The sequence below is a fragment of the Pseudoalteromonas rhizosphaerae genome (genome assembly GCF_028885455.1).
GTDB classification, from domain to species: Bacteria; Pseudomonadota; Gammaproteobacteria; order Enterobacterales; family Alteromonadaceae; genus Pseudoalteromonas; species Pseudoalteromonas rhizosphaerae.
This window is the reverse complement of the sequence record NZ_CP118496.1, coordinates 1,672,059-2,133,431: the sequence shown is the minus strand read 5'-3', so window position 1 is coordinate 2,133,431 and position 461,373 is coordinate 1,672,059. Positions and strand designations below refer to the sequence as shown.

Here is a 461,373-nt window from a genome sequence, read left to right as displayed (position 1 = left end):
TAGACTTGTACATGCAAGATATTGAAAATGTGTTTTTCTACTCACCAAGCCTTGCTAACCCTGATGAGAACTATAACGGTGGCCAGTCTGTTATCAGTTCAGATAAAAAAGGTGCGCGTGCAACATTTAATACTCAAGTAGACTTTGACTCAATTGCAGCCACATTCATTTATGGTATTGATGCATTAAATGATGTGACGTCACAACCGCTTGTTGATGGCCGAGTATGGGTGCCAGAAATGGATATGAAAAGTGTTGCAGCCTTTTTACAAACTAAATGGGTGATTGCTGATGATCTTATTGTCAAAGCCGGTGTTCGCCAAGAGAGCATTGATTTAAGCGTAGACGATTACCGCACACTTAAACTATGTAAAACACCAACTCAATGCTCAGTACCAATTAACGTAAAAGGTGACACTATTGATTACGACGCCACGACCTATAATTTTGGTATTAAATATAATCTTAATGAAAAATTCAGCCCATTTATAAGTTACTCACAAGGCTCGGATATATCTGATGTAGGCATACTACTTCGGGCAGCGACAGTGAACGATATTGGCCTAATACAAACCCAAGCCTCAATTATCGATAACTACGAAATTGGCTTTAACTCTCAATTTAACAATCTACGAATTGAAGTCGCAGCCTATCGCAGTACTTCTGAACTTGGCACAACTAATAAATTTAACGAAGTGACCGGCGTGTACGAACCGGTGCGAGCACCACAGGAAATTTGGGGCTACGAAACGTTAGTAGATTATACAATTGCCGCTAATCTTAAATTACTGGCAACCTATAGCTATGTTGAAGGTAAAAACACCGAAGCAGATGTGTACTTAGGCTCAAAACAGATCAGCCCACCAAAGGCAACGGCAAACCTAAACTGGCAACCGAGCGATAAAATCTCGCTTACTTTAAGCTACCTGTATGTTGGCGATAGAAAGCGCTTTGCGGCAAACGAGGAAGGCAAGTATGTAGGCGATCAAGGCCCTGTCGATAGCTACAATATCTTTAACTTAAGTGGCCAATACCAATTTGCCTATAACTGGCAAGGCTTTGTAGGCATTGAAAACTTATTTAACGAAGACTACTTCCCTGCCCGAGCTCAATCGTATACATACGGCGGCTATAACATCAAAGGCCTAGGTACAACGGCCAATGTCGGCGTTAAATACCAGTTTTAAATCACAGCTTGTCTAACTCGCTCATTTCACAATCGAATGAACGAGTTAGATATTACTCGTGAGCCTAACCTTAAATAACCTGAACTCTGGATAATAAATCTATCTCCAGCGGCTACTTTTAACGCTAACTGCGTTGAATTTACTTGCAATAGGCTAGCTATTGACGCGTAAATTCGCCTTGTTATCACTAAAAGTCTCCGGGTGGAGATTGAGAAATACAATTGTTATTTAATATCAATACAATAAGTACATCTCTTAACCAGAGTTCAGGTTAAATAACAATCTGTTCATAAAGCAACCAACAATGCAAACTTAAACGAGAATCACACTCAATAGTAACCAACTGATTTACAAGGAAAATACTTGCAATAACTGATTTTTCTACTACACTAGCAGCATTAAGTATTCTATGAGGCCACCATTATGAAAGGTAATCAAAAAGTTATCGACAGCTTTAACAAGTTGCTTGCGAACGAACTTGCTGCAATCGACCAATATTTTATCCACTCACGTATGTACGATGATTGGGGTTTAGATAAACTTTATGTGCGCCTAAATCATGAAATGGAAGAAGAAAAAGATCATGCTGATTGGCTAATTAAGCGTATTTTATTCCTCGAAGGCGTACCAAACATGACCAAACGCCGTGACCTAATTATCGGCCATGACGTTAAAAGCATGATGCAAAACGACCTAACACTAGAGCTTGAAGTAGTCGAGTGTGTTAAAGAAGTTATTGCCGTATGTGAGCAAGAAAAAGATTACCAGTCTCGTGAGATCCTAGAAAAATTACTCTTCGATACCGAAGAAGATCACGTTTACTGGCTTGAACAACAACTTGGTTTGATTGATAAAATTGGTAGTCAAAATTACCATCAATCACAAATGGGCGAATAGGAGCTAAAGTATGAAAGGCGATAAAGACGTTCTTGTTGCATTAAATAAAGTATTAGCTAATGAGCTAGTTGCAATTAACCAGTACTTTTTGCATGCCCGTATGTTTAAAGATTTTGGTTTTAGCGCACTTGATAAAGCCGATTATAAAACCTCAATTCAAAAAATGAAAAACGCTGACCGTTTAATTGAGCGTATTTTATTTTTAGAAGGGCTGCCAAACCTTCAAGATCTTGGCCGTTTACGAATTGGCGAAAACAGTGAAGAAATGATTGCCTGCAATATGAGTTTTGAGCTTGATTCATTGGTTGATCTAAAAGAGGCTATAAAACTTGCTGAAAGCAAAAAAGATTATATTAGCCGTGAAGCGCTAGATAACATTTTATCTGAGCAAGAAGAGCAAATTGACTGGCTAGAAACGCAACAACAGTTAATTAAAAGCACCGGTATTGAAAACTACCTGCAGTCGCAAATGTAACGTTTGGTTAATACCAAAAAAGCAGCTTAGGCTGCTTTTTTAGTTTTTATAATACAGATAAATGTCACTGAGTTTAAACGATTACCAATAAGCAATAGCTACGCCACTTGCTCAGTAATATCAGCAATTTGAATAAGCTTACGGTTGAGGATCTTTTTAGTACAGCCGCAGCATTTGCCGCACTGGCTACCGACTTTAAGCTCTTTAGAAAGCTCGCGCATTGTAGTCGCGCCTTCGTCGATTGTTTGTTCAATTTTTTTATCTGTCACACCGTGACATAAACAGATATACATGAATACAAACTACTCTCAATTACATTCGAGCTTGTATATTAATCTAAACGTAAACGGTTCGCAATTAATAATCGCATAAAATTGAGAATTATTTTTATTTGCTTAATTCCATATAGTTTTAGATGCTCACCGCAATCCGGTTAACTGATATGTGCCCTAGCGGTCATTCAGGGATTATATTCTATCTGCAAATTTCACTCATTGACGATTTAGTAGCTATCTACTTACTTCTTATTGCTTACCAACATTAAGAAATTCCGCATAAACTTCTAACTCAATTTGATCCCCAACAATCGGTATATAACTGTCCATGCCAAAGTCAGAACGTTTGATTTGACCTACCGCGCTAAAACCAATGGTGTATTTTCCTGTCATCCAGTTGTCTGCTCCACCGTGAAATGTGGCTTTAAACGTCACAGGTTTGGTAACACCTCTAAGAGTTAAATCACCTGAGAAATTAAAACTGTTATCAGATATAACTGTAACATTGTTGCTAGTAAATGATGCCTGCGCAAAACGCTCACTGTTAAACCAAGTGTCATTTTGTAAGGTTTCTGCTAAGTCAGCATTATTAATATCAATAGAGCTAATATCCACCACTGCGTTTAATGACGCGGCAGTCATATTATTAGGATCAAAGTTGAGTTGTGCATCAAATTTATTAAAACGCCCTACATAGGTTGATAACCCTAAATGTTGGATTTTAAATATTAATGCAGCATGTTGACTGTCTAGCTGATATTCGCCCGCTTGAAGCGCTATCAACTCAGATTTAACAGTTGGTGCAATCCAACTCACACAACTTGTCAGTAACAGCGCAGCACACATAACTGAGACCGAATGTATAAATGTTCGCATTGTATTCTTTAACGCTGAGTTCATAGTAGTAAAGCCATTAGTAATGTGTTGAGTGTAGGTAAAATAAAACGTCATTTTTCATAAAATCAAAATATATAATGCCTCATATTTTCCATTTTCACTTCTCTTTTATATTCTGATGGAGTGAAGCCGTGAATTTTTCCTTCACGCTCAAAGCCGAACTACTCAAAAGTGCATTTAGCGGACGGTGGTAACGCCCTAAAAAGTAAAGTGCGTAGCTGAGCGAAACCGAGTCAAACTTTAGCAGTTCCGCCTTAATTAGCTTATTAAGCGCCGTTATTACTGTCTTAAGGTTATCATTTCTTTTGCTACAAGTGCAGCTGAAGGCAAAAACATTGTTGAGATAATACGTTGATCTGCAATCACAGCGTGTTTATCTTTTAATGTTTTTTTATTTTGAGCAATAGCACCATTCTTATTAAGTTGATTTTCAATAAGAAAAGGTAAAAGTGTTCCTTGTTTTGCCCATGGTTTCGATGTTTCAGTAGAGTTAGGAAAACCAACTATTTTTTTTCCTTTCACCAAAAACTCCCCATTAGATAATTTCACGTTTACAATGCCCGCTGCGCCATGACCACCAACACCTAAAATACCACCTGACTCATAAATACTACTGATAATGGATTGGATTTGTTTGTTATCTGTAACGTCAAACATTACTCCATAGCCACCACCTATGAATACGCCCCAATAGTCATTTGGGTCAATTTGAGCAGGTTTGAATGAGTTGTTTGCTTTTTCTAAGAAACCTTCATATTTGATGGTGTAACTACTTATACCTAAAGGCTCCAACATAAACTTAACTTCTCCACTATTAGGTGATACAAAGTCAACTTCAAAGCCGTGGCTAAAAAAAATGTGATACGGAGGTGCAAATTCCCATAAATTATTTCTTGCGTCATGCTGTTCAGGATCCCCCATATTTATCATATTAGATGCCACTATCAGTACCTTCTTTTTAGGCTCTGCTATTGCATTTGTGGCTAGCAAAGCGCCTGTTAGTAAAATAATGGATAAGAGTTTCATTTTTTTCCTTTATAAATAATTAAACTATTATTTAGACGAGACAAAAGACGAAAAGGTTTAAATATAGAATTTGTATCGGTACTTAAAAGCGTATTAGGAAGGCCTGCAAGATAGAGGTTTAGTTAAGCCAGATAAAATAGTTATCAATGAACGACCGCTATCCGAACGCAGCCAACTGTAAAAAGAGGGCCTATGCAGTCTTAGTCTTTGTAGCTTATTTTCTGCTTGGGTTTTAAACGCTAATAACTGCTGGCAAATTTCAATTTATCGAAAATTCTTAACCCCTTTAATTTCATTTAGTGCTAGATTTTCTAAATTTTTTATCAACCATAAAACGCTAAATTTATATTTCAGATGCTCAACCCTCTCACACTTAAAGTAAGAGGGTTATCATCTTTAAAAGTTAATTGTGATGCCAATAGATGGTAAAGGCATATCAGGGAACTGGTAGTCTTTTTCAAACTCGCTGTAGTCTTGATTGTATTCTAGCTCCTGTACTGCGCGTGAAGCATAAACATTTAACACTTCAAAATATAAATTAGCATCAAAGCCATAGAGCTGTGTTTTATAATCTGCACGAATGTCTAAACGGTGGTAATTGCTCCATTGTGAACTGTTAAATTCACTGTATTTTGGAATATAAAAGAGCGCATTTTGACTGCCAGTTTCTTTATAAGGCTGTGCAGATAATACTGGCGTATAGCGCCTGCCACTTTGAAATCGCCATTTTGCACCGACTTGCCAGTGATCATTCCATTTATAATCTAAAACCAAGTTTGCAACCCAAGGCAGGTCAAATTCAGAATTAAACGCCTCTGCTGTTAATGGGTTCTTTCGCTCTGTTTTACTATAAGCAATACTTGCCCAGCCAAACCAGTCGTTCGACAGTTGCTTATTTACAAGTATTTCAATCCCATACGCTTCGCCACTGGCAACATCATCAAAAAGCAGATCACTGAGTGCTACATCGTTTTCGCTGCGAGCTTGTGCTTGCGGGTTTGCAACAACGAGGTTTTTCAATTCTTTGTAAAAAAGCTCTGTTCGTAGAGCTATTCCATCAGCTAATTGTGAATCAAGGCCTAAAACCCATTGCGATGAATTACTCGCCTCAAGGCTTGGCTCTCCATATTGAGCGGTTAAAAATTGATAGTCATCTATAAAGGTATGATGGATCCCGTAGTTTAGTCTGAGCGTGTGATTGTCATCGAGGTCGAAGCCAATCCCTAATCTTGGTTCAACATAACTTTGGCTGTTATTGTCTGTGCCAACAACAGCAATGCCGATTTGATAATCAAGTTTAGCAGTGATTTGCCCCGTAAGATGGGTGTAAGCATGATAATCTGAAATAGTTAAAGTCCCTTGCTCATTAAATTTAGGACTAAAGTAGCTAGGTGGGCACATTTCAAATTCGGTATTACACGGCATCAACCGGCCACTGGCTAGATAGTCTACCGACGTGTCTCTATAGATGGCACCAAAATTTAACGTAAAGGATTCTGCTACGTATTGGTTTTCAGTTTTGAAAATCAATTTTGTGATATCTGCATCCCATCTAAAAACCTCCCCTTCACGCTCTTGCTGATTTTGAGTCAATAAATTAACACTAAAATTAGCCTCTATTACATCGCCAAAATGTTGCAAACTCACCGCTTGACTGTGGTAGTAAGTTTGATATCTTTCGCCGCTGGCTAGATCAGGATTTTTAGCAATATCTCTACCGTCTTGATCAAACGCTATTTCGATATAATCTTTTGCGCCACTAGCGGAGAATCGAATAATATTGTTTGCGTCAAAATCCCAAATAAATTTTGCCTGATAGTCTCGATTTCTCGGTGGTACCGCGAAAGAAAAGTCTTCGTCTTCTATAAAATTATCAACATAAGTATGAACTAAGCTTTCTCGAAAAGAAACGTAGAACGCTGCGTTGCTTGATAAGGCCTGTTCATATAAAAACCCACTTCTAAAAAAGCTTAAGTCGATCACTCGTGCCGGCTCCACACCATTGGGATCTCTTAAATTGGTTAATATCACTCCGCCATTCGCATTTGCGTATTGACTGCTCCAAGCCCCCGTTTTTAACTCAAAACTCTCAACGAGAAGTGGGTTATAAACACTTAACCCGTCATTATGAAAAACATACCCCATCTCCAAGCCATCGGTAAGATATAAGTTGTCATTGCTCGAGCTACCACGTATTGCAGGCTGCGCAACCGGGCCTCCGGTGGCGGGAGTTGCAAGTACAACCCCCGGCAGTGCTTCTAAGCCCTTTAATGGATCATTCCCGGTGCCTGGTAATGATAAGAGCTTGTCTGAACTGATCTTTAAACCATCTGGTTTTACTGCGATCACCGTTATTTCTTCGAGCTCTTTTTCATCACTAGCCTGAGCGTTAATGACTGCCAAAGCACAGATTGTTAAAGGTAATAATCGTGTCATTTTATTCATAGTATCCATTCCTTGTATAAATTGTGATGACAACAATTTACGCCATGGATTGAATTTGCTTTAATTAAGTTTGTTGATTTTGAACGAATGGGCAGCTTTTTGTATGAATGGGCATTTTCCGTTAGGTGAGATAAATCCTTGGCGATATTTTTTTATCTTGGGGTTTATTTTAGCAAGCTTATTTACCCTCGTTAACGATGATGAAACGCGTCATGTTGTTGAAGTTTTTTTACAGTGGCAGCTTCAAGTTCATAGCGGATCATTATTTTTTATCGCCACTCACCTATTTTTAACTAGCCGATTATCAGGACTTAACAGTGCTTTAAAGTTGCTAGTGAGCGCATTTATTGCCTCTCTATTTTATGCCCCCGTCTCACTGCTATTTGATGTTTATTGGCTACATGATACTGATTATACCCTCGCAGCTTTAGTCCAAGAATGCAGTGATATGATCCCCACGGCAATGTTTTCTTGGTTAGTTGTAAACCTACCTTGGTTAACTGGGCTTTCTTTGCAAAGAAGAACACCTTTACCAGAAACGCCGCCCGACACGCCAACTTTAGCAATTGCTCACACAATACCGATATCCCCTCCATTAGCGCCACTCAAAGCTGCAGAAGTAATAGAACCAGAAACAAAAAAGCTTACCGCATTTTTACAGCTCGCTACTGTAAATAGCGTGGATGAAATAGTCTATTTAAAAGCCGAGCTACATTATTTAAAAGTCGTTGCACATGATTTCGAAAAACTGATCTTATTTAATTTAAAAGATGCCATATCGGCTTTGGCCGAAGCTGATAAACAGCATACAATGAGTCAAACTCACCGTAGTTATTGGGTCAATCGGGCGTATATTCGCAGTGTAAAGAGTAAAGGTCGCCAAGCAACACTACTCATGAGCAATGATGATAAAGTGTTGGTAAGTAGGAATAATATGCAAAAAGTAAAAGCATGGTTTTAAGCATACGTTTATATTCAATTACAGAGTTCACCCTCAGCTGCACCACAAAACCTATTGTTGTACCTTTACTCTAAAAAAGAAATGTGGCAAAGTGCGCACTTCTCGGGGGAGTAGCCTGCTTGATGCCTTTTAACTTAAAGCGCAGCAAGTAAACTTATCAACATAATTGCACCTCATGTGCATGGTAAGTTTGTAATGTAGCAAGCATTATCGGCAAGACCTGGGTAAACACTATCCTCATGGCGGGAGATAGGCGTTTACCTTGGTTTAATGTTCCCGCCTTATAGAAGTAAAATGGATACATTTATCACATCAACCGTCACCGTTGCTTTAGCTGAAATAGGCGATAAAACGCAACTTTTATCCCTGTTGTTAGCTGCCCGCTTTGCCAATAAACCTGCACTTATTTTAGGTATTTTAGTCGCTACTATTATCAATCATGGTTTATCTGCGTGGTTGGGCGATTATTTATCGCAAAGCTTTACCTCTTCGTACCTGCCTTGGATTGTGAACGGCTGTTTTATTGTCGTTGGCTTATGGCTACTGATCCCAGATAAAGATGAAGAAGTAAGCAATAAATACGATCAATACGGGGCTTTTTTAGTTGCCTTGGTGCTGTTTTTCATTGCCGAAATTGGCGATAAAACCCAAATAGCAACAGTATTGCTTGGCGCTCAGTATCAATCAGTGTTGTGGGTAACCATAGGAACCACTGTAGGTATGTTACTTGCCAATGTGCCGGTTATTTATGCTGGCAATGCCTTACTAAAACGTATTCCAATGGCAAAAGTAAGAATGCTTGCTGCAATAGTGTTTGTTGCTTTGGGTTGTTACGGCCTAGTTACTAGCTAACTTTATCTGCACGTTACAGCACCGGCGAATATAGTTTTGCTGGTGCTTGGCGTACACTAAATGTTTGCGTTGTGAGAAGTAGCGAACAACATACTAATAAAACACTTACTGCCCCCATGATACCAAACCATTGCAATAATGAACGCTGCTTACGCTTTACTCTCAGCCAATTCATATACAATCCAGCCATACATATACAGGTCATTAAACAACCAAAGACAGCCCAAATTAACTTCGTACCTAGCCCTGCAAAGTTGCCAAAATGCAAAGGATCTGCGGTATCTTTAATGCGCGCGACAATAGCTAAATCTGCGGCTTTTTGAATTGCCAGTACATCTGCTGAAGCTGGATCTAAATACACTTTATTAGCTCGTAAACGTACTAAAATGTCATCATTATCGCCCAGTACCACAACCGGTTTGTTTTCCTTTGTTGGGTATTGTATAGCGCGAATCTGTAAACTTGGAAACGCTGATTGCGCCGCGTTTACCATGACACTTATCGCTGGCGGATGCGCGGCGTCAGTTTGTAGATCCGTAACCTCTGCGGGGGTTTTTATATAATGGTCAATTTTGGCTGTTTGTAGGGTGTGTTCAACTAAGTACCACACGCCAGTAATGGCCATGACCACAATAAACCAGTAACTCCAAAGCCCCAGTAATTTATGCCAATCAGCCCAGCTGCTACGATTGGTTGTTTTTAATTGCCGTGGCTTTTTTAAAAAATGTCGCCACCACTGGCGATAAACAATCGGACTAGTAACCACTAAAATAACCAAGGGAATGGCTAAACTCGTGACGATCAACTTACCAGTCCAACCCATCGATAGATTCATGTGCCAGTTACGTAAAAAGCGCGATACTCGCCCCCACTGACCTTCGCCAAGCCATTGCCCCGTCGCACCATCAACATACACAAACAAAAACTGTTGCTGCCACTTAAGCGACACTTCGGTTGCTAAGTAAGGTTGCTGATGGCGCAATATGCTAATGATTTGGCTGCCAGGATAACGCTGGGCAAGTGTATTCTCAATTGCAGCAAAGTCAGTATTAGGGGAATGCGAGAGGGCACGAAATTTACTATCACTAAGATATTCAATTTCGTGGCTCAAGGTTGCCAACGTGCCAGATAAACACGTTATCAATAACAAGCTGCCAACCAAGAGCCCTGCCCAAGCATGTAAGTTAAACCACTGCTTTGCTTTCATAGTACGAAATTGTCAGTTTAGAATGTGTACTTAGCCGACAAATAGACGCGGCGTGGTTCCCCCGGGAAATGCCCAGCACGAGTTATAAAGCCACTTGATGCATACTCTTTATCAAACACGTTTTTAACTGAGAGCTGCCAAACCCATTGTTGATATTCAGTCTTCCAAGCCATGTTATAAACGGTATACGGCTGTACTTTATCACCGTCTAAACTGACTTGTTCATCAACATAATCAAGACCTGCCGCGATTGATGAGTGCAACTGCGGTAACTCATAACGCGTCCACAACCCTGCGGTATTTTGTGGTGCATTGGCAAATTTATCGCTGCCTTTTGATTGCGCGGAAAATTTTTCACTTTGCTCAACAATACGCGTGTCGTTGTATGCGTAACTTGCTGTGATCACTAAACGTTCGGTGACATCACCAACAATCTCAAGTTCAAAGCCTCGGCTATCAACTTCGCCTAACGCTTCCATTTGATCAACGCCGGTGTCTGATAACTTAGTGCTGGCTTGTAAAATATTGTTACGGATAATGCGATAAGTTGCCATGTTCACAGCCAACGAGTCATCAAGTAACTTAGTACGTAAACCAAGTTCACGAATATTGCTGTGCTCTGGTTTAAATGGCCCGCCTACATCTTGATTTTGGTTACTGGCCGATTGTGGCATAAAGCCTGTGCCATACAGCGCATAAGGGAAAAAGGTATCGTTTAAGTTATAACTTGTGCCAATACGATACGTCACATCGCTGTCTGAAAACTCGGTGTTATTAAGGACATCGGTGTCTTCAAAACGATCGTACCGTAAGCCAACCGTAACATTCCATTTATCCGTAACATCAACTTGGTCTTGTGCATACAGGCCAATACGTGTTGACTCAGTACTTGCTAAACGCGGTGTTACGTTTGCTAAATCATAATCATCTTTTGAAGTCAGTCCATACACAGGATTTAATATTGAGATCCCTGGGACTGGGCCGCCTTTGCTGGCTTGTACAGCTGTTCTATATGCTGATTCAAACTCATGCTTATACCAATCTACACCCACCAGCATCACATGTTGCATAGCGGCAAGCTCAGTGTCAGCAATTAAATTGGCAGTAAAACTAAGCCCGGTATTTTCGCGTTGTTGATCACGAAATTCGCGCTCGCTCCAATCCAGTACTCCATCGCCATCTGTGTCACTTAGTCCACGCGGCTCATGATAGTTTTGATTAGCATCGTTACTAAAATAACGCGCAGTGATATCACTGCGAAATACCTCATTAAATTGGTGCTGAAAACTTGCTTGAAACACGTCAGCAATAACGGTTTGATAATCCGTTGCTTCATTATGATTCCAGCTAATGTCGGCAATGAAGTTACCGTTTTTATCCACTGGCACGCCACGTAATCTAGCGCCGCCTAAATCTTGATCAACATGGGTATATTGCAATACCAAATTAGTATCGTTACTAAAATCAAATCGATAGCCTAAATCAATAATGGTATTATCTTCACTGGTATTTTCACGAAACGGTTTATCTGAATCTTTATAAACACCAACACGGTAGGCTTGGGTCTGTGCGTCATTGGCACTGCCCGTTGATTCGATTGCGGCACTAAAAAAATCATCATTACCCAGTTCAACTGCAACGGTTGTTTTACTATCATAGCTGGGCTTTTTGGTCATATAATTAATGATCCCGCCAGGGTTACCACTGCCGTACACAGCGCCACTAGGGCCTTTTAAAACAGCCACTTGCTCAATATTAAACAACTGTGGTACCGCAAAACCACTAAATGGGTCACCTTTTACACCATCGTATAAAATTTCATCTTGGCGAAAACCACGAAACGTAACACCTGAGTAACTAAAGCCATTAACACCCGCGATATTACTGTATAGATCAGTTACTTGACGTGCAGCCTGATCGCTGATTAACGCTTGCGGAATAACCTGGATTGACTGTGGAATTTTCTCTAGCGGCGTATCGGTACGAGTACCAAACGTTGATTCTGTTGGGCGATACAGTGAAAACGCTCGTCCAACGACTGAAATGGTTTCTATGTCGTTTTTTACAACAGTAGACTCATCAGTTGCAGATCTTGCTGCTGTTGTTTGCGCAGCAACGACAACAGGCGCAATGGTAATATAACTTAGGGCTAATGCTATTAAAGAAGGTTTCATTGATATTTATACAGCAATCAAAATAATTTGCGGCATGATAATAAAAACCACTATCATTTACAATGCTGAAGTGGAATTATTCTCTTCTTGTTGCAAAGCTTATTTAACAATCTTTAAAATCTCTTTAAATACAGGTGTCGCTGCCACTTCGGTCCATTGAAAAATCACACTTTCAGCGCAGCTGATCACAGCACCGGCTTGTCTTAACTGAGCGATGGCTAAATCGCGGTGCAGATCATTACGCGAACTAATCGCATCCATGACTAAAAACACCTGATAACCTTGCGCCAATAAATCTAAACAAGTTTGTAATACGCATACATGCGCTTCCATACCAACTACAATGATTTGCGGGCGCTTATAGCTAGCAATAAGCTCTAAAAAACCGTCCTCTTTACACGCGCTAAAGTGGGTTTTATCAAAGTATTCAGCCTGCCCAATCTGAGCTTTTAATTGCTGATCAGTTTCGCCAAGCCCTTGTTTATATTGTTCGGTGACTAAGATAGGAATTTGCAACAATTGTGCGGCTTTTACTAATTGCACTGTGACCTGTTTTACTTGTTCATAACGAGGCATCGCCGGACTTAATTTGTCTTGAATATCGACAACTAACAGCAGACTTTGCATGGTGTGAGTATTAAATGAATGAGGCAATGTGAACATCCTGTAATCTAAACATAGCTAACAGCATAAGTGATTTGTTATATAAAGTTAATTCTTTAATTAAACTGTAAGTTGTTATGCTATATTTACTAACGGATAACAACTATTTTACCTCAGGGGAGCTGTATCATAAGTGCGGTTGAATAACTTTTTTTTCATTTTATTTAGTATTTTATGCACTTTGTTTAGTGTTAATTCCAGTGCTCAAAGCTATGCTCAGCAATTACAACGCTTGTCCACTGATGAAGGGTTATCACAAGGCCACGTTACTAGCACACTGCAAGATAAACTAGGGTTTATTTGGATCGGAACGATGCAAGGTTTAAACCGGTTTGATGGCTACGAAGTAAAAATATTCTCTGGTGAATACACACTGGATCAACTCTCGATTATTCTGTTGTTTGAAACAAGCAATGGCGATATTTTTGTATCAACTGAATATTCTGGTGCGTTTCTTATAGATCCTGTGACACTTAAAGTCAGTAAAGTTTATTCAGGTAAGTTAAACGCTGAAGATAAACACTTTTCTCCTATTTTTGCCATCGCCGAACATCAGCAGCTGTTTTATTACGCCATTAACCAACATGTGTATGCCTTTGATCCACAAAAAAATACCTATACTCATGAGTTTTCAATCAGTAAAGATGATAATTTTGTCCGCGCAATTACTGTTCATAATGACTTTTTGTATATTGCCACCACTGATGGGTTGTACTCTAAATCATTAATTGATGAACATATAACTAAAATACCTTTAGTTGCCAAGGATAAGCTCAACCTCGATAACAATAATATCAAGTTTTTAACCGTCGACTCGCAGCTTGGCCTGCTGGTTGGCACGGTCGAAGGTTTTTATTCTATTGCATTTAATAACAATGAGTTACTAGACTTCAACAACGTAAAAACGCTGCTTGCAGAACATAATATTTGGGACTACGTTAATACCCCTTATGGTGAATTTATAGTCACCGAGGATGGTCTGTATGAATACCATCGCCATACTGATCACAATGAGTTTCTTTTTCGTTTTGATCAAAGTAAATTCAACATGACCGACAACACGATTTTAGATGTAATGGTCGATAAAACAGGGCTTATGTGGCTTGCCTCGCGCTCACAAGGTGTTTTTACTTGGTCAACTTTAGCAAGGCGTTTTGGCAATATTCAAATCACCAGTAATGATAAATTGCACAGTAATGTGATCTTTGCTGTTTACCAAGACAATCATAACGTTTGGCTGGGCACCGATAATGGTCTTGCCAAAATGCGCCAAGATGGGACAACAGAGAAAACTTACTTAGTCAGCAATGACACTAAAGCGTTTTATGGCCAATTTGCTGTGTATGGCATTGCCTCGGCACACTTAAATGAGCCAGATCGTTATTTGTGGTTACTACTTTATGATGGTCTTGCTTTATTTGACAAAAAAACCGAACAAAAAATAGCTCTGCCAATGCAAGGCAATACACAGGCTATTCTCGACAGCAGCCCAGCTTATGGCTATCACCAAATCACGACTGATACCTTTGCATTTTTTAGCGAGAATGATTATTTCCTGTATGATGGAAACAGTGGTCAGACTAACGTAATTAAAGGACTCAAAGAGCAGTTAGATCCCGTCAACGTGCACACCTTTTTAAAACCGTTACCTAATAAACCCGATGACTATTTGATCAGCGTATCTGGGGCGTTATATCGTTATAATGAGTCTAGCCAAAAACTCACCTTAATATACAAAGTTGAAAATTATAACCCAATAAATTATGTCACTATTGATGACTGGGTGATCGATTATAACAATACGCTATGGCTTGCCTCTTCCCAAGAAGGGCTAATTGGTCTTGACGCCAACAGCTATGAAGTAAAACACCGTATAAACCTCAGTAATGGCATTAAAACTAAAACAATTGTCGCTTTGCAAATCGACCAATTTGGCTTTTTATGGATCAGCAGTAAAAATGGCCTTTATCGGCTCGATTTAAGTTCAATGCAACTCAATGCATATACTGTTAAAGATGGCTTAACTGTGAATGAATTTAATATCGACTCACATACACTGTTAAACGATGGCCGCTTAGCCTTTGGCAGCACACGTGGCGTGCTAACACTCGCCCCACAAGACTTTTTATCCGTCCCTAATGATCGTGACAGCACTGTGACTGAAATCACCGATATATCGTTACTCTCACGCTCACTTAATTATCATCCATTGCAATACGCCAACCAGCCTTTACAACTGACTGATGAAGACATGGGTTTAGAAGTTAGTTTTTCCAACTTTGATTTTCAAAATGTTGATAGAACACGCTATAAGGTGTCATTAACTGGCCCAAGTAAATTAAGCTATGAAAAGCTAAATAACAATAAAGTCTTTTTTACTAAACTTCCTGCTGGTGATTATCAACTTACAATCGCAGCATATAACTTAAATGACTCAGGCCTCGGTGATGAAAAAACGCTTAACTTTAACGTTGCTTATGCCCCGTGGCGTTCTCCTCTTGCAATAAGTCTTTATTTATTACTTACGTTTTTAGTGCTATTTGTTATTTTTTGGCAATACCGCTCTCGTCAGCGCATTATTAAGCATACTCATGATGAAATACTGCAATCACAACAACAAACTGAGCTTGCTTTAAACAGTAGTAAAAGCGGTGTATGGGAAGTTGATATTGGCGCACATTGGATAAAACAGCAGCGCTTAAAACACGAACTAGGCTATCAAACTTTGCCTCAGAAGTTTAATTTTGACGATTTTTGCGCATTAATACACCCTGATGATAAGCGCAAAATACTGCATGATTGGCATATATTCATCACTCAAAAAAATGCTCAACAATGGCAGGTCACGTATCGGCTTCAACATGCTAATGGAAACTGGCTTTGGTACCACGACATAGGTAAAGTGATAGAAACGAATGAGCAAGGCTATCCTACAAGATTAGCTGGAATTTATACTAATATTACAGAGCAGCGTGCTACAGCACATCAAGCTGCGGTATTAGGTGAAGCCTTTAGTCAAATAAACGATTGGCTACTTATTTTAGACAGTCAACTCATTCCATTTTCTGTTAATAATAGCTTTGCTGAAGCCTTCTCAATGCAAAAAAAACCAGCAAAGCTTGAGCTAAAAAGGTTTTTAGCGGCACTGGGTAAAAAACAATATGTCGACTTCATCAATATTCTAAAATCATTGCAGCCAAAGCAGAACTGGCGCGGTGACGCATATATAAAAACTAAGATAAATCCGTCGCACCCCATTCATATCAGTATTACCGCAGTGGCAAAAGACAGTAATGTGGTGAGCTATTATGTGGTAGTTATTTCTGATTTAACTGAGCAAAAACGTGCTGAAAATGAGCTTCGTTATCTGGCAAACTATGATCCATTAACTAAGCTGCCAAACAGAACATTAATGTATCAAAAGATATCGCATGCGATCAAAGATGCCGATACGCGCGCGAGCCTTGTTGCTTTGCTGTTTATAGATTTAGATAAATTCAAACCGGTGAATGACTCGTTTGGTCATGCGGTTGGCGATCAGCTATTATGTGATATTACCCATCGAATGAATAGCATGCTTGATAATAATGCCATTGTCGGGCGTCAAAGTGGTGACGAATTTTTGTTATTGATTAAAAACTTAGACTCACCACAAAGTTTAAGTAACTTAGTACGTAGCCTAACTGCAGAGCTTGCAAAACGGGTGGTGATCAACGATTTTGCAATTAATATCTCGGCCAGTATCGGTGTTGCACTCTACCCATTTGATGCCGATACCACCGATGAGCTTATTCGTAATGCCGATATAGCGATGATGCATGCTAAACAATCGGGCCGCAACGGCTTTAAGTTTTTCACTGAACAAATGAATAACCAAATCACCCAAAAGCTGCTGCTCGAAAATGCTTTAAAAGACGCCTACAAGGACGATTTGTTTTTTAATAATTACCAGCCAATTGTTAACAATAAAAGTAAAAAAATCAAAGGTGTAGAGCTCTTAATGCGTTGGCAGCATCAGGCTGAATTGATATCCCCAGCAGTGTTTATTCCTATTGCGGAAGAAACTGGTTTAATCGATGTACTCACCGAGCAAGCGCTGACCCGTGCACTTGAAGATCTCGCACCATTATTTAAAGCTAATCCGCGGTTTTACCTATCTTTAAACTTATCACCGGTGCATATTTTAAAGTCTAATTTAGCCGAACGCTTATTACTTATTCTAAATCAGCATCATATAAAACCTGTTCAGTTACGTTTAGAGATCACCGAAAACACCTTGCTTGATGACAAAAACAAAGCGGCTAAGCAGCTGCAAGCACTCAGAAGCGCTGGTTTTAAATTGTTATTGGATGATTTTGGCACCGGGTATTCTTCTTTAACGTATTTAAGTCAATTTCCAATTGATGTGATTAAAATTGATCAAAGCTTTGTGCGTAATATCGGGCGAGATAGCAATAATGAGTCAATTATCAGAACAATCCATACCTTAGCTGAAAACCTTAATCTGTATTGCATTGCAGAGGGTGTAGAAACAATTGAGCAAATACGCTTTTTAAACAGTATCGGCTGTGATGACCTTCAAGGCTATTACTTTGCAAAACCAACAACTGCCGAGATTCTCATTAGCGATGCGTATATCCAAGCACTGCAAGAGAAATTGCAAACTACATAGCTAGTTAACTCAATGTATCAGCCCACTTTTTAAGGCATTGAAAAAGTTGGGCACGATCGACCGGTTTGGCAATAAAATCGTCCATACCCACTTCTAAACAACGTTTTTGATCGTCTTCAAAAGCATTAGCAGTAATGGCTATAATAACCACAGGGCCAAATTGAGCACCATTGTTACGGATTTCAGCTGTGCACTGGTACCCATCCATAATAGGCATTTGGCAATCCATCAAAATAATATCGGCCATGTTGTGTTGTAAGCACGCCAGTGCTTTTTCACCATCGTTAGCAACCTCTAAGGTGCAATGCGTATCACTGAGCATTTTAGCAATAACGATTTGATTGATTTGGTTATCTTCTACAAGTAATACTTTCAATCCAGTTAAATCAGGGATGTTTTGCTGTATGTCAACTTCGTCACTGAGTTGCGCCACTTCAACAGGAATGGTGATAGTAAAGCAACTGCCTTTGCCAATTTCGCTGTGTAATACAAGCTTGCCCCCCATTAACTGAACTATTCGCTTACAAATAGTCAAGCCTAACCCAGTGCCACCATATTGCCGCGTGGTTGAAATATCAGCTTGAGTAAACTCACGAAACAACGATGATTGCTGCTGCCCAGAAATACCAATGCCGGTGTCTGTTACAGCCACAGACAAATGATTATCAGCATAATCAATGTTCATCGTTATACTGCCAGTTTTCGTGAATTTCCCTGCATTACTCAACAAGTTATTGACAATTTGGCTTAACCTTAGTGAATCTAACTGCACTACATCCGGTACTGACGGGGCAATATTTAATACAAATTCAACGCCTGGCTGTACGCCAGTATTTGTAAACACCTGCGCTAACTGGGTAAGCAGTTTTCGTACATTAACTATATGAATATCTAGTTTGACCGCCCCCGCCTCAATTTTAGAAAAATCTAAAATATCGTTTAAAATCAATAATAGATTTTTTGCGCTTTGCTGTATCATTTGCAACTGTTCACGGTATTCCAACTTCACGTCATCAGCATTAAGTAAAATATCAGTCAGCCCCATAATACCGTTCAGCGGGGTGCGAATTTCATGACTCATATTCGCTAAAAATTGTGATTTAGCTTTACTGGCCTGATTTGCAGTTGCCACAGCTTTAACTAATTCATCTGTTTTTTCATTTACTTGATACTCTAACTCTACATTAAACTGTTTTAAATGCAGATTAAGTGCTGCATTTTCAGTATTTACTTGTTCTAGATCTTTAAAGTTGCTGGTCAATTTAAATGCTAAAGTTGCAAATTGCTGCTGTAAACTCAGTACTTCCAGCCACGCATTATTTTGAGTCTGTAAATCACTGATATCAGCTTTAGGATCAAAGGCATCGATTTGTTCGGTAAGCTCTTCTATTGGCCTTACCAACCAACGGCTCAACTGGGTGATAAAAATACTGATCAAAATAATCACCACAAAAGTCAGTAACAGTGATTGCCCCCACGCACTTGCCGCCACAAGATTGGCGTATTTACGTTTTAATAAGCTTGCCACATACCAGCCTTGATGCTGTGATAAATATATTTTTACGTAATATTGTTCACCATCAATGTCGGTGGTCATAATGGCTTGTTGATCACCTTTTAACTGGGTAAATTTATCTTCAGTGAGCTGAGTCAATACCGAATAATGATTAGGCAAGGTGCTAAATACCACTTGTTTTTTGGCATCAAGAATTATCAATTCACCATCATTATCAAATATGGTTGGCCTAAATTGCAAAAATGAGCCCAACACTAACGAGCCTTCAACAACTCCCTGAAAACGCCCGTTAATATGCACTGGTGCAGAAACACCCACAATAGGTTCATTACCAAATCCTCGGCCCCTAAAAACATTAGAAATATAGCCTGTTGGCGAGTCTTTACCTATTGTAAAGTAATCCCGATCGGCAACCGATAAATCGCTACCTTTTAAGCTTTCTTGTAAACTAAGTGGGTAAAATATCCGCGCAATTGCGTTTTCATCCGTAACCATTGATGTAAGAAAGTTAGGGTATAGTGCCATCAAATGACTCAGTGCTAACTGTTTATCAACCCCCTGCTCTATGGCTTTTGCAGTTAATACGATGCCACGGCGATAGTCATTTAAATACAGGTCAATTTTTTCGGCAATATCTTCAGATTTTTCAGAAAGCTGCGCCTTCACTTCGTATTCGATACGCGCGTAATGATTGTTGGTAAGTACAATGGAGGTTAATAACACCACTAAAATGATGAGAATGCTTACAATGTAATTAAGAATTTTATACAACGAATTTGGTCGCTTTTGCCATACCTGCTGAATAAAGAAAAAGCTCAATAAATCAATAACACATAAAACAATAGCGGCATTTAAGAAGTACTTAACTAAGGCTGTTACTATAGCAAGTATGGGTAGCTCAATGATAAAATAACCAATTAGCCCCAGCAGTGGAATACCTATTAACAGCCAATAAATAATACCGCGGATAAACAGCAGCCGCGCGGCTTTAAAGCTAAAGTGATACAGCCAAAGTACTTCACCAACAAATACGATTGATGGCCAACAATGCCCCCAGCGATAAAAAATAAAAGCCGCACTGATAGCGCAAGCAATTAACGCGTAGCGTAAGCCAATTAGCAACAAACAAATTAAAACAAAAAGCTGACCAAATAAAAATTCAGAGCTGTCTAGAAACCAAAATGGCAGTAAATTAACAAAGCCGGCCAACACGCCCAAAAGTATGGAGCAGCTAAATGCAAAATATCGATGCTGAGAAAACGGCAATGTTTGCTTCCGAATAAAATAGACTATATCTAAAAGTAAAAGAAAAAACGCATTTTGCCAAGTTAACTACTTGTATTTAATGCTGACAACCATGGCTTTCGATTTGTAAAACGCTATTACCAACATTAAATTGCTGGGCTAACAATTGCTCAACTTTAAGTCGACATGCTTCATCATGTTTTTCTTTAGTGCAATGTTGTTTAAGTACCACATGCGCCCCTACAACTAACTCCTTATCGCGGCGCATAACCGTAACATTATGTACATTTTCTACGTGCTCAACTTGCCCTATGGCACTTTCAATATCGGCCACATCAGGTAGTTTTGCTTTATTTAAACGCAGACCTTTAACACAACCAACAATTACTTTTACGCCTGTAAACAAAACAAATAACGCAATCAACATGCTTGATAAAATATCAATAACACTCCAACCCGTTAGATAAATAAGTATACCGGCGACAAACGTAGACACGGTTGAAATCAAATCAAAAAATGAGTGCAAAAATACCGCATAAACATTAAAGCTGGCCTTTCTACCTTTATATAATACCCATGCTGCGGCACCGTGAAATAAAAACCCTGTGGCAGCAATTACCGACATTAAATAACTATTGACAACGGGCCCTTGCCCTTCATGATGATGCATAAAGCGCTCGCCACCTTCGTATAAAATTACTAAACTGATCGCTAAATACAAACAGCCATTGATCAAACCACCTGTCAACTCTGCTTTTTGATAACCATCGTTGTAGTTTTTAGCTAAATGAATCGCTAAGCTCGATGCGATCAAAGCAATAAATAAAGAACTATTATGAACAAATAAATGCCCTGCATCGGCTAATACAGCAAGAGAGTTTGCATAATAGGCACCAATCACTTGGATAATCATAAATGAGCTAGTGATGGCTAATGCAATTAATAATCTACGTCGTGATGCTTGGTGAGTTGTAATGTCGGTCATGAAAGGCGGTTTTACCTGTGCTTTAGTGTGCTAAGAGTCATCATTCTAAAAAACGTTAAAAGAGTAATGATATACAGTATCAATTGTAGTACTTCCATCAGTCAAACGCACTAAAAACTTAATATCGAGTTAATTTATATATAAAACGGCTAATTAAAGTACCATTTTCTTAAAATTGAATGTAAGCTTAATTTGTTAATAGGAAGTTGGAAATCCAGTGAGACAGTATTCTGTAGACGAAATTTGGCAATCTTTACAAGCCTTACCACTTGCAATCGTATTGTTTGATCAACAAACAGACACGCTGCACGCCAATGCATTGAGCCAACAGTTACTAAATTTAATGCCGGCAATAAGTCCAGTAGAAAAAGCGTTTCAGCACTTATCTATTAAACAAACAGAAAACCACACGATTGTTGATTATCACACCTTTTTAACTCCCCAAAATAACACCGAACAAACCTATAATATCGCCACAAAACACACAATATCCTGTGTAACAGTCACCTACAGTCTAATTGGCCCACAATTAATGATGCTGGTGTTAAAATCACACTCATCGTGTTCTGTGCAAGCTGACTTTGACGAAGTAATAGCAAAAATATCAACGCAACTAATTGATATACAGATAGATAATCTAGACCAACAAATCGAAAGTGCTTTAAAAACCATAGGTACATTTTGTGATGCTGACCGCAGCTATTTATTTCAATTTAGCGAAGACGGCAAAGAAATGAGTAATACCCATGAATGGGTTAATACACAGATCAAGCCATTTAAAGAAAAGCTGCAAGGTATTCAGCAAGATTTACTACCGTACTTTTTTACTATGATGAACGAAAAGCACGTTTTTAATGTACCGAATGTTAATTTACTCCCTCCAGCCGCTGCAGCCGAAAAAGCTGAATTTGAATCCGAAGGGATCAAATCTGTTTTATGCATTGGGCTTCGCTCTGAGAACTCCTTGTTTGGTTTTATTGGCTGTGATTGCGTAACACATATACGCCACTGGACCGACACCGATCTTATGCGGATCAAACTGGTGGGTGAAATTATTGCCAATGCACTCAAAAACGTTCTGTATAAACAACGCTTAGAGCAAGCTCAACAACAATTACTATTGGTCAACCAAGAACTGCAATCACAAGCAAACCTCGACAGCCTAACAAATATCGCCAATCGTCGCTGTTTTGATCAAACATTACTTAATGAAATTCAACGTGCAACACGCTCAAATCAACCATTGAGTTTAATCATTTGTGATATCGATTATTTTAAACTTTATAACGACAATCATGGCCACCAGCAAGGCGATGAAGCGCTCAAACAAGTTGCCCATGCACTACATAACTTATGTAAGCGACAAGGTGATTTAGCAGCCCGCTACGGCGGAGAAGAATTTGCAATTGTGTTACCCAGCATTGATAAAACCCACTGTTTAAAATTTGCCAGATTACTGCAACAGCAAATTAGTCAACTAAATATCCTGCACCCAAATTCAAACATCGCCGACCACCTCACCCTCAGCATCGGATGTTACAGCTGTACACCAGATAAACATACCACCGCAGATATGATGATCCTCGCCGCCGACAGCGCACTCTACGTAGCAAAAAAATCAGGCCGCAATCAAATTCAAATCTTTGATAAAGAGCATTAGAGCCATGTATTCGTAGCAGCGAGTTTACCTCGCGACAAATCAAAGTGAACTTAATTTCAAATAAACCGCGCTGTTAACAATCCATCCATGGGGCTTGGTTACGTCGGTCATTTCCTAAATGGATTTAGGTACTTAGATTTTGTCGGGAACAAAAATCTGCCATAACCTCACGTCCTCAGGCTGCACTCTTTACTAGATATGTCGTTTACTTTAGGCTTCCTGCCCTTCGCCATAAAGGTCTGCTTCGCAGTTCAAAAATATTCCCGATATTTTTGTCGGTCCATCGTCACCTAAGCTGCCTGTGTCGTAGGCGCTAAACTTGCTGGCGCACAAATATACAACACCATTTTCAATATTATCCACCGTAGGCGCTAAGCTTGCTGGCGCGACAGTACTTCAAATAAACCAATAGGTTAACAATCCGTCCATGGAGCTTGGTTACATCGGTCATTGCCTAAATGGATTTAGGTACTTAGATTTTGTCGGGAACAAAAATCTGCCATGACCTCACTTCCTCAGGCTGCACTCTTTACTGGATATGTCGTTTACTTTAGGCGTCCTGCCCTTCGCCATAAAGGTCTGCTTCGCAGTTCAAAAATATTCCCGATATTTTTGTCGGTCCCTCGTCACCTAAGCTGCCTGTGCTGGACGCTACAAGTGATTCCCATAGTTTGGGTGTGTGCTAACGGGTTTCAGTCCACGCGCCTGCGTGAGGCGCGACACAATCTAATCTAAATATACGTTTATCCGATTTTGTTTCAATCCACGCGCCTGCGTGAGGCGCGACTTATAAATGGCATTGCTATGCACTTTAGAGGTCTTGTTTCAATCCACGCGCCTGCGTGAGGCGCGACATTCCTGTCTGAGCGTCTAATTGATGATTTCGAAGTTTCAATCCACGCGCCTGCGTGAGGCGCGACAAACAGCTAAAAAGCTGGTGACAATGCACCTTTGGTTTCAATCCACGCGCCTGCGTGAGGCGCGACAGAAGTGTTTTTATTTGCACCTGATGGTTATGCAGTTTCAATCCACGCGCCTGCGTGAGGCGCGACATCTGCACAATGAGGCTCGCAAGTATCAAGCGGGTTTCAATCCACGCGCCTGCGTGAGGCGCGACAAGCACAATTAATGACGACAACTCATACGAAATTGTTTCAATCCACGCGCCTGCGTGAGGCGCGACGCTGGACATTGGACAACAACGGTCGTGTGACGGGTTTCAATCCACGCGCCTGCGTGAGGCGCGACAATACAGCTAGTAAATCACTATAAGTTACAGTTGGTTTCAATCCACGCGCCTGCGTGAGGCGCGACTCATTTGGCGGCGTAAATATAGCTCAAATAACAGTTTCAATCCACGCGCCTGCGTGAGGCGCGACGCTAATAGATCGTAAAAAAAACCACGAAATAAACGTTTCAATCCACGCGCCTGCGTGAGGCGCGACATCACGCGCTCGAGTGGCAGAGCAGCTAGCAATTGTTTCAATCCACGCGCCTGCGTGAGGCGCGACAACCGCAGTCGATAATATAGACAGCTTAATTGCTGTTTCAATCCACGCGCCTGCGTGAGGCGCGACCTATTTGTTTATTTATCAAGATAAATCACAGCTTGTTTCAATCCACGCGCCTGCGTGAGGCGCGACTATAGCAGGGTTTAAACGCTCTTTAAACACACTTTGTTTCAATCCACGCGCCTGCGTGAGGCGCGACGCAAGCTCATTGGCTTTTAGAGGGCTAGTAAAAAGTTTCAATCCACGCGCCTGCGTGAGGCGCGACTTGCCGCTTATCTTTTATGTAAAAACCCTCAGCTGTTTCAATCCACGCGCCTGCGTGAGGCGCGACACCACGGCCAGTGGAAAATGCTTTGATGCAGATGTTTCAATCCACGCGCCTGCGTGAGGCGCGACGTAACTGCCAACGCACAGCAGCAGCTATCATTACGTTTCAATCCACGCGCCTGCGTGAGGCGCGACCAAACAGGTGGTGCAACATCGTCGTATAAAGGCGTTTCAATCCACGCGCCTGCGTGAGGCGCGACACACACACACACACACACACACACACACACACACGTTTCAATCCACGCGCCTGCGTGAGGCGCGACGCCCGTTGCCCACACAGTATCTATAAAAGTATTTTGTTTCAATCCACGCGCCTGCGTGAGGCGCGACGTTGATTTAAATTTCTACCAATTGCCTTTAACTGGTTTCAATCCACGCGCCTGCGTGAGGCGCGACCAGCAACTCTTTTACACTTGCATCACCATCAAAGGTTTCAATCCACGCGCCTGCGTGAGGCGCGACCTAATTAACCCTACGGTTGATATGATTTGCATAGTTTCAATCCACGCGCCTGCGTGAGGCGCGACAAATGCCCATCAATATGCAAATCATCATCAAGAGTTTCAATCCACGCGCCTGCGTGAGGCGCGACGATTACTAAACCGTTAAAAGGTTAACGTATTGGCGTTTCAATCCACGCGCCTGCGTGAGGCGCGACATTTTCATTTACACCACGGCATTCAACGTTAATAGTTTCAATCCACGCGCCTGCGTGAGGCGCGACAGAGCTGCAGCGATTTAATTTTGTAAGATTAAGGTTTCAATCCACGCGCCTGCGTGAGGCGCGACTGACTCAAAAGTTTTTGGCACTTCTGCATATTGAGTTTCAATCCACGCGCCTGCGTGAGGCGCGACATGTGCCAAATTGCGCTTATACTGGCCTCAATCGGTTTCAATCCACGCGCCTGCGTGAGGCGCGACCCATCTGATTTATCTTTACTTTCATTATTAGATGTTTCAATCCACGCGCCTGCGTGAGGCGCGACTCCCCCCTTGTTCCGCTTGGTCTGCCTGTAACCTGTTTCAATCCACGCGCCTGCGTGAGGCGCGACTTTCTCAGGTACCTTATCTCCATCACTATCAATAGGTTTCAATCCACGCGCCTGCGTGAGGCGCGACAGCTGAAAAACCCTCTTTAGCAAAAGCTATTTTTGTTTCAATCCACGCGCCTGCGTGAGGCGCGACGCTCTGATCTGGCGATCTCATCTGTGGGGGCTGTGTTTCAATCCACGCGCCTGCGTGAGGCGCGACCTTTCGCTGCACTTGCTGCGCTTGCCTGTTGCTGTTTCAATCCACGCGCCTGCGTGAGGCGCGACTGCAATTGCTCTAACAAGCGCCATAACACCTGTTTGTTTCAATCCACGCGCCTGCGTGAGGCGCGACCAATAAGCAGGGCCAAACTGTGTAGCTGCATCAGTTTCAATCCACGCGCCTGCGTGAGGCGCGACTTGCACCTGTATTTTCATCGTAAGGCTTGCCATTGTTTCAATCCACGCGCCTGCGTGAGGCGCGACCACCGGTAACATCAGAAATAGCACCCAACAAGTTAGTTTCAATCCACGCGCCTGCGTGAGGCGCGACGCCCGTTACATTTGGATCTAGTTCATCTGGCTCTTGTTTCAATCCACGCGCCTGCGTGAGGCGCGACAAATAATTCACTGTTTTTAATATCTACCCAAAGTGTTTCAATCCACGCGCCTGCGTGAGGCGCGACTGCCTCAAATAAAAGGCATAGCTAGCCTAGCATAATTAATAATATGCCGCTAACCGCATAGGTAACATAGTAATAAAACAATCATTACATTGTTACTTATAAAAAATTCCTTGCTTTTAAAGAGCTTAAATAATCGCTAGGGCCCCCACTTTTTGATGAGAACAAGGGGTTAGCGCGAGTTTATAAAATTAATGTGTCTCTAAAAATATCTATGGCGACTTTTGCACCATGATGCTCGACTTTACTTTGCCAATTTTTACCTAATTTATAAAACCTTAGGCTGTCAAAATCAGGGTCGTAGATTGAAAGTAGTTTTTCCTTGAAAATAAGCCATTGCGTTGAGTCAACCTCACACTCAAAAACAGAATATTGAACTCGCATACCATAATCTAAGCACACTTTTGCCAAATTACGTAGTCGTCTCTGCCCTCCTTCATTTTCAAAAGAAACATCATAAGTTACTAATATCATCATTGTACTATTTCCTTATAAATGAGTTTATTTAAGTGATTACTTTTGCACATAATAAGCAGGGTACTTAGTCAAATCACCTCGAATATGACGTGCAAGCAACATAGCTTGTACGTGTGGTAGGAGCCCAACTTGTATTTTTTCGCCTAAAAAAGGGTGCGTTATTTCTTCTTGCTTCTTTGTTTGATAAGCCTGAAAAACCAATCGCCTTGCATCATCTTTGAGGGTGAAACCGCCTAATGCATCTTTAGTAAAATCTTTGCTACTAAGTTGCTTATTATTGAATAACTTTATAGTTATGCTATCCACAATGCTCGCTCTAAATTCCTCAAGTAAATCTAACGCTAAGCTATTGCGTCCAGGTCGTTCTTTATGTAAAAAGCCTATTTGAGGGTCAAGTCCTACACCTTGTAAAGCACCACTTATTTCCTGCCCTAAAACGGAGTAAAGTAGTGAAAGTACGGCATTAACAGGGTCTTTGGGCGGACGGCGGCTGCGGCCTTTAAATAGTACATTATCTTTATTTGGTTTTATTAGTTCGCCAAATATTGCAAAATAATGCGATGCGGCTTCGCCTTCTAGCCCTAATATCGTTTGGTAGTCATTTATATGAGGTAACTGAGCAACGATTTGTTTAAGTCGATCTATTGCTTTGGTTAATTTTACTGAATCACCATGATTTCGCCTATGACGCATTAATAATACGCGAGATGAGCGAACTTTAGCCCCTACACAAGTTTTAGCAATATCGAGCGCTTGTTCATTTTGAACACTAAATTGTTGGCGTCTAAGTAATACGTTTCCCGTTTGCTTGCCGACAACATTGGCTAAAAATTTACCATGCATATCAAAAAAAGCTAAATGGGTGCCACTTTCACCACAAAACCCAAGTAGTTGTGGTGATACCATAATATTGCCAAAACAAAATATACTGCCAATAGAGTGAATTGGTATTTGCAATAGTTTTTCTTTTTTGCCTTCAATCCGTTGCTCTATTAACAAAGTATCTCGTTGCTTATGTAAGTAAGCTCCCTCTTTTGTGATGTATAAACAATTTTGTAATTTTTTCATTCATCATCCATGTTAAATAAACGCGTAATATAACGCGATGAGCTATCTTTAGTTATGAGCTCAGGTTGGCAGATTTCATTTAAAGAACATGCTTTACAATGCTTGCCAAATATTGGGGATGGCGTTTTAGCACTATAAAACATGGTTTGAATATCTGAGATCAGTGTTTTGGTTTGCAAACGTAATGCTTCATCAATGTCTACAGTAAGACGTTTGCGTGTTTGCCAATACCATAATGCTCCCTGATTAACATCTACACCTAGCATTTCTTCTATGCATAAAGCTTGCGCGCACAATTGCACTTTATCAACATTATTAGCTTTGGGTTTACCACGTTTATATTCCACAGGCATAAATTGATTAATTGACGCTTGATATTCTAATAAATCAAGCTTACCGGTTAACCCTAATTGCGGGGCATTAACTGTCACCCCTCTTTCAAAACGTACTCCCTTACGTGTTTCAGGCCCACCGTGATCTACTCTTTCGTGTAATTGGCGACCATGCGCCGTTAAAAAGTTTTCTTGCCATACTTGCTCTAAATGGATCAGCGCACATTGGCGCTGACAAAATAAATAGTGTTGTAAGGCTGAGATAGAAATTAAGCGGGCCTCATGCATAATTTAAAACCCTTCTATCACTTCTGTTTTAAGATCTTTAAGAGCTGGGGTTAATGAATCATTTAAAGCCGCAGTGTTAAGTGGCAAGCCTTGTTCAATATGGTCACGTAATGTTTGATGCACTTTAGCCGATGAGTACTGCCCAGACTTAGAATTATGTTGCCACCATATTAAATGTGAAACTGCCATTGAGCCCTCTGGACGTGCTGATGATGCATCGCCTTCAAATAGTTTAGTAAGTACTTCTTTTATTTTTGCAGCATCTTCATCACTGAATGTTGTTTTTTCTGCTAACTGCGGAGTCATTGCGCCAAAAGCAACGTACATTGCACTATCAACACGGTGTTTCATTCCCATGGTATCGGATGATTTTTTGCTGCCATCGCCTTCACCACTCACACTTTTGGTGATTTGCGTGCTTGTGATACTTACAGGCTCTAAGCTAAATGCACTTTGGATGGTTACAGGCCCACGAATGGGGATAGAAACGCCGTCTTTGTTAGCTCCTTTAAACGCGAACACTTGCCCAAAAGCACGTACATCAAGCCATTTTTCACAGCATTTTTTAGCGGCTTCATCTACTGGCGTTTTCTTACTATTAAATGCGTCTTTCCCTAGACCAAAATCATCCGATTCAGCGCGGTTGCGTAGGCTTGTCATACCATCTGTTTTTTTCTCATCTGATTGGACAAAAATACTGTCTCCCGCTTCTTGTAATCGGTCACGGATTTTACGTTTTAAACATACATCGGTAATTTCGCCAAAACCGTCGTAGTCGGTACGTGGGCGATTACCATTTAATGGATCGCCATTTGGGTTGGCATTTTGAACTTTAAAAATAATTGCGAAATCGATTTTATTGGATAAACTCATTAGATAGTCCTTTTATAATACTTGTGTTGGTTGTTCTTCTGCTAATAATTCAGAGTCCGTTTTATTAACCCACTCACCTTTAACTACTTTATGCTGCTCTAACCATAACATTTGGCTGTGAAAACCAAGTAAAAATTCCGGTGATAGCTTTTTATCTGATGTAAATTCATCTATTTCAAACATATCAGTAATGCTCGAAACTAATTTTTTAGTCGCACTATCATACCCCGAGAGACGACTATGTAACCGTTGCTGGTATGGCTGTAAAGCAGTTGAAATAGTTAGCCATGTAGACGCAGGTTTACTAACAAAACGATTCATATAGCGCTCTGCTGTAGTAAGCCTGTTGCCTTCACCAATCGAAAGTGCCACTTGTTCAATTTTATTTGCTGTTGCTAACAATCTGCCAAATAAATAATCACGCGAGGCATAAGTCTCTTGTAATGCCATGTTATAGTCCTTTTTATGTGTTAGGTTTGCTGTACGCTTGCAATACCCTTTGTACAGCGCGCACGCAATACCAAGGTTTTGTAACCACAGCCAAGTTTGCTCTGATTTATAAGCAACGCGATTGGTTGCCCGCTGAAAAGCATTATTTACAATGTCGATAGGAATGGGTTGCCCTTCAACAATACAGGGGTAAAGCCGTGCGACAAGGTTCTTTTTTAATGTCTCAGATGACTTTAAAACATCACCATATACGCTATCGAGTACTTTGTATAAACTAGGTGCACATGGCAACCACGTGGCTCTTTCATTCTTTTTCACACGCTGCCACCAGCCTAAATCCCATTGCCACTTATGGAGCTGATCAATAAATTCTTGAGCAATGGTTTCTCGGTAATAAATAATTCCCATTCGCCCTGGTGTTGCTGAATCTAAACCTAGTAATGCAATTTGCTCGTTGGCTTCTAATTTATTATGGCCAACCATGCCTGAGAAATAGCGATTCAACTGTTCGGCGTAACTCTCTCCTAGGTTTTTTTGGTGATCAACCTCCTCTGTACTGGCAAATAAATTCATCAAGTTTAATTCTGTAGGAGCAGGCGTTTCTTTTCCAGATACAGCCCATGCAAGGTAAACCTGTTCGCCTGTTCTATACCCTTGCTTGGCTAACAGCCAACGCAATGCATTATGAGCTTTTTGGGTCACTTCAAAACTGACATTCGCAGCATCATTAACGGTTAAAAATTTTCCTCTAAACGTAAAGCCGCTGGTATCATTCGCTGAAATTAGCTTTGCTTTATCACCACTGTGGCGAATTTTTGAAGGGTGATTAGTCGCAACGACTTGTTCATTACCAGTAACAAAACACAATGCTTTTTCACCACCATTTTGACTCTCATAGTCAATCCAGGATTGTTGGATTGTTTCATCCAGCCATGTTTTGCTTTGTGCGATGCCTTTGGTTTCAACACTCCAACAAACAAGCGCTGAGCCTTGGTCTAATTGACCTTTTTCTTTTGGTAGCACTTTAAATAATGCAGGTGCTTCCCCATCATCCTGCCACTGTGTTAAAAGTTGATTATCATGTGCAAACATAATTTTTGCAGCAATCAAATCTTTAACTAATTGGCCTTTTTCAACATAGCTAAGTATTGCTTGCACCGCATTATGCTTAAAATCGGATGCAACCCAATTACGTAACTGGGTTAAATACAAATCAAAACCCGGCTTTTTTATGCCACCAGATGCAGCGTAATCCCCAGCTACATATTGTATTTTGTCGGCTAGAGCATGTGCACATAAGCCGCTACTTCTACCTGCTGATTGCTCTGTGGCAGGTAATACTACTTGCGTTTTTTCTAACACTTGTGCTCTTAAAAATTCACCTTTGTCGTTAATTACTACATGTACATGTGCATTTTGCAGTGTATGACTGATTGGCATCACTTGCTGATCAATAGGTAAATCATCGTAGCGTATTTTTGCCTGTTCATAGGTTTCATAGAGTTTTGTAAGCCAACTCATAATTGTGCCTCCAGCTGCATGACTGGTTGCAAGTTCTGATCTAAGTCGAACTGCTTGGCGTGCATTTCTTTGACAAACCGCGTTATCGGGCACGCCTGCGTTTTAGGGTATTCAATTACGCCATATTTCATGTGTGCATGCCAAAACCGACTAATTAACTCATTTTTTCCCGTTTCATCTGGGTAACCAAAACTATGGAACATTAAGCCAAAACCAAGCTCGTCAATCTGATCATATGCTCCTTCCCCATGACCAAATACACAGGGTTCAACATATCCCTGGCAATCTCGAGTACCTAAAAATATATCTTGGCGACCACCTTTTTCGAGCATACGTTTTGCTATTGAAAAATGTTTTCCAGCAACTCGGTCTTGCGCTAGTTCTGGGCGATGTTCGTTCCATTCAAAATGCGCTTCAATTTGATATTCCACCTCATGTAAAAAGGTATAAAATGCGAGCGTATTCCCGCCGCCCCAATTTAATGGTTTGGTGCCTTTTGTTTGTGTTCGTAGCGGTTTTATTACCCTTACTCTATCAACATGCCATATTAGGGTGGGTTTCCAATAAATGGATTTAAGTACACCTTTTATAGCCTCGTAAGTGGGTATATGGTAGGAGCACTTCTCACCGCCCACTTTGGTGATTGGATCGGTAAATAATGCATACCTTCCCCATAATCGAAAACTAATGCTATTTTTCACTCAGTTCTCCTTGTTGTTACAAGCAGCTTTGCTTGTCCCTTATAAAATAAAATCTTCTTGTGTGTTACTTGTTTCTGTACTTAAACCAAAGTCATCACTATAAAACTCGTCTAACAGATAATACACTTGCTCATCATTACCTATTGTATAAACAGCATGCATATCCACCAGCTTAGCCCATACATTAGGAAATAAATTGACGCTGTATTTTTGGCTGCGCTTTAATAGTACTCGGTATTCAGCGGCATTAAAGCGGGTATCGAGCGCGCACAACTCTGTAATAATACTTTTAGCTTCTTCGTTATAAGGTACGATAACTGAATGGCTTGGTGCATCAATCGCTTTAAACGCTTTTGCGGCATCCATAAATGCATGTTTTAATGGAAATTGTGATTCATTAATATTGTTTTTATTACAGCTTAAAAGGTCTAACAACGTTTGTTTACCTTTGGTAAACCCTGATTTTGTAATGCTGTAAGGCATTTCATCTGCACGCTCATAAAAGTAATATTCAAAGTAACGAGTCATTGCTTGGGGAGAAAGTAACTGTGTATCATCAAACTCACCAATGATACGCTTCGTTGCGTCAATCCCGATTTTAATGTCGTGTAGCATGCCGATATTTTCTTGTTCAGGGTTTACCACTATCACTTTGGCGCTATCACGAAAACCATGACGATTACAGCGCCCTGCGGCTTGAGCTATTGAATCAAGCCCTGCCATAAAGCGCACCACACAAGAAAAATCAACATCAACACCGGCTTCAATTAATTGGGTACTAATACACAACGTTGGCAAGCCATTTGCCAGCCTTGCTTTCACATCACTTAAAAGTGCTTTTCGGTGCGCAGCACACATGCCCGTACTCAAGTGATACACATTGACTTGCTCATCAACCTGTACTTTTAATGCCATAAAAAGGCGTTTTGCCCAGTCTTTAGTATTAACAATAACAAGGCAACTTGTCACAATTTGTAGTTGTTCAACAATCAATTGTATTAAATCACTTTCACTCCAGCCGCCATCACGGGTTAAGTTTGTTACTTGTACACGTTCAAGTACGTTATAAAGCGTAGTGATATCAGGTGTTAATTCGTTAGCAGGCGTTAATGCTAATTGCCCCAACATTGCTTTTTCATTCGGAAGCTGGTGAAGTAAAGGCTGAGTAGCAGTGCACATCACTGCGGTTGTTTTACAAAATCGTGTTAAATAATTTATGGTGTTATTAAATAAGTGCACGCAGCGAATGGGTAACGTTTGTATTTCATCAAATACTAGTACTGCATTACTCATTTGGTGGAGTCTTCTTGCGCCTCGGGTACCGCTGCCAAATGTACTTTCTAAAAATTGCACCATGGTCGTTAGCACAATCGGGCGATCCCAATTTTCGGCAGCTAACTTTGAGCGCCAGGTTTGTAATTCAGGCTCTAAGTTTGAGTGATGCTCTAACACCCAACTTTGCTTATTTTCATCATCAAGCACCTTGCGTATTGCATCGGCATTTTGTTCAATAATGGAGGTGAAAGGAATGATGTATATAATGCGATCAAGGTTATGTTTTTTTGCATGATGTAATGCAAAGCGAAGGCTGGCATATGTTTTACCACCTCCAGTGGGCACTGTTAGACTAAATATACCCTGTGGATCCTGTGCACGAGTGAGACAATTATTAGATATGTCTGCACGTATAGCATCAATCGGTCTATCAGCTGAAAACTGTGCTACAAAACGCTCAATTTTATTGCAAGCCTTCTTCCAATCAGCCACTTGATTACGCTCAGGTTTATTATCAGGGTTTTCGAAATCAGCACTGTCGATTCTGTCAGCATCTATCAAACAACTAAACAATAATTTAGTGTACATGCCTAGATAAAAATCATGCTCTACCGTGCTTAAATTAAATGCAGTGAGTGATGTTTTTAAGAAAATAGTAGCATTAAGCAGCAAGCCCTTTGTCGCTATTTGTTGTGCCTTTTCAATTACGGTTACATCCGCATTTTTTACACACTCATTAAAATGCGCTTCTTCTTCACTTTTCAACATTCGTTTTGCAAAGCCGCCTGTCGGCTCAGGTAGATTATTTATTAAACCACTATGATGCGAAACTACGCATAAACTAAGTATTTGTAAAATAGCCAATGCATACATTTGTAAACTTGGATCTTCTTTACAAACAGATGATAAGTGAGCTTGAAGTGCTTTAGCTATCCACTGGGCTCCCGCAGTGGAGTGATCAATAGAGCCTTTTAATTGTTTAGAGCTTATACCATCTAAATCAAGGTCATAATATTCTGATTGCTCATTAATAATTATCTGCATATAGCGCTGAAATGCACTGCTATATTTGCCAAAATCATGTAATAAACCAATTAATTCGGCAATATCTTCACAATGAAACTTTTTAGCGATATTTGCCGCTATTTTGCTAACAGAAAATAAATGTGTATTTACTGATTGATGTAGTGAATCAGCAAAGCTTGGGTGAGCAATTGCAACTTTTTGTATTGCGTTTGTATTTAAATTACAGAGATTGAAGTCGTCCATTCAAATCGATTCCAAAAGTAAGAAAAAATGCGGTTGGCTTATAACAAAATGCCGCTGCAAATGATTGGTTGTCAGGCGTCCTTCCCATTGAATAATGAGCTCTATAAAATGAAAGCGTTGTTGGATATTGTAGTTAAGTGGATGGCTATTTTGATCGGTTGTTTCAACCATGCGTTCCCTGCACTATTATTTTTTATTATTATTCAAAGTTATCAGAAAAACCATTGATTACAAGCAGAATTCCTTTTCTGTCCTAACGGCTTGTTTTAGATCAAAAATTAAACATGCTTTCGAGTGCGGCCTCTAATGACATGGGCATATGGCGTTTATCTAAAATCCGATCGTTTAGTTCTTCTTTGAGTACTTTTACTGTTGTGCAATAGCCTAAGCGTTCTGCAATTTCATCGCATTCATTATTTAAAGCTGCGATATGATCTGCAAAGTTTTCTTTGATCTGTGCTTTACTACGGCCATTAAATTTACGCCATACGAGTGTATGCTCATCGTTGCCTTCTTTTTGCCTGCGATGAAGCGCATTTAGCTCGGCTATTTTATTTTGCAGTAACGGCACTAGGTTTACTTTGGTTTCTTCGTCAAAGTCTACATCATCGTCAATATGCTTTATATAAAGCTGTAATAAGGTAAAGCCATCTTTTGCTTTACGTGCTTCGCCTAATTGCTGCATTAGCTCGTGCTTTTGGGCTTTTTTAGTTGGGTCTGGCTCTTTATCAGGGTGTAATTTTGACGCTAAGCGTTTATACATTTTATTAAGCTGTGAGCTTTTAAATAGCTTTTCTAATTTTGCATCAGTCTTTTGCTGTTTAATTTCATCACGATCAAACCGTTCATATTGGTCAAAAAAGTCGTCCCAATCTTCATCGCCTTCGCTTTGCGCATCGCCGGCATTAAAGGGATCATCTGTGCTATCTGAATCATGCTCTTTGTTATCACCAAAACCTTGTTCATCCAGGTGTTTATAGAGCAGTTGAGGATCAAGCGCAATTTCCTTTAATTGTTCATCGGTTAATTCTAAACCAGGAAAATCTTGCTGTAGCATGGTTCTGAACACACCCAACTCTGATGAGGGGATGTCGTTTATCGCTTCTTGATTGTGTTTACCTAGATGTGATTTAAAAGTGTGTGATATTGCCTCCATATCTAAGTCACCAGTAAACGGGTGGCTTGCTAAGTAATCTAAATCTGCATTTATCCAATCCACAAGTTCATTTCGCTGCTCATCGGTTAAGCTCTTACGTGGAATAAATTGGCTCAAATGACAAATCTGCTGTGCAATCATCTGTGCTTGATACTGCTCGTGCGGCTCTACTTGCTCTTTGAACTGAGTAAATAAGCCTTGCTTTTTAGTATCAAAATTAGCATTACGCTTAGTGTGCTTTTCTATGCGTTGCCATAGACGCTCTAACTCAGAGCTTGGTTTTGCTGTGGTGTGTTGTTTTACATTTTGTAAAAAAGTAGTGTTTGCCTTCATAACAACCCATTTGTGTAAATATATACAGGCATACTAACATTTTATCATTGCACTGAAAAAGGCGTATTGACTGATTATGAACATAGCTGTGCAGGCGTTTCTGCTATTCCTTGTATATTGGCTTGTAAAATAAACATAGCGCCACTGTTGGGGTATTGTGTGAGTACCTCAGGTTCTAGGCCAGTACGGGCCAAGGTAACGGCGATGGTTGTTAGATCATCGCCAAAAAAAGTGAGGCTGGAGATCCTAGTACTTCGTCACACAAATTTTGACTAGTTGAGAGCACCGTAAGCTCTCTCTAGTTTTTCACGTGCTGAATCAACATTAAACATCCAATTTATACTGGCGCCTTCTTTATTTCGGCGCCATTCCCACGCCGTGAGCTCTGTCTTTAACTCTTCCATACTTGCTATGCGCCGATCTAAGCATTGCTTATTCATATTGCCAATTTCTATCTCGACCATATTCAACCAACTCGCATGTTTAGGTGTGTAATGGAACTCTATTTTATTTAAAATACGTCGTGCTTCTTGCGGTGAAAATGCTTTATATAACGCACCTTCCGTATGAGTCGATAAGTTATCTAGCACGACACGAATTTTATTCGCATGTGGGTAGTGTTCATCGACTAAGTCCTTCATACAGTGTGCAAAATCAACTTTCGTTTTCCTCTGTGTTGCTTTAACGTGTCGCCAACCCCGATGACGGTCAAAGAATACAAATAAGTTAGCCACGCCAACCCGTTTATATTCATAATCTAGGCGTTTTACCTGTCCCTTTTTCATCGGTTGTACTGGCCGTGTATCATCAACAAGTTGCTTCATCGCCTCATCAAAATTAATAATAGGATTGAGCTCATCCGCTGGCTCAGCATATAATTCAAGTACATGCTCCATTCTTGCAATATACTCAGCGTCCATTGTTGCCACACACCACATCTTTTTTTGCCATGGCTTTAACGCATTTTCTTTAAGGCGTCTACGAACCGTTTCATATGAAATACTGTCTAAATCCGTTAATGTTATTAATCGCTCGCCAAGTAACGCTAATGTCCATCGGCAGTGTCCTGTTGGCGGCTCAGAACAGGCTGTGGCTATTAAAGTTACTTCATCTTTCGCGGAGGTTTTTCTCATAGCACCACTTCGTGCACCTTCATTTAAAGCGGCTTCTAAACCGTCTTCGACAAACTGACGTTTGACTCGAAATACAGTTGAAGAGCTCACTTGAACCGCTTCACATATTTGATCTGTTGTATATCGACAACGGTCCGCTTTTAATAAAATGGCGGCTCGTTTGTACTTTCGAACATTGACCATGCCTTTTTTGCAGTAGTTAACTAATTCGCATTTTTCTTCTGCTGATAATTCAACAATATACTTTCGGTTCATAACAATATTAAATGAGTAAATATGAGTTAAAGGATCGTCAATTAGGATAAAAGTTCATTATGAATAAAGAAGAGTTGCCGTCGTTCACTGTGAAACAAGGGCAGTATTTGGCATTTATTTATTACTACACAAAAGTGAATGGTGTTGCACCTGCTGAAAATGATTTTGAGCGTTATTTTGGAACTGCATCATCAAGTGTTCATGCAATGATTTTAACGCTTAAAAAGAAAGGGTTCATCACTTCAACTGCTGGAAAAAGCCGAACGATAAAGCTATTGATAGGAATAAATCAGTTGCCTGAATTTAAGTAAGGCAACTGATCAGAACTTCTGTGAACGAGTACTAGGCGCGAGAAGTCGATACAAATGCACGATAGTGCCATTTTCACAAAAACGATAAAGGCCGTGGCCATTGTAAGACGCGACCTACAAGTGATTGTCGTTATCGACTGTCATGCCATCGGGAAAGCCCATTGTCTCGTCAAATTTTACAATTACACGCTTGTTGCTAAGTTCACCTTGCGGGTTCAAATCAAATTGATAAACAGTGCGGGTAGATGACTCTGTTGAATATTAAATACGGCCGTTTTACTTATTACAGGGCTATTACTGCTCACATAATCGCTATCAACATTGTTGGCGCTTGTTGCTGAGATAAGCGATACAACACCCCTGTATTGTGTTGTTGATGTTTATCCATAGCGCCAAAAAATACATGCCTATTGTGCTCATTAATAAAAACACATTTAGCAACGAGACTTGAATAACTTGTTGTGTGTGATATTGAGACTAGAATTATTTCATTAAGTATTAAGAGCATTCATTAACAAACATGGTTACTTCGATTCGTTTTGAGACTCTTTTTCAGCTATTGCTTTTTCAATAAATGACATCGCTTCGTCAATCATGTTCGTCATCATGTTTTTAGCGCGCTCAGGCTCACCATTTAAAATTGCTTGGTACACTTTAAAGTGTTCATCCGCAATGGCTTTTTTATTACCTTTCGCGGGAGTTGTATGCTGAATACTAACGTTAAGTGCAGTACAAATAAAATCACGCAATTGAAAGAAAAAACGATTACCGCTGGCAAACAAAATTGCGGTATGAAAGGCTAAATCACTTTCATGGATTTCACCATCGGAGGCATCAGCCGCAGCTTGCATTTTTTCAACTGCAATCGCAATCTCTGCAATTGCGCCTTTATCAGCACGTCTTGCTGCAAGTGCCGCAGCTTGCGGTTCAATGGCTAAACGTACTTGTAAAAATTCTTTTAATACATACAAGGTCGGGCTACTATCAAGCAACCATTTTAATACACTGGTGTCGTATAAATTCCATGTGTTTGCTGGTTCAACACGAATGCCTTGACGCGGGCGCGATGAAATAAGCCCTTTGGCAGCAAGCATTTTTACTGCTTCACGAATAGCAGTACGGCTAATGCCATACTCTTCACATAATTTTGCTTCAGTAGGTAAACCCGTTTCAGCAGTGTAATGACCATTAATAATGGCTTTACCTAACTCATTAGTTACCTGTTGTGACAAATTTAAATTTTCAATGCGTGCCATAAGCAGTTCCTTTAAAAATACTCATTCTATGATACTACTATAACCTTAGCGCGTCATCAGGCAAATCTTTGACAATGCTGCTGTAAATACTTTTTATTCGCTGTTTTAACTGCGTAATAACTTAGATTCAGAAGATAAATACATAACTTGAATTGGTAGAAAAAGTGGCCAGCTGAATATATGTGAATTGCTTTAAAAAATAGAGTAAGTATTGATGAGCGGCCGCACGCTGTTGAAGATAAATCAGCAGACACAGTTACAGCGGCAACGATTGATTTATTAAAGTCCTACGAAAAAGCAGTTGTTACGATCACTTCGAAGCTGAATCTGCCAATCCTTTTTTCATTTTGAATATATATATTTGACATTGCTCACCACGGTGATTTCCTTTATTACGCAGCTTAAAATGCAAGCTACGTTAATATTTGACTAAATTATTTTTTATTAGCTCTTTAGATCTTTACCAAGTTGGCCGATAACATACAAATATAATATTAAGGATAATCAATAATAATGCACATACACAAACAGCAAGCCTATCCAACAAAGATAGCGACAGAGCAAACAGATACCACACAGAAAACGAAACAAGAAACAGCAACAACATCAAAAAACCAAAACGGTGCTGACTATCGTTTATCAGAGAAAGAGTTAGACAACTTATCAGGCAGGGAAACGAAAGAGAAAGCGGAAAAAGAGGCAAGTTCAGATATGCCCGATCATATCGCTAAAATGATCGAACAGCTGAAAAAAGTCAAAGAACAGATTGAACAACAAAAAGAGCAACTCGTTAAGTTAAAAGCGCTAGATAACCAGCAAGATGAGGCTGTTAAAGCACAAGTCGAAGCGCAAACTAATATGATTGTATCAATGCAAGCTCAAATGGGTTCATTAGTTCAAACAATCGCTGAAGCGATGAAAGAAGCTGGTGTTACCGACACTGGTGCGCTTATCAGTGCCATGGTATGAGCTTAGATAAACATAGCAATAATTAAATTGTTCAACATCACGCCCTACCTTCAACTGGCGTTATACACCATTGCGCTGTTTTAGTTTCGCAAGCCATTTCAACATTCGCGCCAGCCAGGCACTAAGGCACCATTTGCCACAACAGCGCAGTAAACGCTTGTTGATCTAAGTTTGTGCCAGCTTTTGCAAAATTTGGCGTACCATCGTCATTCCAAGTAAATCTTTGTGCACGTAATGAACGTGTGGCACTAACCATCACCTAAAAAGCAGTAACATCTTATTGTATCTGCTTAAAAACTAGAGTGTGCTCAATTTTCAACCGACATACTTTGTCACGAATTTTCACTAGGCGGGTTAACAGCACGATGGTAACCTAGGTTTAGTCACGCTAATAATTACATAAGTAATTGTGTGGCATGCCATATTGGCCACTATTAAAGGAGAGTATCTATGGACCCGATCACGCAAGTTCTCAACATGTTATTCACTGTTGAGGCGTTTTTACTCATTTTTGTTTTAGTACTGCTAAAAAGCAGTGTTAAATTTGTGCCACAAAACCGTGCGTGGCTCATTGAACGTTTTGGTAAGTATCAATCAACTAAAGAAGCAGGCCTAAACTTTATTGTGCCGTTTGTTGATCGTATTGCCGCTGATCGTAGCTTAAAAGAGCAAGCTCAAGATGTGCCGTCGCAATCTGCTATTACCAAAGATAATATTTCATTGATTGTTGATGGTGTATTGTATTTCCGTGTTATGGACCCATACAAAGCCACTTATGGTGTTGATGATTATGTGTTTGCCGTTACGCAATTATCGCAAACAACGATGCGTTCAGAGCTTGGTAAAATGGAGCTGGATAAAACCTTTGAAGAACGTGATGTACTAAATACTAATATTGTTGCGGCAATTAACCAAGCCGCAGATCCTTGGGGTATTCAAGTATTACGTTATGAAATTAAAGATATTGTGCCACCGCAATCAGTAATGGAAGCGATGGAAGCACAAATGAAAGCGGAACGTGTTAAACGTGCACAAATTTTAGAATCAGAAGGTGATCGTCAAGCTAATATCAATGTCGCTGAAGGTAAAAAACAAGCGCAAGTACTAGCCGCTGAAGCAGAAAAAGCCGAGCAAATCCTGCGTGCTGAAGGTGAAGCTAAAGCCATTATTGCGGTAGCCGAAGCACAAGCTGATGCACTACGTAAAGTAGGTGAAGCAGCTGATACTGAGCAAGGTCAAAAAGCCATTCAATTAGACCTCGCCTCAAAAGCAATTGCCGCAAAACAAGCCATTGCTAAAGAATCGTCAGTTGTTTTATTACCCGATAACGGCACCGATGCCAGCTCTATGGTAGCGCAAGCGATGTCGATTATTAATACCTTAAATACCAAACAAAAAGGTTAAGCTGTAAAGGAGCAAACTATGGAGTTCATTACCAATAATTTAGCCCAAACACTGATGATTTTAGGTGTAGTGGCACTGATAATTGAAGTGGCAGTGCTGGGAATGTCGACCTTTATATTGTTGTTTTTGGGTATATCATTATTTGCAACTGGATTAATGATGAACTTCGCGCTGTTAGAAGACTCATTAACCACCGCACTTTGGAGTAATACCTTGATCACCGCCGCATGCGCTGTTTTACTATGGAAACCGCTAAAACGCATGCAGGATAATGTTGATAATAAAGAAGTGAAAAGTGACTTTGCAGAGCTTGATTTTATACTCACTAGCGATGTTGATGAGTTAGGTGTTAGTACCTACTCGTATTCCGGAGTGAGCTGGAAACTAAAAAGCCAGCAACCACTAAGTGCTGGCACCCATGTAAAAGTGGTAAAAAAAGAAGTCGGTGTTATGTGGGTTGCAGCAATTTAACCTAGATGTGGGTATAACACTCTGAATATGCTGTATGATTTTTTACCATAAAGCCAGCCAAGTAATTCTTTTATCGAATTACTTGGCTTTTTTGTAACAAAAAATATTCGCTAAACCCGCTCAACTCTTGGCTAAAACGCAACAAATCAACGGTAAAACCATGCAATTGTTAACTGATGATGATTTAATTAGCCTTTAAATATTAAAACAATTAAAGGCTGCAAATAGACGTATATTTAACTACTAGATTTGGACTTGTGTCTCGCTATAAAACTCGCTAGTTTAACCAATCAGATAATAATAAAAACAAAAGTAACTGTATGATCAGGGTCGAAAATCTTTGCCGTACTTATGGTGCAGGCGAAACGCAAGTCATTGCATTAAGTAAGGTTTCATTACATATTAAAGAAGGTGAGTTTGTCGCCGTAATGGGCGCTTCCGGTTCAGGGAAGTCGACTTTAATGAATATCCTTGGGTGTCTGGATACACCAACCTCAGGCAGTTATTTGCTCTCTGGTGAAAGTATTAAAGAAATAGATGACGAAAGTTTGTCAGCTATCCGCAATAAAAAGATTGGCTTTATATTTCAAACCTTTCACTTATTAACTCGCCTTAGTGCTCAAGAAAATGTGGCTTTGCCACTGCGTTATACTGACACCCCAAAACAGCAAGCCAGTGAGCGCGCTATGGCGATGCTGGATAAGGTTGGCTTGCAAAATCGCGCACACCATAAACCATTTGAAATGTCCGGTGGTCAGCGGCAACGAGTTGCTATTGCCAGAGCACTAGTAAATGAGCCAAAAGTCATTTTTGCTGATGAACCAACGGGTAACCTCGATAGTAAAACGTCTCATGAAATTATGCAGTTGCTTTGCTCACTCCACCAACAAGGACATACTTTGGTCATGGTAACCCATGAAGAAGATATTGCTGCTTATGCTAAGCGAATTATTCGGATGAAAGATGGCATAGTCATAGAGGATAGCGGATGTTAAAAAGTCAATGTTTCAAAGCCTGTTTAGGATTATTACTTTGCAGCTTAGCTTTCTCAAGCAATGCGCAAAGTTTGTTACTCAGCGGTGAGCTAAAAGCCAGCGATAAGCAAATTTTTTATGCTCCAAAATCAGACAACTGGCGAGTACAAGTGCAATGGATGATGAAAGAAGGCGAAATAGCGCAACAAGATGATGTTGTTGTGGTGTTTGATAGCGGCTCGATTGCCAGTGAAATTGAACAAGATGAAGTAAGTTTAGATGCCGCCGAAGAAGAGCTGCTTAGGATCACCACCAGCAATCAAGAAAAACAAATAGAAGCTGAGTTTAACTTTAAGCGCACTGAGCTTTTACTAGCGCGTGCCCGTATTGATGCTGCTATTCCACACGCTAACTTAAGTACCTATGATTATCAAAAAAATCAGCTCGAACTTGAAAAAGCCCTGATCAATAAACAAAAATCATCCGAAGAACTCAGCCAAGTTAAAACTGAAAATACCGTTGCGCGCAATAAGCAGCTACTGACTATTGAACAACTAAAAACAGACCTTGCATACAATAAAACGCAACTGGCAAGTATGAGCATTAAGGCACAGCGTACAGGGCCCGTTTTATATGCAAACCACCCGTGGAATGGCGAAAAAGCATTTGTTGGTATGACAGCCCAACCAGGCTGGAAAATTGTCGAAATACCGGTCATGAGTGAACTCTACATTGAAGCCTGGGTACACGAAATTGATTATCAACATTTACAACTTGGCCAACAGGCGCAATTGTTATTTGACGCCTATTTACAACAGCCGCTCAATGCGACTTTAAGCGAAATTTCAACTCAGCCAGAAGAACGCCTTCAGTGGGGCAAAGATGCCTACTTTAGAACTCGCTTTAACTTTAACGCTCAGAACTTAAAACTGTTACCGGGCATGAGTGCAAAATTAACAATCGGAGAAGACTCTGATGAATCATAACGTTTTATGCATAATATTGAATATGTTGCTATTAACTGCATGTAATGACGATGAGCAACAACATTATCTGGTGAAAAAGAGTGATATTGCTATTACGGTTAATGCCAATGGCGAACTAGAGTCATCAACCAGTGCGATCATTGCCCCGCCGTCGGTTGCTCGTATGTGGCAATACCAAATTAAGACTATGCTAGCGGAAAACACCCAAGTTAAAAAAGGCCAAGTGGTGGTATCGTTTGACGATAAACAAGTTCGCGATAAGCTAATCGACAAACAATCTTCATTAGAGCGAGCAAAAAAACAGCTCGAAAATGCGCAAAATAAAGAACTTATCAAAGAGCAAGAATTGACCCTCAGCGTTGCCGAAATGAAAATGAACTACGATAAAGCTAAACGCAAAGCAGAGATTGTTGATCAATCTCGCTCTGAAGTTGAACGTAAAAAGTCACAAATTGATTTTACTATTGCAAACAACGATCTAACGCTTGCTAAAAGTAAGCAAACGTTTCAGCAACAGAGCAAAGAACTAAACTTAAAAATGGTGCAAAGTAAAGTTGCACGGCTGCAAAGTGAGGTAGACGGGTATTTACAAGATATTGAACGCCTTAAGGTAAAAGCCCCAATTGATGGGCTGGTAATTTATAAAACCAATTATGAAGGTGAAAAGTCATCCATTGGTGAAAGTGTGCAATTTGGTCAGCCTGTTATTGAGCTTGCTGTACTTAAAAATATGCAAGTAAAAGCACAAATCGATGAACCCGACAGCGGTAAAATTGCCCCAGGGCAAACCGTTAAAATAACCATTGATGGCAGTAGCGAACTAGTTGTGTCAGGGAAAATAAAGAGTTTAGGTCGTGTATTTAGAGAAAAGTCATATCAAGATAAGCGTCGGATTGTGGATGCCATTGTTAGTATTGATAATATTGACACCAGTGTTATTCGCCCAGGACTTACTGCGCGCTTAGAGATCACCACAGCTCGCTTACCTCAGGTATTAAGTATTCCTTTAACCAGTTTGCAATATGATCAACAAGGTCCCTATGTTACAACCACTGAAAATAACAAACAATTTATAGAGATAAGTCACTTTACCGATAATCTCGCCGTAGTTAAAAGCGGCCTACAACTAGGCGACGAGGTAAAATTATGAAAACGAGCTTTGCACTTAGCTTAATCGTTACAGCTTTATTTATCAGCGGTTGTTCAAAAGAACATGAAATTCAAAACGCGCTTACTTATACGGTTAGTGAACACAGTTTTAAGACTGAGGTTGAAGCCAAAGGGCATTTGATAGCAGCAAATGAAACCCTGATTGTTGCGCCAGCATCAAGCCGTGGGCCACAAACTTTAGCGTGGTTAATGCCAGAATATAGCCAAGTTAAAAAAGGTCAGGTCATTGCTCGTTTTGATGGCGAACAAATGCGTCGGCAAAGCCAAAAAAACACTAATCAAGCGGCTTTAGCAGCGCAAGATTTAGCACAAAAATCAGGAGAAATAGATAAAGATAAGACTATTTTAGAGCACGATATTGTATTGGTTAATGAAGAAAAGCAATTTGCCGAAGATTACTCAATTGAAGATGAACGCATTCGCTCTAAATTAGATATTTTAGAGTCACAACAAAATGTTGAGTTTTTAAATGCAAAACATAACTACTACGACTGGCAAACTGGCCGTTTTGAGCAAAGTGCCACCGGAGAGTTGATGTTATTAAAAATGAAAGAAGACCAATACAAACAAAAATTAGCAACGTTGAACACTAACCTATCATTGCTTGAGATCATCGCCCCTCACGATGGCTTATTAACCCATAGTACTAATTGGCGCGGCGAAAAACCGCGAGCGGGTGAATCCTTATGGCCTGGTCAAAAAATAGCAGCACTGCCTGATGTTAGCCAAATGCAGTTGATGTTATATGTGTCTGAACGTGAAGCAATCGATTTAACAGTAGGTCAGTCACTTACATTCAAACTTATTGCATTGCCTGAGCAGCAATTTAGCGGCGAGTTAATCGCGGTATCGCCGTTTCCTAAATCAATAAAACGCGGCGATCCACAAAAATTTTACGAGCTAAAAGCAACGATAAATCAGCAAAATAACGCTTTACGCCCGGGTTTAAAACTCAATGCGACTATTTTAGTGACACCGCAAAGTGAGCGTTTAGTGGTACCCAAACAAAGTGTTTTTACCGAACAAAATGCGCATTATGTTTATGTTGAAGAAGCTGGCGAATTTGTCAAAAAGACCGTTTCATTAGGCAAACATAACCTTAGTCATGTAGAGATCCTCGCAGGTTTAGCTGCTAATGATGTGATCTCACTCATTGATATAAAGGACATCTGATGAAATATTTAACTTTATTTATCGACACAGCCTTAGAGCTTGCACAGCATAAATTACGTACTTTACTGACTTTATTAGGGATGATATTTGGTGTCGGTGCCGTCATTGCTATGCTCAATATTGGTGAAGGTGCTGAACGTGAAGCCATGAAAATGATTGACTCTATGGGGTTATATAATTTGATTGTTAATGGCAAAGAGTTCGATGAAAAAGAACTCAAAGAGCAACGTAAGCATTCGGCCGGTTTAAGCCTGCGTGATGCCCAAGTTGCCCACGACTCGCTGCCTTTTGTTACCGATTTTGCCGCACAAAAAACCATCGAGACGTATCATATTTTTAGCCAATACAACAACAGCGACGCCAATGCCGTAGGTGTAAGCGCTAATTATTTTCAGCTGTCACATTTTCAACTATTTGCTGGGCGTATATTAAATAAAAACGATCAACAACGGTTTGCTCAAGTGGCAATGCTTGGCGCAAATACTGCCAAGCAACTATTTCCGTTAGGTGACGCACTCGGTCAACAAATAAAAATTAACCACTTATGGTTTAAAGTAGTCGGTATTTTACAAGCGCCTTATTTAAAGAAAAAAGAATTTCAAGGAGTCAAACTTGGTAACGAACAAAACCAAGTATTTATTCCACTTAGTACTGCATTACACCGCTTTGAAAGTGGCTTACTTGATAGTGAAGTCAGCAGCTTGAAACTAGCCATTGATAAATCGGTTGATCCAATTGTTGCCGCACAAGCACTGGAACATTTACTGCAAAATCGCCACAGTGATATTGATGATTTTGAATTAGTTATTCCTGCCGCGTTATTAGCCCAGCAAAAACAAACCCAGCAAATATTTAATATTGTGATGTCCTGCGTGGCAGGCATTTCACTCTTGGTTGGCGGTATCGGTATTATGAATATCATGTTGGCGACGGTGCTTGAACGCACTAAAGAAATTGGCTTACTGCGTGCTATTGGTGCAACACAAAAAGACATTCGGATACAATTTATTGCCGAGAGCTTTACCATTTCTATTTTAGGTGGCTTACTGGGTGTGGTATTTGGTATTGGCTTGTCTGAAATTATCTCTATGTATTCGCAGTGGGCGGTATCGTGGTCAATGACCGCCATAGTGTTATCGTTTAGTATTTGTGCGTTAGTCGGCCTTATTTTTGGTGTATACCCCGCGATCAAAGCGTCACAGCTTGATCCTATTGAAGCACTGCAAAGTGATTAACTCGAATGTTAGTAGTTAAAGGAGAAAATTTGGTGAGCAACAACAAACACACCCTTGTTGTAGAAGGTGGTGCAATGCGCGGCATATTTGCCACCGGCGTACTTGATGCGTTCTTAGGGGCACAATACCAACCATTTAATCGCTGCTTTGGTGTCTCTGCTGGAGCAACTAATATTGCGGCTTATTTATGCCAACAAGCTAAACGTAATCATAAAGTGATCACTGATTATTCATGCCGACCCGAGTTTATTAATTTAGCGCGCTTTATCCGTGGTGGGCATTTATTTGACTTAGATTGGTTATGGCAAACCACCATGGCTGATATTCGTTTAGATCTTGGCACATTTGCAGCACAGAACTGTGAATTTTATATAGTCGCAACCGATATAGACACAGCATCAGCGCAGTATTTAAAAGCGACAGCAGAGCAAATGGAGCAGCAGTTAAAAGCCTCCTGTGCGATTCCTATTGCTTATCGTGATTACCCAGTCATTGATGGTATTGCCATGACCGATGGCGGTGTGGCTGATTCAATTCCGATCCGAAAAGCCTATCAAATGGGGGCTGAAGAAATCACGGTCGTTTTATCACAACCACTTGGATATCGTAAAAAAACCAGTAAGGCCCCATGGTTTACACGCCGCATTTATAAAAACCACCCGGCACTTGCCAGTGCATCTTTAGCTCGTGCTGATAACTATAATGCCAGTATTGCGTTTATTCATAATCCACCTGCAGACTGTAAAATAAATATCATCGCACCACCTGCTGACTTTAACGTTGGCCGCACCACTAAAAACTATCAAAAGCTCAGCGATGGTTATCAGATGGGGATTGTGGCTGCACAGCAACACTTGCAAAACATGCAGCTATAGAACAATGATTTTATCTATAAAAAAGTGTGTGGCAGCTTATTGTTTTTGCTGATGTTGTCACAAAACTGCGCGATCCAAACCTTGTGAAACTAATAAATTTAGACTGTACCTTGTCATTCGTACTCTATTAGTAACAAGGTACACTCATTACAGTGTTATACTTTAAACTCATTTACTTGTTGTTGTAACATACTTGCGAGTAACGCCAACTCCTGTGATGCTTGTGCGTTTTGCTGAGAACTTTCACTCACTGATGCAATACTAGAACTAAACTCGTTGATGTTACTACTTAATTCATGGGCCACCATTTTTTGCTCTTCAGTGGCTGTTGACACTTGCGTGTTCATATCGGCAATTTCGGTTACCTCTTGATTTATTTCAGTTAAAACTTGTGATGAATATTCTGCATGATCAACACTTTCTTGTGCACTACTTTCAGCGTTGCCCATAGCAACAACAGCTTGTTGAGCCATACCTTGTAGCTTGCTGATCATTTCATTAATGCTCGCTGTGGCTTTTTGGGTATTATGAGCAAGCTGCCTTACTTCATCGGCAACAACAGCAAAACCACGACCAGAATCCCCTGCTCTTGCGGCTTCAATCGCAGCATTTAAAGCCAGTAAGTTAGTTTGCTCTGCAACGCCTTGGATCATCATTACAACCTGATTTATATCATTTGTTTGTGTATTAAGGTCGTTTATTAATTGTGTATTTGTATTTACTAACTTAGATAACGTTTGGATTGAGCTAATATTATCAGCAACGGCTTGCTGCCCTTGTTGTGCTTTACTATCTGCATTAGTGGCTTTTTCTGATGTGGCCATCGCATTTTGTGCCACTTGTTCAATCGCACTACTCATTTGCGTAATGGCTGTCGCAATCATTGTAGACTGTTGCTCTTGCTCTGTGGCTGTTGAGGCCACTTGCTCACTAATTGAGTTCATTTCTTCTGCCGCAGAAGATAAAGTTAACGTCGCCCCAGATACATCGGTTACTAAAGTATGTATACGTGACAACATATTATTAAAGTTTCGTGCAGTATCTGCAATTTCATCTTCACCAAGTACATTGGCTCGTATTCGCAAGTCAGCATTATTTGCAATTTGTGTAATGGTATCGCGCAGCGCCACCAATGGGTTTTGAATTGAACGGTAAATAAAATAAGCAATGGCTAACAACAAAAAAATCAACAGTGCTACTGATAGTTTCATCACTAGACTTACTAACGCAAAGTTTTCGTCGGCTTGTTTCTTAAAGTGATTAGCTTCATTTAATTGCAGCTCTATTAAAGCTTGATAGCTTGCGCTTAACGGATCGAATACATTATATAGATCAGTAACAAACTGCTGTTGTGGGAGTGACTGGAAATCCCCTGTGCGTACTTTGTTCAACAAGTTTTTAATTTGCGCTTGAACTGGCTTAAGTTTTTGTTCGACAGTATTTACTAAGCTTTTTTCTTCACTGGTTAAGTCTGTACTAAGGTAAGTATTCCATTCTTTATCGGCTGTATTTTGAGACTGCTGTACTGCCGCAAGTAAATCATTTTGACTAATGGTACCAGCTTTGAACTTATGAAATAAATCAACAATATTAACTGCGTAGTTATCTGACACCGTTTTTATCTGTTTCAATGGTACGACACGGTTCTCATATAAACTGTCAATTCCTTTGACTAATCCTCCCATAGTACTAATTGAATATATGGCAGTAATCGTAAAAATTACAACGGGTAAAAGCGCTAATACAATTAAACGGGAACGGACCAAGTAATTATTTAACATAGTATTCCAAAGCTACATCTTTAATATTTACAAGTATAATACGTAATTCAAAAGCCTCTACGTTTTTATAATATTTTTTGCAACAATGAGGTATTATAATTTTGCTATACTTGAGCCATAAACTTTTAAGTTATAGCTCAATGATGAAATTGTATAATTTTGCAGTGCTCTGGTTATTGTTATTGCCTTTGGCGTTTACTAACTTTGTACACGCTAATGAAGCAATCGTTAATCTTCACTTAGCAAGCCCCAGCACCACAGATACCCCTCGTAATCACTATATTCATGCGCTATTAACGCTCGCCTTTGCTGAGCAAGGAAAACAGGTTAATTTTATATACTCCATTAGACCAATGAATAAAAAACGCGTGGTGGAAGAGTTGTCAAAAGCAAGCAGTATTAATTTAGCTTGGCTATCGCTCCCTGCTAACAGCTACCCAGATTTACATCATACCTCATTGTCAATTTACCAAGGTTTACACGGCAAGCGATTACTAATAATTAATAAAAATCAGCAACCGCGCTTCGCTGAAATATCAACTTCAGCACAGCTTAAGCCTTTAATAGCATTACAAAAGCAGAGTTGGTCTGATTATGATGTACTTATACGCAATGGCTTCACTGTTAATGGAGAGCTAGATTATAAAGGCATGACTAGAGCACTCGAGACAGGTTTGGCAGATTATTTTCCTCGCTCTGTATCAGCTATTGCCGCTGAGGTGACTAAACTGCAGCATCAAAACTTAATGATTGAACCAACGATCATGTTGCAATACCCGAGTCATTATTATTTTTACACTCATAAACAAAACGATGCTTTACTAATGGAGTTAGAGGCTGGGTTACTAAAACTTCAAAAAAACGGTAAGTTTGAGCAGCTTTATCAACAATTTTTTGGTGACAAAGAACAAGATCTCGCATTATCAACAAGAAAAATTTTCCAGTTAAATTAGCAACAACATAGCTCACATTACTTATTGCGAGCTAACAACTAAGTCAGTTCACAATAGGGTCAAGCACCCTAATAAAGTAAATACTTAAATGACGATTGAACTCGCCCAATCCGATTTTGTAAGCTAGCTTATAACTATAGATGAAGGCATCCGCTTGTTTTGCCCAATATACTGAATATTCTCATGGATAAGGTCTTATTATGATGCGTAAATTGTGGCAGGTAGTCGTTTATCTGATGATATTTTGTGTTGGCTTTGTTGCAGGGTTATACACACTGCCAATTTTAACGGCTCCACCCTCTCCTAGCAAACTTGAGTTGGCCACACATGCACAACAAGCACTTTATAGTGGTGAATTCAAAGCTGATCTCGCAGGCTCTGATGCTTTGCATTATGGTAACGGCCAAGTCAGATTAACCAACAATATGATCTCTTTTGATGGCATCTTGAGCCCAGGCCCAGATTATCAGCTTTATTTAGCTAATCGCTTTATTGATAATGAAGCCGATTTTTTAGCATATAAAGGTACAATGACAAGGGTTGCAAGCGTAAATACATTCGATGGTTTTATAATTAAGGTGCCAGCCGATATTAATATTGCACGCTTTAACACTGTGATTGTGTGGTGTGAAAGTTTTGAACAATTTATAACCGCGGCTCAGTACCAATGAACAAGTGCTGGGAAACAACTGCTTTAAAAGCAACAGAGAGTTGCGGCACAGGCTATTTGCCAGTTTACTTATTATAAAAACACTATCAGCCAACGACCTTAGCGTGTCGGTTCAAAACCATCATAGTGAGGGATATCAGCATTTATTTGCTCCCAATTCGCTTTTGAGCTAACAAAGTTATGGCTCATAGGACGCTCTGTAATATCACTATCGAGTATACCCAGACGCAACCTTAGTCTGCTTATATCATCAAGGTTTTCACTGTAGATTGGGCTGCCACATGCACTACAAAAATAGCGGATACGCCCTGGTTTAAATTCAAATCTGCTTAACCACTCATTGCCTTTGGTTACTTTAAAGTCAACACGAGATATAAATCCATTGGTCGCAAATGCGGTACCACTAGATTTACGACACAACGAGCAGTGACAATGAATAATGCTCTGGATCGGGCCATCAATTTGCACTGTGACCTTGTTACACAAACAACTTCCTTGATACATGCTAAAACTCTTTAAAAAAATAAGCCTAAATACTAGCACAATTTTTTATACAAAAAAGCCGCCTTTGGAGAGGGCGGCTTGGGTGAACAAACAGCTATGGGTGGGAGCTGTTATATCAAGAGACTATAATTTGATTTATGCTACGCGTTGCTCTTCACTAGGTGTTTGACGAATTAAGTAATCAAATGCCCCTAGGCTTGCTGTTGCACCACTGCCCATCGCAATGATGATTTGCTTAAATGGTGTGGTCGTTGCATCTCCCGCAGCATATACTCCCGCTAAAGATGTCGCTCCTTTTGCATCTATTATTATTTCGCCAAACTGACTGAGTTCAACATTACTGTCTTTTAACCATTCAGTGTTAGGTATTAAGCCTATTTGCACAAATATACCGGCTAAGTTTAACTGTTTGTTCTCACCTGAGGTGCGGTCAGTATAGCTTAAGCCCGTCACTTTTTTACCATCACCGAGTACTTCTGTAGTCTGGGCATTCTTAATAATGGTGATATTCTCTAAGCTATTAGCTTTACGAATAAGGACGTCATCGGCGCGTAACGTATCTGCAAATTCAAGTACCGTAACGTGCTCAACAATATTAGCTAAATCAATTGCCGCTTCTATACCCGAATTACCACCACCAATAACGGCAACAGGTTTGCCTTTAAATAACGGCCCATCACAATGTGGACAATACGCTACACCATGGCCACGGTATTGTTGTTCACCAGCTACGTTCATTTCACGCCAGCGAGCGCCCGTTGCCAGTACTAACGATTTAGTACTGAGTACAGCTCCGTTTTCAAGCGTGATTTCATAACCATTTTTATAACTAAGACCGACGGCTCGTTGATTGTGCATGACATCTACATCGTACTCTTTAACATGCTCTTCAAGCTGAGCTACGAGCTTAGGCCCCTCGGTTGCTTTAATAGATATAAAATTTTCGATTGCTAGGGTATCAGCTACTTGTCCACCAAACCGGTCAGCAACAATGCCCGTATTTAAGCCCTTACGTGCTGAATAAATTGCTGCCGATGCACCAGCAGGGCCACCACCTACGACAAGCACATCAAATTGTGATTTTTCATTGAGAGAAGCGGCTTGGCGCTCTGCCCCTTTACTATCAACTTTATTTAAAATATCAGTTAAGCTCATCGCACCTTGGCTAAAGGGCTGGCCATTTAAGTATACCGCGGGTACTGCCAGTATATTTCGCTGCTCTACTTCATCTTGAAATAATGCCCCATCAATCATAGTTGTTTTGATGTTGCTATTGTTCGCAGCCATTAAATTAAGCGCTTGTACGACTTGCGGGCATGTTTGGCAACTTAATGAAATATACACTTCAAACTCAAGTGGCTGAGTCAGTGACTTGATTTGCTCAAGATCTGCAGCCGACGCCTTACTCGGATGCCCGCCCGTATGTAACAACGCTAATACCAAACTGGTAAACTCATGCCCCATCGGCACACCAGCAAAGGTAATTTGGCTATCTCGAATAGGTGAAGATACCGTTATTGATGGACGGCGTACGCCACTATCTGGATTATCTCGCACCAAAAATTTGTCGCTCAACGACGCAATATCGTTGGCTAAATTGTCAATTTCTATTGATTTTTTGCTGTCATCCAAGGCGATAAGTAGCTCAACAGGATCAGCAATAGCTGCAAAGTGACTTTTTAATTGATTTTTAATGTTGGTATCTAACATGACTTACCCTTGTTTTAGCAAAAATGCCCATCATCACACTAATGTGCTTAATAAAATTGTGATGATGAGCCTTCAAGCATATTAATGCTTTGTAATAGTAGATTTAAATTTTGCCAACTAAATCAAGCGATGGTGCTAATGTTTCTTCACCTGGCTGCCAAGAAGCCGGACATACTTCACCATCATGAGTCGCAATGTATTGTGCCGCTTGTACTTTACGTACTAGTTCTTTGGCACTACGGCCAATACCTAAATCATGTGTTTCAATGATTTTGATTTCGCCCTCAGGGTTCATTACAAACGTACCGCGAAGTGCTAGGCCTTCGTCTTCGATCATTACACCAAAGTTACGTGTAATACGTCCTGTTGGGTCACCGATCATAGGGTAAGTAATTTTACCAATAGTGTCTGATGTATCGTGCCATGCTTTGTGAGTAAAGTGAGTATCAGTCGATACTGAGTAAACCTCTACACCCATTTCTTGTAATTGCGCGTAGTGATCTGCAACATCACCCAGTTCCGTAGGACATACAAAGGTAAAATCAGCTGGGTAGAAAAAGAAAATAGACCACTTACCTAAAACATCTTGTTCTGATAGTTCAACAAAATCACCATTGTGGTAAGCCGTTGCATTGAAAGGTTGTAATTTAGTGTTAATTAATGAAGTGCTCATAGTATTCCTCATTTGTTTATTTAAAGTGTAAACAACGCAGGTTGCTGCGTTGGCTTGAGTAATACAATAAGGTGTAAATAAAAATTAATAAAATTGATTGTTTAGATTAATTCAATCGATTTTATTGACTGAAGCGGTCATTGTCATCTGGACAGATAGGGCTAAAGCTTTTTTTGCGTCTAATGTTACAATGCTCACTGAAAATATCGCGAATACGTATTTTTAGTTAATTTTGGGGTAAGCCATGAATAAATTCATCAATCATATCCAGTTAGGCTATTTAGGCTTATTGCCCTTTTTAGCGTGTGTCGGTTGGCCGTTATTAGTCGGTAGTAATAACTTTAATATGCAGTTTTTTACTTTTTATAGTATTGCAATTTTGGCTTTTATGAGTGGTAACTTATGGCACGCTGGACAACAGAGTTATCGAGATGCGATTAAGGCTATACTACCGATTTTACCGCTTGGCTTTTTAGCTTTTTTACCACAACACATAACCTTGGCTTGGTTAGCGGTTAGTTTTTGGCTGGTATTACTATTTGAAAAAACCAGCCCGCAATGGCAAAGCTACCATGCTGATTATCAAAAAATGCGCTTTGTATTAACCTCAGTGGTGTTTGTTTGCCATATATTAGTAATAGGCATTAGTTTATACCCTAACTAGCTCGCCCTTTAAAACGGATTAATGTACCATCCGTGCACTGCTTTTTGAGGAACTAAAATGATAGACCAATTGCGCCAACAGCTTGATCAACTCGGTGAAAACTATGTTGAGAAAAGCGCTCATTTCAAAATTAAAGTGATCCCTTTTTTTTGTGCTATTCAAATCAAGAAAGATCATAAGAGTGAAGGCCGATTATCGTTTTATTCTAATCAATGGCTTGAAATTGCACTCGTGGTACTCTTTTTACTGTTTGGCTTAATGCTCTTCGATCCTGACGCAGGCTTTACTCATGGCCCTATTCATATTGCGTTTGCAGTATTAATCACGTTTAATTTAATTATCAAACAAATCGCGATTGAAGGACTAAAGACTCGCTTAGCGTTTTTACGTTTGATTGATCATGATGCTAAAAACACACCACTAGAATAATTGAATTAATGTATTTAAATCCTAATTGGCGGATCCTTACCGTTGGCGATGGCGACTTATCGTTTTCTCATGCTTTATCTACCGATCTAAAGCCGGCCAAGTTAGTTGCTTCTACCTATGATAGTGCAGCCACGATTACCTCCAAATATGCTGATAACGCACTAAATGCACTGCGAGATCATCATATTACGGTACTTGATAGTTTTGATGTGACTGACCCACAAGCCTGGCAACGCTTAAATGGCGAGCTATTTGATGTGGTGATTTTTCAATTTCCGCTTATTCCTGCTTTTGTCGGGGAGAGTGCTTATCGTGAAAACACCCAAACAACCAGTATGAACACCCTCAACCGGGCTTTGCTACACCAATATATTAAATATGCCACCAGCTATGCTCTTGATAACAATGGCCCAATGTTGTGCTACATCACCTCAAAAGATGTTAAACCATATCGTGAGTGGAATATTGAAGGCAGCTTAAATTATGGCTTAGCATCACGCTATATAGGCCAAATGCCATTTGATATCAGTCCTTTCCCTGGCTATAAAATCCGTAATGTTAATCGTGACAAACACGTAAAAGACACCAGTGGCACCACTTATGTATTCAGCCCCAAAGAAACGACTGAACTCCATAATCGATTAACTATACCAAGCTACTTAGCAGTTGATAGCTGTTCGCTGTGCCGAGTAGGTCCATTTCAAGCCAGTGAAGATAAACAAAAACACCTATTAGCTAAAAAGCACCAACAAATGTTAGGCTTTGAGGCAGACTGGCAAGCTTGGCTTGCACAATTCAACAATCAGGAGTGACCATGAATTTTGTGATAGTCGGCACTAATTTTATTAGCGATACTTTACTTGCAGCGGCTAAAACAGTCAGTGAGTTTTCACTATATGGCGTATGTTCGCGTGCCGAGCAAAGCGGTCATGCATTTTTAGCTAAGCACGCTATAAAAAATGCAAAAATATTTACGACTATTGAGCAAGTATGCAGCGACGACAGTGTAGACGCTGTATATATCGCAGCCCCCAATAGTTTGCATAAAAGCTATGCTGTGGCCTGTTTAAATGCAGGAAAGCACGTGTTAGGTGAAAAACCTGCAGCAGCAAATAGCCAAGAATTAGCCGCGATAGTGGACGCGGCAAAACAAAATAATCGCCTTTATATGGAAGCGATGATGACCACTCACTTACCTAACTTTGCTGTTTTACAACAGGCCATTGCCAAAATTGGGACGCCACGTAAATACATAGGTCAGTATAGTCAATATTCATCACGCTATGATAAATACAAAAATGGTGAGCGCCCTAACACCTTTTTGCCAGCATTCGCTAATGGTGCGCTCGTTGATTTAGGGGTTTATCCGCTATATATCTTGATCGCACTTTGGGGTGCACCAAACACGGTAAAAGCCAGTGGAGTATTACTTGAAACAGGGGTAGATGGTGCTGGTGATGTATTACTAAATTATAGTGATAAGCAAGCAGTGATCAGTTATTCAAAAATATCTCAAGGTGATAATTTTACAGAAATCCAAGGTGAGCTGGGCCGTATTAGAATTGAAGCCGTTTCGTTATTAAAACAGATACAATTTATTGCTAATGATGGCAGTGTTGAAGAATTATCACAGCCATTTGATGAACACTTTATGCGCCACGAAGTTGCCCATTTCATTACAATCGCCAACGCAGGACAACTCGAATCACCTATCAATACCCATCAACTAAGTATCAATGTGATGGCTGTACTTGATAAAGCAAGACAGCAACTTGGTGTTATTTATCCAGCCGACAGACTATAAGCTACAAAATATTATTCACGCAAAACAACGCCTCAATGCTTTGAGGCTTGCCAATGTTGTTGTCACTTTTATCATACTCTTGCAATCTGCTCACTAATTTAATGCGTATCCAATAATAAATAAAATCCATGAATTCTTTAGTTAATTGAAATTATATTCTATAGTTATTTAGCATTATTATTAAATCGCATCAGAGGCAATTTTGACAATAAGATTAATGCTAAGAACTGTTTTTGCTCTAGCAATCACAATTGCATCAGGGCTACTCATTATCATATTACTGTTAAAAACAGGATTATCTGATAGTCAACAATCAGCTCAGCAACGCTATCAACTAAGTCATTTTGCTAAGCTGTCTGCCTCCAACTCTATCAAGCTAACAGAACTCGCCCGACAATATGTTGTCACCCTACAACCTAGCTATAAAAAACAATACTATGAACTTGTAAATCAAATTGAAGGGACTGAACCCTGGTTAGACGGTCGTAAAAAATCTTATATTGATCGCTTAAAAGAATTTAATGTGAATGAACAAGAACTTGCTTTGCTAAATAAATCTAACTCGCTCTCTTTGCAGTTAGTCAACACTGAAGAACAAGCTTTTCAATTGGTAAGTAGTTTTGCTGGGCAATCACCGTCATTATTAAATACGAGCGAATCAAAACAGTGGGTGCAGGCAATAGGACTGCTAACCGATAAGGGATATATGGATGAAGTAGCTAAAATACAGACACCGGTGCAAGAATTTTTAGCTGCGGTAGAAAACAGCAGCTTGCAAGAAGTAATGAATAATAACAATCGTGTTGCTAATTTAAGCCTTATTAGTATTGTGATGGTATTAGTTATAATCACTATTTTAATTTTATGCTACTTACAGCTTGAGAAGCGCGTAATAAAGACAACCACGCTATTAGTCAATGAAGCACAACGAATCGCCAATGGTGATTTAACGCATAAAATTGCTCACTCCGGTAACGATGAAATTGCAGAGTTATCAGCCAGTTTTAATATTATGATCGATAAACTATCTACCTTACTGTCAGAAATTAACTCGCAATCCCAACAAGCCCAAATTGCTGCCAACGAGCTAGATTCTATTGCACAGCAGGCAAGACTGCTTAATGACGAGCAGAGTCAAGCAATTGAGGTGATCTCAAGTTCAGTATATGAAAACTCCACCGCCGTCAAAGAAGTATCAAAAAACTGCTCTGAAGCGGCTCAAAACGCAGGAGATGCGGATGCTAAAACACAAGCAGGGATCGATGTCGTTAATCAGAGTATTCATTCTGTCGAATCGGTTGCTGAAATATTAACCGAGTCAATTAATGATTTAAATGATCTCGAATCTTCAGTTAACGAAGTAGCGGTGATCTTAAATGTGATCAGCAATATTGCTGAACAAACTAATCTATTAGCACTTAATGCTGCAATTGAGGCCGCACGAGCTGGCGAACAAGGTCGAGGTTTTGCCGTCGTTGCCGACGAGGTAAGGACATTAGCGAGCAGAACACAAAGCTCAACAGTTGAGATACAACAAAAAATCAATAGCTTACAGTCTGCAAGTAACGCTGTAACCGAACGGATCCGTAGCAGTGATACGCGGGTTAAAGACGCAGTATCAAACTCAGAAAAAGTGGGCTCAATGCTAAAAGAAATAAGCACCCAAGTGCGCTTAATTTCAGATGCAAACCGAACCATTGCAGCTGCATCCGAGCAACAAGCACAAGTAACCGAAGATATAGCTGAACGCTTAACTGGTATTCAAGATGCCAGTATGCAGTCGAAGTCGCAAACCGCACAAATTTCGTCTTCGTCTAGTGAACTCGCGCAAGTTGCGATTAATTTAAATACACAAATAAATAAGTTTAAATTAAACTAATATCACTTGCCAAAGCAGTCGTTATTTATACTAAAAGCACTATATTTAGTTTAAGACTACGCTTAGGCAAGAATACAAAAATCTAAGTTTACTAAAGCGCAGTGGGCACCTCATCATAATTAAAAACTTTTACCGCAAAAGCTTAGCCCCACTCTCAAAAAGCGCGTAGAATCCCCGCCAATAACCTTTTGCACTACTATAAGGACTGTAATGCAACGCACAATTCCTCCTTTTTTCATTGCTGTTATTTGCGTATTACTTGCCATGGTGACTATTCAGTCAGGCGCTTCAATTGCTAAGCAACTGTTTCCAATAATTGGCCCAGAAGGGACAACGGCACTTCGTTTAGGTTTCTCAGCAGCTATATTGTGTTTAGTGTTTAAACCTTGGCGCGCATTTCCGCCACTTGGTCAACGCATGCCAATTATGGTTTATGGTTTATGCTTGGGCGGTATGAACATTTTATTTTACTACGCCATTGAGCGTATTCCATTGGGGATTGCAGTCGCACTTGAATTTACCGGCCCGTTAGCGGTAGCGCTGCTATCATCGCGACGTAAGCGAGATTTATTTTGGGTCGCCTGTGCTATATCGGGGATCGTAATGTTGCTCCCGGATATGAAAGGTGAAGAAAGTCTCGATCTACTGGGCGTAATTCTGGCACTGGGAGCTGGTGCGTGTTGGGCTGGCTATATCTTATTTGGCAAAAAAACGGGTAATCAAAGCTCTGGCGGGATGACTGTTGCCCTTGGTATGAGTGTCGCGGCACTTATATTAGTGCCTTATGGTGCTATTTCTCAAGGTGGTGCACTACTAAACTGGGAAGTGATCCCTTTAGGCTTATTGGTTGCTATTATGTCAAGTGCCCTTCCTTACACGCTGGAAATGGTTGCACTGCGTAATATGCCTGCACAAGGGTTTAGTATTATGATGAGCTTAGAGCCCGCTATTGCGGCACTTGCTGGCTTTATAATTTTAGGCGAGTTATTAACTCTTTGGCAATGGTTAGCCATTCTTTTGGTGATAGTTGCATCGGTTGGCAGTTCAATGTCTACAAGTAAAGACAGTAACTAACAAACCCAAAAAGACGTATAGTTATAAAGCTAAATGTTGATTTTAATCAAAGGGGAGTAACGTGTTTAGACAATACGATTACCCCCTGCATTTTTTGCAACATACATTGCTTGATCTGCATGTTGAATAAGTTGTTGTTCATTCTCGCCCATTTCAGGATAACTGGCGATACCGATACTGACTGAAAGCTGTAATGAATGTTCATCTATCACAAAAGCTTGTTCGCACTCTTTGCGGATTTTTTCAGCTGTTTTATGTACATCTGAGCGTAAGCTAATCCCATGAAGTAAGACTAAAAATTCGTCGCCACCTAAACGCCCAACAGTATCAGACCCTCGAACACACCCTTGTAGCCGAGCAGCAATGGCTTGTAATAATCGATCACCACATTGATGCCCATATGAATCATTAACTTCTTTAAAACCATCAAAATCTATAAATAGTAGCGATAATTCAACCTGCTGTCGGTCAGCTTTCGTTAATGTTGATTGAATTCGGTCAAGTAACAGCATGCGATTGGGCAACCCAGTTAACTGATCATGTCCCACCATATGTTGTAATTGCTTTTCAAATTTTTTGCGCTCGGTGATATCATGAGCAACAGCAATTCTGAACTGATGTGAATCAGACCAGCGAACAGACCATAATATATGCACCACTTGCCCGTCTTTTCTCACCCAACGATTTTCAAAGCGCGGTTTAGAGCCTCCAGATAATAACGTATCTACTGCGTCAAGCGTGATCTCTAGATCTTCTTTATAAACAAAATCGAGCATTGGTTTACCGATTACTTCGCAAGGCTCGTAACCAAAAATGTCTTTAAAAGCCGCGCTCACAAAAACAAATACCCCTTGCTTGTCAACCACGCAAACAGCGTCAAGCATCAGTTCAAGTACATCAGTGAGACAAACCACACCACTATTTTTCATTCAACTCCATGCCTCAAACAGTAAAATTGCAGACTTTATTATTTATTTACAGTACACATCAGTTAAGCAATCAATCATTGCGTAATAGTGTATAACGTATCTTAGGATACGGTTCATTGCTGTTGAGAGCTATAAAGAAATAATAATATATTGCGATAATAAAACTAATCATAGTGCGTTTTATCAAATACCACATTAAAATACATACAAATATTAGGCCACGTTATGTTTATCTGTCAGTAAACTGCTTTTACTGTACTGCTCAAATGCTAAACACGCCGTCACCAAATATAACTTGAAAAGCTAAAACCTTAAAAAATACCGCTGTAAACTAGCTTATTTCTTTAGTTTTGCTCCTTCCTACAGCATTAACTACCGCTTCCTCAATCGAATGTAGTTTAAAAGGCTTTGAAATAAACATATCCATGCCAGCTTCTTTGCATGCAACTTTATCGGTAGATGATGTATTTGCAGTTAATGCCACTATTAAGGTATCTGCATAAGGACAAATATGTTGCGCTCGCAAAATTTTAGTGGCCTCAAGTCCATCCAGCTGCGGCATCACGCAATCCATAAAAATAAGATCGTATTTTTTTTGCTTACACTTTAAAATTGCGTCTTCGCCATCAACTGCAAAATCGGCTTTAATATTTAGTTTTTCAAGTGAAGCGTCCAGTACTAATCGGTTTATTTGGTTATCATCAACGACTAAAACCGATAAATTAGTTGCCGCTATGACAACGTTTACCCGAGGATTATTTTCGATTTGTACGGCGCCGACTGCAAGTGGGATATCCACGATAAATGTCGTACCCTGATTAAAGGTACTATCAACCGTTATTGTCCCCCCCATAAAATCAATCAATTCTTTTACGATTGCCAAGCCTAAGCCGGTACCACCTTTACTCTTTTTTGCGTCTATTTCTTGTGTAAAAGGTGAGAACAATGAATCTAAAAATGAGTTGCTCATCCCCCTTCCGCTGTCACACACTTCAAGATGCAAGGCTAATTTATCACCGACTACATTCACATCAGCATTAAATTTTACCAAGCCTTCGTCAGTGAATTTTAACGCGTTACTTAATAAGTTTGACGCAATTTGGCTCAGCCGAGCATTATCGCAATAAGCCCAACAGTCATCTGCTATCGTTATATTTGTTTGAAAATCAACCTTACTATCTCTAAACAATGGAATGTACAACGAAGCAAGATCAACAAAAATTGTTTTTAATAAAAAATGATTTGGTTCGAGTTTTAACTCACCGTGGTTTATTTTTGAAAAGTCGAGCACTTCGTTAATTATACTCAGTAAAATATCCGCGCTACGCAAAGCTATCTTTAGTTTTTCAACTCTCTTATCTTCACGGCGCTCACCTAATAGCGTAGTTAACATTCCGGTTATGCCGTTCAATGGTGTCCTGAGTTCGTGACTTATTTTAGCTAGTAGCATGCTTCTATCTTCTAACATGCGCTCTGCTTCTGCTTTTTTATTTTTTAACTCTTCGCGAAGCATGACCGATTCAGTCACGTCTTGTAAGGTACCAAATAACCTCACACATCGACCATTTAATAATTCAGCTTCACCAAATGTTGATACCCACAAAGTCTGTCCATTAGCGGTAACAAGTTCGAGGTCGAGATGCCATTTCTCGCCACTTTGTATTGCAGAGTTCACTGCATTAACGATGCTTTCTCTGCTTTCTCCTGCTTTAAAAAATTCAGTCGCAGCATTAAGATCAGGAACATAGCTATCACTAACTTGGTAAATACGCCGTGTTTGCTCGCTCCAAGTGACTTTGTCAGTGAGTAAATCAACTTCCCACGTGCCAATATTTGCTACAGCCTCTAATTTTAACAGCGTGTTATTGTTTTTAACGAGCTGTTCATTGGTGATCTTGCGGGCAAACTCAGCACCCAACCATTGTGCAAATAGCTCAACATAGTCATGGGCTTGTTGCGAAAATGGAGTAGATACAGCCGGTGATGAAAAATTAACTGTACCAAATATGGTTGCACCGACTTTTATTGGCGCACCAATATAAGATTCGAGCTGGAAATTTAGGTAACATGGGTGGTTTGCAATGCGACTACTCGACGCTTTATGAAAAGTAAGCGCGGCATTTGCTGCGAGTGTATGTACACAATAAGTGCCTTCTAAATCAAACGTTGTACCAGAAGCTAAAGAATTATCAGGTGTTATAACGTAGAGCACGGTATAAATATTTTGTTCAATTTTACTAACAATCGCGATATCTAAATTAAATACATCAAGCCCAAACTTGAGCAAACTATGCGTTTTCTCGTCAAAACTTTGACTTTGATCAGATACAATATCATGGAAGCTTCGAAGGAAATTCAAATAAATACCTCGTATTATTTTGCATAGTGACAGATGCTATAGCTAAAAAATCTTATCTAACCACTTCATATTGATTAATTATTATAGCGTGTAATTAAATATTTACCTTACTAAGGCGACTGACCTTTCAGGATTAAAATTTGTTCAATTTAGGTTTAACGCATAGCGCACCGTATGTTTGCCAGTAATGCTGCGTTATCGCCTATTTATGAGGAATAACCACACTACATAAGCTCAGCTTTGCCTAAAAGCCAAACACATTGCTGCAAAGCAACTTCGAAATAGAAACACATGCTACCCTAACTTTAGAGTAGAAACTTTTCATCAGCAATAGTTTATTTATATTTTCAGTTAGTTATAAAGCTCCATTTATAAAATAAGGCCTCAATTGAGACCTTATTACTTAACCTAAGCAGGGGTTACTAAATGGTATGCATTAAAACTGCCACCCGAGCGATGCCCAATAACGGCGTCCGTCTTCGACATAACCATATTCATTCTCAGTGATATCTTTATCAAATAGGTTATAAATACCAAAGCCTAACTTTACGCTTTTAGTCAAAACATAATTACCACCCACATCGGCTAACGTGTAGTTAGGTGCAATTAGGCTGCTTTGTGAAGGACCTGTGGTTGGTTGGCTTTCCTCACCACGATAATGCACACGTAACCAACCCCCTAACTTATCGCTTGGCTGCCAGTTTAACGATGTTTGCACTATATGTTTAGGTAACTGATTGAGAGGACTGCCTTTATATTGCCCGGTTTTTTGCTCAGAATCGGTATAAGTGTAATTAGCGCTTAAACCTAAATCGCTGGTTAAGTCGTAAGAGACTGAAAATTCAACCCCTTGAGTCACGGCTTCATCAACATTTACATAGGTTGTCGGATCTGAACCAAACTGATTTTGGCCATCCGTGCATTGCGTAAGTGGGCATGCAATTCGCGTAATTTTGTCATCAAACTCATTGTAAAACACAGTACTTGAGATTGTGTAATCACCACGTGGATCGTAATAAATACCCATTTCATAATTCAATGACTTTTCAGGACTAAGATCTGGGTTGCCATAGATATTGCCGCCTCGACTTACTTGTCCCCAGTCTGCATTTGATTGACGAATATTAGGCGCTCTAAAACCTGTCGAAATACCACCTTTGATAGTGATAGCCTTAGACGCGGTATAAACTCCATATAAACGTGGACTCCAATGGCCTGAAAAATTATCGTCGTGGTCGTAACGCAAACCTGTGGTGAGCTTAAATTTGTCGCTGGTGCTCCACTCATCCTCAGCAAATACCGACCACTGTTTATTTTCTACATGGGTTAACTCGCTGATCCTATTACTCGTGTAATCATCAAGCACTTCTTTTAAGTAGGCTGCACCAAGCGTCGCGTTATGACCGGCAAAAATCGGTAAAGTCCAACTGGTTTGCGCATCCGTGTTTTCAACAAACATTTCACGAGAAGTATTATCGTACTTATCGTATTTTAAATAGCTGCGCGAGTTACCAAAGTCATAATAACCGTTATGGGTTAACGAGTAAGTTTGTTGCTCATACTCTGTTGTCGATGATTCTGGGCAACCTCTTCGGCCACAGCTTTCACCCGGCGCCAATGGTTCAACTGTTTTACCCAGTGTGTTTTCAAATTTTTGCTGCGCGCTGCCAACCTCTAGCATTATTTCGTGATTATCGTTTGGCGTTAAAATAAACTTCGCTTTAAGGTTACTTTGCTCTTTGCCCCTAAAGCCTGCAGTAAAGTTATCTTCGTCACGTTTGGAAAACTGCCCATATAATTGCACACCTAATAATTCTGGGACAAGTCCACCAGCTGCGAAAAAACTACCTTGATTAGTATTACCTGAGTCGCTACTTTGTTGAACTGTACTGTCTAAACGCAGCTCACCATACCACTGCTGGGGTGTTTTTCGAGTAATAATGTTTATCACCCCACCGATAGCGTCTGAGCCATACAAGGAGGACATAGGCCCTCGTATCACTTCAATGCGTTCAATTGCAGAGATTGGCGGTGTCCATGCACCTTCAACACCTGGTCCATCACTGTTTGGCCTTGTTTCACGTGATGATTGTCGCTGGCCATCAACTAAAATTAATGTGTATTGGCTAGCCATGCCTCGCAAGCTTATATCTTTGCGATCGCCACCGCCGGTAACCACAACTCCAGGGACATCGGTCATTGCATCGGTTAAGTCACGATAAAAGCGTTTTTCCAGATCTGCGCGATCAATCACACTGATGCTTGCTGGCGCGTCCTTTAACATTTGCTCATAACCTGACGCTGATACCACGATAACTTCCATATCTTGTTTCGTTTCATCAGCTAACACTATTGAGCTGGATAAACTAAGCGCGGTTAAAATGGCGCTAGTTAACGGTATTAACTTACAACTTACCGGGTTCATGATTTTTCTCCGTGACAAATGCAGTTTAAATGATAATAATTAGCGTTTGCATGGTAGTGAGATGTTCCTTTTTCTACAATGTGTATTTTCTTAAAACAGTATTAAGTAAGACTTAACCAAATGAATACAAAATTACTTCGCACATTAACTGTATTTGTGCGCATTGTTGAAACGGGTAGTATGAGTAAAGCCGCAGTTGATCTTGCCATGACCACATCAGCAATTAGCCAACAAATCAAACAAATAGAGCTTGATATTAAGTTGAGCTTATTTAATCGCAGTCCACGAGAACTGACACTCACCGAGGCTGGCGAGATTTATTATCAAAGCTGTGTAACCATCCTCACCGCTGCAAAACAAGCTGGTGAAAAGCTGCAATTTTTACAAAACAGCCCTAGTGGTCAATTAAAGTTAGTAGCACCGGTTGGATTTGGTGGCGGAATATTAAGTGAACCGCTTAAAAAATTAACCAACCAGTACCCTGATTTTGATGTGCAACTGACTTTATCTGACGAACCCCTTGATATAATAAAGTCGGGCGCTGATTTGGCTATAGCGATTGGCCCGCTGGATGATTCAAGTTTAGTTGCTCGGCCTTTGGCGAAGTGGCCACTCGTATTATGTGTACATAAAAGTCACCCATTGGCTGAGCATTGCACACTGTCGCCTTGGCAGTTAAACCATCATACTCGTATCTCGCATTGCACTGCAGATCATCCACTAACGCATAGTTTAAACAGCCAAAAAAAAGCGCTCCCAAAACCACGTATCGTGGTTAATAACATGCACAGTATTATTCAATTAGTGTGTGATGGCGTTGGTTATGCAATTTTACCAAAGCCAGAAGTACAATCATTATTGCTAAAAGGAGAACTCGTTGAGTTATGCACTGACTGGCAACTGCCAACCTACAGTGTGTATGCAATTACCCCAGCAAGAGATATTTTGGCAGGTAAAACCAAAGTGGCTATCGAAATTTTAAAACAGCACTGTGATGAAATCTCAGATTCATTAAACCAGTCTGCATAAAGCAAATTATCCTAAACTTACTTGTAACTACTGCAACACAGCGGGTCTATATCTTAAAGTAACTTGTGTATATACTTTATGTATTGAATACCAATGATTGATGCATAATGACAGCGGCAAAAAAGAAGAGTAATTTTTTCAGTAATATAATTTTTAATATTATTTTACCTGCGGTGATTTTAAGCCGCTTTAGTACACCTGATACGTTAGGCCCGGTATGGGCAGTGGTGGTAGCACTTGCTTTTCCGCTGTTATTTGGTTTGTGGGAACTTAAACAATCAGGCAAAGTAAACTTTTTCTCAGTACTTGGCATTATCAGCGTACTACTTACTGGCGGTATCAGTTTATTTGAACTTGACCCAGCTTATATCGCGATTAAAGAAGCGATGGTACCAGCAATTATTGGTGTGATTGTATTGATCAGCCAGTACACCCCTTATCCGCTGATCCGTAAATTACTAATTAACCCTGAATTGCTTGATATTGATAAACTTATGCATTCGTTAGAGCAACAAAACAACACCGCGGTATTTGATGCAAAAATGCGTCTTGCCGGTTTTATTGTTGCCAGTGCGTTCTTTTTATCTGCAACACTCAACTACTTTTTAGCGAAAAGTATTGTTGTTAGTATGCCCGGCACAACAGCTTATGCCGAAGAGTTAGGACGTATGACTTGGTTGAGCTACCCAGTCATTGTGGCGCCGACTATGGTGCTATTAGGCGGAGCAATTATTTTCATTTTTAAGCAAATAGGTAAATTAACTAAACAACCTATCGATGAATTTATATTGCAGTAAGTGGTTACTCAAAAGCCTTAGCGATACATTTTAATAAACCGCCTTACGCAATCTTCAATATATGCTGCTGGCGGTACATCATTAATTTTTGCGTGCCCAAGTGCATGGCGTAATTTCCAATCACCTGTGGCCATGCCCAGTAACTGTAACGTGGCAAACTTAGGGTTGTCGATATCAAGCAAGCCCGCCTGTGCAATACTACATAAGCAGACCTCTACCTGCTGCATCACTACTTTAGGGGCAGCGTCATAAAACAATAAGGCCAACTCAGGGTATTCATCTTTGTGCGCTACGCACGTGTCGTATACTTTCAATGCCTCGGGTGAAAATACCAGTGTAATAAAATTTGTCACAACACGTAGTAAGTTTTCCTCTAGGCTTTGCGCTGGCTCAAAACGCTCTTTACGTAAGTTTGAGGAGGAACAATGCGCTGTTACAGTTTCAACAAATAGATTATTTTTGTCTTTGAAATGACTATAAACCGTTTGTTTAGATACTTGGGCTAATTTAGCAATTTGATCCATGCTGGTATTAGGAAAGCCTTTATCCATGAACAAGGTCGTTGCAGCTGTAATAATTTGTTGTCGTTTTTGTTCTGACCGACTTAGGGTAGTTATTTCCATTTTCACCTCAAATCAAACTAGACAGTCTAGTTTGATTGATTTATATTTATACAAAATTAGACTCTTGAGTCCAATTCTAAATCATTCTGCGTCTAGCACAAAGCATAACTGTGTTTAATGCACCTGACTAACCACGCTGATTTAACATGGCGATAAATAAGGATATTATAATGAAAAAATATCTGCTAAGTGCATTCATTTTATTCACATCATTTATATGTTATGGCGAAAGTCTGGTTCATGTAGCTGCCTACACAGTACAACAAGAGGCGGGCTATTATCAAACACGTACGCTTAGTGGCAAAGTGGTCATACAAAACGATGCAAAGTTGAGTTTTGAATTTCCAGGAAAAATTGCACAAATTTATTTTGATCAAGGCGAGCAAGTAAAACAAGGCGATATTATTGCACGCCAAAATACGCAGCTTTTAGTTATCGAAGAACAAAAACTCCAGGCGCAAAAACAACGAATTCAAGCACAACTTACCTTCGCTAAACTTGAAAAAAGGCGTTTAGCAGAACTTGATAAAAAGAACTACTCGGCCACCTCGGCACTTGACCAAGTTAAAACCAATATCGCTGTACTTAACGCAGAACGAGCCGCAATAGCAGCAAACTTGAATGAAGTCAGTATCCGCACTGAAAAGGCACATTTAACCGCGCCATTCAACGGTATTTTAGGCCAGCGCTTTGCCTCACAAGGTGAAATTGTTGCAGCCAGTACACCGATTGTGCGTTTAATCGAAAACCAACATGCGCAAGTAAGCATGGGGATCCCACTGACACTGCAAAGCACCATCCAAAATAGCATGGACATTGAGATTGCCGGACAAAACTTTACTGCACAATCTATCAGTAAAGGAGCGAGTATCGACCCACATACACAAACCTTAACAATGCGCTTTGCTTTGCCAAGTAGCGCAGTTGTTTATGCTGGCCAATTAGCAAAATTAACAGTGCAACAATATCAGCAACAAAGCGGTTTTTGGGTGCCTCTTGATGCCCTTGCCGATGGTGTGCGCGGTACTTGGCAGGTTTATCAAATAAAAAATAAGGTACTAAAACCTATCATTGTGCAGCTTTATTATGCCCATGATGGCTATGCGTTTATTGGCGCCCCATTACACAATGGTGCGCAAATTGTTGCCAATGGCATGCATAAGCTGTCGGCCAACATTTCGGTTAATGTTGTTGCAAATCAACCAACCAAGGTGCTGTGATGATCCGCTATTTATTTAATCACGGGCGTGTCCAAGCGCTTTTAGTGGCGTTACTTATCGTTAGTGGTTTAGCTGCGATCAGTGGCTTAGCGCGCAGTGAAGATCCTCGAATAACTAATCGTATCGCTATCGTAACCACTGCTTTACCTGGCGCCAGTGCTGAACGAGTTGAGGTGCAAATAAGTGAAAAAATCGAACAAAAACTAAAATCCCAAGCTGAAGTAAAGCATTTATCGTCGATTTCTCGTCCTGGGCTCTCAGTGATCACCATTGAGCTAAAAGACGAAGTCACGAACGTTAAACCCATTTGGTCGCGAATGCGTGATTTATTAGGTGATGTCAACAACCAGTTGCCAGTAAATGCTTCATCACCGCTACTGGATGACGAGCGTGGCTATGCTTATACTCGTATCTTATCGCTTAACGCCAATGACGATATAACCACATTAGCAACGGTTAATCGCTATGCAAAAGAACTGCAAAATCAATTACGTAATGTTTCGGGTGTGGAGTTGGTGCATTTTTTTGGCCAAGTTGATGAGGAAATTTTAGTTGCGGTTGATCAACAAAAAGCCAGTTTAGCCGATATTCCTTTAGCGCATATTCATGCAGCTATTCAAGGTGCAGATGCAAAAGTAGCCGCTGGTACCCTTACAAATGACAAATCGCAAATGCAAATTGAAGTGACCGGTGCGTTTGACTCGATTGCTCGCATTGGCGCAATTCCACTAAGTAGTAATCAAAATGCAGGGCAATATCAACTCTCTGATGTAGCCCAAATTACTCGCTCAGTAAAAACACCCGTGAACGAAATTGCATTAATTGATGGAAAACCCGGTATTTATATTGCGATCCGCATGTTACCAAACTTGCGTATCGATACTTTTTCTAAGCGTGTTGATGTCGCCATCGATAACTTTAGCCAAGACTTACCAAGCCAAATTTTACTCCAAGATATTTTTGATCAACGCGGTTATACCCAAACTCGTTTAGCCGATTTACTCAGCAATATTACCGTGGGGTTTGTGCTTATTCTAGTGGTATTATTTATCACTTTAGGTTTTAAAGCTGCTCTGGTTGTCGGCACCGCGTTACCTTTAACCGTATTGTTTACGTTAGTAAGTATGCAGCTCTATGGCTTACCTATTCATCAAATGTCGGTTACCGGTTTAGTCGTGGCACTGGGCATTATGGTTGATAACGCCATTGTGATCACCGATGCTGTTCAGCGCTTTCGCCAACAAGGCCTAACAGCTTTAGCCGCAGTAGAAAAAGCCGTGGCACATTTTTGGCTTCCACTGCTTGGCTCAACTCTAACAACTATTTTAGCGTTTGCACCGATTGTGCTGATGCCAGGTGCTGCAGGAGAGTTTATTGGCGGTATTGCCTTAAGTGTTATTTTTGCCTTAATTGGTTCATACCTGATTTCACACTCTTTAGTGGTGGTATTTGCAGGGCAATTTATCAATAACGAACAGCGTACTGGTATCTTTTATCAAGGTATACGCACACCTAAACTCAGTAAACGCTTTGAAGCAACGTTAAAACGTAGCCTAGAAAAACCAATACTCACTTTACTACTGGTCTTTATACTCCCTGTTGCCGGTTTTTTTGGGGCAGGACAACTCACCGAGCAGTTTTTCCCGCCCTCAGATCGCGATATGTTTCAAATTGAAGTGCATTTTGCCCCTCATGTGAGTATTACATCAACTCGACAAGCCATAGAGAAAATGGATCAACTAATTCGGCAATCTGAAGGCATTGAAAAGCTTGATTGGATGATCGGAACTAATTTCCCAAGCTTTTACTATAATATGCTCCAGCGTAATCGCGGCGCCAATAACTATGCGCAAGCGATGGTAAAAGTAACCGACTTTAAACGTGCCAACGAGTTAATAAAAAGCTTGCAAATACAACTTGATAAAGCATTTCCAAACGCACAAACTTTAGTCAGAAAGCTTGAGCAAGGTCCACCATTCAATGCACCAATTGAAATGCGTATTTATGGCCCAAGCCTAGATACTCTCTCTGAACTGGGCCAACAATTACGCACGCAGCTCATTGCTCATAACGATATAACCCACACCCGTCCAACCTTATTGTCGGGCTCGCCTAAACTATGGTTAAACACCGATGAAGCAGCGCTGACTCATGCAGGATTAAGCCTAAGTAATATGGCAACACAACTACAAAACCAGTTCAATGGTGTTGTGGTCGGCAGTATTATTGATAATACCGAAACCGTTCCCGTACGCGTTAGAGTTGCAGATAAGCGCCGAGATGATATTAGCTCGCTATTTAGTACGCAGTTAAATACGCCAGCTAGTTCAAACCAAATAGATACTGCACAACCGCTAGTGGTTGAATCATTTGCCAGTGCAACACTGAGCCCTTCTCGTGGCTCTATCGCTCGCCGTGACGGTGAACGTGTTAATATTATCGAAGCTTATTTAGCAACTGGCGTATTACCGCAAACCGTACTGAATGAAGTGACCGCCACCATTGCACAATCAGGCTTTGTATTACCCCATGGCTACAGATTAGAGCTCGGTGGTGAGTCGCAAAAACGCAACGAAGCGGTTGGTAAATTGCTTGGCCAAGTGGGGATTATTGTCGTGTTATTGATCACCGTACTGGTGATGTCATTTAATTCATTTACCACCACAGGGCTAATCTTAATAAACGCCCTGCAAGCTGCAATGCTGGGCTTGCTCAGTGTATTTATTGCTGGCTACCCGTTTGGTTTTACTGTGATCATTGGTTTATTGGGCTTAATGGGACTGGCCATAAATGCCGCCATTGTCATTTTATCAGAGTTAAATTCACTGCAAGCCCTCACTGATAAAAACAAAATCGTTGCCGCTGTGATGACTTGCTCACGCCATATCAGCTCCACGACTATCACCACCGTTGGTGGCTTTTTACCACTCATACTCGCCGGCGGAGGTTTTTGGCCTCCGTTTGCCGTCGCTATCGCAGGTGGTACTGTATTAACCACTGTGTTGTCATTTTACTTTGTTCCTGTGGCATATTATTTAGTATCAAAACGCACGCTACGCACAAAAAAACATGGAATTAACGCACACTAGTAAATTTAAATTAATATCTTTATTTTTAAATTATAAAACACCATTGATATAATATTTTTATGAGGTATGATTACTTTAAATAAGAGGAACATCATGTTTATATTAATATCTCATCCACAAAAAACAAATCTCACCTTCGACATTTAAGCCGAGTGTAACTCTTACACTCGGCAGTCTCACTGTATTATTTTAAATTTAAGTTCGGTTCAGTTTTCGTGGAGATTTAGTCCGTGTTTGCTTTTCTGTTCGGGTACAAAACCCCTGCTTTTTATAAGTATAAAAACTATTTAAGCCAAAGTTCAGCATTTTTACATCCGCTGAAACTCGCGCATGTGTTGCAAAAAATAGAGTATTCACAACGACCTTGGTCAAAGTTTAGCCCACATGTACAAATTGGCTGTACCGTAGTCATCCAGCATACTGATACGGGTTATAAACGCCGTATAAGCTTAGTTCCGGCTACAGAAAAGGGGCTATGTAATAATGTTGTGTCATTACACTCTTCTATAGGTACTGATCTTTTAGGACATAAAATAGGTCACATTTTTGAGTGTAAAGAATATGGATGTTTTCACTCTTGGCAAATATTAGCAATTAATAGTAAGGAGAATTATATAGAGTAAATCATTTCAATTTTTATTTATTAATTTTTATATATTTAATTGGAGTTATTTATAATGAGTAAAGAAAAAGCTAAAAAACCAGCAAAAATGACGTTAAAAGAAAAGCGAAAAATACGTAAAGAGAAAACAAAGACAACCGAAAAGTAAAGAGTTGTCACTTTACATATAACGTTTCATGGAAACCTTAATAAAGTCCAAAGCTCGGCATTATAAAAATGTCGGGCTTTTATCGTTTAAATATATTAATAAAAAAGGCCTCAATAAAGACCTTTGTTATAGATGAAGTTTAAATAAATCTGAATTAGCTACTGTATTGTTGGCACGGTAATAATTGATACAGAGCCTAGCGGATCTACGTTATAGTCTTCACTCGGTTCGCCTTCGTCAGCGGTGATGATTAATTTACCATCGGGACTGAAAGTTACCATATCTGGCAGTGCTCCGACCGCAGATATCATTTCAAGCTCATAACTACTCGTGTTAAACATAGCAACAACGCCAGTATCAGTTTTCACGCCTGACTCGATCGCAGCGGCAAGTTTTCCGTTTGATACTGCGACAGAATTAACACCTGCACCGTAATAGCTAATATCAATTGCGCCAAGTGTTGCAATGTTATTTGGGTTAGCAAAATCAATCACTTCAATACGAGGAGCGTTAAGCAAGCTGCCGTTATTTACTACGAATAAACGTTTTGTTTGTGCATCATAAGCCGTGATCTCTGCGGCGCCTTCACCACCTTCAATTAACAAGCGTGATGCAAAATCAAACTTGCCTTCGTTGTTTTCACTATAGACGGTGATATTACCACTGTCTTCGTTTGCAACTACCAGCTGCGCTTTTGACGTTGGGCTTTGATCAGCGGTTATAAATAACACCCCTTCTGGCGCATCATCACCTTGGGTAACGAGCATTTGCACAAAACTTACGGCATTAACATCACTAATATCATATACTGCAACCGCATCAGCACGCTCTAAAGCAATAAATGCATAGCGCTTATTGGCAACCATACCTGTTGTTACACTCTCAGGCTCAGTGCCTTTCGCATCACTGCGACCATCTGGGTAAACGCCGGCTTTATTAGCTTCAAAGGCAAGTGATGAACCACTATCAAACACCTGCTCACCGGTATCACCATTGAAGATTGAGAATGAACGTGCACCAAAACTATAGAGTTTATTATCACTTGATGCTGCAGTATCAGAATCAACATATTGCGATACTAATAAACGCCCTAATTCGACGTTGTTTTGTAATATACTTACGTCTGTAAATACCGACTCATCAAGCACGATATCTGCAACTTTCTCACCTTCAGCGAAGTTGCTAAACCAGTCACGTATATCCCCCTCGTTGGCAGTTAAAACGTAATCTATGCCATCTTGTGTAAATGTTGCGATGCCATCAGGTTGATACATACCCACTACGTTTGCGCGAGTTTGTAGTTTGATCATATTATCTTTATCACTGGCATCGATTTCATTGCCAGCCATACCATAATCTTTAAAGCCCAGCGGAAAAATATCAGTGATAGTTTTCGTGGTTAAGTCTATTTTTGCAAGGCCGTTATTCTCTTGCAATGACACCCATGCAGTGCTTGAATCAGCTGATACGGCGACATACTCAGGCTCAACGTCTGCAGCTAAATCTGCACCTTTACCAAATACTCGGAAGCCTTTGCTTTCAAGAGCCGCTTCTTGATCATTAAATGATGTGAAATTTAATGTAGTTGCAGCACCCACATGCATAGGAGTTTTGAAGTTTTTACGTCCAGGGCTGGCATAAAGTTGTGGCGCATTCTCATCAACAAGCTCTATAAATTCCATACCATCAGGAAAACGGCCATAACTATTAACATGGAAATCGCCATAACTGACTTGTTGATGCACTTGGCCTTGGTATTTTAGTTTAATGGTTTCGCCTTTGCCTAAGCCAAAGTCTTCATTATTATTTAAAATAGCCGTTGCGGGTGCACCGTTAGGTAACTGAGCACCCGTAACTAAATTCGGCAATAATACAATAAAGCCGTGGCCAGGAATTTCTGTACCTGCAGGGATAGTTAAACCCGCTTGGTTATTCGCTTCACGGTCTAAATCAACTAACTCCCACTCATTAGCTGCAAAAACAAATGGTTCAGAAGATGTGTTGTACAGCTCAACAAAATCAAAATCGGCGTCATCACGGCCTTTTGAAACCACTTCATTGATCACAATATTAGCGGCAGTTGCACCATCAACCGGCGCTGGTAATTTATTGGCAGCACCAGGCGTTGGCGCGAGCGCTTCATCTTGAGTGTGCCAATTACCACCATCTGGTAAACGCCCCCATGTAGACACATGGCTACCATCACTCCAATGTGCGCTATCTACAATTTGATTGTTGTGTACCAGTAATGCGGTGTCGCCTTTACCTAAACCAAAATCAGTATCGCCAGCAGTGGCAACTAAAGTATCTGTTGGTGCATCAAATGGAATGCTAGTTTGATCTGTGGCAATCACTAAAAACCCACCTGCAGCGATGGTTGTACCTTGTGGAATTTTAATGCCCGGCTCTTTATCAATCTCAAAGCCTTTTAAATCATTTACTGCCCAATTAGCGTCACTAAAGGTAAATGCTTGTTCAGAGTTATTAAACAACTCAATAAAATCATAACCGCCTTCATTTGAACGCACCTCGTTGATCACCACTTGCCCTGCTGATGGTGTCTCAGTAATTTGGCTAAATGTTGCAGTAACCTCTTTATGGTTATTCATTGTAAGAGTTAAAGAAGTCGCGCTATAGTCTGCATTACCAATATCGCCAGACCATGAAACAAATTTATATCCTTGTGCAGCCTGAGCGTTTAGCATAACAATAGCACCTTGCTCATAATCAGCACGCTCTGGACTTATTACTACGTTTCCAGCACTTTGCTCTGTGATATTTAATATCAGTTGGTAACGCAAAGGCTCTAAATCATTATCATCATCTGCTAGATCACAGCCACTTAATAGACCTAGCAATAATAAGCTGCCTACTATCGGTTTCAATTTCATCACATTTCCTTGGTATCGTTTTAGTTTTAATTAATCACGATACCCTAAAGCGTAATATTGACAGCTAAATGTAATTATCATGTCAATGGGATGACATTGCGAACGAGAATAAACTATAAGATCATGATTTAATTTATAATTCACCTCATTCTAAATAACCAAAATTCAGACGTACAGGTAGTAATTTCCAACTCTAACTACGTTGAATTTACTTGCCTTTGCTCTCTAACTAATAGCTGTAGTGATGTACTGAATATCAGGTTGTAACTCTGCGCAATAGAAAAAATTTATAAAATGCTTAAAATTGTGAGGGGCACTTTTTGGCATAAAAAGCGCAGCATAATCCGCGCTTTCAATTTACTCTGATACAGAAGGTTCAGTATTTGCTTGAGCATCGTTTGCAGGAGCTTCGTCAGTTAACAAGTATTTATCCAGCCATTGCTCTTGCTCCCAAAGCACATGCAGTAAACTCTTGCGAGCACGGTAGCCGTGAGCTTCGTAAGGTAACATCACTAAACGCGCTTCTTTACCTAAACCTTTTAGCGCAGCGTACATACGCTCGCTTTGCATCGGGAAGGTGCCGTGAGATTAAGGGTGGGTCTTCATCCCCATATAATTAAATCAACAAGCGCGGCATAAACCGCGCTTTGAATTTATTCTGTTAAAGAAGGCTCAGTATTTACTTGAGCATCGCTTGCAGGAGCTTCGTCACTTAACAAGTATTTATCCAGCCACTGCTCTTGTTCCCAAAGCACATGCAGTAAACTCTTGCGAGCACGGTAGCCGTGAGCTTCGTAAGGTAACATCACTAAACGCGCTTCTTTACCTAAACCTTTTAGCGCAGCGTACATACGCTCGCTTTGCATTGGGAAGGTGCCGTGAGATTAAGGGTGGGTCTTCTTCCCCATATAATTAAATTAACAAGCGCGGCATAAACCGCGCTTTGAATTTACTCTGATACAGAAGGTTCAGTATTTGCTTGAGCATCGCTTACAGGAGCTTCGTCAGTTAACAAGTATTTATCCAGCCACTGCTCTTGTTCCCATAAAACATGTAATAAGCTTTTACGGGCACGATAACCATGGGCTTCGTAAGGTAACATCACTAAACGCGCTTCTTTACCTAAACCTTTTAGCGCAGCGTACATACGCTCGCTTTGCATTGGGAAGGTGCCGTGAGATTAAGGGTGGGTCTTCATCCCCATATAATTAAATTAACAAGCGCGGCATAAACCGCGCTTTCAATTTACTCTGAAACAGAAGGTTCAGTATTTGCTTGAGCATCGCTTACAGGAGCTTCGTCACTTAACAAGTACTTTTCGAGCCATTGCTCTTGCTCCCAAAGCACATGCAGTAAACTCTTGCGAGCACGGTAGCCGTGAGCTTCGTAAGGTAACATCACTAAACGCGCTTCTTTACCTAAACCTTTTAGCGCAGCGTACATACGCTCGCTTTGCATCGGGAAAGTGCCGTGAGATTAAGGGTGGGTCTTCATCCCCATATAATTAAATCAACAAGCGCGGCATAAACCGCGCTTTGAATTTATTCTGTTAAAGAAGGCTCAGTATTTACTTGAGCATCGCTTGCAGGAGCTTCGTCACTTAACAAGTATTTATCCAGCCACTGCTCTTGTTCCCAAAGCACATGCAGTAAACTCTTGCGAGCACGGTAGCCGTGAGCTTCGTAAGGTAACATCACTAAACGCGCTTCTTTACCTAAACCTTTTAGCGCAGCGTACATACGCTCGCTTTGCATTGGGAAGGTGCCAGAATTCGGGTCTTCTTGGCCGTGGATCATTAACATCGGCTCGTTAATTTTTTCAGCATGAAAAAACGGTGACATATTGGCGTATACATCCTGTGCTTGCCAAAAATCACGTTCTTCTCCTTGAAACCCAAACGGTGTCAAGGTCCTGTTATAGGCGCCACTGCGGGCAATACCGGTTTTGAATAAATCACTGTGGGCTAATAAGTTTGCTACCATAAAGGCCCCATATGAGTGGCCTGCAATGGCGATTTTATCTTTATCTGCAATGCCTTTTTCGACCAGCACATCTACCGCAGCTTTGGCACTTGCAACTAACTGCTTTCTAAATAAATCATTTGGCTCTTTACCATCAACACCGACGATTGGCATCTTCGGATCATCAAATACAGCAATACCTTTTGCGAGGTAAGGCATTGGCCCCCAATAACCTATGTAGGTAAATTCGTACGGCGATTCACGTACTTGCGATGCAACTGCTTTATCTTTATATTCCAGTGGGTATGCCCACATTAATACAGGTAATGGACCTTGCGTTTTATCGTAACCTGGAGGTAAATATAGCGTACCAGAGAGTTCAACACCGTCATCACGTTGGTAACGCACAAGTTCTTTAGTCACCCCTTTAAACGCCGGGTATGGATGCTCAAAGGTAGTGAGCTGAGTCAGAGTGTCGGCATCTAAATCGCGAATAAAGAAGTTAGGTTGTTCGCTCTTAGATTCACGAATAGTAATTAATCGCTCACCTTCATCATCAAGCATGGCAAGAACTCGCTCGTAATATGGCGCTTTTGATTGCCATAAACGTTTGGTTGTATTGGTCTTAATGTCGTACTGATCTAAAAATGGCACATTCCCTTGCTCTGACGCACCATCACCGCGCAAAAATATATAACGTCCACCAACCACTTTAATAACGTTTACACCGAGATCATTTCGCTCATAAATAGCGTCGCCCGGATCTTTATAAGCATCGTTATAGCTGCGCTGTGAAAACAATACGCGGTTATTATCCGCATCGCGTGGTTGGATCACATAGGTACGTAACTGGCGATCACTAAAACGCCACTCGGTTAAAAACGCAACGTTTTCATTCGCCCACTCAATACCTGAAAAACGTCGTTCTAGTTTAGCAAATAGTTTTGGTTCACGTTTAAAAGGTGAGCGTAAACTATATAGATGATCATGATACGGCACATCGGTTTTCATATCGCCGCCATCTTGCGCCTGCGCCCAAATGAGTTCGGCACCTTGGTCATCACGCCACTGAAAATCACGACGACCCGTTCGCACACTGTCATAACCTTGTGGAATGTTGTCGGCCAGTGGCTGTTTAGACAATTGCGCTAACGTATAACCACGCATGCCAAGCACCTGCCACGTTGTCGCAAAGCGGCTATAGGGTACTTGATACGAAAATGGTTCGTCGATAGTGGCTACTAAAATATTGGTTGAATCAGGCGAGATCGAAAATGATTTAAATAATGCTGGTTTGCCAATCGATAACGCAACACCGCTCAGAGGAATATAAGTTAATTGACCTTGGCCGTAAAACTTAAACTGCAACTCATCAAACGGGCTGGTTAATAAATTTTGGTAAGTCCGTGCTGGCGCTTTTTGACCGCTACTTTGTTGAATAACCGGCACAACGCTATTTGCATCACTAACTAATTTCGGCTTGCCAAGGTTAACCGCTTGGTTAGCAACAATTGCCGTGCTATCTGGTAACCATTGATAAGGGGTGGCTGTTAGCACTGAATTAAGAGCCACAGTTGACAACTGACGTGCTTGTTTAGTTTCGGCGTTATACACCCACAATTGCGCCTGAGTTGGTTGCTCAACAATAAACGCTAAATATTCGCTATTACTTGACCATTTAGGTGAGCGGATCACCCCTTGAGGTAAATTATTAACGGTAATCACAGCGCCAGTCGCAATATGTTTAACTTGTAACGCACTAAATTTAGTGCGAGGACGTGAGCGTGAAAAGTTTGCCGGGTTTAACTTTATACCCGCCAATTTCAATTCTTCTTTTGCTAAATCATCTAATGTTTCAATACGTTTTCGCTCAAACAGCGCTAACCATTGACCATCAGCAGATAGGTAGCTACTCGGTGCTAATTTAGCATCAACCAGCGCGGCTAAATCACTTGATGGGGTTTGATACCCCTGCGCGCCATGGCTAAAATGACTAAAGCCAACACTCAATAAGAGGGCGAATAAAAGCAGCATGCTTTTCATAGTGTATCCTTGGTATTTTTTATTAATTCCTGTATATAAACATGTTTTGCAACATTCATAAAGTTTTTACGATTCTACCTTCAATAACGCCGATAGATGACTTATTAGCTCAAACTGCGTTAAACTGGATCCTTCGTTCAAGCAATTGCTGACGCATACATTAAAATGAAAAAAAAAACCGATAAAATAACTATTTTTGACGTTGCCAGAGAAGCACAAGTTTCTAAGTCAACGGTGTCGTTAGTGCTTACACACAGTGACAAAGTCAGTGATAAAAGCAAAGAAAAAGTATTGCATGCCATTGATAAGCTTGGCTATGTATATAATAGAGATGCGGCAGCACTGAGAAGTCGCCGCTCTAATTTAGTGGCGTTAGTTATTAATGACTTAACTAACCCTTACTCTGCGCAAATAGCGGTAGGACTTGAAAACCATATACATACCCTTGGCATGCTGCCGATGTTAGTGAACACCGCCGAAAGTGTGGAGCGCCAAACACAAGTTGTTAAAACACTCAAAGAATATAATGTTGCCGCATTTATCATGTGCCCTGCCCCGGGAACTACCCAGCAGTGGGTTGATGAACTTATCAATAGTGGTTTCCCGGTCATTCACATTATGCGCGAAGTGCCTTTTTGTGCCGCCCCGACAATATTACCGGACAATAAAAAAGGCACTCATCTAGCCACTAGCCATATTTTACAACAAGGTATTGAGGATATTGCTTTTATAGGTGGAACTAATGATATTTCTGATCATCATGAACGTTTAAGTGGTTTTCACAGTGCCTTAAAGCAATTTAATATCCATCAAGACAAACCAACGATCACCGCCGCCACGAACCGTCAAGGCGGGCGCGATGCCTTTGCTACGTTGTATGCGCAATACCCTGCGACTAAAGCGATTATTTGTTTTAATGATGTTATTGCATACGGTGTCGTCGAAGCCATTCGCCAACATGGTTTGATCCCCGGTAAAGATATAAAAGTAGTCGGTTTTGATGATTTAGCTGATTCATGTTTAATGTCTCCATCATTAAGCAGTGTCACCATAAATGCAGACGATATTGGTAAACATACTTGCCAAGTACTGCAAGAATTACTTAATCAAGGCACCCCTGCGGTGCGCACTTTAGTCGATGTTCATCTGCAAGTAAGAGCTTCAAGTCAATGAAAAAAGTCTTAGTAATTGGCTATGTATGGCCAGAACCAAATTCATCAGCGGCCGGCACTCATATGATGTCGCTATTAAAAGCGTTTAAAAATGAAAATTGGGCGGTTGAATTTGCCAGTCCCGCACAAAAAACCGAGCATATGGTTAATCTGGATGACTACGGGATCAGCAGCGCAACTATCGCCCTTAATTGTGCAAGTTTTGATGAATATGTTATCAACTACGCCCCTGATATCGTCATGTTTGACCGTTTTATGATGGAAGAACAATTTGGCTGGCGAGTAGATAAACATTGCCCTAACGCAGTAAAAATCCTTGATACTGAAGATTTACAATGCTTACGCAATGCCCGCCATGAAGCGCATAAAGGCAACCGAGCATTTAATCATAGTGATTTACATTCTGACATCGCCAAACGAGAAATAGCCGCTATTTTACGCTGTGATTTAAGTTTGATTATCTCAAGTTTTGAAATGCAATTACTTGCTGATGTATTTAAAGTCGACAGTAACTTATTGCATCATCTGCCTTTTATGGTCGATTTAAGCTCACTCCCTGAACAAACTAAATCGTTTGAGCAACGCCAACACTTTATGACCATAGGTAATTTTCGCCACGCCCCAAACTGGGATGCAGTGTTGTACTTACAGCAAATTTGGCCGCTGATCCGTAAACAATTACCGCAGGCTGAGTTACATATTTATGGCTCTTACCCACCACCAAAAGCCACGGCACTCAATAACCCTAAAACTGGCTTTTTAATTAAAGGTTGGGCCACTGATGCTTATCAAGTAATGGAAAGTGCGCGTGTGTGTATCTCACCGCTGCGTTTTGGTGCTGGCATTAAAGGAAAGCTGTTAGAGGCGATGATCATGCAAACACCCAGTGTTACAACGACAATTGGTAGTGAGGGCATGCACCATGATTTACCTTGGAGTGGTGTGGTTGAAAATGAGCCACAGCAATTTGCCGATGCCGCTGTGGCACTGTATCAAAATAAAAGTTTATTTACGCAGGCACAAACAGCCGGTAATACGATATTAAAAACGCACTACGACAAACAGCTTTTATCTAATAATTTAATCATTAAAATTCAATCAATTAAAGAGCAATTGCAAGCTCACCGCGAAGCAAATTTCACAGGCCAAATGCTCAAACATCACACAATGCGCAGCACTCAATATATGGCACAGTGGATTGAAGCTAAAAACAAATAAAAAAAACTAGACAGGCGGTGATTAGTGTTTAAAATTCCCGCCAAACTAGGTAGGCAAATTTAGATGTATTGTCTATATTTTTTAACTGAATAATTTAAATTTTGGCTCAATACAAATTTGAAAACCGCAACGTTTACAGAAAAGCGCAAATTTATCGTTAAACTGGGTAAGATGCTTCATAAGTATGGTACCCCAGCTTATAGACTCGAAGCTCACTTAATGGAAGTGGCTACTTACCTTGATCTTAAATCTTCATTTGTAATGTCACCCACTTCCGTAACTTTTGTGATTTGGACAGATGGCCATGAAGATGAATATACTCACGTTGCCCGTGTTGATCCTGGTGATCACGATTTAGGGTCGTTAGCCGATACCGATGATCTGGTTAATAAAATGCTCAATGGCGAACTCACGCTACAAGAAGTTGACGTTCAACTCGACGCCATTTTTATTATGCCAAATCCGTATAATCGCTTTACCACAGGGGTTGCCTTTGCTACCTCTGGCGGCGCATTTGCAATGCTGATGGGCACCAGCTGGAATGACGTATTTTGGTCAGCGCTACTTACCTCTGTCGTTTACTTATTTGTACTGTGGTCAGCGCGTTCAAAACGCGTAGGCCATATGTTAGAGCCATTAGTGGCGATAGTCTCGGCTATTTTGGCCTGCGCTGTAAGCGTGCATTTAGACGTCGGGATTAATATTCGTTTAGTGGTATTGTCTGCGATTATTGTGTTTATACCCGGGCTTGCATTAGCACTGGGCCTAGCAGAACTTGCAGCGCGGCATTTAGTTTCTGGTACAGCGCGTGTGATGGATGCTTTTATGCTGTTGTTTAAACTGTATTTTGGTGCCTTCATCGGCATTGCGATTGGTTTTGCACTATTTGGCCAAGCCGATTTCGTACAACCTGACCCTTTACCTAAATGGACGGCTTGGTTGGCAATCTTTTTACTCTGTAGCAGCTTAATCGTTATTTTTAGAACCAAACTAAAACATGCTACATGGTCTATCGCCTCTGGCTTTATCGCTTATGGCAGCAGTATTGGCTCTGCGATGTATTTAGATTACACCTTAGGAACATTTGTAGGTGCATTTGCGGTGGGTGTATTTAGTAACCTATTTAACCGCGTAGCAAACGCTCCTGCCTCAATTGTTGCCATGCAAGGCTTGATTGTATTAGTTCCAGGTAGCAAAACTTACATAGGTCTAAACTCATTAATTGAAGGGCAAGACTTTGTGTATGCTGAGCACATCGGCCAACAAACCTTCCTAATATTTATGTCATTGGTGGCTGGATTAATCTTTGCCAACGTTGCACTCCCACCGAAAAAGAGTTTATAAAGCAATTAAGTGTCTAGCCTGCTAGGCGCTTAATTTAAAAGTAAACGTGAACCTATTGCTCTTAGTTACTTCCCTATCGTGAAATCTTAACTCGCCGTTAATGAGTTGCTAAAAAACTCTGCGATCAACTCTTCTTAAGTATCAAACCTTAAAGGGTTATAATACCAATCGACTTAAATATTTAACCATTCTAGCGAGCTAAATGGTCAGTAACTTAACACGATTGGTATAAGCACTTTCAATAAATCTAAGATAATCAGATCCGTCCTGCATCAATCTTTATAATTTTCCCACTCATTTTTAGCCACAAAAATACGCTCGTAATTAAACGTTCTAAATAAACGTCGGGTGTACTAATGCCAATAATCTTGTTCAATTACCTTTTCCCTTTCATTTTTTAATCCACTAGTTGTGAATTGTAAACATTAAAGTCACAAAATAGATTGAGTAAACTTAATTTATTAAAAAACAAAAATAAATAATAAATTTAAACTATTGATATAAATAAATTAAAAAGCAAACTGCATCATTTTATTTTCAATTTTGTCACTTTCACAACTATTCATCCAAATTCAAGACTCTATTTTTAAAAAGGCGTTTAATAGAGGCACAAACAAAGCTGGTACAGGTTACTTTTACAAATAAAGGTAGCCATAAACTAATCTCCCTTAGTTGCCAGCTTAAGTTTGTAGACAGCGTCTTAAATGTAATTCGGATCTTAAAAGTGAATACATAAGTACGAATAACATATACACAATCTGATACAACAAAATAAAGTTTTGATTCAAGGGGAATCGAGGATGTTAAAAGTAAAAATAAATAAGCTATATTTAGCAGTTAGCGCATCACTTATTACATCGGCATTGAGCTTACCTATGGTAGCCCACGGCGCCGAGCTTAAAAGCACAGATGAAGTTGAAGTAATCCAAGTTCGTGGTATTCGTGGCAGCGTTGTTAAATCGCTAAATACTAAACGCTATTCAAATGCCATAGTCGATGCAGTAACTGCGGAAGATATCGGTAAATTCCCCGATCAAAATGTTGCAGAATCACTGCAACGCATAACTGGCGTATCTATTAGCCGTAACTTTGGTGAAGGAGAACGTGTTAGTATTCGTGGTACGAGCGAGAGCCAAAACCGCACATTATTGAATGGCCAAGCTGTTGGCTCTGCCGATTGGTGGACAAACTCTGCCGCAAGCCGTGGTTTTAACTACACGATGCTGCCCTCTGAAGTTGTATCTGGATTAGAAGTTTATAAATCACCTGAAGCCGACATCGATGAAGGTTCTATAGGTGGAACTGTTATAGTACGAACTCGTAAGCCGCTTGATTTAGAAGCGAATAAATTTGCCGGCTCAGTACTTGCTCAATACAGTGAAATTTCAGGCGAAACCGACCCACAACTCTCTGCAATGTACAACTTTAAAACTGAAGACGAAACCTTCGGTGCACTTATTTCATTGGTTCGCCAACAGCGTAATTTGCGCCGTGATGGTATTGAATCATGGAGCTGGGCAAAACGTGATATCACCTTAGAAGATGGTACTGAGTACAAAGACGTATACAGCCCAGGCGGTGGTGGTTCTGCCATGTTTTTACAAGAGCGTATCCGTACCGGTATCAATTTAGCTGTGCAGTATCAACCTACTGAGCAATTAGATTTAACCTTCAATGCCCTTGATTCGACCCTTGAAGCAAATAATGAAAATCAAAACTTTCTTTGGCTGCCTGGTTACGGTGGCTCACAATACACTGATGTCACATTAATAGAAAATGATCAAGTTGGTACTATGCTCGTTGGCGGGACTTTAGGGTTATCACCGACGGCTAATAATATTCTTGATGAGACCAAAGTACGTAACTCTGAAATCAACACTAAGTCATACGATTTAAAAGCGGATTACCAAGATGATTTATGGTTGACCAGTGTACATGTTGGATATACCGAAGGCAGCGGCGGTTCGCAAGCTGATCGCAGTGTTGGTTGGGAAGGTAACTATATACATAGTTTCGACACCTCAAATGTAGAAGATGTCCGTACTAGCTATGGTGCAGATCCAGCTGATGGTAAAAACTGGGATCTAGGTTTTTTACGTTACGATAATAATAATGCCAAGGATGATGAAACTTACCTACAAGTTGATTTTACGCGCCCAATTGACATCGCTGTCTTTAGTAAAGTTAAGTTTGGCTTAAAGTACCGAGACCATTCACGTTTTAATACTAAACACACCACTGATAACCGCACCGATTTGGGCTGGAACTTAGCAGACTATTCGCTATCAATGCCATCAGATTATTTATCAGGCCTAGGCTCTGACGGTACACTGAGTAATTACGCAATCACCGACTCAGATAAAGTTCGCCGTGAAGGTGATGCTCTTGATTGGAACTACCGTGTACTCAAAGCGAGTACCTTTGAGGTTGAAGAAAAAATTACCGCAGGTTATATCAAAGCAGATATAGATGTTGAAGGTATGCGCGGTAACTTAGGTGTTCGTTTGGTGCAAACTCAGCAATCAACGGCAGCCTATGTAGGTGAAAGTGGCTCGGAAGTATGGACCAATGATGACCGTGACTATTTTGATATTTTACCGAGCATCAATTTAGCAATTGATTTAGATGACGATGTACTACTGCGCTTCAGTGCAGCACGTGTTATGTCGCGTCCAGATTATGCATCAATGACTCCTTCAACCTCTTATAACCTCGAAACACAGACAGGCAGCGGTGGTAACCCTGATATAGACCCATATCGTGCAACCCAGTTTGATACTGGGGTTGAATGGTATTTCAGTGACGCAGGTTTATTCTCAGCTGTTGTATTTTACAAAGATATTCAATCTTTCTTAGATGTTTCACCAAATCTTGAAATACATGAAGGTGTTGAGATCTTAGTAAACCGCCCGACTAACGGTCGATCGGGTCGTATCCAAGGTCTTGAACTTGGTTATCAACAAGAAATCCTTGATGGTTTTGGCTTAAATGCTAACTACACATTTGTCGATGGTGAAGCAAAAGATGCAGATGGCAATGATACGATTATTCCAGGTAACTCTGAACACACAGTCAATTTAAGTACTTACTATGAAACAGAAACCTTTAGTACCCGTATTTCATATAACTTCCGTACTGGTTACAACTCAGGCCAAGGCCATGGTTATGTTGATGATTATGGTCAGGTGGATGCGAACTTTACCTATAACGTAAACGATAATCTAGCGCTTGTGTTAGAGGCAATTAATTTAACAGACGAGCATACCTTTAGCTATCAAGAAAAAGGTGTGCAACAAGCACTGACCGGTGTTTACGCGGATGGTCGTCGTTTTGTAGCCGGAGTACGTTTTAACTTTTAATATCCATTTTTGTCGAACTCCAAGCTAACACAGGTATTCGACTCTCGCCAAGGACGGCATCGCCCCTATGCCCAGGGGTTTAAAGCAGGTAGTCATTTGACTGCCTGCTTTTTTTCATGCTTAGGAAATTACCATTATTAGTAGCACAAAGGCGCTAGTAATAATAAACAAAACAAGTACAATCAATAGGTAAAAAAGTTACTCGATCAACATCGGCGAAGCATAATACGTGTCAGAAAGCACAGTTAGTCATTACAGTAAACAAACAACAAGATTTTGTCGTTACAAATTCTTAATTGTATTGCTTTGCCTATTTTTTGTGTTCCAGACTAAAGCTGACTTACTGAGTGCAACTCTCGATTACCATCAGGGAAACTTCAACGATGCGAAGCGCGAATTCCAACAATTAGCCTATTTGGGTAATGCCGATGCAATTTACAATATTGCTGTTATGCATTTACATGGCCAAGGGGTTGAAAAAAATAAAGCCCAAGCCTATGCCTGGTTTAGTTTAGCGGCAGATTTTGGCTTACTTGATGCACGCGATACTGCAATGCTGATAGCCAGACAGAGTAACAATCAACAACCTCTTGATGATGCCTATAATGCACTGCTAAAACAACTCAGCTTTCAGTGGTATGACCGACAATTACGGCCAGAGTTAAACGCCAGTCCAGCCCCTCATGCGAGTCCACAACGTAGCTATACTGTAGAGCCAAAATACCCAGAACATGCCTATAAAAATGGTATCGAAGGCTGGGTCTGGTTAGAGTTTGATATTGATAAAAGCGGCGCAGTAACAGATGTTTCCTTAATTGATTCATACCCTGAAAAAACCTTTGATAAAGCCATTATCAACGCAGTTAAACGTTGGAAATATCAAGGTGATAGCCAAACATTGCCCTATTACAACCGTTCTCTACTGTATCACTTTACGACCTATAAAGGTAAACAGTATGAACAAAGCTTCAAAAGCCAACAACGTGAATACAATGAAAAAATTTCAGACTTAATTGATGCCGCCGAACAAGGTAACGCCTTAGTGCAATATTATATTGCCAATTGGCTAAGTTCTGACGACTACAACGCAACTAGATTATTGAAATATCACTGGCAACAAGCAAATGCTAACAGTGAATTACTACTGCGTTCAGCTGTCAATGGCTATGCTAATTCGCAATATCGTATTGGCGCAAATATGCTTCGCGGCGAGTACGGTAAAGTTGATCGTGAAAAAGGATTGAATTGGATTGTGCTCGCAGCACAAAGTGGCTTTGCTAATGCGCAATACCGTTTAGGCCGAGAGTTACTCAATAGCCAACATGTGGATTATGCGCCTAATAAGGCCTTAAAATGGTTAAAAGCTGCAGCAGAGCAAGGCTTGTTTAGTGCCAAACGCGATCTCGCCTTATTGCTTTTTGAGTTAAAAAAGCCCGCCCAACAAGTAACTGCCGCCTTAAATTCAGCACTGATAGATGATAGTGAACACCCACAATTATTATTACTAAAAGCGCGAATTCAAGCTGCTAGTAATAAACCGCAACACGCTAAAAAACTGGCTAATAGTGCTCTAAAAGAAGCGAATGCTCGTAACTGGGATCAAAGCCGAATCAAACAATTTATGGCGACACTACCTTAACTGCTTTGTGTAATAGAATATCAGTTTCAATGCCATCCACTTGACTAAATACCACTTGACGCCCGTCTGTTGAACTACTGATATTTAAATTAATATCAATGTCGTAACCATAAACACCAAGCTCTTTTATAAACACATTACGCTTTTGCTCTGTTAAATAACAATACAGCAATAATTGATGCCCTTGACGGAGTACATAATAAATACCATGTTTAAATACCGCAGGCTTAAATAACTCAAGTGATGGCAATAATTGCGCTAATGGTAATTGCTGCTCTAACACCGCTGATAGATAAGTTCGCACGTGTAAATCATGTTCTAAATACGAGCTATTAAGTTGCCACAATGGATGTTCTTCGTCTAAGGTTTCAAACTTAACGCTATCAGCAACCAATGAGTTACTCATCTGCTGAATATCATAACGCCAATCTTGCCATTGTGCCTGTTCATTCGTGCTTTGTTGCTTTTTAACTTGATAATAAATACTGTGACTATCTGGCGACCAATGCACTGCATTAAGCTGCTCAAAACCCGAAATTATTGGTACTAAGCGCCGCGAAAAAGTATTGATCAAATACACATTTTGTTGCTCGTCAGCCAATAATACGTTGTCACCATTAGGAGAAAAAAGCAGGTATTTTGGCGTAATATCACTGGGCAGAGTAGCGATCAAGTTCGCGGTTTTACGTTGTTTATGCTTAAGCCATACTTCTATATGAGTAAAGCCCGTGATCCCTCTGCGCTGTAATGAAATAAACGCGCTTTGCTGCCCGTCGGGAGATACCGCAGGTAAAATATCCATTCGTGCCGACGATGACAGTTGTACAGCATTACGGATCTGAGGCAAATCCTGAGTAAAATCGAGTTCAATTTGATACAAATTAACGCGCGCTTGTCCTTCAGCATGGGCAATATCGCCTGTTTGCGGGTTAACCGCTAAATCGGCAACAAAGCCTAGCGGTTGGTGAACTAGTTGTTCATTACCTTGATAGTCATAACGGCGTAATGCATCATCCCCGAGCCAATAATAATTGTCTTCACTGTCAAATAATAACGGCGCATGACTATGACGACTGCGCTTTATTTCAGTACGCTTAAGTGATTGTGTTAAATCAACTTCACTAACGCTAAACCAGCCTTGATCTTTTTCCAGTAACAGCATTTTATTATGCTTGTTAATATCAAAAGTGATTGGTTTAAAATCCCCTACGATTTGCTGCTCTAATAAAGTTGGCGTAGGTGTAAATGCTAAGGTATATTTTACTAGCCGTGGCTGCTCATCCTGCCAATGAGTGGTATAAATCGTATTCTCATCAACCCAATGTAGTTTGGTTGGGCCGTGGCGTTGTTGGCAGCGGGTCAATTTAAACTCGGGACTCAAACGCCACGTTTCAATTGCGTTAGATACAGGGATCACCCGAATATCGCAGCTCAGTGGATCATATCTAAAATATGCCAGCCATTTACCATCAGGAGACCATACTGGCGCTTCTTCAGAATAACCTGAGTTTTTAATACTGTGGACAGTTTTACTTTGTTGATCATAAACCGCCAAATCAAACTGACTTTGCTGCTCGTTTGACTGGCTAAACGCTAAATATCTACCATTTGGGGAATAACGTAAAAATACTTCTGCACCAGGAGCTGAGGTGATCCGTGATTGATACTCATAATTTAAACTCGGCGCTTTAGGTGCAAGTAAATACTGACTAATAAGTGTAATGATGGTGCCAAAAATTAATCCAAGCGTAATAAATAAAACGGATGTACGTGGCGTTGCTGGTGTGACTTTGTCTAATAATGTCGGGGCATCGCTTACTTGTGCTATTAATTGATAGCCAACTCGCGGGACAGTTCTAATAAAGAGCGCGGTGTTTTTATCATCCTTTAAACTTTTACGCAGTTGGGTGACCAGCTGGCTCACCGAGTTATCACTGACCACCACTTCTGGCCAAATCTTATCCATAATTATATCACGAGGAACCGCTTGGCCTTGATGCTCAAGTAATAATTTTAGCAACATCAATTGCTTTGCTTCAACCGCGCACCAACGCCCTGCCACTTTCACTTTTAAGGCAGTAAAGTCAACGAGTACATCATTAAGTAATAACTGTTTTAGCTCGGGTGTTGGCATCGTTCGTTTTTTACACACGTTAATCTATGGTTAAATAAGCCAAGAAGGCGTATTATAAGCAAGTACAGTAAATCATAACATAGCCCGCAGCTAAGCACTTATCTTATAAGTACTTAGCTGCAGCATAATTTTTAATGTCGCTTCAACTGGGTCGAATATGCCGATAAAAGCAGTCAATTTTGTTAACATGACGATTCTCTTCACACTCTGCTCATTTATGAGTATGGCAAATCCCCCTGTTACCAGCGACGAAAAAAAATTAGAAACAATTCAAATTAGGGGCTTTCATGACAGCGCTATCAAAACACTGCAAGATAAACGTGATAGCCAATCAATCATAGAAGCAATTAGTGCACAAGATATTGGTAAGTTCCCAGATAAAAATGTTGCCGAAGCATTGCAACGTATTACCGGAATTTCACTATCGCGTGCACAAGGTGAAGGTGAGCGTGTCGGTGTCAGGGGCACAACACCTGAGCAAAATCGTACTTTTTTGAATGGCCAAGCCATTGCCTCGGCCGATTGGTGGATCTCAACTCAGCCAAACCGAGGTTTTAACTACACATTATTACCTGCTGATTTAGTATCTTCGCTTGAAGTTTATAAAACCCCGCAAGCAGACCATAACGAGGGGTCACTCGGTGGCTCTGTCAATATAAAAACTCAGCGTCCATTGCATACCGAACGTAATCATTTTGTTGCCAACGCACAAATACAATACAATGATTTATCTGGCGAGTTTGACCCACAACTGGCTGCATTTTATAACTGGACTAATCCAGATAAAAATTTTGGTGCTCTGATAACTTTCACGCGTAATCAACGTTCATTGCGTCGTGATGGTCTTGAATCTTGGGGTTGGCATGAGCAAAACTTCCAACAAAATACAGATGGTACGCTCACAGCAAGTGACGATAACACCGCAGATATAAAAAATATTTGGACACCTGGCGGAGGTGGCTCAGCTATTTTCCAGCAACAACGTATTTTGACTAGTGCAACTGCGAATTTTGAATATCAACCAAACTTAGATTGGAATATTCAACTTAATACCTTGTATTCAGTACTTAATGCCGATAACAGTAACCAAAACTTTTTATGGCAACCCAGTAGCGTGTTTGCCAGAGGTGGCCATATCAGTGATGCTCGTATAAGTGATAACACATTAACTTACGCCCGCTATTCACAAGTGCCTGAGCAAAATGCACAAAACCTGCCTTTTAGTACTGCAATGGAAGCTATTTGGCGAGAATCTGAAATAAATACCAGCAGTGTGCATTTAATTGTCAGTCAACAAGCACACCTTTGGCAGAACCAATACCAAATTGGTTTTACCAAAGGCGGTGGTGGCTCTAAGCAAGATCACACATCGCAATTTTCCGCCAATACTGCTTTTAGCGTAAACACCACTGAGCGTAAAAATATTATTGCCAATTATGATGTTTCTCCCCTTGATGCACAGGCTTGGCAACTGACAGAAGCACGTAACGACAGCCAAGATTCCAATGATCAAGAGCTCTATTTACAAGGTGATTTTGAACGCGCAGTTGATCATTCTATCATCAGCGCGATTAAAGTAGGTGCAAAATACCGCGACCATCAACGCGATTTTATTCGTTACCGTTCATTCAATGGCGCATTTGATGGTATAGCTCAACAGCTTGATTGGACGTTAGCGGATTACCCTGCTAGTTTTCCCCATGGCTTTTTGTCCGATATTGGTGATCAATATACCCTCAGAAATTATAGCTTCGCCAATATTAGTTCGTTATCAAAAGACTTCCAAACTATCGACTTTATAAAACAACAAGAAAAAGCTAGCAGATTTGATATTCAAGAACGCACCACCGCAGGTTATGTTAAATTGATGCTAGATGGTGATGACTACCGTGCTAACCTTGGCGTAAGGCTTGTAAATACTAGGCAAGACGCTGGTGCTTATAAACGTATTGGTTCACCAGTTGAACAACAAGAAAGTTTTGCATGGCAGCAACATAATAAAAATTATGTCGATATATTACCCAGCGCCAATATCAGTATTGATTTGAATGAGAACCTGATCGCCCGTATCAGCGCCGCACGCGTAATGTCACGTCCTCAGTATAATCATTTAATGCCTTCAACTAATTACAATGTCACTCAAGCACAGGGTCAAGGAGGCAATCCTGACTTAGACCCCTATCGAGCCAATCAATTTGATTTAAGCGTTGAGTGGTATTTTAATGATGCTGCCCTCCTTTCTGTGGCGTTATTTAATAAAGATGTCGAATCATTTGTTGAATTTAAACGTACCATTGAACAACATGAAGGCATTGAAATGACCATTGACAGACCAATCAATGGCAGTGGTGGTACTATTCGCGGTGTTGAGATTGGCTATCAACAAGAGCTTATCTATGGTTTTGGCTTGATCACCAACTATACGTTTGTTGATGGCGACCGAACAGATAGCACATCAGCGCGCGACGATTATGTACCCGGCACCTCAAAACACACTATTAATCTAACCAGTTATTATGAAAATGATTGGCTAAGCTCACGCTTGGCGTATAACTATCGCACACATTTTGCCACGGGTGTGGGAGAGACTATGATGGATGATTTTGGCCAACTTGATGGTAGCGTCACTTTTAAAATATCTGATAGCCTTGATTTTGTTATTGAAGCGATAAACCTCACCGATGAGATCACTTACCTTTATGAGCGTAATGAATATGCGCCAACGGGCATTTATCAAAATGGCCGTCGCTTTTATGTTGGTGTGCGCTACAGCCATTAGCCGACAATGTTTGCCTATTAATCGCATATTTTAGCATTTAAGGTACACCTTGTTATAATCCTTCGATAATTAAAACATGCGAAGGAAAATTCATGATAAAAACTAGCCTAGCACTGGCTCTTGGACTCTCAAGCTCACTGGCATTTGCAGCCACATCGCTTACTGTAGAAGATATCCCTAAAATTCAGTCAGTTATTCAAACCAGCATTAGTCCAGATGGTGACAATGTTGCATTTACCCGCTCAGTGCCACGTGAATTATACGTCGACGAGAATGGCGCCAATTACAGCGAACTCTATGTCGTCGATGATGAAGGTGTCGAGCGTCCTTTCATTACCGGCTCTGTAAGTATCAAGAGTATTCAATGGTCAAACGATAGCAAAACGATCTACTTTTTAGCAAAACTTAAAGACGACAAGTTTACCGCGTTATATCAAATTCCAGTGGATGGTGGTCAAGCGCAAAAAGTACTATCGCTTAAAGACACATCAATTTCTAGCTATCAGTTAAGCCCGAATAACAAACAACTCGCTATTTTAGCTATGCCAGCGGCTGATAAATCTGAAAAAGAGCTAAAAAAATTAGGCTTTATGGCTGAGGTGTATGAGCTAGGCTTAAAAGATAAACAACTATTTATTGTCGATTTAGCCAAAACAGATAAACCTCTGACACCAACAGCGCTTAACGTTGCGAACTATGTAAGTGATGTAAACTGGGCCGCAAAAGGCGATAAGTTATTAGTAAAAACCCAGCCTACAGCGCTAATTGACGACAAATACACTAAATCACAATGGCACTTATTTGATATTGCGACTAATCAAGTGACGATGTCGTTTGCTACTGAAGGTAAATTAGACAGTGCTGAACTGTCTCATGATGGTCGTTACATCGCAATTCTAGGTGCCGAAGATAAGCATGATCCAGCAGCTGGTCGTTTATTTTTAGCTGACACAAAAACAGGTGAAGTAAGTGATTGGTTACCTAATTTCATGGGTCATATCGTTGATTTTGAATGGTCACATAAACGCAACACGCTTAATTTTATTGCCAATGTAGGTACGCAAAGTTTTGTCGCAAGCATTAAAACCGGCTCTAATAAATACAAAAAAATTATTAATGAAGGCCAATTTATTGCATCAAATCTGAGTATTTCTGATTCAGATAAAACCTTAGCGCTACGTGCAAACACTGCAAAGCACCCAAATGAAGTATTCATTATTCGTGGCTCTAAAGCACAACGTTTAACGGATTCAAACAACTGGTTGAATGACAAACGTTTTGCTAAGCAAGAAACTATTTCACTTAAGGCCCGCGACGGTGTTGAGATTGATGGCATATTAGTCTACCCATTAGATTATGAAAAAGGCACGCGCTATCCATTGATCATGTCAGTGCACGGTGGCCCTGAAAGCCATGACAAAGACGGTTGGGTAACAAACTACTCGCGCCCAGGTCAAATGGGGGCTGCACGTGGTTATGCAGTCTTTTACCCAAATTACCGTGGCTCTACAGGTAAAGGCGTTGATTATTCAAAGCTTGGTCAAAACGACTATGCAGGTAAAGAGTTTGACGATTTAATTGACTTTAAACAGCATCTTGTTGAAATGGGCTTAGTTGATACTAAACGTGTTGGTATTACGGGTGGCTCTTATGGTGGTTATGCATCAGCATGGGCCGCAACAAAATTAACTGAACACTTTGCTGCGAGCGTAATGTTTGTAGGTGTTACCAACCAACTATCTAAATTTGGAACTACTGATATTTCCAACGAAATGAATCTTGTGCATGCACGTTCATACCCATGGGATAAATGGCAGTGGTATTTAGAGCGCAGCCCTATTTACTGGGCTGGCCAGTCTAAAACACCATTACTGATCATGCATGGTAAAGATGATCCTCGCGTACACCCTGCACAATCAATGGAACTGTACCGTTATATGAAAGTACAAGGCAAAGATGTACGCCTTGTATACTATCCAGGCGAAGGTCATGGTAACCGTAAAGTAGCCGCGCAATATGATTACAGTTTACGTTTAATGCGTTGGATGGATAACTATTTAATTGACGGCAAAAAAGACATGCCAGCATTCGAGATTGACCATGCAGGCAAGTTAAAAGCGGTAAAAGACGCCAATAAATAACTCTCTTATTTTGTGTAAATATGCTTTTAGGCCAACATTCATGTTGGCCTTTTTGCTTTTGAATAACAATGTATATGGATGTAATATAAAGACCTAACTCGGTAATTTTTACAAGAAAACATCCTAACAAGCTAAAATATAAAAATTAAATCAATATATTACAACAACTTAAAAGTTGGCTTCCGTCTTGCAATATTCATTGTAATTAATGAGTAAAGCAAGGAAAACCCATGAATATTTTTGAAGCACTTCGTAATGATCACGATAAACAACGTTCGCTTGTCGATGCGCTGATAAAAACCCAGGGGGAGTCACCGAATAGACAGTCTCTTATGGATAATTTAAAACATGAGTTAGTAGAACATGCTAAATTTGAAGAGCGTTATTTCTACAATCCTTTGATGTTTGATGATTTAACCCATGAAAAAGCCCGTCATAGTATTGCAGAGCATCATGAACTTGATGAATTGATTGAGCAACTTGAAGAAACTGATATGAGCTCACCAGCGTGGCTTGTGACCGCTAAAAAATTACATCATCTTGTACATCATCATCTTGCTGAAGAAGAGCATGAAGTATTTCAACTAGCCGGTAAAGCGCTAACCGAAAGTCAAAAAGAAAGTCTAGCCGAAAAGTATAATGATGCGATGAGTTAACTGCTATATGTGCCCGCTTTAATTTATAAAGCTCTCTAAATAGCTACAACTCTATACCATTTGCATTTATTAGGCACCTCTAACACGGTCAATACTTGGCTAAGCAAATACTCTTAAATTAACTAAGCCCGGCATCAAACGCTGGGTTTTTTAATGCTCATGCTCCATCCCCACCTTTATTTAATATGAAAATCATTCATTGAATGTAAATATTTCGCAATTGAATATGCAACTGATAATTGTTATCATACCCACCTTAGTTGCTTATTAGATTAATAATCTTTATTCTTGTCATGAAGGAAGTACAATGAAATCCCGCCCGCTTTATCTGGCCTCACTGATCAGTGCATTATTAACATCAACAACACTTATTGCTGATGATGACACAGCTGAAAATATGGAAGTGATGGTTGTCACCGCTTCTGGTTATGAGCAAAAATTAATAGATGCACCTGCAAGTGTCTCAGTTGTCTCTCGCGAAGATCTACAAAATAAGCCATTTACTAGCCTTGCTGATGCGCTTCGTGATATCGAAGGTATCGATGTTGGTGCCGGACAAGATAAAAACGGTAATATTAGTATTACCATGCGTGGTTTACCCGCAAGCTATACTCTAGTGCTTATTGATGGCCGCCGTCAAAGTGACGTAGGTAATATAGGCCCAAACAACTTTGGTAACAGCCAATTTATGTATATGCCGCCACTTGAGGCTATCGAGCGAATTGAAGTCGTTCGTGGCCCAATGTCCACTTTATATGGCGCTGATGCAATCGGTGGTGTAATCAATATTATCACTCGTAAAAATCTTGATAGCACCCATGGTAGCGTCACGGTAAGCAGTAATATCCAACAAGACGATCAATACGGTAACGATAATAAAGTCGATATATATTTGACCGGACCAAGCGGCGTTGAGGGATTAACTTACGGGATCCGTGGTAGTTTTTATGACCGTCAAGAAAGTGAGCCAACTTACAGCGAAAGTTTACCACTTCCAGATGGCAGCATGTGGGTTGATGATGGTAGCTTTGGCGATAAAAAAATCGTTGCAGCACGTAACTGGAATGCCGGCGCAACAATAAACTACCTGATCAATAATCAGAATGAAATCACCTTTGAGTACGACATAGCCAAACAGCGTTACGATAACACCGAAGGTCAAACAGGTACGTTAGATAGCCCAGTCAGTTTATGGCGTGTTAGCAAAGGCATTGTACAGCCACGCGTTGGTTATACTCCATATCAACGTGTTGAACGTGAGCAATTTGTATTTGCACATGTTGGTCGATACGATGTTGGTACGCTGACCAGCAGCATTACCCAAAGCAGCAGTGAAAACTTTGGTCGCTCATTACCTCTTAATGTACAAGAGCGTTTAGGTGTGCAGGCCATTTGGGACCAAGCAGTACAAGATCAAGGCATCGACAAGCCAGAACTAACGGATGCAATTTACGCTCAACTTGATGAGACTTTTTTACCACGCCCAATGCGTACACTAAAACTTGATAACTTAATTATTGATACTAAGTTTGAATCAAATATAGATAACCACTATTTTGTAGTAGGCGCACAATATTTTGATGCCGAAATGGAAGATGGTGTATTTGGTATGTACGGGGATGGCTTCCGTGAAGGTACGACTCAAGATCATCGTCAAACAGCTGTATTTGCTGAAGATAACTGGGAAATTACCACAAATCTAACTGCAACTTTCGGCGCTCGTTATGATCATCATAATATCTTTGGCTCACAAGTTAGTCCTCGCGCTTATTTAGCCTACTCTCCTGCTGATGAATGGACTTTCAAAGGTGGTATCAGCACAGGTTACAAAACCCCAGAGCCAAACCAACTATTCTCTGGTATTACAGGTTTTGGTGGCCAAGGTACTAAACCTTTTGTTGGCACGCCAGACTTACAACCAGAAACCAGTGTAAACTACGAAATGGCTGCTTACTTTAATGGCAGTGATAGTTTTAGTGGTAACGTAACGGTGTTTTACAATGATTTTAAAGACAAAATCATTAACCAAGATAACTTACCAAACTGTGAAGTGGCCATAGCTGATGAACCTTGTGTTGAAATTGGCGCAGGTTGGGCTGGCATCGGTAGCACCACCTTTACGCAAGCTGCTAACGTAGATAAATCAGCTACTCGTGGTGTTGAAATTGCTGCTAATTGGCAGATTATTGAACAGTTGTCACTACGTGGGAACTTTACTTACACCGATAGTGAAGTGAAAAGTGGCCGTGATGAAGGACTACCTTTAGTTAATACACCTAAAAATATGTATAACTTAACGCTTGCATGGCAACCATTGGATGATTTGAGTATTTCACTTATTTCTGAAATCCGCAGCGATCGTTACCGTGGTACGGCAAATGTGTCTGGTCCACAGGGCCCTGAAACACAAAAGCTCTACTACAAAGCCTATGATCTATATCATTTAGCAGCAAGTTATAAAATTAATGATAGCCTAGCATTAAATGCCCGTATTAATAATCTGTTAGATGACGACTTATCAAGCCGTACTTGCTTATTAGCAACCTCAGAGGAAGAGTACGAATGTACATCTGATTACAATACCACCCAAAAAGCACGCAGCTTGTGGGTATCAATGAGTTACAGTTTCTAGAATAAGAAGCTATAAAAATAAAGCCCAGCAACAATGCTGGGCTTTTTATTATTACGATTTAACCGTGCCTTTTATACTTCATCACCCAACACAGATTCGTGGCCGAAGCAGATTAAAGCGTATACTCAATAAGGGTTACCGATGAATAAGCAAAGGAAGCCTTAACTTATAGTATTAAATTTTAGAGTTTATTCGCTTAGTATGTGAAGATATGTTTTGACAGATTTAATTTAAATCATTGAGGGATCTTATGTATAGAATATGGCTATTAAGTTTATGTTTTGTCTTCGGTATTGCAAATGCACAAGCGCCGCAACCACTGAGTTATGACGCATTATTAAGCAACTATAATTACGATTTCGACGTTGACTATTTTAACCTTGACTCACAAGGGCTGTCGTTAAAAATGGCGTATATTTACTTACCTGCAAAGGCTGGTAAACCCGTTATGACTTTAATGCATGGTAAAAACTTTAACGCTCATTACTGGACTGAAACTGCACTATTGCTACAAAAACTCGGTTATGGCGTGCTGATACCTGACCAAATTGGTTTTGGAAAATCATCTAAACCACGAGATTATCAGTTCTCTTTTGCAGCCTTAGCTAGTCACACCCATGCTTTAATGAGCCAACTTAATATAAATAAATCAATTGTATTGGGTCATTCTATGGGCGGTATGCTGGCAAGTCGCTTTGCGCTTATGTATCCACAAACAACCCAACAATTAATTTTACTCAACCCTATTGGCCTTGAAAATTACCTGCAATATGTTGATTACAAAGACACTAACTTTTTTTATAAAAATGAGTTAGCTAAAACACCTGCCGGGGTAAAAGCATACCAGCAAAAAAATTACTATGACGGAAAATGGAATAACCAATTTGCTGCTCTGACGAATTTTATCACCGGACAAATTCAAGGCCCAGATAAAGAGCTAGTAGCGTGGGTTAACGCAAAGACATACGACATGATTTTTACTCAACCCGTTATCACCGAGTTTAAAAACTTCACCATGCCTGTTTCACTAATTATAGGTACAAGAGACAGAACAGGACCTGGCCGTAACTGGAAGAAACAAGGAGTAGATTATGAACTTGGCCGCTACGATCAATTAGGTAAATCAGCCGCGGCATTAATTCCTCACAGCCAACTATTTGAACTGACTGATTTAGGTCATTTACCCCATATTGAAGATTTTAAGCGCTTTAAAGCTGTATTGTTAAAAGTCTTAGAAGCAGGCTCAAAGCCACTAGAGTAATATTTAGGCAGTTCAGCTGTTAAAGTTATTAACTGCTGGTTTGATTACTCAACGCTGACCTTTGAAAACCAATTAATAAACATAAATGCCTACTATTAGATACCTTTGAGCGATAACAGAAAAATATTGTTAATTAGCATGTGGATTTACTTTTAATATTTTGATGGCACTAAAAAATAACAACTCACTGATATTATTAGACTAAAACTCTATCTCCATTAATATATTGCTATTCTGAAGTTATTTAAAAATTAAATAACTTTTCAGTTTAAAACTAAAAAAGCAGGTAATGTAAACTTAAAGTTAAAAAAATAAGCAGTCTGTTGTTGACCAAATTACAACCTTAGCATACTCTATGTAAGCGCTTACAACACACACACTGATAAATGTAAGCGCTTACAACTTCGCTTGTAGACACAATAACAACCACAACGAAGTACTTTTAACTCTTTGTCGATACTGGGGTTCAACTAATGAACATGACAACAACCAAAGTAAGCCGCCTTGTTGCGGCAATATCCATGACCATGCTATTTGGCTGTGGTGGAAGTGCCGAGACAAAATCTGACTTCACAAAAGTCGATCCACAAGAGCCTGTTTCTGATTGGCAAATGGTTTGGAGTGACGAATTTGATGGCACTAGTATTGATACTAACAAGTGGAACTTTGAATTAAATTGTGCCGGTGGTGGTAACAACGAGAAACAATGTTACACCGACAGTGAACAAAATGCCTTCATTAAAGACGGTGTACTAAACATAGTCGCCTTACCTGCAGATGAAGGTGCAGAAAAACCATACACATCAGCCCGTTTAAACACCCGTTACAACGCAGATTTTACTTATGGTCGTTTTGAAATGCGTGCAAAATTACCTTCTGGACAAGGTAGCTGGCCTGCATTTTGGATGATGCCAACCGATGAAGAATATGGTACTTGGCCGCGCTCTGGTGAGATTGATATTTTAGAAGCGGTAAATTTAAAAACAGTTGCTGAAGATGGCACCGTTGAAGCTAATATTCATGGCACACTTCACTATGGTCGTGAATGGCCTAACAACTCGAACTCTGGTAAAGCGTATACATTCCCTGAAGGGATGAATCCTGCAGACGATTTTCATACTTACGCGATTGAATGGCAAGAAGGTGAGATTCGCTGGTACGTAGATGGCTATTTATACGCCACTCAACGTCGCTCTGAAGTTCGTTACAATTCAAAAGATGAAGCTGTTGGCTTAAAGCATAAAGGCTGGTTTGCTGAATACTTTGAACAAGGTAGCGGCGAGCTAACAACTCATTGGGATACAGCACCATTTGATAAAGATTTTTATCTTATTTTAAACAATGCTGTTGGTGGTGATTGGCCGGAAAACGTAAATAACTTAGGCGTTGACGCTGCAGCATTTGCAGAAGGTCAAAGCTTTGAGATTGATTACGTTCGTGTTTATGAATGTGCCTCTAACCCAGCCACAGGTAAGGGTTGTGAAACAGTACGCCCAGGTTACGATAACTTAGAAGATGCACTTGTTGAAGGTAAAGCCCCTGTACCTACTCCACCAAGTGATGGCGTTGCAAAAAACCTTGATATTTTCAATGGTAGCTTAAACGCAAACTGGATCGCTTGGGATTGCTGTGGCGGAACCACACCAGAAACCATTACCGACGCTGATAAAGGCGACGTTATTAAATTTAATATCAACGATAATAACGGTACCGTATTAGGTTTCTCTACCCGTGGTGGTCACTTTCCTGACGATTTTACAGGGACATCATCTCCGTTTGATGCTTCACCATTACTTGAATTTAATGGTCGTTTAACTTTTGATATGAAAGTAGTTACTCCTCCAACATCTTCAACTACTTGGTTATTAAAAGCCGAAGCGGGTGATGGTGGTCCTAATACAGGCGATGTAGCCCTTAGCGATAGTAATGAAGGCGTAACACCGGTTACAGGCCAATGGCAAACCTATACATTCCCGCTTTCTTTACTACAAGAAAGAGGTTTAGATTTAAGTGCCATTGATGTTTTAATGGTATTCCCAGCATGGCAAACAGGTGAAGGCGCAGAATACTTAATTACCAATGTTGCTATTGAAGGCGATGTCGGTGAATCACCATCTGTAGACCTATTCACAGACGGACAAAACTTAGATTGGCCAATGTGGGATTGTTGTGGCGGTTCAACGCCAATTGAAGCAATGGACGATGAAGAACACGGTTTAACCGCAGAGTTCAGCATAGGTGAAGCACCAACGGTTATGGGCTTCAACACTCGTACCTCAGCCGGTGGTAGTGGTAAACCATTTGATGCAACAAGTATTTTAGAAAATGGTGTACTACAGTTTGATGTAAAAGTGATGTCAAATCCAAATGATCCAGCGGCTGTTTGGACAATGAAGATTGAATCTAATGAAGGCGATACAGCGGTAGAGCTTCCATTAACAGATGCTGGCGACGCACCTGTAGCGGGTGAATGGAAAACATACACCTTCACATTCGCAGATTTAGCGGGCGCCGGTTTAGATGTAAGTGCCATTGATGTAGTGATGATATTCCCAGCATGGGGAACAGGTGAAGGTGCGGTTTACCGTGTTGATAACGCTAAAATGTATGATCCGAGCGCAGCATCACCAGCTGGCAGCGAAATTACCATCTTCCAAGACACTGCCGCAGATCAGTGGGGCATTTGGGATTGTTGTGGTGGCTCAACGCCAACAGAAGAAACTGACGATGCTGAACACGGCACAGTGGCAGAGTTTGTCATTGGCTCTGCGCCAACAGTAATGGGCTTTTTAGCTGACGAAGGTGTTTCTTTTGATGCATCAGCAATATTAGCAAATGGTGTTGTTCAATTTGAAATGAAAATGGTAACACCACCAAATGATCCTGACTCAGTATGGACATTCAAAATTGAGTCAACAGGTGCAGCAACGGCGGTAGAGCTTCCTCTTGCACAAAGCGTTGAAGGTGAAGTACCGATTATTGGGCAATGGCAAACATACACGTTTACAGTGCAATCATTATTTGATGCAGGTTTAGACATTAGCGATATCAATGTACTGATGGTTTTCCCAGCGTGGGGAACAGGTGAAGGTGCAGTTTATCGTATCGACAATGTCGTTATCGCTAACCCATAAACCCTAATTCAGTGGTAGGTGCTAAATTATAAGTGCCTACTTACCGTAATAAATTAAGTAAAAGCAGAGCAATTATGAACACAAATAAGTTTAAAAAAAGCCAATTAGCGGCTTCTGTGTCACTTATCATCGCTGCAAGCACATTTAACTTCGCTTATGCTGCGCAAGAAAATACTGCCGAACCTGAACTAGAAGTTATTGAAGTAAAAGGTATTCGCGGTTCATTAATCCGTTCAATGGATGTAAAACGTGACGCATCAGGCGTGGTTGATGCCATTTCTGCTGAAGAAATGGGTAAATTTCCAGATACTAACCTAGCTGAATCGCTACAGCGTATTACGGGTGTATCGGTAAGTCGCTCAAACGGTGAAGGTAGCCAAATTACAGTGCGTGGTTTTGGCCCATCATTTAACCTTGTAACACTTAACGGCCGTCAAATGGCGGGTACCGGTTTTACACGTTCATTTAACTTTGAGAACTTATCATCTGAAGGCGTTAGTTCACTTGAAGTTATGAAAACAGCGCGTGCGGATACACCAACAGGTGGCCTTGGTGCAACTGTAAATATTGTTACCGCTAAACCTCTACAAAAGCCGGGTCAGCGCTTTTCATTAATGGCTAAAGGCATTCACGATACATCGGTAGAAGAAGGTGATGAAGTAACACCTGAAATTGCAGGTATTTACAGCAATACTTTTGCTGACGAAATGTTTGGTTTTTCAGCTAACTTTTCATACCACCGTCGTGACTTTCAACGCCAGTCTGCGAATGTACGCTCTTGGTTAGTTAACCCTAACCTATCGGTTGATGCAGAAAATATTATTGATAATCGTCCAATGGATGCGGATGGCAACCCAGCGAAACAATTTTTCGAACCTATTTCAGGCGAATACATATCAGCAGCCTTCTTCCCACAAGAAGTAAGTTTTGCAAAAGATGACATTAAGCGTGAGCGTTTAAATGCCCAAGCAACATTCCAATTTGCGCCTACTGATAATTTAACCTTCACACTTGACCATACAATTTCGCAAGCCACAACGGGTAATAATTCGCTATCGTGGGGTATTTGGAACGGCTCATTTGGTGGTAATGGTAATGCCTACGAGCTTGATGAAAATGGCACCGCTATTTACTATAACTCAGCAGGTGATGATGCCTCATTCACGGCATTTCGTGAAACTGCCGAGGTAGACTCAAAAGCAACCGGTATTAATGTTGAATGGTTAGCAACAGAAAACCTTAGTTTTAACTTTGATGCCCATACTTCAAAAACCACCACTGATAACGGTAAAGATCCTGGCTTAAACTCTAATGCCCGTATTATCTTAGGCTCAGCAGATCTCTCTACTAAAGAATACTCTTTCCGCGAAGGGGATGTACCGGGTTTTAATATTAATTGGAACAACGGCACACAAGAAGTAAGCCCAAATCAAATTGGTTCTAACTTCAGTATTTTCACTAGAACGCCGGGGGAGTCAGAAGTTTCTCAAGTACAATTAGATGGTAAGTTATTCACCTATACCGATATTGGTCTTGAAACCGTTAAATTTGGCGCAGCCTATACCAAGCAAACACTCAGCGGTTGGGGCGGTTCTAATAACGCCAATGCACCTGGCTTTAACAATGGTACTTTCGCTGAAATTTTCCCGGATGCGATGTTCGAAAGGGTTGATTTAAGCGGATTCCTTGACGAATTTTCATTTGGTCCTAATGGCGTAGCGCCAGGTTATGCTTTTACCTATGATCTTGATGAAGCGTTTGCTCGTCAAAGTGCTTATTTAACTGAAGACGTAGTTGGCAGTGATGTATATCAAATTGGTAACTTTGATAACTTCCCTGTTAATGAGGTAGAAGAAGAAACCATTAGCGTTTATCTTTCTAGCAACTGGGCGTTTAACGTTAGCGACTACGACGTGTTTGTAAACTTAGGCCTTCGTTATGAAGAAACTGATATTGTCAGCCCAGCTAAAAGCCGAGTTGCTGAGCAAGTGTATTGGGCTGGCGGTGCAGAATGGATAACCCAGTTCGCAAGCGGTGGGGACTTTGTTGAAGTTGACTATGAAGGCCAGTACGACTTACTACTCCCTATGATTGATATTAAAGTCGATCTTACGGATGACTTAGTAACCCGCGCCTCATGGGGTCAAACAATCACCAGACCAACACTCGGTGATATGCTTGGAAATTTAAGCTTAACCCCATCACCTAAATTAAACTCAAGAAGCGGTAGCCGTGGTAATCCGAATCTAAAGCCTTTTAAATCAACTAATCTAGATTTAAGCCTTGAGTATTACTACAGCGAAGGAAGCTATGCTGCAATTGGCTTATTCTGGAAAGATGTGGATGACTGGATCGATAAAACTAATATAAAAACCACCTTTGAAGGTTTACATGATGTGTATTTAGGTGAGCGTTGGAACAATGCAGTAGCCGCCATTGAAGCTCGTGGAGATCAAGCAACTGATACTGCAATTCGTGATGAAATTGTAGCTAATGGTGTGGGCATTGGTGAAAACGACCGCATATTACCAGATCCAGCGACTGATCCGCTGATTGAATGGACTATCGAGTCACCTGAAAACGTCGGAAAACGTAAAGTAAATGGTTTTGAATTTGCTGTTCAGCACTTGTTTGGCGACTCAGGCTTTGGTGCAGGCTTTAATGCCACCGTTGTTGATGGTGATGTAGAGTACGATAACTACTACCTTGCCTCTCAAGCAGTATTGGCTGGCCTAAGTGACTCTGCAAACCTACAAGGTTTTTATGAGAAAGATGGCCTATCAGTGAAAATAACTGGTGCATGGCGTGATGAATACTTAATTGCACAAGGTTTACCTGATTCAGGTGCTACGGCTCCTCCACAATACGCGAAAGAGTACTTGCAGTGGGATATTAGTGTGAACTACGAAGTTAACGAAAGCACAACGGTATTCTTTGAAGGTGTGAACTTAACCAACGAAACCGAGCGTTCATTCAGTCGTTTCGAAAGCCAGTTCTTGAGCGCTGCTCAATACGGCCCTCGTTATGCCTTTGGCGTTAGATACTCTATGGGCAATTAATACATTGCCCAAACACAGTTTTTGATTACCCCTTATAGTTGAAAAGTCAAAGCCGCTCATTGAGCGGCTTTTTTTATAACTGTTTAATTTTTTCTAATAGCTTATCGGTTGTCCAATCAATATCGTTATAGGCAATATCGGGTTTGTAGTAATCGCCCTTTCCTCTTGCTCTATCAACATACACTTTATTAGGCACTATCACTTTACCTAACCCTGAAGGTAACTCGGCTAGTCGAACATCCATATACAATGAGTCAGCACTGCTTGGCGCGCCAAATAACTGAGTGTTTGAAAACTGCTTAAATACATCAATGGCGCCAAGACAGGCACTTGCACACTGTGGCGGCACAATAACAAAAACCTGTGTTTTAAAGTCACTCACTAGCGATGTATTTTCGCTTTGATTTGCTTTGCTTTGCTTTGCTTCTATATAAAATGGCTTATTGTTTTCAAGTGACTTTGCCATACCTGCAGCTATTTCTTTAATCTCTTTATGGACTTCAGGTTGATCTTTCACCACTTCAATTAACGATTTAACATAGTTAGTATTATCTTTTGACGCTCTCCACCAAACTCGGCTATTTTGTGAGTAGTTATCCATTTTTTGTTCAACAACTTGCTCACCCCACAACGCTTTTGCAAGCTTTAAGCTCCAATAAGACGAGCCACCTTGGTTATGACGAAGATCTAAAACCACCGTTTTTGCACTGAGTAACTTAGTACGTTGATCAGTCACTTTTTTATACAGGTTATTGTAATCATGAGTTTGCTTATCGTTATTTGCAAAACTGGGCATAGCAATCCACGCTATGTTTTGCGCAGGCCAAGTTAAATCGGTTGTAAGCTCATCCCCATTATAGGCATGTGTTAAATGCTTAGTCACACTCTTTGGCCGAACAGACCAATCAAGGGTTTTACTGTAAGCTTGCCCATTAGCTTTAATAAATTGACATTCTTTTAGAGGTGTTAAAAATAGGTTACCATCATCAATTAGTAACCGCCAACCTTGCTGCCACCAATGCCCAGGTTGTGTAACCTGTCCATGAAATTTAAACACTCTTTGTCGCATTAAAGTCTCGGTACTTTGCCCATCGCAACCACTTATCACATCACCTTTATTTATATTATCTGTTTCACTGTAATATACTTTTAATGCATCACCCCGCCAAACGGCACTAAAACCAGGCCAACGACGAGCAGGTCGTTCAACGCTTGAAAACACACCTGCATGACCATCTTGTAGCACAGTACTAAAACGCGCAATTGCCGCAATATGAACCTGCGGCCCGCTCGCTTTGGCAGACAGTGCAAGTGCCTCTGCTTTTGCTTGCTTTAATAGTTCAGGAAAGGCTGGGTTGTTAACATCAAACATACCAGGGTGGTTTTGTACCGATATGCCGTAAGCGGCTTCAATATCACGCTCACTAACACTGCGCCATTGTTCTGGGGTTTGAGGAGAAACCGGTAATTCAGCCACACTTAAGGTAGGCGCAATTAATAAAGCGCATAATAAAGTACGATTAACTATTGTTGTTTTTATTTTCATGAAAATCCTTTTTAATGCGATCAATTACTTTAGATCCACCAAGGGTGATCAACCCCCCGATCTCAAGCAAGTAAAAAACTACCAGTTTATTTTAAAGCAATAACTTATCAGAACAACTTAACTCGAAGCCAGTCGAAGTTCAACTAACTGCAGCCTAGGTCACTATTTCTTATCAATATTTACTAGTAAAGCAAACTAGCTTTGCTAGTATGAGGTAATTATTATTTTTATGTCTCACTTATGCGCAATACTACCGTGAAAATAAGGAATAGCTTCCTCTTCCCAAGCTCCCGCTTCCTCAGGTTCAACGGTATCATATTGGCTTTTATTACTCTGCTATTGAGCGGCGCAGCTTTCGCTGAAGATAACTGTTATTTAACAGCTATTGCAAACAATGTATCAACCCCCTTGTTGCAAGGTGTTGCATCAGACATAAGACTAGAAAAAGGGGTTAACAAATTTGAATTAGTATGTACCCTAAGCCAAAGTGGTGTATTCACTTTTACTCGTCCTGCACTTAAGAGTTTTTCGTGGCAACAAGATGGCGTATCAAAGACCCCCTTAAAAACGAATCAGATAGCCGTTTTAATGGAGCAAGGCAGCTTTAACGCGCAGCTCATTGTAACAGTAACAAATAACTACACTCCTCGTTTTACATGGCTAAATACACAACAGTTTATTGGCAGAGTTCAGTTATATAATTTAATTTTCGGAGTGTTTTATGGCTTGTGTGCCACACTTATTTTTTATGTACTAATAATAGGTTATGGTATTAAAGATGCTATTTTCAAACAGTATGGTGCATACCTTTTTTGTATTGCTAGCTTTATCTTTTTACAAGAAGGTCAACCCTATTTATTTGCTCAAAATCAGTTTTCTGAGTTTATCAGAAATCTTTATTCATTAAGCATTGGTTTAACCGTATTAAGTGCGACTTGGTTTATGTGCGCAATATTAGAATTGCCGCAATATTGGCCAAAAGTGAGTAAATTTTTAAAAATTGCCGCTTTATGTGTACTTACCTTGTGCTTACAAAAAGTAGCCTTAGATTTACCCGCTATTGCTGATATCACCTCAGCGATTACAGGCTACTTATCATTATTGATTGTAATGAGTATTTTTATACTCTCAGCCGTGCAAGCTAAGCAAGGTGTGAATGAGGCAGGCTTAGTTTTTATAGCCTTAAGCTGTGTATTTATTAGTATGACTTTTAGAATATTACTCACCGAATACAGCCCTTTTATTCAACGTTATGGGTTTGTGATTGCTTTTACTCTTGAGTCATTACTACTGGCCATCGCCGTCGCCAAGCGAATACAAAGACTCAGTTATGCAAAAAAACAGGCTGAACGACACGCTAATTACGACCCCCTTTGTCATATACATAATCGTCGCGGTTGGAGCTTAAAAGCAAACGACTTATTAACTCAACATGCTCAACAAGGCGGTATCCTGTGTTTTTTATATATAGACTTAGACCGCTTTAAAGTAATAAATGATAGTTATGGCCATGATGTTGGCGATAAAGTGTTAAGCAAAGTAGCGCAATTGATTAATAACCATATGCGCAGTGAAGATGCGGTTGGACGCTTAGGCGGGGATGAGTTTGTGGCTATGGCATTATTTACCAGCAAAGATAAAATTAACCAACGAGTTGCGACTCTTGAACAAAAGTTAAATGCGCTTAGCTTAGAGCACCAAGGCAACACCATCGCTATTTACGCAAGCGTAGGGCAAATAAACTATAGCGAAGCGCCTAAAAATTTAGATGAGGTTTTAAAAGCCGGTGATGAAGCAATGTATCAAAAAAAGTCATTACGAAAAGCGCAGGCTAAGCAAACCTACACAAGAGAAAACGCCTAAAGTAATCGTTTAGGCGCATAATCATTACTCGTCTTTTTTGAATAAGACTTCTGGGTTTACCATAGTTTTCATTTCTAAAACATTGCCGTTTGGATCTTCAATAAAAAACGTCTCTTGTTCAAATTCATTGCCAACAAAACGACGGTATGGTTTATCTAAATATTCGAGACCAGCAGCCGCAATGCGCGTTTTTAAAGCTTGAAATTGATCTTCTGATAGATGAATGCCAAAGTGAGGGACTGCCACCGCGCCCATATCAACATCATGACGTACCGTTGGTAAGCGCTCTTCGCTTTGGTGAAGCGTTAACTCGTTACCCCAAAAATCAATGTCTACCCATCGCCCTGCTTCACTATTGCCCGTTTTACAGCCAAGTACGTCACAATAAAATGTTTTCGCTTTTTCGAGATCACCTGCCGGTATTGCCAAGTGCAAACAGTTGGACATAAATTACCTTCATTAATAACTTTTAACATATGAAATATGCTGCATTATACATAAATTGCAATTTATATAACATTAACAACATCTGTTTTGTGCTATTAAATGCGAGGGCTATGGTTTGTGATGTGCGCGCTAAAAGTAAATTTTTATTATTAAAATTCGTCAATCCAAAATTATTAATTCCTATCATGGTATCAGCAGCTTTGATAGGCCTTATTGTCTAGTTTATGTCATTCCCGAAGAGTCATAGTAGCAATACTTATTTATCAATATACGCCTAGCCGACAGCTTTGCCATTGGCTTTCTTGCAAGCTCTGTCATCATATTTTAATCGAGAACAGTGTTGATGACTTTACTGGCGCTTTAGGAATGTGTGTATTCTTCATCCGTGTATATCTGCAGCGTATTTATTTTTATTAGGGGCGCCAAATCCTTAGTAACCTGAATTTTTTCTAAATAGTCTAATAAAATCTTAACGATATCCCAAAACAAAAAATAACAGGCCTTTTTTTGATCAGTTATAGCTTCCCTTACGTAATGTTCACACAGCTATAACACTGTAACATTCAATTAAAGGAAAAATTATGAATAAAGTATTTAAGCTATGCGCAGTCATACTTCCCTTGTTACTGATCCAAGGCTGTAATGACGATGATAACGTACCTGTAAGTACTGACCCACAACCAATTACTACCATTTTTGATGCTGCACAAAGTTCTGATGATTTCACTACACTCGTTGCAGCTTTAGAAGCAACAGGTCTTGACGAGACTCTTGATGATGCAACGAATAGTTACACAGTATTTGCTCCCACCGATGCGGCTTTTGCATTACTAGGTGAAGACAAAATCAACGCTTTATTAGCTGATACTGACAAGCTTAGTTCAATATTAACCTATCATGTTTTATCAGGTAGTGTTGATGCACAAACAGCAATTAGCCTCGCAGGCACAACGGTTGCAACTGTCAATGGTCAAAATATTGCTCTATCTTTAAATGGCGATACGCTGTTAGTAAACACAAGCACCGTTACCATGACTGATATTGAAACTGATAACGGTATTATCCACGTCATTGATGCTGTTTTAATGCCTAAAGAAGTTTCTGAAACTGCGCCAACGAAAAATATTATTGAAACAGCGCAACAAGCTGGTAATTTTAGTACGTTACTCACAGCGCTTGATGTTGCGGGTTTAACAGCTGCATTGTCTGATAATTCAAAGGAGTATACTGTATTTGCCCCAACAGACGCTGCATTTGAAGCTGTTGGTAGCAAAATGATAAACACCCTATTAGCTAATCCAGATGTACTCGGCAATATTCTAAAACAACATGTGTTAACTGGCTCTATTGATTCAGTAACCGCAATGTCTCTAAACGGTCAATCAGCTGAAACACTGCTTGGTAATACTTTACCTATTTCAATTAACGCAGACACCAACATCTTGATGTTTGGCGGCGCTAATGTGGTAATAACTGATATAAAAACAACTAATGGCATTGTTCACGTAATTGACTCTGTGATTGTTGCTGACGTTGCCCTACCAGAGAGTTTTGGCACAATTGCGGATGTTGCAAGTGAAAATGGCAGCTTTACTACATTACTCGCCGCACTCTCAGCAACAGGTTTAGACGCATTGGTTAGCGATCCAACCAGCACATTCACGGTATTTGCACCTACTGACGCAGCATTTGCTGCCCTTGGTCAAGACACTATTGACGCTTTATTGGCAGATACCGACACGCTTCGTGATATTTTACTTTACCATGTAATAGCAGATGCAAATGTACTATCTGATGCAGCAGCCACCATTGCAAACAGCGAGAACAACAAAGTTGAAATGGCAAATGGTGATATGGCTGCTTTATCGTATGTAGACAGCTCACTGTTTATTAATGATGCGGCGGTAACTACAGCGAATGTAACTGCTGACAACGGCGTTATTCATGTATTAAACAAAGTGATTATGCCACCCGCTGAAGTAGGCACACCGACCAAAACTATTGCAACAGTTGCCACAGAAACATCTGCATTATCTACACTAGTAACTGCACTGCAAGCAGCAGGGTTAGTGGATACGTTTAACGATACCACTAAATCGTTTACGGTATTCGCACCAACAAATGCGGCATTTAGTAAAATTCCTACCGCTGATTTAAATGCTTTATTAGCTGACACTACTGCACTTACTGGCGTACTTACTCAACATGTATTAGCTGCCCAAGTAGGTAGTACTGATGCGTTTGCTGCTAACGGTAAAATGGTCACTACACTTGCTGAGAATATGCTAAGCGTAAACGTGGTAGATTTTACCAGTACCGAAAATACAGCAACAGACAGCGTAGCTTATGATGTAACTAATAATCGTTTAGTAACGGGTATGGCCGATGCAATGCCAGGTAAAACGGTGTATGTATTTGATAACGACTTAGGTGAAGCAATGAGCGTATGTGAAGCAACTTGTGCAACAACGTGGCCACCCGTGTTAGGCACTGCGGCGTCTATCGAAAATATTCCGGGTTTATCCTTGATTGCTCGCTCAGATGACAGCATGCAAGTAGCTTACCTTGGCCGCCCTTTATATACCTTCTCAGGTGATACGGCAGCCGGTCAGAGTAATGGTCAAGCTGTGAACGATATTTGGTGGCAAGTAAGCTTACCGGCTACATCACTACAAGTAGCTGGCAGCAATGTAACAACCACTGATATTTACACTAGCAATGGCGTTGTACACTTAATTGATACAGTGATCACAACGGCCAAATAATTAAATTTTACTGTGAGATAAGCCAGGAGTGATGCTATTTGCTCCTGGCTTTTTTATATAAAAAATAGGCTTACTTATTACTACTTTGAGAGCTTGTTGGGTAACCAAATACTACTTTTAATTTAGCTTTTAACCCGTTTGCCCTGTAGGTACTTTTAAATAAATACTGCCACTGATGAAAGGTAATTTTGATCGGGTTATTACTGTTTAGTTGGCCAATAATGCCGTATTTACAGGGTTTGTTTTCATCTTCTTCGACGTAAGTGCCAAATAATTTATCCCAAATAATTAAAACACCAGCGAAGTTTTTATCTAAGTAGCCATTATTTATAGCGTGGTGCACCCGATGATGCGATGGGGTATTAAATAATGCTTCAAACCAACCGAGCTTTTTTACCACTTGAGTGTGTACAAAAAATTGATAAGCCAAATTAAGTGCCACCACAGCAAAAACAATCACAGGCTCAAAGCCTATTAATATCATCGGCAACCAAAATAGCCACATTCCCGCCAGCGGATACATTAAACTTTGCCTAAATGCCGTGGTAAAGTTCATTTTAGTAGAACTATGATGCACTACATGAGCGGCCCATAACCAATGAATATGGTGTGATGCACGATGAAACCAATAGTATAAAAAGTCTTGCAGTAAAAAAGCGCCTAATACAGTAAATACTGTCAATTCAATATCAAATAGTCGAAACTGATACAGCCAATAAAAAAACGGCATTAATAATAATAACGCAATGGCATCAGCTCCTTGATGTAATAAAGCAAGTAACGCGTTGGCTAAGCTGTCTTTTATATCGTAGTAACGTCTAAATTTTATAAACTCAAACCCTACAAACAGCAAAAAAATAGGGCTCAGTGCCAATAAAATAATTTCAATGCTCATGGCGTTTCTCCTGAAAATAGCTGGCTATTTTTTTAAGTGCTTGGCTAACATCTTTTTTTATAAAAAAAGCCAGTATAAAATTGGGTAACCACAAAGGCGCAATGCAACGAATATGGTAGCTGATCTCGGTGAGTGATGGCTGAGCATTATTGGCTTTTAAGTAAATATCACCACGGTGCTGTGCAACGGGTTTATCCCCTAAAATACGGTAACTAATGTGGCTATTATCGGCCGTTATTATTTGCTCTTTAAATGTTGTACCTTGCGTTTTTATTTGTCTAATAGTGCCTTTTCCGCCACTTATTTCACCCGAGTCTTGCGGTGTTAACACTTTAAACTGCGCATTAAAAAAGCGCCCCAAATCAGCATGCGCTAATAATAAGGTGCGTAATTGTTCAGGCGTTGCTGCCACACTATGTTTAACATTTATCTCAATCATTGTGTGCCCCCTATTATTTTTATAGATCTCTAGCATATAAAAATATTGCATGGCAAACTTGCGATTAGATGACTATTTTTTAGCTTTAGGCGACAAATGAAAACCTTAGCCGATCATTACTTTTCTAGCTGTTTGGATTATCTTCAAAGCAAAGGATTAGATAACCAAGAGATACTAACTGCCATTGAATTTGATGAGTATACAAATAAGCAAACACAACAATTAGCGCCTCGTATTAGCTTAAAAAGCTATAATGCGCTACTTAGTTATGCACAACAAACGCTAAATGACTCCTTATTTGGGTTTGAGTTAGGAAAACAAATACGCACGGCTGACTTTGGTGTATTGGGGTATTTAATTGAATCGAGTACTAATCTAGCCAGTGCCATTACTGCATTACTGAGCTACGACAGTTTAGTGGCTAACATAGGGCGTGCTGAGTTTGAACAGCAACAAACACTTTGCAAGGTAACCTGGTTAGCAGACCCACAGTGCAGTCCACAAGCCGTATTACGAAATATGACCGCGTGGGTAAGTGTTATACGCCAACTGCTTAATCCTCAGCTTTCGCCTAGTTGCGTTTATTTTACAGCACATTTTTCAGACAGTGAGTTACAACAATTAGCGCAATGGTTTAATTGCCCAGTAAAAGCTGGCGCTAACTTTAATCAAGTAGAGTTTCCAAGTAGTTACTTAACCCTTCCTTTTAAAACCGATAACTCCCAGATTAACGCTGTGCTTAAGCAAATGTCAGAGCAACAGCTATCCCAGTTTAAAAGTCAGCAATTATTAACAGAAAAAATTAATCATATTTTAATGGCTAAATACGATTTGCAGGACTGCTCACTGATCAGAACGGCTAGTGCTTTAAATATGACCCCGCGCACAGTGCAACGCCACCTAAAGCAAGAAAACACCAATTTTGGTGATCTTCTTGAGCAAGAGCAAAAACGCCGTTTGTTAACTTATATTCCTCATTATTCGCTCAGCAGTATTGCAACTATGTTGGGGTTTAATGATCAAAGCTCTTTTAATCGTGCCTTTAGGCGCTGGTATCATTGCTCACCTCGCCAATTCATAAAAAACAATAATTAAACACTTTGCTTACTCAAAAAATACATTTGTCGTATACCTTCTTACTAACTTTCTTTACACTAACCTTATGGTGTTGCTTTAAAGACAATTATTTATGCGTTTGGTGTTAGCTGTTTTTGTATTGGTTTTTTATAGTGCGGTCTGTCACGCAAACCCGGTTACCTTCATCGCTGAAGATTTACCGCCTTATCATTTTATAAACCCTCAAGGTGAAACGCAGGGCGCCTTAGTAGATATCGCTAAAGCAGTATTAAAAGGTACGGCTTTAACTGCAAAATTTGAAATAATGCCGATGGCGCGAATGTTTCCACAACAACAAGCCAATCCTAATGCAATCATGCTGTCACTGTTAAAAACTCCAAACAGAAATAGCCAGTTTAAGTGGCTGGGGAAAGTGTATTTTGCAGATGCATACCTAGTAAGTTTACGTAGTCATAACGATGAAGTGATTCACTTAAACTTTGCCAAAAAATACAAAGTAGCCACTATTCGCGGTTATTCTGCACAGGCTTATCTAGAAGCTCAAGGCTTTACTGAAAATGAGAATCTAGTCTTAGTGAGTTACTACCAGCAGCTATGGAAAATGCTGTATAAAAATCGTATCGATTTTGTGGTGACTAACACCCTCACACTTGAAAACGAGTTAAAGCGAACAGGGCTCGACCCAAGCTTAATTACTAAGCGTATACATTTAGATGAGCTACCTTCTTCTCTTCACTTTGCAGCAAGTAAGCAGCTTAACCCGCAAACAGCGAAAATTATTACTGATAGATTAAACGCGATAAAAGAAAGCGGTGAATACCAACAAATTTTAAATAAATGGCAACTCCCTATTCCAACGCGCCTTTAGTATCGAGTAGGTAAAACACCCTGTGTTAAGTAATTTTTTAATGAAGTAAATAAAGGTGAAGGTAAGTTATTAATATCGCACCAACGCCACTGTAAACATTTGTTAGGCTCTTTATTTACAGGCTCGCCACCTTCATACTTTGCCTGTACATATAAGGTAATATAGTGCTTGTTCTCAGCGCTAAAAATATCGTTGGTAAAATCGAGTTTACGAATATTAGTAACAGTAAGCCCAGTCTCTTCAGCGACTTCACGCACTGCACATTGCTCTACCGTTTCACCAAATTCTAAATGCCCCCCAGGGGTTGCCCAGGTATTTGCACCATGTGCGCCTAACCGTTCACCGAGTAAAATTTTATTATCATGCATTACTATCACTGCAACGCCTACTCTGACAACTTGACTCATTATTACCACATTAAATAGTTCATCATTTTTATATGTTACCTCATTTAAATCATCAAACTAGTCGTTAGTTCGTTATAAACCATAGCGTTAGCTAAAAACCACACAATCCGTTTATTATTTAACCGACCATAGTCGAATATCACTCCTGATAAAAAGCGCTTAGTTTTAAGGTCTGTTGATCTTTCAAGCTTTAATTTGCAAAGGTCAACAGACCCTAAATAAAGTTATATTAAATTTTGCTCAGGAGCCTTTATGTCAGGTGAATACAAACAACATTACAACGAGTTTAAACAAAACCCGGCAGCGTTTTGGTTATCGCAAAGTAAACGCCTCCCTTGGTACCAGGCTCCCGAAACAGCTTACACACAAGATGAAAACGGTTTATATCACTGGTATGCCGATGGCCAACTTAATAGCTGCTTTTTAGCCGTAGATCAGCATGTTATTGCCGGCCATGGCGATGAAACAGCGTTAATTTATGACTCACCCGTAACCAATACCGCGCGCAGCTACAGCTACTTTGAACTGCAACAAGAAGTCGCTAAATTCGCAGGATTAATGCAGTCTTTAGGCGTAACAAAAGGCGACCGCGTGGTTATTTATATGCCCATGATCCCCGAGGCCGTAATTGGCATGTTAGCCTGCGCTCGCATCGGCGCTATTCATTCGGTCGTTTTTGGCGGGTTTGCAGCACATGAGCTTGCCGTAAGAATTGATGACGCCAAGCCTAAGTTAGTACTCAGTGCCTCTTGCGGTGTAGAAGTGAATACCGTAATTGAATACAAAGAGTTACTTGATAACGCCCTCGAATCAGCCTCGTATAAAGTAGAACATTGTATTATTTATCAGCGAGAGCAAGTAACTGCACCACTTATGCCTGAGCGTGATATTGACTGGGCTGTTGCAATGCAAACAGCTACTGGCGTTGATCCTGTTCCGGTAAGTGGCGATCACCCGCTTTATATTTTATACACTTCAGGCACAACGGGTACTCCCAAAGGGGTTGTTCGTGAAAATGGCGGCCATGCCGTTGCCATGCATTACAGCATGGAAACCGTATACGGAATGAAACCTGGTGACGTGTTTTGGGCCGCTTCGGATATTGGTTGGGTTGTAGGCCATTCGTACATAGTGTATGCCCCGCTTATGTACCGCTGCGCCACTATTTTATTTGAAGGTAAACCAATAAGAACCCCGGATGCCAGTGCATTTTGGCGTGTGGTTGAACAGTATAAAGTAACGGCTTTATTTAGCGCACCAACGGCCTTTAGAGCGATAAAAAAAGAAGACCCCAATGCCGATGGGTTTAAACAATACGATACTTCAAGTCTGAAACGCTTGTTTTTAGCAGGCGAGCGCTTAGATCCCCCCACCTACGATTGGCTCAAAGAAAAAACAGGCCTACCTGTGCTTGATCATTGGTGGCAAACCGAAACTGGTTGGGCGATAGCCTGTAACCCTGTCGGCATTGAGCACCTGCCTACAAAAGCAGGCAGTTCAACGGTTGCTACTCCTGGGTTTGACGTACGTATTTTAGATATGAATGGTGACCAATGCGCCCCCAATAAACAAGGTGCAGTCGTTATTAAGCTGCCTTTACCACCAGGATGTTTACCCACTATTTGGCAAAATACCGAACGCTTTAAAGCCGGTTATTTAAGTGAATATGAAGGCTATTATCTTTCTGGCGACGGCGGTTATATTGATGATGATGGCTACCTATTTATTATGGGCCGCACCGATGATGTAATTAATGTCGCGGGGCATCGTTTATCAACTGGTGAAATGGAAGAAATTGTAGCCGCTCACCCAGCAGTTGCTGAGTGTGCCGTATTTGGTATTAATGATGCGCTCAAGGGTCAAAACCCCATGGCCATGGTAGTGTTAAAAAATGATTTTCATGGCTCGCATAAAGAAGTAGAACAGCAATTGGTGCAAACCGTGCGTAATCAAATCGGCGCTATTGCGTGTCTTAAAAATATTATGTGTGTAGAACGCTTACCAAAAACACGCTCAGGTAAAATTTTACGCAAAAACTTACGTCAACTTATTGATGGTGAAGAACTGCAAATTCCATCAACCATTGACGATCCGAGTATTTTTGAGGAATTAACTCTGCAACTTGCTGAAAATAAAATATAAATATTATTTCTAAAACGTCTATTTAAGCGCGGCTTAAATAGACTTTTCACGCCCCATCTGCTTAACTAGATTTCATTAAATAGTGAAACTCACGCAAATAAATCTCTTGGGAATATAAATGACTGAAATACGATCGCAGCTGCGAGAATTTTTACTGCAATGGTTTAGTCTTTATTTTCCTGGGAGTGCGTATTTATGGTACGACATATTAGTACTGTGCTGGGTTGGCTTATTTGCGCTCATATTGCACCTCATTTTAAGGTCAGTTTCAAAACGACTACTTAAAGGCCGCTTTAGTGATAAAGTTGTTCAAACCGATACCCACACGCCTGCCGACTTAGCGCTTAAATTAACACGTAATATTTCCTTTGTTTTACAAGGTGCTGTGGTTGTTATACAAGCAAGGCTCTGGGTTCCCGAAGGAACGGCTTTTTTACATATCATTGAGATGTTTACTGATCAGTGGATCATTTTATTTGCACTACTTTCGCTGTTCTCTTTGCTCAATATTTTTCAAGCGATATCTGATAGACAACCCATTGCAGCTCACTTTCCATTACGTGGTTTTTTACAAACAATTAAACTGATCGCCAGCGTATTAACCGGTATTTTAGCGATTTCATTATTAATGAATAAATCCCCGTTAATATTACTCAGTGGTTTAGGTGCGCTATCGGCTGTACTGCTACTGGTGTTTAAAGACGCTATTTTAGGGCTGGTGGCCGGTATTCAGCTCTCAGCAAACAATATGCTTGCGGTTGGTGATTGGTTAGAAATGCCCAAATACGGCGCAGATGGCGATGTGATTGATATAGCCTTGACCACAGTTAAAGTAAGAAATTGGGATAAAACTATTACCACTATCCCAACCTATGCGCTAATTTCTGACTCATTTAAAAACTGGCGCGGTATGTCAGAATCCGGTGGCAGGCGCATAAAACGGAGTATTCACATAGAAATGAGCAGTGTGCGCTTTTTAGATGAACAAGAAATCACCGCGCTGAAAAAAGCAGATTTATTAAGTCACTACCTCGAAATTACCCTACCGGCTATTAACGAGCAAAATACCACGAAAAAAATAGATATGAGCTGTACTTTAAATGGTCGCCGGCTCACTAATGTTGGCACATTTCGTCATTATTTAGTCGCGCTATTAAAACATCACCCACATATTCATCAGGGAATGACACTGATGGTAAGGCAGCTAGAGCCAACTAAAAATGGCTTACCCATTGAGATTTATACATTTACCAATACAACTAATTGGGGTGAATATGAAAATATTCAGTCAGATATATTTGACCATATATTAGCGATATTACCCGCCTTTTCGTTACGTGCCCATGAGGCACCAACAGGGAACGATATTCGTCAACTAATTAAATAGTCACTAAATCCGTTTTAATTGCGCTATTAACCACTGGTGAATATCGCTGTTATTTGAACGTGGATGCCATGCAGCAATCACCTTAAATGGCGGTGGTAATAATTCAACCTCAAGCTGTTTCACTTTGGCGTTTGGCAGTAAACGCGATGGGTAAAAAGCAATTAAGTCAGTACTGCAAAGCAAATCGGGGACAAATGAAAAGCCAGGCACTGACATTACAATATTGCGCGCATAGCCCTTATCAGCAAACCATTGGTCGTGAGAGCCTCGTAAGTTAGCACGGGACGCCGAAACCACTAATTGAGGGTGTGCCGCCACTTCAGCAAGATTCAATGTCGATGAAGAAAACACCGTGTCTTTCCCTGCAATACAAATATGCTGTTCTTCAAATAATGTGTCATAGATTAAGTTTGCAGGGATAAATTCAGGAAAACTAATTAATAAATCCAGCTCTCCTGCACTTATTAATTGATTAACATTATCAGAGGCAAAGTCACGAATAATCAGCTTTAATCCTGGCGCTTTGCGTCTTGTTATTTCTAATAATTGTGGCAAAAGAGCTGCTATAGCGTAATCAGTCGCACTTATTGTAAATACGCCCTTGTAGCTACTTGGGGTAAATTGTTTAGGTATTAATAACGCTTCTACCTGAGTTAATATTTGATTAACGGGCTTCTCTAGTGCAATTGCCTTAGGTGTTGCAACCATTGTATTGCCTTGGCGAATAAAAAGCCGATCGTCAAATAAGTCACGCAATTTTCGCAGCTGCTCACTAATAGCCTGCTGGGTTAAGCCCATTTTTCGCGCCACATCCGACACATTTTTTAGTTTAAGTAATGCACTCAATATTCGTAATTGTTTTATATCAAGCCGAGATATACCATTCATAATTGTATCTTAAACAAAAAAGCATTATTTCAAATTGTACCTTTTAATCCCTATGCTCACCAGCATTGTAATTGGCGCTAAACAGCATTATTAATTTAAAAGGTATTAAAATGAGTCAACCAAGTAAAAATATCGACAGTCTATTTTCATCAATCAATTTAGGCCCACACACGCTTAAAAACCGTATTGTAATGCCGCCACTTACACGCTCACGCAGCACGGTTCCTGGCAATATCCCCAACGAAGTGATGGCCACATATTATGCACAGCGTGCTAGTGCTGGCTTTATGGTTACCGAAGGCACTCAAATTGAACCAAGAGGACAAGGGTATGCCTGGACACCGGGCATTCATTCTAATCAACAAATAGCTGGTTGGAAAAAAGTAACTGATGCAGTACATGCAGAAGGTGGAATTATTTTTGCCCAACTTTGGCATGTTGGCCGCGTTTCACACACCAGCTTACAGCCTAATGAAGCCAAACCTATTGCTCCCTCAGCTCTAACAGCTGATAGCGTTAAAGTCTTTATTGAAACAGGACCGGCTCAAGGCGCTTTAGCCGATCCAAGTGAACCACAAGCTTTGACAACCGATGCAGTAAAAGAGCTTGTTGGCATGTATGCACAAGCTGCCCGTAATGCGCTAGAAGCGGGGTTTGATGGCGTAGAACTGCATTGTGCTAATGGGTATTTAGTAAATCAGTTTATTTCTGAGCACACCAATAAACGAGATGATGAATACGGCGGCTCTCTTACTAATCGCCTGCGCTTTTTAAAAGAAATTGTCGCGGCAGTAAGTGACGTAGTAGGCCCGGAGCGCTTAGGGGTTAGATTTGCGCCCTTATTTAGCAGTACTGATGAAACCCGTGTTTATTTAGGGTTAGTAGAATCAAACCCGCACCATACCTACATTGAAGCAATTAAAGTACTTGAACAAGCCGGTATTGCCTACCTCTCAATTGCAGAAGCTGACTGGGACAATGCCCCTGATTTACCAGAGCAATTTTATCAAGCAGTCAGAGCTGAATTTTCTGGGCGTATTATTTACGCTGGTAAGTACACCGTTGAAAAAGCGGTGGCAATGTTAGCTAAGGGCTACGGTGATTTATTTGCTTTTGGTCGCCCTTTTATCGCAAACCCTGATTTACCAGCGCGCATAAAAAATCAATGGCCATTAAATGAAGCCGATGCAGCCACCATGTATGGCGGCACTGAGCAAGGTTACAGTGACTACCCTTGCTATAAAAATGATTGATAAAAATAACGGAGTAAGAGGCAGCTTAAGTTAAAAATAAATGACCCAAACATGCAGCCCATGTTTGGGTCATTACAGGGTATTACTACTTTTTATCTATCACCATTTTTAGTTCATTTAATGCAGCAACCGAAAAACCCCGATCATAAAAGTAAATAATCTTACCGCTACCATCAATTAATACGATGCGGCTATTATTCGGATTTTCATTACCAGTGAACGCTTGTACTGCATCACCGTCTTTATAAATAGTGATCACCCCGCCCCACAGTTCTTTAGGAATGCCTTTTCTCATACCGCTATCAATAAAAGTACTAAACATACGCGGCACCATGCCTTGAATTGTGGGTAACTCATAAGCGGTGACGTTTATGCCACTCATATCCAAGCCAATAAGCCAGCGATCAATATCAAATTGACTATCTTGTTTATACCCAATTAACAGTAATGTCTGTGCGTTGTTAAAGTCTGTAGGGATAGTAAATTGCTGTTGCTCCAAGCTTTCACCACTGATAGTTGGAAACTGTTTACCGACTAAGTTCTGATTTGGGTATTGACTCGAACACCCACTTAAAAAAATAAAAAACATTAAACCAACAACTGATCGCAACATCTCTGTTCTCACTATTAATTAATAATTAGGAAAAATTCTTTTGAATACAACTTTTTGATACGAATAAACACATTATTAAGATCTAAATAACGACCAAAGAAGTCCATTCATACTGTTTTTATCATTGCTTAATTTAGCATTCATTATTAGCACCTTTAAATAGAAGCTCAACGGTTATATTTGTGTGCAATAGTATTTTTTATACTCAAATATTATTAGCACATATCAATTTGTTCTATAGCATATCAAAAGTGTATTTTCGTAACCCGATACAAAACGCTAAAGTGCCGCGCTTATTCACAGCTTTAAAGAGGATGTTATGTCGCTTGCTGTTTTATTAATGCTGGCATTATTTGTCGGTTTGCTGTTTGCGATTTATCTTTTTTCGCAAAAAAGTAAAACCTTATCTCGCACTGTTTTATTTGGCTTAGTTGTTGGTAGTGCTTTTGGTTTAGCCTTACAATTTTTATTTTCCCACTCCCCGGAGTCTATTAATGACGTTTTAAGTTGGGTAAGTGTTGTTGGTAAAGGCTATGTTGGGCTATTAAAAATGATCATCATGCCATTGGTATTGGTGTTTATGATTGCCGCCGTGGTGAAACTAGAAAACCAAGGCTCTTTGGGCAAAATATCGTTCATTAGTATTGCTGTTTTACTCTTTACTACGGCAATTGCAGCCTTAATTGGTATTGCCGTAACCTATGGCTTTAATTTAAGTATTGAAGGCTTAGTTTCGGGAACCCGTGAGGCAGCAAAAATGAGCACGCTAGAGGGTAAAGCAGCTAATGTAGCTGATTTAAGTGTGCCACAAATGCTATTGAGCTTTATTCCAGAAAATCCATTTGCTGATTTAAGTAACCAACGCTCAACCTCTATAATTGCCGTCGTTATTTTTGGTGTCCTTGTAGGGATTGCCGCACGCAAGGTGATGCTTGAACGTAGCGAACTAGCAGATCCAATTCGCAACGGTGTTAACGCCTTACAAGCCATAGTAATGAACTTAGTAAGAATGGTGATAGCGCTAACGCCTTATGGCGTCGCAGGGTTAATGGCAAGCGTTGTGGCAAACTCAAGTAGCAATGATATTGTTAATTTACTGGCGTTTATTGTGGCTTCCTATGTCGCTATATTATTAATGTTTATTGCTCATGGTTTATTACTTAGCCTAGTTGGTGTGAACCCTAAGAGTTACTTTGAAAAAATTTGGCCAGTACTGACCTTTGCATTTAGCTCGCGTAGTTCAGCAGCCTCTATTCCTATGAATGTGGATGTACAAATTAACCAGCTAAAAGTGCCGCCTGCTATAGCTAACTTATCGGCTTCTTTTGGCGCCACTATTGGCCAAAATGGCTGTGCCGGTATTTACCCAGCCATGCTGGCAATGATGGTAGCACCCAGCGTAGGAATTGATCCGCTGACATTCGAATTTATTTTACCGTTAATTGGCATTGTTGTTATAAGCTCTTTTGGTATTGCCGGAGTAGGTGGTGGCGCAACGTTTGCTGCATTGGTTGTATTACCGACCATGGGCTTACCAGTTGAGATAGTCGCGTTACTGATCTCAATTGAGCCATTAATAGACATGGCACGCACCGCATTAAACGTATCAGGGTCAATGACCTCAGGTGTTATAACGAGTAAATTAATTAAAATGCACTAGATTTTTTGTAGTCGCACAGCTTTGGCTGGGCTTTTTTATCTGTATTACTCTCTCCGCCTTAAGTAAAAACAATCCATTTATCTAATCACTACAACAAAATCAATCACATTTATAGATTGTAGTAATCGCTTTATTTCGCACACACATTTCAGCCCGATGCTATATTCTTTTCATTGCTTTGTTATTCAGGCTTGATTAAGCCTCACTTGAGCAAACAAATTTACAACTCAATAATTTTTAAAGCGATTGAGATCTCTGTTTAAAGTAGTAATACGCTTTGTATAACGAAATTCGTTAACTTTAAGGAAGCTGACAATGAAAAACCGTTCATTCAATAAAAAAGCGCTTGTTGGATTTATAAGTATGGCACTTATATCTGGCACCGCTGTTAGCCAAGAAAAACCACAAATGTCAAAGCCACAAGGTGCTGTTGGCATGGGTGAAGCTAAAATGGGCGCAACCAGAACAAACCAGTTTTGGTGGCCAGATCAACTTAACCTTTCACCTCTGCGTGATCATGATGAACGCTCAAACCCTTACGGTGCCGACTTTAATTATGCCAAGGCATTTAATAGCCTAGATTTAGACACAGTAAAAAGTGATATTGATGCCCTACTAACACAATCTCAAGATTGGTGGCCGGCGGATTTTGGTAACTATGGGCCATTTTTTATCCGTATGACATGGCACAGCGCAGGCACTTACCGTACGCTTGATGGCCGCGGTGGTGCTGGTGGCGGTCAACAACGTTTTGAACCACTCAACAGCTGGCCAGACAACGTAAGCCTAGATAAAGCGCGTCGCCTACTTTGGCCTATTAAACAAAAATACGGAGAAGCACTTTCATGGTCAGACTTAATCGTATTAGCCGGTAACGTTGCTCTAGAAAACATGGGATTTGAAACCTATGGTTTTGCCGGCGGCCGAACTGACGACTGGGAACCAGACATGGTTTACTGGGGTCCAGAAGTAGAAATGCTTGCCAGCGACCGTGAAGATGCCAGCGGCAAATTAGAACGCCCATTGGGTGCAACTCACATGGGTTTAATTTACGTAAATCCTGAAGGCCCTAAAGGGGTTCCTGATCCAATCGGTTCAGCTAAAAATATTCGTGTGGCGTTTTCTCGCATGGCCATGAACGACGAGGAAACTCTTGCACTTATCGCAGGTGGCCACACCTTTGGTAAAATGCATGGTGCGCACAAACCTAAAGATTGTGTGAGTGCAGAGCCCGCAGCAGCAGGCATTGAAGAACAAGGGTTAGGCTGGAAAAACAAATGTGGTAAAGGCCACTCTGAAGATACCGTATCAAGTGGTTTAGAAGGCGCATGGACACAAGCTCCTACTCGCTGGTCATCACTGTACCTTAGCAATCTACTTAACTTTGAGTGGAAACAAACTCGCAGCCCAGCGGGTGCCATTCAGTGGATCCCAACGGATGAATCGTTACATAACGTTGTACCTGACGCTCATATTAAAGGTAAGTTTAACGCACCAGTAATGACCACGGCCGACTTAGCGTTAAAATTTGATCCTGAATACCGCAAAATTGCTGAACGCTTTTTAAACGACCCTAAAGAGTATCAACTGGCATTTGCTAAAGCATGGTACAAATTGACTCACCGAGATATGGGGCCACCACGTAACTTCTTAGGTAAAGAAGTTCCTAAAGAAGACTTAATTTGGCAAGATCCTATTTCAGCAGAGACTCAATCAAACATTGATGCTGGCGCAGTAAAAGAGCTTAAAGCCAGCATTTTAGATTCAGGTCTTAGCGTATCAGAGCTAGTACGTGTTGCATGGGCATCTGCTGCAAGCTACCGTCATTCCGATATGCGCGGTGGTGCCAACGGTGCACGCATTGCGCTTGCTCCACAAAAGGATTGGGCGGTAAATAATCCGGCCGAAACTGCAAAAGTACTTAAAGTATTAAAAGCGATTCAAGCCGACTTTAATGATAGTTTCTTTAGTAAAAGCCAAGTATCACTGGCCGACCTGATTGTGTTAGCTGGTAATGCAGCGATTGAAAAAGCAGCGAAAGATGCAGGCTACACAGTAGACGTACCTTTTAATGCTGGCCGTGGCGATGCTACGCAAGCTCAAACTGACGTTAATGCATTTAGTTTATTAGAGCTGCCTGCCGATGGCTTTAGAAACTACTTTGATGCTGAACAAAGCTACAAATCGCCAACTGAAATGCTAATAGATAAAGCAGATCAACTTGATCTAACAGTGCCTGAAATGACGGTATTAGTAGGCGGATTACGTTCGCTTGATGCAAACTATAAAGGCACTGACTACGGCGTATTTACTGACAAGCCAGGCACTCTAAATAACGATTTCTTTGTTAATTTATTGGATATGTCTACGGTTTGGAAAAAGTCATCAGATGCGGGGATTTATCAAGGCTTTGATCGTCAATCAGGTGAGCAAAAGTACACAGCCACTTCAGTTGACCTTATCTTTGGTTCAAATTCAGAGCTGCGTGCAGTTGCAGAAGTATATGCCTTTGATACATCAAAGCAAAAGTTTGTAGAAGACTTTGTTGCGGCATGGACTAAAGTAATGAACTTAGACCGTTAATAACCATTAAGTAATGCAACCATAGCGCTGCAATTAATTGCAGCGCTTTTTATGTTGGTTAGTCATACTCTTTTATATATTACTGCATTGCTTTGCAGCTAAACATACTGCCCAAACCTTGCTGAGTGTAAGTGCCTATAAAGATAGTCAATAAGCTTCGTCATCACTAAAAACCGTCACTGAAAGCTCTTCATCTATATTTTCAAAAACCAAAAAATTAATAGGCTTACAACAGACTTGGCAGTCCTCAATATATTGTTGATCAACATCTGCCGGATCGAGCAGCACGTCAATATTCTCACCACAATAAGGACATGCTATCGTTTTTTCAGTTAATTGATTCATTGCTATAACCTCACATATTACTTGCTATATCCATTATCATTAGACATATAGTATCAAGGTGCATTTCTTTGTGCAGGCTCTTTGTTGAATTTCTTTGCTGGAGCAATCAGCATACTATATTCACTGCTAGCTGCCCCATCACCTCACCTGATTAAAGGTTTGGTAACAATAATCCAACCAAAGTGCTTAGCCTACCTTAGGTAATAAAATGATTGCTCATTTTATAAAGCTCCTAAGCAACGTTTAAACCTCCAGCAACCTGGTCATCTTCATTTACAGCAATTTTCGATAATTTGATAATCTTTAACTTCTACTTTTTTGCTAAATTATTTAGTAGTTTTATAAGTTGATAGCTCTAAACGTAGTTTAGTATTTTTTAGATGACAGTAAGAGGTTGGTTTTGGTGGCTTTAAAAAAGTTAACCAATGAGTTTAGGAGGCGTAAGATTAGTTCCTATAAAGGATAATCCTACGTTCTCCCCACATAAAAGGCGCTCTATTAGAGCTTGACGAGATCTTTTATGTGATTATTAGTGTATATTTATTGCGCAGACTCACTTAAAAGCATTAATGTGTTTGAAATTAATGAAAAATCACCTAGCTCACCATGACCTGGGACTACTATCTGTGCAGAGTTATACTCCTGGCTAATATGTTTCATTCCCTGAAGCCATGAACTAATATCACTATGTGCAGTATTGCCTAAAGAGGTTGCTCCTTTAGCGCGAACGGCACAACCACCAAACAGAATTTTTTCTTGTGGTAACCAAATCATCAAGTTGTCCATTGCATGACCTGGACCTGGGTAAATAACATCAATTTTTCCTAAACTAACCATGCTTCCAGGTGAAATTATTGATTCTAAAGATTGATCTGGTACTGGCAAGCCATACTCAGTAGCAAATTTTTGCGTTAGAGGATGCGAATAAACTGGAATTCCTTTTGATTTTAAAGCATCCGTACCCGCAATCCGATCACCATGAGCATGAGTTACTATTGATGTTTTAATCGGTAGTTTAATCTTCGTTCTAATTTGCTCCATGAGTTCTAACGTAGCAAGCTCTCCCCAAGCAGTATCCACTAAAACAACGCCTTCCCCATCTTGAACTATTAATCCACTTGAAGGAAATTTTACTCCATTTGGGTATGTATAATATGAGGTATGAACCCACACTCCTGAAGCGATCTTTTTTATTTCAACATCAGCACTTGCAAACGCCGACATTGAGATCGTAGAAAATAAAATTATTAAAGTTAGATGTATGATTCTTCTCATACTTTTCCTCTGCGGTTCAAAAAATAGTAAAATAATCGCACATAGTACTGCCGATAACATACTTACCCTCAAAGTGTTTTAACAAACAACTTAATTCATTGCTATATTAAACTCATTAAACTCATTAAACTCATTAAACTCATTAAACTCATTAAACTTAAGGGTGTTGGGTAAAACGAAAAAGCAACAGGCATAAATATCTTTGCCTAAGACAGTGCATATCTAGCCTCACAAAGTTTAGGACATTAAAAGATGTTTGCATAAATATATTCAAATTCATCATCTTTTTCATAAAATACGACATCCCAAAGGGATCCTTTTGCTCCGCCTCGCTTATTGCAAACTCAATATTTTTGCGCATATAAGAGCTCAAAATATCTAAATGACTTCAAGGAATTGGGATTTAATTTTTAGCAGCTTAGATTGCACTCCAGCCTCTATAAAAACCTAACGAGCCTGAAGAGTAATTCGTTTTTAATTTATTTTTTATTGATGTATTAACCACAGTCGAATTCCTATTTTGATTCAATCGGTTACTTCTATTTCACGAAAAATATAAAAAGAGGACTTGGTGTTGTTTTAATTGGCATTTTGGAAGGTATTACAGGTGTTTGAGGATATAAAGCGCAGTGCTTTAGAAAAGTAAAAAAGCGCTGCAACAATACAGCGCTTTCATTACTCATAAAAATTATTTGTTTAAGCTTAACCGCTTTATTTAAAAGAAGCCGAGCGGATCTTCGCTGTAGCTTACTAATAAATTTTTAGTTTGTTGGTAATGGTCAAGCGCAAGCTTGTGGGTTTCGCGGCCGATGCCTGATTTTTTATAACCACCAAACGCAGCGTGTGCAGGATACATATGGTAACAGTTGGTCCATACACGGCCTGCTTCTATTTTGCGGCCAAAGTGATAAGCACGGTTCATGTTGCGGCTCCATACCCCTGCGCCTAGACCAAATTCAGAGCTATTAGCCAGTTCGAGTGCTTCGGCTTCGTCTTTAAAGGTCGACATTGAAATCACCGGGCCAAAAATTTCTTCTTGGAATACCCGCATATCGTTAGTGCCTTTTAACAGCGTTGGCTGAATGTAATAGCCGCCATTTAGCTCATCTGTTAGTTGCTCTACATTGCCGCCAGTAAGTACTTGTGCGCCTTCTTTTTTGCCAATTTCAATATAGCTGAGAATCTTATCAAACTGTGCTTTAGACGCTTGTGCGCCTACCATGGTTTCACTATCAAGCGGGTTACCGCGTTTAATTTTTAATGTGCGCTCTAAAATACGCTCAATAAACTGCTCGTAAATATCTTCTTGAATAAATAGTCGCGATGGGCAAGTACACACTTCACCTTGGTTAAAGTACGCAAGTACTGCGCCTTCAATGGCTTTACTTAGGAAGGAATCGTCTTTTTCCATTACATCGTTAAAGAAAATATTCGGTGATTTACCACCGAGCTCAACCGTTGATGGAATAATGTTATCAGCGGCACATTTTAAAATGTGTGAGCCAACAGGAGTTGAGCCGGTAAAAGCAATTTTAGCTATACGCGTGCTGGTTGCCAGCGCTTCGCCCGCTTCTTTACCGTAGCCATTTACTACATTAAGCACGCCTGCAGGCAATAAATCACCAATAATTTCCATCAACACTAAAATAGATACTGGTGTTTGTTCAGCCGGTTTGAGTATCACACAGTTACCTGCGGCAAGCGCTGGTGCGAGTTTCCATGCGGCCATTAGAATTGGGAAGTTCCACGGAATGATTTGTCCAACAACGCCCAGTGGCTCATGAAAATGATACGCGACTGTGGTTTCGTCTATCTCGCCAATACTGCCCTCTTGGGCGCGAATACAACCGGCAAAATAACGAAAATGATCTGCCGCCAGTGGGATATCTGCCGCCAATGTTTCGCGAATGGCTTTACCGTTATCCCACGTTTCTGCAACTGCAAGAAGCTCAAGGTTTTGCTCTATCCGATCAGCTATTTTTAATAATATATTGCTACGAGCCGTTACTGAAGTTGTACCCCAAGCAGCTTTTGCAGCGTGGGCTTTATCAAGGGCAAGTTCAATATCCGCTTTATCAGAGCGTGGTACTTTACAAAATACTTTACCATTAACGGGGCTAATATTATCAAAGTACTGACCATTTACAGGCTCGACCCACTGTCCGCCAATGTAATTACCGTACTGGGATTTAAAGTTAATAAGTGCGCCGCCGCTGCCAGGATTTGCATAGATCATTGTGTGTGTCCTTTATTCAAAATGTTGCTTTTTAAATTTAATCAAATTGACTAAGTTTGACGGGAGATTGTTGTTTATTTATCCGTCACCTGTTGACATTAGCTTATAAGAAGCATAAAAACTTGATTAGCTGTCCAAAAAACATGTCTGTGCGTCCAAACTCTGTTGGTCGTGTTTAAAGGAAATAAAATGAATACCACGTTATTGACTGAAAAACTGACTAAAAAGCGCCAAGCGGTTGATGTACTGATCGAAAATAAAATTACTTTTGCCTCAGACAACGCCGAGCTGAGCATTTACGACACCTACCAAGACGCACAAAAAGTAGCACTGCATTCCAGCGAACTGCTGTTTTGCGGCATGATCAGCGGTAAAAAAGTGATGCACGTTGCTGACAGTAACTACCATGAAGAGTTTTTACCCCAGCAATCATTTGTATTAGCACCCGAACAAGGGGTTTTAATCGACTTCCCAGAAGCATCAATGAAGCAACCTACCACCTGTTTGGCTATCGAAATTAGCCGCGATAAAATCAGCCAAGTAGCTGACGCGCTAAATATGCAGCAGCAAATAAGCAGCGATGATTTTTTTCATTACATTCCAAAGCTGGTGCATACCCAACACAATCAACAAACCCAACAATTACTTGAACGGATGATTGGGTTATTTAGCGAAAACGAGCAAGATCGTCATTATCTAATTGATCTATCAGTAAATGAGTTAATCACTCGATTATTACAACAACAAAGCCGCGATTTAATGCTCGCCAATTGCCAACAAACTATTGCATGCCCATTAACCGATGCCCTGCATTTTATTAAAGAACATCTTAATCAAACTTTAGATATCGATACTTTATGTAAAATAGCCTGCATGAGCCGTAGTAAATTTTACCAGCAATTCAAGCTCGCCTTTGGGCAAAGTCCGGCCATGTGGCAACAACAGCTAAGATTAAAGAAATCTCGCCAACTTCTACAATCAGGACAACAAATAAGTCAAGTTTGCTACGATCTTGGCTTTACCAACCCCAGTCACTTTAGCCGTTTGTTTAAGCAAAAATTTGGTGTTTCACCTAAACAATGCAAGCATTAATATTCATCTATTAAGAATTTTTAACTAAATTAAAAGTTTTTATTGACTCGAACGCAATTGCAGATTATTTTCCCGCTGATGTTTTTATCGGCATAACAATAGCGGCATGCATCCCCTGCACCGTCTGGCGCCAAGCCAACGCATTTTACTGTGTCGCAATTGTGCTAAACCCACCGCGAAACCTAACAGTGACTTCTGCGTGCAAAAGCAGTGACTTGGAATATCAGCCGTTGGGCTAACATTCTTTGTTTTTGTTAAGCAGTTTGAGCCAATTACTCAAATGCTTTTTATTTTGTGAATACTTAAATGCTCGAACCTTCTGCGTTAAGTCTTGTGCCGCCAGTTGTAGTGGTGGTTTTGGCGATCGTGCTACGTCGTCCTATTTTATCTTTGCTGATCGGTGCCCTTGTTGGCCTTGCTATGTTAAATCCTGTTGAAATGCTTAGCAACTTTGCTGCGGCATCATTAAAAGTAATGGTAGATGAAACAATCGGCTGGCTTATTCTAGTGTGTGGTGGCTTTGGTGCGTTAATCGCATTACTAGTGCGAACCGGTGGTGCAGCAGCATTTGGTAGTTTTGCGCTGCGTTTTTGTAAAGGCCCACGCTCATCTTTACTCATGACCTTTTTACTTGGTATCGTTATTTTTATTGATGACTACCTCAATGCGCTTACCGTGGGTGAAACCATGAAACGCATTACCGATAAATTCAAAATTAGCCGTGAGATGCTTGCTTACGTAGTTGACTCTACCGCAGCGCCAATTTGCGTATTAGTACCACTGTCTACATGGGCAGTATTTTTTGGTGGCTTATTGGTTGATAACAACATCGCCGTCGAAGGCCAAGGTATTGCCGTGTATATTCAAGCAATCCCCTATATGCTGTATGCATGGTTTGCCGTGTTACTTGTGCCATTAGTGGTACTTGGTGTTATCCCTTTATTTGGGCCGATGAAAAAAGCCCAATTACAGGCAATGCAAGAACAACCGCAAGTAGATCCTGCACAGTACAACGAAGTGCAAACTGCCGATGAATACGCAGTAAAAGCCGTTGAAGAAAGCTTTGAAAGCGCAGACAGCCACGGCAAACTGTACAACTTTTTACTGCCTATTTTATTGCTCGTTGCGTTCACTGTGTATTTTGACATTGATGTATACAAAGGGTTATTAGCGACATTCGCCGTGACGCTTCCATTTTATATGCTGCAAAAGCTAATGCCATTTGCCGAAATGATTGAAAAAATGCTCGATGGTTTTAAAAGCATGTTGCCAGCAATAGGAACTGTGATCGCCGCATTTATTTTTAAAGATGTGTGCGACCAACTACTATTACCACAGTTTGTAATTGATTCCTTAAGCCCATTCATGACCGCAGGCTATTTACCTGCAGTGGTGTTTTTAGCAATGGCAATTTTGGCGTTTGCTACAGGCTCAAGCTGGGGTATTTTTGCGGTAACAATTCCTATTGTGATGCCTCTGGCAGTCGCGGTTGATGCAAATATACCGCTGGTGATTGGTGCGCTGTTATCTGCCTCATCATTTGGTAGTCAAGCATGTTTTTACTCAGATTCAACTGTCCTTGCAGCCCAAGGTTCAGGCTGTAACTTAATGAGTCACGCAATTACTCAATTGCCCTATACACTCATCGCAGCAGCCTGTGCATTTGTCGGGTTTTTAGTGATTGCTTAAGGTGTATAAATCTAAAAAAAATCGATTACAGTTTCCTGTAATCGATTTAACGTTTTGCGTTTTTATCTAAATTATTACTAAAACTTCCCAACCGATTTCACTGAATCGGTTAGCGATGCAGCATTAATATAACCAATCATACTTGGATTTTTACCCACTAAATCAATTACCTCTGCATCATTAGTCACTTCTTTAGGAGGCGAGCCTTTACCTGTAAAAATCAGCTTTGACCAGTATGCTTTTAACTGGCTACCTGATTTTGATAAAACATTCGCATCAAACTCTTGGCGTGCTGTAGAGGCTTCCTCTTGATTCAATGGAACAGCTTGATTGCCATCAGAAAATGATTTGGCCTTGCCTAAAAAGAGCTTTGAAATCTCAGATTGATCAAAACTACTATTATTTGTAGGATGAACAACAACAACTACTTCCGCGTTTACTGAATAACAACTAAGCAATAAAAGTGGTAAAAGTATCTTTTTTAACAACATCATAGCGTATTCCTTAAAATACCAAGTCAATGCCAAGTGTGATCGACTCACTATCACCTGCAACAGCTAAATCAAATGATTTATCATTCACTTTATCAAACTGGACTTTAAAAGCCGCTGAAGAATGAAAATCCCAGCGTATTCCGACTGACGTTGTATTGTGCTGTTCACCATCATCGGCATCTTCTTTAAATTGAGAGTAAGAAACATAAGGAGTAATTGTGTCTAAACGGTAACCTAGCGTAATCATTGAAGTGTCAAGGTTGCCATTCAAATCCAACCGGTTTAACTCTGTTAATATAAATAAACTTTCAAAGTCTAAGTTAACTGCAACACCATAAAACTTACCTGTACGGCTAGTTTCACCGTCAAATAATACTCGCTCACCACTACGGTAGCGCTCATTTTTGTAAGTCATATGGGTTAATCTAACTTCGAACCACTCTTTATTTAATTGCAATACCCCACCTAACATATCACGCCAAATTTCACGAGTTGGCTCTTTGAAAAAAAACTCACTAAGGAGCTTATTTTCTGTATCATCCTCTTCTCCATAATAAAGATTGCCCATTACAGACCAATCACCAATTTCACCGCTGTATAGTGCATTTACGCCGTTGTAGTTAAATATTTGCCACGTATAATTATCCGCAGGCGGACGCATCCATACATAGGCGTAACCTACATCATAAAAATCCGAATAATAAAACAGGGGCAATCGTTTTTTACCTGCTTGAACAGTCCAATTTTCATTAATCTCATATGAGAGATAAGCCCATTCAATTTTTGCATCAAAATCATTAGCGCCTCGAGCAACTAGTTGGCCTGTCACCGATAGTCCATCAGCTAAATCAGCGCTAATTTGTAGCCCAAATAAGCTCTCTGGTTTAAACGAAACATCTTCGTCGTAAGACGATACTATTGGATAATCGGCCAAAAAAGTAGGTGGTATATCGTACTGCGGGACCCCACTTCCAGATAAAACTTTACCAGCATTAATACTAGTAAACCCTGATAAGTTGATCTCGCCATAAGAAGCACCTGTAAACAGGATGCAATTTACAGTTAATAACCAATACAGCTTTTTCATCATCTGCGTTACCTTATGATATTAGTCTTTTGCAATATGCATTATTAAAGTTAGACCACAGATGAAAATTTTGCCTACTATATTCAAGCTCCCACCTCAAATTAATTACAAAACAACAACAAAATTAAAACATCAGTGATAATAGCTTTAATCAATTAGTACTAAATTATTTGGAGTTCACGACATTTTCTACCTCTTACTGTAAAAACTTTAGGCTTACTCTGAGTATAAAGTTTACAGCCTCATAAATAGTTCAAAACCAGCGAACCACGTGACTTTTACCAATTTATGCGCTGCAAATAGCATTTATTTTAATTAACCTCGACTATTACTTGTATGTGCTCCCTTAAAAAGCGGATAATTGCAGCTAAATGAAAATACACTGACAAAGTCTGGCGCAAACACCTGTTGGCCTTACTTATTAGTGCGCACGAAGGTGGACCAACTCAATGGAAATTAAAGTTAATTTTCTCGATAATCTTAGATTAGAAGCTAAGTTTGACGATTTCTCAGTCATTGCGGATCAACCAATCCGTTATAAAGGCGATGGCTCTGCGCCAAGTCCGTTTGACTACTTTTTAGCATCTTCGGCTTTATGTGCTGCGTACTTTATTAAAGTGTATTGTAATGCCCGTGATATCTCGACTGACGGTATTCGTGTTGCGCAAAACAACATTGTTGATCCTGAAGATCGTTATAACCAAATCTTCCAAATCCAGGTTGAACTCCCTGAAAGTATTTCAGAAAAAGACCGCACCGGCATTTTACGCTCTATTGATCGTTGTACCGTAAAACGTGTTATACAAACCATACCTGAATTTAAAATTGATGCGGTAGAGAGCTTAGATAACGACGCACAAGCCATGTTAATGGCAAAATCAGAAGGCAACGAAAACACCTTTATTTTAGGTAAAGATTTACCGCTTGAGCAAACCATTGCTGATATGACTGCGATTTTGGCTGACTTAGGCATGAAGATTGAAATTTCATCATGGCGTAATATTGTACCAAACGTCTGGTCATTGCATATTCGTGATGCTGCATCACCGATGTGTTTTACCAATGGTAAAGGCGCCAGCAAAGAAAGCGCATTATGTTCAGCCCTTGGCGAGTTTATTGAACGTTTAAACTGTAACTTTTTTTACAATGACCAGTTCCTTGGTGAAGAAATTGCCAACAGCGAATTTGTTCATTACCCGAACGAAAAATGGTTTCAGCTCACTGATGATGACTCACTACCAGAAGGTATTTTAGACGACTATACCCTGAGCATTTACAACCCTGAAGATGAGCTGTGTGGCTCGCACCTTATCGACACTAACTCTGGTAATGTTGAGCGAGGTATTTGCTCGATCCCATATGTGCGTCACTCTGACGGCGAAACTGTGTACTTTCCATCAAACTTGATTGAAAACTTGTTTTTAAGTAACGGCATGAGTGCGGGTAATAACTTTGCCGAAGCCAAAGTACAATGTTTATCTGAGATTTTTGAACGTGCTGTTAAACGCCAAATCATCGAGCAAGAACTGGTATTGCCAGACGTACCAGAAGCGATACTTGCTAAATATCCTAGTATTGTTGCCGGTATTAAAGGCTTAGAAGAGCAAGGCTTTCCGGTTGTTGTAAAAGACGCATCTCTAGGCGGGCAATTCCCTGTCATGTGCGTAACGTTAATGAACCCGAAAACCGGTGGCGTATTTGCTTCATTTGGCGCACACCCAAGTTTTGAAGTCGCCCTTGAACGTAGCTTAACAGAGCTATTACAAGGTCGCAGCTTTGAAGGTTTAAACGACGTACCTAAACCAACATTCAACAGCATGGCAGTATCTGAACCTGAAAACTTTGTTGAACACTTTATTGATTCAACCGGTAAAATCTCATGGCGCTTTTTCAGTGCTAAACACGATTATGACTTTGTGGAATGGGATTTTTCAGGTACTAACGAAGAAGAAACTGCTAGCTTATTTGGTATTTTAAAAGCCTTAGGTAAAGAAGCTTATATTGCTGAATTTTCAGACTTAGGCACAGCGTGTCGTATTTTAGTCCCTGATTATTCAGAAGTTTACCCTGTCGAAGACTTAATTTGGGATAACACCAATAAAGCTCTTAAATACCGTGAAGATATTTTAAATCTGCACAGTTTAGATGAAGACCAACTTGCCGACTTAGTTGAGCGCTTAGAAGACAGCCAGCTTGATAATTACATCGATATTATCACCTTAATTGGCGTTGAGTTTGACGAAAACACCGTGTGGGGTCAGTTAACTATTATTGAGCTTAAGCTGCTAATTTATTTAGCATTAGGCGATTTAGAAGCGACCATGGAACTGGTTGAAACCTTCTTACAGTTTAACGATAACACTGTTGAACGCGGGTTATTCTACCAAGCAATGCACGCGACTTTAGAAGTTGCGCTAAATGATGACTTAGAAATTGAAGACTACATTCACAGCTTCACCCGCATGTTTGGCCAAAAAGTAATGGATGCAGTAGTCGGCTCTATCAATGGTGATGTGATGTTCTACGGTTTAACTCCAACCAATATGCAACTTGAAGGGTTAGATCGTCATCAGCGTTTGATCGACAGCTATAAAAAACTGCATGGGGCTCGCGCTGCAAGAGCCAAATAACTATTGTCAGCGCGAGATTTGCGTAGGCGGGAGTTTATATCGCGCTGTTGCTCTTTCTGCCGGACAATAACTTCTTAAATTTAAGCACCTAGCAATGGCAGGTGCTTTATTTTTTTATAGCGCAAAGCCAACGATATACAATGGGCTAGCTCTTTCACTGGCACGGTTTGATTAAGCTTAAACACCAAAGCACGGTTACCTTCATAGCTAAACGTATCACCATAAAGCTCTTTGAAGGTTTCAATAAGTTTAGTTTTACAGTTAAAGTAAATACAAAATTGCTCAGCTGATTTTGGTTTGTGATCAAAACGAATGGTAGTGCCTATTTTTGAAATATAACTCGGCTCTCCCCACTTGAGTGTTTCTTCAAGTTCAGTGATGCCATCCTGCACAGCTACCTGCAAAATCAGACTTCTGATCTCATGTAATACAACCGCGATATTTTCAGGGTACGTCGTAAATTTTTGTTTAACACTCTGATGCATTTAACGCTCCTTAAAGAGTCGTAAAATTAGGCTATTTCGTTAACTCAAGTATTTTTACTTTGTTTATCTGTGCTGAGTAAATTTTGCCCTGCCACTTCGGCTTTTAGCTAACCATGCCGGCTTTTCTGAATGTTTCCAGATACCCGCAATCAATTAACGGCTGGCTCATACCGATAATGGCCGGTGATCTTATAACGAAACAGTACATCCTCAAGTTGCGGCCCTGCGCCTATGTTATGCACTATCAATGGGGTTTTGTTATCTGCAGTGTATGTATCTACCACGATACCGATATGCGGCAAATTGCGCGGCAGCATCCACGTGACAATATCGCCTGCTTTATAGGTCTGAGCATTATTAGTTATAGGCAGCACTGTACCGTGACGTTTAAAAAAAGCCTGTAAATTAGGCACGCGACGATGATCAATATTACTATCGGGTTTAGTAAGCCCCCATATTATTGTTGATGGATAGACTGAAAAATTATCGCGCATATCTTCATGAACTAACTTTTGTAAATCGATACCCAGTGCTCGGTAGCTGCGAATAATCACATCTGTGCATACGCCAATATTGGCAGGTACATCGCCATTTGGATAGGCAATGCGGTGATAAGCGCCGTCATAGCGCACGCTTTGTGTTGTTCTATCATTTGCAGCGTTTACAAAATCATCAGCAAATGAGTTGCTGCTGTAGCTACATACTGAATACAATAACAACAAAGACCAAGTTATGTATTTCATGAAGCTTCCTTTTAACGTTCAGATTAAAACTTAGTTTTTATCTTTGAAGTTGAGTGTTCACTGAGCATCAGCCTTATTTCAAATTCACTTCGCTTAATTTCTTTAATAATAGATTGCCTATTCATCTCCATAAACAGCCAGAGTTTAACGGCAATTTGCATCATTAGACTACTTACAAAACACACAGCCCAAAACAGTTGCTGTGCTATCTGCTCAGCATTAAAATATTGATAGGCTGATAGTATAAAAATTGCCGTGAGTATAAAAGCCAACATGGTACCTAAAACTGTCCAACTGCGCATTTTTCCGCGATATATACCTGTAAACTGTTTAAATAAACCAGAATCAGTCTCTAAAACAGACTCCAAATTGTGTTGTTCAGCCTGTAAGCTCTCTTTTATTTTCTCATCTAAATTCATCACTCTCTCCAATTATTCACTCAACCATTTTACCAGCTGTGCTCTCGCTCGGTGTAAACGTGACTTAACAGTGCCAACAGCAACATTTGTTATTAAAGCAATGTCGCTAATTGACATTTGCTCTAAATAAAACAAATAAACACTGAGCCGCTCACTATCTGGCAGGTTATTTATTAATTTTGCTAAATCAATAGATTGCTCATTACAATGTGTAGTATCTATTGATTGTTCATGCTTATCCGCTGAAAACTTTCTATGTACTTATCTTTACGGGTGACATCAACAAACTTGTGGTATACCACTCTAAATAGCCACGCTTTAAACACGCTTGGTTCTTTTAATTTACGAATGTCTTTTGCTACCACAGTCCACGCTTCTTGCGTTATATCCTTTGCTAAGTCTTTCTGTTTACAAAGTTTCATCGCAAATAGAAAACTAGGGTTATACAAATAAGTACATAATGAGTTAAAAGCTGGCTCATCCCCTTGCTGTGCGCTAATTACAGCAAGCGTTATTTGCGTCGAATTCATGCCTCTCCTTAATATCTTTTCTACAAGACGGTTTAGCAATGTAAAAGGTTCGCTGTATTTTTATTTTTTCATAAAAAAAGCCCAAGCAAATCGCTTGGGCTTTAATCTTTTTAAACGCTTCAATGTGCTAAATTACTTTTGCAATTTAATGCCATTAAAGTGTGCTTGTAAGTCTGTTACCAATGTTTGTTTTGGTAAATCTGCAAACGGTTTGTCAGCAAACTTGCTACCACGAAGTTGTACGTTTAAACGCGCAGCTTGTGGGTTTAACATAGTTTGCTGGTAGTAGTCTTTGATATCAGCAAGCGTGACTTTTTCAACTTCAGCGATTAGCTTATCCTTTGAATCAAAATCAAAGTTTTCACGATACCAATCAACAATCAGTGGGCCCATTTCATCGCTAAGATTTTTAGGCTGCTGTTTAAGCGACACTAATACGGCGTTTTTAAGTTGAGCAAACGTTTCTTCGCTCATGTTATCAAGCTCTACTGCATATTGCATTTTGAACTCTTCAAAACGCGCTTGCATGGTTTTTACATCTTTTACTGGGGTTTGAATAAACAAGCCAATCGCTGAGTAATCTTCAATTGGCCGTGCTAAGCCACCAACCGCATATGCTAATTGCTCTTCAGTACGTAACTTGTCAAACGCGACGGTACTAAAGTGACCTTGTAAGACTTGCGCTTGCGCTTTTTGCTTATAGCCAGCAATCGGGTGTACGGTCATATCAATAATAGCAACATCAGCCACATCAATATCTTTTTGCAATACAATCGTTTCACCTGGTTGCGGTAACCACGCTTTACTGCGCGCAAATTCAGTGCTTTTATGCGCCGCTGGTAATACTGCAGCTAACTCTTTAGCAATCGCTTCAACATCTGGTTGGTTATAGTTACCATAAGTGAACACGCGCATTTCGTTATTAGCAAAGGTATGCTGTTTAAGCTGCTCAAAATCAGCAATGGTTAATGCTTTTGCCGTATTGATCAGTGCATCGGTGTCAAAGCTGCCAGTTCGTATTAATTTAGAATACTCACCAAGCGCTTGATAATAAGGAAATTGTTTTTGGGCATTTAATAGATCACGTTGGTAACGATCAAGCGCTTGAGCAAAACCTTGCTCAGTTACTTGCACATCAATATTTGTCAGTGCTTGCGCGAGTAAAATATTTTGCTTATCGGTAAAGCCACTCATTGAAAGGATAAGTCCGTTACTTGCTTCAAGGCCAACACTCATACCTGCCACGGCAGCTTCGGTACTTAGCTTGCTTTGTTGTAAATTAAATAAGTCAGACCATACTGAATAAAGTACTTTAGCTTTGATATCCGTCAGAGCATCTGGGGTATTTAAGTAAATTTCGACCAAACCTTTCGGTTGCTCGGCAAAGTTCTGACTCGCTTGACGCCATACTTTTACGCCATTTTTATCATATACCAGCTTAGGGTGTTTTTGCTCTGCAAATTGTGCCGTTTTAATCGCAAAACTCTCTGGTAATAAACGGTTTACCGTGGGTAATGCTAAGGCAAACTGACTAGGCTTACTCCAGCTGGCAATTTCAGCATCACTGATATCTTCAATGCGGTATTTACCATCGTAAAAATGCAATTGTGAATCGGTTTCTTCTTGCTGTGAGGTATACCAAATACGTAGAGTATCAGCATTGAGTTGCGCAAGTACGTTATTGATCGCAGCTGCATCAAACTTAGCATAATAAAAAGGCGCATTAATAACGTGGTTTAGTGGATAATCTTGCATGCTACCAGTTAAATTACTGACATAGCCAAATTCATCACCTTTTTCTAAAAATTGAAATTCATTATTAAGTGAAGTGCGAATTTCATTAAAGTATTTACTATCTACACCTTCTTTTTTGATCAAATCAATATATTGCATTATTGTTGCAACGATCGTTTCACGGTTTTTCATGCCTTCGTCGGTTAATTGCACATTAACCGTCAGCGCACCGTAATTACCATATTGGGTTGGTGCTGCCCCGGCTGAAAGTTGTGAAACCCAGCCTTTATCACGCAAAATTTGCGCCGGGCTACCTTGCATTTCATTGCTTAATAAGTATGCTACAAAACGGTTAGGTTTAACGGCAAACTCATTGCTGTTATCGGTAATAGTAAAATCAAGTTGTAACTCTTTTACGTCTTCATTTGGCGCGTAGTGAACGCGTTTTCCACCTGCGTTATCAAAATCTAGCTTTGTGGTAACAGTTGGTTTGTCGATCTTTTTATCTTCAATATCAGCGAAGTATTTTTGTGCTTTCGCTTCCATTTCCGCAAGTGGTAGATTTGAAATCATTGCTACTTTCATAATGTTAGAAGAGTAGTATTTATTATAAAAATCAACGGTTTCTTTATGTAGAGAGCTACCTTCTTTATCACCTAATGTTTCAAGATTACCGATTAAAAAACGATTAGCTGGATGATCGCCCATCATTTGTCGGGCAAGCTTAAACTGACCAAAAAAATCCATCTCGCGACGCATTGACCATTCGGCGTTTACTGCGTTTTTTTCTTTATCGGTGTATTCTGGGTAAAGCTTAGGGGATTTAAAAAAGTCAGCAAAACGATCCAATGCTTCATCGTAAGCATCGTTATTTACTTCAAACATGTAATTAGTAATATCTAACCATGTATAAGCATTGTGGGCGCCGCCGTTTTTAGTCATAAAATCAGAGTAACCCTTGGTATCTGGGTAACGATCTGTGCCTAAAAATAGCATATGTTCTAAATAATGCGCCATTCCCTGCTGGCTGATTGGATCATGTAATAAACCAACACCCACACTCAATGAAGCGGCTGATTTTTCAGCAGTTGGATCCGACACTAAAATTACTTCAATCTCATTCGCAAGTTTAAGGGTTTTATATTGACGAGTATCGTTGGGACTTATTACCAGCGTATCTGAAAGTAATGACGTTTGCTGCTGTACCGCTGTGGTGGTAGTGCCGCAGCCACTTAATACTGCTAAAGCAATAGCGCTTAAAGTAATTATTTTTTTCATATTGAGAATGTGATCCATACTTATTTGTTGTTTGAATGATCGGTAAAATTCAAAACGCTTGCAATCATTTTTCTAAATACTTTGTAACACATTGTGAATTATAAAGACAAACTGCTAGGCTTAAAGCTAGGTTATTTATCAAATGAGACTCTTAATGGAAAAATATGTATTACTCGCGATGTTTTCTCAGGTACTACTCACTTTTACGGTAATGGTAGTCATGGGCCGCCGCCGTTTTAGTGCGGCGCGTAACAAAACGATTACTATGCAAGATTTTGCCACTATGCAATTAAATAATGCGGGTGATGATGTACATATTGCCGGTAGAAACTTTATTAATCAGTTTGAAATACCAGTGCTATTTTTTGTAGCCTGTTTAGCTGCTTTACAGCTCAATGCAGCGGGTTATGTATTTATTACTTTAGCCTGGGGTTTTGTGATTTCGCGCGTCATTCACAGTATTATTCATTTAGGCAGCAATAGCGTAAAACCTCGCTATTATAGCTTTTTACTTGGCTGTTTACTGGTTTTAACTATGTGGGTGTTATTAGTAATGCGGGTATTTGCACTCTAAAGCGTTACGTTTGCTATCGGGACACATAACCCGATAGCAAGTATATACCTTTAAGCTGCGCGGCGGCGTTTAAAGCCAAGCAATAATAATGGTAGTAACCAGCTCATACTACCACTTGAGCTATCCCCATCATCAGGCTGAGTTGGAGTCGGATCGTCAATTAGCGTATTTTCTTTTGGAGATAAATTTACTGACGAATTTGGATCATCATCAAGTACCACAACACTATTGATCGACACTAAATTAGCAATAGTCAACGTGGTATCTGCACTTGCACATTGGTCTTTAGTTAGATTAACTACCGGTATTTCACCGCAATGCACTAACGCAGAGATCTTATCAAGCACAGCATAACTATCTGCTGTAATCTGACCAAATACGGTAAAACCGCCATTTTGCTTATCTAAGTTTGCGCTATTATCTTTGAGATTAAAAAACCATTGACTGGTGGCACTATTTTTATCACCGCCGACTTTTGCCATGGCAATCGTGCCTTTTACATTCGATAATTCTGGCTCATTCACAACAGCTGGTGACGTTGTGATCGCTTTAAAATCATCGGTAAAAGTAAAGCCTCCACCTTGAATAATAAAATCCTTGATTGAACGGTGGATCACGGTTTGATTGTACGCATCACTTTGTATATAACTTAAAAAGTTCTCGACCGTTTTCGGAGTCTGTTGATCAAACAAATCAACCTTAATAGCACCTTGTGAAGTTTGCATTTCAACTACAGTTGCATGGCTTGCAAATGAGGTTGCGGTTAACAAACCGCATAGTAATAGTTTTTTCATTATTATATTTATCCTGAAGAATGTTGTGGTTATGTGAATTTAATGCAAATAGTAAAGAACTCTTGTGGATATTACGATAGCAAAATGTACCTTTAAACAAATCAAACCGAATTGATTACATTTAAATTACATGTGGTTACAATGTGTTGTTATTCACTCACGTTATAAATAAATTTTGTTTAAAACGAAATCGTCTTAATAGCCGAGTTTATTTTGTTAGTATTATCTATAACAATAAAACACACACAACAGGATTAACAACTATGTCGTATGAAGAGCAACACATCTGTGATTTTGGTTTACACCAAGGAGAGGCGTACACTAAGTTACCGGCAAGCTTTTTAAACTGGATGGTGGGTAATAACCATGAAAAATCAGCATTAGCAGAACAAGAGTTACAGCGACGTCAATTAGCGGCAACTGGAAAGTTAAATTTCCAAGATGACATTAAAATAGAATAATTACGTTATTTTGCAATAAAACTAGTTTAAACTATGCGCTTAATAAATAGCACAACACTGACAACACGGGTCATATTATGCGCATATTACTTTCATTTTTCCTATTACTAAGCATTACTGCATGTAGTAATCATCAAACCTCCGTTCAACAAGCTGACACAGCAGATATTCACTATCTCACCATTTTACATACCAATGATAATCATGGCCGCTTTTGGCATAACGAAAAAGGTGAATACGGTATGGCTGCACGTAAAACCTTAATCGACCAGTTACGTGCTGATGCGCAGCAACAAGGTCACGCAGTGCTACTTCTATCTGGTGGTGATATAAATACAGGCATTCCAGAATCAGACCTGCAATTTGCAGAGCCTGATTTTAAAGGAATGTCATTAATTGGTTACGATGCGATGGCGATTGGTAATCATGAATTTGATAATCCACTGAGTGTTTTAAAACAACAGCAGCAGTGGGCAAATTTCCCGCTTCTTTCGGCAAATATAATTGATAAAAAAACCGGTAAAAATGCCTTCGAATCCTATAAGATTTTTAACAAACAGGGGCTGAAAATCGCCGTTATTGGTTTGACAACCACAGATACCGCTAAAATAGGCAACCCGCAGTATATCGGCGGCCTTGAATTTCAAGAGCCCGTTGCAGTAACCCAAGCTTTAGCCGATAAAATCAAAGCACAATATCAACCGGATATCACGATTGCAGTAACTCATATGGGTCATTATGTTGATGCGAATTATGGCATAAATGCACCTGGCGATGTTACCCTTGCCCGCTCTTTACCGGCTCATACCCTTGATATGATCATCGGCGGTCACTCACAAGAACCTGTGTGTATGGCAAGCGAAAATAAAAATGACGATAACTTTAAACCCGGTATGACATGTAAACCAGACCAACAAAATGGTACGTGGATAATGCAAGCTCATGAATGGGGTAAATATGTCGGCAAAGCCGAGTTTAAACAAGAAAACGGCGTATTAACCTTATTAGATTATAAATTATTGCCAGTTAACTTATACGTTGATAAAACGCAAGCTGATGGTTCAATTAAGCCTGAGCTTGCCAACGAATACATCAAACCAGACGCTGCCTTAAAAACATTTTTAGCTGATTACCAAGCCAAAGGTGCAAAACAAATTGAAGGTGAAATTGGTTATGTTGATGCAAAGCTTGAAGGCGATCGCAATAAAGTTCGTTATCAACAAACCAACTTATCGCGCGTTATTGTGCAAGCACAAATGAATGTTGTTGGCGCCGATTTTGGTATCATCAGTGGCGGTGGCGTACGTGATAGTATTGCTGCAGGTGCAGTTAGTTATAAAGATATTTTAAAAGTACACCCTTTTAAAAATCGCATCGCGTATATTGATTGGCAAGGCCAAGAGCTTTGGGATTACCTTGAGACTGTAACTAGTTTCCCACCGGATTCTGGTGCTTATTTGCAATACCACAAATTAAGCTTCGAGCGTAACGATAATGCGCTGACTAAAGTGATGATCAACGGCAAAGCTTTGGATAAAAACAAAACCTATCGCATGAGCATTAATAGCTACAATGCATCTGGCGGTGACGGCTACCCGATTCTGATAAATCATAAAGGATTTGTCAGCACTGACGAAACAGATGCACAGGCATTAAAACGCTTCTTTATTGAAAATAGCCCAGTCAAAGCCATTGAATTTGCTCCTAAATAATCAGAGCTTACCTCACACAGTTTAAGTATTAGCAGTGTGAGGTTTTTATTCTGAACTAACTTACTAACTAGGTTAAGGTTATTTGCCTATCACCTCTATATCATCTGCTTTGATATTCGATAAACCATAACTATGTAACCGTGACCGAGAGCCTTCCCCATGTGCCTTAGGTGGGTAATATTTCTCCTTCAGCTGTGAGTGTTCAATAAGTACCTCATCCAATGCAGCCCTAATTTCACTCAAGGTTTTTTCTAGACTGTTAGTAAAATTAGGCCGTTTACGAATAGTATGGCCAAGTTGTGTTAATCGGTAAAAATACTTATTAGCAAGTTCAATTAACTCATCCGGCACATCTTTGTTTTGATTAAGTGTCACGTCCGGATTCTCAACGCAAAACTCGATTAAAGCCAAGTAAAAGCACAGTGGTTTGTTAGCTAAGCCAGCTTTTATCTCAGCGTTATCATTAATAGCCAAAACTTTGGCTTGCAAATCAATCACTAGTTTCACTTGCACATTAATCAGTGGAAGTTGCTCTACTTGTTCTTTTAATGCTAAGTGTTTCAGCGATGTTCGGTTAATAAGTTCAGCCCACTTAGAAAATAAAAAAGCCAATAATAACAATATCATAAAGGTATAAATATCGCTTATATGCCACCAACGCTTCTCAATTAAAAATGTAATCGCAACTTTTTGATCACTTGTTTCAAGATACTCTATCCGACTTTCGCGGCCATTATTTGTTAATGCCAGTGAGACATCATTGATGGTATTAACTTGAATTGGCTGTTGTATCAATTGCATATTCAAACGTTGTAGATAACCAACAATAGCATCATGATTACCCGAGTGTTTCAAAAAACGATTTGATAAGTCTAACCGAGGTAAATCTAGTGCAATTCGGTTTTCAATATCAGCCATTATTAAATCGTTATGTTGCGCCTGCTGCAGATAACTAGAGAGTTTAAACGTCAATAGCGCAGCACTAAAAATAAGCAGTGTCATGCCAAACAAGCGCTTATTATTCATCACGTTGCTCTCCTAAGAATTCAACTTTACCCGCTGAACAATGCCAGTATGGTTCAACATGATTAAAATAAGTCGACACTTGCTGCTTAGATAATTGGATTAATTGAGATTGGATAGCGCACAGCAAATCAGTGTTCTCATGCTGCATTTTAAAGTACCAACGTGTGCCTATTACATTATCGCTGATTGGAGTTATATAATTTTTAGAAAAATGCGCCTGATCTGCTTCCTTCCAAAAAGAGGCTATTAAATCAACCTGTCCATTGGCTAATAACTCCCTAAGCTCATTATGTGAACTGGCGTAAGTAATTTTTAAATTTTCAAGGTTGATCCCTAAATCTTTAAACTTTTGTTTAGGTAGTATATGCCCCGATCGGCTTGTAGGATAATCAAGTAAGCCAATCCGTTTCCCCAAAAAGTATTGCTTGTTAATTTTTGGCTTTTCTTTAGCTGAAATAAAAAACGCAGTATAACTTGGAAAGCCAACCACAGGCTGGTAGTTATAGGTCGATTCAGCTTTGAAGGCTGACATAATGTTGTTTTTTGCTAAAATTAAATCAGCAATACCTTTACCAATAAACTCAATGCTATCGGCAGTACGGTAACCCCATAAAGCGATCACTTCGCCATATTGTTTTGCTACAACGGGATCTTCACACAGGTTTTGTGTTAAAGAACGAGCAACCTTTTGCGACGAGGCATAGACAATTAATTGCGCTTGGTTTTCTGTTGCCCTCGTCTGACAACGACTAGATGTTTCAATTAAAGGCTTCAAGGTCCCCGTTGATGTAACCACACTCAGCTGGCCACTGAGCCAAACCAACAAAAAAAACAGTAACAAAACAGTAACAAAGAAGCTGTGTTGCAAAAGCAGCTGTTTAATTTTCAAAAGTTCAACAATCCAAAACGATTCATCCTCCTATTTGACCAATTTAAATTACTTATTACAACAAGTAATTTTACCCAAAACAGTTAAACTCATGAATTAAAAGAACTATCAATGGGAAATTATGAATTTCTTTGAGTCCTTCCTATTTATCTCAAAATCAGGACAATTCGCGCCATAGAAGAGGCCGCTCTTGCCAAATAAGATCATTGAGGAAAACACAAATGTTACGCAAAATTACACATGGATTTAGTTATCTTTTAGTCGGCGCAGTACTTTTATCATCACAAAATGTATTGGCTTGGGGACAAAATGGCCACAGAATTGTCGGTAAAATTGCCGAAAATCACATTACAGACACAACTAAAGCAGAGCTTAAAGAACTTTTAGAAGGGCAAAGCCTAGCGCAAATTGCTACTTGGGCTGATGAAATGCGCTCTGATCCGAGTCCTTTTTGGCAAAAAAAATCTTCTCGTTGGCATTACATTAACGCACCAAGCAACTCAACTACATTTACTCACAGCCACGATGAAAATTTAAATAAAGATAATGTAAGCAACATTCTTGAAGGGATGTATTTTGCCATCGATACACTACAAAACAAAAACAGCTCAATAGATGCCAAACGTTTTAGCTTACGCTTTCTTGTTCATTTAGTTGGCGATAGCCATCAGCCGTTTCATGCCGGACGTGCAGAAGACAGAGGTGGTAACCGTGTTAACGTTACCTTTTTTGGCCAGCCAACCAACCTGCACTCTTTGTGGGATACTAAATTAATCGAAAATGAGAACCTATCATTCACTGAATTCGCGCAGTTTATTGATACTAATAATGCAGAAATAATTGCTGAGTACCTAGCCAGTTCACCAGAGCAATGGGTAACAGAGTCACACAATTTAGCTGACAAACTATACAAGCTAAATAATGACGAGATTGGCTTTAGCTACATTTACGAAAATACACCGATTATTAAAACTCGCTTACAACAAGCCGGTATTCGATTAGCAGGATTATTAAATGCGTTATTTGATAGTTCAGCAAAACCGTTAGCAAAGGCACTTAAGATGTCAGCTAACACAAACAAGTAATAAACCTTAACTTTCCACGGGAATCAACAAAATGAATAAGCTTCGCCTTTCGAAATTAACCGGGGCTGTGATCCTAGCCTTAGGTGTTTCTACAAGCGTAATGGCAGCAGATACCTCATCAGCTATGCGTGGTAAAATTACTACGCCTTCTGGCACTGCAGCTGCAAATGTAAAAATTAAAGTTATTCACCAACCAACTGGCACTGTAAGCGAATTAACAACTAACGAGAGCGGTACCTTTATTGCCAATGGTTTACGTGTTGGCGGTCCTTACACTGTGTTTATTGATTCAGACCAATTTACCGATACCATGCTTGAAAATATATATTTAGAGCTGGGCGATACATATCGTCTTAATTCTCAGCTTCAAGCAGCTAACATCGAAAAAATTGAAGTATCTGGCTATAAAATTATTCAACAATCTGGTGGTTCAAGCAGTACCTTTGGCGAAGATACAATCAGTAACATGCCAAGCTTTAACCGTGACATTAAAGATATTGCCCGTCTAAACCCTTTAGCAAGTATCAATGGTAATGGCGAGTTAACTTTTGCGGGGAGCAACCCTCGTACTAACGGTCTAACTGTTGATGGTATCGGTCAAAACGATGACTTTGGTTTGAATTTTGGTGGCTATCCGACGTCTCAACCTCCTGTTTCACTTGACGCAATAGAGCAAGTTTCAGTAGACGTATCACCTTTTTCAGCTTCTAAAGGTAACTTTGGTGGCGGTACAATTAACGCCGTAACGAAGTCTGGTACTAATGAATTCAAATTTTCAGGTTTCTATGAAACATCTACACCGGATATGGCCGGCGATGTTCAAACAATTAAAGAAAAAGATTCTGATAAAGCCGGCGGCTATAAAACTTATTCAACAAGTAAGGTAAAACCAATTCAAACAGAACAACGTTTTGGTTTTAATGCCGGTGGTGCAGTCATTAAAGATGAACTATTTTACTTTGTAAACTACGCACAGTGGTCAAGTGAGCAGGATTTAGATTATGGCTTTAAGGATTCTGGTGCTGCAAATGAATTTAAAATAACAGAAGACAGCTACAATCGTTTTATTGCTATTTTAAATGACGAATATGGTTTAACCGATTCATTAGCAGGCGCGCCTGAAGACACCAACAAAAATTTATTAGTTAAACTTAGCTGGAATGCCAGTGATGAGCATCGCCTAGATTTCACATATCAATGGCAAGACGATCAAGCTGAGAAAAATGAGAGTAAAGGTGGAAATAGAGTAGTCTTAAAATCAAATACATATGCATATGTTACTAAGTTTAATAATTTTGCCACTAAACTTTATTCTGATTGGACTGAAGACTTTTCAACAGAGATTGGTATTGCCTATAAAGATGTGACCTCTGACAGTATTACTCGCTCAAACTTAGGTAGCATTACCGTAGAAGAAAATGGCAGAAAGGGCCCTAACTTTAATTTTGGTACTGATAGATATCGCCATGCGAACAAATCTGAAACTGAAAACTTAACACTGACACTTGATGCAACTTATCTAATGGACGAGCATGAAATTAACTTTGGTGCTCAATATGAGTCACTTCGTTTATATAACTTGTTTGCTGAAAACTCATTAGGTACATGGAAATTCACTAGTCTAGAAAATTTTGCTAACCGCGAAGTAGGTGCTTATGACTTCTCTTATCAAAATGCGTACACTAATAATTCAGCAGATACCGCCTATGATGCAACACGTAGTCAATTAGCTTTATATATTGAAGATACCTTTTACTTAAATGATGACTTAGAAGTGACAGCTGGCCTTCGCTATGAGCGCTTATCATCTGATGATAAACCGACTCTTAATGAAAGCTTTCTAAGCACCTATGGTTTTAGTAATCAAGAGAACCTTGATGGTTTAGATATTATTCTACCTCGCGTTGGCTTTAAATATTATGCAACTGAAGCATTAACTATTAACGGTGGAATTGGTCGTTTCCAAGGCGGTATTCCAAATGTCTGGTATAACAACTCATTTCAAAAAGATGGTATTACCCTCGTTTCTGCTCCAAATAGTGTAATAAACGACTACTACCAAAATAACCCAGCAGATATCACTCAGGTCCCTGATGTTATTAAAAATTCGTTAGAGCAAGGCGCAGGAAGTACTGCTTACATTGATCCTGATTTCAAGTTACCTTCAAGTATTCGCGCTCAAGTTGGCTTTGAATATGAATTTGATTCTGAACTATTAGGTAATGGCTTTAAATGGCAGGCCGAAATTGCTTACCACAAAAAAGAAAATGAAGCTGTATGGCATAATACCTCTATCCGTCCTATCGGTTTAGCGGCTGACGGCGAGCGTGTAATTAATGAAACCATCTACAGTGGTGCATTGAAAGATAACGTTGATATTGCAATGACTAATTCAACCGACGATGGTCGCTCTATCATTATCTCTACTGGTATTGCTAAAGAATGGGATAACGGTTTATTTGCCTCGGCAAGTTATGCTCATCAAGATGTTACTGAGTCTTCTGTTGGATCAGCGTCGCAAGCCGAAGGTAACTATAAGCACAATATTACTGCTAATCGTAATCAAGATGTGGCAGCACGTGGCTTTTATGAAGTTGAGCACAGTTTCAAAATTAACTTAGGCTACAATGCTGAATTTATTGCCGGTTATGCGACTAAATTTAATATGTATTTTGAACGCCGTTCTGGTCGTCCATTTAGTTATACAATGAATATGCATAAAGATGCTCACTTAGGCGACACAAGTTCTTTATTTAGTAACAGTGCTTATTTGGCCTATATTCCAACGGGTGCTGATGATGCGAATGTCAATTGGGCTGCTTCTGAAATGAATTGGGCACAATTAGCAGAGCGTTTAGATCGCGCAGGTATCTCTCAACGCGGCGGCATTATCGGTAAAAATACTGGAACGCAGCCTTGGGTTACCACCATGGACATCAGCATTAAACAAGAAATCCCTGGCTTTGCTAACGGCCATAGTGGCGAGCTATACCTTATGATTGATAATTTCGCTAACCTACTTAATAGCGATTGGGGTATAGAAAAAAGCTTGGGCTATTCAGACCAATCTATTTATGATTTTGGTGGTCTTGATGACCAAGGACGCTATATTATTGATAATAGCTTTGGTGGCGCTGATGTAAGAAACTATAGCCAAATAACGAGCTCATCAACATGGCAAGCTAAGATTGGTATCAGCTACAAGTTCTAATTTTTAAAACTCTATGTAAAACCCGCTTTTAGCGGGTTTTTTTATGCATAAAGCACTGGGTTTCATACTTTTGTCATATTTTATGAGTAGATTGACCCATGGGTACTAAATTGCTCGAAAACCGCAGTTTTGTTCTAAACTACTTTTATTACAAATTTATGTGCAATGTAACTTATTTGTAATGAAATAATAGGGTACAATTTAGCTGCTTGGAAAATCCGAGCAAATTAATACCAAAACTAAAAATATTACACCTTACACGGGAAATTAATAATGAAAATTCAACTACGCAAAACAGCACTTTCACTTGCTATCGCAGCTTGTGTTGGCGTAAGTGGCGCAGCGTTTGCAAATGAAACTGCATCATCTGTAAAAGGCCAAATCACAGGTCCAAATGGCAACCCAGCCACTGGTACTCAAATTACTATTATCCACTTACCTTCTGGTTCAACAAAAACAACAACAGTAAATGAACAAGGTAACTTTTCTACAAAAGGTTTACGCGTAGGCGGCCCATATAAAATCATTGTTGATTCTGATAAATATGAAGATACTCAACTTGATGATGTTTATTTAACACTTGGTCAAACTTACCCAGTAACTGTTGCACTTCGCTCGCAACAAATGGAACAAATCGTTGTTAGTGGCGCACCAATTAGCGCTCAATCAGGCAGCACAGGTCCAGCTGCTTATTTCACTTTAGATGATTTAGAAAACAAACCAGCTATTAACCGTGACTTAAAAGATATTATTCGCGCTGATCCACGTATCTATATCGATGAAACAAACGCTGGTGCTATCAATTGTGGCGGTGGTAACCCACGTTTTAACAGCTTAACTGTTGACGGCGTTCGTATGAACGATAACTTTGGCTTAAACTCAAGTGGTTACCCTACTGAAAGAATGCCTTTCTCGTTTGATTCAATTGCACAAGTTGCAGTAGAACTTGCACCATTTGATGTTCAATATGGTGGTTTTACTTCATGTAACATTAACGCCGTAACAAAGTCAGGTACCAACGAAATCACTGGTGGTTTCTTCTATGATTATACCAATGACTCAATGTCAGGTGACTCAATTGAAGGCGAGAAACAAGAGCTTGGTGATTACTCAGAAAAACGTTACGGCTTTAACGTAGGCCTTCCTCTTATTGAAGATAAGCTATTCTTATTCACTTCTTATGAGAAGCTTGAAGGCGCTGAGATTTTCGAATATACGCCATTTGTAAACAAAAGAATTGACCAAGCAACTATAGATCATATTACCCAAATCGCTAAAGACACGTATAACTATGATCCAGGTACTATGATACCTAGCATGCCCGTTGAAGATGAAAAAATCTTAGTTAAACTAGATTGGAACATAAACGACGAACATCGTGCAAGCTTTGTATATAACTACAATGATGGCTTCTCAATCGCTCAATCGGATGGTGGTTCAAGCAGATTATCTCTGTCTAATCATTTTTACGAACGTGGCGCAAAACTTGAGTCATATGTAACGTCATTATACTCAGATTGGACTAATGATTTCTCAACTGAAGTACGTGTAGGCTATTCAAAACTTGATAACCGTCAAAATTCACTTGATGCAGCATCTGGTTTTGGTGAATTTAATGTGTTTACTGGAAGTGTTAATGTTTACTTAGGTCCAGATGATTCTCGCCAATCAAACGTATTAAGTTATGATAATTTATCACTCAAATTAGGTGGTACATATTACCTTGAAGACCATGAGCTATCATTTGGCTATGAGCGTGAAGAACTCGATGTATATAATTTATTTGTAGCGCATTCGGAAGGGGAATATCAATTCTTTTCAATTAAGGATTTTGAAGAAGGTCTAGCTCGCGTTTATTACGGCAATGCCGAAAGTCAAAACCCTGACGATGCAGCAGGTGAATTTAAGTACGCATTAAATACGTTATACTTCCAAGACAAATTTGATCTAATTGATTATGATGTAACATTTACTGCAGGCCTTCGTTATGATTGGTATACAAGTAACGATAAACCTACCCATAATCAAAACTTTGAAGACCGTTATGGCTATTCGAATAGCCAAAACCTTGATGGGGTTGACTTACTTCAACCACGCTTAGGTGTTAACTGGATATATAATGATCAGTTAGAATTGCGCGGCGGTATTGGCTTATATTCAGGTGGTAACCCTAACGTATGGATTTCTAACAGCTATTCAAACGATGGTGTTCGTAATGTCCAAGTTAATCAAAAAAATATGCAAATCCTTGGTCCGGATGCTGTCGCATTCAATGGCACAGGTCAACCTGGTTACGATATTCCACAAGGCTTATATGATAAAGTAGGTCAAGGTGGCGCAGATGCTCCAGTAAATGTGACAGATCCTAACTTTGAGATTCCATCAGAATGGAAATTCTCACTAGGTGGTACTTATATCACTGAAAGCGATTATGTGTTTAATGTTGATTATCTTTATACCGATAAGCAAGACTCAGCCATTGTTAAAAACATATCGTATAACAAAACTGGCACAGCACCAGATGGTCGCCCTATTTATAATGGTGGTTCTGACTTCTTGCTAACCAATGTTAAAGGTGATGATGCTTACTCGCATATTCTGTCTCTTGCAATGAATAAGTCATTTGATAATGGCATTGACTTTGCTCTTTCTTATGCATATACAGTGTCTAAAGATGTTAACCCGATGACTAGCTCTGTAGCATTTTCTAACTATCATTACGTTGCGGTGTCTGATTCTGAAAACCCAGGTGTGGCAACATCTAACTATGAAATTCCGCACCGCTTTACAATGAGTTTAGCGTATAGCCATGAGTTATTTGATGGTTACGAGACTAAGTTCAACTTATTTGGTCAAGCTCAACAAACCACGCCGTATTCTTATGGTTTTGATGACAACAATAACTATGCTCTTGGATATAATGGTGCTGCGCGGCAATTATTATATGTACCAACACTTGACGACAGCCAAGTTGTGTATGGTGCTGACTTTGATCAAGCAGCCTTTAATGAGTGGGTTGAAAGCGAAGGCCTAACTCGCGGTAAAATCAATAACCGTAATAGTATTGATGGTGATTGGTGGGTTACGTTCGATTTCAAAGTTGAGCAAGAATTTATGGGCTTTACTGATGATCAAAAAGGCTCAGCATACTTTGTTATCAAAAACATCGGTAACATGCTAAATGACGATTGGGGCGTGCTGAAAAGCGGCAGTGCATTACAAAGTGCTGTAACGACTGAAATTGTTAATGGTCAATACGTTTACACCAGCTTTAATGATCCAGCAGGTGCAAGTGTGGAAACTAAGCCGTCACTTTGGGAAATGCGTGTAGGTGTTAAATACACATTCTAATTTGCTAAGGTAACTTACAAATTAAATTAATTTTAAAGCCCATCTTTTGATGGGCTTTTTGTTTTATTCATCTAATTTACTAGTTAACTTATCTAAACAACTAAGCAAGGTTTGATACTCGGCTTGAGTTAAAACATCCAACAGATTCTTCTCCCACGCTAAAGCAGCTGGGGCTAATTGCTGATACAAGCCCAACCCTTGCTCACTCAACGCTAACAAGCTGGCGCGTTTATCTGCTGGATCGATTAAGCTCACTACATAGTGTTTATCTATCAATGCCTTAATAGCCCGCGATACCGTGGATTTATCCATTGCTGCTTGCTCGCACAATGCTTTCGCGTTGCTTTGTCCAAACTGGGCTAAATTAAACAAAATACGCCACTGAGGAATGCTTAAATCACTTTGTTGTTGATACACGGGTGCAAACTGTTCACTCATTTTACTGGCTAAGTTAGCCAGACGATAAGGTAAAAATGTCTCTAAATCGAGAGCCATAACGGCTATGTCCTCTTAATTTACAATCATGTTTAAGTGTCCATAAATATGTACAGTGACAAAAAGCACGATGTTTGAATTTATTCTCACTTGAGAGTATCTTACAGTAAAACATAAAGGAGTCGAGTGATGACCAGCGAATTAAAATATATGACAGGATTTGGCAATGAGTTTGAAACCGAAGCTCTGCCTGGCGCATTGCCTATTGGGCAGTTTAGCCCGCAAAAAGTAAAATACGATTTATACGCTGAACAATTTAGTACCACCGCATTTACCGCGCCGCGTGCTGATAACCGCCGCACTTGGATGTACCGTATTCGCCCATCGGTTGTCCAAAGTGATTACAGCGCAATTGATAGCGGTTTAATTCGCACCGCCCCAATTACCGAAGTCCCGACTCCACCTACTATGCTTCGTTGGGATCCAATTGATATTCCAACCACGCCAACCGATTTCATTGATGGTTTGATCACTATGGCTGCAAACGGCAGCGCCAATGGCCAAACAGGAATTGGCATCCATGTTTATGTAGCGAATAAATCAATGACTGATCGTTATTTTTATAATGCCGACGGCGAAATGTTATTTGTGCCGCAGCAAGGTCAGTTACTGCTGAAAACAGAATGTGGTAATTTAACGATTAAAGCGGGTGAAATCGCAGTGATCCCGCGTGGCATTAAATTCCAAGTCGTTTTGCTCTCTGATACTGCTCGTGGTTATATCTGTGAAAATTATGGTCATGCTTATGTGTTAGCTGAGCGCGGCCCAGTGGGAGCCAACGGCTACGCTAACGACCGTGATTTTCAATACCCTGTTGCTGCCTTTGAAGATAAAGAAGGTGAGTTTGAGTTGGTTGCTAAGTTCAACGGTAATATGTTCCGCTGTGATATAGGCCACTCCCCTTTAGATGTTGTAGCCTGGACGGGCAACAGTGCACCCTATAAATATGATTTAGCACGTTTTAATGTAATGAATACAGTGAGCTTTGATCATCCGGATCCGTCTATTTTCACAGTACTGACATCCCCATCAGGCACAGAAGGCGTTGCTAATATTGATTTTGCAATTTTTCCTCCACGCTGGATGGTGGCAGAAAACACTTTTCGCCCACCCTATTATCACCGCAATATTATGAGTGAATTTATGGGCTTAATTGAAGGCGTGTACGACGCCAAAGAGCACGGTTTTGTACCAGGAGGCATGAGTTTACATAATTGTATGTCACCGCATGGCCCAGAAGCTGATGTATTTGAAAAGGCCTCTAACGCAGAGCTTGAACCGCAACGCTACGAAAATACCCTCGCGTTTATGTTTGAATCACGTTACGTTATTTCACCAACAAAATACGCATTAGAAGGCAAAGAGCGCCAACCTAACTACACTGACTGCTGGCGTACTATTAAAAAACACTACAGTGGCCCACAAGGATAATTGAACCATGAAACTTTATACATATTTTCGTTCATCTGCCGCATATCGCGTGCGTATTGCGCTTAATTTAAAAAATATTCAGCATGAGTTAGTAACTGTTAACTTACTAAAATCTGAGCAACAAGCACCTGAATACCTAGATAAAAACCCGCAAGGGTTATTACCTGCGCTGGAAACCAATGACGGTGTACTCGCACAATCGATGGCAATTTTAGAATACCTTGAAGAAACACACCCCGACACACCACTATTATTTGGTGATGCCTGGCAAAAAGCCCAGATCCGTAATTTATGTTATGCCATTGCCTGCGATATTCATCCTATTGATAACCTACGGGTACTGAAATATTTAAGCGGTGAACTTGGTGCTGACGATGCAATCAAAAATACCTGGTATCGTCATTGGGTAGAGGTTGGTTTTGAAAAAATTGAACAGCTACTTGATCATACAAATGAATATTGTGTGGGTGATAAACCTAGCCTTGCTGATGTGTGTTTAGTGCCGCAAGTATTTAATGCTTATCGTTTTAACGTTGATATGACTGCGTATCCGAAAATAGCAGCCATTTATGAACGTTGTAACAAGCTTGATGCATTTATTGATGCTGCACCACAAAACCAACCGGATGCAGCCTGATATTTTTTAATTACCCAACGCACTGTGTAGCACGGTTACGTGCTCTATCAGATCTAAGCCCAGATCGGTTAAGTAACCGCCATCTGGGCTATCTATAATACCTTTATCAAACAATCGTTGTGCTGCGCTTAATAAGCTTTCATCAGCATCGCTATGTAACTTAATACCTTGCATTTTACTGGTTAATGGAAATTTTGCTAACAGTGTAAATTCGTCAATCATCGTTTGTTTAAATTGCATGTGCTCACCTTGTCTTTAGAAAATTATTTTTGTGGATTTTACCCTAACACATTTTATGGCCAAGTCACCCTAAAACCCTAAGTGGGCTGGTTTAAACGCATTTAATTGCAACTGAAACTAGTATTTTGGGATAACTTAGGTATAAGCTTAGTGTAGTTATTTTTTAATGCAAAGGCTAAATATGCGAATTATAACGATTATAGGCATCTGTTTTATCAGTGTAATTTACTCGGCTAATAGTTTCAGTAATAATCAAAAACCAGCCTTGTTTCTTGACGCAAAAAATATAGTTAGCGAGCAACAACTCTGTTGGTTTGAAGATCAACGCTACAGCGAAGGTGCGATTATTATAATGGCTAATGTGCGGGTGATTTGTGCAGCAAAAAACCCTCATCACAATAATAGCGCGTTAAATTGGTTAATGCTCAACGAGCAAAATGAAATTATTTACCCAACCGCTCCTAAAACAATTCGCGTTAATTAATAGAATTGGTATCAACGCACAGTTACGTTACAATAGCAGCGACTTTTATCAAGCAATAGTGAATTATGAATCAGCAAGCAAACAACCCGTTACATGGCATTACACTCGAACAAATAGTAGTAAAACTCGAGCAAACACTTGGCTGGAAAGCGATGGGTGAGCATGTTGATATTCGCTGTTTTAAATCAGACCCAAGTGTAAAATCGAGCCTAAAATTTTTACGTAAAACACCTTGGGCTCGTACCAAGGTCGAGCAGTTATACCTCGATAACTGTGTCGATGCACAACCGCAAAACAGTGGCTTTGTGTGGCCTAGTATTAAAAAGAAGTAACAGCCATTGCGCGTTATAGCTTATAACGCGCAACAAGTTCAGTTACTCGACCTGCTCTGCACAGATCACCGCCAGTGATTGCGGAGTAATTTCAATGATCAATTTATCAGCACTTTTAACTTCACCATCAAGTACATATTTTATTTCCTGAGTCGCCGATATTGCAACGCGGCGCGCATTGGTATGATGTGAATTAATCGCAAAATGTGCTTGGGTAATACTGCTAAATACCAGCTCAGCAATACTTAATACATTGGCTGATGCGTCTTGGTTTGGAGTAAGCCAATTAACATCGAGCAAGCCATCATAGTGATCAGGCTGTCCCCCACCTTGCGCTAGTAAAGTAGTAAAAGGTGCAGCATTAGCGACAATTAAACTATTGGTATGTATTTGCTGCGGCTCGTTATCATCTAGCTGTACTGTGAAATCTTGGGCTTTTTGTTCGCCTAAAGCTTGCCAGAAGCCCTGTAAATATGCGAACTGACCAAGCTCGTTTTTAGTATCCCGATCGGCTTTTTCAATCATGTGTTGTTCAAAGCCAATCCCTGCTAACAGCAGCATTAACTCACCATTGCAATATGCTGTATCCATTTGCTTGGTTTGCCCTTCAATAATCAAATCACATGCTACTTCCACAGGGATCAACTTTGACTTAATTCCCATTAAAACATGTGCTAGAGCATTGGCTGTGCCAAATGGGATAATACCTAATTTACAGTCTGTGTTTACCAAAACACTTGCCACTTCTGCCACTGTGCCATCGCCGCCGCAGGCGATGATCATATCTGGCTTATCAGCTATCGCTTGTTTGGCCAACACAATCCCATTTTTCTCGACTGATGTGATCATCACTTTTAAGTCATAATAAGCAGATAAACGCGCAACAATTAAATGCTCTTTTTGCTGCCATAACTTAGTGCCGGAAACTGGATTGGCAATTAATACCGCTTTATTTTTGATTAATAACTCACCCTTTCTATGGCGTTTAACTAGTTGACGCAGTTGGTGTTTATTTAAATTAGCGGTTTCGCGTGTTTCTTTTATTTGCGCAAGCACTTGATGTACATCAGCCTCCTTATTTTGACTGAGTAAATAAGCCGCCATCACAAACACCGATCGACCACGACCCAACGCGCAATGCACCACCACTCGACGATTATCTTTAATATGATGGGCAATCCAGTTAATCGCTTGATTAAGCTGCGAACGTGTTGGGACTCGATGATCAAGCACTGGGATATTTAAATAGTTTATGTTTTCTTGTGTTGATGACCATTCAAGTCCATCAAATTCACAGGTTACATCTAAAATCGCGGTAATACCGTTATCTTTTAAAGTATCTATATCTGAAGGGAATAACCGACAGGCTAAAAATAAGTGTTCGTTAATTTGTTGTAATGGCGGTACTTTATCGTGCTTTCGGCTCCACGCGTTATAAACTTGTGCCCCCAATAAAAAAGGTATGAAAGCCCAACGAATGTAAAACGGGATAACACCGTTTTCTCGTTTACGAAAAATTTTTGCAATATTAAAAAAATAGGCACCGCTTACCAGTAATAAAGATAAAGCCGTCCAATAGAATAGCAGCGAAAAATAGCTAGGGCTAACCTGCCACCCCATAATGATAAATACAATTGCCAATAATAAGTAACTTATTGCGGCCCACATAAACGCTCCTTTTGTCGTTAGTTATACCCAAATAGAAATGCAATCTATGCGCCACTAAAAAAATCAAATGGAAATAAATATTCATATATATTTCATAGTATTAAGATATCAGCTGATTAGTTTCGTGATACTTGCTGTGTATACATACGTTATTTTTACACACCTGTGCAGCTAACTTACACAGTTGAAAGTATAGATTATTAAATAACTTAGACCATAAAAAAGCCTAGGTTATAAATAACCTAGGCTTTTTATAAAAACATATCGTTTAACTTTACACGTCGATTTTGGTTAACCAGCCATGGGTGTCTGGTGCTTTACCCCATTGAATATCGTTAAGGGCTTGGCGCAAACGCATTGTCGTTGGCCCTGCTTCACCACTGCCCACTTTGTATTCTTTATCATTATGAATAAAAGTACCCACTGGGGTTAATACCGCAGCAGTGCCAGATAAAGCAGCTTCAGTACCCGGTTTTGCAGCACGCTCAAGTAATTCAGTGACTGTAAAATTGCGCTCGGATACTGTCATACCTAAATCTTTAGCTATGGTTAAAATACTGCTGCGCGTCACGCCATGTAAAAAGGTGCTATCTAGCGCTTTAGTAATAATTTCATTACCATCAATTAAAATAAAGTTTGCGGCACCAGTTTCTTGTACATCACCGCCTGGGCAGAATAGAATTTGGTCGGCTTGATGTTGCAAGCGTGCTGCCGTAATGGGTGCTAATGCGCTAGCGTAGTTACCACCGCTTTTGATCATACCCATGTGTGGGGCACAGCGCATACCATCTTCTTCTAACAATACTCGCAGCGCAGTCGCGCCACCAGCAAAGTAATCACCAACAGGTGATAATAGCACATACAATAATGAACTTAATGACGGCACAGCCGCTTTACCAATTGCAGCTTCAGTACCGATATGAGTTGGACGAATATACATAGAGCCCGGTGGTAACGGCGTTTCATCAGCATATTGGCGAACAATATCAATGATCATTTTTTCAAGCATGGCTCCATCAACTTCAGGTAAACTTAATAAATGCGAGCTTTGTTTCATGCGGGCAATGTTAGCGTCCATACGGAAAATATAAACTGAGCCGTCTTCATGGCGAAATGCTTTTAACCCCTCAAAACATGTACTTGAATAGTGAAGAACATGTGCACCAGCATGAAGTTCAATTTTATCTGACGGAACAACAGAGCTTTCGCTCCAAGCGTTATCAGTAAAACGTGCTTGAATCATCTGCGGCATAAATACGGTACCGAATGCGGCCATTTTAATCTCTCTTATGTGGTCTACTTTTACCCCATTGTATGACATTCATGCACCGTTTAACCATAACTAAAACAAGGCATTTATTGTAAGCAACGGGATTTTTTTGCAATTTGGTAAAATTTCAATTTTGTCAGCCATATTGTTTTACTTAAAAGAGTCATTAATCACTTCAAAACTTCGATTGTAAAACCTTGCTACCAAATAGCCGACGGAGCTTCTCAACTTGATAAGCCGTATTTTGCTGCTAGGCTAACTGGTGGAAAAGCATGAAAATAATAGTAAGCACCCATCATTTAGTTGGTTTTTTGCATCCAATTTACATCCTGAAACGTTTACCAACTGACAATAAAAATAGGAACTTTATGGAAACCGACGAATTATTACCTCTACTAAGTGCAACCGCACAGGGCAATAAACAGGCATTTGCTAAATTGTATAATGCCACAAGTGCAAAGCTGTTTGCGATCAGCTTAAAAATGTTAAGCAATCGTGCACATGCTGAAGAAGCGCTACAAGATGCATTTGTGAAAATTTGGCACAATGCATCTGATTATCAAGTAACTAAAGGCACTGTCATCAGCTGGATGATCAGCATTGTTCGTTATCGTAGCTTAGACTCTTTGCGCTATCATAAAGTCCGTAAAGAGCAAGCCCTAGATGACGACTCAGCAATCTCAGATGATTTAACTGACTCACCTTTAGCTATTGATTACGAAGATAAAAGTAAACTCGTTGATTGTATAGAGCAACTAGATGAACAGCAAAAACAGGCGATCCACTTAGCCTACTACAAAGGCTTGACTCACCGTGAGTTAGTTGATCATATTGATACTCCGCTTGGCACAGTAAAAAGCTGGATCAGACGCGGCCTGCAACAGTTGCAAAGGTGCTTAACGTTATGAATTATGACAATCAAAAACTCATCGATATGTTGGCGGCTGAATACGTGTTAGGAACATTAAAAGGCTCTGCTCGCAAACGCTTTCAACGTTTGATGCTCTCATCAAATCGTGTTCGAGAGGCGACCTGGATGTGGGAGCAACATTTAAATAATTTAGCCAGCTCAATTAAATCTGTGCCGCCAGATAGCCATGTTTGGGAAGCAATTTCACAACGTATTGACCCACAGCAAGTAGTATCGAACAATGTTATTCAACCTAAAACTGGTATTTGGCAAGCGTGGTCGTTAATTGCTACCGCAGCCTGTGTAGTATTAGCTTTGATTATTTGGCAGCCACAAACGCCTGTAGGGCAAAACACTCAGCAAATTGCACTGTTTAAAGATGCCAGCGAAAAACCATTATGGTTTATTGATATCAACGAGCAAGGCTTATCAATAAAAGCCAGCGAGCAGCTTACGGCAAGGACGGATAAAGATTATGAGCTGTGGATGATTTTAAAAGGGCAAGATATACCAATATCATTAGGGCTACTTCCTAAAGATGGCGTTAAATCAATATTGAAAGACCCACGTTTTAACGCGCAAGATATTGCCCTGTTAGCAATTAGTATAGAGCCAATAGGTGGCTCACCAAACGGCTTACCTAGCGAAGTACTTTACACTACTGAATTAATTTTATTGTAGTAAAACAATAAAAGATAGTTGAAAACCAGCGCAAGCTGGTTTTTTATTGTTTTAAAATCAAAACAATACAAATAAAAAGACATTTTATTAACTTTATTTACGTTTCTTTGCATCTAATTACGACCACCATGCGTTATTAACTATGACCACTATTTATTAAAACTAAAGGACAAAGTCATGAAAGCTTTAACTCCGTCAATATTAGCAGTTGTAGTATGCAGTACCTTAGTAAGCGCCCCATCAGAGGCGTCAAGTCACCGTGAAGCTCCAAATATCAGTCGTTTCCCGACTTTAGATTCAACAGATTTTTATGCATTTAACAGTTATGAACAAGGCCGTGGTGATTATGTCACCCTGATTGCAAACTATATTCCACTGCAAGATGGCTATGGTGGACCTAACTATTTTGCCATGGATCCTGATGCAACCTACAGCATCCATATTGATAACGATGGCGATGCGATTGAAGATATTAGTTTCGCCTTTAACTTCAAAAGTATGCTGCCTAATGACAATCAAGGCGTTGCATTAACCGTTGGCCCTGAAGGCAACCAACGTACTGTTGCTGTACCTCTTAAAAATGTTGGTGGTGTTGCAGCTGGCAATAATGCCGCAGTTAACTTTAGCGAATCATACACTATGACGATGATCGCAGGTGATCAGCGTACAGGTAGCAAAACCATGCTAACTAATACCATGACCAGCAGTAATGAATTCCACAAGCCACTTGATTATATTGGCGATAAAACGTTTTCATCAATGGATGGCTATAAAAGCTACGCAGCGCAATTTGTATATCAAGTAGCGATCCCGGGCTGTGACGGTATGGCAAAAGTATTTGTTGGCCAACGTAAAGATCCATTCGTGGTGAACCTAGGCAAAACCTTTGACTTAGTGAACTATGTGCCGGTAGAAGGCGACAGTGCGCCGGGCGCAGGTGATGGCGAGGGCTTCCCTGGAGGAATTACACAATCGGCAGATAATGATGACTTAGCAGATAAAAATGTGACCGCAATTGCTATTGAAGTACCTAAAAGCTGTGTAGTTGGTAATGGCAATGGCACTATTGGCACATGGACTACAGCTAGCTTACCACAGGCGCGTATTTTAAACCCAAATGCTAAATTTGCGAACAATGCGGTAAACGGTGGTGCGCTTACTCAAGTATCTCGTTTAGGTAATCCACTTGTTAATGAGCTGGTAATTGGTTTAAAAGACAAAGATACCTTCTCAAGTTCACAGCCTAAAGACGATGGTCAATTTATTGATTATGTTACCCACCCATCTTTACCAGAGCTATTAAATATTCTGTTCAAAGATGCGGTTAACACCACCTTAGGGGCAAATCTAGCGACCCTTGCACCAACGAATTTTCCACGTAATGACTTAGTAACTGCATTTTTAACTGGTTTCCCAGGCGTTAATCAATTGGCCACTGTTACAGGCGCTGAAATGCTGCGTCTAAATACCAATATCGCTGCAAAAGCACAAGCAGATCAATCAGCATTCGGTGTTGCTGGCGATGATTTAGCGGGTTTCCCAAATGGCCGTCGTCCTGGTGATGATGTAGTTGATATTGCGCTACGTGTGGTAATGGGTCGCTTATGCTATCCAATTCCAGTAAATGGTACAAATACTGATTTAGGCCTGTGCACATCTGATGATGCCAGTGTAGGTAACGTACCATTTACTGATGGTGCACCAGTGAACGCTACGATGATGGATGCAAGCTTCCCATATCTAGCAACTCCACTTGCAGGGTCTAAATAAGGAGAACACTCATGCAACATTTTAAATTATCACATCTTGGGTTATTGCTTGCTGCGCTTACACTCAGCGGCTGTAGCAATGATGACGACCATAACACCGTCGAGATACCACCGATGGTAAATAAAGCACCCATAGCAACAGCTGATATGGTAACCACACAAACCGAAGTTGTAATTGAAGACATGCTACAAGGTTCTGATCCTGAAGGAGATACTCTTACCTTCAGTCTGGTTACTGAGCCAATGCTAGGCATGGTAGTGGTTAATAGTGATGGTAGTTACACCTATACGCCGAACCTTGAAACGACTGGCTCTGATAGCTTTACCTTTGCAGTCAGTGATGGGGTAAACAGCCAAGTTACCGCAATGGTTGATATCACTATTGAAGCACTTGAAGTCGATTTTGCACAACTAGGCCGTGCAGCATTTAACCAAGCGGCTACCGATAAGCCACTGAGTGTGAACGGCCGTACATTCACAAATGCGGATGAAAATGCCACATTTGACGATTTGTTAGGTAACAACTAAATCACACAATAAAACTTGCAGGCCATGGATGGCCTTTTTAAGGAGAATGCTATGATCACCCGTGCTTTTACTTACCTTTGTTTATTGATCTCTGTTAATGCAGGGGCTGAACCTTATACGCCAGCAGATGACGAGATCATCGCAAAAGCCCGCACAATAAATACCGCACACCTTAATCAAGACGAATTAATGACGTTACTGATAAATAGCCAACAAGTAGGTCAAACTGAGCTTCGCCAAGGCTTATTAAAAAACCAGTTACAGCAGCGCTATGCGCAATCTCCCACACCACAAATTGGCTACATGTATGCACGCGTTTTACAACGTGAACATCAATTTTCAGCAGCCTTAGCAATCACCGATGCAGTACTAAAACGCGATCCTAACCATGTTAACACCCATCTATTACGCGCCAATATGCTAATGGTTCAAGGTGACTTTAAAGCCGCCAAACAACAATGCTTAAAACTCTTGGCTCTAACAGCAATGGATGTAATTAATACCTGTACATTTGATGTACTAAGCCAAGACGGTCAATTAGCACAAAGTTATCAAAGTTTAGCAAACAGTATTACAAGTAATAAACAAAGCGATAATACCCGCCATGTATTGGCTGAAATGGCACTGAGACTCAATAAACCCGATGAAGCGCTCGCTCATATCCACTCATTGCCATTAAAAACAGCCCCCGTCAGCCTTGTAGTGTTATGGGCAGATATTTATTTAGCGCAAGGGAATTATCAAAAAGTGCTTAACACTTTGCCCGCACTGGTAAATGAAAAACAAAATTTAGAGGATGCCTTGTTGCTGCGCTTAGCAATTGCAGAGCAACACTACAACGATACCTCGCTGAAACAATGGCAAAATTTAATGGCGCAAAGAGTCGCGCTGCGTGAATTACGCCAAGACAGTTTCCATGCCAGTGATTTAGCTCACTATTATTTAGACATCAATAAACAGCCAGAAAAAGCCCTATACTGGGCAAAAATAAATTGGCAACAAGCCAAGCTTGATGCCGATCAGCAACTACTTACACGTGCACAAGGAGCCTCTTTATGAACGCATTTGTAACTGCGTTTTTTTGTAACCTGTGTTTATTTTTCATGTTGCAAGGAACAGCTCAAGCACACCAATTAAGTACCAGCTATATTAATTTAAACGCAATTGATGACAGCCATTTTACAGGTAGTTGGCAAATCAACGTTGCCGATTTAGAGCAACAGGTGGCGTTTGATTTAAACCAAGATGGGGCTATCGCATGGCATGAGATCAGTGCAAAACATAGCGCCATAAGTGATTTTGTCCTGACCTCACTGACGGTAACATCAGCGGACGAGCAAGTATGTACGCTTACCAGCGACGCTCCGTTGCAGCTTGATAGTCATTTTAATCAACCCTATGTGGTTGTTAAATTGCAATTATCCTGCCCAGCTCTGGACACGAACCACAGCGCCATAGCATTTCATTATCAGGCATTTTTCGATACTGATGCCAATCATAAAGCAATTGTCACTATCAATGAACAAACTCGCGTGATGAGTAAAAATAATGCCCTTCAAACTTTTGATTTTACTAAAAGCAATTACCTCACCACTTTTAATCAATATGTTTACCAAGGAGTGCTGCATATTTGGCTCGGACTTGACCATATCTTATTTTTAATTGCATTGTTGCTTACCTGTGTATTAGTAAAAAAATCAGCAAAATGGCAAGGTGTAGAATCAAAAGTCACGATCTTCAAACACACCGCATGGATAGTTACCGCATTTACTTTGGCGCATTCAATCACTCTGACCGCCACTGCAATGCAATTAGTTACACCTAACAGTCGCTGGGTAGAATTGGGAATCGCTATATCGGTGTTGTTTGCAGCTCTTAACAATATTTGGCCATTAGTTGTGCGTTTAGGTTGGGTCACATTCGCCTTTGGTTTATTACATGGCATGGGCTTTGCGAGTGTATTAGGTGAATTAGGGCTATCCAGTGACTATCAATTACTCAGCGTGCTAGCATTTAATTTAGGTGTAGAGATAGGCCAACTGGCTATATTAGCAGTTACATTACCAGTCCTTATTTGGGCAAGAAACTATCACTGGTATCAAAAATGGGTGATGCCTGCAGGCTCACTCGCCATCGCAATAATCGCGGTACAGTGGTCAATGGAGCGGATTTGAGGTTATTGATTTATAGCTGAAATCAACAGATTAATTGTAAAATTCAATGTGTAAGTTGCTATCATTGAATCCTTATAGGATCATCTCTATGTACAAAACGTTGAGATATTAAACAATGGCCCTAGGAGTAAGGGAAATATATGCAGTGGTTAAAACCAATGCCATTGGTTGGGCACTTTATAACGCTTGAGGTGTTAAGCTTACATCATATTGATGAATTAAAACATGCGGTGCTTGATGGAGAGTCTTGGAAATTATGGTATGCCAATGTTCCTTCGCCAGAACAAATGCACAGTTATGTTGAACGGGCAATTATTGAAGCCAAAAACGGCAATAGCGCCTTCGCCGTAAGGTGTAATAGTAGCCATAAAATAGTTGGCACAACTCGATTCTATAACGTAGACGCACAGCATAAGCGCGCATTACTAGGCTACACATGGTATGCCAAGGCTGTACGAAGAAGTCCTGTAAATACTGAATGTAAACTTTTGATGTTGAAGTATTTATTTGATACTCACAATGCCATTGCAGTTGAGTTTAGAACACACTTTTTTAATCAACAGTCGCGAAAGGCAATTGCAAGGCTAGGCGCTAAACAAGATGGTATTTTACGCAGCCATCAAATAACAAGAGATGGATCGATTCGCGATACTGTTGTTTATTCAATTATTGCATCAGAGTGGCCAGCCGTGAAGAATCATTTACTGAACAAACTAAAATATACTTAACTTATAAATTTAAGGTATTACGCTTTAAGCCCCAAAATAACGCAGCAAAGAGGATTAAACGACACCTCTTTGCGCTTAAGGCCTCGGCTCTAATTAGAACGGTATGAGCAACACCCGCATTGCCGGGCGAAGCGCTAATAATAGCGTGGCTTTATCAACATGTGGATTCAGGGTTTTACGTATGGTAATCCCATTTATCATTGCAAACATCACTTCGATACGACTTTCAAGTTCAGTTGCACTAAGGTCTTTTATCAAACTGCGTTCACTCAATAAAAGATTTCGCATTTTCTCTCTGGCGTAACAATCAGACTTTCGCAACTGCTCTGCCACTTTATCGTTGCGCGCAGCTTCAGCGAACATCTCTAAATCCAGTGCACCTTGGTTTACATCAGTATGATGATCCACTGCGTGGTCTAAACCATCGAGTAAAATCGTTACTAAGTCACCAGGTTGATCTTCATACTCCTGAAAAATAGAGAACAGTTTTTCCATATCCTGTTCTATAATCGATTCAATGATCGCTTCTTTACTGGCAAAGTAATTGTAAATATGTCCTGCGCTCATCCCTGCGGTCTTTGAGATCTCGGCCATTCCTGCGCCATGATAGCCTTTTCGTCTAAAACAATCGGCCGCAGCACTAAGCACTTGCTCACGGCGTGCTTGCACAAGTGCAGGGTCGGTTTGTCTCTTAGATTTTTCTTTCATAGTAACTCCGAAAAGCACTGCTTTTCTTTAACCTAATAATTATCACTAGCTTATATGCCCTTTGACATCAACTTTGTCGGTTACCACAAAGAACTTAATAAACTAGTGATAAACTATACAATGGCGCAGCCTAATGGCTATTCACTCTGTTGAGCCGATCGTTGCCAACCGCCTCCAACCGCTTTATACAAACTAATTTGGCTCGTAATATAGGCTTTTTTACCGCTAATGAGTTGTTGCCCAGCACTGTACCAATTACGTTGTGCATCCAGCACTTGTAAATAGCTATCGGCGCCTTTTTCGAAGCGAGCTTCAGAGAGTGTAAACGACACTTGATTACTATTATACAGATCTTCAAGCGCACTTAGCTGCTGCATATAGCCTTCCCTATCGGCAAGCGCATCAGAGACTTCTTTAAATGCCTGTTGAATCGTTTGTTCATAGGTGGTTAGCGCAATCTGTTGCTGAGTTTGCGCAACATCTAAGTTTGCTTGATTACGACCCATATTAAATATCGGTATCGTGATCGATGGCATAAAGCTCCAAGTGCCAGTGCCACTTGAAAACAAATTATCTAGATCACTCGACGCACTCCCGGCATTAGCCGTTAAGCTAATACTTGGAAAAAATGCCGCCTTTGCAACACCGATATTAGCGTTAGCAGCTAATAACTGAAACTCTGCTGCTTTAATATCAGGACGTTGTTCAAGTAACTCGGATGGTAAGCCTACAGGCACAGTCGGGAAATTTAGTACTTCATCTAAACTCTCAACAGGTAACAACTGCGCTGAAACCGGCTGACCTACTAATAAATCAAGGGCATTTTTATCACGCTTTAACAAGCGCTGATAGTTAGCAATATCAACTTTTGCGGTGGCTACAGTGCTCTCAATTTGTGCCAACGTTAACTTTGATGCCGCGCCAAGAGCATAGCTTTTTTCGGTTAACGCCAGTGATACCTGCTGACTTTTTAGGGTTTGCGTAGCAAGCGCTAACTGCTCTTTATCAGCAGCGTAATTTAGCCACGCACTTACCAACTCAGAAATTAAGCTAATTTTTACACTCGTTTGAGTTTGCTCTGACGCGTACAAAGTTTGCAGAGCTTGATCCGATTGATTACGAATTTTGCCCCATATATCGAGCTCATACGCGGTCATTCCCACGGTAGCTTTGTAGCTCTCGCTAATTTGTGCATTACCGGTTGACGTTAAGTCTCCCGGTAAGCGCTGACGCGTGCCCGACGCAGCAAAATCGATTGACGGATATAAGGCAGAGTCTTCGATTTGATAAAGCGCACGAACTTGCTGCACATTAAGTGCGGCAAGTTTAAGGTCTTTATTATGAACTAATGTTTGCTCAATCAAGTGTTGCAGTTTTTCATTCGCAAAAAACTGCTGCCATCTTAAATCAGCTGTATTACCTTGCTCACTCTGTATTGCGTAGCTATCAGGCACCGGCAACACGATATCTTCACGCGGAGGTGCCATTTGGCAAGCACTGAGCACAAATACGCTTAGACTCGCTAAGCTTAACGTTTTGAATGTCATTATGATTGCTCCTGTGACGTTGTTTTAGTTTTGCCTGAGAATGCTCTGCGAACTAAAACAAAAAATAAAGGTACAAAAATAACAACCAGTGACGAGGCGGCAAGTGTTCCACCAATAATTGAAATACCTAATGCATTTTGTGCACCTGAGCCTGCACTTGAGGCGATGGCTAACGGAAGCACACCACACACAAATGCCATTGAAGTCATTAAAATAGGACGTAAGCGAAGTCGCACAGCCGCAATGGCCGAGTCTACTACACTCAAGCCTTCATCCATTTTATGAATCGCAAACTCAACGATTAAAATGGCATTTTTTGACGCTAATCCTATGGTGGTTAATAAACCCACTTGTAAGTAAATATCGTTTGATAAATTACCCATAAAGGCGGCCATAATCGCACCAAAAATACCCAGTGGCACAATCATCATTACTGCAAATGGTACTGACCAACTTTCATAAAGCGCAGCTAAACATAAAAATACAAATAACAGTGATAATCCATATAACAACGGCGCTTGACCGCCACTTGATCGCTCTTGATATGAAATACCGGTCCATTCAGAAGCAATACCTTGTGGTAACTGCTTAACTAAACGCTCCATTTCATCCATGGCTTGACCTGTACTGTAGCCTGGTGCTGCACTGCCTTGAATTTCCATTGCTGAAAAGCCGTTATACCGCTCCAAACGAGGCGAACCATAAGACCAGTAAGAACTAGCAAATGCTGAAAATGGCACCATATCGCCGTTTGTATTACGCACATACCATTTATTTAAGTCCTCAGGCACCATTCGCGCATCGGCTTGACCTTGCAGGTATACTTTTTTAACGCGACCACGGTCGATAAAGTCATTCACATAACTACTACCCCACGCCGTCGAAAGTGTACTATTAATATTACCTTGCGACACACCCAGCGCTTCTGCTTTTGCAAGGTCAATATCCAGCTGTAACTCAGGCATATCTTCTTGCCCATTAGGGCGAACGCCTGCAAGTATTGGACTTTGACTCGCCATACCTAATAACTGATTACGCGCTTTTAATAGCTCATCATGGCCTAAACCAACACGGTCTTGTAAAAACATATTAAAACCATTTGCGGTACCGAGTTCAACAATCGCTGGAGGTGGAAAAGCAAATACAAATGCCTCTTTAATCGTTGAAAAATATCCCATGCCTTTTCCTGCAACGGCTCCCACTGATAGGTCGTCACGTTGGCGCTCATCCCAGTGCTTTAAGCTAACAAAACCAATTGCTGAGTTTTGCCCAGAGCCTGCAAAACTAAAACCCGTTACCGTAAAAATTGAACTAACAGCTTCAGATTGATCTTCTAAATAGTGGTTTTCAACTTTTTTAACCACTTCAAGCGTTTGCTCTGTAGTAGAGCCTGCAGGAAGCATTACTTGGTTAAACAAAATACCTTGGTCTTCATCAGGTAAAAATGCAGTTGGTAAGCTTGAAAAAATAGCCACCATGCCAGCTACAATTAATGCATAGCTTAGTAAGTAACGCTTGGAATGTTTAATCATACGACCAACAAAACCTTGCGCACCTTTATTGGTTTTATCAAAACCACGATTAAAGCCTGAGAAAAAACGACCAATAATGCTACCATCAGTATGTACATGACTAGGCTTTAATAACGTAGCACACAGTGCGGGAGTTAAAATAAGCGCAACCAGTACCGACAGCCCCATCGCCGACACTAAGGTAATAGAGAACTGACGATAAATAACCCCAGTAGAGCCACTAAAGAATGCCATCGGAATAAATACAGCCGACAGCACCATAGCAATACCTACCAGTGCCCCTTTAATTTCATCCATCGATTTTCGCGTTGCTTCAACCGCAGAAAGCTTTTCTTCGGTCATTAAACGTTCAACGTTTTCTACAACAACAATCGCATCATCTACGAGTAAACCAATAGCCAATACCATCGCAAACATCGTGAGGGTATTAATTGAATACCCGAAAGTAAATAGAATACCAAACGTACCTAACAATACGACAGGTACCGCAATGGTTGGGATAATAGTTGCTCTGAAGTTTTGTAAAAATAAGTACATTACAACAAATACCAAAACAACCGCTTCTATTAGGGTGTGCACTACTTTTTCGATTGATAATGCAACAAAAGGAGTGGTGTCATAAGGAACAACCGCCTCTAAGCCCTGTGGAAAAAATGGTTTAAGTTCTTCAAGTGCATCTTTTACACCTTGCGCTGTATCCAAGGCGTTCGCTCCACTGGCTAGCTTCACGCCTAAACCAGATGCTGGTTTGCCGTTGAAGCGCGCAACCACGCCGTAGTTTTCACCACCAAGCTCTACTTTTGCGACATCGACTAAGCGAACTACAGAGCCATCACTGTTGGTTTTAACTAAAATATCTTCAAACTGCTTAGGTGTTTGTAATCGACTTTGCGCGGTAACGGTCGCATTAAGCTGTTGACCTGCTATCGCCGGCATTCCACCAAGTTGACCTGCAGATACCTGTGCATTTTGCGCTTTTATCGCCGCAGATATATCCGCTGGTGTTAGTTTATAGCTTTGTAACTTAGCCGGATCGAGCCAAATACGCATTGCATATTGAGAGCCAAACAATTGTACTTCGCCCACCCCATCAACACGCGCTACAATATCTTGCACGTTTGATGACACATAATCACCAATGTCAATATTGGTCATGCTACCATCTTGCGACACAAAACCCACTACCAGTAAAAAGCTAGATGATGACTTAGCAACAACAACACCTTGGCGTTGTACTTCTTCAGGTAACAACGGCGTAGCTGTTGCTAGCTTATTTTGTACTTGTACTTGTGCAATATCAGGGTCAGTTTCTGCATCAAACGTCAGTGTCAGTGTTGCTGTACCACTGGATTCAGAAGTTGATGACATATACAACAAGCCATCTAAACCTTTCATTTTTTGTTCAATAACTTGGGTTACTGAATCTTCAAGTGTGCGTGCTGACGCACCAGGATAACTTGCGCTAATAGTAATGGCTGGCGGCGCAATTGAAGGATACTGCGCTACAGGCAAGCTCCTTATTGCAAGTATTCCAGCCAACATAACAACAATGGCCAGAACCCATGCAAAAATTGGCCTATCGATAAAAAATCTCGACATTAAAATACTCCGTTATTGAGTTTTAGTAGCTGACTCGGCAGGCACTGCATTAACAGGTGCGCCCGGTGCTATTTTTTGTAAACCTTCAACAATTAGTTGATCGCCGTCGTTCAAGCCACTTGTCACTAACCAGTTAGCACCTACTGTACGGTCAGTTTTTAATACTCGCGCTTCAACAGTATTATCTTTACTCACCACCATAGCTGTAGGCTCACCTTTGCTATTACGACTAACACCGCGTTGCGGCACTAAAATAGCATTAGACTTAACACCTTCAACAACCACAGCTCTGACGTACATACCTGGTAATAGTAGCTTTTCAGGGTTTGGAAATTTGGCGCGTAACGTTACTGAGCCAGTACCTGGATCTACAGTTACTTCAGAAAACTGCAAAGTGCCAGTGTGCGGATACACAGAGCCATCCTCCATAGTGAGTTCAACCTTTGATTGCGCAGTAAGATCTTTATCAAGCTCACCATTAGCAATCGCTTTTTTCAAACGAGTCAACTCACTACTTGATTGGGTAAGGTCAATATAAATTGGGTCAAGCTGAGTGACGGTTGCTAATACGGTTGCTTGATTAGCACTTACCAAAGCACCTACGGTCACGTTCGATTTGCCAATTTGACCACTAATAGGTGATGAAACCTTACTATAGTTAAGATTGATCTGTGCGGTTTTAAGCTGCGCTTGAGCTGTTAATAAATCAGCCTGCGCGCCTTTATAACTTGCGTCTGCTTCATCAAAATCTTGTTGACTGACTGCTTTTATTGCTAGTAACTCAGCATAACGATCTGATTTAGCTTTTGCATTAGCAATGCTTGCTTGTGCCTTACTAATAGCAGCTTTACTACTTGCTACTTGCGCATCGAATGTAGCTGGGTCGATTTGATATAAAGCCTGACCTTTTTTGACTTCAGCACCTTGAGTGAATAAACGTGATTGAATGATACCGCTTACCTGAGGACGAATTTGCGCCACTTGAGACGCAGTTACTCGCCCTGGAAGCTCCTTAGTAAGTGTTAATGGTTGGCTTTTTAATGTAATTACGCCAACAGGAGCTGGCTGCGCAGCAGGCGCATTCGCCTGCTGAGTTTGATCGCAACCGGATAAAGCAACTGCACTTGCCAAAGCGGTGACAGTAAAAAGAACGACGCGAGAACGCTGCATGTTAACTACCCTTAATTTAGAATGAACGATCATTCTAAATTAAATTATTACATTTTCCAATGTTAATTGAGAATTATTTTTAAAAGATCTAAGAGCATGTAAAGTGATGTAAAAAGACTTGACGGTGAGCTAAAAAACAGAACAACTCGATTGCTAATTGCAGGTACAAAAAGAGTTAATTTTATCTTTAATGAGCATAACAATGCAGCTGCAGTAAATATTAAAAATAGTCATTTTGTACGTCTGGAACGAAAAGCGACACAGCAAGCAGATGTTCAATCATCGGTTGTGAGATTTGAGGGGAAATGGGTAGCTAATATATCCAAATTGGTGTTGTTGACAATTTAACACATTACTTTGTCATTTAAAGAAGAGCTACTGTGAGTAACAGTAGCTCTACATCAAAGCATCATTGAATCGTCGTAATATTAACGCTAAGTCGTTCAATTGCACAGCCATAACTGCTTGGACTTATTCTCTGATACTGGGTATTTTTGCTGGCATTTAAAGTCACTATAAACTCATCTTGCTGACCTACCGCTGACTGCTCATTAGTTAAACACATTGCCTGAGTAAGCGAGCGCAATTTAGCATCGGTGAGTATGTTATTGAAACGCTGCATTGGCAAAGGTGGTATTTTGATTGCAGGCAAAGCACTGTCTATAGTACGTTGGCTTAATTGGTACCCTTGGGGTGTTACATCTATAATTGCACCAGCTGGCCAAAATGAATAATCAAAACTGTATTTATCTTTGCCCTTATTTAAATGCACTACCCCATGCTTACCTAACACTGTCACAATCGTACTCAGTTGTGATTTTATGATCACCAAGGCTGTCGTTTCATCAACACCAAAGCCATACTGTTGCCCTGTTTTTGCAAGCAATGTCGCTAAACGCACAGTGCGATTTCGCTCACTAAAATGGGTGTCAACTATACCTGCACTAAAGCTGCCCAGCCCACCATTAGTTTGATAGGTTAATGTATCTGCGCTTAGCCCTTGATTACAATCATCTTCACAACGTTCACTCGGTGCAGAAACTGCGTGCGCACCATCGCGCAATGCAGCTAAACTAGTGCCATTAGTGATCATCGCAACACTACCAAACTGGTTACTGCCACCACTTTGAATGGCTGTGCCTGCACTTGTACCTACCAATAGCGGACGTGAACGTATAGCATTGGTCCATGGATAAGGCTTGCCCGTACCATCAAATAACACTTTTCGAGTTAAACTTTGATCGCCACCGTTGAGCATAATACCTGTTGCAGATTCGATTTTTGCAACTAAATTATCAACACCCGCGTCGCATAGTTGTTGCTCAGCTTGAATACGGTCAGGATAGATTTTGTGGCGATTAAACACCTGCATGTTTTGCTGGCGAAATTGCGCTAGCTTTTCACATTGCCCAGTTGTGATTGCTTGCGCTAATGCCGGAGTTAATGCCAGCCATGAACTTTTAATACGATCAAAATCCAGTAAGCCTTCGTAAAAGTCAGCCGATTCATAAGGGTCGCGACTCGATGCTGTGATAGCTAATAAGCTCGGCTGTTTACTATTTACTTTAGCTGTTGCAGAAATAAAATTAACTATATCATTAGCAGCCGGCTCATTATTTTGTTTACTTTGCACCGTTTCTTTTATGCGCTGGCCTTTAGCATCAACAACCGCCACTTCCAGCATATCAGTGACAAAGTTATATTCTCGATCAGTTAAATTATTGAGCGAGCGGCTATCTAAATCCCGCCAAGCCCATAGCAAAGACCCTTTATCGATAAGATTAGGCTGTTGCTTGGCAATTTTTGATAAAACCCGCAAGGTTTCATTGCGGTTATTAGTACTATCATCAGGCCATTGGCTTTTTATTTCTTTTAGTGCTTTGCCCGTCAATTGAAATTGATTCGCTTTTTTTCCTATTAATGATGTTTTTTCAATGCAATTTTTAGGACTTAAACTTGAACAAGTCGTTAATGCGCCACCAATTAACAGCAAGGTTTGCTCAGTTTGATTTGCAGATATATTCGTCGAAAAAGCGGTCATTATCAGTGTAAAAGCAGCAAAAAAACCACATTTAGGGCTCTTTGCAAGATGTTCCCGAAAGTTTTCCATAATGTTATACTCATGTAAAAAATGATAAAAAATAGCTTGCAGTAAAACTTTATGCTTGCTATAAAAATAAGGAACTTTTAAATCGCGAGTAAGCTAGCACCCAAATACTAGCTTTGTCAAAAACCTTTTGGATTGGAATTATGTTTAAAAACGCAACATCGCTGTGTACATATTTCTACTCTCCTCACTACCTTTCGGAGTGGTTTGACGAGTAGCCACTACCTCACATTCTCTGTGAGGGGCTAACTGTGTCTATCGATCACGGCCCTGTCTAAATAATCAAAAAATAAGCACTGTGCAGTACACCTGTGCTTAAAATAAAGACAAAGGTAAACTAATATGTTTCGTCAATTAACAATTGCAACGGCAATAAGCGCAGTGCTTTGCCCAACTTTTTTGTATGCGCAAGAAAACACTAAAGCTGAAAACATTGAACGAGTAGAAGTCACCGGATCACGTTTAAAAGGCGTCGATCTTGAAGGAACGATTCCACTAACGGTATTAGACCAAGATGCCATCAAACGCTCTGGCGCCAACACGATTCACGAATTACTAAAGGATTTATCCGTGTTCAAAGGCGGTAGCGGCACTTTTTCCACTTCAGAAAGCGGTGGCACGTCCACTTCAACACCTGCGGGACAATCTGCAGCAAGCCTACGTGGCATGGGCCCATCAGCCACATTAACACTGATTAATGGTCGTCGTGTTGCGCCCAGTTCATTTGCCGCTGGCACGGAAAACTTTGTCGATGTGAACTCAATTCCACTTGCAGCTATCGAGCGCATTGATATTCTTGCAACCGGTGCATCAGCGGTTTACGGTGCAGATGCCGTAGCAGGTGTAATTAACTATATTTTAAAAGATGACTTTGAAGGCGCTGAAGTAAACGCATCCTACGCAAACAGCTTTAACAGTCATGATGAAGGTAAAAAACAACTTAACCTAGTATACGGTACAAAAATTGGTGAGAGTAACTTAACGGTTTTTGCCGATATTTTTGACCGTAACGCATTTAAAGCAACCGATCGAGATTTCACTGCATCATCACCACTGGTGAATAGTTATTCGTACTTACCAAAACTTGAAAACGCGCCAAATATTTATTATTACAGCTCGCGTGATGGGAATGAATTGCCAGCGCCAAATTGCCAGACTGAATTAGTTACAACTGAATTTGGTGAAGAAATTTGTGCCTATTACCCAAATCAAGACGATTATCTGGATACGCCATTTGAGAGTCTATCGACTGGCTTTATGTTCAATAGCAGCTTAGGCGGTGTTGATTGGCATACTGACTTTTTCTATAGCCAAACAAAGGCAAAAGCGTACTCGTCACCCTCACCGATTAATCAAATAAATGATGAAGATGGTCCTTTCATTTTAGAAGATGCGCTGTTCATTTATGATAATGCAGATGGCAGTAATGATTTGATGGATCAAGTGTTTATTGACCCATTTGAATTTGATACGCAAGCTGGCCGCGAAGTTTACGGCTTTGGCTTTGATGCGCGTTTTAATGCCCCACGTACTGTCGAAGTAGAAACTAAAAACTTCCGCTTAGTGAGTAGCCTTGCAGGTGATGTTGGTGACTGGAGCTGGGAGTCAGGCGTAACCTTTTCTCGCTCAAGCTCTGAGCAAGAAGCCATTGATGGTATTTACAATCGCTATCAATTTCATGCCGCCATTACTGGTGAACTATGCTCAGACGGTACATTAGCAAACTACGACGGCGCGAACCTTAACTGTGTATCAGGCGATTTACTGCCATTTTATAATCCATTTGTGCAAGGCGATGCCGCCAACGATGCGGTTTTAGCAACGGCACAGGCACGTCCAACACGCAGTGGCGAAAGCACCGTATACGGCTGGGATGCAAACTTTAACGGTGAGCTATTCACCTTTAATGATTTACCCGCTTATGCATCATTTGGAGTTGAAGCTCGCCGTGAAGAATTAACTGACATTCCATCACTTGACTCGCAAGCACGCCCTGAAAACCGCTACTTAGTGGATGTATTTGGTTTTGGCTCGAGCTTATCAGAGGCTGATCGCACTCAATACGCGGCGTTCGCAGAAATAAGTGTATCATTGACCGATCAAGTTGAGCTACAGGCGGCAGGACGTTACGATCATTATGACGATTTTGGCGGCACCTTTAATCCAAAAATAGGCTTAAGCTATCGTCCTACCGACTCGTTAGTGTTACGTGGCTCATGGTCTACGTCATTCCGTGCCCCTTCTCTTACGCAAGCTGGTGTTAAATTAAGAACCACTCAATCAACCTTCGATTGCGGTGCTAACCAAGCAGTATCTGATCTTTATTGTATGGGCCAAGGAACAGAGGTAAGTGTTAACTCACTCGAGCTTGGAAATAAAAATCTTAAAGCAGAAGAATCAGAAGCTATTAGTGTTGGTTTTGCTTGGAGCCCCAGCGCTGATACTAACCTAACCGTTGATTACTGGCAGTTTGATCACGAAGAAGTGATTGATACTAATATGACTGCGGTGCTAGATCGTGCCATTACTGATGCATCACTGCGCCATTGCGGTATTGTCCCAGAAGGTCAACAAGGTATTTCTTACGATAATAGGTTATGTGGTGTCTATGACAATAGTGGTTTAAGTATCGAGCAAGATGGTGCCAATCTAAATGAAATTTTAGATAACTATATTACCGAGTTTAACCCACGTGATGATGAGCTATTTTTACCATTATTTCGTGACCATGTTATCCCACTTGAAAATACCGGCACACAAACATTAGCAGGGATTGATATTAAGTTTGATCACCGTTTTAGGCTTTCAGGTGGCGATTTAACTTTTGCATTTGATGGCACTCACTACCTTGAGTTTGAACGCAATAAACCAGGCTCTGATGCCATTGAAAAGTTAGTGGGTACATATCGCTACCCTGAAAACATCGGTCGTATGTCAATCGATTGGGAAGCTCAAAGCTACTACCTAAACCTTGGCGCAAATTACACCAGCAGCTATGATGATGACATTGAAGGACTTCGAGGCCGTGAAATTGATGAACTGGAAAGTTTAGGTAAACTTGACTCACAAGGTAATCATCAAGTTGACGATTGGCTCGTATGGGATTTATCTGCAGGTTACTACGTAAATAAAGCCCTTACCTTAAGAGCGCGCATTGATAATATTTTTGACAAAGAGCCGCCACAGCTATACGGCTCAAGTCGTGGTTTTGATTCTATAAACCATAATGCTTATGGCGCGCGTTATACATTTAGTGTCAGCTATCGTTTCTAAAAATTATACGCGCAGCACTAGTCGCTGTGCGTAACACCATCCAAATTGTACTAAGTGGCTTTGCTTTGTAGAGTAAGGTCACTTATTCAAATAAACTTCGTGTTAAAATAAGCAGGTGTGCGGCTTAGTCTAAGCAACCTATTTCTTTGCGAAAAGTGAAATTATGAAAAACAAACAATTTACTATGCCTGATGCAAGTATCATCTTGTTATCAGTTGCATTAATTGCCTACTTGGCAACCTTGTTTATTACTCCTGGGATGTTTAACGCCCAAAAAGATAGCCACAGTGTTGAACTTTCTCAATACCAAACAGTGGCTGTAAGCGAGCAAACGCCGCTGTTTGCTGAAGGCGGTGAAATTGGCCTGGCAAATGTGTTGTTTGAAGGTTTAGTATCGGGTGACAAGTACGGCGCAACCATCGGTGTCATGGCATTTATATTAATTACCGGCGGCGCGTTCGGTATCATTATGAAAACAGGCGCAATTAATAACGGTATTATGGCGCTTATCAATAAAACTCAGCGAGTTGAATGGCTGTTTCTACCATTATTATTTGTGTTATTTTCGTTAGGTGGCGCAGTATTTGGTATGGGCGAAGAAGCCATTGCTTTTTGTATTGTCTTACTACCGATCATGAAACAGCTCGGCTATGATGCCAAAGTAACGGTTTTAACTACGTATGTTGCCACACAAATTGGCTTTGCAACGTCTTGGATGAATCCTTTTAGTATTGCAATTGCACAATCTATTGCTGAAATACCAGTTTTTTCTGGTGCTGGCTTTAGAATGATCGCATGGGTTGTGTTTACACTATTTGGTTTATTTTTTACTATACGTTATGCCAACTCGATCAGAACCATTAACACCGCGCAAAGCGACTCCCATACTGATATAAAATTAGATACCGCCGATAAACTTATCTTGATTACTTTTATAACGGGTATTACTTGGGTTGTGTGGGGTGTGATGGCGCGCCAATACTATATTCCAGAGCTCGCAGCACAGTTTTTTTGTATTGGTGTGATCAGTGCTTTTATAGCCAGTATTTTTAATAAACAAACAGCCAACCAAAGTGCAGATGCATTTAAACATGGTGCACAAGAATTGTTGCCAGCAGCTATGTTAGTCGCTCTTGCCAAAGGGGTGGTATTATTACTTGGCGGCAGTGATTTAAATGCACCGTCAACCTTAAATACATTACTTTATCATAGTGCTAGTAGTATCGCTGCGGTACCAGACTTTGTTGCGGCATGGGGAATGTTATTATTTCAAAGTGTGTTTAACTTTTTTGTTTCTTCAGGGTCAGGTCAAGCCGCTATCACTATGCCACTGATGTCTCCATTAGGCGATTTACTCAATGTCTCACGACAAATTGTGGTATTAGCTTTTCAGTTTGGCGATGGCTTAACGAATATATTCATTCCAACCTCAGCCAGCTTGATCGGTTGCTTAGGTATTGTAAAGCTTGATTGGAGCGAATGGGCAGCCTTTATTTGGCGTTTCACTTTAGCATTATTTACTTTAGCAAGCGGCTTCATATTTCTTGCTTATTTTATCAATTATCAATAAAAAGACTTCACTATGTTGACATTAATTCGAGGTGCAAACCTTTATACTCCAAGCCCTCAAGGGCAGATGGATGTACTCATCGCTGGTTCTAAAGTGATTGATTTTCGAACCGAGATCAAACTAGAAAGTAATACCGAAGTAAAGATTATCGATGGCCGAGGAAACATTCTAGTACCAGGCTTTGTTGACTCTCTGGTCCATATTACAGGCGGTGGCGGCGAAGCAGGTTTTACTAGTCGAACGCCAGAAATGAACTTAACTGATGCCACCTTAGCAGGTATTACAACCGTTATTGCAGCGCTGGGCACTGACTCAAGCAGTCGCACACTAACCAACTTAGTTGCTAAAGCGAAAGGCTTAAAAGAGCTTGGTCTTAATGTATTTTGCCATACTGGCTCTTATCACTTACCCGCTAAAACACTGACGGGTAGTATTACAAATGACCTAATGTATATTGACGAGTTTATTGGCGTAGGCGAAGTGGCGATTTCAGATCACCGTAGCAGCCAACCCACCGTTCAACAACTCGCAGAGCTGGCAGCAGAAGCAAAAGTCGCCGGCATGCTAAGCGCAAAAAAAGGCACCGTGAGCATTCATGTCGGCCCCGTTAATAGTCACTTAGCGATTCTGCATGAGGTTGATAAAAATACTGATATTTCATTGAGTCAGTTTTATCCAACACACATGAATAGAAATAAAGCGCTGCTTGACGCTGGGATTTTATTTTGTGAAGCCGGCGGTACAATTGATTTTACCACCAGCACAACTGAGTATGATCTTGCCCATGGCGAATATGCTGCCGCGCAAGCGTTAGCTTACTGTTTAACACACAATGTTAAGCCAACACAATTGACTATGAGTTCAGATGGCCATGCCAGCCTGCCAATATTTGACGATCAATTTAATTTGCTCGGGCTTGAAATTGGTAAAGAAGCATCTCTGTTAGGTGCTTTCCAACAAGCTATACGTCAATATGAGGTGAGTATAGAGCACGCATTAATGGCCATAACCACTAATCCCGCTAATGTACTGGGGATTAAAAAAGGCACTATTAGCAAAGGCTCAGACGCCGACTTAGTTTTACTTGATAGCAACACTTTAGCGCCACAACATGTATGGAGTAATGGCATTCATATGGTTGAGCACGGCTTTGCAATAATAAAAGGCGCTTTTGAATAAATAATGAGGCGCATAGCGCCTCACGTTTATTGTAAGGCTGGTTCTACCGGTAGTATTTTAGACACCAATAACTGTTCAACTCGGATCCCTTCAACATCCACAACTTCAAATTTAAAACCTGCGTATTGAATATATTCTGCTCGTTTAGGAATTCGCTTCATGGTATAAATTAAAAATCCGGCAACAGTTTCATAATGCATTTGATCTGGAAATTCATCCACACCGAGCACTTTTGCCAACTCAACGGCTGGGGTTAAACCATCAACTAACCATGAATTTGCATCACGTGCGATAATTAATTCATCACCATTATGGGTGATCAAATCTCCCATAAAGCCTTTCATCAGATCTTTAACTGTCACAATTCCCACGACAAGTGCGTATTCATTTACCACCACAGCGAAGGGTTTTGCTGCGCCTTTAAAGGCATTTAATGCCTCTGACAAACTCAGTGTTTCTGGTAGATAAAAAATCTCTTTTTCGAGCATTTCGTCGTTAATATTCGCTGCATCGCCCTTGAGCACTTGGCGAAGAATATCTTTTGATTCAACTGAGCCAATTAATTTATCTAAATTGCCATTGCATACCAAAAAATGATTATGTGGATGATCAATGATTTTGCCCGAAATACTATCGCTGGCTTCGTTAATATCAAAGTAGACTATTTGATCTCTAGGTGACATAACACTCGATAAAAAGCGCGCTTCTAAATCAAATACATTACCAATCAAATCATATTCTTGTTGTTGTAAGCTACCATATTCTGCGCCTGCATCCATCATTGCGACTATGTCTTCGGTAGTTACAATGTCTTCACGCTCTGCCGGCACATTGAATAAGCGTAAAACAATATTAGTTACACCATTAAAAAACAATACCAACGGTGTTAATGCATACGTTACCCAACGCATAATCGTGACTACGCGAACCGCAACAGCCTCTGGCAGGATCATAGCTAAGCGTTTTGGTAATAAATCAGCAAATAAAATAAACAATGAAGTAATTGTCAAAAACGACAGTAAAAAGCTAATTTGCGCAAGTAACGGTCCTTGATAAAACAACACAAGTACACTTTCAACATAAGGTGAAAGCGCTTGTTCGCCCACTATACCGCCTAAAATAGCAATTGCATTAAGGGCAATTTGGATCATGGCAAAAAAAGCACCGGGTTGCTCTTGCAGCTTTAATACTGCAGCCGCTTTAGCATTGCCTTCGTCAGCCATGACTCTTAATTTAATTTTACGTGATGCTGCGATAGCGATTTCCGACATAGCAAATAACGCACTGATCAAGATTAATAAACCAATCCCGATTAAGTCACCCATTTATAACTCCAAAAATAAGCGCTTTTATAAGCAAAAGCAGCTGGATTATAACCCCTTTTAAAGGTTGGGCAATTTAAATTTAATTAATATTAAAAGTAATTAAATATCAGTACATTACCAACAATAAAAGCTTACTGATACGCGTTGAATGCGTTGCTGAGTTTGGTTTGAGTTGGCTTATCTAGCGCTTTGTTACAAGCAAAATACAGTGCTGGTTGCGTGATCTTGAGTCTTAAAATTGGTGTTAACTTGTCAGTAACCTGCCTTTTAGACTGTTCAAATTTAACGCGTTGTTCAGGTAATACGACGATATCGATAGTGCTTTGACGGCTTTGAACTATTTTAAAAATATTATCAAAACTATTCATCAGCATTAGATTTACACCTTCTTCAAAGCCCTGTGATAATAAAAAGTGATGGCTGTAATTATCTTTTAATACCGCAATTCGGTATTGCTTTGCTTGCTCTAGGGAATCGATAACGATGCTTTTCGAATTCAAAGCATAAAGATAAGTGTTCAACTGTGCTAATTCTGCAATCCAAATAAATTGCTTTTCACGAGAAGTTGAGCGCGCCATAGAAAAAATGCACGTCTGAGGATCGCGCAGTACCATATTAAATGCAGTACTCCAACTATGCACTGAAATTGTATAATCGAGTGTTGAAGAAGCTAACACCATTTGAACTTTATCAGCGATATAGCCAACAAGCTGTTCATTTTCATCAATATATTGAGCAGGCGGAAAGTTTTCTGTAACTATGTTTAATTTAGCTACAGTTTGACTACTTAAGATTATTAATAAAAAATAACACCACTTAGCCACTCTTACCCCACCGATTATTATTTTAAGCCTCTCTTGATGTAAATTAAATATAACGGCAAATAGCTGATTTGTGAATTAAAAAAGCAGCATGCCTCAGCATGCTGCTTATATTAACTGTTATTGACTATGCGCGGTTCATGGCATTAATTAAAAATGCTGAAATTTTTGCACCTTCTCTAAGCGTTGTATCTGAACTCGATTGACCAATCAGTGAACTGTCAGTAAATGGGGCAATTTCCATCATATCAGCGCCAGTGATCGGAAATTCATCAGCCAAAGTAACCAAGATATCCAAAGCATGCTGCGGCGTTAAACCGTTCCCTTCGGGTGTGCCTGTTGCTGATGCAAACTCTTCATCGAGGGCGTCAATATCAAAGCTGACGTAGAGTTCATCAACATTATCAGCTTTAAGCTGAGCAATTACTTCTGCGGCAATTGCCGGCGCGCCTCGTTCGATGATCTCATGGGCCCAATGTTGTTTAACGCCAAAGGTAGATTCCCAGTGTTCTTTTGGCTTACCGCTTGAACGAATACCAAATTGGATCAGATGATGTGGTGCAGGTAAAAACTCTAAAATATGCGTGCACCACGAGCCAAAACATAAATCGATACCTAAACGCTCAACGAGTAAATCGGTATGCGCATCAAAGTGAATAATCGCAGTGCGTTTACCTTGCGCACGCTTTGCCTTCAAATACGCTTTAGTTAACGGGTAACTAATTGAATGATCACCACCAATACCAAAAATGCCTTTATCAGTAAACGTTGCATAAAAGCTATCGCATACATCTTCAGTGATAGACAACGGGCTGACATAATACTCACTGCTTGGATTATCATATAATGCCTGTTGGCAATTACTGATAGTCGCGTCGTTTAAATATTTATCATGCAGTAAATGTGGGATAACCCTTACATCACCTAAATCAAACGACTTTGCCTGAGGCTGCTGATCAATCAATGTTGAGCGTAAAAACAACGGCCCCCAGTTGGCGCCGCGTAAAATGCCACCACCACAGTCAGAGCTAATACCTAAAGTCACCGCTTTATGCTCACTTTGACTAAGTGTATCGAGAGATGCACGCCATAGCGTATCGACATTATCTTCTTGCCCATACAGTTTCATACGCAACGCCGCTTTACGTTCTTTTGCAGTATTAACCGTAAAAACGCCATCGCCCGGCGGGCATAAACAGTGTTCAACTTTACTTTTAAATGTGTGCCATTGTGTGCTCATTGCAATTCCTTACTGTGTGCTTTTGCGTAGTTATGCAAAAGAGCGTTGTTGAAAATAAAATTAATAAAAGATTCACGCGCCGATTTTCACTCGCAATTTTATTACTCTCGCCGCTTTAGCTACATTTTAAATAACTATATAAATCTCTATAATAACAATTGGTTATGCTTATTCGTCCAACAACGTATAAACTAAAATAGAGTGCCTAGTAGGATTGATATAGTGTCTATGAATACAAGTCAACTACCGGCGATGACACAAATTAAAGTCAGTTGCTTGAATATTCAAAGAGAATGAATAAATTTGATAACGGACATCCGTCCTGTACAAGGCAATGCATTGTAGTAATTATGCTAAATTGACAACAACTCTTAATAAATTAGCGTTATTAACTGACGTTAGAACAAAAGTTATAAATAAGGCCCCGCTATGGAAAAGGTATTTCACTTAGGACTCACCCGCGACGATCTACACGGTGCAAAACTTGCAATTGTACCGGGCGATCCAGATCGTGCAGCACGTATTTCAACTTTTCTCGAAAACCCAACTTGCCTCGTCCAAACCCGAGAATTTCATGCTTACTTAGGTCAACTTAACGGTAACTCTGTGGTTATTTGCTCAACCGGTATTGGTGGTCCTTCAACCTCCATTGCAGTAGAAGAGCTGGCGCAATTGGGAGTTGAAACATTCTTACGAATTGGCACAACTGGCGCTATTCAACCTCATATTAATGAAGGTGATATTTTAATCAGCCAAGCATCTGTGCGTTTAGATGGTGCGAGCCAACATTTTGCGCCATTGAACTACCCTGCGGTGTCTGACTTTTTCGCCACTCAAGCGATGGTAAATGCGTGCGGTAATTTAGGCATTGATTTTCATATTGGTATTACTGCATCAAGCGATACTTTTTACCCAGGTCAAGAACGTTACGACACTTACTCGGGTTATGTACCAAAAGCATTTCAAGGTAGCTGTGAAGAATGGCAAAAGCTGGGCGTGATGAACTATGAAATGGAATCAGCAACCTTATTTACAATGTGTGCAGCACTGGGGCTAAAAGCAGCCTGTGTAGCTGGTGTGTTGGTTAATCGTACTCGCCAAGAAATCCCCAATGTAGATCACGGCGAGATTGAGAAAAAATCAGTCGCCGTGGTACTAGAAGCCGCTAAATTGCTGTTGGCTTAATATTTAAACTTATACTTTGTAGTACTGGCAATTCGGTGTAACTTGCCAGTACTGCTTGACTGACACTCAACTGATTTCCCTTGCCCTGCGTTTGTAGTAACTCAATCCCTTTGACAACATCTTTAGTCATTGCCAAACCGGCTAAATGCAATTGACTCACCGCACTTTGCAGTGGTGATAAGCTCGGGCTATACGCGGCATTTTCCGCATAACAACCATAAAAATTGCCATTTTCGAAAGTACTAATTTTCACTGCGCTGTAATTTTCAGAGTAAGGTACATATGCAGCCAACGCATAACTTAGCAACGTTTTATCCAGTTCATCAGTTACAACAAATTCATGCTGTTGTGGAGCAGGGTTAAACAAACTATAAGAATTACCTAAATCTTGCGGGCCAAATGAGTGAGGGAGCAAATCAGCCAGCTTGAATTGCTGCTGCGGTAATAAAATATCAAAGCTCTGCGCATCAGCCAACTCATTCATAAATTGACGACAATAACCACATGGCGCATCACTGATAGCAATTTTAGCTATTTTTTTCGCGCCATTGAGCCAAGCGTTGTTAATTGCCGATTGCTCAGCATGAACCACTAAGCTTAATGCTTGTTGTGCAAATTCAACATTCGCCCCAAAATAAAAATGTTGCTCACCATGTTTATCGTAGCCAACTACAATTGCCCCAACAAAAAAATGTGAAATAGGCACAACTGCAAATTTTGCAGCAATAGGTAAACAGGCACGCAGTATAACCTCGACAGGTTGCTTATATTGCGCGCACAAAGCTGTAATATCAGCGGTATTTAAAATACCCTTGTGCTGTTTTACGTGAAGATATAACTGCTGCTGTTGTTTTTCACTGAAGCTAAAAACGCAGCTAGTTTGAGTACTTACTGTAGGCGTTAATGAAGACATAGACTAGTTTTATGATTTAATGGCTAACTAGTTTAGAAGGTTCAACGCTTAAATGCTAGGTTGATTTACTAACCAATTTTTCGCGCTGTTAAAACAATCAAAGTTTTCTGCCTTTATATCAAAGCGTTGTGCTTTTTGCAAAAACAAATCGTGCATAAAACCATCAAAACTAACGACGCGAGCAATAAAGCAACTAGCTAACCACTGAGATACTGCTGGCATAATAGTCAGCAGTTCACTTGCCGGAAATTTATGCGTTAATTCAGACACATCAACGAGTAACTTATTACTGCCGTAAATAGATACGTACTGCTGCGCGATTTGATAAAAGTTCATCACATCCTGTGCACTTGCCGTCCCTCTTAGCGTCATCATTATTAATGACGTAGATGCATCATACGTGATGCAAGTAGACACATTTGACATATTACTACTCAATTATTAATACACTTACCATTATGGCAAAACAGCCGACATTCTAGATAAAAAAAACAGACAGTCAATATCTAGTAGCAAATCAGGTCTGACCAGAGCGTTAATACAGAATAAAGGATGGTTTTTTTTGCTAAAATAATACCAAAAAATACCTTGTTGTAACTAAGTTATAACCTGAAACAGCTTAACGATAGGAAGTAACTGTATTCAATACATCTAAGCTGAACTAAGATTAAATAAGATGTTTAATGCGGATAAATATAACTTACTTGGTAATATATGCGCCGAACCTTACCAGCACAGCGCACTGTTAGTGCTCAATTAACTAATTAATGGACCTCTCGCTGCTAAACACAGCAAAGAAGTCCACACTTAATTATTGGATAATCAACCGGTATTACGCATACCTGCGGCAATCCCAGTCATAGTGATCATTAACGCGTTATCAATGTCACCAGAGCTGCCTTCTGCCGCTTCGCGCGAACGTTTTAACAACTCAACTTGAAGCACATTCAATGGATCCGTATACGGGTTACGCAAACCAATAGACTCTTTTATCCAAGGTTGATCTGCAAGCAAACTTTGCTGTGGGCTTAACGATTGTACCAGTGAAATAGCCTGCTTGAGCTCTTTACGCAGTTTTTCACCAAGTGGTTTGTATTGCTCTTCAACTAAAGCGTCGTCGTAATGCGCACTTAACCAACAGTCCGCTTTACTGAATACCATTTCAAGCATTTCTAGACGGGCTCTGAAAAACGGCCAACGCTGACTCATTTCATTAAGGGTATCTATGCCATGTTTTTCAAGTGCAGCTTGTAAACCTGTTAGTGCCCCAAGCCATGCTGGTAGCATTAAGCGATTTTGACTCCAAGCAAAAATCCACGGAATAGCTCGCAGGCTTTCAACACCACCATTGGGATTACGCTTTGCTGGACGCGAACCAAGCGGTAATTTTGATAGTTCCTGCTCTGGTGTTGCCATTCTAAAGTACGGCACAAAGTCTTCATCAAAACGCACTACATTACGGTAATGCTCACATGACTTTTCACTGATCAACGCCATTACATCACGCCATTCATCTTTTGGCTCTGGTGGTGGTAACAAATTACTTTCAAGCACAGCACCGGCATAGATGTTTAGACTTTCCAGCGCCACGTTAGGTAGGCCAAACTTAAAGCGGATCATCTCCCCTTGTTCGGTAACACGCAGGCCACCTTTGAGTGAACCTGGTGGCTGTGAACGTAAGGCTTGTGCAGCAGGTGCGCCACCACGACCAACAGTACCACCACGGCCATGGAATAATACCAGCTCAATACCACGTTGCTCTGCCAATTGTACAAGCTTATCCATTGCCTCGTATTGCGCCCATCCGGCAGCCATCATGCCAGCATCTTTGGCTGAATCTGAGTAACCTATCATAACATTCTGTATGCCCTCAGCTTGGCCTCGATACCAGTTATTATCAAGCAATTGAGTAATAACATCGCTGCCTGCATTTAAGTCATCTAAGGTTTCAAATAATGGTGCAACAGGCAGTTTAAAACTACAACCACTTTCTTTTAATAGCAGTTGTACTGCTAATACATCAGAGGCTGTGCGTGCCATTGAAATAATATATAAACCAAACGTCGACGCATCTTGCTTGGCGATTACATCAAAGGTGTCGAGGACTTCTTTTACATCAGCGCTTGGTTGCCAATGTTTAGGAATAAGCGGGCGACGAGAGTTAAGCTCGGCTAATAAAAATGCCTGCTTATCTTCTTCTTGCCATTGGTCGTAATCACCTAAACCTAAATAACGAGTGAGCTCTGAAAATACCTGACTGTGGCGTGATGAGTCTTGGCGCACATCAAGTTTAGCTAAACGAATACCAAAGCTATTAATACGACGTAACACATCTAATAATAAGCCATTGGCTACCACCGCAATGTTACTCTTAAGCAACGAACGGTAGCATGCCTCAAGCGGCTGCTTTAACTGCTCAATGTCAGTAACGATGTCTTGTGCATCGGTGCGCTTATTCATAATTTTAGCGCCAAGATGAGCAACGGTTTCACTCACTTGCGCTTTGAGTACTTTTAATACCGCACGATACGGTTCAAAATCTTGTCCAGCGAGCTCGACTAGCTCATCACTGGCTTGTGACATAGAAAGCTCAGTGCTTAAAGTGTCGATATCGCGACTGTATAAATCAAGTGCCATCCAGCGCCCATGATCCAGCACTTGCTGCGTCACTAATGCTGTTACAAATGGATTGCCATCGCGATCGCCCCCCATCCATGAGGTAAATTCAACGGGGCTGTAATCGTTTGGTAACTCTAAATCAAGGTGCTCTTTTACTTCTTTATTAAAGTCTCGTAAAAAACGCGGAACGGCGTGCCAAAGACTATTTTCGATAACTGCAAAACCCCATTTCGCTTCATCAATTGGGGTTGGACGTGAACGACGGATGTCGTCAGTATGCCATGCTTGGCTGATCAACTGTGCGATACGGTTTAATATATTTTCACGCTCATAAGGCAGGTTATCGGTGCGCTCAAGAGCCGCTAAGCAATCACTTAATTCAACGTGTTTGTTAATAATTGTACGACGAGTTACTTCAGTTGGGTGTGCAGTTAAAACTAAATTAATATGCAGTTTGGCTAAGCTTTCTGCGATTTCATTGGGATTTATTTTACCCTGTTGTGCGTGGCTAGCTAATGCTTTTAAAGTTTGTGTTAACGGACTTAACTGACAAAAACCCACGTCATTAAAACGGGAAATAGTATGAAACTGCTCTGCAACATTGGCTAAATTCAAAAAGTGATTAAAAGCACGTGCTACTGGCAGTAACTCTTCATCGGTTAAAGCATGCAGAACATTAATTAAGGTATGGCGGTCTTGCTCGTTTCCTGTGCGGGATGACTTAGCTAAAGCTCGAATTTCTTCTACTTTATCTAAAATCGCTTGTCCTTGGGCGTCTTTGATTGTTTGGCCTAATAATTGCCCCAATAAATTAACGTTCCCACGCAAGGCGGCATATTGTTCACTCATTCCTGATACTCCATTGTTGATGTTTATACCATAAAGGTACTAATAATAAGCCGTGTTCAATTTTTAAGTGTGGAGTGTAAAATGCGGTAAAAAATCGACACTTTGCTTACCTTTATATTTGTAAGACTCTATTAATATCATCCAAATGGATAATTTAACAGATCCAAGGCTTATTCTATTTCGTAACAAGACATAATGAATCGATGAATTTTGAGTAACTATGATTATTTTTTACGATGGTAATTGCCCGCTTTGTGTTAAAGAAATGGATTCACTTAAGCGTGCTGACACACACAACAAAATAATACTCGAAGATATAAATAAAGATGATTTTGAGCAGCGCTTTATAAACATAAAACGCCACGATGCCATGGCGTTTTTGCATGGCCAGCGTGATAACGGTGAAATGATTTACGGATTAGATGTCACATTTGAAGCATGGCAAACGGTTGGCCGTCATTCATGGCTAAAGCTGCTACAATTACCCATAATACGCTTTATTGCCGATTTAGGTTATCGCCTGTTTGCTAAGTACCGCAGACAGATCACACGCATTTTCTGCCAATCAAGTTGTGGGATAAAATAATGACTAACGCTTATATTATTTTCGGTGCAAGTAGTGAAATTGCAAATGCGTATCTAAAAGAAATTGCCAAACACGATCCACAGGCTATGGTTTTTTGTGTAAGTCGCAGCTCTATTGACACATCCGCTGTCGGTATTGCTGTTGAGCAGTTTGTTTGTGACTATTCCAAAGCACGCTTAAGTGAATTAACAAACTTACTTAAAGAGCGCGCAATATACCCAACTCAGGTAGTTATTTTTAACGGCCAGCTACATTATGCGCAATCTATGCCTGAAAAAAAACTCGACGATATCGATGAGCATTATTTCAATACCTTACTCAACACCAATACATTGACTCCTATTTTGTGCCTGCAAGCAATCGCGCCGCTACTTAGCCACAAAATACCTTGTACCATAACGGCCTTAAGTGCGCGAGTAGGTAGTATTACAGACAATAACTTAGGCGGCTGGTACAGCTACCGCGCCTCAAAAGCAGCACTTAATATGTTATTCAAAACAGCAGCTATTGAACTGCAACGACGCGCAAAACAAACACGTTTAATTCTTTTTCATCCGGGCACAACAGATACTAATTTATCTAAGCCGTTTCAAAAAAATGTACCCGCAGGTAAGCTCTTTACACCTGAGTTTGTAGCATCACAACTTTATACTCTTTTACAACAACCTGAACAGCTCACTGAGGTAGGTCAACCCGCCTACATTGATTGGCAAGGTGAGCACATACACTGGTAAGGATAAACCATGCACTTTACAACAGACGCCATTAGTCAGTTAGATAAACACTACCGTACGCATTTAATAAACTCACTATCTGGTTTTAAAAGTGCCAACTTAATTGGTACTCAAGATAGTGCAGGCAACACCAACTTAGCAATTGTAAGTTCGGTTATTCACCTTGGCGCGCATCCACCGCTTGTAGGTATGATTATGCGCCCACATAGTGTACCTCGTCATACTTTCGAGAATATTTTAGCAACCGGTGTTTACACTATTAACCAAGTGAATAGCGAGATTGTGGAACAAGCTCACCAGACTTCTGCCCGTTACGATAAAAATGAATCTGAATTTGATGCTACAGGCCTTACAACCGAGTATCTGGCTAATTTTTCGGCTCCGTTTGTTGCTCAAAGCCGTTTAAAGTATGCAGTTAAATTTGTTGAGCATCAACACCTTGCCGTAAATGGCACTGAGTTAGTAATCGGTGAGATTATAGACTTACATGTTGAAGACTCAGCAATTTTAGAGGATGGTTTTATCGATTTAGAGTCAATCAACACCGTCACCATTAGCGGCTTAGATAGTTATCACAAAACACACGCTATAACGCGTCTACCCTATGCTAAAAAACCTCGTTAAATAGAGCAGCTGAGCTTTGAAAATGATTGTTAAGAGTGTCATATATACTTTGAATAATTAAATATCATACTTTGATACGGTTGTTAACACTGCGCTATGGAGTAAACCTCAGCAGCAAGTGCAACGTATTATATTGAAAGTCGCAACTACCTTACAATAGACTGTTTTGGTAATTGCGACCCACACTTAAAATATTATTTTAAACATTTCTAATGAGCAAGGATACATTGCATTACAACCTATAACTGTAGGCAGAACATTGGTTCCAAAACCACCATTATTGACCGCTTGTACGTAATAACCATTAATCGATTTAAGCGCGATGTTGTCACCATTTTGAATTAATGCACCAGGGTTATTTGGTAATTCTATCGTGAACGTTTCCCATATTGATGCCGCAGTTCGGTTTGCATTAAGTGCAGCCCCACCACCTTGCTCTGCCACAAAATAGTATCCTGATGTTGTTTGGATATGTATTTCATCACCACTTAGCAAATCACCGCCATTAATATCTATTAAATTAAATTGCTCCCATGGACCAATTGCAAGACGATTTGCATTCACTGTATCCCCCCCATTATTCTCAGCCACAACGTAATATTGGCCACCTGTTTCTAGGGAGATATTGTTTAATATAGTGGGGTTACATGGTAGCGTGGTAAAAGTGAGATCTTCACCTTGCAGTGTTGTTCTGGGCGGTTTTGGATCACCATGAAACCGAAAATGATACTGCGTTCCACAATCTAAATTAGCTACTTGCGCACTCACAGGGCCATTAACTCCTGCGGGTGTGACTAAAACACTAAAGCCATAGTTTGTGGTTTCACCATAATCAATTATTTCACCACTTAAGCCAATAGTAGATGCCGAATAACCATTTAACTGCGCCGATGTTGTCGTAATATTGCTTGCAGGTTGTGTTGTGTACTGCGTACCAGCATGCGCAATCGATGCCGTACCAAGTAAAACCACAAATAAAAGTTTTGAAGTAATCATTGTCGAGTTCCTGTGACGTTTACGCTGCTAGGATTAACAGCCCTATAAGCGTAAACGTCGACATGAAATAAAACATTACACCTTATTACAAGTCGCATAATGATAAAAAACTTACATGACACCCACTTAAATCTAAATTCAATACATAAACTTACATGACACCCATTTAAATCTAAATTCAGCAACTGATTCCAATTCAATCCCATTATAAAGTTGCAGTCCTATATAAAGTAAAAACTTATATGACACCCACTTAAATTTAAATTCAGCAACTTATTCCAATTCAAACCCATCATAAAGTTACAATCCTATATAAACTTACATGACACCCATTTAAATCTAAATTCAACAACTGATTCCAATTCAAACCCATCATAAAGTTGCAGTCCTATATAAAGTGACTAGTATTTTTATAGAAACACAACATTGGAGGTTTTATGGCAATCGCTCGAAAAAGACAAATTAGCCTAAGTGATACTCGCTACTATCACTGTATATCTCGTTGCGTAAGAAAAGCTTATTTATGTGGCATAGACAAGCATACGGGCCAATCGTATGAGCACCGCAGAGAATGGGTTGAAGATAAAATTATAATGCTCGCTTCAATATTTTGTATTGATGTATGCGCCTATGCTGTGATGAGTAATCATACACATATCATCCTTCATGTAGATAATAATAAAGCTAACCGCCTAAATGATAAAGCCATTGCTTTACGCTGGCACAAAGCATTTAAAGGTACTTTATTAACTCAACGCTTTGTGAAAAATGAGGTGCTCTCTACTGTCGAACTGCAATTAGTAAAGTCTAGCATTGGAGAATATCGTTCAAGGCTAATGGACATTAGCTGGTTTATGCGATCACTTAATGAGTACATTGCTCGCAAAGCTAATAAAGAAGATAATTGTAAAGGTAGATTTTGGGAGGGACGCTTTAAATCTCAAGCTTTACTTGATGAGTCAGCACTAGTGGCTTGTATGGCCTATGTCGATCTAAACCCAATCCGTGCTGGAACCGCTTCATCACCTGAAAACTCAAATTATACAAGTATTAAAAAACGTATTGCAGCAGCACAAAATGCCAAACAACCTAGGTCCTTATTTCGCTTTGCAGGTTTAACGACAAAACACACTGTAAATGGTTTGCCTTTTGAACTGAACTCTTACCTAAACCTTGTTGATAAAACAGGGCGCTGCATAAGAACAGATAAAACAGGTTATATAGATCATTCTTTGCCACCGCTACTAGAGCAACTAAACATATGCCCTGAAAACTGGCTAAAAATCACCAGTAAGTTTACTAAAGTCTTTCATGGTGCTGTTGGTAAACCAGATGCAATTGACCGGTATTGTAAACACCAACACTTTAAACGACGAAGTAACCTCAAAAATTGCGAAAAACTATTAGCGTAATACCATATAAAACAACTCTTTACTTTTTATCAGCTCAAGGCTGAAGCTTGTGCTGCCAGTTATTTGCTATACTCGCCCCAAAATGAACATTTACTATTCTGAGAAGAGTTTTTTAATATCATTAGACACATAAAAACTCATGTAACTGTATTGAACTTGGGTGTCATTTTAATTTTTAAAAGTAGTGGATGTCTTTTAACTTATCTTTTAAATTAAAACTAACCTACGTTGTATCTACAATTTACAATATCACAGCTCCAATTCGAATGGTTTGGGAGCATGAGTTAATATTTCATAGCCTGTTGGTGTAATTAAAATATCTTCTTCAAGGCGCACACCACCAAAATCAGGAATATAAATACCAGGCTCGATGGTGATCACATTGCCAACTTCTAATTGATGTTTACAGTTTATATTTATAAAAGGCTGTTCATGTAAAAATAATCCGAGCCCATGACCAAGCCCTTGTCCTGCATATTTACCAAAGCCTGAGGCGTCTAACATTTGTTGCGATACGTTTTGTAAATCAACACAATTAACACCGGGACTAAGTAAATCAATTGCCGCTTGTTGCGCAGTTACAACAGTATTGTATATTTGGGTTTGTTTTGTAGATGCTTTCCCTAACACATAACTGCGAGTCATGTCTGAGCGGTAACCGTTAACAACCGCACCAAAATCCAAAGTAATAAAATCCCCCTCTTTGAGCTGGCGGTCACTTGGGCTGCCATGTGGTAAAGAGGTACGTTCAGCAAACATTAAAATGGTCGCAAATGACATCCCCTCAGAGCCTAATTTTTGCATTCTAAACTCAAGCTCTAGCGCTAAATCTCGCTCACTTACACCAGCTTTAAAAAACGGTAATGTTTGTGCCAATGCATCATCAGCAATGGCGGCGGCAGCTTTGATTTGCGTTACTTCCCATTCAGTTTTGACCATGCGCTGACGTTCAACTAGTCCTTGAATTGGTAATAATGTATGACCACTCAAATCATTCGCTACTTGCTGCCAAAGCGCCACATTAATAAATGCAGCATCAAAACCTAAACGGCTGTTAGCTGGTAAAAACCGATTAATACAATCGCCTAAACTTTCGTTATCACGGTCACGGCTGATCACTTCAAAACCATGGCACTCTGCTTGTGCTCGCTCAAAGTAGCGATAATCGGTAATTAGTACACAGCTTGTTTGCGTCACTATTGCATACGCGGCATTACCACTAAAACCACTTAAATAGCGAATATTCTCATGACCTAATAGTAAAATGGCGGTTAAATTTTCGCTTGTTAATTGTTGTTTTAAAGTCTGTTGGCGCTGAAAAAGCTGACTGTTCATCGAAATATAAATCCTAGTTTTAAGGGATCGCTTGGCTCAATTAGACAATATATGTTTAGCAATTACAAATACACTTACGCAAACTACTTCGGTGAAAAGCTAATGCAGCGCAAGCACTTACAGATGTACCCGTTGAGCGCTCCTATCCTCAACAAAAATATAAATATCTAACACCTTTACTTAGTTGTCGGAATCAATAAATAACATTTGAGTCATGATTATTTTTTTGTATACAGTATATCCTTGCGTTTTTTGGCGCAATAGCGTTGATAAAAATACCGATCCGCTCCTACTCAGTTTCAAGGCTGGTTCACTTTTTAACAAGAATATGACTTATTATTGCAAAGCAGCTTACTAAATATTTTATGCTCATGATTGCCGCCAATTAGTAAAGCATCAGCCATTAAACTTTATGCATCACTACCATCGGTTTCACCTTAATCCAACAGATATCGGCTGAAAATAGCACCCATAAGTTACAAATAGCTTTGATTTCTTGAAACTAATAAATAGTAACAAATGTGTAACGAGAAATAGACTAAAAAAGAGTTAATTATTTAGGACTTTATTGATACAAAATAGTTGTTCTATTTATAATCATCATTTTAAGTTTATAGCTGCTAGATTAAAAAACTAAGTCGATAGAATAACTAATAGGGGTTAACATGCAAGATCAAGCCTTCACTATCAAAGTAATGACAGAAAAAGAAGTGGGCATTGCCATTGACTGGGCAGCGAAAGAAGGCTGGAATCCAGGCCTGCACGACGCTCATAATTATTATAAAGCTGACCCCAATGGTTTTTTAATCGGCTACCTTGGTGATGAAGCGATCGCTACAATTTCGGTTGTAAAATACGATAGCAGTTTTGCATTTTTAGGCTTTTATATTGTTAAACCTGAATATCGTGGCAAAGGTTACGGCATGCAGATTTGGCAAGCCGGTCTTGCCTACCTTAAACACTGCAATATTGGTCTTGATGGGGTGATTGAACAGCAGGATAACTATAAAAAATCAGGATTTAAACTGGCTTACCGTAATATTAGATTCGAAGGTTCTGGTGGTGGTTATGCTCCTGAGAATTTAGAAACTATAGAACTGGCAACCTTGCCCTTTGCAGATATAAAAGAATATGACAAAACATTATTTCCCGCGGATAGATCTGGCTTTACTCAAAACTGGATAAATCAACCTAACAGTAAAGCATTAGGTATTTTAGAAAATGGTCGGTTAGCTGGGTATGGCGTGATCAGAGCTTGTCGCGAAGGCTTTAAAATAGCTCCACTATACGCAAATACAGCTAAATTAGCAGAGTCTCTTTTTATAGCATTAAAAACATCAACACGTTATGACGAAACGATATACCTTGATATACCCGAAGTTAATCAAGCCGCACTAGCTTTAGCAGAACACCATAACATGAAGCCATCATTTGAAACTGCAAGAATGTACACCAAAGAAAAGCCACATTTACCTCTGGACAAAGTATTCGGTGTAACATCTTTTGAAATAGGCTAAATACTATTTAGCTATGAGTTTATCGCGCAGTGCATTGGTTTAGCCGCCAGCTAATAAAATATACATACGAACATAACATTCTAAATTTTTACTATATATTAAACAACTAACGGGTTTTTGGGCCCTTGCGCGGCTGTAGAGTTTGCCATAAAAGCGGCTATTTAAACCGTCAGTCGCGAGGTGGGTGTCATCTAAACCTTTTTAGAAAATGGTCGGTTAGCTGGGTATGGCGTGATCAGAGCTTGTCGCGAAGGCTTTAAAATAGCTCCACTATACGCAAATACAGCTAAATTAGCAGAGTCTCTTTTTATAGCATTAAAAACATCAACACGTTATGACGAAACGATATACCTTGATATACCCGAAGTTAATCAAGCCGCACTAGCTTTAGCAGAACACTATAACATGAAGCCATCATTTGAAACTGCAAGAATGTACACCAAAGAAAAGCCACATTTACCTCTGGACAAAGTATTCGGTGTAACATCTTTTGAAATAGGCTAAATACTATTTAGCTATGAGTTTATCGCGCAGTGCATTGGTTTAGCCGCCAGCTAATAAAATATACATACGAACATAACATTCTAAATTTTTACTATATATTAAACAACTAACGGGTTTTTGGGCCCTTGCGCGGCTGTAGAGTTTGCCATAAAAGCGGCTATTTAAACCGTCAGTCGCGAGGTGGGTGTCATCTAAACCTGCCTCATCTAAACCGGTCTTATCTGAACCCATGGCAAATTCTAGCCCTGTTAAATAAGTTCAGCATAAATTAAACCTTAGTCGGTTAGACTTTTAATTGAGTGGCTTAGCAGTTCGGTTTTTAGTGATGCGCGCAGGTCGAACATTTCATCAATCTGCGAAACAGACAGTTACGTGGCAGTTACGCCTTTATGAGCTTCAAAAATAACCAATCCTTGAGCTTCACGCACTCGAATGCGAGTACAAAATTGCCTATTATCAAACGGCTTAGTTTTAGGTCATATTCATCGTTATTTGCCGCGAAACCAAACATAAAATCTGTATTTTTATTTTAATACAATAATTTAGAGTAAACAAAAAACTCCGTGAGAGTAGAGCTAATAGCCCAAAGAGTTAAAACCATCCACCACAGATTAATTTACAATCCAATTGTATGAGCCGCTTTTCAACGCAACTCGCTTGCAGTACAGCAGTGGCGCAAGCACAATAGCCAAATACAAATAAAGGAGAGCACCATGACAATATTTGGTATTGGTACCCAAACTAAAGAGCAGGCATTAGCCAGCCTAAGTGATATGACAGGCGATTTGACGGCTATTCAAGCTGATGAACACTTAGCACGTATCGCTAATGCACAAACCTATATGCAAGCGAATGGCATTGATGCGATTTATCTAAACGCAGGCACTAACCTTGCCTATTTTACAGGCATGCGTTGGTATGCAAGCGAGCGACTGGTAGGTGCTATCTTACCTGCCAAGGGCGACTTACAATACATTGCCCCGTATTTTGAAATTGGCTCACTTAATGGTTTTAAAGTAATTGATGGACCAATTCGTGGCTGGCAAGAGCACGAAAATCCCTATGCATTATTTGTAAATATAATCACCGAAATGGGCATTGCAGCCAATGGTACTGTGGGAATTGACGAAAGCGCACAATTCTTTATTTTTGACGGTATAAATAAAGCGCAAACTGGCTTAAACCTAGTCAATGCACAACCTGTGACCGCTCATTGTCGAATGCATAAATCAGCCAACGAGCTGGCACTGATGCAAAGCGCTATGGATATGACGTTAGCGGTTCACCAAGCAACTGCAAGTATGTTACACGAAGGAATCAGCACCACTGAAGTTGAAGCGTTTATCAAGCAAGCACACCAAAAAGTAGGTGCTCCAGGTAACTATTTTTGCATCGTATTATTTGGCGTTGCAACCTCGTTCCCACATGGCGTGAAAGACCCGCAAATTCTTAAAAAAGGCGATATGGTACTGATTGATACTGGCTGTAAAGTACATGATTATTTATCAGATATTACCCGCACCTATGTGTTTGGTGAGGCCACAGAGCGCCAACGCCAGTTTTGGGATTACGAAAAAGCCGCGCAAATCGCCGCCTTCAACGCCGCTAAAATCGGTGCACCTTGTGAGGCCGTTGATGCTGCAGCACGCAGTTATTTGGCCGCACAAGATTTAGGTCCTGAATATCAAACCCCTGGTTGTCCGCATCGCACCGGTCACGGTATTGGTTTAGACATTCATGAATGGCCTTATTTAGTTGGTGGTAACAAAACCCCGCTCGCAGCAGGCATGTGTTTTAGTAACGAACCTATGCTAGTTGTACCCGATGAATTTGGCGTTCGCTTAGAGGATCATTTTTACATGACCGACAACGGCCCTAAGTGGTTTACCGAGCCAGCTCACAGTATTGACGACCCATTTGGCTTAGCAGGTTAATTTAACTAAAGCTGCACGGTAAGCCCCCTGCCATGTAGCTTTATAAAAACTAACAATAGCCCCCCTTGAATTTACTCCCCCTCGCCTGCATATCCCTGTTACATTTTGTAAAAAATAGGCTCACTGATGAAAAAGCTTAAAATCGACATAGTTTCAGACGTTATGTGCCCATGGTGCATTATTGGTTATAAAAACCTTGAAACAGCCCTTGCGCAATTAAGTGACGAATTTACAGCTGAGATCAGCTGGAAGCCATTCGAACTAAATCCTGATATGCCCGTTGCAGGCCAAGATTTAAATGAGCATTTAGCGCAAAAATACGGTCTCACTGAAGAGCAAGGTGACGAAAACCGTAAACGTATTTTAGAGATGGGCGAGCAAGCAGGCTTTGACTTTAATTTTGACGGCAAACGGATCATGATCAATAGTTTTGATTTACATCGTTTACTTACATGGGCTGCCACTGAAGGCAAGCAAACTGAATTAAAACTGGTATTTTTTAAAGCACACTTTACTGATTTAGTTTATTTAAATGAGCAAGATACGCTGCTTGATGTAGTGCAAGGCGTAGGCCTTGATAGAGCCCGCGCAAAAGAAATTTTAGACTCTGGTGAGTATTTCCAAGAGGTTCGTAGCGAGCAAAGTGCGCTTCAACAGATGGGCATTACCTCAGTGCCAACTTTTATCATTAACGAGCAATACGCCCTCACTGGCGGCCAGCCAAGCGACGCATTTGTGCAAGCCTTTAAACAAATCGCCGAGCAAGAAGCATAGCAGTAAAATAAAAAGCCATGTAACAACTATTGGGGGTCACTTCAACTAAGTTACGTGGCTTTTTACCTTATGTGCCAATCTTAGGGTGCTGTTGAATCAGTGAGTTCTAAATCAAATACGGCACTGACTGATGCCGAAAAAACAATATTTTCCTGCAAGTACTTACCAGGGCTTGTAAATTGCTGAGTCCGATTACCAGTCACTTCTATCCGTTCAATAGCTTGATTTTCGCCATACCGATTAAAACTATTATTGGCAGCCGAGTTGATACTATAAATACTCCCAAGCTTAGTACCAAATGCCTTGGCTAATGAGCTGGCTTTCTCTTTTGCATCATTCACAGCCATCGCATTGACTTGTGCTTTTAAAGCCTTCGCTGCTGATGATTTTAGCTCTATACTTTTAATTGCATCAATTTTTACGCTCAGTGCAAAATCCAGGAGTGCATTCAAGCGCTTAATATCCGTTAATGTTACTTTAATACTGCGGTTAGCTGTATAGCCTTCCAATTGCTGTTTATCACTCTCGGTATACGAATAACTCGGCTGCGTGTTAATGCTTGAAGCAGAAACATTTTTCTCATCAATATTAAACTTAGAGAGGCCAGCTAAAAAACTATTGATCCGATTATCAACATCCTTTTTCGCATCTAAACTAGAGACTTGTAAACTTTCCACCTCGAGGTTAATCACAGCAATATCAGGCTTTGCTTTTAACTGCGCCTCCCCGGTGACTACAATATGCCGGTTATCTGGCAAAGCCGTATTTGCATTGACAAGTGAGGCAAAAGCTAAGAACGCAAAAAGACTAACGTAATTCATAATATCCCTTTCAAAAAAACCAGTAAATACGTAAGAGCATGGCAACCTTACATCGTTTCTTTATCAATTACTTTAATATTGTAAAACTCACTATCGCTTGGCTCTTCGAAATATTGAGTAACGTGATTAAACACAGCTTCAGTGTCAAATGCAGCTCTATTTGGTTGTTCAATGCATCGCCGGGCAATTTGCTGAAGGCATAACTCATTCGATACTTTTAAGTAAGTAAACTCAATATTAGCTTGTATTTCAGTAGCTAAAATTTTTAACCATGCTCGCTGTTTTTTTGTATTAGCAGGGAAATCCATAACCACAGTCGCGCCAGCTTGCAGAATATTTTGAACATGAACTTTGAGTAAAGATCTCAATAAACCAGAGTAGTTAATATAATCTTCAAACGACTTGATTTGGTCAGGGTAAAGTGTAGCCAACCAGTCATCTTCACTGATAAGCACGGCATTACGTTCAAGAGCTATTTTTTTAGCTTCGGTTGATTTACCTGCCCCCATTTTGCCACAGAATAACAGTAAAGCTCCCGCTACCACCATGAACCGTTCTCCTTGTTGTATTTTGGTTTCTATGCAAATAACTTAACACAAGCTGTAAAGATATAGCACTGTATTAAGTATCACATGAGTCTTAAAAGTTAAGCTAATTTTAAGATGGGTGTCTGCGTAAATATTGTGTTATTACACAACCCAATTTAAAGACACCCACTTTAAACTAATGACTGTTTTTTCTTGAACCAGCTAACTATAAGCATGGCTCTTCCCTGTTACATTCCTTTACAGACTTGCGTGCCTATTTTTATTGTGATTTTACAAGTCGTGGTATTCTTCACAAAAAGTAGCGTCTATATTTTCGCTGCACTAATTATAAAAATGGAGAACAACCCAATTTAAAGACACCCACTTTAAACTAATGACTGTTTTTTCTTGAACCAGCTAACTATAAGCATGGCTCTTCCCTGTTACATTCCTTTACAGACTTGCGTGCCTATTTTTATTGTGATTTTACAAGTCGTGGTATTCTTCACAAAAAGTAGCGTCTATATTTTCGCTGCACTAATTATAAAAATGGAGAACGTATGAGTAATTCTTTTAAAGTGCCGCATACTTTAATTTTACTGCTGGGTATGATGGTCACTGCGTTAGTTGCTACGTGGCTAGTACCGCAGGGATTTTTTGATACTACATTATCTGATTCTGGCCGAGAAATGGTGATCGCCGGCACCTATCAAACTGTTGCAGAACGTCATTATTTGACCCCATGGGATTTATTAACCGCTATTCCGCGTGCTTTTGCCGCTGCGCAAGATGTGATCTTTTTTGTATTGATTGTTGGCGGCGTACTTGCCATTGCCCGTGCTACCGGCACGGTTGATGCGTTGATTGGTCGTTTACTTGAACGCCATGGTAGACAACCACAACGACTTATTTTTATGGTGGTATTTTGCTTTGCCTTAGCATCGAGCAGCATTGGTACTGCGGGAGAATACATTCCGTTTGTGCTGATTTTAGTCGCTTTATGTAAAGCCATGCGCCTTGATGCAATGACTGCTGTCGGTATGATTGTGGCAGGTTACGGGATTGGTTATGGGGTATCGGCGTTTAACCCGTTTACGGTGTTAATTGCTCAGCAAATTGCTGAAATTCCAGTGTATTCTGGCTTATGGTTACGTTTGGCGATATTCGTGCCGTTTGTATTAATTGGCTTTCACCATGTGTGGCAATACACTAAAAAAGTCGCAAACGATCCAAGTAAATCCATGATGCTTGATGTACCTTGCCCTTTAGGCGATAAAGCAACACCGCAGTATCCTGTACTTGCGCTGCGCCATAAACTAATTTTAGGCAGTTTTATCATCACTCTTGCTGTCGCTGTGTGGGGTATTGCCACTAAAGGTTGGTACTTATACGAGCTAGGCGGTGTATTTATTGCCTGGGGTGCGATTGTTGCTGTACTGGGGCGCTTATCAGCAGATGAAACTGCCAACCGTTTTATTGAAGGGGTCTCAGACCTCGTAACTACCGCTATTTTAATTGGTGTGGCCCGTGGTATTGCCTTGATACTGGAAGATGGGCAAATTTTGCATAGTTTAGTGCATGGTATGTCGCTACCACTTTCGTATGTGAACGCCGAGATCTCAGCCATTGGAATGTTAGTCATTCAAACAATACTCAATACCTTTATTCCATCAGGATCTGGGCAAGCGTATGTAACTATGCCGCTGATGGCCCCACTGGGCGATTTAGTCGGCGTGCCACGCCAAGTGGCTGTACTTGCATATCAATTTGGCGATGGCTTTTCAAATATGATCATCCCAACTAATGCAGTCTTAATGGGGATTTTAGGGATGGCGGGCGTACCTTACGGCCATTGGTTCCGCTTTTGTTTACCATTGTTACTTAAGTTAATGTTAGCCGCATCAATTGTATTAGTGCTTGCAGTAATGTTTGGTTACGGCTTAGATGTACAACCAAGTGCCGTTGGCAGCTAAAGTTACTGGATGCTTAAACGTAAAAACCACCTTTGTAGGTGGTTTTTACGTTTAAATCAAAGTCACTCGTTTTTCTAGCTAACTTTACTCTCGCTAACTTTATTTACTCTTACGTTCTATACAGCACTTTGATAACATGCCAGCCAAATTTGGTTTTAACTAAATGTGGCTCTAAGATCTCAGCACTAAAAGCGACTTTATCAAACTGTGGAACCATTTGGCCGCGTTTAAACTCGCCTAAATCACCGCCTTTTTTACCTGACGGGCAGGTTGAATGCTTTTTAGCGAGCACTTGAAACTTAGCGCCTTTTTTTAATTGCTTGATGATATCTTCAGCAAGTTCTTTATGCTTAACCAAAATATGTAATGCGTGTGCAGTGCTGGCCATTATTTGTCTCTACTCAATTTAACTGCGGCGATTTTAACACAACATTTAATGCCTTATAAGTAATGCTGATCATAGTCACTGTTTGGTATACGACAGTAATCGTACTTGCCAAATAAGCGATATCGATTAAACGCAATGCGATCGTACGCCCAGTTACGTAGGCATTTGGGAATTATTCGCAATATTTTAGCTATCTGCCAAGGCCAACCAAGCTGCGTAACAATATTAATAAATGCATCACTTTGCGTAATACATTGATTATTTTCAACATAAATCATAGTTTTATAATTATCTGTTGCATAGTTAAAGTAACTTAGTATCGCTTGGCCTTTTAAAGACTGCACACTGCATAGTTTAAAATGCAACTGCTTGTCGTGTTTAATAATAAAATTGCACCACGCGCTGCATAGCTTACACTGCCCGTCGAATAAAATGATTTTATTGTGTTGTATTAATTGTTGCGCATTCAATGTTGGCATAAACCGCTCTTATCTTGAATAAGTAAAATGATCTAAACAGGCGCAAGTAGATGCCATAAAGATTACGTTATGGCATGAAATTATTTACTTGACGCTGCAAGAGACCAACGCCAAATCCGACGAATACTCCACCACTGACCTTATTAAGTATCGTCCCCCTTTTTTGCGAGGATAGCTTTGATTTTGCATAAGTAGCACAGAATGCATAGATAGTATTTATTACTATTACTAAACAGCTAAAAGTCACAGCAAGCAGAATATTTAACTCTTCTTTAGATTATAGCTGTGAAACACAAACCATATCCGAGTTGCTATTTTACTACAATTACCTAGTAAATTTTGCCTTTGTATTGTCAATGCATTTAAAAAGTGTGGCAAGTTTAATTAAAGAAAGCATGCGTATTTTATCACTTCATAAATGTACTTGTCTTTTCATCATAATCCTTTTTATCAGCCAAAGGCGACTTGCTAGCCTAGGCATGTAATTATTGTTTCCTAGTGCAAAAAATAAATTTGAATTAGTAGCAAGTAACCTGTCGATAGACTCTGTGCTACTGTAAATTCAATTGAAGCAAAGAAAAATGTATTTTTTTGTTACTTTCGCTCATAAACCAACCGATCCTGCGGTTAAGGTTTATATCGACAAATCATTACAACCGCCCTAATACAAACAAATGCTTTATAAACAGAGATAAAATGGGCATTCAAAGGCTAATTTAGGTATATTGCTTTTAGTCATTTTTATGGATATGATAATGGCTATCATTTACAATTACCTTTCGGATCCTCTATTATGAAAGCAGTATTTAAATCAGCTACCACCTTAGGTGTGAGCCTTCTTTTAGTATCAGCATTTGTTGCGCAACCTGCATTTGCTAATGGCCCTATTGGCGAACATGTAAATCACTTACAAGCAAATATCAAAGATTACTCAGAAGAAGTTGAATGGATGATCGGCAAAGTCGATACCATGGTAAGCAACTATGAAAGCAAAGGCGCAAAAGCAGTAAAAAGCGATGAATTAATCGAATATTGGGAATCAGTGAAGTTTCACAGCGCAATTGAAACAAATTTTGTGCCGGTATATGCGTCAATCTGGCAAGGTATTTATGGCGTAAAAATGGCCATTGATAATAACAAGCCGGCGACTGAAGCTCGTAAAGAACAACAAGCTATGAATGCTGCCTTGTGGCAAGGTCTAGGCGCAGTTAAACTAGCGGCGCAATTTCAACAAAAAGGTTTGCTTGCAAACGTTAAAGCAACTGCAACCACAAGCATGACTCAAAGTGCTACAATCGATGAAATTAAGCATAAACTTGATCGTGTCATTGCCAAATATGCAGAGCGCTTAAGTGATGAAGCAACCAGCATTGTGCACGATACTTATCTTCACCTATTTGAAGGTGTTGAAGGCACACTTATCGAACAAGATGCCAAACTTGTTGAAATATTAGAAAAAGATTTTAACGTGACACTGCCAAAAGCAATTTCAGATAACAAAAGTGTTAATGAAGTACGCGATGTGGTAAGTAGCATGCACACTAAATTAGACCGCGCTAAGGTATTACTCGAAAAAGCCGAAAAAGCACGTAAGGATGTATTTTAAGTGAAGCGTAGGACCTTTATACAAGGCCTAGCTGCGTTTGGGGCAATCGGTGCATTACCATTGCCTCTTTCTCGCGCACTAGCTGCCAACATAGCAAACCCAGTTTCTGTTGATGACTTACCTAAACTTGAAGGTGAGCTGACCTTATACCTAGGTCGTGGTGAAGGTGGTTTGTATGAAAATGTGCTACAAGCAATTCAAGACAGAAACCCCAACTTTAAACTAGGCATTCGTCGTGGTCCTACAGCAGCTTTAGCCAATACCATTGTTGCTGAAGCAAAAGCAGGGGTGCGTAGAGCCGATTTGTTTTGGGCTGTTGATTCTGGCGCTATTGGCTTGGTTTCAGATGCCGGCCTTGCACAACCTATTCCGAGTGATTTATCAGCGCAGTTGCAACCACAGTTTCGCTATAAAGATTGGGCCCCTGTCACCGGTCGTGTGCGCACCATACCCTATAACACTTCGCGTTTGACCAAAGAGCAAATTCCAACCAGTATTATGGACATTGCTGATAGTGACTTAAGCATTGGCTGGGCACCTGCGTATGCATCGTTTCAATCATTTGTAACGGCAATGCGTATTCTCGAAGGTGACGATAAAACAGCGAAATGGCTGAAAAAGATTAAGAAGCGTGCTAAAACCTATGCCGGTGAGTTGGGTGTAGTAATGGCCGTTGAACGTGGTGAAGTGGATATTGGTTTTGCTAATCACTATTACACCTTACGTTTAAAATCAGGCAAACCAGATGCCAAACTTGATTTAGCATTTACCCAACAAGATGCTGGCTGTTTAGTCAATGCATCAGGTATTTTGGCATTGAACGACGACCCTCTTGCCACTCACTTTATGCGCTATTTATTAAGCATCGAAGTGCAAGGTTACTTGGCTCGTGAAGCCTATGAAATTCCGCTGGTAAATGGTGTCCCTCTACCTGAAGGGTTACCATCTTTAGCCAATATTTCACCACCCAAAGTGGACTTAACACAGTTAGCTGATCTTCGGCCAACCATAGCTTTGATGCGAAATAGCGGCGTACTGTAATGCGACTACCAGCTTCTTACCCAATGGCGCTGCTTGCAGCGCTTATTGTTTTATCTCCTATCTTTATTTTAATAACGCTGGCCACTGATGCCAGCTCTTTGTTTGATAATCATAATTTAAGTATTCTCGGCAATACTTTGTCCTTGATGGTATTAACGGTCATTGGTTCTATTTTAATCGGGGTACCGTTAGCATTTATCAGCGCTTATGTGCGTTTACCGTTTAAAAAAGTATGGCTGGTGTTTTTTGCCGCGCCTCTAGCCATTCCCAGTTACATTGGTGCATTTACGCTTTATGCGGCTTTTGGCTCCGGCGGAGAGATACATAATCTACTTGGTATTGAACTGCCATCGATGGATGGACTCAGCGGCGCAGCTATTGTCATGACTCTTTACACATTTCCATTTGTAATGATGACTACCCGCTCATCTTTACTTAGTCTTGATGCAAGCATGGTTAATGCGGCCCGCACCTTAGGTATGTCGATGACCGAAAGTGTATTTAAAGTCATTTTACCCCGTGTAGTAAATGGCATCGCCGCAGGTTCGTTATTGGTCGCCCTGTATACTTTGTCTGACTTTGGCACACCTGCAATGATGCGCCTTGATACCTTTACCCGGGTTATTTATGTCGAGTACAATGCTTTTGAGTTAAGTCGTGCGGCAATGTTATCGTTACAGTTGTTGGTGATTGTGGGCTTTTTACTGTTGATTGAGTCACAAATTAAAACGGCTAGCGAACGCCATGGCCGGCCATTAATTTTGTTTCCTAGTAAGTGGCAACTAGCGGCTATGTTTGCCACTTTTGCGCCTATTTTATTATTAGCCATTGGCTTACCTCTGGCGATATTTTCGCTGTGGTTAGCGCGTGATGGCTTTAGCTCATTTGATTTTAGCATCGCGTGGAATTCAGCGTATGCCTCAGCCATTGCTGCAGTGGTTGCGGTGATTGTAGCTATCCCTGTTGCCCATGCTGCACTTAGCGGTAAAGCGGGTCGTATCATGGAGCGTGTTACTTACTTTGGTTTTGGTATTCCAGGTATTGTAATGGGCACCGCGCTAGTTTACGGTGGTTTGCAATTGCCGTTTTTATATCAAACATTAGGGCTGTTGATCATTGCCTATATGCTGCGTTTTTTACCCTTAGCGGTAGGCTCTGTGCGCACTAGCACTGAGCACCTTGATCCAAGTTTAGTTAAATCTGCGCGGGTCTTAGGCGCCAGTCCGCGCGAAGCATTTACCCGCATAACTTTACCACTCACAATGCGTGGGATCATAGCCGGTGCCGCTTTAGTATTTTTAGAATCCATGCGTGAATTAGAAGCAACCTTATTACTTGGCCCAACTGGTTTTGAAACACTATCGACTTATTTATGGCGTGTTTATGAGGCGGGCTATTTTGGTCGTGCTGCTATCCCTGGGTTATTGTTAGTACTGATTTCTGCGTGCGGTTTAGCTATTATGATGTCTGGCGAAAAACGTAACCAACTCGAACATTGAGGATTTAAATACAAATGCTATCTGTAAGCCAGTTGTCTATAGATTATGGCAGTAACCGTGTAGTAAGCGACCTAAATTTGTTGCTTGGTGAAAGTGAAATTCTCATGCTAGTAGGCCCTACGGGCTGTGGTAAAAGCACAATTTTACAAGCGCTCGCCGGACTAATTCCTATTAGCGAAGGTGAAATTAACTTAGGTAAATGGCAGGCTACCCCCAAATTGACTGTGCCGCCTGAAAAACGCAGCGTAGGTATGGTATTTCAAGACTTTGCGTTATTCCCTCATTTAACCGTTGAGCAAAACATTGGCTTTCGTTTAAAAGATACCGCCGTTGCTGATCATTGGATAGCCCTTCTGGGTCTTGATGACTTTCGTCATAAAAAGCCAGCCACCCTTTCAGGCGGTCAAAAACAACGAGTTGCACTAGCACGTACCCTTGCCCACCAACCTGACTTTGTGTTACTTGATGAGCCGCTTTCAAACCTTGATGCGGCACTAAAAGATATGCTGCGCTGGGATATCCGAAATGCCCTGAAAAAAGCTGGCGTGCCTGCAATTTGGGTAACTCATGATCAAGAAGAAGCTTTATCAATAGGCGATCGTGTGGGTGTGCTCAAGGCCGGAAAAATCCAGCAACTTGATACTCCTGAGCGTTGTTTTAGTGTGCCCAACAATCGCTTTGTTGCACGTTTTTTAGGTGAAGCAAGTTTCATTAGCGGTTTTTTTGAGAATAATCAAGCAACTACAGCCATCGGCAATGTGCCCGCTCTAGCCGTAGATTGCCAACAAGGTGAGGTGGATGTCCTACTTCGCCCCGACGATGTAATGCTAGTACAAGGTGAGATCGGCAACAACGGTGTGGTCGTATGGGTACGCTTTGAAGGGGGGAGTCGTTTATGTGCAGTAGAGCTTGCCTGTAAAACAGTGGTTACTAGCCGCGTAAGCCACGAAGTTGTGGTGTACCCTGGCGATAGCGTGCATGTATCATTAAGTACTTCGCATCCACTCGCGGTGTATAAACGAGCAACCTAAACTCACTTTAACGCTTAAGTTACAACACTAAAAAAAGCCCATCTAGATGGGCTTTGCTGTAGGTGCTTTACTTTTTTAATATGATAATTTTAACGACACCCTTGGCTATTAAAATCAACCACTAGACTTGCACCAGTACTATTGCCCGACACCTTTAAATAACCCCAATATTGGCTTTGATCGCTAATATAAATACATTCGCTATTGCCGCTATTACTGGACTGAGCCTGTTCATTACTGCCATTTGGCCAGCTGCTGTTTGAATAACTTAGGCTGATGTCGCCACTGCCATTAGCGGTGGTTATCGCCACACCACTTTGACTTTGAACGTCAGCAATACTAAACCACATAGGATCGCTGTTACCCAAACAAATCACTTCACCGTCATTTAAACGGCCATTGCTACGACTACCTTGGGTAGCACATGCATCAGGTACACTACTGCTTGCTCCTGTGTATGAAGCAGTTAATTGCACATTATCAAACATGTTATAGCCACGAACCATTACTTGATAAACACCTGCTTGCGCAGGATTTATTACACATTGTTCACTATTACCACCGACATAAGGACGACAATCATAACTATCCATTGTTGGTGTAGCAGCATAACTCACATATAAATCAGCATCGCCCGTGCCACCACTTAAGCTAAACACTAAGTCGCTGGCACCTTGCGGTACATCAAAGCTGAAATACAACAGCTCATCTTGCTCGCCAGCAATAGTCATTGGTTGAGCGTTTATCAACTCGCCGTTACCAACGCTGCTATCCTCTTCAATACTAGCCAATGTTGATGCGGTTTGGCTGGCACCTTGGTTATCAACAACCGTTAACGATACGCTATATTGTCCTGATGTTGTATAAGTATGCACCGGGTTTGCTTGATTAGAACTACTGCCATCACCAAAGCTCCACTGATAACTAACAATTGAGCCGTCACTGTCAATACTGCCATTGCTCGTAAAATTGATCTCATTGTTTTGCATACCGGCATAAGGTCCATTGATGTATGCGATTGGTGGCGTATTAGTGGTTGTACCTGCAACTAAGTCATCACACCATTGTACAAACTCGTTTTCATAATTATTTGCCCACTGCACAGTTTTCGCTTTATAAGCACTCCAATTACCAATGCGTGTATCTGCAAGCATGGCATTAATTTCACTGTAATGGCGTTCGAACATAAAGCGCACAGCTAAGTAACCCCAGCGATAAATACGGTCTTGATCAAAACCGTCATAGTTAGTGGCAAATACTTGCGCTAAGGTATAACGCGAACCATCACTGATGGTATTTTTAGCGGCGTCATTGTTATCAAGATTAGCAACATATTCTGCAACGCCTTCTGACCACCACACAATATCTTCAGTTGGTGAATTAAAGTTTCCATATAAGTCAAAACGACCATCTAAGTAATGCACATATTCATGCTCTAGATTCCACACGTAATGCTCAGCATTGGCGTAGCTCGCCTCATAGGCAATAAAATTTGCTTGATTACCCACAACTGCGGGGTCACCTTCTAAATACATGCCGCCATTATTGGTGTTAATGCCAAAAATCGCACCTGCGTATTTACTATAATCATCGCTGCTATCAAATATATTTACTTGTAAAAAACTGTTGTTATCATCGGCAACTGGGGTGTTATTGGTGGCAAGTTTAGTGTGAAATAAACCTTCTTCTGCGCCCATTGCAGCACATGCAGCTGTATGTTGTGCTGCAGTCATATTTTGTGAGCGAATTTTAATAGTGCTACTACAGCTATAATTTTGCGAAAGCGCTTGCTGAGTAAGTTCATCAACAAAGCCACAAATACCATAGTCATTACAATCAGCGTAATAACTGACAGAATCTGCCGCCGCAAGCCATACTGCATCACCATAGCCAAAGCTGTTATAAGTACTAAAAACCGCTTTTAAGCCAGTATCAACAGTAGCTTGAATAGCAGTGTCGGAATACTGCTTAAGGCGCGCAAGCTCACTGGCTGCATTAACAATTAAATATTGTGCGTCAGAGTCAATCATCCACTGCTTTTGGGTAAATGCATTCAGCTTAGTAACTAAATCAGTATCGCTAGCTACAGCTGTAACAAATGCATCATTCCACTGGCCGCGATAAAGCAAAGTAAAAATACCATTCACCGCACTGCGTATATTCCATTTTGCAGCATAGCTTTCGTTAAAACGCGTTAGCCACTGTTTCACCACATACAAGTAACGATGTTGCTGTTCAGCGCTGTCCATCGTAATGATCACTTCAGAAAGCGTTTTACCATGGCCGTCATTATCGTCATAAAAATGGCTGTTGTTTACAAAAGCATCTATCGCATCTATTACGGCAGGCGTAACCCAAGAGCTAAAGCTCACGTTGTCGTTGTAAAATTCCGCATAAAAACCAGCTCGTAAATATAGGAACAATGCCTCGAGTTCAATGTCACCACCGCCAGCATAAGTCTGTGAGAGTGACTTTGCATGATTAGCAACCGCATACATATTATCAGAACTAAATACTAGGCTCTGAGTTGATGCTGATGCACTAAATAGTTCATTAACACAGCCACTACCTTGATTTTTAAGCTCAGTAATAATGCTCGTTGAACTAGCATTAGCCAGTGCATTTAAATCGCAGCTGACTGTTGCAGCTTGGCTACGCATCATTAACATACTAAATTTTTGGGGTTGTGATTGCAGCTGTGCTATTGGTGCTTTTTCATTATGGCCGTGTTCAACGCCATGATGATGCACACGTTCAACAATCGCAGCTTGTGGCTTGAATACGCGCTGATGGGTCGTATTAGCAAGCGCCATAGAGCTTGCTCCTAATAACGGTAACGCCAAAATCAATCTATTCATTTTCATAATTTACCTTTGATAAATTTTATTATTTCAATCCAGAACGGGTTATCGAGGACGCAATTTGCAACATATAATCGCCATTACATACAATATACTTTGCCTAAAACTAAAAAATTTTTAATTCATTAGTTGTAGCAAAATAGAAAACAACAGTACTTTATCATCAAAAAGGGTACATATGTAAAGATATAAATGATAAGGCGACTTTGTGAAAAATCACCCAAACAGTAACGTGTGAGTTAGTAAGCTAGCAGATATAAAAAAGCCAGTACTTTATTATTAATAACAACCACTTTCTAGTTCATTCTTGTTCCTAATACCTAATTACGTAACTTGCTATACACGCTACAATATAATTAACACTTTGATTTAGCGTGAAATATGGTAATTTATTAGTGAATCGCGTTCACTATCATGAGAAGTCGTATGACCCAAAAAAAACATTGGACATTAAAAAGCATCGCCAAAGAATTAGGCGTTTCTAACGCCACCGTTTCAAATGCATTTAATCGTCCAGATCAACTATCAAAAAGTCGTCGCGAGTCTATTTTATTGGCGTGTAAAGAGCTTGGCTATTTTGGACCCAATAAAGCAGCGCAATCATTACGCCGTGGTAAATTTAATATTGTTGCGCTGGTATTACCTGACAGTATTGAGTATATGGTGTCGGATCCTGTGGCCAGTAGTTTTATGCGTGGTGTGGCTTCTATCCTTGAAAAAAACAATATTAACTTATTATTATTTTCGGGAAATAGTCAAAACCTTAACAGCGTATTAGATTTTGTTGATGGCTTTATTTGTTATGGTCGTCCGCGCAATCAATCACTTGTAGATCAATTAAAAATTGTACCCAAACATGTGGTTACCGTTGATTTTGATATTGATCGTAATGCCTCAGTAAACATAGATAACGAACAAGCTAGTTATGAAGTGGCTAAACACGTATTAAAAAGCAGTGCTGATCAGGTCGCTATATTGGGACTGCGGTTATTAGATGAAAATGTATTGTGTCGTGTATATGAGCACCATGAATGCGAAGCCGGTCAATCAATTGCACATCAAAGATTACGAGGTTATCAAAAAGCATTAAGCGAAGTTAACATTACCTTAGGTGACGATAGAACTTGGAATATTCCAGAAAGTAGCGAACGTTATGCGAGCATCGCAGCAAAAGAGGCGCTCAACTGCATACCTAGACCCAATGTATTACTTTGTATGAGTGATCTTATTGCCCTCGCGGCAATTCGCGAAGCAGTTAAAATAGGTATAAAAATACCCCAAGAATTGCGAATTGTTGGATTTGATGGCATTGATGAAGCGCAGCGCTCTATGCCAACATTAACAACAATTCATCAAAATAGTGAAGAAAAAGGATCGTTAGCAGCTAATTTATTTATTAGCAAAGAAGAGCAAAAAGCACTTATCAACTACCAATTACAGTTAGGTCATAGTGGCTGATAAGTGACTGATTGTAAGGTTTAATTTAGTTTAACAAATCATTTAGTGAGGTGAGTATTTGCTCATTCCCAGTGCGTTCAATTATTAACGCTTCGCGACGTGCAAAATTAACTTTTAGGACAATTTCACTGTCGTTTAATAGCCACTTTAAAGCACAACTATTGTCATCACCTTCAACACTAAACTCACCTGCAAAGGCACTGTGAGTATTACGTATCTCAATTAATTTTAGTAATCCCTGTACAATAGGCTTTGCAAGAGACTGCGCAATGATATCAGCATCTAAATATGGACGATTAATATCACGACCTACATTTGATTTTGCTAGTAACGCCATATCATTTTCAGCTGCGAATAAGCCACCGTAGTAAACTTGTGGTACGCCGGGTGCAAAAAATTGAATCGCGCGCGCAACTAAATAGTCAAAATCATTTGCACCTAACGCATTGTAATAAGTGCAATTTACTTGGTACAAGTCGACATTACTGGCAGCAGCCCCAGTTGCTTGGCGGCTTTGGTTATTGCTATTTGCATGAATAGTTTCAACTAGATTATCAATTTGCGCTGCATTTAATAATCCTGGCTTATCACCCATTGGACCCGCATCAATAATACCAATGCCATCGTGGGTATCGAGTACTGTTAAGCAATTACGTGGTGAAATATTTAACCACTTTACAAGTGCATCACTATTATTGGTAAATAAGCTGTGCAAAATCAATGGTGGTAATGCAAAGTCATAAACCATATTGACCCGCTTTGCGACGTCAACTTGAGTTTGATAATGGCTGTGAATTTCAGCAATTGTTTCCATACCCAATGCATTAGCTTGCGCCGATAACTTATCTAAATAATCAAACGTTTCATCTAGCATAAAGCAGTTTGTGCCAGCTTGCTTAATCGCGTAACCCGCCGCATCTAAACGAATAATATTAACGTTATTAGCAGAGAACTTTGTTAATACATTATTTAAATACGCAACGCCCGCAGCAACTTTAACATTAATGTCGATTTGATTATCGGTAAACGTGGTCCAAAAATCATACGTTTGACCATCGCCACATGGCATTGGAGTAAAACAACTGCCAGGGCGCGGGCGATAAATCGCTTTTTGCTCGGCGTCACTCATACCATTTGGAAAGACATCTTCTTTAGTTAAAAATAAATCCCAAAACGGTGATGCTTTACCTTTTGCTAGTACATCCTGAAACTGAAAGGATTGCGCCGATACGTGGTTCACAATCAAATCGGCCATCAGATCATAGTCTGCTCCTAACACTTGAATGTCTTGCCAAGTACCGATCCGTTCATCCACGGCACTATGATCAATAGGGTCAAAGCCTGCATCACTACCATCAATTGGATTGTAGAATGGCAATAGGTGGACACCTCCGAACACGCCGTGTAATGGACCATTTAAAAGTGCGGTCAATGCGTTGATATCTTGGCCAGTGATTCGATCAGCATATGTGATCAATTGAACTTTATTCTTCATCATTGTGTGATTACCATGTTGAAACTTAATCGATTAAGATATATCTTTAACTAGCAAGTAAGAATTTACAAGTAATTTTTAATAATTTTACATACAAAAATCGTGGCTCACGTAATACTACAATAAGTAACTAACTGACTTACTAAGTGTTAACTGAGCATTTAACGAGGAAAAAGTACATGACAAAATCACACACACACGTAAGCAGCGATCCGTTGCAACAAATACGCTGGCTTACATATATGATGTTTTTTATGTTTGCCATGACTTCTGATGCGGTGGGCATGATCATACCTGAACTTATTAAAGAGTTTGGTTTAAGCATGACCCAAGCAAGCGCGTTCCATTATGCACCTATGGCGCTAATTGCTTTTAGTGGATTGTTTTTAGGTTTTTTAGCAGACAGTTTAGGGCGTAAAACAACCATCATGCTAGGCCTTTTAATATTTTCGGCGAGCTGTTTCTTGTTTGCGTTTAGCACCAGCTTTACCTTCTTTTTATTGCTACTTTGCTGCATAGGCTTAGCCATTGGTTTATTTAAAACGGGTGCGCTTGCGTTACTTGGTGATATTTCACATAGTAACGAAGATCACACTAAAACGATGAATAAGGTAGAAGGCTTTTTTGGCATAGGCGCCATTGTAGGGCCAGCTCTAGTAGGCGTCTTACTGGTGCAAAATGTAAGCTGGACTTACCTGTACATTATTGCAGGTGTAATGTGTTTAATTCTCGCTTTACTAGCGTGGCGTGCAGACTACCCAGCCGTTGTAAAAACCACAGCGAAGCCCACCTCGCTTGCCACCACTATGAAAATGATCAAAAATCCGTATGCGCTAGGTTTTTCTCTGGCAATTGCCCTTTACGTGGCCACGGAGGTTGCTATTTATGTATGGATGCCTACGCTGTTAAAAGATTACACTGGCTCTTGGCCACTACTTGCAACCTATGCATTGACAATATTTTTTGTACTGCGTGCCGCAGGGCGATTTATTGCCGTATGGTTACTAAACCGCTATAGCTGGCAAGGTGTTATGGCCTATTTAAGCTTAGGCATTGCGCTGTGTTATGTCGGTACATTATTCGGTGGCGTTGATTGGGCTGTGGGTTTATTGCCGCTTTCGGGGTTATTTATGTCGATGGTTTATCCGACTTTAAACTCTAAAGGTATATCCTGCTTTGCAGTGCAACAGCACGGTGCTGTAGCGGGCGTGATATTATTTTTTACCGCACTTTCGGCGGCTTTAGCACCCTTGTTCATGGGTATGATCAGCGATTACTTTGGCCATGTGCGTTACGGTTTTTATTTAGCTACGGGCTTTGCTGTCATTTTATTTTTAGCTATGCTGTTTAATTATTTTAAAGATCCATCAGCAACGGCTTTACAGCAAGATAACCCTGTAACTGAGTAAACCTATATTTTAAGACAATAAAAAATACTTTATAAATCAATGAATGAATAAAAAAAGAGCAAATTAAGCACAAAATAATTTGCTTCTTGTAAAATATTTGTTATTTTTACTTAATCGATTAAGTAGAAATACAAATCCAATTGGGTTCAACACAACGAGGCGTAACCATGACAACACACAACACACCTTTATATTTAATCAGTGCATTAGCACTTGCAGTAAGCCAAGGCGTACATGCGCAACAACAAGATCAAAATTCTCAAGTACAAGCTAACAAAGGTCTTGAAACAATCGTTGTAACTGGTGTACCACGTCGTACAACGATTATGGCATCAAGCGTATCAGTCAGTAGCTTGTCGCTTGAACAAGTTGAAGTGTCTACACCTCGCTCAACCGCTGAGGCGTTTAGAATCATTCCGGGTATTCGCGCAGAATCGACCGGTGGTGAAGGTAACGCAAACATTGCTGTGCGTGGTTTACCTGTGGCATCTGGCGGTGCGAAATTTTTACAATTACAAGAAGACGGTTTACCTGTACTGCAATACGGTGATATCGCTTTTGGTAACGCTGATATTTTTATGCGCTTAGATAATACCGTACAAACAATCGAATCAATTCGTGGCGGCTCAGCATCGACGGCTGCAAGTAATGCACCTGGTGGCATTATTAACTTTATTTCTAAAAATGGTGAAAACGAATCAGGCAGCGTATCAACTACTCTGGGCCTCGATTACGATAGCGTTCGTACAGACTTTGAATACGGTACTTACCTAAGCGATAGTGTACGTTTTCATGTCGGTGGCTTTGTTCGCCAAGGTGAAGGTCCACGCGAAACAGGTTACACATCAAATAAAGGCGGGCAAATTAAAGCCAACCTAACCAAAGATTTTGAAAACGGCTATGTTCGAATTTATTACAAGCATTTAGATGATAAAAGCGTAGGTTACTTACCGATGCCAATGTATGCAAATGGCGATTCTATCCCTGGGTTTGACGCACAATCGGATACACCACACTCGGCATTATTTACAAAAACAGTGCGTCTAAACGGCGAAAACCAAATTAGCAGTGGCGATATTCGCGACGGTATGAACCCTAAAGTTGACTCAATTGGCTTTGAAGCAGTATTTGACTTAGATAATGATTGGCGTATCGAAAACCGTTTTCGTAAATCATCTGTAAGCGGTAACTTTAATTCACTTATTCCTGCTGAAGTAGGCAGTGCAACGTCGATTGCAGAAAGTATTGGCGGCGCAGGTGCAACACTCAGCAATGCAAATACTGGGGCTGCATTTAAAGACAATTTAGCAATGCGTATTCATACGTTTGACGTCACAATGAACGACTTTGACTCTATTGTGAACGACTTTAAATTGACTAAATCGCTCGATGACGACACCAGCATTACGTTTGGTTACTACGCATCAACGCAAAACATTGCCATGTCGTGGTTATGGAACTCTTATCTAATGGAGCTTAAGGGCGATAACGCAGCCTTATTAAATGTCACAGCTGCCGATGGTACTGAGTTTTCTGAAAATGGTTTATACGCATACGGAACACCTTTTTGGGGTAACTGTTGTCAGCGTGATTACGACACAGAATACGACACTCGCGCCCCGTACGTTGCATTTTCTACAAAACTTGGCGATGTAAGTATTGATGCAAGTGCCCGTTACGATAGTGGCGAAGCTCGCGGTAATTACGCAGGTGCAGTAACCTCTACAGTTGATATGAATCGTGATGGTGAAATATCCGTTCCTGAACAAAATGTTGCAGGCATTGATATTACTAATGCCAGCCCAGTTAACTACGACTGGAACTACACATCTTATTCAATTGGTGCTAACTATCAAATTGACCCAAGTCTGGCAACATTTGCTCGTATCAGTAAAGGCGGACGAGCGAATGCTGACCGACTTTTATTTGGTAAAGTACGTGCAGATGGCTCTGTTGCGAAAGAAGATGCTGTAGATGAAGTTAATCAATATGAGTTTGGGGTTAAAAAACGTTTTGATTCATTCTCTGTATTTGCAACTGCTTTTTATGCAGAAACTGAAGAGCAAAATTTTGAAGCTACATCACAAACCTTTTTCGACCGTGAATACGAAGCCAAAGGGATTGAGATTGAATCAACTTACTTCATCGATGCGTGGGATTTTCGCGGTAACTTAACCTGGACCGATGCTGAAATCGTTAAAGATGCACTAACACCGGAAGTAGAAGGTAATACGCCTCGACGCCAAGCAGATTTAATTTACTCACTAATGGCGCGTTATAGCTACGAGAAAGGTGCAGCTGGTGTAAGCTTTATTGGTACTACCGATGCATACGCTCAAGACAACAACGACCTTAAATTTGATGGTTACACCCAAGTAAATGGCTTTGTAAGCTACGATTTATCTGAAAACCTTAGCATCGCGCTTAATGTAAATAACCTATTTGATACAGTCGGTATTACTGAAGCCGAAGAAGGTTCTATCCCAGATAATAATATTATCCGTGCCCGCACTATTAACGGCCGTACAACGTCACTAACACTTAAATACCTATTTAATTAACCGAGCTTTAGTATTTTTAAGCGCTGAATAATGTATTTTCAGCGCTTGATCTCCTAACATCTATTTACCTTGAAAGACTCTCCCACTACTTTTGACCTAGCCCTTGCTAGGTTTTTTAGGATTTACAATATGACCAAATTACTTAGCCTTGGCGAGCTGCTTATTGATATGCTGCCGCAAGATTCTCAAAACAGTGCTTATTTGCCCATTGCTGGCGGCGCTCCTGCCAATGTAGCGGTAGGTTATGCCAAACTGGGCGGCAAAGCGGCTTTTTGTGGCGGTATGGGCGATGACTATTTTGCTAAACAATTAAGTAAATCGCTTGCGCAATATAAGGTAAGTACAGAGTACTTATTTACAATTAAAGACTCTCAAACGGCCGTGGTTATTGTCAGTTTGGATGAAACCGGTGAACGCAGCTTTAATTTTTATCGCCACAATACCGCCGATTTACTGTTAACGAGTGAGCATTTAAACCATATCAAATGGGATGAATTGAGTACCCTACACTTTTGTTCCAACACGTTAACTAATTTAGCCATTGCGCGCACCACGATCAATGCTTTAAAGCTGGCTAAAAAGAACCATAAGCTAGTCAGCTTTGATGTGAATTTACGCTATAGCTTGTGGCAAAATAGCAATGACATTGAGCAAAATGTACACGCGTGTTACGCCTATTGCGATATTGTTAAGCTATCGCGTGATGAGCTGAACTTTTTAGCTGAGCAAACACAGCAAGCACCTGATGATTATTTACAATCTATTTTAGATACAGGTGTTAAATTGGTATTTTTAACCGATGGCCCTGCACCGGCAACGGTTTACCATAACGTATTTACATTTACTGAAGCTGCACCAATTATTACGGCGGTTGATACCACCAGTGCGGGCGATGCGTTTATTGCCGGGGTTTTGTATTATTTAAATCATAATGATGAAAATATATTGCTCACGGATAAACTCAACAATCAGCAAATAGTAAAACGCGCTTTAAATTTCGGCCTTCGCTGTGGCTCTAAAGCCTGCTTAGCCAAGGGGGCTTTTCCAGCATTACCTACACTTCAAGAGGTATAATACCAATCCGCAATAATACTTAATAATTTTACGGGGCTAAACGTGTCGCTATCTGCGTTAAAAAATTCTCATTTAGAACAACTAAATAGCAAATTTTTTGCCTAGCTATCAACACGTTTTTCCAGCCTCAAAATAGATCACTTAATTAAGCGAATTGGTATAAATACTTTAAAAATAAAGGCCGATTATGGCCTTTATTTAAGCATCCGCTTCTTCATCATTACTTTTTAACCATTCTAAGGCCGCAGTGGCGTTCTCAAAATATTGAATTTCACCTGATACAAACCAACTGCCTAATTTAGCGATGGTTGATTGCCAGTCTTTGTTGCCGTATATGGCTATTTTTTTAAACTCTTTGTTGTGTTTTAAGCCAAGTTTTAAATCATCCCATGCGGCTCTAAGTTCCCAGCCATCAAGCTCAGTTCCATCTATGAGTACATTAACAATAGGATGTTTAACTTCGCCAAGCGCAGAGTCTATCATCGGCGTAATCACTTCATAATCTTTGTGAGTGAGTGTGCCTATGGCTTTTAAGGTTAAAAAAAACTCGCAACCAGAGCGCTCAATACCAATAGATAAGCCGTGTGTTAAATTTACCATAACCCGAACTCCGCAATAAAATGAGCATTGAGTATAGGTGATAGCTTAGTAACCAATAGTGAAGTAGATCAAAAAACAGGCACATATACTTTTATTGTGCCTATTTTAATTAAATGCTTAATTATGCATTTTTAAGCCGTGCTATTTGGTTTTCAACATCTGTTAAATGACCGATTTTAAGCCAAACTCTGGCTCCTTCACTGCCTGCTATTGCTTTAATTTCGCTGTTAGGCGGTACTCTTAACCAGCTGTGTTTTACTAATGTATCGCCCTGCTCTTCAAGCGAGCCTTCAAGAACTAAAAGCTCGCCCCCACCCAAGGCGTTTAACGATATTTCACTGTTAGGTGCAAATGCTAAAATACTCACCTCTTCAAAGGCGTCTTTATAAAGAGGAGCTACATTTACATCACTAAACTCAGGGTGAGGAACACCATGCATGGTATTAGTTTGCAAGCGAACATGCTCTCTGTCCTCTGGCTGAAACTGCCATAATTTTACAAATATAACGCACCCGTTTTCAGAGCTTGGTGTATGTTTTGACTCAGGCGGATTACGAATATAAGAACCCTTGGGGAAATCACCATGTTCATCTTGAAAAACACCTTCAAGCACAATAAATTCTTCACCGCCGGTATGTGTATGGGCAGAAAAATGGCTGTTTGGCGCATAACGTACAATGCTGGTTGCGCGTGCAACCTCATCGCCCACTCTATCAAGTGGACGCCTATCAACACCCGCCATCGGTGAGGCTATCCATTCTAACGATTCGCTATGCACAACAACACGTTCGCTAAAATCAGCTGCAATTTTCATAAGTAGCTCCACATTATAAATTGATAACTAAGCGGCAATGCTTGGACGTTGAGAGACCTTTTGTTGCCATGCAATTAAATGTGATAGCTCACTAGGAATAGCAATTTTCGCAAATCCTGCAAACACCAGACCGGCGTACAAAGTAATATCTGCAACACTAAAATTCTCACCGGCAACATAAGCAGAATTGGCTAACACTGTATTAAAATAAACAAAGCCTTGGCGCGCTTTTTCACCTTGCTTTTCTCCCCAAGCAACATTTTGATAGGTTTCAAGTGCTGGGCCTAAGCCATCCGTTGCATGATGAAAGTAAGTTGCTACAGCATCAAGGACCATTGACTCCGCACGCTTTTGCATCATATTAATCACCGCGCGTTCTTTTGCCTCAACACCGGTTAATGAAGGGCCAGCAAAAGAACTATCAATGTATTCAGTAATCGCGGTGCATTCTGCTATATATGTCCCGTCATCTAGCTCTAAAACAGGCACGCCTGCTAAGGGGTTTTTAGCTAAAAAGGCTTCAGTACGATGCTCACCATTTAATAAATCAACAGCAACAAATTCTACTTTGTCAGTCGCATTTTTTTCAGCAAGTGCAATACGTACACGTAATGGATTAGGAAAGTTTTCTACGTCATAAATTTTCATAATTATCTCTTTATATTTTTAACCACAGTTTGAACTAATATTGGCAAGATTAAATACCTACCTACTGATAGGTAATTTATATTAAGATCTCGATCTTTGCAAACTAAAAATAAAAGAGCTTGAAAATAACTACCTACTGGTTGATAATTTTTTGCAGCGATATGAAGGAAGTTTTAAAATGACAAAAAAAGCAGCCCTGTTAAAAGCAGCAGAAAATAAGGTTAGACTTGGTGGCTATAGCAATTTTAGCTTTAGAGAGTTGGCGAATGAAATTGGTATTAAAAGTGCGAGTGTGCATTATCATTTTCCGACCAAAGCTGATTTAGGTGCTGAACTCGCGCATCAATACACTGATGCCTTTATCGCTGTGCTTGGCGAACCGGAGGCACATAAAGCAAACGGTAAAAATCCAATCGATATTTACACGCAATTATTTAGAAATGCGTTAGTGATGGATAAAAAAATGTGTTTATGTGGCTTACTTGGCGCACAAAGTGACAGCCTTCCTGATAAAGTGCGCGATGAAGTAAAACGCTTTTTCATTAAAAATTTAGCCTGGTTAACTCAAGCACATAAAATAAATGGAGAGCTTAATCCTGAACGTGCTGCGATTAAAACAGTGAGTTTATTAGAGGGCGCAATGATGATCAGCAACACCCTTGATGATATTCGCTACTTTGAGCAAGCTACTTTTTAACGGCTAATAGTTTGCCTGAACGGTTAGTGATCAAAAAGTTGATAAAGCTATTAACTAAATTACAACTCGATTAAACATAAAAAAGCAAGCCTTCACAAGGCTCGCTTTTACATTATTAAGATTACGATTTATTAAACTGCACGCACTTTATGCTTTGAATGCACTATCGCTAGTACTATAAAGCCTATTACCGCCACTGCTGCACCAATCGGTTTACCTAAATCACTTGATAAGTTTAACCCTATTGCCGCAGTCATTATGTATGACAAGGTCACTGCTGTAGCGATGACTGCAGGTACACTGGCAATCCAGTGAAATGTTCCACGGTCAAATAAGTACTTAGTCGCAAGCCATAACACACTCGTAGAAAGCAGCATATTTGAGAATGCGAAGTAGCGCCAAATCACAGAGAAATCAAGCTTAGTCATAAAGTAGGCAATCGTTAAAATAGGGATTGCTAGCAATAAACGATTACGCAAACTTTGCGGAATACTAAACGCATCAACCACTGTTAAACGAAGTGAACGAAACGCCGTATCGCCTGAGGTAATTGGGAATACTGCTACTGCAATAATCGCCATAATACCACCAAACACACCTAAATAACTGTTTGCTATATGGTTAACCACCAAACCTGGGCCGCCTAAATCAAGCATTGCTTTTAAACCTGCATAGCCTTCTGGGAAAGCAGCAATACCCGCTAATGCCCATACACAACCAACAATACCTTCACACATCATTGCGCCATAATAAACTGGACGAACGTATTTTTCGTTAGTTAGGCAACGTGCAATAATTGGTGCTTGCGTAGAATGAAAACCACTAATAGCACCACAGGTTATGGTAATAAACAATAACGGCCACGTAGGTAATCCATCTGGATTTGGAGTTAAAAAGTCATGGGCATGATCAGCTTCAAAATACGCTAAAAAATCACCAGCTACCGGTAAATGCGGCGCATTAATTAACAGTGATACAGCAATTGCAACCGTCATCACAATCATTAATAAACCAAAAACAGGGTAAAATTTAGTAATGATTTTATCAATTGGCAGTAAAGTAGCTAAAAAGTAATAAGCCAAAATAGCCAAAACCCAAAAGGTATTATTGGCAAATATAGTATCTTTAAATACGTCTAAGTTGCTTAATAATCCAGCGGGGCTCATTATGAATACCACGCCGACAAAAAACAGTAACATCGCCGTAAATATTAACATAAAGCCTTTAAATACAACGTTGTAATATTTACCTGCAATTTCTGGTAGGCTTTTACCATCCTCTTTGATACTCATAACACCTGAGTAAAAGTCGTGTACAGCTCCACCTAATACATTACCGAGTACGATCCAGACCAAAGCAATTGGTCCATATAGAGCACCGAGAATAGGGCCAAATATTGGGCCTACCCCTGCAATATTTAAAAACTGAATTAAAAACGCACGAACAGGATGAATTGCAACATAGTCAACACCTTCGCTAAAACGTTTTTGTGGTGTATCAATGGTGGCGTCCATACCAGCTTGTTTTTCTACAAAGGGACTGTAGAACTTGTAACCTAATATTAAAATAGTCAGGCAGATAAAAAAGATGATCATAAGCACGTTTCTCTTTTTGTAATATAGAGCGCGTTGTCAGTCGCCCCGAATTTCAAACTATGGGTAATCGTTGAACGTTAGCAGAGCCTGTTAAAATCCACAATACGACTATCTGATAATATTATTAGATGTTTGAAGTGCAGAGTTTAACTATCAGGAACAATATAGTAGGCAATAAAAAAGCCTTGCAGGGGAACAGCAAGGCTTGGGACTTAACGGGGAATTATTTAAATGTTAAGTGCACTTATTCAAATGTCACTGTTACGATATTTGAACATACATCTGCTGTAACACAAACTTGGTAATCATAGGCTGGCAAAGTTGCATTACGTAAGAAGTCACGGTGACGGCCGTTATCAGTCGTTGTTCCTACAAACTCACCATTGCGATATACATTAAGTGATTGAGCACCCACTTGCTCCCAGCTAAGATCAACACGCATAGTGTTTAAGCGGGTTTTATTCGCGCGGGTTAAACTCAACGCAATTGCAACATCACTCACAACCACGGTCTGTACTGACGAATCAGTATTACCTTCACTATCGGTTACAGTTAATGTTACTTGGTAGTTACCTGATTGCGCATAAGCGTGAACTGGATTTGCATCTGTTGAAGTTGCACCATCACCAAAGTCCCAGCTCCATTGTGTAATATCGTTATTTGCATCGCTGCTTGAATCCGTAAACGAGACTGTTAAAGCTTGTGCATCATAGTCAAAATCAGCTTGTGGTGGCTGCGGGGTTACCTCACCAATTGCACTAAATGTAAGTGACCAATTATTCAGTGTGCCAGTATCTGCCGCATAGGTATCTTCAACATGTAATACCCAATCACCCGTTGCCACTTCGCCATTAAAATCAGCTAAAGAGTAGCTTTGTACTATATCCTCTGCGCTACCGCCTGACTGACTATGCAATGTAGAACTTGTTCCTCTAGGCGAGGTTAACGTAACGATTAAATCACCAATGTAAGTATGTGAAATATCAATACTCGCTTGAGTTGCAAAAACAGTCAGTGGATCATTTACGGTGATCACAGAATCAACACCGTCAACATTGTTATCGGGGATTGCTACTGCGGTATCATTCGTATAGGTAAAATCATTTAAGCCAACAGGATCAACTAATAAGCTTACTGACTTCTGCTTAGCCAACTCGCCAGAAGATGCATTTACGCTAAAGTCATAGCGCCCCCATTGTGTTGACTCTTGAGTTGGCACACTAAGTATCACCACATCACCAGGCGTTGCAGTGTTTGCTGATAAACTAGCACCAGCTAAATCGCCAATTAATTCAAGGTCTACAACCCCTTGCCACTGGGCAATTGAGCCAATTTCAAATGTATATGTTGCCGTTTCACCGGCAGTGATCTGCTGAGCTGTTGGTGTAACAGATAGTTTAAAGCTTGGTGTAGGGTCTGCCTGCTCAAGAGCTTGATTAGCGTTTAAGCGTTTGCCCGATACGGTCTTCCCTGCCAGTTGTGCATTATCATCGCCACTATCCATAAGCAGCTGTTTAAGCTCACTTGTTGATAAGTCAGGATTGAGTGATAGTACCAAAGCAGCGACACCCGCAACATGCGGTGTGGCCATTGATGTACCAGAGTAAGTGGCATAACCATTACCCGGTACGGTTGATAAAATAGCGCTCCCTGGTGCGCCTAAATCAACACTGGTTAAACCCCACTGTGAAAAGTCTGACATATTATCGTTACGATCAGTGCTGGCCACTGACAACACGCTTTCATGCTCATAATTGGATGGATAATGTGGATTTTGATCATTATCAACGGCGTCATTACCTGCAGCGGCAACAAATAAAATGTCAGCTTGTTCGCTGGCGGTTATCGCATCAGCAAGCGCTTGGCTAAAGCCACCACCGCCCCAACTATTATTTAGTACGCGAACATTTACACCCGCATTTTTCAGACTCACCATATAGTCAATACACTTAATAGCGTCGGATGTAGAGCCACTGCCTGATGCATCTAAGAACTTACAACCAACAATCGCCGCTTCATGATTAACACCCACAACACCATTATTGTTATTACCTGCAGCGCCGATTGTCCCTGAGACATGCGTACCGTGACCTTGGTCATCCATTGGGTCGCCAACATTTGTAATGGCATTAATACCATGCACGTCATCAATGTAGCCATTACCATCATTATCGATGCCATCGCCTGCGATTTCATTCGGATTTATCCACATATTTGCCGTTAAATCACTATGACTGTGATCTACACCAGTATCGATAACGCCCACAACGACATCTTTACCACCTGTTGTAATTGACCATGCTTCGAGTGCATCTATATCCGCATCGGCCGTTCCACCAGATTGGCCTTCATTGTGTAATCCCCACAACTTTGAAAAATCAGGGTCATTAGGAGCCGTAGCAATGCTCACGCGATAATCTGGCTCAACATATTCAACCGCTGCATGTGTTTGCAGTAATTTAATTGCTTGCTTGGTGCTCATGCCAGTTACTTCAAACTTAGCTAGACGACCAGATAAAATCGACGAATAGTTATCATCAACACCATCTTTATTTAAATCACTTACTTTAGCTTTTACTAAACTGCGGGCTTGACTTCGCATTGCCACAGAAGTGCCTTTTTTATACATAACAAGCAATGAGTCTTGAGAAGCTCGTGCTGAAGGCTCTGCAGCAATGGTTGTTACTTGTGCTGCAGCTAAACATGGCAAAATAGCCAAGCTTAAAATAGATAATTTAGTTTTCATATTTTGTATCCATAGTTAGAAATATTAACTTAGCTTTGTTACTAAGTTTCGCTAACTTCACTACTTTTGAAATATCACTGGCAAGCACCATAAATGACAGAGAAAACCTAAACCAGACAAGAAAAATTCAATAAATTACTAAAAAACCAGTCTTTAACACTGTTTTTAACGGTCAATTTATTAACAACACAATCGTTTTTATGAGTAATTAGCGCTCAGTAGATGCCTTACTCGCCTCATCTTTTATTACCAGATTGTTCAAGACTCCAAGCTGATTACGGTGGAAAACAAGTAAGCAATTGAAAAGAAAGTAGATTAAAAATCATAAAAAGAGATGATTTCGAATATTACGTTTACACAATAAAGTTAACCGTCAATTGGTAGCAGTGCGTAAGTAAAAAAGCATTAATTGCATAAAACACAACACTGCATATCAATATAATTCTTCACTCACTTTTGTATGAGTGAGCTTTTTGCTCTTGATATCACAAAACTTAAATCGGCAAGGCATGCCGAACAAACTATGCAGAACATTAAGGTATCCACAACCCATTAATGACTGCTCTAATAATTATAAGTTAAGGAAAAATCATGAAGTTAAATAAACCTTTATTGACATGTGCAATCGCAGTTGCATTAAGTTCAAGCTTTGTTGCACACGCAAATATCGACGATAAAAACCAATCAACCTCTGTATTAGCAAGTCAAGTGTCAACTACTGCGGTAGGCAATGTCCTCACTATTGAACAAACATCATTGCAAGGTATGGGTAACGATGTAATGGTCACGCAACAAGGTGATGGCCTTGAAGCAAACGTAACAAGTTTAGGCGATAACAACAGCATTAATGTTGATCAAAAACAAATTCAAAACTTGTCTTTAACGTACGTAATAGGCGATAACAACACCCTAAGTCACAGCCAAGATGGTGAAGTTAATGGCGCTCTATCAGACATAACAGGCGATGATAACTCAGTCAATGTTGCGCAGTTTGGCACGGGCTTTTTTGGTATTAATAACGAAGCGATTAACGTAGTTCAAGGTGATGCTAACGACATTGCAGTTACTCAGCAAGATGGCGGCCATTGGTTTTATAATTTGGATTTGCAAGGTAATAGCAACAAAATTAGCGCATCTCAAGCAGGCCTTTTAAATGAAGCAACGCTGGCAACTATTAGTGGTGACGAAAACACCATTGAAGTTACTCAAAACGGCTTGTTTAACGCTTTTACACTTACTGAACTCGTTGGTAATACGAATGAAGTAGTAATAGCACAAGAAGGTAATTTCAACGGCGTTACGGTTACTTCTGTTCGCGGCGATGAAAACAGCTTAGACATCGAACAAGCGGGTGATTCAAATACTGCGACTTTTGCAAGTGTTGAAGGAAACGAAAACACCCTATCAATCGACCAAGAAGGTAATACCAATACCTTCACATCTGAGTTATTTGCCGGTAATGACAATCAAGTTTCGGTTGATCAACAACAAGATAATAATCAAGTTGGGGCTGATGTATTAGGTGATAACAATGAACTCACTGTTATGCAAAATGGCTCAATGAACGAGACCTACTTGGGCACAATTGGCGCTGACAATGAATTCTCAAGCGTTCAAATTGGTAACGAAAACAGCGCTCACATCGCTAATTTTAATGGTCAAGGCAACGACGTTGATTTAGCTCAAGCCGGTGACATGAATACCGCTTTAATTCAATCTTCGTACCCTGACACATCGCTTACTTCAAACGATAATGACATTAATATCAGTCAATTAGGCAGCACAAATGAAGCAACATTAACCTTTGCAAGTGTGCTAAATAGTAATAACAATAGCGTTGATTTTAGCCAAAGTGGCGATCTGAATGCGATTGATTTAGTTATGGAAGGCAGCAACCATTCTATTGATATTTCGCAGCAAGGCGATATGAATATGGTAGCAGGTATCGATACGGGTGCATTTATCGTTGGTGGTGACAACATCAACTTCACAGTCACACAAGTAGGCAATGGCAACTTAGTTGAAGGTGCTATTACCGCTTCTAACACTTCAGTCGTGATCACCCAAGTGGGCGATTACAACACTGCAACTGTGACCCAAGAATAAGGATATTGGGGGGCACGTCCCCCCATATTAAACATGACATTAGTTAGAACGCTTATTACCGCGCTAAGCCTGCTTTTTTTAACTACCTTTAGCCACTTATCTCAAGGCGCTGACAAATTAGAAATAGATGGCCTAGTGCTCGATCGCAGCATTAGTCGCTTTGGTCACCAGTTTTATTTTGAATTTTCAAACCTTTGGCGCGACCTACCCTCAACCGCTGGTTTTAATATAGAAATAAAAGAGACCGTACTTCCTCGGGCTGGCACAAAACTGACCTTAGTAATGAATAATCAAATTGTATATGTAACCTATTTAGGGCGTCGCTTGGAGCCTATTGATGAGCGTGTAGAACACGCTTTATACAGTGTTATGGATGCGATGGCGCGCTCTAATTTACATAAAGCTTCGCCCGATATGGCAAAAAATGGATGGTAAAATGGCCCCCGACTCAAGAAAATATATAACAACAACTATAATGATATTACTCCCCTTATCGGTATCTGCAACAGAGCTTGTGTATACCCCCATTAATCCAAGTTTCGGAGGTAGTCCACTCAATGCCAGTATGCTATTAAATAAAGCGCAAGCGCAAAATAAACATAAAGCACCAATAATTGAACAAAGCTACGCTGAGAAATTTCAAGATTCTCTAGAACGTACCTACTTAAACCGCATGGTAAGAGAGATCACTGATATTGCCTTTGGTGAAGATATAGATGAAAGTATTTTTAACCAAGATTCAATTTTTTTAAGTGGTGATTACGAAATTCAAGTGATCACCAGTACCGTAGATTCAATTACAGTGCGAATAACCAACACCACTGACAACAGTGTCGTGGTCATTGAAGTACCGAGGTTTAGCTAAATGAAAGCGCTATTTATTGCAGTACTTACCCTGGCATTATCCGCATGCAGTAGCATGGGCAATTTGATCCCACCTTCGCAACAGTTGGCCGCAAGTTTAACCCCCACTGAAACCTTTAAAGCACTTCAACAGTTACCAACACCTGCTGGCAGTATCGCCGTATCGGTATATTCTTTTCGTGATCAAACGGGCCAATATAAACCGCAAGGCAATGTTAGTTCATTTTCAACCGCCGTCACTCAAGGGGCTAATTCCATCTTAATACAAGCGCTACACGAATCTGATTGGTTTATTCCGGTTGAACGTGAAGGTTTGCAAAATATTCTGACTGAAAGAAAAATTATTCGTGCCGCCCAAGCCGAACAGCCAAATGCTGTTGAATTACCACCACTGACCACCGCTAAAATCATTTTAGAAGGCGGTATAATTAGCTACGACACCAATGTAAAAACCGGTGGTTTTGGCATGGAATATTTTGGCATCGGCGCGTCAGAACTCTACCGCGAAGATGCTATCTCTATTTACTTACGTGCCGTAGACGTGCGTACTGGGCAAGTATTATTGTCCGTAGCCACCAGCAAAAAAGTGCTCAGCCAAGAAATGCGCGCAGGGTTTTTCCGTTATGTTAGTTATAAACGTTTAGCCGAAGCCGAAGCGGGTTTTAGTGATAACGAACCGATGAGTATTTGCGTAACCCAAGCAATTGAAAAAGCCCTCAGTGATCTAGTCATCAAAGGCATTGATAAAGGCATATGGGCAACAAAGCGTAGTTGATAATTAACGTCTATCAACGCTGGCATAACGATTCTGATTTCTGGTTAGCTTATTCTATAGCTAACCATGAGATACAAAAATAGCAATAACAGGTGTTATATCTGTGTACCAGCACCGATATAGCACCAATCAAAAACCAACGTAATGTATGAAGAGTATTAGGGCTGCAATTACCGATTGAGTATTATATAAACAAAGGTTATGCGTACTCTCTGATCTGTTTGGCAAAAGCAGCGAGCTCACTGTCGTCGGCTCTTTCACAATCGTGAGAATATAAATTTCAAAAACATACCTGTTCTCCCCTCCCTCTAGCGCAGAGTCTAAAATAAGAGCAACTTTTTAGTGGCTACAATCAGCTTTGCAAGTACTTCATCAGATTGCGCAAAAGCATAACGACTAAGGTGCTGCTTAGGAATAACCACAGTTGCTCCTTTTGTATTTGGATAGATAGTCAGAAATACTAAATGCTTTCATCCTCCCAAACAGGGTCACAAGGTGCTTTACCTGAAACAATATCACAAAATATGCAGTTACTGATGCTCCATCCTACTGGTTATAATTGGGTGCATATTATGGTTGATCTGTTAGTCATGCAACGGTAATCGTACCGCCATATATCGCTGTGCCCAATTAGATAGCTCAATACGATTTCGTGAATTTGTTTTTTTAAATGCGCTATAAAGGTGTGTTTTTACGGTGTGATCACTGATATTTAACCGCTCTGCGATACTATGGTTATTCGCACCTTGCGCAAGTAAATAAACCACTGATTTTTCTCGTTTAGTCAGGCTTTTTAACACTTGATGTTCACTACCAGCATCACTGCTAGGTTGATGATCATAATGACTTACCATCGCGAGCACTTCATTAAATGTAGAAGAAATAATCTTGCGACTGAACCAGAGCTCATCATTAATGATCCGCATTAATCCGGTAAATACATCCTCAGGAAGGTCATTGTTATAAAAGACTCCCTTAAAATTATTAAGTAACAAGTTTTTTTCACAAATAGCGTCAGAATGCGCATTAAACACAATCACAGGTTTCACTTTGGCTAAGGCTAATAAGTCTGCTGGTATTAAGTTTTGCCAATTGCAGCCGCTGCTATCAATTAAGAAAAGATCAAACTCATTGCGGTTGTCATTATGGGGTAGACTGTCGTCCATTTTTACTTTACTAAAAAATGCATCTAACGTTTTAATTAAGTATGGATAACACTGCGAACGGACAGGCATTTTAAAAACGGTTTTGATAAATACTGAGGTTGGTTGAATCATTGCATCTCGTCCTTGAAACATTTTGTTTACAATACCTAAAACAACTCCAATGTTCAACCTATTTCACTCAAATCTATTGATTTATAAAGAGAATAAAAAATTTAGACGTCTAGATGCTTGACTATCAAGCACCTTTCAACTAATCCATTTTAGTTATAAAAATGATTTAAATCAATACTTTATTATTAACTTATGGTTTGATTAAATAATAAAATCGTGAGGTTATAAACCAAAGCCTTGCTGCACTTTGTACTCGCCAGCTCTAGCCTATTTAAAGCCCAATAAAAACTGTACTTTTTTAGAGTAGACAGTGGTCAGTATTAAAAGTACTTTCTAGCACCAGTGAGCATTTGTGGCTATCCCATTGCAGGGAAGTCTCATTGAGGGAAGTAATCTTCCTAGTTTTAAAAAGTCACTCATAAGCTTATTATTACAAAGCCAGCGACGACTAAAATCTCAACCATAATCACACGCGGTTCTAATATTTCTATAGTAACTAGCTCGTTGGTGCTCAGGATGTAATTAGGCATACTTTAAATCTTCACGCAATGATTCTGGCCTCGGTGATCCTTTGCTTAGCTGGAAGCTTCGTTGATACGAATGTAAAAATGCTACGTTACTAATTCTGTTAATTTCGCTCTTGTGAGTAGTTTAACGCGAAAGTAAGAGCCACATGCCAACGGCCCTACAACAAGACGTTTCAGTATCTGTTTATTAAATGTCGGTAGCCAAGGAGTAGATATTTACTTTATTTGCTTCAAACTTGGTGGTAATGTAAATGGAATGTGACTATATGCAGTGCACCATCGTTTTTACGGTGTTGCTAATGATGAAAATGTTCAACAAAAAGATTTAGACTTTAACGCATTGTTTTAAACTATTTCTAAAGGCACTGCAGGTAATTGGAACACCGTATCAAATGATTTTAACAGCGATATAATTTTATCTTTGCTGTTGATTTGATGAGTACAAATTTATGCATTGTTTATAATGAAGCGAAAAAACACCACATTGAATTGCAAAATGACAACCATAACTGACGAGTTTTATAATAAATTTAAATAAAGTGGCAAAAAAATAGGATACATCAAGCCAAATTTCACACTAAAAAAATAACTATTAACTATCGAGGGAATGATGAGAAAAAACCTAATTATTTATTCTGCAATACTTATGCTGTGTGCGTGTGGGGGGTCGACTTCCACATCAGAAGCAGCCATCCCTGCTGGAAATGGCACTAGTGAGCCAATAAAATCAACGGATAATTTACCAATCCCCAATAACAGAGAATTAAGTAATTATAATATTCTAATTATTGGTAATAGCCATGTAGCCGGTATTGAATCTTTACTAACAGAAATATTTTCTCATGGTGACGCCAATAAAACGGTAAATATTGACACTCGCAATGGAGCATTTCTCGACACGATCGTTAATAACGAAAGCATTATTGAAACAATACAAAATAAACAATGGACCCATGTTATTTTACAAGGGCAAAAATACTCTCAAAGCCAGTCGGAATTTTATCCTATCGATGCCACTGTAACTTGGATACAACGAGCAAAAGCGATAGGTGCCACGCCAATTCTTTTTCCTGAACATCCACTGGCAGGAAAGCCACAAGATGCAATTTACGTACACGGTATTCATGTAGATATTGCTAAAGAGCAACATAGTTGTGTGGCCCCTGTAGGGTTAGCATGGAATCAAGCCTTCGAAATATCGCCTGAGTTAACCATTCATCAGGCTGACGGGAATCATGCAACAATGTTAGGTAAGTTGCTTTCCTCATTGGTGTTGTATGAAACCATAACAGGGAAGTCAGCCGATTTATTAACGTTTAGCGATACCTTACCAGGAGATGCAATAACACAAGCATTATTTGGCCAGGTAGCATCACAAGCGATTATTGACAATATCCCCTGTAATTTTTAAAACCTTAGCTACATCATGCTTTTATACTATTGAAAAGTATGAATATAGCTGGCCGTAACCATGTATATACTCATGAAAAGCTTTTATTTCACGCTAAAAAGAGAGCAGCAACATCGCTAAATATCTTTGCTTAATTGGCTGATAACAATCACTCTTAGCTGTTTTGTAGGAGTGTATTAGCAGACGATTACTCTCTCCTTTAAACCGCTATTCCATGTTCAGTATAAGGAACAAACTTATAATGACACCTATCTTCAATGCTAATAACAGAGATGGGGGTTATATTGCATCTATATTGCATCTGATTTATCAAAAGAATGAAAATTTAGATGTCTGATGCATAACGACTAAACAATTTTAAAGCCAATCCTTGGCTATTACGTTATTTTATTAAATGATAAAATCGAGAAGTCACTCCATTGGTCCAACCAAAGCCTTGCTGCACTTTGTACTCGCCACCTCCAGCTCTATTTTCAGGCTCATAAACATTGTATTTTTCGAGTAGACAGTGGTCGGTTTTAAAACTGTTTTCTATCATCTGTAACCAATTGCTCATGATGGTGTTTGCATCTGCAACAAAGCCATACTGGTGAAATCCGTGTACAGCAAACCACTGCAGTGGTGCCCAGCCATTAGGGCTATCCCATTGCTGGGAAGTCTCATTGAGGGTTGTTACTAATCCGCCTGGTTTTAAAAAGTCACTCATAAGCTTATTTTTAACCAACACCGCCTGCTCTTCGCTAGCACAATTGACAAACAATGGGACGGTGGCGGCAAGCGACAGCACTGTAGATTGTTGCTGGCTTTGATAATTAAAATCAACAAAAAACCCCATATCAGTACTGAATAAATACTGATTAATTGCCGCACGTCTTTGAGCTGCTTGTTGCTCAAAATACTGTTGCTTATTTGTATTGTTTAATACCGCAAAGTAATGACCCAGCTGTTTTTCAAGGTAATAAAGTAAACTATTGAGGTCCACAGGAATAATATCCGTGGTTTGAATACTGGTAAGCTTATTATTACCCAGCCAGCGACTACTAAAATCCCAACCAGACTCGCACGCAGCTCTAATATTTCTATAGTAATTAGCTCTTTGCTGTTCAGGAAGTAATGAGGCATCATGCAAATCTTCACGCAGTGATTCTGGCCGTGGTGTTGCTTGATCATCCCAGTAACGGTTAAGTAATGCACCATTTGCCATTTTTACTACACGCTTATGGCTTGATATTTGCTCACTCAGTAGCTCTGCCCCCTGCATCCAAAATGTATATTCTTGCTCAAGGGCAACAACGCAATCAGTTAACCATGCAAAGTCACTATTTTTACAGTATTTTGCTTGCCAAATTAAATCAACTATCAGCGCTAGAATAGGAGGCTGCGAGCGAGAACTATAGTAACTGCGGTTGCCATTGGGAATACAACCATTACGATTTTGCAGATCAATAAAATTAGCAAGCATGGCTTCGATACTGTCTATATCGCCAATATCTTGCAAACCTAACGCAGTAAAATAACTATCCCAATAATATATTTCTTGAAAGCGCCCACCCGGTACTATGTAGCTGTGTTTAAGTGGTAATAAAGAGCTGGCTTTAGCTGTGTCTGCATTGCGATGCAAATACGGCCATAAATTGGCAATATAGCTTTGCACACTATCGCTGTTGCTTTGCTGAGTTGGGAGCTCCGTTGATTCAAACGTAAAATGCTGTGCTACAAATTCTGTTAACTGTGGTGTAGTAAGTGGTTTAACGCGTAAGTAAAGGTCGCATGCTAACTGCCAACTATCATTAGCAATCGCATCAGCAAAAGTTTTACTGTCACTAAATATAGCCGCCAGTTGCACATCTAAAAATAATTGGCTATTTACAAAGTTCATATCGTTCCTTTTTCTGGCACTGCGCCTAAGTTTACTGTCATTTTTTTAAATAAAGTTACACTGATCAACAACAAGCTAATTGGGATCAAGGTAAGATAAAAGGCATGTTGGCCACTAAATTTATCAAAGATGAAGCCGGTAATTACTGAACCAGTGGTGCCGCCTAATGCTGAAAAAACCACGATAAGTCCGGTCATAGCTGCCTGCTGGTGAGCGGCTAACGCACTGAGCATCACAGAGTTAAGTAATGGGTAAAGAGGAGCCATAAAAAAGCCAATGAGCGGCAGCATGTATGCTGCAAAAGGCACATCAAATACACTCGTTACTTGGCTGCCATCAATTTCATGAGTCAGCGGTAAAACTAGTAGCACCAGCACGGCCATAGCAACCAAGCAACTTAACAACAAACTATACCAGCCAATAACGCGTAATATCTGCCCCGCCACTAGTCTACCTAGCGCCAGTGCTGCGGCAAACACACTGGCCAGTTGAATACTAATATCAACTGGCAGCTTAAGTACTTGATTATTAAAAGTAGGTAACCAAGTCCCTACCCCTTGCTCAATCAACACATACAAAAATGCACTGATAATAAATATAACCACTAGAGGTTTATAAGTGAGTGTTAGCATGTCAATAAAAGCAGCTAATTGACTGGTACGTAATGTTGCTTTTTGCGGAACTTTTATTGGCGCTATAAGCACTGTAATAAAAGCCATACCCGCTAACAAAGCCAGCAAATAATACACGTTCAACCATGCTGTATTTTGCGCATTACTACTATCAATAAACCATGAGAACACCCAATAGCCAGATAACACCCCAAGCATAAAAATACCTTCAATGGTGTTAAGCAATGCTGAGTGCTGATTGGCGTTATCAGTGACTTGGCCAATAACCGAGTAAACGGATACTTTCATAATCGCAAAACTGCAACCGATCACAGCAAACAATACTTTGAACGCATAAAACTGTGCAATTGAGGGCATTAACAAGCACATTAAGGCAACCAACCCCAACGCTACAAGCATGGCCAGTTTATAGCCAAGTCGTGGAATAAATGATGCAACAATAAAAGAAACTATTGCTATGGTAAGGTCTTTATAGCCTTCTAAAACAGAAGCTTGCGTTTTTGTTATGTCAAAACTATTGATGGCTTGTAAAATTACGGTGCCAACACTATTGAGTAAAATAGCGAACACGAAATAGCTACACGCCAACGCTATGGTTATTCTTATTGGGTTCATGCACGTTAACCTGATGTTGATTTCTTTTAGCATAGTGTAGCGCAAAATAAAATGCAAACGTTTGCATTTTAAATTTCAAAATTGAGTTAACTCACCCTACAGATTATCCTTTGCTAGATTGACGATTAATTAATTCTATTTCAACAACTTGTGATTCAGCTGACTGACCTTGTAACTGCGCTAATAATTTTTCAACCAGTAATACTGAGGCTCGCTGAGTGTTTTGTTTAATGCTCGAAAGTGATGGGTGACTCACATCTGCCATGGCAATATCATCAAAACCAACTAACGCAACATCGTTAGGAATACTGATATAGCGCTCTTTTAACGCTTTCATAGCGCCTAGTGCCACCATATCGCTGCACGCCATAATGCCGTCGAAACATAAACCTTTCGCGACTAGTAATTGGTTGATCCCATGGTATGCTGCGCTACTAGTAATATCGATAGACACTACGTTTGCTATAGCGTTAGCCGTATTTAGAGCAGCTAAATAACCACGGTAACGTTCGCCAATTTCAGCATGTCCTGGGTCTCCCAAAAATACAATATTTTTAGCGCCACCTGCTAATAAGTGTTCAGTCGCAAGACGACCCCCAACAAAGTTATCACTGCCTACAATGGGATAATTACTGGGAGTTTTTGGGTCACCCCAAACAACTAAGGGCACGCCTGCATTAGCGGCGGCTTCAATGTTTGCCGGATCTTTGCCTTGCCCAACCACAATAATGCCATCAGCCCGACGGCTATTGATAAAATAATTAGCCCAGTCATCACCGGCCATAAATGAGTTTGAGAGCAGAAGTTCTAGCCCTTGTTTATTCAACGCGAGGTTTATCTCTCCGACTACCTTAAGCAAAAAAGGGTCGTTAATTGATTGCTCCGTGCCACTGTCGAAATTTATGATCACTGCTACAACATTGGTTTTTTGTGAGCGAAGGCGGCTCGCAGCCGTATTTAAACTGAAGTTATGTTGCTTTGCTAACTGCTTTAATTTATCTCTAGTTTCTTTTTTTATCAATGGGTTATCATTTAACGCACGAGAAACAGTCGAGGTTGATACTCCAGCAAGCTTGGCTAGATCCGCTAACTTTAGTTGTTTGTTATTCATTGCTAAGTACGAAGCCTTCCTTAAATCGTGAAGTTGCAATATACCATCATTATTAAAATTAGGCTGCGCCAAGGCCTAAATTTAGTCATAAACATAACCGTGTATAAAAATAATACAGAAAGTTAAAAAAATAATTGCAAACGTTTGCATAAAGTTCTAAGGTTTAAAAGAACACAGCATTAACATTTCATTAAATTAGTTAGTGCTTTGTTATTTATAGTTTTTTAAATAACGAACAAAAAATGGGAATACCAACATGACAACAACACACACACCAAGCAAACTTGCTTGCGCTATTATTTTAGCGCTATCCAGTCAAACCGTGCTTGCAGAACAACCAGCAACAAGCGCGCAAACAACCACAGATAAAAAAGTTGAGCGAATTGTCGTTTCTGGTACACCCGCAGGTGTTGGGATCAGAAAAATTGATGCCAGCTACGCTGTAACAAATATTGATTCATCACAAATTATAAAATTATCACCTAAAAGTACTGCTGACTTATTTAAAGCCGTTCCCGGTGTGTGGGTTGAAAGCTCTGGCGGTGAGTCTGGTGCCAACGTGTTTGTGCGTGGGTTTCCGGGAGGTGGTGATGCGCCATTTTTAACACTCAGTATTGAAGGCTCGCCAGTTTACCCTGCGCCTACTCTTTCATTTTTAGAAAACTCATCGTTATTTAGAATCGATGAAACAATTGAAACAATGGAAGCACTGCGTGGTGGTCCTAACCCTGTGCTATCCAATGGTCAGCCTGGTTTAACAACCAACTTTAGATTAAAACGTGGCAGTGAAGATACTCAAGGCTTATTTAAATACACCACCTCAGATTACGACTTACAGCGAGTTGATGCTGTAGTAAGTGGTGAAATCACTGACGACCTATATTTTATGGTAGGCGGCTATGTTAAAAGCTCTCCAGGTATCCGTGATGCAGGCTTTACTTCTGAAAAAGGCAGCCAATTTACAATTAACATAACTAAAGAGTTAGACAATGGCGAGCTTAACTTTTATACCCGTCAAACAGACGATCATGGCGCATGGTACTTACCAACACCACTCAATGTTAATGGCATTGATGCTGAATATACCCAACTTGGCACACTTAACCGTCAAGCGACGATTTTTACCGGCCCAAATGCGCAAGCACACGACATTGACCTAGGTGATGGCCGAGGATGGGATGGCCATGTATCCGGCGGTAGTATTAAACTTGAATTTGATAATGGCTGGCAATTTATTGATCGTTTTAACATTACCAAAGGCGATGCCAATACATTTGGTCTAGTACCCAATGGCTCAGCAACGACGGTTGGTGAAGTGGCCGACAATGGTCAAACTGCATTTGGTGCGGTGACTGACACCGAATACGCTAGTGACACTGCGATTCAGCAACTGGGTCGCTGGGTAGTATTAAAAGAAATAAGCTCGTTTACTAACGACTTAGCTTTTTCAAAACAATTTGGTGACGTTTCAGCCACTTTTGGTTATTACACAGCAAGCACATCTGCGAGCGATTGGTGGAGCTTAGGGAATACGGCGTATCATGTGCTGGAAGCCGGTGGTGAATTATTAAATGGTATTGAATGTAACCAAAACACTGATGGGTGTGGTTTTAATTACGATATCAGCTCAACAGGCGATGCACGCACCAATGCCCTTTACTTTACAGGCCAATATAAATTTGCAGATGCATTTACACTTGATTTAGGTGTACGTAAAGAAAACCATGATGTGCAGTACAGTGTTGATGAAGACCTTGACGGTATTATCACTAAAGCTGTTGATTATGATGAAAGTAAAACCTCATGGACAACCGGTTTAAACTATTCAATTAATGACGACATGGGTGTGTTTGCACGTGTTAACCGTGGTTATAAAATGCCATATTTTGATGACTTTAGAGATAATTTTGGCGCATACCAAGGGGGTGAAAAACTAATTAAAGAAGTCACTCAAGCTGAACTTGGCTATAAACTGATCACTCAAAGCACTGACTTTTTTGCCACTTTATTTACCAACGAAGTCAAAGGCGATACCTTTGTAAGTCGCCCGGGTGTGCCAGCTGAAATTTTAACCAACGAAGCGTATGGTGTTGAACTTGATTACAACTTTAATCATGAATCTGGCTTTTCTGTTAATTTAAATACCACATTACAACAAACCGAAATCACTGAAAGTCCAGAAAATAAAGGCAATGAAGCACAGCGCCAGCCTAAATGGCAAGTACGTGTAACACCAAGCTATGACTTTGAAGTAGACGGCATGTACGCCACACTCTATGGTACTTTGTCAGCAGTAGATGACCGCTTTGGTAATAATGAAAACACAGTGACACTTGATGGCTACGAAAAAGTTGACTTAGGTTTTATCCTTGAGCCAATGGAAGGGATCAAACTGCAATTAGCAATTGATAACTTAACCAACGAGCAAGGTATTACTGAAGGCGACCCACGTAATGCTGACGCGCCCAATGGCCGTTACATTATGCCTCGTACAACACGCTTAAGCGTAAGCTACGAATTCTAACCCCCATCTCCCTGGATCAATACCCAAAGCCGTGGTGGTTAATACACTGCGGCTTTTTTAAATCACGTTTTGAGCAAAAATCGGCTCTTGCGACTCGCTCTCTTGGCGCTTTAAATAACTAAATATTATTAAAAAAGTCATAGCAATGCTTGCCGCAATAAGCGAGCCTAGCGTGGCAAAACGAAAACTAAACCACTGTGCAATTAAACCGGTACTGGCAGTGCCAAGCATGACCCCTACTTTAATGGCATTGCCATAAAAAGCAGAGGTAAAACCAATTCGTGATGGCAGTTGCTCTTGTAAAATAGTCAGGCCGATACCCGCAAAGATCCCATAAAAAATAGCATTTACACCTTGCAGTACAAAGAATTGCCATACTTGATCGGCAAAAAATACGCCAATATAGAACAAAATAGCGCAACTAAAAGCAAAACCTAACAAGCCTGTTTTAGTGATGCGTTTACTGAGCTTTGCGCTATACAACATTACAGGGATCTCGATTAATGCCACCATGCCCATAAATATTCCAGGTATATTATTGGCAAAGCCCAGTTCATTAATTGTATAAAGCGGTAAGGCACTGGCGTACATAATATTGCCAATTGAGCCAAAGGTTATAGCAGCACCTAAAGCCCAAAACGATTGATTGATCGGCTGATTTGGCTCAGCTTTTTTAGCTTTGTCGTTAGCTTTAACACTGGGCAAAAACTTCATTGCAAAAATTAATGCCAACAACGCAAACGTAGCTGCGGTATAAAATGAGCGACTAAAGGCAACTCCTGATGCAAGTAAATAGCCAAGCGGCGGGCCTGCGACCCATGCAAATGAAATTGCCGCTCTAAGGCGAGTATTAAACTGGGTGATATCAATATGATCTTGCTCATCAGCCCACTGGCGAGCAATAGTCATAACTTGCGGTATCGCGGCATTGCCCATCGACAGCAAGAGTACTCCGGCAGCAAATACCTGCCAAAAAGACGTTGCGTTGGCAAACAAAATTAACGCCATCCCCATGCCAGAGACCGCAATCATAAACATCTTTTTAGCACTCACGCCCTTATCGGCCAATCCACCTAACCATTGGCTAAAGAGAATGCCCATCAAAGTGACACCTGTAGTGTACACACCCAAATATATAGGTGGGCTTTGTAAGCCTTCAACAATAAACAAACTCATTAGTGGATTAACAAATGCGCCTATTAAGCCCGTTAATAAGCTTAACAAGATAAATACCACACCATACTGTTTGAGTATCGACTTCAAAAAACACCATACAGACACTAAAAATAAGCCGCGCATTATACGCGGCTTTAAGTAATATTAAACTACAAAGCGGGTTATTTAATAATCACGACTATTTAAACTACGCGCATTTTATCAGCCACTAAGCTAAGCATAAAAACCAAGCCACGGTTTGCAAATTGTGGCGTTTAGTTCACTTAAACGTCTAAAAACAGCGAATTGATAAATGCAATATGCTGCTCCTCAACCTGCTGTTTCAATGTCCGAATAAAATCCATTGCTGTCGCAGGCCGATTTGGATAAGCATACTCTTGCCATACTGACTTAAGTGCACTAGTTATCGCTTCATCGCCTACTTTAGCCCTTAGTTTTGCAAATACGATGGTGGCTTTTGAGTATTGATCATAATTTTTTGTTGAATCAATCAACGCCATTTTAGCGGTAATATCCATGCGCGATGCCTGCTCATAACGCTTTGTTTCATAATCAACTAATGCGTTCATAGCGGTTTTACCGTAGCGTTTTTCTAACACGACTAATTCGATATATTTAGCCATCGATTCCATTAAAAAGGCACTATCTGCAGGCACACTATTACCTATATCATGGCCAAACCACTGATGCGCGGTTTCATGCACTGCACGGCGATAACGCTGATCAAAGCCAGCACCAACGCTTGGACGAGCCCTAAACCCAACTTTATCCTCAATTAATATAATTTGTGGTAAAGCATACCCAGTGCCACCAAATGGGGGAGCTGCAATTAAGCTTAATTGCTTGGCTTTATACGCAACAATATTATTTTTAAACCAATCAAGTGTGTCCATCATTGCTTGAAAGTTAACGGCAATTGCATCTGAACGCTCAATCGGCTCTTGTTTTTTTGCAAATACTTGTAAAGTAACACCATCATGTTTTTTAGTTTCAGCATTAAAAGGCACTGACAGCCAAGCTGGTAAGTTATTAATTGCAGACACTGTTTTAAACTTAAATATTTCACGACCCTGTTCACGTTGATGCGTAATTTGCTTGCCCTGTGTCACAACTTGGTACCCCGTTGCCGTTGATACTGTGCTCGACATCGTTATACGCTCATAGTGTGCTGGTCTATTTTGCCCTTTAGTAAGTAACGCTGAAGCTAAAGGGCGAGGCTTTTGTTGCAAACCATATTGAGCTCGTAAGCTTGTATCTGTTAACTCATAGTTGATTTGATAGCCAATGGTTGGCAGCACCGGAACTGCTCGAATATAACTAAATTCAGGCGTAATTATTTGATGTCCACCAGCAGGCCACAATTTCGCTTGATGTACTTCAAATTGTGTTGTTAATTGTCGTGTTTCATGTGGTTTTATTGCAACGTCAAACTCATATACAGCCTGATTTAAGTCAGGATAAAAAGCAATTTGTGTCGCACCTGCAATCTTCACCTTCGCCCACTTATAAAACCCAGCTCTGCCGACTAAAATTTGCTTAATGGCCATTGGATGAGAGTTTTTTAAGGTGTAAGCCAGATCAAACTTTGCTAACTGCTGATGCGGGTAAAAATCAATTTTTGCATCAATATGACTAACCTGAGGTTGCAACTTATGCTGCCAGCCTGCAAAGGTTTTTTCATAATCCGCTTTAAAGGCCTCACGTTTATGTGAATTGGTAAGGGGCTTTTCATCAACTAACCGTAGGTGTAATTGCACAAATAAACCAACACAGAGCAACACAGGCATTATTAGCCATGCATCTTTTCGTACAACCGCACGCCTATCAAGCCCTGCACCGCGGTGACTAAATACACACGTTAGCAATATAAAACTTACACAGGCAAACAACCACACCTGTATATAAGGCCAATAACTGCTAATACTGGCCCGATAATCCCAAAATTCACTCGGTGGCTGCAATGGCGTCCAAGCTAGGCTCCAAAATGTGTGTGTGAATCCTAAATAAGTCATAACTGGTGTAAATTTGAGTATTAGCATTACAAAAACAACCAGCCCTGTAATCAGTATTGAACGACACAAATTAAACACACACACCGTTACCCATGCAATCATCATTAGGGGCAGTGCCGTTAAACACAGAACATATACATGATCGTACGCGTCATATTGGCTATGAATAAACCATTGTGACAAAGAAGCACCAACAAAGCTCATCGTTGAAAAAATAATAACCAGGGTAGCCAATACCAATAATTGACTATATAAAATAGTGGCCGTTTTGATCGGCGTAGCAGCAATTAGCTCAGCCATGTTAAAGCGCCGTGCATAGCAACTGATTTGCCAGCTCCAAAGCACCATCAGCAAACACCCAAACAGTATTTGCATATCAAAAGCATAGTGACTAATTGCATCGATGCTGGTTGCGCTGATTACACTCAATGGCTCAGCATAAGCAGAAGAAGAGGCTACATTATTAAACACCATGGCTGGCCAAGCTAATAAAATTAACAGTGTTATTGGATGCTTTAAAACATTGAAAAGCGCTACTTTATAGCATGCGATAAATATCGGCAGTTCATGGTTTTTTGCAGCCACAGGTTGGTACGAAGCACTTGCTACTATAACGGATTGTAGATTACTCACTGCATTTTTTACCCGCTTATTGAACGAGTTAAACACATTACTCGCTGCCGCCGCACTAAAGTAGATAACGGTTGTGAGTAACAGTATCAGCACCCTATTAATGGCTATAACCCAGCCCTGAGGCTCAACAAAGCTACCTATAATTGCAGTGTATGCGAAAGGATCTAACCATATAAACAGTTGATAACTAGTTTCACTGATAATACTACTTCCCGCCAATATGGGGTTACCCGTGACACTTGCAAGCAGTAAGTAGCCAATCCATAAAACTGCAAATACAACATAGTTCACCAGAGCACTGCTGAATTTTTGACAAAACCAGAATGCAATTACACCAAGCAAACAACTATTAGGAAGCAGCACAAAAAGACTATTAACAACCAGTTGATTAATGATTTGCCAGTCAAACCCTTTGCTGTGTACTTGCATAACCACCATTACTAGCATACTGATAAGCACAATCACAAACACACACAACACCAACGCCCCCACACGTAGCAATGCGCTTTGTTTAAACGTGATAGGTGTCACTGCCACCAGCTCTTGCATATTGTGTATTTGATCACGTAAAAAAAATGTCGGTGCAAGCGCACCTGTAAGTAAAGCTAGTTGTATCATTTGCAGTGCAACTAGATGTAATTTAAATTGATTTATAGCGTCGCTGCCTTCGACGGCTAAACCTGATGACAATGTAAACGCAAATAAAGGGGCAGTTACAAAGCAAAGCCAAAGCAAAGGCTGGCGAAGTACATAATGTAGTTCGTTGATCAGTAGCATGTGTTACTACCTCGCAATTTCAACTCATAAAAATAGCTATCTTGCAGTGTCACTTCGCCAGGTCTTGCACGCTCAGCGGGAGCCGTTGTGGCATAAACTCGAAATGAAGGCTTGCCGTATCGATAACTTTGGCTTAATACAAAGCTCTCTTGCGGTAACACACTAGGAAGGCTCTCCAGTAGCCATACACAACCATGCAATGGCTTAATGAGTGCTGCCACTTCACCACTTTGAATTAACCGACCTTGGTTGATCATCGCGACAAAATGACACTGATTTTCTATGTCTTCTACTATGTGGGTAGATAACAACACCAAGCGCTGTTTACTAATCGTCACCAATAAATTATTGAGACTTTCGCGCTCAGCAGGGTCAAGCCCTGCGGTTGGTTCATCTAGAATAATCAGCTTAGGGGAGCCTAGCAACGCTTGAGCAATACCAAAGCGTTGTTTCATCCCACCAGAAAAGTGGCTCACCTTTTTGCTTGCAAACTGAGATAAATTTAATAGCGCCAAGAGCTCACTTATTTGCTGCTGTCGGTCTTTTCTATCAAGGCCCTTTAAAATTGCGATATGCTCTAGCAAAGCAATACAACTCATATTTGGATAAACACCAAACTGTTGCGGTAAATAGCCAAGCTGCTTGCGCATCTGTTCGGGGTGTTGCAACACATCTAAACCGTCAAAGTTCACCTGACCAGTATCAACGCTTTGCAAACACGCAAGCGTGCGCATTAAGCTTGATTTACCCGCCCCATTTGGCCCAAGTAATCCCACCATACCGGTTGGTAAAGTAATAGATATATCACTTAATGCTTGGGTACCATCTGCGTATTTTTTATTAATATTTGTAAGTGTTAGCATCGTTATGTTCCTTAATTGATTAATAATCACATTAAGAAAGCACCGCACAATAAGCTACATAGCAATGATCAACACATTGAATTAAAGGATGAAAGCAAATATTTTGCAGTTGTCATTAAAAAACGACCTTTGATCATTATTTTGCTGAACTAAGTGAAGTAATTCATTTAAACTTAATAACATATATCATTAAGCACGATGTACATGGAGTGTAGTATGCAGGCAGCTATTTCAGCGCGGTGGCAACGATTAAACTTACATTATGTGGTTGTTTTACTACCCGTTATTGCTGCAATAATGCTAGAAGCACACATTCGCTATCTATCATTAAAGCAAGACTCAGCCGAGCTCTACACGCTAATTAATGGGCAACTATTTTTAGAGTGCTTGCCTTTTTTAGCTGCTCACGCTTTAGCATTTAAATTGCCACTTAAACGCTCAGTTGTAGTGTGGCTATTAGGCTTTGTTGCGTATCCTTCTCTTGTCTACCTGGTAAATATAATGTCTTCTGCGTTTGCTAATTGGCAATACCTCGACGCACAATGCTGGATACTCTCTGCATTCGCGAGTCTTATTTGGCTAATGTTAAAGCGAGTTAGTAGCGCACAAAACTCATTAACTTCAAAGTGGTTTAACTCATTAACATCTCTCGATAATATGGTTATTTTAGTATTAGTATCGTGGTCTTTAATTATGGCTGGCGTACTTAATACGCATACAAACCCGATGCTAAATCAACCTTTAGACCTGATCCTTGACATAAGCAAAGTATTTACCCAATTTAATCAATTCCTAACTTACTTTTGGCAGCTAAGCGTATACACAGCTATCATTTTTTGTTTGTACTTATTTAACCGATACATATTGATCCGCCAAATATTAACAAACCATGGTGTGTTTACTTTTCTCGCTGCATGTTTAATTTTTATTGCTTTGCTTACACCCACCCTCACTGCGGGTGTGCTTTTACTGCCCATCAATGATCTGCCTACAGAGGTTGTAAATTTAACACCAAGTGGAACTCGAAGCCTTTTTAGTAAGTATAACTACCAGTTTATGTTTTTCTTTCTTAGCGTTAGCACGCCAATTATTTTAGCCTTTGAACGCCAACAGCAGCATAATAAATTAAATGTGATTGCCAAGCAGCAAACTGAAACAGAACTGACGTTACTACAACAACAAATTAACCCGCACTTTTTATTCAACACACTAAATAACTTATATGCATTAACACTCACTAAATCAGATAATGCACCGCAGTTGGTGATGCAACTTGCCAATTTACTTCGATACACGGTCTACGAAGGTCAAAAACAACAGGTTTTCTTAACCCAAGAAATTAATTATCTTAAAGACTTTATCGAATTACAGCAGATCAGAAGTGGTGACAAGTGCCAATTTAACCTTGTTTGGCCAAGTAACCCTGGTAAATTAAAAATAGCCCCACTGCTACTCATTATTATATTAGAAAATGCTATTAAACATGGTGTAGAGCCAACATCACAGCAAACAGAAATAACCTTTGAACTCACAGTCAGTAGCAATACACTAACGCTGTATTGCGCAAACACCATCCACCAACAAAAACAACAAAATGATTCTGGCATGGGACTGAACAAATAAACATCCCCGGGGCAAGCCCTTCTGCTAACGCAGAACTCACTTCGTGAGCGGGGTATTTGGTTAGAACATAGCTAACTGATGATCCGAATGGAGTTGGTCATAATTATTTCCTTGGTTTTTCACATACTTTCTTATCATTGATTCGTCACCATGTTTTCCTACCGTACTTGCAAAATAACCATCTGACCAAAACTCTCCACCCCATAACTGCTTTTTAACATGAGGGCACTTTTTAAAAACCTCTCTTGCCGTTAAACTTTTAATCATCGTTACCAACTTTGTAATGCTGTAGGTTGGTACTGACTGAACTAAAAAATGAATATGATCTTCATCCGTCCCAATTTCTAAAAATTTGATTTCGTAACGTTTTTCTATTTCAACACAAATTTCTGTGATTGCCCTATCAACTCCCACATCAAGAACTGCTCTTCTATATTTTGCAGGGAAAACTAAGTGATAAAGTAAAACTGTCACATTGTGGCTTTTATGTATAAATTCGCTCATTACTCAATACTACGCCGCAAGCGGCGGGGAATAAACCCGAAGAGATTTAAAGCGAAGACTGGAACTTCTGTACCCAAATAGCTATTCTCTGATTACAAATAGTCAACATAATATTTGGCAAACTACACTCACTTTGGAGCTTTCATCATGTTAAACGCATTGATAATCGATGATGAGCCACTCGCACACCTCGTAATTCAGCACCACTTAGCAGCTCACCCTACAATTAATATTGTTGGCCAATACTATAGCGCAAAAGATGCTTTATATGACTTGGCAAAGTTAGACGTCGATTTAGTCTTTTTAGACATCAATATGCCAGAGTTATCGGGGTTAGAGTTACTCAAAGCGCTCGCTAAACCACCGCAAGTAATTATAGTCAGTGCTTATCAAGAGTATGCCTTTGAAGGCTTTGAACTCAATGTAACTGATTATTTGCTAAAGCCCGTATCGGCAGAGAGGCTTGAGCAAGCACTCAACAAAGTTATAATTCGTGAGAATCAGTTTTCAACACAGCCGCAATCAAGCATCATTCTTAAAGTTGACCGTGAAAAACGTAAGATCAACTTAGATAGTATTGAATACATTGAGGCGTATGGAAATTATGTAAGAGTTCACCTAGCTGACCAAGTGATACTTGCAACAAGCACACTTAAGCGGCTCTCAGTACAACTTGATGGCTCATTCTTGCAAACTCATAAATCATTTTTAATCAATAAAAATAAGGTTGTTGCAGTTAGTAATGACTATATTGAGCTAATCTCAGGTACGATTGTAAAAGTTGGCAAGTCATATAAAAAAGTATCACGTTCTTTGCTCTAAAATATACTGATATAAATTATCTGCGAGCTTTTTATGTTCACAAGATGGCCAGTGCACCCCCTCATACTGACAAGGCTTAATAAACAAGAAGGCATCAATAAATTCACACGTGTGACGTTCAGCGGCGGCTTTGAACTCAATGGATAATTGTTCAGCTTTTTTACCTGCACCTGCGTAAATGCTTTTATAACTTCCCACTTCATGAACCTTGGGCGGGCTTATAATGATTATCTTTGGTATTGTTTTACAGTGATAAAAGGCTTTAATGGCTAAAATTAACTCCTCAAGCGCTTTGCCAATATCGATAGCAGACAGTGCAAAACGTGCTTTTAAATCATTGGTTCCAAGCTGAATAATAACAATGTCAACGGTGTGCACTTCAAGGTAAGGTTTTAAATATTTAATCCCTGACTTATCACCATCAAAAGGCGGATTGTTCACTAAGGTTCTATTCGGCTGCCCTGCCTCGATAACCTCATGACCATCACCTAATTGTTGTAGTATACCTGGCCAGCGCTCACATGCAGCCAACCGTTTCCCATCAACAGGAGAAATACCAAAGGTATTCGAATCACCAAAACACAAAATATTCATTTTAAAATGGATTCAGCGTGTAGCCTTGTTGCTGTAACTGCGCATGAGCGGTCATTGCAGAAAGCGCCATTTTCACCCCAGGAATAAGCTGCTCTGGTGCTACCTTCATATGCATTGCCGACTGCCCGCACACATACACAACCGTATTATTAGCAAGTAGCTGGGTGATCAAAGACTGGTTTTTATTATCAACATCAAAGCGGCTTTTATAAACGCTGTTTTCCAGCATATCAACGCTCGCGCTACCGTGTACGACTAAGGCCAGTTGGATGTTTTCCGGCTTTACCCCATGGGCAACATGCATATTAATAAAGCGCGCTAACGAATTAATAGGGTTATTTTGCTCGCCATGTTTTGCACCATCCCCCACATCAAAGGCAATTTTAAACTGCGCTTGGCTTAAGTTTGATACATGAGCTGGTACATTGTAAAAATAACCAAAGTCATTGATAACAGGAGTTGGCTCAGCAGCGATCGTTGTTAAGCTAGTTGCAAGAAGGCCAAAGCCTAAAAGTGAAGTTTTCATAAATCATCCTTTTTTGTTTAGCCTACCCGTATTTAACCAGCCTGTACATGTGAATGAGCTTTAAAAGTCATTCCTAAATAATTAAAGGTTTGTTTAAACATGTCTATAAAGGCGTCTGGCGCAGAGGGAGTTGAGGCATTAGACAATAGTGAAAACTGTTTTTGACGTAAAGTTCTAAGCTTCGGTTTTAACGCCTCGTCATCCATGTAATCTGTGATCCTATCCATAAATGCTTTCATTTGTGGCGTGGTGTTATACCAGTACACAGGCGATGCGAACACCCAATGTTCGTAGCGAAGTAACACTTCAAACAAATTATAAAAATCATCATTGTGATACTGCTTATCGTAGCGATAAGGTGAAATAACATAATCATCTAAGCAAAAAACAATGCCGCTTTGTTGCTTACTATAGGCATTAACTTGCGCCGTAGTATTACCGTTTTTACGGCCACTTGAATAAATAATAGCGGTGTTATGCATTGGTTTTTCTTGCATTTTATTTCTCCTTTTTTATGGTTGCAAAGAGCGTAAAACCTCAAGTAAGATTGAGGTCAACCTTAAAAATTGATTTTTAATAAAAAAGAAGAAAACTATGACCGATCAACAAAAAAAGCTTGTTGAAGCTAATTTAACTGTGGGCTTTGTAGCTAAACGCAGCGGCGTAAAAGTCTCCGCGCTACACTTTTACGAAACCAAAGGCTTGATCCGCAGCTGGCGGAACAACGGCAACCAACGCCGTTATAAGCCTGATGTACTGCGCCGTGTGGCGGTCATCAAAGCAGCGCAAGCAATGGGCATTACTCTTGAGGAAATCAAACAAACCCTCGCCACTTTACCTGATAAACGAACCCCCACTAAAGAAGATTGGTCAGCATTATCAAAAAACTGGCAAGCACAACTTGATGAACGTATTGCTTTTATGCAGCGCCTACGCGACAGAGTCGACGGCTGCATCGGCTGCGGTTGCCTGTCAATGACAAAGTGCCCGATTTACAATAAAGACGATTACTTAGGCGATACCCAAAGTGGCGCAGTACTTTTGAATAATCCTCAAAAATAATCCTGCCAAAAATAACAATACGCTCAATATTAAAAACACTTAAATTCAAATAATTGCACTAAAAAGCAAGCAAGTGTTAGATTCATAATAAGGCTACAAAAAACCAAAACAGTTACACTTGTTTACATATTTTTACATTTAAGTTAAATTAAAGTTAACGGAATGTTTACTTATTGCTAATTAAAGCTATCTTTTGGAGTGCGTTTCAAACAATAACTATCCAAAAAGGATTAAACAATGCGTAAATTAAGTACTCTAAGTTTTGCTGTTTTAGTCAGTTTATCAGCGGTGCAAACTCATGCGGCAGAACTTATGTCCGTCGACACAAGCCGCGCGATTGAAGGTAAATATATCGTTGTATTTAAAACTCCCTCCGTTTTAAATGTTCAAAGTAGTGATGCAATAGCTGACTTTGCCAGTTCACAATCAGCGAGTTTAAGTAACCTATATAACATCGATGTGGCTCAGGAATTTGGCGGCATTTTAAACGGTGTTGTTGTCAATGCGTCAGATAAAACAATTCAACAAATGCTTAGCAATCCGAATATTGACTACATTGAACAAGATCAAATGATGTCGATTAACCCTTTGGCACAAACAAACGCAAATCAACCAAATGCAATCTGGGGCTTAGACCGCATAGATCAACAAGACCTCCCTCTCAATTCAAATTACTATTATGATTTTGATGGGTCTGGCGTAACTGCGTATGTCATTGATACAGGTGTACGTATAAGCCACAATGAATTCGGCAATCGCGCATCTCACGGTTATGACTTTATAGATAACGACTCAGATGCAACAGACTGTAATGGACATGGTACGCATGTTGCCGGCACGATTGGTGGTGGTACTTACGGGGTTGCTAAAAATGTCAACATCGTAGGTGTGCGCGTACTAGGTTGTAATGGTTCAGGCTCAAACTCAGGGGTTATTGCAGGTATTAACTGGGTTAAAAATAACGCGACGGGACCTTCAGTTGCAAATATGAGTTTAGGCGGTGGCGCCTCACAAGCAACTGATGACGCAGTAAACAATGCCGTAGCAGCAGGAATAAGTTTTGTAGTAGCTGCGGGTAATGACAACAGTAATGCCTGCAATTATTCACCAGCTCGTGCAGCGAACGCCATAACTGTTGGCTCAACGACTAGCAGCGATAGTCGTTCAAGTTTTTCAAACTATGGTAACTGCTTAGATATCTACGCACCTGGTTCAAGTATTAAATCAGCATGGTATAACTCAAATACATCAACAAATACTATCAGTGGCACCTCAATGGCCTCGCCTCATGTTGCTGGTGCCGTTGCACTATACCTTGATGAAACGCCCTCTTTGAGCCCATCACAAATCGATACTATGCTCAGCCAACGAAGTACTAAAAACAAAGTGTCTGATGCGAAATCTGGCTCACCGAATGAGTTACTTTATACATTAGAAGGTGGCATTATTGTCCCCCCAGAAGAAAATGAACTGACCAATGGACAAAGCGTTAACGTATCAGGCGCTCAAGGTACAAACACTTTTTATAAGCTCGTTGTTCCTGCGGGTTCTGAATCGCTATCATTTGATACCAATGGTGGTTCAGGCGATGTTGATATGTATGTACAGGTAGGGCAAAAACCTTCAACTAGTAGCTACAACTGTAGACCATATAAAAATGGCAACACAGAAAACTGCACATTCACTAACCCACAAGCTGGCGATTGGTGGGTAATGCTCAATGGCTACAGCCAATACAGTGGTGTAAGTTTAACTGGCACAATTGGCGGTGGCACTAGCTGTGGCAGCAATTGCTTAACAAATGGCGTGCCAATTACAGGGCTTTCTGGCGCACGAAATCAAGAACTTGTCTACACCATTGAAGTACCAGCAAATGCTTCGTTGAATATTAGTATGTCTGGAGGTACGGGCGACGCTGATTTATATGTTCGTAAAGGCGCACAAGCTACAACTAGTGTGTATGACTGCCGTCCATATGCAAATGGTAATAATGAAAGCTGTATCCTAGGCTCAGGACAAGGCGGTAAATATTACATTACACTAAGAGGGTACAATGCATTTTCTGGCGTAAGCATTGTTGCATCTTACTAATTAACTGACTCTAAAAAACTCAATAATACCAATAGTGTTAAGTTGCTGACCATTTATAACGACAGATAAATACAGTGATAACAAGGCAGAAATTTTGACATGTTGTTGCTCTACATAAAAAATGATTAACGCAGTTAGCGTTTTATTTAGCCCGCCAGAATGGTTAAATATTTAAGTCGATTGGTATAATAATATGGCCTATTTTTATAGGCCGTATTATTTATTGATACTCTCTAAAGTGCTCACATTTTTAATAAAACGGCTATAAATAGAGAATAAAGAGTTCAGCTGTAAAATAATAAAAGTATTTAACTGCACGCATTAAAACGTTCAATTCATACTTAATTTTGCCGCTGTAATAATGTTGAGTACCCGCCAACTAAACACTTTTCCATTGCGAGATTGGGGTTTGCTTGGCTTTGAAAACCAAATTGTTGATAAAGTGAATGAGCGTCTTTTGTTGCCAGTGTAAAACGGCGTAATGATTGCAATTCAGGGTGACTCATTACATGACCCATCAGCTTTTTACCCAGCCCTTGACCTCTAAATGGCTCTAACACAAATACATCCAGTAAGTTTGCAAAAGTGGCTTGGTCAGTCACCACTCGTGCAAATGCCAATAGCTGTTTATTTTCAATTAATGCAAAGCACAGCGAGTGTGCGAACGCTTTTTCTAACCGTTCGCGACTAATGCCTTGACTCCAATAACTTCGCTCAGATAAAAACTCAAACGCTTGGGTAAATTGTTGTGGTGACAATTGGTGAGTAAATTTCATTTTATTTCCCTACTGAATGCTTGCATTGGAAAGAAAAACTAAAGGAATTGATGCCGCAAGAAACAGTGACATAACCCAATTAAAACGTTTAAAGATATTTGGCTTATTTAGAAATTGGCGCATGTATTTGCCAAAATTTACCCAAAACAAGCCTGAGCAAGCCGCGACAAGGTTAAAAATAATCACGCCCAAAATTGCAGAAGGCCAATAGGCACCTCCTGGTAAAGTCAGTGCAGTACAAAGTGTCATTAACACTGCATATGACTTAGGATTGATCAACTGAAAAAGCATGCCTTGAAAAAAATTTAAAGGCCTTGCTTGAGCATTATCACCTTTTAATTGAGAGCTACTAGCTATCTTGTATGCCAAATATAAAATATAACCACTGGCACAAAGCTGTAGAAAAAAATGCAGCTTTGGCTGTATTAAAAACAATTTCCCTAATCCTAGTAGCATTGCCAAATGCATTATCGTCATGCCTACTCGAATACCCAATAAGTGCGGTAGGGTTTTGATCACGCCAAAATGTGTGCCTGAGTGAGTAAGCAAAATATTATTAGGCCCAGGCGTAATTGACGCCGCAAAACAAAATAAAATGAGAGCCGGAGCAAGCTCAAAAACAGTAGCTGTATTCATAATAATTAATTGTATTGATACAATATTGTAGTTGTTTAATAACTATTAATTGTCATACTTATGTAAAATCATCAATATTTTTATTGTTATGAATACAATTTACAAACCGGATCACACTCTATTTAGTAGTTTGTGCAAAACACAGCCAAAATATCGCGCATTAGCCGCTTTGATTGAGCATGCTATCGACAACAAAATGCTGGGTTTTGAGCAAAAATTACCAGCCCAACGACTACTCGCTGACAGCCTAAGTGTTACACATGGTACGGTAACTCGTGCATATGCTTTACTTGAGCAACGAGGGTTGGTTACTGCAAAACTAGGGGCTGGTACCTTTGTAAGTAAAGTTATTGAGTTAAGTCATTTTGAGGGCGACACAGACTTTGCTTCAAGCATGCAACCGATGATGGGGCAACAACATGTTATGACCAATGCCCTGCAATCGCTGTCAAAGGATCAAAGTGCATTAACAGATGTGATGATTTATAAACTCAATGGACTTACCTCACATCAACATTTTTTCAAACAATGGCTAGCGGATAAGGGCTTTGATTGCTTAAACCATCCGTTGATATTTACCCAAGGTGCTCAGCAAGGAATATTCACTACGTTAGCAACCTTGTGTGAAAGTGGCGATACTGTCATTGCAGAGTCAATGTGTTACCCCGGTTTTTACCATGCGTGTCATTCGCTTAAACTTTCATTAGCACAAGTAAACGTGCATAGCGACGGGATTGATCTTGCGCAAATTGAAGCATTGTGTAAGTCGCGTACAATCAAAGCGGTTTACATCACGCCAAACTGTCAAAATCCAACCAATATTTGCTATAGCAGTAACAATTTAAATGCCCTACTGGCGCTGAGTCGCCGATATAATTTTTTCATTATTGAAGATGACGTAAATTACTGTTTGCCAGAGTATTGGCGATTACCATTGTGGCAACAAGCACCGGATCGGGTTTTTTATATTTCAAGCTTTTCAAAATATTTTGCAGGCGGACTACGAGCCGGTTACTTATTACCTCCACGACTTTGGGAGCAACCAATTTTAAAACAAATTCATAGTGAGTGTTGGGCGGTTTCCTCAATGAATTTTGAGTTAATAATGCGCGCCATTAAAAGTAACGAATTTACTTATAATCAAACTAAGCTAGCAGATGAGATACGCTATCGTATTGAACAAATAAAAAAGCTGCTTCAAACTTATGAGATAGATGCTCAGTTTGCCAGTTTAAATGTATATATTCGCTTATCCCAGTCGCAGAATATGTTTGAGTTTTGCAGCGTATTAAAAGCGCATAAGGTAATTGTAAGGACGCTAGATTCCTTTATCCCAGAAGTTCCAGCCCTAAAAGTAGATAATCCAAATGGTGTTCGCCTCACCCTAGGCGGCCCAGCAACCCGGGCTGAGTTTGACTTAGGCATCACCCGCGTTGAAGCCGCTTTACAGCAGTTTAATCAAACATTTGAGGTAGTTATTTAAATTTTATTATTCAATAAAATCGGGGAATCATTATTCCTTTGGGTGATGTGAACTCATACTTTTTTGAGGAAATATAGTGTTTAAAGTTCTGCGAGTTCTCTATTGCTTTTGCATTTAGTTTTGCATTTAGTTTTGCAAATCTATATGAAATTGACATGAATATCCTTTTGCCTACCCAAGCAGTTATTTACTGCTTGGGTTAAATTCCTTTAATTTTATTATGTTATTTAACTATAGATCTACCATCAAAAACGAAGTGAATTTTTGCCACAACGTTTTACCGAACTTAATGTCACACTCGGCTTTTATGTTATCTGCGTATTTCCACGGAAATTTAAAAATATCTGGCGATGTTAACTTTTTAATAGGTTTACCCATCAAAAGGTTATCAAGCTGCTCTTCATCATTAAATTCTTTTCTAAGTTCATCATCCGCTTTAGACATTTCTTTTAAAAATGACTTATCAACCCGATACCAAAAATACTTAGGGCGACCATTCGCTTTATCAAATTCAGCGGTAGTTTTATCAAACTCACGGTAATATTCAAATTGTGGAATATCTGCTAAGGGTTGAGTAACATCCATAAAATTTTGTAGTAACTCCCAGTGCAAAAAAGCGCAGGCTATTTGGTTACTATAAGTCTGCTCATAACGAATGTTTTTCTTATAATGCAGTAATGTAAAGCCTCTGTTAGCAAAACCGCTTTTTGGATTATGGGCTACTTTATAGTGAGCATTGAACTCTTCAAAAGGGAGTGTATCAAAACTTTTTGCATCCTTAGTAGGTATTTCAACCATACCCGTTTTCCGATTAAAAATTGTGGCTAGATTAAATTTGAAACGAAAAAATGGCCAAATTAGCAAGCTAATTAACTTAGATCCCCCCCAGCAACTTGAAAGAATGATAAAAAAATCAAATGCAAGATCATATGCCCCCAAAGCAAGGGAAAATAACGGTAGAATAAACATAAAAAAAACAAAGAATAAATGTAGCATAGCCCAAGTAAAGTTTATCAAACCAATCATATTTGTAGCATTTGAAATTAATGCCAACGTCAACTTATTCTTTCCTTTAGTTAAAATTGAACGATCATAGTCCGTTTGACCATTAATATTCCCTTTATAATAACTCTTTTGACTGCTATCAAAGCAATACCCGATTAAATCCTCCCTAGGGTAAATAGCTTGCTTGCTTTGATAACGACAATACATAGAGTCACGCTCATCAGTCGCTATTTCATCTCTAAATTTTGCATCTTGCATACCTCTGTAAGCTGTGTCAGCATATTTTTCAAGCATATTCTCTTTCCTTTATTGTCCACGCCTTGTCTGGTATTTCTCCATCTTCCCAATCGTTACGCTCATCTATATCAACATAAGGCAAAGTGGTATTCTTATCTAGGCGGTACTGCACTTTTACTTTCCAATCAACTTCGAAATGTTTCGGCCACATGGATAAAATTGGGACAATATATTGAAACCCATTTATAACGCCTGATTCAGTATTCTCTTTTTGGATTATTTGCCAGTTTTTATGATCGTGACGGAATTCCTGCTCAAAATGTAAAACTCCCTCATCTTCTATTTGGTAAACTTGCACAAATAACTCTGATTGACCTAATGCAAAATTTGGTGTGTCGATATCAATGGTTATTTGGCAATGTGAACTAGTTAGCTTCTTGACCTCTAACGTAATATTTGGGTTCATCAATGTGCCTACTAATGCGGCGTAACGAAATTAAGATGACACCCATCTTAACTATTCAGAGTGAGTATCGTTTTTATTCTTCAATTTGCGCGGCGTAAAGCCCCGCCTACGCAAATTTAAACAGCTATATTACATCGCCTGTAGGCGGCAGTTTACCTCGTGCATGGTTTGATTTTTTTCTACCTTATGACTAAGATGCGCGTATTTAAAGTGGCTCTCTTCTTAATTTCCTTTTTACTTCCTTAGTCGTCAGTGTGCCAATAAACCTAGATGGGTGCATAACCCCTAGGCTTGAATTCCATTTTTAATTTTTATCAGAATCCTAGTTGCATGCTATACATAAAGTCATCTTTTAAGGTATTCCCATAAACAACTGCAGTGCTAAGCGCTTTGCTTTGTATTTCCATGTTAGTTTTTCGATACGCTCAGGCTCACCTTTAAAATGCAGCCAAGGTTTGGTTATTTCTTCGTTCGGTGTCGCTCTGAGCCAATTAAAATGAGCAGCCTCTTTATTGAATTTTTGCCAAATTTCGACTTGTTGAGCAAGCGAAAAGTCGCTCCAAAAATTATTGGGTCTGTCATTTTGCTTATCAAATTCAGCGGTGAGTTCATCAAGGTGGCGGCAGTTCTCATACTCAGGCACATCAGGCAGTGGTTGGTTGTTATCCATAAACCGCACTACTCGTTCCCAATATAAATAGCAGTTCATCGGGTTATTTGAGTTATCAGGCACTTGAACAGCTATTTTAGTCTCAGGGTATTTATCCTCATCAATATGACTAATAAAAGGCACAAACCCCATTACACCCGGGCGTGTTGCCACAATATCAAGGTGGCACACAATATCAGCCCATTTAAAACAACAATTACCCAGCTCATCACGCTCTTCACAACCATGTATCTTATAGGTAAAGCCGACTAACTGTTTTTGTCTGTCAAAATATATTTGCTTTTTAGGGAGGTAACTCTCTGTTATTGGTAATAAGTTAAGAAAAAACAGGTTCCAAGAAAAAGTAAGTGCAGGCACCCACCAATGATAAGGTTCATCCGAATATGTCATCACAATACAAGATAAAAAGAATATAAAGCTCAGAACACCACCAATAGCCATAGGACCAAAAAGCAAAGCTCTAGCAGCACTATTCCCGCACATTTCTATTTTATATCGCTCTGGGTGTTTTTGAATTGCTTTTTGCTTTCTTGCAGGTAGATTATATAAATAGCATAAACCTTTGAATTTACTCTTAAGGCTATTTAATCTCTCAGGGTAAAAAAAACAATTAAATCGCGTTTTTTTAGGCATGATATCAACGGCTAGGTAGTCATTATTTTGCATTTAATATCCTTATTGTTTAATCAACCTTGGCACTTTAAAGTGCCAAGGTTTGAATTCCTTTTCTGATTGTTAACGTATCATGGACTCTGAAACTTAAGCCGTTTCACGGAAAGCCGATAAAAAGCTGAAGCGCAAGGTGCTTAGCTTTATATTTCCACGTTAATTGTTCTATGCGTTCAGGCTCTGCTTTCCAATGCTGCCAAGGTTTGATTATTTCTTCCTGCTCTCTACCTTTTAGCCAATCGAAAGGAAATGCTTCACTCAGAATTTCCTCTTCAATTTCTAATTGCTGCGAAAACGAAAATGAGGACCAAAACTCATCAGGCCGATTATTCCTCTTATCAAATTCAGCTGTAATGGGGTCTAAATGGCGGTGTCGTTCATATACCGGCACATCGGGCAATGGCTTACTTAAATCCATAAAGCGCACATAACACTCCCATAATAAATAACAATGGACAGGGTTAGCTGAAAGCTCTACAACTGAACCAGTTACTATTGTTTTAGGGTACTTCTCTTGGTCTATATGACTAATTTCTGGAAAGTAATTCATCACACCCGGCGCGCCCATTTTCGAGGTTAACCTGCAAACAATCTCTTCCCATTTAAAGCAACTGTTACCTAAGTCATCTCGTTGTTCACAACCTGGTATATCAAAAGTAAACCCGACCGTTTGGTTTTGCCTGTCAAGGTACATCATCTTATCTGGTATATACCTAGCCGTTATTGGTAATAAATTTAAGAAGAATAAGTTCCAGCAAAAGGTGAGGATTACAAGCCACCAAGGAAATGGCTCTTCAGAATACGTTGCGACAACACAGGCAATTAGTAATAGTAAACTCAATACAGCACCAATGGCCATTGGACCAAATAATATGGCTTTTATAGGGTTATTGCCACAAGGTGCTATTTTATATTGCTCTTTTTTATTCGCGTAAATGCGCCTATCTTGATTTAGCCAACGTCGGAAAAAACATAATCCTCTAAATTCGCTTCCTTCATTTATTATTCGGTGCGCTTCAAAAAAACGATTAAACTTCGTTTTCTTTGGCATTATTCCAACACCAAAGTAATTATTTTTTTGCATCAGGTTCCTTTGCTTTAATAAACCTAGGCAGCATATACTGCCTAGGCTAAGTTTACTTTTATTAAAAATAAACTTAGCCTAATACTATACATAAAGTCATCTTTTAAGGTATCCCCATAAACAACTGCAATGCTAAGCGCTTTGCTTTATATTTCAAAGTAAGTTTTTCGATACGCTCTGGCTCACCTTTAAAATGAAGCCAAGGTTTGGTTATTTCTTCGTTAGGCTTTCCCTTCAGCCAATCAAAGTCATAAGCTTCTTCTTTTAATTTTCGCCAAATTTCTTGTTGTTGCGAAAATGAAAAGTCGAGCCAAAAACCTACAGGTCTATTATTTTGAATATCAAACTCAGCTGTCCGTGGGTCTAAATGCCGGTGTTCTTCATATTCAGGTACATCAGGTAAAGGTTTAGTTAAATCCATGAAACGTACATTACTTTCCCAATACAAGTAACAATATGCTGGTGTTTCTCCATTATCCGCCACCGTACCTAGCATTTTAGTCTTTGGATACTTTTCTAAATCAATATGGCTAATACTCAGGAAGTAGCTTACAACTCCCGGACGCGTAGATGCAATATCAAGCCGACACACTATTTCATCCCAACTAAAGCAGCAATTACCTAATTCATCACGCTGTTCACAGTCTGGTATATTGAAAGTAAAACCCACTGTCTGCTTTAATCTATCAAAATATATTATTTTTTTAGATGTAAACCTAAATGTAACTGGTAATACATTCAAGAAAAATAAATTCCAACTAAATGTAAGTAACGGTACCCACCATTGATAAGGTTCGTCCGAGTAGGTAGCAACAACACAAGAAATGACAAATAGCAAACTTAAAGTAAACCCAATTGCCATTGGTCCAAAGAAGAGCGTTTTTATAGGATCGTTACCACACTTAAAAGACCGATATCTTTGCGGTTGGGTTTCAACTAAATGCATGTCAGTATCTATCCAATTATACAAATAGCATAAGCCTTTAAACTTTTTATATCGTTCTTTGATTTTATGAGGGTAAAAAAAACGATTAAATCGCGTTTTTTTAGGCATGATATCAACGGCTAGGTAGTCATTATTTTGCATTTAATATCCTTATTGTTTAATCAACCTTGGCACTTTAAAGTGCCTCGGTTTGAATTCCTTTTCTGATTGTTAACATATCATGGACTCTGAAACTTAAGCCGTTTCACGGAAAGCCGATAAAAAGTTGAACCAGTAAACGCTTTACTTTATATTTCCACGTTAATTGCTCTATGCGCTCAGGCTCTGCTTTCCAATGCTGCCAAGGTTTCGTTATTTCGTCATTTACTTTACCTTTTAGCCAATCAAATGGAAAAGCATCTTCTAAAATTTCGTCCCTAATTTCAATTTGCTGTTCAATTGAAAAGTCTACCCAAAAGTCTGAAGGACGATTATTTTTTTTATCAAATTCAGCTGTAATGGGGTCTAAATGGCGGTGCTGTTCATACACAGGCACATCGGGCAATGGCTTACTTAAATCCATAAAGCGCACATAACACTCCCATAATAAATAACAATGGACAGGGTTAGCTGAAAGCTCTACAACTGAACCAGTTACTATTGTTTTAGGGTACTTCTCTTGGTCTATATGACTAATTTCTGGAAAGTAATTCATCACACCCGGCGCACCCATTTTCGAGGTTAGCCTGCAAACAATCTCTTCCCATTTAAAGCAACAGTTACCTAAGTCATCTCGTTGTTCACAACCTGGTATATCAAAAGTAAATCCGACCGTTTGGTTTTGCCTATCAAGATACATCACCCTATCAGGTATATACCTAGCAGTTATTGGTAGTAAATTTAAGAAGAATAAGTTCCAGCAAAAGGTAAGGACTACCAGCCACCAAGGAAATGGCTCTTCAGAATACGTTGCGACAACACAGGCTATTAGTAACAATAAGCTTAATACAGCCCCGATAGCCATTGGTCCAAATAATATGGCTTTTATAGGATTATTGCCACAAGGGACAAGTTTGTATTTTTCGCGCTGATTTTCATATAACTTGTTCGTATCAAGCCAATCATATAAAAAACACAGGCCTTTAAATTCGTGATATATATTTTTTATACTACGATATTCAAAAAAACGATTAAACTTCGTTTTCTTTGCCATTATTCCAACACCAAGGTAATTATTTTTTTGCATCAGGTTCCTTTGCTTTAATAAACCTAGGCAGCATATACCACCTAGGTTTGAATTCCTTTTCTGATTGTTAAAGAGCAGTAACTTTAAACACCGGCTATTAATTGAAATGCCAACGTTTTAGCTAGGCGTTTCCAGTATGGGGTGTTGTCTGGTTTGTTTAAACTTTCGTCTATCGGCCACTTTTCCCAGGGGTTGGTGATTTCTTTATTTGCCCAGCGTTTTGGGTTGGTGATGGCGCCATCAAAGTTAAAGCGGTAAATATCATTATCGAGCTTTTCTTCTATTTGCTTCATTTGCTTGTAGCTCATTAAACGCCAGTACTTTTCAGGGCGGTTATGAAGTTTAAAAAGAATAGATCCCAGCAAACAACAAATACAATAAACCAAACGGGTAATGGTTCCGGGGTAGCAGTAAATTGGGTGTAGAGACATATAAGAAAAATGCAAGCAACCACGATACTCCCTGTTACTCCTAAAAGAATAGGCCCTAATGTTAACCCTAGCGTCCAATCCCCCGCATTATGAAAACCTAAATAACGACCTTCATTATCTAAGCTTTGAGGTTTCACTTTTTTATTATCCTCTTTTTCTAATAAAAATCGGACAATCATTAACCCTTTAGGTGAACTATACTCATACTTTTTTGAGGAAATATAGTGTTTAAAGTTCTGCGATTTTTCTATCACTTTTGAATTTAGTTTTGCATTTAGTTTTGCATTTAGTTTTGCAAATCTATATGAAATTGACATGAATATCCTTTTGCCTACCCAAGCAATTATTTACTGCTTGGGTTAAATTCCTTTAATTTTATTATGTTACTTAACTACAGATCTACCATCAAAAACGAAGTGAATTTTTGCCACAAGGTTTTACCGAACTTAATGTCACACTCGGCTTTTATGTTATCTGCGTATTTCCATGGAAACTTGAAAATATCTGGCGGTGTTAGCTTTTTAATAGGTTTACCCATCAAAAGATTATCGAGCTGCTCTTCATCATTAAATTCTTTTCTCAACTCGTCATCCGCTTTAGACATTTCTTTCAAAAATGACTTATCAACGCGATACCAAAAGTACTTAGGGCGGCCATTCGCTTTATCAAACTCAGCAGTGGTTTTATCAAACTCACGGTAATATTCAAATTGAGGGATATCTGCTAGGGGTTGGGTTATATCCATAAAGTTTTGTAGCAGTTCCCAATGAATAAATCCACAAGATATATCATTATTATATGTAACTTCATATCTGGCACTTCGAGTAAAATGTAAGAGTGTAAATCCTCTATAGGGAAACCCACTTTTTGGGTTATGCGACACCTTATAATGAGCATTAAACTCTTTAAATGGTAAAGTATCGAGTTTTCTAGAGCTGTAATCTGGCACACTTACCCCACCTGTTAGGCGATTAAAAACAACAGCCAATTTAATTTTGTGGCGAAATACTGGCCAAACAAATACATTAAACAGTTTTGATATAGCCCACGCTATAAAAATATATAAAACATAATCAAAGGCATTTTTATAATCTCCAAGAACAAAACTCACAAACGGAAAAGAAACAATTAAAAATAACAAGGTAATATGTAAAATGACCCACGAAAAAACTAATACATCGATATAATTAGTAGCATTTGAAGATAACGCCAATTCAACTCCATGTTTCTTTCGACATAAAATTGAGCGGTACTCTTCACTTTTACCACTTAAATTATACTTATACTCTGACTTTTGATCATTATTATAACAATGCCCAAAAACGCTTCCTCTTGGGAATAGCGCTTGCTTACTTTGATAGCGGCAATACATAGAGTCACGCTCGTCTGTCGCAATTTCATTTCTAAACTTTGTTTCTTGCTTACCTCTGTAAGCGGTCTCTGCATACTGCTCAAGCATATTCTATTTCCTTTATTATCCATGCATTATCTGGTACTTCACCGTATTCCCAATCCTTACGCTCATCTATATCAACATAAGGCAAAGTGGTATTCTTATCTAGGCGGTACTGCACTTTTACTTTCCAATCAACTTCGAAATGTTTCGGCCACATGGATAAAATTGGGACAATATATTGAAACCCAGTAATAGCTCCTGATTCAGTGTTCTCCTTTTGGATTATTTGCCAATTATTATGATCGTGACGAAACTCATTTTCAAAATGCAAAACTCCCTCATCTTCAATTTGATAAACTTGAACGAACACCTCTGATTGCCCTAAGGCAAAATTTGGTGTGTCTATATCAATGGTTAATTGGCAATGGGTACTAGTTAGTTTTTTAACTTCTAACGTGATATTGGGGCTCATTAATGTGCCTACTAATGCGGCATAACACTCTTTTGGTTGAGTGTGCCATTTTTGATAACTACCAGTACAACGGTCATCTTCATCTTTCGCAAAGGGGCCATTTTTAGTCCACGTTTCTAATTCGTTATCCGTTACCAAAATAGCAATTATCGCAACAAGAAGCCCTAAAACGATAATTGCCCAACCGAGAGGAGTAGTAAATAAACCTAACCCTAAGTAAATAAAACCAGCTGTATATATTTCCGTATTAGCAATCAACGTGGCAGTAAACCTAGGCGGTACTTACGCCACCTAGGTTTGAATTCCTTTTATTAAAAATAAACTTAGCCTAATACTATACATAAAGTCATCTTTTAAGGTATTCCCATAAACAACTGCAGTGCTAAGCGCTTTGCTTTGTATTTCCATGTTAGTTTTTCGATACGCTCAGGCTCACCTTTAAAATGCAGCCAAGGTTTGGTTATTTCTTCGTTCGGTGTCGCTCTGAGCCAATTAAAATGAGCAGCCTCTTTATTGAATTTTTGCCAAATTTCGACTTGTTGATCAAGCGAAAAATCGCTCCAAAAATTATTGGGTCTGTCATTTTGCTTATCAAATTCAGCTGTGAGTTCATCAAGGTGGCGGCAGTTTTCATACTCAGGCACATCAGGCAGTGGTTGGTTGTTATCCATAAACCGCACTACTCGTTCCCAATATAAATAGCAGTTCATCGGGTTATTTGAGTTATCAGGCACCTGAACAGCTATTTTAGTCTCGGGGTATTTATCCTCATCAATATGACTAATAAAAGGCACAAACCCCATTACACCCGGGCGTGTTGCCACTATATCAAGGTGGCATACAATATCAGCCCATTTAAAACAGCAATTACCCAGCTCATCACGCTCTTCACAAGCGGGTATCTTATAGGTAAAGCCGACTAACTGTTTTTTTCTGTCAAAATATATTTGCTTTTTAGGGAGGTAACTCTCTGTTATTGGTAATAAGTTAAGAAAAAACAGGTTCCAAGAAAAAGTAAGTAAAGGTATCCACCACTGAAACTTTTCACCTTCTTCGTAAATAGGCAGAGATACAACACTTATAAAAGTCACAAGGCTTAGTACAGCTCCTATAATTATAGGACCAAAAAGTATTGCTCTAGCAGGGCTATTCCCGCACATTTCTACTTTATATTGTTCAGGATATTTTTGAATTGCTTGTTGTTTTCTAGCTGGTAAATCATATAAATAGCATAAGCCTTTAAATTTTTTCTTGAGGCTATTTAATCTTTCTGGGTAAAAAAAGCGATTAAATCGCGTTTTTTTACCCATGATATCAACGGCTAGGTAGTCATTATTTTGCATTTAATATCCTTATTTTTTAATCAACCTTGGCACTTTAAAGTGCCAAGGTTTGAATTCCTTTTCTGATTGTTTACGTATCATGGACCCTGAAACTTAAGCCGTTTCACGGAAAGCCGATAAAAAGTTGAACTAGTAAACGCTTTACTTTATATTTCCACGTTAATTGCTCTATGCGCTCAGGCTCTGCTTTCCAATGCTGCCAAGGTTTCGTTATTTCGTCATTTACTTTACCTTTTAGCCAATCAAATGGAAAAGCATCTTCTAAAATTTCGTCCCTAATTTCAATTTGCTGTTCAATTGAAAAGTCTACCCAAAAGTCTGAAGGACGATTATTTTTTTTATCAAACTCTGCCGTAATTGGATCTAAATGGCGGTGCTGTTCATATACAGGCACATCGGGCAATGGCTGACTTAAATCCATAAAGCGCACATAACACTCCCATAATAAATAACAATGGACAGGGTTAGCTGAAAGCTCTACAACTGAACCGGTAACAGTTGTTTTAGGGTACTTCTCTTGGTCTATATGACTAATTTCTGGAAAGTAATTCATCACACCCGGCGCACCCATCTTCGAGGTTAACCTGCAAACAATCTCTTCCCATTTAAAGCAACAGTTACCTAAGTCATCTCGTTGTTCACAACCTGGTATATCAAAAGTAAACCCGACCGTTTGGTTTTGCCTGTCAAGGTACATCATCTTATCAGGTATATACCTAGCCGTTATTGGTAGTAAATTTAAGAAGAATAAGTTCCAGCAAAAGGTAAGGACTACCAGCCACCAAGGAAATGGCTCTTCAGAATACGTTGCGACAACACAGGCTATTAGTAACAATAAGCTTAATACAGCCCCTATAGCCATTGGTCCAAATAATATGGCTTTTATAGGATTATTGCCACAAGGGACAAGTTTGTATTTTTCGCGCTGATTTTCATATAACTTGTTCGTATCAAGCCAATCATATAAAAAACACAGGCCTTTAAATTCGTGATATATATTTTTTATACTACGATATTCAAAAAAACGATTAAACCTCGTTTTCTTTGGCATTATTCCCACACCAAAGTAATTATTTTTTTGCATCAGGTTCCTTTGCTTTAATAAACCTAGGCAGCATATACCGCCTAGGTTTGAATTCCTTTTCTGATTGTTAAAGAGCGTATGGCCTGTGGTCAGAAACCAGTTGTTAAATAACCTGAATCACAAAAGTAAAATATTGAGCTCGTATGCACGTTTTATGTTTTTCTCTAGCAATACGGGGTCATCACTAAAGGGCGCAATAACATAATTAACTTCATCCCTCGGGTATTCTTCTGTTGCATCACGATTTTCGTGATAAACATACTTATAGTTATTTTTTATGACAGGATCGAGCGGATACTTATCCATATAGGGACCAATTTTATCACCTCTCCATGTAACACTATTTCCCTTGTTTAAATGGTGTTGAACAGACTGTAACAGCCCAAAAGGGATTGGTTTATTTTTATCCATAAACTCCGTTAATAATGTCCACGACCCACAAGCCCCATCGTAACTATCAGCAAACGCGACTATGTATTGGCAATCCCTTTTACCATGCTTAGGGTATTTTTTTGGGATTAAACTTGTAACAGGCATGCCTCTTCCCAAGCTAAAGCCTAACGAGCCTCGATACATCTCAACTTCTTCAAATGGGATCACAAGTTCAGGGTTGCCACCAAACGCAGGGAAATTTACATTGCCGGTTTTTCGGTCAAACACGACTAATTTACCTCGCGGTATTCTCGCTTTACGGTGGTAAATAAAAGCAATGATTAATAATAAAACTTGCCCCAGGATAAACAAGGGGTGAAAAAGCAATGAGTCTAACAGATGTTGTAAACTTATTGCTTTAAATAACCCAAGTACTTGCATTATCGCTCCAATTGCAAAGAAGGTTAATGCTAGCCAAGAATAAGAACTATCATCCGTATCCGTCATACTTCCCATTAATAATACGCCGTAATAACGACCATCAGTTGAATATATATCGTTTACTCCTAACAAATTGTCATAATCGACTTCCACTTTTCGGTAATACTTTCCCATGTCAGTTTGTTTTTTAGGGGGGCGTAATTCAGATACTTGTTCGGTGTTTATCATAATGTTACTCAAGTCCCAATTCTTCTTTTAGCGAATAATTTAACAGTGATAAATTCACTTCAGTTGTGAGCCATTTACCTGGCTCTTCCAGTTCGCCGTTTTCATCACGTTTTGATACTGGCAATATAAAGTTATTATCTTTAAAAGCATCGCTCACTGACGCACCTTTACCTTTTGGATACGTTTTAACTCGTAGTCTAAACGTGATTCTGGTTGTGTTGAGCGCTTTAAATATGGCGGCGCAGTTATACTGATTTAAGTCAAGCCGTACACCTTGTCCACTTGATAAATCAGTCGCTAATACATTATCCCAAAATATTTGTCGCCAATTTTGACCTTGTCCTGCGCTATCACCTAAAACGAGATTTTGGTATTCGTCATCATTACCAAAAAAATCTAATAAGCCCTCTCGAGATTTAACTGCAAGCTCTACATCAATAAAATTAAATGCTGTGTTTGTTGGGCAGGTTAAAATTAAATATGCTTCCGTGGGATCTTCATAGGTTGTAACAGCACCACGAGATTGGGCGATGGTATGCATATCCTGCTCTTTTTCTACATTGTCACTGTGTACTTGTGGTGCAGTGGTTAATTGTGCAAAATCGTGCAGCGCATAATCAGGGCGTGTTTTCCAACTATTGCTGTTATCATCGCCATAGCCATCTGTGCCCCACGGGCTGATTTTCATCCACGCTTCTATTTCATCATCAACAAATAAATAGTAAATAACCGCGCCAACCAACACAATGATAAGACCAATCCAGCCTAATCGTGAGCCCACTTTAATACCTAAAAGGAGGCCTCTTAACGCGATGGCATCACCCACCGTCATCAAAGTAAAACCGACCCCCATGGTTAATAAACCAAACGCGGCATCATTATCGCCGCGTTTAATGGCATCGTAGCCATCTATAAAGCTCGTAACACCACTGTAAATTGACGCAGCAATATTCGCACGATACATATATTTTGAAAATTTAAAAACACGCTGAATTCCTTTTGGAACATTGACATCGCCTTCTAGCAATCGTAAAAGCTGTTGTTCAGTTGGCATACCGTATTTCATTACATAGGATTCACGAACAAGGGTCAGTACCACAGCGGTAAAATCGAGTGCGCCCCCGGTAAACACCCCTACACTTTTACTCGTTAACTCGAATTGCTCAAGACTTCGGGTTAAGTTAAGTACTTCGAATAAACCAACTGCACCCAAAATACCTATATTAGCCTTACTAAGAGTATTAACAGATGCATTTGATAAAAACCTTTGATTCGCTAAATGCTCAGTCGCCGTTGCAAGTTCGGCTAGCTTTTGGTTTAAACGTTGGTTTGTGCGTACATCATCCGCTAACTTTAATTGATTGTTTTTCAATTGCGCAATTTCATCTTTTAGTGATGTAACATTTAGTTGCTTTGCATCGACCGTTTCTTTTAATGCGATAACATCAAGCTTTAATTGTGATGCCCCTTCCCCCGCTAAGACACCTTGGGCTTTATCTGCTAAATCTAATAAGTGGGTTAGTTTGTTTCGCAAGTGCATAACATCATCTACAGTGACATTGATTGGCCCGCGTGCTGTGGTAATGTTTGTACGGCTACGATTTTGCGAACGCACTACATCCCTAATTTCTTTACTTAACTCTTGTGCAATCTCAGCCCTTGCTCTTGCATTTAGTGGAATGAACCCCTTTGAAAACTTACCGTTATGGTAATCTTGGGCAGTCATTTCAAGTACGGTAAATTGGCCATTCTCTAATTGGTTTATTATTCGTAGCGCGGCCATTAAACCTTTGTTTTTACTTAATTTAGCACTACCCGCCCGCGCTAGCTCTAATTCAATATGAGCCAACTTATTATTTATATTGCGTAATGATTTTTGGGCTTTATTTAGTTTGCTATCAACCGCGCCAAGTTCAGCTTTTAGTTTTTCAATTTCAGGTTTAGCTAAAGCATGTTGCCTTCTATATTCTGCATCTGTTTTATTTAGCCCTTTAACTTTATCAGCCAATGTTTTCTCTGCCTGGCTCAGCTTTGCTTCTAATTTTTGCTTTTGCGCTGTTTGTAATTCAGCTTGTTTTTTTAGCTGCTCTTGTTGCGTTATACCGGCTGATTTTTCGTTTTGGACTTGTTTATTAAATGCAGCGGCTGTTTGTGCTTGCCCTTGATTGGCGCTTGAGATGAGTGATAAATCTAAATACCCTGTCGCCATACCCATAAGCGCTTGCGCTAGTCGCCTACCGATTTGTTCAACTGCTTCCTTGTCACCTTCGTCAAAGGAGTTATCTTCTGCAACCATCTGAATGCGTTCAATACTAAATTTGGGGTTGAATTTATCACTGTGATCTTGCGGGTCTAGCTCTATACCGGCGGGTTTAGTTGCTGTTGCAGGTTTTTTCGGCTTACCAAAAAATAATTCAGAAATAGGATGCGCTGGCTCTGATGGGTGTTCACCTACTAGTTTTAACATAATCGAGGAGGTGGTTGTAGATGTTGTTAAGTTATCCCAATCGCCTTTATCGAGTATGATTGTTGGGAACTGACTCGCTGGGTGAATTTTTAATACTAAAGCAATATCTTTTATTACATCAAAGCCCGACGCATAATGTGCGTTGTAATGATATGCAAAATCCTCCATACAATGCACAAACTTAACAGTGTTAATATCTTGTTCTAAAATTTCGATAAGCACTAGCTGCTGACTTTTTATCTCATCCGCTAGGGCTAATAAACGATCATATTTTAAAAACGTTTTTAAGTTTGTTTCATTTAAGCAGCTAGAACGCCAATTTTTTATTTTATTTGCAAATTTGATTTGCTCAGCTTGAAGTCTCTGCGCGTCTTTATCACCTTTGATGATAATATCACCGTCTAAAATGGCATCATTCATTTGATAAAAACGGTTTATCATCTTTTCAGCAAGTTCAAAGTTTGCTTTTTTAATGGGATCTTTAATAATTTCTTGCCCATCGGGGCCAAGCTCTACACCTTTTACCTCATAAAGTGTACTGGCAATTTCAACTTGTAATTTTAAAATTGCATCAACGTAATTTCTAACAACAGACAGTCCATTATTTAAAATAACTTTAGCGAATTTATCTGCTGCGATATGTGGGATTTTGCGGTGGATTTTCGCACCATTTTTAATAATACCCGTCTGTGTGAACCCATTTTCAAAGTCAGATAAATTATCTAACTTTTGCATTCTTTTATTGCGAGCAGTGGTTGAAACACCTCTATCTGGGCAGTCTCTTTCTTCACTGCTTAATGGGTCACCATAATTTAGCCTTGGATCTGATGGATTCATTCCTCCTAACTTTAAGATTTGTGACCACGACCATTGTACTTCTGAGAATGCCATTTCAACAGAGCACTGTGCACCTTTAATCTTATTGGGGACAATGATAGAGCTAAGAGCTTGCCCTGTTGCGTCTCTTCTTCCTTGTTTTGCGTACGCTTTATTTTTATTCTTTTTCCACGGTAAAAAACCTTTCTGGTAAGCTAAATTAACATCTCTAAATTTAACCACACCACATTCTTCTACAATAACCTGAAGTTCACGCCATAGATAACCATCTACATAAACATATACATACCCAGCAGATAAGTTAGAAATATAATCATCGCTTTCATCTTTTGTATCGTAAATCATTGGGTAGGTACAAATTAATTCTATATCAGCAACATTCGCTCCTGTTTGCTGTGCTCTTGCTTGATAAAGAGGGATTTTATAGACTTTGTCTGTTTCGTTCGGATTTTTGTCATCGCGAATAATAAGTGATAAATTCTCTTCATCCGAACCAATCCCTTCAAATACAAGCTCCCGATGCGCGGCTTTAGTTAAAACTTGATCTGGGCTACAAACATCACTCATACGATTGACACTCCATCTTCATCTAACTTTTCAGATCCTGATATTTTAATAACTATTTGTTTGTCACCTTGCCTATCCCCCAAACTATCCCTCACTTGCACGCTCAACCCTCTTGGTGCGGGGCCGCCGGATTGCATAAGTGGCGCAGGTGGGGTGTTTTTAGAATTAGAGATCATCGGGTCACCTTGGCGTACAGCGGGTTTACCTTCAATTAATACATTAAACGAGCCCATGATAAATTCAGCTTCACCGTCGTTTTTCTTACTCGCGACGCCTTTTTTATCACCAGGGGAGTCACCTGAGCTTTGTGAAAAAGTGCTATTTATATTAGCGGCGCCATTGCCATTGACTTTTACTGAGCTGGCAACATCTGTAACGTCACTTGATTGCGCTTTATTTGCGTATGGAATTGGTACAACGCTAGTCCCAATTGTGGTTAAGCAGACATCCACCGTCATAAGTTTACCGCCACTATCTTGATGTACAGCGGTACGACCATTTATCAGCACATTTTGCCCCGATACAGCTTGTACTTGTGGTGCTTGTGAAGCTGTATCTTTAATAAGCTGCTCTTGGTTACCGGCTTGCCAACCTAAATGCGTTGATACTAAATCTAAGAATGCTTGCGCGTTACTAACGGGTTTATTTACATCCATATTGGTTTGCGGTTCGTTCCATGGCAGCCTAGGTTCGTTTTTTTGGCTATCCCATTGTGGCGGTGGAATAATATAATCAGGTATAAAAATATTTACCATTTCACCGAGGGTTTTCTCGCGGTATTTTGGCCTGGCAATCTCAGCTAAAAAGGCGGCGTCACCACTGGCTTTATCTTCAAAAATAGCGATACCGTTAGCTTTACCTAGCGCACCATTACTGCGGGCGCTATTGTTAAGCCCTAGCAATGTTGAGTTGTTATGTCGCCATGTTACTGAGCCACCGGTGCGCACATCAGCGCTCAGCGCATCAATATCATATTGTACGCTGCCTGTTTGTTTGCCTGCTGCGGCGTTAATATAAGGCATTATTTTTCACTCCTTGAAATTTTGACTAGCTGCTCATTAGGTGCATTAAAAATAGCAAATACCTGCTCAAGTGAGCGCGTAAGCGGGTTGCATAAATAGCTTTGTGCTAGTGTAAGTGCCGCTAATGAGTTTGCATTACCTTGATGGCCTATCGTCGTTGCTAACTCTGCACACTCAATGAGCGGCTGGCCTTTTTTGTACAATTTTTGTGTGTAAGCAAACCATTTTTTTTGCCAAGTAAGTGATTGTTCGCCCGCAAATAAATAACGGTCTTGGCTGGTGCAATTGGCCTGCGCTAATTGAGCCGTCATTTGGCCGTCATATAATTGCGCGGTAAGCTTGCCTTGCGGGTGTATTAACAGTGCATATCCACCTTCGCCATATATAACGCCCGGTGGGCCGTTTAATACTTGCACGGTGCAGCGTTTAGCTTGTTCACTCACATATTGATAGCTATTACATGAATCCACAGCGATTACTAAGGTGTCGTTGTTCATAGTGGTTAAGTCACATGTTGGCATCTGTGAATAGGCGGGTATTTGTTCTGCAATACACTCTTGGAGTAGCTCAGCGAGTGTTTCATCGCTTATCAGTGGCTGTTTAATTTCATCAACGGGCAGTAAAAATACAATTTGGCTAATGCGGTTTGTTTGCCTTAACGTAGCTATATCAACTTGCTCAAGTAGGTGCGAGAGCATTAATAAACAGCGCGTGACTCTATCGAGTTGCGCAAGTTCGTCTATTTCAACAAAAATATACGGCGCATCTAAACTAATATCACATCGAATTAATGCTTTGCTTGGTTTAGAAAAAAGCATTTTATTAGCCACTGCAGTATACAAGCTGCTTGATGTACAGCCGGCAGCATTAATATGATAAAGACTGTCAAAAGTAAGTTGTTTCATATTAATTTTCTTTACCGCTATTTTTTTCTGAGGCAACGAGTATTTGACTATTTGCGCCTACTTTTTCAAGACTAATATGACCGCGCCAAAGCAGAGAAAAGCACTGGGCGTCGGAATCAATTACTAAGGTGTCGCAGCGCATGGTTAGCCGCTCTCGGGCTAGTGTATTTACCACTTCCACAATAGGTTTTTGGTACGGCAGTTCTATACGTTGTTGTTGTCCGTATTGTTGTAATGGATAAAGCCCTGTTAACTGACACGCCCAGCCTTTGCCAAACTCGGCTGCAACTTGCTGATCAATGGGCGCTGTGTTGTATAAATCTTTTGGCTGTGTTGTTTTAAACGGGTACTCTCCCGCCATAAGTGCTGTTTCGTCTATTTCTGGTAAGCGTTCAACTCGTGGCGACCAATGGCTTGGTATGGCCGAAAAGCTTGCGACCGGTGTGCTGTGGCTAGGTTTTCTAAGTAATGAGTTAGCGTATTCAACACTGGGTAACTGCTGGCCAACCGCGTGCTTATTTTTAAGTTTAAAACCACGGCCGATTGGGTTTTCTAAGAACGTGTTGCTCTCGTTATTTAGCTCTTTGCCACCAAAAGCCTGAATATAATTGAGTGCCACTGGGGTAATAATATCTGGATCTGTAGCTACTGGTCCAAGCAACGAGCGTCGCCAATAACGCGCTCCGGTTACACGTAAACGCTTTTTAAACAAAGGTTGCGAAGGCGAATCAAGACCCAGCTCAACCTCAATAACACGCGCGTCTTTTCCTTTTGGCGGATAAGCAGTGCAATTACCATATACTTCAAAGCCATACTTAAAAGCCACCTGCTCGTTTACTTCACAAATCGGTGAGCTGTTAGGATCGCCTTGGTAATCATCAGCAATAACAATCTCAGGGCCGGGTTCAATGGCTGTAACGTTGCCTTGCTCATCAAACTCAAAGCTTTGTTTTACCACCACCACATGACCTTCAGTACTGTCTTCTAACCAGCCGCTAAACGTGCTGGCTTGCCAAGGAGAAAGATTATGAAGCATGAACGTTTTCCACTTTTTCACTTAACAGTAATTGCCACTGCGATGCACTTTGCTGGACATGAAATAAACCGCATGCACTTGTTAAATCAAAATGAGGGGCAATAACACGTTGTACTAAAGAGCCTGCTAATTTAGCGAGTTTTTGTGCGCTATTGGCTTTGGTAAAACTAATGCCCATTAAAAGTTGCTCACCTGCTTGCATTGCAAACGCTTGCCTTACATGCTCGGCATCATCAAGGTTAATGCCGCTTTGCGGTTTTACTGCATTGTTATCACTGACGACTGACATTTTTTCAGCTTTGGCAAGCGGCCTATCTGTTAATGTGAGCCACGCTGCATAAGCACTTGGTTGTGTTACTGCGATGGTCATTAAATCCATCACTAATGGCAGCGCTTGTTTATAAACAAAATGACTTAATACAAACGAGCAGTGCTCTGGATTTGCTTTGCAAAATAATGCACAGGGTTCGTACCAACGCGTGTCATTAAGTAAACCCGCTAAAGCGAGTAATTGTGCTTTTTGCTGTTCATCTGCGGTTTTTGCAAACACTTTAAATAGCTTATCGCTTACATCGTCATGCCCTGCACAATAACCATTTACTAACGCAGCAAAGGCAATCTCAAAATCTTTGTGTAATACCGCTGCGAGTAATTCACTGGTTGTAAGAGGTTGTGAAAATAATAAGGTTTTAACCACGTTTTGGGGTTTTTCTTTGCCTTCAAGTACACTGGTGCGTAGCGCTTTTAAATCGTTAAGCTGCCAATGCTTTAAATTATGTTGAAGTAATTCACACTGCGCTAATTGCTCACTGCCTCTTAAGCTATGAAAGTAGGCAGTAAAGTCATCAATAGCAGTAATGAATAAATCAGCCGCTATTAAACGATATACTTCACTATGTTCGCTATTTTGCTGCGCAAGTTCACACAAAGCCTGCCATGTTAACTCGCTTACTTGGGTTAAGTTTTGCGCTGAAAAATAATCTGTTGGCGCTTCGCCTGCCAACTCACTTAAGGTATATAAATGATTGAGCATTTGCGTGTCGATCACGCTAAAACGTGCCAACGAAAACGCCCCTTGCTGCAACAGCTTTTGCCGGTGCTTTAACAAGGTGGTGAGGCGCTGATTATGAAGTTTTACTTTATATACAGGTGCGAACATAGTGCTAATTAAGCCTAATTGGCCAGCCAGCCAAGGTAAGGTCTTGCTCGCTGTTTGCTGTAATATCTTGCCCTTCAAGCACGATAGTGCCGTCTGCATATACCTCAACACTACCCTTGGCCGTTTGTAGGCTAACACTTTGCTGGGCTTCAATAACGATATGCCCTTGCGAATTATTAATTTGCGCGGCAGGTGCTTGATCCGCTTGCGCTAAGAGCGCCGTTACAATAAAGCCTTGTGCGCTATGTACAAGTAATACATTAGCCCCTACTTCTGCGATGCTGACATGTGCGCCTTGCGCAATAACTTGATGTTCAACATTATTAATTAATACCGCTTTTACACGGCCAAAACTGTCGACACGACTCACACACGCTAAATGTTGATCGTGATTGAATATACTTTGGATCTGAGCGCTCATAATAAACTCCTTTTCAACTAGTTATTACTAATTGCACTGCCTTTCACGGCGATATTACTGGCCGATAAAGTAATACTTGTCGCATCAATGGTTAAGTTACCACCGGCATCAATTTCAATACTCGCACCGCCTTGACTCAATTGCAGTGATCCTTGACCATCCGCTTTAATGGTAATATTTGCGCCACTACTAATTTCTATATCGCCATTGGGGGCTTGCAGTTCTAAATTGCCGTCAACCGAATATGCGCTAACATCTTGTTCACCTTGTAATTTAAGCTCTTGATCCGCTTTAAGCTCTAAGCTGCCATCGGTTGCTTCAATACGTGTGTTTGAGGTGGCTTTGAGGGTTAAATCTGCCGCCGATGTTACTGTGATATCCCCTTCGCGGGTTTGCATTTGCAAGTTATTCTCTACCCGCGTAGTAAAGTCATTGGCAACCGTAAAGGTGGCGTCGTTTTCAGCAACAAATTGCAGATTTTCTTTCGCTGATATTTTTACATCGCCATCTACAGACTTAAGCGTTGCTTGATGGGCGCCATTGGTGGCATCGAGTAATAGTTGGTTTTTATTATTTTTATTAGCAAGGCTAATTTTTTCTTCGCCTTTTTTATCATCCATTATTAAACTGTGGCCAGCTTTAGTAACGAGCTTATTCTCGGTCGGATTTTGGCTGGTAACTGGGTTAGGTGCATTTTGGTTGTATAACGCACCTAAAATAATGGGTCTGTCTAAATCGCCATTTTCGCCACAAACTAATACCTCAGTACCTTGTGTAAGCGGAAAGTGCATGCCATGACCACTGCCACCATAAGGTTGCATTAAGCGTGTTGGGCGGCTTTGTTGGCCTTCACCATCTTGATTAAATGGCAGTTTTACTACGTAATTACCATCATCATCAATTTCTTGCTCTACTAGTGCGTTAAAAGTTGCAAATACACGTCTTTCTGGAAGTAACTGTGCTTTAAACTGTTGATCCGATGGGACCAAGTACGCCTGATTTTTATAAGTTAAGCCTTTTACGTTAGCGCCATATTCCACACCCGCTTGCTGGCTACCTTTATGATCAACACGCACAACCAAATATTGGCCATTATGATCTGGATGATCATAAATAGTTAAAATCATTCCTGGTCTAAGCGCCCTGCAATCACTGTCGATAATCAATTGCTCTCGTTGACAATCAAACGCTTGCTGACGCGTTTTAGCAAGCGTATTGCCCTCGCCAGAAGTTGCATAGTTATTACCATAATGACTGTCTTCACCAAATCCTGGTTGCGAAGCGCTATTTTGCGCCGATACCTGTAAATTACCTGGTGCGCGGTAGTTATAATCGTTTAACGCAATACTTTGCGGCTGAAGTTGGGCTTGGCGACTAATTGCGAAGATTGTTTCGCTAGTACGTACTTGCCCAGATGGTGGCACATAACTTAAGTTTACTTCATCAAACAGAGCGGCAATATCTTTGCTGCTATTGCATACTTTAAAAGTGCAATCCGCGTCAGTTTGCTCAACAAAACTATAAACAAAGCCATGTTTACGCATTAAACGCGTAACAAATTCATAATCAGTTTCGTTATATTGCACTGTCATATCGAGGCTAGGGCCGCTGGCTTGCATGCTGAATTTTTGCATTGGGAAGCCCGCTTTATTAAACACACTTTTAATAATGGCAGCGGGATCCATCGCTGTAAAAACACGATTGGAATGTTGATGCTTAAGTAAAGTTAAATAAGAACTCAACACTAACGTGTAATGATAACCTTGGTGACTTTTACCATGGGCTACAAAACGACTTAGTAAACCTGAGATAGTCCGATCTGTCATAGACCACACCAAACTCAAACTGGCATCTTTACCTAGCAACGTTTGCGCAGTTAAATGTTCCTGACTCAATACTTGAATATTAAATTCATAGTCTTCACATAAGCTATCATTCATTGATGTGAAGTCAGTTACCTGCACCATGCCATCAGGTAAGCCTTGTATACTTACGCTAAAATGACTGGTATTCGCTTTATGTTCACTAAAGATGTCCATAAGTCCCATTTTCAATCCTTTTTTATCTATTAAATTAGGCGTTATCGGCAAATATTGCGGTGATTTCGTCTTGCTCATCAACCGTTAACGTTAAAATATCTGGCATATCTTCTTGCGCCATATATTCCAAAATAGATTTAGCAATTCCCGGTAAAATTTGTCGTTCAATCACTGCATTTACCATCCGAGCACCGCTGTCTGAAAGCTGGCATTGCTGAGTTAACTTACTCAATACACTTGCATCAACACGCAGTTGCATTTTATGATTTGTAGCAAGACGCTTAGCAATCGCTTCTAGTTTTAAACTAACAATTGCTTGCAGTGCATCTTGATCAAGCGCTAAATAAGGCACTACTTGCATGCGTGCAAGTAAAGCTGGTGCGAAGAATTGTAGTAACTGTGGCTTAATTAATTCACTTAACGCACCAATTGACGGCACTTGCCATGGGCTACCATCTTCATTAATCGGTGCATCCGTTGGATTGAGTGCGTCATTAATGGCTTGCTGCTGCTCAGTCGGTTGTTCTACATCATCGTCTTGCTCTGGACTCAAATCGATCACTGTTGGTGGTGTGCATGCATCAATTAGCTCTGCTGAACCTAAGTTAGACGTCATGATGATCACGGTGTTTTTGAAGTCAATTTCACGGCCTTCACCATCACGCATATTGCCGCGTTCAAATACTTGATAAAACATGTTAAGCACATCTTTATGCGCTTTTTCTACTTCATCAAGCAAAATTACTGAGTATGGGCGCTGTCTTACCGCTTCAGTTAATACACCGCCTTCACCGTAACCTACATAACCAGGAGGTGAACCTTTAAGCTGCGATACTGTATGCGACTCTTGATATTCACTCATATTGATAGTGGTTAAGAACTTCTCGCCACCAAACAATTGCTTAGCTAAACAGCGGGCTGTTTCAGTTTTACCAACACCGGAGGGTCCGGCAAGTAAAAAGACTCCTAACGGTCCTTGTTCATTACTGATCCCCGCTTTGCTGACACGTAATGCTTGCGCAATTTTTGCCATACCCGCTTGCTGCCCGATCACTTCTTGACCAATTGCCGTTTCTAAATTAATGAGGTTACTGATCTGATCTTTAACCATGGCACCAACAGGTACACCGGTCCACTGAGAAATTATTTGTGCCACTGCATCAGCATCTACTTCGCTAAATAAGCCATTATCTTGACTGTTTTGCTCTTTTAAAGTTTGGCGCAAGCTAAGTAGTGCAGCACTGTCTTGTTCGCTTGCATTGGTTGCTTGTTTAAATTCGTTGATCTGGCTTAAAGTAGCAATTTGTGACTCGCGGGCACTGGTTAATGCAGCAAGTTTAGCTTGTGCAGTATTTAACTCTTGCTGTAAGTACAATAACTTATCCATATCGACAGCTAAACCTTGCTCGCTTTCACTGGCAATACTGGCAATCCGAGTTTGTAAATAATTTATATGCTCTCGCTCAGATTCAATTGCAGCTGGATCAGTTGCAAACGACATTCTGACGCGAGCTGCTGCTGTATCAAGTACGTCAATTGCTTTATCTGGTAACTGACGACCTGTGATATAACGAGCTGACAATACAACAGCCGCTTCAATGGCATCATCGGTAATTTGGATATTATGATGTTGCTGATATTTATCTTTTAAACCCGCTAGCATAAGTTGCGCAGCTTGCTCCGTTGGCTCATCGACTTTGATCAGTTGAAAACGACGCTCTAATGCGGCATCACGCTCAAAGTACTTTTTATACTCACTCCAGGTGGTTGCTGCCACTGTGCGTAATTCACCTCTGGCAAGAGCGGGTTTTAATAAATTAGCCGCATCGCTCATACCGGCATCACCACCCGCACCAATTAAGGTGTGTGCTTCATCAATAAACATAATGATCGGCGTGGTTGAGTTTTTAACTTCGTCAATTACTGTTTTTAAACGGCGCTCAAACTCGCCTTTAACACCTGCGCCAGCTTGTAATAAGCCCATGTCTAAGACTAATAAACGCACACCTTTTAATTCATCAGGTACTTGACCATCAATAATACGCTGTGCAAAACCTTCTACTACGGCGGTTTTACCGACTCCCGGATCACCCACTAAAATCGGGTTGTTTTTACGACGACGACATAACACATCCACCATCATGCGTATCTCGTCGTTTCGCCCGAGTACAGGATCAATTTTTCCTTGCTTAGCTTTTTCGGTTAAATCTTCACAATATTCATCAAGCGCGCCGCCACCTTCACTTTGGCCATTATTTTGCGTTTGCTGAGCTGTTTTTGCCTGTGGGTTTAAACGCTCGCTTGAGTTTTGACAAATTTTATCGAGGTTTTCGGCTAAAAAGCGTGAGTCAATTTTATCTAGCAACGCTGGTAATTGAAGCACAGGGCTATAAGGTAATAGCTCCGTGAGTGCATCAAGCAATGCAGCACCGTTGATCCAATCACTTTTATGCTGCACATTAGCGCTCAACCATGCGCGTTCTAACCATTCATATAAACGACGAGAAAACACCGGCTTACTTTGGTTACCCGCAGGTTGGCGATTTAAAAAGTCAAGCAACTCATGCCATACCGCATCTTGATTAATATTAAAAAAGTGAAATATTTGTTCTAAATCGCCACTACTGCCCTCTTCCATCAACTTAATTAGTAAGTGTTCAGGCAGCACTTCAAAATGACTACGACTGCTAGCAAACCCTGCAGCAGACTCAAGCGCGGTCGCGGTATGGCCATTTAGCTTGTCGATAAGTTGTTTAATGCCTTTTGCATCCATTGTTTTGTCCTTAAATCTGGTTTCTTACTAATGTTGATATTGAAGATGGGTATAGCTGTGTACGGTTGTGTTTGCCGCAGCACTACCTAAATAACTGTTGTGTCCAAGTATTAACGGTGACACACCGATTGCCTGTTGCTCTACAGCTTCGTTAGCCACTTTTATTTGGCATAACCACTGCACATTATTTGGTAAGTGAGTGCTTAATAACGCCGCCATTTTTTTACCTTGCTCATGCAAAGGGTTCAAACTAATGGCAGTTTCACTGTCTACAGGGCCGATGGCAATTGTTAAAATACTGCCACTAACCAAGACTTTACTACCTAACACTACGGAGCCACCCAATACCATTTGCGAGTCATCACCAAATGTACTTGGGGCATCAATTGTTTGCCAATTAGCGCGGGTATCGTCAACATGCAGCTCTTTCACTGCAAGTGTATGTTTCAGTAATTGAGTTAAGCCTGCTGCACTGGTTTGTTTTAAGCTAGCAATGCCGCATTGTACTTTTTGATCTGTTTTTGTAGATAAAATGGCTTCTATTAAATGATCAAATTGATCTGCACCACGTCCTGCAACATTGATTTGTGACTTTTTCCACGCCTGAAAAAGTTGGCAATATAAAATATGATTAAACATATCTAAAAATTGCCGAACCCTGTCACCACTTTCGTCATCACTTGCTGCTTGCTCTAACAGGTAATGTGGCATTGGCGCATCAACCCCATACAAACCCAAGAATGACGTTGATAAACTGAGTCGCCCGCGTCCTTGGTTATCTAAGCTACACGCACGTACATCGGTTGCTGGAAAGCCAAGCTCTTTATAGGGCTTAAACATCACCCGCTCACTAATGCCTTTGTCAAGTTCGTGAGGCGTTGCCCAATGCTTTTCAATTAAGCTCATCGCTTTAAATAAATTAAACTGCCAAGGCTTAGCAATTAATTGCTCAATCGGTTTGGGCAATTTAGCCCAAACGGGATGCTTTATGGCTGGTTCATGCACACTCATAATTGATAACTCTTGCCCGGCTCAATATCCCAACACCAGGTTTTATAGCTAGGAATAGCATTAACGCGAGTCTGCACACTTTCATTAATTGGTGCGTACATTAAAAAGAATTGGTGCAACATATTACAAAAATGATAAAGATCGGCATCGCACACAAACTTACTTTCATCGATATCAATTAATACATCTACGCCTTTAATAAAAATTCCACGCTTTATTTGGCTGATCGGAGTAGCCGTTATTTTTTGAATGCTCTCAATACGCAAGCGATTCTCAGCTTTTTGCGACCAATCAAATAGCACTAATAAACGTTTAAGCTCGGTTACTTGGGTTATTTGGGAAAACTTAACATTAAGTAAGCTGATCAGCTGCCAATGTTTTGGTTGATCTGGGCACGGTAAATAATTAGTAGGCCTAATAACATTCTCAACCTCGGCAATACTTGGCATATCGCGCCCGCCAATATTTAAATCACCTTCTTGCAGTAATTGCCGAGGCCAGCCTGCATTAAAAGCAGTTAAATCAACAGATAGTGTTTCTTTTTCATCATTTAGATTGAAAGGCAACTGTAAGTAATGAGTTGGCGCAGCTGCACCCACATCCTTAGTTAATACGGTAAATAGCTTTTTCTCATCTTCAAATACACTTTGATAACGAGGTGTATAATCATAGGTTTTACCACTGAGCGAGTTGCGCCCCATTACCGAATCGACGGTGTAACTGAAAATATGATCGGTACGATTTTGATCTGCAGTGATCATATAGTCGGTACGATTGGGTTCGATTCTGATTGGCTCTGCCGCTTGGGAAAATAAATTAATTGCAGGCACGCAGTTTATCAGTAGGTTTTCACGGGATAATTGGTGTCCGGGTGGTAATTTACTTGAGCCACGAAAAACTATTTCAAAGCGGTCTATATGATCTGCAAACTCAACGTCTTGCAAACCTGTAAAAGTTAAAAAGTAAAAACGATCTTTGGCATTAAAGTAATCTAGTAATAATGCATAGCCTGGATGGCTTTGCTCAGCACTCGGTAAAAGAGCTCCATCAATATTTAAATAACTGGCACTGCAACCTTTTACTTTAAGCTTTTTATTATGCTCAAAATGCGCAGGGCCAAAATCAAGTTCAGCATGTTTCTCTGCCGTTTGCAGCAGCTTAAATAAAGAGCTACATAACGGGGTATCGCCGCGTAAATAAAACTGCAAGTTTGATAAGTCATAATTTTTACGCTCACCTTGGCATACAAAACGTAAACCAATGCGCAGCTCTGCACCTAAATGTGATTCTTGGTAGCGCACATGCTCAACATCGAATGGTGCTACTGTTAGATTATGCGTGGTGGTAAAAGTAATATTTTTATGATCAACAACAGCGGTATCTGCTTTTAATGTGAGACCCTTTTCAATCATGTGGGTCTTTTGCATTGCCAGCTTAGGGCTAAATTTAACTACCGTACTTGAAGGGTAATAACTAAGCAGAATAGGACATAATTGACGCAGCACTTGCTCTGACACTTCTGGTACTGATTCATCTAAGCGTTTTTGTGTGTGCGCAGTTAAATACGCCATACCTTCGAGTAAACGCTCGATATGCGGGTCGCGATCTTTTAAGGCATCAATATTTAACATGCCCGCATGCTCAGGATAATGTTGTGCAAACTGTTTACCGGCCTGCGTTAATAAACGCATTTGAGCATCAAAATATTGCTGCATTAAAATATCCTTTTCATTGAAATATTAGTCACCATTTTTAGCGTGCTGCATTACATCAGCCTTACCGCCTGATTCAAACCGCGTGTTTAACTTAATACATTGGCCACTGGTTAGAAATGCTTGAATATCCAGTCGGATCACGCAATTTTCTTCACGTATTTCCATTGGAATAACATTGGCATAACGCACTCTTGGCTCATATTTCTCAATCAATTTTTTAACCTCAAACGCCAAAGTATGTTGCGAATAAGGCAAACCTTCGTAAATATCTTCAACATCGGGCAAACCATAATCAGCCAAATGCTTTAACACCCCACGGCGAGCATTAAGCAGCTCATTAAGATGGTTACAGACACTATTTTGCTCATCAGTCTGAAAACCTTGATGTCCATTACGAATGACAGGTTGAGTTAAAAAATCGAATAACGCCATGAACTTACCTCTGATAAAAGGATATGCTTGCGCATATCCTTTAAAAATTCCGACTTATCGACCTTCAGTCCAAGAGTCAGAGAACTCGATGTTGCCATCAAGGTATGTCCAAGTAATGCGCTTATAACGTAAACATACTGTTTCAAGGTGCGGATAACGCTCCTTGTCTAAGTCTTTTACGTTGTGCATTGTTGGTGAGATTGACGTAATTTTTACATCTTCCAACTTGTGGCAGAAATACTCACGCTCAGTCCCTGTGTCATCGATACGGTACCATTTAAGCTCAAGTTGCTTAAGTGTTTGACCGTTCGAGCACGCTTTATACAGATACGGTGTAGCTGCATCTACCGCTTTAGTAATTACAAACGGTTCATGCTTACGTGTACCTGTAAGTTCACCCGTGTCGTTATCTGTAGGAATGCGAAGTTCATGATCAAAGTGTAGGATCTCGATTGAACCTTCACGCTCTGCAACAGTTACAGAACCTTTGATGTCATTACCTTGGTCATCCTTTAACCACATATACGCTGGAATTGCCATTTCATTATTCTCCTTTTAGAATGAAGTGTTTCCTGTTAGTTGGCATTGGCATAAACAACCATGTTTATGCCCCCCAAAAAGCCCTCTGCTTCATGCCACTGGGGAACATGTCCCAAGTTGGATGCAACCAACTTGGGACAATCTTTTCCATCTACATTTTTACACCAACCAGCTACTCACCAAATTGACGTATTTACACTTTAAAAGCCTGCGTTAAATGCGTTTCATCGGCGGCTTGGCAGTTCATTTTTCGCCAGGCATCTGCCCTACTAGTGCTAAGCGCACATCAATACCTTCCACTTGGAAATGTGGCACTATGTACGTACTAACACGGTAATAACCTGGGTTACCCGGAATTTCAGCAACAGTCACTTTGGCATCTTTTAATGGATGCGTTGCAATTAACGACTCATCAGGGTTATTCATTTTAGTAACTAACGCACCTAACCAATCGTTAAGCTGCTGCTCTAATTCATGGCGAGGTTTACTCGAACCTATGTTTTCACGCTGCAACACTTTTAAGTAATGCGCAATGCGCGATACTAAGAAGATATACGGTAAACGCGAGTTAATACGTGCGTTTGAGGTTGCTTCTGGCGTTTCAAGCACTTGTGGCTTTTGCGCACTATTAGCTGAGAAGAAACACGCAAAGTCTGAATTTTTATAATAACTAAGTGGAATAAACCCTTGGTTAGCAAATTCAAGCTCTTTAGTCTCTGAGATCAATACTTCTGTTGGGATCTTAGTTTCTGAGCCTTTACCTGCTTCGAATGAATGAAGTGGTAAATTCTCAACTTTACCGCCCGACTGTGGGCCACGAATGTTAACTGCCCAACCATTATCATGGAAACTGCGAATAATATTGGCGGCAAAAGCAAACGTTGCGTTACCCCATAAATAGCGCTCATGGTGTTCACTGTTTACATCTTCTTGGTAGTTAAAGTTACGCAGTGGATTAGTTTCACCATACGGTAAGCGCAATAAGAAACGTGGGAACGCTAGGCCGATATAGCGTGAATCTTCTGATTCACGGAAGTTTTTCCAACGTAAAAATTCAGCACGCTCCATGTACGAACCAATATCTTGAATTTTAGATACTTCATCAAGTGAGTCTTTCAAGAAAAACTTAGGTCCTACGCTGCCCATAAATGGGCAGTGCGCCGCAGCTGATACGCGTGAAATTTCTTGTAGTAATGAAACATCTGGCGCTGAACAATCAAACTCAAAGTTCGATACCATAGTCGATACCGGTTCGCCACCTGGGGTGTCGTAATCTGAGGTATAAACATGCTTGTACAATGCTGATTGCGTGGTATCAGGTGCTTCTTCAAAGTCATCACGCAGGGTTTCTTTATCAACGTCGAGCATTTCGATTTTGATGTTGGCATTGTTTGGCGTGCGATTAATTAAATAACGCAATGAACGCCAAGCTGATTCCATTTTTTGGAAGTTTGGATTATGTAAAATCTGGTCTAACTGCTGTGAGATAATCGTATCAACTTTCGCAATATAGTCATCTAACAACAACTTATCGATACGCGTAACTTCTTGGCCGCTGCTGCCAGCCATATCTAAAAATACATTGATTGCCGCTGTTAAACGCTCATTCGCACGGGTTTCAGCAAGGTTGCTGGCATCACGAAAAGTGTCTAATTTGATCTCATCTGCAACTGGGGCAATATCGACCAAGTTACAAAGGCTTTCGTAGGTTGATACCGGAGCTTGCTCAATTGAATGAGCTGCAACGTTTAATTGTTCTTGCATTGACATGGTAACGTCCTTATTCAGTAACTGGGTGTTTTTCGTCTTCAGAAGCAAGCGGGGCAATTTCATCCAGCTTAGCTTTTAACTCATCAAGTTCTGGCTGGTTTTGTAATACCCGCTCTAGTTCTTTACGTAATGATGAGTTATCCAAAAGATTCGATTTCAAGTCACGCAGTAAGTTACGCATTGCCATCATTTTATTTAACTCAGGTACCTGTGAAGCAACTGATTCTGGATCAAACGATTTAAACGAATCAAACTGTAAATTCACGTTGATCTCGCCATCGCCTTTGATCTTATTAGCAACTTGAAAGTTTGCCTTTGGTGCCATATCTTTTAACACTTGCTCAATATTATTTTTATTGATTGTTACGCGTTCACGCTCAGCAAGGTCTTGGGTATTTAAACCATTAGAGTAATCACCAATTACCAGCATTTTTAGTGGCAATTCGCTTTTTTGCGATGCGCCATCCGTATCAAGCTCTAAAGAGATATTGATCCGAGCTCTTGGGATCTCTTTTTGAAATGTATCTGTCATGTTTCTTCCTTTGCAGTTTGTATCAATTCCAATTAACCTCGACCCATTAGTCAGGCTCTTGTAACTAAATCCAAGCTATTGCTTGAGCCGGATTGGTTACCATCATTCGCTGACTAATTTGCTTAGCAGCTAAACTCATTTCATCACTTTCTGCCAACGACAGATTGGCGTAACATTGCTTGGCAAAACGCCATACTTCCATGCAAAAATGTTGTTGCCACTTCGCTAATTGAAAAGTTTCAATTTGCTCAAGTAATTCGGTTAAAATTGCCAAAGCGTGTTCATAATGCTCCGCTTTAAGTAACAACTTGGCTTTTAATAATTGGCTTTGTGATTGGTCAAACCCGGTAGGGGTACTTAATTGCTCAACCTTGCTAAGCGCAGCACTGAGTTGTCCTTGCACTACTTCATCAGCCAATAAGCTATAATGTTCATCAAAAATATTGCCTTGCGAATTATTGCTTGCTGGCGTTTGTGCATTGCTAATTTCAAGTAACGTTTCTTTATTGGCTGGGCTGCATAACCCTGTGCCATCGTCGTACTGTAAATGAGTTAAAAGCGGAAACTGACTAGTTAAATTAATCAATTGCTGCTCAAGCCAGTGACTTAGCTTGCCTTTATTTAATTGTTTTAACGCACTTAATACCAACATTTGTAAGTTGAGATTAAATTGCATCGCACCTTCCATAAATAAGCCTTCTGCAAGCATGAGTGCCTGCTCTGGTTGTTCACTGGCAAGTGCATTTTCAATCGGTGCAAAAGCCGCAGCTCTTGGTGCTGGTAAGCGTGTTTTACCATTTTCATTAGCCGGTATTTTCAACCCAGACCAACGTGCAGCACGTGATAATTTAATCACCCGCTCGATGTTATTTTGTTCTTTATCAAAATTCAGTAATTCACGAATAGCTGATAAATAAGCCGTGTCACTGCTGAGATCACCAACCGTAATACTTGCAACTTGACTTACAGAGCTGTGCACTGATGATGTTGAATGTATTGCCGGTGTACCGTCGCTTGGTGCTTGTTCAGTATCGTCTTTACTAACAACTGACGGCTCGACTGCCTTTGCAACTGGGTTGCGTTTCATTTGCTCGTCAGTCCACTCGTTTAAAGTAGATAAAGGACCTGATTCACTATCTAATAATGGTACTGAGTGTTGGTTGTAATCGGTTAATACCGCATCTAGTTCGGCCCATTGTTCTGCGGTTGCCGAATGACTTTGCGAAATCCCTTTTAGACGTTCTTGTTGCTGTAAAAACCAGGTATTTACAGCACTGCGCATGCGCTCTTTAAGTGGGTGTACGTCGTTGCTAAAATCAGCCAATATCTTATTAAACAATTTGATTGAACTAATTAACCCCTGCACCCCAAACTCACTGGTTGCAGCTAAGCATAAGTAACTAACAATACGTAAATCTTTACTCTTATTCTGTAATAAGTCAGTTGCTTGAATAAACATCACTTTAAAATCAACCTCACCAACACCCGATGAAGATGCTTTGAGACTTTTAAATGTTTCTTCGTATTTTAAATCTTCGCCACACGGCAAACCTTGCAATGGTGCAGCAAGTTCATCCAGCCATAGTTGCCAGCTATTGTGAGTATGTGGTTGCTTTAAACTCATGCTTTACACCATCGTCTTAGTGCATCGTATACACTTACGTTATCCATATCGGCAAAATTAATACTGTAGTCACTTGGCACTTTGCTCAGTGGTAAATTCGTCAAATCAATAATTTGTGTTGATTTGTCTTCATTTAACCAAATCGAGCTAAAATAGGATGCCGATACAGGACGACAAAACACCGTTAAACTAGGCGCATGATCTTCACACCCTAGTTGATAAAAGAACCACGGTTGCCAGTTGTGATCAGCAACCACAGATGCTATTAAATGCAGCCAAAACCCAGCGACCAAGGCGCTCTCATGACTAAACTGTGGCATTGGTAAACGAATACCAAATTGACTGCGTAGACAGCCTCTATTTGCAATCGACTTCAATACTGCAGATAGTTCTTCAATTAATACAGCACGCTTATGCACATCATTCATCTGGAGATGCTGCCACAACACACTCATCGGTATCATGCGCAGTTTATCTAGCTCTTGATTTAAATTTGGTTGCTGCTTCAACGCATCAGCAACCTTGTTATAAGCATGAGCTTGTTCCGCCATCGCATCAATTGATGGCGCTTCTTTAATGCGATCATTCACACCAATTAAGTGCTCAATCAAATGACTAGCATATAAAAACAAAAATGCTGGATGGCGTTTATAAGTGTCTAATCCGCTATGTATAAAAGAGCTAAAAGGGTAAAAACGGCCACTACTATCTTTACTTGGTTGTAAAATACCAAGCAAACTACTGTCTTCACTGTTCCCAGATACAAAAAACAACGATTTAACACCATTAAGTACAGCAACATTATTCGCCTTTCGACCACGATTAAGGTGAGCAAATCCTTCTTGTAACCAATGATCAAATGCCACTGATTCACGCGATGAAATATTTAACTTCACAAAATCAGGTCGTACTGGTGTTTTCCCCATATAACCGTAAGAAAACTGTTTTACTAGTAACGGCGATTTCTTTTTAGAAAATAAATTAAACATATCCGCCCCTACTGTACCGAATTATTATTCGACTGCGCATATTGCGGCGATTTCGAAAACAACGAGTTCGGTAAAGCAAACGAAGTCAGCATATATTTTGAGAAAATACCGCTATTACGCCCTGATTTTAAGGAAAACTGTACTGTTAATTGCTGTTCTGACTTATCGGTTAGTTCCCATGTAGCTAAGAACTCAGTGCCTTTTATCCATTTTACATTAGCATTATTAAGCACTTTAAGTAGCGCCCACGGACCATCTTGCTCAATCGAAATTCGATTGCCTTTATTATCTAAACCATAAAGAATCGCTTTTTCTGCAGCACCACGACCAGGCCAAGAAAAGTTACGCCACTCCTCCGGCTCATTACGATAGCGATAACCTTGCTCTGAAAAGCCTAAATAAGTTTCACGAATGCCTCTTTGTGGTACTGGCATCATCTGAAAATTAAAGCCCGCAGAATCTGCGCCACTAGTAAATAGTGAACGTGTTACTTTATTTGCTTTTGTTAAACCATCGAGTAATTCTTTACTAAAGCCAATACCAACACCATTCCACTGTTTTTCTTCCCATACGCCACGACGTACTTTCATAAAAGGTTTCAGTTGAGTGTTAGTAAAGTTCCATAATATGCCCGACTCAGTGTTTAAAAACTCCGATACATCAGCAATCGCGGCATCAGGTCCATTTAGGTTAAATGGGTACTTTCCTGCGATGCTGTTGCTGTACATTGTATAAACTTGGTTTTCCCACTCTTCATTTAACTGGCTTCGTGCTTTGGCCATAATTGTGGCTATACCCGCTTGTAAAGGCGCTTTGAAAAGAGTATCCAACGTTTCTTTTGTTTGTGGGTCTAAAGCACGTGTTTGGCTTTCAATGATGATCCATGAAGACTGCAAAGCATTGGTTTGATTATTACCTGAGAGTAAATCTTGGACAAAAATCATAGCTTGGCCATCATCTTCATTACTCGCCGCCATCGCTTTTATGTCTGAGTGGATGCTGCTTAATGAACTAATGTACTGGCCCATGTAATCAGAACTGCGCTTATTATCATCGTTTTGTGTAAAACGGCGTAAATCAGCAAAGCGAGATTCCAGCTCTGGCGCTCTAACCGTACTCATTTGTGAAAAATCAGGGCTGTTAATAGCTTGTTTAGCTAGCTTTCCTTTTGCTGCTTTTTTCTGCGCAACGTCGGCAGCACCGGCAACTAAGGTCGCAATTTTGTCATTATTCGCGGTAACGGCTGAAGGTTCGTCAGCAACCATTATGTTATTGTTCACCAGCATCATTAAATCTATCAATGGGCCATCGTTTGATGAAAGGCGAGCAAAATCAATACTTGCATCGTTTAAGTCTCTAAACGCTGGGACTTGAATACTATTTAAGAATTCGAACCAAGTATTACCGTAATCCTTAAAGTAATAAGCACGCATTGCTTTGGCTAAGGACTCAGCTTGTGCTTCATCTACAGCATTTTGCCCTTCGTCATTACTGGTGCCCATAACCCAATCGCCTGAGAACACTAACCGTGAAATACGTTTAATTTCAGGATAGACATATTCTTGCCAACCAGCATTGGTATATACATAAGGAATTGCATAGCTACTTTTTAATACATCACGGTTATTAGCCGACATAAACTGATTAAGCTGTAATGCTTTTTTGCGCTCAGCAAAGCTTGTTATCACTTGCTTATACAGAGGCTCAGCCTCAGGTTGAGTATTTAAACTTTCGCGCGCAGTATAAATTGCGGTTTCATTTGCTTGCCAAAAATTAATATTCCCAGGATGCTCTAGATCAGTACCTAAATTAGCTAAGTACACATCTAACAACGCAGTTAATTGACTATAAATGGGTGTATCTTGTTGCGCTGTTAAATCAATATTAAAGTGATTACTAATAAAACTAAGTAGCTGCTGTTTAGCAAATTCATCATTTTTATGTTCGGGGTGTGTGCTTAGCATTAAATGTAATTTAAGTGCTTCGTAATAAGGTTGTCGAATACCTACGCGTGACTCCGGCTCATCAGAGTTCCAACGACTTTCATACTGTTTTAATTGTGCTAACACCTGTTTTTCAGCAGGAAGTGTGATCAATTGGTTTAACTGGTTAAATAATACATTCGCGACACTTTGAGTTGTTTCGTCACCTTCGTAAATACCAAAAATAAAATACCAAGGTAAGCTTTTTTCATAACTTACAAGCTCCTGATAATGCTCAAATAATGCAAGTGTTGCAGCTAGCTTTTGATCCGCCTTCGCCTTATTTACATTAACTTCAACCACCGCTTTCACGCGTGCTTCGCCTTGGTTAAGCAATAACTGATTACTGGTGTATGAGGTAATCAATAACGCTGTAATCGCCGCTATTGAGGCAAGCCCCGTGGTTACAGTTAAACCTTTTAACCAACGCCCAACTAGGCGCTTTTTACGATTACCCCGAGTTAAATCTTGTAGTTTAAAAACAACATCATTAAAAACGCGATTAATAAAATAGCTTTGGGTGATTGTTTCTTGTTTTTGTTCAACCACAACCGCGCCAAATTGATCGCGTACACCGTTGGTGATTCGCTCAATTGGTGTGCCCTCTTGTGTACCTGAGGTAAAATACACGCCTGCAAACCAAGGAACTTCTTGGTACGGATTCGCTTTAAATAGCAAGTTTACAAATTCGGTTAGTTTTGTTGAGGCCGATTTAAACTGATTAGGAAAATCAAGGATCAACTGTTTACGATGCTCATTTCGTTCACGGGCCACTTTACTTAAACGTTGCTGGCACAAACGTTCGTATAATTCATCCATTCTGAGCTCGAACATTTCAGCCGGATCGGTTTTTTGATCTTCACTAATATCAAGTAAATATGCGCCCCACACTTGCTCGCGCTCTTTTTCAGATAAGTCATTAAAAAAAGGTTCAAAGCCACTAATTAAATCGGTTTTTGTGAAAGTGATATAAACAGGGAAAATAACACCTAGTTGCGTGATCAACTCTTCAATACGTTCACGGACTAACTTTACATGCTGGCGAATTTCTTCACTGTCAGAGGTTAAAACATCAGCTACACTAATTGCGACCATTACGCCATTGATAGGTAATTTTGGGCGGTACTTTTTCAGTAAATTTAAAAATGATAACCACTCTTTGTTTTCTGATTGCTCAGTTGTGTAACGTCCTGCGGTGTCAATTAAGATCGCTTGATCTGAAAACCACCAATCACAGTTACGTGTGCCACCAAAACCTTGAATATGCAGTTCGCTAGAGTTTGAATACGGAAAATGTAATCCAGAGTTAGCAAATAAAGTACTTTTACCGGTCGCTGATGGACCAATGATCATATACCAAGGTAGTGCATAAAGAGCGGTATTACCACGATAGCCAGCGCCTAAGTGCGATGCTTTTAATGAGCCTAACGCTTCTTGCATTTTTTCTTTTATTTCATCAAGCTCAGCACTTGAGCCCGCATTGTGATTTGCAAGTTCAGAAGCTAACTTATCGCCAGAACGCTTAGTCCATAACCAACGAGTAAAAATAAATAAAATGAATACCGCCGTAACTGCTCCCATAGCAATCAGCTTTTTATCAGTCGTGTCTAAGCCCACCATGCGCCCAGCAAACCAAACAATGCTCAGCACTGCAATTAGACCGATCAACTGTCCTGTGGCGCGAGATGACACTAAGCCCAGTAAAAAATGCACTAGGCCACTTTTATTTACTCTTCCTTGCATGGTATTGCCTTATCGTGTCTCGTTGGTTTTATTCAATTGAGTGAGTACTTCCACCTGATTACTTATGGTTTGCGTACTCTGTGTAGCCTGCTTGTTGATCACAAAATGAAAGCCTGCAAATAGGGAAGCGATTGAGCCTAAACAAATCGACAGAATAACCCAATAAGGGACATTACGACCGACTTTCATAGCAAACCCTTCAGCAGGTACGCCATTATCAGAAAGCAGTGCATTAGGCGTGCCTTTGACATCTTCAATTTGTGCACGAATGTCAACTATCAAAGCTTTAAGCTGTTCTATTCCTTTAACTTTATAGATACCTTCAAAACCCAATTGCAAACAAATATAGTACACTTCTAACGCCGCAAATTTATTTTCACCGCCAGTACGCAAAGTCGCTAAACGCTCAAAAAACTCTTCACCTGCACGGTTATTGCCAAAAAACTCTAACTGCAGCGGTCGTGACATCCAGTCCATACGAAAATGCGCTCCGGAGCTCATTACAAACTCATCGCACATTGCAGTAAGAGCAAATTTTACTTCTTGCATCACACTAGTCGTCACTTGTTGGGCATAACAATTACGCTCAAACTCATCAAAACTATTTAATAACTGATCACGAAAATCGTTCAGCTCAAGATCGGTTGATTGCTTGAGCTTTAATGGCGATAACGCATTTATAACCGGTGATATACAGGCGATTAAATCTTGTTGTTGTGATTGTTGTTGCATCATTTCACCTAACTTAATTGCGTGCGACAGTAACTATTTCGATTTGCGCAGCTTGCAAACCAAATGGAATAAATAAACTTAACGACTGCTCTTCGATTATTTGCTGCCAAATGTAACCATGTGATTCAAGACGGAAATATTCATATCCACTCTTTATTGCTAATTTATTTGGCGGCCGTTGGCAGTGAGTTAGCTGAACACCTGCAAGGGCTGATGAAATCATAATATCGAGTTTTTCAGTTGCGCCAACTTTAACTTGGTCGCTAAATGTTTCAATCCACTTGGTATCCTCAGCTTCAAAATAAACCGCTAGATAAAAGTCGTTATGCTCAAAAATTGCTGAGTCAATAGTCGCAACCTGATGAATAGCATTGGAAATTTTTTCAAGTTTAAGGCCAGCCATTTTCTTAGGCACAACACCTTCAAGTAGCTTAGTTAGCAACTCATCTAACTTACCAAATACATGGCTGAGTTGTTTATGCTGATAAGGAGGGACTTGGTTTACTAAATCACTGTGTTCAAACATCGATACAGAGCTGATCAAATCAACCAATTCACAGTACAAACGCTCTGGATGAACTAATGACAAACTTTTTAAATGATCCAACCGCTTTGCTGAAGGTGCCATCGCATTAAGTAATAAAAAGCTATTCATCTCGTTTGGACCAAAGTCAGTCACTGAACCAAAGTTTTTCCTGCGACTAAGCAACACATTGACTTTCGCATTCACTAAATTTGCGGTGCGATTTAATAGCTCAGTTAAATATACCGAAGCACTGATATTTAACAGTGGTGGTACAAAGTGTTTATTAACAACAAAAGAGCCGTCTTCTGCGCGGACTATTTTCAAACACGCTAAAGTATCAAAATAAGTTTTTACATCACTATCTGTTAGTAATATAAATTTAGGGTGCGCTATCAGCACTTCACGATTACGTGCAGCATCATGATCATCATTTAACTCAATATAGTCTGCATGATAGGCACTGAGCTGACCGGTTGTTGCATAACCTTCAATATTACTAACGATTTTATTGGCAGCAATCGCGATGTAAATAATCACTTCATCTAGGTTAGGATCTAATTCCAGCTTTAATTCGTCATGTTGTTGGCGATCAAAATCAAGTAATCGACCATTTTCAAGTAACAATTTGAAGCTAGTAATTTTTAATAGCCCACGTGATAACGCTGACTCATCAATTGCAAGATGCTGGATACCAAACACCAATGGAGAAATAAGTCGCTGTCTTACAATTTGATTTTGCTCATGATACTCATCAAATAACTGAAAATGGTGTTGTGCTAATAATACACCTTCAGCCCAGACGGGTTTTACGGGGGCTTTAGTACTCATTACTGTGCCTCATCCACGTCAGGCAACTGCACTTCATTATTTGTGATCAGCACATCTAATGCAGTCGATAATTTAACCGGACCATCACCTAGTTGATAATACGTTTTCCATTTGTCTCCTTGGCGATCTCTGAATAACGCAACAATTGCCACAAAACGAGCATTTTCAGCTTGTTCAAAAGCGATCGTTGTTTTTTCGGCAGGATTAATAGTGCGTTCTTCTAACGTGATCAATGAATTTGCTAATACTGATTTATCTGACTTCCAAAGTTCTTCAAACGTCGCTGTTTTAAAGCTCTGAATATCAGACAATTGATACACTCTGAGAACCACTGGAAGTGCTTCATCAAATTGATTTAAATTTAAATTATCTGTTGCTGTAATGTCTAACTCTACATTAGTGCTCATGCACGCAGTGAGTGACATTAACAGCACAGCTAAGATTACTTTATTTATTGCAAAACGCATTTAATACCTCATTAGATATTTTAAAATTGATTATTCAGTTTTTACAAAGGATCTCTTCATAAACAGGGCAAATAACCCTGTTAAAACGCACTGACGCACAATCTGACCAGCGATTGTCATTTAAAATTCTAGAAAAAAAACCTGAACTTTTATTTTCTTGATTTTCAACAGCTAGAGACTTGATGACAACATGATCGATTGAAGATATTAATTTAGAATTTAAAACTATTAACTCTTGAATATAACTAGATATATTTTCATTAATTAAAATAATATTTCCATCGTTCTTTGGAGGATTATTCAAAAAGAAGAAAAACTGATCTATAACAGATTCAGAAAAAACACGATGTGCAGGAATACCTGTTTGATCAAGTAAAGAGGAGATGTTACAGGTTAGAGACCAAGCCAAGGAGTAAAGGCTATCAACCTGATTTATAAAATCTTTTTTTTCTCATTTTATCATCCTTGATTTAACATAGCCAGCTTAAAGTTGCACTAACGCGGTAATTATTCAGTCCTTAGAATTAGCGCATGATACAAACATAATTGTTAAAATGTCAACCGAATTCAGTGCGAAAATACAACTATTTCTAACTTAAAGTTGTTCCCAATAAAAGCGACCACACCATATAATTTTAAAAATGAACACATTATGAACCTATTTGCATATAATCTAAATATCGTTGATTACAAATATTTCATTGATTATCGCTAGATTAATGTGTATTTTTACACGCATTATCGACCAAGGTAGCAAAAGGACAAGGAAATGTCTAAATCACGATTATTGTTAGATATTAATAATAAAACAATGAACGTAACTCAGGTAAAGGGAATTGAACGCTTAAATAAAAGCTTTGAGTTTGACCTGATTTTCGACACACTCACAGATGAGCCTTTAAACGATTTATTATTACAATCGGCCTTAATTACATTTGTAAATAAAGACAATTACTATCGCCACCAAGCAGGCCTCATAACACAAAGCACCGATCTTGGGTTATTCAATAAAAAACGCCGCTATCATATCGTCATTAAAGATCGATTGAGTACGCTAAAAAACACCTCAGATAGCAAAGTATTTATCGGGGTTAATTTAAAAGATGTTTTACACTACCTAGCATCACAAGCCGGATACTCTCAAGGTCAAGTAGATTTCAGAGTTACCCAACCGTTTGCTGATATGCCTCAGTGCGTACAAGCAATGGAAAGTAACTGGCAGTTTTTTCATCGTTTACTGGCTTCCCATGGTTTATTTTATTGGTTTGAAAGCAAAGACTCGGCTGAAATACTGGTGATAAGCGACAGTAATTTAAATAGTCCCTACCTTGAGCGCGGCGTTTTAGAAGTTACCAGTAGCGCTGGAATGAATAACCAACACAGAGAGCAATTTGTTGGCTTTATGCATGCTCAACTTACTGAGTCTATTTATAACAATACTGCAAACAGTGCAGCCTATGGGCAATTTAATACCATTGCCAGCAATAGCCAATCATTCTTTGAACCCTGTGCGTTATCGCAATCCGCCGCAACTAATCAAGCACAAAATTTTAGTAATGCACTAGCGAGTTTAAATAAAGTTATTAGCTTAACTGGTAACGTATGTGATTTATTTGCGGGATGTTCGATTTCATTAAGTGATAACACCGGCATTGGTAGCAGTGGTGACTTGCTCTGTATCGCAGTCGAGCACTACAGCGAGCAACCAAGTGACGAAAGTAGCCATGAGGGTTTAACTAAATACAGTTGTACAGCGCAATTTATTGAGCGAGGCACCCCCTTTAAGCCACTCCCTATTCCCCATCAAGCAAAACCGATGGTATTCCCTGCGAAAGTAGAATCACTGACCGGCAATGCATTTATTGATGACAACGGGCAATATCGAGCCCGCGTTGATTTTGACAAAAATGCCAGACCAATAACGCAGTCAAGCCCTGCCTTGCAAAAGTTAGCTCTGTATGCATGCCAAAACCAAACTCAGGCCACTGGATGGCACTTTCCACTCGTCGGTGGTTCAGAGGTACTAATAGGCTGTATTAACAACGACCCTAATCACGCCTACATTATGGGCTTTGCACTAAATAGCGATCAACCAAGCGTAGTAACCGCCGCCAATCCAACGCATAACCGATTATTAACCGCAGCCCACAACGAACTACTATTTGATGATGACGACAATGAGCCAAAAGTTATTTTACAAACCCTTGCCAGTGAACATTACTTTGAGCTAAACGCCAAACAGTCTGGCCGCCAATTCATAGAATGGATAAGCCAACTAGGCACTATAAACTTGCACGCAGGAAAAGACCTCTGCCTAGAAACCGAGCAAAGCAATGTACAGTTCGTGATAAAGAACAATCAATTTATTGATGTTAAAAATGAACTCAAACAACAAACTAACAACGGCAATATAAATTACCAGAGTGCCGGCAACAATGCGTTCATAGGTAAAAAAATCGATGTTAAAGCTGACCAAGAGCTATCATTAATTTCGGGGCGTGCGGTTAAAATAAACGCGCAAAGTGATATTTTACTAAAGACTAATAACAGTGATTTAAAGCTCAACGTACCAAATGGCTCAACGTTTTTACAAACCAGTAAGTCAATTAACATCACAGGCTCTGGGCAAGGCGATTTAATCATTCATAACGCCGGCGGCGAAATTAAACTCGATAGCCAAGGCAACGCCACCATCATCGCTACCAATATACTCACGCTCGACAGTAACATAGTGACCTTTGATGGACCAGTTGATTACGATATAGAAAGCCCGCAAACAGCCAGTAGCCCAAGTGCCTCAAGTCCTGCGAGTATTAGCCGTATTAATGATGTAACCATAAGTGATGCAGGCGTTGCGGCAACGACTGCTAGCGTAGTCGATTTAGAATACGTTTACCAAGACGGCAGCCCGGTAAAAAATGCGCCCTACACCATTACCTTTGATGATGGAACGCAAGCGACCGGGCAACTAGATGACAGTGGACAAGCACAACTCAGCAATATTCCCAGCGGTCAGTTCAGTGTTAAATACGGCGAAGACAGTCGCGATTTTCAGCCTGAAGATAACACCACACCCAACCCGTTGTATGGGCAAATAACCACCGCCGATGCTGTGCACATGATCAATAGCGGTAACACTGCAAAACTGGAAGAGGCTGGCAATTTAGCCAACCAAGCAGGCGATTGGTTATGGGGCACACTGCAAGGTGACTTTAATAGAAACCCGAGTACATCACAAATCGTTGTGGGTACAATTATCTCGATGATACCGGTGGTTGACCAAATCATGGATATTCGTGATATTTGTGCAAATACCGTGTTACTCACCGATGATGACAAAGCCAATGACAGCGACGGTTGGATAGCCTTTACCCTAACCGCCATTGGTTTGGTTCCATTATTAGGCTCTGCTGTAAAAGGCGTGGGTAAAGTTGTAATTAAAAATAGTGGTGAGTCAATGGAAGCCGCTATTGCAGTGCTACGCAAGATGGGCAAAGGCGACCCAGTAAAATACCTGCGCGAAATAAACTGGCAAGACTTAGGCAAACAAGCCGCCAGTGAAGTAAAAGCAATTATTAAAAGCTTTAGAGATACCTTGCAAGATATTTCAACCAGCTGGAAATACGACCTCCTACTGCCAGACTCAGCCATTGACGGCATGCAAGCTATGGTCAAACAACTTGATGAAGTCACCCCGCAAATAGACCAAGGGGTAAGAAACGCAGCGCAAGAAATTGGCAATCGCGTAAATAAAGCCCTTGATGAGTTTGAGCCACCGGCAAGCACGGGTGTAGTGGGCAAACCGAAGAAAACAGTAGCGAATGAGCTGGAAGCGCCGAAAGGGAATGATTTAAAAGGAGCCACTTCGAAAAATAGAAAATTTGGTCCTATGGAAGGTGAAATAGAACCTAGCTGGGGTAACCTTTTAAGAAAACATGGTGCAGGAGAACCACCTGAAAGTATGATAAATCCGCATGCCCATCATTCTATATTTAAAAAAGGGCGGGGTAAAAAAATGATTGAGTATCTTGACGAAAGTAAAGATATTGTAGAAAAGTACGATATAGACTGGTACAAAGGGCCTGAAAACTTAGGATGGGCGCCAAACAAAAACCATAGCACAAAAGCAGCGAAAGCTGTCAGAGATTACTTAGTTAAAGTTGAGCAAAACAGTCCATCGAGGGAGTCAATCATAAAAGCTTTACAAGAAATAAAAGAGCATTTTGCAAACGATACTATACATACACTTTACTAAAGAGAGAAAATTCATGGATATGCCTTTACTTAGAGAAAAAATTGAATCGGCTATTAAAGATTGTTGCTTAGAACTAAAAGCCAATCATGGGCAGTCCAATTTTTATAGTTTCGCATTATATAGTGACCCTGATGCAGCATCTATAGCCCCTTCTGCAAATACTAAAGATTATCTAAATGAATTAGTAAGTGCTGATCCAAGTGATACAATTTATTATAAGTGGAGCCCTGGAGAATGGCAGTTTGAAGGTGTAGGGGCGAAACATTTTAATGAAATATCTAAGGAGCTTTTTTTATTAAGTAGTAAAGCCAATAGCGTCTCCGAAAAATCAAATCATAGAAACATTATCTTTAACAGTATTATTGAGGCACTGGCAAATGTAAAGCAATCTGGATTTTTTGATTCATTTGCACAGAATCCAATCATAGTTTTTTCTGTAATTGGAAATGAGGACATAAAAGAAGAAGTACGTTGGATCTCAGAGCTCAACAGAATAGAGGAAGCTGAAGAATTTGAACAATGGATTTATACTCTATAGCTAACACAGTTTCATTATCAAAAATAACGCTAAGGACAGCATATGCAACCAGACATAAAAAACACTCCACAACAACTCGGTCAGTACCTTTATCAACAAATCAATGAACCGTGGCTTGAAGCACAACTTATTTTAAATTACGAAGATGAAAGCGTACTTGAATGCAAAGCGCATTATCAAACTGCTTCCGATGCAAGCGAACAGCCGATTACCGTGACAGACGAGATAGTCGGTTTATTCAACACCCTATTTGATAAAGCCACCCAACACCAACCCGAAAACTGGACGCGCGCTATTTTTACCATAACGCGCCAAGGCCAATTTAACCTAAACTTTGAGCGGGATAACAATAATGATGAAGTTATCACTGCACAGCAAACACATTAATTCATAACCTAGATTCAAATAAATAATTACCCGCTCTTTAACAACATGGATGTTGTCAGGCTAGGCGCTAGAATCTTTCAAGATTAGCGCCCTAGCCTTGTATTAGCTTTTACTCCATAAACGATTGAATACTCTGTAATAAAAGGCGTAGGTAAAGTCGTAATTAAAAACAGCGGAGAGTCCATGGAAGCCGCTATTGCAGTCCTCCGGCTTTTTACCCAACGAAAGTGGGCAAAGGCGACCCAGTAAAATACCTGCGTGAAATAAACTGGCAAAATTTAGGTAAACAAGCCGCCAGTGAAGTCAAAGCAATTATTAAAAGCTTTAGAGATACCTTGCAAGATATTTCAACCAGCTGGAAATACGACCTCCTACTGCCAGACTCGGCCATTGACGGCATGCAAGCTATGGTCAAACAGCTTGATGAAGTCACCCCGCAAATAGACCAAGGGGTAAAAAACGCCGCAAACGAAATTGGCAATCGCGTAAACAAAGCCCTCGATGAATTTGAGCCACCGGCAAGCACGGGTGTAGTGGGCAAACCGAAGAAAACAGTTGCCAATGAACTAGAGCCGCCGAAAGGGAATGATTTAAAGGGGGCTACAGCGCTTAAGCGAGTCAGAAACCCAGCCCTTGATGCCCATTATAAAAACTTAGCTGCTTATGAAACGGCTTATAAGAACAAACTAGATGACGCTATTAAAAATGGTGATTCAAGCCATCGCATTGGTGCATTTAAAGCGAAGCTTACCGAAGTTAAAGGTGAACGTGCAGCAAGTGCCTATATGGCACAACACTTTTATAAGCCCCCGCCACCTGCGAAAATGGAGCTAGGCTTTGGTCCGGGCCCCGGTTTTGACCAAGTATGGGCTAAGCGGGATAAAAATGGCAACGTGCTAGAATACTTTATCGTTGAAGCTAAGGGACCTGGCGCCGAGCTCACTAAAGGAGCTAAGAAAGGCGATCAAATGACCACGAAGTGGATAAAAAATACAATTAAAAGCATGAGAAAATCCAAGAAATATCCGGCTCAAAATACACTAGGCAACGACTTATTCAATGCGAATGACTTAGATATACCGTTAAATAAAATTGTTATTGAAGCCGTTGAAAAAGGCGGTCAAGTCGTCGAAGGAAAATTACAACCTTTACCATAGAGAATTGATAATGCTACAGTTAAACCAACTATTAATAGAAAATATAGAAGAAAACATCTCACGTGCAAACAGCCATTTGGCCGCATGGATAGAGCGTTTTCAAGATAATACTAGAACCCCTGAACAAAATAAAAATAGCGTATTTAAAATAACCGATTTCTATTTTATGCTTGCATACGCTAAATACGCACTCGAAGAGCACTCAGAAGTAAAACCCAATTTTGAAAAAGCAGCACCGTTTGCTTTTTTATGCGGCTTCGACCCTAAATTAAAAACGAGTAATAACGATTGGACTATTCAACAAGAGCTAAATGTTGTTCTTCTCTTTGCTGAGCAGGATGTTTTAGAAAAGCTTAAACACAGTGAAATAAAGTTATCCAGCGTTCAACATCAAGCAAAACTCCAATACGCTGAACTATTAAAAGCGATTGGTACAGGCCAAACTATTAATAAAGATGATGTTGAGGCTGCTTTACTTGAAGCCAAAAACACTAAAGACAAAGATGTACTGCAATATATACTTCCTTTATTAGAAGCAATCTCGGCCTTAGTCTCAGGTGATGAATTACGTTGGCAAACTAGTATCGACAAAGCCATAACTTGGCATAAAGATGAATGTAAATTTGGTGATTTAAAAGATATGGAAGAAGGCTTTATCTGTTTAAATGCTCTTACTATGGCAAAGTTAGGCAAAGACATGCATGGTTGGCAATGCCAAACCGATTCACTATATTTACCTTTATTTTTAATTGATTAGTTTCGATAATCACACAACACGAGCCTATTATCTATGAGCAGTTTAATTCACCTATTACTTATTGACGAAGATAGTTACCCCACTACGCTTGCCGATGATGATGATGAAAGCAAATACCAACAGTTATTAGAGATAACCCAAAATGAAGCCATTCATTGGCAATCTATCGAAATAAATCTGCGCGGCTTTGAACCAGCACTGCAATTATGGGACGCCATCGCAGGTAATAGCCGTTTATTATTGATTGCTAGCTTTAATTTTTATCCTCACAAACTACTCCGACCCGATGCGGATATCAGCGGTAGCTTTGGTTTTTTTCCTGCGGATATGGTTAAAGATTTATACGCGATAATGGAGGAAGAATACAATTTTGATATTAGCAACTTAGAAGGGCAGCAAATTATTGCTGAAATTGAAAAGGATGGAGACGATGAAGTAAACCCCGAAGCCTATGAGCTAGTTCGAGATAAATACTTTGTAACCTTTAGAGATGCGGCTGAGCAAGGTAAATCTATCGTCGTACTCATTGAGCAATAATTAACTTATATAGAAAACGCTAAGGACAGCACATGCAACCAAATATTAAAAACATCCCACAACAACTTGGGCAATACTTGTACCAGCAAATAAATGAGCCGTGGCTTGAAGCACAACTTATTTTAAATTGTGAAGATGAAAACGTACTTGAATGCAAAGCCCATTATCAAACTGCTGCTGATACAAGCGAACAGCCGATTACCGTGACAGACGAGATAGTCAATTTATTCAAACAAGTATTTGATAAAGCCACAAAGCACCAACCAGAAAAATGGACGCGCGCTATTTTTACCATTAATCGCCAAGGCCAATTTAATCTGAACTTTGAGCGTGATAATAATGATGATGACGTTATCACTGCATAAAATACACACTAATTTAAACGCGTAAATTACGCTAATACAAAAAACACTAAGGACACAAAACATGGATGTTAAGAAAAACACCCGCAGCAAGCTAAGCCTAACCGCCTTACTTTTTTCAAATAGATTTATCAAAAGCCCTATTATTCGTATCGCGATCATCTTCGCCATTATTATCGCGTGTTTACTAATGATCAAAGTGGCCATAATGGCCTTTTACATCACTGTATTTATGCTAGTCGCTTTTTTAATATTGGGTACGTGGCAACGATTTACTAAGCTTAAAAAGAGCAAAACCCTAAACTAATATTTATTATAGTCATAATGAAACTGTTTCTTTTATTGCTATAAACATAATAAAATAAGGAAAACTGGTATTTTTTGCAACTATGATTTGAACCTCATCCTTATACATACTAAAATGCCATTTGATTTATAGTTAAAGTAAATATAAAAGTCATGGAAGACTCTAGTAAATACATAATCCTTCCTATTGTTATTCCATGATTTTTCGTTGCTAAAAGTGATATAAACAAAGATGTTTATAATGAACAATTTAATGGAGTAATTATGAAAAAATTAAGTGCGCTGGTTGCTATAGTGATGCTATCAGGTTGTTCAAGTAACCCTAAAGTTGAACAACAGACGGCTTCTGCTGAGCAATCTGTTGTCACCACAGAAGAAGTAAACAGTGCAATATCACTGACCGTTATTACTTCTCCTGATGATGCCCGTATTCGCATAATGAATATAAAGCCGAAATACCAAGCAGGTATTGAACTCGATGAAGGTAAATACGACATCGAAATTACTAAAGACGGTTACTTAACCTATAGAAAGTGGGTTACTGTTGATAAGAAAACGATCCTGACTATCGAGTTAGATCAAATTGAAGCAAGCCAATCTGCATTATGACACCACTGATGGCAAGTTTATTCTTGCCATCACCAATTTGTATTGCCTGTGTTAAAAATTAAGTATAGTTTCCATAAAAAGTAATTGTCGTATTAAAAAAATCCCCGTATCCTGTTGCGCTTATTAAATGGACAGTAAAAATAAGGATATGAATTTTGGAGTCATCACAAAACCACTCTGACCAAGCAAATACACCTCCTCGAATACCTAACGTACTGAAAAAAGTTGATAATAAAGAGCTAAAAAGTACTAGCTTTTGGTTGAACCAAGTGTTTTTAGTACTTTCAACTATTTTTGGTGTTTACTTAGCTGCGCAAAGCGGTTTAGAGCAAGCACTAAAATTTGATTCATATAGTAAAATGGAGGATAACTATTATTTGCGTACTTCATTATATGATGAAGTAAATGATAATTTAGAGAATATAAAACGCTATTCGTTACTTTTAGCCAAAAGCCCACACACAAGTGAACTTGAATATAATAAACCCACGCTTGAAAAGTATATTTGGCAAACTATGCAGTACTCACCAACAACTCTTGAAACGCCGAGTATATTTCTAACACAAATTCGTCGTTTTTATAGTCGTGCTGAGTTTGTCATTGAAGCAGCGTTAAAGCGTAAAATGTCTGCGCGCCAAGCGTCAATTGAACTAAATCAAATTGCCGATATTATTGAGCAACAAACATTACCTCAACTAAAAGCTAGTGCATTAAATTTACAACAAGAATTACAACAAAACGATATTATTATCGGCTCATTGAAGGAGGCTGATAATGCCAACTAAACGCTGCCCTCACTGCAAAGATCACCCTTTGGATGTTACTCATTATCAAGGTGAAGAGATAGATATCTGTCGCGAATGCGGTGGCTTATGGTTTGAAAAAAACGAAGTTAACCGGATGATTGCCGAAATCAACGAAGGTCCTATTGGTGAAAAATACGAGACTCATTTTGGTGAGTCATTAGGTATTTCTAAGCTAGACTGTCCCGATTGCAGTAAGAACCTTGAGCGCTTTCATTTACTCGAAGATTTTCATACCGAAATTGATGTTTGCCGTCATTGTGATGGCAGTTGGATTGAAAAAGGTCAATTAGAAAGCGTTGAAAACAGCCCCGAGCTCAAAGCAAGCCTAGACAAGCTAAACCAAAAAGTTAGTTGGAAAACTTATCTGTTTCAATTTTTAACGCAAATGCCCGTTGAATATAACCTAAAACCAAAACAAACGCCGTGGGTTACTCGCGGTTTAATTGCACTCAATGCCATTGTTTTTGCCTTGTATTTTTTCAATTCAGACGCATTCAGTGCCACCCTCGAATTATTTGCAATGAATCCAAGTAAGATCTCTCAAGGCGAACATTTATGGAGCGTGATTACCTGTGTTTTTTTACACGGCTCAGTAATGCACCTTATTGGTAATATGTACTTTTTATACATTATTGGTGATAACCTCGAAGACGTATTAGGTCATAAAAAGTTTTTAATATGGTATATGGTATGCGGTTTGGCAGCGTCTTTTGCTAGCTTTATCGTTGATCCCAGCTCGATTATTCCAAGTGTCGGGGCTAGCGGCGCAATTGCAGGGCTATTTGGTATGTACTTAATGTGGTTTAGGCACGCCAGCCTAACTTTTATGTTTATCATTTATCAAAAGAAATTATCTGCAGTGTGGTTTTTTGTAATTTGGTTAGGGATCAATATTTATGGCATGATTGCAGCACCTGATGGTATCGATTATGGCGCTCATATAGGTGGCTTTATCGCAGGGTTATTGATCGGCTTTGCTCTTAAAGCAAAAATCACTGCACAAAATCCTATAATTGAATTATTAAATCAACCTGAAGCACAGTTAAAACGCTAATTTAACGCTTAAACCTTCCCTATCTGTGCTGATGGGAAGGTTTTCATTTATTACGTATCACTCACTACTTTATGAATAATGGCTTGGCATTGAGCTACGTTCATAAATTTTGGTACTGGATAGTCCCAGTTAGCCTCTACAATTGCAGCATCAGCAAGCTTAGGTATATCAGCTACTTTTAGCTCTTTTAAATGACGAGGGATAGCTAGATCAATAAGTAACTGCTCTAAGGTGTTTAATAGTATTGCTGCTTTTTCTGCTGGTTTTTGGTGTGATTGTGTTAATTGGCAATGATCAGCAATAGCCGCCAGCTTTTTATCTATACTGGAACCATAAAATTTCAGCACATGCATCAATACCACACTATTTGCTAAACCGTGAGCTGTGCCGTATTGCGCGCCAAATTGATGCGCTATAGCATGCACATAACCTACAGATGTTCGGGTAAACGCTTGTCCTGCATAAAATGAAGCGAGTAACATATTTTCCCGCGCAACTAAGTCATTACCATTTTTATACGCTGTTAATAAATTTTGTAAAATAAGTTCGATTGCCCGCAATGACTTGTCATCACTAAAAGCAAGGCCATTAGTGCCTATGTATGCCTCAAGTGCATGCGTGAGTGCATCGATACCTGTAGCTGCGGTAATAAAATCAGGCACCGTTTGTGTTAGCTCAGCAATTAAAACTGCATCACTTGGTACAAGAGCAAAGTCAGTGGCGGCATATTTTGTTTGCATTTGCGGATCGTTTACCACCGCAGCAACGGTCGTTTCTGAGCCAGTACCTGCAGTTGTTGGAATAGCACATAATGGGGGAAGTTTTTTCAGTACTTTAAACAAGCCTTTTAACTGCTTAACTGATTTATTAGGTCTTACTGCACGTGCGCCAATTAATTTGGCACAGTCAATTACTGAGCCGCCACCAACGGCGATAATACTATGACATGTGTATTGCTGATAAAGTGCTAAACCGCTTTCAACATTGCTAATCGTTGGATTAGCATCAACGTCACTAAACAGCTGCCAAGAGATTGCCTGCTCATCCAGCAAAGCTAAAATGGGAGCAACAACGCCTAAATTTTTTAACGTATTGTCAGTTACAACTAACACAGGTTTATTTGGATTAAGTAATGCAAGCCATTGCTTAAACCCGCTATAACCTTGATACAAACGCGGATCAGGAATACCAATAAAAATAACAATACATTTTAAAATAAAATGATAGCAGCGATATAAAAAATACATAAAATCAGACTTTTGTTATTTTTAGGTTACCTGATAGTGCATCAATTTAAAGCAATTGCCAATAATAGGCAGCCCCTAATACAGAAGTATTTATAATGATAGTGAGCCAAAGTACCGCAATAAATGCACGTTTTTGTGATTTATGTCTTAACCATTGCTGAGCGATCAGTGCTCCCGGCCAACCACAAATTAATGCTAAAATATGTAAACTACGTTCCGGCACTCTAATAGGCTGATCTGTTGACTCTATCGCCAAACGCTTATCCCATTTATAAACTAAAAACGTAATACTGCTCATAGTACAGTAAACACTGGCGACCAAATATGGCCAATAATCAAGCAGCCCACCAATCACTAATACAACTAGAAAACTAACAGAAAAAAGCAATAATGTTTTTTTAATCAACGGACTCTCGCCTATACTACAATTTGAAAAACTAATAATGATAGGCACGATTATGTCATACCTAAAAACACTTTTACTATCTTTTTGCTTTATCTACGCTGGTGCTATTAGTGCACAAACGATTGACTTAGCACCAGAGCTTGAAGTATTTAAACCTTACCTCGGCACATGGCAAGCTGATTTCAATGTTGCCGATAATAAGCCAAAGATTCAGGATGTAAGTCGCTGGGAGCGAGCCCTCAATGGGAAAGCAATTCGTACCCTTCACTCAATTAATGAAGGTGAATATGGCGGCGAATCAATGATATTTTGGGATAGTAAAAAGCAGTCATTAGTTTTTTATTATTTCACTACAGCAGGCTTTTATACTCAAGGGACATTGAAAGTATTGAGCCCTACGCAGTTTGTAGCATACGAAACCGTAACAGGTTCAAAAGAAGGCATTACAAAAGTAAAATCAACCAGTGATTTTAAAGATGAGCAGTTTGTTGTCTCTACCTCTTATTTAAAAAAGGGTGAATGGACAAAACCTGAAAAACGTATTTACACTCGCAGTAACAAACAGGTTATTTTTAAATAGAAACGGCATAAAAATAGTCGAGTAAATCGATTTGCTGGACTGATGATTTACGTATAAAAGCCATACCTAATTTGAAAGAGGTAGCGCGTTGAAATATTTTGCCGCTCTTTGGTTTGTATTATTTTGACAGCTGAATTAGGGGTGGACCTAGTTTAGAGTTGATAATGTAACTCAAACTAACCACGCCGAAGTGGCGTGGCTAGTTTGTGAGCGACAGGTTAAGTTATACCGGTTTTATACAGAACCAAGTTAATCACATTGGAGGTATTATGTTTTCAATTTATTCAATTCATCGTCTTGTTGTGCAACAAGCTGATTGAGCATTTGACTACCATCGCCAGCTTGAGTTGATAAATCAGCAAGTTGTGATGCAGCATCGGAGATCAACGTTAAATTACGATTAATTTCTTCAGTTACAGAACTTTGCTCCTCTGCAGCCGTCGCTATTTGGGTGATCTGATTAGTTATCTCTTCCACTTTAATTACCACACTGTGTAAAGCATCAAAAGCAACGGTAGTTTCATCAACTGCAGTTTGTGCTCGCACAACTCCTTTTTCAATCACTGTTGAGGCATTACCCACTTCAAGCTGTAAGTTGTCAATTAAGCCACTAATGTCATCTGTTGACGCACGAGTTTTAGATGCCAGAGCACGCACTTCATCGGCTACGACAGCAAAGCCTCGCCCCTGTTCACCAGCGCGAGCAGCCTCAATCGCAGCATTAAGTGCGAGTAAATTAGTTTGCTCTGAAATAGTGCGGATCACATCTAAAATTTGTGTAATATCGTTACTACGCGCCGCCACTTTGGCTACGGCTTGATTGGCTTGCTTTATTTCTTCAGACATAGTTTTCACTTGTGATACCGCAGACGATAAACTCGCTTCGCTACTGACCACTAATGAATTAATTTCATCCGCTTGCTGCGCTGATTGCTCTGAAGCACGGGCAACTTCAAGTGCAGTGGCACTCATTTCATTCATTGCCGTTACGACACTTTCAATTTCTTGAAACTGAGCTTGCACATTTTGCTTAGTATCAACGGCTACATGTGCGGCAATTTGTGCCTGCTCCTTAGTTTGCCCTGATACATCTTTTAATTGCGCAATTAAATCACGTAACTTTTCCAAAAACGCATTAAACCCAACAGCGAGCGCAATTAACTCTGCATGAGTGTCAACTGTTAACGTTTGTGTTAAATCCCCTTCACTACTGGCTAAATTATCAACCCGTAACTGAATTTGTTGCAGCGGCGCCACGATGCTTTTGACAACTAAAGTCATAATAATAAATGCAGCGCCAGCAATCACTAACCCAGATATTAAAATTAACCCACCAAGAGTGTTGGCATTATCTTGCATACTTGCACTGAGCTGCTGTGGTCCTTGTAGTGCAAGCTCTGCAGGTACTTCTACTAGCAAAGTCCACTGACGACCAGCAAGTTTAATATCTATTGGGTAATTGACTAAATATTCATTTTCGCTCTTTTGTACTCCAGAGCTTTCTTTCAAACTAGTATAATTTTTTAACACCGAGGCAGAGACTGCTTCTTTTAGCGGACGACCAAGTTTGTCTTTGTTATGACTGCTACCCACAATTAAATCCATCGAACTTAATAAGGTAACTCGCGCCTGACCATTATATAATTCTTTTGATAACTGCTCGGTCATAGTTTGAAAAACTGGCAGTGTAATATCAACGCCACTGAGGCCAATAAACTTACCGTCGCGCAGTATTGGCACAGTCAAAGATGTCATCATTTCCGAATTGCCGGGGGAGATTTCGTACAAGTAGGGTTCCATAATGCACGGTTTTTTAGTGTCTTTAGCACATAAGTACCACTCAGCCTCACGTTGACCAAATTCGTTTAAAGTCGTAACGTATTTTTCTGCTGCATCTTCAACAACTTGCTGTTCAATCACACCTTCACGGCTGCGAGTGAAGTAAATCTCTAAGGTGCCTTGGCCTGCGACTGAATGATCAAAACCACTTTTATATTGTTTATCGTTACCATCAAAACCATTAGCTTCAAATTGCGAGTAGATTGAAGAAAGTATCGAATTACCTTCTATAATAGAGCGATTAAGCTGTACCACCGAATCACGTGTTAAAGCATCTTTAGCTGATTCATTACCAAGTATTGCAGCGAGTGAAAAAGGCACTCGATATGCTTCGTTGATAAACCCTGCGATTTTTTCACCGTACACTGCTGCATTACTGGTGAGCTTTTCTTCTACCTCTGTAACTATCAATTTTTCAGCTTGTGCTGATAACACTTTATTGCTGCTTGATAATTGCCACCAAAGCACACTCGATAGCACTACAACGGTGATAAAAATACTACCTAAAGTAAGCCATAGTAACTTTTTCGCCAACGCTAATTGCCGCATTCCACTTATCCTCGAATTAAAACTACGTTTACATTCTAGTTCAATTATTCATAAGTTAATCAATTTTGTTGAAAAAAACCGTATTAATGGATATTCCTAGACCACTCAACCTAACCAGTGGTTAATAAACTTTCCCGATAACAAAGCCAATTTAGACATCGAGTTGATCATTACTGAACTATTTGTGTTAATGCTTGGCAATGACATACATGGTTTAACATACTGAAATAGTATTAATATACAATGATATAAGTGAGGATATTGATTGTCGGGTAGCGCAAACTAAGGATTACAAATTTTAGTACAGATTATCACAATTGCGCTTCTTGGTTATAAATGGCGCTCTAAAAAGCTCATGGTTATAAATAAAAGCCACAAAAAAGGCGCATTTAAAATAAAAATGCGCCTTTAAAAATATAAATTATTAAATTTACAATAAGTTAGATAACCGACAATTCAATTGCGATATTACCACGAGTAGCATTTGAATATGGGCAAACTTCGTGTGCTTTAGCCACTAACGCTTCTGCGGTGTCTTTATCTACATCACCGACAAAAACAGCTAATTTTACAGCGATACCGAAACCACCTTCGATTGGACCAATCGATACTTCTGAATCAATGCGGGTATCAGCAGGTAACTTAACTTTAGCTTGGCCTGCAACTAATTTTAATGCGCCAATAAAACACGCTGCATAACCGGCTGCAAACAACTGCTCAGGGTTAGTGCCTTGACCATCATCGCCACCTAACCCTTTTGGAGTTGAAAGTGCCACATCTAAACGGCCATCGTCTGATTTTGCAGTGCCCTCGCGGCCACCCGTTGCAGTTGCTTTAGCTGTGTAAGCGACTTGTAGTAATTCTTTCATAATGTTTTCCTTATTTAAGGTTGGGACTAAACTTACTTTGCATGCAAAATAATAAAGTAGTTTATTGATCATTGCAAATATTTTGCATGCAAATTAAAATGCAGTGTCATCATTCGAGAGCTACTATGAAATATCCACAATTGAAATTAGATAATCAAATTTGTCATCGTCTATATATGGCCTCCAATTCAGTGGTACGTGCCTATCGAGATGCACTAAACGAACTTGAGCTGACCTATCCACAGTATGTGGTGATGATGGCGCTCTGGGAAGAAGATGAGATCAGTATTGCACAGCTGCTGGAAAAAACCGCAATAGATGGCGGCGCCATGACACAAATTTTGAAAAAAATGACCGATAAAAGCTTATTAGCCGTGGTTAAAGATGAAACAGATAAACGTAAGCGAGTCGTAAAGTTACACAAACAAGGCATACAGCTGCAACAACAAGCAGCGAATATCCCTGAGCAAATTCGTTGCCGTTTTCCATCTATTACGCAGCAAGAAGCCACACAACTAATTACTTTACTTGATAAACTCAATACTGACTTAAGTTAATTATCAAAAATTTTGAGAGAGATTCGTGTATATATACCCCACTCTTTTTCTATTATAAAACTGCGTTATAGTGGGTGCAGCAAAACAATTTAACGGAGCAACTCATGAAAGTCATTGGATACCAAACAGCAACCAAAACACTTAGCAATCATTCTTTCGAAGCCATCGAGTTACCTATTCCAACAGCATCCGGTCACGATTTATTGGTCGAAGTAAAAGCAATTTCAGTTAATCCTGTCGATGCGAAGATCCGCGCAAATGTTAGCCCTGAACAAGGTCATAAAGTCATTGGTTGGGACGCTGTTGGGATCGTAAAAGCTGTTGGTGATAAAGTAAGTTTATTTAATCTGGGCGACCGGGTTTATTACGCCGGTGATTTAACTCGCTCAGGCAGTAATGCTGAATTTCAACTAGTTGATGAACGTATTGTTGGCCGTGCGCCTACTACCTTGAACGATGCCCAAGCTGCTGCGTTACCGCTAACCAGTATTACAGCCTGGGAATTACTGTTTGATCGTTTGCAAATATCACGTTCCAACAATGCAAAACCAGCTTCATTATTAGTTATTGGTGCCGCAGGCGGTGTTGGCTCAATTTTAGTGCAGTTGGCCAAACAGCTAACCAACTTAACGGTGATAGGCACAGCATCACGCGTAGATAGCGTTAGCTGGTTAAATGCGCTAGGTGTTGATCAAGTGCTTGATCACTCACAAAGCTTAGATGCACAACGAACAGAGCATAATCTTGCTGAATTTGATTATGTAATTAGCCTCACTCATACCGATCAACATCTTGATGAAATTATTAAAGTAATCAAACCACAAGGTAAATTAGCTTTAATAGACGACCCAGCAAGTTTTGATATTTTAGCGCTCAAGCGCAAGAGTATCTCACTGCATTGGGAGTTTATGTATACTCGTTCAATGTTCCAAACTGACGATATGATAGCGCAACATCAGTTACTTACTGAATTAGCAGAGCTAGTTGATAACGGCATCATTAAAACTACCTTAGGCCAACATTTAGGGAAAATTAATATAGAAAACCTGCTCAAAGCGCACGCAATATTAGAATCTCATCAATCACGCGGTAAGCTGGTGCTTGAAGGGTTTTAAGTTTAAGGCACCTATTAATTATAACGAGCCAGATCAACTATCTGGCATTAGCTGAATATCATAAAATGTAGACATTAAAGCTCTATAAATCCTCTACCTTAAGTTACCCAATAATCATCAATGCTTGTTCTCAGTTATTTATTATCTCATTATTTATCTTTGAGTAGACTAAGCACTAACTACTACCAAACCAAGCTACGTTAACCTATGTTGATTTATTACATCGTATTAAATTTGCTATGGGTTTTTCAAAGTACCTATATGACAGATATGCCACCAAAACACTAGCAAATAGTGAAACTAACAATTTAATTTCTATAGATAAATTAAGTTTGTTAACTTGCACAATAATCGGCATATGCAGTAAATACAACGAATATGAGACTCGACCTAATAAATCAGTGATCTTATTCGCTAACAAAATATTATTATCAGGAACCAAAAATACGACTGCAAAAAACACACAACTCATTACCAGCAGTACTTCATAACTTAACCACATCTTACGTTTAGCATCGGATATTACTGGCGTAAATTCTGGATACAATAACGGTATTAGACAAAGCGAAAATATAAAGCAATGCTTTTTAAGGTAGCTTGGTATTACTAGTGACTTGTAATTTAAACCAAAAATAACCCCAACAAAAAAGAAAGGAAGGCTTCGGATTGAATTAAACACATTGTAGGGAATACCATTTAAATCACCACTTATCCTAGGGAAGTTTGTCAAAAACAAGACAATCATCACCATGATTATTGATACATAAATATACCCAACTCGGTTTTTAGCAAAAGCCCAAAAAGTAATAAAAATCAGATAAAACTGCACCTCAGGCGGAATAGACCACAGAACGCTATCACCATGTAAAAACAATAAGTGACCCAATAGAATGTTAACGTTCGATATGTCATACAGCAGGTTTTGGTCGAACTGGGTGAACAAGTATGAGCCTAAAACAACAGCAAAATAAAGTGGTAGCACTCTCCCCGCACGGGCTAAAAAATAATGCTTTACATGCTCTTTATTAAACGCTTTTTCTAAATAGAGATATGACATTAAAAAGCCACTTAACATAAAGAACAGCATCACCCCATACGCGCCGGAGCCACCACCCAACGCACCATCAAACCAGTTAGTTATATCAGTAAAATGAGTTATAAAAACAATGATTGCAGCTATGCCGCGCAAAGCATTTAACTTCCTAATCTCCAAAACGCTTCCTTGTCAGTGTTAATTTAAATAGACTTGTGCATCTAGTTTGCAGCACTATGATGGGCTGATTGTTTCACCCATGCTTTGACTGGTACTACCCATTCAGCTATTGGTGTATAAAAAGCGCCATGCTCTTTATCTGTGCTGATTGATATTTCAGTAAACCGCTTTACACCTTTACTACGATTGATTAGAAACAGACAAGAACCCACATCATCCGAAGTTTCAAATATCGAATAAATATTTCCATACACGTCTAGCTCTGGGTTATTTTGTAAATAGCGACCGCAACCGGCCAAAATAATATAAGTTACATCATTATTTGCCAATAAATTAGACGCCATAATTGTAATGGCGCCACCGCGAGAAAAACCAATCAGTGAAATATTGCCAGCTGAAACGCCCTTTGCGATGAGCAAACGAACATCGCTTGCTAGTTTTTGGGCAAAAACTTTAGGCTGAGTGTTATTAGCCCTATGATATGCAATCAGATTATAATCTGTGTCCGCAAGCGCTGCTTTTATTTTTGGAAATTCATAAGTTCCCCAACGCAAATTAACCGGCCTTGGGTTAATACCTTCGACAATCAACCCATGAGAATAAAACACATACTTTTGCGTTGCATCAATAGTTGATGGGAATGCAGTAAAAACCTCCCCAGCAAAAGATGCGCAAGAAAACAGTAATAAGAGTAATAATTTAAACAAAATAGGACATATTAATTAGTTATTAAAAAATGGCTGTACATAAAAGGCCAAATACAGAACAAAACATCACCACTAAAACAATAATAATTAAAAACTGTATTTTATACAATGCATTAACTAAACATTGAAACGTTTAATTCATAATAATGTATATTTGATGTTAATCCCCCCTTCTGCTCCAGCAAAGTGCAAAGCCATCATTATTTTTCACTACATTAGTGCTTATACTCAATCATACAACAACGAAAAAACCTTAAGCTATTGATTTGTTTTAACTAAAAATAATTATTCAGACTGGCACAGATCTTCCTTACAAAAGAGTAACTCACTAATCTGAGTTTTATCTTCATTTACCTCGTCTACAGGGAGCGAGCTATGACTAATATTTATCATATGTTGTATTTACTATGGCGCTTAGATATAAGCATTTGGCATATTCACCATGCCAATGATCCTCACACCACCGCAGAAAAAGAGCGTGAATATGTTAAGTAACTACCCGCACTTAGATGAAGCGCTTAAAAAGTTGTCGGTGCATCAATTAACAATTAGCCAAGCCTCCGAGCACTATGATTTACCCAAACGAGTGATCTATAAAGCACTGCGTCAACAACAAGCAAAAATAGCACAGCAAAAAAGCTACCTACTCGCAGCACAAAAACGTTTGCAACAAAACTTGCAGAGCGTAGAACTAGAATTAGCTAATTTTAATTAACCTACTACTGATTATTTTCTGTATAGTTTAAATACACTAAAATTAGTAAAATTGCAGGATAACTATGACAGCTGTAGAAGTTAATTTTGATGGCCTTGTAGGCCCGACTCATAACTACGCGGGATTATCATACGGTAACGTAGCATCATTAAATAATGCGGCAAGTTACTCCAATCCAAAAGAGGCGGTACTGCAAGGCTTAGCGAAAATGAAAGCTATGCATGACTTGGGACTAACTCAAGGGGTATTTGCCCCACATGCCCGCCCTGATATAAATGTATTGCGTCGTTTAGGATTTACAGGCACTGCTGAACAAGTGATCAGTAAAGCGTTTAAAGCTGATCCTGTTTTAGTTCGCGCATGTTATTCAGCATCATCAATGTGGACTGCCAATGCCGGCACTGTATCACCATCAGCCGACACACTTGATGGCAAAGTTCACTTTACTGCTGCTAATTTGAATAACAAATTTCATCGCTCCCTTGAGCCTCAAACAACAACACGATTACTTAAAGCCATGTTTAATAACGAAGGCTACTTTAGTCATCATACCCATTTGCCAGATCAAGGTTTTTTTGGTGATGAGGGCGCGGCTAACCATACTCGCTTAGGCGACGAGCATGGTGTTCAAGGTTTGGAGCTGTTTGTATATGGTGCCAGCGCATTTAACAGCGCACTGCCTAAGCCAGTTAAATTTCCTGCAAGGCAGACACTTGAAGCATCACAAGCAATATGCCGACTACATCAGCTAAAACCATCTAGCCAATTAATGATTCAACAAAACCCTGAGGTGATTGATCAAGGGGTGTTCCATAATGACGTAATCGCGGTGGGTAACGCCAATGTATTACTCTGTCACGAGCAAGCTTTCTTAAATCAGCCTATCGCCCTACAACAAATAAAAGATGCATATATTGGCGACAAAACACTGCATATTATTGAGGTGCCAACAGCCAAAGTAAGCGTGCAAGATGCTGTAACTAGCTATTTATTTAATAGCCAACTGGTTAGTTTAAACAATGGCAAAATGTTACTGGTTGCTCCACAAGAATGTAAAAACAATCAGGCAGTTAACAGTTATATTGAAGAAATGATCCTTGCAGACAATCCAATTGATCAAGTGCAATTTTTTGATTTAAAACAAAGCATGCAAAATGGTGGTGGCCCTGCTTGCTTACGTTTACGTGTAGCGCTAAATCAGCAAGAACTCGCGGCAGTCAATCCTGCCGTTATTTTAAACGATAGTAAGTACCAACAACTATGTGATTGGGCGAATAAGCACTATCGTGACAAACTTAGTAATGATGATTTTGCAGATCCAAACTTGTTACGTGAAAGCTGGCAAGCGCTGGATGAATTAACTCAACATCTGCACCTAGGCTCTGTGTATCCATTTCAATTAGAAGGATAAACCATGCAAGATACAAGCGTTGTAGATACGCAAATACATAAAATCAGTTCACTAGCGGGATATCAGCAATCGCTAAATCATTTACTGGTTGATAGCGTTAACAATGGTGCATCGATTGGTTTTATCGCGCCATTGACGCGCGCACAAGCAGATCACTACTGGTACAGTATTGAATGCGATTTATTAAATGATAGCCGCGAATTATTTGTTATCACCGAAGGATCTGAGGTAATTGGTGCAGTGCAATTATCGTTGTGTCAAAAAGCTAATGGCGCTCACCGCGGTGAGGTTGAAAAGCTAATGGTACATAGCCAATACCAAGGCCAAGGATTTGCAAAACAACTTATGCATACCCTTGAAAAAAGTGCGCTGCAGCAACAATTAAAACTACTGGTACTGGATACCCGCTTAGGCGATATTGCCTCACTTTTATATGAAAGATTAGGCTATATAGAAGCCGGTGAAATACCACAGTTTGCCCTTAGTTCATCGGGCGAATTACAAAGTACTGTGCTGTTTTATAAATTACTTAAGTGAGTTAAATTCGTCAATCGCTTACAACCTTATAATGTTATCAGCAGTCACTTCGCTTTTGTAACCTACCATAAAGGCATTTACTATAACGTTTAAATCGCTGCTAATACGTTGACAGAACAGATAAAATGGGATCAAGTAGACGAACTTATCAGCATGTTTTCAATGAGCACAAAAAGAAAACGCCAGTCAATATTAATTAACTGGCGTTAAGCTGACAGATTGCTATTTAATATATTAAATCACTATCTGTTATTTACACATCCTTGTTAACGGTTATTGCCGATGCCATCGACTCCGATATATGTAACGTACGCTGCGGAAATGGAATTGTCAGCCCTGCTTGCTCAATAGACTCTTTTACGCGTTTATTAAGATCCCAGACTGTTTGCCAATAATCACCGTTAACTGTCCACGCACGTAATTGAATATTCACTGAGCTTTCAGCTATCGATGTCACCATCACCTTAGGTGCTGGATCCGCTAATAATCGGCTTTCTGATGCGGCTATTTCTTTAAGTACATTTAAGCCATCATCTATTGAGTCAGCAAACGAAATACCTACTACAATATCCATGCGTCTTTTACCATTGCGAGTGAAATTTTTAATATTACCACCCCACACTTTGCCATTTGGCGAAGCGATATATAGGCCATCATTGGTTTTAAAAATAGTTGTAAAGAGGTTAATTTCACTCACAGTACCCGTTGTGCCACTGGCATCAACAAAGTCACCAACTTTAAATGGCCTAAGTATTAATAACATAATACCTGCGGCAATATTACTGAGGGTATTCTTTAAAGCAAGGCCAATCGCAAGGCCAGCCGCCCCCATAAGTGCTATTAAACTGGCTGTATTAACACCAAAAATATCTAAAATAAACAACCCTGCAATGATATACACCAAGTAGCCCAGCACACTCGATAAAATTGGTAGTAAGGTTTTATCCATTTTCTTAAGAGGCGACTTAGAGTTTTGGATCGCTCTTTTAACAGAGCGCGCAATTAGAGCACCAGCTATAACAATAGCCAACGCTAGAATCAGTTTATAACCTAGAGTCATTATGGTTTCTGAATGATTTTGCCAAAACACTAATAACTTATCTTTCACTGTTTATTTCCACTAAGTAATTGCTGCAATTGAGCAAGGTTTAACATAGCTTACACAAGGTTAAAACCACATTGTTATAAGCCAATAAGTGTGAGCTGCTATAACCATTTGCGATTTGTAGCCTGCTAAAAAATAAGCTGGCCTCAAAGCGAAACCGCGCGATTATATAGCATAATAAATATAAACCTAACTTTTTATTTTAATCTTTAAAAACAATTAAAAATCATATAGTTAAATCAAACCAGCAAGTTGGTGTAATAAGCATTCAATGGAGGTTAATCCTTCACTGTTACCATTACCACTAAGAGTATCAAATCTAGTCTCAGATTTAATCGAGGAGCAAGTCATGAGTAAAGAAAAAGTTGTACTTATTACAGGCGCTTCCAGTGGTATTGGTGAAGCAACAGCAAAAACCTTAGTCGCAAACGGTCATAAAGTAATTTTGACCGCTCGCAGTGAAGACAAACTTAATGCGCTGGTTGAAGAGTTCGGGGCTGATAACGCATTAGCAGTTTGCGCAGATGCCACTGATTTTTCATCGCTTGAAAACGTAGTTAATACAGGTATAAAACACTTTGGCCGCCTTGATGTTGCATTTGCCAATGCCGGTATGGGTGTTCAAACGCCAGGTGTTGAAGAGGGCGATCCTGAGCAATGGCAAACAATGATTGATATTAATATCAATGCACTGCTTTACACCGCAAAACTCACTCTGCCACACCTAAGAAAAACCACAGGACACTTTATTTTAACCAGCTCAGCCGCAGGACGGATTGCCCTTAAAGGCTCTGTTTATGGCGCAACAAAATGGTTTGCTTACGGTTTTGGACAAAACTTAGCTGAAGAAATGAAGCCATGGCAAGGACGCTGCACCACTATTGCCCCAGGCATGGTCAATACGCCTTTTTTTGATGAAGCAAAACCCGACAAACTTGACCCAAATGATGTAGCCGAGGCGGTACTATTTGCTATAGAGGCAAACCCACGTTGCAATGTACGAGAGTTATTTTTGATGCCGAGTAATTAACGGACTCGACAGTAATAAATGCCCTTAACAGGGCATTTAATTTGATCCAAGCAGTAAATTAATTACTGCAACTTAAACGCGCCTGTTTTAATCGGTTAATTGATGCGATAACTTGCGCAATCGTACCATGATTGATCTCGATAACTTGCGACTCACTTAACGCATCTTTATTTTGCAGAGCATCAACAATTGCCAAATAGCTTGCTTGCCACTCATTAACCGCTAAAAATACCTGCGGATTATTAGTAAGTACTTGCTGCCACATTACTAGCTGACTTTGCAATGCGGTAAGTTTTTGGCGATCACATTGTTGTTGGTAATCATCCACCGCATAATCAAATTGTTTTAAGGTTAAACTCTCTACCGGTAAAACATCCACTAATTTATCCAGTGGCGCTAACTGATGGTAATCATCGCTTAGAAACGCTAAATGATGCAACGTGTAATAGTGTGCGGGCTCTATCAGCTGACTAAAAGTAAGTAACGCGTTAAGCGCACTGCTTGAAACCTCTGGTAGCTGCTCTAAACGTTGAATAAACTGCTGTTGATGTAGTAAGCCTAACTGTTCATCGGCGTATTGGTCCATTAGCGCAAGCCGAGTGTACATACTGCGCTCATCCGTTAAGCTAGTAGGTGACCAAAAACGTTCTCCTATTGCATAGAGTCTTGGCCAAATACGCGTATCTAAATTATCAGAGGTGATAAGCTCAGCCCAAATAGTTGCTTCACCACCCAATACATTACCTAGCTTGGCTCGTTGCTGCTGATGTTTTAGTTGTTGGTTCAACTGCACCAGAGGTATCTCACCACCGACATTTGCCCTAAACACATAAGGAGTATTACCCACGAATGCGGGATCTTTGCTAGCCTGCGTTAAACTAAATGTCAGCTGAGTTGGCCCAAGCCAAGTATCAATAAGCACCTGATAGTTATTCGCTATTTTAGTCACTTTATCAGTGATGAATGCCCCTTTACCCGCGATGTTGACAATTGCTTGCATACGAGACTGATCACTTGCAAAGACAGTAATATCGCCAGTCACCGCGCTGCCTTTTATGCGTGTGAGGGTAAAATCAACATGTCCGATTACAGTCTTCGCCGTTACTGCGGGTTTCGCCGGCGGCAGCGGATGATTACGATAGTGATAGCTCGTCCACTGCGGCTGATCAATATAAAACCCGCTTGATAACAAACCATCAAAACCGGCCTCAGTGATCGCCGCCAATGAATGATGACCACGCCATGATTGCACTAAGGTGTTGTTAGGCAAATTAGGATGTAATACCTCATCCCAACCAATCATTTTCTTATTGTATTTTGCTAATATTTTAGCAACCCGTTGATTGAAGTAGGCGTGTAATGCATGGCTATCAGCCAGTTTTTGCTTATGCATATAAGCTTGAATATGACTATTGGCTTGCCAATCAGTATCATCAATTTCATCGCCACCAATATGCAAATACGGATCAGGAAACAAACCCGCAAGCTCGGCGACTACTGCATCAACAAATTTATAAACCTCAGGGTTGCTTGGATCCAGTAACGGTTTAAATACGCCCCAACGTCGCTCCATCTGAGTTAATTGAGTTCCGCTACCAAGTTCAGGATACGCAAGTATAATCGCGCTGGCATGACCCGGAACGTCAAACTCTGGCACCACCCGAATACCTAACTTTGCCGCATAGCTAACCACCTCTTTAATTTGTGCTTGAGTATAATAAAGACCATCGGATGCCTGCTGGTGTAGTTTAGGGTAACTATTTAGCTCAATTCGCCAGCCCTGATCATCGGTTAAGTGCCAGTGAAACACATTAAACTTGGCTGAAGCCAAGCCACGTAATGTCCGTTTTACATCTGCAATTGGCAAAAAGTGACGCACGCCATCAAATAATAAACCACGCCACGGATAAGTTGGTTCATCCGTAATAATTAGATTATTAACTTGTAGCGGCTGCTTAGCACTAAATAATAGCTGCGATAAAGTCGCCAATCCTCTAAGCATGCCGTATTGATTAGCACTCGTTAGGTCAATTTTATTATCTGCAATAGTTAGCGTGTAACTTTCATCCATATTTAAATAAGGTAACTCGCTCACTGTTTGCGTGATATTAATGTGTAATTGCGCAGCCGCTCTTGGCGTAACTTGTAGATGCTGAAATTGGGTAGCAAACAACGAACTATTTAATAAAGGCAGGACGATTGCGTGCTGCGTTTTAGGTATAAATACCTTAAGAGTTGCTTCAAAGGTAGTACTCCCAGCCAATGATTGCACCTCTTTAGGCATTGGCATCAGCGCTTCGGTGGCGGGCGCAGAAAAAGCATAACAAGAGCTGCTCAGTAGCATTGCCCCCATCATAAAATGAATAATTTTATGCATTGTTTAATTCCTGTTGTTTGCTTGCTTTGAGAGTCACTGTTGTAGCGACAATTGCCCCTGCGGCGGTGATCACTTGAGCCGCAAGTTGCTGGGCAGTCTGCACTGCAATTGCACAAGGACTCGCTAATATTTGTTCAGCTAAAAAACCCGCTGCAAACGCATCTCCAGCCGCGGTAGTATCAATTACCTTCGCGACTGCGGTTACTGGATAGTAATTAATTGTTTGTTGCTGTAACACAATGGTGTCATCCAGTCCTTGCTTAATCACTCGCAACGCTTGTGGGTATGCCCGATAAAAGTCGACCAACTGCTGTTGTTCACAATCACCAAACACACCAAAGTGATCGTCGTTGGTAACAAAAATGATATCTGCAACTAAAAAGGCTTGGCGAAACCAATAGTGTGCTTGCATATTACTTTGCCAAAGCACTTGGCGATAATTACTATCAAAAATAACGATGCCACCAGCTTGCTTAAACTGTGCAATAGCAGTCATTAATAGCTGTTTAGTTGGGTCATCATAAATTGCCAAACTTATAGCTGAAAAATAAAGGTAATCAAACTGTTGCTGCTGCAATGCAGTTAAGAATTGATGTTGAGTATCAAGCTTAAAATACTCTCTGGCAGCGCTATTTTTTCGATCATAATGAAAAACTCGCTCGCCATTAGCATCAAGCGTAATACCATAAGCGCCTAAAGTATGATTTGTTGCATATTGTAAAAAATCGAGTTTAAGCGCTTGCTGCTGCCACCTAGCCTTAGCTTGCTTACTTAGTTCGTCGCTACCAATGGCAGATATAAAATAAACATGCACCTGTTTTCCCATAAGACGTTTAAAGTAAACTGCCGTATTGTAGGTGTCCCCCCCCAAATTAAGCTCTTGATTTGTAGATAGTTCATGCATCGCTTCACCAAAAAATGCAATCTTAATCATGTTGCATTTCCTCGCGTTGAGCTTTTAAAATAGCTAATGCTTGTGCAGATGTGCACACTTGAACTGGGGTAAACAAAGTTACCATAGCAGCTAATAAAGCGGAGCCTAAAGTGGCCGGAATAATTGGGTTACTCCAATAAGCCAGCCAATTTGGCGTTAAAATAATCGCCAACGAAACCAACAGCGAAACCAATAAAGCAGTAATGGCCCCCTGCCAATTAAAGCGTGGCCAAAAATGACCAAATAACACGCATACACATAGACCCGACATTAAAGTGGCGATCATATTTGTAATGTAACCAATCACATCGTTAGTTAATAACGCCAATAATAACGCAATGCCTATCGTCATCACTAAGCCCATCCGCGAAAGTAATACAACATCTTTAGCGTGGGGCATTCGTTTGAATACTAAACTATACAGATCACGTATTAATACACTCACAGCTGCAATCGCATCTGAGCTAGCACTGGAGATCGTGGCTGAAAGGCCAGCAATAATAACCAGCGCTGCCAAGCCAAAAGGTAATAATTCAAACGCCATAAAAGGGAAAGAAAATGCACTGTTCTCTAAAGCAGGATTCAGTGCATAAGCTGCCATACCGATGATGGCAGGTACTATGGCAAATACTAAATACAAGCCACCCGATAAATAAAACGATTGACGAATACTTTTAACATGCTTGCCAGAATAAATACGTTGGCGAAATGATGGCGCAACCAAGACGCCTATTAACACCGCGAAAAATAATGATAAGCCATGCACTGCACCTATTTTATCCAATGATAAAAAGCTTTGGTTAAGCGCAGGTTGCGCATTGGCCATCTCAGCCAAGCCACCCACTTCATAAAGAGCGACCCCAGCCATCAAGAAAAAGCCAACAAATAACACCAATGCTTGAATAGAGTCGGTCCATACCACAGCAACATAACCGCCAATCACCACGTAAATACTAAAGCCCAGTGCAATAATAAGTTTTGCCGAAAATGGCGATAACCCAGTAAGCCATGCTAAATACATACCACCGCCCAGAATATGCGCTCCTAACCAACCAATACTGGCGACAAAAATAAATATTGCGATGGTATTCTTAACGAGTGGATGTGCTCCCACATAGTATGATACTTCTTCACTCATAGTCATGAATTGGTGTTCACGCACTGGCGCAAATAATTTTGCTAATAATAAAATTCCCGCAGCACCACCAAGGCCATAGATCATCCCAGCCCAGCCATTTAAATAAGCAAATCCCACAGCCCCCATTGATGATCCTGTTCCTACCATAGTGGCAACTGTAGTACCTAACGTAAGAAAAAACGGTAAATTACGTCCCCCCAGTAAAAAGTCATCGCCACCTTTAGAATTTCGGCTTACCCACCAACCAAACCAAATCATAAATCCTAAGTAGCCTAAAAAGGCCATTAATAATTGCCACTTCATAAGACACCCTGCTCCACCAATCCACGCTGCGCTTTGTAACAGCACTTCTAATTATTAATTACGTGGTTGATGTTAGTTATTATTCTGACCTAAGAGCGGTTATTATTTTGTGTGCTCTTAGGTGTAAATGTCAGCGCTGTCATTCAGCTACTGACAAAATCTTAAGGCGCCTTATAACAGGTAACATCCACCTCAACTTTACAATCGACGACTAAATCCGCGACCGCACAAATACGTGCCGGTGGATTAGCGCCAAAATACTCTTTAAACACTTTATTAAACGACTGAAAGTAACGAGAATCAGTTAAAATAACAGTAACATGCACCACATCTTTGAGCTCATAACCAGCCTCTTTCATAATCTCGAGGCAATTTTCAATCGCCAGTGTTGATTGCTCAATAATCCCCCCTTCAACCACTTCTCCATCTTTCATTGGGGTTTGTCCAGATACCATCAGCCAACCACCCGCTTCTACTGCGCGTGCAAACGGTAAGTGCTGACCACCGGTACCTTTACCGCCTTCAATACCAATTCGTCTAATCATCTTTACTTGCTCCTAGGGATGTTAAAAATTTACCTGAATATGCAGGTAGAATATGTTTATCTATAAGGGTTGCTTGGCCATTGGTCCAGACACGATGAATTCCTGAAGCCGCCAGCTCTGGATCAACAAATGTTGCGTTATCAATAATCTCATTGGCATCAAATAACACCAAATCGGCAAAGTTGCCTACTTTGATCACTCCACGATTTGCCAACCGATAGTTAGCCGCGCTTAAGCCTGTCATTTTATGAATCGCAGTTGCTAATGAAAAAATTCCTTGTTCACGGCTGTAATGACCCAGCACTCGGGGAAATGAGCCCCATAACCGAGGGTGTGGGTGTGGATCGCACGGTAAACCATCTGAACCAATCATGGTTTTATCAAACGCTAAAATAGTGTTTACATCGTCTTCATTTAACCCATGGTACACAGCACCAGCTGGCTGCAGTTTTTCAGCAGCATCCAGCAAACTGACGTCCCATTGTTTAGCAATATCAGCAAGTAATTGCTCGGCCATTGCAGGGTGGGCATCAGACCAAGTGATAAAAATATCGAAGTCGTCAGTCACTTGGTTCAAATCTAAGGTACTGGAGCTGGCCGCATACGGGTATGCGTCGCAACTACATTTTGAGTGCTCGCCTTGTGCTGCAAATTTTGCTAACAGCTCAGGGGCGCGTCCCCAGTTATTTTTACCTGCACACTTCAAGTGGGAAATAATCACTTTAATGCCAAACTTTTGCTCCATAGCAAACGCTTCATCCATCGCCTCAAGCACGGCATCAAACTCGGTGCGTAAATGGGTGGTATATAAAGCATCATGCTTTTGTAAGATAGCGCCAAATGCCTGTACCTCTTGTTCAGGTGCACACTGTGCATTGCGATAGGCAAGCCCAGTGCTCAAACCGAGGGCACCTTGGGTTATGGCTTCATCCAATTGCAATTGCATCGCGGCAATTTCGTCAAGCGTCGCTGGACGTAATAAGTCATCCATAACGTTATTGCGCAATGTGGTATGCCCTACCAATGCTGCAACATTCACATTGGCTTTTTGTACATTAAATGCATCGATATAATCGCGCATCTGTGCAAAAGTAAACTCTGCTTTTTCACCCAGCAGATTCATTGGATCCGGCGCATCTGCAGTTAGTTTTGCCGGCGCCGCGCTGATCCCACAATTACCGGTGATCACCGTTGTCACCCCTTGACTTATTTTCGCTGCCATCGCTGGGTTTCTTAACAACTCAAGATCATCATGGGTGTGTACATCGATAAACCCCGGGGCTAGGCATAATCCATTGGCCATTATTGTGTGTGTTGCCTGCCACTGTGATAACTCGCCGAGTGCGACAATATGTTCACCTTTAATTGCGACATCCATGTACTGAGGCGCATTGCCTAAACCATCAAATACTTTTGCTTGATAAATGATTGTGTCTGCTGATTGCGAGATATCGTGCCGCATCATTAATCTCCTAGTGGTGCTCTGTCTGGTCCTTGACGATACTCATCTAACTCATGTTTGATGCGACGAAGTTTTTCGCGAGATTTTTTCTGCGTTAAAATAGCCACTTCACTTGCCAATATGTCTACTGCAGCAAGCATCGCGTAACGGCCTGTACTGGGCGTAAAAATGTAATCTGATTCGTTAGTTTTAATTGGTAAGTGAATCGTTGCGATATCAGCAAGCGCACTCTCTGGGCAAACCGCAATCACTTTAGCGCCATAATCTTTGGCAATATTTGCCGCATCAATTAAGTCATTTGCTAAGCCAGTAAGCGATAACACCACCACCACATCACTGATATCAACACTGGCGGCAGTCATTCTCATCATCACCGGATCACTGTAAGCGTTACTGAGTACATCCAGTCGAAACAAGCGGTTATGGCATTCTTGTGCAACTACAGAGCTACCCCCACCAACGCCAAAAATTAACGTATGACGGCTTTCAGCAATACAGCGAGCTGCTTCTTCAATCTGCGACTGTTCAATTAATCCGGCATTAATATCGAGAATATCGTGTATTGCTTTGTATATAGCTGGAATATCTTCACGTACAGAGGCATTTTCACTAATAAAGCGCTCTCCTACTGCCAGTGATTGTGCAAGCTGTAGTTTCATATCACGCACATTATCGCAGCCCAGCGCTTTTGCTAGCCGAGTGATAGATGCGTGACTGACTTTTGCGCGCTGTGCTAAATCACTTATACTTGCCGATGCTGCATATTGCAGATCGGCTAAAATTAATTGTGCAACGAGTTGCTCTGATTGCCGTAAATGGCCTAAACGCTCTTTAATTCGTGAAACAATATCCAATTAACTACTCTCCTAAAAATACGTATCAAAGATACCAACAACGTTATAATTATCATCGATAACATTAATATAACGCCATTTATCAAATGTCAGGCAAGGATGTGAAGTCCCAAAGGCAATAATATCACCGACTTTTAAGTGGCTATTTTGATCAACACGCAGCATGGCATGCTGATCCATTATTTTTTCAACTTGCCAATCAGCACCTGCTTTAGTAACAACACCGTGTTGGTCAATATGTAAATTCGCAATAGGTAGCCCGGCATCAAATGCCACATCGCGCTTACCCATACCAATAATTGCTCGTCCCGGTTCTGGCAATGACTGTACATATGCCCAAACCTCTAAACATGATTGTAAATCGCTACCAATATTACACGCCAACGGATTACGCGCTAGAATCTGTTGCTGCGCATGGCCATAAATCCCTTGATCATGAGCGACATAACAGCCAGGGCGGATCACAGGCACCATGTTATCGAGCATGTTACTAGGTGCAAAAGCATCGCAGACTAAGTCGTACCACGCTGAGCCACCTGCGGTAATAATTACTTGTTCTGTGGCAAAAGCCTGCTGCTCAATCAACTCTTTACATGTTGTTACCGCATCCGCTAAAAATGCAGTCACTTCACTTTGTGTACTCAACACTCCTTCATACACTTCAATGCCCGCAAGCTGTAATGAAGAAAACTGCTTAATATGCGCAACCAATTGTTGGAGCTTTTGTTCATCAACTACACCACAACGTCCACCTGTCACACCTAACTCAATAAATAATTTAACTTGTATGCCTTGCTTACTAAAGAACTCACCAAGACTTGTTACATTGCTAACATCATCCACTAAACAATAAAAATCAACCTGATACTGTTTTAATAAATAGCTAAGCTGCTGCATGTTGGCTTTACCAACTAATTGGTTCGCCATGATAATGCGCTTAGCGCCAGCTTGTGCTGCTACCACTGCTTGTTGCACAGTTGCAATGGTGATCGCGTAAGCACCTGCATTTAATTGCTTTTTAAAAATATCCGGTGCCATGGTGGTTTTACCATGCGGTGAAAACTCCACCTGACTTTGTTTGGCGAACTCAGCCATCCATGCAATGTTATTATCTAAACGCGTTTGATAAATACACGCACAAGGAAGACTCACCTGCTGCTTAGCAACATTGCAATCACCTTGTATGATCGTTTCGCTGTTGCCTAAGCCTTTATTCATAGTATAAATTTTTGCGGCGCGTTTCATGGCTAACTTTTCCATAAATAAAACTCTTATTTTAAATCATTACCTTAGATAGCAACGTTGGATTAAAAATCAAAAAATTATCAAATGTTAATGTAATTGTTATTGCATTTTGTTTGAAAGTGATGTTAATTAATAACAAGCAAGTAGTCAACACCTGTTACAAATTAACAGGAAATAATAATTAACTTTTAAATCTACAGGATGAGGTATATCAGCATGAGCATTAAAAACCGTCACCAACCCACTTTAAATAGGAGCCTAATAGCAAAAACCGTCGCCGCTATTGTATGTGGCTATACCAGCTTTGGCGTTTTTGCCGCAGACCAAGCACAGACAGCAAATGACGACATAGAAACTATTGAAGTGCGCGGTATTGCCGCCAGTAACAAACAAGATATTAACAACAAACGCTTTAGTACTGGAGTAATGGATTCTATTACCGCGGAAGATATTGGTAAATTGCCTGATGTAACCATTGCCGATACGCTGCAACGTATCCCAGGCATACAAATTCGCCGCTCTGCGGGTGAGGGCTCAACCATTAACGTTCGCGGTATGCCGCAAGTAACCACTTTGCTCAATGGCGAACAATTCTTAAGTGCAGGTTCAATTACAACATTACAACCAGACTTCACTGATGTCCCAGCGGCGCTGCTATCAGGGATTGATGTGCTTAAATCACCTCAAGCCGACACCTTGGCCGGTGGCATTTCAGGTACTTTAGATTTAAAAACACGTAGACCATTTGATCTTGACCAAGGCACAACCTTCTCACTCACAGGAGAAGCAACCCGTGGTAGTTTATCAGAGCAAACCGACCCTAAACTGGTAGCCTTTGCCGGATATAACAATGACAAATTTGGCATTATTGTTACTGCCGCTTATGACGAAAGCACCTTAGCGAATTACCGTAATGGCACAATTTTAACCTCTTCAGAAGTGCAAAATGAAACCGACCGCGATTTTAACGGTGATGGCGATTTTAACGACAGCTTTTACAGCCAACGTTTTTATGGCGTGATGGACCGAGAAACAGAGCGTGATCGCCTTGGCCTAAACGCTACCATTCAATATCAAATTGCCGACACACTAACTTTTACTGGTGACTTGTTTTATACAAAAATGGATGACGCCGATCGTAAGCAAGGGGTGATGGTTGATAATGCCCGTGGTTCTATTTGGGCGTATTCTGATAACTTTATTCCTCGCTTAGATAATGATCGGGGCGGACAAATATACACAGTCAACGATGCTAACTTAAAAGTTCGTCGGGTTAGCGCCTACTCTGAAAGTTTAACTAACGACCGTGAATCAACCAATGCTAGCTTTTTATTCGAATACCAAGGTGATGGCCCACTCTCTGGTGAATTTAGGTATATTCATGGCTCTGCAGAGCGAAGCCATACTGAAAATGTGGCCCACGGCTTTTTAACCTCAGGCGCACAACATGGTTTATTAAAAAATCATGGTGATGGTATTACGCCAGTTAACCCCAATGGCTATGGCCCAGAAAAAGTTGATGTGAGCTTTTCTCGCAGCGGCGAATATTTAACCCTTGGTTTTGCAGAAGGCTTTGGTAATGATATAAGCCAATATAATCTCGTTTCAACCTACTCTGAAAATAACTTTGAAGAACAAGCCACACTTGATGTTGCCCGTATTGATGGCCATTATGCCTTTGAGACAGATCACCTACAGAATCTTGATTTTGGTCTGCGGGCATCAAAACGAGACGTAGAGCGCGAAACCTATATTCTCGTTGCACCATTTACCACCGGCAATATTAGTGCCGATGTGATGTGGAAAGATTCCGGTGCATCATTAGGTGATACCAATGGCGACGGTGAAAATAGCGTAGCAGGTGGTGATTTAACCATAGGAAAAACCAACTTCTTTAGTGATATGCCCGATGGTTGGGTCAACAAAGTCAATGGTTTAGGGCCAGGTGGCGCTGGGCATAGTTTTTACTTAATCGATCCTAAAGTAATGGACGATCCAATGGCATTTCAAAATGCAATTTACCCGGGTAACAAACGATTAGCTAATCCGTCACGTACTTACCAAGTAAAAGAACAAACTCAAACAGCTTACTTTAAAGCAAACTTTGCTGGTGAATTGGGTGATTTGAGCTATACCGCAAATATCGGCGCACAATATATTAAAACCGAACTCGACATGCTGCAAAATCAACTAGGCTCTGCGCGTCCTTGTTCGTTGTGTACTGCCAGTGAGAAAACCGGTGAAAAATGGTTAAACAGAGATTACTCAGATTTTTTACCATCAATGAACTTTAATTTAAACCTAACCGAAGATGTGATCCTACGTGCAGGTTACGGTAAAACAATGACCACGCTCGATATTGGAAAGCTTGCTGGTGGTATAAGTGTTGGTCGTACCCGAGCAGGAGATGTACTTGCCGCTGAGCTTGGAGTAAGCCCTGACTTATTAGTGGCAGTACAAGGTCGCCAAAATGGTAATCCTGATCTAGAACCATGGCGCGCAACTAACTATAACCTATCTGCTGAGTGGTATTTTAATGACAGCGGTTTATTAAGTATTTCAGCCTTTTTAATGGACATAGAGTCATTTGTTGAAAACGGTATTGTCATGCAAGGCTTGCCTGATATTGATGGCATTATTCGCCGTGAAGTACCTGTAACCACTGAAATAAATGGCCAAGGTGGTGACATAAAAGGTTTTGAAGTTGTTTATCAGCAAGCATTTGACTTTTTACCAGCGCCATTTGATGGCTTAGGCTCATCACTAAACTTTACTTATGCGCCAAGTGACAGCGCTAACGTTGATGTTTATGGCAAAAGTTTACCAATTCAAGATAACTCAGAAAAATCAGCCAATGCTGTACTTTGGTACGAAAAAGGTCCATTACAACTACGTCTTGCAGCTAACTACCGTAGTGATCGCTTAGACAGCTTAAGCTCGCCAATGGGCGAAGGGGTAATGCCATTTTGGACCGATAGCACTTTGTACTTTGATATGTATGCCGGCTATGAATTTGCTGAAGATATGAGCATTTATACCTCAGTGAGCAATCTAACCGAAGAAAAAGAAGATATTTACGCACAGTGGTCTGATCATGTGATCACCCAAAATATCTTTGAGCGTCGTATTACGTTTGGTATTCGTACCCGTTTTTAACGCTTAACAACACATTTGGCACACTTCTGCCCAGGAGATAAAAAGACTTAGCATTATTTAAATAAGCTTTTTTGCCAAATAGCAAACCAGTACAGCTAATTAAGCTGTACTGGTTTTTATACCTAAGTGGATTCATCTAGGCTGATTGCCGATAGTGATCAACAGCAAAACTAAATAAAACTTTGATCATAAAAAATAGACTCACCATCAAAAACCACGTTGGCAGCGATAAGTAAATCAACAAAAAGATGCCATAACACATTAAGTTTGCAGCAATAAAACCCTGGATTGATTTACCATGTAACGCATTAACAACAGATGCTGCCACTATTGTATATGCCCACATAAGCAGTGCAGTATCTAGTGGCTGTGAAAGTAACCACGCAATCACTATTATATGAACGTGAATGGCAATAAAAATCAGCCTATTTTTAGGACGCTTTGTGTAAAACTCATTGGTACCAAGAGTGAAATTAGCAATACATCCTGCTAATACGTCAGCAATTAATATAAAAGCTAAGATTGCTCGCCAATTATCGAGTTTAATCTCCGCAACCGAATAAATAACCCAACTGCCGACTAAAGCAAACAAAATAGTACCGGTGATCTCTAAAATCGATTGTTTTTCGCCAAACACTTCATGCAAAAATTCAGGGGTTTTAAAATACTTCATTGTTAAACATTTCCTTATTTAAATTAAATTAAATTTTTGAACAACGACTTTCCATGTTTTTAACTATGCAAGTAGGCGACAAGATAAGCACCACTAGCAGCCAACGAAATAACATTATCTATATAGACACGGCATTAATTAAAAAAACACCGTAAAGGTAGCAGGATATGCTCAGGGATCTGATCAGAAATCACATACTTTTTTGCATCAACTGTGACTTCAAATAAAAGATACTCTGAATTTCTGCCAATATAACGCTCACCTATATTTGGCGTTATCTTATATATATTTCCGGTAAGAGTAAGCTGACTAGAGGCTGATATCTTTTCAAACCCGCCGTAAGGGCTGAGATGACCCTCTACGTTGTGATCTTTTAAGTAGTCGTTTCGAGGATGGCCAAACCATATAGGTTCGACACGAATTTCACTACTTTGAAATAATTTATTTGCTTGATAATGAATGGGCTCAAAGCACTGCTTCTCTATTTTAATATCACTGCAACCACTGATAAATATCACGGCAAGTATTGTAGTATACTCAATGTATTGCATATCAACGTATTCCTTTACACACACTTGGAGTTAGCTATTGGCAGCACTGCAATACCAGCATTCTTTATAACTCACATTTGCGCTGACGCTGGAGCAAACATATATCAAGGATATCGTAACTGCCTGCAACTTCCAGTGTAATTTGATGAATATTGACGCTTAAACATGACCTCATTAGCAAAGACAACAACTATGTCTTTTTAGTGTTCAGAATTACTTTTCTTAATTACGAGACTTAATAGCAGCCTAGATTACTATTAAGCCATTAATATCTAAGACATTATTTTAAATAGCAGCTCTCTTACTGTGGCAGGTTCAAATGGCTTGTCACATATGGCGTCTACACCAGCTTGAGCAATATTAGCTAAATGAGTGTCGTTTGCCTCAGAACTCACCATCAAAATAGGAATATGCGAGTAAGCATTCGAGCTTCTTACGGTCTCCGTTAGCTCTTTACCATCCATTTCTGGCATATTGTAATCAGTAACAATTAAATCAAATGATTGGCTATTAAGGTGGTCAATCGCTTGTTTGCCATTTTCGGCTTCTACAGGCGCCGGTATTCCCATTCCAGCCAAGACCCTAATAATATGCTTGCGTGCAAAACGACTGTCATCAACCACAAGGACACGCAATAGCGTTACATCAAAATGTTCTAATTCAACTTCTTCTTCAGTAATAATATCTAATGTTGCCTTTAACGCTCGCGTAATTGCCTCAGCACTAAACGGCTTTGGTAAAATAGCTAATACCCCGGACTGCCTTAACTGTTCAAGATAGGTTTTATTGCGCTCTGTCGATACCAACATAAAAGCTTGATGCTCAATACCTGGGGTTACTCTGATTTTTTGCAATAAAGAATCAGCGCTACCGTCAGAAAAATACATGCTGCTAATGACCAAATCCGGCTGATAATTCTCCAGCATTGTTAACGTTTGCGCTTGAGAAGTAGCAGTTTCTATTTGTGTAACACCGCATTGAGTAAGTGACTTTATAATAAGCTTTTGCTGAACATCTGATGGCTCTACTAATAATATTGATAAATTGGCTATTGCTGTTAAGTCTTTCATTTACATCTCTTCAGTATTGCTATGTTTAATTAGTAACGGTTATTTTTGTAAAAATCAAAAATACAGTCATCGTGATTATGCTTTTTATGATCTTTTTTGCTAAATAAAGCGCGTATCAAGCTCGCGTTTAGTTACGTTGAATATAGTCTAATGCCGTCATTTTATGATAATTAACATTACAATGCATAACATGCGCAGGTTCTGGATCAACAATTTCGATTGGGATATCGTAACTGCGTGCCACTTCTAGCGCCATTTGAGTAATATTAACGCTAAACGAAGTGCCAATAAAAACGATTTTATCGGCATCAAGCATCCGCTGTTGTGCTTCGCTAATACGATAAAGCTCAGTGTAATATTCATCAAATAACAACACAAAAGGCTTTAAAGATTGATCCAGCACAGGCTGCTGGTTTTCGATGTTAAACAGCTCAAGCAGTGACTCATGTAAGCGGCTTTCGTCTACATTATCCCACGGTGTCGCATGCGCTTTCACATCATCACCTTGCTCATGAAACAAAGTCATTTTATCAAGCCGACCATGAATGGCGATATAGTTTTTATTGCCTGCTTTGCCATCTAGCCCGTCAATATTTTGTGTGATCAGGTTTTTATCGCTCAACCATTGATGAACTTCGTTAGGACCATGGTTACGGTAGGTGGCAAAGCGATGATAATACCAAGCTAAAAACTCACGCGGGTTGTTTACATACATAGCACGTGTAGCCATTTCCATTGGCGTATAGTTTTTACTACCAATAGTCCAAAACCCATCTTCACCTCGAAAGGTAGGAATACCGCTGGCGGCACTCACACCGGCTCCTGTTATATATAATGTATTCATAGCGTTCCCAATAAGCGCTAAACACACGTTTTATTTTTGCCTTGCTTCTTTGCTTGATAAAGCAATTCATCCGCTTTGTGCATCGCTTTATCAATCGGCACATCCGCAGTTAGTTTACTGATCCCCATGCTCACTGTAACAGCCAGCTGGTTTACACCAATATCTAAACGATTTTGTGATAAAGCATGATGAATATCGTTGGCAAATTGTGTCGCTTGTTGTTTATTTTTATGACGTAGAAAAAATAAAAACTCTTCACCGCCCCAGCGCGCCACCATATCATTTTCACTTAACTGAGCAACAAATAAATCAGCAAGGTGCTTTAGTACTTCATCGCCAACTGAGTGACCATATTGATCATTAATATCCTTAAAATTATCTACATCCGCAATAATGATACTCGCCGTTTGCTGCTGTGCTTCAAATTGCTCGAGCTCTTCCATAGCATAACGTCGATTGGGTAGGTTTGTTAAAGGGTCACGAGTCGCTAAATATTCATTTTTTTGAACAAGTTCAATCAAACGATGGCTGTACATTTGCCGAAAATATTCATAAAAGCCACTCAACAGAGCAACAATAATAAAAGAAGCAATAATGCGAATTGGAAAATAAACCGAGTAGCCGCTGTAAAATTTAAAGTAGCTCGATAAATAAAAGGCGCCAGTTACGCAAATTACAAAAATAATTAAATCAATGATTCCCCGTTTAAAACCACGCACAAAAAAAGTAACCGGAGATACAATAAAAATCCAAATCGGCCCAGTGCCATGGCTCCCACCTGTAAGTACTAAATAAATCATTAAAGCATATAAAGTATACAGAACAATTAAAGAGGAAATCTCAACTCTATCGCCAAGAAAAAAAGAGGAGGCAAATAAAGCCGATGAGCCTAATAAAGGATAAGCCAAAATAGGTTGATTATTAAACAAAGCTATCATCGCCATACAAAGCGTTGTTACCGTACCTATTGCGGCGAATAACCTAATAATAAGTTTTCGCTCGGCCATATCGGAATAGCTAATCATCAATACAATGCATCACTTATCAATAGTAAAGGCAATCTTTGCATGCAAAAACTGATTGTAAGATTGCACTAAAATTAAAATAATTAATCAGTTACCAGTTCAAATATAGTCTAGACATAAGATCATTGTAAAAGTGAAAGTAATAAATAGTTGCTAAAAGTAAGCTTACACGCGAATAACATCTTGGTATTACTAAGCTGAGCAAATAGGTTTTGCCATATCATTGCTTCAAAAAATCGGCTGCTCATTAGCAATAGCCTTCAGTCTTATCTAAGTTGCAACAGACTCGGTAAGACTGGAAATATTGCTAAAGCAAAGGATAAAAGTGGGTTCAAAAGTATCATTAAATAATCATACTTTATTTGTAAGCCCTGCGAAAAATCCTTAATAAGCGACGCTCATACGTTGATTAATATGCGTGGCATTTTGCACTTCATCCAGCATAGCAATCGCGTAATCAGTCACTGATATTTTGCTTTCACCTTATGCGAACGCTTCACCTTTGTATTAAGCAGGAAAGTCCGACGATAACACTAAAGTAACACCTGGTTCAGCTTCTAAACTACCTGCGCCAATCTACAGTGCACGAGTACAGCAACCTTACAGTGCGATTTAGCGTTGCACACAGTCTAATATTCATGCCTTACTTTACAAAAATAGCTGTTCTATTAAAGTAGCAAAACACAGAGAAAGTTTTGTTGGCAACCAGGGCGTGTTGTTCTTTGCGGTATAAAAAAAACAGCATGAAGATGAGGTATTATTGAATTCGCTAAAAACGTTACACCGAACCTTCATGGCAAAATTAATGTTAACAGACGGAAAATGGAATATCTTATCAAAAGTAATGTACTTAAATGGCCGGATTTATAATGAGCCCGACCATAGAAAAACACTCGAAGGCATACGGTATAAGATGCGCACAGGTATTCCATAAAGAGATTTACCTTCTTACTTTGGCAATTGGAGTGTTATCTACAGACGGTTTAATTTATGGTCCAAAAAAGGGATTTTGAATGAACTTTTTCACACATTATCTCATGATGCTAACATGGATTGGGTCTTTATTGATGGCAGTATCGTCAGGGCTCACCAACATAGTTGCGGAGCAAGAACCGCTGACAATGAATCAATAGGGAAGAGTCGAGATGGCAATTCTACGAAAATTCACCTTGCCATAAATAGCGGAAGATTGCCTGTTTATTGTGAATTATCCTGTTTCAATACGCATGATATCGTCCATTCAGAGTCACTCGTAGCCAATTATCCAACAAATAATGTGGTTGTCGCTGATAAAGGCTACGATAGTGAAAAAATGAGAGCGTTTATTCGTGATAATAACGCTACACCCGTTATTCTACGTAAGGACAACTGTTTAATCAGTAATGAAGATATTGACTGGTGTATGTACAAATATCGGCACTTGGTTGAGAATGCATTTGGCCGTATTGAGCAATATAGAGGGATAGCCACACGGTATGAAAAGCTTGAACGAAATTATCACTCAATGCGCGCTTTAGCATTTACTATGATATGGCTATCAATGCGGGCTGTTCAATATATGTACTGCAAAGATCAACAGCTCCCAGAATAATTCACATAGGATGAAATAAAAAAGACAACGTCGACATAGTTAGGCGATTAGGTTGACGAATACATGCAATTGATTTACATTGAAATTAAAAGGATTTAACTGCTAAAATGGCTAATTTTTAAATGAAGTAAAAAAATAAACATTTGTTATTAAAGCTTTACAGAGTGGCGCACTTCAGTGTTGAATATACGCTCAAAAGCATTTTAATGTAGCGAAAATCAAAAATATCGCTTTTTTATACAGTTACAACTTGGTTAAAGATATCTCAAATATGTCCAAAAACTCTCAAAAAATTGCCGAACTTCTCAGCTCATCCTTTGCGGAATCAAAATGGGAACAATTAATACATGAATATAGTAGCTCAAAGGTAGATCCTGTAACTTCTATAAGCGGCAAAGATTTTGACCATCAAGTTCGCAAACTCTCCACTATACTGCAGGAGTTGCCAGTTTCTAATCAAAGGGTTGTATTACTCCTTGATGCGGGCTTTAGTTTTTTAAACACGTTTATTTCATGTCTTTATGCTGGAATCACCGTTATCCCCTGTACAATTCCCGCTAATAAAAGTGATAAAACACGATTACAACGAATTTTACAAGACAGCCGATGCACCGCCATGATCATTCAAAACAGAGATGTAGCGGATTTAAAGCAAAGTTTTTCCAATCTTGATATTTATATTTATGAAGAACTCATGAATCAAGCCGAGCTTTGCCAGCCTGCCAAAGGATACTGCAACTTTATTAATGATATTGCTATTATTCAATACTCTTCCGGTTCAACTAATTTTTCTAAAGGGATATTAGTCACTGAAAAAATGATCATTGCAAACTATGAGGAAGTTGCTCCACGCTGGAATCTTAGTACTCAAACAAAATTTTTGTCATGGTTACCTCATTATCATGACATGGGACTGTTTGGAATGATCATTTATCCTTTGCTGTCTGGCTCATGGCTGATGCTGTTATCACCAAATGAATTTATTAAGCGACCATCACGCTGGTTAAAATTAATATCAGAATTTGAAGTGAATTTAAGCGGGGGACCACCGTTCGCTTACGAGCTGTGTACTAAATTCTGTTCGGATTCATTCGCCCAGAAACTGGATTTAAGCTGCTGGGAAGTCGCATTTTGCGGGGCCGATTATGTACCGAAAAATGTCGGCCAAATGTTTGTGAAAAAATTCACTCAAAGCCGATTTACTCCGAAATCCTTTTTTGCTTGCTATGGTCTTGCAGAAGTTGTTCTTTTCGCTGGTGGCGAGCCTGCACAGGAGCAAAGCTATTTGACCAATGAGAGTGATAGTGGTTTATTACCCTGTTACCTTGGAGAGCATCATCCTAATATCGCTATATTTGACCCTGAAACTAATCAGCCTTCAAAAGATGGCGAAGAAGGCAATATTTGTATTAGTGGTGACAGTATTGCAGCTAAATACTGCACTTCGGAAATTGAAACGCTTTTTTACGATAAAAAATGGCTAATAACAGGTGACTTAGGTTTTATCAGCAATCATTATTTGACGGTAACTGGCCGTGTAAAAGATATTCTTAAAATTAGAGGTAAAACAATTCACCCTATTGATTTAGCTATATCAGCTAATGAGCAGTTTTCAGCGTTAAATTACCACGCTTTTTTTATGCGAATGGAAGGCGAGGAAAACGAACTGACTTTTTCGATTGAGTGTTGGAACAGACAGTTACCAGAGGATCTGGTCATTGTTGAAGAAAATCTTCAAAGCCTTTTCTCTAAAAACTTCGGTATATTTGTCAAAAATATAGAGATATTGCCGAGAAATGCATTACCACGAACATCAAGTGGTAAAATAAGACGTTGGGCACCGGTATAGGTTTGTAATAATGAAAATTTCACTTGATAATTGTGTAAGTTCACAGAAAATAGCGCAAAAAATATTAACGTCAAATAAGATGTTTCCACCGTCGATTAAAGTCTATTTGATGAAATTGCAACAACAAGCTGATGTGGATTTCTCTAAACTCATTAATATCGTAGACAACTTTTTGAGCTTTATGTCAGGCGAAAAGCATAAAGAAATCAAAGTGGCTTTGGCGAAACCGATGGGGAAAACAAATTTACTCTCGTATAAAGAAACGATCCAAAAAATCGGGCAGGGACTTGTAGGTCCATTACAACAGCAGTGTGCAGACACTATTAATTTAGTTAAAGACATTGAGATCCCGCTGTTTCTAAATATTATCAAAGAGGTTTTTGGGTTTCAACCTGAAAATGATGAAGCCCTGCTAAAAGACATTAATATAGCTGTGCATATTATTGAACCTATGCAATCTATAAAAGTGTTATTGCAAATACAAAGCGCTTTTGAACGGCTCATCAGTCAAATTTCAAAACAAATCGCCTCACCGAAGTCAACGGGGCTGATGAAAGACATCCACAGTGCACTATCAAATACAAATATTAACGACGATTCAGTTGAGAAAATCGCTATTGTCATAACTAATCTACTTGTTGCATCTAGAACAACAACAGAAACATTGTCAAATATTATAATTGCAAACAAAAATTTAACTGCTAAGGAGCGTGAAAAGTTTTCGGATGTCGTCTGGGTCAAAGATAATCTATCTGATTTAGTACGCTTATGTGCATCAGCTGTCTACCTGACCAGAACAGCAAGTGAAGATGTGTGTTTTGATGAAATCAAATTTCAAAAAAATGACAATTTATTGATCCACGTACCTTCGACTAATCGAGATGATTCATATTATCAAAATTGCGATTATTCTAAGCTAGACAAGTCCCCAAAGCAGCGTAGTATTGCTTTTGGTGGCGGTATTCATCGTTGTCCCGGTGAGCAATTAGCGCTTATGACCTTAGCTGAAATATTACCGGTTTTATACCAAAATTTCCCTAATATTGAAGTAGACATAAAAAAAGCTGAATATATGCCAACTCGTTTGGCCATTCGTTTGATGTCTGCCCCCGCAGTTCTGAATCGAGTGAATAACTAGATCCAATTGAGAAAACTCTTATGAAGCTTATTGAACGACAACCATCCAAGTTTCTTGAAAACTCAAGGATGCTAATAATTACTGACACAGGTGAAGCTGAAACAGTATTACGCAACAAAGCATATACGATACCCAATTTGTACCAATTCCTTGAAAATCTTGAGAATGCCTCTGGTGAATCATTAGAAATGACGCGGTGCTTTGTTAATGTCGCCCCCTTTTTTTTAGAAAATGAAAGACACCAACTCATTCGTAAATTAGCCCTTGAGTTTTTCCACCACAAAAATCTCGCGAACTGGGAAGAGTTTATTTCTTACCAAATCAATGATCTGGTAAATGCAATTCCAAAGGGGCAAGAAATTGATCTTGTTCAACTTATCGCTTATCCACTGTTTGACCGTATTGGCCGACCTCTTTTAGGTGTTTACCCTAACGATTATAAAGCTTTTGATCGTCGTGCAACCGTACTTCAAAAGCTGGTCGAACCAATGCAATCAATCCGTAAGCTGAAACTGTTTGAAGAAGACGTCAAGCTGTTAGTGAGTATGTTACGTGAAGCGTCAAACAAGAAAAAGCCAGAAGCGATATATAACTGCGCACTCCCTGATTCATCATTTTTAGAGAGATTATTAGATAAACGTCCTCTAGATGAAACATCATGTTATGCTTTATCAATAGCAATGTTTGCCGCGTTGGCACCATTAGTCCAAACCACAGTAAATATGCTAGCACTTATTATATCTGATCTAAATGGTAAGCCTTTTGTCAAACAAGACTTTATTGATAACTTAGATAGTTTGATTCACTTAGCGACTGCGCCGAAATACATCCACAGAATTGCGAACGATAATAATTACATCGGGGAAAAATATATCGAAGAAGGTACAACTATACTAATTGATATTCAACAAACCTTTGATATCGATCCAAAAAAACCTGGTAGATTATCAAAACACTTCTCGTTTGGAGTCGGTGCGCATTTTTGTATTGGTGCCCAAATATCGAAAAAGATATTGAAAGAACTAATTCCCATTTTTTTCGAAAAATTTCCAAGTACAACGATTGTATCGTATGAAATAGATACTGATAACAGTATTGCTTATGCGTATAAAAATTTTATTATTAACCAAATTTAAGAGTATAACCACTATGAAAGTAAATTCTACATTGGCACTAACGGATATCATCGATTTCATCCTAAATAAAGTTGCTCTTCATACAAAGACGCCTAGAGATACACTTCAGGCCGATACATCCCTTGCAAAAGTCGGGGTTGACTCTTTAATAGCTGTTCTACTTTGCGGCTATCTAGAAGATGAATATCAATTAGAAATCGAACCTCTTATCATGTTTGAATATAAGACCGCAGACCAAGTGGCTAATGTGATTTTTAAAAGAGTGACTTCCGAATGAGCTTATACAATATAGGTTTATCGACAACAGGCCATGATCCTGCGGTTGCAATTGCAAACGCAGAAGGAAAAATTATTTTTGCAGAAGCAACTGAAAGGTTCTTACAAGATAAGCGCGCCTGGGGAGCTGTGCCCGATCAACTAAATCATTTAAAACCCATCTTACAGAAAATTATTGAAGAGGATGCTGCAGCAGAGTTCCAGATAGCCACAACATGGAGTCAATCTAAAGGCGAGCTCCCTATAGAATACAGTGACTGTTTTATTCAACGCTCAGTAATAGAGTGGATGAAGAGCCTGCATCAGCAACAACAGGAATTTGCTGGAAACAATCTCAAGTATATTTCTGCACAAAGGACTAGGCAAAACATATTTCGATTTGACCATCACTTATGCCACGCAACAAATGCAACCTACTCAGCTCCGTTTAATGAAGCTGCATGCTTGGTATTAGATGGCGAAGGAGAGGTTGGAGCCGCGGCTTTGTATCATTGGAAAGATGGTGAGCTAAAACGTATTTGGCGCTCGTGGGGCCCGGGAAGTGTCGGTGCTTTTTATGCTTGGCTTACGGAATTATGTGGCTTTAGTTCAACAGCTGGAGAAGAATGGAAAGTTATGGGCTTAGCCGCTTATGGCGAAGTAAACTCAACCTGGTATGATCGGCTAACCTCTGTTCTAAAGATAGAGAATGGTAGAATACTCTGGGCTGATGGTGAGAAACTAAACGATATTATTCAATACTTTGAATCTAATGTTTCTTTTAGAGGGAAACCGTATAGTGAATCTGCAGAGCTAGCAGCAACGGCTCAAGCAGCGTATGCATATTATGTTAAGAAAATTCTTCAGGATATTTATCTCCAAGTTGGAAGTGACAATCTTATCTTATGTGGTGGTTGCGCATTAAACTCCGCTTTTAATGGCACCATATTAAGTGAAACATCATTTAAAGCAGTTCATGTGCCTTCCGCCCCTGCAGACGATGGAAATGCGATTGGCGCAGCTATTCTTTCCTGGAAAAAAACTGAGTCTGAAAATGGGAGACAAACATCTTTACCTTTTAATCAAAGCTCACCTTATTTAGGATCAACGCCGGAAAAGATAAATATTAAAAAATTGGCGGATTACGCTTTTCCATATGCGGTTATTAACTGTGAATCAGATGGGGTAAAAGAAGTTGCATCGTTACTGGCTGAAGGAAAAATTATAGGTGTAATGAGAGGTGCTGCTGAATTCGGACCAAGGGCATTAGGGAATCGTTCAATACTAGCAGATCCGCGTTCTCCTGATATGAAAAATAGAATTAATGCAATTGTAAAAGGCAGGGAAGCATATAGACCATTTGCCCCTGTAATTTCAGCAGAAAAGACTCCAGAATGGTTTGAAAATGCCCAACCTTCTCCTTATATGTCTTTTACTTTGAAATGGAAAACAGAGAAACTCTCATTAGTTCCAGCAGTTGTGCATCAAGACCATACAGGGCGTCTTCAAACACTGACAGAGCATACAACCCCTTGGTTAAAGGCTTTGGTTGATGCCTTCGAAGAATTAACTCATGTCCCAATATTACTGAATACCAGTTTTAATGTGATGGGCAAGCCCATTGTACATACTATAAATGATGCGTTAGCCGTACTCTCAACAACTGGCTTAGATGCTGTATTAATCGATAATGTTCTTATTAAAGGACAGCGATAAAAATGTTAGCGTTTTCATTCAGCTTATATTATTTTTATCTATTCCCACTAAGCTTAGTTGTATTCTACACTCTCAGATCTATTAATAATAAACTTGCCTTACCCTTTTTGGCGTTACTCTCTAGCGCTTTTTTATTTCTAGTAGATTGGGAGTCATTTTTACTACTTACTGCGCTTGTTTTAATGAACTTTATCTTCATTCATTCAGATAATCGCTCAAAGCTACTTCAAGCACTACTTATATCACTGAACTTACTGCCATTAATGCTTTTTAAAACAGGCACAGTCGCCTTAGACAACCAATCATCTTTTTCGGTGAGTTTTAACGTACTGCTTCCATTCGGGCTGGCATTTTATACACTCCAGCAAATATCAGCAATAATAGATACTAATAAGCCTGACATGAAAAAAATGTCTTTATGGCAATATCTTTTTTTTTCCTTCTGCTTTATCACTCTTCCTTCGGGACCGATACTAACATACAGACAAGCAATAACCGAATACAAGCAATTTAATCATGGAAAAATTAGGTACAATGAGATCGCCCTAGGAATAAGTTTGATTATTTTTGGTTTAGCTAAGTTTTGCTTTATTGCACTACCCATAAATCAATACACAGACCTCTTCACTCTTAGTTTAGAGCAAAAATCGTTCACTCTCACATTTACTGAGAGCTTGTATGTTATGCTAGGCAGTTTACTAAAACTCTATTTTTCATTTTCTGCGTACTCTGATATGGCGATAGGTATGGGGTTTTGTTTCGGGCTTAAGCTTCCAATTAACTTTGATTCTCCATTAAAAGCCTCGTCTCCAGGCAGTTACATGAATTCATGGCATATGAGTTTTATGGCTTTTATTAGGACTTATGTGTTTTTACCTTTATTTTCGTTAAGTAAGAAAATTCCAATAAAATCGATGCAAACTCGTTATACAACGGCGTGGACCATAGCGGTGTTTTTTTCATTTTTTTTGACTGCCGTTTGGCATACACCAAGTAATACCATGGTTATTCAAGGTATTATCGTGGCATTTATCTTAGTATCAATTGAACTGCTAAAAAAAACACATGTTACAGAACCTAGACAATCTATATTAAGGTTATCAAAAGTATTGTCTAGATTGATAACTCTCGTTTGCGTATTTATAACAGGCTTGTTTTTTTTCGCCCCCTCTTTTGACGTTGCTATACAGCTTTTGAAAAACATTGTTACCCCAGAAAAGGTTAGTGTTACTCCACTTTTATGTCCTTATGTAGATGAGTTTCATTTATCATTGTTTGATTGTTCTAATTTTTTCCCTTCACTTACTAGTGTTCAGCAAGCTAGTACTTTCTTAGCTCCTTCGTGGGCAATACTGCATATGGTATTTACAGTTTTCATTGTCTTTTTTATGCCTAACTCGATGCATATATTTAATATTTCCAGAAGTGTTCACTCATCATTGCTTGAAATAACATGGAGAAGATCATTAGCCTTTGCTTTTATATTAGCGTTGTTATTCGTATTCTCAGTAAGTATGCTAGGTAATGTACAAGGGTTTGTTTATGGTTAGCGCTAAAAATTATTTGAAAATGATCACTATTTTTATAACCCTAATGTACCTGGTTATTACTAGTATTAATTATATTATTGATCCCTACTGGAAGTTTGATTTTGCACCATCAAATACAATTGTAGGGGTGAACAATCAGATATCAGAATACTCAATGGCGCATGTATACCCTGAATTAATGCTACAACGTCAAAAAAGAATGCTACAAAAGAGTTTAGCAGATACAGTAGTTATAGGGTCATCACGTAGCTTAAGAGGGTTAAATACTTGCGGAGATCAAAATATTCAAAAAGTTGGTTTTTTTGGAATATCTCAATATCTGACTATGCAGTTGTTTGAAACAACCATGAGTTCTAGTAGTAAAAAAAATATTTTTATTGAACTTGGCAGTCTGCTCAATAATAATGAATTACCCTCAACAAGGTTAACTTCTTTTGAAGCGCTTTTTTCAACTAGGATACTCTTCAACAGCTTATCTAATTTTTATGAAAGTTATTCCACACAGCAAAAGTATCCGTTATGTAATATTAGCACTGGTCAACGGAGGGAGTGGCGTAGTGACAAAATTGAAATGCAGCAAACTATTTATCAAAACTCTTCATCGCTAATTGAGCCAATCATGGAAAGAATTGCTCTGCTATGTAAAGGCTCTCAAAGAAATAAAAACAATCCATTAAATATTATACTATACATCGATCCTGTGAACCCCAATTTGGTTAGTTACGATAAATTAGTAGCTATAAAACAGACTCTAGAAGATATCATTATTAAGCATAACTTTGGTGAACAATGCTCTTTAAAGACGGAAATTTTTCAGGAAAGTAAAGAAATAAACCAACAAGAAAACTGGTTTGATTTTAACCACTACAAACCTGCTTTAGGAACTCTTTTTCTTGAAAAAATGATAAATAGGCAGCTTGATACAAATAAAAAATTGCAATGAAGTATATTCAGGATCTAGAAAAACACAGGCTTTTTAGAGAGTGAAACTGTGCAATTAATAGACATTATTTCACTTTTCTGTAATGGTCTAATAAAACTGGACAGGTTTATAGCGTAAAATGAGCTAAACCAAAAGGTATCACTATGACCAGAAAATCAAAAGTAACACTCAGTGCACAACAAAAACTTGAATATGCCAAATTAATGGTAGAAGAAGGTTATACCAATAAGCAAATTGAAGAGATGTCTGGCGCAGGAAAGTCAGCTGTATCACGTTGGAAGCAACAATATTTATCTGAACTTGATGGTAAGAGTTCGGGAAATGTACAAGCACTCACACCTGAGCAGCAACGTATTCAATTGCTAGAGAAGCAGCTACAGCGAGCTTTAAGGGATAATGATATATTAAAAAAAGCAACCGATTTCTTCATTCGCGACAATCAAAATTTAAAGTAATCAAAACATTGAAGAAAGCGACCCCAAGTTATACGGTATCTGAGTTGTGTCGTGTTTTAGAGGTCAGTACAAGTAGCTATTATTATGCGCCCGTCACGCCAAATAAGTCAGAGCAGGCACTGCTGGCGTTAATTGAATCTATCGCTGAAGATTCTGGTTATACGTATGGTAGACGCAGAGTGCACGTTGCATTGAATACGTTAAATCATACGATTGGAATATATAAAACAGCGGCACTGATGAAAAAGTTGAATATAAAAGCCATCAGGCCGAAGAAAAAACATTACTACCCTAATTCAGGTGATGAACATAAGTACGCACAGAACCTCTTAAAACGAGAGTTTAACCCTGATTCACATAACACGCATTGGGTCGGTGATATTACCTATATTAGGAATCACCAAGGGTGGAGTTACTTGGCCTGTGTGTTAGATTTATCAACGAGGGAAGTTGTAGGGTATGCCTTATCAACAAGCCCAAATGCTGAATTGGCTATAGCAGCATTGAATAATGCTATTAAGCGTCAACAGCCGGTTCTTAATCAACTGATGTTTCATTCCGAGCAAGGGTGTCAGTATTCTGCGGCCTCGTTTAGAGCTCGGTTATCACAACTAACTATAACGCAAAGTATGAGTCGTCGAGGTAATTGTTGGGATAATGCAGTAATGGAACAATTTTTTAGAAGTTTAAAAACAGAGCGACTGAACCGCCTTTCATTTATAAATCATCATTCAGTTATAAGTGAGGTGGACAATTATATTCAGTTTTACAATTACAAACGTAGGCATTCTACGCTTAATTATATGACGCCACATCAGAAATATAATGAATTAAAAAATGCCGCTTAGAATCTCTACAGAATTTGTTGACCATTACATATTAATCAGATGATTTGTAAACTGTATCGCGAATCCCTGCAAGCAAAACATGACGTGAGCAATTTCACCTCTTTTTTAAGAGTTTGTTGCTCACGTTATCTCGCGCTGATCGCCAATGGCGAGATCTGTCGTGATCTTAGCCAACCATTGGCGAGTGTTGATGTACAGCAAGTGCTCAACCGTGAGCAAAGCCGGTACTTTTCAAATTAAAAGCTGTAATTAATCCCAGCATAATAACGGCGGCCTGAATAACTAGTATTAAGTAGCCTCGCATCGGTATCTTTACCCAAACGTGTTACCGACTCCGATTGCGTTAAGTTAATTACCGCTGCGGTAAAGCTTAAGTTATCGGTAACGTTATATGCTGCATTTACATCTACTTGCTGGTATGGGTCTTGGTAGACATTTAAACCACTGTTAATACCGAGCACCGTTTCACCTCGTTTATTGTACGAAGCGCGAATGTTAAAACTATCCCCTTCATAATAAACGGAGGTGTTATATTGATAGTCAGCACTGCCTATTAATGGCGACTCTGCTAACTTTTCACCTGCAACTGTTACATCGGCCTGATTGGTGTTGTTATACGTGTAGTTTGCGTAAATACCAAAGCCATTATCAAAGGCGTGTTGAATAAACACTTCCACCCCTTTTGATACCGCATCAGTACCATTACCTACGGTGCTATACGGGGAAATGCTAATAGTACCAGCATCAACAAGACCTGCTTGCCCTGCAAATTCACGCTGTGAATCAATCACCAGTGGCACGATAAAGTTATCGACCTGTTTATGAAATAACGCAACACCTAATGCAGAGCCTGGCGCGTAGTAATACTCAAGAGATAAATCGGCTTGTACTGACTCAAACGCTTTTAAATTTTTATTGCCACCACTGCCACTAAAACCGGGTTGTTCATTAAAAGCGGCGCGATCATCTGCCCATTCGTCCGACACATAAGTAATACGCTGTTGACTACCCAAATCGCCGTAATCGGGGCGCGACATCACTTTAGCAAGCGCACCACGGATCACCACATCATCGCTGGCATCCCACGCAATATTTAAACTCGGCAATACGTGGGTGTCTGTTGTTTGCTGCGTGATCAACTGGTATTGCTCAACTAAACGATCATCACCGGTGATTTGCTCGCCCGTTTCGTCATCGGTTTCATCCAATAAAAAGGTATAGAGATCGGTTGAAGCACTGCGAGTCTTGGTTTGTACAACGCGCACACCAAAATTACCGCGTATATCACTGTATTCAAAATCACCTTGTAAATAAAACGCACTGATCTGCTCGGCAATATCATAGACAAAGTTATCTTCAATTCGAGTATACGGCACGTAGTTGCTGTAAATATAATCGCGATATTTATCCCAATTAATAGTTGGCATTAAATTGATATTAAAGCCACCAGCAATATTGCTTTCACCTTCCACATTAAACACATCTTGTGCCTGTGGCATACCATTATTCCATTGATAGCTATCAAATTGCGTGATCCCCCCTGCGCTTGCCTCGCCTGCGGCAATATCAAAACTCGGATCAAGGAAAAAGTTGTTGCCCGTTTCGCGATGCAGTGATGCATCACGGTATTTTGCACCAGTGCGAATGGTGGTCAATATGCCCCAATCAACATAAAAATCAACGTCGCCTTGGTAGTACTTTTCTTCTAAGGTGCTACGTACAAAACTTGAGTTCGATGATCCTGCATCACGACCTCCGCCAACACCTGCGAGTAAGTTATTGAGTGTATTTGGGTCTATCAGCATCGAAATACGGTCATCACTGATTGACCAAGCGGCACTTTGCGAGGCGTTCTCAATATTACTTTGCCCCTCACCCGTGTTTGAGCTTTTATACGCTGCTTGCCAACTTTCTTTTGGCCCGCCTTTAGCTTTAGTTTTACCGACGACAAAGCGTGCTGTAAAGTTGTCGCCTTCGTAGCTTAAGTTAAAATCAAAAGTATCAGAGGTTGACTCTTCATCCACATAACTGCCGCGCAACCACGGCAATTGCATATCTTTTTCAACGCCACTGGCCATGGCACTATAGTCCATGCCATTGACAATTGTGCCACTTTCATCAAGTGTAATACCTGTTAAAAAGTCAGGATTTAACGCCCATTCCGGCATATCAACGACCGAGTCGCTGCGTTGTTGCTTTAAACTAAAACCAAAGTAATTAAAACCTAGTTCAATGCGATTAGTTGGTCGCCACTGAGTCGAAAACTGCACGCCTTCACGTTCACGTTTTTCATTCACAACAGAGCTGCGCACCACCTGCGGAAACCACATATTCTCATAACGTTGCCCGTTGGCATCAGTCACTACGCCCCAGTCATTACTGTTATCAACCTCGTTACCATTTATATCAACGGCTTGCTGACCTGTGTAACGCCAAACATTGGCATCTGTGCCACCAGAGAGCGTACGGTTGGTGCGTTCTTGACGGGTATAGCCAAGTAAAAAACCAAAGCTATCGCTATCGTTTTTCCATGAATACAAACCAGTAAACTGAGGTTCATAATCTTCCGTTACATCTGCATAAGTACTTTCAACATTAAAAACGCCCGAATTAGCATCCATATCCAATGGTTTGCGGCTACGCATTAACACTGTACCACCCACGCCACCTTCATCTAGTCGCGCTTCAGGTGATTTAAATACTTCAACGCTTGCGATCATCGCTGATGGGAGTAAAGCATAATCAAATGAACGAGATGGTTCTCCTGGTGACGAGGCAATAAAATTACCATTTAACTGCGTGTAAGTAAGATCAGACGATAAACCACGAATACTTACCGTTGATCCTTCACCGCCTTCACGTTCAATCACTACACCCGGCACACGGGCTAATGAATCAGCCACGTTTTTATCAGGGAATTTACCAATGTCTTCAGCGGTAATGGCATCAACCACAGAACTCGATAAACGCTTCACCGCTAAGTTTTCAGTCATGCTAGAGCGAATACCTCGCACTTCAATCACTTCCATATCTTTTTCTGTTTGAGTGCCTGTTAATTGCTCGGCAGCCGCCGCATTCATAGCACTAAAAACCGATAAACTAATAACTGAAAAACGCAGCGATGCTGCTAAAGGCGAGTAACACGTTGAGGTTGACATTGAATGTACGAGTCCATTACTGGTTAACAATTGTAAAGGCGGCAATTGTACACAGCCAGACTTAATGGATTGTTAACCACAACTTACAAGTAACTGAATAAGCGAACAAATAACCACCTCATAAGTAGCCTTGCTCGCACCTAAATAACAGAGCTCGATAGGTTAATTACTCAAACCTTGCATCCATAACGTTACTAACTGCTGGGCAGAGATACCTAGCGCTGTTGTCTCATTAGTGTCAGCTGCTGTAGTGAAAATTTTCTGCGCAACTTGCCGACCAACAAGTTGAGAGGCTGAGGTTTTATCTATGCGTTGTTGATAAAAAGCCGTTAAGGCGTGCTCTAAATCATCATACTTTTCTAACACCCGTACAAGATGCCAAGCATCTTCTAGCGCCTGACATGCCCCCTGCCCTGAAGTAGGTAAAGGAGCATGAGCCGCATCTCCCATAATCAGTACGTTACCTTGATGCCAATATGGCAAACGGTCAATATCGTGCACAAATATTCGTTTCAGTGAGTTTTCATCATAAGACTTAAGCACCTGCTGTACTGCATCTGGCCAAGTTAAAAAGCGTTGGTGCATTTCTTCATACCAAGCAGATAGCGGCCGCGCTTTATCAATATTTGCACTCCAACCCGCAGCCCAATAACAAAGGTCTGCTTTAACAGGCACAATACCAAAGCGCTCGCCACGGCCGCGAAAATCATGGATCACGTTATCTAAAGTGCCCGGTTTTAACTGGCTAATAGCAATAATATTAATAAACCCCTGATACTGAGGAGTGATTTTTTCAGCATATAAGAATTGCCTTACCACCGAGTTCATCCGCCCATCAGCACCCACAACTAAATCAAAATCTTGTTTTAGTTGAGCAATCTCTGATACGGTTATTGCGCTGTTAAAATGTATGTTTGCTCCTAAATCAGCTAATGTGCGGCCCAACACACTCATAAGATCACGGCGCAATATACTGATACTAGAAAAACCACTGAGTGTATTTACTTTTGCAATATCAAATTCACTTTGCACCGTGCCATGCTGATCACACAGACGCATAAACAAAGGCATACCGCCCAGCGCTTGGATATGTTTATCCAAGCCCATTTGCTGTAACACAAACATTGCATTCGGCCATAACGTTACCCCGGCACCTATAGAAGAAATCTCACTATCGCGCTCAAATATGCTCACCTGATAACCTTTTCGTGCTGCAAGAATGGCCAGCGCTATTCCCCCGATGCCCGCACCCACAATGGCAATTCGCTTGCTGTTCATATTCTTTACCTCAATAATTAACTGAATAACCATTATCACAAAGTCATTTTTTAAGATAAATTAGTAATAATTGCGTTATTAATCCCATATTTTGAGTTAATTAATGATTGATAAAATCGAACTTCAGTGGTTACTCAGCTTTCAGTGCGTATATGAACAACTGAGCTTTAAACTCGCAGCCGAACAACTGCAATTGCCTACATCTAATGTTAGCCGCCATGTCGCGTTATTAGAGAAGCAACTTAATTTAAGGTTATTACAACGTACCACCCGAAAAATGATTGCAACAGCTGCAGGAAAACAACTTTATCAATCTATCACCCCACTGATACAAGCAATGAATGACTCGCTAGAAGAGGTGTCTGTGTATGGTGATTCTCTTGCCGGGCACCTTAAAATCATCATGCCTGATCTGCCTTTTTTAGCCGAAATAAGCGCAGAGTTTTGCTCTGTGCATCCACAAATACAACTAAGTTGCGATACACAATTAAATCCAACCGAAGGCTTGTTAGAGGGGTTTGATTTGGTGCTACGCTTTGGCCGTGGGCCATTGGACGATTCAGGTTGGATTGCTAAAGAACTGCTGCGCTGGCCCAGTTGCATTGTTGGCGCGCCACAACTGATAAACAATGCGCCACCGCCTCGCTCGCTAGATGAGTTAAGTAAAGTTCCTTGTATTACTAGCTTATCAGTACTGCAAGGTATGCCTTGGCGTTTTAAACAACAACAAGCAGTGCAAGTAAAATCTAATTTTAAAGTAAACAGTGGCAACATGGCCAAAGCCGCTGCACTAAAAGGACTCGGCTATGCCATTTTACCCACTCATGCATGCCAAGAAGATATAGACAACGGCTCATTGATCAATATTAAACTCGACCATGAACCAGAAGATCTGGTGTTATACGCATTTTATGCAGGCAGGAAATACCCGCTAGAAAAGGTAAAAGTATTTTTAGAATTCTTAAAGTCTAAATGCGCTACAATTCAGTAGGGGATCAATGCAGTTAGATGTATATGGTTAAAAGAGAAAGGTAAGAGTTAACCAGCTAAATTTTGCAGACACTGTCTGCAAAATTTAAAAACTGCCATAAACGTATCTATAAAGCGTTTAAATTTTTCGGTAATAATGGGCAGTGCTTTTTAACCCATCAATCTCACATACTTCTCCGCCAGTTCATCTATACTTTCACGATGATTCGGATCGGGCTTTATACAATCAATGGGGCATACGCTCACGCAGGTGGGTTTGTCGTAGTGGCCTACGCATTCGGTGCACTTTGCAGGGTCGATTTGGTAGATTTTAGCGCCCATATAAATGGCTTCGTTAGGGCACTCTGGATCGCACATGTCGCAGTTAATGCATTTGCTGTTTATTAGTAATGCCATGATTTACCCGTTAAACAGCTTGTTTGAAAGGATTGCGGGTGTCTTGGTTTTCATCCAAGTTGCGCATAAGTATGGCGTGCTCTAAATCGATAGTATCAGGCAGTGGAATTTTTACTATGTGGCCTGAACCTTTAGCATCGGTAATACTTTCGCCTTTTTTGTTTTCCATGCATTCAAGGGTAAAGCTAATATTACCTTTAGGGGTCATCAGCTCTAATGAATGACCCACACAGAATTTGTTTTTAACATCAATCTCAACTAAACCAGTGGCATTTCGCCCTAATACTTCGCCAACAAATTGTTGCTTGGTAGAAACTGAATGGCCGTATTCGTAGTTTTGATAATCTTGATGGGCGTGGCGCTTTAAAAAGCCTTCGGTGTAACCGCGATGGGCTAGGTTTTCTAATGTTTTAAATAAATCAGCGTCGAATGGTTTTCCTGCTGCGGCATCGTCGATTGCTTTACGATAAACCTGTGCTGTACGCGCAACATAATAAAACGATTTAGTACGGCCTTCTATTTTTAAGCTATGCACGCCCATTTTTGTAAGCTGCTCTACGTATTGCACGGCGCGTAAATCCTTTGAGTTCATGATATAAGTGCCGTGCTCGTCTTCAAAAGCGGGCATATATTCACCTGGGCGGCCTTGCTCTTCAAGCATAACAATATCGTTACTTGGTGCGCCGTCGCCAAGAGTAGGAATAATCTGCTGAGGATCAAATTTATGTACCATTTCACCGGTTTCGTTTTCAACACCCGGTTTTACATCGTATTCCCAGCGGCATGCATTGGTACAGGTGCCTTGATTTGGATCGCGTTTATTAATATAACCTGACAACAAACAACGGCCAGAATACGCCATGCATAATGCGCCATGTACAAATACTTCTAGCTCTGTTTCTGGGCAAAGCGTGCGAATTTCACTTATTTCTTCAAGTGATAGCTCGCGGGACAAAATCACCCGTTCAATACCTTGCTTCGCCCAAAACTGTACGCTTGCGTAGTTAACTGCGTTTGCTTGTACTGATAAATGAATAGCCATATCAGGCCATTTTTCACGTACTAGCATGATTAAACCCGGATCTGACATGATCAGCGCATCTGGCCCCATAGCAATTACCGGTTCAATATCACGTAAATACGATTTCACTTTGGCATTGTGCGGGGCAATGTTTGATACTACATAAAACTTTTTATTCAGCGCATGCGCTTCATCAATGCCTATTTTTAACGTTTCCAGATCAAATTCATTATTACGCACTCGCAAGCTATAACGAGGTTGCCCGGCATACACCGCATCAGCCCCATAAGCAAAGGCATAACGCATGTTTTTTAAACTGCCTGCTGGTGACAATAACTCTGGGATAAATGGTTTAGTTGAAAAAAACTCTGAGGTATTAGTGGCTGACGGCATGTGCGCTCCATACATCGAACCGAGTACAAGTCGGTTGCATGAATAGTTAAGGTAAATAAAGCGCGCAAGTATAAGGATTACGATTAACCGCAACCTTGATCAAGATCATAAAAGACTGTAATCAACTAGCAGGATCCTTCTGCTCGTTAAATCAATTTTTACTCCCGAGCTGGTTTGCAAACTGACTAACAGCATCAACGACTTGTTGCGCACCTTTTTTAATTTTGCTCATTACAATGCCAGACTCGTTGGACAGCTCTAAGCCTTGTTGTGCTTTAACTTTGCCTTGTTCAATAACCGCCACTGTTGATTGCGTTAAACTTTGATTTTGTTGTACCACATCAACAATCTCTTCGGTTGCTTTACTGGTTCTTGAAGCTAATTGGCGAACTTCATCGGCAACTACCGCAAAACCACGGCCTTGATCGCCCGCTCGGGCTGCTTCAATCGCGGCATTAAGCGCTAATAGATTCGTCTGGTCGGCAATGCTACTAATACTTTGTACTATATTTGCTATAACCTGAGACTGCTTATCTAGTGCTGAAATCTCTTTGCCGGCTTGCTCCATTTGAACGGCTAATTCATTCATAACTTGTACTGTTTGTTGTACTACTTGCGCACCTTGATCGGCGATATTGTCGGTCTCTGTTGATGTGCTATGGGCAATACTTGCAGCAGCTGCAATAGCCTGCTCTCTTTCTACCTGTTCAGTGATCACAGTGGCAAATTTAACTATTTTATAAAGCTCATTCGCCTCATTAAAAATAGGATTATAAGACGCTTCTAACCATACAGTATTGCCATATTTATCAATGCGTTTAAAACGACTTGCGATGTATTCGCCCTTGCGTAATCGCTTCCAAAACGCATCATATCCGGCTGAATTGGCTTCATCCGACTCACAAAAAATACGGTGATGTTGACCGACTACTTCTCGCTCAGAATAACCCATACCTTTTAAAAAGTTATCGTTTGCTCTTAATACGATTGCATTGGTGTCAAATTCAATCACAGCTGTAGAGCGATGCAGTGCTTTAATTAAATCTTGATTTTCACGGGAAGTTTCTATAGTTCGCGTTAACAAAGTGCAGTGCAAAGTAAGATGAATAAACTGCCCATGCTGATCGGTTATTGGGTGTAAAATGCTCCGCAACCAATCGCGTTTTCCATCTTGGTGTGTAAATTGAATTGCCCCAGCCCAATGTTTACAGTCCTTTATCGCTTTTTTAAATGAGTTAAAATCAGGATTTTGTCTGGCATTTTCAGGTATAAAATTAAGTACACTTTGCTCCAATAACTGTCTATCTGAGTAGTTAAATTCGCGTTCAAAATTAGTGTTCTGTCTGCTCACATGGCCCTGTTTATCGAGCTCTAGAACAAGCATTTCGCTCTCTAGACTTTGCTTTACCTGCTCGCCAATAGCAAGCATGCCTTCTAATTCGGCAATTTTATTTTTAAAAGATTGGTTAAAAAACATATGTTACCCTAGTTATTTAGTGTGCACGGTATACATTTTTAGCCAGAAAACGTATCTAATAAAATGAAAACGACTAAACAATATAAAAAAAGTGTAGCTTAAAGCTAGTTATACTATTGTACGTAATATAACTATTTCTAGCTCAAAAAGAGTTAAAATATTTCTTTTTCTGTGATGGATAAGAATTTTTTACCTAAAAAGAAAATGAAAATACCAATTCCACTAAGATAAACTTAAATATAATCAAAATAATGAAAACATTGCTCATCAATTCTTCCGTCACAAAGGCGGGGCATGACTGCTGATTATTCAGCTTTTAGTTGTTTTAAAAAAGTATATCTGGCAGCAACAAAGCGAGCCTAAGTGAATAGTTAAAGTGGTTACTTTTTACATTTTTGTAATCTTTGCCTAGATACTTTTTCGTTAGAACAATATGTCGACCACTTCAGTCTACAAACTGCAGATAATCCAGTAAGGTAGATGGGAGCACATGTTAATTAGCTGCAATGGCATTTAAACCTTGCAGCCAATCGTTCTTACAAGCTATCACCAAAGAGTTACTTAGAAAGTAACACCTCAGGTGTTTGTAATAAAAACTGCTTGCCATTATCTAAGCTTATTTCGATATAAAACACATGGCTGCTTTCAAATTCAGGCGCTGTATTGAGCGTAAAATTAAAGTATCTTTGCATCATAACGGGTAGTGACTCTTGCACTTTTGCAACTGTAATAGCTTCTTGGCTGTTCTCAATATTAAATTCAATGACACTAAACACATCATTTAAACTGCTGCCAGATGTTAAATCAGCACTAAAGTCAGCGGACGAATAAATATTAAGCTTAGTTAATTTATTATTAGCCGGAATAACAACAGGCAAAGTTACGCAATTTTCAGCATAAGTTTTGCCTTCATCAAGTTCGTTACCATCGCTGTAAACATTGGCTCCTGAAGCTTCAAATGATAAGTCAACTTTATCATAAGAAATTAAAGTATTCGCTTGGTACTCACCACCATTAACCGCTAATTCAATCTTATTTATATCAATTGCAATAGCTGTAGGCGGGCACTCTAATGCAGCCTCGTTGTCTGAACCACACGCTGTAATAAAATTGGCTAACAGCACAATCACAAATAACTTTTTCATTATTATTTCCTTTTTAAGATATTCAATTTTCTAATTACAACTCAAATTTATGAAACAATTACGACACAGTAATAATTTCCTGCTAATAAAGCCCTATTTCCTATAATCGGTCCGAGGTTATTTAAATATCGCACAATTGTCATCAAGCTAGTTTTTAATAAAACTAGGCATTGCCTACTAAAACGCGTATAATTCGCGCCCGTTAATATTCACACTTTTACTTAAAAATTATTGGAGCATAAAGATGGCTTTAGAGCGTACTTTCTCAATCGTAAAACCTGATGCAGTTGCTAAAAACCACATCGGCGCTATCTACAACCGTTTCGAAACTGCTGGCCTTAAAATCGTTGCAGCTAAAATGGTTCACCTTTCACAAGAGAAAGCGGAAGGTTTCTACGCAGAACACAGCGAGCGTCCTTTCTTTGGTGCTTTAGTATCTTTCATGACATCTGGTCCAGTAATGGTTACAGTTCTTGAAGGCGAAAACGCTGTTCTTAAAAACCGCGAAATCATGGGTGCTACTAACCCTGCTGAAGCACTAGCTGGTACTTTACGTGCTGACTACGCTGATAGCATCGACGAAAATGCTGTTCACGGTTCAGACGCTGTTGAATCTGCTGCTCGCGAAATCGCGTACTTCTTCGCAGACGAAGAGCTTTGCCCACGTACTCGTTAATTCGAACGCGCTAAGCAAAAGTAAAAAGGGCTTTCGAGCCCTTTTTTAGTCATTAGTTAAAGTATTAATTATCTAATTTATGATGTTTTACTTAATGATTAAAGTGAGTGAATTGTGTACAATTCGCCTTTGTAAATTTTTATCACCACCGTCACTGATTAAGGTTGTTTCATGACCACTGAGCAAAAAAAGATTAACTTATTAGATTTAAACCGAGATGCAATGCGCGAGTTATTTGTATCGTTCGGTGAAAAGCCATTCCGTGGCGATCAGGTGATGAAATGGATTTATCATTTTGGCGTTGATAACTTTGACGAAATGAGCAACGTTAACAAAAAGCTGAAAGAAAAACTAAAAGCAGAATGTGAAATTGTCGCGCCTGAAATCACCGTACGCCAACAAGCCAGTGACGGTACAATCAAGTACGCGCTGATACTTGAAGGCGGCCAAGAAGTTGAAGCCGTGTGGATCCCAGAAAAAGAACGTGCCACCTTGTGTGTATCATCGCAAGTTGGTTGTGCGCTTGAATGTACATTTTGCTCAACAGCGCAGCAAGGGTTTAACCGTAACTTAAAAGTATCTGAAATTATCGGCCAAGTTTGGCGTGTGGCCAAAGACATAGGCCTTGATGGCAACAGTGAAAAGCGTCCGGTCACCAACGTCGTTATGATGGGCATGGGCGAGCCATTGCTTAATCTTAAAAACGTAGTTCCGGCAATGGAATTAATGATGGACGATTGGGGTTTTGGTTTATCTAAACGCCGCGTTACTTTAAGTACCTCTGGTGTGGTGCCTGCACTTGATTTATTGAAAGAAAAAATCGACGTTGCATTGGCTATTTCTCTACACGCACCTGATAACGCATTACGTGATATTTTAGTGCCAATCAATAAAAAATACCCAATTGAAGAGTTTTTAGCGGCGTGTCGTCGTTACATTGATGGCTCTAAAGCCAATAAAGATGTGACCATTGAGTATGTGATGCTAAATGGCATTAACGACAGCACAGATCAAGCCCATGAATTAGTTAAAACACTCAAAGGCACACCATCTAAAGTGAACCTTATCCCGTTTAACCCATTCCCAGGTAACGAATATACACGCTCTAGTAACAGCCGTATTGACCGCTTTTCAAAAGTGCTACAAGCAGCAGGTATTACCTGTATTGTTCGTCGTACTCGCGGTGATGATATTGATGCGGCCTGCGGCCAGTTAGTTGGTGATGTAGTTGACCGTACAAAACGTTTAGCGAAAAAGAAAATGCGCGACGATAATGCGATTGCGGTTAATATCCACCAAGCATAATCTGTTGTCGTGAATCAAAAGCCCTTAGCGCTGCTTTATTTTTAAATAAATGATGCAAGATAAGGGCTTTTCGGTAATATAGGTGCATGGACAATAATAAAGAGAAGAAGTAATGCGATCTTTACTTGCTTTAACTATCAGTGCACTCGCTTTAACAGGGTGTGTAACTGAAAATAGTTATGATGGCAATGACAAACCAGTCGTTGAAAATAAAATCAATAATACCGGCGCAGCACGTACCCGAATAGCCTTAGCATTAGAATATTTAAGCACTGGTAATAGCTCGCAAGCAAAGTATAACCTCGAACGCGCCGCGTCTTTCTCTCCTGATCTTCCTGAAGTCCATTATTCATTTGCTTATTATTACCAACAAGTCGGCGAAAACGTACAAGCCGATAAAGCCTATCAAAAAGCAATAAAAATTGATCCCAATGATCCTAATACCCGAAATAACTACGGGGTATTTTTATGCGGTATTGACGAGTACGACCGCGCCACAGAACAACTACTCAAAGCCATTGCCATCCCAAGTTATATACGAGTAGCAGAAAGTTATGAAAATTTAGCTCTGTGCGCCATTGAGTTTGATGATTTTGATAACGCTGAAAAATATTTCAAATCGGCCATTAATCACAGTTCAATGCGTGCCTCATCACTGATCAGTTTAGCCGCTTTGTATTACGCTAAAAGTGATTTACATAGAGCAAAAGAAATACTCGAGCGTTATGAGAATAGTGGTCAAGTATCGTCTCGCTCATTGCTATTAAGCTATTTAGTTGAGCAGCGCATGGGCCACATTGAAAAAGCCGAAACCACTGCGGCAATGATATTGCAAACCTACCCAACCTCAAGTGAAGCGGGGATCATTCGCGAGCAAAAAATCAAACGTAGTGAGTTTGAAATACTGCGCTCGCAATACCGCCAAGCAAAATTAGATGAGCTACAAGCAAATAGCCCTGCGGGAGAGGTGATTTCGGCACCCAAAATACGCATTGTAAAAAAGAAAAAAGCGCCAGCAACTAGTACGTCGGCGCAAAGTATCACAACGCCAACAATGGCCGTTAAAAATAACAATGCAAGCAGCAATGAATTAACTGCCGCGTTGCTAACCTCACCGGTTACGCCAACGCAAAGCACCGCATCACAAAGTAGCCAGCAAAGCCAAGCAACAGTATCAACACCTGTCGATACGAGTGGTATTTTGGCGGCTTTAAGTACCACAGCAATAACAACGCCAGTGCAAACAAACGTTGATACTACCGCTGTACAGATCAGTGCTCCAGCAAACAATAATGATCCTGCCGCAGTAATGTCTGCTCTGGTGGTCGCACAAACACCAAACAATCCAGCTGTAAATTCAACTCAAGCGACGGACATTGCATCATTAGCCTCTGAGGAGGCTGTTGCTAAAGCATTGGCAATACCAACTGTGCATTTAGCAACAGCGCCCACAGCGACTGCCGCAACGCCTCCCCAAACGCTTGCTCGCAGCAGTAAAGCACAAGATGGTGTAAAAATTGTTTCTTTTGGTGCGCCCACGGATAGCCAAGCAGTTGCAAATAACAGACAAGCTTCAACCCCAAGCCAAGCACAATTTAGTGAGCAATTAACGGATGACGAAAAGGTGGTTTTTTACCAGCCAAAACGCAACGCCGCCGTCTTCGCAGAGTCTGGATATAGCCCTACACCTGAGATCCGTTTTCAAGATCCGCAACAAAATACTCACGCACCGTTGCTAAATTCGCGGATCCCACAATTAACGACGCCTTACCATGTTTTGCAAGATGGTGAAAACCTATTTAGCATTTCAGTACGATACAATGTTAAACTACAGAAATTACTCCAATGGAATGGTCTGAAAGAATCTGATCGGGTGGTCAATGGGACGAAAATTTATCTCAACGATCCCAACATTTATTACGAAATTAACGTCGGTGATACTTTGTATAGTATTGCCACCAAGCGTCGCTTGTTAATTGATCAGTTAATGCGATGGAATAAATTAAGCCCGGATGTTGCACTTAAACCTGGGCATAGACTGTTACTAGTGGACCCTGAATCATACTCATTATGAATGATGAAAATACGGAATCAACAACGCTCACTCTTGGCCAAACTTTAAAAAGTAGCCGCGAGCAAGCGAATGTCAGCTTAGAAGAGTTGGCAAAAAATTTAAAATTATCGGTGTTGCAATTACAACGTCTTGAGAATGACGAACACCAATTAATCGGCCCTGCTACCTTTGTTAAAGGTTATGCAAAAAGTTATTGTCGCGCCTTTAATTTAGATACTGCGGCCGTTTTAGCGCTGTTCCCTGAACCTCAGGAAACCGTTAAAAAAACCAACATGCAAAGCTTTTCTAGACGAACAGAAAAAGAAGCCCATGATAGTCGGTTGATGCTGGTGAGTTACGTTATTCTGGCAATTGTTATTGGTTCATCCGCATTATGGTGGTGGCAAAATTCAACCCCTCTTGACGAACAAGTTGTAACGCAATCTTTAAATAGCTTTGCCGAAGAGACAGTTGCAGTCGCACAGGCAGAGCCTGACGTGGCGTCGAACAGTCTGTTAGAACAAGCTGGTCCTGATGAATCGATTGATGACCCCACTGCGGCGCAAATTATGGAGCAACAAGCCGATACCGAACTAGACGTTGCCCCGAGCGAAACGTCAAACGAGGCACAAAATGATGGCCTTGGCACCATAGTTATGCATTTCAATGAAGAAAGTTGGGTTGAAGTTCATGACGGCAAAGGTGATAAAGTGGCGTTTGGTGTTAAAAAAGCGGGTTATGATATGACTTTATCAGGTCATCTGCCTTTTTCTATCGTGCTTGGTAAGCATCAAGCTGTTGATATCACTCTTGACGGTGAAAAGATTGATATTTCCAGTTTCCCAAAAAATCGTTTAGCCAAATTTAATTTACCGTTAACAGAGTAGTCACTATGTTTTCAGAATCTCCCATTAAACGCAGAAAATCTACCCGCATCAATGTGGGTAACGTACCGATCGGTGATGGCGCCCCTATTGCCGTGCAATCAATGACCAACACCGATACCATGGATGTTGATGCAACTGTTGCACAAATTCAAGCTATTCAAGATGCCGGCGCCGATATAGTGCGTGTTTCCGTGCCGACTATGGACGCCGCCGAAGCATTTAGAAGCATAAAAGAACAAGTCACCATTCCACTGGTTGCAGATATTCACTTTGATTATCGTATTGCTTTGCAAGTAGCAAAGTATGGTGTTGATTGTTTACGTATTAATCCTGGCAACATTGGCAGTGAAGAGCGTATTCGCGCGGTAGTCGATGCTGCCCGTGAGCACAACATTCCAATTCGTATTGGTGTTAATGGCGGCTCATTAGAGCGTGATTTACAAGAAAAGTACGGCGAACCAACGCCTGAAGCGTTACTTGAATCAGCCATGCGCCATGTAAATATTTTGCGCCGTTTAGATTTTGATCAATTTAAAATATCAGTAAAAGCTTCTGATGTGTTTTTAGCTGTGGGAGCATATCGCTTACTTGCTAAAGAAATTGACCAACCTCTGCACTTGGGGATCACAGAAGCAGGCGGTATGCGTTCAGGCTCAGTGAAATCAGCTGTAGGCTTAGGTATGTTACTTGCCGAAGGTATCGGCGATACACTGCGAGTATCTTTGGCGGCTGATCCAGTGCAAGAGATCAAAGTCGGTTTTGATATTTTAAAATCACTGCGCATTCGCTCTCGCGGGATTAACTTTATTGCCTGTCCGAGCTGTTCACGTCAAGAGTTTGATGTGGTTAGTACCATGAACCAACTTGAAGAGCGTTTGGAAGATATCATCGAACCGGTATCAGTATCGGTTATTGGTTGTGTGGTCAATGGACCTGGCGAAGCGTTAGTGAGTGATATTGGTTTAGCTGGTGCAAACCGTCGCTCGGGCCTTTATATTAATGGCGAACGTCAAAAAGCCCGAATTGATAACAACAATATTGTTGATCAACTCGAAGGCTATGTACGCGACTTTATCGCACAAAAAGAAAAACAGACCCCTATCGACATTAAAATCGTCGAATAAATACAATATAGTCGGCAAACAAAGCCGTTTGCCGTTTACCTTTATAGCTAGAACGCTATAATGACGGGTCAATTTTTAGCATTCTTGTTGTGTAGTCATCTTTTATTACGCAAAAAACAGTTTTTAGGATTTAGCAGTGGCAAAACAAATTCAGGCAATACGTGGAATGAACGATTGTCTGCCGGGCGATACCCAAGTTTGGCAGAAAGTAGAAAACATCTTACGCGAGACAGTAGCATCGTTCGGTTATCAAGAAATTCGTTTTCCAATTGTAGAATCAACCGATCTTTTTAAACGCTCAATTGGTGAAGTCACCGATATCGTTGAAAAAGAAATGTACACCTTCGCCGACAATAATGGCGACAGCTTAACACTTCGTCCTGAAGGTACCGCTGTATGTGTACGTGCTGGTAATCAAAACGGCTTACTGTATAACCAAGAGCAACGCCTTTGGTATATGGGCCCAATGTTTCGTCATGAACGTCCGCAAAAAGGTCGCTATCGTCAGTTTCACCAATTTGGTTTAGAAACCTTCGGTATTGCCAGCGCTGATATTGACGCTGAAGTGATTTTACTGACGGCGCAATTATGGCAACAATTTGGCATCAGCGAACATGTTCGTTTAGAGCTTAATTCTTTAGGTTCAAACGAAGCTCGCGCGCAGTACCGTGATGCACTTGTGGCATATCTTGAGCAACATATTGATGCACTAGACGAAGACTCAAAACGTCGTATGTACAGCAACCCACTGCGCGTGCTAGATAGCAAAAACCCTGATGTACAAGCGGTTTTAGTTGATGCACCAAAACTGTCTGAACACTTAGATGCTGAATCAAAAGAACATTTTGAAAATTTATGTGAACGTTTAGACGCCGCAGGCGTCATATACACGGTTAATGAAAAGTTAGTCCGTGGCCTTGATTACTATAACCGCACTGTTTTTGAGTGGGTTACAGATAGCCTCGGCTCACAAGGTACTGTATGTGCAGGTGGCCGTTATGATGGCTTAGTTGAGCAATTAGGTGGCAAAGCAACGCCAGCTGTGGGCTTTGCTATGGGTCTGGAACGTTTAGTGTTAATGTTACAAGCATTGGAATGTGTTGGTGACATTCGTCGTAACGCTGATGTATATTTGGCAGCGATGGGCGACAAAGCCAGCATTCAAGCCCCTATTATCGCAGCTAAATTACGTGCTGAAGTACCTGGCTTACGTATCATGGTCCATGCCGGTGGCGGTAACTTTAAGAAACAACTTAAACGCGCAGATAAAAGCGATGCACTCGTTGCACTGATTATCGGCGAAGATGAATTAGAACAAGGCGTAGTGACAGTTAAGTATTTACGTGAGCGTAAAGAACAGGTCACCTTAGAATTAGAACAAATTAAAACGCTTTTAGCTGAGCTAATAAACAGCTAAAAAAGACGAGGTAGTAATGGATATTTATTCAACAGAAGAACAACAAGCTGAAGCGATCAAACGTTTTTTTCGTGAAAATGGTGTATCACTGGCGCTAGGTGTAGTGCTTGGTTTAGGTGGCCTGTATGGCTGGAAAGCATATAACCAAAATCAAATTACAACTGCTGAAAGTGCCTCTGATGCATATACTCAGCTGGTTGAAGGTGGCGAAGTATTAGGTTCGGCAGATACATTTATCGCAGAGCACAAAGATACTAACTACAGCGCACTTGCAGCCTTTGTTGCTGCTAAAGAAGCCGTAGAAAAAGGTCAACTTGATGTAGCCAGTGAAAAGCTCAGCTGGATAATGAATAATGTTACCAATGCAGATTTAAAAGCAACGGCGACCACCCGTTTAGCTCGCGTGCAAATAGCACAGCAGCAATACGACCAAGCTTTAACAACGCTTAACGCTAAACTTGCAGATTCATTCACTGCAACAGTCGCTGAGCTTAAAGGTGATATATACACAGCTCAAGGCGATGCAAATCAAGCTCGCACCGCTTATCAGACTGCTGCAGATGCGGGCGGTCTGGAGAATAACCCATTATTGCAAATCAAACTTGATGACTTAGCAGTAACTAGCCCAACGGCGTAAGGGGTTACCATGAAAAAATTAACAGCGGCAACCATAGCGCTATGTATGGCAACCTTAGTCGGTTGTTCATCAAGCGATGACGAAGACGAACTGGTATTGCCTGAAATCGTTAATCAGTTTGAAACCAAAGTAATTTGGCAAGAAAGCATTGGTGACGGTGTTGAACATTACTTTTCTCGGCTAACACCGGCGGTATATAAAGACCGTGTTTTTGTAGCAAGCCGCGCTGGTAAAGTCGAAGCGCTATCGCTTGAAAACGGTAATACTCTTTGGGAGACGGATGTTCGCGAAAATTTGACCTTTTGGCCATGGCAAAGCGACATTAGTGCAAAATTATCCGGTGGTATTTTACAAGCTTATGGTAAAATTTTTATCGGCTCTGAGCATGGTTATTTAGTTGCCCTTGACCGTGAAACGGGTGATGTTGTTTGGCGCAAAAAAGTTCCCGGTGAAGTGTTATCAAAACCAGCTGCCGGTGATGGCCTTATATATGTTAACCTAGGCTCAGGTAAATTATTAGCCCTTCACCCTGATACCGGTGAAGAGCGTTGGAGTCATGAGCAAGAAGTACCCGCATTAACACTACGCGGACAAAGCTCTCCGACCGTTGCTAACGGCGGTGTATTAGTTGGCCTTGAAACAGGCAAGTTAAGTGTACTTATCTCTGATAGTGGTTACTCTGCGTGGAGTGCTGAAATTGCTACAGCAAAAGGCGCATCAGAATTCGAACGTTTAGTGGATGTTGATACACAACCTCTGATCAGTGGTCCTTATGCGTATGCTATTGCCTATAATGGTAACTTAGCAGCTGTAGATATTCGCTCTGGTAATGTTGTCTGGAAACGCGAATACAGCAGTTACCGTGAAATTGCCATGGATACCCAAACTATTTACGTAGTAGATAGTAATGGTGTTGTTTATGGATTAGATAAAACCTCTGGCATTGAACGCTGGAGTCAGCCAGCCCTTCGTGGTTGGTACTTAACAGGGCCTGCGGTAGCAGGAAATTACTTAGCCATGGGTGACCAAGAAGGTAATCTACATTGGCTGAATAAAGAATCAGGCGAACTTGTATCGCGTGAAGACTTCGACAGTTCAGGCTTTTTTATTGAGCCAATTGTTGCTGACGACAAACTGATTTTATACACCCGAGATGGTGAAGTTAGTGCGGTAAAAATACCGGACTAATTTGCTAAATAACTATAAGTTATTAATAGTTAATTTATTTTTTTAAGGCTTCGCTATGCGAAGCCTTTTGTTGTTTTTTTAAGAGGTAGTTTATGCTTCCCGTGATCGCTCTAGTTGGGCGACCCAATGTGGGCAAATCCACATTATTTAACCGTTTAACACGTACGCGTGATGCACTCGTTGCCGATTTTCCAGGCTTAACGCGAGATCGAAAATATGGCCAAGCTAATTACGATGGCTATGAATTTATCGTGGTAGACACGGGCGGTATTGATGGCTCTGAAGAAGGCATCGAGATCGAAATGGCTGATCAATCGCTACTGGCGATTGAAGAAGCCGACATCGTATTATTCTTAGTTGATGCACGCGTAGGTATGACAGTAGCTGATCAAGCTATTGCCAACCATTTACGTAAACAAGAAAAGAAAAGCTTTGTTGTTGCCAATAAAACTGATGGTATTGATGCTGACTCAAATTGTGCTGAGTTTTACCAATTGTCACTGGGTGAAGTACATCATATTGCAGCCGCTCATGGCCGTGGTATTACCTTGTTACTTGAACACACCTTACAGCCTTTGCTTGCAGAGCTGAGTGCGCAAAATGATGATGGTAAAGGCGATGACGACGAGTTAATCGATTTATATTCTGAAGATGATGAAGATTCTACAGCGCATGAAGCATTTGCAGATAAGCCAGTAAAACTCGCTATTATCGGTCGTCCTAACGTAGGTAAGTCAACACTGACTAACCGTATATTAGGTGAAGAACGCGTTATTGTTTATGATATGCCGGGCACAACCCGCGATTCTATTTATATTCCAATGACTCGTAACGAAAAAGAATACGTGTTGATCGACACCGCTGGTGTACGTAAACGCAAAAAAGTCAGCGATGTGGTTGAGAAATTCTCAGTGATCAAAACCCTCCAAGCAATCGAAGATTGTAACGTGGTGCTATTGGTTGTAGATGCCCGCGCTGGCATTTCGGATCAAGATTTAAGCTTACTTGGTTTTGCCTTAAATTCTGGCCGCTCACTGGTTATTGCTGTGAATAAATGGGATGGCCTTGATGATTACGTGAAAGATCGTATTAAATCGGAGCTTGACCGTCGCTTAGGCTTTATTGACTTTGCACGCTTACACTTTATCTCAGCTTTACATGGTACAGGTGTTGGTCATTTGTTTGAGTCAATTGACGAAGCTTATGAATCAGCAACTAAGCGTATTAGCACTGCTATGCTGCGCCGTATCATGGATATGGCACAAGCTGATCACCAGCCGCCACTGGTTCGTGGTCGCCGTGTTAAGCTTAAATACGCGCACGCGGGTGGTTATAACCCACCACGTATCGTAATTCACGGTAACCAAGTACATGATTTACCAGATAGCTATAAACGCTACCTAATGAACTACTATCGTAAAGCATTAAAAATTATGGGCACGCCTATCAAAATCGAGTTTAGAGAAGGTGATAACCCATTTGCAGGACGTACTAATAAAGTGACTCTTTCGCAAAAACGTAAGATCCGCGCATTTAGTAAAGAAAACCGCAATAAATGATATAAGCTGTAAGCTGTAAGCTGTAAGCTGTAAGCTGTAAGCTGTAAGCTGTAAGCTGTAAGCTGTAAGCTGTAAGCTGTAAAATTGAACCTTGTTGGGCACACCCTTACAAGGTTTTTTTATGTGTAAATTAAATAACAACTTTTATCACAAAGTATAATCATAAAAAGCAGTGCAGTTTTACGCTTATAATCCTTCATATTCAGCTTCCCTTGGCTTTAAAATTTGCTTTCTACATTTAACCATACTCCAACAATCCGTTTCGGGTACACCGTAATACCACGCTCTAAAAATCGGTTGATACTTTTCAATTACCCGTTGTTGCATACGTTTTGAAAAATGGGGTAAGTAAAAAGTTTTGATCACCGTAATGTGCCTTTTAATCGTCTTTCCTAAATTAAAGCGCTCTTGCCAAAGCTGCATTTTTCCATTGAAATGCTCATTACTATCTGGTGCCGCGTTCTGCATCATCACTTTGCCCTGCTCGGCCCAGCCAGCTACTTTTTTCATTTGTTCAGTAAACGGCTTAACGGTAAACGTGATATGAATAGGGTCATCAGCATCGGTGGGCGCAAAACCTCGCGTAAATACATTGTAGTGATAATTAGGATGAGTAACCTTAAAAAGAATTGTTGCATAGGCATTGGGCTGCAATAAATCCAAACGCTCCCGTGGGAAGGTAATTGGCTCGTTAGCATGCGTGGTTTTTAAGTATCTATAACCAGAGTCAATACCACAACTACTGTGACCACACGACTCTGTGTACACAGACTCTATTAAAAAAGGGAATTCTGGCACTGAGCCATCCTCTGTTTCAATCGTCACAACAATGGGCCCACGATAACCATGAGCCTTATCGAATACCGTAGTGCAACTTGTTGTCAAAAAACACGCCAGTAGCACACAGTAAAATTGCAGTGCAGTTTTACGCTTATAATCCTTCATATTCAGCCTTCCTTGGTTTTAAAATTTGCTTTCTACAGTCAACCATATCCCAACAATCCGTTTCGGGTACACCGTAATACCACGCTCTAAAAATCGGTTGATACTTTTCAATTACCCGTTGTTGCATACGTTTTGAAAAATGGGGTAAGTACATAGTTTTGATCACCGTAATGTGCCTTGTAATCATATCTCCTAAATTAAAGCGCGCTTGGCGATACCTAATGTCTGCTTTTTTATATTCTCTGCTATCAGGTGTAAAGTTTTGCATGTCTTGCTTAGGGCCAGTCGCCCAGCCAGCTACTTTTTTCATTTGTTCAGTAAACGGCTTAACGGTAAACGTGATATGAATAGGGTCATCAGCATCGGTGGGCGCAAAACCTCGCGTAAATACATTGTAGTGATAATTAGGATGAGTAACCTTAAAAAGAATTGTTGCATAGGCATTGGGCTGCAATAAATCCAAACGCTCCCGTGGGAAGGTAATTGGCTCGTTAGCATGCGTGGTTTTTAAGTATCTATAACCAGAGTCAATACCACAACTACTGTGACCACACGACTCTGTGTACACAGACTCTATTAAAAAAGGGAATTCTGGCACTGAGCCATCCTCTGTTTCAATCGTCACAACAATGGGCCCACGATAACCATGAGCCTTATCGAATACCGTAGTGCAACTTGTTGTCAAAAAACACGCCAGTAGCACACAGTAAAATTGCAGTGCAGTTTTACGCTTATAATCCTTCATATTCAGCCTTCCTTGGTTTTAAAATTTGCTTTCTACAGTCAACCATATCCCAACAATCCGTTTCGGGTACACCGTAATACCACGCTCTAAAAATCGGTTGATACTTTTCAATTACCCGTTGTTGCATACGTTTTGAAAAATGGGGTAAGTAAAAAGTTTTGATCACCGTAATGTGCCTTGTGATCATATCTCCTAAATTAAAGCGCGCTTGGCGATACCTAATGTCTGCTTTTTTATATTCTCTGCTATCAGGTGTAAAGTTTTGCATGTCTTGTTTAGGGCCAGTCGCCCACCCAGCTACTTTTTTCATTTGTTCAGTAAACGGCTTAACGGTAAACGTGATATGAATGGGGTCATCAGCATCGGTGGGCGCAAAACCTCGTGTAAATACATTGTAGTGATAATTAGGATGAGTAACCTTAAAAAGAATTGTTGCATAGGCATTGGGCTGCAATAAATCCAAACGCTCCCGTGGGAAGGTAATTGGCTCGTTAGCATGCGTGGTTTTTAAGTATCTATAACCAGAGTCAATACCACAACTACTGTGACCACACGACTCTGTGTACACAGACTCTATTAAAAAAGGGAATTCTGGCACTGAGCCATCCTCTGTTTCAATCGTCACAACAATGGGCCCACGATAACCATGAGCCTTATCGAATACCGTAGTGCAACTTGTTGTCAAAAAACACGCCAGTAGCACACAGTAAAATTGCAGTGCAGTTTTACGCTTATAATCCTTCATATTCAGCCTTCCTTGGTTTTAAAATTTGCTTTCTACAGTCAACCATATCCCAACAATCCGTTTCGGGTACACCGTAATACCACGCTCTAAAAATCGGTTGATACTTTTCAATTACCCGTTGTTGCATACGTTTTGAAAAATGGGGTAAGTAAAAAGTTTTGATCACCGTAATGTGCCTTGTGATCATATCTCCTAAATTAAAGCGCGCTTGGCGATACCTAATGTCTGCTTTTTTATATTCTCTGCTATCAGGTGTAAAGTTTTGCATGTCTTGTTTAGGGCCAGTCGCCCACCCAGCTACTTTTTTCATTTGTTCAGTAAACGGCTTAACGGTAAACGTGATATGAATAGGGTCATCAGCATCGGTGGGCCCAAAGCCTCGCGGAAATCCGCCTTGGTGATAATTAGGATGGGTAACCGTAAACTCAATCGATGCATAGGCATTGGGTTGTAATAAATCCAAACGCTCGCGTGGGAAGGTAATTGGCTCATTAGCATAGGCAGTTTTAAAATATTTATAACCAAAATCAATACCACAACTACTATGACCACACGACTCTGAATAGGCCGACTTTATCAAAAAAGGGAATTCTGGCACTGAGCCATCCTCTGTTTCAATCGTCACAACAATGGGCCCACGATAGCCATGAGCCTTATCGAATACCGTAGTGCAACTTGTTGTCAAAAAACACGCCAGTAGCACACAGTAAAATTGCAGTGCAGTTTTACGCTTATAATCCTTCATATTCAGCTTCCCTTGGCTTTAAAATATGTTCTTGGCAAGTCATTTTGTTCCAACAATCCGTTTCAGGTACGCCGTAATACCACGCTCTAAAAATCGGTTGATACTTTTCAATTACCCGTTGTTGCATACGTTTTGAAAAATGGGGTAAGTAAAAAGTTTTGATCACCGTAATGTGCCTTGTGATCATATCTCCTAAATTAAAGCGCGCTTGGCGATACCTAATGTCTGCTTTTTTATATTCTCTGCTATCAGGTGTAAAGTTTTGCATGTCTTGTTTAGGGCCAGTCGCCCACCCAGCTACTTTTTTCATTTGTTCAGTAAACGGCTTAACGGTAAACGTGATATGAATAGGGTCATCAGCATCGGTGGGCCCAAAGCCTCGCGGAAATCCGCCTTGGTGATAATTAGGATGGGTAACCGTAAACTCAATCGATGCATAGGCATTGGGTTGTAATAAATCCAAACGCTCGCGTGGGAAGGTAATTGGCTCATTAGCATAGGCAGTTTTAAAATATTTATAACCAAAATCAATACCACAACTACTATGACCACACGACTCTGAATAGGCCGACTTTATCAAAAAAGGGAATTCTGGCACTGAGCCATCCTCTGTTTCAATCGTCACAACAATGGGCCCACGATAGCCATGAGCCTTATCGAATACCGTAGTGCAACTTGTTGTCAAAAAACACGCCAGTAGCACACAGTAAAATTGCAGTGCAGTTTTACGCTTATAATCCTTCATATTCAGCTTCCCTTGGCTTTAAAATATGTTCTTGGCAAGTCATTTTGTTCCAACAATCCGTTTCAGGTACGCCGTAATACCACGCTCTAAAAATCGGTTGATACTTTTCAATTACCCGTTGTTGCATACGTTTTGAAAAATGGGGTAAGTAAAAAGTTTTGATCACCGTAATGTGCCTTTTAATCGTCTTTCCTAAATTAAAGCGCTCTTGCCAAAGCTGCATTTTCCCATTGAAATGCTCATTACTATCTGGTGCCGCGTTCTGCATCATCACTTTGCCCTGCTCGGCCCAGCCAGCTACTTTTTTCATTTGTTCAGTAAACGGCTTAACGGTAAACGTGATATGAATAGGGTCATCAGCATCGGTGGGCCCAAAGCCTCGCGGAAATCCGCGGTGGTGATAATTAGGATGGGTAACCGTAAACTCAATCGATGCATAGGCATTGGGTTGTAATAAATCCAAACGCTCGCGTGGGAAGGTAATTGGCTCATTAGCATAGGCAGTTTTAAAATATTTATAACCAAAATCAATACCACAACTACTATGACCACACGACTCTGAATAGGCCGACTTTATCAAAAAAGGAAATTCTGGCACTGAGCCATCCTCTGTTTCAATCGTCACAACAATGGGCCCACGATAACCATGCGCTTTATCAAATACCGTAGTGCAACTTGTTGTCAAAAAACACGCCAGTAGCACACAGTAAAATTGCAGTACAGTTTTACGCTTATAATCCTTCATATTCAGCTTCCCTTGGCTTTAAAATTTGCTTTCTACATTTAACCATACTCCAACAATCCGTTTCAGGTACGCCGTAATACCAGGCTCTAAAAATCGGTTGATACTTTTCAATTACGCGTTGTTGCATACGTTTTGAAAAATGGGGTAAGTAAAAAGTTTTGATCACCGTAATGTGCCTTGTAATCGTCGCCCCCAAATTAAAGCGCTCTTGCCAAAGCTGCATTTTCCCATTGAAATGCTCATTACTATCTGGTGCCGCGTTCTGCATCATCACTTTGCCCTGCTCGGCCCAGCCAGCTACTTTTTTCATTTGTTCAGTAAACGGCTTAACGGTAAACGTGATATGAATAGGGTCATCAGCATCGGTGGGCCCAAAGCCTCGCGGAAATCCGCGGTGGTGATAATTAGGATGGGTAACCGTAAACTCAATCGATGCATAGGCGTTGGGCTGTAATAAATCCAAACGCTCGCGTGGGAAGGTAATTGGCTCATTAGCATAGGCAGTTTTAAAATATTTATAACCAAAATCAATACCACAACTACTATGACCACACGACTCTGAATAGGCCGACTTTATCAAAAAAGGGAATTCTGGCACTGAGCCATCCTCTGTTTCAATCGTCACAACAATGGGCCCACGATAGCCATGAGCCTTATCGAATACCGTAGTGCAACTTGTTGTCAAAAAACACGCCAGTAGCACACTCATGTACATTACTAAATTTTTCACACTATTAACCTTCTATTTTAATAATTATTTAGCGCTAATAATGGGGTTGTCGGCACTGCCACTAATTTGGTAGCCATAAATAGTGGCAAGTTGCGCCAGCTCAGGCGATAAAACAAGGCCGTTGTCTGTATCAAACAATAGCCCTAACTCTTTTAATAAATCAGCTTTATTGTTTTTTAAAATATAACCAAGCGCTTCATCTCTTTCATAGCGAGTCATGCTTTTATTAAAGGTATTGCGAATAAGCTGGCTTTTATTTGTACCGCTTGCGCGCTTAAAATTGATGTAACGTTCGCCTAGTTCGAGTAGGCTCTTATCAAGGCCAACATTGGAAAAGTTGGCCTTTAAATAACTCATATTTGCAACCTCAGCAAGCCCCAGCAGCGTAAGTAACTGCGTATCAAAACCATAATTGTCAATAATGGACTGATTAAGTGCAGCAGTTAGCTGCGCAATTGCTGCGCTATCATCAATGCTACTTAATTTGCCAAACACCCAGCTTGCAGGCCCTCTAAAAATAGGGTGCCCTTTTTCACTGGCAAAAAAGCTAACTCTGTCTTTAACAGCATTGTTAGGATGTAAAGTAAAATACATCAGCGCTTCACGTAATCTAAGCCCACCTATTTCATCACTATTTAAATAGGTAACAAAAAAAGATTCAGCGCCTGCATTCGGGCCTGCTGACAAAATATTTAAACTAATACTTTTATGGACAATGGCTGTTTTATCTGTGCCCGCCGCGAGTAACTGCATTTCATTTTGCAGATAATCATACAATTTATATTCGTAAATATGGTTTGTTAGACCCATTTAGCTATTTAATATTGCACCCAATACTTCATCTAATTCTGTTGTATTAGGATTCGGTTTTTCACGCTCAGTATTATTACTCGTTTCAGCCGCGTTTAACTGCTCAACTAAATTGGGGATTTGACTAAGCCCGTTATCGGACTGGCTGGAAAGTTGCTTGATTTGAGAGTCAACAGCACCAATATCTGACACTGTGACAGCTGCCAAATTGATACTTGTAATTAAAAGAAGAAGTGAAGTTAATTTTAAAATAAAACTAACACGAAATTGACTATTAAAACCAATCATCCTGAATGTACCATATTATTATTTCCGTATAATTAAAGAATAAAAAATATACTCGGTTAAATTTAGAGTAACAGCTCAATGTTACAATGAAAAACTATTCATTCACATAAAAACAAACAAAAAAACAAAAAACCAACCTTAAATACTAGGTACATTCTAAAAAGAAATACTCAATCCGAATAGAATAAAAAACAAATCGATTAAAAAACTTTTCTAACAAATGAAGCGTGCTTAATTACCAAGAATATTAACCTAAGAGTTGAAGTCAGTTATTATTCTAAACTTATTAGTAAAAAAGTGTGATTATGAATAAATAGCAGCAGTACTAAATAGTACAGCTGTGTTGCAAATTGACCTAAATGATGGCTATTTTATTGACAACCCATTTTAAGTGTTTAGTTTTACCTGATGTCGCAAATCTCAGGAAACTGTGCTTTATTTAAAAGATGTAAACTTAAATAGAGCCATCAATGGAATTAATTAATCAGGTTATCTATGTTGATAACGTTGAAGAAACCTTAGACTTTTATTATCAAGCGTTTGGTTTTGGCACCGATGCCCTCAGCGATGATGCCGAATATGGTGAGCTTGCCACAGGCGATATAAAAATTGCTTTTGCGAATCACCCATCTGCTCAAGCCCATTTTAAGCAAGGTTATATCCGTGCTCACCCAAAGCAACCAGCGCTAGGTTTTGAGCTGCGCTTTAGCTGTACTAATCTCAGTGAAAGTTATGATAAAGCAGTGCTTGCTGGCGCAGAGCCTCTTTGCCCCCCTAGCTGTAGAGGAACTCAATATTATGCCTACGTAAGAGCCATTGAAGGTACTTTGATCTGCTTAGTACAAGCCTAGCCCTTCATCAAAACAGCATTAAAGTTTAACTTTGTAGCAATATAAGCCACACGCAACTGTCATCTAATTTCCTTATCTTAGCGGTAATTTAAATAAGGAGATTAATATGAATACATTACTACTAACATTGATGCTACTAAGCCCAACTGAAGCGCTAGTGACTGAACAAATCAAACTGCAAACCACTGAAACACTTAAAGTTATGCAAATTGAACAGCAGACACAGTTGAAAACACAAGTCATCGCCTCATTAGAAAATATAGAATTGATATTGCCTGTGGTTGTTGATAAGCAAACTTTAGCGAAAGTACAAAACGTAAAACAGCAACTTAACCAAGACTAAGTTGCTCTGCAGAGTTAGTCCAAAAACGAAGCTAAAGCGATTTCAACTAAACTCTCGGTATTTTTGTTGTGGTTTTTCTTAATACCTCGCTGGCTAAATCGATTAGTCGGTATTTCAAAATGTATAATACCAATCGACTTAAATATTTAACCATTCTAGTGAGCTAAATAAAGCGCTAACTGCGTTATAATTTTTTCAAGTAGAACAACTACATGTCAAAATTTACGCCTTGTTATCACTCCATTTATCTGTCGCTATAAATGGTCAGTAACTTAACACGATTGGTATAAAACCATGATTATTGGCTTGCTGGTTCACTAGTAATTGTTTTTCTTTCGCTGTTAAGTGATTGTCGTGAATTTTATTAAGTTCTTTTGGATCTAGCCAAATACCCGCACAACTTGGGCACTCATCAATTTCGACCACATGAAGAGGTGTAAAGAAGCGCCGCATCATCACGATACTCGGGCACTTAGGACAATTAATTCGTGCCGTTAAATCAACGTCTGTGTCAGGTAAAGCAGCCAAGTGCTCAGCAAGCACCAGCGCTCTTTTTAAAGATGGATCACTAAAATTAAAAATCTGGCGATTATCAAAAAATACCCCGCCATTGGCGGATGAGAAAACCTCGATCCCCCCGACCATTAGTTTAGTGAGTTCTATATTTGTCCTTGGGCAGCGCATATCCAGTTCCTTTGCATTTTATTACTCATCGCAGTGAGATATTAACTCGGTGCAAGCGCCTTTTCAATTAGCGGTATTAACGGCGCTGGTAAAGTAATATTACCCGCCAACACAAAGTCATGTGCCTCAGTAGACATTTTTTGCCACGTACGTTGCAAAATCCCAATCCACTTTTGCTCATCGTAGTCTGGTTTTGTTTGCACAAATGCCAACATGTAATACTCAACAAACACTAAACTTGCGATATCTTCTACCAATTGACTATCAGGATTACGCTTGATTTGTTTTTTCGCAACCGCTGCATATACTCGTTGCTGATCAACATCAGAACAACCAACTTGCTGCATTAATTCAACCACAGTACTGGCATGAAAAACATACAACGCACTGCGCCACTGATGATAGCCTTGTTTACCCATTGGAAAGTGACTTCGCGGCGAACACCAACGCTTTATGTGTTGTGCTCTCACAGCAATATGCATTAGCTCATCAGCATCAGGTTTAAAACGGTTTAACATCTGCGTCATACGCTCTGAATATAAACGCTCTTTAGGCCACACTTTACCTGCATAGTGTTCTTGATTAGGATCCTGACTATTTGCTTCATCAATTAACGCGATTACTTGCTCAAACATTAGTTTAGTCATCATTCTTAGATTTATAGGCTATTTTAATCAGCTCATTTGTAATTAGCTAGTTGAAAATATTACGAGTTATTTATTGTTACTTTATTACTGAGCATCAATGAATTAGGAACTAAATGACGACAGCCATCGGTCTGTAAAGTAATATATCTGAGGTTTAAATCGCCCACTACACCTTTACAGCTTGCGACCTCGATGTTGTCGCCTAATTTAATTGGACGGTAAAGCACAATCATTATCCCTGCAACGAGATTTGAAATTGCATCTTTAAGCGCAAACCCTAGAGCAAACCCAGTTAAACCCAAGCCAGCGACTAAACCAGTTACATCAAAATCAAGCTTAGAGAGCGCTAATATAGTGCCAATAAAAATCAAAATCGCTTTTTGTGAGTTTGAAATTAAACGAAACGATTCCGCGGCATGGCCATCAAAACGACGTTCAACCTTCTTCAGTGCCAAGTGAAAAACTAAACTTAAAACAATACAGCCAACAAATACCAAAATAGCAGCAATAATTTTTTCATTCATAGATAAGCGCCATATTAAATAAACCAGCTCTTTAGTTAATAGATTTACTAACAGATTAATTCATTGAGCAAAGCTGTGTCTAAATTAGTTAAACTGAGTGAGATCAACTGCTAATGAATGCTTGGGCTTTTCAATCATGCGGGCAAGTTCTATATCACCCTCTTTTACTATAATTGTCGCGGTGTACTTTAACTGATGTGCTTTTGCAATGCCTTTATCATCTTGCTTATCGAATCCTACCGCCACTAATTTTAAACTTTTTAATGTTAACTGAGATTGCTTAATCAGCTTTAACAATCTTGGTACTTCACGTTCGCTGTCATGGCACCAAGTACCAAACAGCACTAGTATATCTTTACCAGCTAGTTTCTTGATTGTATTTAATTCGTGTTGAGACGGTTTAAAACTATCGTACTGCTGCTCGAAGCCGTTGTAATTTTTTAATAAATTAGCAGCACTGATCTGCCCGACTAAAGGCTCTTGTGCGGCAAAACTAACACTGCATAGCAACAAAAACCCTATCATTACAACCTGTTTCAACATACTTTTCTCTTATTGATTGAGCACTTAAAAATTGACTAAATTTTCAGAGATGTGGATAAATTAGCAACTAAGATACCGTTATTGAAAACCTAATCACGCAGCATAACGATGCTTGAGTAATATTAGCACTTTACTGCGAGTAATTGCTTTAAACTATCGGGAACAAATTTACGCTGTGCTGTAATGGCATAAAAATGCTCGTAAGCATCAGGTAAGCGCTGGTACTCAATTAATACCCCTTGCTCTATTTCATCTTTTACCACCACCGATGGTAATACCGATAATGCCCCACTATCACGTGCCAGTAATCGCAGCATCGCCATATCATCGGCTTCTGCTTTAATTTCTGGTTTGTATTGCCAGCGAGCACACAATGCATTAAATGAGTCCCTTATTGCCGACGTTTTACTGGGTAATACCCATTGTGCGTTTTCATAGCCAATTGGAAACTCACTACTGATTTTACCATCAGCAGGCCCTACGATAGCCAACGGTTGACGCGAAACTAACTGGCTTTGCCATAACTCATTATGATGCTCTGTTCCTACGGGTTTATTTGTCAGTACTAAATCTAATTCATGCTCCGCCAAACCATTTAGCAAACCATCCATACGCCGTGCGGTTAAAGAAAAAGTGACCGAGGAAGAGCTTAACAATGGATTGATAAATTCTTCAATAAAATTTCGCGATAGCGTATTTAAGACTCCAATAGAAAGGTGTTGTTTTTCAGCAATTGCACCTTTGCTCAAAAACGAAGATAACTCTTCACCAGTGCTAAAAATGTCGTTGGCATAGGCTAATACACGTTTACCCATATCTGTAAGCTCTAAGCTTCGGCCTTTTCGCTCAAACAAATTAACGTTAATCGTGTGCTCAAGTTGCTTTATTTGGGTTGATAGAGCCGATTGCGAAATATGCAGCTCTTTAGCAGCTTGCGTTAGATTACCTAGCAACGCGACTCGCCAAAAATAATAAAGATGATGATAATTAAGTCGGCTCATGAATAGTTAACTTAAATAGAACGTTTAGATAGATTATATCTATTTTTTTTCGCCTTTCAACTTTGTCATACTAGGTCCTGTTGACCTTTCAGGATTGAAATTTGTTCTATCTGGGCAGAATCCTTCGGGCAGCGGGTGTTTGGCATTTACGCTGCGTTATCACCTATTTATGGGGAATAACCACACGAGATAGGTTCTGCCTTGCCTAAAAGTTAAACATACGGCTGCAAAAGTAACCTCGAAAAATAAACAGCCCCTAATTGCATCAATTAAAAGGAGCAGTAAATGAGTGAGTTAATTATTTCACTGTTAATGTTGGCTATCCCCCTTAGCATGCTGCTAACGGCTTACATTATCGGTAACAAAACCTCGGCCAATAATGGCAAGGCCATCTTTTATGTACTAATCGCAAATGCTCTGTTACTTATAGGTGCGTTAACTGCTCAGACTACTTTCTCCCTGTCGTTAATATCAGCCCTTTCTTTCACAACCACTCGAATCATTATGCTGGCGCTAATCGTGTTTATCGGCATTTGCTTGGTAAGGTTTTGTCAAAACTATATGGCTGGTGAGCCACGTATTAATTACTTTTGGCGATGGTTATTGACGACCTTATCGGCTGTTACTCTGGTTGTATTAAGTAATCATTTAATTCTATTTTGGTTGGGCTGGCTATCAATTAGTCTCGCGCTACACAAGTTATTAATGTTTTATCCTAACAGGCCACGTGCAGCACTGGCCGCACATAAAAAATTCATTGTCGCCCGTTTAGCTGAAACATGTTTGTTCATCGCTTTTGCACTGCTATATAACGTACACGATACCTGGTTGATCACTGAGATCACTGCGGCCTACATAAATAATACCGTCGAGCTAACATTGAGTGAACAACTCGCTGGCAGTCTTATTGCACTGGCTGCGCTGATCAAGTGCGCACAGCTTCCGTTACATGGTTGGCTTATCCAAGTTGTTGAAGCGCCAACTCCTGTCAGTGCGCTTTTACATGCAGGGGTGATTAACCTAGGTGGTTTTTTATTAATTTTATTTGCGCCACTGTTTATGCAAGCAACAATTGCCCAGTGGTTAGTGCTGGTCGTAGCAGGGTTAACCACTGTAATTAGCGCCTTAGTCATGACGACTCGGGTCAGTGTTAAAGTTCGACTCGCATGGTCAACCAGCGCACAAATGGGTTTAATGCTCTTAGAATGTGCATTAGGACTTTTCGAACTGGCGCTCATGCATCTAGTGACACATTCTATGTATAAAGCATACGCATTTTTAAATGCAGGTAACGCAATTAATGAAGATATTAATCGCCGTCATGCACCAAAACATACTCCCTCATTAGCTGATTGGCTCAGAGGCATGACTATTTCAACAGTTATTGTTTCTTCGGCATGGTTTATCAGTGGTTACAGTGGCGCTATCAGTGTTTGGTTACTACTAACATTAGCACTCACAATACTGATTGCTACAAAGCACGGTATTGCAGGGAGGAGTATGCTAATACCCATCACTTTTATCGCTCTTATTGCGACCTTAAGCTACGTCGGATTAAAAACACTATTTGGCTTAGCTGTCGATACCACAGCATGGCGTGAAGCGGCATTTAGCATCGCTGATATCTGGGCTATCGTACTGATTACAACATTAATGGCATTAAGTTACTTTCTTCGCAATCAAAGCCAACACCCTAAAGTAAAAGCACTCTCAACCATGTTATTTGCAGGGCTGTATCTTGATGAATGGTTCACTCGGTTAACCTTAAAACTTTGGCCTATTCGCCTTCCCGTTGATAAGCAAACAAATACGAAGCACCACAACCAGACGTTTATTGCAAAGGAGTCACAATTATGAATACCGCTACCTCCTGTAACACTGAGCAAGCACTTAACAATACAGAAAAAGCGATATTAGCAAAAGTATGTGGCTACATTGCACCCAGTTGGCCACTTGATCAAATGATTGCTGTGAATCCCTTTTGGCACATGCGCGATATGCCCATCGAGCAAGTCAGTGCTCGCATAAGCGTATTGACCAATGCCAAACTACAAATGCCTAAAGCTTATTATCAAGCAAAATATCAACAACAAGCAATCACCGATGAAAACTTACGTGATGCAACCCATATATTAGGAGTTGTTTTAACACTTGAACAGCTAAAAGAGTCACTGAAAATTGATTTACCACTGATGCACTGGCATAACATTTCTGACTTGCTTGATACTCAACGAGATCCACATAAGATGGCTTGGCACGATGAAATTATTCATCAAATCAGTCAATTTTGTGCGGCACATTATCAACAGCTTGGCCCTATGCTACATCGTAACGATATTTCTCAAGTCAGTGATCTCTACCATCATTGGTTAACAGTGATCAAAGCAGACAAAGGGGTTAGTATCATCATGGATGAAAAACACCTCAACAGCTATTTTGCTCAGTTACCTGACTCAGCTGACCAATTAATTGTAGAAACAATCAATACGTTAGGAATTGACGAGGACTGCTTAGAGTATTATGCCCATGCCCTGTTACTCGATATTAATGGCTGGGCTTCGTGGCTGGCGTATTTACGTTGGCAAGGGGACTTATATCAACAGCCCCACGATGAAATGTACCAATTATTAGCGATACGTATGGCGTGGGATTTAGTTATTTGGCGTTACCTTAAGGACCATGATAAGCCAAGTTATGCGTTGTTAAGCAGTCAATGGCAGCAAGAAAAAGCACAAATATCCGAGCGTTTAAATAACCATAAAATTGCTCAGCGTCCAATATGGGTGTGGGCTAAAGCAGCAGAACTAAATTATCAACAAACACTGCAACAAAAGCTCATTAATGCTGATAAAAAAACCGTTACTAAGACACAATTACAGGCGATATTTTGTATTGATGTTCGCTCAGAAGTGATGCGCCGAGCATTAGAATCACAAAGCCAAACCATTGAAACATTCGGCTTTGCAGGCTTTTTTGGCCTGCCTATTGAATACCAAGCCCTTTCTAGTGCCCTTAAGCGGCCACAACTTCCTGGGTTATTAAAACCGATAATTCAGGTCAGTGAACAACATACAAACAATAAAACGTTATCAAAGCGAAAGCTTACAGCGGCTTGGCAGAGCTGGTCTAAAGCCGCACCAGCTGCGTTTTCAATGGTTGAATCCGCGGGTTGGTTATACGCGTTTAAACTGCTAAAAAATACTTTTTTAGCAAGCCGTGATGGCATACAGTCAAGCCATAACGAGCAATGGCAATTAAACAAAAATGATCAGCAACTTAATGTTCAAGATAAAGCAGAACTTGCATATACGGTATTAAATGCCATGGCGATAGAACACTATGCTGAGACTATATTGTTGGTCGGTCACGGTAGCCATACTACCAATAATTTACATGCAGCTGGCCTTGATTGCGGAGCCTGCGGAGGACAAACAGGCGAAGTTAATGTGCGTGTGTTAGCGTCATTACTAAATGATCAGCAGGTTCGCCAAGCATTAAAAAAACGCGGATCCACTGTCCCCACAAACTGCCAATTTGTTGCCGCGCTACACAACACCACAACCGACCACATTACAATTTTTGATGAACCACTGAACGACACAACTAAGCAATGGTTATCAGCGGCGACTCAACAAGCTCAGCGCGAAAGAATACAGCATATCGAACCAAGCCTAGCATTGAAGTCACACCAAGAAATAAACAAAGCCTATCAGCAGCGAGCAAATGACTGGTCACAAGTTCGTCCTGAGTGGGGGTTAGCTAATAATGCCGCATTTATTGTTGCTCCGCGAAGCTGGACTCGCGAGGTGGATCTACAAGGCCGCAGCTTTTTACATGATTACCAGTGGCAACATGATACTGATTTTAGTTTATTAGAGCTCATTATGACTGCACCGATGATCGTCACCAACTGGATTAATACCCAATACAATATCTCGGTCACAGATAACTTTAAATATGGTAGTGGTAACAAAGTACTGCATAATGCAGTGGGAGGAAATATAGGCATCTTTGAAGGTAATGGCGGTGATTTGCGCATTGGCCTTGCTATGCAATCATTACATAATGGTGAAAAATGGATGCATGAACCACTAAGATTAAGCGTCTATATTGCCGCTCCACAACAGGCAATTGCATCGATATATGAAAAACATAGCATGATCAAAAACCTGGTAGATAACGACTGGCTAAGCTTATTTCGGTGGGGTGATAACAATGAAATCGAGCGCTTTTTTAAAGGAAGGTGGCATAACTGTATTCATGCCAATGAAGGTTAACAACAATGCCACACATCGTACTTGCGACTAAGCATCAAAAATCACGCTGGATTGCTCCTTATCTTGAGCCTTTAGGCTATCAGATTAGAGAGTCTGACGCATTTGATACCGATTCATTGGGCACCTTTAGTGGTGAAATTGCTCGTACATGCTCACCTGAACAAGCAGCATTAACTAAAGCAAAACAAGCGTGTGAATACAGTAATGCTGCATTTGGCTTAGGCAGCGAAGGAAGTTTTGGTGGTGGTCCTTATTTTGGCTTAGTTAACTTCAATACTGAATTACTTTGCCTGTATCAGCGTGATACAAACACAGCTATTTATGGCCATGCTGCTGGGCCATTTTCACCCATTAGCTTACCCATTGAACATCATACAACCGCACAAACAATAGCCGAAAAGCTAGCCAAGTTTGAACAGCAACATTGGATATTAACATTGCCGCATACGCTTGAAAAAGGCCTAAGCCTAGATGAATTGCTAGCAAGGTTTACTTATCATTTACCATCTTCGGGGAAAATCATCCCCGATTTAAGAGCCATGCATAGCCCTGAACGGCAAACTATGATCGCAAACGCAGCGAAAGATTTAGCAAGACGCTTAACGTCATTTTGCCCCCAGTGTAAGGCAGCTAATTTTGTGATTAAAAAGGCAATAGCCGGGCTAATTTGTAGCCAATGTTCATTACCAACCAAGCAAGTTAAGCATCATCTAATCGCTTGTGATCATTGCCAACATAGCTGTGTTGTTCCAAGCAACAACGCGTTGGCTGATCCAACTTATTGTCAAATTTGTAACCCATGAGACTAACACTAAATGACACCATTTAATTCAACTAAAATGTTATCAGGCAAGCAAGGTATCGTAGATGCGATCAGCTTGCTTAAGTCGGGGCAATGTGTCGCACTGCCAACCGAAACAGTATATGGGCTTGCCGCAGATGCAACAATTCCTAGTGCCGTATTAAAAATTTTTGCTGCTAAAAAACGACCTGAAAGCCATCCCCTGATTGTACATATTCCTGATCAAAGTCATTTAACCCGATGGGCAGAGCAATTACCGGCCTGTGTAAAACCACTTGCAGATGCATTTTGGCCAGGCCCCTTAACGATGATCCTTAAAGCAAAAACAGGATTAAATAACCCTGTTACAGGTGGTTTGCATACTATTGGTTTACGAGTACCAGCAAATGCTTTATTTTTAAAAATATTAACCGAACTTGATACCGGTTTAGCCGCGCCGTCAGCAAATAGCTACAAACAATTGAGTCCAATAGCACCAGAGCAAGTTATCAACGACCTAAATGGTCGTATTGCGGCGGTGTTAGATGGCGGGAAATGTTCCTATGGCATTGAATCAACCATACTGGAAGTTACTGATCAAACTCTGCGTATTTTGAGGCCAGGTCCTATTAGCGCAGTAGAAATTGAGCAGGTAACAGGACTAACCGTGGCAGTACCTTTAAAACATAACGAAATAGTGCCAGGCAATGTCAGCGCCCACTATCAACCGAATACTCCTACAACATTGATATCGCTTGAACAATTAATCACTGAGATTAATGAGCATGACAACGATAAAACACATTATTTAGTGTATTCAAAAACTGCCATCGATGCGCTGCTATTTAAACATGTGCCTATTAACAACATCACATGTTTAGCAGAAGAACCTCATGATTACGCAAAAAATCTCTATGATTCGCTGCATCAAATCGATAAACACTCATGTTTAACTATTCTGGTAGAGCAACCACCACAAGAGCAAGCATGGTCAGCAGTAAACGACAGACTCTCACGTGCAGCATCGACGTATATCGGCTAAGTAAATATTTAACTTAAAACTTTGCAAGTCATTTGATTTAACCCTAGGCTTGCAAATCACAGTCACTATCCATTGTTTTATCCTATTTATGAGACCCAAAACCTTGCTTAAATTATGATAAATATCGATAACACTTAACATGTAGAATCACAATATATTATTTTTAATCACACCTAAGATTTCGCCACAGTAGCAAGACTATTTGATCAGTAAATGTTTGATAGCAAGTTGAGCCGCCAAAAAATTTGTTAAGAGTAAAATACCAAGCCAAAAACTTAACATCCTCCCATCTAAGCACATATGACTCTCTATCCCTTATGAATGGGGAAACAATTTGAAACGAAATGAGAAAGTACATTGTTTTAGCACGGCTAAGTTGAAAATGATGAAAATACGTTCAATTAGTCATAAATCTGCAATTAAACTATAGGATAATTTCCATTCGATTTAATTAACCTAGAAAAGACGACAGACCTCAATGACCACTCCTTTAGTGCGCTTGAACTTTGCACTGCAATCTTTTGAAGATCCGCTATCAGCTGCCATGGCACATACTATGGAGTACGATACGCTGCATCTAAATGCAAACGCAGAGCATGAAATTAGACTGCTTTGTGTATTACCAGAAGATGCGCATGAAGGCGACACTATTTCGTTAAGTGCAACACATATAGCAGCGCGTGATGCACGTTACTTTATGCAATACACACTGCGTCTGAGCGATATAGAAGCCGGTACGGTAACGCTGACACTTGAAAAAATAACTCTCAGTGATGAAAGTGACGAATATGTGCTGCAATTAATGTTGCATGGTTTACATGCCACCCTCAAAGACAGTGCTGAATTTGATGTCGCAATCAAGGAATATGGCGCAGGTTATATACCACAATACGAGCCGGCTCTAGTTTCTAAAAGTCATTCACTGCGCCAATATATGACAAGTTTTAGTAGTTCATTTTTATCATTATTTTAATCCGCAAAGCTGACTTTACCCATAGTAATGGTGGGTATGCCCTGCGCTTGATTACCAAAACGTTGCTGGCCCCCCGCTAAACATTCGTTCGCTAAAATCGCAAACAAAACTGCTTCTTTCGCATCTGGGTCGATACCTAGAGCATGGGTATTTTTAATCTCATGTAACTGTGGACACAAAGATAAAATATGCTTCATCAACAGTGGATTATGTATTCCCCCACCACTGGCATAAACTGTAACATCGGCTAATTTTTCACTGCATTGATTAATAGCCTGTGCAATCATCATCGCCGAAAATCGATTTAGTGTTGCCATCACATCTTCGTGGCTTAGCTGTAGGGTGTTGGTTGTCGTTTGTGCTTGGTGTAAATAAGCCAAATTGAAAACTTCAGGGCCTGTCGTCTTAGGAAAGTCCAAATTAAAAAATTCATCTTGGCATAACTCATCCAACAGCGGCTGATTTATCTGGCCTCGGTTGGCAATTAAACTATCTTTGTCATAATGAAGCGGCGCAAAATAACGTTGTATATAAGCGTCCATGATTGTATTACCTGGTCCAATATCAGAGCTAAATACAGCGCTCGCATCAGCAGATTGTGGTAAAAAAGTCAGGTTAGCAATGCCGCCCATATTCAGTAATATACGATTTTCAGTTAAGCTGCTAAAAAATAAATAGTCGCCATATACTGCAAGTGGTGCGCCTTCTCCGCCCGCTGCAATGTGCTTTTGTCTAAAATCGCCAATCGTGGTAATACCAGTCGTAACCGCTAAATGGTCGCTATCACCTATTTGCAAAGTACCATGATTAAAATCGCTCTGGTTATGCTGACTTTTAGGGCAGTGATAAATAGTTTGCCCGTGACTTGCAATCACATCAATATCAGCTGCAGCAACTTCCCATTTAGCTAAACACTGCAATACCATTTTGCCATGTAATTGCCCCACCCAAGGATGAAGTAAAGTAACTAACTCCAAATCACATTCGCGTTTGGCAAATACTGTTTTTATTTTTTGTTTATAGTCATCATCATAATCAACAGTGTCAAAGGCTAACACATCAATTTGGGTGTTCATGCCATGACCTGAGACTTTGCACAATGCAACATCTAACCCATCTAATGACGTTCCACTCATCAGACCAATTATTAATCTGTGTTGTTTTTTAGCGCTGTTATACAGTTGTAATATATGCTGATGCATTCTTTTTACCCTTAAAAATCAAAATACTAATTAATGTATATGCATTTCAAACTCAAGAATACTTTATACCTTAACTTTAAATATTGAAAGAATAATTATTTCAAACAAGTTAAAAATGCTTTAAAACTTACCAACACACTGAGTGTACCGACAACGATAAAATTCATAATAGCAAAAAATACATAACCACGGGAACTGACCATGAAACACTGCAAACCTAACTCAATGCGCCCACTCCACCTGCTATCTCCAATTGCACTGGCAATTATTGCTACTACTAGCCCTGTTTTATTGGCCGCTGAACAGCAAGAAGTGCAGCAAAAAAAACCTGAAGTAATTACTGTTACTGGCTCTCGAATTCAGCGAACGGAATTAGTTTCAAGTAGCCCAGTAGTGAGTGTTGACGAAGCACAAATACACCTAGATCGCGCGGTGAATGTAGAAGATATTACCGCAAAGTTACCACAAGCTGCAGCGGGAGCTAATAGTACAGGTGCAACGGTAGGTGACTCATTTGGCTCATCGACTATTGATTTACGTGGCCTTGGTCAAAACCGAACTTTGGTATTAATTGACGGTACGCGCGCTGTGCCATTTAGTTTTCGTAACTCAGTTGATGTCAATACAATTCCTGCCGGTTTGATCAAACGTGTTGATGTTTTAACAGGCGGTGCAGCTGCTGTTTATGGCGCCGATGCAGTAGCTGGCGTGGTTAACTTTGTGCTTGATGATGACTTTACCGGCGCTGAGTTTTCAAGTAGTTATGAAACAGCTGATGGTGGCAATGAAAAACTTAATTTTGAAGCCATTTTTGGTGGCGATATAGCTGATGGTAGTGGCCATATTACTGGCTACCTTGGTTATTCTGAACGTAAAGAGTTACTTGCTGGTGAACGTGATTATGCCTTAGAGAATGGCGCGACTATGATTAATAGCGGCGGGTTATACACCGATGTTGCCAGTGGTAATAGTTTAGCGATTAATGATGCAGGCCAAGTCGTGAGCGATCGTCAAACCAATGACTTTACCGGCGACCGCTATTTAACTCAGCCTATGGACAGATTTTCTGCTGGTTTATTATTTGATGTGGATGCCAGCGACAGCGCAATCATTTATGGCCGTGCGATGTATTCTAAAGTAACCGTTAATGGCGCCGGAGCCAGCGGCCAAACACCTATTTTTGTTAATGAGCAAGTAACTCTCACACAAGATAACCAATACATTCCTGATGAACTTCGCCAACAACTCACCTTTGATGCTGATGGTAATGCGCTAGTCAATGTTGAACGTAATTTAGGCCTTGGCGTACAGCATACTGAAGCCGTGCGAGATTCATTGCAATTTCAACTGGGTTTAAAAGGCGATATTAACGATTATTTACGTTACGATATTTATGGTCAGTATGGTCAAACCGATGAAGTAGCAACGATCTATAAAAATGCTTACAAAACCGATAAAAGTGGCAATAGTCGCTTTGCCAGTATAGCCAATACCATGGATATTTTTGATCCTAATTTAGATCTAGGCGAATTTAGCGACCCACTACTTTATACCACTCGCGAGCGAACGCAGAGCGTGTTTGCTGCCACCTTATCAGGTGATTCAAGTGCCATATTTGAACTACCTGCCGGTTATGTCGATTTTGCAATTGGTTATGAATACCGCAAAGAAACGGGCAAGCAAACACCGGGAGATGCATTTAGAAATGGCACTAGTTTTGCCGCTGTTAGCGCCTTTGATATGGATGCCAGTTTTGACAGTAGTGAGTTCTATGCAGAACTATTAGTGCCGATCTTAGTTGATATGCCATTTGCAAAAGAGCTTAGTTTTGAGGGCGCGTATCGTATTTCTGATTACTCAAACACTGAAGCAGAAGACACCTATAAACTGGGCATAAACTGGGCAATTAACGATGATATCCGTATCCGTGCGAATAAACTTACGGCATTTAGAGCACCTAACTTAGGTGAATTTGCCAGCCCAATCACCTCTCTTTCACTGGCATTGTTTGATCAAGATAGCGACCAATTCGTGCCACGTTTAGCAGGTCGTTTTAATGGTGATCCATGTTTGCTAGGTACGGGTGACGCAGCACAATGTGCCGCATTTGGCGCACCTGCAGTTGGTACTGAATTTGATAGCAGCTCTGCCGCTTATACTTACGGTGGTAACCCAGATATAAAACCAGAACAAGCTGAATCAGATACTTTAGGCGTGGTTTACACACCCAGTTATATCGATGGCTTCGATGTATCTATAGATTATTACAGCATTCGCGTAACTGATGCAGTAAGCCAAATCCAGCCAGGTGCAGCATTACAGAGCTGTTATATTGACGATCCAAATCCTAATAACCCATTGTGTGGCGCAGTATTACGCGATCCAAACACAGGCTTTATTAGCACCGCGATCGTAAATGACTTTAACCTTGCAGCGATTGAACAAGCTGGTATCGATTTAGCAGCCAACTATGTATTTGATGCACCAATGGATTTAGGCGGTCGCTTTAGGCTCTCATACCAAGGTAACTTTGTAACAAAACAAACTCGCCAAAATAATAGCACCGTAGCCGAAGTTGATTGTAAAGGTACTTATGGTAGTGCTTGTTCAGGCGATTTTGCGAGTATCTTACAAGCCGATTATAAACACCGCGCCACCTTTGATTGGCAGCTAGATACCATGAACTTCCAATTAGGCTGGCGCAGAATCGGTGAAGTAGACTACGCTGTAGATAGAACAGAAACAATTTCAGCACAAGACTACATGGACTTTGCTGCATCGTGGCAAGCAACCGAGACTATCGCGGTTAACTTTGGCATCGATAACCTGTTTGACAAAGCACCACCAACACCTGACATTGGCGCTAATCACTTTAATACTGTGAGTGATTACAGCGTTATTGGCCGTACACTAGGGGTTGCAGTTCGTTACTCACCGAGTTTTTAGTTAATCCCCTATTGCCTATAGCAGCACAGGATTAAACCCTTAAAGCGCACCCTGCCCGGTGCGCTTTTCATATTAGATTAGTTGAATCAAAACATTTGCTACTCATCTTGCAGATGGACTCTAAGTAACTTATTCACAAATAAGTCATGAGACGCTGCGCTGATGAGGAAATGTTGACGCCATAAATAGCGACCTACATGGGTAAAGGTTCTAAAAAGTAACTAGGTGCTAGGATTAATCCGTTGCCCGTCGTATTTCTGGGTGTCTCATTTACCCTCATTCACTTCTCTTTGTGCAAATTAGGGTCTTTAAACAATCACAACTAAGTCAATTCCCACTGAATGCCCGCAGTTTTACTCCAAATTTATCACTTCAATCGCACCGCGTTTTTGCATAGTTACAAACAGCTTGGTTTGCTGGTCATTAAATGCCACATTGGTTGGATGCTGCCCTGTTAAAGTATAGGTTTGCAATATCTTACCTGCGGGGCTAATTTTTAAAATAACACCTGCGCCATAACGGGCAACATACAGGTTACCTTGGTTATCAACACGCATGCCGTCCATACCATGGTCGTCAAATGTGATCAGCGGCTGCTTATTGCTGATGTTTAGCTCACTATCAAGATCATACTGCCAAATAACCCGCTGCACGCTTTCGTTTACGTAGAGTTTACTATTGCTGTTATTAACCGCCACACCATTGGTGGTGCCCATATTATCTTCTAATAATTGAGTACTGCCATCTGTATTTATACGCCATAATTTGCCGGTAGCATCAGCCCAATTAGGGTCGCTGGCAAATAATACACCGCGTTTGGTAATCGCAATATCGTTTGGTTGATTCATGGTTTTATTATGAGCAAAAACCTCAACGCTTTTACTATTAGCAGGCACTTTTAAAATATTATGATTTACATAATCCGCAATATAGAGATTACCTTGGCTATCAAATTGCAAACCATTACCAACGCTGTCATTTGGCAGCTTTAAAAATAAGCTGGCTTTACCATTGTTATCAACCTTACCAATGGTGCCCTGCTCAGCAAAATTAACTGCGTATAAATGCTGCTTATAAAAAACAGGTCCTTCAACGCCTTGAGTAAACACATTATCAGGCACAAACTCCTTACTGTGCTGCGCAATACTGGTGGCACTAAAAAGTGCTGCACAGCTCAATCCACAGATCATCGCTTTCATTTTATTATTATTCCTAATTTAAATTATTACTGGTGAAGATGCTCAAAATAGGGAAATTGTCTTCGCCAAACGACAGCGTTAATGAGCGTTGCTCGCCATCCTCTAGTTTAATGTTTTCAGCCAAGGAAATCGGGGCAACTCGCCGCCCATCAGCAAATAACGCCATAATATGTTCCGCTTGTAAAATGCGTGAACCTGACGCGTCATTACGAATTGTCACCACTGCGACTCGTCGGCCTTGCTCACTACTCATAAAAACGGAATTAACCACTGTAAAATCACTTTTTTTTGGAGTAATTTTCGCATCATTTTCAAAACTAAACTGCATTCCCTGTAACGCAACTTGATCGACCGACAATACTTCATCATTTGCCTTTACCAAACCGCTCACAAAAGCACTGACTAGCAGTGGCAGTAAAACCAACAGTTGTATTTTCATTTCATTCCCTCGCTAACAACATCTATCTAAAGGTTATTTTTAACATATGTTCTTTCTGTTCCAAAGCTGGAATTTAGAACTACTAGTGACGGGGAAATTACATGTCACTTTCTGATAAGACATCATCCAAGTTTCTGATTCAACGCTGGAATTAGTCATTTTTACGAAAAGTCGTTGGAATTTAGCGAGCCAGAATTTCAATACCTTTTAGATACCAAAAATCAGGCAAAGAAAAACCAAAATCTGCGACTTTGGAGTTAACTTATATTTATCTTAGCTGAGTTTTTAGGCTTGTTGCAATTATTATTTTGAGGCGATGTGAGAAGGTTTATATGTAGTGGTGTTACACTTATTCAGTTTTTATACATTGTGATTTTAAGTTCGCTTTGTTTGGTATGTGATTACATTTTTTGATAAGTCTACTTTTTGCTTATTAAAATGCATAAATCGAGACTGCAACTGCCGGATACAGCAACTATTTAAATCTTCTCTTTTGTACATTACAAAGTCAGTAAAGTGACCCCCCATATAAATCTGTTTAATTGGTTTAACATTACAGCATGCTGTAACTCGTTTTTCATTCCTCCGTGATTTCTCAAAATTTGCTTTTCTGTTTAGTATTAAATGTTCACTTACAAGAATGCGCATTGATTTTATATCTATTAATGTTTTATCTGGTGTAAGTGCTAAATAGTTTTCTTCTATCAACATGTTTATCACCTTAGCATTCGCTTTTAGCATTTTTATTGCTTCCCCAAAGCAAATATTTTCTTGTGATTGCCACTTCAGCTTCAGCACTTCTTTAAACCCTTTTTCTGATATTAGAAGTTGATTGATATAACTTAAAGTGGCACCAACTTTAAATTGAGATTCCATGCGCCCAGCGAGTGCATGATCAATAAGCTCCTCAGGTGTTAAATCGAATAAGTTGTACATGCCACGAGGAACATCATTTATATTTATATTTATAAATTTATCTTTCGCTTTCACCGTGCCGTTTGCTAGCGCATATGTCCTATTTAATAACGCTTGAACTGCGATGATATCAAAGAAAGATTTATCTGGTTGCTTGCACAAATACACAGCTTGCAATGTATTTTGCATTGCCATGTAACTAATTGACTTCATATGTACACCGAGGAATTTCGATAGCATAACCCCATCAACTTGAAAGCTGAGTTCATTAACATCCGGTTTCTTATCAAACCTACGTTTTGAAACGAATAGCTCAGTATCAATATCAGCACTATGATTTTTCATTAAAATTTGTTCAGCCCTAACTAAAGTGGTCGCCCCTTTCAATACCTTAAATGAGCCAATATGCGCTTTAAGTTCATTGATCCCTAACCGAGTAACTAATACTCCCATCCCATCAAGGTTACTTCTGTGCTTTAAAAGTAAACTTTCCCACACACTGAATAGCTCCTCGCAACATAAAAGAATAAAAGTATCTTCAAGTAACGTTCGAATATACTCAATGCTTGCGTCACGTAACATAAGTTTTGCTGTGATGAAGTCAAATGGTCTACATACATATGAAGCAAACTCCAACAACGCATCTGTAAAGGCATACCTTTCGCTACGATCTAAATTTAGAATATGTTTTTCAAATAACAGTGACGTTTGCTCTGGGGCTGGAGCGTTCGAATCGACATACAGTACGTTTTCTGTATTGACTAACGGTGTATTGTGTCGTTCACAAATTGTAGTTGAAGTATGCTGCCATCCATCATTATGTAAGCCATTTTCTTTAAAGCAAATTGGACACACTTTCAATTGTTTAGAATAAAAGTGAGCAAGACTGTAATGCAAGATTTCAACATTTTCGAATAAACGATATGTTTCTACATCTAAACTAATTTGCTCAACATTAAGCAGCATATCTACATGTTCACGCGTGTAAGAGTGCCAGCGAGTTAACGCGTTTAACTGATTTGATTTAAATAATTTTTGTACACTCGAAAAGCCATAGAAGTTTGCAATGACAGAGCAAGCGCCATAAGGCGTTATTGTTGTATTAGACTTCATATTTCACTCCTAGGTCTATTTTTAGAGCCTTAACATTTTTCGAAAAAGGGTTTGATTTTCTTCGTTGGTTTACACGTACAGTAGAAGACACATCAACAAAATCTTTTTTTAATACTTGATCTCTATTTTCGCTTTCAGCCTTGAAAATCGCTTTTCGTATCAGGATGCTTAACTGTCTTAAGTCACCTTTTGTGATTGCAAAAATGGGTAAATTTATTTCAGGTTTTGTGAAATCAACTTGTGTAAATTGCAGCACAGTATTCAGTGATAGTAGATAATTCACGAATGTTGTGTAGTCACCTTTCGTTGATAAAGACAGTAACTTCTTTTCGATAATAAGCGAGCCACGCGACGCAAACTGATCATTGATTTTGAGTAAGTTCAATACATTAGACGTGCCAGCGAAAATTAAAAACAACCCAAATTCATCAACAAGCTCTTTCAAGTAATCTGCAATTTGCCGCGCAGATTTAACTCCGACTTTTTCAACTACTTGTTGAAATTCATCAAAAACAAGTACGCGATAATGTTTATTTTTTAATTGCTGGACAATACGGCGGCGAAGCTCGACTTCAGAGCCGTGGATAATACCCGGCTCGCCCATTCCTGACAAAATTGAGCGAAAAAGGTCGAGCGGGTTCATGTTGGAGGGTGAACGTATATAACACGCTTTAGTTGGTGTAGAGTCATTAGCGTCATCAACTTGTTTTGCATTAAAGCGCTTAATAAACGCCTTAACTAACGTTGTTTTACCACTTCCGGAATCGCCAGCAATAACACAGCAGTTGCCGACACCCAGTGTCAATACTTGCTCTGATTCTTGCAGTAACTCGTCGAGCTCTTTCACATTATCAGCGCAACGAACTGTCTTTTCATAAAGCATAATGGCTTTAACTTTTAATGATGCACTCACAACTCACCTCCTGCGCAAAACTGATAATCACAATCATCACTCACAGGCAAATCATCATATTCGACAGACGAATTAAGCGAAGCTAGAATCAACTCTTGCGCGTTGGGTGCATCCACATCAATAACTTTCGTGTTATCGACTTTAGAGCTTGTACGTTTCTTGCGGCCCGTTTCAAGCTCATTTTTTTCAGCTTGTTTTGCTTTAGCTTCTTTATAATTTGGAAGGCCATTTTTACCGTCTTCTTTGTATTTATAATGCTTACGCTCAGATTCAGGGCATTCACTGAATTCAGCTTTACGCGCGGCATCAAGTTCAGCTTGCTGAAAACCAGCATTCTCATGATGATTCATCTCTCGCAACGGCACGACAAACGTGTCATTTTGATGTTTCACAACAACGCTGCGAGTGTCGATATTACTGTAAAAGCATTCGACTTTTTTAACACCAGACAAGCTGAGCTGTTTTAACTCTGAGCTGACATATTGCTCATTTTTAAGCTTGATTGAGCCGTTTGTATAAAGTGTTAGCATATGGCGGTAGCATCCACGAAATTCAGACAAGTCTTTGTCTTCACTTGGGAATGTCTGAAGCCACGGCTTTTTGCTTATTTTGGATTTCCACACATCAATCGGGGCGCGCTTGTTAAGTCCATGGTGCGCTGATTTCATGTAGACATTACACACGTAGTCTTCAAATGCTTCAATGAACATTTGAAGTGTCATAGTTGCATGTAACTCTGCACCTTCAGCATGCTCTAAGTGTCGATTATTAATACGTGTTTTAGACCCCATGTAACCCGGTAGTTTACTCAAAAACTCGCGACGCAAAGTTCTAAAAAAACTTTCAATAAAGGGTTTACTCCACCCTTCACCGACACGCACCACGATTGGCTTAATCTTCATCAGAAGTGCGAGTGCTTTATACCTACTGCCTTTTGTCGCGGTACTTGCATCAGTGTAAATCGTCGCAGGTATGCCGCCCGCAATCCATAGAGAATTGTTTTTTGGCATGACAACATTTTTCAAGCATTCAGTCGCTAAATCACTTGATTCAGACACATTTTTTCCGACACTAATCGAGTAACCAAGCAGGTTTCGAGTGCATACATCAAGAGCAACCATCATTACAACAGTGCCTAAATACTCCCCAGCCTCATTTTTCAACCCAAGGTTTATATAGACTGCATCCATCTCAACACGCTCAAGCGGATTTTCAGCTATAAACTGACGACCCAGCTTATAGCGCAGTTTTTTTACTTCCGCTTTACTGAGATTTTTTTCAGTCACCATCATCGCCTGCATCGCATGAAAACGTCGATAAATCGTATCGACAGCGGGAATGACCGGGTATAATGTAGGCTCTTTATGGCGCAACTCTGACAGTTCATTTCTTATCATGCTCGCAATTTCATTGACTGACTTTGCAGTTGTATCACTACGCACAAGGTAGTAATTACAGAAATAGTCGTAAATTAAATCATCTGTTTCTTCTGTCAGTCGCGTTGTATTTTTACGCTCGTGATAACCGCGATTGATTAAAGCGCGGATATCACCTTGATAGTCTAAATACGCCTTTATCTTCGCTTGGCATGTGCTGCGTGAATAAGTTTTTGATTTATATTCATCCCATCCAAATTCGAAAATGGTTTCATCGATATTGTTAATTGAAGTGAAATTCTTACTGTGCTTCTGAAAGTGCAAATCCATAAAGGCACTCCACATGTCAAGCTTCATCAACTGATTTTCAGCCAGTAATTTGTTAATCGGTATCTCTGAAAGCCCCTCATAAAAAGAAGCTTTATTATTAACCAGTTTGTCAACAAGTTGAGACTCCGACATTGAATTAAGACTCTTCTTGTCCATTTTCTGATTTTCATCATCAAACACTGAATAAAAAATTGTATTACCCTGTTGCTCCTGCACTACTGAGCGAACAACATAAGACATATTTGACAGTCGAAACTTTGTCCCCTGCTCGATTAAAGTGTTCATTTAGCCTCCTCAAAAATATTGCTAGTTATCATAGTTTCATTGCAAATATCGCTCGAAACATCTATTTTCATATAATCTTTGAAAATAAAGTAAAAAATCAAATCTCGGTCTAAGTTTAAGCTATCGCAAATTGCAAGCGCAGATTGCAATGAAAACTCGCGAGGTAACACATCAAGCAAGTAATTAATTACCTCATCATCAACGCTTCCTACCGCATGCGCATTTCGCATTATCATGTTTAAATTCGACAACGTAGTACGGGATGGTAAGTCTTTCTCTGTCATCACAACAAACTCAAAACCGAGCTTTTCAAACTCTTCTTCAATCAATTTATGCAGACGTTTCGCCTCATTATCTATCGCTTCACCCGCTTTCACCTCGACAATACAAACACTACCAAAACAATCGGTTATAGAAAAATCAGGTGTATACAGCCTCTTTTTACCATCATCTGTGTAGTTGATTGAAAAGGGCTGACTTCTCACAAATTTAATATTCGAATCAAGCTCAAAAACCTGCGCAAAATTTGATTCGTTGAGCGATTCGAAAAAGTGCGGGCTTGTGTCTTTATCCGTTGGGAAAAGACCACTTATGTTGAATCGACTAAAGCGTGGAAGATTACGACGCATGTATTTTTTGCGATAAGCTTTATCTATGGCTACATGTTTATCTTTTTGCTTCACACTGAATACCCCCTTTAATGAATTACAAGTTTAGATTCAGTTATGATGGCGTCAAATATCATTTAAGCAAGAAAAACGCAGTTATTTTGTGGTTTGATACAAAAAACAAATAATAAGCTACAAAATAAGATAAATCACACCTTAAGGTATTGATTTTAATATGTATAAAAACACATATAATAAATAATTAAGATAATAACTTTATAGCGATTGGATATAATAAAAATGGGCTTAGAGGAATAAAATCTAACAACTGTATGCTAACGAGTCAGAAAAGTTAGTAAAGAAAAAACGCATTTAACCCATTAAAGGTACAAAAAGTACTAACAGCTCAACTTTCCTCCAAACACATAAGCAAGTAAAAAACAGCTCACTTTGTGTGCGACGGTTTTATATTTGAGCTATAAAGAAGGGTATCCATCAAAACATATAAATAGATATGACACGTTCAAATGTGAATTTAGAATCAACAGAATCAGCACTGGTCGCTTTAAAAGCGTTCTTTAATATCATGGCTCAGTGGCGCGTTAGTGAAGAAGAGCAGCGTATTTTGCTCGGTAAACCTGATGACTTAACATTTAAGAGGTGGAAAATAGGTAACGTAACTGTGCTAGAGAATGATGTGCTAGTGCGCATTTCTTATGTGCTCGGTATTTATAAAAATTTAGCGACGCTGTTTTCTGAGCAAAGGCAGGCTAATGAGTGGCCTCACAAGCTAAATAGAGCTTTTGATGGGGATTCAGCGCTAAATTACATGTTGCTAGGGCAAACAGTGCATTTACGCGAGGTCAGGCATTATTTAGATGCTCAGCTTTGACTCGACCGAATCTTACTGTCGTGTATGTGCCATTTGCAGTCATTCATGATCAACTCGTTTCTGCCCCAAAATGAGTTGAAAAGTAATTTTGACTACAATGGTCTACACCCACGCAACCAATCCTGAACTTGAATGCGCATACAAGAAATCTCACCTTACTGCTGGGGAAATCTAAAGTATCCATAATTATTACTTGGCAATAGAAAATTACGAAGTGATAATTGGTGTAAGAACAACACATTGTTAAACAGCTAAAAAGAGTTAAATAACATGGAAGCAGCTAATAAATTTTCTCCAAAAGAGTTTCTTCGAAAAAGACGGCCAGAAAAATTCTCAGATTCAATCGTGGAAGAGACCGGAACTCTTGATAGGGCTTTTCTTGAATACTACTTGTCTTCCCTGAATAACCGAAGTCAGGAGCTTCAATTTGAATCATTTTCAAAAGCTGTTTGTGAAAAAGTTATTTGCTCAAATTTGTTAGAGCAAACTGGACCTGTCGCAGGTGGAGACGGAAAAACGGATACTCAAACATTCCCCGTTTCCGAGCAAAATAGGTTGATGTGGTATGAAGGGCTTAATGAGTCTTCACATAAGGAGCGTTGGGCGTTTGGTGTAAGCACAAGAAAAGACTGGAAAGCAAAGTGTAGGGAAGATGTAAAAAAAATTTCGGGCACGAATCGAGGTTATGTTAAGGCATTTAATGTAACAAACCAGTTTGTTAAATCGGATCAAAGAAGTGATTTAGAGGACAAGCTTTCAAATGAGTTTGAACTGGATGTTCGCATTCTAGATCGCAGTTGGTTACTTGATCAGGTTTTCAAAAATAATTTACAAGATATTGCAATTGAAACTTTATCTATACCAGTATCTTATGAGCGTAATGTTATTTTGGGGGGCGGTGATTACAGGAAGGATGTAGAGCTTGAATCCCTAAATAAGAAGATTTCAACAGAAGTAGAACCTAAAAATATTACTCTAGAACAAGTTAATTGGTTTTTAAGGGTAGCTGAACTAAGTACAGAATTGGAAAAGCCAGAGTTGGAATGCAGAGGATTATATGACAGAGCAATTAATGTTGCAGAAAAGTTTGGCTCCAACCAGCAGTGTCTTAATGCTTATTATGGCTATGCATGGAAAGCACATTTTTGGTTAGAAGATATTGAATTGGTCGAACAAAACTTGGTGAAGTCTATTGATTGCATCTCAGACTCAAAGAGTTCAACCAAGTGGGAGAAAGTTGTCACTTTATTAAACGTGTATAAGGGACACATTAAAATTACAGGATTTGATGGCAATGTATCAATAGATGAAATTAATGAAACAGTTTTAACGAAGCTAAAAGAAATCGCTTCTGATGATACAAAGCCAAGCAACGCCCTATTAGCTGAAACGCATATTGAAATGCTTAAGCTTCAACAAATGAATTCGGTGAGTGACACAGCTCCCATATTTGCTAACTTAAAGAAAATTGTCGAAAAAAGTGAAAACTTAGTTGGGTATCCATTTGAACAAGTATTTGCAACATTTAACGAAATGGATGATTTTTTTCATGAAGTTGTTGAATACGAAGATTTAATGGACTATCTCATCGAAAGCAGTTCAAAACGTGATGGAGAAGTACGGGGAGCAATCAAGTACTTAAAGCGCGGTTTTAAAAAGCTTGAAACAGGTAAGCCATTGCAGGCAATTACTCTTATTGGCAAAGCTCTTTCTGGGTTGTATAAAGAAGAATCTAGTGAAGCTGTGATCTTGGGGCTTCGCGCTATTTCCTCAGCGTATGAATCTGTTGGTCTCTTGTGGGCGGCAAGAGCCAGCGCTTTATTTGCCTCTTCTTTGCTAATTGATGACTTTTGGAAACATGATTTTCTTAATGAAAAGCAAGTGGAGTCATTCATTCGACTCTGCTGGATTGAATTGCGACTTGGGAGGCTAGGACAAGCTCTACAGTGGTATGAATTATCATTGGTTGTTCAATCCAGATTAGGTGAAAGCTTAATTAGTGAGAATGAAATAACCAGAATTGACGCCTATATCAGTCACCTTTTGCTCAATGAAAGGTTAGAAAGCCTCAAGACACTGGAATGTATACCGCAATCACTGATTCGACTTGGGTTGCTAAATTCATCTGGCTTTTTACAGTTTGCACTTGGATATGATCAAGATCTGAAAGAAGTATTCAAAGATAAAAATGAAAAAGAATTATTAGACTATTTGGTACTTGTTCGGGACTACGATTTTGGTATCAGTAAAGCGAATTTAGAGGATATAAGTGTCAGGCGTGGAAAAATAGAAACAAATGTTTTAGGTTGTAAGATATTTATTAACTACCCTATGAGAACTCCATATTTGGAGCTGTCGGAGTCAATCTTATCTATTGTTGAGTCATTTTTTGCTACAGGACATCTAAACAACCTGCACGCAAAAGAATCTAAATTAGAAATTGAAATCATCGCAGATGATGAAGATGAGCTGTCTGTTTCGCATGAAGTAGATGATAGTGGCGGGTTATTACGCGTCATTGTTACTTGTTCAAGTTTTGAAGTCGAAACAATAAACAAAAATGCTCAACTTGCTTTGTATAATTGGGGGAGCGAGTTCTTGATCGATATTCTATGCAGAATATTTTATGTAAATGATCCTAAGTCATTTGCTAAAGAGCTAATTGCTGATGATAAGGGGATTGTACGTTCGGTCTCATTTGCTTCGAGCTTTGCGGCAACTTACAACGTTATTGGAAAGGAAGCACTGAAGGATGCTCAAAAGTTTTTCAATTGTGAGAACAGTGATAAGTTTGTATTAAAAAGGGAGTTGGACTGGGATAAAGATTATCCAAAAACAAAACTAGAAACCGAAGATTCTAATCAGTTAAAGCGAGGGACTACTGACATTCCAATTGAGCTGATGGAACCAGAGAAAATGAAACATGGCGATTTTACGGTACAGAGTTTAATAAAACCTAGACTATGGGACAAAGCAAGGTGGAAAGGTGTCGGTTTTTCTTTATATCCCGATGGGACACCGAGTATAGATTTAATTTTTTCAGATGAAGGTGCTGGTGACAAAGTATTTCAAGATTTGATAGATGAAGTTGGTATTGAAAATAGACAATCAAGATTGCAAGTCAATATTTTGAAGGGGGTTTCAACTAAAGAGCCGTATAACTATCGTGTACAGATCTGTGAAAACTTTGATGCTTCTTCTCTATCAAAGCAAACAACTTTGATAAGTCGCTTAAATACTATGACGCCAGCATCAGGCGATAATCTCAGAAACTTTGTAAGTGCTCTTGAAAAGAAAAAGAGTTGTAGGCTTAGTTATGGTGCAATAAATAAGGGAAAAATGTACAAACCATCAAACTCAATTAACAGTTATATAAAGTTGGACTCGCTAAATATTATAAATGCGTGGGAAGTTGAAATTAACAGTATGGAATCTGCCGCTATCCAGTTAGAGGATGCTCCTGTGATTCCAAAAGAAGTCGATAATGCACCTGTTTTAAAAGTGATAGAACAGAGGAGAAAAGTACAGTAGTAGAGACTCTCGTACTTGAATTATCAGTTCCTTAACAAGGCGTTAGCTATATTTCGTTAGGATTCGTATAAATGAATGGATTTGATCAATATATAAAACCCAGTAAAAAGAAGTTTGAAGCCGACCCATTTGGTTATAGCTCACTCGGAAGAATACGATGGGGGGTATTAGCAGAAATGGCAGGATTCGAACATATTGATATCGAAAAGCCCGCTACTGCGGAAGAATTAAAAAATCCTGTATTATGGCTTACTCAAGCTGAAGCCCTCAGTAAAGCCGCATCCATAGTGATAACAAGTAACCCTGAATTTGAAAACTTCCCAGAGAATATGCGTGGGATTTGCGATGGTCAATTCAAAGCAACTGGTTTAATGCTTGTTGGTTATAGCTTGGAAATTTGCTTAAAAGCTATGCTGATAATGATAAAAGGTATTGATATATACATCAGCGAAGAAAAAAAACACCGACATCACAAGCTTCATAAGTTGGCTGATTTTGTGCCTAACCTATCTGAAAAAGATATGGCTATTTTGGAGTTGCTAACTCATTATGTTTATTGGGCTGGCCGTTATCCTGATCCAGGTTACGGATTTGAGCAGAAAACTGAACAAATTTTCGACTTAGCAGAAAAACATCAAGTAACAGTCAAAGAGATATTTCAATTAGCAGCTAAAGTTATGGGGCATGCTATAATCGTGGCGAATGAACTATGAGTAAGGTATAGCTAATAAACGCAACAAGTGAAAGGACTGCTAACTTGTTTCTGGACATAAATGAGTTTGCAATACTCAAATTTATATTACCAAAATAATGGGCTAAAAATTGTTTGGCTATAGTTGGGAACGCAGGAACCGAAGCGAAACTGCCAAGCATTGCGAATCACTCTTAAATGCTTTGTTAGCAGCGTTTTCCAAGTATGCGCTTTGCCCTTTCTAGCACATGGTCAAACGTCATAATAGTCAAGTTGTGGTAGCTGCTATTTAAAACTCGAAACGCCTGCTGCTGCTCACGATTCCAATCATTCGAACGACCGTATATTAAAGTACATCTAGGCTTAATGGTCTTCACGTAACCCACCCTTTCCATGAATTTTACACTGTTTGCCTCTAGTTCAATTTCATGTATGTAAGACTGGGATTGTGTAATCGCTCTAATTAAGTCAGAGTGCGGGTAATAATTATTATGATCAAGACCTGAAGCCCAGAACTTTAAACCGCCCTCTGGCCGCTTGATTTCAACCACATCGAGGAATCCGTCATAACTTTCCATTAGAAAATCTGAAATGTTATGAGTATCAATTGCTCTTTCATCTAAAACTTTGACAAAGTCGCTACCTAAAACCCAACTATTGGTTTCAAACCAGTTTTGCCATACATTTTCAGTAAAATCAGATTCTAGTAGATATTGAAACTGATCGATTGCACGAGATTTTCTTGCATGCTCTAAGCCTAACTCTAAGTCTTCTGGTATTACATCGTTGTCCAATAGAAACTGAAGCATCCCCTTTTTGTCTGGCAAATTTAAAAGTTGTTTAATTTGCTCTGCATTTGAGGTGTCGTACGGGTTATCTAAAGGCAAAAAAGCTTTCGTCCCCTGCTTGAAAGGTTCGTAATTTGTTGAAATGAAATCTATGAGATTGCTGAACTCTTCACTATCCAGCGTAAGCTCACTTTTGGGACTATCTAATTCTAGTGTTTCACTATCAAGCCAACCCTTTGTAATGGTCAACAAATTCTGTAGAGATTCTAAGCGGCATTTTTTAATTCATTATATTTCTGATGTGGCGTCATATAATTAAGCGTAGAATGCCTACGTTTGTAATTGTAAAACTGAATATAACTGTCCACCTCACTTATAACTGAATGATGATTTATAAATGACAGGCGATTCAGTCGCTCTGTTTTTAAACTTCTAAAAAATCGCTCCATTACTGCATTATCCCAACAATTACCTCGACGACTCATACTTTGTGTTATAGTTAGTTGTGATAACCGAGCTCTAAACGAGGCCGCAGAATACTGACACCCTTGATCGGAATGAAACATCAGTTGATTAAAAACCGGCTGTTGACGCTTAATAGCATTATTCAATGCTGCTATAGCCAATTCAGCATTTGGGCTTGTTGATAAGGCATACCCTACAACTTCCCTCGTTGATAAATCTAACACACAGGCCAAGTAACTCCACCCTTGGTGATTCCTAATATAGGTAATATCACCGACCCAATGCGTGTTATGTGAATCAGGGTTAAACTCTCGTTTTAAGAGGTTCTGTGCGTACTTATGTTCATCACCTGAATTAGGGTAGTAATGTTTTTTCTTCGGCCTGATGGCTTTTATATTCAACTTTTTCATCAGTGCCGCTGTTTTATATATTCCAATCGTATGATTTAACGCATTCAATTCAACGTGCACTCTGCGTCTACCATACGTATAACCGGAATCGTCAGCGATAGATTCAATTAACGCCAGCAGTGCCTGCTCTGACTTATTTGGCGTGACTGGCGCATAGTAATAACTACTTGTACTGACTTCTAAAGCACGACACAACTCAGATACCGTATAGCTTGGGGTCGCTTTCTTCAACGCTTTAATTACTTTAAATTTTGATTGTCGCGAATGAAGAAAGCGGTGGCTTTTTTTAATATATCATTATCCCTTAAAGCGCGCTGTAGCTGCTTCTCTAGCAATTGAATACGTTGCTGCTCAGGTGTTAGTGCTTGTACATTTCCCGGGCTCTTACCATCTAGCTCAGATAGATATTGTTGCTTCCAACGTGATACTGCTGACTTTCCTGCGCCAGACATCTCTTCAATTTGCTTATTGGTATAACCTTCTTCTACCATTAATTTGGCATATTCAAGTTTTTGTTGTGCACTGAGTGTTACTTTTGATTTTCTGGTCATAGTGATACCTTTTTGGTTTAGCTCATTTTACGCTATAAACCTCTCCAGTTTCATTAGACCATTACACTTTGGCTTATTATACCGACCAAGCTTCAAGAACACTTCGTCTTCTGAGGTGTTATGAGGGATTTTCCAAAATATTGCTCGGGTTAACACTCTAGGTTTATCACGAATTATTTTAGCTAATCTATCTTTAATTTTTGCCATGATACCTCTTTATTTCTTCATAGCTTACGCCGCCATAAGCGGCGCGAGCGTCCGGCGACCGTAGAGATCGAGTTTAATGGCTTTGTTAGGCGATTTCATGTGTAACCTCGAACCCTATCTCTTTAAGGCTCAAATTGATTAGGTTTACATCAACTTCTTCTGCTCTTTCCCTTAACTTCTCCCAACGATCTGTGACAATACTGGTTTTAGTATTTGTAACAACAACCAAATTAAAGGTTGGCTTTTTACCAGTAATTGAGGAGTAAGAATTCACTTGATCGCTAGACCGCCTGATGGATTGATTAATAAACATAAAGGCATGATCAGGGTTTCGGGTCCACTTGACCTCAAAGATAGTGTCTGCTTTATCTCGTCCATTTGTAACAACCCCATCGAATTCAACTGATTGATTGTTCTTTCTAAAGCGCACGCCTCTTTCAATGCGCCCATATTCCTTTGACAAGTAACTGAGGGCTTTTTCCTCAACTTCAAATGACAACTTCATCCTTGATGTATTAGAAAGCTCTTGTAATTTTGAAAGGTCAATTTTAGTGATTGTAGATTCTTCCGATTCTGACGGCTGCTCCGAGGTGTATTCCTCTTCTATTGCTTCCTCAGCTTTTCGGCGAATATTCTCAGCCTTACTTAGAGCTTCTTTCTTGTATTTGAAATAATTCTCATCTTTTCTGATTATGGCCGCCAAGTTCTGTAAAAACTCCAGCTCAGTAACAGCAGTTGCAACTATAAAAATAGCGGCAAAATATGTAGCCCAATGAGAAGAAAAGAAAGCTAGTGATGCTACAAGCATGATAGAAAACAACTTAGTCGCATGGCTTCTTTGCTTCTGCAAAAAAGTGATAAATAAGCACAGAATCGATACTAGAAGTACAACAGTACCGATGAAGCTTGCATAATTATCTGGTGGCACGATGTATTCCATTTTTTCAGCCTAACATTTTAGCATTTATGCGACACGCATTTTTTGTTGCATAATCGCTTGTTGGACTGAGCCGCTACCTGCTCGTTGTGTCAGAGTTGGTGTTGTTTGTGCTATGGGAATTTGCTTTTTGGTGGCTCTCACTTTCCTAGCTAATTTAATCAGCTTAGCTAGTATAATTTAAGCTTTCCCTGCATTGCTCAGCGCTTTTTATGTAATCATTACACCTAAATTTGCCTTAATAAGCAATTATATTTTTACGCACACAGAGGCCACTAGCCTGAGCAGTTAAGCAAATTAATTTACATAGCAGCCTTTGCTGTTAATTCGTTCGCTCTACTTTAGTCGCCTCTGCATCCAAGTTGAATACACTCATTAACAGTAAGATACCACCTTACTGTACTGACAAGAACAATGCGGTATCAGTATCACGCTTTCTGTTTTCGGCTCTTTTGCTTTGGATAAGCACGTCTCCTGCGACCTTATCAGCGCTAATTTCCGCTTGCGACAAGCATTAGCTAAAAAACCATAATGGCGAATGCATAAACCATTTAGACAACAAATCTACATTGATGTTCTACAGCAAGGCACAAACGGTGTTGCTAGCTCTTTGAGCAAAATTGTCTAGCTTGTTTTGGGGCAAAGATGAACTATATTTAGAACCCGCCCTTGGACAAAAACGTTTCAGAGCCGACAAGTAGCTCCGTGCTAAAAATAAACATTATGGTGTAATTCGTTTTTAGCTCTTCGTGCAATAAGTAATTCAGCGGAATATCACTTATAACTTTGAGTACTGTATAGTATTCTAGTTAAAAAAGTTTCATGGAAGGTGGGTATTACAATGACGTATATTTTGAAAACAAAAATAAAAAACTTCAAGAAATTCAGGAAGTATGAGGTTCAATTTGACCCCAAAAGAAATATTCTAATTGGGGATAATGAAGCAGGAAAGAGCACTATATTGACTGCTATTGAGCTTGTATTGAGTGGCAGCAGAAGCAAGGTAGAGAGCTTGGGTATCGAAGCTTTACTTAATGCCAGTGTTGTTTCTGAATTTCTAGCGGGTGAGAAGAGTATAGACCGCCTTCCGAGTCTTCATATTGAATTATTTCTAAATGAAACAGATAACCCAGATCTCAACGGTAGAAACAACAGTGATGAAACTTATGCTGACGGGCTGCAATTGATCTGTGAGCCGAACGAAGAGTTAAGCGCGGAGATACGGCAAGTTTTGGATACTGAAGGTGATAACTTTCCTTTCGAATTTTACGTTGCCAAGTTTATTACGTTCAATGGGGATGCATACTCCAGTTATCGGAAGTTTTTGCGCTTTCTGTCTATTGATAGCACTCAAATTAACAACGAGTACGCAAACAGTCAGTATGTAAAAGCCATGTATGAAGCGACCGTAGAGCAACCTGTGCGTTATAGTCTAATGAATGAATATAGACAGCAAAAAAGTGCCTTCAGGGATACCCAACTAAATGTGATTAATAATGACTTAGAAGGGTACGATTTTGCTATCCGCTCTGGCTCAAAGTTCAATTTGGAAACTGACCTAACTCTAACAGAGGAAGGCATTCCTATTGAAAATCGTGGTAAAGGAAAGCAGTGCTTTATAAAAACAGCGTTTGCATTGAGAGAGCGTGATGAAGGCAAGAGAATCGATGTCTTGTTACTAGAAGAGCCTGAGAACCACCTTAGTCACACCAGCATGTATAAGCTAATTAGTCAGGTAGAGAAGGCTCATGATAATCAGGTGATAATTGCAACCCATAGTAGCCTAATTAGCTCTAGGTTAGATTTAAGAAAGTCGATCTTACTGAATAGTGCAGCAATCAGACCTGCTACCTTGACAGACCTCACGAGGGATACCGCTAAGTTTTTTGCGAAAGGCCCTAACCATAATATCTTAGAGCATGTCCTTTCTGAAAAAGTAATTCTTGTTGAGGGTGATGCGGAATATATTCTGATGGAGTGCTTATACGAGCGAACGAAAGGTCATCCACCAAGCGAGGATGGTGTTCATATAATCTCCGTTGGTGGTACTAGCTTTAAACGATATATGGAAGTTTCTAAGTTGTTGAATATTAGGACGGCGGTGATCCGTGATAATGACAGTGACTATCAGAAAAACTGTATAGATAATTATGATGATTATCAAGCAGATTGTATAACAGTATGCGCTGACCCAGATAACACAAGAACAACTTTTGAAATATGCATGTATCAGGATAATAAAGATATATGCGACGGCTTGTTTTCAGGCGGAAGAATCCAATTAACACCGCAACAGTATATGTTGAATAACAAAACTACCGCAGCATTTAGGTTACTTGACGAGAAGGCGAATGAAATCACTGTACCTCCATACATTAGAGAGGCCATTGAATGGATAAGCGAGTAGTACTAGCAGTTGCAGGATCGGGGAAAACACAACATATAATTGATAAATTAGATATAAATAGTCGTGCGCTGATTGTTACTTACACTGTAAATAATACTACTAATCTAAAAAAGCGTATTTTAAAAAAATTTGGAGTAATACCTAAAGGTGTGCGTGTTTACACCTATTTTTCATTCCTAATGTCGTTCTGCGTGCGACCAATCGTTGGTAACGACATTAAGATAAAAGGGATTAGCTATAGTGAACCGCCTAAATTTGCGAAACGCAACACTCACGGACATTACTTCAGCCAAGGATCCCGACTTTACCATAGCCGTATTGCGAAGATGATGATGGATTGTGATGGTGTGTCTGACATCTCTGCGCGTATAGAAAAGTATTTTGATTTCTTTTGCGTAGATGAAGTTCAAGATTTCGCAGCTAATGATTTCAATTTGCTTTGTCAGTTGTCGAAAATGGATGTGGAGGTATTATTCGTTGGTGACTTTTTCCAACATACTTTTGATACTAGCCGAGATGGTAATATTCAAAAAAACCTACATAATAACTATGAAGCATATCTTACCAAGCTCAAAGATTCAGGATACATAATCGACTTAGATACACTCGCCCACAGCTATAGATGTAGCCCTACAGTTTGCAGGTTTGTTACCGAGCAAATTGGCATCACAATAAACTCCCATCGACAAGATGAAGTCAATATTGCCCTAATTGACGATACTGAACAAATTAAGAGGTTATTCTCTGACGATTCCATCGTTAAATTGTTTTTTAAAGAAAGCTACAAGTACGTTGGAAGGACTGACAATTGGGGAAATACAAAAGGCTTGGATGATTTCACTGACATCTGCATAGTTCTAAATCCGACCACATTCACAGCCTATACAAAAGGACGATTGGCTACTTTGGCACCATCAACGTTAAACAAGCTATACGTAGCTTGTACAAGAGCTAAAGGTAATGTGTATTTTGTCTCACAACGATTACTAGACGGGCACAAGAAATAAGTTAGATTTTATGCCGGCTTTTCACTCAAAGCAGACTTTTAGAACATTTACGTTAACTCCTTTTGGGGCAAGGGCGAGTTATACTTATAACTCGTCTATGGACAGAAACGGGGTAAGCGTCTAGCAAAGTGCACCTGCCAATAGCTCATCAAACCGATTAAGCTATTTCCGAATTTCAATGAGGAGATAGTCATGAGAAAAACACGTAGCCTTGAGCAGTGGCGTAACATTATCGAAGAACAACAAGCCTGTGACTTAACTATTACTGAGTTTTGTCAGCAACATGCGTTATCTAAAACAAGCTTTTATGCCGCACGAAGTAAGCTTAATGAATCATCAGGCAGCTTTGTACGCGCTAAAGTAGCTAAACACGTTGACGCCACCGAACAGCAACTGTCGATTACCCTCGAAGTCGGTAAAGTAAATGTCAGTTTGCCTCCCACAACGCCTGCATCTTTTCTAGGCCAATTACTACGCGAGCTTGCCTGATGAAAATGTTTGTTGAACCCGCGCATATTTACTTGCATCGTGACGCCGTGGATTTTCGAAAGTCCATTGATGGTCTGGTCGCACTCGTTGAAAGCGAGCTTGAACGTGATGCTTACACTGGCGCATTATTTTTGTTCTGCAATAAAGCGAAAGATAAACTCAAGCTGGTTTACTGGGATAAAACGGGGTTTGCTTTGTGGTACAAGCGATTAGAAAAGCAAAAGTTCAAATGGCCAAGCAAAGTCAGTCTGCAAGAATTTGAACTCAGCGCTCAACAATTGGCGTGGTTATTGTCTGGGTATGATGTACTTGGCCATGAAGAATTGCAGTATCAATCGATGATCTAATCGATCATATTAACAGTAAATGATCGTTGCCACACCGTCTGTTTTATCTTTGCGTCAAGCAAGAAAACAGCGTCAAATTCTGTTAAATTGCGAACATGAAAATTGATGCACACTCACTTCCTGACGACCCAGAACAACTCAAGCGCATGCTGCTTGAGTTGCAACAAGTCGTTGTTAAAAAAGATAAAGAGTTAGCTGAAAAAGATGCGCAAATTCACGAATTGCTGCAAGCTTATAACGCTAAGCTTGCCAAAGAGTACGCAAAGAAATCTGAAAAGATGCCCGGTGCAGGCGAAGTATTCAATGAAGCAGAAGACATTCTTGATAAACATGATAAAGCGCTATTGGCCACATCGGCCTCAGTAAAGACAGAAAAAGCCAAACCGAAACGCCGCCCACTGCCGGCTCAGTTACCTCGAGTTGAGGTCGTTGTTGACCTTGATGAAGGTGATAAAAAGTGTGATTGCTGTCAAAGCCCCCTTCACAAAATGGGTGAAAGCAGCAGTGAAGCACTCGAGTTTGTGCCAGCGCATATCAAAGTAATCAAAACGATTCGTCCAAAATACGCATGCCGTCATTGTGAGCGAGAAGGGATTGAAAGTGTAGTAAAAACCGCCCTAATGCCCGCAACAGTCATTCCAAAAAGCATTGCAACGCCCAGCCTGCTGAGCCAAATAATCATGTGTAAATACCAGTTTGGTTTACCGCTTTATCGCCAAGAAACGCTATTTGCTGATATCGGTATTGAGTTGAGTCGGCAAACCATGTCGAGCTGGATGTTGCGCTGCGCAGACCTGTTGTCCCCTCTGTATCAACGCTTAAAAGACGTGTTGTTATCTCAACCGGTTATTCATGGCGATGAAACCCCGCTCAACGTTATTAACGCAGAGAAAGCGACCAGCTATATGTGGCTGTATTGTTGTGGCGATGATAAACCGGGTAAAGGCACTAATATTGTCCTGTTTGATTACCATAACAGTCGCGCAGGCCAATGTGCGGTTGATTTCCTTGATGGTTACGAAGGCTACATGCATGTTGACGGCTACAAGGCTTACGAGCAAACGAATGCAACACTGGTCGCGTGCTTAGCCCATATACGCCGTAAATTCATTGAGGCCAAAGGCAATAATAAAAAAACCGTCAAAGCAGATGTAGCACTTAACCTTATTCGCAAGCTCTACGGTATTGAGCAAGCCATCAAAGATAAAACGGCCGATGAAAAATTCAAGATTAGGCAGAGAAAAGCCAAACCAATTGTTGATGAATTGTATCAATGGTTACTCAAGCACAAAGATAAAATCCCTCCCCAAATGGCGCTAGGTAAAGCAATTACCTATGCGATAAATCAGTTTGAGAAATTTCGGCGTTACCTAGATGATGGCAGGCTCAGTATTGATAATAACCGAGCAGAGCGAGCCATAAAACCGTTCGTAATAGGGCGAAAAAACTGGCTGTTCTCAAATACCTGCAATGGCGCGCATGCCAGCGCCATACTCTATAGTCTTGTTGAAACCGCAAAGGCAAATGACCTTGTGGTGCATGACTATATCACTACTAGCTTACAACATATTGCGGAGCAGCCAGATAACCTTGAGCCACTGCTACCTTGGAACATTAAGCAAGCTAGGTGTCGTTAGCCATACGCTTACGAAACGGGTTACAGTATTGCCCCTTTCTGTGTTAGGCACTGAATCCTTTCTACCGCCTAAAAGTTGGGCAACAATAGTTTTCTAATGGCACCATGTAACGCTTAAATTTAGTGTAAACGAGAAAAGTTTATTTGCTAACGACCGGATTTTCGGGGAAAGTTACATTCCATTTCCCCCTTGTTTAATCAACAGTAAATGTGTGCATCTACTTTAACTGTGACTTTACCTTCTTTATCGATAAATTCGAATTCAAACGCATTACCCATGTTCTCACCTAATGGCGTCAACTCTTGATTAATCTCAGGGTTGTAGAGAGTAACAAGAGTTTGACTTTCTTTCGTGTCATAAACGTAGAACGCATCTAGCGGCTCATCGGAAAAAACCAGATGATGTTTGACATCTTTATAATCATCTATGTCTTTTGAGCTTGTAAAGTTTTGCCAGTCCTTGTGAGTCATGACTAAAAGGTGTTTGTTTTCTAAGGCTTCAAAATCTAATGCAGATAATGATGAGCCTTTTTTAGTTATAATTGTTCGGGCTATTGTATTGTAAATACTTTCGATAAACCTATAGCTACTAGAAGCGTATCCTACCCCCGTGTTATCCAAGAATCTCTCTCTTTCATATGACTTTGAAGGGAACTTGAAAGGCACTTGTTTATCTTTGCTTAGCGATACGAAACTAAATAGTGGAAATTTGTCCGCTAAATTCTGCCCCTTCATCAAAATACCATCTATGTATGACTGCTTGATTGCCTCGCTCAGCGGTTGTGATTTCCTAATTTCTATTAGCTGATTGTTTAGGTACTTTTGAATTTCCCTGAGTATAGGGATTACAATGGAATTGAAGTCAGCTTCTTCATGTTTAATATGTAAGCGTATGGCTAACGACACCTAGCTTGCTTAATGTTCCAAGGTAGCAGTGGCTCAAGGTTATCTGGCTGCTCCGCAATATGTTGTAAGCTAGTAGTGATATAGTCATGCACCACAAGGTCATTTGCCTTTGCGGTTTCAACAAGACTATAGAGTATGGCGCTGGCATGCGCGCCATTGCAGGTATTTGAGAACAGCCAGTTTTTTCGCCCTATTACGAACGGTTTTATGGCTCGCTCTGCTCGGTTATTATCAATACTGAGCCTGCCATCATCTAGGTAACGCCGAAATTTCTCAAACTGATTTATCGCATAGGTAATTGCTTTACCTAGCGCCATTTGGGGAGGGATTTTATCTTTGTGCTTGAGTAACCATTGATACAATTCATCAACAATTGGTTTGGCTTTTCTCTGCCTAATCTTGAATTTTTCATCGGCCGTTTTATCTTTGATGGCTTGCTCAATACCGTAGAGCTTGCGAATAAGGTTAAGTGCTACATCTGCTTTGACGGTTTTTTTATTATTGCCTTTGGCCTCAATGAATTTACGGCGTATATGGGCTAAGCACGCGACCAGTGTTGCATTCGTTTGCTCGTAAGCCTTGTAGCCGTCAACATGCATGTAGCCTTCGTAACCATCAAGGAAATCAACCGCACATTGGCCTGCGCGACTGTTATGGTAATCAAACAGGACAATATTAGTGCCTTTACCCGGTTTATCATCGCCACAACAATACAGCCACATATAGCTGGTCGCTTTCTCTGCGTTAATAACGTTGAGCGGGGTTTCATCGCCATGAATAACCGGTTGAGATAACAACACGTCTTTTAAGCGTTGATACAGAGGGGACAACAGGTCTGCGCAGCGCAACATCCAGCTCGACATGGTTTGCCGACTCAACTCAATACCGATATCAGCAAATAGCGTTTCTTGGCGATAAAGCGGTAAACCAAACTGGTATTTACACATGATTATTTGGCTCAGCAGGCTGGGCGTTGCAATGCTTTTTGGAATGACTGTTGCGGGCATTAGGGCGGTTTTTACTACACTTTCAATCCCTTCTCGCTCACAATGACGGCATGCGTATTTTGGACGAATCGTTTTGATTACTTTGATATGCGCTGGCACAAACTCGAGTGCTTCACTGCTGCTTTCACCCATTTTGTGAAGGGGGCTTTGACAGCAATCACACTTTTTATCACCTTCATCAAGGTCAACAACGACCTCAACTCGAGGTAACTGAGCCGGCAGTGGGCGGCGTTTCGGTTTGGCTTTTTCTGTCTTTACTGAGGCCGATGTGGCCAATAGCGCTTTATCATGTTTATCAAGAATGTCTTCTGCTTCATTGAATACTTCGCCTGCACCGGGCATCTTTTCAGATTTCTTTGCGTACTCTTTGGCAAGCTTAGCGTTATAAGCTTGCAGCAATTCGTGAATTTGCGCATCTTTTTCAGCTAACTCTTTATCTTTTTTAACAACGACTTGTTGCAACTCAAGCAGCATGCGCTTGAGTTGTTCTGGGTCGTCAGGAAGTGAGTGTGCATCAATTTTCATGTTCGCAATTTAACAGAATTTGACGCTGTTTTCTTGCTTGACGCAAAGATAAAACAGACGGTGTGGCAACGATCATTTACTGTTAATATGATCGATTAGATCATCGATTGATACTGCAATTCTTCATGGCCAAGTACATCATACCCAGACAATAACCACGCCAATTGTTGAGCGCTGAGTTCAAATTCTTGCAGACTGACTTTGCTTGGCCATTTGAACTTTTGCTTTTCTAATCGCTTGTACCACAAAGCAAACCCCGTTTTATCCCAGTAAACCAGCTTGAGTTTATCTTTCGCTTTATTGCAGAACAAAAATAATGCGCCAGTGTAAGCATCACGTTCAAGCTCGCTTTCAACGAGTGCGACCAGACCATCAATGGACTTTCGAAAATCCACGGCGTCACGATGCAAGTAAATATGCGCGGGTTCAACAAACATTTTCATCAGGCAAGCTCGCGTAGTAATTGGCCTAGAAAAGATGCAGGCGTTGTGGGAGGCAAACTGACATTTACTTTACCGACTTCGAGGGTAATCGACAGTTGCTGTTCGGTGGCGTCAACGTGTTTAGCTACTTTAGCGCGTACAAAGCTGCCTGATGATTCATTAAGCTTACTTCGTGCGGCATAAAAGCTTGTTTTAGATAACGCATGTTGCTGACAAAACTCAGTAATAGTTAAGTCACAGGCTTGTTGTTCTTCGATAATGTTACGCCACTGCTCAAGGCTACGTGTTTTTCTCATGACTATCTCCTCATTGAAATTCGGAAATAGCTTAATCGGTTTGATGAGCTATTGGCAGGTGCACTTTGCTAGACGCTTACTTTAATATCGAAGTGGTTACAAAATGCTTTGGCGTAAACAGGTGATTTTGCATAGTAAGTCGCCGGTTTTAGTTCGTTGAGTATTCGGTTGACAATGTGCATGCTTTTGTCGCCCATATTTAAAGAGCTTATAATTGTGCTAATACAGGCGTTTAAATTCTCATCCAGATTTTGGATTCTCCAAGAGTAAACAGTATACATTACTAAAATCGGAACAGCTCTGACGTACGCGTGGCTAAGCTCTTCAGAATTCAAAGAACTATAACCTTGAGGCTGTCCCAACTGCTGTATCATTGAATTCAAAGACGCGGGTAAAAGGTTAATGCCTAAGCGGCACGCTGTGGAGTGAGCTGGGCTGAAACTTTCGTGGCAGTCGAGAATGCAACTCCAATGACTTTTATTTGCAAGTGCTCTTAGCGTATATTGAGCTGTTCTTTTAGCTGCGCTTGCTCCAACTTCCTTAATGATTTCAGATAACATGCGTTGCTTATACTCGGCTGTAGTTCGCTTAATTTCCTCTAGCCTCGGTTCTGAAACTGGAGTAGTCAACGCATCTTGAACGTACTTATTTAAAAGCAAGATAAAATGATTGATGTAGTCCTGAGGGCTAGTTGTGAGAAGTTCTTTATGAGTTTCAGTAAAATTATTCACTTCCTTAAAATGAGCAGAGTTATAACTGCCGAAAAGGTGAGAAAGTTCATAAATGTCATCAGCGAAGTGACTTTCAAATGAGATAAAATTCCTATAGTTATCTATCAGTTCAGGAAGTAGTTCAGGTTTCTTGTCTACTAAAAAGTGGATTAGACTGCGTACATGGCTATCTATGAATGTGATAGTTTGAGGATTTTGAATATCACATGTGTGTATGCTTATCAAAAAATCACCTCTCAGAAGCCAGTATTGACCAGTGTTTAGCTCTTTAATGCTCTCTTCATAGAATCTTCGGCTGAACGTCTCGAAGACATTGTAATCTTTCATTTTTCTATCGAAGAACAAAACTAAGAGCCTTCCGTAATCTCTTTGAAGTGACACGTACTTGTCTCGACTGTTCGTATTTCTAGCTGATGTCAATGTTGCAGCCAAACCATCCACAAGCCTTTTAATAGTATCGGTGTCTATTGAACAATCTTGATTCACACATGTTTTTTCTATCAATTGTCAACAACAACCGAAAAGTGATCCACTCCACCATTTGAATAATGATCCACTATTTATTAAGGTTTTCCATTAATCCGGCTTGTTTCTTTTCTTTGATCCTATAACTTTCCCCCTTAATTTGAACAATATGTGAGTGGTGTAAAATTCTATCTAACATCGCTGATGTTAACGCTGTGTCATTCGCAAAAATGCTCCCCCATTGTCCAAATGGGAGGTTACTGGTGAGTATGACCGCTCCTTTTTCATAACGCTTTGCAATGACATCAAACAATAATTTAGATTCCTGAGCACTAAACGGTAAATAGCCTATTTCATCAATTATTAGTAGCCTGGGTGCCAGAACTGAGCGCTGCATCACTTGTTTATACTTATCTTGACGTTGCGCTGTGGTTAATTGCAATATTAAATCAGACGCGCTAATAAAGCGGGTTTTTAAGCCTGCTTGCACTGCCTTGTAACCTAGCGCACTGGCAATATGTGTTTTGCCTACACCTGATGGCCCGAGCAGAACGACGTTTTCTTTTCGTTCAATAAACGAGAGTGTGGCAAGCTCGTTAACTTGTTTTTTGGGCACACCGGTGGCAAACGTAAAGTCAAACTCCTCAAGCGATTTTAATGACGCAAATCCAGCCATACGCGTAAACATAACCTGTTTACGTTGGTGCCGGTACGCCTGCTCACCTTGCAGTACGCGCTCTAAGAACTGTAAATAATCCCATTCCTCTTTTGCTGCTTGCTGCGCTAGCGCTGTTGCATTTGTTTCAACACCGGCGAGTTGCAGCTCCTCCGTTAGTTCATGTAAGCGTGCGAGTTGCAAGTTCATAGTGCCTCCGAGAATTGCGCGTAAATGTTTAAGTCATGATGTAACGGGTGAGTCTCGAAGGACATATCAAATACAGGTATAGCCACTTCTGCCGGCTGTGGTGGTGCAACAGGTTGGAGCGGGGGTAAAGGTTGTAGGTACGCTTGCTCTTCTTTTAATCTATCTGCGGGCTTTACTTTTATTGTGTCGTGAATGCGCTGGTTAGCCACTGTGTTCAACCAGTTAATGACTTCAACATTGGCTGTTTCAACGTCCAAAGTAAGTTCAAGGGCAAATAATTTAGTGGCTAATGGCTGATAAAAGTTATCGCGCACATAGCGCACCATTCGCTCTACTTTCCCTTTTGTTTGTGGGCGGTAGGGTTTACAGAGCTTTGGAATGAACCCCATTTCTTTACTAAATTGATAAAAGCATTGATTAAAGCGATGTTTGCCTTCACCGTAAGCATCACGCTCTATTACCACTGTTTTCATATTGTCATACCACACTTGCTGTGGAATGCCTTGGAAATACTCAAAGGCTTGGCGATGACACGCTTCGAGTGTTTCATAGCGCATGTTATCAGTGATTGCGACAAACAATGCACGGCTGAAGCCTAAAACAGCGACAAAGGCGTGCAGTGGTGATTTCCCACCTCGCATTTGGCCCCAATCAACTTGCATTTGTTTGCCCGCTTCTGTTTCAAAGCGAATAATGGGTTGGGGTTCAACGCTACCTCGATATTGATACAAGTACTGGCGTAGTAACGATATTTCTCCGGTATAGCCTTGCTCTTTAATTTCTCTGAGTAAAACAACGGCTGATAAATGTATTGGAGCGGCTTTAGCTAATCGAGAATGTAAATACGGTTTAAATGCCTCTAATTTTGAAATACCCGTTTTACGAGTAGCATAATGCGGCTCGTCAAAGTCACCTTGAAGGTATTTTTTAACGGTGTTGCGCGATATGCCCAATTGTTTAGCGATGGCTCGTTGAGACATGCCTTGCATGGCTAAGACTTTTATTTTCATGAACTCTTCTTTTGAAATCATGGTGCTTATCCAAAAGCACCAGTGTTAAGTTAACTGGATCAGATTTCAATTGTTGAAGTGGATCATTTTTGCATTGCTGGTAACATCAATTCAAATAGACGGTTCTCAGTTGATATTTCCGAAGTGATTGCTGTGTGCTCGATGTTATAGCAGGCAATTTGAACTAGCAGCTCTACTTCTTTCGGATGGTTAGTGTTATTTTTTGTTTGGAGTTTAGAAATTAGGTGCTCAGTAACGAGATTGTCTGACCGTGAAGCGAGAAAGACAGTTTTTATGAATTTAAACTCTTTTATCAGAAGTGCCGACGTAATCAGAGAGAATAAAAACTCCGTAAATAGAACATAACCATCTTTAAAGAGAGCTTTATCAACTGAGCAAACAAATAATGTAAAGCAAATAATAGCAATCAAAGTAATTATCAACTCCCGAAAGAGTACTTGAATTTCAAAGCCCATGATTTGCTCTATTGAGTCCATGTAGTGAGCAGAACCATAACGACTTTTTACACGGTTTAGAACTTCTAGGGCTATTGGCATTGTAAACGCTGAAAATGCTGTGAGGACACCGATCAGATGCGTGGCTATGCTTAATCTATCCATTTTCTCAACCTTATAATTAATTTATTATGCAACTTTGCACGCTTAAACGATACAGCTGTATAGCCTCATGTCCCTTTGGTGGTTAGAAAAAGCAATGTAAATCAGTGCTATAACATGCAGATATTAGCATAAATGAGGTTAGTTTGTAGGCTGGCTGTAATATAATCACTGGGACAGTTAATTTAATATACTACACTAAGTACTCTCGCCATGAATAAGTAATATCACACATTATGGCTACATCAGCGATACCGTTTCCTTCGATTTACATAAATTCAGGTTATCCGAAGTAGGAGGATTCAATCCGAATCACTAATTCGAAAATGTTCAAAAATGAGCTGAAGCGAGCGTCTGTTCATCGCTCATAGCTATCTGTCAGATGAAGTCTAAACCTATTCATCAAAACTGTAAGATCCGATATTAGCTACTACAAATCAGTTTGTTAACACCAAGCAACTTTGTCGTATCTTAATGGCGTCTTAAATCTCTATTGGACGTTGTTCGCTCTTTAGAGGCATTAGCCAAAAACGAGTTTACCCGACCGTCCGCTGATCGCTCAAACCTGCCCCATAAACTTTAAAGTCCTAAGCACTACAGTTACAACATCCCACATGAATGCAAATCGCTACCCATGCTGTATTAATTACAAAAAAGATATAGTATTGACTCAGAATTTACGGGTTTATGTATCAAGTTATTTGTAGTTCAACACGCTGATTCAAAACCCTATCAGAAAAACCCAAATGGGGAACGCTAGCATCACCTCTGTAGCCCTTGCTACATATAGCTCTGCATTCCAGCCTTGTAAGAAACCATTCCAACTTTGGAACAGAAAGAACACATAACTTGTTCTTAAATGGCAGAGCAAATCACCACTATTGCACTGCTGCAAAAATGATTCTCTGCACAGCGATAAACTAATCCATACGCAGCATTGAATTTGCTCACCTTAGCCCTAAGTTCATACGTTAAGCATTTAACTCGCTGCAGACAACTAAGCATTTAGATTTACAGTACTTATACGCAGCTCTTTTTAACTGGATACGGAAAACAATTATGCAATCTATTACCAATAAACAGCTTACGCTTAAATCTCGTCCTCATGGTGCGCCAACACTTGATAATTTTGCTATTAAAAGCGTACAAATGCCTGAATTACAACAAGGCGAAGTATTACTACGTACCATTTATTTATCACTTGACCCTTACATGCGTGGCCGCATGAGTGATGCGAAATCATATGCTGATCCGGTAGAAATTGGCGATGTCATGGTTGGCGCAACCGTATGTCAAATTGAGCAATCAAATAACGACAAGTTTGCAAAAGGCGATTGGGTACTAGCCTATACAGGCTGGCAGGAATATGCGATTTCAAATGGCGAAGGATTAATGCCATTAGGCAAAGAGCCAAATAATCCATCGTATGCATTAGGTATTATGGGTATGCCTGGCTTTACTGCTTATATGGGGCTGCTGGATATTGGCGCACCGAAAGAAGGTGAAACAGTGGTCGTAGCTGCTGCAACAGGCCCAGTAGGTGCAACTGTTGGGCAAATTGCTAAACTCAAAGGTTGTAAAGTAGTCGGTGTGGCAGGCGGCAGTGAAAAATGCCAATACGCAGTCGAAAAGCTTGGTTTTGATGCCTGTATTGATCACCATAGCGATGACTTTGCCAAGCAGTTAGCTGAGGCATGTGATACGGGGATTGATGTTTATTATGAAAATGTGGGCGGAAAAGTCTTTGACGCCGTATTACCACTATTAAACACCGCTGCTCGCGTACCATTATGCGGCTTAGTGTCGCAATATAATGCGACTGAGTTACCACAAGGACCCGATCGTATGGGGGCTCTGATGGGGCAAATTCTCTCTAAGCGCATTCGTATGCAAGGCTTTATTATTTTTGATGATTATGGTCATCGTTATGATGAGTTCGCCACAGATATGCAAAAATGGCTCAGCGAAGGGAAAATTCAATACCGTGAACATTTAATAACCGGGCTTGATAATACAGTGTCTGCTTTTAACGATATGCTGGATGGCAAAAACTTTGGCAAAACTGTAATACAAGTTAACCAGCCACTATAAACTTTATTTTTCAAGCGCAGTTATTACTGCGCTTACAAGGAACACTATGATCAAGTTACATCATTTAAATAAATCACGCTCTAAACGTATTATTTGGTTACTCGAAGAGCTAGACGTTGACTACGAAATTGTGGCTTATCAACGCAACCGTGAAACCTTTTTAGCTCCTGATGAGCTTAAAGCGATTCATCCACTGGGCAAATCACCAGTGATTGAGGACAATGGCCAAATAATTGCTGAATCAGGTGCGATCACAGACTATTTGATCAGTAAATACGGTAACGGTAAGTTTGCGCCAAGCAGTGATAGTAAAGACTATATTGACTACCAGCAATGGCTGCACTTCGCTGAAAGCTCAGCAATTTTACCGCTATTATTAAAAATGTTTGTGCAAAAAGATGGCGCTAAAACGCAATTTTTAGAAGGCTATGCCGATGCAGAAACCGCAAAAGTTATTAGTTACTTTAATGACCGCTTAGAAGGGAAGCGTTACTTAGTAGGTGACTCTCTAACCGGTGCTGATTTTATGATGTCATTTATTGTTGAAATTGTTAAAAATGCAGGCCAACTAGCACATTTTAAAAATCTCGTTAAATACGATGAGCAATTACAAACTCACGAGAAATTTCATTCCGCTAATGAGTTAGAAGCAAAGTACGACTAAATTAGTTTTGTTTTGGCTGTTTAAGGTGGTTTTACAGCCAAGCGATGCACCCATTCCGATTCGGTCTATCGAGATAGATTTTTTAAAGCATTATAATTCAAAAAGTGCAGTTGCTCATTAATTTGACTACTGCACATTAATTGCTAAGCATTAACATTATTTATACATAACTGATTATTAAAAAAGTAAATTCGTTTTATAAGTCATTCCACTTAACGAATTACGTTGAGTTATAATCAGCCAATATAAAATCGCACCAAATAATACTGGAAAACATATGACCATAAATATGCGCCTCGCCACTGGTTTTGGAGTGATCTTATTAATGATGCTCACATTAACCATTATTGGCACATCTCAAGTAAATCAAATTGACAATAATATAACTGAAATTAACGATATAAATTCTGTTAAGCAGCGTTATGCTATTGATTTTAGGGGCGCAGTACATGATAGGGCAATAGCAATACGGGATGTGGTGATATTAACAAATGCTAGTGATTTAAGCGATACGATTAGCTTAATAAATGAGCTCAATAACAATTACCAAATATCGCATGAAAAAATGGCGAGCTTGGTTGATCAAATGACTGATCACGAGCGCTCCCTAATGAAAAAAATTGATAAAATAGAAGAGCATACCCTCCCCTTAGTGGAAAATATTATCGCCGCTAAACGTGCTAATAATATAAAGCACGCAACTATGCTATTATTAACCGATGCGCGTCCCTCATTTGTAGAATGGTTGGACAGCATTAATCAATTCATCAATCTGCAAGAGCAAACAAATCATAATTTAACGGATAAAACACGTGAGATAACCAGCTCATTTGAGCTATGGATGATTTCATTAACTGCACTGGCTGTTATTATTGGCGCCGTAATTGCCTATATTATTAGTTCAAAAATTAAAAATGCAGTAGGCGGTGAACCACAAGAAGCGGCAGAAGTAATTGCACGTATCGCTAAAGGTGATTTAACCACTGAAATAAATTCCTGCTGCCCTAATAGTATGATGGCATCAGTTCAAGTAATGCAAAAAGAATTGAAAGCTATCGTCAATAGCATTATTGATTCTTCACAAGAGCTTTCATCTCATTCAGCAAGTGTCGCCTCAGGCTCACAACAAGCACTTTATGCTGCAGATAATCAAGTTACGCTAACTAACTCTGCCGTCACCAATTTAGCCAATATGAGCCATAGCATTCACTCAGTTGCCAGCGCAGTAAAACAAACTGAAGATAATTCAAAAATTACTGCACAATTATCACAACAAGGTAGTCAATCGGTGCAAAAAGTAGCAACCGAAATTGGCGGCATATCAACCACAGTGAAAGCAACAGTCAAACAAGTAAACATACTACAAAATCATGTTAAAAACATTGGTGATATATTAAGTGTGATACGTAGTATTTCAGATCAAACTAACTTGCTAGCGCTAAATGCAGCTATTGAAGCCGCTCGTGCAGGCGAATCTGGACGTGGTTTTGCCGTTGTAGCTGATGAAGTTAGGCAACTCGCCCAACGTACAGGTGATGCGACCGGTGATATTGAGAAAATGATTTTACAGATCCAAGATAATACCCAAGCATCTGTCACTGCGATGGAAACCACAGTACCACAAGTAGAAAGTGGTTTATTATTGATGGATGAAGCCAATCAACTACTGCAAGAGATACAACAACAAGCCAATGATTCCTTGGAAAAAGTACTTGAAATTGTCGACTCAACATCAGTGCAAGTTGCCACAGTGTCAGAAATTAGTTCTGGTGTAGAGGAAATCGCTAGCATGTCCAAGGAAACCAGTTTATCCTTAAAAAACAATGCACAAGAAGCAGTCGCATTGGCTGAGTTATCAAAAACACTGAAGCAGTACATTAGCTATTTCAAAGTGAACTAAAGAGCGCTTTAATACTTTAATCTACTAATCTATATCCTACCGCAGGCTCAGTAAGTAAATACTTTGGGCTTGCGGGATTTGCCTCTAATTTTTGCCTTAGCTGCGCTACATGCACACGCACATATTCAGGGCGGTTTATATATTGCTCTCCCCATATATGGCTTAATATTGCATTATGAGTCAATACCTTATCTTTATTTTGAAATAATAACAGTAAGATTGCATATTCCTTTTTAGTCAGCTTAACCTCATTGTCACCAACACGTACAATATGCTTATTTGGGTCGATACAAATGTCGCCACATTGCAACGCAAAACTGACTTGATTATTAGTACGCAGTAACACCCGAATACGCGCTAATAGTTCATTGGCGCTAAAAGGTTTAGTCAGGAAGTCATTGGCCCCATTATCAAGCGCCGTGACTTTTTCCACTTCACCATCACGGGCTGAGAGTACTAATACCGGTAACTGGCTCCATTGCCTAAACTCCACTAGCCAGTCTTGACCATCCATATCCAAAAGCCCTAAATCTAATAATACAAGGTCATAACTTTGCTCACTTAAAAGTGCAAAACCATCCAGCCCTTTATTACAAATACTCAGCTCATAGCCACTGGCTTGCAGTAAGGTTTTTAAAAAGCTTTGCAACGGCGGAGAATCTTCAAGTATTAAGATTTTAGTCATTATTTTTTATCCAGATTAATTTTGCCAAGGCCATTTCTGTATCGTTATCTATCGTCAGTGAAAATGTGCCTTGATGAAACTTAGCAACCACATCACAAATTACACTGCCAAGCCCTACACCTTCATCAGCACTTGCTTGTGGCTTGCTAATTAATTTATTGCTCAATAGTAATTGATAACTCACCGCTGACTCGTAACGGCTTTGGGTAAATTCAACAACCACCTCACCATCACCATAACGCCATGCATTTTCGAGCATATTTGCCAGTGCTATTTCTAACAGTGTCACATCGCCTTGGCAGCTCGAATTGGCATCAATATTTGTTGTTACCACAAAATGCGCTAATTGCTGCTGCCTACGTGCTTTTGCTTCGCTTAGCAAAGCTTGCAAGTTAATTGTTTGCCAGCACAGGTTTTCGCCCATTTTATTTACTCGGCTAAGCTCCATCACCTTGTCAAAATGCTGATTAAGAATTTTACTTTGCTCATAAATATTACCGGCCTGCTCTTTTATTATCGCTTCACTGAGTGTGATCTCATCATCGGCCAACATGCTTGAGGCGCCCATAATAGTTGCCAGTGGCGTGCGCAAGTCATGAGATAAACTGCGTAATAATGCATTTTTAGCACGCTCGAGTTCAGCTTGAACTGAAATTGCCGCCGACTGCTGCCTCAGTAATGTTTTCTCATGTACCTGATATAACAATGAAATTGCGGTATTTACGAAGCTCTTTTGTCCTTCAGACAGTAACGTTGCAAAAGCAAACCCCCCCATACTTCGCTCTTTATCACTTAATAGCATAAATTCGCCTGCCACTTGCTGACGCATTTGTTGAAATTGGCAAGTAATGGCCAAATGCTCGCTAATAAGCTGCTGAAAGTACTGCTTTTGCTCATCCAGTGTGTCTAAACTATTTAATCCTTTAGCCAGCTCATACAGTGTTCGACTATTACTCGCGTGTAATTGTACATCTCGCACCTTAGTGTTTAATTCGCCCGCTAACTGGCTGATCATCAATCCCACAATGAGCATCACGATAAAAGTAACTAGATACTCAATATTTTCAATATGAAAAGTAAAATACGGGGTAACAAAAAACCAATCGGTACACGCTACACTGACCAAGGTGGTAATGGCTGCAACGCGTCGGTTACTGCGAACTGCAACCCAGGCGACCCATAACAGCTGTAGCATCACGATGTCGGTGGTCGAAAACCAATCTCGTAACGGATAAATCGCCATAACCACAATGATCGGCATTATCACCGCCAAAAAAAATGCTTTATATTTGCTTGGTTTGCCCTGCACTTGATTCATTAACGATTCCTCTGACAATTAACTACATAGGTTACTGCCTTTTCAATATTGCCTCTATAAAGTTTTTATAAAGTTTTTTATCTCATTTATAAAATCTTTATAAAGCTTTGCAGTGCAGCGCTGACTTTACTATTTGATCCCGTATATTCAACTCAACTTTAGTGATTGCGTGTTACCTGCTATAGGTATTTGATAAGGCGTATTGATGATAAATTGGAAAATCACCTTAAGACTACTCGCCTTTCCTATTATTTGGATGGGAGTGGTACAACTGGTCTTTGCAGCGCTTTCATTATTTATTTTTAAAGACCGAGTTATTAGCGCATTTCTTATTCCTGGCGCAACGATGATCTCTGTCGCTTTAGTGCTACTTATCAATTTACGTAAAACTGATCTAACCGCCGCAACATTCAGAGATGCACTTATTTACGCCACAGTAACGTGGATTATAGCCGGTGTGTTAGGCGCCATTCCTATTCTAGTCGTCACTGGCGTTAACTTTAGCGACGCGGTATTTGAGTCAATCAGCGCCTTAACCACCACTGGCGCAACGGTGTTATCAGGGCTCGATAACATGCCTGCTAGCTTTTTATTGTATCGACAATTCTTACAATGGATGGGCGGTTTAGGCATTGTAATTTTTGTAGTGGCTATTTTACCTATGTTGAATATTGGTGGTATGAAGTTATTAAAAGCAGAAACACCAGGCCCCATTAAAGACGAAAAATTGACTCCTCGCGTTGCCAGTACCGCTCATTATTTATGGGGCGTTTATTTAGCAATCACCGTACTTTGTACTTTAGCCTATTATGCTGGCGGAATGAGTTTTTACGATGCGATTGCACATGCCTTTACCACGGTTTCAACTGGGGGCTTTTCAACCCATGATGCCAGTATGTGGTATTACCACAGCCACTTACTGCTGTGGATAGCGAATGTATTTATGCTTGCAGGAGCGATTAACTTTGCCTTGCACTTCAAAGTAGCGCACAAAAGAGCCATTACTAGTTATTATCATGATGAAGAGACGCGTTATTTTATTTATATAGTGGTGCTTTTATCGGTTCTTTTAACCACCATGCTACTGCTTAAAGACAGCTACTCAAATGTACTTGAAGCATTTAGTTTCTCTACATTTCATATTATTTCTTTTATTACCAGCACCGGTTATGGCGCAGCAGGCTTTACTGACTGGCCAGCTGAGGCTGGGTTTTTACTGGTTATTGCCGGCTATCTTGGTGGTTGTGCAGGGTCAACGGCTGGCGGAAATAAAATAATTCGTAACATTATTGTTGGCAAAATGATTAATAACAATATTAAACAGCTGCTTCACCCAAGAGCGATATTTACACTTAAATATCAAGGCTCGCCCGTTAAAGAAGATGTACGCCATGCAATTATGGCATTTATGACCTTTGCTGTTGGTTCAAGCTTACTGTTTACAATGTTGCTTATGGCAACGGATCTGGATTTTTGGAGCGCATTTACTGCAGTAGCTGCATGCGTCAATGTACTTGGCCCTGGATTTGGTGAAGTTGGCGCTAACTTTCAACCAGTTTCAGACACCGGTATTTGGATACTCTCGGTCGCTATGATCGTGGGTCGGTTAGAATATTTTACTGTTTTTGCACTTTTTACTCATAGCTTTTGGAAAAAATAACGAAGGAATACTATGGCACATTTTACAGTTATTGGTTTAGGTCGCTTTGGCATTGCAGCAAGTCTTGAGTTGATTCATTTAGGGCACACAGTGACTGGCGTTGATAGCAACCCAAAACTCGCCGAAAAGTATGTTGAGCACTTATCAGAGACAGTGGTATGCGATTCAACAGATGAAGCGGCGTTAAAGGAGCTCGATTTAGCAAGTAGTGAAGCGGTCTTAGTCGCAATTGGTGAAGATATGCAGTCCAGCATATTATGTACCTTAGCACTAAAAAATTTAGCGGTTAAACAAATATGGGTTAAAGCCAGCACCAAAGCGCATCATACGATTATATCAAAGTTGGGTGTCTCGCGTATTATTCACCCAGAAGAAGAAATGGGAGTGCGCGTTGCACAAGCGCTAAACTACCCAATAGTGAATGATTATATTTCCTTAGGTAATGGTTTATACGTGGTAGAAGTGAGTATCAAAGCGCATTTACATCAAACACAATTAGGCCATTTACTAAAAGAAATCAAAGCGTCAATTGACCCGCTACTGGTTAAACGAGGCAAACAAACATTTGTAAAATTAACGAATGACTTTGAATTGCTCGAATACGACACGCTGCTGTTATCTGGTAACCGTGTACAATTAAACTATCTTGCGCCAAGGCTGTTATAACCATGGTTTTATGGCATCCACTAAAAACTGCTATCGAACGCAGCCCTAGCGGCAATAAAAAAATCAATGCTGCACCGCCGCTTATTTTGTGCTGCAGCTTTTTGATATTAATCGCACTAGGGGCTTTAGCATTAAAGCTGCCTTTTGCCACCAATGAACCTATTTCGTGGATACAAAGTGCCTTTACTGCAACATCGGCGGTAACCGTCACCGGATTAGTTGTGGTAGACACAGGCTCCACATTTACCCCTTTTGGCCAAGGGGTGATCGCGCTATTAATTCAACTTGGTGGCTTGGGTTTGATGACATTTGCAGTGGTAACCTTGCTGGCACTGGGTAACAAAGTTGGCTTTATTCAAAAAACAGTGACTAAAGCCGCTTTTAATCAAACAGATACATCAACACTTTTGAGTACGGCAAAATCAGTGCTGCTTTTTGCCATCATTGTAGAGTCACTCGGTGTTGTTATTTTAACGCTGTACTGGCTCCCTGAGCTGGGCTTACAAACCAGTTTTTTCCATGCGTTGTTTTATACCATTAGTGCATTTAATAATGCGGGATTTGCGCTTAGCCCCAACAGCCTAATGCAGTATGTTGACGATCCCGTGATCAATCTTACCATTACTGGTTTGTTTATTATCGGTGGCCTAGGTTTTACAGTACTCATGGATGTGTATAAATCAAAACGTTGGGCAGCCCTTAGCACCTATAGTAAGTTAATGCTGATCAGCACGGTTATCATCAATATTGTAGCGCTGGTACTGATTTACGTTATTGAATATGACAATCCAAAAACACTGCAACCCTTGTCAGAAGTCGGTAAATGGCTAGCTGCTTGGTTTCAAGCCGTAACACCGCGTACGGCTGGATTTAATACCATTGCTATAGAAGAGCTGAGAAATGCCAGTACCGCATTAACAATGATGTTAATGTTTATTGGTGGAGGCTCACTCAGTACCGCAAGTGGTATAAAAGTAGTGACTTTTGTGGTGTTGATTTTAGCAACTTACAGCTACTTACGCCGCGATAAAGGCGTTACTGTGTTACGCCGAGAAATCGACAAAGAATCTGTTTATAAAGCACTGGCTTTAACCCTTGTTTCAGCGGGTATAACATGGCTGGCTATTTTTACGTTACTGATTGTTGAAGATGCGCCTTTTTTAGATGTCGCCTTTGAGGCTGTGTCCGCACTTGGCACTGTAGGATTGTCTCGGGGTTTAACTGCTTCTCTTTCTCCGCTGGGCGAATTTATCATTATGTTTTTAATGTTTATGGGAAGGATTGGCCCCTTAACCATTGCCTACTTTTTAGCGAGTCCTCGCAGTAGGAAACTAAGATATCCAAGCGCACAATTATCGATTGGCTAAATAGCAGAGCTGGGAGAATCTCAAACTAAATCCCAGCTAATACTCGCTCAGTGACGTACTAGCTTGATGCCATTTAAAATTCGCCACATACTAACAGACGATTTTCATAGGTTAAAAACACAGATAATAACGCAGACACCCATCTTAATTTCGTAACTAATAACGCAGACACCCATCTTAATTTCGTAATAGGTAGACTAAAAATTGATTGGAAAATAACAAGAAAATAACAAAGACACCCATTGTTAATTTATGGAATACAGCCAAAAATTAACCATAATGGTTTAAGAGCTTGCATAAAGATAATAACACAGACACCCATCTTAATTTCGTAATGTGTAAACTAAAAATTGATTGGAAAATAACAAAGACACCCATTATTAATTTATGGAATACAGCCAAAAATTAACCATGATGGTTTAAGAGCTTGCATAACGAATATGAGGTTGGTTAATGGTTCTGAATTGAATAAAATTTAACTATCGATACATTAATAAACTAACGACAAAAAAACCTTCAAACCAGCGCTTGCTATGCAGGAGAAAAAGCTGTTCATTTGCAGTAATCAACTAATGTAAGCTAACAAAACTCGTCATCGCGAACCTTTATTTATCAGCTTGGTTATCAAACTAAAAGTGAGGATACCTAAAGCATCAGCAAGTAGATCAGCGATGTCTAAGGTTCTACTAGGTATGAAGTATTGGCTTAGCTCTTCCAATAAAACGAATAGAAACACGACGCTCGAACCAATATACAAATTGCATGACAATACTGAATATGATTTTAGCTTAAACGCAAAATTAGCACCTAGAGTAAGCAAACCAAATAAACAAAAGTGCCCTACTTTATCGCCATAAGGGATACTTCTAACAAGCTCAAAGAAAATACTATGTTGCCCCGTATTAGCTTGGTATATGACCCATATAATAAAGCTAAGAAAAGTAACTGACACAATAGTGATTAATTTATGCATGATTGTTTAATGCTATTGTTGAGTTACCAACCATAGCCGAATAGCGATTATGATTCAATCACTTAGTAATCTACTGCTAAAGCAACCATCAGATCCCTGCAAGGTCACGCTCGGTGATGCACTCGTCCGATGCCATTTCAAATTCGCGGCATACTAACGGGCGGTTTTCGTAGATTGAACACATTAAGGTATTGCGGTCGAGTGCTTGGCACCAACCATCATCGGCGCGTTTCATCACTTCGCTGCCCCATTTATCATATTCAATATAATGAAACGGCACGCCAGTGTCGGTCACAATACGCACTTCTAACTGACAACAACATGCTTGGCAATTAGCACAAGTAACAGGCTCAGGGGCTGATGTAATATTTTTTACTGCAATGACGGTTTCATCGGAGTGAACAATCTGGGGCATAAAGGCTTACTTTTAAGAATAAGCCCCTAGCATACCTGAGTGAATTTAACGCGCCAGTAGTTTCGCTTTTATTTCGCTGTAACGCTGCTGCTCACACAAACCAAAACCACTGAGTTGACGCACTTTGTTACGCGCAAATAACGGCACGCTCATTCCCGCTAAAAAGCGGCATTGGGTTTCAATACCTATATTATGTATACCTTTACTGGCGAGGTGACTAAGTAACTCATCAACCTTTTGATAAATTACAGCATCGTTAGCAAAGCTATGAGCGAGTGAATATTCAAGTGTTACAGCTTGGCCTCTACATACTGAGCAATGGCCGCATTGCTGTGGCGCTTGATGGTCGTCAAAATAACGAGCAAGGTTATAGCTCAAACATGTTTTAAGCTCGAAAAAGCGAATAAGTGCCGCAATACGCTTAATTTCAGCTTGCTCTTTATCAACAAAATAGCTGTGTAATTGCTTAGCCAGCTCAGGGTTATTAATTACCTCATTATGTACTTGATAGACTTGGGTGATTCGCTTTGTTTCAAGTGCTATTAAATTCTTCTCTGCTAAATAATCAAGCGCTGCAACAACGCGTTTGCGATCCACCTGAGCGGCTTGGGTAAGCGTGTCAAAATTTAGTGTGCCCCAGATTTTTTTAAACTGGGTATGGTTAAATATTAACTGTAAAAATGCTTGTCTATCAGCATCAAAGTGACCAAGTAAAGCGGCTTTATCAACCAAAAACTTATATTTAAAGTCGGCGTAATAAGCATAAAGTGGTGTTATTGCACCTTGCATTTCCAATTGTACTAACAAGGTTTTAAGCGCTAATTGGCGAATATTACTATCACTTGAAAGGCTGTATTCTTGCATTTCCCACTGTTGACTTTCTTTTGAGTGATCGATTTGGTGTTGGCGAATATCGTTGATCACATGCTCAATACCGCTAAGCTCTGGGGTATCGCCATAAACAAAGTTTTCAACCGTGTTTAAGCCATCTAAATTAGCCAATGTAAAACACTGCGATGGTTGTCCGTCTCTCCCTGCACGACCAATTTCTTGGCTGTAGTTTTCAATCGACTTTGGTAAATCATAATGAATAACAAAACGGATATCTGATTTATCAACCCCCATACCAAACGCAATCGTGGCCACTACGACATTAATTTTACCCGCCATAAAATCATCTTGGATACCATAACGCAGGGTATCTTCAAGCCCAGCATGATAAGCCACAGCGTGTAAGCCTTGGCGGCTAAGCGCTTCAGCGACTTGCTCTGCACTATGTTGTAAGGTCACATAAACAATCCCTGGGCCCGTTTGCTCGCGCACAATATTAGCCAATGTACTTGCTTTATCAGCGCTTTTCACGCTGAGTATCGATAAGTCTAAATTAGCCCGATAAAACCCAGTTTGTACAATGCATTCTGGCGCTATTGCAAAACGCTCACTCATATCACGCTTTACTTTTTTAGTGGCGGTGGCCGTTAATAATAATACCAAAGGAATATTGAGCTCATCACGATAGCGCGGCAGTTTTAAATAATCAGGCCTAAAATTATGGCCCCATTCGGAAATACAGTGAGCTTCGTCAACCACCAGCATTGAAATAGCCACTTGATTAATAAATTCGCGAAATCGCTCGTTTTTAAAACGTTCTACCGACACCATTAAAATTTTCACTTTACCGGCACGCACATCGCTCATTACAGTGTGGCTTTGCTCAGCGGTTTGACTCGAATCAAGGCTTGCGGCATAAATTCCTTTGTTATTTAAAAAACCAATTTGGTCTTTCATCAGCGCAAGTAATGGCGAAACAACCAGCGTTAGATTAGGTAAATGTAGTGCGGTTAACTGATAACACAATGACTTACCAGATCCAGTGGGGAAAATTGCCAATGATGATTGGTTATTTAGCAGTTGCTCTATGGTTTGCTGCTGACCTTGGCGAAATTGACTAAACCCAAAGTGTTGCTCAAGTGAAGAAAGTATCGATCCGCTCATAATATTTCCCTTTATTCATATTCCCTAATAAAGGAAATCATAGTTTGAAAATGCAATGTTTGCCATGGTAACTTTTTTTTGCTTTATTTTCTTGGCTTATCTATTTGTTCCTATTAAATTTTACTGACAAATCGTGGGAAAAGGCGCATTATAAATGCGTTGCTTGAAAAGGTATTTTGAACATTTTTGTTCTGCTCAATACCTAAGTGTTCTATACGTTTCATCATCATAAGAGCATTTAGGTATAATTCTTTTGAGGGCAATGAAATGATAACCACACATCCTAAAATCGTGATCATCGGTGGCGGTGCCGGCGGCCTTGAGCTCGCAACGCAATTAGGGCATAAACTAGGGAAGAAAAAACACGCCGACATTCTATTAATTGATAAAAATCGCACCCATATTTGGAAACCTTTACTGCACGAAGTAGCAACGGGCTCTATAGATGCCGATTTAGATGGGGTAGTTTACTCAGCACACGCAGCAAAACATCATTATAACTTTCAACTTGGCACTTTTTGCAACCTTGATAACGCTAATAAAACCATCACACTCAGTGCCTTTAATGACGAACTTGGCCATCAAATTTTACCACAACGCACCGTTCATTATGACTACTTGGTGATTGCCATCGGCAGCGTCAGTAACGACTTCAATACACCCGGTATTAAAGAACATTGTTTTTATCTTGATTCAAACCAACAAGCGGAACGCTTTCAGCACGCGCTACTCGATAACTTTACTCGGCTACATCAAGACGACAACCCACAGCATGCATTAAATATTGCCATTGTTGGCGGTGGCGCAACAGGCGTTGAACTCTCAGCTGAGCTGTATCATGTTTCTGACTTATTAAAACTTTATGGTTTGACAAATATGTCGGCAAAGCGCTTACACATTCATTTAATCGAAGCAGGCCCGCGTATTTTACCCGCCCTACCAGAGCGTATAGCAAACTCAGCGAAAAGAGAGCTACTAAAGCTTGGTGTTAACGTTCGAGAAAACACCCAAGTAAAGCAGGCAACAAATCAAGGATTCATCACTAAAGATGATGAACAGATCGATGCCGACATTATGGTATGGGCAGCGGGTGTAAAAGCCCCCGATTTTATAAAAGATCTCGGGATTTTTGAACTAACTCGTAATAACCAAATCATGGTGAACGACTATTTGCAAAGTAATAGCGATGACACCATTTTTGTATTAGGTGACTGTTGCGCGTTTACACAAAAAGATGGCAAATTAGTACCGCCTCGTGCGCAATCAGCCCATCAAATGGCACAATGTGTTGAAAAAAACCTAATTGCGACACTACGCCAACAGCCGTTAACTAGCTTTGAATACAGCGATCATGGTTCGCTCGTCAATTTGTCACGCTACAGTACCGTGGGGAGCTTAATGGGCAACCTCACTAGTAATAGCTTTTTTATTGAAGGCAAGATAGCCCGCTTTATGTATATTTCGCTCTATCGCATGCATCAACGCGCTATCCACGGCAGCGCCAAAACCTTTGCATTATGGATCAGCGAAAAAGTGCTCCGGGTCGTTAGACCAAAGATGAAATTACATTAAGCAACTAACAAGAGTAAGTGGAGCCGCCGCTTCACTTACACACCTAGAAATAAAATAAAAAATGACACCCATCTAGAAATTATAATGACACCCATCTATATATATCTAAAAACAATGAAATTAAAATTGACACCCATCCATATATATCTAAAAAAAATGCAAACTTACATTTTAAAACAATGGATTGAAGGTAAATAAAAAAGACACCCATCAAAAAATTGCAATGATAAAAATTGCAATGACACCCATTCTAAATAAAAATGAAATTACAAACATCCAGGTTAGGGCAATAAACGAAGCAATTAAAAACCGTAGTTATTTTCAAAAAGGACTTTTATACAAATGGCAGATAAATATCAGGCGTTTGCATTTTTAGGCGTCAAAAAAACCTGAATTAACAAGTTATGTATTATTGGCTACGTTATCACGCTAGTAATTTTTCGCAATTCGTTAGATTCGTTCGTCGCTTAAAGTGTTGATGTTCACAAAACATATTTAACGACTCAGGTCTTCCAACAGCACCGTGAAAAACGGTGGTAAATTTGCTGGTAACTTTCAACCAGTTTTCGGGGGTTATTTGCAACCTTTCAAGCAAAGGGGTTAGATCGGCGGCTATATAACCTATTTTATCAGGACGAATACAGCGCCCAGTCGCATCAACAAGAGAAAGGTAGGAAGTTAGCTCAAAAGGTAAACCTTTCACCATATGCTGTGTTGCCATTCCTGAAAAACGTTGTAATGATTTGGGCTGTTTACCTGCTGCGATCGAAATAATACGCTTTTTGACACTCGTAAAATCTGAATTTTCTGGTTTGTCAGCAATACCTGCACGAACTGGGTTTAAATCAACATACGCCATACATGCTAATAATGCGGCTTCATCAAGTAAGGCTTGGGATTTGAACCGTCCCTCCCAAAATCGCCCTTTACAGTCATCTTCTTTATTTGCTTTTCGCGCTATATATTCATTTAAAGAGCGCATGAACCAGCTAATATCCATTAACCTTGAACGATATTGCGCAATATTATCTGTAACTATTTTCATCTCAAAAGACGCTAGCTTTTCACCTTTAGCAAAACGTCGTGTTAATTCAGAACCTTTAAAGGCTTTATGCCAGCGAATTGCAACTGCTCTATCATTTACTCTTTCCGCTTTTTTACTATCTACGTACACTACAATATGAGTATGATTACTCATTACTGCATAAGCGCACACATCTATAAAAAAGAGAGATGCCAAACTCATTAGCTTATCTTCAACCCATTTTCTGCGGTGTTCATAACATTGACCCGTATATTCATCCACACCACACAAATAGGCACGTTTTACACATCGTGATATACAATGATAGTAACGAGTGTCCGTTAAACTGATTTGTCGATTTCTTGCAGTAGCCATAAATACCTCAGATATCACGTTCCTTATAAAATACTAGTTCCTCATGGTAATACTGCAAATATAGTCATTATTATGGGTGTCATTTAAGTTTGAATTATTACAATCGCCATTTATTAGGTGGGTGTCTTTATTTATTTAAGTGGGTGTCTTTATTTTTTTTTATTAGTTACTCTGGCTGTGCTGAGGCTAGATGTTCGTAACGGGCTAATATTTCATCATATTCACCTGAGCGCTTTATTTGCTCTAGCCCTTTGTTAAAGGAGGTTATTATATATTCAGCATTGGGGTGCTCTTTACTGATTCCAATATGAAGAGGGTGCTTAATTAAAGCTGGTTGCCAAATTGTTAGCTCTGTTGAGTAACCATTTTTTTTCATTGCGAACCATGCTGCGTATTTATCAACCAGAGCAATATCAGCGCGATGCTTTTTTACATGCTCAAGACAACTATGGACATTAAGTAAAGGAACGATTGTAAGCCTATCAATAGACTGTAAATACTCATGATATCCGTAACCTCTAATTGTACTGATTGTTAAGCTTTCTAGGCTGTGAGGGCCTTGATAATCAAGCTGCGACTTAGTATTACTAATTATGCTAAGTTCATTAGTAAAGTAGGGCTGGCTAAATAAAATTGTTTTAGCACGATTTTCTGTCCACCATAATGCAGGGATCAAATCTATTTCATTATTTTCTAACATTCGCATTGCACGACTAAATGGCGCTATTTTAATATCGAATGCAATATTCTGGCTAAAAAATGCAGCACGTACAAGCTCAGTAGTCATACCCGTTCCATCAGCAAATATGTAGGGAGGCCATTCATTATGAGATCCTACTAAAGGCTGTGTTATTGAATTAGAAAGCGCAGCAGTACTTTGTATGCATAACAGCAAAATAATAAAAAATTTAGTCATAGCAACACGATACCTTTTATCATGCCTACCTAAAGATACACAATAATACATTTGCTCTAGGCAAATCTGCGTAACTTAACTATTTAACCTAAGGCTTAATGGCAACTTGAACTTTGTTACTAAACCAGAGCTTCAACTGTTTAAGCTTAGACTACATTTGACTATATTATTTTCAATCTATAAAAAAGTATTACCTAAAATAAATAACAAAAATCCTTATTGCATATTTGAGTGGATTGTCTTCAAATTTAAATAATTTACCTGTAAGTTATAAAAAACCACATAAAGGAATGATGCTATGACCGCGAAAACGCTGATTTTCAACTTTGATGGCACAGGTAGTGAGCCACGTGATGCTGAGCAGTTCAGCTCTGCGCATTTTAAGGAAGATGCAAGCATTTCGAATATTCTCAAACTTCATTTATTAATGGGTGGCCAGTTAAATAACGAACCCGTTACTCCTTTTACTAATCAACTTAGCTTCTATTACCAAGGTATTGGAACTCAAGGAAGTCGTTTAAAGCGATTCCTCAATCAATCTTTCGCACCACGCGATGACGATGTTGCCAGTATTTTAAATCATGCTATAAATGATTTTAAACGCTACTACAAAACTGGCGATATACTGTTACTCACTGGCTTTAGTCGCGGCGCTGCGTTAGCACGACGTTTTGCAAAATGCTTAGAGCCGCTCATAGATAATAACGTTTATTTATGCGTATTTGATACTGTGGCATCCATTGGTTTATCCAAAGTCACCAAGGCCACCCGAGGCGCTGAGCATGTTATTTTTGAAAACCATACTTTAGCGACCAACATAAATCAGGCTCTGCATTGTGTGGCACTGGATGAAAAGCGTCGAGCTTTTGAACCTACCCTTATAAATCATCAAAACAATGTACATGAAATATGGTTTGCAGGCGCGCATTCCGATATCGGTGGTGGCTATTATCGAGATGGGCTGGCGGATATTTGCTTACGCTTTGCAATGGAGTGGTTACTTGAACTGCCTGTGGCTTTATCTTTTTTAACTAGTCAAGCAATCGATTATTCATCGTTATTTCCTGCTGATCAAAACAGTTTTATCGCCCAAGATGATATGACCATCACCCCAGATCCTCTCGCGTTAAGCCATCAACAGAATTATTTTTGGTTTAATCCTTTATTTAAACTGATTGATCGTGAATGTACCGTGCTGGTTGATGACGAACAAAGTAAGCTGTTACCCATTATCCACCACAGTGTTGCTACACGTATCAATCAATTAACCAGTTATCGTCCAGAGTCTTTAAAAAACCTTAGTTATCAACTGCTGTATGCAGATCAAACTACGCTTAGTTTTAACGGCTTGTCTGCCCATATTGCTTTAAAAAATCAAAACATGTCGGTGTTACAAATTGGCCAAAGCCAAGATGTGTTGGTTTATGCCGCTGAGCAATACAATGCAACAGGACTAATGCTTGAACAAGGGGCTACTTATCGCTTTAGCCCTTCCCCAGAACAATTTTGGTATGACGATGGCGTAAAATGTGGACCACAAGGTTGGCACCGAGATAACCTACAGTTGGGTGTAAAAGAGATCCCCATGGCATTGCTCGAACCCTTTCGTCGTTTACCACATGCAAACTGGTTTGCCTTAATTGGTGCTATTGCCCATAGCGATAATGATGCTTTTGAGATTGCCGATGGGGGTGAATTTAAAATGACTCACTCAGGAGAATTTACGCCTTTTGCAAATGATTTGGTGCGTTTTTATGGCGCTAATGCAGGGCGTATAAAAATAAACGTGACTCGCCTTGGTTAATTGCATTATTAATAGGCCGTGCAAACGGCCTATTAATAACATTAAACTATCGCTATTTTGCACTTAAAGCGGCTTCAGCTTCAGCCAACATAGCAAACTCTTCATCGGCACTGTGTGCGACTAAGTGCTTACTACTGTATGCAAAGTAATAAATCGCTCCGATCACAAATAGCACCACAGTAAACAAGAATGCACGAGGATCAAACGCGTACACCCCAGTTAAAGCCACCAAAGATAAGACCAGCGCAATTGCTGAGGTTATCATGCCACCTGGCGTTTTATAAGGTCGTGCGAGTTCAGGCTGTTTAATACGCAGTAAAATATGGCTCAATGCCATCAATGCATACGAAACCGTAGCGCCTACCACGGCCATCGCCAGCATTAAATCACCTTCACCACTTAATGATGCTAAGAAGCCAAAAATACCCGGCACAATTAAGGCACGTGCCGGCACTTTTCGTGAAGTTGTAACCGACAAACTTTTTGGAAAGTAGCCCGCTCTAGAGAGCGCAAACACTAACCGACTATACCCATAGATAATCGAGAAAAACGACGCCACTAAACCCGCTAAACCTAATATATTAACGAGTGTTGCTAAGCTTGCATTCCCTGTTACGTTTAGCGCATCAACTAACGGCACGGCACTAGACCCCATTGCGCTGGCACCACCGGCACCAGGGATCAATACTACGACTAACAGAGCAGTAAACAATAAAAACAACATTGCACCTATAATTCCTTTTGGCACGTCTTTAGCTGGATCTTTGGCTTCTTCTGCCGCTAATGGTACGCCTTCAACGGCTAAAAATAACCACATTGCAAACGGCAATGCAGCCCACACGCCATACCAACCAAAGGGCAAAAACTCGGAGGCTCCTGCAGCATCGGTGATGGCAATATCAAACAATCGCGACACATCAAAATGTGTAAATAATGCGATCGCAGTGGCTATAATGGCAAAAACCGCTAAGCCACTTATCACCATCATCACTTTTAACGCTTCACCCACTCCCGCTAAATGAATACTGATAAACACAATATAGAACAACGCATACACCCAAGGACCATTAAAACCCAGTAGCGCTTCGACCGCCGAGCCAATAAAAATAACAATCGCAGCGGGTGCTAATGCATACTCGATTAACACGGCCAAGCCGGTCAAATAACCACCAGCAGGGCCCATTGCCTGACGCGCAAAACTATAGCCACCACCCGATGCCGGAATAGCCGCCGACATTTCTGCTAATGACAAAACCAAAGTTAAATACATTACCGCCATTAATACTGTGGCGACAGCAAAGCCTCCCCAACCAGCTTCTGCAATACCAAAGTTCCAACCTGCAAAATCCCCAGAAATAACATACGACACTCCTAATCCCGCCAATAAAATCCATCCCGCGGAGCCTCGTTTTAACTGTCTTTTTGCAAGGTACTCTTTATTATCTGACATTATCTTCTCCTGCTATTTATTGTTGTAATTACATTATGTTTTCGTTGTTGATTATTCTGATAGTAAAAAGTTTGTTGTTTGCGTTTGATGCTCTATCACATCGTCTTGACTGCGATCTTTTAACCCCACCCCTGACAGGTTTAAACGTTTCGCTTCTTGTAAAAGATATAAAGTCCGTTGTGCTGCATCCTGATATGACAGCCCCGCAGGACGAATATTAGAGATACAATTACGACAAGCATCATTCAGCCCTGTTTTTGGCTGCCAAGTTAAATACAGCCCTAAACTATCTGGAGAACTTAGCCCTGGCCGTTCACCAATTAATACCAGCACCACCTTGGCATTAAGGAGCTCACCTATGTCGTCGCCTATCGCCACTCTACCTTGCTCAACTAAGCTGATCGGTGCCAAACGCCATGGCTCTGGTTGTTCACGCAGTATCGTCAGTAACTGAACAAGAAAAGGATGGGCATTTTTTTGTACTGCTAAAGACGATAAACCATCAACAATAACGATTGCGATATCATGGTGTAACTCAGTGGCTATAGCCGCTTTCCTCATATAGTTGCTTAGCTGATCGCGCGATGCTTGATCCAGTTTTCGACCTAGATCAGGGCGTTGTAAATAATGATTGCGATCCACGGCTTGGCTATGTAAATGCAGTGGTGACGCGCAAAAATCCTCTAGCTGTTCACTTAACGCAGCTAAATCCAATGGAAAATTAACCGCATCTCGTGCTTGCGCATGGGAGAGTTGAAACGCCAACATTTCAGCCGTCGGAAGACTGATCCCAGCGCGCCCTAAACCAATGCGTGCATCGGTAAAGCTGCGTAGTTGCCGCCATGGGTTATGCACCACTTTGCCATTATCTTGATGTTGTTGCTGTATTTGCTGTGCCGTTTTGGGAGATGAGTTTTTCATGGCTGTCCACCACTTAAAGCTTTCAAAGAACGCGCAAATTGTGACGGTAACGTGTCAGACAAAATATGCTGCTGGGTATCTGTCATAATGTTCATTTTTGCCAGCCAAAGTTCGAATTCAGGTGCTGGACGCAAACCTAATACCCGCCTTGCATACAGAGCATCATGAAATGAGGTGGTTTGATAGTTAAGCATAATATCGTCAGATCCGGGGATCCCCATTACAAACGAACACCCTGCTACACCGAGTAAGGTCAGTAAGTTGTCCATATCATTTTGATCTGCCTCAGCATGGTTGGTGTAGCACACATCACAGCCCATAGGCACACCCAGTAATTTGGCACAAAAATGGTCTTCAAGCCCTGCTCGAGTAATTTCTTTGCCATCAAATAGATATTCCGGGCCAATAAAACCCACTACGGTATTGACCAGTAACGGTTTGAATTTTCGCGCTACGGCATAAGCACGGGTTTCACACGTTTGTTGATCAAGCCCATGGTGGGCATTTGCTGATAGCGAGCTGCCCTGCCCCGTTTCAAAATACATCACATTATTGCCTACTGTTCCGCGTTTTAAACTTTGTGCTGCATCTTGCGCCTCAGCAAGTGTATTTAAATTAAAACCAAAACTTGAGTTAGTCGCCTCAGTCCCCCCTATAGACTGAAACACTAAGTCAACCGGCGCACCGGCCTCAATACATTCAATAGTGTTAGTTACATGCGTGAGAACGCAGCTTTGAGTCGGGATCTGGTATTTTTCAATCACATCATCCATTAACCGCATTAATTTAATCGCTTGTGCAACATTATCAGTCGCGGGGTTAATACCAATTACGGCATCGCCACTGCCATACAGCAGCCCATCTAAAATACTCGCGGCAATGCCATTTACATTATCTGTTGGATGATTAGGCTGTAAGCGTGTTGATAAGTGGCCAGGTAAGCCAATGGTATTTCTAAATGCAGTCGTGACATGGCACTTTTTGGCAACTAAGATCAGATCTTGATTACGCATTATTTTACTAACCGCAGCAGCCATTTCGGGGGTAATACCCGCTCTGATTGTCGCTAAAACATGGCTTGTTGCGTGATCACTCAGCAGCCAATTACGAAAATCACCTACCGTTAAATGTGCGATTGCTGCAAATGCGTTAGTGTCATGTTCATCTATTATTAGCCGAGTAATTTCATCGTCTTCATAAGGGATCAAGGCGTCGTTCAAGAATGTTTTTAAAGGGACTTCTGCCAGCGTCATTTGTGCCACGGCTCGCTCTTCGGCAGAACTGGCAATAACACCTGCTAAGCTATCACCAGAGCGCTGCGGGGTCGCTTTAGCCATTAACTGTGCGAGATTGTTAAATTGGTAGGTTTTACTTCCTAACGTGTATCGATACGATTGACTCATAAACTTACCTTGCTGACAAAATGTGTGTTAAAAAGGATAGGCACAGCTATTGCTTTCACTACAATAAAAAGCAATAAAAAAACAATAAACAGTGCAACGATTCTTTTAAGGTAGCTTATAGCGTACCAAGCAACTATCAAGTTTTGGCAAATGTTATTTAAACAATAAAAATCAAATAGTTAAAATTAAAAATCGGACAACTACTGTTTGCTTGTAATAATTAGCCTGGGGTGTAATACGCAACTATGCAACATAATTTACCGACAAATGCACCAAGTAAGTGCACTTTAGCTACGACCGATGTGGACCAGCAGGCGGGAAACCTAACAAACTGGCAACAAAAATATGATCAAGTCAGTGATGGCCGCTTTTATGGCTGTATTGATGAAGTGGCTTATGATGGTTTGCAAGTGTTTAAAGAATATACCCAGTGCGCATTACGACAACAGTGTAAAGTATGGCCAAATGCGTTATGGCTTGGTATTCCGGTAAACGCACAAAACAGTAAAATTAACGGTCTCACCATCGCTGATAATCAATTAATGTGCCGCCCAAGTGATTGCAACTTTGAGCTGATCACCCCTGAGCAATTTAATATTTATGGCATGGTGATCAATCAAGATACGCTTCATCAAATTGCTCAGCGACAAGGGTTGTCGCTTCAGGGCATTTGTGAACATGGATCACCGCGTATTACAACATCACCACAAACACTGCAACGTGCTCGTGAATGCATTGAACAAATCATTTATGCTAATAGCGGTGGAGCAAGTGCAGCTTTACAACACGATATTTTATTAAGTTTAGTGCTGCATTTACTGCAATCACAACTCCCCCAGCAAAAAGTAACCCCAAGTTATAAACATCGTAAAAACGTTGTTGATAAAGCGAAAGAATTTATTCACGATCACCCAGACAACATAGTGACTATCACCCAATTATGTGAGTTTACCTACGTTTGTCGACGGACTTTACAATACAGCTTTGAAAGTATTTTAGGCATCAATCCGTTGCGTTTTTTACGCATGACCCGGCTTAACCAAATACGCCGTGAACTCAGTGATCCGCAACAAAATAAACCCATTTCAATGATTGCCGCCAATTGGGGCTTTTGGCATCCGGGCCAGTTTGCTAAAGACTATAAACAACTATTTGGCGAAAACCCTTCAGACACAGTAAAACGTGCGCGGCTTTAGTGGTATCAATTATAGCTAGTTAATTAATAGGTATAGCTGGCAATTATTTGCTTGATATTCGATTGCATATCAATGATCGCTGCATTAATGGAGCGCACATTGTCCATCGTGACCGTTTTTTTACTGAGCATAAAATGGATTGGATTATCATGAATAACATAAGGATGCAGTGTAATACCGGGGATTTTTTCTTGGCTTATGAGGTATAACCCAGATATTTCATCATCAATCATAAAATCGACGCGTTTAGCTTTTAACATATATAGCCGATGCTTGAGCAAAGGTACTCGTACAAGTAAATCTTTATTGTTTGTGACTTTGCTTAGCTGCTCAAATTCTTTACCATAATAACCACCATTATTTACGGCTATGGTTTTTTGTTGCGCCAACAGGCTGGCTAAATCGTGTGTTAGATACTTAGTATCTTCATACCAGAACAGCCGCATTTTCTCACGTCTATATGGGGTTGAAAAGTGACTATATTGGGCACGTTGTTGATTGAAACTCGCAGCAGTTAATATATCCACGCGGCCATTTTCAAGCTCGACCAAACCGCGCTTTGATGACGGCAAAGGCACAAACTTACTACAGAATCCAGCATGCTTTAACACCAAACGGCTGATCTCTACATCTATTCCTGTAAGAGCCTGCTCACCATCAAAGACAAATGGTGGCCAAGGTAATATCACCCCTACTTGCAGAGTTTTTTCGCAGCTGTTACTAATTGGACTCAATAATATCAGAAATAAATAAATGTATTTGATAACTACAGCCTAGTTAAATTACAGACGCTTTTTACAGTATGGTGCATCTGACTCGAAAAACCAAAAAAAGCAGCCCGAAAGCTGCTTTAAGTAAATTACATATTAACCTTATTACCTCAAAGTAGGCTTGGGTAATAGGCTAATTAAAGTAATTTCCATACGCCTGCTACGCCTGGCTCATTTCCTTGAGTCCACCACTTAGCTTGGTATTTATTGCCTTGGTGCATTACTTCATCACCGCTATTATAAACAGCCGCAGATTGCCAAACTACTGAACCAGTATCATCTACTGGTGGAGTTGTTGCTTCCCAAACGCCACCTAAATCAGGACGATTACCTTGAGTCCACCATTTAGCTTTGTATGTAATACCGTTATAAACAACAATATCGCCGCCAACATATACCTTACTGACATCCCACGTATCACCTGTAGGAGGCGTTGTATCTGTGTTAGTTACCGTTACAGTAAAGCTTTGAGTGGTAGCAACTTGGCCGTCACTTACTGCCACAGATACTGTCAAATTAGTATCAGCATCGACTGCGCCCGCCGTAAGATTAACACTGGCACCACTGCCAACTAATGTAAGACCTGCAGGGACATTCCATGTATAAGTCAGTGCGTCGTTTTGCGCATCAGAGGCAACAACCGTTACTGCTGCAGAAGCGCCTTCTTCAACAGTGATATCAGCAATCGCATCAACTGTCGGTGCAGTGTTGTCAACAGTTGTTGGCGCGATGACATTAACCACAACACTTTGGCTTACCGTTGCTTTGCCATCAGTTACACTGACGGTTGCCGTAAACTGGCTGTCTTGGGTTACGTCAGGTGCAGTAATTGCTAATGTATTTGTAGCACTACCAGATACCGTTAATTCAGATGATGCAGTCCAACTAAACGTTAGTGGATCATTATCGGCATCTGTTGCTGAAGCACTGACAGAAACACTTTCGCCAGCGTTCACGGTTACAGTGCTTGATACTGATAACACTGGTTTTTTATTACTTGGTGGTGTAACAACTCCACCTAAGCCATCGTGCATAGCATTGAGAATATCGCCATTATCGGCATCAATTTCCCATGCAAATAACCCACCTAAGTTATATTGATTAACATAAGCACCTTTAGCTATCACTGACTCACGGCTATCGTAAGTAATTAGTTTACCTGTGGCGCGATTCCACACATACGCAGCTTGCGCTTGGTCATCGTAGCCTACTTCAAAGCCATTAACACCAGTGCCTGCAGCACCAATCATATGAGTTTTGATGCCTTTATAATCAATAACGCCATCTTCCCACACGCCTTGTGCTGTTGAGCCTTTTAATGGACCGGAGCCTGTTGCTGTCATAGGGTTACCATCAATAGTGGTGCCTGTTGGATAAACACCTTCCCAACCACGGCCATACATAGCAGTACCAACAACAATTTTTTTCGAGTTTACATTTTGTGCTAATAATAACTGTACTGCGTTATCTGTTGTATAAGCAGGGCCTTTACGTGGCTCACCGTTTTCATCTACGCCCGTACCATTACATTGCCCTACGCTCATATGCTCACCACAATAAAGCGCAGTTTGATGGCCAGTTACGCCACTCCATGCTCCATAAAAGTCATAAGTCATAGCGAAAATATAATCCATGTATTGGCTAGCGGCTTGGTAGTCAACGTCTTCAATTTTATCGTAACCAGCGCCAATTGCTGACGTAAGCTCATAAGTACGGCCTGTTTCAGCTTCAAGCTTATCAAGCATAGCGCGCAGCTCTTGCATTAACGCAACGTATGCAGGACCATCATTTATCGGATCGCCAATATCTGGGTTAGGGCCGTCACCACCAGGAAATTCCCAGTCAATATCAACACCATCGTAAAACTTCCAGGTTCTTAAAAACTCTTCCATTGATGCTACAAAGGTGTCGCGGTTAGCTTTATTAGTAAAACCACCAAATGGATCAGAAAGCGTCCAGCCACCTACTGATGGTAAGATTTTAAGATCCGGATAACGCTGCTTAAGTGCCATTAACTGTGAATAAGTACCACGGATTGGATCTTTTGCATCCACACCTGGCAATGCTTTTTGCACAGCGGCCCATGGATCGTGGATAACCACTTCATAATCAGCAGAGCCAGCACAGGCTGTTTCAAGTGCTTGTTTAGGGCTGCCAGTTAATGATGCATTTTCACCACAAATTGGAATAAAGCCATATAAAATGTGACTTAAGTTTTGTGCCGGGATATTTGTAACATCATAATCTCGTCCGTAAATACCCCACTCAACAAAATACGCACCGGTCACTAACCCTGCTTTGGTACCAATATCACGGTTATTAGGATCAACATCCATCGGCAGTGGCGCTAAGTGCCCGCCGTCGGTATCTGCAATCACGATTGGCTTACCAGCACTGCGTGCACAAGTAGTACCGCCTTCGCATAGTTCTACATATAATGTATGGCGACCAGCTTTGTCATAAGGGAAAGAAATAGTCCCGGTCTTAGAACCTGCAGCAAGTGTACCTTCATTTACCAACATATCATCAAAGTAAACTTTGTAGCTGTCACCACCGTCACCGCTCCATGCACTCCATTGAATGTTGATAGCAACTTCATCAACACGAGTAACAAGTTGTTTATATGATCCATTACCTTCTAGATCCACTTCAACAAAAGAATACTGTTGCGGTTCCCAATTAATACTTGGTGTAGACGGTGCTGCAACGGCTGTACTTGCAAATAGAGCAACGCCAATGGCTGCTGTTAACTGTTTAATATTCATATTTCTCTCTTATCCATTATTTATTTAATTATTTAATAAGTTTGAACTACAAAACTTAGGCTTCTGATTAAAGTTTGGTCCATACATTGGCTTGTCCAGGTGTATCACCTTGAGTCCACCACTTAGCGCTATAGCGCTGTCCTTGATAGGTTACTTCAGCACCACTTTGATAGGCTTTACTTACATTCCAATCGTTATTCATACCCGGTTGTGAATCGCTTTGCCATGCATTAGAACTATCAGGTTGCTGACCCTGACTCCACCATTTCGCGGTATAAACAACACCTTGGAAACTGGCTTTGTCACCGGCTTGATAAACTGCACTACTGCTCCAAGCAGCAACATCAGGTTCAGTGATAACGCTGTCATTTACAGTGACTTTAAAGCTAGTTTGAGTACTTAATTGACCATCCGAAACCGAAACCGACACGGTATAATCTGTGCTTGTTGATACCTCTGGCGCACTAATCACCACGTTTGCGTCACCACCGGTAAAGCTCAGTGGTGCTGGCACTGACCAGCTGTAGTTCAATTGCGTTTGTTCATCATCAAAAGCATGAAGGTGTACGGCTGTGCTGGTGTTTTCATCGACAACTAAATCATCCAGAGTATGTACAATTGGCGCAGTATTAGTGGGAGCGCTTTGCACACTTAAGGTATAAGTGTAATTTTCATTACTGCTATACACTTGATTAGTCAGTACATCAGTACTGTTATAAACCACGTCACCGGCTTGATTTTGCACGCCAATTTGTACTAAATGGGCATAATCTAAGTTCAGTTGTTGTGCCAGTGCTTGCTGCCAACTCGCTTGATTCGCAGCGGTCACTTTTAATTGCTGATTGATAACCTCTTGGCCATTTTCATCAAATAAACGTGCCCAAACAGTGTCACCCGCAATGGCACTTTGTCCTTGACGAACAAAGTAACCAACACTTGACCAAACACTCGGATCCGTCGGCCCTGCGTCTGTCACAATATTGATATCGCTACAGTTATAGAAACCTTCCCCCACCACATCAATACGTTGCCAACGGCTATATAAAATAGCATCGCCGCTGCGCCCTTGTGGAATAGCAACATTCATTTCGTAATAACGCTTTCCATCGGTATCTTTGATAACGTCAATATTTTCATGTTGTTGAACTAGCTCTAAGTCAGCCCACGTCAATACATCTGTTGCTGCATTAAAGCTTGGTTTAGTTAAATAAAACTGCCAAAAACTGGGATTATGCGGCGTTGCTGCTAAGTAACGAATTTGAATTTCACCATTGGCATTAGGTACCACATCACTGCGTTGCCAATGCGGCGAAGGTAAATCCATACCACGCTTTGCGTTGTCACCACCGGCACATAACGACCCATTTGGTACCTTAGCCTCTACCGCGGCTTGATTTAAGTAGTCCGGTGTATTAACTGAAAACTCAATATCTTGTACAAATTGCACTGTACCCGACTCTAAAAATGCGGCACGACAAGCAAGGTTTGGAATATTAGTGCCATCTTCGGGCCACCAATACCCACCATCGGCTTGGCAAAAAGCTTGCCGCGCTTTTGGGCTATCCATATAACCATGAGCATTCACTTGCGCTGGCATAATTGTTAGTAATACGCTGCTTGCCACTGCCGAGAGTGATAAAGTTTTAAATTTAATAGCTATCATTGTTTTGTCCTTGAAAAGCTGAAATTTTGGGACAAGCAAACTTGCCCCTATTATTTACTTACAGACTACAACTTTTAGTCCAGTCAGCTGTTGCTCCAGGTTCAGAACTTGTCCACCACTTCGCTTTATAAACGGCACTGTTATGAACCATTAAGTCACCGCCTGCGGCATGGCTTGGATTGCCTGCCCAGTCTTTTTGAGGGAAGTTTGGATATACAGGGATTGAGCTCACAGCCACACCTTCACACATACCAGATGTATCGCCACCACCATTACCAGGACCCGTGGTGTCGCCGCCACCGGTAGTCCCATCAGGCAATTGTGGGTATTCAAATTTGAACGCGTAAACTTTGCCATCTTTTTCTATAGTAAAGTTACTAGGACCGGTAATTGGCATGTAATACATAACTTGCGCATTGACTGTTTTGCCACCACTGAAGTCTTTCGGTTGACCGCCCCATTCATTGTTCAGAGTGATTGAAAAACGGTGGAATTCATTTTCATACCCACCAATGTTGTTACCTGCTGCATTTGAGCCATTTACTTCAACTGCCATGCCCAATTTTTCTTGTGCGTTCCAGTTAGATTTAAAAATAGCCGATGTTGATACAGGTACATCAAACGAAATTTTCGCACCGCTTAGATCAATATTGGAGTTATTAGTAAACGCAAATGTTGGGCTAATTGGGTAGTTATCATCACCAATTGGGAAGTCTTTTGCTGCAAACGTTACATCTACCGCTTCAGTTGGTACAACAAAGTTTGGATTACCTGGATGAGTGTCGTACGCCACACCACTTTGGTTAAACTTGTCATAAGCCAAAGTTGTTAAGGTAGAACCCATGAAGTACTCACCTTTTGCTGAGTCAAAATCATAATCACCAGCAAGTTCCCAAAACATGATACCGCCAAGGCCATTGTTAATTACGTAATCAACTTTAGCTGCCATAGACTGCTCATCTTCAATAGATAGGAATACTTTTTTCTCTGAGTTCCATAACCAAGGTGCAACAGCAACGCTGTCATAGTGACGTGTATAAGTACCCGTTAATTGATCATCAACATCAGTCTCTGGTGTTAAGCCATACACACCTAAGTACGAACCAACAATGCCGTTCTCAAGATTTTTAACATGCCACAACGGGTTAGAACCTGCTGGCATTTCTTGTCCTGCATCGTTCTTATCATGCCAAAGATTATCAATGCCTAATGCGCCATTACCACACTTGTTCTTTTCGCCAACGCCGGTACCTGTTGCGCAATCTGCTTGATTAGGTAGTGCAGATTGCCCCCACAGCCCATTAGTACCACCGCTGACATCTTTAAAACCACGGGTATAATAAGGAATACCAATATTGATACGCCCTGCCGATACTGCGCCGCGGAAATAACGTACCGCCCAATCAGTATTTAAATAACCAATCCCTTCAAACTCTTTAGTGCCATATACATTCCACTGCGCAAGCTCGGAGTCAAGACCGGTATCAAATAAGGCAGCGTTGTGGCCAACATGCGAGTTCCATGCACCGTGAAGGTCGTAAGACATGATGTTAACGTAATCGAGGTATTTAACCGTTTGGAATGTTTCCATACCACGAAGTAAATAACCTGAAGAAGGCGATGCAATTGTTAGTAAATAATGTTTACCCGCTTTTTCACCAGCACGGTCTAACTCTTCGCGCAGCTTTTTCATTAGTACTTGGTAAGATGCATTTAAACCTGCACGACGTGCATTTGAAATTGGGAAATCATCAGGGTGACCTGAATCTTTCATTGATGATGGGTATTCATAATCAATATCAACACCATCAAAACCATATTTCTCAATGAACTCGACTGAGCTTTTTGCAAAGGCATCAATGCCCGCTTGATTAACTGAACCATCTGCATTGGTCGTCATGGTATAAAAACCACCACTTTCAACGCGGCCCGTTTCATCAAAGAAACCACCCGTTTCAGCCCAACCACCTACAGATACTAATGTTTTAACGTGTGGGTGTTGTTTTTTGAATTTGTTTAAAAGATTGAAGTGACCTTTATACGAGAAGCTTGGGTCCATTTCGGCACCTACCACTCCTGGCCATTCCATATTTGTAGCTGGATTACCGGCTGCATTTGGATCGCCAATCGATACTTTATTATTGGCATCAACATGAGCAAACGCATAGTTGATATGAGTTATTTTATCCCATGGAATATCATTTACTAAATAGCTCGGTTGGCCATTTGCGCCATTGCGCCAACTGGTAAAGTAACCAATTACACGACGCGGATGATCAACACCCATTATCTCACGACCATCTGCATCATACACAGTACAATACGGCGTATTTACACCTGGTGTTTGATATAACCCCTGCGGATGACAATCAGTTCCAGTCACTGGTCCGGTATTTTCTTCAACAACAGTAAGCACCTTTGTTACTTGGGCTGTTGCGCCTTCGTTATCAGTTACCGTTAACGTAAAGGTTGCCTGACCAAGCGCTGTTGCTTGCCAAGCATAACTGCTTGATGCCGTACTTGCTTGGTGCACATCAGCACCATTAACCGCAAAGTTAAGTGCCGTTACTTGACCATCACTGTCAGTACCTGCAAGAGCAAACACTACTTGTGAGCCAACCGTTAATTCTGTTGGTAAACTACTGAAACTAATTGTTGCCACCGGTGCTTGATTAACCGGATCCACGATTTCAGTAACGCTGATCGTATTGATCACTTGCGAAGATTGCGCGCCGTCATCATCGGTTGCTACTGCACTCAATTGATGAGTGCCGACAACCGCGGGCCAATTAGTACTAAACGGTGCGCTACTATCAGTTGCGATTAATGCACCATCAACAAAAAACTCAACTTTTGTCACAGAACCATCTTCATCGGTTGCTTGCGCAGTTATGACAACGCTGTCTTTATCGGCAAATTGAGAATTATTTGCAGGAGTTAATACTGTAATATTGGGTGCCTGATTCTCAGTGACAGCGCTGTCACACAAACCCAAAAGTTTCCATTCTTGCCACGGGCCTGAATTCTCTAAAGGGTTTGATTGTGTCCACCACTTTGCCTCATATGCACTATTTTGTGTGTGTACTTGGCTGCCACCGCTGTGAGTTTGACCCGTTTGCCATTGCGTTAATGCACTACAGTCGACTGCTGCGTGCACACTTAAGCCTACAAAACTGAGTGACACCGCACTTAGTTTGAAAGCATTTTTTATTGTCATTTGTGAGCTCATAGCTCCTCCGCCCAGGGTTAAATATAACATTAAATTTACAACTCAGTTTAAAAACTACCACAGTTAACTCATACGTCAACTTAATTTGGATATGTGATGTATAGAAAACAGCCATTTCATTAACCAAAAAGGACTATAAATTATATTTTTCATCAGCATTTAACATCAAATAAAAACCATGCAGTTTAAAGAATGGGTAATTTCGCACACAAAATATGAACACAAGGTTAATTTATGGTTACATTTTATTTGTGAGTATCTTCGCGGGCTCTAGCAAGTTTTACGAAAACGTAAACGTGAGTGTGAATAGGTATAAACAATAAGGTGGTAGACTATATAACCAAAAAACCTCGATTAGAAAAAAATTATCTAAGCGAGGTCTTATAAAAATTTCTGAGCTTGCTATTTTTTATAAAAAATAGCGTTTAGAACAAAAGCCCTATTTGATCACAACGTCATTAAGCGGCGATTAAATAGGACTCTTGTCCTGCATGCTTTTTGTTGCGCTTGTAAGCACCTTTACCTTTTTTAGCAGCTACAATTTGTGGTTTAAAAATTTTCGATGTCACTAATGCGGCTAATGCATTATCGCGAATAACACCCCGACCTGTATCTACTGATGTTGTAGATTTAGTCACTTTAGAACGACGTTTACTCATTTATTTTTCCTCTTTAAAAGTTTTGCGATTGTATGCTTGATATAAAAAAACACAAGCATTTTAAATCAAAAAGCCCGCTTATTTGCGGGCTTAATAACAACTATAAATTTAGAAACTAAAACTTACTTTTGCGTAATAACTTCTGCCATCAAAGCCATAAGGCAATGCACGTACAGGGTATTTAAATGCGCCATTGGTGATAAAGTTTAGTACTTCGTCATCACCTAGTTCATCTGGCGTTTCGTCAAATACGTTATCGGCACCAACCGAAAGCACAAACATATCATTAATTTGGTAGCTAACATTTAAATCAACTAACACTGCTGATTCAACCGTACTAGTTGGTTTGAATGAACCTGTTGGCGAAAGCTCACCCGGTAATGATATATGGTCGTTACCAAAATATTTTACATCAGTTTCGCCAAAGTAATTAAAACGAATGGTTGAAGTGTATGCATCACGTTCGTAGTCAAAGGTAAGTGTTGCTCGTTCACTAGGCTGTCCGTCGGTAAAAAAGCTGCGTTGTAAATCATCAAATGCAACCGATTCTGGAATGCCGTCCGCTGCGTTTACACCATCAATTTTAGTATCGTTTAAGTTACCCGCAAAAGTAACACCAAAGTTACCGCCTTCTACATCGGTACGATATGATGCAATTATATCAACGCCTTGAGTGGTTGAATCAACTGAGTTCGAGAAGTAGTTAGCTTGTACAGCGCCGGTTGCTTGTAAAGCAGCAACAGCCTCAGAGCTAAACGATACATCGTCAGCCGTTAATAAACTGCCAAGTGTAATACGGTCTTCAATTTCTACGCGGTAAAAATCAACCGTTAACGAAAGTTCGCTTGTGACATCGTAAACAAAACCAGCACTGTAGTTTGTCGATGTCTCAAGCTTTAAGCTATCTACACCTAGTGCACTTGGGAAAGCAGTGCCCGTATTTGCAGTAAATGATTGCGTTAACGTGCCGTCGGATCCTAAGTTAGTAGTAAATGCTGTATAGCCACTTTGCTGCAGCGAAGGGGCCCTAAAGCCAGTAGATACCGCACCACGTACTGCAAAGTCATCGTTAAATTCATAACGCGTTGCTAACTTACCAATTAAGTCATCTCCAGCATCAGAGAAATCTTCATAGCGAAGTGCACCACTGACGTTCCATGCATCAGTAAGCATAGTTTCAACATCTACGTAAAATGCGTAGCTGTTACGGTCGCTCTGATTTGCAGCTTCTGGACGCAAACCGTTATAAGCTTGAAAGCCACATTGTGCAAATTGCTCAGGGTCGTTCACTGATGGATACGATGTATCCATGTTTGCTAAACCACATGCGTACGATGCTTCATCACCAGGTACTATCTGGTAATTTTCTTTACGGTACTCTGCACCAATTGTTACATAGAGTGGTTCGCCGCGACCAATGTCCACAATACCATTTACGTCAAGGTTAATTGTTGTTTGATCGAACCTAAAACCACCTGAGTAACCACCACTTGGGCCTGCATTTGCTGCTATATCAGCATCACTTGCCGTTGGGTTATTAAATAAATACTCCGCCGCGTAAGAAGCGTTTAATGTATTGCGTGATGTAAAGTCATATTGGTTTTCACCATAAACTGCCGATACATCGTAATTCCAATCTGGATTAATATCACCTTTAAAACCTAGCGCAATAGAAATATCCTGTGCTTCGTTATAAATGCGCGGTAAAAAACCATCACTGTATACTTGAGTAACATTTTTAGATGCTTCGTTAAAGTTACGGTAAAAGCCGTTACCCAGTGCAGTGCGCTCAGAGTAACCACCAAACGAGTAAAGCTCACCGTCGCCCATTGGCAATGCCATATTATAAAATAACGAGGTAAATTCACTTTCCGAATTACCTTGGCCCCAACGAACGTTGTCAGATAATGTACCTGGCTCTACATCAAGCGATCCACCTGTATCGCGCTCTGCGCGGTTAGTACCATCGGCATCACGATACTCAAGAGATAAATTAATAAAACCGCCTTCTGTGCCCAAATCAAAACCGCGATTTAAACCCGCCGAAATGGTATCGCCATCACCTTCAGCTGTTTCACTATATTGTACATAACCAGTTGTTATACCAGTTGAATCATTCAGTGATAAGTTAATGACCCCAGCAATAGCATCAGAGCCATACTGCGCTGCAGCACCATCGCGTAATACTTCAACGCCTTTAAGTGCCGTAAGTGGAATAGCATTCATATCGGTACCCGCAGCACCTGCACCAACTGTACCATTAAGGCCAAAAATAGATTGATTATGACGGCGCTTACCATTTACTAAAACCAGGGTTTGGTCTGGCTGTAAGCCGCGTAATGTTGCTGGGCGAAATAAATCGGAACCGTCAGAAACTTGTGTACGCGAAAAATTAAACGATGGCGCTGTAGCTTGTAAGCTTTGACCAAGCTCGGTAAAGCCACCTTTATTTAAATCATCAGCGTCAATTAAATCAATGGGTGACGAAGATTCAGTTGCTGTGCGGTTAGAAACCCGTGAACCTAAAACGGAAATTTGT

At 40.2% G+C, this 461,373-nt stretch carries 370 protein-coding genes, 7 pseudogenes and 1 CRISPR repeat array (2 of these 378 running past the window's edge); of the genes and pseudogenes, 169 read left to right on the top strand and 208 right to left on the bottom strand.

Annotated features, from left to right (window positions below):
• The 3 genes from PVK79_RS09025 to bfr (PVK79_RS09015) form a co-directional block, all read left to right on the top strand.
• A protein-coding gene (locus PVK79_RS09025; RefSeq protein WP_257326486.1) for a TonB-dependent receptor crosses the window boundary here: on the top strand, positions 1-1,187 show its 3' portion. It extends 952 nt beyond the left edge of the window; the window shows 1,187 of its 2,139 coding nt (coding positions 953-2,139); its start codon lies off the left edge, out of view; its stop codon occupies positions 1,185-1,187.
• Positions 1,188-1,610: 423 nt separating this feature from the next.
• Positions 1,611-2,084 (top strand): bacterioferritin, encoded by a 474-nt coding sequence (bfr, locus tag PVK79_RS09020; RefSeq protein ID WP_087531591.1) that lies wholly within the window; start codon positions 1,611-1,613, stop codon positions 2,082-2,084.
• Between the two features lie 10 nt (positions 2,085-2,094).
• Positions 2,095-2,559: a bacterioferritin gene (bfr, locus tag PVK79_RS09015; protein ID WP_257326484.1), complete on the top strand. Its 465-nt coding sequence runs from the start codon at positions 2,095-2,097 to the stop codon at positions 2,557-2,559.
• 98 nt (positions 2,560-2,657) lie between these two features.
• Here bfr (PVK79_RS09015) and PVK79_RS09010 read toward each other — a convergent pair whose 3' ends face one another.
• From PVK79_RS09010 to PVK79_RS08995, 4 genes are all read right to left on the bottom strand, one after another.
• Positions 2,658-2,852, bottom strand: a complete 195-nt coding sequence (locus PVK79_RS09010; RefSeq protein ID WP_145236256.1) for a (2Fe-2S)-binding protein — start codon at positions 2,850-2,852, stop codon at positions 2,658-2,660.
• Positions 2,853-3,083: 231 nt separating this feature from the next.
• On the bottom strand, positions 3,084-3,710 hold the full coding sequence (locus PVK79_RS09005; protein WP_257326482.1) for a YceI family protein: 627 nt from the start codon (positions 3,708-3,710) through the stop codon (positions 3,084-3,086).
• Positions 3,711-4,010: 300 nt separating this feature from the next.
• Entirely contained in the window at positions 4,011-4,757 is a 747-nt protein-coding gene (locus PVK79_RS09000) for a type 1 glutamine amidotransferase domain-containing protein (RefSeq protein WP_257326481.1), read from the bottom strand.
• A gap of 396 nt (positions 4,758-5,153) precedes the next feature.
• Entirely contained in the window at positions 5,154-7,202 is a 2,049-nt protein-coding gene (locus tag PVK79_RS08995; RefSeq protein WP_257326480.1) for a TonB-dependent receptor plug domain-containing protein, read from the bottom strand.
• A gap of 103 nt (positions 7,203-7,305) precedes the next feature.
• On the opposite strand from PVK79_RS08995, the gene PVK79_RS08990 reads away from it, so the two are divergent.
• Positions 7,306-8,163 (top strand): LytTR family DNA-binding domain-containing protein, encoded by an 858-nt coding sequence (locus PVK79_RS08990; protein ID WP_182758498.1) that lies wholly within the window; start codon positions 7,306-7,308, stop codon positions 8,161-8,163.
• Between the two features lie 294 nt (positions 8,164-8,457).
• Complete coding sequence (locus PVK79_RS08985; protein WP_145236272.1) at positions 8,458-9,015, top strand: TMEM165/GDT1 family protein; 558 nt, start codon at positions 8,458-8,460, stop codon at positions 9,013-9,015.
• Between the two features lie 13 nt (positions 9,016-9,028).
• On the opposite strand, the gene PVK79_RS08980 is transcribed toward PVK79_RS08985, so the two are convergent.
• The 3 genes from PVK79_RS08980 to PVK79_RS08970 all read right to left on the bottom strand — a co-directional run bounded on the left by PVK79_RS08980 (position 9,029) and on the right by PVK79_RS08970 (position 13,059).
• Complete coding sequence (locus tag PVK79_RS08980; protein ID WP_257326479.1) at positions 9,029-10,222, bottom strand: PepSY-associated TM helix domain-containing protein; 1,194 nt, start codon at positions 10,220-10,222, stop codon at positions 9,029-9,031.
• A 17-nt stretch (positions 10,223-10,239) separates the two neighbouring features.
• Positions 10,240-12,396, bottom strand: a complete 2,157-nt coding sequence (locus tag PVK79_RS08975) for a TonB-dependent siderophore receptor (protein ID WP_257326477.1) — start codon at positions 12,394-12,396, stop codon at positions 10,240-10,242.
• 99 nt (positions 12,397-12,495) lie between these two features.
• Positions 12,496-13,059, bottom strand: a complete 564-nt coding sequence (locus PVK79_RS08970) for a hydrolase (RefSeq protein WP_182734063.1) — start codon at positions 13,057-13,059, stop codon at positions 12,496-12,498.
• Between the two features lie 133 nt (positions 13,060-13,192).
• Here PVK79_RS08970 and PVK79_RS08965 point away from each other — a divergent pair, with 133 nt between their 5' ends.
• Positions 13,193-17,731 carry an EAL domain-containing protein gene (locus PVK79_RS08965; protein ID WP_425607881.1) on the top strand — a complete coding sequence of 1,513 codons (4,539 nt, stop codon included), beginning with the start codon at positions 13,193-13,195 and terminating at the stop codon, positions 17,729-17,731.
• 4 nt (positions 17,732-17,735) lie between these two features.
• Here PVK79_RS08965 and PVK79_RS08960 read toward each other — a convergent pair whose 3' ends face one another.
• On the bottom strand, positions 17,736-20,513 hold the full coding sequence (locus PVK79_RS08960) for an ATP-binding protein (RefSeq protein WP_257326475.1): 2,778 nt from the start codon (positions 20,511-20,513) through the stop codon (positions 17,736-17,738).
• A 76-nt stretch (positions 20,514-20,589) separates the two neighbouring features.
• Positions 20,590-21,477 carry a cation diffusion facilitator family transporter gene (locus PVK79_RS08955; RefSeq protein WP_182759460.1) on the bottom strand — a complete coding sequence of 296 codons (888 nt, stop codon included), beginning with the start codon at positions 21,475-21,477 and terminating at the stop codon, positions 20,590-20,592.
• 217 nt (positions 21,478-21,694) lie between these two features.
• Between PVK79_RS08955 and PVK79_RS08950 the strand changes: the two genes are divergently transcribed.
• Positions 21,695-23,137, top strand: coding sequence for a sensor domain-containing diguanylate cyclase (locus PVK79_RS08950; protein WP_257326474.1), 1,443 nt, complete (start codon positions 21,695-21,697; stop codon positions 23,135-23,137).
• Positions 23,138-23,826: 689 nt separating this feature from the next.
• A CRISPR array of direct repeats spans positions 23,827-26,692; the repeat unit is 32 nt; unit sequence GTTTCAATCCACGCGCCTGCGTGAGGCGCGAC.
• Between the two features lie 180 nt (positions 26,693-26,872).
• Here the strand turns inward: PVK79_RS08950 and cas2 are convergent.
• From cas2 to PVK79_RS08905, 10 genes are all read right to left on the bottom strand, one after another.
• Entirely contained in the window at positions 26,873-27,166 is a 294-nt protein-coding gene (gene cas2, locus PVK79_RS08945) for a CRISPR-associated endonuclease Cas2 (protein WP_257326473.1), read from the bottom strand.
• Between the two features lie 36 nt (positions 27,167-27,202).
• Entirely contained in the window at positions 27,203-28,234 is a 1,032-nt protein-coding gene (gene cas1c, locus PVK79_RS08940) for a type I-C CRISPR-associated endonuclease Cas1c (protein WP_257326472.1), read from the bottom strand.
• Positions 28,231-28,854, bottom strand: a complete 624-nt coding sequence (gene cas4 / locus PVK79_RS08935; protein ID WP_257326471.1) for a CRISPR-associated protein Cas4 — start codon at positions 28,852-28,854, stop codon at positions 28,231-28,233. The genes cas1c and cas4 overlap by 4 nt, the downstream gene beginning before the upstream one ends.
• A gap of 3 nt (positions 28,855-28,857) precedes the next feature.
• Complete coding sequence (gene cas7c, locus PVK79_RS08930) at positions 28,858-29,727, bottom strand: type I-C CRISPR-associated protein Cas7/Csd2 (RefSeq protein WP_257326470.1); 870 nt, start codon at positions 29,725-29,727, stop codon at positions 28,858-28,860.
• 12 nt (positions 29,728-29,739) lie between these two features.
• Entirely contained in the window at positions 29,740-31,698 is a 1,959-nt protein-coding gene (gene cas8c, locus PVK79_RS08925; protein WP_257326469.1) for a type I-C CRISPR-associated protein Cas8c/Csd1, read from the bottom strand.
• The gene (gene cas5c / locus PVK79_RS08920; protein ID WP_257326468.1) at positions 31,695-32,399 is read right to left on the bottom strand and encodes a type I-C CRISPR-associated protein Cas5c; all 705 of its coding nucleotides are present in this window, start codon (positions 32,397-32,399) and stop codon (positions 31,695-31,697) included. Before cas5c ends, cas8c begins: the two co-directional genes overlap by 4 nt.
• A gap of 39 nt (positions 32,400-32,438) precedes the next feature.
• Entirely contained in the window at positions 32,439-34,943 is a 2,505-nt protein-coding gene (cas3, locus tag PVK79_RS08915) for a CRISPR-associated helicase Cas3' (protein ID WP_257326467.1), read from the bottom strand.
• A complete protein-coding gene (locus tag PVK79_RS23625) occupies positions 34,944-35,114 on the bottom strand; it encodes a BrxR family helix-turn-helix transcriptional regulator (RefSeq protein WP_486660049.1) in 171 nt (56 codons plus the stop codon). It abuts the gene before it with no gap.
• Positions 35,115-35,214: 100 nt separating this feature from the next.
• Positions 35,215-36,432, bottom strand: a complete 1,218-nt coding sequence (locus tag PVK79_RS08910; protein WP_257326466.1) for a J domain-containing protein — start codon at positions 36,430-36,432, stop codon at positions 35,215-35,217.
• 272 nt (positions 36,433-36,704) lie between these two features.
• Positions 36,705-37,820, bottom strand: a complete 1,116-nt coding sequence (locus tag PVK79_RS08905; RefSeq protein WP_257324033.1) for an IS630 family transposase — start codon at positions 37,818-37,820, stop codon at positions 36,705-36,707.
• Between the two features lie 59 nt (positions 37,821-37,879).
• Between PVK79_RS08905 and PVK79_RS08900 the strand changes: the two genes are divergently transcribed.
• Positions 37,880-38,131 (top strand): LexA family protein, encoded by a 252-nt coding sequence (locus PVK79_RS08900; RefSeq protein ID WP_149983453.1) that lies wholly within the window; start codon positions 37,880-37,882, stop codon positions 38,129-38,131.
• Between the two features lie 114 nt (positions 38,132-38,245).
• On the opposite strand, the gene PVK79_RS23530 is transcribed toward PVK79_RS08900, so the two are convergent.
• Both PVK79_RS23530 and PVK79_RS08895 read right to left on the bottom strand, forming a co-directional pair.
• Complete coding sequence (locus PVK79_RS23530; protein ID WP_425607880.1) at positions 38,246-38,350, bottom strand: hypothetical protein; 105 nt, start codon at positions 38,348-38,350, stop codon at positions 38,246-38,248.
• A gap of 305 nt (positions 38,351-38,655) precedes the next feature.
• Positions 38,656-39,387 (bottom strand): FadR/GntR family transcriptional regulator, encoded by a 732-nt coding sequence (locus PVK79_RS08895; RefSeq protein ID WP_182734058.1) that lies wholly within the window; start codon positions 39,385-39,387, stop codon positions 38,656-38,658.
• 513 nt (positions 39,388-39,900) lie between these two features.
• Between PVK79_RS08895 and PVK79_RS08890 the strand changes: the two genes are divergently transcribed.
• Entirely contained in the window at positions 39,901-40,356 is a 456-nt protein-coding gene (locus PVK79_RS08890) for a hypothetical protein (RefSeq protein WP_182734056.1), read from the top strand.
• A gap of 121 nt (positions 40,357-40,477) precedes the next feature.
• Here the strand turns inward: PVK79_RS08890 and PVK79_RS08885 are convergent, their stop codons facing one another.
• Positions 40,478-40,615: a hypothetical protein gene (locus tag PVK79_RS08885; protein WP_257326998.1), complete on the bottom strand. Its 138-nt coding sequence runs from the start codon at positions 40,613-40,615 to the stop codon at positions 40,478-40,480.
• Between the two features lie 191 nt (positions 40,616-40,806).
• On the opposite strand from PVK79_RS08885, the gene PVK79_RS08880 reads away from it, so the two are divergent.
• The 8 genes from PVK79_RS08880 to PVK79_RS08845 all read left to right on the top strand — a co-directional run bounded on the left by PVK79_RS08880 (position 40,807) and on the right by PVK79_RS08845 (position 48,644).
• A complete protein-coding gene (locus tag PVK79_RS08880) occupies positions 40,807-41,760 on the top strand; it encodes an SPFH domain-containing protein (RefSeq protein ID WP_145234179.1) in 954 nt (317 codons plus the stop codon).
• An 18-nt stretch (positions 41,761-41,778) separates the two neighbouring features.
• Positions 41,779-42,231 carry an NfeD family protein gene (locus PVK79_RS08875; RefSeq protein WP_257326997.1) on the top strand — a complete coding sequence of 151 codons (453 nt, stop codon included), beginning with the start codon at positions 41,779-41,781 and terminating at the stop codon, positions 42,229-42,231.
• Positions 42,232-42,551: 320 nt separating this feature from the next.
• On the top strand, positions 42,552-43,226 hold the full coding sequence (locus PVK79_RS08870) for an ABC transporter ATP-binding protein (RefSeq protein WP_257326995.1): 675 nt from the start codon (positions 42,552-42,554) through the stop codon (positions 43,224-43,226).
• Positions 43,220-44,191, top strand: coding sequence for an HlyD family secretion protein (locus tag PVK79_RS08865; protein WP_257326993.1), 972 nt, complete (start codon positions 43,220-43,222; stop codon positions 44,189-44,191). The genes PVK79_RS08870 and PVK79_RS08865 overlap by 7 nt, the downstream gene beginning before the upstream one ends.
• Complete coding sequence (locus tag PVK79_RS08860; RefSeq protein ID WP_257326990.1) at positions 44,181-45,341, top strand: efflux RND transporter periplasmic adaptor subunit; 1,161 nt, start codon at positions 44,181-44,183, stop codon at positions 45,339-45,341. Before PVK79_RS08865 ends, PVK79_RS08860 begins: the two co-directional genes overlap by 11 nt.
• Complete coding sequence (locus PVK79_RS08855) at positions 45,338-46,534, top strand: efflux RND transporter periplasmic adaptor subunit (RefSeq protein ID WP_145234190.1); 1,197 nt, start codon at positions 45,338-45,340, stop codon at positions 46,532-46,534. Before PVK79_RS08860 ends, PVK79_RS08855 begins: the two co-directional genes overlap by 4 nt.
• On the top strand, positions 46,534-47,769 hold the full coding sequence (locus tag PVK79_RS08850) for an ABC transporter permease (RefSeq protein WP_145234192.1): 1,236 nt from the start codon (positions 46,534-46,536) through the stop codon (positions 47,767-47,769). Before PVK79_RS08855 ends, PVK79_RS08850 begins: the two co-directional genes overlap by 1 nt.
• 29 nt (positions 47,770-47,798) lie before the next feature.
• The gene (locus PVK79_RS08845; protein ID WP_257326988.1) at positions 47,799-48,644 is read left to right on the top strand and encodes a patatin-like phospholipase family protein; all 846 of its coding nucleotides are present in this window, start codon (positions 47,799-47,801) and stop codon (positions 48,642-48,644) included.
• 155 nt (positions 48,645-48,799) lie between these two features.
• On the opposite strand, the gene PVK79_RS08840 is transcribed toward PVK79_RS08845, so the two are convergent.
• Positions 48,800-50,425 carry a methyl-accepting chemotaxis protein gene (locus PVK79_RS08840; RefSeq protein ID WP_182730891.1) on the bottom strand — a complete coding sequence of 542 codons (1,626 nt, stop codon included), beginning with the start codon at positions 50,423-50,425 and terminating at the stop codon, positions 48,800-48,802.
• A gap of 140 nt (positions 50,426-50,565) precedes the next feature.
• On the opposite strand from PVK79_RS08840, the gene PVK79_RS08835 reads away from it, so the two are divergent.
• Positions 50,566-51,378, top strand: coding sequence for a transporter substrate-binding domain-containing protein (locus PVK79_RS08835; RefSeq protein WP_257326987.1), 813 nt, complete (start codon positions 50,566-50,568; stop codon positions 51,376-51,378).
• Between the two features lie 200 nt (positions 51,379-51,578).
• On the top strand, positions 51,579-52,049 hold the full coding sequence (locus tag PVK79_RS08830; protein ID WP_182730892.1) for a DM13 domain-containing protein: 471 nt from the start codon (positions 51,579-51,581) through the stop codon (positions 52,047-52,049).
• Between the two features lie 98 nt (positions 52,050-52,147).
• Here PVK79_RS08830 and PVK79_RS08825 read toward each other — a convergent pair whose 3' ends face one another.
• The 3 genes from PVK79_RS08825 to ahpC form a co-directional block, all read right to left on the bottom strand.
• A complete protein-coding gene (locus tag PVK79_RS08825; protein ID WP_182734047.1) occupies positions 52,148-52,552 on the bottom strand; it encodes a GFA family protein in 405 nt (134 codons plus the stop codon).
• 135 nt (positions 52,553-52,687) lie between these two features.
• Positions 52,688-54,262, bottom strand: coding sequence for an alkyl hydroperoxide reductase subunit F (gene ahpF, locus PVK79_RS08820; protein ID WP_257326986.1), 1,575 nt, complete (start codon positions 54,260-54,262; stop codon positions 52,688-52,690).
• Between the two features lie 103 nt (positions 54,263-54,365).
• Positions 54,366-54,935: an alkyl hydroperoxide reductase subunit C gene (gene ahpC, locus PVK79_RS08815; RefSeq protein WP_145234205.1), complete on the bottom strand. Its 570-nt coding sequence runs from the start codon at positions 54,933-54,935 to the stop codon at positions 54,366-54,368.
• Between the two features lie 244 nt (positions 54,936-55,179).
• Between ahpC and PVK79_RS08810 the strand changes: the two genes are divergently transcribed.
• The 6 genes from PVK79_RS08810 (at position 55,180) to PVK79_RS08785 (ending at position 60,785) form a co-directional block, all read left to right on the top strand.
• On the top strand, positions 55,180-55,599 hold the full coding sequence (locus PVK79_RS08810; protein WP_149980032.1) for a DUF3429 domain-containing protein: 420 nt from the start codon (positions 55,180-55,182) through the stop codon (positions 55,597-55,599).
• Between the two features lie 57 nt (positions 55,600-55,656).
• Entirely contained in the window at positions 55,657-56,028 is a 372-nt protein-coding gene (locus PVK79_RS08805; RefSeq protein ID WP_145234209.1) for a hypothetical protein, read from the top strand.
• An 8-nt stretch (positions 56,029-56,036) separates the two neighbouring features.
• Positions 56,037-56,840 carry a class I SAM-dependent methyltransferase gene (locus PVK79_RS08800; protein WP_257326985.1) on the top strand — a complete coding sequence of 268 codons (804 nt, stop codon included), beginning with the start codon at positions 56,037-56,039 and terminating at the stop codon, positions 56,838-56,840.
• A 2-nt stretch (positions 56,841-56,842) separates the two neighbouring features.
• Positions 56,843-57,832 carry a Gfo/Idh/MocA family protein gene (locus tag PVK79_RS08795; protein ID WP_257326984.1) on the top strand — a complete coding sequence of 330 codons (990 nt, stop codon included), beginning with the start codon at positions 56,843-56,845 and terminating at the stop codon, positions 57,830-57,832.
• A gap of 217 nt (positions 57,833-58,049) precedes the next feature.
• Positions 58,050-59,711 (top strand): methyl-accepting chemotaxis protein, encoded by a 1,662-nt coding sequence (locus tag PVK79_RS08790; RefSeq protein ID WP_257326983.1) that lies wholly within the window; start codon positions 58,050-58,052, stop codon positions 59,709-59,711.
• 210 nt (positions 59,712-59,921) lie between these two features.
• Positions 59,922-60,785, top strand: a complete 864-nt coding sequence (locus PVK79_RS08785; RefSeq protein ID WP_182759449.1) for an EamA family transporter — start codon at positions 59,922-59,924, stop codon at positions 60,783-60,785.
• A 65-nt stretch (positions 60,786-60,850) separates the two neighbouring features.
• On the opposite strand, the gene PVK79_RS08780 is transcribed toward PVK79_RS08785, so the two are convergent.
• From PVK79_RS08780 to PVK79_RS08770, 3 genes are all read right to left on the bottom strand, one after another.
• Positions 60,851-61,714 (bottom strand): diguanylate cyclase domain-containing protein, encoded by an 864-nt coding sequence (locus tag PVK79_RS08780; protein ID WP_257326982.1) that lies wholly within the window; start codon positions 61,712-61,714, stop codon positions 60,851-60,853.
• A 331-nt stretch (positions 61,715-62,045) separates the two neighbouring features.
• Positions 62,046-64,073 (bottom strand): hybrid sensor histidine kinase/response regulator, encoded by a 2,028-nt coding sequence (locus PVK79_RS08775; protein WP_257326980.1) that lies wholly within the window; start codon positions 64,071-64,073, stop codon positions 62,046-62,048.
• A 436-nt stretch (positions 64,074-64,509) separates the two neighbouring features.
• Complete coding sequence (locus tag PVK79_RS08770; RefSeq protein WP_257326979.1) at positions 64,510-66,498, bottom strand: ligand-gated channel protein; 1,989 nt, start codon at positions 66,496-66,498, stop codon at positions 64,510-64,512.
• A gap of 120 nt (positions 66,499-66,618) precedes the next feature.
• On the opposite strand from PVK79_RS08770, the gene PVK79_RS08765 reads away from it, so the two are divergent.
• Both PVK79_RS08765 and PVK79_RS08760 read left to right on the top strand, forming a co-directional pair.
• Complete coding sequence (locus PVK79_RS08765) at positions 66,619-67,527, top strand: LysR family transcriptional regulator (RefSeq protein WP_257326978.1); 909 nt, start codon at positions 66,619-66,621, stop codon at positions 67,525-67,527.
• Between the two features lie 107 nt (positions 67,528-67,634).
• A complete protein-coding gene (locus PVK79_RS08760; protein ID WP_149980025.1) occupies positions 67,635-68,324 on the top strand; it encodes a VC0807 family protein in 690 nt (229 codons plus the stop codon).
• 17 nt (positions 68,325-68,341) lie between these two features.
• Here PVK79_RS08760 and PVK79_RS08755 read toward each other — a convergent pair whose 3' ends face one another.
• The gene (locus tag PVK79_RS08755) at positions 68,342-68,947 is read right to left on the bottom strand and encodes a TetR/AcrR family transcriptional regulator (protein ID WP_145234238.1); all 606 of its coding nucleotides are present in this window, start codon (positions 68,945-68,947) and stop codon (positions 68,342-68,344) included.
• 170 nt (positions 68,948-69,117) lie between these two features.
• On the opposite strand from PVK79_RS08755, the gene PVK79_RS08750 reads away from it, so the two are divergent.
• From PVK79_RS08750 to PVK79_RS23525, 3 genes are all read left to right on the top strand, one after another.
• Complete coding sequence (locus tag PVK79_RS08750) at positions 69,118-70,167, top strand: efflux RND transporter periplasmic adaptor subunit (protein ID WP_257326977.1); 1,050 nt, start codon at positions 69,118-69,120, stop codon at positions 70,165-70,167.
• Complete coding sequence (locus PVK79_RS08745; protein ID WP_257326976.1) at positions 70,167-73,256, top strand: efflux RND transporter permease subunit; 3,090 nt, start codon at positions 70,167-70,169, stop codon at positions 73,254-73,256. Before PVK79_RS08750 ends, PVK79_RS08745 begins: the two co-directional genes overlap by 1 nt.
• Positions 73,257-73,486: 230 nt before the next feature.
• A complete protein-coding gene (locus PVK79_RS23525; protein WP_182757415.1) occupies positions 73,487-73,879 on the top strand; it encodes a GreA/GreB family elongation factor in 393 nt (130 codons plus the stop codon).
• A 305-nt stretch (positions 73,880-74,184) separates the two neighbouring features.
• Here PVK79_RS23525 and PVK79_RS08740 read toward each other — a convergent pair whose 3' ends face one another.
• From PVK79_RS08740 to PVK79_RS08715, 6 genes and pseudogenes are all read right to left on the bottom strand, one after another.
• On the bottom strand, positions 74,185-76,917 hold the full coding sequence (locus PVK79_RS08740; protein ID WP_274804075.1) for a choice-of-anchor I family protein: 2,733 nt from the start codon (positions 76,915-76,917) through the stop codon (positions 74,185-74,187).
• Between the two features lie 357 nt (positions 76,918-77,274).
• Positions 77,275-77,499, bottom strand: a pseudogene (locus PVK79_RS08735) (alpha/beta hydrolase family protein); the annotation flags it as partial.
• A gap of 71 nt (positions 77,500-77,570) precedes the next feature.
• A pseudogene (locus tag PVK79_RS08730) lies at positions 77,571-77,795 on the bottom strand (alpha/beta hydrolase family protein); the annotation flags it as partial.
• 71 nt (positions 77,796-77,866) lie between these two features.
• Positions 77,867-78,091, bottom strand: a pseudogene (locus PVK79_RS08725) (alpha/beta hydrolase family protein); the annotation flags it as partial.
• Positions 78,092-78,162: 71 nt separating this feature from the next.
• Positions 78,163-78,375 (bottom strand): alpha/beta hydrolase family protein, encoded by a 213-nt coding sequence (locus tag PVK79_RS08720; protein ID WP_145234259.1) that lies wholly within the window; start codon positions 78,373-78,375, stop codon positions 78,163-78,165.
• An 83-nt stretch (positions 78,376-78,458) separates the two neighbouring features.
• Positions 78,459-80,912: a S9 family peptidase gene (locus PVK79_RS08715; protein WP_257327034.1), complete on the bottom strand. Its 2,454-nt coding sequence runs from the start codon at positions 80,910-80,912 to the stop codon at positions 78,459-78,461.
• 174 nt (positions 80,913-81,086) lie between these two features.
• On the opposite strand from PVK79_RS08715, the gene PVK79_RS08710 reads away from it, so the two are divergent.
• The 5 genes from PVK79_RS08710 (at position 81,087) to PVK79_RS08690 (ending at position 89,653) form a co-directional block, all read left to right on the top strand.
• Positions 81,087-82,094 (top strand): LacI family DNA-binding transcriptional regulator, encoded by a 1,008-nt coding sequence (locus PVK79_RS08710; RefSeq protein WP_145234263.1) that lies wholly within the window; start codon positions 81,087-81,089, stop codon positions 82,092-82,094.
• On the top strand, positions 82,091-83,311 hold the full coding sequence (locus PVK79_RS08705) for a glycosyltransferase (protein ID WP_182734026.1): 1,221 nt from the start codon (positions 82,091-82,093) through the stop codon (positions 83,309-83,311). The genes PVK79_RS08710 and PVK79_RS08705 overlap by 4 nt, the downstream gene beginning before the upstream one ends.
• Positions 83,312-83,428: 117 nt before the next feature.
• Entirely contained in the window at positions 83,429-84,655 is a 1,227-nt protein-coding gene (locus PVK79_RS08700) for a threonine/serine exporter family protein (protein WP_149980016.1), read from the top strand.
• A gap of 800 nt (positions 84,656-85,455) precedes the next feature.
• Positions 85,456-88,014, top strand: a complete 2,559-nt coding sequence (locus PVK79_RS08695; RefSeq protein WP_257326973.1) for a TonB-dependent receptor — start codon at positions 85,456-85,458, stop codon at positions 88,012-88,014.
• A gap of 319 nt (positions 88,015-88,333) precedes the next feature.
• Positions 88,334-89,653, top strand: a complete 1,320-nt coding sequence (locus PVK79_RS08690) for a TonB family protein (protein WP_182730908.1) — start codon at positions 88,334-88,336, stop codon at positions 89,651-89,653.
• Here PVK79_RS08690 and PVK79_RS08685 read toward each other — a convergent pair.
• Positions 89,634-91,787, bottom strand: a complete 2,154-nt coding sequence (locus PVK79_RS08685; RefSeq protein WP_182730909.1) for a winged helix-turn-helix domain-containing protein — start codon at positions 91,785-91,787, stop codon at positions 89,634-89,636. The genes PVK79_RS08690 and PVK79_RS08685 overlap by 20 nt on opposite strands.
• 157 nt (positions 91,788-91,944) lie before the next feature.
• On the opposite strand from PVK79_RS08685, the gene PVK79_RS08680 reads away from it, so the two are divergent.
• From PVK79_RS08680 to PVK79_RS08650, 7 genes are all read left to right on the top strand, one after another.
• The gene (locus PVK79_RS08680) at positions 91,945-94,566 is read left to right on the top strand and encodes a TonB-dependent receptor (RefSeq protein ID WP_257326971.1); all 2,622 of its coding nucleotides are present in this window, start codon (positions 91,945-91,947) and stop codon (positions 94,564-94,566) included.
• Between the two features lie 92 nt (positions 94,567-94,658).
• Positions 94,659-96,707, top strand: a complete 2,049-nt coding sequence (locus PVK79_RS08675; RefSeq protein ID WP_182759438.1) for an alpha/beta hydrolase family protein — start codon at positions 94,659-94,661, stop codon at positions 96,705-96,707.
• Positions 96,708-96,937: 230 nt separating this feature from the next.
• Positions 96,938-97,363 carry a hemerythrin domain-containing protein gene (locus tag PVK79_RS08670; protein WP_145234283.1) on the top strand — a complete coding sequence of 142 codons (426 nt, stop codon included), beginning with the start codon at positions 96,938-96,940 and terminating at the stop codon, positions 97,361-97,363.
• Positions 97,364-97,670: 307 nt separating this feature from the next.
• Positions 97,671-99,995 carry a TonB-dependent receptor domain-containing protein gene (locus PVK79_RS08665; RefSeq protein WP_182757424.1) on the top strand — a complete coding sequence of 775 codons (2,325 nt, stop codon included), beginning with the start codon at positions 97,671-97,673 and terminating at the stop codon, positions 99,993-99,995.
• A 250-nt stretch (positions 99,996-100,245) separates the two neighbouring features.
• Positions 100,246-101,256 carry an alpha/beta fold hydrolase gene (locus PVK79_RS08660; RefSeq protein ID WP_145234287.1) on the top strand — a complete coding sequence of 337 codons (1,011 nt, stop codon included), beginning with the start codon at positions 100,246-100,248 and terminating at the stop codon, positions 101,254-101,256.
• 473 nt (positions 101,257-101,729) lie between these two features.
• Entirely contained in the window at positions 101,730-104,390 is a 2,661-nt protein-coding gene (locus PVK79_RS08655; RefSeq protein WP_257326966.1) for a glycoside hydrolase family 16 protein, read from the top strand.
• 74 nt (positions 104,391-104,464) lie between these two features.
• On the top strand, positions 104,465-107,449 hold the full coding sequence (locus PVK79_RS08650) for a TonB-dependent receptor (RefSeq protein ID WP_257326964.1): 2,985 nt from the start codon (positions 104,465-104,467) through the stop codon (positions 107,447-107,449).
• Positions 107,450-107,522: 73 nt separating this feature from the next.
• On the opposite strand, the gene PVK79_RS08645 is transcribed toward PVK79_RS08650, so the two are convergent.
• Positions 107,523-108,995, bottom strand: coding sequence for a S41 family peptidase (locus tag PVK79_RS08645; protein ID WP_257326963.1), 1,473 nt, complete (start codon positions 108,993-108,995; stop codon positions 107,523-107,525).
• A 318-nt stretch (positions 108,996-109,313) separates the two neighbouring features.
• Here PVK79_RS08645 and PVK79_RS08640 point away from each other — a divergent pair, with 318 nt between their 5' ends.
• The gene (locus PVK79_RS08640; RefSeq protein ID WP_257326961.1) at positions 109,314-110,858 is read left to right on the top strand and encodes a sensor domain-containing diguanylate cyclase; all 1,545 of its coding nucleotides are present in this window, start codon (positions 109,314-109,316) and stop codon (positions 110,856-110,858) included.
• A gap of 24 nt (positions 110,859-110,882) precedes the next feature.
• Here the strand turns inward: PVK79_RS08640 and PVK79_RS08635 are convergent, their stop codons facing one another.
• Positions 110,883-111,305 (bottom strand): VOC family protein, encoded by a 423-nt coding sequence (locus PVK79_RS08635; protein WP_145234299.1) that lies wholly within the window; start codon positions 111,303-111,305, stop codon positions 110,883-110,885.
• Positions 111,306-111,886: 581 nt separating this feature from the next.
• Here PVK79_RS08635 and PVK79_RS08630 point away from each other — a divergent pair.
• Positions 111,887-114,070, top strand: a complete 2,184-nt coding sequence (locus PVK79_RS08630; protein ID WP_257326958.1) for a fasciclin domain-containing protein — start codon at positions 111,887-111,889, stop codon at positions 114,068-114,070.
• Positions 114,071-114,140: 70 nt separating this feature from the next.
• On the opposite strand, the gene PVK79_RS08625 is transcribed toward PVK79_RS08630, so the two are convergent.
• On the bottom strand, positions 114,141-114,965 hold the full coding sequence (locus PVK79_RS08625; protein WP_182734009.1) for a sterol desaturase family protein: 825 nt from the start codon (positions 114,963-114,965) through the stop codon (positions 114,141-114,143).
• Entirely contained in the window at positions 114,955-115,404 is a 450-nt protein-coding gene (locus tag PVK79_RS08620; protein WP_257326957.1) for an SRPBCC family protein, read from the bottom strand. The genes PVK79_RS08625 and PVK79_RS08620 overlap by 11 nt, the downstream gene beginning before the upstream one ends.
• Before the next feature lie 96 nt (positions 115,405-115,500).
• Here PVK79_RS08620 and PVK79_RS08615 point away from each other — a divergent pair, with 96 nt between their 5' ends.
• A complete protein-coding gene (locus PVK79_RS08615; RefSeq protein WP_257326955.1) occupies positions 115,501-116,499 on the top strand; it encodes an AraC family transcriptional regulator in 999 nt (332 codons plus the stop codon).
• A gap of 94 nt (positions 116,500-116,593) precedes the next feature.
• Positions 116,594-117,349: a substrate-binding periplasmic protein gene (locus tag PVK79_RS08610; protein WP_145234308.1), complete on the top strand. Its 756-nt coding sequence runs from the start codon at positions 116,594-116,596 to the stop codon at positions 117,347-117,349.
• Here PVK79_RS08610 and PVK79_RS08605 read toward each other — a convergent pair.
• A complete protein-coding gene (locus tag PVK79_RS08605) occupies positions 117,346-117,756 on the bottom strand; it encodes a nucleotide triphosphate diphosphatase NUDT15 (RefSeq protein WP_145234311.1) in 411 nt (136 codons plus the stop codon). The genes PVK79_RS08610 and PVK79_RS08605 overlap by 4 nt on opposite strands.
• A 252-nt stretch (positions 117,757-118,008) precedes the next feature.
• On the opposite strand from PVK79_RS08605, the gene PVK79_RS08600 reads away from it, so the two are divergent.
• Both PVK79_RS08600 and PVK79_RS08595 read left to right on the top strand, forming a co-directional pair.
• A complete protein-coding gene (locus PVK79_RS08600) occupies positions 118,009-119,898 on the top strand; it encodes an AMP-binding protein (protein ID WP_182734003.1) in 1,890 nt (629 codons plus the stop codon).
• Between the two features lie 118 nt (positions 119,899-120,016).
• Positions 120,017-121,285 (top strand): mechanosensitive ion channel family protein, encoded by a 1,269-nt coding sequence (locus PVK79_RS08595; protein WP_257326953.1) that lies wholly within the window; start codon positions 120,017-120,019, stop codon positions 121,283-121,285.
• A 3-nt stretch (positions 121,286-121,288) separates the two neighbouring features.
• Here PVK79_RS08595 and PVK79_RS08590 read toward each other — a convergent pair whose 3' ends face one another.
• Positions 121,289-122,173 (bottom strand): LysR family transcriptional regulator, encoded by an 885-nt coding sequence (locus PVK79_RS08590; protein ID WP_182759431.1) that lies wholly within the window; start codon positions 122,171-122,173, stop codon positions 121,289-121,291.
• Between the two features lie 110 nt (positions 122,174-122,283).
• Here PVK79_RS08590 and PVK79_RS08585 point away from each other — a divergent pair, with 110 nt between their 5' ends.
• On the top strand, positions 122,284-123,426 hold the full coding sequence (locus PVK79_RS08585; protein ID WP_182759430.1) for an alkene reductase: 1,143 nt from the start codon (positions 122,284-122,286) through the stop codon (positions 123,424-123,426).
• 85 nt (positions 123,427-123,511) lie between these two features.
• Here PVK79_RS08585 and PVK79_RS08580 read toward each other — a convergent pair whose 3' ends face one another.
• Positions 123,512-124,039 carry a hypothetical protein gene (locus tag PVK79_RS08580; RefSeq protein WP_182757438.1) on the bottom strand — a complete coding sequence of 176 codons (528 nt, stop codon included), beginning with the start codon at positions 124,037-124,039 and terminating at the stop codon, positions 123,512-123,514.
• Between the two features lie 319 nt (positions 124,040-124,358).
• Between PVK79_RS08580 and PVK79_RS08575 the strand changes: the two genes are divergently transcribed.
• Positions 124,359-125,699, top strand: coding sequence for an L-cystine transporter (locus PVK79_RS08575; RefSeq protein WP_257326951.1), 1,341 nt, complete (start codon positions 124,359-124,361; stop codon positions 125,697-125,699).
• A 315-nt stretch (positions 125,700-126,014) separates the two neighbouring features.
• Positions 126,015-128,282 (top strand): catalase/peroxidase HPI, encoded by a 2,268-nt coding sequence (gene katG / locus PVK79_RS08570; protein ID WP_182778179.1) that lies wholly within the window; start codon positions 126,015-126,017, stop codon positions 128,280-128,282.
• Positions 128,283-128,429: 147 nt separating this feature from the next.
• Here the strand turns inward: katG and PVK79_RS08565 are convergent, their stop codons facing one another.
• The 3 genes from PVK79_RS08565 to exaC all read right to left on the bottom strand — a co-directional run bounded on the left by PVK79_RS08565 (position 128,430) and on the right by exaC (position 132,138).
• Entirely contained in the window at positions 128,430-128,627 is a 198-nt protein-coding gene (locus tag PVK79_RS08565; protein WP_145234329.1) for a CPXCG motif-containing cysteine-rich protein, read from the bottom strand.
• Positions 128,628-129,167: 540 nt separating this feature from the next.
• Entirely contained in the window at positions 129,168-129,902 is a 735-nt protein-coding gene (gene bla / locus PVK79_RS08560; protein ID WP_257326949.1) for a subclass B1 metallo-beta-lactamase, read from the bottom strand.
• Between the two features lie 715 nt (positions 129,903-130,617).
• Positions 130,618-132,138, bottom strand: a complete 1,521-nt coding sequence (gene exaC, locus PVK79_RS08555) for an acetaldehyde dehydrogenase ExaC (protein WP_257326947.1) — start codon at positions 132,136-132,138, stop codon at positions 130,618-130,620.
• A 189-nt stretch (positions 132,139-132,327) separates the two neighbouring features.
• On the opposite strand from exaC, the gene PVK79_RS08550 reads away from it, so the two are divergent.
• Complete coding sequence (locus PVK79_RS08550; protein WP_182733996.1) at positions 132,328-133,230, top strand: AraC family transcriptional regulator; 903 nt, start codon at positions 132,328-132,330, stop codon at positions 133,228-133,230.
• A 306-nt stretch (positions 133,231-133,536) separates the two neighbouring features.
• Positions 133,537-134,919 (top strand): Na+/H+ antiporter NhaC family protein, encoded by a 1,383-nt coding sequence (locus PVK79_RS08545; RefSeq protein WP_145234337.1) that lies wholly within the window; start codon positions 133,537-133,539, stop codon positions 134,917-134,919.
• A gap of 77 nt (positions 134,920-134,996) precedes the next feature.
• On the opposite strand, the gene PVK79_RS08540 is transcribed toward PVK79_RS08545, so the two are convergent.
• Positions 134,997-135,413, bottom strand: coding sequence for a type 2 periplasmic-binding domain-containing protein (locus PVK79_RS08540; RefSeq protein WP_310736407.1), 417 nt, complete (start codon positions 135,411-135,413; stop codon positions 134,997-134,999).
• A gap of 10 nt (positions 135,414-135,423) precedes the next feature.
• A complete protein-coding gene (locus PVK79_RS08535) occupies positions 135,424-136,503 on the bottom strand; it encodes a porin (protein WP_392352553.1) in 1,080 nt (359 codons plus the stop codon).
• Between the two features lie 446 nt (positions 136,504-136,949).
• Between PVK79_RS08535 and PVK79_RS08530 the strand changes: the two genes are divergently transcribed.
• The gene (locus PVK79_RS08530; protein ID WP_257326946.1) at positions 136,950-139,130 is read left to right on the top strand and encodes an OsmC domain/YcaO domain-containing protein; all 2,181 of its coding nucleotides are present in this window, start codon (positions 136,950-136,952) and stop codon (positions 139,128-139,130) included.
• An 80-nt stretch (positions 139,131-139,210) separates the two neighbouring features.
• Here the strand turns inward: PVK79_RS08530 and PVK79_RS08525 are convergent, their stop codons facing one another.
• From PVK79_RS08525 to PVK79_RS08505, 6 genes are all read right to left on the bottom strand, one after another.
• Positions 139,211-139,615: a DUF1801 domain-containing protein gene (locus PVK79_RS08525; protein WP_149979992.1), complete on the bottom strand. Its 405-nt coding sequence runs from the start codon at positions 139,613-139,615 to the stop codon at positions 139,211-139,213.
• A gap of 149 nt (positions 139,616-139,764) precedes the next feature.
• Positions 139,765-140,358 (bottom strand): DUF1287 domain-containing protein, encoded by a 594-nt coding sequence (locus PVK79_RS08520; protein ID WP_257326944.1) that lies wholly within the window; start codon positions 140,356-140,358, stop codon positions 139,765-139,767.
• Between the two features lie 23 nt (positions 140,359-140,381).
• The gene (locus PVK79_RS08515; protein ID WP_257326942.1) at positions 140,382-140,777 is read right to left on the bottom strand and encodes a DUF6768 family protein; all 396 of its coding nucleotides are present in this window, start codon (positions 140,775-140,777) and stop codon (positions 140,382-140,384) included.
• Between the two features lie 12 nt (positions 140,778-140,789).
• Positions 140,790-140,942, bottom strand: coding sequence for an RNA polymerase sigma factor (locus tag PVK79_RS23520; protein ID WP_425607891.1), 153 nt, complete (start codon positions 140,940-140,942; stop codon positions 140,790-140,792).
• Between the two features lie 53 nt (positions 140,943-140,995).
• Positions 140,996-141,307: an RNA polymerase sigma factor gene (locus PVK79_RS08510; RefSeq protein WP_257326940.1), complete on the bottom strand. Its 312-nt coding sequence runs from the start codon at positions 141,305-141,307 to the stop codon at positions 140,996-140,998.
• Between the two features lie 132 nt (positions 141,308-141,439).
• Positions 141,440-144,319, bottom strand: a complete 2,880-nt coding sequence (locus PVK79_RS08505; RefSeq protein ID WP_257326939.1) for an insulinase family protein — start codon at positions 144,317-144,319, stop codon at positions 141,440-141,442.
• Positions 144,320-144,473: 154 nt separating this feature from the next.
• Here PVK79_RS08505 and PVK79_RS08500 point away from each other — a divergent pair, with 154 nt between their 5' ends.
• On the top strand, positions 144,474-144,893 hold the full coding sequence (locus PVK79_RS08500) for an MAPEG family protein (protein ID WP_149979989.1): 420 nt from the start codon (positions 144,474-144,476) through the stop codon (positions 144,891-144,893).
• Positions 144,894-144,943: 50 nt separating this feature from the next.
• Here the strand turns inward: PVK79_RS08500 and PVK79_RS08495 are convergent, their stop codons facing one another.
• A complete protein-coding gene (locus PVK79_RS08495; RefSeq protein ID WP_257326938.1) occupies positions 144,944-145,687 on the bottom strand; it encodes a peptidylprolyl isomerase in 744 nt (247 codons plus the stop codon).
• A gap of 263 nt (positions 145,688-145,950) precedes the next feature.
• Here PVK79_RS08495 and PVK79_RS08490 point away from each other — a divergent pair, with 263 nt between their 5' ends.
• Positions 145,951-146,148 carry a hypothetical protein gene (locus PVK79_RS08490; protein WP_145234351.1) on the top strand — a complete coding sequence of 66 codons (198 nt, stop codon included), beginning with the start codon at positions 145,951-145,953 and terminating at the stop codon, positions 146,146-146,148.
• Between the two features lie 77 nt (positions 146,149-146,225).
• Complete coding sequence (gene ushA, locus PVK79_RS08485; RefSeq protein WP_257326937.1) at positions 146,226-147,860, top strand: bifunctional UDP-sugar hydrolase/5'-nucleotidase UshA; 1,635 nt, start codon at positions 146,226-146,228, stop codon at positions 147,858-147,860.
• 78 nt (positions 147,861-147,938) lie between these two features.
• Here the strand turns inward: ushA and PVK79_RS08480 are convergent, their stop codons facing one another.
• Both PVK79_RS08480 and PVK79_RS08475 read right to left on the bottom strand, forming a co-directional pair.
• Complete coding sequence (locus PVK79_RS08480; protein ID WP_257326936.1) at positions 147,939-148,886, bottom strand: hypothetical protein; 948 nt, start codon at positions 148,884-148,886, stop codon at positions 147,939-147,941.
• Entirely contained in the window at positions 148,879-149,775 is an 897-nt protein-coding gene (locus PVK79_RS08475) for a PhnD/SsuA/transferrin family substrate-binding protein (protein WP_257326935.1), read from the bottom strand. The genes PVK79_RS08480 and PVK79_RS08475 overlap by 8 nt, the downstream gene beginning before the upstream one ends.
• 221 nt (positions 149,776-149,996) lie before the next feature.
• On the opposite strand from PVK79_RS08475, the gene PVK79_RS08470 reads away from it, so the two are divergent.
• The 3 genes from PVK79_RS08470 to PVK79_RS08460 all read left to right on the top strand — a co-directional run bounded on the left by PVK79_RS08470 (position 149,997) and on the right by PVK79_RS08460 (position 157,422).
• Positions 149,997-150,860 carry a S1/P1 nuclease gene (locus PVK79_RS08470; protein WP_257326934.1) on the top strand — a complete coding sequence of 288 codons (864 nt, stop codon included), beginning with the start codon at positions 149,997-149,999 and terminating at the stop codon, positions 150,858-150,860.
• A gap of 31 nt (positions 150,861-150,891) precedes the next feature.
• Positions 150,892-154,071 carry a TonB-dependent receptor gene (locus PVK79_RS08465; protein ID WP_257326933.1) on the top strand — a complete coding sequence of 1,060 codons (3,180 nt, stop codon included), beginning with the start codon at positions 150,892-150,894 and terminating at the stop codon, positions 154,069-154,071.
• Between the two features lie 273 nt (positions 154,072-154,344).
• A complete protein-coding gene (locus PVK79_RS08460) occupies positions 154,345-157,422 on the top strand; it encodes an outer membrane beta-barrel protein (RefSeq protein ID WP_182717583.1) in 3,078 nt (1,025 codons plus the stop codon).
• Between the two features lie 63 nt (positions 157,423-157,485).
• On the opposite strand, the gene PVK79_RS08455 is transcribed toward PVK79_RS08460, so the two are convergent.
• Complete coding sequence (locus tag PVK79_RS08455; protein ID WP_149979983.1) at positions 157,486-157,917, bottom strand: MarR family winged helix-turn-helix transcriptional regulator; 432 nt, start codon at positions 157,915-157,917, stop codon at positions 157,486-157,488.
• A gap of 129 nt (positions 157,918-158,046) precedes the next feature.
• On the opposite strand from PVK79_RS08455, the gene hmgA reads away from it, so the two are divergent.
• Together hmgA and maiA are read left to right on the top strand one after the other, a co-directional pair.
• Positions 158,047-159,348: a homogentisate 1,2-dioxygenase gene (hmgA, locus tag PVK79_RS08450; protein WP_257326932.1), complete on the top strand. Its 1,302-nt coding sequence runs from the start codon at positions 158,047-158,049 to the stop codon at positions 159,346-159,348.
• Positions 159,349-159,355: 7 nt separating this feature from the next.
• Positions 159,356-159,985, top strand: coding sequence for a maleylacetoacetate isomerase (gene maiA / locus PVK79_RS08445; RefSeq protein ID WP_182717586.1), 630 nt, complete (start codon positions 159,356-159,358; stop codon positions 159,983-159,985).
• 6 nt (positions 159,986-159,991) lie between these two features.
• On the opposite strand, the gene PVK79_RS08440 is transcribed toward maiA, so the two are convergent.
• Positions 159,992-160,225: a TIGR02647 family protein gene (locus PVK79_RS08440; RefSeq protein WP_145234371.1), complete on the bottom strand. Its 234-nt coding sequence runs from the start codon at positions 160,223-160,225 to the stop codon at positions 159,992-159,994.
• 181 nt (positions 160,226-160,406) lie between these two features.
• On the opposite strand from PVK79_RS08440, the gene PVK79_RS08435 reads away from it, so the two are divergent.
• Both PVK79_RS08435 and PVK79_RS08430 read left to right on the top strand, forming a co-directional pair.
• A complete protein-coding gene (locus PVK79_RS08435) occupies positions 160,407-160,709 on the top strand; it encodes a DUF1496 domain-containing protein (protein ID WP_182730768.1) in 303 nt (100 codons plus the stop codon).
• Positions 160,710-160,774: 65 nt separating this feature from the next.
• On the top strand, positions 160,775-161,041 hold the full coding sequence (locus PVK79_RS08430; RefSeq protein WP_145234376.1) for a VF530 family protein: 267 nt from the start codon (positions 160,775-160,777) through the stop codon (positions 161,039-161,041).
• A gap of 42 nt (positions 161,042-161,083) precedes the next feature.
• Here the strand turns inward: PVK79_RS08430 and PVK79_RS08425 are convergent, their stop codons facing one another.
• Both PVK79_RS08425 and PVK79_RS08420 read right to left on the bottom strand, forming a co-directional pair.
• Entirely contained in the window at positions 161,084-162,709 is a 1,626-nt protein-coding gene (locus PVK79_RS08425; RefSeq protein WP_257326931.1) for a diacylglycerol kinase family protein, read from the bottom strand.
• A gap of 274 nt (positions 162,710-162,983) precedes the next feature.
• The gene (locus tag PVK79_RS08420; RefSeq protein WP_149979978.1) at positions 162,984-163,985 is read right to left on the bottom strand and encodes a branched-chain amino acid aminotransferase; all 1,002 of its coding nucleotides are present in this window, start codon (positions 163,983-163,985) and stop codon (positions 162,984-162,986) included.
• A gap of 362 nt (positions 163,986-164,347) precedes the next feature.
• On the opposite strand from PVK79_RS08420, the gene PVK79_RS08415 reads away from it, so the two are divergent.
• From PVK79_RS08415 to PVK79_RS08385, 7 genes are all read left to right on the top strand, one after another.
• Entirely contained in the window at positions 164,348-164,887 is a 540-nt protein-coding gene (locus PVK79_RS08415) for a sigma-70 family RNA polymerase sigma factor (RefSeq protein ID WP_182730842.1), read from the top strand.
• Positions 164,884-165,570 (top strand): anti-sigma factor, encoded by a 687-nt coding sequence (locus PVK79_RS08410; protein ID WP_257326930.1) that lies wholly within the window; start codon positions 164,884-164,886, stop codon positions 165,568-165,570. Before PVK79_RS08415 ends, PVK79_RS08410 begins: the two co-directional genes overlap by 4 nt.
• Positions 165,571-165,747: 177 nt before the next feature.
• Entirely contained in the window at positions 165,748-167,340 is a 1,593-nt protein-coding gene (locus tag PVK79_RS08405) for a DUF4331 domain-containing protein (protein WP_145234387.1), read from the top strand.
• 11 nt (positions 167,341-167,351) lie between these two features.
• A complete protein-coding gene (locus PVK79_RS08400; RefSeq protein WP_145234389.1) occupies positions 167,352-167,867 on the top strand; it encodes an Ig-like domain-containing protein in 516 nt (171 codons plus the stop codon).
• 51 nt (positions 167,868-167,918) lie between these two features.
• Complete coding sequence (locus PVK79_RS08395; RefSeq protein WP_257326929.1) at positions 167,919-168,926, top strand: tetratricopeptide repeat protein; 1,008 nt, start codon at positions 167,919-167,921, stop codon at positions 168,924-168,926.
• Positions 168,923-170,041 (top strand): HupE/UreJ family protein, encoded by a 1,119-nt coding sequence (locus PVK79_RS08390; RefSeq protein WP_182730773.1) that lies wholly within the window; start codon positions 168,923-168,925, stop codon positions 170,039-170,041. The genes PVK79_RS08395 and PVK79_RS08390 overlap by 4 nt, the downstream gene beginning before the upstream one ends.
• Before the next feature lie 140 nt (positions 170,042-170,181).
• The gene (locus PVK79_RS08385; protein WP_182733975.1) at positions 170,182-170,769 is read left to right on the top strand and encodes a GNAT family N-acetyltransferase; all 588 of its coding nucleotides are present in this window, start codon (positions 170,182-170,184) and stop codon (positions 170,767-170,769) included.
• 93 nt (positions 170,770-170,862) lie between these two features.
• Here PVK79_RS08385 and PVK79_RS08380 read toward each other — a convergent pair whose 3' ends face one another.
• From PVK79_RS08380 to PVK79_RS08360, 5 genes are all read right to left on the bottom strand, one after another.
• Positions 170,863-171,477 (bottom strand): TetR/AcrR family transcriptional regulator, encoded by a 615-nt coding sequence (locus PVK79_RS08380; protein WP_182730775.1) that lies wholly within the window; start codon positions 171,475-171,477, stop codon positions 170,863-170,865.
• A gap of 137 nt (positions 171,478-171,614) precedes the next feature.
• Positions 171,615-173,024 carry an efflux transporter outer membrane subunit gene (locus PVK79_RS08375; RefSeq protein ID WP_257326928.1) on the bottom strand — a complete coding sequence of 470 codons (1,410 nt, stop codon included), beginning with the start codon at positions 173,022-173,024 and terminating at the stop codon, positions 171,615-171,617.
• Positions 173,024-176,155: an efflux RND transporter permease subunit gene (locus tag PVK79_RS08370; protein WP_182757454.1), complete on the bottom strand. Its 3,132-nt coding sequence runs from the start codon at positions 176,153-176,155 to the stop codon at positions 173,024-173,026. Before PVK79_RS08370 ends, PVK79_RS08375 begins: the two co-directional genes overlap by 1 nt.
• A 12-nt stretch (positions 176,156-176,167) precedes the next feature.
• Positions 176,168-177,325, bottom strand: coding sequence for an efflux RND transporter periplasmic adaptor subunit (locus tag PVK79_RS08365; RefSeq protein WP_182730778.1), 1,158 nt, complete (start codon positions 177,323-177,325; stop codon positions 176,168-176,170).
• Between the two features lie 409 nt (positions 177,326-177,734).
• Positions 177,735-179,435, bottom strand: coding sequence for a cyanophycinase (locus PVK79_RS08360; RefSeq protein WP_257326927.1), 1,701 nt, complete (start codon positions 179,433-179,435; stop codon positions 177,735-177,737).
• A 339-nt stretch (positions 179,436-179,774) separates the two neighbouring features.
• Here PVK79_RS08360 and PVK79_RS08355 point away from each other — a divergent pair, with 339 nt between their 5' ends.
• The 3 genes from PVK79_RS08355 (at position 179,775) to iadA (ending at position 185,454) form a co-directional block, all read left to right on the top strand.
• A complete protein-coding gene (locus PVK79_RS08355; protein WP_257326925.1) occupies positions 179,775-182,705 on the top strand; it encodes a TonB-dependent receptor domain-containing protein in 2,931 nt (976 codons plus the stop codon).
• A gap of 163 nt (positions 182,706-182,868) precedes the next feature.
• Positions 182,869-184,275, top strand: a complete 1,407-nt coding sequence (yfcC, locus tag PVK79_RS08350) for a putative basic amino acid antiporter YfcC (protein WP_182717600.1) — start codon at positions 182,869-182,871, stop codon at positions 184,273-184,275.
• 12 nt (positions 184,276-184,287) lie between these two features.
• Entirely contained in the window at positions 184,288-185,454 is a 1,167-nt protein-coding gene (gene iadA, locus PVK79_RS08345) for a beta-aspartyl-peptidase (protein WP_257326922.1), read from the top strand.
• A gap of 26 nt (positions 185,455-185,480) precedes the next feature.
• On the opposite strand, the gene paeA is transcribed toward iadA, so the two are convergent.
• The 3 genes from paeA to PVK79_RS08330 all read right to left on the bottom strand — a co-directional run bounded on the left by paeA (position 185,481) and on the right by PVK79_RS08330 (position 188,840).
• The gene (gene paeA / locus PVK79_RS08340) at positions 185,481-186,779 is read right to left on the bottom strand and encodes a polyamine export protein PaeA (RefSeq protein ID WP_149979967.1); all 1,299 of its coding nucleotides are present in this window, start codon (positions 186,777-186,779) and stop codon (positions 185,481-185,483) included.
• Between the two features lie 131 nt (positions 186,780-186,910).
• Positions 186,911-187,603 (bottom strand): substrate-binding periplasmic protein, encoded by a 693-nt coding sequence (locus tag PVK79_RS08335; RefSeq protein WP_145234415.1) that lies wholly within the window; start codon positions 187,601-187,603, stop codon positions 186,911-186,913.
• Between the two features lie 124 nt (positions 187,604-187,727).
• A complete protein-coding gene (locus PVK79_RS08330) occupies positions 187,728-188,840 on the bottom strand; it encodes an arginase family protein (protein ID WP_257326920.1) in 1,113 nt (370 codons plus the stop codon).
• A gap of 429 nt (positions 188,841-189,269) precedes the next feature.
• Between PVK79_RS08330 and udp the strand changes: the two genes are divergently transcribed.
• The gene (gene udp / locus PVK79_RS08325; RefSeq protein WP_149979966.1) at positions 189,270-190,025 is read left to right on the top strand and encodes a uridine phosphorylase; all 756 of its coding nucleotides are present in this window, start codon (positions 189,270-189,272) and stop codon (positions 190,023-190,025) included.
• Here the strand turns inward: udp and cdd are convergent.
• The 3 genes from cdd to ppc form a co-directional block, all read right to left on the bottom strand.
• Entirely contained in the window at positions 190,006-190,938 is a 933-nt protein-coding gene (cdd, locus tag PVK79_RS08320; RefSeq protein WP_182730784.1) for a cytidine deaminase, read from the bottom strand. The genes udp and cdd overlap by 20 nt on opposite strands.
• Before the next feature lie 48 nt (positions 190,939-190,986).
• Positions 190,987-191,364, bottom strand: coding sequence for a hypothetical protein (locus PVK79_RS08315; RefSeq protein ID WP_145234423.1), 378 nt, complete (start codon positions 191,362-191,364; stop codon positions 190,987-190,989).
• 396 nt (positions 191,365-191,760) lie between these two features.
• The gene (ppc, locus tag PVK79_RS08310) at positions 191,761-194,406 is read right to left on the bottom strand and encodes a phosphoenolpyruvate carboxylase (protein WP_182777431.1); all 2,646 of its coding nucleotides are present in this window, start codon (positions 194,404-194,406) and stop codon (positions 191,761-191,763) included.
• A 220-nt stretch (positions 194,407-194,626) separates the two neighbouring features.
• Between ppc and PVK79_RS08305 the strand changes: the two genes are divergently transcribed.
• The 3 genes from PVK79_RS08305 to PVK79_RS08295 are packed head-to-tail and all read left to right on the top strand — an operon-like array spanning position 194,627 to position 196,350.
• Positions 194,627-194,992: a thiol-disulfide oxidoreductase DCC family protein gene (locus PVK79_RS08305; protein ID WP_182730785.1), complete on the top strand. Its 366-nt coding sequence runs from the start codon at positions 194,627-194,629 to the stop codon at positions 194,990-194,992.
• Complete coding sequence (locus tag PVK79_RS08300; RefSeq protein ID WP_257326915.1) at positions 194,992-195,726, top strand: SDR family NAD(P)-dependent oxidoreductase; 735 nt, start codon at positions 194,992-194,994, stop codon at positions 195,724-195,726. Before PVK79_RS08305 ends, PVK79_RS08300 begins: the two co-directional genes overlap by 1 nt.
• Positions 195,727-195,735: 9 nt before the next feature.
• A complete protein-coding gene (locus PVK79_RS08295) occupies positions 195,736-196,350 on the top strand; it encodes a flavin reductase family protein (protein WP_145234432.1) in 615 nt (204 codons plus the stop codon).
• A gap of 186 nt (positions 196,351-196,536) precedes the next feature.
• Here the strand turns inward: PVK79_RS08295 and PVK79_RS08290 are convergent, their stop codons facing one another.
• Entirely contained in the window at positions 196,537-197,346 is an 810-nt protein-coding gene (locus tag PVK79_RS08290) for a fascin domain-containing protein (protein WP_257326913.1), read from the bottom strand.
• Positions 197,347-197,783: 437 nt separating this feature from the next.
• Here PVK79_RS08290 and PVK79_RS08285 point away from each other — a divergent pair, with 437 nt between their 5' ends.
• The gene (locus PVK79_RS08285) at positions 197,784-198,758 is read left to right on the top strand and encodes a transposase (protein ID WP_182759415.1); all 975 of its coding nucleotides are present in this window, start codon (positions 197,784-197,786) and stop codon (positions 198,756-198,758) included.
• A gap of 249 nt (positions 198,759-199,007) precedes the next feature.
• Here the strand turns inward: PVK79_RS08285 and PVK79_RS08280 are convergent, their stop codons facing one another.
• Complete coding sequence (locus PVK79_RS08280; RefSeq protein ID WP_182730788.1) at positions 199,008-200,093, bottom strand: M24 family metallopeptidase; 1,086 nt, start codon at positions 200,091-200,093, stop codon at positions 199,008-199,010.
• 665 nt (positions 200,094-200,758) lie between these two features.
• On the opposite strand from PVK79_RS08280, the gene PVK79_RS08275 reads away from it, so the two are divergent.
• Positions 200,759-201,610: a GNAT family N-acetyltransferase gene (locus PVK79_RS08275; protein ID WP_257326912.1), complete on the top strand. Its 852-nt coding sequence runs from the start codon at positions 200,759-200,761 to the stop codon at positions 201,608-201,610.
• A 231-nt stretch (positions 201,611-201,841) separates the two neighbouring features.
• Complete coding sequence (locus PVK79_RS08270) at positions 201,842-202,114, top strand: GNAT family N-acetyltransferase (protein WP_257326911.1); 273 nt, start codon at positions 201,842-201,844, stop codon at positions 202,112-202,114.
• A gap of 39 nt (positions 202,115-202,153) precedes the next feature.
• On the opposite strand, the gene PVK79_RS08265 is transcribed toward PVK79_RS08270, so the two are convergent.
• A complete protein-coding gene (locus tag PVK79_RS08265; protein ID WP_257326910.1) occupies positions 202,154-202,345 on the bottom strand; it encodes a hypothetical protein in 192 nt (63 codons plus the stop codon).
• Positions 202,346-202,827: 482 nt separating this feature from the next.
• Between PVK79_RS08265 and PVK79_RS08260 the strand changes: the two genes are divergently transcribed.
• On the top strand, positions 202,828-204,048 hold the full coding sequence (locus PVK79_RS08260; RefSeq protein ID WP_182759413.1) for a M24 family metallopeptidase: 1,221 nt from the start codon (positions 202,828-202,830) through the stop codon (positions 204,046-204,048).
• A gap of 126 nt (positions 204,049-204,174) precedes the next feature.
• Entirely contained in the window at positions 204,175-204,822 is a 648-nt protein-coding gene (locus PVK79_RS08255; RefSeq protein ID WP_257326909.1) for a DsbA family oxidoreductase, read from the top strand.
• A gap of 80 nt (positions 204,823-204,902) precedes the next feature.
• Here the strand turns inward: PVK79_RS08255 and PVK79_RS08250 are convergent, their stop codons facing one another.
• A complete protein-coding gene (locus PVK79_RS08250; RefSeq protein WP_257326907.1) occupies positions 204,903-205,643 on the bottom strand; it encodes an SIMPL domain-containing protein in 741 nt (246 codons plus the stop codon).
• Between the two features lie 47 nt (positions 205,644-205,690).
• Entirely contained in the window at positions 205,691-206,191 is a 501-nt protein-coding gene (locus tag PVK79_RS08245) for a P-loop nucleotide/nucleoside kinase family protein (protein ID WP_257326905.1), read from the bottom strand.
• Positions 206,192-206,730: 539 nt separating this feature from the next.
• On the opposite strand from PVK79_RS08245, the gene PVK79_RS08240 reads away from it, so the two are divergent.
• A complete protein-coding gene (locus PVK79_RS08240) occupies positions 206,731-208,143 on the top strand; it encodes a YfcC family protein (protein WP_182733956.1) in 1,413 nt (470 codons plus the stop codon).
• Positions 208,144-208,252: 109 nt separating this feature from the next.
• On the opposite strand, the gene ppiC is transcribed toward PVK79_RS08240, so the two are convergent.
• On the bottom strand, positions 208,253-208,531 hold the full coding sequence (gene ppiC, locus PVK79_RS08235) for a peptidylprolyl isomerase PpiC (RefSeq protein ID WP_182730794.1): 279 nt from the start codon (positions 208,529-208,531) through the stop codon (positions 208,253-208,255).
• Positions 208,532-208,584: 53 nt separating this feature from the next.
• On the bottom strand, positions 208,585-209,010 hold the full coding sequence (locus PVK79_RS08230; RefSeq protein WP_182730795.1) for a thiol-disulfide oxidoreductase DCC family protein: 426 nt from the start codon (positions 209,008-209,010) through the stop codon (positions 208,585-208,587).
• A gap of 793 nt (positions 209,011-209,803) precedes the next feature.
• On the opposite strand from PVK79_RS08230, the gene PVK79_RS08225 reads away from it, so the two are divergent.
• From PVK79_RS08225 to PVK79_RS08210, 4 genes are read left to right on the top strand one after another with little or no spacing between them, the layout of a single operon-like run.
• Positions 209,804-210,616, top strand: coding sequence for a hypothetical protein (locus tag PVK79_RS08225; RefSeq protein ID WP_257326903.1), 813 nt, complete (start codon positions 209,804-209,806; stop codon positions 210,614-210,616).
• Positions 210,617-211,657, top strand: a complete 1,041-nt coding sequence (locus PVK79_RS08220; RefSeq protein WP_145234493.1) for an extracellular solute-binding protein — start codon at positions 210,617-210,619, stop codon at positions 211,655-211,657.
• Complete coding sequence (locus tag PVK79_RS08215; RefSeq protein WP_145234494.1) at positions 211,657-213,156, top strand: ABC transporter permease; 1,500 nt, start codon at positions 211,657-211,659, stop codon at positions 213,154-213,156. Before PVK79_RS08220 ends, PVK79_RS08215 begins: the two co-directional genes overlap by 1 nt.
• Positions 213,157-213,170: 14 nt before the next feature.
• Positions 213,171-214,187, top strand: a complete 1,017-nt coding sequence (locus PVK79_RS08210) for an ABC transporter ATP-binding protein (protein WP_257326902.1) — start codon at positions 213,171-213,173, stop codon at positions 214,185-214,187.
• Positions 214,188-214,276: 89 nt separating this feature from the next.
• Here PVK79_RS08210 and PVK79_RS08205 read toward each other — a convergent pair whose 3' ends face one another.
• Positions 214,277-217,051 carry a collagenase gene (locus PVK79_RS08205; RefSeq protein ID WP_182733954.1) on the bottom strand — a complete coding sequence of 925 codons (2,775 nt, stop codon included), beginning with the start codon at positions 217,049-217,051 and terminating at the stop codon, positions 214,277-214,279.
• A 423-nt stretch (positions 217,052-217,474) separates the two neighbouring features.
• On the opposite strand from PVK79_RS08205, the gene PVK79_RS08200 reads away from it, so the two are divergent.
• A complete protein-coding gene (locus PVK79_RS08200; RefSeq protein ID WP_145234500.1) occupies positions 217,475-218,506 on the top strand; it encodes a LacI family DNA-binding transcriptional regulator in 1,032 nt (343 codons plus the stop codon).
• Positions 218,507-218,531: 25 nt separating this feature from the next.
• Here the strand turns inward: PVK79_RS08200 and gtfA are convergent, their stop codons facing one another.
• Positions 218,532-220,004 carry a sucrose phosphorylase gene (gene gtfA, locus PVK79_RS08195; protein ID WP_257326900.1) on the bottom strand — a complete coding sequence of 491 codons (1,473 nt, stop codon included), beginning with the start codon at positions 220,002-220,004 and terminating at the stop codon, positions 218,532-218,534.
• Positions 220,005-220,180: 176 nt separating this feature from the next.
• On the opposite strand from gtfA, the gene PVK79_RS08190 reads away from it, so the two are divergent.
• The 3 genes from PVK79_RS08190 (at position 220,181) to PVK79_RS08180 (ending at position 225,045) form a co-directional block, all read left to right on the top strand.
• Positions 220,181-221,410 carry an MFS transporter gene (locus tag PVK79_RS08190; protein WP_149981806.1) on the top strand — a complete coding sequence of 410 codons (1,230 nt, stop codon included), beginning with the start codon at positions 220,181-220,183 and terminating at the stop codon, positions 221,408-221,410.
• 167 nt (positions 221,411-221,577) lie between these two features.
• Positions 221,578-223,971 (top strand): TonB-dependent receptor domain-containing protein, encoded by a 2,394-nt coding sequence (locus PVK79_RS08185; RefSeq protein ID WP_257326897.1) that lies wholly within the window; start codon positions 221,578-221,580, stop codon positions 223,969-223,971.
• A gap of 129 nt (positions 223,972-224,100) precedes the next feature.
• On the top strand, positions 224,101-225,045 hold the full coding sequence (locus PVK79_RS08180) for a carbohydrate kinase family protein (RefSeq protein WP_182730801.1): 945 nt from the start codon (positions 224,101-224,103) through the stop codon (positions 225,043-225,045).
• A 198-nt stretch (positions 225,046-225,243) separates the two neighbouring features.
• Here the strand turns inward: PVK79_RS08180 and PVK79_RS08175 are convergent, their stop codons facing one another.
• From PVK79_RS08175 to PVK79_RS08165, 3 genes are all read right to left on the bottom strand, one after another.
• The gene (locus PVK79_RS08175) at positions 225,244-225,645 is read right to left on the bottom strand and encodes a SpoIIAA family protein (protein WP_013463012.1); all 402 of its coding nucleotides are present in this window, start codon (positions 225,643-225,645) and stop codon (positions 225,244-225,246) included.
• 121 nt (positions 225,646-225,766) lie between these two features.
• A complete protein-coding gene (locus PVK79_RS08170; protein ID WP_145234512.1) occupies positions 225,767-226,459 on the bottom strand; it encodes a cupin domain-containing protein in 693 nt (230 codons plus the stop codon).
• Positions 226,460-226,486: 27 nt separating this feature from the next.
• Positions 226,487-227,107 carry a glutathione S-transferase gene (locus PVK79_RS08165; RefSeq protein WP_257326890.1) on the bottom strand — a complete coding sequence of 207 codons (621 nt, stop codon included), beginning with the start codon at positions 227,105-227,107 and terminating at the stop codon, positions 226,487-226,489.
• A gap of 178 nt (positions 227,108-227,285) precedes the next feature.
• Between PVK79_RS08165 and PVK79_RS08160 the strand changes: the two genes are divergently transcribed.
• Positions 227,286-227,804, top strand: a complete 519-nt coding sequence (locus tag PVK79_RS08160) for a TetR/AcrR family transcriptional regulator (protein WP_182730804.1) — start codon at positions 227,286-227,288, stop codon at positions 227,802-227,804.
• A 131-nt stretch (positions 227,805-227,935) separates the two neighbouring features.
• Here the strand turns inward: PVK79_RS08160 and PVK79_RS08155 are convergent, their stop codons facing one another.
• Positions 227,936-229,399 (bottom strand): carbon starvation CstA family protein, encoded by a 1,464-nt coding sequence (locus PVK79_RS08155; RefSeq protein WP_145234518.1) that lies wholly within the window; start codon positions 229,397-229,399, stop codon positions 227,936-227,938.
• 244 nt (positions 229,400-229,643) lie between these two features.
• Positions 229,644-232,145 carry a S8 family serine peptidase gene (locus PVK79_RS08150; protein WP_182757475.1) on the bottom strand — a complete coding sequence of 834 codons (2,502 nt, stop codon included), beginning with the start codon at positions 232,143-232,145 and terminating at the stop codon, positions 229,644-229,646.
• Between the two features lie 591 nt (positions 232,146-232,736).
• On the opposite strand from PVK79_RS08150, the gene PVK79_RS08145 reads away from it, so the two are divergent.
• From PVK79_RS08145 to PVK79_RS08130, 4 genes are read left to right on the top strand one after another with little or no spacing between them, the layout of a single operon-like run.
• A complete protein-coding gene (locus PVK79_RS08145; RefSeq protein ID WP_257326887.1) occupies positions 232,737-234,251 on the top strand; it encodes a curlin in 1,515 nt (504 codons plus the stop codon).
• 33 nt (positions 234,252-234,284) lie between these two features.
• The gene (locus PVK79_RS08140; RefSeq protein WP_257326885.1) at positions 234,285-234,686 is read left to right on the top strand and encodes a curli production assembly/transport protein CsgE; all 402 of its coding nucleotides are present in this window, start codon (positions 234,285-234,287) and stop codon (positions 234,684-234,686) included.
• Positions 234,676-235,116: a curli assembly protein CsgF gene (locus PVK79_RS08135; protein WP_145234528.1), complete on the top strand. Its 441-nt coding sequence runs from the start codon at positions 234,676-234,678 to the stop codon at positions 235,114-235,116. The genes PVK79_RS08140 and PVK79_RS08135 overlap by 11 nt, the downstream gene beginning before the upstream one ends.
• Positions 235,117-235,890 carry a CsgG/HfaB family protein gene (locus tag PVK79_RS08130; RefSeq protein WP_145234530.1) on the top strand — a complete coding sequence of 258 codons (774 nt, stop codon included), beginning with the start codon at positions 235,117-235,119 and terminating at the stop codon, positions 235,888-235,890.
• 584 nt (positions 235,891-236,474) lie between these two features.
• Here the strand turns inward: PVK79_RS08130 and PVK79_RS08125 are convergent.
• Positions 236,475-237,167 (bottom strand): response regulator transcription factor, encoded by a 693-nt coding sequence (locus PVK79_RS08125; protein WP_145234532.1) that lies wholly within the window; start codon positions 237,165-237,167, stop codon positions 236,475-236,477.
• A gap of 1,134 nt (positions 237,168-238,301) precedes the next feature.
• On the opposite strand from PVK79_RS08125, the gene PVK79_RS08120 reads away from it, so the two are divergent.
• The gene (locus PVK79_RS08120; protein WP_145234534.1) at positions 238,302-239,105 is read left to right on the top strand and encodes a hypothetical protein; all 804 of its coding nucleotides are present in this window, start codon (positions 238,302-238,304) and stop codon (positions 239,103-239,105) included.
• 382 nt (positions 239,106-239,487) lie between these two features.
• Here PVK79_RS08120 and PVK79_RS08115 read toward each other — a convergent pair whose 3' ends face one another.
• From PVK79_RS08115 to PVK79_RS08105, 3 genes are all read right to left on the bottom strand, one after another.
• Positions 239,488-240,984 (bottom strand): trehalase family glycosidase, encoded by a 1,497-nt coding sequence (locus PVK79_RS08115; protein ID WP_182759403.1) that lies wholly within the window; start codon positions 240,982-240,984, stop codon positions 239,488-239,490.
• Positions 240,981-242,231, bottom strand: coding sequence for an MFS transporter (locus PVK79_RS08110; RefSeq protein WP_182730808.1), 1,251 nt, complete (start codon positions 242,229-242,231; stop codon positions 240,981-240,983). Before PVK79_RS08110 ends, PVK79_RS08115 begins: the two co-directional genes overlap by 4 nt.
• 103 nt (positions 242,232-242,334) lie before the next feature.
• Positions 242,335-243,342: a LacI family DNA-binding transcriptional regulator gene (locus PVK79_RS08105; protein ID WP_182730809.1), complete on the bottom strand. Its 1,008-nt coding sequence runs from the start codon at positions 243,340-243,342 to the stop codon at positions 242,335-242,337.
• Between the two features lie 256 nt (positions 243,343-243,598).
• Between PVK79_RS08105 and PVK79_RS08100 the strand changes: the two genes are divergently transcribed.
• Positions 243,599-245,866 (top strand): TonB-dependent receptor, encoded by a 2,268-nt coding sequence (locus PVK79_RS08100; protein WP_257326883.1) that lies wholly within the window; start codon positions 243,599-243,601, stop codon positions 245,864-245,866.
• A gap of 57 nt (positions 245,867-245,923) precedes the next feature.
• On the opposite strand, the gene PVK79_RS08095 is transcribed toward PVK79_RS08100, so the two are convergent.
• From PVK79_RS08095 to PVK79_RS08085, 3 genes are all read right to left on the bottom strand, one after another.
• Complete coding sequence (locus PVK79_RS08095) at positions 245,924-247,129, bottom strand: sugar efflux transporter (protein ID WP_257326882.1); 1,206 nt, start codon at positions 247,127-247,129, stop codon at positions 245,924-245,926.
• A 176-nt stretch (positions 247,130-247,305) separates the two neighbouring features.
• Entirely contained in the window at positions 247,306-250,464 is a 3,159-nt protein-coding gene (locus tag PVK79_RS08090) for a M1 family aminopeptidase (RefSeq protein WP_257326881.1), read from the bottom strand.
• Positions 250,455-251,327 (bottom strand): ABC transporter ATP-binding protein, encoded by an 873-nt coding sequence (locus PVK79_RS08085; protein ID WP_145234543.1) that lies wholly within the window; start codon positions 251,325-251,327, stop codon positions 250,455-250,457. The genes PVK79_RS08090 and PVK79_RS08085 overlap by 10 nt, the downstream gene beginning before the upstream one ends.
• A 216-nt stretch (positions 251,328-251,543) precedes the next feature.
• Between PVK79_RS08085 and PVK79_RS08080 the strand changes: the two genes are divergently transcribed.
• Positions 251,544-252,950, top strand: coding sequence for a sensor histidine kinase (locus PVK79_RS08080; protein WP_257326880.1), 1,407 nt, complete (start codon positions 251,544-251,546; stop codon positions 252,948-252,950).
• A gap of 60 nt (positions 252,951-253,010) precedes the next feature.
• Here the strand turns inward: PVK79_RS08080 and tnpA (PVK79_RS08075) are convergent, their stop codons facing one another.
• The gene (gene tnpA, locus PVK79_RS08075; RefSeq protein ID WP_182700879.1) at positions 253,011-253,454 is read right to left on the bottom strand and encodes an IS200/IS605 family transposase; all 444 of its coding nucleotides are present in this window, start codon (positions 253,452-253,454) and stop codon (positions 253,011-253,013) included.
• Positions 253,455-253,601: 147 nt separating this feature from the next.
• Between tnpA (PVK79_RS08075) and PVK79_RS08070 the strand changes: the two genes are divergently transcribed.
• Entirely contained in the window at positions 253,602-254,276 is a 675-nt protein-coding gene (locus PVK79_RS08070) for a LytR/AlgR family response regulator transcription factor (RefSeq protein ID WP_257326879.1), read from the top strand.
• Here the strand turns inward: PVK79_RS08070 and PVK79_RS08065 are convergent.
• Genes PVK79_RS08065 through PVK79_RS08055 form a run of 3 tightly spaced genes read right to left on the bottom strand, consistent with a single transcriptional unit; the run spans position 254,259 to position 255,893 of the window.
• Positions 254,259-254,870 carry a GDSL-type esterase/lipase family protein gene (locus tag PVK79_RS08065; RefSeq protein ID WP_257326878.1) on the bottom strand — a complete coding sequence of 204 codons (612 nt, stop codon included), beginning with the start codon at positions 254,868-254,870 and terminating at the stop codon, positions 254,259-254,261. The two genes, PVK79_RS08070 and PVK79_RS08065, sit on opposite strands and share 18 nt — an antisense overlap.
• Before the next feature lies 1 nt (position 254,871).
• Positions 254,872-255,396 (bottom strand): DsrE family protein, encoded by a 525-nt coding sequence (locus tag PVK79_RS08060; RefSeq protein ID WP_257326877.1) that lies wholly within the window; start codon positions 255,394-255,396, stop codon positions 254,872-254,874.
• Between the two features lie 32 nt (positions 255,397-255,428).
• Complete coding sequence (locus tag PVK79_RS08055; RefSeq protein ID WP_257326876.1) at positions 255,429-255,893, bottom strand: flavodoxin family protein; 465 nt, start codon at positions 255,891-255,893, stop codon at positions 255,429-255,431.
• 97 nt (positions 255,894-255,990) lie between these two features.
• Here PVK79_RS08055 and soxR point away from each other — a divergent pair, with 97 nt between their 5' ends.
• Positions 255,991-256,458 (top strand): redox-sensitive transcriptional activator SoxR, encoded by a 468-nt coding sequence (soxR, locus tag PVK79_RS08050; RefSeq protein WP_145234554.1) that lies wholly within the window; start codon positions 255,991-255,993, stop codon positions 256,456-256,458.
• Positions 256,459-256,695: 237 nt separating this feature from the next.
• Positions 256,696-258,549: a S8 family peptidase gene (locus PVK79_RS08045; protein ID WP_257326875.1), complete on the top strand. Its 1,854-nt coding sequence runs from the start codon at positions 256,696-256,698 to the stop codon at positions 258,547-258,549.
• A 341-nt stretch (positions 258,550-258,890) separates the two neighbouring features.
• Here PVK79_RS08045 and PVK79_RS08040 read toward each other — a convergent pair whose 3' ends face one another.
• Positions 258,891-259,325 carry a GNAT family N-acetyltransferase gene (locus PVK79_RS08040; protein WP_257326874.1) on the bottom strand — a complete coding sequence of 145 codons (435 nt, stop codon included), beginning with the start codon at positions 259,323-259,325 and terminating at the stop codon, positions 258,891-258,893.
• A 9-nt stretch (positions 259,326-259,334) separates the two neighbouring features.
• Entirely contained in the window at positions 259,335-259,961 is a 627-nt protein-coding gene (locus PVK79_RS08035; RefSeq protein ID WP_145234560.1) for a LysE family translocator, read from the bottom strand.
• A gap of 88 nt (positions 259,962-260,049) precedes the next feature.
• On the opposite strand from PVK79_RS08035, the gene PVK79_RS08030 reads away from it, so the two are divergent.
• Positions 260,050-261,444, top strand: coding sequence for an aminotransferase-like domain-containing protein (locus PVK79_RS08030; protein ID WP_182730818.1), 1,395 nt, complete (start codon positions 260,050-260,052; stop codon positions 261,442-261,444).
• 231 nt (positions 261,445-261,675) lie between these two features.
• Here PVK79_RS08030 and PVK79_RS08025 read toward each other — a convergent pair whose 3' ends face one another.
• The 34 genes from PVK79_RS08025 to PVK79_RS07860 form a co-directional block, all read right to left on the bottom strand.
• The gene (locus tag PVK79_RS08025; RefSeq protein ID WP_257326873.1) at positions 261,676-262,743 is read right to left on the bottom strand and encodes a hypothetical protein; all 1,068 of its coding nucleotides are present in this window, start codon (positions 262,741-262,743) and stop codon (positions 261,676-261,678) included.
• A complete protein-coding gene (locus tag PVK79_RS08020) occupies positions 262,736-263,152 on the bottom strand; it encodes a hypothetical protein (RefSeq protein ID WP_257326872.1) in 417 nt (138 codons plus the stop codon). Before PVK79_RS08020 ends, PVK79_RS08025 begins: the two co-directional genes overlap by 8 nt.
• Before the next feature lie 352 nt (positions 263,153-263,504).
• The gene (locus PVK79_RS08015; protein WP_257326870.1) at positions 263,505-264,488 is read right to left on the bottom strand and encodes a hypothetical protein; all 984 of its coding nucleotides are present in this window, start codon (positions 264,486-264,488) and stop codon (positions 263,505-263,507) included.
• 103 nt (positions 264,489-264,591) lie between these two features.
• A complete protein-coding gene (locus PVK79_RS08010) occupies positions 264,592-265,575 on the bottom strand; it encodes a hypothetical protein (protein WP_274804074.1) in 984 nt (327 codons plus the stop codon).
• Positions 265,576-265,678: 103 nt separating this feature from the next.
• Entirely contained in the window at positions 265,679-266,662 is a 984-nt protein-coding gene (locus PVK79_RS08005) for a hypothetical protein (RefSeq protein ID WP_182759392.1), read from the bottom strand.
• 103 nt (positions 266,663-266,765) lie between these two features.
• Positions 266,766-267,746, bottom strand: a complete 981-nt coding sequence (locus PVK79_RS08000; protein ID WP_257326868.1) for a hypothetical protein — start codon at positions 267,744-267,746, stop codon at positions 266,766-266,768.
• An 83-nt stretch (positions 267,747-267,829) separates the two neighbouring features.
• The gene (locus PVK79_RS07995) at positions 267,830-268,054 is read right to left on the bottom strand and encodes a hypothetical protein (protein WP_182733916.1); all 225 of its coding nucleotides are present in this window, start codon (positions 268,052-268,054) and stop codon (positions 267,830-267,832) included.
• Positions 268,054-268,494: a hypothetical protein gene (locus tag PVK79_RS07990; RefSeq protein ID WP_257326867.1), complete on the bottom strand. Its 441-nt coding sequence runs from the start codon at positions 268,492-268,494 to the stop codon at positions 268,054-268,056. Before PVK79_RS07990 ends, PVK79_RS07995 begins: the two co-directional genes overlap by 1 nt.
• A gap of 74 nt (positions 268,495-268,568) precedes the next feature.
• Positions 268,569-269,636, bottom strand: coding sequence for a hypothetical protein (locus PVK79_RS07985; protein ID WP_257326866.1), 1,068 nt, complete (start codon positions 269,634-269,636; stop codon positions 268,569-268,571).
• On the bottom strand, positions 269,629-270,303 hold the full coding sequence (locus PVK79_RS07980; RefSeq protein WP_257326865.1) for a hypothetical protein: 675 nt from the start codon (positions 270,301-270,303) through the stop codon (positions 269,629-269,631). The genes PVK79_RS07985 and PVK79_RS07980 overlap by 8 nt, the downstream gene beginning before the upstream one ends.
• 95 nt (positions 270,304-270,398) lie before the next feature.
• Entirely contained in the window at positions 270,399-271,388 is a 990-nt protein-coding gene (locus PVK79_RS07975) for a zinc metalloprotease (RefSeq protein WP_257326864.1), read from the bottom strand.
• A 103-nt stretch (positions 271,389-271,491) separates the two neighbouring features.
• The gene (locus PVK79_RS07970) at positions 271,492-272,472 is read right to left on the bottom strand and encodes a hypothetical protein (RefSeq protein WP_257326863.1); all 981 of its coding nucleotides are present in this window, start codon (positions 272,470-272,472) and stop codon (positions 271,492-271,494) included.
• Positions 272,473-272,589: 117 nt separating this feature from the next.
• On the bottom strand, positions 272,590-273,513 hold the full coding sequence (locus PVK79_RS07965; RefSeq protein WP_257326862.1) for a hypothetical protein: 924 nt from the start codon (positions 273,511-273,513) through the stop codon (positions 272,590-272,592).
• Between the two features lie 4 nt (positions 273,514-273,517).
• Positions 273,518-277,384: a hypothetical protein gene (locus PVK79_RS07960; RefSeq protein WP_257326861.1), complete on the bottom strand. Its 3,867-nt coding sequence runs from the start codon at positions 277,382-277,384 to the stop codon at positions 273,518-273,520.
• Positions 277,381-278,406 (bottom strand): DUF4150 domain-containing protein, encoded by a 1,026-nt coding sequence (locus PVK79_RS07955; RefSeq protein ID WP_257326860.1) that lies wholly within the window; start codon positions 278,404-278,406, stop codon positions 277,381-277,383. The genes PVK79_RS07960 and PVK79_RS07955 overlap by 4 nt, the downstream gene beginning before the upstream one ends.
• Complete coding sequence (locus tag PVK79_RS07950; protein WP_182759387.1) at positions 278,406-279,311, bottom strand: hypothetical protein; 906 nt, start codon at positions 279,309-279,311, stop codon at positions 278,406-278,408. The genes PVK79_RS07955 and PVK79_RS07950 overlap by 1 nt, the downstream gene beginning before the upstream one ends.
• 1 nt (position 279,312) lies before the next feature.
• Positions 279,313-280,347, bottom strand: coding sequence for a DUF2169 family type VI secretion system accessory protein (locus PVK79_RS07945; RefSeq protein WP_257326859.1), 1,035 nt, complete (start codon positions 280,345-280,347; stop codon positions 279,313-279,315).
• Positions 280,337-281,506 carry a hypothetical protein gene (locus PVK79_RS07940; protein WP_257326858.1) on the bottom strand — a complete coding sequence of 390 codons (1,170 nt, stop codon included), beginning with the start codon at positions 281,504-281,506 and terminating at the stop codon, positions 280,337-280,339. The genes PVK79_RS07945 and PVK79_RS07940 overlap by 11 nt, the downstream gene beginning before the upstream one ends.
• Positions 281,507-281,510: 4 nt before the next feature.
• Positions 281,511-281,927, bottom strand: a complete 417-nt coding sequence (locus PVK79_RS07935) for a hypothetical protein (protein WP_182719402.1) — start codon at positions 281,925-281,927, stop codon at positions 281,511-281,513.
• 17 nt (positions 281,928-281,944) lie between these two features.
• A complete protein-coding gene (locus tag PVK79_RS07930; protein WP_338052650.1) occupies positions 281,945-283,966 on the bottom strand; it encodes a type VI secretion system Vgr family protein in 2,022 nt (673 codons plus the stop codon).
• 34 nt (positions 283,967-284,000) lie between these two features.
• The gene (gene tssH, locus PVK79_RS07925; protein ID WP_182777385.1) at positions 284,001-286,739 is read right to left on the bottom strand and encodes a type VI secretion system ATPase TssH; all 2,739 of its coding nucleotides are present in this window, start codon (positions 286,737-286,739) and stop codon (positions 284,001-284,003) included.
• Positions 286,740-286,766: 27 nt separating this feature from the next.
• Positions 286,767-287,750 carry a type VI secretion system baseplate subunit TssG gene (gene tssG / locus PVK79_RS07920; protein WP_257326856.1) on the bottom strand — a complete coding sequence of 328 codons (984 nt, stop codon included), beginning with the start codon at positions 287,748-287,750 and terminating at the stop codon, positions 286,767-286,769.
• A complete protein-coding gene (gene tssF / locus PVK79_RS07915; protein WP_145242483.1) occupies positions 287,747-289,465 on the bottom strand; it encodes a type VI secretion system baseplate subunit TssF in 1,719 nt (572 codons plus the stop codon). The genes tssG and tssF overlap by 4 nt, the downstream gene beginning before the upstream one ends.
• A gap of 24 nt (positions 289,466-289,489) precedes the next feature.
• Entirely contained in the window at positions 289,490-289,897 is a 408-nt protein-coding gene (gene tssE / locus PVK79_RS07910) for a type VI secretion system baseplate subunit TssE (RefSeq protein ID WP_145242485.1), read from the bottom strand.
• 54 nt (positions 289,898-289,951) lie between these two features.
• Positions 289,952-290,437, bottom strand: a complete 486-nt coding sequence (locus tag PVK79_RS07905; protein WP_007584479.1) for an Hcp family type VI secretion system effector — start codon at positions 290,435-290,437, stop codon at positions 289,952-289,954.
• Positions 290,438-290,680: 243 nt separating this feature from the next.
• Positions 290,681-292,207, bottom strand: a complete 1,527-nt coding sequence (gene tssC / locus PVK79_RS07900) for a type VI secretion system contractile sheath large subunit (RefSeq protein ID WP_145242487.1) — start codon at positions 292,205-292,207, stop codon at positions 290,681-290,683.
• Positions 292,208-292,217: 10 nt separating this feature from the next.
• A complete protein-coding gene (tssB, locus tag PVK79_RS07895) occupies positions 292,218-292,739 on the bottom strand; it encodes a type VI secretion system contractile sheath small subunit (protein WP_145242489.1) in 522 nt (173 codons plus the stop codon).
• Between the two features lie 64 nt (positions 292,740-292,803).
• Entirely contained in the window at positions 292,804-294,363 is a 1,560-nt protein-coding gene (locus PVK79_RS07890) for a TssA family type VI secretion system protein (RefSeq protein WP_182733902.1), read from the bottom strand.
• Positions 294,360-295,352, bottom strand: coding sequence for a type VI secretion system-associated protein TagF (tagF, locus tag PVK79_RS07885; protein WP_257326854.1), 993 nt, complete (start codon positions 295,350-295,352; stop codon positions 294,360-294,362). Before tagF ends, PVK79_RS07890 begins: the two co-directional genes overlap by 4 nt.
• Positions 295,353-295,360: 8 nt before the next feature.
• Positions 295,361-299,077 carry a type VI secretion system membrane subunit TssM gene (tssM, locus tag PVK79_RS07880; protein WP_257326853.1) on the bottom strand — a complete coding sequence of 1,239 codons (3,717 nt, stop codon included), beginning with the start codon at positions 299,075-299,077 and terminating at the stop codon, positions 295,361-295,363.
• Positions 299,078-299,086: 9 nt separating this feature from the next.
• A complete protein-coding gene (gene icmH / locus PVK79_RS07875) occupies positions 299,087-299,812 on the bottom strand; it encodes a type IVB secretion system protein IcmH/DotU (protein ID WP_257326852.1) in 726 nt (241 codons plus the stop codon).
• Positions 299,813-299,822: 10 nt separating this feature from the next.
• Positions 299,823-301,163, bottom strand: coding sequence for a type VI secretion system baseplate subunit TssK (gene tssK, locus PVK79_RS07870; protein ID WP_145242497.1), 1,341 nt, complete (start codon positions 301,161-301,163; stop codon positions 299,823-299,825).
• A complete protein-coding gene (tssJ, locus tag PVK79_RS07865; protein WP_145242499.1) occupies positions 301,163-301,630 on the bottom strand; it encodes a type VI secretion system lipoprotein TssJ in 468 nt (155 codons plus the stop codon). Before tssJ ends, tssK begins: the two co-directional genes overlap by 1 nt.
• Positions 301,631-301,664: 34 nt before the next feature.
• Positions 301,665-302,039: a hypothetical protein gene (locus tag PVK79_RS07860; protein WP_257326850.1), complete on the bottom strand. Its 375-nt coding sequence runs from the start codon at positions 302,037-302,039 to the stop codon at positions 301,665-301,667.
• Positions 302,040-302,399: 360 nt separating this feature from the next.
• Here PVK79_RS07860 and vgrG point away from each other — a divergent pair, with 360 nt between their 5' ends.
• From vgrG to PVK79_RS07805, 11 genes are all read left to right on the top strand, one after another.
• The gene (gene vgrG, locus PVK79_RS07855) at positions 302,400-305,885 is read left to right on the top strand and encodes a type VI secretion system tip protein VgrG (protein WP_257326849.1); all 3,486 of its coding nucleotides are present in this window, start codon (positions 302,400-302,402) and stop codon (positions 305,883-305,885) included.
• Positions 305,886-305,898: 13 nt separating this feature from the next.
• Entirely contained in the window at positions 305,899-306,423 is a 525-nt protein-coding gene (locus tag PVK79_RS07850) for a DUF4303 domain-containing protein (RefSeq protein ID WP_257326848.1), read from the top strand.
• Positions 306,424-306,465: 42 nt separating this feature from the next.
• The gene (locus PVK79_RS07845) at positions 306,466-306,810 is read left to right on the top strand and encodes an immunity protein YezG family protein (protein WP_257326847.1); all 345 of its coding nucleotides are present in this window, start codon (positions 306,466-306,468) and stop codon (positions 306,808-306,810) included.
• A 227-nt stretch (positions 306,811-307,037) separates the two neighbouring features.
• Positions 307,038-307,967, top strand: coding sequence for a hypothetical protein (locus tag PVK79_RS07840; RefSeq protein ID WP_338052644.1), 930 nt, complete (start codon positions 307,038-307,040; stop codon positions 307,965-307,967).
• A gap of 10 nt (positions 307,968-307,977) precedes the next feature.
• A complete protein-coding gene (locus PVK79_RS07835) occupies positions 307,978-308,724 on the top strand; it encodes an immunity 49 family protein (RefSeq protein ID WP_257326845.1) in 747 nt (248 codons plus the stop codon).
• 33 nt (positions 308,725-308,757) lie between these two features.
• On the top strand, positions 308,758-309,261 hold the full coding sequence (locus PVK79_RS07830) for a hypothetical protein (protein WP_257326843.1): 504 nt from the start codon (positions 308,758-308,760) through the stop codon (positions 309,259-309,261).
• A 32-nt stretch (positions 309,262-309,293) separates the two neighbouring features.
• A complete protein-coding gene (locus tag PVK79_RS07825; RefSeq protein ID WP_257326842.1) occupies positions 309,294-309,626 on the top strand; it encodes an immunity protein YezG family protein in 333 nt (110 codons plus the stop codon).
• Between the two features lie 61 nt (positions 309,627-309,687).
• Positions 309,688-309,930, top strand: coding sequence for a hypothetical protein (locus tag PVK79_RS07820; protein ID WP_145242522.1), 243 nt, complete (start codon positions 309,688-309,690; stop codon positions 309,928-309,930).
• 263 nt (positions 309,931-310,193) lie between these two features.
• Positions 310,194-310,538, top strand: coding sequence for a PEGA domain-containing protein (locus PVK79_RS07815; RefSeq protein WP_145242524.1), 345 nt, complete (start codon positions 310,194-310,196; stop codon positions 310,536-310,538).
• 155 nt (positions 310,539-310,693) lie between these two features.
• Complete coding sequence (locus tag PVK79_RS07810) at positions 310,694-311,323, top strand: hypothetical protein (RefSeq protein ID WP_257326840.1); 630 nt, start codon at positions 310,694-310,696, stop codon at positions 311,321-311,323.
• A complete protein-coding gene (locus tag PVK79_RS07805; RefSeq protein WP_145242010.1) occupies positions 311,313-312,398 on the top strand; it encodes a rhomboid family intramembrane serine protease in 1,086 nt (361 codons plus the stop codon). The genes PVK79_RS07810 and PVK79_RS07805 overlap by 11 nt, the downstream gene beginning before the upstream one ends.
• A 50-nt stretch (positions 312,399-312,448) precedes the next feature.
• Here the strand turns inward: PVK79_RS07805 and PVK79_RS07800 are convergent, their stop codons facing one another.
• Entirely contained in the window at positions 312,449-313,645 is a 1,197-nt protein-coding gene (locus PVK79_RS07800) for an iron-containing alcohol dehydrogenase (RefSeq protein ID WP_145242012.1), read from the bottom strand.
• Positions 313,646-313,691: 46 nt separating this feature from the next.
• Entirely contained in the window at positions 313,692-314,051 is a 360-nt protein-coding gene (locus PVK79_RS07795) for a DUF1294 domain-containing protein (RefSeq protein WP_145242014.1), read from the bottom strand.
• A gap of 52 nt (positions 314,052-314,103) precedes the next feature.
• Between PVK79_RS07795 and PVK79_RS07790 the strand changes: the two genes are divergently transcribed.
• Complete coding sequence (locus tag PVK79_RS07790; protein WP_145242016.1) at positions 314,104-314,631, top strand: hypothetical protein; 528 nt, start codon at positions 314,104-314,106, stop codon at positions 314,629-314,631.
• 267 nt (positions 314,632-314,898) lie between these two features.
• Here the strand turns inward: PVK79_RS07790 and PVK79_RS07785 are convergent, their stop codons facing one another.
• Positions 314,899-317,019 carry a methyl-accepting chemotaxis protein gene (locus PVK79_RS07785; protein ID WP_145242018.1) on the bottom strand — a complete coding sequence of 707 codons (2,121 nt, stop codon included), beginning with the start codon at positions 317,017-317,019 and terminating at the stop codon, positions 314,899-314,901.
• Between the two features lie 440 nt (positions 317,020-317,459).
• Positions 317,460-317,888, bottom strand: a complete 429-nt coding sequence (locus tag PVK79_RS07780; protein ID WP_145242020.1) for an organic hydroperoxide resistance protein — start codon at positions 317,886-317,888, stop codon at positions 317,460-317,462.
• A 125-nt stretch (positions 317,889-318,013) separates the two neighbouring features.
• On the opposite strand from PVK79_RS07780, the gene PVK79_RS07775 reads away from it, so the two are divergent.
• Both PVK79_RS07775 and PVK79_RS07770 read left to right on the top strand, forming a co-directional pair.
• A complete protein-coding gene (locus PVK79_RS07775) occupies positions 318,014-318,445 on the top strand; it encodes a MarR family winged helix-turn-helix transcriptional regulator (protein WP_145242022.1) in 432 nt (143 codons plus the stop codon).
• 104 nt (positions 318,446-318,549) lie between these two features.
• Positions 318,550-319,560, top strand: a complete 1,011-nt coding sequence (locus tag PVK79_RS07770) for a zinc-binding alcohol dehydrogenase family protein (RefSeq protein WP_257326838.1) — start codon at positions 318,550-318,552, stop codon at positions 319,558-319,560.
• Between the two features lie 205 nt (positions 319,561-319,765).
• On the opposite strand, the gene PVK79_RS07765 is transcribed toward PVK79_RS07770, so the two are convergent.
• On the bottom strand, positions 319,766-320,773 hold the full coding sequence (locus tag PVK79_RS07765) for an acyltransferase family protein (protein WP_257326837.1): 1,008 nt from the start codon (positions 320,771-320,773) through the stop codon (positions 319,766-319,768).
• A gap of 41 nt (positions 320,774-320,814) precedes the next feature.
• Positions 320,815-321,480: an alpha/beta hydrolase gene (locus tag PVK79_RS07760; protein ID WP_257326836.1), complete on the bottom strand. Its 666-nt coding sequence runs from the start codon at positions 321,478-321,480 to the stop codon at positions 320,815-320,817.
• A 484-nt stretch (positions 321,481-321,964) separates the two neighbouring features.
• Between PVK79_RS07760 and PVK79_RS07755 the strand changes: the two genes are divergently transcribed.
• The 3 genes from PVK79_RS07755 to PVK79_RS07745 all read left to right on the top strand — a co-directional run bounded on the left by PVK79_RS07755 (position 321,965) and on the right by PVK79_RS07745 (position 324,143).
• Positions 321,965-322,195: a helix-turn-helix domain-containing protein gene (locus tag PVK79_RS07755; RefSeq protein WP_182719062.1), complete on the top strand. Its 231-nt coding sequence runs from the start codon at positions 321,965-321,967 to the stop codon at positions 322,193-322,195.
• Positions 322,196-322,259: 64 nt separating this feature from the next.
• On the top strand, positions 322,260-323,606 hold the full coding sequence (gene astB / locus PVK79_RS07750) for an N-succinylarginine dihydrolase (protein ID WP_145242028.1): 1,347 nt from the start codon (positions 322,260-322,262) through the stop codon (positions 323,604-323,606).
• Positions 323,607-323,609: 3 nt separating this feature from the next.
• Entirely contained in the window at positions 323,610-324,143 is a 534-nt protein-coding gene (locus tag PVK79_RS07745; protein ID WP_257326835.1) for a GNAT family N-acetyltransferase, read from the top strand.
• A gap of 253 nt (positions 324,144-324,396) precedes the next feature.
• On the opposite strand, the gene PVK79_RS07740 is transcribed toward PVK79_RS07745, so the two are convergent.
• Positions 324,397-325,251 (bottom strand): mechanosensitive ion channel family protein, encoded by an 855-nt coding sequence (locus tag PVK79_RS07740; RefSeq protein ID WP_145242032.1) that lies wholly within the window; start codon positions 325,249-325,251, stop codon positions 324,397-324,399.
• Positions 325,252-325,597: 346 nt separating this feature from the next.
• On the opposite strand from PVK79_RS07740, the gene PVK79_RS07735 reads away from it, so the two are divergent.
• Complete coding sequence (locus PVK79_RS07735) at positions 325,598-326,278, top strand: SDR family oxidoreductase (RefSeq protein ID WP_182733872.1); 681 nt, start codon at positions 325,598-325,600, stop codon at positions 326,276-326,278.
• Positions 326,279-326,336: 58 nt separating this feature from the next.
• On the opposite strand, the gene PVK79_RS07730 is transcribed toward PVK79_RS07735, so the two are convergent.
• The 7 genes from PVK79_RS07730 to PVK79_RS07700 all read right to left on the bottom strand — a co-directional run bounded on the left by PVK79_RS07730 (position 326,337) and on the right by PVK79_RS07700 (position 335,151).
• A complete protein-coding gene (locus tag PVK79_RS07730; RefSeq protein WP_257326834.1) occupies positions 326,337-328,655 on the bottom strand; it encodes a family 20 glycosylhydrolase in 2,319 nt (772 codons plus the stop codon).
• The gene (locus tag PVK79_RS07725) at positions 328,648-329,589 is read right to left on the bottom strand and encodes a PfkB family carbohydrate kinase (RefSeq protein ID WP_257326833.1); all 942 of its coding nucleotides are present in this window, start codon (positions 329,587-329,589) and stop codon (positions 328,648-328,650) included. The genes PVK79_RS07730 and PVK79_RS07725 overlap by 8 nt, the downstream gene beginning before the upstream one ends.
• Positions 329,582-331,030 carry a sodium:solute symporter family protein gene (locus tag PVK79_RS07720; protein ID WP_257326831.1) on the bottom strand — a complete coding sequence of 483 codons (1,449 nt, stop codon included), beginning with the start codon at positions 331,028-331,030 and terminating at the stop codon, positions 329,582-329,584. Before PVK79_RS07720 ends, PVK79_RS07725 begins: the two co-directional genes overlap by 8 nt.
• 161 nt (positions 331,031-331,191) lie before the next feature.
• Positions 331,192-331,575, bottom strand: coding sequence for a RidA family protein (locus PVK79_RS07715; protein WP_145242042.1), 384 nt, complete (start codon positions 331,573-331,575; stop codon positions 331,192-331,194).
• Positions 331,568-333,040 (bottom strand): N-acyl-D-amino-acid deacylase family protein, encoded by a 1,473-nt coding sequence (locus tag PVK79_RS07710; protein ID WP_257326829.1) that lies wholly within the window; start codon positions 333,038-333,040, stop codon positions 331,568-331,570. The genes PVK79_RS07715 and PVK79_RS07710 overlap by 8 nt, the downstream gene beginning before the upstream one ends.
• Positions 333,040-333,891, bottom strand: a complete 852-nt coding sequence (locus tag PVK79_RS07705; protein WP_145242044.1) for a MurR/RpiR family transcriptional regulator — start codon at positions 333,889-333,891, stop codon at positions 333,040-333,042. Before PVK79_RS07705 ends, PVK79_RS07710 begins: the two co-directional genes overlap by 1 nt.
• A 12-nt stretch (positions 333,892-333,903) precedes the next feature.
• Positions 333,904-335,151, bottom strand: coding sequence for an amino acid deaminase (locus PVK79_RS07700; RefSeq protein WP_257326828.1), 1,248 nt, complete (start codon positions 335,149-335,151; stop codon positions 333,904-333,906).
• Positions 335,152-335,352: 201 nt separating this feature from the next.
• Between PVK79_RS07700 and PVK79_RS07695 the strand changes: the two genes are divergently transcribed.
• Entirely contained in the window at positions 335,353-338,292 is a 2,940-nt protein-coding gene (locus PVK79_RS07695; RefSeq protein ID WP_257326826.1) for a TonB-dependent receptor, read from the top strand.
• 136 nt (positions 338,293-338,428) lie between these two features.
• Here PVK79_RS07695 and PVK79_RS07690 read toward each other — a convergent pair whose 3' ends face one another.
• From PVK79_RS07690 to PVK79_RS07665, 6 genes and pseudogenes are all read right to left on the bottom strand, one after another.
• Positions 338,429-338,965 carry a hypothetical protein gene (locus PVK79_RS07690; RefSeq protein ID WP_145242050.1) on the bottom strand — a complete coding sequence of 179 codons (537 nt, stop codon included), beginning with the start codon at positions 338,963-338,965 and terminating at the stop codon, positions 338,429-338,431.
• Between the two features lie 134 nt (positions 338,966-339,099).
• Positions 339,100-339,516, bottom strand: a complete 417-nt coding sequence (locus PVK79_RS07685) for a hypothetical protein (protein ID WP_182732112.1) — start codon at positions 339,514-339,516, stop codon at positions 339,100-339,102.
• A 272-nt stretch (positions 339,517-339,788) separates the two neighbouring features.
• Complete coding sequence (locus PVK79_RS07680) at positions 339,789-340,586, bottom strand: response regulator (RefSeq protein ID WP_145242054.1); 798 nt, start codon at positions 340,584-340,586, stop codon at positions 339,789-339,791.
• A gap of 127 nt (positions 340,587-340,713) precedes the next feature.
• Positions 340,714-341,430 carry an SIR2 family NAD-dependent protein deacylase gene (locus PVK79_RS07675; protein WP_257326825.1) on the bottom strand — a complete coding sequence of 239 codons (717 nt, stop codon included), beginning with the start codon at positions 341,428-341,430 and terminating at the stop codon, positions 340,714-340,716.
• A gap of 17 nt (positions 341,431-341,447) precedes the next feature.
• Positions 341,448-342,437, bottom strand: a complete 990-nt coding sequence (locus PVK79_RS07670; protein WP_257326824.1) for a GGDEF domain-containing protein — start codon at positions 342,435-342,437, stop codon at positions 341,448-341,450.
• Positions 342,438-342,839: 402 nt separating this feature from the next.
• Positions 342,840-343,028, bottom strand: a pseudogene (locus tag PVK79_RS07665) (NAD(P)-dependent oxidoreductase); the annotation flags it as partial.
• A gap of 220 nt (positions 343,029-343,248) precedes the next feature.
• Here PVK79_RS07665 and PVK79_RS07660 point away from each other — a divergent pair.
• From PVK79_RS07660 to PVK79_RS07615, 11 genes and pseudogenes are all read left to right on the top strand, one after another.
• A pseudogene (locus PVK79_RS07660) lies at positions 343,249-344,046 on the top strand (IS5 family transposase).
• 271 nt (positions 344,047-344,317) lie between these two features.
• Positions 344,318-345,895: an AMP-binding protein gene (locus PVK79_RS07655; protein ID WP_257326822.1), complete on the top strand. Its 1,578-nt coding sequence runs from the start codon at positions 344,318-344,320 to the stop codon at positions 345,893-345,895.
• A gap of 10 nt (positions 345,896-345,905) precedes the next feature.
• A complete protein-coding gene (locus PVK79_RS07650) occupies positions 345,906-347,033 on the top strand; it encodes a cytochrome P450 (RefSeq protein ID WP_257326819.1) in 1,128 nt (375 codons plus the stop codon).
• A gap of 20 nt (positions 347,034-347,053) precedes the next feature.
• Positions 347,054-348,169, top strand: coding sequence for a cytochrome P450 family protein (locus tag PVK79_RS07645; RefSeq protein ID WP_257326818.1), 1,116 nt, complete (start codon positions 347,054-347,056; stop codon positions 348,167-348,169).
• Positions 348,170-348,182: 13 nt separating this feature from the next.
• Positions 348,183-348,446, top strand: coding sequence for an acyl carrier protein (locus PVK79_RS07640; protein ID WP_257326816.1), 264 nt, complete (start codon positions 348,183-348,185; stop codon positions 348,444-348,446).
• A complete protein-coding gene (locus tag PVK79_RS07635) occupies positions 348,443-350,140 on the top strand; it encodes a carbamoyltransferase family protein (RefSeq protein ID WP_257326814.1) in 1,698 nt (565 codons plus the stop codon). Before PVK79_RS07640 ends, PVK79_RS07635 begins: the two co-directional genes overlap by 4 nt.
• 2 nt (positions 350,141-350,142) lie before the next feature.
• Positions 350,143-351,690, top strand: a complete 1,548-nt coding sequence (locus PVK79_RS07630) for an MBOAT family O-acyltransferase (protein ID WP_257326812.1) — start codon at positions 350,143-350,145, stop codon at positions 351,688-351,690.
• Positions 351,683-352,633: a hypothetical protein gene (locus PVK79_RS07625; RefSeq protein WP_257326810.1), complete on the top strand. Its 951-nt coding sequence runs from the start codon at positions 351,683-351,685 to the stop codon at positions 352,631-352,633. The genes PVK79_RS07630 and PVK79_RS07625 overlap by 8 nt, the downstream gene beginning before the upstream one ends.
• 143 nt (positions 352,634-352,776) lie before the next feature.
• Positions 352,777-353,936, top strand: a protein-coding gene (locus PVK79_RS07620; RefSeq protein WP_257326809.1) for an IS3 family transposase whose coding sequence is annotated in 2 segments (ribosomal slippage) — positions 352,777-353,050 and positions 353,050-353,936 — 1,161 coding nt in all. Because the reading frame shifts where the segments join, the coding sequence is not laid out codon by codon here.
• Positions 353,937-353,975: 39 nt separating this feature from the next.
• A pseudogene (locus tag PVK79_RS23620) lies at positions 353,976-354,020 on the top strand (hypothetical protein); the annotation flags it as partial.
• Positions 354,021-354,176 carry a hypothetical protein gene (locus tag PVK79_RS07615; protein ID WP_257326807.1) on the top strand — a complete coding sequence of 52 codons (156 nt, stop codon included), beginning with the start codon at positions 354,021-354,023 and terminating at the stop codon, positions 354,174-354,176.
• On the opposite strand, the gene PVK79_RS07610 is transcribed toward PVK79_RS07615, so the two are convergent.
• Positions 354,173-357,094, bottom strand: coding sequence for a TonB-dependent receptor (locus tag PVK79_RS07610; RefSeq protein WP_257326805.1), 2,922 nt, complete (start codon positions 357,092-357,094; stop codon positions 354,173-354,175). The two genes, PVK79_RS07615 and PVK79_RS07610, sit on opposite strands and share 4 nt — an antisense overlap.
• A gap of 162 nt (positions 357,095-357,256) precedes the next feature.
• Positions 357,257-358,372, bottom strand: coding sequence for an FAD-dependent monooxygenase (locus tag PVK79_RS07605; RefSeq protein ID WP_182760363.1), 1,116 nt, complete (start codon positions 358,370-358,372; stop codon positions 357,257-357,259).
• Between the two features lie 103 nt (positions 358,373-358,475).
• Between PVK79_RS07605 and PVK79_RS07600 the strand changes: the two genes are divergently transcribed.
• On the top strand, positions 358,476-359,363 hold the full coding sequence (locus PVK79_RS07600; RefSeq protein WP_182732107.1) for a LysR family transcriptional regulator: 888 nt from the start codon (positions 358,476-358,478) through the stop codon (positions 359,361-359,363).
• A gap of 149 nt (positions 359,364-359,512) precedes the next feature.
• Here the strand turns inward: PVK79_RS07600 and PVK79_RS07595 are convergent, their stop codons facing one another.
• The 4 genes from PVK79_RS07595 to PVK79_RS07580 form a co-directional block, all read right to left on the bottom strand.
• Positions 359,513-359,758 carry a YfhL family 4Fe-4S dicluster ferredoxin gene (locus tag PVK79_RS07595; protein WP_084447949.1) on the bottom strand — a complete coding sequence of 82 codons (246 nt, stop codon included), beginning with the start codon at positions 359,756-359,758 and terminating at the stop codon, positions 359,513-359,515.
• Positions 359,759-359,768: 10 nt separating this feature from the next.
• Positions 359,769-361,172 (bottom strand): prephenate-dependent tRNA uridine(34) hydroxylase TrhP, encoded by a 1,404-nt coding sequence (gene trhP, locus PVK79_RS07590; RefSeq protein ID WP_182732105.1) that lies wholly within the window; start codon positions 361,170-361,172, stop codon positions 359,769-359,771.
• A 151-nt stretch (positions 361,173-361,323) separates the two neighbouring features.
• Positions 361,324-362,649, bottom strand: a complete 1,326-nt coding sequence (locus tag PVK79_RS07585; protein ID WP_182733857.1) for a PAS domain-containing methyl-accepting chemotaxis protein — start codon at positions 362,647-362,649, stop codon at positions 361,324-361,326.
• Positions 362,650-363,206: 557 nt separating this feature from the next.
• The gene (locus PVK79_RS07580) at positions 363,207-363,794 is read right to left on the bottom strand and encodes a hypothetical protein (RefSeq protein ID WP_182733855.1); all 588 of its coding nucleotides are present in this window, start codon (positions 363,792-363,794) and stop codon (positions 363,207-363,209) included.
• A gap of 244 nt (positions 363,795-364,038) precedes the next feature.
• Between PVK79_RS07580 and ndk the strand changes: the two genes are divergently transcribed.
• The 9 genes from ndk (at position 364,039) to der (ending at position 374,640) form a co-directional block, all read left to right on the top strand.
• The gene (gene ndk / locus PVK79_RS07575; RefSeq protein ID WP_008111339.1) at positions 364,039-364,470 is read left to right on the top strand and encodes a nucleoside-diphosphate kinase; all 432 of its coding nucleotides are present in this window, start codon (positions 364,039-364,041) and stop codon (positions 364,468-364,470) included.
• A gap of 171 nt (positions 364,471-364,641) precedes the next feature.
• Complete coding sequence (gene rlmN / locus PVK79_RS07570; RefSeq protein ID WP_145239689.1) at positions 364,642-365,775, top strand: dual-specificity RNA methyltransferase RlmN; 1,134 nt, start codon at positions 364,642-364,644, stop codon at positions 365,773-365,775.
• 112 nt (positions 365,776-365,887) lie between these two features.
• Positions 365,888-367,849 (top strand): type IV pilus biogenesis/stability protein PilW, encoded by a 1,962-nt coding sequence (pilW, locus tag PVK79_RS07565; RefSeq protein WP_257326803.1) that lies wholly within the window; start codon positions 365,888-365,890, stop codon positions 367,847-367,849.
• The gene (locus PVK79_RS07560; RefSeq protein ID WP_257326802.1) at positions 367,846-368,715 is read left to right on the top strand and encodes a RodZ domain-containing protein; all 870 of its coding nucleotides are present in this window, start codon (positions 367,846-367,848) and stop codon (positions 368,713-368,715) included. The genes pilW and PVK79_RS07560 overlap by 4 nt, the downstream gene beginning before the upstream one ends.
• Before the next feature lie 5 nt (positions 368,716-368,720).
• On the top strand, positions 368,721-369,839 hold the full coding sequence (ispG, locus tag PVK79_RS07555; RefSeq protein ID WP_145239699.1) for a flavodoxin-dependent (E)-4-hydroxy-3-methylbut-2-enyl-diphosphate synthase: 1,119 nt from the start codon (positions 368,721-368,723) through the stop codon (positions 369,837-369,839).
• A 136-nt stretch (positions 369,840-369,975) separates the two neighbouring features.
• Positions 369,976-371,256, top strand: a complete 1,281-nt coding sequence (hisS, locus tag PVK79_RS07550; protein WP_145239702.1) for a histidine--tRNA ligase — start codon at positions 369,976-369,978, stop codon at positions 371,254-371,256.
• A gap of 16 nt (positions 371,257-371,272) precedes the next feature.
• Positions 371,273-371,893, top strand: coding sequence for a YfgM family protein (locus PVK79_RS07545; RefSeq protein WP_145239705.1), 621 nt, complete (start codon positions 371,273-371,275; stop codon positions 371,891-371,893).
• Between the two features lie 9 nt (positions 371,894-371,902).
• Positions 371,903-373,081, top strand: coding sequence for an outer membrane protein assembly factor BamB (bamB, locus tag PVK79_RS07540; protein ID WP_182757529.1), 1,179 nt, complete (start codon positions 371,903-371,905; stop codon positions 373,079-373,081).
• A gap of 92 nt (positions 373,082-373,173) precedes the next feature.
• A complete protein-coding gene (gene der / locus PVK79_RS07535; protein ID WP_145239710.1) occupies positions 373,174-374,640 on the top strand; it encodes a ribosome biogenesis GTPase Der in 1,467 nt (488 codons plus the stop codon).
• 186 nt (positions 374,641-374,826) lie between these two features.
• On the opposite strand, the gene PVK79_RS07530 is transcribed toward der, so the two are convergent.
• The 9 genes from PVK79_RS07530 to PVK79_RS07490 are packed head-to-tail and all read right to left on the bottom strand — an operon-like array spanning position 374,827 to position 381,138.
• On the bottom strand, positions 374,827-375,585 hold the full coding sequence (locus tag PVK79_RS07530) for a hypothetical protein (protein ID WP_257326801.1): 759 nt from the start codon (positions 375,583-375,585) through the stop codon (positions 374,827-374,829).
• The gene (locus tag PVK79_RS07525; RefSeq protein WP_257326800.1) at positions 375,572-376,330 is read right to left on the bottom strand and encodes a hypothetical protein; all 759 of its coding nucleotides are present in this window, start codon (positions 376,328-376,330) and stop codon (positions 375,572-375,574) included. The genes PVK79_RS07530 and PVK79_RS07525 overlap by 14 nt, the downstream gene beginning before the upstream one ends.
• The gene (locus PVK79_RS07520; RefSeq protein WP_257326799.1) at positions 376,317-377,075 is read right to left on the bottom strand and encodes a hypothetical protein; all 759 of its coding nucleotides are present in this window, start codon (positions 377,073-377,075) and stop codon (positions 376,317-376,319) included. The genes PVK79_RS07525 and PVK79_RS07520 overlap by 14 nt, the downstream gene beginning before the upstream one ends.
• On the bottom strand, positions 377,062-377,820 hold the full coding sequence (locus PVK79_RS07515; protein ID WP_257326798.1) for a hypothetical protein: 759 nt from the start codon (positions 377,818-377,820) through the stop codon (positions 377,062-377,064). Before PVK79_RS07515 ends, PVK79_RS07520 begins: the two co-directional genes overlap by 14 nt.
• Positions 377,807-378,565, bottom strand: coding sequence for a hypothetical protein (locus PVK79_RS07510; protein WP_257326797.1), 759 nt, complete (start codon positions 378,563-378,565; stop codon positions 377,807-377,809). The genes PVK79_RS07515 and PVK79_RS07510 overlap by 14 nt, the downstream gene beginning before the upstream one ends.
• Positions 378,552-379,310, bottom strand: coding sequence for a hypothetical protein (locus PVK79_RS07505; protein WP_257326796.1), 759 nt, complete (start codon positions 379,308-379,310; stop codon positions 378,552-378,554). The genes PVK79_RS07510 and PVK79_RS07505 overlap by 14 nt, the downstream gene beginning before the upstream one ends.
• Positions 379,297-380,040 carry a hypothetical protein gene (locus PVK79_RS07500; protein WP_257326795.1) on the bottom strand — a complete coding sequence of 248 codons (744 nt, stop codon included), beginning with the start codon at positions 380,038-380,040 and terminating at the stop codon, positions 379,297-379,299. Before PVK79_RS07500 ends, PVK79_RS07505 begins: the two co-directional genes overlap by 14 nt.
• Before the next feature lie 24 nt (positions 380,041-380,064).
• The gene (locus PVK79_RS07495) at positions 380,065-380,850 is read right to left on the bottom strand and encodes a hypothetical protein (protein ID WP_257326794.1); all 786 of its coding nucleotides are present in this window, start codon (positions 380,848-380,850) and stop codon (positions 380,065-380,067) included.
• On the bottom strand, positions 380,851-381,138 hold the full coding sequence (locus PVK79_RS07490; RefSeq protein ID WP_257326793.1) for a hypothetical protein: 288 nt from the start codon (positions 381,136-381,138) through the stop codon (positions 380,851-380,853).
• A gap of 470 nt (positions 381,139-381,608) precedes the next feature.
• Between PVK79_RS07490 and PVK79_RS07485 the strand changes: the two genes are divergently transcribed.
• Both PVK79_RS07485 and PVK79_RS07480 read left to right on the top strand, forming a co-directional pair.
• Entirely contained in the window at positions 381,609-381,989 is a 381-nt protein-coding gene (locus PVK79_RS07485; protein WP_182732414.1) for a VOC family protein, read from the top strand.
• A gap of 106 nt (positions 381,990-382,095) precedes the next feature.
• Positions 382,096-382,332 (top strand): hypothetical protein, encoded by a 237-nt coding sequence (locus tag PVK79_RS07480; RefSeq protein ID WP_182732413.1) that lies wholly within the window; start codon positions 382,096-382,098, stop codon positions 382,330-382,332.
• 279 nt (positions 382,333-382,611) lie between these two features.
• Here the strand turns inward: PVK79_RS07480 and PVK79_RS07475 are convergent.
• From PVK79_RS07475 to PVK79_RS07455, 5 genes and pseudogenes are all read right to left on the bottom strand, one after another.
• A pseudogene (locus PVK79_RS07475) lies at positions 382,612-383,016 on the bottom strand (TFIIB-type zinc ribbon-containing protein); the annotation flags it as partial.
• A gap of 41 nt (positions 383,017-383,057) precedes the next feature.
• Positions 383,058-383,651: a DUF4202 domain-containing protein gene (locus PVK79_RS07470; protein ID WP_257326792.1), complete on the bottom strand. Its 594-nt coding sequence runs from the start codon at positions 383,649-383,651 to the stop codon at positions 383,058-383,060.
• 71 nt (positions 383,652-383,722) lie between these two features.
• Positions 383,723-384,187 (bottom strand): mechanosensitive ion channel family protein, encoded by a 465-nt coding sequence (locus tag PVK79_RS07465; RefSeq protein WP_257326791.1) that lies wholly within the window; start codon positions 384,185-384,187, stop codon positions 383,723-383,725.
• An 84-nt stretch (positions 384,188-384,271) separates the two neighbouring features.
• Entirely contained in the window at positions 384,272-384,730 is a 459-nt protein-coding gene (locus tag PVK79_RS07460) for a TlpA family protein disulfide reductase (protein ID WP_182732410.1), read from the bottom strand.
• Positions 384,731-384,852: 122 nt separating this feature from the next.
• Positions 384,853-385,731 (bottom strand): LysR family transcriptional regulator, encoded by an 879-nt coding sequence (locus PVK79_RS07455; RefSeq protein WP_182732409.1) that lies wholly within the window; start codon positions 385,729-385,731, stop codon positions 384,853-384,855.
• Between the two features lie 285 nt (positions 385,732-386,016).
• Here PVK79_RS07455 and PVK79_RS07450 point away from each other — a divergent pair, with 285 nt between their 5' ends.
• From PVK79_RS07450 to PVK79_RS07430, 5 genes are all read left to right on the top strand, one after another.
• Complete coding sequence (locus PVK79_RS07450) at positions 386,017-387,588, top strand: NADH-quinone oxidoreductase subunit L (RefSeq protein WP_257326790.1); 1,572 nt, start codon at positions 386,017-386,019, stop codon at positions 387,586-387,588.
• Positions 387,585-390,008, top strand: coding sequence for a YbcC family protein (locus PVK79_RS07445; protein WP_257326789.1), 2,424 nt, complete (start codon positions 387,585-387,587; stop codon positions 390,006-390,008). The genes PVK79_RS07450 and PVK79_RS07445 overlap by 4 nt, the downstream gene beginning before the upstream one ends.
• Before the next feature lie 5 nt (positions 390,009-390,013).
• Positions 390,014-390,811, top strand: coding sequence for a DUF6671 family protein (locus tag PVK79_RS07440; protein ID WP_182732406.1), 798 nt, complete (start codon positions 390,014-390,016; stop codon positions 390,809-390,811).
• A gap of 12 nt (positions 390,812-390,823) precedes the next feature.
• Positions 390,824-391,831 carry an L-threonylcarbamoyladenylate synthase gene (locus PVK79_RS07435; protein ID WP_257326788.1) on the top strand — a complete coding sequence of 336 codons (1,008 nt, stop codon included), beginning with the start codon at positions 390,824-390,826 and terminating at the stop codon, positions 391,829-391,831.
• A 478-nt stretch (positions 391,832-392,309) separates the two neighbouring features.
• Positions 392,310-392,804, top strand: coding sequence for a hypothetical protein (locus tag PVK79_RS07430; protein ID WP_182757538.1), 495 nt, complete (start codon positions 392,310-392,312; stop codon positions 392,802-392,804).
• Here the strand turns inward: PVK79_RS07430 and PVK79_RS07425 are convergent.
• Positions 392,801-394,006, bottom strand: coding sequence for an anhydro-N-acetylmuramic acid kinase (locus tag PVK79_RS07425; RefSeq protein ID WP_257326787.1), 1,206 nt, complete (start codon positions 394,004-394,006; stop codon positions 392,801-392,803). The two genes, PVK79_RS07430 and PVK79_RS07425, sit on opposite strands and share 4 nt — an antisense overlap.
• 201 nt (positions 394,007-394,207) lie before the next feature.
• Here PVK79_RS07425 and PVK79_RS07420 point away from each other — a divergent pair, with 201 nt between their 5' ends.
• Positions 394,208-396,952, top strand: a complete 2,745-nt coding sequence (locus PVK79_RS07420; protein ID WP_182757540.1) for a TonB-dependent receptor domain-containing protein — start codon at positions 394,208-394,210, stop codon at positions 396,950-396,952.
• 353 nt (positions 396,953-397,305) lie between these two features.
• On the opposite strand, the gene PVK79_RS07415 is transcribed toward PVK79_RS07420, so the two are convergent.
• The 6 genes from PVK79_RS07415 to PVK79_RS07390 all read right to left on the bottom strand — a co-directional run bounded on the left by PVK79_RS07415 (position 397,306) and on the right by PVK79_RS07390 (position 404,205).
• Entirely contained in the window at positions 397,306-398,151 is an 846-nt protein-coding gene (locus PVK79_RS07415; RefSeq protein WP_182735293.1) for an SMP-30/gluconolactonase/LRE family protein, read from the bottom strand.
• Positions 398,152-398,164: 13 nt separating this feature from the next.
• A complete protein-coding gene (locus tag PVK79_RS07410; RefSeq protein ID WP_145239758.1) occupies positions 398,165-398,590 on the bottom strand; it encodes a hypothetical protein in 426 nt (141 codons plus the stop codon).
• Between the two features lie 375 nt (positions 398,591-398,965).
• On the bottom strand, positions 398,966-400,618 hold the full coding sequence (locus PVK79_RS07405) for a TniQ family protein (RefSeq protein WP_257326786.1): 1,653 nt from the start codon (positions 400,616-400,618) through the stop codon (positions 398,966-398,968).
• Positions 400,608-401,531, bottom strand: a complete 924-nt coding sequence (locus PVK79_RS07400) for a TniB family NTP-binding protein (RefSeq protein ID WP_257326785.1) — start codon at positions 401,529-401,531, stop codon at positions 400,608-400,610. Before PVK79_RS07400 ends, PVK79_RS07405 begins: the two co-directional genes overlap by 11 nt.
• Positions 401,528-403,522 (bottom strand): hypothetical protein, encoded by a 1,995-nt coding sequence (locus PVK79_RS07395; RefSeq protein ID WP_257326784.1) that lies wholly within the window; start codon positions 403,520-403,522, stop codon positions 401,528-401,530. The genes PVK79_RS07400 and PVK79_RS07395 overlap by 4 nt, the downstream gene beginning before the upstream one ends.
• Positions 403,519-404,205: a TnsA endonuclease N-terminal domain-containing protein gene (locus PVK79_RS07390; protein WP_257326783.1), complete on the bottom strand. Its 687-nt coding sequence runs from the start codon at positions 404,203-404,205 to the stop codon at positions 403,519-403,521. Before PVK79_RS07390 ends, PVK79_RS07395 begins: the two co-directional genes overlap by 4 nt.
• Before the next feature lie 439 nt (positions 404,206-404,644).
• On the opposite strand from PVK79_RS07390, the gene PVK79_RS07385 reads away from it, so the two are divergent.
• The 3 genes from PVK79_RS07385 to PVK79_RS07375 all read left to right on the top strand — a co-directional run bounded on the left by PVK79_RS07385 (position 404,645) and on the right by PVK79_RS07375 (position 409,266).
• Positions 404,645-405,022: an MbcA/ParS/Xre antitoxin family protein gene (locus tag PVK79_RS07385; RefSeq protein WP_257326782.1), complete on the top strand. Its 378-nt coding sequence runs from the start codon at positions 404,645-404,647 to the stop codon at positions 405,020-405,022.
• Positions 405,023-405,292: 270 nt separating this feature from the next.
• On the top strand, positions 405,293-408,553 hold the full coding sequence (locus tag PVK79_RS07380) for a hypothetical protein (RefSeq protein ID WP_257326781.1): 3,261 nt from the start codon (positions 405,293-405,295) through the stop codon (positions 408,551-408,553).
• A gap of 71 nt (positions 408,554-408,624) precedes the next feature.
• The gene (locus tag PVK79_RS07375) at positions 408,625-409,266 is read left to right on the top strand and encodes a hypothetical protein (RefSeq protein ID WP_257326780.1); all 642 of its coding nucleotides are present in this window, start codon (positions 408,625-408,627) and stop codon (positions 409,264-409,266) included.
• 184 nt (positions 409,267-409,450) lie between these two features.
• Here the strand turns inward: PVK79_RS07375 and PVK79_RS07370 are convergent, their stop codons facing one another.
• The 3 genes from PVK79_RS07370 to PVK79_RS07360 all read right to left on the bottom strand — a co-directional run bounded on the left by PVK79_RS07370 (position 409,451) and on the right by PVK79_RS07360 (position 412,605).
• Positions 409,451-410,281, bottom strand: coding sequence for a Shedu immune nuclease family protein (locus PVK79_RS07370; protein ID WP_257326779.1), 831 nt, complete (start codon positions 410,279-410,281; stop codon positions 409,451-409,453).
• 17 nt (positions 410,282-410,298) lie between these two features.
• Positions 410,299-411,458 (bottom strand): IS3 family transposase gene (locus PVK79_RS07365; RefSeq protein WP_257324972.1). Its coding sequence is split into 2 segments (ribosomal slippage): positions 410,299-411,185 and positions 411,185-411,458, totalling 1,161 coding nucleotides; the frame shifts between segments, so codons are not numbered across the junction.
• Between the two features lie 292 nt (positions 411,459-411,750).
• Positions 411,751-412,605: a hypothetical protein gene (locus PVK79_RS07360; RefSeq protein ID WP_257326778.1), complete on the bottom strand. Its 855-nt coding sequence runs from the start codon at positions 412,603-412,605 to the stop codon at positions 411,751-411,753.
• Between the two features lie 838 nt (positions 412,606-413,443).
• On the opposite strand from PVK79_RS07360, the gene PVK79_RS07355 reads away from it, so the two are divergent.
• From PVK79_RS07355 to tnpC (PVK79_RS07335), 5 genes are all read left to right on the top strand, one after another.
• Positions 413,444-415,009, top strand: a complete 1,566-nt coding sequence (locus tag PVK79_RS07355) for an ATP-dependent nuclease (RefSeq protein WP_257326777.1) — start codon at positions 413,444-413,446, stop codon at positions 415,007-415,009.
• Positions 414,994-416,016, top strand: a complete 1,023-nt coding sequence (locus PVK79_RS07350; RefSeq protein ID WP_257326776.1) for a DEAD/DEAH box helicase family protein — start codon at positions 414,994-414,996, stop codon at positions 416,014-416,016. Before PVK79_RS07355 ends, PVK79_RS07350 begins: the two co-directional genes overlap by 16 nt.
• 192 nt (positions 416,017-416,208) lie before the next feature.
• Complete coding sequence (gene tnpA / locus PVK79_RS07345) at positions 416,209-416,505, top strand: IS66 family insertion sequence element accessory protein TnpA (RefSeq protein ID WP_257324133.1); 297 nt, start codon at positions 416,209-416,211, stop codon at positions 416,503-416,505.
• Entirely contained in the window at positions 416,505-416,852 is a 348-nt protein-coding gene (gene tnpB / locus PVK79_RS07340) for an IS66 family insertion sequence element accessory protein TnpB (protein WP_257324134.1), read from the top strand. Before tnpA (PVK79_RS07345) ends, tnpB (PVK79_RS07340) begins: the two co-directional genes overlap by 1 nt.
• A gap of 95 nt (positions 416,853-416,947) precedes the next feature.
• Positions 416,948-418,489, top strand: coding sequence for an IS66 family transposase (gene tnpC, locus PVK79_RS07335; protein ID WP_257324135.1), 1,542 nt, complete (start codon positions 416,948-416,950; stop codon positions 418,487-418,489).
• A 197-nt stretch (positions 418,490-418,686) separates the two neighbouring features.
• On the opposite strand, the gene PVK79_RS07330 is transcribed toward tnpC (PVK79_RS07335), so the two are convergent.
• From PVK79_RS07330 to PVK79_RS07295, 8 genes are all read right to left on the bottom strand, one after another.
• Positions 418,687-419,394: a hypothetical protein gene (locus PVK79_RS07330; RefSeq protein ID WP_274804073.1), complete on the bottom strand. Its 708-nt coding sequence runs from the start codon at positions 419,392-419,394 to the stop codon at positions 418,687-418,689.
• Positions 419,385-420,926, bottom strand: coding sequence for an IS66 family transposase (gene tnpC, locus PVK79_RS07325; RefSeq protein ID WP_257324135.1), 1,542 nt, complete (start codon positions 420,924-420,926; stop codon positions 419,385-419,387). Before tnpC (PVK79_RS07325) ends, PVK79_RS07330 begins: the two co-directional genes overlap by 10 nt.
• Positions 420,927-421,021: 95 nt before the next feature.
• The gene (gene tnpB / locus PVK79_RS07320; protein ID WP_257324134.1) at positions 421,022-421,369 is read right to left on the bottom strand and encodes an IS66 family insertion sequence element accessory protein TnpB; all 348 of its coding nucleotides are present in this window, start codon (positions 421,367-421,369) and stop codon (positions 421,022-421,024) included.
• Positions 421,369-421,665, bottom strand: a complete 297-nt coding sequence (gene tnpA / locus PVK79_RS07315; protein WP_257324133.1) for an IS66 family insertion sequence element accessory protein TnpA — start codon at positions 421,663-421,665, stop codon at positions 421,369-421,371. The genes tnpB (PVK79_RS07320) and tnpA (PVK79_RS07315) overlap by 1 nt, the downstream gene beginning before the upstream one ends.
• A gap of 68 nt (positions 421,666-421,733) precedes the next feature.
• Complete coding sequence (locus PVK79_RS07310; protein ID WP_274804072.1) at positions 421,734-422,882, bottom strand: hypothetical protein; 1,149 nt, start codon at positions 422,880-422,882, stop codon at positions 421,734-421,736.
• Positions 422,883-422,952: 70 nt separating this feature from the next.
• A complete protein-coding gene (istB, locus tag PVK79_RS07305) occupies positions 422,953-423,726 on the bottom strand; it encodes an IS21-like element helper ATPase IstB (protein ID WP_182762799.1) in 774 nt (257 codons plus the stop codon).
• Positions 423,723-424,757 (bottom strand): IS21 family transposase, encoded by a 1,035-nt coding sequence (gene istA, locus PVK79_RS07300; RefSeq protein WP_182762801.1) that lies wholly within the window; start codon positions 424,755-424,757, stop codon positions 423,723-423,725. The genes istB and istA overlap by 4 nt, the downstream gene beginning before the upstream one ends.
• Positions 424,758-424,819: 62 nt before the next feature.
• Positions 424,820-425,356 carry a hypothetical protein gene (locus PVK79_RS07295; protein ID WP_257326774.1) on the bottom strand — a complete coding sequence of 179 codons (537 nt, stop codon included), beginning with the start codon at positions 425,354-425,356 and terminating at the stop codon, positions 424,820-424,822.
• A gap of 1,056 nt (positions 425,357-426,412) precedes the next feature.
• Between PVK79_RS07295 and PVK79_RS07290 the strand changes: the two genes are divergently transcribed.
• The 3 genes from PVK79_RS07290 (at position 426,413) to PVK79_RS07280 (ending at position 430,008) form a co-directional block, all read left to right on the top strand.
• Positions 426,413-427,444 (top strand): NADP-dependent oxidoreductase, encoded by a 1,032-nt coding sequence (locus PVK79_RS07290; protein ID WP_145239761.1) that lies wholly within the window; start codon positions 426,413-426,415, stop codon positions 427,442-427,444.
• 46 nt (positions 427,445-427,490) lie between these two features.
• Positions 427,491-428,108 carry a glutathione S-transferase family protein gene (locus PVK79_RS07285; RefSeq protein WP_145239764.1) on the top strand — a complete coding sequence of 206 codons (618 nt, stop codon included), beginning with the start codon at positions 427,491-427,493 and terminating at the stop codon, positions 428,106-428,108.
• A 277-nt stretch (positions 428,109-428,385) separates the two neighbouring features.
• Positions 428,386-430,008, top strand: coding sequence for a methyl-accepting chemotaxis protein (locus PVK79_RS07280; protein ID WP_257326773.1), 1,623 nt, complete (start codon positions 428,386-428,388; stop codon positions 430,006-430,008).
• A gap of 16 nt (positions 430,009-430,024) precedes the next feature.
• Here PVK79_RS07280 and PVK79_RS07275 read toward each other — a convergent pair whose 3' ends face one another.
• Positions 430,025-430,693, bottom strand: coding sequence for a response regulator (locus PVK79_RS07275; RefSeq protein ID WP_257326771.1), 669 nt, complete (start codon positions 430,691-430,693; stop codon positions 430,025-430,027).
• Complete coding sequence (locus PVK79_RS07270) at positions 430,686-432,011, bottom strand: DUF4118 domain-containing protein (RefSeq protein WP_145239773.1); 1,326 nt, start codon at positions 432,009-432,011, stop codon at positions 430,686-430,688. The genes PVK79_RS07275 and PVK79_RS07270 overlap by 8 nt, the downstream gene beginning before the upstream one ends.
• A gap of 205 nt (positions 432,012-432,216) precedes the next feature.
• On the opposite strand from PVK79_RS07270, the gene PVK79_RS07265 reads away from it, so the two are divergent.
• Genes PVK79_RS07265 through PVK79_RS07255 form a run of 3 tightly spaced genes read left to right on the top strand, consistent with a single transcriptional unit; the run spans position 432,217 to position 435,704 of the window.
• Positions 432,217-433,671 (top strand): TrkH family potassium uptake protein, encoded by a 1,455-nt coding sequence (locus PVK79_RS07265; RefSeq protein ID WP_257326770.1) that lies wholly within the window; start codon positions 432,217-432,219, stop codon positions 433,669-433,671.
• Between the two features lie 12 nt (positions 433,672-433,683).
• Positions 433,684-434,337, top strand: a complete 654-nt coding sequence (locus PVK79_RS07260) for a potassium channel family protein (RefSeq protein WP_257326769.1) — start codon at positions 433,684-433,686, stop codon at positions 434,335-434,337.
• Between the two features lie 2 nt (positions 434,338-434,339).
• A complete protein-coding gene (locus PVK79_RS07255; protein WP_182735296.1) occupies positions 434,340-435,704 on the top strand; it encodes a TrkH family potassium uptake protein in 1,365 nt (454 codons plus the stop codon).
• A gap of 592 nt (positions 435,705-436,296) precedes the next feature.
• On the opposite strand, the gene PVK79_RS07250 is transcribed toward PVK79_RS07255, so the two are convergent.
• From PVK79_RS07250 to PVK79_RS07240, 3 genes are all read right to left on the bottom strand, one after another.
• The gene (locus PVK79_RS07250) at positions 436,297-436,677 is read right to left on the bottom strand and encodes a VanZ family protein (RefSeq protein ID WP_182732393.1); all 381 of its coding nucleotides are present in this window, start codon (positions 436,675-436,677) and stop codon (positions 436,297-436,299) included.
• Between the two features lie 88 nt (positions 436,678-436,765).
• The gene (locus PVK79_RS07245; protein WP_257326768.1) at positions 436,766-437,092 is read right to left on the bottom strand and encodes a YkgJ family cysteine cluster protein; all 327 of its coding nucleotides are present in this window, start codon (positions 437,090-437,092) and stop codon (positions 436,766-436,768) included.
• A 45-nt stretch (positions 437,093-437,137) separates the two neighbouring features.
• Positions 437,138-439,087, bottom strand: coding sequence for a RecQ family ATP-dependent DNA helicase (locus tag PVK79_RS07240; protein ID WP_257326766.1), 1,950 nt, complete (start codon positions 439,085-439,087; stop codon positions 437,138-437,140).
• Between the two features lie 267 nt (positions 439,088-439,354).
• On the opposite strand from PVK79_RS07240, the gene PVK79_RS07235 reads away from it, so the two are divergent.
• Entirely contained in the window at positions 439,355-440,659 is a 1,305-nt protein-coding gene (locus PVK79_RS07235; RefSeq protein WP_182735298.1) for an NAD(P)/FAD-dependent oxidoreductase, read from the top strand.
• Between the two features lie 424 nt (positions 440,660-441,083).
• Here the strand turns inward: PVK79_RS07235 and PVK79_RS07230 are convergent, their stop codons facing one another.
• Positions 441,084-442,058, bottom strand: a complete 975-nt coding sequence (locus PVK79_RS07230) for a transposase (RefSeq protein ID WP_257326765.1) — start codon at positions 442,056-442,058, stop codon at positions 441,084-441,086.
• Between the two features lie 166 nt (positions 442,059-442,224).
• Entirely contained in the window at positions 442,225-442,845 is a 621-nt protein-coding gene (locus PVK79_RS07225; RefSeq protein ID WP_274804071.1) for a substrate-binding periplasmic protein, read from the bottom strand.
• Positions 442,846-443,272: 427 nt separating this feature from the next.
• Between PVK79_RS07225 and PVK79_RS07220 the strand changes: the two genes are divergently transcribed.
• A complete protein-coding gene (locus PVK79_RS07220; RefSeq protein WP_257326761.1) occupies positions 443,273-444,778 on the top strand; it encodes a phospholipase effector Tle1 domain-containing protein in 1,506 nt (501 codons plus the stop codon).
• Between the two features lie 52 nt (positions 444,779-444,830).
• Here the strand turns inward: PVK79_RS07220 and eat are convergent, their stop codons facing one another.
• Genes eat through PVK79_RS07205 form a run of 3 tightly spaced genes read right to left on the bottom strand, consistent with a single transcriptional unit; the run spans position 444,831 to position 448,552 of the window.
• Positions 444,831-446,228, bottom strand: a complete 1,398-nt coding sequence (gene eat, locus PVK79_RS07215; RefSeq protein ID WP_218939782.1) for an ethanolamine permease — start codon at positions 446,226-446,228, stop codon at positions 444,831-444,833.
• Positions 446,229-446,279: 51 nt separating this feature from the next.
• Positions 446,280-447,149, bottom strand: a complete 870-nt coding sequence (gene eutC / locus PVK79_RS07210; RefSeq protein ID WP_182718244.1) for an ethanolamine ammonia-lyase subunit EutC — start codon at positions 447,147-447,149, stop codon at positions 446,280-446,282.
• Complete coding sequence (locus tag PVK79_RS07205) at positions 447,146-448,552, bottom strand: ethanolamine ammonia-lyase subunit EutB (RefSeq protein ID WP_257326760.1); 1,407 nt, start codon at positions 448,550-448,552, stop codon at positions 447,146-447,148. The genes eutC and PVK79_RS07205 overlap by 4 nt, the downstream gene beginning before the upstream one ends.
• A gap of 245 nt (positions 448,553-448,797) precedes the next feature.
• On the opposite strand from PVK79_RS07205, the gene PVK79_RS07200 reads away from it, so the two are divergent.
• On the top strand, positions 448,798-449,748 hold the full coding sequence (locus PVK79_RS07200) for a helix-turn-helix domain-containing protein (RefSeq protein WP_257326759.1): 951 nt from the start codon (positions 448,798-448,800) through the stop codon (positions 449,746-449,748).
• Between the two features lie 23 nt (positions 449,749-449,771).
• Here the strand turns inward: PVK79_RS07200 and PVK79_RS07195 are convergent, their stop codons facing one another.
• The 6 genes from PVK79_RS07195 to PVK79_RS07170 form a co-directional block, all read right to left on the bottom strand.
• The gene (locus PVK79_RS07195; protein ID WP_182732545.1) at positions 449,772-450,482 is read right to left on the bottom strand and encodes a substrate-binding periplasmic protein; all 711 of its coding nucleotides are present in this window, start codon (positions 450,480-450,482) and stop codon (positions 449,772-449,774) included.
• A 173-nt stretch (positions 450,483-450,655) separates the two neighbouring features.
• Positions 450,656-453,283: a glycosyl hydrolase family 18 protein gene (locus PVK79_RS07190; RefSeq protein WP_257326758.1), complete on the bottom strand. Its 2,628-nt coding sequence runs from the start codon at positions 453,281-453,283 to the stop codon at positions 450,656-450,658.
• A 67-nt stretch (positions 453,284-453,350) separates the two neighbouring features.
• Positions 453,351-454,946: a lytic polysaccharide monooxygenase gene (locus PVK79_RS07185; RefSeq protein WP_257326757.1), complete on the bottom strand. Its 1,596-nt coding sequence runs from the start codon at positions 454,944-454,946 to the stop codon at positions 453,351-453,353.
• A gap of 58 nt (positions 454,947-455,004) precedes the next feature.
• Entirely contained in the window at positions 455,005-458,175 is a 3,171-nt protein-coding gene (locus PVK79_RS07180; protein ID WP_257326755.1) for a glycosyl hydrolase family 18 protein, read from the bottom strand.
• 458 nt (positions 458,176-458,633) lie between these two features.
• Positions 458,634-458,834 carry an alternative ribosome rescue factor ArfA gene (arfA, locus tag PVK79_RS07175; protein ID WP_149981958.1) on the bottom strand — a complete coding sequence of 67 codons (201 nt, stop codon included), beginning with the start codon at positions 458,832-458,834 and terminating at the stop codon, positions 458,634-458,636.
• 108 nt (positions 458,835-458,942) lie between these two features.
• A protein-coding gene (locus PVK79_RS07170; protein WP_257326754.1) for a TonB-dependent receptor plug domain-containing protein crosses the window boundary here: on the bottom strand, positions 458,943-461,373 show its 3' portion. The gene runs 107 nt beyond the window's last position; only the last 2,431 of its 2,538 coding nucleotides appear in the window; the start codon falls outside the window, past its right edge; the stop codon is at positions 458,943-458,945.

What these genes read in the sequence shown, in the direction of transcription:
- bfr (WP_087531591.1), top strand. Translation starts at nt 1,611, where the DNA reads ATGAAAGGTAATCAAAAAGTTATCGACAGCTTTAACAAGTTGCTTGCG.
- bfr (WP_257326484.1), top strand. Translation starts at nt 2,095, where the DNA reads ATGAAAGGCGATAAAGACGTTCTTGTTGCATTAAATAAAGTATTAGCT.
- PVK79_RS09010 (WP_145236256.1), bottom strand. Translation starts at nt 2,852, where the DNA reads ATGTATATCTGTTTATGTCACGGTGTGACAGATAAAAAAATTGAACAA.
- PVK79_RS09005 (WP_257326482.1), bottom strand. Translation starts at nt 3,710, where the DNA reads ATGCGAACATTTATACATTCGGTCTCAGTTATGTGTGCTGCGCTGTTA.
- PVK79_RS09000 (WP_257326481.1), bottom strand. Translation starts at nt 4,757, where the DNA reads ATGAAACTCTTATCCATTATTTTACTAACAGGCGCTTTGCTAGCCACA.
- PVK79_RS08995 (WP_257326480.1), bottom strand. Translation starts at nt 7,202, where the DNA reads ATGAATAAAATGACACGATTATTACCTTTAACAATCTGTGCTTTGGCA.
- PVK79_RS08990 (WP_182758498.1), top strand. Translation starts at nt 7,306, where the DNA reads ATGAATGGGCATTTTCCGTTAGGTGAGATAAATCCTTGGCGATATTTT.
- PVK79_RS08985 (WP_145236272.1), top strand. Translation starts at nt 8,458, where the DNA reads ATGGATACATTTATCACATCAACCGTCACCGTTGCTTTAGCTGAAATA.
- PVK79_RS08980 (WP_257326479.1), bottom strand. Translation starts at nt 10,222, where the DNA reads ATGAAAGCAAAGCAGTGGTTTAACTTACATGCTTGGGCAGGGCTCTTG.
- PVK79_RS08975 (WP_257326477.1), bottom strand. Translation starts at nt 12,396, where the DNA reads ATGAAACCTTCTTTAATAGCATTAGCCCTAAGTTATATTACCATTGCG.
- PVK79_RS08970 (WP_182734063.1), bottom strand. Translation starts at nt 13,059, where the DNA reads ATGTTCACATTGCCTCATTCATTTAATACTCACACCATGCAAAGTCTG.
- PVK79_RS08955 (WP_182759460.1), bottom strand. Translation starts at nt 21,477, where the DNA reads ATGACCGACATTACAACTCACCAAGCATCACGACGTAGATTATTAATT.
- cas2 (WP_257326473.1), bottom strand. Translation starts at nt 27,166, where the DNA reads ATGATGATATTAGTAACTTATGATGTTTCTTTTGAAAATGAAGGAGGG.
- cas1c (WP_257326472.1), bottom strand. Translation starts at nt 28,234, where the DNA reads ATGAAAAAATTACAAAATTGTTTATACATCACAAAAGAGGGAGCTTAC.
- cas4 (WP_257326471.1), bottom strand. Translation starts at nt 28,854, where the DNA reads ATGCATGAGGCCCGCTTAATTTCTATCTCAGCCTTACAACACTATTTA.
- cas7c (WP_257326470.1), bottom strand. Translation starts at nt 29,727, where the DNA reads ATGAGTTTATCCAATAAAATCGATTTCGCAATTATTTTTAAAGTTCAA.
- cas8c (WP_257326469.1), bottom strand. Translation starts at nt 31,698, where the DNA reads ATGAGTTGGCTTACAAAACTCTATGAAACCTATGAACAGGCAAAAATA.
- cas3 (WP_257326467.1), bottom strand. Translation starts at nt 34,943, where the DNA reads ATGGACGACTTCAATCTCTGTAATTTAAATACAAACGCAATACAAAAA.
- PVK79_RS23625 (WP_486660049.1), bottom strand. Translation starts at nt 35,114, where the DNA reads ATGGTTGAAACAACCGATCAAAATAGCCATCCACTTAACTACAATATC.
- PVK79_RS08910 (WP_257326466.1), bottom strand. Translation starts at nt 36,432, where the DNA reads ATGAAGGCAAACACTACTTTTTTACAAAATGTAAAACAACACACCACA.
- PVK79_RS08905 (WP_257324033.1), bottom strand. Translation starts at nt 37,820, where the DNA reads ATGAACCGAAAGTATATTGTTGAATTATCAGCAGAAGAAAAATGCGAA.
- PVK79_RS08900 (WP_149983453.1), top strand. Translation starts at nt 37,880, where the DNA reads ATGAATAAAGAAGAGTTGCCGTCGTTCACTGTGAAACAAGGGCAGTAT.
- PVK79_RS08895 (WP_182734058.1), bottom strand. Translation starts at nt 39,387, where the DNA reads ATGGCACGCATTGAAAATTTAAATTTGTCACAACAGGTAACTAATGAG.
- PVK79_RS08890 (WP_182734056.1), top strand. Translation starts at nt 39,901, where the DNA reads ATGCACATACACAAACAGCAAGCCTATCCAACAAAGATAGCGACAGAG.
- PVK79_RS08880 (WP_145234179.1), top strand. Translation starts at nt 40,807, where the DNA reads ATGGACCCGATCACGCAAGTTCTCAACATGTTATTCACTGTTGAGGCG.
- PVK79_RS08875 (WP_257326997.1), top strand. Translation starts at nt 41,779, where the DNA reads ATGGAGTTCATTACCAATAATTTAGCCCAAACACTGATGATTTTAGGT.
- PVK79_RS08870 (WP_257326995.1), top strand. Translation starts at nt 42,552, where the DNA reads ATGATCAGGGTCGAAAATCTTTGCCGTACTTATGGTGCAGGCGAAACG.
- PVK79_RS08865 (WP_257326993.1), top strand. Translation starts at nt 43,220, where the DNA reads ATGTTAAAAAGTCAATGTTTCAAAGCCTGTTTAGGATTATTACTTTGC.
- PVK79_RS08860 (WP_257326990.1), top strand. Translation starts at nt 44,181, where the DNA reads ATGAATCATAACGTTTTATGCATAATATTGAATATGTTGCTATTAACT.
- PVK79_RS08855 (WP_145234190.1), top strand. Translation starts at nt 45,338, where the DNA reads ATGAAAACGAGCTTTGCACTTAGCTTAATCGTTACAGCTTTATTTATC.
- PVK79_RS08850 (WP_145234192.1), top strand. Translation starts at nt 46,534, where the DNA reads ATGAAATATTTAACTTTATTTATCGACACAGCCTTAGAGCTTGCACAG.
- PVK79_RS08840 (WP_182730891.1), bottom strand. Translation starts at nt 50,425, where the DNA reads ATGTTAAATAATTACTTGGTCCGTTCCCGTTTAATTGTATTAGCGCTT.
- PVK79_RS08835 (WP_257326987.1), top strand. Translation starts at nt 50,566, where the DNA reads ATGATGAAATTGTATAATTTTGCAGTGCTCTGGTTATTGTTATTGCCT.
- PVK79_RS08830 (WP_182730892.1), top strand. Translation starts at nt 51,579, where the DNA reads ATGATGCGTAAATTGTGGCAGGTAGTCGTTTATCTGATGATATTTTGT.
- PVK79_RS08825 (WP_182734047.1), bottom strand. Translation starts at nt 52,552, where the DNA reads ATGTATCAAGGAAGTTGTTTGTGTAACAAGGTCACAGTGCAAATTGAT.
- ahpF (WP_257326986.1), bottom strand. Translation starts at nt 54,262, where the DNA reads ATGTTAGATACCAACATTAAAAATCAATTAAAAAGTCACTTTGCAGCT.
- ahpC (WP_145234205.1), bottom strand. Translation starts at nt 54,935, where the DNA reads ATGAGCACTTCATTAATTAACACTAAATTACAACCTTTCAATGCAACG.
- PVK79_RS08810 (WP_149980032.1), top strand. Translation starts at nt 55,180, where the DNA reads ATGAATAAATTCATCAATCATATCCAGTTAGGCTATTTAGGCTTATTG.
- PVK79_RS08805 (WP_145234209.1), top strand. Translation starts at nt 55,657, where the DNA reads ATGATAGACCAATTGCGCCAACAGCTTGATCAACTCGGTGAAAACTAT.
- PVK79_RS08800 (WP_257326985.1), top strand. Translation starts at nt 56,037, where the DNA reads ATGTATTTAAATCCTAATTGGCGGATCCTTACCGTTGGCGATGGCGAC.
- PVK79_RS08795 (WP_257326984.1), top strand. Translation starts at nt 56,843, where the DNA reads ATGAATTTTGTGATAGTCGGCACTAATTTTATTAGCGATACTTTACTT.
- PVK79_RS08790 (WP_257326983.1), top strand. Translation starts at nt 58,050, where the DNA reads ATGCTAAGAACTGTTTTTGCTCTAGCAATCACAATTGCATCAGGGCTA.
- PVK79_RS08785 (WP_182759449.1), top strand. Translation starts at nt 59,922, where the DNA reads ATGCAACGCACAATTCCTCCTTTTTTCATTGCTGTTATTTGCGTATTA.
- PVK79_RS08780 (WP_257326982.1), bottom strand. Translation starts at nt 61,714, where the DNA reads ATGAAAAATAGTGGTGTGGTTTGTCTCACTGATGTACTTGAACTGATG.
- PVK79_RS08770 (WP_257326979.1), bottom strand. Translation starts at nt 66,498, where the DNA reads ATGAACCCGGTAAGTTGTAAGTTAATACCGTTAACTAGCGCCATTTTA.
- PVK79_RS08765 (WP_257326978.1), top strand. Translation starts at nt 66,619, where the DNA reads ATGAATACAAAATTACTTCGCACATTAACTGTATTTGTGCGCATTGTT.
- PVK79_RS08760 (WP_149980025.1), top strand. Translation starts at nt 67,635, where the DNA reads ATGACAGCGGCAAAAAAGAAGAGTAATTTTTTCAGTAATATAATTTTT.
- PVK79_RS08755 (WP_145234238.1), bottom strand. Translation starts at nt 68,947, where the DNA reads ATGGAAATAACTACCCTAAGTCGGTCAGAACAAAAACGACAACAAATT.
- PVK79_RS08750 (WP_257326977.1), top strand. Translation starts at nt 69,118, where the DNA reads ATGAAAAAATATCTGCTAAGTGCATTCATTTTATTCACATCATTTATA.
- PVK79_RS08745 (WP_257326976.1), top strand. Translation starts at nt 70,167, where the DNA reads ATGATCCGCTATTTATTTAATCACGGGCGTGTCCAAGCGCTTTTAGTG.
- PVK79_RS08740 (WP_274804075.1), bottom strand. Translation starts at nt 76,917, where the DNA reads ATGAAATTGAAACCGATAGTAGGCAGCTTATTATTGCTAGGTCTATTA.
- PVK79_RS08720 (WP_145234259.1), bottom strand. Translation starts at nt 78,375, where the DNA reads ATGCAAAGCGAGCGTATGTACGCTGCGCTAAAAGGTTTAGGTAAAGAA.
- PVK79_RS08715 (WP_257327034.1), bottom strand. Translation starts at nt 80,912, where the DNA reads ATGCTGCTTTTATTCGCCCTCTTATTGAGTGTTGGCTTTAGTCATTTT.
- PVK79_RS08710 (WP_145234263.1), top strand. Translation starts at nt 81,087, where the DNA reads ATGAAAAAAAAAACCGATAAAATAACTATTTTTGACGTTGCCAGAGAA.
- PVK79_RS08705 (WP_182734026.1), top strand. Translation starts at nt 82,091, where the DNA reads ATGAAAAAAGTCTTAGTAATTGGCTATGTATGGCCAGAACCAAATTCA.
- PVK79_RS08695 (WP_257326973.1), top strand. Translation starts at nt 85,456, where the DNA reads ATGTTAAAAGTAAAAATAAATAAGCTATATTTAGCAGTTAGCGCATCA.
- PVK79_RS08685 (WP_182730909.1), bottom strand. Translation starts at nt 91,787, where the DNA reads ATGCCAACACCCGAGCTAAAACAGTTATTACTTAATGATGTACTCGTT.
- PVK79_RS08680 (WP_257326971.1), top strand. Translation starts at nt 91,945, where the DNA reads ATGCCGATAAAAGCAGTCAATTTTGTTAACATGACGATTCTCTTCACA.
- PVK79_RS08675 (WP_182759438.1), top strand. Translation starts at nt 94,659, where the DNA reads ATGATAAAAACTAGCCTAGCACTGGCTCTTGGACTCTCAAGCTCACTG.
- PVK79_RS08670 (WP_145234283.1), top strand. Translation starts at nt 96,938, where the DNA reads ATGAATATTTTTGAAGCACTTCGTAATGATCACGATAAACAACGTTCG.
- PVK79_RS08665 (WP_182757424.1), top strand. Translation starts at nt 97,671, where the DNA reads ATGAAATCCCGCCCGCTTTATCTGGCCTCACTGATCAGTGCATTATTA.
- PVK79_RS08660 (WP_145234287.1), top strand. Translation starts at nt 100,246, where the DNA reads ATGTATAGAATATGGCTATTAAGTTTATGTTTTGTCTTCGGTATTGCA.
- PVK79_RS08655 (WP_257326966.1), top strand. Translation starts at nt 101,730, where the DNA reads ATGAACATGACAACAACCAAAGTAAGCCGCCTTGTTGCGGCAATATCC.
- PVK79_RS08650 (WP_257326964.1), top strand. Translation starts at nt 104,465, where the DNA reads ATGAACACAAATAAGTTTAAAAAAAGCCAATTAGCGGCTTCTGTGTCA.
- PVK79_RS08645 (WP_257326963.1), bottom strand. Translation starts at nt 108,995, where the DNA reads ATGAAAATAAAAACAACAATAGTTAATCGTACTTTATTATGCGCTTTA.
- PVK79_RS08635 (WP_145234299.1), bottom strand. Translation starts at nt 111,305, where the DNA reads ATGTCCAACTGTTTGCACTTGGCAATACCGGCAGGTGATCTCGAAAAA.
- PVK79_RS08630 (WP_257326958.1), top strand. Translation starts at nt 111,887, where the DNA reads ATGAATAAAGTATTTAAGCTATGCGCAGTCATACTTCCCTTGTTACTG.
- PVK79_RS08625 (WP_182734009.1), bottom strand. Translation starts at nt 114,965, where the DNA reads ATGAGCATTGAAATTATTTTATTGGCACTGAGCCCTATTTTTTTGCTG.
- PVK79_RS08620 (WP_257326957.1), bottom strand. Translation starts at nt 115,404, where the DNA reads ATGATTGAGATAAATGTTAAACATAGTGTGGCAGCAACGCCTGAACAA.
- PVK79_RS08615 (WP_257326955.1), top strand. Translation starts at nt 115,501, where the DNA reads ATGAAAACCTTAGCCGATCATTACTTTTCTAGCTGTTTGGATTATCTT.
- PVK79_RS08610 (WP_145234308.1), top strand. Translation starts at nt 116,594, where the DNA reads ATGCGTTTGGTGTTAGCTGTTTTTGTATTGGTTTTTTATAGTGCGGTC.
- PVK79_RS08605 (WP_145234311.1), bottom strand. Translation starts at nt 117,756, where the DNA reads ATGAGTCAAGTTGTCAGAGTAGGCGTTGCAGTGATAGTAATGCATGAT.
- PVK79_RS08600 (WP_182734003.1), top strand. Translation starts at nt 118,009, where the DNA reads ATGTCAGGTGAATACAAACAACATTACAACGAGTTTAAACAAAACCCG.
- PVK79_RS08595 (WP_257326953.1), top strand. Translation starts at nt 120,017, where the DNA reads ATGACTGAAATACGATCGCAGCTGCGAGAATTTTTACTGCAATGGTTT.
- PVK79_RS08590 (WP_182759431.1), bottom strand. Translation starts at nt 122,173, where the DNA reads ATGAATGGTATATCTCGGCTTGATATAAAACAATTACGAATATTGAGT.
- PVK79_RS08585 (WP_182759430.1), top strand. Translation starts at nt 122,284, where the DNA reads ATGAGTCAACCAAGTAAAAATATCGACAGTCTATTTTCATCAATCAAT.
- PVK79_RS08580 (WP_182757438.1), bottom strand. Translation starts at nt 124,039, where the DNA reads ATGTTGCGATCAGTTGTTGGTTTAATGTTTTTTATTTTTTTAAGTGGG.
- PVK79_RS08575 (WP_257326951.1), top strand. Translation starts at nt 124,359, where the DNA reads ATGTCGCTTGCTGTTTTATTAATGCTGGCATTATTTGTCGGTTTGCTG.
- katG (WP_182778179.1), top strand. Translation starts at nt 126,015, where the DNA reads ATGAAAAACCGTTCATTCAATAAAAAAGCGCTTGTTGGATTTATAAGT.
- PVK79_RS08565 (WP_145234329.1), bottom strand. Translation starts at nt 128,627, where the DNA reads ATGAATCAATTAACTGAAAAAACGATAGCATGTCCTTATTGTGGTGAG.
- bla (WP_257326949.1), bottom strand. Translation starts at nt 129,902, where the DNA reads ATGAGAAGAATCATACATCTAACTTTAATAATTTTATTTTCTACGATC.
- exaC (WP_257326947.1), bottom strand. Translation starts at nt 132,138, where the DNA reads ATGATCTATGCAAATCCTGGCAGCGGCGGCGCACTTATTAACTTTAAA.
- PVK79_RS08550 (WP_182733996.1), top strand. Translation starts at nt 132,328, where the DNA reads ATGAATACCACGTTATTGACTGAAAAACTGACTAAAAAGCGCCAAGCG.
- PVK79_RS08545 (WP_145234337.1), top strand. Translation starts at nt 133,537, where the DNA reads ATGCTCGAACCTTCTGCGTTAAGTCTTGTGCCGCCAGTTGTAGTGGTG.
- PVK79_RS08540 (WP_310736407.1), bottom strand. Translation starts at nt 135,413, where the DNA reads ATGATGTTGTTAAAAAAGATACTTTTACCACTTTTATTGCTTAGTTGT.
- PVK79_RS08535 (WP_392352553.1), bottom strand. Translation starts at nt 136,503, where the DNA reads ATGATGAAAAAGCTGTATTGGTTATTAACTGTAAATTGCATCCTGTTT.
- PVK79_RS08530 (WP_257326946.1), top strand. Translation starts at nt 136,950, where the DNA reads ATGGAAATTAAAGTTAATTTTCTCGATAATCTTAGATTAGAAGCTAAG.
- PVK79_RS08525 (WP_149979992.1), bottom strand. Translation starts at nt 139,615, where the DNA reads ATGCATCAGAGTGTTAAACAAAAATTTACGACGTACCCTGAAAATATC.
- PVK79_RS08520 (WP_257326944.1), bottom strand. Translation starts at nt 140,358, where the DNA reads ATGAAATACATAACTTGGTCTTTGTTGTTATTGTATTCAGTATGTAGC.
- PVK79_RS08515 (WP_257326942.1), bottom strand. Translation starts at nt 140,777, where the DNA reads ATGAATTTAGATGAGAAAATAAAAGAGAGCTTACAGGCTGAACAACAC.
- PVK79_RS08510 (WP_257326940.1), bottom strand. Translation starts at nt 141,307, where the DNA reads ATGAATTCGACGCAAATAACGCTTGCTGTAATTAGCGCACAGCAAGGG.
- PVK79_RS08505 (WP_257326939.1), bottom strand. Translation starts at nt 144,319, where the DNA reads ATGAAAAAAATAATTACTTTAAGCGCTATTGCTTTAGCAGTATTAAGT.
- PVK79_RS08500 (WP_149979989.1), top strand. Translation starts at nt 144,474, where the DNA reads ATGGAAAAATATGTATTACTCGCGATGTTTTCTCAGGTACTACTCACT.
- PVK79_RS08495 (WP_257326938.1), bottom strand. Translation starts at nt 145,687, where the DNA reads ATGAAAAAACTATTACTATGCGGTTTGTTAACCGCAACCTCATTTGCA.
- PVK79_RS08490 (WP_145234351.1), top strand. Translation starts at nt 145,951, where the DNA reads ATGTCGTATGAAGAGCAACACATCTGTGATTTTGGTTTACACCAAGGA.
- ushA (WP_257326937.1), top strand. Translation starts at nt 146,226, where the DNA reads ATGCGCATATTACTTTCATTTTTCCTATTACTAAGCATTACTGCATGT.
- PVK79_RS08480 (WP_257326936.1), bottom strand. Translation starts at nt 148,886, where the DNA reads ATGAATAATAAGCGCTTGTTTGGCATGACACTGCTTATTTTTAGTGCT.
- PVK79_RS08470 (WP_257326934.1), top strand. Translation starts at nt 149,997, where the DNA reads ATGTTACGCAAAATTACACATGGATTTAGTTATCTTTTAGTCGGCGCA.
- PVK79_RS08465 (WP_257326933.1), top strand. Translation starts at nt 150,892, where the DNA reads ATGAATAAGCTTCGCCTTTCGAAATTAACCGGGGCTGTGATCCTAGCC.
- PVK79_RS08460 (WP_182717583.1), top strand. Translation starts at nt 154,345, where the DNA reads ATGAAAATTCAACTACGCAAAACAGCACTTTCACTTGCTATCGCAGCT.
- PVK79_RS08455 (WP_149979983.1), bottom strand. Translation starts at nt 157,917, where the DNA reads ATGGCTCTCGATTTAGAGACATTTTTACCTTATCGTCTGGCTAACTTA.
- hmgA (WP_257326932.1), top strand. Translation starts at nt 158,047, where the DNA reads ATGACCAGCGAATTAAAATATATGACAGGATTTGGCAATGAGTTTGAA.
- maiA (WP_182717586.1), top strand. Translation starts at nt 159,356, where the DNA reads ATGAAACTTTATACATATTTTCGTTCATCTGCCGCATATCGCGTGCGT.
- PVK79_RS08440 (WP_145234371.1), bottom strand. Translation starts at nt 160,225, where the DNA reads ATGCAATTTAAACAAACGATGATTGACGAATTTACACTGTTAGCAAAA.
- PVK79_RS08435 (WP_182730768.1), top strand. Translation starts at nt 160,407, where the DNA reads ATGCGAATTATAACGATTATAGGCATCTGTTTTATCAGTGTAATTTAC.
- PVK79_RS08430 (WP_145234376.1), top strand. Translation starts at nt 160,775, where the DNA reads ATGAATCAGCAAGCAAACAACCCGTTACATGGCATTACACTCGAACAA.
- PVK79_RS08425 (WP_257326931.1), bottom strand. Translation starts at nt 162,709, where the DNA reads ATGTGGGCCGCAATAAGTTACTTATTATTGGCAATTGTATTTATCATT.
- PVK79_RS08420 (WP_149979978.1), bottom strand. Translation starts at nt 163,985, where the DNA reads ATGGCCGCATTCGGTACCGTATTTATGCCGCAGATGATTCAAGCACGT.
- PVK79_RS08415 (WP_182730842.1), top strand. Translation starts at nt 164,348, where the DNA reads ATGGAAACCGACGAATTATTACCTCTACTAAGTGCAACCGCACAGGGC.
- PVK79_RS08410 (WP_257326930.1), top strand. Translation starts at nt 164,884, where the DNA reads ATGAATTATGACAATCAAAAACTCATCGATATGTTGGCGGCTGAATAC.
- PVK79_RS08405 (WP_145234387.1), top strand. Translation starts at nt 165,748, where the DNA reads ATGAAAGCTTTAACTCCGTCAATATTAGCAGTTGTAGTATGCAGTACC.
- PVK79_RS08400 (WP_145234389.1), top strand. Translation starts at nt 167,352, where the DNA reads ATGCAACATTTTAAATTATCACATCTTGGGTTATTGCTTGCTGCGCTT.
- PVK79_RS08395 (WP_257326929.1), top strand. Translation starts at nt 167,919, where the DNA reads ATGATCACCCGTGCTTTTACTTACCTTTGTTTATTGATCTCTGTTAAT.
- PVK79_RS08390 (WP_182730773.1), top strand. Translation starts at nt 168,923, where the DNA reads ATGAACGCATTTGTAACTGCGTTTTTTTGTAACCTGTGTTTATTTTTC.
- PVK79_RS08385 (WP_182733975.1), top strand. Translation starts at nt 170,182, where the DNA reads ATGCAGTGGTTAAAACCAATGCCATTGGTTGGGCACTTTATAACGCTT.
- PVK79_RS08380 (WP_182730775.1), bottom strand. Translation starts at nt 171,477, where the DNA reads ATGAAAGAAAAATCTAAGAGACAAACCGACCCTGCACTTGTGCAAGCA.
- PVK79_RS08375 (WP_257326928.1), bottom strand. Translation starts at nt 173,024, where the DNA reads ATGACATTCAAAACGTTAAGCTTAGCGAGTCTAAGCGTATTTGTGCTC.
- PVK79_RS08370 (WP_182757454.1), bottom strand. Translation starts at nt 176,155, where the DNA reads ATGTCGAGATTTTTTATCGATAGGCCAATTTTTGCATGGGTTCTGGCC.
- PVK79_RS08365 (WP_182730778.1), bottom strand. Translation starts at nt 177,325, where the DNA reads ATGCAGCGTTCTCGCGTCGTTCTTTTTACTGTCACCGCTTTGGCAAGT.
- PVK79_RS08360 (WP_257326927.1), bottom strand. Translation starts at nt 179,435, where the DNA reads ATGGAAAACTTTCGGGAACATCTTGCAAAGAGCCCTAAATGTGGTTTT.
- PVK79_RS08355 (WP_257326925.1), top strand. Translation starts at nt 179,775, where the DNA reads ATGTTTCGTCAATTAACAATTGCAACGGCAATAAGCGCAGTGCTTTGC.
- yfcC (WP_182717600.1), top strand. Translation starts at nt 182,869, where the DNA reads ATGAAAAACAAACAATTTACTATGCCTGATGCAAGTATCATCTTGTTA.
- iadA (WP_257326922.1), top strand. Translation starts at nt 184,288, where the DNA reads ATGTTGACATTAATTCGAGGTGCAAACCTTTATACTCCAAGCCCTCAA.
- paeA (WP_149979967.1), bottom strand. Translation starts at nt 186,779, where the DNA reads ATGGGTGACTTAATCGGGATTGGTTTATTAATCTTGATCAGTGCGTTA.
- PVK79_RS08330 (WP_257326920.1), bottom strand. Translation starts at nt 188,840, where the DNA reads ATGAGCACACAATGGCACACATTTAAAAGTAAAGTTGAACACTGTTTA.
- udp (WP_149979966.1), top strand. Translation starts at nt 189,270, where the DNA reads ATGGAAAAGGTATTTCACTTAGGACTCACCCGCGACGATCTACACGGT.
- cdd (WP_182730784.1), bottom strand. Translation starts at nt 190,938, where the DNA reads ATGTCTTCATTAACGCCTACAGTAAGTACTCAAACTAGCTGCGTTTTT.
- PVK79_RS08315 (WP_145234423.1), bottom strand. Translation starts at nt 191,364, where the DNA reads ATGTCAAATGTGTCTACTTGCATCACGTATGATGCATCTACGTCATTA.
- ppc (WP_182777431.1), bottom strand. Translation starts at nt 194,406, where the DNA reads ATGAGTGAACAATATGCCGCCTTGCGTGGGAACGTTAATTTATTGGGG.
- PVK79_RS08305 (WP_182730785.1), top strand. Translation starts at nt 194,627, where the DNA reads ATGATTATTTTTTACGATGGTAATTGCCCGCTTTGTGTTAAAGAAATG.
- PVK79_RS08300 (WP_257326915.1), top strand. Translation starts at nt 194,992, where the DNA reads ATGACTAACGCTTATATTATTTTCGGTGCAAGTAGTGAAATTGCAAAT.
- PVK79_RS08295 (WP_145234432.1), top strand. Translation starts at nt 195,736, where the DNA reads ATGCACTTTACAACAGACGCCATTAGTCAGTTAGATAAACACTACCGT.
- PVK79_RS08290 (WP_257326913.1), bottom strand. Translation starts at nt 197,346, where the DNA reads ATGATTACTTCAAAACTTTTATTTGTGGTTTTACTTGGTACGGCATCG.
- PVK79_RS08285 (WP_182759415.1), top strand. Translation starts at nt 197,784, where the DNA reads ATGGCAATCGCTCGAAAAAGACAAATTAGCCTAAGTGATACTCGCTAC.
- PVK79_RS08280 (WP_182730788.1), bottom strand. Translation starts at nt 200,093, where the DNA reads ATGAACAGTCAGCTTTTTCAGCGCCAACAGACTTTAAAACAACAATTA.
- PVK79_RS08275 (WP_257326912.1), top strand. Translation starts at nt 200,759, where the DNA reads ATGCAAGATCAAGCCTTCACTATCAAAGTAATGACAGAAAAAGAAGTG.
- PVK79_RS08265 (WP_257326910.1), bottom strand. Translation starts at nt 202,345, where the DNA reads ATGGGTTCAGATAAGACCGGTTTAGATGAGGCAGGTTTAGATGACACC.
- PVK79_RS08260 (WP_182759413.1), top strand. Translation starts at nt 202,828, where the DNA reads ATGACAATATTTGGTATTGGTACCCAAACTAAAGAGCAGGCATTAGCC.
- PVK79_RS08255 (WP_257326909.1), top strand. Translation starts at nt 204,175, where the DNA reads ATGAAAAAGCTTAAAATCGACATAGTTTCAGACGTTATGTGCCCATGG.
- PVK79_RS08250 (WP_257326907.1), bottom strand. Translation starts at nt 205,643, where the DNA reads ATGAATTACGTTAGTCTTTTTGCGTTCTTAGCTTTTGCCTCACTTGTC.
- PVK79_RS08245 (WP_257326905.1), bottom strand. Translation starts at nt 206,191, where the DNA reads ATGGTGGTAGCGGGAGCTTTACTGTTATTCTGTGGCAAAATGGGGGCA.
- PVK79_RS08240 (WP_182733956.1), top strand. Translation starts at nt 206,731, where the DNA reads ATGAGTAATTCTTTTAAAGTGCCGCATACTTTAATTTTACTGCTGGGT.
- ppiC (WP_182730794.1), bottom strand. Translation starts at nt 208,531, where the DNA reads ATGGCCAGCACTGCACACGCATTACATATTTTGGTTAAGCATAAAGAA.
- PVK79_RS08230 (WP_182730795.1), bottom strand. Translation starts at nt 209,010, where the DNA reads ATGCCAACATTGAATGCGCAACAATTAATACAACACAATAAAATCATT.
- PVK79_RS08225 (WP_257326903.1), top strand. Translation starts at nt 209,804, where the DNA reads ATGAAAGCAGTATTTAAATCAGCTACCACCTTAGGTGTGAGCCTTCTT.
- PVK79_RS08215 (WP_145234494.1), top strand. Translation starts at nt 211,657, where the DNA reads ATGCGACTACCAGCTTCTTACCCAATGGCGCTGCTTGCAGCGCTTATT.
- PVK79_RS08210 (WP_257326902.1), top strand. Translation starts at nt 213,171, where the DNA reads ATGCTATCTGTAAGCCAGTTGTCTATAGATTATGGCAGTAACCGTGTA.
- PVK79_RS08205 (WP_182733954.1), bottom strand. Translation starts at nt 217,051, where the DNA reads ATGAAAATGAATAGATTGATTTTGGCGTTACCGTTATTAGGAGCAAGC.
- PVK79_RS08200 (WP_145234500.1), top strand. Translation starts at nt 217,475, where the DNA reads ATGACCCAAAAAAAACATTGGACATTAAAAAGCATCGCCAAAGAATTA.
- gtfA (WP_257326900.1), bottom strand. Translation starts at nt 220,004, where the DNA reads ATGATGAAGAATAAAGTTCAATTGATCACATATGCTGATCGAATCACT.
- PVK79_RS08190 (WP_149981806.1), top strand. Translation starts at nt 220,181, where the DNA reads ATGACAAAATCACACACACACGTAAGCAGCGATCCGTTGCAACAAATA.
- PVK79_RS08185 (WP_257326897.1), top strand. Translation starts at nt 221,578, where the DNA reads ATGACAACACACAACACACCTTTATATTTAATCAGTGCATTAGCACTT.
- PVK79_RS08180 (WP_182730801.1), top strand. Translation starts at nt 224,101, where the DNA reads ATGACCAAATTACTTAGCCTTGGCGAGCTGCTTATTGATATGCTGCCG.
- PVK79_RS08175 (WP_013463012.1), bottom strand. Translation starts at nt 225,645, where the DNA reads ATGGTAAATTTAACACACGGCTTATCTATTGGTATTGAGCGCTCTGGT.
- PVK79_RS08170 (WP_145234512.1), bottom strand. Translation starts at nt 226,459, where the DNA reads ATGAAAATTGCAGCTGATTTTAGCGAACGTGTTGTTGTGCATAGCGAA.
- PVK79_RS08165 (WP_257326890.1), bottom strand. Translation starts at nt 227,107, where the DNA reads ATGAAAATTTATGACGTAGAAAACTTTCCTAATCCATTACGTGTACGT.
- PVK79_RS08160 (WP_182730804.1), top strand. Translation starts at nt 227,286, where the DNA reads ATGACAAAAAAAGCAGCCCTGTTAAAAGCAGCAGAAAATAAGGTTAGA.
- PVK79_RS08155 (WP_145234518.1), bottom strand. Translation starts at nt 229,399, where the DNA reads ATGATCATCTTTTTTATCTGCCTGACTATTTTAATATTAGGTTACAAG.
- PVK79_RS08150 (WP_182757475.1), bottom strand. Translation starts at nt 232,145, where the DNA reads ATGAAAACTAAATTATCTATTTTAAGCTTGGCTATTTTGCCATGTTTA.
- PVK79_RS08145 (WP_257326887.1), top strand. Translation starts at nt 232,737, where the DNA reads ATGAAGTTAAATAAACCTTTATTGACATGTGCAATCGCAGTTGCATTA.
- PVK79_RS08140 (WP_257326885.1), top strand. Translation starts at nt 234,285, where the DNA reads ATGACATTAGTTAGAACGCTTATTACCGCGCTAAGCCTGCTTTTTTTA.
- PVK79_RS08135 (WP_145234528.1), top strand. Translation starts at nt 234,676, where the DNA reads ATGGATGGTAAAATGGCCCCCGACTCAAGAAAATATATAACAACAACT.
- PVK79_RS08130 (WP_145234530.1), top strand. Translation starts at nt 235,117, where the DNA reads ATGAAAGCGCTATTTATTGCAGTACTTACCCTGGCATTATCCGCATGC.
- PVK79_RS08125 (WP_145234532.1), bottom strand. Translation starts at nt 237,167, where the DNA reads ATGATTCAACCAACCTCAGTATTTATCAAAACCGTTTTTAAAATGCCT.
- PVK79_RS08120 (WP_145234534.1), top strand. Translation starts at nt 238,302, where the DNA reads ATGATGAGAAAAAACCTAATTATTTATTCTGCAATACTTATGCTGTGT.
- PVK79_RS08115 (WP_182759403.1), bottom strand. Translation starts at nt 240,984, where the DNA reads ATGAACTTTGTAAATAGCCAATTATTTTTAGATGTGCAACTGGCGGCT.
- PVK79_RS08110 (WP_182730808.1), bottom strand. Translation starts at nt 242,231, where the DNA reads ATGAACCCAATAAGAATAACCATAGCGTTGGCGTGTAGCTATTTCGTG.
- PVK79_RS08105 (WP_182730809.1), bottom strand. Translation starts at nt 243,342, where the DNA reads ATGAATAACAAACAACTAAAGTTAGCGGATCTAGCCAAGCTTGCTGGA.
- PVK79_RS08100 (WP_257326883.1), top strand. Translation starts at nt 243,599, where the DNA reads ATGACAACAACACACACACCAAGCAAACTTGCTTGCGCTATTATTTTA.
- PVK79_RS08090 (WP_257326881.1), bottom strand. Translation starts at nt 250,464, where the DNA reads ATGCTACTGATCAACGAACTACATTATGTACTTCGCCAGCCTTTGCTT.
- PVK79_RS08085 (WP_145234543.1), bottom strand. Translation starts at nt 251,327, where the DNA reads ATGCTAACACTTACAAATATTAATAAAAAATACGCAGATGGTACCCAA.
- PVK79_RS08080 (WP_257326880.1), top strand. Translation starts at nt 251,544, where the DNA reads ATGCAGGCAGCTATTTCAGCGCGGTGGCAACGATTAAACTTACATTAT.
- tnpA (WP_182700879.1), bottom strand. Translation starts at nt 253,454, where the DNA reads ATGAGCGAATTTATACATAAAAGCCACAATGTGACAGTTTTACTTTAT.
- PVK79_RS08070 (WP_257326879.1), top strand. Translation starts at nt 253,602, where the DNA reads ATGTTAAACGCATTGATAATCGATGATGAGCCACTCGCACACCTCGTA.
- PVK79_RS08065 (WP_257326878.1), bottom strand. Translation starts at nt 254,870, where the DNA reads ATGAATATTTTGTGTTTTGGTGATTCGAATACCTTTGGTATTTCTCCT.
- PVK79_RS08060 (WP_257326877.1), bottom strand. Translation starts at nt 255,396, where the DNA reads ATGAAAACTTCACTTTTAGGCTTTGGCCTTCTTGCAACTAGCTTAACA.
- PVK79_RS08055 (WP_257326876.1), bottom strand. Translation starts at nt 255,893, where the DNA reads ATGCAAGAAAAACCAATGCATAACACCGCTATTATTTATTCAAGTGGC.
- soxR (WP_145234554.1), top strand. Translation starts at nt 255,991, where the DNA reads ATGACCGATCAACAAAAAAAGCTTGTTGAAGCTAATTTAACTGTGGGC.
- PVK79_RS08045 (WP_257326875.1), top strand. Translation starts at nt 256,696, where the DNA reads ATGCGTAAATTAAGTACTCTAAGTTTTGCTGTTTTAGTCAGTTTATCA.
- PVK79_RS08040 (WP_257326874.1), bottom strand. Translation starts at nt 259,325, where the DNA reads ATGAAATTTACTCACCAATTGTCACCACAACAATTTACCCAAGCGTTT.
- PVK79_RS08035 (WP_145234560.1), bottom strand. Translation starts at nt 259,961, where the DNA reads ATGAATACAGCTACTGTTTTTGAGCTTGCTCCGGCTCTCATTTTATTT.
- PVK79_RS08030 (WP_182730818.1), top strand. Translation starts at nt 260,050, where the DNA reads ATGAATACAATTTACAAACCGGATCACACTCTATTTAGTAGTTTGTGC.
- PVK79_RS08025 (WP_257326873.1), bottom strand. Translation starts at nt 262,743, where the DNA reads ATGCTTGAAAAATATGCTGACACAGCTTACAGAGGTATGCAAGATGCA.
- PVK79_RS08020 (WP_257326872.1), bottom strand. Translation starts at nt 263,152, where the DNA reads ATGAACCCAAATATTACGTTAGAGGTCAAGAAGCTAACTAGTTCACAT.
- PVK79_RS08015 (WP_257326870.1), bottom strand. Translation starts at nt 264,488, where the DNA reads ATGCAAAATAATGACTACCTAGCCGTTGATATCATGCCTAAAAAAACG.
- PVK79_RS08010 (WP_274804074.1), bottom strand. Translation starts at nt 265,575, where the DNA reads ATGCAAAAAAATAATTACTTTGGTGTTGGAATAATGCCAAAGAAAACG.
- PVK79_RS08005 (WP_182759392.1), bottom strand. Translation starts at nt 266,662, where the DNA reads ATGCAAAATAATGACTACCTAGCCGTTGATATCATGCCTAAAAAAACG.
- PVK79_RS08000 (WP_257326868.1), bottom strand. Translation starts at nt 267,746, where the DNA reads ATGCAAAAAAATAATTACCTTGGTGTTGGAATAATGGCAAAGAAAACG.
- PVK79_RS07995 (WP_182733916.1), bottom strand. Translation starts at nt 268,054, where the DNA reads ATGAGCTACAAGCAAATGAAGCAAATAGAAGAAAAGCTCGATAATGAT.
- PVK79_RS07990 (WP_257326867.1), bottom strand. Translation starts at nt 268,494, where the DNA reads ATGTCAATTTCATATAGATTTGCAAAACTAAATGCAAAACTAAATGCA.
- PVK79_RS07985 (WP_257326866.1), bottom strand. Translation starts at nt 269,636, where the DNA reads ATGCTTGAGCAGTATGCAGAGACCGCTTACAGAGGTAAGCAAGAAACA.
- PVK79_RS07975 (WP_257326864.1), bottom strand. Translation starts at nt 271,388, where the DNA reads ATGCAAAATAATGACTACCTAGCCGTTGATATCATGGGTAAAAAAACG.
- PVK79_RS07970 (WP_257326863.1), bottom strand. Translation starts at nt 272,472, where the DNA reads ATGCAAAAAAATAATTACTTTGGTGTGGGAATAATGCCAAAGAAAACG.
- PVK79_RS07965 (WP_257326862.1), bottom strand. Translation starts at nt 273,513, where the DNA reads ATGATAAACACCGAACAAGTATCTGAATTACGCCCCCCTAAAAAACAA.
- PVK79_RS07960 (WP_257326861.1), bottom strand. Translation starts at nt 277,384, where the DNA reads ATGAGTGATGTTTGTAGCCCAGATCAAGTTTTAACTAAAGCCGCGCAT.
- PVK79_RS07955 (WP_257326860.1), bottom strand. Translation starts at nt 278,406, where the DNA reads ATGCCTTATATTAACGCCGCAGCAGGCAAACAAACAGGCAGCGTACAA.
- PVK79_RS07950 (WP_182759387.1), bottom strand. Translation starts at nt 279,311, where the DNA reads ATGAAACAACTTACTTTTGACAGTCTTTATCATATTAATGCTGCCGGC.
- PVK79_RS07945 (WP_257326859.1), bottom strand. Translation starts at nt 280,347, where the DNA reads ATGCTTCATAATCTTTCTCCTTGGCAAGCCAGCACGTTTAGCGGCTGG.
- PVK79_RS07940 (WP_257326858.1), bottom strand. Translation starts at nt 281,506, where the DNA reads ATGTTCGCACCTGTATATAAAGTAAAACTTCATAATCAGCGCCTCACC.
- PVK79_RS07935 (WP_182719402.1), bottom strand. Translation starts at nt 281,927, where the DNA reads ATGAGCGCTCAGATCCAAAGTATATTCAATCACGATCAACATTTAGCG.
- PVK79_RS07930 (WP_338052650.1), bottom strand. Translation starts at nt 283,966, where the DNA reads ATGGACATCTTTAGTGAACATAAAGCGAATACCAGTCATTTTAGCGTA.
- tssH (WP_182777385.1), bottom strand. Translation starts at nt 286,739, where the DNA reads ATGGATGCAAAAGGCATTAAACAACTTATCGACAAGCTAAATGGCCAT.
- tssG (WP_257326856.1), bottom strand. Translation starts at nt 287,750, where the DNA reads ATGAGTGTGCATGAACCAGCCATAAAGCATCCCGTTTGGGCTAAATTG.
- tssF (WP_145242483.1), bottom strand. Translation starts at nt 289,465, where the DNA reads ATGCAGCAATATTTTGATGCTCAAATGCGTTTATTAACGCAGGCCGGT.
- tssE (WP_145242485.1), bottom strand. Translation starts at nt 289,897, where the DNA reads ATGGCGTTATTCGATTTTTTAACTCAACCTGTCATTCGTAATGGACAT.
- PVK79_RS07905 (WP_007584479.1), bottom strand. Translation starts at nt 290,437, where the DNA reads ATGGCAATTCCAGCGTATATGTGGTTAAAGGATGACCAAGGTAATGAC.
- tssC (WP_145242487.1), bottom strand. Translation starts at nt 292,207, where the DNA reads ATGTCAATGCAAGAACAATTAAACGTTGCAGCTCATTCAATTGAGCAA.
- tssB (WP_145242489.1), bottom strand. Translation starts at nt 292,739, where the DNA reads ATGACAGATACATTTCAAAAAGAGATCCCAAGAGCTCGGATCAATATC.
- PVK79_RS07890 (WP_182733902.1), bottom strand. Translation starts at nt 294,363, where the DNA reads ATGAGTTTAAAGCAACCACATACTCACAATAGCTGGCAACTATGGCTG.
- tagF (WP_257326854.1), bottom strand. Translation starts at nt 295,352, where the DNA reads ATGTTTAATTTATTTTCTAAAAAGAAATCGCCGTTACTAGTAAAACAG.
- tssM (WP_257326853.1), bottom strand. Translation starts at nt 299,077, where the DNA reads ATGCAAGGAAGAGTAAATAAAAGTGGCCTAGTGCATTTTTTACTGGGC.
- icmH (WP_257326852.1), bottom strand. Translation starts at nt 299,812, where the DNA reads ATGATGCAACAACAATCACAACAACAAGATTTAATCGCCTGTATATCA.
- tssK (WP_145242497.1), bottom strand. Translation starts at nt 301,163, where the DNA reads ATGAGTACTAAAGCCCCCGTAAAACCCGTCTGGGCTGAAGGTGTATTA.
- tssJ (WP_145242499.1), bottom strand. Translation starts at nt 301,630, where the DNA reads ATGCGTTTTGCAATAAATAAAGTAATCTTAGCTGTGCTGTTAATGTCA.
- vgrG (WP_257326849.1), top strand. Translation starts at nt 302,400, where the DNA reads ATGTCTAAATCACGATTATTGTTAGATATTAATAATAAAACAATGAAC.
- PVK79_RS07850 (WP_257326848.1), top strand. Translation starts at nt 305,899, where the DNA reads ATGGATATGCCTTTACTTAGAGAAAAAATTGAATCGGCTATTAAAGAT.
- PVK79_RS07845 (WP_257326847.1), top strand. Translation starts at nt 306,466, where the DNA reads ATGCAACCAGACATAAAAAACACTCCACAACAACTCGGTCAGTACCTT.
- PVK79_RS07835 (WP_257326845.1), top strand. Translation starts at nt 307,978, where the DNA reads ATGCTACAGTTAAACCAACTATTAATAGAAAATATAGAAGAAAACATC.
- PVK79_RS07830 (WP_257326843.1), top strand. Translation starts at nt 308,758, where the DNA reads ATGAGCAGTTTAATTCACCTATTACTTATTGACGAAGATAGTTACCCC.
- PVK79_RS07825 (WP_257326842.1), top strand. Translation starts at nt 309,294, where the DNA reads ATGCAACCAAATATTAAAAACATCCCACAACAACTTGGGCAATACTTG.
- PVK79_RS07820 (WP_145242522.1), top strand. Translation starts at nt 309,688, where the DNA reads ATGGATGTTAAGAAAAACACCCGCAGCAAGCTAAGCCTAACCGCCTTA.
- PVK79_RS07815 (WP_145242524.1), top strand. Translation starts at nt 310,194, where the DNA reads ATGAAAAAATTAAGTGCGCTGGTTGCTATAGTGATGCTATCAGGTTGT.
- PVK79_RS07805 (WP_145242010.1), top strand. Translation starts at nt 311,313, where the DNA reads ATGCCAACTAAACGCTGCCCTCACTGCAAAGATCACCCTTTGGATGTT.
- PVK79_RS07800 (WP_145242012.1), bottom strand. Translation starts at nt 313,645, where the DNA reads ATGTATTTTTTATATCGCTGCTATCATTTTATTTTAAAATGTATTGTT.
- PVK79_RS07790 (WP_145242016.1), top strand. Translation starts at nt 314,104, where the DNA reads ATGTCATACCTAAAAACACTTTTACTATCTTTTTGCTTTATCTACGCT.
- PVK79_RS07785 (WP_145242018.1), bottom strand. Translation starts at nt 317,019, where the DNA reads ATGCGGCAATTAGCGTTGGCGAAAAAGTTACTATGGCTTACTTTAGGT.
- PVK79_RS07780 (WP_145242020.1), bottom strand. Translation starts at nt 317,888, where the DNA reads ATGAAAGAATTACTACAAGTCGCTTACACAGCTAAAGCAACTGCAACG.
- PVK79_RS07775 (WP_145242022.1), top strand. Translation starts at nt 318,014, where the DNA reads ATGAAATATCCACAATTGAAATTAGATAATCAAATTTGTCATCGTCTA.
- PVK79_RS07770 (WP_257326838.1), top strand. Translation starts at nt 318,550, where the DNA reads ATGAAAGTCATTGGATACCAAACAGCAACCAAAACACTTAGCAATCAT.
- PVK79_RS07755 (WP_182719062.1), top strand. Translation starts at nt 321,965, where the DNA reads ATGTTAAGTAACTACCCGCACTTAGATGAAGCGCTTAAAAAGTTGTCG.
- astB (WP_145242028.1), top strand. Translation starts at nt 322,260, where the DNA reads ATGACAGCTGTAGAAGTTAATTTTGATGGCCTTGTAGGCCCGACTCAT.
- PVK79_RS07745 (WP_257326835.1), top strand. Translation starts at nt 323,610, where the DNA reads ATGCAAGATACAAGCGTTGTAGATACGCAAATACATAAAATCAGTTCA.
- PVK79_RS07735 (WP_182733872.1), top strand. Translation starts at nt 325,598, where the DNA reads ATGAGTAAAGAAAAAGTTGTACTTATTACAGGCGCTTCCAGTGGTATT.
- PVK79_RS07730 (WP_257326834.1), bottom strand. Translation starts at nt 328,655, where the DNA reads ATGCATAAAATTATTCATTTTATGATGGGGGCAATGCTACTGAGCAGC.
- PVK79_RS07725 (WP_257326833.1), bottom strand. Translation starts at nt 329,589, where the DNA reads ATGATTAAGATTGCATTTTTTGGTGAAGCGATGCATGAACTATCTACA.
- PVK79_RS07720 (WP_257326831.1), bottom strand. Translation starts at nt 331,030, where the DNA reads ATGAAGTGGCAATTATTAATGGCCTTTTTAGGCTACTTAGGATTTATG.
- PVK79_RS07715 (WP_145242042.1), bottom strand. Translation starts at nt 331,575, where the DNA reads ATGATTAGACGAATTGGTATTGAAGGCGGTAAAGGTACCGGTGGTCAG.
- PVK79_RS07710 (WP_257326829.1), bottom strand. Translation starts at nt 333,040, where the DNA reads ATGATGCGGCACGATATCTCGCAATCAGCAGACACAATCATTTATCAA.
- PVK79_RS07700 (WP_257326828.1), bottom strand. Translation starts at nt 335,151, where the DNA reads ATGGAAAAGTTAGCCATGAAACGCGCCGCAAAAATTTATACTATGAAT.
- PVK79_RS07695 (WP_257326826.1), top strand. Translation starts at nt 335,353, where the DNA reads ATGAGCATTAAAAACCGTCACCAACCCACTTTAAATAGGAGCCTAATA.
- PVK79_RS07690 (WP_145242050.1), bottom strand. Translation starts at nt 338,965, where the DNA reads ATGAAGTATTTTAAAACCCCTGAATTTTTGCATGAAGTGTTTGGCGAA.
- PVK79_RS07685 (WP_182732112.1), bottom strand. Translation starts at nt 339,516, where the DNA reads ATGCAATACATTGAGTATACTACAATACTTGCCGTGATATTTATCAGT.
- PVK79_RS07680 (WP_145242054.1), bottom strand. Translation starts at nt 340,586, where the DNA reads ATGAAAGACTTAACAGCAATAGCCAATTTATCAATATTATTAGTAGAG.
- PVK79_RS07675 (WP_257326825.1), bottom strand. Translation starts at nt 341,430, where the DNA reads ATGAATACATTATATATAACAGGAGCCGGTGTGAGTGCCGCCAGCGGT.
- PVK79_RS07670 (WP_257326824.1), bottom strand. Translation starts at nt 342,437, where the DNA reads ATGGCCGAGCGAAAACTTATTATTAGGTTATTCGCCGCAATAGGTACG.
- PVK79_RS07655 (WP_257326822.1), top strand. Translation starts at nt 344,318, where the DNA reads ATGTCCAAAAACTCTCAAAAAATTGCCGAACTTCTCAGCTCATCCTTT.
- PVK79_RS07650 (WP_257326819.1), top strand. Translation starts at nt 345,906, where the DNA reads ATGAAAATTTCACTTGATAATTGTGTAAGTTCACAGAAAATAGCGCAA.
- PVK79_RS07645 (WP_257326818.1), top strand. Translation starts at nt 347,054, where the DNA reads ATGAAGCTTATTGAACGACAACCATCCAAGTTTCTTGAAAACTCAAGG.
- PVK79_RS07640 (WP_257326816.1), top strand. Translation starts at nt 348,183, where the DNA reads ATGAAAGTAAATTCTACATTGGCACTAACGGATATCATCGATTTCATC.
- PVK79_RS07635 (WP_257326814.1), top strand. Translation starts at nt 348,443, where the DNA reads ATGAGCTTATACAATATAGGTTTATCGACAACAGGCCATGATCCTGCG.
- PVK79_RS07630 (WP_257326812.1), top strand. Translation starts at nt 350,143, where the DNA reads ATGTTAGCGTTTTCATTCAGCTTATATTATTTTTATCTATTCCCACTA.
- PVK79_RS07625 (WP_257326810.1), top strand. Translation starts at nt 351,683, where the DNA reads ATGGTTAGCGCTAAAAATTATTTGAAAATGATCACTATTTTTATAACC.
- PVK79_RS07610 (WP_257326805.1), bottom strand. Translation starts at nt 357,094, where the DNA reads ATGTCAACCTCAACGTGTTACTCGCCTTTAGCAGCATCGCTGCGTTTT.
- PVK79_RS07605 (WP_182760363.1), bottom strand. Translation starts at nt 358,372, where the DNA reads ATGAACAGCAAGCGAATTGCCATTGTGGGTGCGGGCATCGGGGGAATA.
- PVK79_RS07600 (WP_182732107.1), top strand. Translation starts at nt 358,476, where the DNA reads ATGATTGATAAAATCGAACTTCAGTGGTTACTCAGCTTTCAGTGCGTA.
- PVK79_RS07595 (WP_084447949.1), bottom strand. Translation starts at nt 359,758, where the DNA reads ATGGCATTACTAATAAACAGCAAATGCATTAACTGCGACATGTGCGAT.
- trhP (WP_182732105.1), bottom strand. Translation starts at nt 361,172, where the DNA reads ATGCCGTCAGCCACTAATACCTCAGAGTTTTTTTCAACTAAACCATTT.
- PVK79_RS07585 (WP_182733857.1), bottom strand. Translation starts at nt 362,649, where the DNA reads ATGTTTTTTAACCAATCTTTTAAAAATAAAATTGCCGAATTAGAAGGC.
- PVK79_RS07580 (WP_182733855.1), bottom strand. Translation starts at nt 363,794, where the DNA reads ATGAAAAAGTTATTTGTGATTGTGCTGTTAGCCAATTTTATTACAGCG.
- ndk (WP_008111339.1), top strand. Translation starts at nt 364,039, where the DNA reads ATGGCTTTAGAGCGTACTTTCTCAATCGTAAAACCTGATGCAGTTGCT.
- rlmN (WP_145239689.1), top strand. Translation starts at nt 364,642, where the DNA reads ATGACCACTGAGCAAAAAAAGATTAACTTATTAGATTTAAACCGAGAT.
- pilW (WP_257326803.1), top strand. Translation starts at nt 365,888, where the DNA reads ATGCGATCTTTACTTGCTTTAACTATCAGTGCACTCGCTTTAACAGGG.
- PVK79_RS07560 (WP_257326802.1), top strand. Translation starts at nt 367,846, where the DNA reads ATGAATGATGAAAATACGGAATCAACAACGCTCACTCTTGGCCAAACT.
- ispG (WP_145239699.1), top strand. Translation starts at nt 368,721, where the DNA reads ATGTTTTCAGAATCTCCCATTAAACGCAGAAAATCTACCCGCATCAAT.
- PVK79_RS07545 (WP_145239705.1), top strand. Translation starts at nt 371,273, where the DNA reads ATGGATATTTATTCAACAGAAGAACAACAAGCTGAAGCGATCAAACGT.
- bamB (WP_182757529.1), top strand. Translation starts at nt 371,903, where the DNA reads ATGAAAAAATTAACAGCGGCAACCATAGCGCTATGTATGGCAACCTTA.
- der (WP_145239710.1), top strand. Translation starts at nt 373,174, where the DNA reads ATGCTTCCCGTGATCGCTCTAGTTGGGCGACCCAATGTGGGCAAATCC.
- PVK79_RS07530 (WP_257326801.1), bottom strand. Translation starts at nt 375,585, where the DNA reads ATGAAGGATTATAAGCGTAAAACTGCACTGCAATTTTACTGTGTGCTA.
- PVK79_RS07525 (WP_257326800.1), bottom strand. Translation starts at nt 376,330, where the DNA reads ATGAAGGATTATAAGCGTAAAACTGCACTGCAATTTTACTGTGTGCTA.
- PVK79_RS07520 (WP_257326799.1), bottom strand. Translation starts at nt 377,075, where the DNA reads ATGAAGGATTATAAGCGTAAAACTGCACTGCAATTTTACTGTGTGCTA.
- PVK79_RS07515 (WP_257326798.1), bottom strand. Translation starts at nt 377,820, where the DNA reads ATGAAGGATTATAAGCGTAAAACTGCACTGCAATTTTACTGTGTGCTA.
- PVK79_RS07510 (WP_257326797.1), bottom strand. Translation starts at nt 378,565, where the DNA reads ATGAAGGATTATAAGCGTAAAACTGCACTGCAATTTTACTGTGTGCTA.
- PVK79_RS07505 (WP_257326796.1), bottom strand. Translation starts at nt 379,310, where the DNA reads ATGAAGGATTATAAGCGTAAAACTGTACTGCAATTTTACTGTGTGCTA.
- PVK79_RS07495 (WP_257326794.1), bottom strand. Translation starts at nt 380,850, where the DNA reads ATGGGTCTAACAAACCATATTTACGAATATAAATTGTATGATTATCTG.
- PVK79_RS07490 (WP_257326793.1), bottom strand. Translation starts at nt 381,138, where the DNA reads ATGATTGGTTTTAATAGTCAATTTCGTGTTAGTTTTATTTTAAAATTA.
- PVK79_RS07485 (WP_182732414.1), top strand. Translation starts at nt 381,609, where the DNA reads ATGGAATTAATTAATCAGGTTATCTATGTTGATAACGTTGAAGAAACC.
- PVK79_RS07480 (WP_182732413.1), top strand. Translation starts at nt 382,096, where the DNA reads ATGAATACATTACTACTAACATTGATGCTACTAAGCCCAACTGAAGCG.
- PVK79_RS07470 (WP_257326792.1), bottom strand. Translation starts at nt 383,651, where the DNA reads ATGTTTGAGCAAGTAATCGCGTTAATTGATGAAGCAAATAGTCAGGAT.
- PVK79_RS07465 (WP_257326791.1), bottom strand. Translation starts at nt 384,187, where the DNA reads ATGAATGAAAAAATTATTGCTGCTATTTTGGTATTTGTTGGCTGTATT.
- PVK79_RS07460 (WP_182732410.1), bottom strand. Translation starts at nt 384,730, where the DNA reads ATGTTGAAACAGGTTGTAATGATAGGGTTTTTGTTGCTATGCAGTGTT.
- PVK79_RS07455 (WP_182732409.1), bottom strand. Translation starts at nt 385,731, where the DNA reads ATGAGCCGACTTAATTATCATCATCTTTATTATTTTTGGCGAGTCGCG.
- PVK79_RS07450 (WP_257326790.1), top strand. Translation starts at nt 386,017, where the DNA reads ATGAGTGAGTTAATTATTTCACTGTTAATGTTGGCTATCCCCCTTAGC.
- PVK79_RS07445 (WP_257326789.1), top strand. Translation starts at nt 387,585, where the DNA reads ATGAATACCGCTACCTCCTGTAACACTGAGCAAGCACTTAACAATACA.
- PVK79_RS07440 (WP_182732406.1), top strand. Translation starts at nt 390,014, where the DNA reads ATGCCACACATCGTACTTGCGACTAAGCATCAAAAATCACGCTGGATT.
- PVK79_RS07435 (WP_257326788.1), top strand. Translation starts at nt 390,824, where the DNA reads ATGACACCATTTAATTCAACTAAAATGTTATCAGGCAAGCAAGGTATC.
- PVK79_RS07430 (WP_182757538.1), top strand. Translation starts at nt 392,310, where the DNA reads ATGACCACTCCTTTAGTGCGCTTGAACTTTGCACTGCAATCTTTTGAA.
- PVK79_RS07425 (WP_257326787.1), bottom strand. Translation starts at nt 394,006, where the DNA reads ATGCATCAGCATATATTACAACTGTATAACAGCGCTAAAAAACAACAC.
- PVK79_RS07420 (WP_182757540.1), top strand. Translation starts at nt 394,208, where the DNA reads ATGAAACACTGCAAACCTAACTCAATGCGCCCACTCCACCTGCTATCT.
- PVK79_RS07415 (WP_182735293.1), bottom strand. Translation starts at nt 398,151, where the DNA reads ATGAAAGCGATGATCTGTGGATTGAGCTGTGCAGCACTTTTTAGTGCC.
- PVK79_RS07410 (WP_145239758.1), bottom strand. Translation starts at nt 398,590, where the DNA reads ATGAAAATACAACTGTTGGTTTTACTGCCACTGCTAGTCAGTGCTTTT.
- PVK79_RS07405 (WP_257326786.1), bottom strand. Translation starts at nt 400,618, where the DNA reads ATGAAGTCTAATACAACAATAACGCCTTATGGCGCTTGCTCTGTCATT.
- PVK79_RS07395 (WP_257326784.1), bottom strand. Translation starts at nt 403,522, where the DNA reads ATGAACACTTTAATCGAGCAGGGGACAAAGTTTCGACTGTCAAATATG.
- PVK79_RS07385 (WP_257326782.1), top strand. Translation starts at nt 404,645, where the DNA reads ATGACACGTTCAAATGTGAATTTAGAATCAACAGAATCAGCACTGGTC.
- PVK79_RS07380 (WP_257326781.1), top strand. Translation starts at nt 405,293, where the DNA reads ATGGAAGCAGCTAATAAATTTTCTCCAAAAGAGTTTCTTCGAAAAAGA.
- PVK79_RS07375 (WP_257326780.1), top strand. Translation starts at nt 408,625, where the DNA reads ATGAATGGATTTGATCAATATATAAAACCCAGTAAAAAGAAGTTTGAA.
- PVK79_RS07360 (WP_257326778.1), bottom strand. Translation starts at nt 412,605, where the DNA reads ATGGAATACATCGTGCCACCAGATAATTATGCAAGCTTCATCGGTACT.
- PVK79_RS07355 (WP_257326777.1), top strand. Translation starts at nt 413,444, where the DNA reads ATGACGTATATTTTGAAAACAAAAATAAAAAACTTCAAGAAATTCAGG.
- PVK79_RS07350 (WP_257326776.1), top strand. Translation starts at nt 414,994, where the DNA reads ATGGATAAGCGAGTAGTACTAGCAGTTGCAGGATCGGGGAAAACACAA.
- tnpA (WP_257324133.1), top strand. Translation starts at nt 416,209, where the DNA reads ATGAGAAAAACACGTAGCCTTGAGCAGTGGCGTAACATTATCGAAGAA.
- tnpB (WP_257324134.1), top strand. Translation starts at nt 416,505, where the DNA reads ATGAAAATGTTTGTTGAACCCGCGCATATTTACTTGCATCGTGACGCC.
- tnpC (WP_257324135.1), top strand. Translation starts at nt 416,948, where the DNA reads ATGAAAATTGATGCACACTCACTTCCTGACGACCCAGAACAACTCAAG.
- tnpC (WP_257324135.1), bottom strand. Translation starts at nt 420,926, where the DNA reads ATGAAAATTGATGCACACTCACTTCCTGACGACCCAGAACAACTCAAG.
- tnpB (WP_257324134.1), bottom strand. Translation starts at nt 421,369, where the DNA reads ATGAAAATGTTTGTTGAACCCGCGCATATTTACTTGCATCGTGACGCC.
- tnpA (WP_257324133.1), bottom strand. Translation starts at nt 421,665, where the DNA reads ATGAGAAAAACACGTAGCCTTGAGCAGTGGCGTAACATTATCGAAGAA.
- istB (WP_182762799.1), bottom strand. Translation starts at nt 423,726, where the DNA reads ATGAACTTGCAACTCGCACGCTTACATGAACTAACGGAGGAGCTGCAA.
- istA (WP_182762801.1), bottom strand. Translation starts at nt 424,757, where the DNA reads ATGATTTCAAAAGAAGAGTTCATGAAAATAAAAGTCTTAGCCATGCAA.
- PVK79_RS07295 (WP_257326774.1), bottom strand. Translation starts at nt 425,356, where the DNA reads ATGGATAGATTAAGCATAGCCACGCATCTGATCGGTGTCCTCACAGCA.
- PVK79_RS07290 (WP_145239761.1), top strand. Translation starts at nt 426,413, where the DNA reads ATGCAATCTATTACCAATAAACAGCTTACGCTTAAATCTCGTCCTCAT.
- PVK79_RS07285 (WP_145239764.1), top strand. Translation starts at nt 427,491, where the DNA reads ATGATCAAGTTACATCATTTAAATAAATCACGCTCTAAACGTATTATT.
- PVK79_RS07280 (WP_257326773.1), top strand. Translation starts at nt 428,386, where the DNA reads ATGACCATAAATATGCGCCTCGCCACTGGTTTTGGAGTGATCTTATTA.
- PVK79_RS07275 (WP_257326771.1), bottom strand. Translation starts at nt 430,693, where the DNA reads ATGACTAAAATCTTAATACTTGAAGATTCTCCGCCGTTGCAAAGCTTT.
- PVK79_RS07270 (WP_145239773.1), bottom strand. Translation starts at nt 432,011, where the DNA reads ATGAATCAAGTGCAGGGCAAACCAAGCAAATATAAAGCATTTTTTTTG.
- PVK79_RS07265 (WP_257326770.1), top strand. Translation starts at nt 432,217, where the DNA reads ATGATAAATTGGAAAATCACCTTAAGACTACTCGCCTTTCCTATTATT.
- PVK79_RS07260 (WP_257326769.1), top strand. Translation starts at nt 433,684, where the DNA reads ATGGCACATTTTACAGTTATTGGTTTAGGTCGCTTTGGCATTGCAGCA.
- PVK79_RS07255 (WP_182735296.1), top strand. Translation starts at nt 434,340, where the DNA reads ATGGTTTTATGGCATCCACTAAAAACTGCTATCGAACGCAGCCCTAGC.
- PVK79_RS07250 (WP_182732393.1), bottom strand. Translation starts at nt 436,677, where the DNA reads ATGCATAAATTAATCACTATTGTGTCAGTTACTTTTCTTAGCTTTATT.
- PVK79_RS07245 (WP_257326768.1), bottom strand. Translation starts at nt 437,092, where the DNA reads ATGCCCCAGATTGTTCACTCCGATGAAACCGTCATTGCAGTAAAAAAT.
- PVK79_RS07240 (WP_257326766.1), bottom strand. Translation starts at nt 439,087, where the DNA reads ATGAGCGGATCGATACTTTCTTCACTTGAGCAACACTTTGGGTTTAGT.
- PVK79_RS07235 (WP_182735298.1), top strand. Translation starts at nt 439,355, where the DNA reads ATGATAACCACACATCCTAAAATCGTGATCATCGGTGGCGGTGCCGGC.
- PVK79_RS07230 (WP_257326765.1), bottom strand. Translation starts at nt 442,058, where the DNA reads ATGGCTACTGCAAGAAATCGACAAATCAGTTTAACGGACACTCGTTAC.
- PVK79_RS07225 (WP_274804071.1), bottom strand. Translation starts at nt 442,845, where the DNA reads ATGACTACTGAGCTTGTACGTGCTGCATTTTTTAGCCAGAATATTGCA.
- PVK79_RS07220 (WP_257326761.1), top strand. Translation starts at nt 443,273, where the DNA reads ATGACCGCGAAAACGCTGATTTTCAACTTTGATGGCACAGGTAGTGAG.
- eat (WP_218939782.1), bottom strand. Translation starts at nt 446,228, where the DNA reads ATGTCAGATAATAAAGAGTACCTTGCAAAAAGACAGTTAAAACGAGGC.
- eutC (WP_182718244.1), bottom strand. Translation starts at nt 447,149, where the DNA reads ATGAAAAACTCATCTCCCAAAACGGCACAGCAAATACAGCAACAACAT.
- PVK79_RS07205 (WP_257326760.1), bottom strand. Translation starts at nt 448,552, where the DNA reads ATGAGTCAATCGTATCGATACACGTTAGGAAGTAAAACCTACCAATTT.
- PVK79_RS07200 (WP_257326759.1), top strand. Translation starts at nt 448,798, where the DNA reads ATGCAACATAATTTACCGACAAATGCACCAAGTAAGTGCACTTTAGCT.
- PVK79_RS07190 (WP_257326758.1), bottom strand. Translation starts at nt 453,283, where the DNA reads ATGAATATTAAACAGTTAACAGCAGCCATTGGCGTTGCTCTATTTGCA.
- PVK79_RS07185 (WP_257326757.1), bottom strand. Translation starts at nt 454,946, where the DNA reads ATGATAGCTATTAAATTTAAAACTTTATCACTCTCGGCAGTGGCAAGC.
- PVK79_RS07180 (WP_257326755.1), bottom strand. Translation starts at nt 458,175, where the DNA reads ATGAGCTCACAAATGACAATAAAAAATGCTTTCAAACTAAGTGCGGTG.
- arfA (WP_149981958.1), bottom strand. Translation starts at nt 458,834, where the DNA reads ATGAGTAAACGTCGTTCTAAAGTGACTAAATCTACAACATCAGTAGAT.